The organism is Pseudomonas sp. MH9.3, from assembly GCF_034354675.1.
Taxonomy (GTDB): Bacteria; Pseudomonadota; Gammaproteobacteria; order Pseudomonadales; family Pseudomonadaceae; genus Aquipseudomonas.
Genome location: NZ_CP133785.1, coordinates 402,594 through 863,966 on the forward strand (window position 1 = coordinate 402,594; position 461,373 = coordinate 863,966).

The window sequence follows — 461,373 nt, forward strand, 5'->3', positions numbered from 1 at the left end:
GATCGTAAGGATTGATCAGCACCCGTCGGCGCGCAGTGATCAGGTAGATATTGCTGCCGGCGATCATCTCTCGATAAAGGGCGTCATCCTTGGCCCGGTAGAGGTCGGCGGGGGTCAATACCGAGGGCGGGCTGGAGTAGAGATGGGTGGCACCTTCGGCCGAAAACTGTCGAAGAATGGAGTCCATGCTGTTCATCGTCGTGTCCTTGTGTGGCTGCACACAGTGGCAGGGTGGAGCGCTATTTTGCCAAACTCGCGACGCGTCGGGCACTGGCCGAACGGTCAGGTACTCCCATTCTGAGTAGGAACATGAGCACGGGAACATCCATGGAAGCGTAGGGGAACGCAGGCCATGGTAGGGAGAGGTCGGCGCGATGGCTTTGAGGCGATTCTTAAAAGCACTTGCCTTGGGCGCGCCCGCGCTGTGCCGTTTCAGAATCGCCTTAAAGTCAGGTCTGACCCGTGACGGTTAACGTGGTCGGCGTTGAATGATCGACGTTGATGCCCAACTGTCAGGTTTACCCTATGCCCAATAAAGCCTTACGCCTTGTGATTGCCGATGCCGAGCTGCTGCCCCGGATCAAGATCGAGAAAATGCTCAACCAGCTGGGCTATCACCGTATCGCCCCGCTGAGTTCGTTCGATGAGCTGCAGGCGTTGACGCGCGCGGGCGGTGTGGCGTTCGACCTGTTGATCATCAATACGGCGCTGGTGCATTCGCGGCAGATCAACCTGTTGAAGTACTGCCACGACAACCCCTTGATCCGCCACACGCTGATCTACGACGGGCAATGCGCACAGCCCTCGATGATGTCGGTGTCGGTGAGCCAGACCCTTCACCTCGCCCTGTCGCAATCGCCGGACTTCAACTCGCTGCGCTGTTGCATGGAGATTGTCGACCCGACGCACAGCCTGCCGCTTGTCGAGCGGCCAACCTTGCGCGCGGTTGACACACGGCCGAGCCCACCTGCTGCTTTGCCGCGCACACCGTTCAAGGGCGATGCGGCGGTGGTGGCGTGCGCGGTGGGGTTATCGCCCAAGGGCTGAGGGCAGCTATTTCAGGTAACCGCACTGTTGGGGGCAGCTATCCAGACCGTCACACGGTTGTGGCAAGCCCGCTCGCCACGACAGGTGTGGCGGCGCCTGGCGGGATTGATAGGCTTCGAAAGCGCTACTTGTCCTTGCGCGCGTCCATGGTCTTGCGATGCTCCGCCAGGAACGGCTGCTCGGCCGGGTCAAAGCGATCGATCCCGGCGGTGAAGCGGTGCCAGTACGGATACAACGGCTGGCGCCGCGTGACGGCCTCGATGCGCGATGACTGTTCCTCGGTGAGTTTCAGCTCGGTGGCGGCCAGGTTGTCGCGCAGGTGCTCCTCGGTGCGGGCGCCGATGATCAGCGAGGTGATCCCCGGACGGTCCTTGAGCCAGGCCTGGCAGGTGCGTGCCACCGATACGCCGTGCTCGTCACCGACGGCGGCGAGGGTCTCGATGATGTCCAGCGCGCGTTCCTGGTCATGCACGTAGGGTTCCGGCCAGTCGCTGCCCTGACGCGTGTTGGCCGGCGGCTTTTGCCCGCGTCGGGTGGAACCGGTCAGCAGGCCTTCGCCCATCGGGCCCCATACCAGGGTGCCGATGTTCTGGTCCAGCGCGAGCGGCAGCAGTTCGTACTCGGCCTCGCGGGATTCCGGGGTGTAGTAGATCTGCTGGGTGATGGGCTTGAGCATGCCATGCAACTCGGCCTTGCCCAGGGCTTTCATCATTTGCCAGGCGGTGAAGTTGCTGGTGCCGAAGTAGCGGATCTTGCCCGAACCCACCAGCAGGCGCAGGGCTTCGAGGGTTTCCTCGATCGGCGTCAGGCCGTCCCAGTTGTGCAGTTGATACAGGTCGATGTGGTCGGTGCCCAGGCGCTTGAGGCTGGCTTCGCAGGCGCGAATCAGGTGGTAGCGCGAGGAGCCGGAGTTGTTCGGGTTGTCGTCCACGGGGCTGCGGCCCTTGGTGGCCAGCAGGATGTCGTGGCGCTTGTCGCCCAGGGCCTTGCCGACCACTTCCTCGGCCAGGCCGTGGGAATACAGGTCGGCGGTGTCGACCATGTTCACGCCCGCTTCGAACGCGATATCAAACATGCGCCTGGCCTGGGGCACATCCACCGCGCCGCATTTTTCGAACTCGGCGCGCCCGCCGAAGGGCACGGTGCCCAGGACGATTTCGGATACCAGCAAGCCCGAATGGCCCAGTTGTCGATACTGCATGTCGCCTCCTGTTTCACATTGAACGTAGGGTTGTGAACGACACAGGGCGCGATAGTTTGAATTTTTTTACCTGAAAAAACGCCGAGCTGTTGCTGGCTAGAACACCGCCTTGACCTGCAGCCCCAGCAGCAGGGCGTTGTCGATGTGTTCGCCGGTAAACGCGCCTGGCTCGATGATGTATTGCACATCCGGGCGCAGGCTCAGCCACGGCGTGGCCTGGTAGCCGTAGCTGAGTTCGATCAGTTGTTCGGCGCTGTCCAGTCCGTCAAAGCCGGCACCGACCCGACTGCGCGGGTTTGGCACGGCGCGCCCGTAACCGAGGGCGAGGGTATCGCGCGGCCTGCCGGTGAACGGCTGGTACAGCACCACACCGGTGCCGTACCACTTGCTGAACGGCGAGGCCGCTTCGCTGGCCGCCGAGTACTGACCGAACACATGCAGGCTGCGACCCTTGCTCACGTCGCTGGCCCACACCGCCTGATCCATCAACAGGTAGTGACCGCTGCGGCCGCTGACCTGCCGGTCGCTGCCGATGCGTTTCACCTCGGAGCTGTCGTGGTAGTAACCGAGCTTGTATTCGCCGGGCAGGGCGCCTGCGTGTTTGTACACCAGCTCGACCGGCACGACGGTGCCGGTGGTGCGTTTGGGCCCCAGGTGCCAGGCGCGGCTGGCGTTGCCGTTGCTGTCCGGGTCGACGTTGAACGCCGCCACCCGCAGTTGCCAGGCCGGGGAAAAGTCGTATTTGAGCCGCACGCCCAGACGCGCATTCGGGTAGTTGGTCCAGCCACTGCCGCCGGACATGTTCAGCGGGTGGCCGCAGAGTCCGGCGTTCATGAAGTTGCACAGGATGCCGCTGTCCAGGCCGCCGAGGTCGTTGCCCATGGCCATGTAGCCGAGCTTGACGTTCAGCGCCTGGGTGAACAGCGTGCGTTCGTAACTCAATTCGGTGAGCCGGGTGTAGAGGCCGCCGTAGTTTTCCTGGATCGGCAGGCGGTTGCCCACCAGGTCCTCGGAGGCGCTGTTGCCACGGCGGTCATTGACGGTCAGTTGAATACGGTCGTTGTTGCTCAGACCGTAGAGCTTGCCGAGATCGAACTGCACGCCGAGCTTGAGGTTTTGCGAGTAGCGCGCCGAACGGTGCGTGCCGCCCTTGGCGTTGTAGGCGGTCTCGCCGCTGTAGTCGCCGGTGAAGCGGATACCTTGCGCTTCCAGTTCACGGCGCAGGCCGCCCCAGTCGCCGGTGAGGGTGGTGTTGTCGGCGTATGCGGGCAGTGCGGTGGCAAATGTCAGGCCCAGCAGCAGGCCGCCGAGTCGGGGGTCGGAAAAAAATGCAGTCATGGGGGCTTCCAGACAGAAGGCGCGGTGCCGCGAGGGGCACCGCGCGCGCAGGGTTATGGCAGGGCGTAGGCGATCACGTAGTCGCCACGGTCGGTGGACTGGCGAGCGCCGCCAGCGGTGACCACGATGTACTGCTTGCCGGTTTTCGGCGACACGTAGGTCATCGGGCCGCCCTGGCTGCCCACGGGCAGGCGGGCTTTCCACACTTCGTCACCGTTGCCGCTGTTGAAGGCGCGCAGGTAGAAGTCCTGGGTGCCGGCGATGAAGATCAGGCCGCCCTGGGTCGACAGGGTGCCGCCCAGGGTGGGCAGGCCGATCTTGATCGGCAGGTGCATGCGGATGCCCAGAGGGCCGGTGTCTTCCACCGTGCCGACCGGCACTTGCCAGGCGATTTTTTGCGTCTTCATGTCGATCGCGGTGAGGGTGCCGAACGGCGGCGCCTGGCACGGAATGCCGGCAACCGACAGGAAGCGGTTCTTGTTCACCGCATACGGCGTGCCCTTGAGCGGCACGGCGCCCATGCCGGTGTTCAGTGCTTCACCACCGGAGGCGGCCAGGGCCTTGTTCTGCGACGGCACCATCTGGATCCACAGGCCTAGGCGCATGTCGTTGACGAAGATAAAGCCGTGCACCGGGTCGGTGGAGAGACTGCCCCAGTTCATGCCGCCGAGCGAACCCGGGAAGCTCAGGGATTTGTCGGTGCCCGGTGCGGTGTAGAGGCCGTCGTAGCGCATGCCCTTGAAGTCGATGCGGCACAGCAACTGGTCGTACGGCGTGGCGCCCCACATGTCCGATTCGCTGAGGGTTTGCGCGCCGATCTGCGGCATGCCGACGGATTTAGGCTGGGTTTTCGCGTAGGGCTCGTTGGGAATGTTGGCGGCCTTGACCGGCACTTCCTGCACATCGGTGAGCGGCTTGCCGGTGGCGCGGTCAAGCACGTAGATCTGCCCGGCCTTGGTGCCGATCACGACTGCCGGCACGGCTTTGTCGCTGCCCGGTGGGGTGAAGTCGATCAGGCTCGGCTGCATTGGCAGGTCGAAGTCCCACAGATCGTTATGGACGGTCTGGTACACCCATTTTTCCGCGCCGGTGGAGGCGTCCAGCGCCAGCACCGAGGCGCCGTACTTGTGATTGAGCGCAGTGCGCTCCACGCCGTAGATGTCGGTGGACGAGCTGCCCATGGGCAGGAAGACCGTGTTCATCAGCGGGTCGTAGGACATCGGCGCCCAGCTGTTGGGCGTGCTGCGCACGTAGGTGCTGCCAGCAGCCGGCGCCTGCTTGTCTTCGGGGTTGCCCGGGTCGAAGGCCCAGCGCATCTGGCCGCTGATCACATCAAAACCACGGATCACGCCGCCCGGCATGTCGGTCTGCACGTTGTCCGCCACGCGGCCGCCCACCACCACGGTGGTGCCAGCGATCAACGGCGCCGAGGACAGTTGGTAGTAGCTGTCCGGCACATTGCCCAGGCCCGCCTTGAGGTCCACCTGGCCATGGGTGCCGAAGTCTTCGCAGAACTGGCCGGTGTCGGCGTCCACGGCAATCAGGCGTGCGTCGATGGTGTTGGTCAGCAGACGGCGCTGGCACTGCGCACCGGCGGGTACGCTGGCGGCGATGACCGGCGAGCTGCCCGGTTGGGTGGGCTGCTTGAGCGGCGCGGTGGCGTCGAAATACGCCATGCCACGGCAACGCTGCCACACCGCCGACTGGGCGTTGACCTCGTTCTTCCACAATTCCTTGCCGGTGTCGGCATCCAGTGCGATCAGGTTGTTGTGCGGCGTGCAGATGAACACCTTGTTGCCGATCTGCAGCGGCGTGAGCTGGTCTTCGGCGCCGTTACCGTCGCTGATGGCCACGTCACCGGTGCGGTAGGTCCAGGCCACTTTGAGCTTGTCGACGCTGTTACGGTTGATCTGGTCCAGCGCGGCGAAGCGGCTGCCGCCTTCGGTGTTGCCGTAGTGGGCCCAGTCTTTCTGCGCATCGGCTGCAGTCACCGGCGTGACGCCAGGACCGGCGCCGGTAGGGGCAACGCTCGGATGGGCGACAAACATATTGCCCGCCGCCACAGCCACGCCCACCGCCAGCACAGCCGCCACGCCATACGCGCCACGCGCAGGCCGGCCGACCAGCAGCGGGTACACCAGCGCCACCACCAGGCCAATGGCTGCAAACATGAACAGCCGCGAGAACAGTGGCCAGAACACCAGGCCCACGTCCGCCACCGCCCAGATCGCCGTGCCGACGAGGAACGCGCCGAACAGCCACGCGCCCGCCGCTTTGCGTTTGGCGATCAACAGCCCGGCAATCGCCATGGCCACGCCGCCGATCAGGAAGTACCAGGAGCCACCCAGGCTGACCAGTTTGGCGCCGCCGACGGCAAGCGCAAGGCCGAGCAGGGCGATGATCACGCCCAGGCCCAGCAGGAAGAATCTAGAGACGCCAGCGGCGCGCGGTGCTCGTTTCATGTCGAAAGGACTCGATTGAGATAGGGCAAAGACCGGATTTTAGCAACATAAGTAACCGGTTAGTACATTACAGTCTCGCAATAGACTGTTACCGAGACTGCCACAGTCAATTGAGAGGGGGGGGGGAGGCCATCACTGTGGCAAGCCCTAATGCCAGTCAGTTAAGCGCAGCTCCCCTGTGGGAGCGGCGGTGCGACGATTCGACTTGCCCGCGAAAGCGGTGGGTCTTCAACATCAATGTTTGCTGGGCCGACGCCATCGGGAGCAAGCCCCCTCCCACATTTTTTACAGCGTTCGGCAGACCATTTCGGTCGGCTCTCAGGCCGCCGCGCTCTTGATCTTGATCTTAGGCGCCCCGTCAAACACGCTGGCCGAACGCAGGTTTTGGAGCGTGGGTAACCCGGCAGGACGCCGGGTTAGCCGCGCTGGGCCAAGGATGGCCCATCGCGGCGGCCCACGCTCCAAAGCCTGCGTGAGGGCACACCGAGCCTGGGCGAGGTGCCGAGTGTTGGGGCAAGAGCGTTTTGCTTACTTTTGCGCTTTTCAAAAGTGAGCCGCCGTAAGGGCGGAACCCTAAGTCGCCGTTACCGCACAAACCGGTATGTACACCGAAAAGTCGCACCGCTCGTTGCTTCAAGCATCACGCTGGCTTAACTGAACGGCATTAGGGCAAGCCTGCTCGCTACAACACCAGTAAAAGATTGCTCACACAGGTCAGATCGAGCTTGCCCTGATTTTGCCGTGGCGCTTTTTCGGTGGGTTTTCATCGTCTGCCAGTGCATCGCCGCCCAGGCTGCGGGTCAGCTCTACGGCTGCCTGCTGGAACAGCGGATGAAGGGTCTGCGCCTGCTCGGCGGTGAGGCGGCTGGCCGGGCCGGACAGCACCAGTGCGCCGATCAGGTTTTCCCCTGGGCCGAAGATCGGCAGCGCCATTGAGGCTGCATGCGGGTCGGTGGCGCCGTGGGAATAGATCGGCTTGATCATCCTCGCCGCCAGTAAATAGGGCGTGCGCAATGCCTCGGCACCGGCCGCGCCGTCCATCGGGCGGGTGTCGCCGGGTTGCAGGTGCAGGCGCAGGTGATGCGGCGAGTTGACCCGGTAGAGGCACATTCTGTAGGCGCCATGGCGCACGTAGAACGAGGCGGTTTCGCCACTTTCCTGGGTCAGCCGGTGCAACAGCGGGGTGATGTGGCGTTCCAGGTCGAGGCCGTCCTGGTACACCGTGTTCAAGCGCATGATTTCAGTCGCCAGTTGATAGCGGCCGTCCGCCAGGCGCGTGATCAGGCCATGGTTTTCCAGCGATACCATCAGACGCATGATCGTGCTTTTGATCAGCCCGGTGCGCGCCGCCAGCTCGGCCAGCTCGAGGGCGGTGTCGCCTATCCTGAAGGCGGTCAGCACGGTGAGCACCCGATCAGCCGAAGCAACCCCGGTGACGGCCGGGCGTGGGCGGGTTTTTACCATGGGGTGCTCCTTGAGGATGTGCGGGTACGCTGCAAAATACTGGCATTGCCCGCGAGGGGCAATGCTCAAGTGCTTGACCTTGCAGCGTTTAACCGCGCCTCAGTGGGCGTTCGCCGCTTTGCCGAGTTCGAGCGCCTGCATCTGCTTGCGCCCCATCAGCAACACCATCACCGCACCGGCAGCACACAGCGCCGCCAGTGGCAGCAACGCCAGGGCGTAACTGCCCGTGGCGTGATGGATGGTGCCGTACACATTGACCATGATGCCGCCGCCGACCAGGTTGGCCATCGCGCCCACGGCGGCCAGGCCGGCAGCGGCGGTGGAGGACGACAGCCAGGTGGACACCAGCGCCCAGAACGGCCCCTTCATCGAGTAGGCGCCGATCAGCACCATCGACAACATCACCACCGTGGCCACCAGCGACGAGGTGACCAGTGCCAGCAACAGCCCGGCGGTGATCAGCAGCAAGGTGGTCGCGGTGTGCCAGCGGCGTTCCCCGGTCTTGTCGGAACTGCGTCCCCACACAATCATCAGGACCGACGCGAGCCCATAGGGAATGGCATTGACCAGGCCGATCTGCAGGTTGTCCAGGCCAAAGGTTCTGAGCAGTTGCGGGGCCCACACGCTCATGGTGCTGCCGGCGGCCGACGCGCCCGAGTAGATCAGCGCCAGCACCCAGATGTGCTTGTGGCGCAGCAGTTTCCACAGCGAGATATGCCCGATTGCGGTCTTGCGGCTGCGTTCTTCGTCGAGGCGCCCGGTGAGCCAACTGCGCTGTTCGTGGCTCAACCATTTGGCCTGTTCGGGGCGGTCGGTCAGCACGAACAGGCAGGCGATCCCGAGCAGCACCGCAGGGATGCCCTCAATGATGAACAGCCAGTGCCAGCCGCGCATGCCGAACCAGCCATCCAGGCTCAGCAGCAGGCCGGAAAGCGGCGAGCCTATGAAGTTGGCACCGGGAATGGCCACCATGAAGATTGCGACCATGCGCCCACGGTAGGCCGCCGGCAGCCAGTAGGTGAGGTACAGCAACACGCCCGGGAAGAAACCCGCTTCGGCGGCACCCAGCAAAAAGCGCATGACGTACAGGGAATTGGCGCCCTGCACGAACGCGGTACCCGCGGAAATCAGCCCCCAGGTGATCATGATCCGGGCGATCCACACCCGCGCGCCAAAGCGCTGCAACGCCAGGTTGCTGGGCACCTCCACGAGAAAGTACGAGACGAAGAACAGGCTGCTGGCGAAACCGAAGATCGCCGGGGTAAGGCCCAGGTCCTGGTTCATCTGCAGGGACGCCATGCCGATATTGCCCCGATCGATGATCGCGAGCAGGTAGCAGAGGATCAGGAACGGCAACAGCCGCCACGCCACCTTGCGCATGGTCGAGCGCTCGATGGCGCTGATTTCAGTAGAGCTGACAGGCATGACTCTCTCCCATTTTGTTTTTGTCGGAGAAGCGTATGAGCCCGCTCTTCATCAAGTGAAGTGCGGGCGGTGTGCGTGCAAATCAATCGGCGAACAGGTGGCGGTTGACCACCGCGCGCGGCTCAAGCGGGTCGCCGTTCCAGACGTCGAGAATCTGTTGCAGCGCCAGCATGCCCACACGGTCGCGCGCCTCACGGGTATTGGCGCCGACATGGGGCGTGGCGACCAGCGTCGGCAGGCCCCACAAGGCGGAATCGGCCGGTGGCGGTTCGGGGTTGAAGGTGTCGAGGCCGGCGCCGGCGATCTGCCGGGTGCTCAAGGCGTGGACCAGCGCGTCGGTATCGATCAGCTCGCCGCGTGCGGTATTGATCAGCAGGCTGCCGGGGCGCATCTGCGCGAACTGCGCCGCACCAAACAGGTTGCGGTTCTGCTCGGTGAGCGGGCAATGCAGGCTGATGACATCGCAGCCGGCGAGCACGGTCTGGAAATCGTCGGCGCGCTCGACGTTGGGCAGGTCGGGCAGGTGCGCAAGGTAGGGGTCGTACACCTTGACGGTCATGCGCAGCGGGGTCACCAATTCCATCAGGATGCGCCCGATGGCGCCCAACCCCACCAGGCCCAGGGTCTTGCCGCAGAGTTCGATGCCGACGGAGGTTGTCTTGTCCCAGTGCCCGTCACGCAGGCGTGCATCGAGCAGGGCGGTCTGGCGCGCGACGCTGAACATCAGCGCCAGCGCGTGTTCGGCCACCGATTGAGCGTTGGCGCCCAGGGCGATGGTCACGGGGATATTGCGCTCGGCGGCGGCGGCGATGTCGATGGTGTCGTAGCCCACACCGTGCTTGGCGATGATCTTCAGTGCGTGAGAGGCGTTGATCATCTCGCGGGTCAGGTTGCCCTGGCGCACGATGATGGCGTCCGGCTGTTCGCGGGCAATGATGGCGGTCAGTTCATCGGCCGGCAGGTAGGGCGTGGTGGGGATCACGCGCACCCCGTGGGCGGCGGCGTGAGCCATGGCCTCGGCGGTCAATTGCGGGCCGGTCAGCAGAAGGGTTCGGGTCATGTTGCGCACCTTGGTTTTGTTATCTGAGTGCAGTCGGCGCTCGTGGCGGCGCTCAACGTTGGCTTGAAAGCTATCATAATGAAACGTCGTTGCAATAAATAAATTTGCTCGATTTGGCGTTGTCACGCGTGCAGGTGCCGCTAAGTGTTTATTTGCGAAGGTGTTCCTCTTGAATATTCACCGCTTTCAAATTTACGTAATGCGGCTTGGTCGGAGTCTGGTGTTGCTACGTAGGAATCTTGGTGATAATTTCGAAATGGCGTTTCGTTTATAGTGATACGCCATCAATAAAAATCACACACAAGAGGAAGACCCCATGTCCATCGGATTCAGAGTGCTCCAGCAGCCACGCAAAGTTGCCGCCGAGTGGGTGGAGCGCTACCGCACGGTGCCCGTGGCGAACATCAGCGATTCGATGAACCGCATGACCGCCGGCGGTGCCAGCCTGCAACCGATGCACAGCAAGGGCGTGCTGGTGGGGCCGGCGCTGACCGTCAAGGCGCGCCCGGGGGACAACCTGATGCTGCATCACGCGCTGGATATCGCGCAGCCGGGCGATGTGATCGTGGTGGACGCCGGCGGCGACCTGAGCAACGCGCTGATCGGCGAAATGATGGTGGCGTATGCGATCAAGCGCGGCGTGGCCGGCATTGTGATCAATGGCGCCATTCGCGATGCGGCAAGCATCGGTGCCGGTGACTTCCCGGTGTTCGCCGCCGGTATAACCCATCGCGGCCCGTACAAGGATGGACCGGGCGAAGTGAATGTGCCGATTGCCCTGGGTGGCATGGTGATCGAACCGGGCGACCTGATGATCGGCGACGAAGACGGTTTGCTCTGTGTGCCCTTCGATCAGGTCGGCGAGGTGTATGATCGCGCCTACGCCAAGCATGCCGCTGAACAGAAGCAGCTTGAACAGATCGCACTGGGCGAAAACGACCGCACCTGGGTCATGAAATCGCTCATACAAAAGGGCTGCGCGTTTAGTTGAATCCTGCTTCCCCGTCCCGCTGGCCCGCGCCGATACGCGCGCTGCGCCATCGCAATTTCCAGATCTACTTTGTCGGCCAGGGCCTTTCCACCCTGGGCAAGTGGGTGCAACAGGTCGCGCTTGCCTGGCTGGCCTACCACCTCACGGGCTCGGCCGTGCTGCTGGGGACCATTGCGTTTCTGACGCTGTTGCCCCAACTGCTGATCGGGCCGCTGGCGGGTGCCTGGTCCGACCGCCACGACAAACGCCGCCTGCTGATGGCGGTGCAGGCGGTGCTCGCCGTGCAATCGGTGGCCCTGGCGCTGCTCACCTGGCAGCACTGGATGGGGCGCGAGGTGATCATTGCGATGGCGCTGCTGCTGGGCTTGCTCAACGCCCTGGAAACCCCGCTGCGGCAAGCCTTGATCGCCAGCTTCGTCGATGACCCCGGCGACCTGCCCAATGCCCTCGTACTCAATGCGATGCTGATCAATGCCGCGCGCTTTATCGGCCCGCCGCTGGCCGGGATGCTGATCAACTGGAGCGGCGAGGCGGGTTGTTTTCTGCTGACGTCCATCGCCTTCGGCATGTTGCTGGTCGGCCTGGGCAAGGTGCAAAGCCGCGCGCAGGCCAGGGCCCAGGGCTCCACCGGGGAGATTTTCCGTGAAGGCTTGCGTTACCTGTGGCGCACCCTGGCGATTCGGCGACTGCTGATTAGCGTGGTGATGGTCAATCTGCTGGCGTCCTGCTACTCGGTGCTGCTGCCGATTCTGGCCAAGCATGCGTTCAGCGGCGATGCCCAGACCCTGGGCTGGCTCTGGGGGGCGGCCGGTGCCGGTGCCTTTGTGGCGACGATTTTCCTGGCCTTTGCCGGCAGCGCCTCGCGGCTGAGCCGCATCATTGTGCTGGGCACCGTGGTGTGTGCGGTGTCGCTGTGCGCGATGGCGGCCAACCCGCCGCTGGGGTTCACCCTGGCGGCACTCGCCGGGCTGGGGTTCGGCATCACGGTGAGCAATGTCAGCAGCAATATGACCCTGCAAGGCGCCGCGCCGGAAGCGCTGCGGGGCAGGGTCATTGCGTTTTATATCGCCATGCGTTTCGGCTTTGAAGCGATTGGCGGTTTGCTGGCCGGCCTGCTGGCGGCAGCCCTGAACGTGCAATGGACCCTGTTGGTGGCGGGGGTGTTGCTCGGGGCCTACCAGATATGCAGTGGGTTGCTGCATAAAAGGGCCGAGAAAGGGCGGCGCTAAAACGCTTGCCGCCGCCCTGGCTGGCTAGAACTTGAAGCGCCCCACCAGCCCCTTGAGCTGCGCGGAAATATCCGTCAAGCGCCCCGAACCGGTCTGCGCCGAATGCGCGAAGCCTTCGACCAACTGCGCATCGGCATGGATCTGCGCGATATGGCGGTTGATCTCCTCGGCCACCTGGTGCTGTTCCTCGGCGGCGGTGGCGATCTGGGTGTTCTGGTCGCGGATCGAATCCACCGAGCCACGGATCTTGTCGAAGCTGTCGCGGGCCTGCTGGATGCGCTCCACGCTGGTGTGTGACACCTGCAGGCTGCCCTGCATCTGCTGGGTCACTTCCTGGGTGCGGCGGGCGAGGTTGCCGAGCAGGCTGTCGATTTCGCCGGTGGAGTCGGCCGTGCGGCGCGCGAGGGCGCGGACTTCGTCGGCGACCACCGCAAAGCCACGGCCCTGGTCACCGGCGCGCGCGGCTTCGATGGCGGCGTTGAGCGCCAGCAGGTTGGTCTGTTCGGCAATCGAGCGGATGGTGTCGAGGATGGTGTTGATGTTGTGGCTGTCCTGCTCCAGCAACTGCATGGTATGGGTCGACTTCTGCAGGTCTTCGCTGAGCTTGAGCACGCTGCCGGTGGCTTCGCCGATATGCTGCTCGCCGGTGTGCACGTCGCGGTAGCCCTGGTCGGCGCTCGCGGCGGCGGCGCTGCAGGAGCGTGCGACTTCGTTGGCGGTGGCCACCATTTCGTTGAACGCGGTGCTCACCAGTTCCACCGCTTCACGCTGGCGCCCGGCGGCCTGGTTCAGGTTGTTGGCCACATCGCTGGTGTCGGCGGCGGCGGTTTGCAGGTCGGCGGACGCATTGCCGATGCGCTGCACCAACTGCGCGATCATGCCCAGGAACTGGTTGAACCAGCCGGCGAGGATGGCGGTTTCGTCCTTGCCCTGCACCTTGAGCTGGCGCGTGAGGTCGCCTTCACCTTCGGCAATTTCCTGCAGGCCGTCGGCCACGCCGCGAATCGGGCGCACGATCACCCGGGCGAAACTGGCGCCGACGATGGCGAAGACAATCGCGAGGGCGGCAGCAATGGCGGCGATCAACCAGGTGAGACGGGTGGCGTCGGCCATCACTTCGTCACGTTTGATCAGGCCGATAAAGCGCCAGCCCAGGTCTTTGGAGCTGACCACGTTGGCCATGTAGGGCACGCCGTCGATCTCGACCTGAGTCACGCCGTCGCCGCGCTTGGACAGCTGCGCGTAGTTGGGGCCCAGTTCGGCCAGGGGCTTGAAGTTGTGCTTGGCATCGCTGGGGTCGACCAGCACGTTGCCATTGGCTTCCACCAGCATCAGGTAGCCGCTGTCGCCCAGCTTGATGTTGCGCACCAGTTCGGTGAGCTGCTTGAGTGACACATCCAGGCCAACCACGCCGACGATCTTGCCGGCGGCATCGGCGACGGTGTGCACGGTGCCGATCAGCGTCACATCGTCTGCCGCCCAGTAATAGGCGCCCGTGCGCACGGTGGTGCCTGGCGCGGCGACGGCGGCCTGGTACCAGGGGCGCAGGCGCGGGTCGTAGTTGCTGATCTTGGGGTCATCCGGCCAACTGGCGTAGCCGCCGTCGCTCAAGCCCAGAGACAGGTAGGCGGTGCTGGCATGGCTTTTGGCGAACTGGTCGAAAATCGCCAGCAGTTCCTGATTGGTCGGGGTCAGCGGGATTTTCGCCGCGTCGGCGCCCACGTAGCTCTTGAGATCCTTGGCCGCGACCATGCGTGGGTCCTTGGCCAGGTAGTCGACGTTCTGACTGATGCCGTCGAAAAACTGCTTCATGCCATTGTCGATCTGACGGATTTCGCGGCCACTGCTGTCGAGGAAATTGGCCTTGGCCCCCTCGCGCACATTGAGCACGACCAACACCGCGACGAGGATCACCGGCACGCACGCGATAGCCGCGAACGCCCAGGTCAGCTTCTGCTTGATATTCATGACTTCACCCGCGGATATTTATAGTTTTGGCAAGGGGAAACGCTAGCGCTGAATGTCGCATGGTTTGTTTTGAGGGGAGATTGCCATGCGTACCCCCGGTTTATCGACCGAGGGGGCATTCACTTGAGGAGAGTGGTGGATCAGCCGGGGGTGGAGTCGGCGAGGGTGTCACGGCGCATCGATTGCAGGTTTTTCTCGATGGTTTCGCAGATGGCTTCCATCTGGATCTGGTGTTCGCTGGAGCGGAACGGGCTTTGCAGGTCGGTGCCGATGCGCTCGATGGCCAGCAGCATGAAGCCCACCACGGTGGACGCCAGCGGTGTGAACCAACCCAGGGATTCCACCAGGCCCACCGGCACGATCAGGCAGAACAGCGAGATGAACAACCGTGGAAAGTACACATAGGGGTAGGGCAGTGGCGTATTGGCGATGCGCTCCATGCCGCCCTGGGCGTTGGACAGATCGACCATCGTCGATTCGATCCGCGCCAGGCGAATGCTGTCCAGGTGCCCGGCCTTGTATTCGCGCGACAGTATCGCTGCGGAGCCGGTGAGAATGTCATTGGCAAAGTTGTTGGTGGCGCCATTGCGCGCGAATTCTTCGGCGGGAATAAACGCACGGACCTCATCCGGGCATGGCTTGCCCCGCAGGTGAGCGGCCAGGCAGTTCACATAGGCCACATGCCGGCGCAGCAAGGTGGACTTGATCGGGTTCACGTCACTGCCGGGGTCGTCAAGCAGGGTCAGCACCTGGCGCGCGAAACTGCGCGAATTGTTGACCATCGCCCCCCACAGCGTGCGCGCTTCCCACCAGCGGTTGTAGGCGCTGCTGTTGCGAAAGCTGATCAGCACGATCAACGCCGAACCCAGCAGCGTGAGCGGCATCAGCGGCAGGTTGACCTTGGCGTTGAGGAACAGCATGAAGTCCACCGTCACGGCGATATCCCACAACAGCAGCCAGAACAGGGACCAGCCCACGTAGCCCATGGTCTTGATGATCAGGCGGTATTTTTTGAGGATGGCGGCTTTCAAATGAGGACCTCGCGGCGGGGCGGTGAGCGACTATGCTCTAGCTCGGACGCCAGCGTGCGGGGAAGGTTCGGCAGGGGACTGAATCGGTTAAGCCACTTAGGCAGTTTCGGAACAATTTTGGTAACGACGCGGTCCGCTTGTTTAATCACTATAGATTGCGCTCAAGGCAAAACGCCATTATCGGTACTGCAATTGAGATCAGTGCATCCAAGTTGTTTGATCAGGGCTTTTTCTCATGTGTGGCAGTTCGTTGAAGTTGGCGATGGAAGAGTCGGTGCAAGCGTTTGAGCAGCATGTGGAGTTTGACGCTTGCATGCGTATTCATTACAAGATGTTGCTGGAGACCTATGCAAAAAGAGCATTTTTTTATAAGACGGCTTTGAAGTTCAACCGTTTGATGGTGTCGTTTACGTTGCTCGGCACCTATTTTTCCAAACCGGTGCCGTTACTGTCCGAGGTCAAAGAGTTTTGTGTGGCGCGCGGCTTTTCTTCCCGGAACAGTCTTGAGTCGATATTCCTGCTGTTTCGCGCATTGGGGTTCATGAAGGTGGCGGGGCACCCGGATGACAGCCGTCTGCGGGTATTCGGCCCGTCGCCCCAGGCCTGTCAGGAGGTCAGGTTACTGCTCAGGTCGGTGGTGGAACCGACGCAGCTGATGTGCGCCGGACAGGACATTTTTGCGGGTGTGGAGCAGTTGGATGATCACGCTTACCTGTCCCGTTATTTCAAGGGTTATGCGACCCTGCTCGGCAATGACCTGTCGATTGATCTGTTGTTGCCTGACTGTTATTGGCTGGTCAAGCGCGATGCCGGGCATATGTTGATGCTGGCGATTTATAACGATGCCTGTGCACCGGATAATTCGGGGGCAAGTTTCCGCGTGTCCTCCTATTTGTCCATCGCCGAACAACTGTCCGTGTCCAAGACCCATGTTATTCGCCTCGTACAGGAAGGCGCTGATCGGGGGTATTTCAAGGTGCATTCGAAAACCCAATTGGAAGTGCTGCCATCCTTTATAAACCTGGTCCGAAGATTCATGGCGTATTCATTTGCCACTTGCTTGCACAGTCTTAAACTGAGTCATGTCAGCCGCACATAGACCGCCAGCGCACGGAGAGTCAAGGGATGCCGAATAACGTGAAACTCAGGCCGCGCATGCAACGTCTGTTGTCTCCGGCGGTGACTCAAGCCGAACTGATCGGCATCATCGCCTGGCTGGGCGTGTTGCTGGCCGGGCCGCTGAAGACAGCCGGCATGGCGGAAGGGCTGGTCACGCTGGGGCTGCTGCTGGTGTGCGGCTACCACCGTGTGGCCACCAACTTTTTCGTCTGGCGTGTGCTGGGTGTGGTGTACATGGTGTTGCTGTGCGTGGGTTTCTTCCATGTGATCGGCGCCAACCTGGAGCTGCGCGTGTTTGCCTTGCCGCTGGCGGTGACCCTGGTGGTCAGCAGCGCGCTGCTGTTTATCTCGGTACAGGACTTTTTGCTCTGCGCGGCGCTGGTGTGGGCGGTGATGTGGCCGATCCTCTCCGAGTCGTTCTACGAGGGCGCGCAGGTTTATCTGTTCATCTTCTGCGCGGCGTCGGTGTCGATCGGGTTCATCCTGAGTTTTTCCTACCTGAAGAACCTGCGTTCCGTGCTGCTGGTGGAAAGCGAGTTTCGCGTGCTGGCGCAGACGGACTACCTCACCTCCATTCTCAACCGGCGCGCACTCATGGAGAGTTTTGCCAAGTTGATCGCTGCGGGGCAGAGCGGCTATTTCCTGATGCTGGACATTGACAGTTTCAAGCTCAAGAACGACCAGTTCGGCCACGATGTCGGCGACCGGATTTTGTGCGCCATGGCCGATTGCCTCAAGGCCACACCCGGCAGCCACAGTTTCGGCCGCATCGGCGGTGAGGAATTCGGCGTATTGCTGGTGGGGGACGACCCTTCAGTGGCCAGTGCGTTTGCGTTGCGCCTGCTGCACAACATTCGCTGCAGTGTTGCGCCGCCCCATCATTACACCTGCAGCGCGGGCATGACCGGCTTCGCGGCGGGAGCGGACATGTCGACGGTGCTCAAGAATGCCGACCGCAACCTGTATATGGCCAAGCGCAATGGCAAGGACTGTGTCTATCTGGACGGCGCGCCGGTGCGGGAGCAGTGCGGTGACGCGGACACTCGCGTCACCACCAGGGTCTGAATCAGCCCTGGGCCAGGATGCTCGCCAGCAGCCCGGGAAAGCGCGTCTCCAGTTCCTCGCGGCGCAGCGAGTTCATGTGAGTGGTGCCGACGCTGCGGGTGTGCACCAGCCCGGCGTCACGCAGCACGCGGAAATGGTGGGACATGCTCGACTTGGGGCGCCCACCGTCCAGTTCGCCGCAGGAGGCCTCCGGCACGCCGGCCAGGCAGCGCACGATATCCAGGCGCACGGGATCACTCAGGGCATACAGCAGGCGCTCGAGTGTGAGGTCTTGCAGGGCTGGGTGTTTGAAGGCTCGCATGGCGGCGGATGATAACAGGGGGGTAGCGCCGAATACCATAGTTCGATTACCATCGAACTATCGAATTACCCACTTCACTTCTGGAGTTTCCCGATGACTGCACTGTTCGAACCGTTCACGCTCAAGGATGTGACACTGCGCAACCGCATTGCGATCCCTCCAATGTGCCAATACAGCGCCGATGACGGCATGGTTAATGATTGGCACCTCGTGCACCTGGCCAGCATGGCCCGTGGCGGCGCCGGGTTGCTGGTGGTCGAGGCCACCGCAGTGTCACCGGAAGGGCGCATCACGCCAGGCTGCGCCGGTATCTGGAGCGATGCCCACGCCCAGGCTTTCGTGCCGATGGTCAAGGCGATCAAGGCCGCCGGTGCCGTGCCGGGCATCCAGATCGCCCACGCCGGCCGCAAGGCCAGTGCCAACCGCCCGTGGGAAGGCGATGACCACATGCCACCCTCCGACCCGCGTAGCTGGGAAACCATTGCGCCTTCGGCGATTGCCTTCGGTGCCAACCTGCCCAACGTTCCGCGCGCCATGACCCTGGACGACATTGCCCGCGTCAAGCAGGACTTCGTCGACGCCGCGCGCCGCGCCCGTGACGCCGGCTTTGAGTGGATCGAGCTGCACTTCGCCCATGGCTATCTGGGCCAGAGCTTCTTCTCCGAGCATTCCAACCAGCGTACCGACGCCTACGGCGGCAGCTTCGACAACCGCAGCCGTTTCCTCCTTGAAACCCTGGCCGCCGTGCGTGAAGTCTGGCCGGAGAACCTGCCGCTGACCGCGCGTTTCGGCGTGATCGAATACGACGGCCGCGACGAGCAGACCCTCACCGAATCCATCGAGCTGGCCCGCCGCTTCAAGGCCGGTGGCCTGGATTTGCTCAGCGTCAGCGTAGGTTTCACCATTCCTGACACCAACATCCCATGGGGCCCGGCGTTCCTTGGGCCGGTGGCCGAGCGCGTACGCCGCGAAGCCGGTATTCCAGTGACCTCGGCCTGGGGCTTCGGCACGCCGGACCTGGCTGAAGCTGCGTTGCAAAATGGCCAGCTGGACCTCGTCTCGGTAGGCCGCGCGCACCTGGCCGACCCGCACTGGGCGTATTTTGCCGCCAAGGAACTGGGTGTGGAAAAAGCCTCGTGGACCTTGCCCGCGCCTTACGCGCATTGGCTGGAGCGCTATCGCTAAGGCGAGCTGTACCGCTGCATGAGCCACTCGATCGAGTGGCTTTTTTTTGCGTGGATTTTGTTTGGTAGAACCTTTGATACAAAGTGGACACAAGAAAAATAACAAATGAGAATGCATGTCAAACGAGAATGCATTGATATACCATGCGCCTCGAAATTGGCAGGGATGCCGTCCCATCTGGCTCTTTACTAGGTTCGTTATCCATGCGTCGTACCCTGATTTCCATCTGTGTGCTTCAGGCGTTTTCTCCGTTCACCTGGGCAGAAGATGCTCCCGCCGACAAGGCCAGTATCGAGCTGCAAGCTACCAATGTGACCGGCGCGGCCGACTACGAAACCGCGCAGGGGCCGGTCAAGGGCTACCGCGCCACCCGCTCGGCCAGTGCGACGCGTACCGACACCTCGATTCATGAAACCCCGCAGTCCATCAGCGTGGTGCCCAAGGATGTGGTCGAAGACATCGGCGCCACGCGCCTGCAGGAAGCCCTTGACTATGCCAGCGGTGTGGGTCGGGCGAACAACTTTGGCGGTCAGGGCCTCACCAGCTTCACCGTGCGCGGCTTTACCACTGCCGAGTTCTACCGCAACGGTTTCCCGATCAACCGTGGCTACCCGGCCATGCCGGACGCCAACACCATCGAACGCCTGGAAGTGCTGCGTGGGCCGGCGACCATGCTCTACGGCCGCGGCGATCCCGGCGGCACTTTCAACGTGGTCTCCAAGCAACCCTTGGCCGAGCGCACCGTCACCCTTGGCAGTCAGCTCGATGACCAGGGCATGAAGCGCGGCACCCTCGATGCGTCCGGCCCGCTGGATGAAGAAGGCCGCCTGGCCTATCGCCTGAACGTGGTGGGCGAGGGCGGCGACACTTTCCGCGACCACGTATCCACCGAACGCTACGGCGTGGCCCCGGTGCTGACCTGGCAGGCCAACGACGCGACCAAGGTGATCTTCGAAGGCGACTTCATCCGCAACAATCACCCGCTGGATCGTGGCCTGACGCGCTTCGCCAACCAGCGCAGCACGCCGTCGCGCGACACCTTCTGGGGCGAAAAGTACGCCGGTGACCTGCACAACGACAACAACATGGCCCAGCTGCGTTTCGAGCACATGCTCAACGACAACTGGACCCTCGGCGGCGGTGTCCAGTGGCTGGACGGCACCATGAAGGGCGACGGCGTCGAGGCGAACGATCCCAAGAGCCTGGGCGCCGACGGCCGCACCCTGCAGCGCAACTTCAACTACCGCAAGCTGGAATGGACCGACCAGGATTACCAGCTCAACCTGACCGGGCACTTCTCCACCGGCGGTTTCGAGCACACGCTGCTGACCGGTGTCGAGTACGAAGACTACGACTACAAGTCGATCATCCAGCGTTCCAGCGCGGCGACGGGTGCGTTCCCCATCGACATCTTCAATCCGGTCTACGGCCAGCCGCGTCCAGCGCTGACCCGCACCCCCACCCACGACAAGGAAAACCTCAAGACCTACGCCGTCTTCGTCCAGGACCAGGTGGCGTTGACCGAACGCCTGCGTGTGTTGGCCGGTGCGCGCTTCGAGCGTTTCGAGCATCAGTACACGTCCTATGTGCCGGGCGTGAAACCCTGGGACGCGGCCGACAACGCCGTCACCCCACGGGTCGGCATCCTGTATGACCTGACCGACACCGTAGCCCTGTACGCCGATGCCGCGCGTTCGTTCAAACCCAACACCGGAGCCAGCCGCCTGGGTGGCGGATTCGATCCGGAGCAGGGCAAGTCCTATGAGATGGGGCTCAAGTGGGAGGCGCTGGAGCAGTTGAGCGTTGACGCGGCGATCTACCAGATCGAGAAGAAAAACGTGCAGGGCACCGACCCGCTCGACTCAGCCTTCAACGTTGCGACGGGCCAGGTGCGCAGTCGCGGGTTTGACCTCAACGTGGCCGGCAACCTGACGCCGCAATGGCGGGTGATCGGCGGCTATGCCTACGTGGATGCCGCCGTCACCAAGGACACCACGGTGCGCACCGGCACGCGCCTGGCCAACATCCCGCGCAACAGCTTCAGCCTGCTCAACGTGTATGAGTTCCAGGACGGCACGCTCAAGGGGCTGGGGCTGGGCGCAGGCGGCAAATACGTCGCCGAGCGCGCCGGGCAGACCAGCAACTCGACGTTCACCATGGGCTCTTACACCGTGGTCGACCTGCTTGGTTACTACAAGGTCAACGAAAAGGTCAGGCTGAACCTGGACGTGAAGAACCTGTTCAACAAGGAGTATGAAGAAGGCTCGTTCCTGAACTTCTATGCGTATCCGGGTGAACCGCGCACCGTGCAGGTGGGGATCTCCTACACCCTCTGACCCTGAGCTATCCCTATGACGAACGGGCTTGCTGTGGCAAGTAGGCTTGCTGTGGCGAGCGGGCTTGCCCCGCGTTGGGGTGCGAAGCGCCCCCAATCAGGGAAAACACGGTGTACCTGATACTGCACAGTGTGGTCTTGGGGCCGCTGCGCAGCCCAACGCAGGACAAGCCTGCTCGCCACGACAACCCTGTTCCCACAGGGCCGGGAGCCAGTCTAAAGCGGCGTCAACACGTTCATCACTGTATCCAGCGCCACACGGGTGTCATCCAGCTGCACCAGCGAGGCGTGCCGTGCGCCCAGGGCGTCGCGGTTCTGGATTGCGGTGAGGATCGCCTTGTGCCGGGGCAGACTCAGGCCCTGGATATCCGGACGGCGGTTGGTAATGTTGATCGATTCGCGCAACGGCAGCGACAGCATGTTGCACATGTAGGCGAGCAGGTCGTTGCGCGTGGCGTCGGCGATGGCGCGGTGAAAGTCCAGGTCGGCCTGCAACAGCTGCTCGTGGGTTTTCGCGGTTTCCATGCCCTGGTAGGCCTGCTCGATGCCGGCGATGTCTTCGTCGGTGGCAGTGGTCGCGGCCATCGCGGCGATTTCCGGTTCGAGGATGCGCCGCACGCCAGCCAGTGTGTTGAAAAACTCACTGTGGGGCGTGGACTGCATCAACCAGGACAGCACGTCCGGGTCGAGCAGGTGCCACTTCAGCCGGGGTCGCACCACCGCGCCCACCCGGGGCTTGGAATACACCAGACCCTTGGCGCTCAGCACCCGGGTGGCCTCACGCAGGACCGAACGGCTGACCTTGTATTCCTCGCACAGCGTGGCTTCCATGGGCAGCCGCTCTTCGGGCTTGAAGCGACCGGAAACGATGTGCATGCCCAAGTCCTGAACGATCTGGGCATGCATGCTTTTGCGCGGCTTGGGCGGCTGGTGATCCATAACGACAGGCAGGCTCTGGCTTAGATTCGGCGCATCATAGCATCCCGATTAATGGGAATGCCGTGGGACTTCCGCGCCGCGGCAACCCACCAGAAAGTCGAAGTCGCAGCCCTGGTCCGCCTGCAATACATGGTCGATGTACAGCTGGCGATAGCCGCCGACGATCAGGTTCTGCACAGGCTTGAGGTCAGCCATGCGCGCTGCCAGCTCGGCGTCGGAGATGTCCAGGTGCAGGCGGCCATTGGCGCAGTCCAGTTCGATCCAGTCACCTTCCTGCACCGTGGCCAGCGGCCCGCCCGCAGCGGCTTCAGGGGCCACGTGCAACACCACCGTGCCGTACGCGGTGCCGCTCATGCGTGCGTCGGAAATACGCACCATGTCCGTCACGCCCTGGGCCAGCAGCTTGGCCGGCAGGCCCATGTTGCCCACTTCCGCCATGCCCGGATAACCCTTGGGCCCGCAGTTCTTCATGACCAGAATCGAATTGGCATCCACGTCCAGGTCCGGGTCGTTGATGCGCGCCTTGTACATGTCGAAGTTCTCGAACACCACCGCGCGGCCGCGATGCTGCATCAACTCGGCACTCGCCGCCGAGGGCTTGAGCACCGCACCCAGCGGCGCCAGGTTACCCCGCAGCACGCAAATGCCGCCGTCGGCGCGGATCGGGTTGTCGAGGGTACGGATCACTTCGTCCTGGCCGTAGATCGGCGAGTCCTTGGTGTTTTCGCCCAGGGACTTGCCGTTGACGGTGAGCGCGTTCGGGTGCGGGATCAGATTGGCTTCACCCAGCCGGCGCAGCACCGCCGGCAGGCCGCCGGCGTAGTAGAACTCTTCCATCAGGAAGCGCCCCGACGGCTGCAGGTCGACGATGGTCGGCATGCCCCGGCCGATGCGGGTCCAGTCGTCGAGGTCAAGCTCCACACCGATGCGCCCGGCAATGGCCTTCAAGTGAATCACCGCGTTGGTCGAACCGCCGATGGCCGCGTTCACGCGAATTGCGTTTTCAAACGCTTCCTTGGTGAGGATCTTCGACAGCCGCAAGTCTTCGCGCACCATCTCCACCGCGCGCATGCCGGACATGTGCGCCAGCACATAACGTCGCGCATCCACCGCCGGAATCGCCGCGTTGTGCGGCAGTGAAGTGCCCAGCGCCTCGGCCATGCAGGCCATGGTCGAGGCGGTGCCCATGGTGTTGCAGGTGCCCGCCGAGCGCGACATGCCGGCTTCGGCCGCGAGGAAATCATCCAGGGTAATAGTACCGGCCTTGACCTGTTCACTGAGCTGCCACACCACGGTGCCCGAGCCGATGTCCTGACCCTTGTGCTTGCCGTTGAGCATCGGCCCGCCGGTGACCACGATGGCCGGCACGTCACAACTGGCGGCGCCCATCAACAGCGCCGGGGTGGTCTTGTCGCAACCGGTCAGCAGCACCACGCCGTCAATCGGGTTGCCGCGAATCGCTTCTTCCACGTCCATGCTCGCCAGGTTGCGCGTGAGCATGGCGGTGGGGCGCAGGTTGGATTCACCATTGGAGAACACCGGAAACTCCACCGGGAAACCACCGGCCTCGATCACGCCGCGTTTGACATGCTCGGCAATCTGGCGGAAATGCGCGTTGCACGGGGTCAGCTCCGACCAGGTATTGCAGATACCGATGATCGGCTTGCCATGGAACTGATGGTCGGCAATGCCCTGATTCTTCATCCAGCTGCGGTACATGAAGCCGTTTTTGTCGGCAGTACCAAACCACTGGGCGGAGCGTAGGCCGGGCTTTTTATCAGACATGATCGATTCTCTTATTGTATGACTATATGTTCTATCTGCGGCTAAACATAAGCGCAAATTCGCAGCTTTGGAAGTGTTGTTTTGTAAATAGTCCTACTATATAGTCAGCTTGAATTGAGGTATGACCCTGGCGTTTTTTCGTCAGAGGCGTCCCCGAGCTTCTATAAGAACAACAATCGGAGATCGACCCCCATGAGCCAGGAACTGCGGCTTGTTCGGCGCATTACGCTGAAACTGATTCCCTTCCTGATCCTGCTGTACCTGATTGCCTACGTGGACCGTTCCGCCGTGGGCTTTGCCAAGCTGCACATGGGCGCCGACGTGGGTATCGGCGACGCGGCCTATGGCCTGGGCGCCGGGCTGTTCTTCATTGGCTACTTCCTGTTCGAGATTCCCAGCAACCTGATGCTCGACCGCTTCGGCGCGCGGCGCTGGTTCGCGCGGATCATGATCACCTGGGGCGTCATCACCATCGGCATGGCCTTCGTGCAAGGCCCGCACAGCTTCTATGTGATGCGCTTTCTGCTCGGCGCGGCGGAGGCGGGCTTCTTTCCCGGGGTGCTCTATTACATCACCCAGTGGTTCCCGGTGCGCCATCGCGGCAAGATCCTCGGGCTGTTCATCCTGTCCCAGCCCATTGCGATGATGATCACCGGCCCCGTGTCCGGCGGCCTGCTCGGCATGGACGGCATTCTCGGCCTGCACGGCTGGCAATGGCTGTTCATCGTGATCGGCACCCCGGCGATCCTGCTCACCTGGCCGGTGCTGCGCTACCTGCCGGATGGCCCGCACCAGGTCAAGTGGATGAGCGAGGACGAAAAAGCCTGGCTCAGCGGCGAACTGCACAAAGACCTGCAAGCCTACGGCCAGACCCGTCACGGCAACCCGCTGCACGCCCTCAAGGACACGCGCGTGTTGCTGCTGGCGCTGTTTTATCTGCCGGTGACCTTGAGCATCTACGGCCTGGGCTTGTGGCTGCCGACCCTGATCAAGCAGTTCGGCGGCAGCGACCTCACCACCGGTTTCATCTCCGCCGTGCCCTATCTGTTCGGCATCATCGGCCTGCTGCTGATTCCGCGCAGTTCCGACCGTTTGAATGATCGCTACGGCCACCTCGCTGTGCTTTATGTGCTGGGTGCCATCGGCCTGTTCTTCAGCGCGTGGCTGAATGCGCCGGTGCTGCAGATGGCCGCGCTGTGCCTGGCGGCATTCGCGATGTTTTCCTGCACGGCAGTCTTCTGGACCTTGCCGGGGCGGTTCTTTGCCGGCGCCAGTGCGGCGGCGGGCATTGCGCTGATCAACTCAGTGGGCAACCTCGGTGGCTACATCGGCCCGTTCGTGATCGGCGCGCTGAAGGAATACACCGGTAATCTGGCGTCGGGCCTGTATTTTTTGTCTGCGGTGATGCTGTTCGGGCTGGTGCTGACCCTGGTGGTCTATCGTCTGCTCGAGCGCCGGCATGTACTGCCTGCCGACCAGTTCGCCGCCAGCGCCCGTGGCGCCACACGTAATTAACTCAGGAGAACAGATATGCGTTTAGTCCAGTTCGAATTGCGCAACGGTGAGCGTCGCGTCGGTGTTGTCGATGGCGACACGTTGCGTGAAGTGCAGGGCGCCCACAGCGTGCGCGAATTGGCCCTGGCGGCCATCGACGCAGGCGTGGGCCTGGCGCAGCACGTCGAGCGCCTGGGCCTGGGCGACCGCCATGATTACCCGGCGCTGCTCGCCGACCTGAAGATCCTGCCGCCGCTGGACCACCCGGACCCGGCGCATATGCTGATCAGCGGCACCGGCCTGACCCACCTGGGCAGCGCCTCGGCGCGCGACAAGATGCACCAGCAGGCCGGCGACGAAGGCGCGATGACCGACACCATGCGCATCTTCAAATGGGGCGTGGAGGGCGGCAAACCCGCAGCCGGTCAGGCGGGCGTGCAGCCAGAGTGGTTCTACAAGGGCGACGGCAGCACCGTGGTGCGCCCGGGCGAGGCCTTCCCGTTGCCGCCGTTCGCCGAAGACGCCGGTGAAGAACCGGAGATCGGCGGCCTGTACGTCATCGGCCCCGACAGCAAGCCGTATCGCCTGGGGTTTGCGGTGGGCAATGAGTTCTCCGACCACATCATGGAGCGCAAGAACTACCTCTACCTGGCCCATTCCAAACTGCGCAGTTGCAGCTACGGCCCGGAGTTGCGCGTGGGCGAGCTGCCCCAGCACCTGGCCGGCACCAGCCGCATCCTGCGCAACGGCGAAGAAATCTGGCGGAACGAATTCCTCAGCGGTGAGGCCAATATGTGCCACAGCCTGGAAAACCTCGAATACCACCACTTCAAGTACCGCCAGTTCCTCAAGCCCGGCGACGTGCACATTCATTTCTTCGGCACCGCCACGCTGTCATTCGCCGACGGTATACGTACCCAGGCCGGCGATGTGTTCGAGATCAGCCAGGCCGAATTCGGCGCGCCGCTGGTCAACCGTGTCGGCAGCAGTGCCGCGGCATTCGAACCCGGCAACGTCATCACCCTTTAAAGGAGACCTCACCATGACCCAGTTCCTCGGCCACAATTACATCGGCGGCCAGCGCAGCGCCAACGGCAGCGTCAAGCTGCACAGCGTCGACGCGACCACCGGCGAGGCCTTGCCCCAGGATTTCTACCAGGCCACCCCCGAAGAGGTCGACGCCGCCGCCCTGGCCGCCGCCCAGGCTTACCCGGCTTACCGTGCCTTGAGCGCCGCGCGCCGTGCGCAGTTTCTCGATGCCATCGCCGATGAGCTGGACGGGTTGAGCGACAACTTCATTGAACTGGTATGCCGCGAAACCGCACTGCCGGCCGCGCGTATCAAGGGCGAGCGCGGGCGTACCAGCGGCCAGATGCGCCTGTTCGCCACCGTGCTGCGCCGAGGTGATTTCTACGGTGCGCGTATCGACAAGGCACTGCCGGACCGCCAGCCCATGCCGCGTCCGGACCTGCGCCAATACCGCATCGGCCTCGGCCCGGTCGCGGTGTTCGGGGCAAGCAACTTCCCACTGGCATTCTCCACCGCCGGCGGCGACACCGCCGCAGCGCTGGCGGCCGGTTGCCCGGTGGTGTTCAAGGCCCACAGCGGCCACATGGCCACGGCCGAGCAGGTGGCCAACGCGATCATCCGTGCGGCCGAGGCCACCGAGATGCCGGCCGGTGTGTTCAATATGATCTTCGGCGGTGGCGTCGGCGAAGCCCTGGTCAAGCACCCGGCGATCCAGGCCGTGGGCTTTACCGGTTCGCTCAAGGGTGGCCGCGCACTGTGCGACATGGCGGCGGCGCGTGCGCAACCGATCCCGGTGTTTGCCGAGATGTCGAGCATCAACCCGGTGATCGTGCTGCCCCAGGCCCTCGCAGCCCGCGCCGAAACCGTCGCCCGCGACCTGACCGCCTCGGTGGTGCAGGGGTGCGGCCAGTTCTGCACCAACCCGGGCCTGGTGATCGGCATTGCGTCGCCGGCCTTTACCGCATTCACTCGGCAGGTGGCGCAGTTGATCGGTGAGCAACCGGCGCAAACCATGCTCAATGCCGGCACCCTGGGCAGCTACGGCAAGGGCCTGGAAAAACTTTTCGCACACCCGGGCATCCAGCATCTGGCAGGCACCGCGCAGGCCGGCAATCAAGCCCAACCGCAGTTGTTCAAGGCCGATGCGCAGTTGCTGATCGACGGCGATGAAGTCCTGCAGGAAGAAGTGTTCGGTCCCACCACGGTGTTCGTCGAAGTGGCCGACCAGGCACAACTCAGCGCCGCCCTGCACGGCCTGCACGGTCAACTGACGGCGACGGTGATCGGCGAGCCGGCCGACCTGCAACAGTTCGCCGAGCTCACGCCCCTGCTGGAACAGAAAGTCGGGCGCATCCTGCTCAACGGCTATCCGACCGGCGTGGAGGTGTGCGATTCGATGGTGCACGGTGGCCCGTACCCGGCGACGTCCGATGCGCGTGGCACCTCGGTCGGCACCCTGGCCATCGACCGCTTCCTGCGTCCGGTGTGTTTCCAGAACTACCCTGACAGCCTGCTGCCCGAGGCGCTGAAGAATGCCAATCCGCTGCGTATCCAGCGGCTGGTGGACGGCACGCCGTCGCGCGAGGCGCTGTAAACAACCCGGATCAGGAGGCGTCATGTCGTTTATCGCCGTTACCCCGCACCGTGCGCAGTTGGGCGAGGGGCCATTCTGGGACGCGCCCACCCAGGCGCTGTACTGGGTGAATATCGCCGGCAAACAGGCCCTGCGCCTGATGGGCGGGCAACTGCAGGTGTGGCAATTGCCCGAGCACGTCTCGGCGTTTATCCCGTGCGAAAGCGGCGACGCGCTGGTGACCTTGAGCAGTGGCGTGTATCGCCTGGACCTGGTCACCGAGGCGCTGACCCTGCTGTGCGTGGCCGACCCGCAGGCGGGCAACCGTGGCAATGAAGCGCGCTGCGATGCCCAGGGCCGGCTGTGGCTGGGCACCATGCAGAACAACATCGGCGAGCAGGGTGAGGACCTGCCCATCACCCGGCGTTCCGGCGGGCTGTTTCGCATCGATGCCGATGCGACGGTCACGCCGCTGCTGAGCGGGCTGGGCATTCCCAACACCTTGCTGTGGAGCGACGACGGCCGTCAGGTGCATTTTGGCGACAGCCTGGACGCCACGCTGTATCGGCATGGCATCCAGGCGGACGGTCAGCTTGAGCCGGCGCAGCTGTGGTTCGGCCCGCACGCGCGCGGCGGGCCCGACGGCTCGGCCATGGACGCCGACGGCTATATCTGGAACGCGCGTTGGGACGGCAGTTGTCTGCTGCGCCTGACGCCTGCCGGGGAGGTCGACCGTATCGTCGAACTGCCCGTCAGTCGCCCCACCAGTTGCGTGTTCGGCGGGCCGGATCTCACTACGTTGTACATCACCAGTGCCGCCAGCCCCTTGGGCCATCCGCTGGATGGGGCGGTGCTGGCCATGGAGGTCGACGTGCCAGGCAAGCCCTGTCACCGCTTTGCCGGATAAACCTTGAAAAAACGAACATTCAAAAACAACAACAAGGAGTCACCCTATGAATCGTCGTCGTGGTTTGCGTTCCCTGTGCTGCGCCGCTGTCGCGGTGTCGGCCATGAGCCTGAGCGGCCTGCTGCTGGCTGCTGAAGAAGTAAAAATCGGCTTCCTGGTCAAACAGGCCGAAGAGCCCTGGTTCCAGACCGAATGGGCCTTCGCCGAAAAAGCCGGCAAGGAACACGGTTTCACCGTGATCAAGATCGCCGTGCCCGATGGCGAGAAAACCCTCTCGGCCATCGACAGCCTGGCCGCCAACGGCGCCAAGGGCTTTGTGATCTGCCCGCCGGACGTGTCCCTCGGCCCGGCCATCGTCGCCAAGGCCAAGGCCAACGGCCTCAAGGTGATTGCCGTGGACGACCGTTTCGTCGACGCCAAGGGCGCGTTCATGGAAGACGTGCCGTACCTGGGCATGGCCGCGTTCGAAGTGGGCCAGAAGCAGGGCGCCGCGATGGCCGCCGAAGCGAAAAAACGTGGCTGGGACTGGAAGGACACCTACGCGGTGATCAACACCTTCAACGAGCTCGACACCGGTAAAAAACGCACCGACGGTTCGATCAAATCCCTCGAAGAAGCCGGCATTCCCAAGGACCATATCCTCACTGCCGCGCTGAAAACCCTCGACGTTCCGGGCAGCATGGACGCCACCAACTCGGCGCTGGTCAAGCTGCCCAGCGGCGCGAAAAACCTGATCATCGGCGGCATGAACGACAACACCGTGCTCGGCGGCGTGCGCGCCACGGAAAGCGCCGGGTTTGCGGCGGCCAACGTGATCGGCATCGGCATCAACGGCACCGACGCCATCGGCGAATTGAAGAAGGCCAACAGCGGTTTCTTCGGCTCGATGCTGCCCAGCCCGCACATCGAGGGCTACAACACAGCGCTGATGATGTACGAGTGGGTCACCAAGGGCACCGAACCGCCGAAATACACGGCGATGGACGAAGTGACGCTGATCACCCGGGAAAACTTCAAGGAAGAACTGACCAAAATCGGGCTGTGGAAATGAGTGCGGCCGCCCTGCGTTTTGAGGGTATCGGCAAAACCTTTCCCGGGGTCAAGGCGCTGGACGGCATCTGCTTTACCGCCCAGCCGGGCCAGGTGCATGCGCTGATGGGCGAGAACGGCGCGGGCAAGTCGACGCTGCTGAAAATCCTCGGCGGCGCCTACATTCCCAGCAGTGGCTCGGTGCAGATCGGCGCGCAGACCATGGCCTTCAAATGCGCCGCTGACAGCATTGCCAGCGGCGTGGCGGTGATTCACCAGGAACTGCACCTGGTGCCGGAAATGAGCGTGGCGGAGAACCTGTTCCTTGGGCACCTGCCGTCGCGCTTGGGCGTGGTCAACGGCGGCCTGCTGCGCAAGCAGGCGCTGGCCTGCCTCAAGGGCCTGGCCGATGAAATCGACCCGGATGAAAAGCTCGGCCGCCTGTCCCTGGGCCAGCGCCAACTGGTGGAAATCGCCAAGGCGCTGTCCCGTGGCGCCCATGTGATCGCCTTCGATGAACCCACCAGCAGCCTCTCGGCGCGGGAAATCGACCGGCTGATGGCGATCATCGCGCGCCTGCGCGATGAGGGCAAAGTGGTGCTCTACGTGTCGCATCGCATGGAAGAGGTGTTCCGCATCTGCGACGCGGTCACGGTGTTCAAGGACGGGCGCTACGTGCGCACGTTCGAGGACATGAGCGCGCTGACCCACGACCAGTTGGTGACCTGCATGGTCGGGCGCGATATCCAGGACATCTACGACTACCGCCCGCGCGAGCACGGTGAGGTGGCGCTCAAGGTCGACGGTCTGCTCGGCCCGGGTTTGCGTGAGCCGGTCAGCTTCGAGGTGCGCAAGGGCGAGATTCTCGGGCTGTTCGGGCTGGTGGGGGCAGGGCGCACCGAGCTGTTTCGGCTGCTCTCCGGGCTGGAACGCAGCACCGCAGGGCAGCTGGAGCTGTGCGGCGAAACCCTGCACCTGCGCTCACCGCGCGATGCCATCGACGCCGGCGTGCTGCTGTGCCCGGAAGACCGCAAGAAGGAAGGCATCATTCCGCTGTCCAGCGTGGCGGAAAACATCAACATCAGCGCCCGTGGCGCCCATGCCGCGTTTGGCTGGCTGCTGCGCGAGAAGTGGGAGAAGGGCAACGCCGGCCAGCAGATCCAGGCGATGAAGGTGAAGACGCCCAACGCCGAGCAGAAAATCATGTACCTGTCCGGCGGCAATCAGCAGAAGGCCATTCTCGGCCGTTGGCTGTCGATGCCGATGAAGGTGCTGCTGCTCGATGAGCCGACGCGGGGCATCGACATCGGCGCCAAGTCGGAGATCTACCAGATCATCCATAACCTGGCCGCCAGCGGCATTGCGGTGATCGTGGTGTCCAGTGACCTGATGGAAGTGATGGGGATTTCCGACCGCATCCTGGTGCTGTGCGAAGGCGCCCTGCGCGGCGAACAACGGCGTGAACACGCCACTGAATCCAACTTGCTGCAGCTGGCCTTGCCGCGCGGCCCGGCCCACTGAGAGACGACTATGACGACCCAAGACAACGCGCTGCCCAAAGTGCGCAAACCCCTGGACCTGCGCGCGCTGCTGGATAACTGGGCGATGCTGCTGGCGGCGGTGAGCATCTTCGTGCTGTGCGCCTTGCTCATCGACAACTTCCTCTCGCCGCTGAACATGCGCGGCCTGGGCCTGGCGATTTCCACGGTGGGCATCGCCGCCTGCACCATGCTGTTCTGCCTGGCGTCGGGGCACTTCGATTTATCGGTGGGCTCGGTGATCGCCTGCGCCGGCGTGGTCGCGGCCATTGTGATGCGCGACACCGACAGCGTGATGCTGGGCATCGGCGCCGCCCTGGGGATGGGCCTGCTGGTGGGGCTGATCAACGGCATCGTGATCGCCAAGCTGCGGGTCAATGCGTTGATCACCACGCTGGCGACCATGCAGATCGTGCGCGGCCTGGCCTATATCTTTGCCGACGGCAAGGCGGTGGGCGTGTCCCAGGATCAGTTCTTCATCTTCGGCAACGGCCAGTTGCTGGGCGTGCCGGTGCCGATCCTGATCACCATCGTGTGCTTTGTGTTCTTCGGCTGGCTGCTCAACTACACCACCTACGGGCGCAACACCATGGCCATCGGCGGCAACCCGGAAGCGGCGCTGTTGGCGGGGGTCAATGTTGATCGCACCAAGATCATCATCTTCGCCGTGCACGGCCTGATCGGCGCCCTGGCCGGCGTGATCCTCGCCTCGCGCATGACCTCGGGCCAGCCGATGATCGGCCAGGGTTTCGAGCTGACGGTAATTTCCGCCTGCGTGCTGGGCGGGGTATCGCTGAGCGGCGGCATCGGCATGATCCGCCACGTGATTGCCGGGGTGCTGATTCTGGCGATCATCGAAAACGCGATGAACCTGAAGAACATCGACACGTTTTATCAATACGTGATCCGCGGCTCGATCCTGTTGCTGGCGGTGGTCATCGACCGCATGAAGCAACGCTGATCTCAGAATCGTATGAGGCAAATGTGGGAGGGGGAGGGTTTGAAGCCAGTGTTGGTCCTGGATTCAACGACCATGAAGCAACGCTGACCTCAAGCCTTACGAGGAACCAATGTGGGAGGGGGCTTGCTCCCGATAGCGGTGAATCAGTCAGCACATCAGTCGCTGACCCACCGCCATCGGGAGCAAGCCCCCTCCCACAGTTTCAATCGGCGGAGAATTTGAAGATTGTGTTCTGGGTATAGGTCTGCCCCGGGTTCAAGCGGGTCGAGGCAAAGTTGGGCTGGTTGGGCGCATCCGGAAAATGCTGGGTCTCCAGGGTAAACCCGCTCCAGTGCAGGTACGTCTTGCCGGCCTTGCCCTTCACCGAACCATCAAGGAAGTTGCTGGTGTAGAACTGTACTCCCGGCTCGCTGGTGTAGAGCTGCAGACGGCGGCCCGACTCGGGGTCATGCACCTCGGCAGCCAGTTGCCTGACGTCGCCCTTGGTATCCAGCGCCCAGTTGAAGTCGAACCCGCCTTGCTTGGGCTCGGCGAACTTGAGCTGCGGGTGATCGTCCTTGATGTGCTGGCCGATAGGCGTGGGTTTGAGGAAGTCCATCGGCGTGCCCGCCACCGGCGCCAGTTCGCCGGTCGGAATCAGCGTGGCATTCACCGGCGTGTAGTGGCTGGCGTGCAGGGTGGCAACCTGCTTGAGGATGTCGCCATTGCCCGCGCCGGCCAGGTTGAAGTAGCTGTGGTTGGTGAGGTTGAGCACCGTGGGTTTGTCGGTGGTTGCCTTGTAGTCGATGTGCAGTTCGTTTTTGTCATTGAGGCGGTAGGTGACTTCGGTCTTCAGGTTGCCGGGGAAGCCCATTTCGCCATCCTTGGACAGGTAGGTGAGGGTGACGCCCACCGAGTCCTTGTCCTTGACCTGCGCCGCTTTCCACACATGCTTGTCGAAGCCCTGGGCGCCGCCATGCAGCGAGTTGGGGCCATCGTTGAGCGGCACCTGGAAGCGCTTGCCGTCGAGTTCAAAGGCGCCGCCGGCCAGGCGGTTGCCGAAACGCCCGATGGTCGCGCCAAAGAACGCGGTGCCGGCCTGGTAGCCTTGCACGTCATCAAACCCGAGCACCACGTCCTCGACCTTGCCGTGCTTGTCCGGCACCTTCAACGACTGCAACACGCCGCCGTAGGTGATGACCGTGGCTTGCATGCCGTGGCTGTTGCGCAGAATGTACTGTTCGACGGGCGTGCCGTCATGGGTCTTGCCGAACGGCTTGTGCTCGCTGCTCAGGCCGGCTGCCTGGGCGCCGCCACTGGCAACCAGCATGGACAGGGCGAGGCCGGAGAGCAGGTATCGAGGGTGCTTCATGGTCGAACTTCCTTTTGTTGTTTTGAGTGGAATAGTTCTACTAATAGCGATATTTTGTCGGTGTGACAGCGAATTTATAGCCTTTAACGCCGATTTCGTAAAATAAAATAAGACTAATTGATCGAGGCAACCGTTATATGAGTATTCCGCAGGCTGTGTATCCCGACCTCAAGGGCAAAACCGTGCTGGTGTCCGGCGGTGCTTCGGGCATTGGTGAGTTCATGGTGCGAGCCTTTGCCGCGCAGGGCGCCAAGGTGGCGTTTGTGGACCGTGCGCAAAGCCAGGGCGAACGCCTGGCGGCGCTGTTGAGTTCGCAGGGGCACACCGTCGAGTTCGTGTGCTGCGACATCACCGACGAGATTGGCTATCGCGCGGCTATCGGCCGGTTCGAGCATTCGCTGGGGCCGATCACGGTGCTGGTGAACAATGCCGCCAATGATGTGCGCCACACCCTGGAGGAAGTCGACTCGGAGACGTTCGACCGGTTGATCGCGGTCAACCTCAAGCATGCATTCTTTGCCGCCAAGGCTGTGGTACCGGGAATGAAAGAGGTGGGCGGCGGTTCGATCATCAACCTGGGCTCCGTCGGCTGGATGATGGCCTCGGCCGGCTACCCCGTTTATGCCGCCAGCAAGGCGGCGGCCCACGGTATGACCCGTGCCCTGGCGCGTGAGCTGGGGCCCAGCCATATCCGCGTGAACACGCTGGTGCCGGGCTGGGTGATGACCGAGAAGCAACTGGCGATGTGGGTGGACGATGCCGCCAGGGACTTGATCGCGCGCAGCCAGTGCCTGCCGGGCAGCGTGTTGCCGGAGCATATTGCCAATATGGCGTTGTTCCTCGCGTCGGACGCGGCGGCGATGTGTTCGGCGCAGAACTTCATTGTCGACGGCGGCTGGGTGTAGGCACACCGATTGGCGCTGGATGGAACGTCGCCCGGCTGGCAGTATCGAAATGTTTCCAACCTACTGTTGCAACCCACGGGAGAACCGAGCATGACTGACTACCAGCCGCCGAAAGTCTGGACCTGGGACGCTGAAAGTGGCGGCACCTTCGCCAGCATCAACCGGCCCATCGCCGGTGCCACCCATGACAAGGCGCTGCCGGTGGGCAAGCATCCGTTGCAGCTGTACTCCCTGGCCACGCCCAATGGGCAGAAGGTCACGATCCTGCTGGAAGAACTTCTGGCGCTGGGGCATACCGGCGCCGAATACGACGCGTGGCTGATCAAGATCGGCGACGGCGATCAGTTCGGCAGCGGGTTTGTGGCGGTGAACCCGAACTCCAAGATTCCCGCGCTGATGGACCACAGCGGCGCCACGCCGATTCGCGTGTTTGAATCCGGCGCGATCCTGCAGTACCTGGCCGAGAAGTTCGCTGCGTTATTACCGACGGAGCCGGCAGCGCGGGCGGAGTGCCTGTCGTGGCTGTTTTGGCAGATGGGCAGTGCGCCGTACCTGGGCGGTGGTTTCGGGCATTTCTATGCCTATGCGCCGAGCAAGATGGAGTACCCGATCAATCGCTTTGCCATGGAAGCCAAGCGTCAGCTGGATGTGCTGGACAAGCGCCTGGCCGAGAGTGAATACATTGCCGGGGATACCTACAGCATTGCCGATATTGCGATCTGGCCCTGGTACGGTGGGTTGGTGTTGGGCCGCCTGTATGACGCCGCAGAGTTTCTTTCGGTGCATGAGTACACCCACGTGATGCGCTGGGCCAAGGCGATCGACGCACGGCCGGCGGTCAAGCGCGGGCGTCGGGTCAACCGGGTGTTCGGCGAGGTGTCCGAGCAACTGGCGGAGCGGCATGAGGCTGCGGACCTGGATTGATTTCAGCGGTTTTGGCTGCCGGGCTCGTTGTGGCGAATGATGGCGAATGGATTTGTAGTGGGGAGTGGATTTGTTGTAGGGAATGGATTTGTTGTGGGGAGTGGATTTGTTGTGGCGAGCGGGCTTGCCCCGCGTTGGGGTGCGAAGCGCCCCCAATCGAGCAAAACGCGGTGTGCCTGATACGGCTCAGCGCCTGGCTTTGGGGCTGCTTCGCAGCCCAACGCAGGACAAGCCTGCTCGCCACAGAGGCGCTCGCCACTGCGGGCACCGTTGCCACAGCGCCTTTACAGATCTTGTAATAGTTTTGCGTTGTGGGAAATTTATGTTTCGGCTGTAGGATTCAAGTCCTTTTCCCATCGCAGGACTTGCATGAACACCCTCTTGGAGCCTCCCAGTCGTCTTTCCCCAAGACACGCACCGTCGCTGTTCCCGCTCAAGCACCCCGTATTCCGACTGCCAACCCTGTCCCGGTCCACTGATCGCGCACTGCCGTGCCCGGTCTCCTGAAAACTGAACACAGAGACTTATACAAATGGAATGGATAGCGGACCCAACGGCCTGGCTTGGCCTGGCGACCCTGATTGTGCTGGAACTGGTGCTGGGCATCGACAACCTGGTGTTTATCGCGATCCTGGCGGACAAACTGCCCCCTGAGCAGCGCGACCGTGCGCGGTTGATCGGCCTGTCCCTGGCGCTGCTGATGCGCCTGGGCCTGCTGGCGAGTATTTCCTGGCTGGTCACTCTCACTCAGCCGTTGTTCGAGGTGTTCGACAAGAGCTTCTCCGGCCGTGACCTGATCATGCTGTTTGGCGGTGTATTCCTGCTGTTCAAGGCCACCATGGAGTTGCACGAGCGCCTTGAAGGCCATGTGGCCCAGCGCAGCGGCAATGTGGCGTATGCGATGTTCTGGCCGATCGTGGCGCAGATCGTGGTGCTCGACGCGGTGTTCTCCCTCGACGCGGTGATTACCGCCGTGGGCATGGTCGATGAACTGGCGGTGATGATGATCGCGGTGATTGTTTCCATCGGCCTGATGATCGTGGCCAGCAAACCGCTGACCCGCTTCGTCAATGCACACCCGACGGTGATCATGCTGTGCCTGGGCTTTTTGATGATGATCGGCTTCGCGCTGACCGCCGAAGGCCTGGGCTTCCATATTCCCAAGGGCTACCTGTACGCCGCGATTGGTTTCTCGATCCTGATCGAGATCTTCAACCAGATCGCGCGGGCGCGCCGCAAGAAGTCGGCGCAGGGCGTGTTGCCAGTGCGTGAGCGCACCGCCCATGCGGTGATGCGCCTGCTGGGCGGGCGCCGCCTGGCGGTGGAAGAGGTGGATGACGACGTCGCCGACCTGCTGGGCGAGGCGGATGCCGCCCAGGGCCCACTGTTCGACCGACGTGAACGGGTAATGATCAGCGGCGTGCTGCAACTGGCCGAACGGCCGATCCGCACCCTGATGACGCCACGGGCCAAGGTCGACTGCATCGATCTGGCGGACGACGCCGAGACGATTCGTCGAACACTCATGCACTCGTCCTACTCGCGTCTGCCGCTGATCCGCAACGGCGCGGTGGATGAACCGCTGGGCTTTGTGCACAAAAAGGAACTGCTCAAGGAGTACCTGGCCGGCAACGCGCCTAACCTGGAACACCTCGCGCGCCGGGCGATCAACCTGCTGGACAGTTTCTCGATCCTCAATGCCCTGGAGCAGATGCGCCAGGAATCCACCCACATCGCCTTCGTGATCAACGAATTCGGCGACTTCATGGGGGTGTTGAGCATGACCGACATCCTCGAGTCCATCGCCGGCGAATTACCGGACGCCAGCGAGATCGAAGGGCCGGATATCGTCGAGGAGGGCGCGGGCTTTCGCGCCAATGGTGCGTTGAACCTGAACCAGGTGCGTCAGCGCACCGGTTTCAAGGCGGCGGCGACCGAGGACTATCAGACGCTGGCCGGGCTGGTGATGAGCCTGCTGGACCGCCTGCCGGTACTGGGCGATAGCCTGGAGCATGAGGGCTGGCGCCTGACGGTGGCGGCGGTGGAGGAGCGGCGGGTCACACAGGTGTTGCTGGTGCCGTCGGCACGTAGTCTTTAAACACGTCCTCCAGAAATGCTTCCTGGTCCTGCGGGTCACCGATGCCCTTGAGGTTCTCCACCTCCTGGGCATTTTTATACACCACCAGGGTCGGGGTGCCGTCCACGCCTTCGATCTTCGGTGTCTGCGTGGTGTCCAACAGCAGACTCTTGATGCTGTGGGCGTATTTTGCCGCGATGCGTTCAAAGCGCGGGCCGACTCCCAGGCACGCCTGGCAGTAGGGTGAGGTAAACAGAACGATTACCCGCTCGTGTTCCTTGAGGATGCTCTCGTATTCCTTGAGGTCATTGATGACCCTATTTGCAGCGCCCATGACGATCCTCCTTGCGCACCCGGCCTGAACAGCCGCCACCGGTACGCTAAAGCGGCCGATCCTCAGCGTCTACTGTCAACCTTCACAGGTATCAAGCATCGCGGTCACGCTCTATGCGTTCGCGCGCCTTGCGCGCCTGGCCGGCGCATTTGCGGTATTCCTCATTGTCGCGGGACGCCTTCGCCTCGCGGTAGCCATGGTGGTTCTGGCTGGTGTAGTCGACGTTGAACGCTTCCTTGAGTTTCTGCAGTTCTTCCTTGCATTCGCGGCGGTCGTTGCTGGCCCAGGCGCTGTTGGCTGCCAGCAGGGTGAGCAGCAGCAGGGTGAGACGAAGCTTCATCGGGCGCATTCCTTGTCGTCAGAGGTGTGCCAAAGGCTAGTCCAGCGCCGGGATTTTTCCAGAAGGCGCTGCGCCCGGTAACAGGGCGTGACGCACTGGCATGGCGCTGTCACGCCTGTATGAGGCCCTGGGTAGCACTGCAATAGGAAATGCCGACGCACTGCTGCATTTCGCCGCGCTATTCATCCGCTTGATTATCAACAGGTTTATTCCTGCCATGGTGTTCTGTCAGCGGCAGTGGCACACTTTCTGCTGTCTATTCCGTTGTTACATACCAAGTTCCGTTATAGCGGAATATACAGCCCCTGGAGTGCTCGCCATGCATCACCGACCTTTCGCTTTCAACGCGTGTGTTTTTCTTTTCGCCGCCTCGGCGTCCCTTGCCGGCCTGGTGCAGGCGGCGGACAGCAAGCTCGATGCCGTGCTCAAGCGCGGGCATCTGATCGTGGGCACCGGCAGCACCAATGCGCCGTGGCACTTCCAGGGCGCGGATGGCAAGTTGCAGGGGTTCGATATCGATATCGGCCGCATCGTCGCCAAGGGGCTGTTCAATGATCCGAGCAAGGTCGAGTTCGTGGTGCAGTCGTCCGACGCGCGCATTCCCAACCTGCTGACCGACAAGGTCGACATGACGTGCCAGTTCATCACCGTCACCGCCAGCCGTGCGCAACAGGTGGCGTTCACCCTGCCGTACTACCGCGAAGGCGTGGGCCTGCTGCTGCCCAACAACAGCAAATATAAAGAGATCGAAGACCTGCAGGCCGCAGGCGACAGCGTCACCGTGGCCGTGCTGCAGAACGTGTACGCCGAAGAACTGGTGCACCAGGCACTGCCCAAGGCCAGGGTCGATCAGTACGACAGCGTCGACCTGATGTACCAGGCCGTGAACTCCGGGCGCGCCGATGCCGCCGCTACCGACCAGTCTTCGGTCAAGTACCTGATGGTGCAGAACCCCGGCCGCTACCGCAGCCCGACCTACGCCTGGAGCCCGCAGACCTATGCGTGCGCGGTCAAGCGTGGCGATCAGGACTGGCTGAACTTCGTCAATACCGCCCTGCATGAAGCCATGACCGGCGTGGAGTTCCCCACCTACAAGGCCTCGTTCAAGCAGTGGTTTGGCGTGGACCTGCCGGAACCCGCGATCGGCTTCCCGGTTGAGTTCAAGTAAATCGTAAACCCTGGGGCGTCGCCGACGACGCCCCGAGCAGGTGCTGCCAACCATGAACTATCAGTTGAACTTTGCCGCCGTGTGGCGCGACTTCGACACCTTGCTGGCGGGGCTCGGCCTGGGCCTGACGCTGGCGTTGATCTCGATCGCCATCGGTTGCGTGATTGGCCTGTTGATGGCCTTCGCCATGCTGTCCCGGCACCGTGCCTTGCGCATCCTCGCCTCGGTGTACGTCACAGTGGTGCGCAATACGCCGATCCTGGTGCTGATCCTGTTGATCTACTTCGCCTTGCCGAGCCTGGGTATCCGCCTGGACAAGATCCCCTCGTTCATCATCACCCTGTCGCTGTACGCCGGTGCCTACCTCACCGAAGTGTTCCGCGCCGGCCTGTTGAATATCCCCAAGGGCCTGCGCGAAGCCGGCCTGGCCATCGGCCTGGGCGAGTGGCGGATTCGCGCGTACATCAGCGTGCCGGTCATGCTGCGCAACGTGCTGCCGGCGCTGTCGAACAACTTTATTTCGCTGTTCAAGGACACGTCACTGGCCGCCGCCATCGCGGTGCCCGAGCTGACTTATTACGCCCGTAAGATCAATGTCGAAAGCTACCGGGTGATCGAAACCTGGCTGGTCACGACGGCGCTCTACGTGGCTGCCTGTTACCTCATCGCCATGCTGCTCCGCTACCTGGAACAGCGCTTGGCGATCCGTCGTTAGGAGCGGCCTCCATGTATCAATCCCCCAGTTGGCTGCAGGAACTGTGGATCGCCCGTGACACGCTTTGGGCCGGCTTCCAGGCCAGCGTCTACGTGTCGGCCCTGGCGATACTTTTCGGCACCCTGATCGGCATTGTCGCCGGCTTGATCCTCACCTACGGCAGGTTCTGGATGCGCGCGCCGTTTCGCCTGTATGTCGACCTGATCCGTGGCACGCCGGTGTTCGTGCTGGTGCTGGCATGTTTCTACATGCTGCCGGCGCTCGGCTGGCAGATCAGCGCGTTCCAGGCCGGTGCGGTCGGGCTCACGCTGTTCTGCGGTTCCCATGTGGCAGAAATCGTGCGCGGCGCCCTGCAGGCCATCCCCCGTGGGCAAATCGAAGCGGGCCGGGCGATTGGGCTGACGTTCTACCAGTCGCTGGGCTACGTGCTGTTGCCCCAGGCGCTGCGCCAGATCCTGCCGACCTGGGTCAATTCGTCCACGGAAATCGTCAAAGCCTCGACGTTGCTCTCGGTGATCGGCGTGGCCGAGCTGCTGCTCAGCACCCAGCAGGTGATCGCACGCACCTTCATGACCCTGGAGTTCTACCTGTTCGCGGGCTTTCTGTTCTTTGTCATCAACTACGCCATTGAATTATTCGGGCGCTACATTGAAAAACGGGTGGCCTTGCCATGAACCAGCCTCAAACAACCCAACCGCTGCTGGACATTCGCGGCCTGCACAAACACTACGGCGAGCTCGAAGTGCTCAAAGGCGTCGACCTGAGCCTGCAGCGCGGCAACGTGGTAACGCTGATCGGCTCGAGCGGCTCGGGCAAGACCACGCTGTTGCGCTGCGTCAACCTGCTCGAAGAGTTCCAGGGCGGGCAGATCACCCTGGAGGGTGAGTCCATCGGCTACAGCGAAAGCAGCGGCAAGCGCGTGCGCCACCCGGAGCGTATGATCGCCCGGCACCGCGCGATGACCGGCATGGCGTTCCAGCAGTTCAACCTGTTCCCCCATCTGACGGCGTTGCAGAACGTCACGTTGGGCCTGTTGAAAGTCAAGAAGATGCCCAGGGACGAGGCGGTGGCACTGGCCGAAAAATGGCTGGACCGCGTGGGGCTGCTGGAACGGCGCAATCACTTTCCCGGCCAGTTGTCCGGCGGTCAGCAGCAACGTGTGGCGATCGCCCGGGCCATTGCGATGAACCCCAGCCTGATGCTGTTCGACGAAGTCACCTCGGCCCTCGACCCGGAGCTGGTCGGCGAAGTGCTCAGTGTGATCAAGGGCCTGGCCGAGGAGGGCATGACCATGTTGCTGGTCACCCACGAGATGCGCTTTGCCTATGAAGTCTCGGACAAAATCGTCTTTATGAACCAGGGCCGCATTGAAGAGCAGGGCAGCGCGAAAGAGGTGTTCGAGCGGCCGCAATCGCCGCGCCTGGCGGAATTTTTGAAGAACATTCGTTTTTAATCAGGAGCCTGTTTTTATGAGCATTACTCGTTACGGAGCCGGCAGCACCGCCGGAGGTGGTCAGCCTCGTCCTTTTGCCCGCGCGGTGGAAGCCGACGGTTGGCTTTATGTGTCAGGCCAGGTGCCTGCGGTGGACGGCGAAATCATCACCGGCGGGATCATCGAGCAAACCCGGCAGACCCTGCGCAATGTGGTGGCGATCCTCGAAGAGGCCGGCTACGAGTTGAAAGACGTGGTACGCGTCGGCGTCTGGCTGGAAGACCCGCGCGACTTCTGGAGTTTCAACAAGGTCTTCGGCGAATACTTCACCCCGGAACACGCCCCGGCGCGGGCCTGTGTGCAGGCCAGCATGATGGTGGATTGCAAGGTGGAGATCGATTGTGTGGCCTACAGGAAAAAGGGCTGAACTGCCATGACCGAAGACCCCATCAAACGCCGCGCCAAGGGCCTGGACCGGGCATTCGATATCCTCGATTTTCTCAAGGAGGTCGGCCAGCCCCTGCGTCCGAATGATATTGCCAGCGGCATCGGCAGCCCCAAATCCACGGTCTACGAACTGGTCGCCTCGCTGCTGGAGCGGCGCATTCTGGAGACCGTGGGCAAGGACGGCCACGTCTATCTGGGCCGCCAGCTGTATTTTCTCGGCCAGGCGCACCTGCGCCATTTCGACCTGACCCGCGAGGCCGACCACGCCTTGCAGGAAATCGTCAGCCAGACCCACGAAACCGCGCAGATGTGCCTGCTCAACGGGCGCAAATACACGGTGGCGCTGATGCGCGAGGGCGAGCGGCATTTCCGTATTTCCTCGGACATCGGCGAAAACGCGCCGATCCCGTGGACTGCCTCCGGGCGCCTGTTGCTCGGGCACCTGAGCGACCAGCAGATCATCGACCTGATCGACCCCGACGACTTCATCCTGCCGGACGGCCAGCGCCTGGCGCTGGACACCTTCCTGGCGCAGATCCGCCAGGCCACCCTCGACGGCTTCTTTTCCTTCGACAGCGTGGCCGACACCTTCACCCACTGCTTCGCCGCCCCGGTACGGGACGCCCAGGGGGTAAGCATTGCCACCCTGTGCATCGTCGCGCCACGGGCCGACGCAATTACCCATTACAACGATTACCGCCGGGTGTTGATCGACAGCGCCAACCAGTTGGCCCGGCGCATCAACGAATAGGAGTTTTGCATGTCCGCCCTCAACGCCGTTGAAAAAGGCGCCGCCGCCGTCGGTGCCCATCTGGTCCGCGACGTCAGCCTGCCGGCCCTGGTCCTGCACCGCGACGCCCTGGAACACAACATTCGCTGGATGCAGAATTTTGTCCGCAGCAGCGGCGCCGAACTCGCGCCCCACGGCAAGACCAGCATGATGCCGGCGCTGTTTCAGCGTCAGCTTGCCGCTGGCGCCTGGGGCATCACCCTCGCCAACGCGGTGCAGACCCGCGCCGCCTACGCCGGTGGCGTGCGCCGGGTGTTGATGGCCAACCAACTGGTGGGCGCGCCGAACATGGCGCTGATCGCCGAGTTGCTGGAGGACCCGCAGTTCGACTTCCATTGCATGGTCGACCACCCGGACAACGTCGCCGACTTGGGCCTGTTCTTCGCCGCGCGCGGCCTGCGCCTGAACGTGATGATCGAATACGGCGTGGTCGGCGGCCGCTGCGGTTGCCGCAGCGAGCAGCAGGTGCGCGACCTGGCGGCGGCGATCAAAGCCCAGTCGGCCCTGGCCCTCACCGGTATCGAAGGCTACGAAGGGGTGATCCACGGCGAGCACGCCATCAGCGGCATCCGCGACTTCGCCGCGAGCCTGGTGCGCCTGGCGGTGGACCTGCAGGACAACGACGCATTCGACCTCGCCAAGCCCATCGTCACCGCCTCGGGCTCGGCGTGGTACGACCTGATCGCCGCGTCCTTCGAACAGCAGAACGCCGCCGGCCGTTTCCTCAGCGTATTGCGCCCGGGCAGCTACGTGGCCCACGACCACGGTATCTACAAGGACGCGCAATGCTGCGTGCTCGACCGGCGCAGTGACCTCGACGAAGGGCTGCGCCCGGCCATGGAAGTCTGGGCCCACGTGCAGTCGCTGCCCGAACCCGGCTTTGCGGTGATCGCCCTGGGCAAGCGCGACGTGGCCTTTGACGCCGGTCTGCCGGTGCCGCTCAAACGCTACAGGGCTGGCATCGTGCCGGCCGAGGGCGATGACGTGAGTGCGTGCCAGGTCACTGCGGTGATGGACCAGCATGCGTTCATGACAGTGGCGCCGCAGGTTGAACTGCGAATTGGCGACATCATTTCGTTCGGCACGTCACACCCTTGCCTGACCTTTGACAAGTGGCAGGTGGGCTGCCTGGTGGATGACGAGTTGCGCGTGATCGAGTCCCTGCGTACCTGTTTTTAGACCGCGTTGCCTTCATCGCTGGCTTGCCTGCGATGAGGCCATCCGCCACACCGGAGAGCATCGCCATGACCACCCAACCGCGCATCGCCCTGATCGGCGAATGCATGATCGAACTGCAACACCGCGCCGACGGCAGCCTGCACCAGAGCTTCGGCGGCGATACCCTGAACACGGCGGTGTACCTGCGCCGCGAGCTGGGCGCAGTCGGCACCGTCGACTACGTCACCGCCCTGGGCGATGACAGTTTCAGCGATGCCATGTGCCGGCAGTGGACCGACGAGGGCCTGGGGCTGGGCATGGTCCAACGCCTGCCGGGGCGTCTGCCGGGCTTGTATTGCATCCAGACCGACGCCAATGGCGAGCGTAAATTTCTCTACTGGCGCAACGAAGCGGCGGTGCGCGACTGTTTCACCACGCCTGCGGCCGAGCCGATCCTGGCGGCGTTGCCGGGCTATGACCTGGTGTATTTCAGCGGCATCACCCTGGCGGTATTGGGTGAAATCGGCCGTGGGCGTTTGTTGCTGGCGCTGGCCGAAACCCGCAGGCGCGGCGGCAAGGTGGTGTTCGACAACAATTACCGGCCACGCCTGTGGGCCGATATCGAGGCAGCGCGGGTGGCGTATCGCAAGGTCATGGCCGAGGTGGACATTGCCTTGCTCACCGAAGACGACGAACAAGCGTTGTTCGGTTATGCCGACAGCGAGCAGGTGTTCGCGGCGTACCCGGCGATTACCGAGGTGGTGCTCAAGCGCGGCGCGGATGAGTGCCGGATTCGCTGCGACGGCGCACGCGTTGCCGTGCCGGCATTGAAGGTCGAAACGGTGGTGGATACGACAGCGGCGGGAGATTCGTTCAGCGCGGCATACCTGGCCGCCCGGCTCAAGGGCGGTTCGCCGCAGGAGGCTGCACTGGCGGGGCATCGGTTGGCGAGTCGAGTGATTCAGGTGCCGGGGGCGCTGATACCTCGGGGGTGAATGGCCGCCCGGGGCGGATCGGGAGCAAGCCCCCTCCCACATTTAATCGCGTTCACATTCCCCATTCCGGTCGGCTCTCAGGCCGCCGCGCTTTTGCTTTTGATCTGGAGCGCCCCGTCAAACACGCTGGCCGAACGCAGGTTTTGGAGCGTGGGTAACCCGGCAGGACGCCGGGTTAGCCGCGCTGGGCCAAGGATGGCCCATCGCGGCGGCCCACGCTCCAAAGCCTGCGTTCGGGCACACCGAGCCTGGGCGAGGTGCCGAGTGTTGGGGCAAGAGCCCTTTTGGTTACTTTTGGCTGGGCCGGCATTCCGGGCTCTTTTCCAAAAGTGACCCGCCGTCAGGGCGGAACCCTAAGTCGCCGTTACCGAACAAACCGATATGTACACCGAAAAGTCGCACCGCTCGTAGCTTCGAGCATCACATTGGCTTAACTGAACGGCATTAGGGCTTGCCCCCGATAGCGGTGCAAGGCCAACCCCTCAATCCCGGTAAAACACCTGCACCAGGTGATACCCGAACTTGCTCTTGATCGGCCCGTGAACCACCTTCACGGGCTTCTTGAAGATCACCGCATCAATCGCCCCCACCATCTGCCCCGGTCGCACTTCACCCAAATCACCGCCGCGCTTGCCCGATGGGCAGGTGGAATACTTCCTGGCCAGCACATCGAAGGCTTCGCCCTTGGCGATGCGCTGCTTGAGTTGTTCGGCTTCTTCGCTGGTTTTCACCAGGATATGACGGGCTTGGGCTTTCATCGTGTTCTACCAGGTGGGCGACGGCGCGCGATTATGCCTGAACTCATTCGGCCACGCCGATCATGCTGCGGATTTTGGTGGCCAGCAGATCAATGGAAAACGGCTTGGCCACCATGTCCATGCCGTCCTCCAGGAAGCCCTGGCGCTCGGCGGCTTTCTCGGCGTAACCGGTCATGAACAACACGCGCAGACCGGGACGATGCTGGCGTGCGATTTCTGCCAGTTGCCGGCCGTTCATGCCCGGCAGGCCGACGTCGGTCACCAGCAGGTCGACGCGCAAATCCGACTCCAGCAACGGCAGCGCCGCGCGGGCATCCGCCGCCTGGTGTGCGGTGTAGCCGAGTTCGTCGAGCACATTGACCACCAGCATGCGCACTGCTGCGTCGTCCTCGACCACCACCACCGCTTCACCGGCCAGGGCCACCGGCGCTTCGCTCAAGTGCGTCGGCAAACTGCTTTCCAGCGCGGTGCCGTGCAGGCGCGGCAGGTACAGGCGCACGCAGGTGCCCTGGCCCGGTTCGCTCTGGATGGTGACATGGCCGCCGGACTGCTGGGCAAACCCGTAGATCATCGACAAGCCCAGGCCGGTGCCCTGGCCGATGGGCTTGGTGGTGAAGAACGGATCGAACGCCTTGGCGAGAATTTTCGGCGCCATGCCGCTGCCGTTGTCGCTCACGCCCAGCATCACGTAGTCGCCGGCCTTGACCGGTTCGAGGGTGGTGATATCGGTGCCGTCCAGGTAACTGTTGGCGGTTTCGATCAGCAGTTCGCCGCCATCGGGCATCGCATCGCGGGCGTTGATCACCAGGTTGAGCAGGGCGTTTTCCAGCTGGCTGGCGTCGGTGTTGACCGGCCAGATGTCCTGGCCCAGTTGCACCTTGAGCGAGATGTGTGCGCCTTTGGTGCGTTGGAACAGATCCTCCAGCGACGCCACCAGTTGATTGGGGTCGGTGGGCTGGCGGTCGAGCGACTGGCGCCGCGAGAACGCCAGCAGCCGGTGGGTGAGGGCGGCCGCGCGGTGGGCGGAGGACACGGCGGCGTCGGCAAAGCGGCCGATCTCTTCGCTGCGCCCGCCGGCGATGTAGCGCTGCATCAGGTCGAGGCTGCCGATGATGCCGGTGAGCATGTTGTTGAAGTCATGGGCGATGCCGCCGGTGAGCTGGCCCACCGCTTCCATTTTTTGCGCGTGGCGCAGCGCGTCTTCGGCGCGCTCGCGTTCGTACATCTCGTTCTGCAGGCGCTGGTTGGCCTCGGCCAGCGCCTGGGTGCGCTGGGCCACGCGTTCTTCGAGGTTCTCGTTGAGGTGGCGCAGGGCTTCTTCGGTGAGCTTGCGTTCGGTCTCGTCGATCACAAAGATATAAAAACCGTTTACCGAACCGTCGTTGCTGAACCGCGGCAGGTACTTCATCAGCGCATGGCGCGGGCGCCCGTCGCGATGCGGCGTGAGGGTCATGAAGCTGCAGGCCTTGCCGCGCAGGGCAGCGGCGATCTTGTCCTGGCGGCCGGCATACACCTCGTCGCCGAGCACTTCGCGGATGGTCTTGCCGTACAGCTCCTGGGGCGTCATGCCGTACCACTCGAGGTAAGCGCTGTTGTTCAGGCGAAACCGCTGTTCATGGTCGACATAGCCGATCAGCACCGGCATCGCGTTGATGATCAGTTGCAGCTCGGTCTGGCTTTGGCGCAGGGCCTGTTCGGTGTGCTTGCGTTCGGTGAGGTCCAGCGCGGCACCGAGGAAGCGCGCCGGCCGCCCCTGGGGATCCTTGTAGCAACGACCGCGGGCGAATACCCAGCGCACTTCGCCGTCGGCCTGCATCAGGCGGTATTCCTCGGCGTATTCGGTGCCGAAGGTGATGCAATGCTTGATGCTGCGCGTGACCATGCCACGGTCTTCGGGGTGCACGCCCAACAGGTAGTCGCTGATCGGCAACAGGCTGGCCTGATCGGGGTCGACGCTGTGGAGGAAGGCGAAATGCGCGTCGGCGATAAAGCGGTCTTCGCCGATATCCCAGTCCCAGGTGCCCACCGCGTCGGTCGCCGCCAGTGCCAGTTGCAGGCGTTGCTCGGTGTTGTGCTGGGCCTTGAGGCTGTCTTCGGAGCGTTGTTGCAGCTCGATGGCCTTGCGGCGGCGCTCGTTGGTCTCGATGGCGGTGACCAGGATACCAGCGACCTGGCGGCTTTCATCGCGCACCGGGCTGTAGGTGAGGTCGAGCCAGATCTCGGCGTCGCGCCCCTCGCGTTGCAGCACAAAGCGCTGCTCGCTGAAGGTGCGCACCTGGCCGCCGAGTACGGCGTCGTAGATGGGGGCGGTGAAGTCCTGCAGTTCCGGCCAGGTGTGATGCGCCGGCTGCCCCAGTGCGTCCGGGTGCTTGTTGCCGGCCAGTTGGGCAAAACCATCGTTATACAACTGGATAAGGTCGCGGCCCCACAGCAGCAGCATCGGCATCGGCGAATGCACGACGATATCCACTGCGGTACGCAGGCTTTGCGGCCAGTCATTGGCCTCACCGAGGGGGCTTCGTGCCCAGTCCAGCCGCGCAATCAATGCGCCGGCTTCGCTACCGGTGGATGTTCCATTCATGAAAAAAGCCCTGAGCCTGACGCTTTGAAAAAATGACAACACCCATTATCCCGTGGGAAACGGCCGGGTGACTACCCTCGAAAAATAGCATGCCCTGGGGGTTTTTCTCTAAAACCCTCCGATGAGCTGAAACCTTTCATCTTCAGGGGTAAAGCCTTGCACTATTGCGCCAGCCAGCCGCCGTCGATGTTCCAGGCGGCGCCGCGTACCTGACTGCCGGCGTCGCTGCAGAGGAACAACACCAGCTCACCCAGTTGCGGCGGTGTGACGAACTCAAGCGACGGCTGTTTTTCGGCGAGCAAATCATGCTGCGCCTGCTGCGGGTCGACGCCCTTGGCGATGCGATCATCGATCTGCTTCTGCACCAGCGGAGTCAACACCCAGCCGGGGCAGATCGCATTGCAGGTGACGTTGCTGGCAGCCGTCTCCAGGCCCACCACCTTGGTCAGGCCGATCACGCCGTGCTTGGCCGCCACATACGCCGCCTTGCCCACCGAACCGACCTGACCGTGCACCGAGGCAATGTTGATGATGCGCCCCCAGCCCTTGGCCTTCATGCCCGGCAGGCCCAGGCGCGTGGTGTGGAACACCGAGGACAGGTTGATCGCAATGATCGAATCCCAGCGCTCCACCGGGAAGTCTTCCACCGCCGCCACGTGCTGGATGCCGGCATTGTTGACGAGGATATCCACGCCGCCGAATTCGCGCTCGGCATAGGCGAACAGGTCGGCGAGCTGCGCCGGGTCGCTGACGTCGGCCGGGTGATGGCCGACCTTGCCGCCGAACGCCTGCACCTGGGCGATCACTGCGTCGGCGTCGCCGAAGCCGTTGAGGATCAGGTCGGCACCGGCCTCGGCCAGGCTCAGCGCGATCCCCAGGCCGATGCCGCTGGTGGAACCGGTGACCAGGGCGGTCCTGCCATGCAAATTCGTCATAAACACCTCACACAATTGCGTTGTGGCGAGCGGTTAAGCCCCGATGCCGTTCAGTTAAGCGCAGATTCCCTGTGGCGAGCAGGCTTGTCCTGCGTTGGGCTGCGCAGCAGCCCCAAAACCAGGCGCTGAGTCGTATCAGGTACACCGCGTTTTGCTGGATTGGGGGCGCTTCGCACCCCAACGTGGGACAAGCCCGCTCGCCACAAGTGATGGGTTTCCTGTATTTCTTACCGTGCAATGTGCGCGGCGGCCAGGAGTTCCCGGGTGTAGGCGTGCTGCGGCGCGTCGAACACCTGATGGCTCGGCCCGCGCTCCACCACCTTGCCGTCCTTGACCACAATCATGTCGTGGGCCATGGCGCGTACCACCGGCAGATCATGGCTGATAAACAGATACGTCAGGCCATATTTTTCTTGAAGTTCGCGCAGCAGCGTCACCACCTGTTTTTGCACCGTGCGGTCCAGCGCCGAGGTGGGTTCGTCCAGCAGCATCAGCGCCGGCTTGAGCACCAGCGCGCGGGCGATGGCGATGCGCTGGCGCTGGCCGCCGGAGAATTCGTGGGGGTAGCGATGCCGGCTGGCCGGGTCCAGGCCCACGTCCCTGAGCACCTGGATTACTTGCGCATCGCGTTCGGCCAGGCTGCACGGTGCATGCACTTCCAGCCCTTCGCCGATGATCTGCTGCACCGACATGCGCGGGCTGAGGCTGCCGTAAGGATCCTGAAACACCACCTGCATCTGTTTGCGCCACGGGCGCATCTGCTGATGGCTGAGGGGGTCGAGGGCTGCGTCCTGGAAGCGAATGCTGCCGGTGGAGTCGAGCAGGCGCAGGATCGCCTGGCCCAGGGTGGATTTACCCGAGCCCGATTCGCCGACAATCCCCAGGGTCTTGCCGCGTTGCACGCTGAGGCTGATGCCGTCCACCGCCTGCAGATACGTCTTGCGGCGAAACAGCCCGCCGCCCAGCGCAAATTTCACGCTCAGGTCGTCCACCTGCAACACCGTTTCGCGGGTGTCGCTGCACAACGCTTCGCCCGAGGGCTCGGCGTCGAGCAGCAACCGGCTGTAAGGGTGCTGCGGCGCGGTGAACAGGGTTTCGCACGCGGCCTGTTCGACAATCTCGCCGGCCCGCATCACGCACACGCGCTGGGCAATGCTGCGCACCAGGTTGAGGTCGTGGCTGATCAGCAGCAGCGACATGCCCAGACGTTGCTGCAGCGACTTGAGCAGCAGCAGGATCTTGCGCTGCACGGTCACGTCCAGCGCGGTGGTGGGTTCGTCGGCGATCAGCAGTTGCGGCTCGCAGGCCAGCGCCATGGCGATCATCACCCGCTGGCGCTGGCCGCCGGACAGTTGGTGCGGATAGGCCTTGAGGCGCTCCCGGGGGTTTTGAATGCCCACCAGTTCGAGCAGTTCGAGGATGCGCGCCTGCGCCGCCTTGCCGCCCAGGCCTTTGTGCAGCAGCAGGGTTTCGCCGATCTGCTTTTCGATGCTGTGCAGCGGGTTGAGCGAGGTCATCGGCTCCTGAAAGATCATCGCAATGCGATTGCCGCGCAGTTTCTGCAAGGTGGCGGGCGCTGCGCCGACCAATTGCTGGTCACGGTATTTCACCGAGCCTGTGGTGTGGGTGCCGGCTTCGGGCAGCAGTTGCAGGATCGAGTGGGCGGTCACCGACTTGCCCGAGCCCGACTCGCCCACCAGCGCCAGGCATTCGCCCTCGCGCACGTCCAGGCTGAGGTTGCGCACCACGGTCTGGCCGCTGAACGCGACGCACAGGTCGCGGATTTCGATGAGGTTCATAGGCAGTCACTCATGAGCGGGGGTCGAAGGCATCCCGCAGGGCCTCGCCGATAAACACCAGCAGCGACAGGATCAGCGCCAGGGTAAAAAACGCCGTCAGGCCCAGCCACGGCGCTTGCAGGTTCTGCTTGCCCTGGGCGATCAACTCGCCCAGCGAGGCACTGCCGGCGGGCATGCCGAAGCCGAGGAAATCCAGGGCGCTCAAGGTGGAAATCGCACCGGTGAGGATAAACGGCAGGTAGCTCAAGGTGGCGGTCATTGCATTGGGCAGGATATGCCGGCCAATGATCTTGCCGTCGCCCAGGCCCAGGGCACGCGCTGCCTTGACGTACTCCAGGTTGCGCCCGCGCAGGAACTCGGCGCGCACCACGTCCACCAGGGCCAGCCAGGAAAACAGCGCCATGATCCCCAGCAGCCACCAGAAATTGGGCTCCACGAACCCCGAGAGGATGATCAGCAGGTACAACACCGGCAGCCCCGACCACACTTCAAGGATGCGCTGCCCGAGCAGGTCCACCCAGCCGCCGTAGTAACCCTGCAAGGCCCCGGCGGCAATGCCGATGGCGCCGCTGATGGCCGTGAGGGCCAACGCAAACAGGATCGATACGCGCGCACCGAAGATCACCCGCGCCAGCACATCGCGGGACTGGTCATCGGTGCCCAGCCAGTTCACCGCCGAGGGCGGGCTGGGGGCAGGACGGGTCAGTTCGTAGTTGGGCGTGTCGTCGCTGAACGGAATCGGCGGAAACAGCATCCAGCCGCCGTCCTGCTTGATCAGGGTTTGCACGTAGTCACTGCGGTAGTCGGCCTGGAACGGCAACTGCCCGCCGAACTGTTGCTCGGTATAGCGCTTGAACACCGGAAAATACAGCTCGTTCTTGAAGCTCAGCACCAGCGGTTTGTCGTTGGCGATCAGCTCGCCGCCGAGGGTGAGCATGAACAGGCCGATAAACAGCCACAGCGACCACCAGCCCCGGCGGTTTTTCTTGAAGCGCTCGAAACGGCGGCGTGCCACGGGAGACAGATTGAGCATCAGGCGTTCCTCGCGGCGAAGTCGATACGCGGGTCCACCAGGGTGTAGCAGAGGTCACCGATGAGTTTTATCAGCAGGCCGAACAGCGTGAAGATGAACAACGAGCCGAACACCACCGGGTAGTCCCGCGACACTGCCGCTTCGTAGCTCATGCGGCCCAGGCCGTCGAGGGAAAAAATCACCTCGATCAGCAGCGAGCCGGCGAAGAACACGCTGATGAACGCCTGGGGAATGCCCGAAATCACCAGCAGCATCGCGTTGCGAAACACGTGGCCGTAAAGCACGCGGCGTTCGCTCAGGCCCTTGGCGCGGGCCGTCACTACGTATTGGCGGGTGATTTCATTGAGAAACGAGTTTTTGGTGAGGATGGTCAGCGTGGCGAACCCGCCGATCACCAGCGCGGTGACCGGCAGCACCAGGTGCCAGAAGTAGTCGGCAACCTTGCCCACGGTACTCAGTTCGTCGAAGTTGTCCGAGACCAGGCCGCGCACCGGGAACCAGTTCAGCGAGGTGCCGCCGGCGAACACCACGATCAGGAACATCGCGAACAGAAACGCCGGCATCGCGTAGCCGATCACGATGGCGGTGCTGCTCCACACATCGAAGCTGCTGCCATGGCGCACGGCCTTGCGGATGCCCAGGGGGATCGACACCAGGTAGGTGATCAAGGTGGCCCACAGGCCGAGGGAGATCGTCACCGGCATTTTTTCCAGGATCAGCTCGATCACGGTTTTGCCGCGAAAGAAGCTGTTGCCGAAATCCAGTTGGGCGTAGTTGCTGAGCATCAGCCACAGACGCTCCGGGGCCGGTTTGTCGAAGCCGTACTGCTTTTCGATGTCCTTGATCAGCTTGGGGTCCAGGCCTCGGCTGGCGCGCGAGGCGCTGATGCTTTCGCCCGCGCCGGCCCCCACGCCGCCGCCGCCGATCCCCTGCAGGTGGGCGATAGCCTGTTCCACCGGCCCGCCGGGCGCGGCCTGTACGATGACGAAATTCACCAGCAGGATGATCACCAGGGTCGGGATGATCAGCAGCAGGCGCCGCACGATATAGGCAAACATCAGCGGGCACCTGCGCGTTTTTTCAGTGCGGCGTTCATTTGTTCATGGGTCAGCGGTGTGGGGCTGATTTCCCACCAGGTTTCCAGGGCTTCGTCATTTTTGGCCTCGATGGCCGGGCGACCGAAGCGGTTCCACCACGCGGCGGAGGTGCCCGGCGGGTAGTAATTGGGAATCCACAGGTAGTTCCATTGCAGCACCCGGTCCAGGGCGTGGGCGTAGGTGAGCATCTGCGCCTGGGTGTTTGCCTTGACCAGGCCTTTGATCAGGCTGTCGACGGCCGGGTCCTTGAGCACCATGTAGTTGTTGGCGCCGGGGTCATGGGCGGCCGCCGAGCCAAAGAAGTTGTACAGCTCCATCCCGGGCGAGGGGGTGACTGGAAAGCCTGTGACGATCATGTCGTAGTCCCGCGCCATCACGCGGTTGACGTACTGCGAGGAGTCGATACGGCGAATGTTCAGGGTGATGCCGATCTGCGCCAGGTTGCGTTTGTAGGGCAGCAGCAGACGTTCCATGCCGGTCTGCGTGTTGAGGAAAGTGAATTCCAGCGGTTCGCCCTGGGCGTTCACCAGCGTGTCGCCCTCGGGTTTCCAGCCGGCTTCCTCCAGCAGGGCCAGGGCCTGCAGCTGTTTATCGCGGATCACGCCGCTGCCGTCGGTGACCGGCGCCTTGAACACCTGGGTGAACACCTCGTCGGGCACCTGGCCGCGCAGCGGTTCGAGAATCGCCAGCTCTTCCTGGGTGGGCAACTGGGTGGCGGCCAACGGGCTGTTGGAGAAGAAGCTCTGCTGGCGAATGTAGAGGTTGTGCATCATCTGCCGGTTGGCCCACTCGAAGTCCCACAGCATCGCCAAAGCTTTGCGCACGCGGCGGTCCTTGAACAGCGGATTCTGCACGTTGAACACGTAGCCCTGGGCCGGTTGCGGCATCTCCCTGGCCAGGTGCGCGCGTTGCAGACGGCCGTCGTCCAGCGCCGGGCCGTTGTAGCCGATGGAATAACCGGTGGCGGAGAACTCACGGTTGAAATCGTAGGCGCCGCCGCGCAGCACCTGGCGCGCCACCTCGGTGTCGCCAAAGTATTCCAGACTCAGGTGATCGAAGTTGTACAGGCCACGGCTGACCGGCAGGTCCTTGCCCCACCAATCGGGGTCGCGGGTAAAGGTGATGGTGCTGCCCGAATCGATCTTGCTGACCTTGTACGGGCCGCTGCCCAGGGGCGCTTCATAACCGCCGCCGTTGGCGAAGTCGCGGGTTTTCCACCAGTGCTCGGGCAATACCGGCAGGGTGGCCAGGTCCAGGGGCAGAGTGCGGTTCTCGTTGCTGGAAAAGTCGAAGCGCACCTGGCGCTCGCCTTCGACCACCACCTGTTTGACATCGGCGAACAGCGTGCGAAAACGCAGGCTGCCCTGGGTCATCAGCAGGTCGTAGCTGTAGCGCACGTCTTCGGCGGTAATCGGTGTGCCGTCGGCAAACCGCGCCTTGGGGTTGAGGTAAAAACGCAATGACAGGCCATCGTCGGCGCGTTCCATCTTTTCCGCCACCAGGCCGTAGACCGTGTAGGGCTCATCCAGCGAGCGTTGGGCCAGCGGGGAGTAGAGCCAGCCGTCGACCTGGGACACGCCGATGCCTTTGTCGATATAGGGCAGCACATGGTCGAAACGGCCGATCTCCAGCGCCGAACGGCGCAGCGTGCCGCCCTTGGGCGCATCGGGATTGGCGTAGTCGAAGTGGCTGAAACCGGCGGCGTATTTGGCCGGCTCGCCGTAGACCGTCAGGTAGGTCTGCGGAGCTGCGGTCACGGCCGTGCTGGCCAGCAGCAGCGCCAGGATGGAGCTAAGGAGTGGGGGAAACGCCAATCGCATGGTCAGCCTTGAGCGCCGGGTGAAGAATGAGGGCTGTACGTTAGCGGCTTACGGGTCGCCCGTCACCCCATGCACAACGGCCCGCCAGAAGGCGGGCCGTTGTTGGGGCATCAGCGCGGCAGGATCAGTCCTGGCGGCTGGTGACTTCCAGCAGGTGATAGCCGAACTGGGTTTTCACCGGGCCTTGCACGGTGTTGACCGGGGCGCTGAACACCACGCTGTCGAATTCCTTGACCATCTGGCCCGGACCGAACGAACCCAGGTCGCCGCCCTGACGGCTGGATGGGCAGCTGGAATTGGCTTTGGCGATTTCTGCGAAATCGGCGCCGCCTTCGATTTGGGATTTCAGTTCGTTGCACTTTTCTTCAGTGGAAACGAGGATGTGGCGGGCGGTGGCTTTGGCCATTTGAGATAACTCCTTGATGTAAAAAGGGTGAGCGTACTGGATTCAGGTGGTTATTTGTTGGCAAAGTTCCACGGGGTTTTCGATCGGGCAGACGAGCGCGCCACGGTCCTGTGGCGCGCCCGCTCGCCACAGGAATAGTCAACGCGCTGTTTGATGGGTTTTACAGGCTGGCCGACTCATAGGTAGTGCGGGTCTGTTCGATCTCTTCGACCAGCCCATCGATGCCCGCCAGGCGGGCGCGATTGTCATGGTCCCAGGGGTGAAAACCGGGTTTGAAGTAGTGCAGCCACGGCACCAGCATCCGCGGGAAGACGCCTTTGGGGCCGTACAAAAATTTGCACATGCGCCAGAACCCCTTCAAATGACCGCCGGCCTTGCGGTCGGCAAACAGCAGGCGTACATGGAAATCCAGCACCACCAACCAGAAGAACAGGGTCGTGAACAGCATGGTGCCGGTGCGCAGCAGGTAACGCTTGGGGCCGGGCTTGATGACGCGGTTCCAGACATCGAACGCCACGGCCTTGTGCTCGGTTTCTTCAAGGGCGTGCCAGTACCACATCTGCTGGTAGCCCTTGAGTGAATCGCCGAAGCGCGAGGGGTCGCTGAGGAGGATTTCCGCAAGCATCGCGGTGTAGTGCTCAAGGGCGATGGTCACCGCCAGGTTGAAGGACGGCGGCAGGTGTTTTTTCTGCAGATCGAGAATCACCTTGAGGCGGCTGTCCAGTTTATGCGCCGGCAATCCCGCGTCCTCCAGCAGGTTGTTGTAGGCCACGTGCTCACGGCTGTGCATGGCTTCCTGGCCGATAAACCCCTGGATTTCCTTTTTCAGCGCGGGATCGTCGATGCGCGAGCGGTAGTGGCGCACGCTGTCCATGAAGAACAGCTCGCCCTGGGGAAACAGCAGCGACAGCGCATTGAAGAAATGCGTGACGAACGGGCCTTGTTCATGCCAGTTCTTGATGCGCTCGGCAGGCAAGGCAAAACGGATATCGCGACGGATAGGCAACATGGTGCGTGCTCCTTTTTCAGAGACGGGGTTCGTCGTTGGGTTCGAACACAGGCCTGCGCGGCTTGGGCGCCATGCGTTTGCTGGCGAACACCACCAGCGCCTGGTAGGCGGCCGGCAGGCAACGGGCGAGCAGGTCAAGGAAATACGCGTCGCGGCCGATCAGCACCCGGCGCTTGTTTTTGCGCACGCCTTGCAGGATCACCCTGGCGGCCTGGTCGGCGTCGGTGATGAAGAGTTTTTCGAAGTCGGCGCGGGCCTGTTGCTCGCTGTGGATCAGAAAGCCGGTCATGTTCGCGTCGATGCGGCTGCTGCGGCAGATGTCGGTGCGAATGCCGCCGGGGTGCACGCAGGTGGCGGACACGCCGCAGCGTTGCAGATCCAGCTCCTGGCGCAGCGCCTCGGTAAAGCCGCGCACGGCAAATTTACTGGCGTTGTAGCCGCTCATGCCGGGCTGGGCAAACAGGCCGAACACGCTGGAGGTGTTGATGACATGGCCGTTGCCGCTGGCCTTGAGGTGCGGCAGGAACGCCTTGGTGCCGTGCACCACACCCCAGAAGTTGATCCCGATGATCCATTCCAGGTCGCTGTAGCTCACGCCTTCGACGGTGCTCGACAACGCCACGCCGGCATTGTTGAACACCAGGTTGACCGCGCCATGCTCCGCCACGCAGCGCGCGGCCCAGTCGTCCACGGCCTGGCGGTCGGCCACATCCAGCACCTGGGTGGTGACCCGCACTGGCGACAGGGTCGAAGACCGAATCAACGCTTCGGTGTGCTCCAGGCCCTGGCGGTTCACGTCCGCCAGCGCCAGGTGACAACCTTCGCGCGCCAGCGCCAGGGCCAATGCGCGGCCCATGCCGGACGCCGCGCCGGTAATGGCCGCCACGCGGCCGTCGAATGACTTCATGACAGGCTGCCTTCTGCAGTGGAATGGGGCGCAGGCGTTGCGCGCGTGGGCGCCGGGACGGGGGCCAGGTCGACCCCATAGTCCTTGAGCGCAAAGTGCCGGGTGAGCTGCCTGAAACGCCAGGTGGAGCCCGGCCATAACGTGGTGTTCTTGCCGGTGCGCGGGTCGAGGTACCAGCTCTGGCAGCCGCCGGTGTTCCAGATGGTGCGCTGGAGTTTGTCCTGCAATTGGCTGTTCCAGGCCTGTTCGACGGCAGGCTTGACGTCCACCGTGGCGATGCGTTTGCGCTGCATCTGTCGCAACGCATCGAGGATGTAGGCGACCTGGGCCTCGATCATCAGAATCATCGAGTTGTGCCCCAGCCCGGTGTTGGGCCCGACAATCAGGAACAGGTTTGGATAGCCCGGCACCGTGGTGCCTTTATAGGCATGTGCGCCGTCGTGCCAGGTGTCCATCAGGTCAACGCCGTGGCGCCCGATGATGCAGTCGCGGGGCAGGGGATCGCTGGCCTGGAAACCGGTGCCGAAGATCAGGCAGTCGACCGGGTGCTTGATGCCGTCGGCGGTGACGACGCCGTCGGCTTCGATGCGCAGCACCGGGTCGGTCACCACCTCGACATTGCTGCGCGACAGCGCCGGGTAGTAGTCGTTGGAGATCAACACGCGCTTGCAGCCGAGGGTGTAATCCGGCGTGAGGGTCTTGCGCAGCGATGGGCGGGCGACCTGCCTGCGCAAATGACGCAGGGCGATTTTCTGCACCATTGTCATCAGCCGGGGATGCAGGGCAAAGCCCACCACGCGGCCTTCGAGCGTCCAGTAAAAGGCGCTGCGGACCAGCCGCTGGGTGAAGGGCAGGTGTTTGAACAGCCAGCGTTCGCCGACGGAAATCGGTCGGTCGGGCTTGGGCATGATCCACGGCGGGGTGCGCTGGAACAGGTCCAGGTGCGCCACCTGCGGTGCAATCTGCGGCACGAACTGGATGGCACTGGCCCCGGTGCCGATTACTGCGACACGCTTGCCCTTCAAGGAATAGTCGTGGTCCCACTGCTGGGAGTGGAAGCGCTTGCCTTTGAAACTCTCCAGACCCGGAATGTCCGGCAGCGCCGGGCGCGACAAGCCGCCCATGCCCGACACCAGCACCCGCGCGCTCACCTGGCGGCCATCGCTGAAGCTCAGTTGCCAGCGCTGCTGGTGTTCATCGAACACCGCGCGTTGCAGGCCCATGCCAAACCGCAGGTAGGGCGCCAGCTCAAAGCGCTGCGCGCATTGCTCGAGGTAGGCGCGGATCTCGGCCTGCGGCGCAAATTGCCGCGACCAGTGCGGGTTGGGCGCAAACGAAAACGAGTACACGTGGGACTGCACATCGCAGGCGCAGCCGGGGTAGTGATTGTCGCGCCAGGTGCCGCCGAGGGTCTGCGCCTGCTCGGCAACAAAAAAGTCGTTGAAGCCAGCCTGCTTGAGCTGGATGGCCATGCACAGGCCGGCGAAGCCTGAGCCGATGATGGCAATGTCGATTGATTCACGCTGGGTATTCATGGGCAGTCCCTCATGGGCATCGGGTGCGCTCCTGTTTTTTGGATGAAGCACCATTGCAAAGGAAATTTGAATTACATATTTTAAAAAAGATTTTAAATAATCTACCTGAAAAATTCGCCCACGCCAGGACCTTGTTTGGTATGTGCGCCTTGTCCGACGGACGCGCACGCTATGAGTGAGGCCCGCAAGCAGGGCAGGGACGATGGCTGAGGCCTCGATCAATACCGGTCGGGTCGCCAGCTCCAGGGAAGCGGAGGACGAAGCGATGGCTGTCGAATGGGGTGTGGCTGCAGCGGTGTTTGTCGGTGCAAGCGCGGTGTTGTGGGGCTTGAGTGCGTGGATGACGCGGCGCATAGAAGCGGCCGTGCCGCGCAACGGGCGGGTGGTGGAGGTCAAGGGCGAGCGTTTTCATTATGTCGAGGAGGGCAGCGGTCCCCCGCTGGTGATGATTCACGGCCTGATGGGCAGCAGTCGCAACCTCACCTATGCCTTGTCTGGCCGCTTGAGTGCGCACTTTCGCGTGATCAGCGTCGACCGCCCGGGCTCCGGCTATTCCACCCGTGGCAAAGGCACGGCGGCGGACCTGCCGGCCCAGGCGCGGCAGATCAGCAACCTTATAAATACCTTGGACCTGCATAAACCGCTGGTGCTGGGCCATTCCCTGGGCGGCGCGATTGCCCTGGCGCTGGCGCTTGATCATCCCGAGACGGTGTCCGGCTTGATTCTGGTGGCTCCGCTGACTCATCCCCAGCGCCTGTTGCCGCCGGTATTCCTGTCTCTGGCCGTGCGCCCGGCGTGGCTGCGCCGCTGGGTCGCGCACACGCTGACCTTGCCCATCGGCCTGTTGACCCAACGTTCGGTGGTCAAGGGCGTGTTCGCGCCGGATGCCGCCCCGGCCGATTTTGCCACCCGAGGCGGCGGTTTGCTGGGCATGCGTCCTGACAATTTCTACGCAGCCTCCACCGAGATTAACCAGGTCAACGATGACCTGCCGCACATGGTGGCGCGCTATCCGCAACTGACCTTGCCGATCGGGCTGATCTATGGCTCGCGGGACAAGGTGCTCGACTTGCGCAAACACGGCCAGGCCCTGGCCAGCAAGGTGCCCGGGCTCAAGCTGCAGGTGGTGGAGGGCTGTGGGCACATGCTGCCGATTACGGCTACCGAACGGGTAGCGGCGTTGGTGGAGCAGGTCGCCAGACGTGCCCGAACGGGAGAAAACGCCGCGATTGCGCCTGCGCCACTTGCCCTGGTGCATCCGTAGCGTGGCGATTCGACGCGCGATTTCACGGCGTCAACGCCCGCGCTGCAGACCTGACCGAACAGCTGAAAAACAGACTGCCCGGTCACGCAAAAAAGGGCTGAAGAAATAGTTGACGAGCTAACGATTCCGCGCTATTTATTTAAAAAAATTATTTCAATGTGTAATTTGAAACAGTTTTTGAAATGCCTAAGAGCGAATAAAATAATGAAAAAAACGCCTTTTATCGCATGGCTGACTGCTGCAGGCAGTCTGCGCTCCATCAACCCGCCTGCCGCCCAGCGTGTGCGGAGGCTGCCATGAATCAGACCCTGGCAGCACCAGGCGTGTGGACCGACGGCAAGCGCCACCTGTGGTGGCTGGGCATCATGCCGCTGGCCACGCCCTTGCTCTCTGGCGCCCTGGCCATCGCCACCGGCGTTCAATCGTTGTGGTGGGTGGGCGTGCTGGTGATCTTCGGCCTGATTCCCCTGATCGACGGTCTGCTCGGCGAGGACGTCAGCAACCCGCCCGAGTCCGCCGTCAGCCACCTCGAAAGCCAAAGCTACTACCGCTGGATCGTCTATATCGGCGTGCTGTTCGTGATCGCTTCGGTGGTGGTCACCGGTTGGCTGGCGGCCGGCGGCATCGACTGGATCATCAACGGCGGCCTGCTGCGCGCCACCGCCACGCTGGATCCCGCCAGTGGGTTGGCAAAAGCCGCCGCCTTTATGACCGCGCGCACCGAGTTGCACGGCGCGGTTGGCTGGTTCACCTACCTGGGCATGGCGATGTCCACTGGCGCGGCCACCGGCATTGCCATCAATACCGCCCATGAGCTGGGCCACAAGCCTCGTCCGCTGGAGGTGTTCCTGGCCAAGGTGACCCTGGCGCCGACCTTCTACGGGCACTTTTACACCGAACACAACCGTGGTCATCACGTGCGGGTTGCCACCCCGGAAGACCCTGCCAGCTCCCGGCTGGGCGAAAGTTTCTGGGCATTCCTGCCGCGCTCGGTGTGGTTCAGCGCCCGTTCGGCGTGGAATCTGGAGCGTGAACGCCTGCGCAAACTGGGCCTGCCGGCCTGGCACTGGAAAAACGCCGTGTTGAGCGCGTGGATGTACAGCGTGGTGTTGTGGGGCGCGATGATTGCCTGGCTGGGCGCCGCAGTGATTCCGTTTCTGATCATTCAGGGCGTGTACGGCTTCTCGTTGCTGGAGGTGGTCAACTACGTCGAGCACTACGGCCTCAAACGCCAGAAGTTGCCCAATGGCCGTTATGAACGTTGCTCGCCGCGCCATTCGTGGAACAGCAACCGCATCGTTACCAATATCTTTCTGTTCCAGCTGCAACGGCATTCGGACCATCACGCCAACCCCACCCGCAGCTACCAGTCGTTGCGTCACTTCGATGAGTCGCCGCAACTTCCCTACGGCTACGCCAGCATGATCGTCTGGGCGTATGTGCCGTACCTCTGGCGCCGCCGTATGGACCAACGCGTGCTCAATCATTACGCCGGCGATCTCTCACTGACCAATCTTCAACCGTCACAGCGCGCGAAGTATCTGCACCAGTACGGTCGCGGCGCTGCGCCCCATTGAAGCTGCAATAACGTTGTATGACCCGAACAACAATAATTTCAAGGGAAGGACGTCCACCATGCAAACACCTGCCAGGTTCATCTCTTCTATTGTTCTGGCCGCGTTGGGCCTGATCGTCTACCACCAGGCCCAGGCCGCGCGCATCGAGCCCGCCGGCAGTGCCTTTACGGCGCAGGGCCCGATCAGTTTTTCCAAGGGCAAGCTGATCAGCGCCGACTGCACCATCAAGGTCGCCGGCAAGGTCGCGGCCGATGGCTCCTCGGTGAATGTCGACAAGGTCGAGTTCGACGGCGGCCTCAAGTGCAGCCGCGTCGAGGCCATCAACCTGCCCTGGGTGCTGATCGCCCGGGACACGCAAAGCGGCTCCATGTCCAGGATCAGCGTCGACGTGCATGCCTTCGGCCTGGGCGGCAAGTGCGGCCCGTCGACCGCCGATGGCACCTGGGATAACGCCACCGGCAAGCTGGAGGCCCGCGATGTGCCGATTGGCGAGGACTGCAGGATCAAGTCGGTGTCGATCAAGATGCCGCCCACTTTCAAAGTGGTCGACTGAGTACGCGGATTTGTTACAGCGGTAAATGCATTGAAATTTGGCTGGAAAGGGAAGTTCTGCAGTTTCACCGTGACCTCTCGTTCATGGCCATTACCCCTGGCGAAATGATTCGCCACAACATGTGAGGAAAAACAATGAAAAGCTTGAAAACCCTCGTTTGTGCAACGTCGTTTGCCCTGTGCTTTGGCGCGGCGTCGATGGCTAATGCGGCAACTATCGCGCCGGCCGGCGCCGGCTTCTCGACGGCAGGCTCCATCACTGTGACGTCGCCTGCCTCGCTGAACCTGCCCGTCACCTGCAACATCACCTTCACCGGTACCGTCGCAGGCAATGGTGCGAGCGCTGCCATCACCGGCGCTTCGGTCAGTGGTTCCAACTCCCTGTGCAGCGTGCCGGTGCTGCAAGGCCTGCCCTGGACGCTGAGCGTCGCCAGCGGTGGCCCGGATGCGTTCACCGGGACGGTTTCCGGGGTGAACTTCAAGATCCTCAACAACTGCTCGAGCTCGCCGGTGACCATCAATGTCAACTGGAGCAACTCCACCAACACCTTGAGCGTCCCAAGCGCCCAGACCGTGGGCAGTTGCAAGATCACTGCACTGACCGCCGTGCCGAACCCTGCGTTTACCGTGACGCCCTGAGGGCCGGGAGCGCTTGACGTGATGATCACACGTTGAAACACGCAAGTGCCTCGCAAGAGGCACTTGTTGCGGCAGGCCAGGTCGGGACAGCCGATCCTGGAGGATAAAAATAAGGAGTGGAGCATGAATAATAAGAAACGGCAGGCCCGCACATTGTTGAGCCTGGCAGTCCTCGGCGGCCTTATCGGTGTAACGGGTCAGACGCAAGCCGGCGGTTTTGGCACGCCGACCTTCGGCGCTCCCGGATGGGGGCGTGCCTTCGGTGGCGGCTCGCTGTTCCAGAACGATCCTTCGGCGGCCTATAACAACCCGGCGGCCATGGCCTTTATCGATCACAACATCTCGCAGTTCACCGTTGATTACGCGCGTATCAACATCAAGTACAAGGGCACGGCCAAGGATTATGCCGGCAATGCACCGGCCAGCGTCGACCCCACGGATTTCAGTTCCACGCCTCGGACCGGCGACGGTGGTCAGGGCGGCTTCACCGCATGGTTGCCAACCGGCTTCATGGTAATGCCGATCAACGATCGCTTTGCCTTCGGCTTGAGCCAGGTGGTGCCGATGGGTGCGCGCACCACGTGGGACCAGGACTGGATCGGCCGCGACTTTGCCGTCGATACCCGCATTGAAACGGTCGGTGTCACCGGCTCGTTATCGTTCAAGGTCAACGATCAGTTTTCGCTGGGCGGTGGCGCCATCGTGCAGCACACCAAGGGCTTTGTGAGCCAGAACCTTGACCTGTATTCGGCCGCGGCGCTGTCGCCGAACATCGGTCTACCGTTCCCCTCAGGCGTAGGCTCCGCGCTGATGCGCGTGAAGGTGGATAACACCTCCGTGGGCTGGTTTGCCGGGGTGGTCTGGAAACCGACCGATGTCGACACCCTGGGCCTGAACTACCACGCAAAAATCAAGAACAAGCTGGAGGGCAAATACAACATCTACGCCGACGAGACCAACAGGACGTTGATCGAAAGCGGCCTGCCGTCGCTGGCTTATCCAGGGCTGAACCTCAACGCCAACGGCGCCAATGCCTCGGCGCAACTGGACGTGCCCGCCAACGCCTCCGTTGACTGGGTCCACCAGTTCAATGACCGCCTGACCTTGGGCGCCAGCGTCACCTGGACCCAGTGGTCGTCGTTCAAGGCGCTGACGTTGAAGTCCGACGGCCAGCAAATCGTGTCGATTCCCTATAACTACAAGGACACGTGGATGGTGTCGCTGGGCGGTGACTACAAATTTACCGATGACTTCACCTTCCGCGCCGGCGTGGCCACCGACCAGACGCCTACGCGCAACTCCACGCGTGACCCGCGTATCCCGGACGGGGATCGGATTTTCGCGTCCCTGGGCTTCGGCTACAACATTCGCGCCATTCCCGGTTTGAGCATCGACGGTGCCTACTCGCGGCAATTCGTCGAGAAAGCCAAGCTCAGGACACAAAACCAGGATCGTCTCGGTGGGGCGACGCTGGACGGCAAGGCCGATGCGAAGGGCGAGGTGGTCAGCCTGTCGGCGACCTACGCGTTCTGACCTGTCGCCATGGGTCGCGCAGGCGACCCATGGCGATGCAATCAAGTAACAGGCGGCTGACCGGGTCGGCTGCTTTTTTTGGCTCAAGCATTAAATAAAAATTTCAAAGTTTAATTTGAATTTGCTCCGTCCTGAAATCGAGAGAGGTGTCCCATGGTTATCTGGTTATTGGTGGGTTTCGCCGCCGCGATTGTCCTGGCGTATCGACAAGCCGCCGCCGCGCTGTGGCTCGGCACTGGCCTGGTATGGCTGGCGATGGGTTACCTGTTCAGCGTGGTGGCGGGTGTGGGCATCACCCTTGCGGCGCTGCTGGTGGTAGTGCCTGCGCTGCTGCTGGCGATCAAACCGCTGCGCCGTGCGCTGTTGACCGGCAAGGCGCTGGCGCTGTTTCGCACGATCATGCCGGCGATGTCCGACACCGAGCGTGCGGCCATCGAGTCCGGCACCGTGTGGTGGGACGCCGAACTGTTCAGCGGCAAGCCCGACTGGCAGCGCCTGTTGAAAGCCGCGCCGGCCAGCCTGAGTGCCGAAGAGCAGGCCTTTCTCGACAACGAAGTCGAAACCCTGTGCGACATCGCCAACGACTGGGAAACCACCCAGGTCTGGCAGGACATGTCCCCGCAGGCCTGGCAGTACACCAAGGACGCCGGGTTCCTCGGCATGATCATTCCCCGGCAGTACGGCGGCAAAGGCTTCTCCCACTACGCCCATTCGCAGGTGGTGATGAAGCTGTCGACCCGCTGCTCGGCAGCGGCGATTTCGGTGATGGTGCCTAATTCCCTGGGCCCGGCCGAACTGCTGTTGCATTACGGCACCGATGCCCAGCGCAACTACTACTTGCCGCGCCTGGCGCGGGGCGAAGACATCCCGTGTTTCGCGCTGACCAGCCCGTATGCCGGCTCCGATGCCGGTGCGATTCCCGACCTCGGCATCGTCTGCAAAGGCCTGCACGAGGGCCAGGAAGTCCTTGGCTTCAAAGTCACCTGGGACAAGCGCTACATCACGTTAGGGCCGATTGCCACGGTGCTCGGCCTGGCGTTTCGCGCCGAAGACCCCCAGGGCCTGCTCGGCGCGCCGGGTGCGCTGGGCATCACCTGCGCATTGATCCCCACCTCGCACCCCGGGGTGAACAGCGGCCGTCGCCACTGGCCATTGAACGCGGTATTCCAGAACGGCCCCACCACCGGCAAGGATGTGTTCATTCCGCTGGAGTGGGTGATCGGTGGCCGTGAACAGGTCGGCAATGGCTGGCGCATGTTGATGGAATGCCTGGCGGCGGGGCGCGCGATTTCGCTGCCATCGGCCAACGTCGGCCTGGGCAAGGTTGCGGTGCGCGGCACCACCGCGTACGCGGCAATGCGCAAGCAGTTCGGCCTGCCCATCGGCAAGTTCGAAGGGGTGCAGGCACCGCTGGCGCGCATGGCCGGGCATCTGTATGCCTGCGATGCGGTGCGCAAGGTGTCGGTGGCGTCGCTGGATGCCGGGGAGAAGCCTTCGGTGATTTCGGCCATCGCCAAGTACCACGTCACCGAACGTGCGCGGATGATCGTCAACGACGGCATGGACATCGTCGCGGGCAAGGGCATCTGCATGGGGCCCAACAACTTCCTGGCCCGTGCCTACCAGCAAAGCCCCATCGCCATCACGGTGGAAGGCGCGAACATCATGACCCGCTGCCTGATCATCTATGGTCAGGGCCTGATTCGTTGCCATCCCTATGTGTTTCGCGAGATGGAAGCGGCGCGCAACCCCGACCGGCGCAAGGCGCTGGAAGCGTTCGACAGCGCGATGTTCGGCCATATCAGCTTTGTGCTGGCCAACACGGTGCGCGCGGCGGTGCATGGGCTGACCGGCGGCCGCCTGATTGCCGCTCCGGCCCGCACCGAACCAGCGTTGGCGTGCTACTACCGCCAGGCCAATCGTCTGTCGGTGGTGCTGGCGCTGGTGTCGGACGTGTCCATGGGCGTACTCGGCGGTGCCCTCAAGCGCAAGGAAAGCATCACCGGGCGCCTGGGCGATGTGCTGTCGCAGTTGTACATCCTGTCCTGCGTGCTCAAGCGCTTTGAAGACGACGGCCGGCCCCAGGCGGACCTGCCGTTGGTGCACTGGTCGGCCCGTGATGCACTGCTGCGGGCCCACGAAGCGTTGGCCGAAGTGCTCGATAACTACCCGTCCAAAGCGGCGGCGGCGGTGCTGCGTGGCTTGAGTTTTCCGTTGGGCATTCCCCAGCGCAAACCGTCCGATCGCCTGCTGGCCGAGGTCGCCGATCTGGTGCAGACGCCCTGCGAAACCCGCGACCGTTTGCTCGCTGATTCCTATATTCCCCGGCCGGAAATCGACAAGCTGGCTTACGGCGAATTGGGCTTCCGGTTGTTGCCTCAACTGGAGTTGATTGAAGCGCGGCTCAAGCCTGCGATCAAACAGGGCCTGCTCGAACCGATGCCGATTTCTGCCACGGCTTTTACCGCCTGGCGCGTCAAGGCGCGGGCGCTGGACCTGATCAGCGACGACGAAGACAGCCTGCTCGGGCGCTATGTGGAATACGCCGACCACGCCATCCAGGTGGACGACTTCGCGCAGGACTTCGGTTTGCTGGAGGCACTGCAGCAGCGCAAGCAAGCGCTGGAACCGGCCAAAGTGGCGAGCGGGCTTGCGCCGCGTTGGGGTGCGAAGCAGCCCCAAAACCAGCCCACGCGGAGTGCCTGATACCACGCATTCGTCTTACGGGGGCTGCTTCGCAGCCCAACGCGGGGCAAGCCCTAATGCCGTTCAGTCAAGGAAAATGTGTGGGCTTATTGTGGCGAGCGGGCTTGCCCCGCGTTGGGGTGCGAAGCGCCCCCATCGAGCAAAACGCGGTGTACCTGATACGGCTCAGCGCCTGGCTTTGGGGCTGCTGCGCAGCCCAACGCAGGACAAGCCTGCTCGCCACAGGGAATCTGCGCTTAGCTGAACGGCATTGGGGCGCGCTGCAACATCAGGCCGGAGCCTCTGTGGCGAGCGGGCTTGCCCCGCGTTGGGGTGCGAAGCGCCCCCAATCAAGCAAAACGCGGTGTACCTGATACGGCTCAGCGTCTGGTTTTGGGGCTGCTGCGCAGCCCAACGCAGGACAAGCCTGCTCGCCACAGGGAATCTGCGCTTAGCTGAACGGCATTGGGGCGCGCTGCAACATCAGGCCGGAGCCTCTGTGGCGAGCGGGCTTGCCCCGCGTTGGGGTACGAAGCGCCCCCCATCGAGCAAAACGCGGTGTATCTGATACGGCTCAGCGCCTGGCTTTGGGGCTGCTGCGCAGCCCAACGCAGGACAAGCCTGCTCGCCACAGGGAGTCTGCGCTTAGCTGAACGGCATTAGGGCAAGCCTGCTCGCCACACAGGCCTGTGGCGTTTTCGAATAGTGTGCAAGGAATGTATTTATGAGTGACCGCTACCTTTCGTTCGTCAATTCCCCCTGGGGGCGACGCGTGGCCCAGGCCGCCGGCCTGCCGCAACCCGTGCCTCTGCAGCGCCATCGCAGCGGTCAGGCCGCGTTGGTCAATCCGGTGATCGTCGCCGGGGCCGGGCGCCTGGCTGAGCCTGTGCAGCGCCTTTTCACGGCCACCGACACCGTCGCTGCCACCCCGGCGACGCTGAAGGCGCCGTCCACAGTGAAGGTGCAGGGCGCGGTGTTCGATGCCACCGGCGTGGTCGACGTGCAGCAGCTCGACACGCTCTACACGTTCTTCCACGCCAATGCCCGGCGCCTTGGCCCGCAGTCACGGGTGGTGGTGCTCGGCACCGCGCCGGAACACTGCCAGGCGCCGCCGCAGTCCATCGCCCAACGCGCCCTTGAGGGCCTGGTGCGCTCGCTGGCGAAGGAGCTGCGTCGGGCCATTACCGTGCAGTTGCTCTACGTGGCGCCGGGCGCCGAAGACGCGCTCGACAGCAGCCTGCGTTTTTTCCTGTCGCGCCGCTCCGCGTATGTCTCGGGGCAAGTGGTGCGCCTGGAGAAACCGGTGGACGGCCAGGTCGCGGTCGACTGGGACGCGCCCTTCGCCGGTCGCCGTGCGTTGGTGACCGGCGCCAGCCGGGGCATCGGCCTGGCCATCGCCCAGGTACTGGCCCGGGACGGCGCCCATGTGGTGTGCGTGGATGTGCCCCAGGCCCGGGATGCCTTGCAACAGGCGGCGAGCAGCGTGGGCGGCGCGGCCCTGGCGCTGGACATCACCGCCGCGGATGCCGCCGCCCTGTTGCACGACCACATCAGCCAGCACGGCGCCTTTGATGTGGTGGTGCACAACGCCGGGATCACCCGCGACAAGACCATCGCCAAAATGAGCGAAGAGGCCTGGCGCAGTGTGCTGGCGGTCAACCTGCAAGCGCCGTTGCAATTGAGCCAGGCGTTGCTCGACCAGCAGGGCCTGAACCCGGGCGGGCGCATCGTCTGCGTGTCGTCGATTTCCGGCATCGCCGGCAACCTGGGGCAGAGCAATTACGCCACCTCCAAGGCCGGTGTGATCGGCTTGGTGAACGCGCTGGCACCCCAGGCGGCGGCGCAGCAAGTGACGGTGAATGCGGTGGCGCCCGGGTTTATCGAAACCCGGATGACCGCGAAAATTCCGCTGATGATCCGCGAAGCGGGGCGGCGCATGAATTCGCTGTCCCAGGGCGGTCAGCCCATCGACGTGGCCGAGACCATCGCCTGGCTGGCCCATCCGGCCTCGGGCGGGGTCAATGGCCAGGTGGTGCGGGTGTGCGGCCAAAGCCTGTTGGGAGCCTGAGCCATGGACTACGTGACGCAGATCATCGACCCGCCACCGTCGCGCAGCCGGCTGCTGCTGGACGGGGTGCGCGCCTTGCGCAAGCCCACGCTCGACGGTGCACCGCCGTTGCCCACTCAGCGCCTGGTGCGTTCGGCCGTGGAGCTGTCGCCTGCCGGTATCGCCGCCTATGGCCGTGCCTGTGGTTTCCGGCGCGAGCAGGGCGTGCCGCTGTCCTATCCCCACGTGCTGGCGTTTCCCTTGCACCTGATGTTGCTGACCCGGCCGAGTTTTCCGTATCCGGCCAGCGGCATGGTGCACCTGGCCAACCGCATTCGTCAGCATCAGCGTTTGCACGAAGGCCAGGCCCTGCGCCTGGAGGTGTATTGCGAACGCTGGGTGGCCCACCCCAAGGGTCAGGCGCTGAGCATCGCCACTCGCGCTTACGGCGCAGGCGCTCTGGTGTGGGAAAGCGACAGCCTTTACTTGCGCCGCGAGGTGGAAAATCCCGTCGGCGAGCTGTGGGACGACGCGCTGCCCTTGCCGGAAGAAGGCCTGTTGCGCACCCAGCGCTGGGTGCTGCCCGCCGACCTGGGACGTCGCTTCGCCAGGGTGTCGGGGGACTTCAATCCGATTCATACCTCGCTGATCGGCGCAAAAATCTTTGGTTTTCGCCGCGCCATCGCCCACGGCATGTGGACCCTGGGCCGGGCGCTGGCCGCCGGGCAACCTCCGGGCGGCCTGGCCGCAGCCGAGGCCCATTGCGACTTCAAATTGCCGATCTTCCTGCCCGGCCAGGTCGCGCTGTGGAGCCATCCGCTGAGCGGCCCGCGCCGGGCATTCGAAGTGCGCAACGTCGCGGGCGACAAGCCGCACATGCGCGGGCTGTTTATCTGGAAAGAGAACCTGGCATGAGTGACTACAGCTTCAACCCGGCGCCGACCCGCCGCGTGGCGATCATCGGCGGCAACCGCATCCCGTTCGCCCGTTCCAACACGGTGTATGCCTTCGAGAGTAATCAGGATTTGCTGGTGGCTGCGTTGCAAGGCCTGGTGGATCGCTACAACCTGCACGGCCAGCGCTTGGGCGAGTTTGCCGCAGGCGCGGTGATCAAACATTCGCGAGACTTCAACCTGGCGCGCGAGTCGTTGCTGTCGACCACGCTGTCCCCTCAAACGCCCGCCTACGATGTACAGCAGGCCTGCGGCACGGGGCTTGAAGCGGCGTTGCTGGTGGCGAACAAAATCGCCCTCGGCCAGATCGAGGTGGGCATTGCCGGTGGCGCCGACACCACGTCCGATGCGCCCATCGGCATCAATGAATCCCTGCGCCACGTATTGCTGGCGGCCAATCGCGGCAAAGGCCTGGGCGATAAGCTCAAGGCGCTGCTCAAGGCGCGCCCGGCGATGCTGTTCAAGCCACTGCTGCCGCGCAATGGCGAGCCGCGCACCGGCCTGTCCATGGGTGAGCATTGCGAAGAAATGGCCAGGCGCTGGCAGATCAAGCGCCTGGCCCAGGACGAATTGACCCTCACCAGCCATCAGCGTCTCGATGCCGCCTACACGCGTGGCTTTTTCGATGACCTGATCAGTCCCCATCGCGGCCTGACCCGTGACAACAACCTGCGCGCCGATACCAGCCTGGAAAAACTCGCCGGCCTGGCGCCGGCCTATGACCGCGAGCACGGCACCCTCACCGCCGGCAACGCCACGCCGCTCACCGATGGCGCCTCGGTGGTGCTGCTGGCCAGCGAAGCCTGGGCCGCCGCCCATGGCTGGCCGGTGCTGGCTTACCTGCGCACCGGCGAGACGGCGGCGGTGAATTTCGTCGACGGCAGCGAAGGCCTGCTGATGGCCCCGGCCTACGCCGTACCGCGCATGCTCAAGCGTGAAGGGCTGGGCTTTGCCGATTTCGATTTCTTCGAGATCCACGAAGCATTCGCCGCCCAGGTGCTGTGCACGCTCAAAGCCTGGGAAGACCCCGACTATTGCCGCGAACGATTGGGCCTGGAGGCGCCGTTGGGCGCCATCGACCGCGCGAAGATGAACGTCAACGGCGGCTCGCTGGGCTGCGGTCACCCCTTTGCCGCCACCGGAGGCCGGCAACTCGCCGCGCTGGCCAAGGCCATCCATGAACGCGGCGGCGGGCGCGGCCTGATCTCGATCTGCGCAGCGGGCGGCCTGGGCATCACCGCCATCGTCGAAAAATAGCGCCACCCATAACAACAACAGGGAAACTGCCATGAACGCTATCAGCCTGGAACAGACCGAACGCATCTGGTTGAACGCATACCTGCCTGGGGTTCCGGCAGACATTGAGGCCGATATCGAGGCCTACCCATCGTTGCGCGAAGTGTTCCTCGAACACCTGGAGAAATTTCGCGACCGCGTGGCGTACGTCAGCATCGGCACCGAGATGACGTACGCCGACTGGCAGGCTCAGGGCATTGCGTTTGCCGCCTGGCTGCAGGGCCAGGGCGTGAAAAAGGGCGACCGCGTGGCGCTGATGATGCCCAATTGTTTGCAATATCCGATCTGCCTGCTGGGCACGATCCTGGCCGGTGCGGTGGTGGTCAACGTCAACCCGTTGTACACCTCCCATGAGCTCAGGCACCTGCTCAAGGACAGCGGCGCCGAGACCGTGGTGATCTTCGAAAACTTCGCCCACACCCTGGAAAAAGTCATGCAGGGCAGCAGTGTCAAACGCGTGGTGGTGGCAGCCATCGGTGATCTGCTCGGCACCTTCAAGGGCGCGGCGATGAACTTCATCCTGCGCCGTGTGCAGCAGCAGGTGCCGGTGTTCAACCTGAGTGGTTCGGTGCGTTTCAACCAGGTGCTGAAACAGGGGCGGGCGCTCAATCACCTGCCGGTGCCGATGCAACGCGATGACCTGGCCTTTCTGCAATACACCGGCGGCACCACGGGCGACGCCAAGGGTGTAATGCTCAGCCACCGCAATATCATCGCCAACCTGTTGCAGGCCAAGGCCTGGGTCGGCGACCAGTTGGACCCGGCGCAACAGCAGAGCAACGTGACCCTGTTACCGCTGTACCACATCTTTTCCCTGACGGTGAACTGCCTGATGTTCATGTGCCTGGGCGGGCGCAATATCCTGATCGCCAACCCACGGGACGTGAAGCGTGTGCAGATGATCCTGCGCAAGGAACGCTTCAACGGGATCGCCGGGGTGAACACGCTGTTCAACGGATTGCTGGAGAACAAGGACTTCTGCGCGCGGGATTTTTCCGCCCTGCGCCTGGTGATCGCCGGCGGCATGGCCACCCACACCGCGGTGGCCAAGCGCTGGAAGGACGTCACCGGGCTGCCGATCATCGAGGGCTACGGTCTCACCGAATGCTCGCCGGTGGTGAGCATCAGCCCCATCGATATTTCGCGCATGCGCGAGATGGAATTCACCGGCAGCATCGGCGTGCCGCTGCCGTCGACCTGGGTGCGGTTCGTGCGGGCAGACGGCGAGATTGCCGAAATTGGCGAGCAGGGCGAACTGCAAGTGCGCGGCCCGCAGGTGATGCAGGGTTACTGGAAGCGGCCCAAAGAAACGGCGGAGGTATTGGACGCGCAGGGGTGGTTGTCGACTGGCGATATCGGGGTGATGGATGAGCGCGGGTATATCCGTCTGGTGGATCGCAAGAAGGACATGATTCTGGTCTCGGGTTTCAATGTGTACCCCAACGAGATCGAAGACGTGGTGGCGATGCATCCCGGCGTGGCTGAAGTGGCGGCCATCGGGGTGGAGGATGGGGTCACCGGGGAGAGGGTGAAGATTATTGTGGTGCGCAAGGATCCCAGCTTGAGCCAGGCGCAGATTCTGGCACATTGTCGGGAGTATTTGACGGGGTACAAGGTGCCCAGGTATGTGGAGTTTCGGAGTACGGAGTTGCCCAAGACTACGGTGGGGAAGGTGTTGCGCAGGGCTTTGCGGTGAGCTTTTTGGCTGGGTTTTACGGGCGGGGCATATCCGTTATTTAGGTGATGGCGGCTGGCGGTTCCGCCCTTACGGCGGGTCACTTTTGGAAGGACCGGAAGCCGGCCCGGCGTCCTGCCGGCTTACCCACGCTCCAAAGCCTGCAGCGCGGCGGCCTTAGAGCCGACCGGGATTGTCTGCCGTACGCTGTACAACATGTGGGAGGGGGCTTGCTCCCGATGAGGGTGGGTCAGTCAGCTTATGTGTAGCTGACCCACTGCTATCGGGAGCAAGCCCCTCCCACATTTGGATCTCCATTTGTCTGAATGGATATCACACTGCTCTGCTCTGGCTTTTGATCTGCCTTGCTTTGGCTTTAGATTTTGATCTTAGGCGCCCCGTCAACCACGCTGGCCGCACGCAGGCTTGAATCCGTGGGTAACCCGGCAGGACGCCGGGTTAGCCGCACTGGGCCATGGATGGCCCATTGCGGCGGCCCACGGATTCAAGCCTGCGTGCGGGCACACCGAGCCTGAGCGAGGTGCCGAGTGGTGGGGCAAGAGCCCTTTTGGTTACTTTTGGGGCTCTTTTCCAAAAGTGACCCGCCGTAAGGGCGGAACCCATATCAGCCGTTACCCAAATAACGCATATGTCCCCCATAAAACCCCAAAAAAAGGGCTCAACCCACATAAGCCCCCGGATTCACCAAATTCAAAGGCCGCTCCCCGCCCAACGCCGCCAGCAGATTATCAACCGCACACCTGGCCATTGCCTCCCGCGTTTCATGAGTCGCCGAACCAATATGCGGCGTCGCCACCACATTATTCAACCGCAGCAACGGCGAAGCATGCTCCAGCGGCTCACGCTCAAACACATCCAGCCCCGCCGCACGAATCGTGCGCTGTTGCAACGCATCCACCAGCGCCGCCTCGTCCACCACCTTGCCCCGCGAGATATTGATAAAGATCGTCTCCGGCCCCATCAGCGCAAACTCGCGTGCGCCGATCAGCTTTTCCGTCTGCGCTGTCAGCGGCAACGTGAGGCACACAAAGTCAGCCTGTTGCAGCAGGTCGTCCAGGCTGCGGTACTGCGCAGCAAAACGCGCGTCCACCGCAGGTTTTGGCGAATGACTGTGGTAGATCACCGGCATGCCAAAGCCGAAATGCCCGCGTTGGGCCAGGGCTTCGCCGATGCGCCCCATGCCGACGATGCCCAGGGTCTTGCCGTGCACGTCGCTGCCAAAATGCGCGGGGCCGATGTTTTTGTGCCATTGACCGGCGCGCACCATGTCGGCCAGTTCCACCACCCGGCGGGCGGTGGCGAGGATCAGCGCAAAACCGGTGTCGGCGGTGGTTTCGGTGAGTACGTCCGGGGTATTGCTGAGCAGGATGCGGCGTCGGGTGAGGTAGTCGATGTCGTAGTTATCGACGCCCACCGAGACGCTGGCCACGGCCTCGAGTTTGGGCGCCAGGTCGAGCAGTTCGGCGTCCAGGCGCAGGCTCGCGCCGAGCAGGCCGTGGGCGCCGGGCAGGGCGTCGCGCAGTTTGGCCAGGCCGGCTTCGTCAAGGGCATCGATCAGGGTCACGTCTGCGTGTTCGTGCAGGCGCGCCATCAGCGGCGCGGAGAGTTTTTTGTACAGCACGACGGATTTTTTCATGAGGTCTTTACCTTCAGCTCCAGAGTAGGTGAGGACGCGCGGTCGCTGGCGCCGGGCTTGAGGAAAATGGTCAGCACAACTGACAGCATCAACGCACCGCTCATCAACAGGTAGGAAGTGCCCGGCGAACCGGTGCTGCTGTTGAGGTAGCCCACCAGGTACGAGCCGCCGAACGAGCCGAGAGCGCCCATGCTGTTGATCAGTGCCATGGCGCCGCCGGCGACGTTGGCCGGGAGAATTTCCGGCACGATGGCAAAAAACGGCCCATAGGGCGCATACATACAGGCCCCGGCAATCACCAGCAGGGTGTAGGACCACCAGAAGTGTTCGGCGCCCAGCGCGTAGGAGGCATAGAAGGCGATGGAGGCAATCAGCAGCGGCGGCCACACGAAGCGTTTGCGCTTTTGCAGTTTGTCCGAGCCCCACGACACCACGAGCATGGCGATCACCGCCGCCAGGTATGGCAGCGCTGACAGCCAGCCGGCCTCGACCATGTCCATTTGCAGGCCTTTCTTGAGGATCGACGGCAACCACAACACAAAGCCGTACACGCCGATGCTCCAGCAGAAAAACTGCAGCGCGAGAATGATCACCTTGGGCGAGCGAAACGCTTCGGCGTAGTTTTTTACGGCCTTGATGCCCACCTGTTCGGCGGCGAGGGCGCTTTCCAGGCTGTGTTTTTCGCTGTCGCTGAGCCATTTGGCGTCCTTGGGGCGCTCGTCGGCGAGTTTCCACCAGATAAACGCCCACAGCACCGCCGGCAGGCCTTCGATGATGAACATCCAGCGCCAGCTGAAATGCTGCACCAGGTAGCCGGATACCACCGACATCCACAGCATGGTCACCGGGTTGCCGAGGATCAGGAAAGTGTTGGCCCGCGAACGTTCGGCACGGGTGAACCAATGGCACAGGTACACCAGCATCGCCGGCATCACTGCGGCTTCGACCACGCCGAGCATGAAGCGAATCACGATCAGCATGTAGGCGTTGGACACCACGCCGGTGAGGGTGGCGAGGCCGCCCCAGAGGATCAGGCTGACGAAAATCAGTTTTTTGACGCTGCGTTTCTGCGCGTAGATCGCCCCCGGCACCTGGAAGAAGAAATAGCCAAGGAAAAACAGCGCACCGAGCAGTGATGACATGCCCGGCGTGATCATCAGGTCTTCGGCCATACCGGAGGCGGCGGCGAAGCCGTAGTTGGCGCGGTCCAGGTAGGCCAGGCTGTAGGTGATGAACACGATGGGCATGATGTACCACCAGCGGCGGGTGGCGAGTTTCACGGTTTCCATAAGGTTGCTCCTGAGCTTGTTGTAGTTGTGGCAACAGGGAATGGGTTATGCGACGGATCGGGTGGTCAATTCAGCACGGGTCGGCAGGCCCTCCATGTCGCCGCGACTTTGCACGGCGCGGCTGCCGATCCAGTTGCCGCGCTGCACCGCTTCGGGGAAGCTCATGTTTTCCAGCAGGGCGCTGATCATGCCGACCGCGAAGCCGTCGCCGGCACCGACGGTGTCGACCACTTTGTCCACCGGCACGGCGGCGATAAATCCCTGGTCCATCTGGGTGCGGAAATAGGCGCCGTCCGCGCCGAGCTTGATGGCCACGGCTTCGGCGCCCTGGTCCAGGTAGAACGCGGCGATATCGGCCGGGTCATCCAGCCCGGTGAGCAGGCGCCCTTCGTTCAGGCCCGGCAGTACCCAGTGGGCGAGGGCGGCGAGGGCGTTGATTTCGCGGATCATCTGTTGCTGACTGGCCCACAATGCCGGGCGCAGGTTGGGGTCGAACGACACACTGCGTCCGGCCTTGCGCATCTGCGTCATCAACTCGAAGGACAGCGCGCGCGTAGCGTCGGACAACGCCGGCACAATCCCGGTGGCATGCAGATGCCGCGCCTGCAGCAGCGCCGGGTTCAGCGAGTCGACGGACAAATGGCTGGCCGCCGAGCCCTTGCGGAAATACTCCACCTGAGGATCGTTGCCCGTCTCTTCGCGGGACTTGAACTGAAAGCCCGTAGGGTGAAGCGGGTCGACCGCCACATGCCGACAGTCCAGCCCTTCGTTTTGCAAGGTGTCGACCACAAAGCGGCCGAGGGAGTCGTTGCCCACCCGGCTCAGCCAGGCGACCTTGAAACCCAGGCGCGACAAACCGATGGCGACGTTGCTGTCGGCCCCGGCAATGCGTTTGTGAAATTGCATGACCTGGGCCAGATCACCGGTTTGCTCGGCGACCAGCATCGCCATGGTTTCGCCGAACGAAAGGATATCGATCTCAGGCATGGGCACTCTCCGCGCGAGGTTGGCCAAGGCAGGCGAGGGCGGCGACCTGGCGGGCAGTGACCTCGACCAGATCATCGCCCTGCAACGGAAACTCCACCGCCCGGGTAATACCTTGGTTCATGTGTTTGAGTAATTGTTCCCACAGGTGCAGGTCGGTGGCACTGGGCGGCAGTGCGACCAGCTTGCCGTCCGCACGCCGGGCCACGGCCTTGCAATGCAGGTAATCGACGTGCCTGCCCAGCAGGCGCGCGGCCGTGAGGGACGACTGGTCCTGCCAGTGCCAGTTGCCGATATCGAAGGTCATCTTCATTGGCAGGCCAAGGCGCTCGACCTCGCTGAAAAATCGCTGCATCGGTTCGATCCGCCCGCCATGCAGGGTCTGGTCGTTTTCCACCAGCAACTGCACCGCGTGCCGGTTGAGTAGGGCGTGCAGGCTTTGCAGATCGTTGGTGTCGGTGAAGTAGCCGAGGGAGACTTTCAGCCAGCGCGCGCCAAAGGCCTGGGCACGGTCCAGGGTGGCGGCGAGTTCCGCATTCGGCTGGGCGCGGCCGGCCACCCACAGCTCCAGCGGTGAAGAAAATACCGCTTCGAGGCCATGACTGGCAGCGGCCTGGGCCAGCTGGGCGGGTTGCTCGGTGGTCAGCAATTCTTCGCGCCACTCGATGCGTTGCGCGCCGGCAGACGCCAGCAGTTGGACGAAACTCAATTGGCCCTGCTGGCGAACCAGATCGGCGCCGTAGCTGGAAAGGCTGATGGAAACGGGGTAGTTATGCATTGTTGTGTACCTCTGAAACCGGTTTCATTTTTATACGCAAAACAAATGTGGGAGCTGGCTTGCCTGCGGTAGCGGTGGGTCAATCGACTACTGCGTCGTCTGATAAACCGTCATCGCAGGCAAGACAGCTCCCACAGGTAATTGGGTGGAGCCTCGGATAATCAGTTGCGGCAAAAAATCCAGCGTGCGCGTCGGCGCTTCATCACCGCGCAGGCGTTTGAGCAGGCAATCGAAGGCGCTGGCGCCAATCGCTTCGGTCGGCTGGGCGAGGGCAGTAATGCCGTTGCCCACCAGCGGATACCAGTCCAGGTCATCCAGAGCGATCAGGCCGACTTCCTCAAACAACGTGCAACCCAGGGCCTTGAGCGCGCGCGTACAGGCCAGCGCGGCAATGCCGTTGGCGCAGAACAGCGCCTTGGGGCCAGGGTTGGCAAGAAAGGTGTGCAAGTGCTTTTCCAGCGCACTATCCAGCTCCAATACCGCGCCGGTCAAACCAGGGCGGGCGGCGATTTCGGCCTTGAAACTGGTCTGGCGTTCCAAGCGGGAACTGGTGCCGTCGGCGGCTTCGCTCACCAGCAACACATTGAGATAACCCTGCTGTTGCAGATGCTCGACGGCGATGCGCACGGCTGCGGCGTTATCCAGCCCTACCAGGTCGCTGTGCAGCGGCTCAACCTTGCGGTCCACCAGCACCAACGGCATTTCCTGTTGCAGTTCCAGCAATTGATCAAGGTGATGGCCGAGGGTATTCACGATCAACCCTTCGATGTTGTACGAGCGCAGCGCGGCGAGGTGCTGACGCTCCTGCTCGTCGCAACGGTCGGTGTTGCACACCACCAGGCTGTAGCCATGCTGGCGGCAGGCAGTCTCGACGCCATGCATCACGGCAATCGAATAGGGGTTGCGGATATCGGCCACCAGCATGCCGATCAGGCGCGTGCGGCCACGCTTCAATCCACGTGCCATCTGGTTGGGGCGGTAGCCGAGTTCGCTGATGGCCTGTTCGATGCGCAGGGCAATGGCATCGGAGAGCAGGGCGCGGTCGTCGCCGATAAAGCGTGACACGCTGGCTTTGGAGACGCCTGCGCGCTGGGCCACGTCAAGCATGGTCACGCGGCTGCGCTGGGCGGAGGAAAAGGAAGTCACGATAGCGGCCTTTCTTATTGGAGTGTGCGGTTACCGCGTGGGCATGCGAACGATGAAACCGGTTTCATAAAATGCCAGGCTGCCGGGTTCCGTCAAGAACTATTTGGAAATGCTCGCTGCGCCGAGCTGGAAAAAACCGACGAATGGATGGGGCCACCTGTTAGTTATGACAGTATCCGGGTACGGGCTTTCAGCGTTTAATTTTTCCTACAGCAGCCAGGAAGTGCTCTTCCCCTGACATGCGGTGGCGAAACTAATCCCGAGGCCTGGAACATGACCATTATCGTAAAGCCCTATTCGCGTCGTTCCGGGCTGACCGCGAGGATCGCCGTCACCTCAACTGGCCTGGACCCGCTAACGGTACCGGGCGTCAATACCGCAGACGGCAGAGGCGTGGTTGCGCAAAACTTGTTGCTGGCTCCGCTGAAGCTGCAAATCCCCGCCTGGCAACCCATCCCGGACGCGGTGGATGATCCCATGCATACCTGCGAGGTCTGGTGGGAGAGCGATGATGGCGTCAGGCTTCTCGACCGGTTTTACGTGGGCGCGCCACCGCCGGACATGCCCGCGTTTTACGAACGTGAAATCAGCCTGCTCAACCTGCGCAGCCGCACTCGGGTCGCTCACCTTTATTACAGCGTTCGCAACGGCAGCGGGCAGACGTTCAGCAATCCCAAAGTGACGATCACCATTGACCTGGAGCGCCCGACACTGTTGCGCCCAACCGACAGGCTGGAGTTTCAGGTGCCTCCCGTGCCGGTGCTTGATGAGCAATATGTGCTCGACCATCAACCCACGGTCTTCAAGCTTCCGGCTTATAACATCGAGGCGCCCGGGGATCGGGTCGAGATCTATTTATCCAATTCGAGCACCCCTCCGGTGGCGCAGGCAGACGGAGGCTCGCCAGTGAATTTCGGCACTGTCCCGCGCACGGCCACGCTGAATGCTGATGCTTTTCGAGATCTGAATAATGGCCAGGCTTATGCGTTCTTTCGAATTTTCGACGAGGCCGGCAATTTCAGCGAGATGAGTGCGGGCCTGCCTTTTGTGATGGGGATTGGCTTGCCGGCGCCAAGCATTCGTCCTCCTGCCTATGACGATCGGTTGATCAAGCGTGATGACGCGCGTGCGGGCGTGTTCGTTCGTATCGACTATCCCGGATGGTCGGCAGCCGCCGGGCATCAAGTGATCGTGTACTGGGATGATCGGCCGACGAACGCGCAAGGGGTGTCCCGGCTGCCTTTCGAGGTTGAAATTCCGTGGCCCGTTCTAAGAGGACCCAAACCTGCGTTGGCGGCAGAAACTGTGCAAGTGCGTTACGAGGTGATCGGCCTCAATCTTTCGCCGACACCGTCAGCGCCCCTCGCGGTCAATGTCAACCTGACGATTGCCGGGCAGGATCACGCCAATGCGCCCGCGTTGCTCAACCCGACGCTGGCGCCGGTGGAGGTGGTGGGGCGCACCGGCACCAATCTGCTGGTCAACGACGACAGGGGCTACCCCATTCGTGTGCGCGTGCGTCTGTTTGATACGCCGCGACCAGGGGACACACTGCAGCTGTTCTGGAATGGCGACGGTCCGGTGGCCACTTATTCGGTAAGGGCGGGCGATGTAGCCGGTAGCTGGGTGAATTTTTCCGATGTGCCGGCTGCCGTGCTCGATAGCACCACCGTGACCGCGCACGCGGTGCATTACATCACCAGCAACGGTGTTAACGAGCAACGTTCCCCGGTGACCACGGTGAATGTGAGGTTCGTACCGTTGCCTGCACCGGTGGTGCAACACACGTTAACCAATGGTTATTTGACCTGTCGCTCGCAAACCCAACCGGTGAATGGGGTGGCGTGGTCGATGTTGGCCAATGGGGTGCGCTGGTTTATCGCCGCGCACACCGGCCTGCGGGTGGGCGACACGATAAGGTTCAAGTGGCAAGGGTTTAACGAGAATAACTGGAGCACCCAGAATTCGAATGTTGTATTCGAGCGGTCATTGCGTTGGGAACCTGAATACGCTGCCGCAGGAACAACGATCGTCGTGGACGCCTACGACACGGCGTTGTACCCCTTGCGTAATTTCAAATCCGCTACCGGCAGTTATGAGGTATGGCGTGACGGAGTGAAAGTGGGCGCGTCCGCGCCCGGGTGGGTGCGAGTTGATTTGACTTACTCCACCGGTTGTTACTGCACGCCTCGCGGAGTTGTGTGCGGTTGAACGAAGTTGTTTTCGCCTTCCGTAATCAGGTGAGTTGTTGTGGTGTTGTTTGCAGGCTTTAAAAAATTCGTGGTTGATGAACCCATCAGGTTCATTCAATTAACGAGGCGTGTCCTGATGTTCAGTGGCTTACTGTCCGGAGCAAGATAATGGAATCTACAAACAGAGAAATCATTGACAACTTTGTACCCAAATTTCCTAACGATTACACGCCTCAGCGATTTGACATCGCAGCGCTTGAAGATCAGGTGCCTGGTTATACCGGCTTGCTTTCACGCACGGGCTCAAAGAAGCAACGGACTAACTACAATATTCCCCTGTGGATCGGTGCCAGTACCGACTCGCTCCAGCCCGATATCGTCACCGTAGAGATTGCTCCCTATCTTGATCTGAGCGGCCTGGACTCAACTGCTGAAGATGCCTATTTCGCTAGCAACAGCAGCAGATTTCAACTTTCTCTGAGCAATCAGCCTGACCCTGTGCCGTTGCCGATACCACAGTCCTATCGTGGCCCCGGCTTGTATTTGATCAGGTACAGGGTGTTCGTCGCGGACTCGGGAGTGGATAACTATTCGGTCGCGCAACTCCTGGCCGTTGATGAGACGTCTCCTTACGACGGCCCCCGCGTCAAGCCTCCCGCACCACAGCCGCCTGCGGGTATGACCGGACCGCTGGATCGCGCGTTTATCGCCAGCCAGCCAAACCAGACGGTAAACCTTCCGATTCCATACAGCGCGCTGGACGGGCTGTCTCCGGACGATACCGTTGAAATGTTTTTTGGCTCTTCGGACAGACCCTACGTGTTCACGCCTGCCCCAGGCACCGACACGAAATATCGCCTGGATCCGGCCTTGCCACCGTCTATCCCACTGCCGCTGTGGGTGGTTGAGGCTGAAAAGAAAGGGAATTACACAGTTCGCTACGTCATATCCGACGTTGCCGGCAATCCCTCTGAAATATCCTACAGCCTTGACCTTGAAGACTTGGTTGAGGCTCCCGCACCTTCAGACTTCCTGACACCGCAGGTCGAACTCGCCGCCCCGGGTGACGGTTTAATTAACATCAAAGACGTGGCTGATGCGAATGGTGTCAGGGTGCTGATTCCGGCCTACCTGAACGTTGTGCGTCCGACAGACCAACTGGTCGTCACGCTCTCCTCGTCGTTTGGGTCAATTCCCATAACCGTACCGGTGGGCAACACGCCCTTTGCGATTCCGGTTACATTCACGCCCGCCAACATGGATACGCTGTACGGGCCTCGAGCGGCGGGCAAGAGCCGGGTGCCGGTGACGGCATCCTACCAGGTAAGACGCGGGACCAGCATCTATCCGGCCGCGCCGTTAAGCACTCCATTCGATCTGGACCTGTCGGTGGTGGGGCCAGACCCCACGCCGCCAGGGGACGTCAACACCAACCTGCCGCCAGTCGTGGTTCAGGCGATACGTGCCGGTGGTACATTCGGGCCACCCGATCACCTGGAGGCGGCCGACGTGAATCTGCCTGCCAGAGCGCTGGTGCCATTGTGGACGGCGGCGGTGCTCCCCCAGGATTCGTTGCCTTTCACGGTGACGTTGAATTACGGTGGTCGGCTGTATCCGCAGACCGTCACGGCCATTCCTCCGGCTGGGGCCATCGAATTCCAGATTCCCTTCGCCGATATCAGGACGTTGGGCGGTCCTACCCAGCCGGCGTCTTACACCCTCACCTCGCTTGCCAGTGCAAACCCGCAGACGTCGCCCCCTACACTGGTCAGGGTAGACTCTGTGATTCTGCAAATGAGCGCACCGAGGGTGCTTAACAACACCGGAACGCTCAACTGCGATAGCCTGCGACCCATTAACAGTGGCAACCTCGTCGTGCATATTCCCGGTTCGGAATATTTGACGGCAGGGCAGTTCGTCAGTGTGACGTTCGCCGGCTATCAAAACAACACCAGTTCGGGGGTTGCGGTGGTTACTGAAGTTGGAAATTTCCCGGTGCCGGATGATGTGGCGGCCCGTAATGGTTTCGATGTGACGTTCCCTGCAAACTCTACGCGTCTGTTTAATCCAATCAACGCCAATAGGTCGTTGTTGACCACTGGTTCTGCAACGGTCACTACCAGCACGCTGTACCTTGGCTCGACAGTGTCCTCGCTTCCCGCAACTTATCGTGTTCGAGGGTTCAGGCCTGCCACCAGTAGCGCCAACTACTGTGCCGGGGGGGCAGTGCCCACGTAATTGAAGTTCAAGCGTAAATGCCAAAGAGGGTCGTCACCCTCTTTGGTGTTTTCCCCATTTATTATTATTTATTGTGCAACGGTACCGCTGCAATTGCGCCTACGTATCTGGCTGCGTATTCAACTGAATTGTTCGGAAATGTCCTACAGATTTCGGGCTTGCACTGATCAATCATGGCGCCGCTTGATTGGCTGGGTCTCAAATGGTTTAGAACCCGCCCTATCGTTTCGTGCAGGAACTAGAGGTTCACTATATGTCGGCAGTCTTTAACTTCAAACCCACCCCCCTGAGCGTTGCGTTGACGGCCCCAGCCATTGCGTTATTGCTTTTGGCAGCGCCCAATGCTCACGCGCGAACCATAGTTACACTCCCAAATACCTCGATATCGAGCACGACGCGTGTTGATGATTATTCGCTGAACCCAGCCTCAAGCTTGATTGCCCACGGCGCCATCACCAATCAGATTGTGATGAGCGGTGCAGGCCTGACGGCAGAGGCAGGTAGCAGGACGTTGGATATTGATGCAAGGCAGCAGTCGACTGTGGTCATCGATGGCTCACAAGTGACTGCCCGTTCCATGATAAACCAGGCCATTCTGGTTACCGGCAACAGCAGCCTGCTGGTGACCAATAACAGTACGGTTACAAACTCTACCGGTTGGGGTGTGTCCGTCACCCGGACGACAGGGGGAGTAGACGGTTCAAGGGCCACGGTGAAAGACAGCAGCGTCACCGGCTCGACCCGTGGTATTTCGTCTGCCGGCTACGGCGTGGTGAACCTGGATAATGCGCGTGTCGAAGCCACGGCCGCGACGGGTGTCGGTTTGGTGCTGCTCAACGCCGATGCTGCGGCGCGCAACAACAGCCGTATCATCGGCGGCGTCAATGGCGTCAACATGCGCACCGACGCCACACTGACCCGCACCAACTCGTTGATCCTCGATAATTCCGTGGTCCAGGGCAAGACCGGCGCGGCCATCCTGGTGAACCCGCCCGTTGGCAATGGCACCCATGCCGATATTCAAGTGCTTAACGGTTCGAACCTGCTCAGCGGCAATGGCGACCTGCTTCAGGTAGCCAATAACTCCACCGCGAACATGAACGTCGACAACAGCAGCCTGTTCGGTGATGTGCGCATTGGCGCGGGCAGTACGGGCACTGTGCAACTCAATAACAACGCGTCGCTGACCGGCCAGTTGTTCAACGTCAAGCAACTGGATGTCAACAGCAATGCCCAGTGGGTGCTGGTGGGTGACAGCCAGGTCAACGCGCTGAAAATGGGGGGCGGTAATGTAGTGTTTGGCGACCCCGCGCAATACGTCCAGTTGAACACCAACAGCCTGACCGGTAACGGCACCTTCAAGATGCACACCAACTTCAACACCGGCGATACCGACCTGTTGAATGTCAATGGCAACGCCGAAGGTAATCACCAACTGCTGGTGGGCGCCAGTGGCTCGGAATTGGCTACCGGCAACGCAATCAAGGTCGTGCACACCGAAAGTGGTGGTGCCAGGTTCGGCCTGGTAGGCGATACCGTCGACGTCGGTGCGTTCGAATACGGGCTCAAGCAGGAAGGCACCGACTGGTTCCTGGACACCGAGAAGCGGGGCACCAGTACCAGCGCCAAGGCCGTATTGGCGCTTGCCAACGCGGCACCGGTCGTACTGCGTGGCGAGGAGAGCATCCTGCGCACACGCATGGGTGAAGTCCGCTTCGGTGAAGGCAAAAGCCAGGGCCTGTGGATGCGCGGTTACGGTAACAAGATTGACGTAGCGGCCAACAGCAACGGCGTCGGCTACTCCCAGAATCAGGCAGGCCTGAGCCTGGGTGCAGACTGGGCGATGGATGAGCTGTGGACACTGGGTGTGATGGGTGGTTACAGCAACTCCAACCTGGGCCTGAGTCGCGGCAGCAGCGGTATGGTCAACAGCTACTACGCCGGTCTCTACGGTATTTTTCGTGATGACGAGAGCGGTGTGTATGTGGACCTGACGGCCAAGGTCAACCGACTGAACGGCCAGAGCCAGGTCAACATGAGTGACGGTCAGCGCGCCAAAGGCAAATACTCGCAGGACGCGGTAAGTGCTTCGGTTGAAGTCGGCAAGAACATCAAGCTCGATGACGACGGTTTGTATCTTGAACCCTTCGCGCAGTTGTCCGTCGCCGCTGTTGGCGGTTCCAACTACACCATGGACAACGGTCTGAAGGCGAAGAGCGATCGTGCCACGTCGGCCATCGGCAAGGTGGGCATGACCGCCGGTAAAAATATCCAGCTCGACAGCGGCGGCGTCCTGCAGCCGTACCTGCGTGCGGCGGTGGCACGTGATTTCAGCCCGGACAACAAGGTCTATATCAACGACCAGGCCTTTAAAAACAACCTGTCGGGCGGCAGTTACGAGGTCGCGGGCGGCATGGCGGTGTCGTTGTCGCCAAGCCTGAGCGTGCATGCTGAAGCCACGCACATGAAAGGCAAGGCCTACGATCAGCCGTGGGGCGCCACGGTAGGCGTGCAGTACGCTTTCTAAGGGACTCACGCATGCGAAAAGGGGAAGCTCAGGCTTCCCCTTTTTGCGTTTTAACCGAACAACCCTGCAGCAATATTGATCGAAAAACCCAGAATCGCCGTATTGAACAGAAAGCCGATCAGCGATTGCCCCAGCACCACCTTGCGCAGGCTGCGCGTGGCCACGCCCACATCCGAGGTCTGCACCGCCACGCCGATGGTGAACGAGAAATACAGAAAGTCCCAGTAATTGGGCGTACGCAACCCTTCGGCAAAGCGCAGCGCGGGCTCGTCGCCCTCCCAGGTGTAAAAGAGGCGGGCGTAATGCACGCTGAAGATCACCCCGATCAGTAGCCACGAACCGATCACCGTCATCCCGGTAAAACCGTAGTGCAGCAGGCGCGCGGTGCTGTCCAGGTCCTTGATGCCCACCAGATTCAGGGTGATGGTCGCCAGGCTGGCAATCGCGGCGATGCACACCACGAACAGCACCATCCCGGCGTTCTCGTCTTCGATCTCGGCGATGCGTTTTACGTCGTCGGCGCGCGAGCGGCTGGTCAGCCACAGCATCAGCAGCAGATAGGTCCAGACGCCGGCGTTCCAGCCGATCAGGATTTTGCCGATCAGCGTATCGGCCGGAGCCAGGATGCCGACGGCAACGCCGAGGACGGCGGCGCAGGAAAGGCGAGGGTGGGTGCGGGCAAGGAAGGCCATGGGTGCTCACAACAGGGTAGTTGAGAGCACCATAGCCTATTCGGTTGCACTTGATCATGAACTCGACAGCGAACACCGGGGTGTCGATCAGTCGGGCGTGTGCCGCTTGCGTACCAGCTTCATCACCACCACAAAAAACACCGGCACAAACACCACCGCCAGTGTCGCCGTGATCATCCCGCCGATCACCCCCGTGCCAATCGCCTGCTGGCTCGCCGAACTGGCGCCGGTGGCGATTGCCAGCGGCACCACGCCGAGGATGAACGCCAGCGAAGTCATGATGATCGGCCGCAACCTCAGCCGCGCGGCCTTGAGCGTCGCGCTGATCAGGTCTTCGCCCTGGTCATACAGGTCCTTGGCGAATTCGATGATCAGAATCGCGTTCTTCGCCGACAGGCCGATGATGGTGATCAGGCCAACCTTGAAGAACACATCGTTGGGCATGCCGCGCAAGGTCACCGCCAGCACTGCGCCGAGCACGCCCAGCGGCACCACCAGCAGCACCGATGTCGGAATCGACCAGCTTTCATACAAGGCTGCCAGGCACAGGAACACGATCAGCAGCGACAGGCCCAGCAGGATCGGGGCCTGGGAGCCGGACAAGCGCTCCTGCAGCGACAGGCCGGTCCATTCCTGGCCCAGGCCGGCGGGCAACTGGCTGACCAGGCGCTGGATTTCCGCCATCGCCTCGCCGGTGCTGTGCCCCGGTGCGGCTTCGCCGGTGATCGCGATAGCGGGGTAACCGTTGTAGCGGGTCAACTGCGCCGGGCCCTGGGTCCACCGGGCTTCGACAAACGCCGACAACGGCACCATCTTGCCGTCCTTGTTGCGCACGTTGATTTTCATCAAGTCCGCCACCTGGCTGCGCTGATCGCCTTCGGCCTGCACCACCACCCGCTGCATGCGGCCCTGGTTGGGGAAGTCGTTGACATAGGCCGAACCGATCGCCGAGGACAACACATTGCCCACATCGGCAAACGATACCCCCAGCGCATTGGCCTGCTTGCGGTCCACTTCGAGCTGCACCTGCGGTGCCTCGGCCAGGGCGCTTTCACGCACGTTGGCCAGGATCGGGCTTTTTGCCGCCGCATTGAGCAGGTCGGTCCGCGCCGCCATCAACGCTGCGTGGCCGACGCCGCCACGGTCCTGCAGACGAAACTCGAAACCGCTGGAGGTGCCCAGGCCGTCAACCGGCGGCGGCAGCACTGCGAAGGCAATCGCGTCCTTGAGGCCGCCAAAGGCCGCGTTGGCGCGGTTGGCAATCGATGCTGCGGAGGCATCGGCGCCGCGGTCCGACCAATCCTTGAGCGTGGTAAACGCCAACGCCGCGTTCTGGCCCGAGCCGGAGAAGCTGAAGCCCATGATCATGGTGGTATCGCCCACGCCGGTCTCGGTGGCGTTGTGTGCTTCGATCTGCTCGGCCACCTGCACCGTGCGGTTCTTGCTTGCGCCCGGCGGCAGTTGGATGTCGGTGATGGTGTAGCCCTGGTCCTCCACCGGCAGGAACGAGGAGGGCAGGCGCGTGAACATCCAGCCCAGGCCCACCAGCAACACCAGATAGATCAGCAGGTAACGCCCGCTGCGCTTGAGCGCATAGGTCACCCAGCCTTCGTAGCGGTCGGTGAGTTGTTCAAAACGTTTGTTGAACCAGCCGAAGAAACCGCCCTTGGCATGGTGCTCGCCCTTGGCGATCGGTTTGAGCAAGGTGGCGCAGAGGGCCGGGGTCAAGGTCAGCGCCAGGAACGCCGAGAACAGGATCGAGGTGGCCATCGACAGCGAGAACTGCTGGTAGATCACCCCCACCGAGCCTTTCATGAAGGCCATCGGCAGGAACACCGCCACCAGCACCAGGGTGATGCCGATGATGGCGCCGGTGATCTGGCCCATGGCTTTTTTCGTCGCGTCCTTGGGCGACAGGCCTTCGCTGACCATGATGCGCTCGACGTTCTCCACCACCACAATCGCATCGTCCACCAGGATGCCAATCGCCAGCACCATGCCGAACATGGTCAGCACGTTGATCGAGAAGCCCAGCACCAGCATGGTGGCGAAGGTGCCCATCAAGGCAATCGGTACCACCAGGGTGGGGATCAGCGTGTAGCGCACGTTCTGCAGGAACAGAAACATCACCGCAAACACCAGCGCCATGGCTTCGAGCAGGGTGTAGACCACTTTGGTGATCGAGACCTTGACGAACGGCGAGGTGTCGTACGGGATCTTGTATTCCACATTGGCCGGGAAATAGCGCGACAGCTCGTCCATCTTGGCGCGCACCAGGGTCGCGGTGTTCAACGAGTTGGCGCCCGGCGACAGTTGCACACTCACGGCGGTGGACGGCTTGCCGTTCAGGCGCGTGGAGAACTGGTATTCCTGGCTGCCGACTTCCACCCGCGCCACATCGCCGACACGTACGGTGGAACCGTCCGGGTTGGCCTTGAGCACGATGTCGGCGAATTCCTGCGGCGTCGACAGCTGGCCCTTGACCAGAATCGCTGCGGTGATTTCCTGGGTGTTGGTGCCCGGCAGGTCGCCGATGCTGCCGGGGGCAACCTGGGCGTTCTGCGCGGCAATCGCGGCGTTCACGTCGGCCGGCGTGAGGTTGAAGCCGATCAGTTTCTGCGGGTCGATCCAGATGCGCATCGCCCGTTCCGAACCATACAGCTGCGCCTTGCCCACGCCGTCCAGGCGCTTGAGCTCGTTCATCACGTTGCGCGCCAGGTAATCGCTGAGCGCGGTGTCATCGAGCTTGCCGTCATTGGAGGTCAGGGTCACCAGCAGCAGGAAGCCGGCGGAGACTTTCTGCACCTGCAGGCCTTGCTGGGTAACGGCCTGGGGCAGGCGCGGCTCTACCGCTTTGAGGCGGTTTTGCACATCCACCTGGGCCATCTCAGGGTTGGTGCCCGGCTGAAAGGTGGCGGTAATGGTGGCCGAGCCCAGGCTGCTCTGGGATTCGAAATACAGCAGGTGGTCGGTGCCGTTGAGCTCCTGCTCGATCAGGCTGACCACGCTCTGGTCCAGGGTCTGGGCCGAGGCGCCCGGGTACACCGCGTAGATTTCGACTTTCGGCGGCGCGACGTCAGGGTACTGCGCCACCGGCAACTGCGGGATGGCCAGCGCACCGGCCAGCAGGATAAACAGGGCCACCACCCAGGCGAACACCGGGCGGTCGATAAAGAACTGCGGCATGGCGGGTTATTCCTTCACGAGCGGGCTGGCGTCGACTTCAACGGTGTCACCGGGACGCGCGTGTTGCAGGCCTTCGACGACGATACGATCGCCCGGCTTGAGGCCGCTGCTGACGATCCAGCGATCACCGATTACCGAGCCCAGCTCCACCGGCTGCTGGCTGACTTTCTGCTCGGCGTCCAGCAGCAGCACCATCGGGATACCGGCGCTGTCGCGGGTGATGGCGCGTTGCGGCACGCTGATGCCTTGCCGGTCGACGGCCTGCTCCAGGCGCACGCGCACAAAGCTGCCGGGCAGCAGGTCGAGGTCCGGGTTGGGGAACTCGCTGCGCAGGATGATTTGCCCGGTGCCGGGGTCGACGCTGATCTCGGCGAACAGCAATTTGCCCGGCAGCGGGTACAGGCTGCCGTCGTCCAGAATCAAGGTGGCCCTGGCCTGGTCCTGGCCGACCTGCTTGAGGCTGCCGGCGCGGAAGGCGCGGCGCAGGTCGTTGAGCTCGCGGGTGGACTGGGTGAGGTCGGCGTGAATCGGGTCCAGTTGCTGGATGGTCGCCAGCGGCGTGGCTTCGTTCTGGCCGACCAGCGCACCTTCGGTGACCAGCGCACGGCCGATGCGTCCGGAAATCGGTGCGGTGACGGTGGCATAGCCCAGGTTCAGGCGGGCGCGGTCGACGGCGGCTTTCTGCGCGGCAACCTCGGCGCTGGTCTGGCGCACGGCGGCGCGGGCATTGTCGTAGTCCTGGCCGCTGATCGCGTTGCCTTCCACCAGTTGGCTATAGCGCTGCGCTTGCAAGCGCGCCTGGAAGGCGTTGGCCTCAGCCTTGCTCAGGTTGGCCTGGGCGCTGTCGAGGTCGGCCTTGAACGGTGCCGGGTCGATGCGAAACAGCACATCGCCCTGTTTCACGTCATGGCCTTCCTTGAACACACGCTGCAGCACCACACCGGCCACCCGGGCGCGCACCTCGGCAATGCGCGGCGCGGCGATGCGCCCGCTCAGTTCGTTGGTGATGGACAGTGGCTTGGCCTGCAGGGTTTCGATGCGCACTTTGGCCAGGGGCATTTGCGGCGCCTTGGCCGTGGACTTTTCACAGGCGCTCAGCGCCAGTGTGAGTGCCAACAGGCAGAATGGCGCAAACAGATTCTTCGACATGCTCTTATCCCAATATTGACTGGCGCATCCTAAGGTCACCGGCGCCGTGGTGCTGTAAAGCTGTGTAGGTGGTGTGTGAAGAAATGTAAGGTGCAGCCCACTGTGGGCCGAGGGCGTATATCCTTGCACAATCCTGCAAAGCCGTACTATTTGGAAACATCTTGATGCCGAACATTCTGCTGGTGGAAGACGACGCCGCGCTCTCCGAGCTGATTGCCAGCTATCTGGAACGCAACGGCTATCAAGTCAGTGTGCTCAGCCGTGGCGATCAGGTGCGTGAACGGGCGCGCCTGAACCCGCCGGACCTGGTGATTCTCGACCTGATGCTGCCCGGCCTCGACGGCCTGCAGGTATGCCGCCTGCTGCGCGCCGACTCTGCGGGCCTGCCGATCCTGATGCTCACCGCCCGCGACGACAGCCACGACCAGGTGCTGGGCCTGGAGATGGGCGCCGACGACTACGTGACCAAACCCTGCGAGCCGCGCGTGTTGCTGGCGCGGGTGCGCACCCTGTTACGGCGCAGCAGTTTATCCGAACCGCAGGCGGCCAACGACCAGATCATCATGGGCAACCTGTGCATCGACCTGTCGGAGCGCACCGTCACCTGGCGCGAGCAGCCGGTGGAGTTGTCCAGCGGTGAATACAACCTGCTGGTGGTGCTGGCGCGCCATGCCGGCGAAGTGCTCAGCCGCGACCAGATCCTGCAGCGCCTGCGCGGCATCGAATTCAACGGCACCGACCGTTCGGTGGACGTGGCCATCTCCAAGCTGCGCCGCAAGTTCGACGATCATGCCGGCGAAGCCCGCAAGATCAAGACCGTGTGGGGCAAGGGCTACCTGTTCAGCCGCTCCGAGTGGGAATGCTGAGCCATGTTTCGTGTCCTGCTGCGCCTCTACCTCATCACCATCGTCACCTACAGTGCGGCGATCTATCTGATTCCCAAACTGACGGTGCAGTTGTTCGAGCATCGCTACCTGGATTACAACATCGAGCAGTCGCGCGGCCAGCAAAAGCTGATCGTCAAACAGTACCTGCGTGCACCGGTGGAGCGCTGGTCGCAGGTGACCGAACAATTGGACCGCGACTTTGCCCCGCAGAAAGTGCATCTATTGCTGCGTAAGGACGCCAGCTTCACGCCGGCCGAAGAGAAGCTGCTGGAGCAGGGCAAACCGGTGGTCCGCCTGGGCGAATGGGGCTGGATGGGGGAAATCAGTTCACCGATCAACGATCAGTTCGTGGTCAAGCTGACCATCCCCGACGACCCGCTGGACATCAACCTGCTGTACTGGTCGATGAATGTGCTGGTGGGCGGTGCGCTGCTGGCCTGCCTGCTGGTGTGGCTGCGTCCGCACTGGCGTGACCTGGAGCGCCTGAAAAACACCGCTGCGCAGTTGGGCATGGGCAACCTGTCTGAACGCACGCACATCCCGCCCAGTTCCAACATCGGCGGTCTGGCTGCGGTGTTCGACACCATGGCCGGTGACATCGAACGGCTGCTCAACCAGCAGCGCGACTTGCTCAACGCCGTCTCCCACGAGTTGCGCACGCCCTTGACCCGGCTGGATTTCGGCCTGGCGCTGGCATTGTCCGAAGACATGCCCCAGGCCGGGCGCGAGCGCCTGCAGGGGCTGGTCGCGCATATTCGTGAGCTGGACGAGTTGGTGCTGGAACTGCTGTCCTACAGCCGCCTGCAGAATCCGGCGCAATTGCCGGAGCGCGTGGAGGTGATGCTCGACGAGTTTATCGACAGCGTGCTGGGCAGCATCGACGATGAGCTGGCAAACCCCGCGATTGTGATCGACGTATCGCTCGACTGCGCAGTGGAGCGCTTCAGCCTCGACCCGCGCCTCACCGCGCGGGCCCTGCAGAACCTGCTGCGCAACGCCACGCGTTACTGCGACGCGCGTATCCAGGTGAGCGTCAGGGTGGACGCCGAGGGCTGTGAAATCTGCGTGGATGACGACGGCATCGGCATTCCCCGAGACCAGCGTGAACGCATCTTCGAGCCGTTCTACCGCCTGGACCGCAGCCGCGACCGTGCCACCGGCGGCTTTGGCCTGGGCCTGGCGATCAGCCGGCGCGCCCTGGAAGCCCAGGGCGGCAGCCTGATCGCCGAGGCGTCACCGTTGGGCGGCGCGCGTTTTCGCGTGTGGTTGCCCACTGTCGGTTGATCACAGCACCTTGACCGCGCGGCCGATGGCCTGGATTGGCCCGGTCGGTTTGCCGGTGGGCGAGCCGCGCGGATCTTCCAGGGTCAGTTCGAACAACTGGTTTGGCGCAAGCGGCGGCAACCGGTCCAGCGGCACCGACAGCGTTTGCCCGGGCTTGACCAGCCCCAGGGACACCGGGCCCTGCCAGCCGTCGCCCTTGGTCCAGAACTGCAATGCCTTGTCGGCGGGCACTTGCATCACCCCCAAAGGAATCAACTGGATCTGCTGATTGCTGCTTGCCTGGATCACCCAGCCGGGCGCCTGGCTTTGCGGCGCCACCAGCACCACCACAAAACTCGGCTCGGCGAGGGGCGCACGGACCAGCAACAGCGTTGCCAGCACCATGCTCGCCGCCAATCCTGCAGCGGCAAGGCCACGCCAAACGGCCAGCAGGTTCCACCACGGCACGCGCGGGGCGGGCACGGCGAGCGTCTGCTGAATGCGTCGCCACAGGTGCTGCGATGGCACCACCGGCGCCGCCAGCGTCGTCAGCGGCAACAGGCGTTGCTCCCAGGCATCCACCGCCGCGCGCAGGTCGGCGTCATGCCCGAGTCGTTGTTCGACCTCGGCGCGCTGCGTTAGAGGCAGAGTGCCCAAGACGTATTCGCCAGCCAGTTCTTCAGTGTTCATGTCATGCACTCCCGCAAGGCGGCGAGGCTGCGTTTGATCCACGCTTTGACGGTGCCCAGCGGGGTGCCGAGTGCCTGCGCGATTTCGCTGTGGGAATAGCCGTCGACATAGGCATGCAGGATGCAACGGCGACGGGCCGGGTCGAGCCGTTCCAGGCAGGTGTGGATCTGCCCGGAACGTGCGGGGAACTCAAAGGTTTCAGCCGGTTCTGCCAGTGGCTCGTGCTCTTCGCTCAGTGGTACGTCGCGGGCGGTCCTGCGCACCACGTTCAGCGCCTGGTGGCGGGTCACGCTGTACACCCAGCCGCGTGCCGAACCTCTGCCGGGGTCAAAACCTGCAGCGCCGTGCCAGATCCTGATAAACGCGTCATGCACGGTATCTTCAGCCAGCGCCTTGTCGCGCACGATGCGCAACGCCACGCCGAGCAAGCGGCTGCTTTCCTGCTCATACAAGCGGCGCAAGGCCTGTTGATCGCCACGGGCACAAGCCAGCAGGCAGGCGTCGTAATCAAACAAATGATGTCCCCAGCACAAACCTTCTGCAGGCGCGACCAACCTCGCTCCTGCAGAAAGAAACGGTGATATTCCTCCGGCAGCGTAGCTGAATTTACTCAGCTGGCTGACCAGAAGAGATAGTCCGCCTGGTATTTCACCACTTCCTGCTGGCCTTTATTGGCAGCGGTGCACGTGCTGCTCGGCGCAACGCCACCTTTGAGCGCCACCCGCTGGATGTAACTGACGCCGCTCATGACGCCCTTGCCCTCGGCCGGGTTGGCCTTGACCAGTTGATACGGCAGGTTGCCGGGGCTCGACGGCGCCACGGCCAACTGCGTGCCGGTGATTTTCGAGCCATCCTTGGCCTGCCAGGTCGCAGGCGGGCCGAAATAGGTGCCGACCGGTTTGCCGTTGCGGTCATTCAGCACGGCCTTGGGGCCGACGAAGGTCCATTCGGTTTCACCGGCAGCGCTGGCCTTGTCGCGGCATTCGTAGGTGATTTCGCCGACGCCGGTGGTCTCCATCGACACTGTGTGGCCAGCCGGCACCTTGATGCTGTCGGGCAGGTTGGTCTGGGCGAATGCCGCAGGGCTTGAGGCCAACAAACCGGTCAGGCAGAGCAGGGCTTTTGCGTTCATGGTGTTTCTCCATTGAGTAGAACAGCAGGGTTGCTGCAGGTACTACCCAGGCGCGCGGCGATTGGATGCACGCATTAGAAAATAAAAGCGAGGAGGCGCACACTGTGGCCCCGCTTTACCCGAAGAGAGATTGGCCATGACTGGTGTTCACACGTCCGCTCAACAAGGTTTCTCGACTCAGGCCGCGACCTACGCACAGGGCCGGCCGAACTATCCACGCCAGCTCACCGGCTGGCTCGCCGATACCTTGCGCATCAATGCGCAGTCGACAGTGATCGACCTGGGCGCAGGCACGGGCAAGTTCACCCGCCTGGTCAGCACCCTGGCACCTGCGTTGATCGCGGTGGAGCCGGTGGCGCAGATGGGCGCGCAGTTAGCCAGGCTGCTGCCGGATGTGCGGCTGGTCAACGGCACCGCCGAAAGCATCCCGCTGGCCACGGCAAGTGCCGATGCGGTGGTCTGCGCCCAGGCCTTTCACTGGTTCTCCACCCAGGCTGCGCTGGCGGAGATTCACCGCGTGCTCAAACCCGACGGATGCCTGGGGCTGGTGTGGAATGTGCGCGATGAATCGGTGGATTGGGTGGCGGCGATCACCGAAATCATCACGCCGTATGAGGGCGATACACCGCGCTTTCACAGCGGGCATTGGCGCGAGGCCTTCACCGGTGAGTATTTTTCCTCACTCGACATGACGTGTTTTCCCTACCGTCATGTCGGCAGCCCCCAGGAGGTGATCATCGATCGCTTCCTGTCCGTGAGTTTCATCGCTGCGTTGCCTGCACCGGACAAAGCCAGGGTCAGCGCACAATTGCGCACGCTGATCGACACCCATCCAGCCCTGAAAGGTCGCGATACGGTGGCCTTTCCTTACCGGACCGAGGCGTACGCGTGTCGCCGACTGGCGCAAAAGGCATAAAGTCAGATCACATTGATATAAGTGGTTATAAGAAAAATCGCTATCCTGCCGCCAGAAATTTATAAGGCCGCAGGTAGCGTTAATGGATGTGGGAAATATTGGTTTTGTGGTTGCCGGCCTGATCGTGGGGTTTATCGTGGGCATGACCGGCGTCGGCGGGGGCTCGCTGATGACGCCGATCCTGTTGTGGTTTGGCATCAACCCGGCCACCGCCGTGGGCACCGACCTGTTATACGCGGCCATCACCAAGTCCGGTGGCGTGCTGGTGCACAGCCGGAACAAAAACATCGACTGGACCATCACCGGCTGGCTCACCCTGGGCAGCGTGCCGGCGGTGTTGCTGACCCTGTGGTTCCTCGCCAGCCTGCACACCGACCCCACTGCGATGAACGCGGTGATCAAGCAGGCCCTGGGCGTGGTGCTGCTGCTCACGGCCCTGGCGATCCTGTTCAAGCAACGCCTGTTGGCCTTCGCCCAGCGCCATGCCGGCGATGATTACCACATGAGCCCGCGCAACCTGAACGGGCTGACGGTGGTCACCGGCGCGATTCTCGGCACCATGGTCGCGCTCACGTCCATTGGCGCAGGCGCCCTCGGCACGGTGGCGCTGTTTATTCTTTATCCGTTCCTCGCCACGCGCCGTCTGGTCGGCACCGAAATCGCCCATGCCGTGCCCCTGACGCTGGTCGCAGGTCTTGGCCATGCGAGCATGGGCAACATGGACTGGCACCTGCTGGGCTTTTTGCTGATGGGCTCGCTGCCGGGCATTTACCTGGGCAGCCACATGACCGGCAGGATCCCGGACAGCGTATTGCGCCCGTGCCTGGCGATCATGTTGATGGCCGTCGGCTACAAACTCGCGTTCTAACCGGCACACCCTTCAAGTGTGGGAGTGAGTAGGCCCAGGCAACCACACTCCAATGGCAAGCGGGCTTGCCCTAATGCCGTTCAGTTAAGCGCAGATTCCCTGTGGCGAGCAGGCTTGTCCTGCGTTGGGCTGCGCAGCAGCCCCAAAGCCAGGCGCTGAGCCGTATCAGGTACACCGCGTTTTGCTTGATTGGGGGCGCTTCGCACCCCAACGCGGGGCAAGCCCCAATGCCGTTCAGTTAAGCGCAGATTCCCTGTGGCGAGCAGGCTTGTCCTGCGTTGGGCTGCGCAGCAGCCCCAAAGCCAGGCGCTGAGCCGTATCAGGTACACCGCGTTTTGCTCGATGGGGGGCGCTTCGCACCCCAACGCGGGGCAAGCCCGCTCGCCACGACAGGCCCGTTCGCTACGACAGGCCCGTTCGCCACGACAAGCGCGCTCGCCACAGAGGTTCCAGGTCGAGCTTCCAGCATTCGATCCAGTAGGGTTTCAGGCTTGTTTCGGGCCATTACCGATCTGCCACACGAACGGCGGTTCGCTGCCGTTGATCACCCAATCGCCGACAATCCGCGCCTTGTAGATCACCGGGTTGTGTGACGACACCGTGCGTGCGTTGCGCCAGTGCCGGTCCAGCGCCTTGCCCTGACGCACATCCGAGGCGCCCAGCGCATTGAATAATTGGCCGGTGGCGCGCTGGATCAGTTCCGAGACCACCACCTGCGCCGTCGCCGATTCAATCTCGGCGGCCACATTGGCGTCGCGCTCTGCGGCATCGTTCCCGCCGAACCGTGCCAGGTAGGCGCGTTGCGCCGGCACCGCCGCTTTCAGCGCGCTGGCCTCGGCGGCATACACGAGCGCGGCGACTTCACCCACCACCTGCTGCACCTGCGCGTCCTGGCTGACATGCGCGGCATTGCCATGGCTATAGATGCGTTTACGGTCACGCACCTGCCGGGCCACATCATTGAGCGCCGCTCGGCCGATGCCGGCCAGGGTTGCCAACAGGACTAACTGGTAGAACGCGGTCTGGTATTTGAAGCGCGTGGCAAAGTCGATCACGTCCTGCGCTTGCACCACCGCATCGGTAAACCGCGTGGTGCCGCTGCCGGTGGTGCGCTGGCCGAAACCGTCCCAGTCATCGCTTTGCACCACGCCGGGCTGGCGGGTGCGGGTGGCGGCGATCACGTCGCCGCCTGTATCGCTGCGCCGCGCATACACGTCGATCCAGTCAGAGAAAATACTGCCGGTGCTGTAGAACTTCTCACCATTGAGTGTCCACTGTTCGCCGTCGGGGCTGACCTGGGTGACCACATCGCCAATCGCCACCGTGCCGATTTCGGTCCAGGCGCAGCCGACGATATCGCCGTCGACAAACCGTTTGAACCACAGGTCGCGCCCGGCGCTCGGCGGTGCGTTCAGGCGGTCTTCGGCAAACGCAAAATGCCCGCGCAGGGCCTGGGGCACGTTGGAGTCGGCAGCCGCCAGCTCGATCAGCAGTTCAAACAACTGCGGCAACGAGGCGCCGCCGCCGCCATATTCCACCGGTACGCGCACCGCACCGAAACCGGCCTGCTTGAGCCACTGGATCGGTTCATGGGGCAGGGTGCGCGTGTGTTCGCGCTCAAGCGCGCCCTCGGCGATACGCTCAAAGATCGGCCGGAAACGGGCGGCCAGTGTCGGGTAGTCGACGCCGATGGACAACGGGTTGATGACGTGGTGTTCGGTCATGGGGGGCGGCTCCTGGGCAGTGATCATGTGCGAGGGGGATTGCACACTCCGTGCCGGGTGCGACAGCCCGTGTTTACGGGGGGCAGGTGCCATTGACTGTTGCGCCAGCAACAGTGGATCGACAAACCGGCGCAATCGGTGACAGTGTCCGGTGGCTATGCCCGGTGCCCGTTTTACGGGCGCAACCCTTGTGCGCCGGGCCTTTACCGAGGCCTGGCACGCTTGCTGCTCAAGGCTTGATACATCCCTGTGTGCGAGGAACCTCAAGATGAGTCAGCAAGCCGTGAAATTTGCCTATTGGGTGCCCAACGTCAGCGGTGGGCTGGTGGTGAGCAAGATCGAACAGCGCACCCATTGGGGCATCGACTACAACCGCAAACTGGCGCAACTGGCCGAAGCCGCCGGCTTCGAATATGGCCTGACCCAGATCCGCTTCACGGCGGGTTATGGCGCCGACAACCAGCACGAATCGGTGGCATTCAGTCACGCCCTGCTGGCCGCGACCACCAAACTCAAGGTGATTGCCGCGATCCTGCCGGGCCCCTGGCAGCCGGCGCTGGCGGCCAAGCAGTTGGCGACCATCGACCAGCTCACCAATGGCCGCATCGCGGTGAATATCGTCAGCGGCTGGTTCAAGGGCGAGTTCCAGGCCATCGGCGAGCACTGGCTGGAGCACGACGAACGCTATCGCCGCTCCGAAGAATTCATTCGTGCGCTCAAAGGCATCTGGTCGCAGGACAATTTCACTTTCAGAGGCGACTTCTATCGCTTCGACAACTACACCCTCAAGCCCAAGCCACTGGGCCAGCCGGAAGTGTTCCAGGGCGGCAGCTCGCGGGCCGCGCGGGACATGGCGGCGCGGGTGTCGGACTGGTACTTCACCAACGGCAACACGCCCGAAGGCATCCAGGCCCAGGTCAACGATATCCGCACCAAGGCCGCGGCCAACAACCATTCGGTCAAGGTGGGTGTGAACGCTTTTATCATTGCCCGAGACACCGAAGAAGAAGCCCGTGCGGTACTTGCGGAAATCATCGACAAGGCGGACCCGGAGGCAGTCAACGCCTTTGGTGATGCGGCCAAACAGGCGGGCAGGGCCTCACCGGAAGGCGAGGGCAACTGGGCCAAGTCCAGCTTTGCCGACCTAGTACAGTACAACGACGGCTTCAAGACCAACCTGATCGGCACGCCACAGCAAATCGCCGAGCGCATCGTGGCGCTCAAGGCGGTGGGTGTGGACCTGATACTGGCCGGGTTCCTGCACTTTCAGGAAGAAGTCGAGTACTTCGGCCAGCGCGTGCTGCCCCTGGTGCGTGAGCTGGAAGCCAAGGCCGGCATCAAACAGGTGGCCTGAGGTGAACGCGGGGGTCAGGGCAGGGCCTGCAAGGTCAGCACCTCGAACCCCTGCGCCGTCACCGCGACGGTGTGTTCCCACTGTGCCGACAGGCTGTTGTCCTGGGTCACGACCGTCCAGCCATCCTTGAGGTTGCGTACCTTGGCGCTGCCCTGGTTGAGCATCGGCTCGATGGTGAACACCATGCCTTCACGCAATTGCAGGCCGGTGCCGGGGCGGCCGACGTGCAGGATCTGCGGTTCTTCGTGCATGTCGCGGCCGATGCCGTGGCCGCAGTATTCACGCACCACACTGTAGCCGTTGGCTTGCGCATGGCTCTGGATCGCGTGGCCGATATCGCCCAAGTGTGCGCCGGGTTTGACCTGGCGAATACCTTCCCACATCGCCTCGAAGGTCTTATCCACCAGCCGCCGTGCCTTGGGCGCCACGTTGCCGATCATGTACATCTTGCTGGAGTCGGCAATAAAGCCGCCTTTTTCCAGGGTGATGTCGATATTGATGATGTCGCCTTCCTTGAGCACGTCCCTGGCATTGGGCATGCCGTGGCATACCACCTCGTTGATCGATGTATTGATGGAGAAGGGATAGTCGTATTGCCCAAGGCTGGCCGGGCGCGCCTGCAGGTCATTACGGATGAAGGCTTCGACGGCGGCGTCCAGTTCCAGGGTAGAGCGGCCGGCGGCGACGAAGCCGTCGAGCAGGGTAAACACCTCGGACAGCAGGCGCCCGGCTTCGCGCATCACGGCAAGTTGTGCGGGAGTTTTGATCATTGTCTGCGGGACGACCTCAGGGTTAAAAGTTTGCTATATATTTCTGCAAGTTTAACCTGTTTAACCGAGTTTGCCGGGTTAAACGTTTAATCGAAGTCGTTCGGCGATAATTCAGGGCACTGCGATAGTTCCAGATTCAGTTATGTAAACGACGCCTCAGCTTATGAGGAAAAGTTACAACGCGCGTCAGTTTTGCCGAGTACGCTCATTAAGTGAAAGCGTCTTCCAGGGTTGGCAGGACGCGGCGGGGACCTGCCCGCCAGACACATAACAATCAGTTGGCAGTCTCATAAAAGGAGAGGTTAGCCATGCTTTCGGAACTGGAACTACGCAGCATTATTGAAGGAAGTTTTCTTCCCAAGCGGTGTGAATGCATTAAAGCCGAAGACGCGTCGCTGACGATCAAAGTGTATGACGAGCGTGATCGTGACCGAGTGGATCTGGAAGTCAAAGGCATCAATGCCGACAAGCTCGACAGCAGCCGCGCCATTTGCAACCTGATCACCGGGTTGCGCGAAGACCTCAAGCACACGCAGGAACCTGTCAAACGTATGGGGTCGATTTATCGATGACCCGCAGGCTCGGTTAAACGCCGAGCCCCTGTCAGAACGGCGGTTGCCGTTCTTTTTTTTGCCCGGGCAGGCTCAGTCCAGTTGCAGACGGTACGGCAGGTCGGGCCCAGTCCGGGTGCAGGTCAAGGCCGAGGCGCGAATCGCAAAGCCCAGCATCGCGTCGATCTGTTCGCGTGTCAGCTGATGCAGGCCTTGCACCGAGTCCAGTTGATGCTCGGTCAACCAGGCAATCAACGCAGCCTGGAAGGTGTCGCCGGCACCTACGGTGTCGGCCATCACGATCTTCATCGCCGGTTGCGACCAGGTGCCATGCTGGCGGCTGAACACACTGGCGCCGTCGCCGCCACGGGTGAGGAACACCAACTGGCAGCGGTGCTGCAACCAGTCCTGCAGCACGCTTTCCGGTGATTGGTCGGGGTAGAGCAGGTGCAGGTCTTCGTCGCTGACCTTGATCAGGTCGGCATGCTGCGCCAGTTGCGCCACGCGCTCGCGCCACAGTTGGATATCCGGCTGCGGGTTGAGGCGCACGTTGGGGTCCAGGCTGATCAGGCGCTTGCCGCTTTCACGCTTGACCAACTCGAGCAGGGTATCGCCAATCGGCTGCACCACCAGCGAAAACGAACCCACATGCAGCCCGCGAATTTCATCGCCCAAATTTGGCAGATGGTCGATTTCCAGCAGGCGGTCGGCGCAACCCTCGCCGCGGAAGTTGTACTGCGGTGAGCCATTGGCCCCCACTGCAACCATTGACAGGGTGGTGGGCGCGGCGAACTCCAGCAGAAACCGCTCGCTGACGCCTTCGTCCTTGAGCACCTGCAACAGGCGGCGTCCCAGAAAGTCGGTGGACAGCCCGCCAAACAGCCCGGCCTCGATGCCCAGACGGCGCAGGCCGACCGCCACGTTGAACGGCGAGCCGCCGGCAATCGCCCGGTAATTGAGCTTGGCGGCCTGCCCGCCGACCTCTTCCTCGCTGAAAAAATCAAACAGCGCTTCACCACACACCAGATACATAGTCGTTCGCTCTTAAAGGGTTGCCACGTGCTGTTGATAGCGTTCGTAAGCCTGCTGACAGGCAAGGACATTGGCCGCCACCGGCAACGTGCGGCTGGCCGGGTCGACGCTGACGCATTTGTCGCACAGGCTGGCCAGGGATTCGCCGCTCTGGCACCACGCCGCCTGGATCGCCGCGCCGAGGGCGGCGGCTTCGGGTTGTTCGGTGCAAATCACTTCGGTGTTCATGATATCGGCAACCATCTGCCGCCACACCGGGCTTTTCGAACCGCCGCCGATAAGGCGGATACGCTGGCTTTGCAGGCCGGTTTCGCGCAGCAGGTCGAGGCCGTAGCGCAGGCCGAAGGTGGTGCCTTCGACCACCGCGCGGCACAGGTTGGCGCGGGTCAGGTTGGTCATGGTCAGGCCGTGCAGGCTGCCGGTGGCATGGGGCAGGGCGGGTACGCGCTCGCCGTTGAGAAACGGCAGCATGCTCACGCCGTCGGCGCCAATCGGAGCCTGCGCGACCAAGGCGTTGAAGGCCGCCAGGTCCAGCTCGAACAGCTCGCGAATCACTCCGGTGGCGTTGGTCAGGTTCATGGTGCAGATCAACGGCAGCCAGCCGCCGCTGGAAGAGCAGAAAGTCGCCACCGAGGCCTGGGGGCTGATGTTGGGCTGATCCGAAAAGGCGTAGACAGTGCCCGATGAGCCCAGGCTCATGGTGATCACGCCCGGCGCGATATTGCCGGTGCCGATGGCGCCCATCATGTTATCGCCGCCGCCGCTGGAGACGATGGCGCGGGGGTTGATGCCCAGGCGTTCGGCGATGGCGGGGAGGATCGTGCCCACGGCCTGGTCGGCTTCGATCAGCTCGGGCAGGGCCGCTTCCAGGCGACCGCTGGGGTCGATGTGTTTGAGCAGCGCAACATCCCATTCACGGGTGCGCACGTTGAAATAACCGGTGCCCGACGCATCGCCGTATTCCGCCACGGCACGCCCGGTCAGCCAATGGTTCAGGTAGTCGTGGGGCAGCAGGATATGGGCGATGCGGCTGAACACATCCGGGTGCTGTTCGCGGGTCCACAGCAGTTTGGACAGGGTGTAACCGGGCGCAATCGCCACCCCCAGGCGCTCCAGCGAACCGCGTTCGCCGCCCAGGTGTTGCAGCAATCGGTCATTTTCAGGTGCGGTTTCGGTGTCGCACCACAGCTTGGCCGGGCGCAGTACCTGGCCCTCGTCGTCGAGCAGCACCAGGCCGTGTTGCTGGCCGGAAACGCCGATGCCAAGGATGTCGCGGCCGTCCACGCCGGCCTGTTGCAGGGCGCGGTGGGTGGCTTCGGTGAACGCATCCAGCCATTCCTGGGTGTGCTGTTCGCGGCGACCATTGGCGCCGCTGATCAGGGTATGTGCGGCGGCGCCCAGACCCAGCACCTTGCCGGTGGCCGCGTCGAGGACAATGGCCTTGGTGCCCTGGGTGCCGCAGTCGATGCCGAGGAACAGGTTTTGCTGGGTCATGAGGGAGTGCTCAGCAGTTTTATTATTGGATTGAAATGCGGTCAATGTGGGAGGGAGCAAGCCCCCTCCCACCGTTTTAAGCCGGTTTCTTCAGGAGGTTTTGCAGGGTTTCAGTGACGCCATGATCGCGCAAACTTGCATAACACCGCTCGAACGCTGCCACAAACGCGGGTGAGTTGGGAATAGCCTTGCCGAAAATCTCTTCCACCCCCAGCAGTCGCTGGCTGATCAGCGCGTCGTCACTGACCAGTGCCTGGCAGAACTCGGCACGCGGATCCGGGATTTTGTAGCTCACACCGTTCTCATCCACGCCCTTCAAGTACAACGCCCAGGCTGCGACCACCAGTGCTGCCCGCTCGGTCTCACGGCCATCGGCAATCAAACGGTTGATGGTCGGCACGGTGAACTTGGGAAACTTCGACGAGCCATCCGAACACACGCGCTCCAGCTGATCGGCAATCGCCTGGTTGGAGAAGCGGTCCACCAGCGTCTGTTTGTACGCGGTCAGGTCGATGCCCGGCACCGGCGCCAGGTTTGGCGTGACGTCCAGGTCCATGTAGGCACGCATGTACGCCACAAACACCGGGTCATTCATGGTCTCGTGCACAAACCGGTAACCCTTGAGAAAGCCCAGGTAGGTCAGCGCCAGGTGGCTGCCGTTGAGCAGGCCGATCTTCATTTCTTCATAGGGCGTGACGTCATCGGTGAACTGCACCCCGACTTTTTCCCAGGCCGGGCGGCCGTTGACGAAGTTGTCTTCCAGCACCCACTGCACAAAGGGTTCGCACACCACCGGCCAGGCATCGTCGATGCCGTGCTCGTCGTGCAGTTGCAGGCGGTGCGCGCTGCTGGTCATGGGCGTGATGCGGTCGACCATGGCGTTGGGGAAACTCACGTTGACCTTGATCCAGTCGTGCAGGTCGGCATTGTGCAGGGCGGCGAACGCCAGCAGCGCCTTGCGCGTGACGGCGCCGTTGTGCGGCAGGTTATCGCAGGACATCACGGTAAACGCCGGGGTGCCGGCGGCGCGGCGTTGGCTCAGCGCCGCGCAGATAAAACCGAACACGGTGGTCGGCGCCGCAGGGTGGGCCAGGTCATGCTGGATCTGCGGCAGGTGCGCCATGAACTCGCCAGTGCTGTCGTCGATGCAGTAGCCGCCTTCGGTGATGGTCAGCGAGACGATGCGAATGGCGGGGTCGGCCAGTTTGTCGATCAGCGCCTGGGCGCCGTCTTCGGCCAGCAGCATGTCGCTGATCGAGCCGATCACGCGCACTTCGGTGTCGTCGGTGTCGCCCAGTTCATACAGGGTGAACAGGTAATCCTGGCCGGTCAGCTCGTCGCGGGCCTTGCGGTCCTCGGCCCGCAGGCCGACGCCGCAGATGCTCCAGTCCAGGCCAACGCCGGTATTCATCAGCGCATCGGTGTAATACGCCTGATGCGCGCGGTGGAAACCGCCTACGCCGATATGCGCGATGCCCTGCGTAGTGCTGGCAATGGCGTAGGCGGGGATTTTCACTTGCGGCGCCAACAGGGTGAGGTTCTGCTTATTCAGTTTCATCAGAAGATACTCGCGAAATCAGGCGGCAGCGCGCAGTGGGCGGGCCACGGCCACGCCGTCGGTGTCGAACAGGTGGCAGTGCGCCGGGTCGAGGTGCAGGTGCAGGGTCTCGCCGTATTGGCTGGCCATGTCGCCGCGAATCCGCATTGTCAGCGGCTCGCCTGTTGAGGTGATGACGTGGCAGAAGGTGTCGCTGCCCAGGCGCTCGCCGACGTCGGCGATGACGGTCAGGGTGGTCTGGCCCGCTGCGGCGATTTCCAGGTGTTCCGGGCGAATGCCCAGGGTCACCGCGCTGCCGACGCTGAGGGTCGGGCCGCTGAGCGGCAGGTTGATCAAGGTGCCGGCGTCCAGTTGCACTTCACAGCTCTGCGATTCGACCCGCGTGACCTTGCCCTTGAGAAAGCCCATTTTCGGTGTGCCGAGGAAACCCGCCACAAACAGATTGGCCGGCTGGTGATAGAGGTCCAGCGGCGAGCCGACCTGCTCGATGCGCCCGCTGTTCAACACCACCACCTTGTCGGCCAGGGTCATCGCTTCCACCTGGTCGTGGGTCACGTAGATCATGGTCGCCTGCAGCTCCTTGTGCAGGCGCGCCAGTTCCAGGCGCATCTGCACGCGCAGCGCGGCATCGAGGTTGGACAGCGGTTCGTCGAACAGGAAGATCTTCGGGTTGCGCACAATCGCCCGGCCAATCGCCACGCGCTGACGCTGACCGCCGGACAGTTGCTTGGGCTTGCGCTCAAGCAGAGGCCCGAGCTCGAGGATGCGCGCCGCTTCGCTGACCTTGCTGTCCACCAGCTTCTTGTCGACGCCGGCCAGGTCCAGGGCAAACGACATGTTCTTGCGCACGCTCATGTGCGGGTACAGCGCGTAAGTCTGGAACACCATCGCCAGGTCGCGCTTGGCCGGGGTCACTTCGGTGATGTCGCGCCCGTCCAGTTCGATGGTGCCTTCGCTCACTTCTTCAAGCCCCGCGATCAAGCGCAGCAGGGTGGACTTGCCGCAGCCCGAAGGGCCGACGAACACCACGAATTCCTTGTCGTTCACTTCCAGGTCGATACCTTTGATGATCGAGAAACCTTCGAAGCCTTTTTGCAGATTCTTGATTTTCAGGTTGGCCATGAGATGGGCCTCCGCTTGCAATTATTATTTGACGGCGCCGAAGGACAAGCCACGCACCAGCTGCTTCTGGCTGATCCAGCCGAAGATCAGGATGGGCGCACAGGCGAGGGTCGAGACGGCGGACAATTTGGCCCAGAACAAACCTTCGGGGCTGGAGTAGGAGGCGATCAACGCCGTCAGCGGCGCTGCGCTGGACGAGGTCAGGTTCAACGACCAGAACGCCTCGTTCCAGCACAGGATCAGCGACAGCAGCACCGTGGAGGCCAGGCCGCCCTTGGCGATCGGCAGCAGCACGCGAACCATTTCCTGCCACAGGGTGGCGCCGTCCAGGCGCGCGGCTTCGAGGATGTCCTTGGGAATGTCCTTGAAGTAGGTGTACACCATCCACACTACGATCGGCAGGTTGATCAGGGTGTAGATGATGATCAGCGCGATGCGCGTATCCAGCAGGCCAAAGCTCTTGGCCAGCAGGTAGATCGGCATCAGCACGCCCACCGGCGGCAGCATCTTGGTGGACAGCATCCACAGCAGCGTGCCCTTGGTGCGTTTGGTTTCATAGAACGCCATGGAGTAGGCAGCCGGTACCGAGATCAGCAGGCACAGGGCGGTGGCGCTGAACGAAATCAGTACCGAGTTCCACGCGTAGGCGAAGTAGTTGCTGCGTTCGTTGATGTGCAGGTAGTTCTCCAGCGTCGGCGTGAAAATGAACTGCGGCGGGGTGGCGAACGCGTCGATTTCGGTCTTGAAGCTGGTCAGCACCATCCAGAAGATCGGGAAGAAAATCAGGATCGCGATGGCCCAGGCCAGCGTGCCAAGCAACAGGCTTTGCAGGCGGCGGGATTGTTGAAGCGTCATGGCGCGGCCCTCAAGGCTTGTCAGTCAGGTTTTTGCCGATCATCCGCACCAGGATGATCGCCGCGATATTGGCGATGACCACGGCGATCAAGCCGCCGGCCGAGGCCATGCCCACGTCGAACTGCACCAGCGCCTGGTTGTAGATCAGGTAGGCGAGGTTGGTCGAGGCGTAACCGGGGCCGCCGTTGGTGGTGGTGAAGATTTCGGCGAACACCGAGAGCAAAAAGATCGTTTCGATCATCACCACCACCGCAATCGGGCGGGCCAGGTGCGGCAGGGTCAGGTGCCAGAAGATCGCGATGGCGCCGGCACCGTCCAGGCGCGCGGCTTCCTTTTGCTCCTGGTCCAGGGACTGCATGGCGGTCATCAGCAGCAGAATTGCGAAGGGCAGCCATTGCCACGACACAATGATGATGATCGACAACAGCGGGTAGTGCGCCAGCCAGTCCACGGGTTCGGCGCCGAAGAACTTCCACACGGCGGCGAGAATCCCCGACACGGGGTGGAAAATCAGGTTTTTCCAGATCAGCGCACCGACGGTGGGCATGATGAAAAACGGCGAAATCAGCATCACCCGCACCAGGCCACGGCCGAGGAACTCACTGGCCTCGAGCAGGGCACTGATCAACACGCCAAACACCACGCTGATCAATAGCACGCTGCCCACCAGCAACAGGGTGTTGGTGGCGCCGGGCAGGAACCCCGAGTCGGTGACGAAATAGGTGAAGTTCTCCAGCCCTACGAACTGGTTTTCACCGGGGTAGAGCAGGTTGTAGCGGATCAGTGAAAAGTACAGGGTCATGCCCAGCGGTACGATCATCCACAGCAGCAGCAAGGCCACCGAAGGGCTGACGAGAAACCAGCCAGGGTTGGCCAGACGGTTTTTGGGTGTTGTATTCATGGCAATCAGGACCAGTGCGGAGCATGAATCGGAGTGCGGTCAGTGTGGGAGGGGGCTTGTTCCCGATAGCGGTGTGTCAGTTGATGAATCAGTTGGCTGATCCACTGCTATCGGGAGCAAGCCCCCTCCCACATTTACTGTGGTATTCCCAGTTTATTTGGGATAACCCGCCCGCTTCATTTCACGCTCGGTGGTGGTCTGTGCGGCAGCCAGTGCCTGGTCGACCGTCTGCTGACCGGTCAAGGCACCGGAGAAGAACTTGCCCACTTGCGTACCAATCGCCTGGAACTCGGGAATGGTGACCAGCTGAATCCCGATATACGGCACCGGCTTGAGGGTCGGCTTGGTCGGGTCGGCGACTTTCAGCGATTCCAGAGTCACCTTGGCGAACGGTGCGGCCTTCATGTACTCATCGCTGTAGGTCGAGGCACGCGTGCCTGGCGGTACATTGGCGATGCCGTCCGTCTTGGCGACCAGTGCGCCATATTCCTTGGAGGTTGCCCAACTGGTGAACACCTTGGCGGCGTCCTTGGCCTTGGAGCTGGTTGGAATCGCCAGGCTCCAGGAGTACAGCCACGAGGTGCCCTTGTCGGTTTTTTCGTGGGGGGCGAAGGTGAAGCCGACATGGTCAGCCACTTTGCTCTGGGTCTTGTCGGTGACGAACGAGCCGGCCACGCTGGCATCGACCCAGATCGCGCACTTGCCGCTGTTGAACAGCGCCAGGTTTTCGTTGAAACCGTTGCTCGAAGCACCCGGCGGGCCGGATTTCTTCATGTTGTCGACGTAGAAGTTCAGCGCGTCCTTCCACTCGGGGCCGTTGAACTCGGGCTGCCACTTCTCATCGAACCAGCGCGCTCCGTAGCCGTTGGCCAGGGTGGTGATCAGCGCCATATTCTCGCCCCAGCCGGCCTTGCCGCGCAGGCACAGGCCGTACTGCTCCTTGGACTTGTCGGTGAGTTTGGCCGCGTATTCGCTGATCTGGCTCCAGGTCGGGTGCTCGGGCATGGTCAGCCCGGCGTCCTTGAACAGGTCGGTGCGGTAATAGGTGATCGAGCTTTCGGCGTAGAACGGCAGGGCGTACAGCGAACCCTTGACCGACAAACCGTCACGCACCGAAGGGAATACATCATCCAGGTCGTAGGAAGCCGGCAGGTCCTTCATCGGCTCCAGCCAGCCCTTGGCGCCCCACAGTGCAGCTTCGTACATGCCGATGGTCAGCACATCGAACTGCCCGCCCTGGGTGGCGATGTCAGTGGTGAGGCGTTGGCGCAGTACGTTTTCTTCGAGCACCACCCAGTTCAGCTTGATCTCCGGGTGCTCGGCCTCGAAGGTTTTCGAGAGCTTTTGCATGCGGATCATGTCGCTGTTGTTGACGGTGGCAATGGTCAGGGTCTGGGCGCCGAAGCTGACGGCGCTGAGGGTCATGCAGGTTGTCATGCAGGTAGAGACAAGCAGTGCTTTCGCTGTGAACTTCATCGCGCACTCCATTTCCGCGCCCAGAGGGCTGCAGAAGGACAGTTATTGTTGTTGTGTCTTCCTACAGGTAGTCAGGAAGAGTGTGCGTTGATTACAGCCCTGAAATGCGCTTGTGACAAATCCTTGGGTGCACGTTCGCTGATACTTTTTTGCACTCGTTGGCAGTTTGGCTGAGGGGGGGGCAGGTCAGGTTAGGCTTGGGCAAAGCGCGCCGATCACACGGTGACGGCGCGCTTGTTCCTGTGGAGGGTGTTCAGGAACGGTTATACCCGTGAGGAAAGGGATTTTTTGGTTTCGTTATGAGATTTTCCATCCAGTTTTTATTCAACGGGCTGATTAATGCCTCTCTCTCCAATATCTTTATATTTTTACCTTCCCACTGGGCCATGACTTTCTTGAGGTTCTGTGTGTATTCGCGAGCGGGACAGGCAATATCGGTCCATGGGTCCACGATCCAGGCGTCGTTCCAGGCTTGCTCGGAAAAGTCGACGGTCCCTGATGGTAGCGTTGAGGGTCCACCCACCACCGTGAACGCGTGAGCGTCCGATGCATACCATTCATAGGCTCTACCGCCGCTCTTATTAATAATGTCCTTGGACAAAATCGCCATTTCTCCGCAGTTGCCAGCCCCGGTTTTAAGCACGAGATTGGCGCGATTTGGCGCGTGGCTCTCCGCAGTACTACGTATCCAATTGATGGTGTCTAATGCGGCTTGCGCACGCGCCTTATCCGCCGTGGACCGCACTTGATTGCCGGGTCCCAGCCCTGTGGCTTTCATTCCAAGATTGACATTGGATTTGGCTTGCTCTGCATAGAATTTGTTCTGCTGTTCCACCGTTCTGGTTGCGAAGTCAGCAGGTTTATCCAATGCGGCCACTTGTATCGGCCTTAGAGCGATGTCGGCTTTACCGATCGCGTCGTGCCGTTGCAGTTGATAAACGACTTCACGCTGCTGTTCCGGGGTCATCTCTTTACAATAGACTTTTAGCTCATCGACTTCCTGTCTCGTATAGCCAGAACGCTCCAGCGCTTGAAACGCCATATCGAGTTTCGGCAAGGCAATAAAATCGTGATCAATGGGAACGTGGGAAACGCCTTGGCGTATGTTGAGCTTAGCCTTATAGCTCATGACCAACGGTAATTCTCTGGATGTGCATTTTATAAAGGTCAGTTCGTCGCCAGGCGCTTTGTTTAATGTCGCAACGTAAAACTCGCCGATATCCGCTTCGATCACCAAGTATTGATTGGTACTGCCGGTGATCGAGTCCTTAACCACGATACCTCGCAACTCGCGCTTGTCATCGCACGCCGTGCTGATGCTGTTGAGCTTCACCACCCGGCTTTCCCGCGCCAACGCGTCACTGGGTTGCGCACTGTAAAAACCGAACTGTGGATCCTGCGTGATCGTGCCTTTGACAATGTCCTTGTAGGTGATGCGTTTTTTATCAAGGACGGGCATCAGTTGGGGGCCCATTTCACCTTCAACCAACTTAAACCGACGTCGCTCGAAAATGACGAATTGGTCCTTTTTGAACAGCTTCGGTTCCGAGGGGAACAGCCGCACGTGCTCAAGCGCCTGCAGTTCCTGGGTCAACTCACTGGATACGTTGTCGATGATCTTGGAGAAACAGGTGTCATTGGTACCGCGCCTGAATCGGCCAGTGAGCCCTGTCGGGGCTCGGCAGATCGCCTCGAAACCTTCGAGCGGTTTAAAGTGATCGGCCGATTCCAGGTCAGTCAATACACCAGGTGCGTGGGTATCGTAACGGTAGACCTTGCCCTCGTTGATCAGGTCAAAGCCATTGACGCGCGGGAGGGTAAAGGCGTCTTCGGCCAATGATTTTTGCGCTACCAGCGCTGAGGTGCCGTCTGAAAAGGTTTCTTTTTGCACGAGTGATGTTGTGTCGGACACGAACCCTTTCAGCGCCGGCCCATAGGCTTGTGCTGTTTTGCTGTCGTAGGCGTACCAGTTACCTTCCTGGAAGATTGCCGTCACTTTGGTGTGTGGGGGTGTATCGGAGCTTATGACGACACCGTCTTCCATGTTGGATGGCTGCACAAACTTCCCGTCGCCCAGTTCCGCCAGATGGCTTTGCTGCAGTCGACTGGTTGAAAGGAGCGTCTGTGAGGTACTGTTAGCTGTAAGGTCTCTGATCACAAGATCTTCACCTTCTTTGGCGCCGAACTTCTCAATGAATTTGGCAGACACCTTGACCGCCGCCCAGCCTGTACCCGATTTGAGCAGTGACCAGAGTTTGCCTGCACCTTCCGTGGCTGCATACATGACGATGTCGACGCCCAGGTCGTATACCGCTTTCTTATAATCGCCGTTGTAAAGGTCCAGAATACTTGAGCCGCCGGGTACTACTTTCATGAAGCCCAGGAAGACATCACTGGGCTCGACGGCATTGTCCACAGGGTTGTACCCACGTTGTTTGTTGGTGAAATTGGCCTTGTTCAGGTAGGCCGTGTCAACCAGCACTTCGGCCACGTGTTGGAACCTGATACTTTCGTAGTTGGCGGGCGTAGTGCCCGCCTGCTCTGCAAACAAAAGTCGCCTGCCCCCTTCATAAACATCGGGGTCGACAACGTGCAGGGGCGTCAAGACGACGTTGGGGGTGAGTTCAGGTTTTGGCTCTGCGCCACTTTGGAAGGCCTTCAAGTCGATGGTTACGCTGCCGGCTTTGCCGTGAAGCACCGAACGGTCTATAGCCGGGATTTGTATTATTTTTCCAGCGCCCGGGTAGACGGCGAGCGTGTACTGCTTTCCGTAGTGATCGACATCCAGCACGATACCGCCGGTATTTCCCACGGCGTACAGGTTCATTCCGCCATTCTTCAAGGCAACGCGAATCGGCAATGGCAGTTTGCTGAGCATATCCTTGAGTTGCGAAATACTGTGGGTCCTGCGCTGCGTATAGTCCTGTTCGATAGCGTTATTAAATTGCTCTTTTATGACCGGTAATTCAGAGGCGTGCCTGCGCAGGTTCTCGACGTCCACCCCGGGCTTTTCCGGATCCCACTGATCACCCAGACGGCCGGACTCATACACTGCGGCAATGCTCGCTTTAACGCCGGAAAATATCTTGCCGACCCTCTCCCGTACGTACGTATTCTCGAAATCGATAGTGGAACCAAATTTTGCCCGCAACGCTTCAAGGGCCATCGCCCGCCTGCTGGGCGCCTTGACGGTACCCAGAAACTTGCTGGCGGCAGCCACTTCAGTGGTCTGTTTATTCAGGGATTTTTGCGCGGTTGCCATTTGTTCCAGGGTGTATTCATCCTTGTCACTCTTCACGACATGACCGTTGCAGATAGCCCAATCCATCACCGGATTCATCCCGGCCATGGCGCGTTGTTGGGTCTCATCAGCTGAAATGGGATCAATCCCGATAAACCGGGTGATCTGTTCATCGCTCATGCCGGTGGCTGCACCGGGGGCTATCTGCTCGACCAGATTTACCCCCATCGTGTAGATGGCTAACTCGGAGGAGCCCAGCGTCGCCGCTGACGGCAGGTCTTTGCGTACAAACTGTGGCGCCATACCTGACTTCAGCAAATGCGAGGCGATCGGGGCCAGTGCCGCGGGTACCTTACCGGTGTCAATCAAGTGTTTATCGAAACGCTGGCTGATTTCGTTGGGGTGAAGTCCCCAGTTATCAGCGTGCATGAAGTGGAAGTCTGCAACCTTATTGCGCGCAGAGCCCGCCTTCGGATCGAGCTCCAGCACCAGGGCTGTCAACAGCCACTGCTTCAGGCTGGTCGTGGTCGTGCGCCCCTGCATGTCGATTTCCAGCTTCGCGGCAAATTCGACGGCTTTATCACTGGACAATATCCGTTCCAGTGCTTTGTCAGGTTGGGCGTCGAGGCCAGTGATACCGGCGCTTAAATAGCTCCAAAGGCTGTCGTGCTGGCCGATATTGTCTTTCACAAACTCCGCCACCTTGCTGCGCTGTTTAACGCTGAGGGGGAGGTCGGTGGAGAGAAACCCCCAGAGGTTGCCCAAGGCCGGTGATTGAGGGACGGGCGTTTGCAACGCCTTTAACAGGTTTTCGGTCTGCTGAGTCGACGTGACGTCGTTCCATTTGTTGTCTCGAAGAAACTCCTGAACAGTCCTGGCACCCTTGGGACGATGGGACGAATCAGGGTCGATTTTGATCCGCATGGCGTGGTGGCCGTTTTGATCGACGCGTTTAAGCTGATCAACGAGCGCATATCGGTCGTTGCTGTCCCCCAACGCCGTTTTTTGCCGGATCAAACCGTTCACGATCTGATCGGGGTCTTCAACGGGGGTCGGGAACCGTTGTGTTCGGCCCATCCGCTCTGTCTGCTGCGCGAAGGCGGGGCTGGTGTAGTCAGGGTTGATGCCATAAAAATTGCACACCAACTTGAACGGCGCATTGGCGGTTACGGCTTGAGACAGCGTAATGGGCTTTCCTGGGGCTGCGAAGGGGGCTGCGGCGTTCAGTACCGGGGTAAGCACATCGAAATACCCCGGGTATTTTGTTGCAAAGTCTTTGGCGGTATAACGCTGGTCAACGCCATTGACTTTACCGATCAGCGCCTGGTCTGAAGGATCGTAACTCAGGGACGTCAAGTCCACGTTTTGTTCGCGAGCCCACTCGGTGAACCCGCGCCCGTTCAGCGCCTTGCCGAGGTAATCCCACCACTGTCCGAACAGACTGTCGGACGGTACCGAGTTGATGGTTTTTCCAATGGCTTGGGCCGGATCGGCTTTCACCTCAAGCATCACACGGTGCATGGCGACGGCCAGCGCGCTTTCGGCGCTTTCGATACCGTCCGAAAGGGGCGGCTCAGGCATCAGCTGTTGTATCACGGCGCGTTGCTTTTCCTGGATACGCAGAGCCGCAGGATCTGTGGGCGGATTGTCGTTGTTCAAGGCGCGGAAGCCGGTGCGAGTGAGCCTTGACGCTTGTTCGAGAACACCTTCCAGCGTGTCGGCCTGTTTCGGCTCACCGTAAAAAACATTCACCGTGGCCAGGTTGATTAGCGGCTCCTGATTAAGCCATACATTAACGTTTGCGCCGGACGCGAGGCTTTTGGCGTGGGGCAGCATGGAAGGGGCAATGGCCGCCCATTCCGAGTCGTTGGCCATTTTGAAAGTCTTCTCAACGACTTGACCATCGCTACCTCTTACAGAACAGAGCAGGTCGCCGGTGAACGTGTTTATCTTCGCGGTGCCAGGTTCGATGCGCCGTGCGGCGGTGAAACGCGTAAAGGCGTTACTGGAAATTGACTTTATCAACGCCTGCAGGGTTCGCCCGAGCGTCGAGTGTTCGGGGATCTCCGATGCCGCAAAATTGTTGCGCGGACCTGTACCGTAGCCTGCCATCTCAGGCCTGAGGCTTAACAAGGCGCTGGCAGACTTTCTCGCCATTTCCCGGTCAGCGGTTTCGACCGACAGCTTGGGCGTGTGCTGTGCGATGGGCGTGAGTTCGGGGTTTGTTGATATTTCTGCAGACAGGTCGTCGATCGCCTGTTGCTGTTTCTCGCGAATGCGTGAGTATGCAGGGAGATTGAGCTGCGCGGCCTTGGAATCAGGCTCACGCAACGCTTCGAAGGACTGATGTTGCTGCTGCAAGGCGATCAATTTGAGCCGACCATTGTCTGTGCCGTCGGTACGTGCGGCGTAGAAGTCGCTGACGACTTCACAGGGCGCGCTGTCAGCGTTTGTATAGCTGATCTGCCTGAGCGTCGGGGTGAGCGCCTGGGCCGCTTTGGTGACTGCTGCGGTCGCTTCCAGGTAACCCAGGTCGTATATCGAGAAGGACTGAGGTTTACCGTCCGCAACGCAATTGAGTACCCATCCTGATTGCGAGTTCAGTTCAAGCGTGGAAGTGTCGATTTTGTGTGCGCGCGCGTAGCTTGCAAATGGCTCGCTGTTAATGGCATGGGTCAGTTGAGCCCAGGCCCTGCCGAACGTCGAGACGGGGGGAATATCAATGTTTACCTTGGACCACCCGTCCAACGTTACATGGCCGGCGATGATCTGGTCCATCAACGCAGCGCTGTGCCTGGATGCGAGGGCTTTGTCGCCTGCCCTGATCAAATTGGCTGCACGCTTTTGGGCTTCCAGTTTGACCAACACGTAACCGGCGCTTACAGGCGGACTTGAGAGGCGGCTGGATTTTTGTGCGGCGGTATCTGATTCGGTCTGAGCGGGCAGGGTCGGCGAGGAGAGTGTGACTAGGGAGGATCCTACGGCGTTCATCATTGATTTCTCGTCGCTATAAAAGTCCTCGCTGTGTTGCGTTATGTTCTTTAGGCGTTCCACAGGATGTATTGCGGGAAATATACGCAGAAGATAGAGACCGACTTTGATGCGCGGCGTCAGATTTTTTCAGCCTCGCTCTTGCTCAAGCGAGGTTCTGCTCGGTCAACCGCTGCACCGCCAACCGCCTATAGTGTGAGGGCGTCATGCCCTTGAGCTGTTGAAAACGCCGGTTGAAGTTGGAAATGTTATTGAACCCCGATTCGAAACACACATCCGTCACCGCCTTCTCTCCGTCAGCCAGCAACTCGCAGGATTTGCTGATGCGTAAACGGTTAACAAATTCGACAAAGGTACGGCCCGTCGCCTGCTTGAACACTCTTGAGAAGTAGGTGGGCTTCATCCCCAGGTAGTCCGCCACTTCCTCCAGCGGCAACTCCCGTGCGTAGTGAGCAAAAATGTAATCCACCGCGCGGTTGGTGCGGTCAATGTTGTGTTCGTCGGCCAATTGCGGCGTGGTGGCGCCCGAGAGCAATTGATAATCCTCACACGTGCTCAGCGCCTCCATCAGGATGAAGAAGTGCCCCAGTCGCGCGATGCTTTGGGTCTCCTCAATGCGCTGCATCAGGCCCATGGCCAGTGCGATGGTTTTTTTGCAGCGAAATTCGATGCCGTACTGCGCGCGCTCCAGCAACGGTTCCAGGCGTTTGAGTTCGGCGAAGACATGGCTGCCGTGTTCGAATAATTCATCGGTGAAGTTCACCAGCATGTCGCGCTTGGGCACCACTTCGTCTTCTTCCACCTGGCTGATCCAGTTGTGGGGCAGGTTGGGGCCGGTGAGAAACAGGCTTTCCGGGTAGAAGTTGCCGATGTAGTCACCGATAAACACCTTGCCCGAGCTGGCAACGATCAAGTGCAGCTCGTATTCCTTGTGGAAATGCCAGCGCACCAGCGGGCAGGGGAAACCGTGCTGGCGATAGATGATGGACAGACCGTTGTGATCGTCCATCAGTTCGTAGGAAGGGTCGGTAACTCGCGTTGCTCGGGTCATGGCGCCGTCGCTTTATTGTGATTGCTGCACAGATAATGCCTCCTCACGCACCACCTCGCCAGCGCCGGCCTCATAGGGCGCGGTTTTTTGCCTCGATCCACTGCGACATGTACTGCGTGCTCTTGTGGGCATGGTGACGCAGCATGCTGCCGGTGAAGTTGTTGCGGCGGTGGCTGGCGAGGTGGATGCGGCAGTTTTCCAGGCATTGCACCAGCGCCGGGCCGTGGATGCGTTGGTCATAGCGGCGGGCGAGCAGTTGGCGACCCTGTTCCTGGGCCTGGGTCCAGCGCTCACGGTCCTGATAAAGGGCGACGGCGGCGGCGGCGAGCGCCTGGGCTCGGTGTTCGATCATGCCGGGCCAGGGCTGTTCATCGCCCATGGCTTCGGCACCGATGGGCGTGGTGACGTTGGGTGTGCCACACAGCATGGCGTCGGCCAGTTTGCCTTTTATCCCCGCGCCGAAGCGTAGCGGCGCCAGGCAGATGCGCGCGGCGCTCATCACCTGCAGCGCATCTTCGGCCCAGTTCAGCACATGAAAACCCTGCGCCGGGTTGTGCAGGGCAGTGGCCTTGGGCGGTGTGTAAGCGCCATAGATGTGCAATTGGACGCCCGGCAGTTGCTGGCGGATCAGCGGCCAGATGCTGCTCTTCATCCACAGCACGGCATCCCAGTTGGGGGCGTGGCGAAAGTTGCCGATGCTGAGAAAATGCGCGCGGTCTTCAAAGGGCGCAAAGGCGGCGGTGGGCGGCTGCATCATCAGCGGGCACCAGTGGAGCAGGGCGGCTGGCACCTTGAATTGCTCGGTGAGCAGGCGGATTTCCACGTCGGAAATCATCAGGCTGATATCGCAGCGATAAATGGCAGCGATTTCGCGTTTGGCGAGGTCCGTGTCAGCCATGCGCTGGAATTCGTCCCTCAGCGCAGGGGCGAACAGAGCAGTGAAGTCGTCACTGTCGGAATGCGCTTTTGCGTGCTCCTTGAAACGCTGGTGACGTGCGTCGCGCAGGCTTTGCAGGTCCGAGGTTTCCAGCACGCGCAGCGCGCCGGGGCAGCACTTTTCCACGCGCCAGCCGAATTGCTCTTCCATCATGAAACGGTCGAACAGCACGATATCCGGGGCCAGCTCACGGATAAACTCATCGAAACTGCTGTTATTGAGTTCGATGGCGCATTCGGCAATGCCCAGCGTCGACAAGTCGGCCTTATGCTCGCCGAGTGCGGCCGGACTGCTAAAGGTAATGTCCCAACCTTGGGTGAGAAACGTCTCAAGAATCTGCATCATATGCCCGCCTGCAGCCGAGGAACGGGGTTCCGGCCAGACGTAACCAATAACCAGGACTTTGGTGGAGGGCTGATTTATCAAAGGCGGGTTCCTGAAAAGGGGCGGGCAAAAAGCGTGCAATTAAACCACAACCCGGGGTGATGACAATTTGCCTGCGGGGTAGGTAGCGGCGGCACTTTGTGGTTAACTTCGGCCTCTCGAATTCGTTTCATCAAACCCGTATAAGGATTTCGTTCATGGCTCAAGTCACTCTCAAAGGTAACCCTGTCCAGGTTGAAGGCGAACTGCCACAGGCCGGTTCCCAGGCTCCCGACTTTACCCTGACCGCCGGTGACCTGTCGGATGCCACTCTGGCTTCCTTCGCCGGCAAGCGCAAAGTGTTGAATATCTTCCCAAGCGTCGATACCCCGACCTGCGCCACCTCGGTGCGCAAGTTCAATGCCCAGGCCAACGAGCTGAGCAACACCGTGGTGCTGTGCATTTCCTCCGACCTGCCGTTCGCCCAGGCGCGTTTCTGCGGTTCCGAAGGCCTGGAAAACGTGAAAAGCCTGTCGGATTTCCGCAGCGCTGCCTTCTCCCAGGACTACGGTGTCGATATCACCGACGGCCCACTGCGCAGCCTGACCGCCCGCGCCGTGGTAGTGCTGGACGAAAACGACACAGTGCTGCACAGCGAGCTGGTGGCTGAAATTGGCCAGGAGCCAAACTACGAAGCCGCCCTGGCTGTTTTGAAGTAACTGTTTCGGTACATTACTGCGATCTTGCAGTAATACGCCTGATACATGCTTGCGGCCTGGCCTCGTCCAGGCCGTTTTTATTTGAGCTTCAGCGGCTTAGCGAAATAGCATTTGAACTAAGCTGCAACGGTTGAAACCTGTAAGCCCAAGGTAAATAGCCGGTAAAGGCGCTTTTCTTAAACTGCCCCAGTGCTTATCTTTCAGCCTCCCAAAGAAGAAGCTCTCGCGCCCAATGGTTGATCACTCCATGCAATCCTCCCCCCGCAACTCCCGCCGCTGGCTGTTCGGCCTGCTTGTGCTGCTGGTTATCGCCGGCCTGTGCTGGAAATTCTGGCCCGGCAGTAGCGCCCACAAGGACGCGGCGGCGGGGCACACCGGCAAAACCGGCATGGCCCGCCCGGGCTTCGGCGGGTCCACCGGGCCGGTGCCGGTGCGTGTGGCGCCGGCGGTGCTGGGGGAGTTCCCGGTGTACTACAAGGCGTTGGGTACGGTCACCGCGCTCAACACCATCAATGTACGCAGCCGGGTCGGTGGGGAGCTGGTCAAGATCGCCTTTGAAGAGGGGCAGATGGTCAAGGCTGGCGACCTGCTGGCGGAAATCGATCCGCGCAGCTACCAGAACGCCTTGCTCCAGGCCCAGGGCACGCTGCTGCAGAACCAGGCGCAGTTGAAAAACGCCCAGGTTGATGTGCAGCGTTATCGCGACCTGTACAAGCAGGACAGCATCGCCAAGCAGACGCTGGACACCGCCGAAGCGCTGGTCCTGCAATACCAGGGCACGGTCAAGACCAACCAGGGCGCGGTGGATGACGCGAAGCTCAATCTCGAATTCACCAAAATCCGCGCACCGATTGCCGGCCGCGTTGGCCTGCGTCAGCTGGACGTCGGCAACCTCGTCGCCGCCAACGACACGACCGCCCTGGCCGTGATCACCCAGACCCAGCCGATCAGCGTGGCTTTTACCCTGCCGGAAAACACCCTGGACACCGTGCTCGCCCGTTACCACGCCGGCAACAAACTGCCGGTTGAGGCCTGGGACCGTGGCGACGCGAAGAAACAGGCCGTCGGCGTACTGCAAAGCCTGGACAACCAGATCGACGTCACCACCGGCACCCTGAAATTCAAGGCACGCTTCGATAACAAGGATCAGGCACTGTTTCCCAACCAGTTCGTCAACGTGCACCTGCTGGCCGATACCCTGCGTGACGTGGTGCTGGCGCCGTCCGCCGCGATCCAGTTCGGCAACAACGGCACCTTCGTCTACGTGCTCGATGGCGACCGGAAGGTCAAGGTTCAGCCGCTGGTAGTCGGCGATACCGACGGCGACAACACCGTGATCAAAGAGGGCCTGAAGGCTGGCGACCGCGTGGTCATGGAAGGCACCGACCGGCTCAAGGACGGCAGCGAAATCGAAGTGGTCAACGACAGTGCCGAAGTGCCCACCACCCCGACCGAACACCTGCAAGGCAAACCTGCGGCCAAAACCGAGAGCGGCGTTAACGCCGGCAAGGCGCAAAAGGTCGGTTCATGAACCTGTCGCGGCTGTTTATTCTTCGCCCGGTCGCCACCACGCTGAGCATGCTGGCCATTGTCCTGGCCGGCATCATCGCGTACCGGCTGCTGCCGGTATCGGCGTTGCCCCAGGTGGATTACCCGACGATCCGGGTGATGACCCTGTACCCCGGCGCCAGCCCCGACGTAATGACCAGCGCGGTCACCGCGCCGCTTGAGCGCCAGTTCGGGCAAATGCCCGGCCTTACGCAGATGGCGTCCACCAGCTCCGGCGGCGCCTCGGTGCTGACCCTGCGCTTCAACCTCGACATCAACATGGACGTCGCCGAGCAACAGGTGCAGGCCGCCATCAACGCCGCCACCAACCTGTTGCCCAAGGACCTGCCGGCGCCGCCGGTGTACAACAAGGTCAACCCGGCGGACACCCCGGTGCTGACCCTGGCAATCACCTCCAAAACCATGCTGCTGCCCAAGCTCAATGACCTGGTCGACACCCGCATGGCGCAAAAGATCGCGCAGATCAGCGGCGTCGGCATGGTCAGCATCGCCGGCGGCCAGCGTCAGGCCGTGCGCATCAAGGTCAACCCCGAGGCCCTGGCAGCCAACGGCCTGAACCTGTCGGACGTGCGCACCCTGATCGCCGCGTCCAACGTCAACCAGCCCAAGGGTAACTTCGACGGTCCCACGCGGGTGTCGATGCTCGACGCCAACGATCAACTGGTCTCGCCCCAGCAATACGCCGAGCTGATCCTCGCCTACAACAATGGCGCGCCGTTGCGTCTCAAGGATGTGGCGCAGATCGTCGACGGCGCCGAAAACGAACGCCTTGCCGCCTGGGCCAATAAAAACCAGGCTGTGCTGCTCAATATCCAGCGCCAGCCGGGCGCCAACGTCATCGAGGTGGTCGACCGCATCAAGGCGCTGCTGCCGAGCATCACCGACAACCTGCCGGCCGGCCTGGATGTGGCCGTGCTCACCGACCGCACCCAGACCATTCGCGCGTCGGTCACCGATGTGCAGCACGAATTGCTGATTGCCATTGCCCTGGTGGTGATGGTCACGTTCCTGTTCCTGCGCCGGGTCAGTGCGACCATTATTCCGTCGATCGCCGTGCCACTTTCACTGGTGGGCACCTTTGGCGTGATGTACCTGGCCGGGTTCTCCATCAATAACCTGACGCTGATGGCCCTGACCATCGCCACCGGTTTCGTGGTGGACGATGCCATCGTGATGCTGGAAAACATCGCGCGCTATATCGAGGAAGGGGAGACGCCCATGGCGGCAGCGCTCAAGGGCGCGCGGCAGATCGGCTTCACCCTGATTTCCCTGACGCTGTCGCTGATCGCCGTGTTGATTCCGCTGCTGTTCATGGCTGATGTGGTGGGACGGCTGTTTCGCGAGTTCGCCATCACCCTGGCGGTGGCAATCCTGATCTCCCTGGTGGTCTCGCTCACCCTCACGCCGATGATGTGCGCGCGCTTGCTCAAGCGCGAGCCCGAGGAATCGGAGCAAAGCCGCTTCTACAAGGCCAGCGGCGCCTGGATCGATTGGCTGATCAACGGCTACGCGCGCATGCTGCAATGGGTACTCAGGCACCAGCCGCTGACCCTGCTGGTGGCCATCGCGACCCTGGGCCTCACCGTGGTGCTGTACCTGGTGGTGCCCAAGGGCTTTTTCCCGGTGCAGGACACCGGGGTGATCCAGGGTGTTTCCGAGGCGCCGCAGTCGATTTCGTTTGCCGCCATGAGCCAGCGCCAACAGGAACTGGCCAAAATCATCCTGGCCGACCCCTCCGTAGAAAGCCTGTCGTCCTATATCGGCGTGGACGGTGACAACGCCACGCTCAACAGTGGCCGTTTGCTGATCAACCTCAAGCCCCACGCCGCACGTGACCTGAGCGCGACCGAGGTGATCGCACGCCTGCAACCGCAGATCGACAAGCTGGTGGGCATTCGCCTGTTCATGCAACCGGTGCAGGACCTGACCATCGAAGACCGCGTCAGTCGCACCCAATACCAGTTCAGCATGTCGTCCCCGGACGCCGAGCTGCTGGCGCTGTGGAGCGGCAAGCTGGTGCAGGCCCTCAGTCAGTTGCCGGAGTTGACCGACGTCGCCAGCGACCTGCAGGACAAGGGCCTGCAGGTGTATCTGGTGATCGACCGCGATGCGGCCTCGCGCCTGGGGGTCAGCGTGTCGACCATTACCGATGCGCTGTACGACGCCTTCGGCCAGCGGCAGATCTCGACCATCTACACCCAGGCCAGCCAGTACCGTGTGGTATTGCAGGCCCAGTCGGGCGAAACCCTCGGCCCGGAGGCGCTGAACCAGATCCACGTGAAAACCACCGATGGCGGCCAGGTGCGGCTGTCGAGCCTCGCCCGCGTGGAACAGCGCCAGGCGCAGTTGGCGATTGCGCACATCGGTCAGTTCCCGGCGGTGATGATGTCGTTCAACCTGGCCCCGGGCGTCGCGCTGGGCAAAGGCGTGGAACTGATCAACCAGACGCAGAAGGACATCGGCATGCCGGTGGGCGTGCAGACCCAGTTCCAGGGCGCGGCCCAGGCGTTCGAGGCTTCGCTGTCGAGCACCCTGCTGCTGATCCTGGCGGCGGTGGTCACCATGTACATCGTGCTTGGCGTATTGTACGAGAGCTATATCCACCCGATCACCATCCTCTCGACCCTGCCCTCGGCAGCGGTGGGCGCGTTGCTCGCCTTGCTGCTCAGCGGTAATGACCTGGGCATGATCGCGATCATCGGCATCATTTTGCTGATCGGTATCGTGAAGAAGAACGCGATCATGATGATCGACTTCGCCCTCGACGCCGAACGCAACCAGGGCCTTGACCCGCAGACGGCGATCTATCAGGCGGCGCTGCTGCGTTTCCGGCCGATCCTGATGACCACCCTGGCCGCGCTGTTCGGTGCGGTGCCGCTGATGCTCGCCAGCGGTTCCGGCGCCGAGTTGCGCCAGCCCCTGGGCCTGGTGATGGTCGGCGGCCTGCTGGTGAGCCAGGTGTTGACGCTGTTCACCACACCGGTGATCTACCTGTACTTCGATCGTCTGGGACGGCGTTGGCGCAAAGAACCGCAACGCCTGGAGCCGGTTGAGCCATGAACCTGTCCGGACCTTTCATTCGCCGGCCGGTCGCCACGCTGCTGCTGAGCCTGGCGATCATGCTGCTGGGCGGTGTCAGCTTCAACCTGCTGCCGGTGTCGCCCTTGCCACAGATCGATTTCCCGGTGATCGTGGTGTCGGCCAGCCTGCCCGGGGCCAGCCCCGAAGTGATGGCGTCCACCGTGGCCACGCCGCTGGAGCGTTCCTTCGGCTCGATTGCCGGCATCACCACCATGAGCAGTTCGTCCAGCCAAGGCTCCACCCGGGTGATTTTGGCGTTCGACTCCGACCGCGATATCAACGGCGCGGCAAGGGAGGTGCAGGCCGCCATCAACGCGTCGCGCAACCTGCTGCCCAGCGGCATGCGCAGCATGCCCACCTACAAGAAGATCAACCCGTCCCAGGCGCCGGTCATGGTGCTGTCGCTGACCTCGGACGTGTTGCAGAAGGGGCAGCTCTACGACCTGGCCTCGACCATCCTCTCGCAAAGCCTGTCCCAGGTGCCCGGCGTGGGCGAAGTGCAGATCGGCGGCAGTTCGCTGCCGGCGGTACGCATCGAACTGCAACCCAAGGCCCTCGACCAGTACGGCGTGGCCCTGGACGATGTGCGTAACACCATCGCCAATGCCAACCAGCGCCGGCCCAAGGGCTCGCTGGAAGACAGCCAGCGCAACTGGCAGATCCAGGCCAACGACCAGTTGGAAAAAGCCAAGGACTACGAGCCGCTGCTGATTCGCTACCAGAATGGCGCGGCCCTGCGCCTGTCGGACGTGGCGAAGATCACCGACGGCGTCGAAGACCGCTACAACAGTGGCTTCTTCAACAACGATTCGGCGGTGCTGCTGGTGATCAACCGCCAGTCCGGCGCCAACATCATCGAAACGGTCAGGCAGATCAAGGCGCAGTTGCCGGCGTTGCAGGCGGTGTTGCCGTCCAGCGTCAAGCTCAGCCTGGCCATGGACCGCTCACCGGTGATCACCGCCACCCTGCATGAAGCCGAGATGACCCTGCTGATCGCGGTGGGCCTGGTAATCCTGGTGGTGTATCTGTTTCTCGGCAATTTCCGCGCGTCGCTGATCCCGACCCTGGCGGTGCCGGTGTCGCTGGTGGGCACCTTCGCGGTGATGTACCTGTATGGGTTCTCGCTGAACAATTTTTCGCTGATGGCGTTGATCCTCGCCACCGGCCTGGTGGTGGACGATGCCATCGTGGTGCTGGAGAACATCTCCCGGCATATCGACGACGGTGTGCCGCCGATGAAGGCAGCGTATCTGGGCGCTCAGGAAGTGGGCTTTACCTTGCTGTCGATGAACGTGTCGCTGGTGGCGGTGTTCCTTTCCATCCTGTTCATGGGCGGCATCGTCACCAGCCTGTTTCGTGAGTTCTCGATCACCCTGTCGGCGGCGATCATTGTGTCGCTGATCGTCTCGCTGACCCTGACCCCGATGCTCTGCGCACGTTGGCTCAAGCCCCAGGTCAAGGGCCGCATGACCGGGCTGCAGCGCTGGAGCCAGAAGGTCAACGACCGCATGGTGGCCGGCTATGCCATCAGCCTGGACTGGGTGCTGCGCCATCGGCGCCTGACATTGCTCAGCCTGCTGCTGACCATCGGCGTGAACGTCGCGCTGTATGTGGTGGTGCCCAAGACCTTCATGCCTCAGCAGGACACCGGCCAGTTGATCGGCTTCGTGCGCGGTGACGACGGCCTGTCGTTCAGCGTGATGCAGCCGAAGATGGAGACCTTCCGCAAGGCGGTGCTCAAGGACCCGGCGGTGCTCAGCGTGGCCGGCTTTATCGGCGGCAACAACGGCACCAACAACGCGGTGATGCTGGTACGCCTCAAGCCGATTGCCGAGCGCAAGGTGTCTGCCCAGGCGGTGATCGAGCGCCTGCGCAAGGACGTGCCGCTGGTGCCGGGCGGGCGCCTGTTCCTGATGGCCGACCAGGACCTGCAGTTTGGCGGCGGTCGTGACCAGACCAGCGCGCAATATTCCTACATCCTGCAAAGTGGCGATCTTGCCGCGCTGCGGCTGTGGTACCCGAAAGTGGTCGCCGCCTTTCGTACGTTGCCGGAGCTGACCGCCATCGATGCGCGGGAGGGCCGGGGGGCGGCGCAGGTCACGCTGATTGTCGACCGTGACCAGGCCAAGCGCCTGGGCATCGACATGGACATGGTCACGGCGGTGCTCAACAACGCCTATAGCCAGCGGCAGATTTCCACCATCTATGACAGCCTCAACCAGTATCAGGTGGTGATGGAGGTCAACCCCAAATATGCCCAGGACCCGATCACCCTCAACCAGATGCAGGTGATCACCGCCGATGGCGCACGGGTGCCGTTGTCGACCATTGCCCATTACGAAAACAGCCTGGCCAATGACCGGGTCAGCCACGAGGGCCAGTTCGCTTCGGAAAACATTGCCTTCGACATGGCCCCCGGGGTCACGGTGGAGCAGGGCACGGCTGCGATCGAACGGGCGATTGCCAAGGTCGGCTTGCCCGAAGATGTGATCGCCAAGATGGCCGGCACCGCCGACGCCTTCGCCGCCACGCAGAAAGGCCAGCCGTTCATGATCCTCGGCGCGCTGGTGGCGGTGTACCTGGTGTTGGGCATTCTGTATGAGAGCTATATTCACCCGCTGACGATTCTTTCGACGCTGCCGTCGGCCGGGGTCGGCGCCATGCTCGCCATCTACCTGACAGGCGGCGAGTTCAGCCTGATCTCCCTGCTCGGGCTGTTCCTGCTGATCGGCGTGGTGAAGAAAAACGCGATTTTGATGATCGACCTGGCGTTGCAACTGGAGCGCAACGACGGCCTGGGCCCGCTGGAATCGATTCGCAGCGCCTGCCTGCTGCGTCTGCGGCCGATTCTGATGACCACCCTGGCGGCCATCCTCGGCGCCTTGCCCTTGTTGCTGGGCAGCGGCGACGGTGCGGAAATGCGCCATCCGCTGGGCCTGACCATCATCGGCGGCCTGGTGTTCAGCCAGGTCCTGACCCTTTACACCACCCCGGTGGTCTACCTCTATCTCGACCGCGCACGCCACCGTTTCAACGCCTGGCGTGGCGTGCGTACCGATGCTGCCCTGGACTCTGCGCTATGACCGATTCAACGTTTGCCCAATGCGCCATGTTCCGTGGGTCCCGCGTGGCGAGCCTTTTGCTGTGCGGCCTGTTGCTCAGCGCGTGTGCCATTGGCCCCGATTACAAACGCCCGGAGGTGATCGAGCCGGCGCAGTTCAAGGAAGCCCAGGGCTGGCGCCAGGCCACGCCGAGCGACTCCCTTGCCCGTGGCGCCTGGTGGGAGCTGTACGGCGACCGCCAATTGAATGACCTGGTGACGCGTCTGAACACCTCCAACCAGACCGTGGCCCAGGCCGAAGCACGTTTCCGTCAGGCCCAGTCGCTGGTGCGCAGCGCCCGTGGCGCGTTTTACCCCAGCGTCGACCTGAGCGTCGGCAAGACCCGCGCAAGCCAGGGCACCGGCAGCAGCAACGCGAGCCTGAGCAGTTCCAGCAGCGGTATCCGCGACACCCTTAACGCGCAGTTGGGCGTGAGCTGGGAGGCGGACGTGTGGGGCAAGTTGCGCCGAGGCCTGGAAGCCAACGAGGCCAGCGCCGAAGCCAGCGCCGCGGATCTCGCGGCGATGCGCCTGAGCCAACAGTCGGAGCTGGTGCAGAGCTACCTGCAATTGCGCGTGATGGATGAACAGACGCGCTTGTTGCAAGCCACGCTGGACACCTATCAGCGTTCGCTGCAGATGACCGAAAACCAATACCGCGCCGGCATTTCCGGCAAGGACGCGGTCGCCCAGGCACAAACCCAGCTCAAGACCACCCAGGCCAGCCTGATTGACCTGATCTGGCAGCGCGCGCAACTGGAAAACGCCATCGCCGTGCTGGTTGGCGAGGCCCCGGCCAACTTCAACCTGGCGGTGAGCAAGGACATTCCCGCGTTGCCGCAAATCCCGCTGAGCCTGCCCTCGCAACTGCTCGAACGGCGCCCGGACATCGCATCGGCCGAACGCTCGGTGATCGCCGCCAATGCCAATATCGGCGTGGCCAAGGCCGCCTACTACCCGGACTTGAGCCTGAGCCTGGCGGGCGGGTATACCAGCAGTACCTATGCCGACTGGATCAGCCTGCCGAACCGCTTCTGGTCGGTGGGGCCCAAGCTTGCGATGACCCTGTTCGACGGCGGCCAGCGCTCGGCCGAGGTCGACCGCACGGTGGCCTCCTACGACGAGACCGTGGCCAAGTACCGCCAGACGGTGCTGGATGGGTTCCGTGAAGTGGAAAACTACATGGTGCAGCTCAAGGTGCTGGAAGACGAGGCGGTGGTCAGCAACGAAGCGCTGGACGCCGCGCGTGAGTCGTTGCGTTTGACGCAGAACCAGTACAAGGCAGGGTTGATTGCGTATCTGGATGTGGTGACGGTGCAGGCGACCGCATTGAGTAATGAGCGGACGGTGTTGACGTTGCTGCAGACGCGTTTGGTGGCGAGTGTGCAGTTGATTGCGGCGCTGGGTGGGGGTGGGATGGGGTTACTGCTTCTGGGGGGGAGTGATTGGGTGTATAGCCGTTATTGGGGGATGGCTACTGGCGGTTCCGCCCTTACGGCGGGTTACTTTGGAAAAGCCCCAAAGTAACCAAAGGGCTCTTGCCCCAACACTCGGTGCCTCGCCTAGGCTCGGCATGCCCTCACTCCGGCTTTGGAGCGTGGGCCGCCGCGATGGGCCATCCCTGGCCCAGCGCGGCTAACCCGGCGTCCTGCCGGGTTACCCACGCTCCAAAGCCTGCGTTCGGCCAGCGTGTTTAACGGGGCGCCTCAGATCAAAAGCAAAAGCGCGGCGGCCTTAGAGCCGACCGGAATTGTCTGCCGAACGCTGTACAAACTGTGGGAGGGGGCTTGCTCCCGATGGCTGAGTGTCAGTCAGCTTATGGGTAGCTGACCCACTGCTATCGGGAGCAAGCCCCCTCCCACATTTGGATCTCCATGGATCAGATACAACACCGTCTGCTTTTGATCTGCTTTGCTTTGCTTTGGCTTTTGATCTCAAGCGCCCCGTCAACCACGCTGGCCGCACGCAGGCTTGAATCCGTGGGTAACCCGGCAGGACGCCGGGTTAGCCGCACTGGGCCAGGGATGGCCCATTGCGGCGGCCCACGGATTCAAGTCTGCGTGCGGGCACACCGAGCCTGAGCGAGGTGCCAAGTGGTGGGGCAAGAGCCCTTTTGGTTACTTTTGGGGCTCTTTTCCAAAAGTGACCCGCCGTAAGGGCGGAACCCATACCCGCCATAACCGCAGCAACGGATATGTACCCCACCAGCCACCCAGCCACTCACCCAGCCACCACACTTCGACCCAGCCCGAAGCATCCCCCCTCACCAATTCCCTATAGTCACAGGCTCTCTCAGCCCAGCGCCGCCACCCAAGGAAACCGCCATGACTTCGTCCATCGACCCTGGCCTGCTGGATATCTACGAATCCTGGCACTCCACCGTCTGTGCCGGCGACCTGGCCGCCACCGCCGCGCTCTATGCCGAAAACGCAGTATTCGAAACGCCGCTGGTGCTGGCCATCTACCCCGATCACGGCAGCGGCGTGCTGGAAGGACGCGCCACCATCCAGCGCTTCATGGAAGACAGCAAACGCAAGTTCCCCAGCGACCTCGCCGAGTGGTATCGCAGCGACAAGGCCTTCATCAACGGGCGCAACCTGACCTGGGAATACCCGCGCAAGACGCCCAAGGGCGAGCAGGTCGATTTGATGGAAATGATGGAAATCGAAAATGGCCTGATCACCTACCACCGTGTGTACTGGGGCTGGTACGGCGTGCGCTTGCTGGCGCGGGCGTTGTGAGCTTCAGTCGTGCGGTCGCCATCATCGGCGGCTCGGTCACCGGCGTTGCGGCCTTTATTGCGCTGGTGCGCACGGGGAAGGCGCGGCGTATCGACCTGATCGATCCCGTGGGACTCGCCGATTCGATCGCCTTTACCGCTGCCGAGCAGGGGCTGTTGTGCAACACCTCGGTGCAGACGATGTCGGTGCTCGACGATGACTCGCAGGACTTCCAGCGTTACCTGAACGCCCAGGGCATTGCCGCCAGTGAGGACGGTTTCGTGCCCAGGGCCTGGGTGTCGGGCTACCTCAAGCAACGCTACTCGGAGTATCGCGACCTCGCCGAGACTCAGGGCATCGAGCATCGGGTGGTGCGCGCGACGGTGCGGCGTATCAAGCCGGTTGCGCCTGGTCGCTATCAATTGCAGCTGGACAATGGCGCCGAGCTTTACGCCTCGGCGGTGCTGGTGTGCACCGGCAGCGCGGCGCCCTGTGTGCCGCCGCAGGTCGCAGCGCATGTGGGCGCGCCGGGTATTTTCACCACGCCGTACCCCACCGGCGCCTGGTTGCAGCACTTGCATGCACCGTCGCGGGTGCTGGTGCTCGGCAGCCGTCTGTCTGCTGTCGACAGCGCACTGCTGCTGTGCGGCGCGGGGCATCGCGTGTTGATGGCTTCACCCTCCGGGCGCTTGCCCAGCGTGCGCACGGCCACGCCACGGCGCAGCGCGGTTGCGCTGGATGAGGCGCGATTTGCCCGGCTCGACCTGGAAAGCCCCAGGCTGTACTGGCATCTGCTGCGCCTGCTCGCAAAGGCGGCAAAGGCCATCAATGGGCGTCCGCTGCGCGAACAGATTGATCGCAGTCGCGATGCGGCTCAACGCCTGCGCGGTGAAATCGCCCTGGCCAGCTGTGGCGCGACCGATTGGCAAAACCTGCTGGTGCACTGCATGGACCTGGCGGACCTGAAACTGCGCGCCGCCCCTGTGGCGGTGCGTACGGCCGCGCTGCAAAACTGCTGGGAAGCGGTGGGGCGCTATCTGTTCGCGGTGCCCCTGCAAACCGCCGTCACCCTGTCGCAGTGGATCGACGAAGGCCGCCTGCAACTGGCCGCGCATGTGCCTACCCGGCTTGAGTGGCAGGGCCACTGGATAGCCCATGATGACCATGGCAACAGCCACGCGGTCGACGCCGTGGTGTGTGCCAGTGGTTTTCACAAACAACAGTTCCATGCCACGCCTGATGGCCTTGAGTTGCAGGTGTCATCTGGCGCGCCCTGCATCCCTCCGGCGGTCTCTGCGCAATTGCAGGTCAGCCTGCCGGGTGCCGACCGGCCGGACAACATCTGGCTGCTGGGCGTGGCGTCCTACCTGGCGGCGCCGATGGTCAACTCGGTGTACCAGTCGGTGCGCCAGGCTGCCGAGGTGGCACTGATGCTCAGCGAGCACCCGGCCTTCAGCGACGAACAGGCAAGTGAGGCAGTGGCATGAAAGTGTATGGCGACCGAGGCTCAAGCAACACCCGGCGGGTGCTGACCACCGCCGCTTACCTGGGGCTGGACGTTGAATTCGTCTTCCTCGACCTGTTCAGCGGCCAGAACCGTACGCCGGAATACCTGGCCCTTAACCCCAACGGCAGCATCCCGACCTTCGTTGACGGCGATGTGGTGCTGTTCGAGGCCTCGGCCATCATGATCTATCTGGCCGAGCAGAGCGGTTCTGCACTGCTGCCCGAGGGCAAGGCGAAGTACGAAACCCTCAAGTGGATGTTCTGGGCCGCCGAACATTTTCGTCGCGGGCCCACGGTGCTGATCGAGCAGCGCTTTATGGAACGCCTCAAGGGCCATGCCGAAAACCCTACCCTGGTGGCCGAGGCCCTGCACGCGATCCATCGCTACACGGCGGTGCTCGACGAGCATCTGCGCACCCGTGCATTCATGGTCGGCAACGCCCTGACCCTGGCCGATATCGACCTGGCGGCGCCGCTGAGCCATATCCCGCGCACCCAGGCGCCGTTCCTTGAGTATCCCCATGTGGCGGCCTGGTACGCGCGCATCAACGCGATCCCGGCCTGGCAGCAGAGCGGGGCGGCGCAGGAGCGGCGTATCGTGGACATCGAGGGGCTGTTCAGCGCGCAACCCGCTTGAGGATCAGGCCGTGGTCAGGACGCGCAGCGGCGCTTCGAGATGGCGCAGGTGCTCAATCCCCAGGTGGGTCTTGAACGCACGCCAGCCGGCCACGGTGACAAACACGGCGCGGGTGCCCGCCTGCCGACGCAGCCAGCCCAGTTGGGTAAAGGTATCCAGCAGATGGCTGCCGAGCGGGCCGGCAATATGGTGCTCGCGCTCGGTCCAGTCCAGGCAACGCCGGGCCTGCACGTGGTCCTGAAAGCACGGTTCGCCGCTTTCCGGGTTCAGCGATTGCAGCCATTCGATGCCGCGCAGGCTCAGCACGTATTCGCGCTCGTTGCGCTCCAGGATATAGCCGCGCTCCAGCATGCCCTGGGTCACGGCCACACCGACCTGACCGGCCAAATGGTCATAACAGCAACGTGCGAAGCGCAGGTCATGGGCCGCGCGGTTGGGCAGGCTGCGCCACGAACTGGTTTGCGGGGACACCGCGGCCAGGCTTTCCAGGACATGGGAAACGTCGGGCCCAGCCAACTGATAGAAGCGATTGCGGCCCTTGGTTTCAACGGTGAGCAGGCCGCCGTCGAGCAATTTGGCCAGGTGCGAGCTGGCAGTCTGCGGCGTCACGCCGGCCGCATCGGCCAGGGCACTGGCCGACAGCGCACTGCCGTCGGCGAGGGTGATCAGGATCACGGCGCGCACCGGTTCGGCGATCAGGTAGGCGATGGATGAAATTTTAGGTTGGGTCATTCCCTTGAACTCCGCGCTGTGCCGGGTGATATCAGGGCCGAGGATGACACAAACACCAACACTTCGACACGCCTCGAAGCGTTTATCGGACAAAGCTGCTTATAGTCACGCCGCAATTATGTCGCCAGGGACACACGCAGCCATGGAACTCAGCACGCGCTATCAACGACAGGTACTGATCGCCACCAGCCTCAGTTATGTGGTCGTCATCCTCGACACCTCGATCGTCAACGTGGCGCTGGAGTCCATCTCCACCACCTTCGGTTCGGACATCACCGGGCTGCAATGGGTGATCAACGCCTACACCCTCACATTCGCCAGCCTGCTGCTCACCGGCGGCCTGCTCGGCGACCGCTTCGGCGCGAAAAAAATCTACGCCTTGGGCCTTGGCCTGTTCGCCCTGGCATCCGCGCTGTGCGGCCTGGCCACCGACCTGCCGGAGCTGGTCGGCGCCCGTGTGCTGCAGGGGCTGGGCGCAGCGCTGCTGGTGCCGTGCTCGTTGATGCTGATCAACAGCGCCTACCCGCAGTCCCATCAGCGCGCCAGCGCCATCGGCGTGTGGGCCGGCTGCGGCGGCATCGCCATGGCCGCCGGGCCTTTGGTGGGCGGGGTGCTGATCGAACTGTTCGGCTGGCGCAGCATCTTCCTGATCAACGTACCGATAGCCTTGATCGGCGTATGGCTCACCTCACGCATCCCGCACGCTGCGCCACTGGCGCCCCACCGACACCTGGACGTTACCGGGCAAATCGCGGCGATTATCGCGCTGGGCTCCTCGGTGGCCGTGTTGATCGAGGGCGCCAGGCTGGGCTGGAATTCCGAATGGGTCTATGCGGGCGTGTTCGTCGCGTGCATCGCCTGGTGTGTGTTCCTGGTCACCGAAAGCCGTCACAAGGACCCGATGCTGCCGCTGCAGTATTTCCGCAATCCGACCTTTTGCGGCGCGACCTTCCTGTCGATGGCCTCGGCTCTGGTGTTCTACGGGCTGTTCTTCCTGTTGAGCCTGTATTTCCAGACCCATCGCGGCTGGTCACCTTTGGAAACCGGGCTGGCCTTTTTACCGCTGACCGCCATGGTCACCCTCGGCAGTTTCACCTGCGGTCGCCTGACCCGTGCCTACGGCCCACGTGCCGTGCTGGTGGCAGGTTTCGGCTTGTACACCCTGGGCTTTATCGGCCTGTTTGCCCTGGCCGGTGACGCGCCGTACTGGCGTATCGCGCTGTGCTATCCGGCAGTCGGTTTCGGCGCGGGGATCATCACCCCGGCCGCCACCGCCGTATTGATGAGCGTGGTCGACCGTGCCAAGGCCGGCGTCGCCGCCGGCACCCTGAACGCCAGCCGGCAAAGCGGCTCGGCCTTTGGTGTGGCGATCTTCGGCGCCTTGCTCACCTCGGTGCAGCCGCTGGACGACGCCATCGAGGTTGCGGTCGGCGTCGCGATCGGCCTGTCGCTGCTGGCCATGCTGCTGTGTCTGCTGATGCTCAAGGCCCCGCTTGTGCAGACCGTGGAAAGTTGATGCACCACCACTTGTAACGGCATCACCCGTAACAGCCAACGCCCGGCACGCCTTCGTGATCATCGCGAGGCGTTGCTGCATCTGAAAACATCATCAATAGGGATAGTGATCATGAGTGTGCTCTCTGCAGCCGCAGTGGTAGACATGGCGGGAATCGGCATCGGTCCGGCCAACCTGAGCCTGGCGGCACTGGCCCGGCCCCATGCGGGCATCAGCTCCGCCTTCTTCGAGCGCAGCAGCGAGTTCCAGTGGCATCCCGGCATGATGGTGCCCGAAGCCAGGTTGCAGGTGCATTACCTCAAGGACCTGGTCAGCCTGGTCGACCCCTCCAACCCGCTGTCCTTCCTTGCCTATCTGTCGAAGAAAAAGCAGCTGCTGAGCTTCATCAACGCCAATTTCGATCAAGTGCTGCGCCGCGAATTCAACCAGTACTACCGCTGGGCGTGCAGCCAGTTGCCCAACCTGCAGTTCAACCGCGACGTGCGTTCGGTGACCTTCGAAAACGGCCTGTTCATGCTCAAGGGCGATACCTGGATGCAGCCCGCGCGCAACCTGGTGCTGGGCACCGGGCAACAACCGTCGGTGCCGGCGTTTGCGCAGGCGCACTTGGGCGACACGCTGTTTCATGCCTCGCAGTACATGACCCGCAAGCGTTCGCTCAAGGACAAACGCGTGGTGGTGATCGGCGGCGGCCAGACCGGCGCCGAGATCATCCAGCACCTGCTGTCCGACACCAGCGCACTGCCGGCCAGCGTGACCTGGGTGTCGCGGCGCTGGAATTTCGCGCCGCTGGACGAGTCACCGTTTACCAACGAGCTGTACACCCCGCAGTACAGCGACCATTTCTTCGCGCAGCCCGAGGCCGTGCGCCAACCGCTGCTGGCCGAGCAAAAGCTGGCCAGCGACGGCATCTCGCAATCGCTGTTGCAGTCGATCTATCGGCGCCTGTACGAACTCAAGCATGTGCTGCATCACCCCTGTCAGGTCCGCCTGCTGCCAGGTCGCGAGCTCACCGCCGTGCAGCCCCGCGCGCAGCACTGGAGCCTGGCGCTGCTGCACGGGCACAGCCAGGCCCGTGAGGAACTGAACGCTGACGTCGCCGTGCTGTGCACCGGCTACGCCTACCAGATGCCGGCGTGCCTGGAAGCGCTCGAACCGCGCATCGCCCGGCGCAACGGCGAGTACGTGTTCAACCCCGACTACTCGGTGCAATGGGACGGCCCGCAGGGTTCGGCGCTCTATGTGCAAAACGCCGCGCGCAGCCAGAAAGGCATCGCCGACCCGAACCTGGGCCTGATCCCCTGGCGTTGCGCGCACATCATCAACAGCGTCAGCGGCCAGCCCCTCTACGACCTGGACGAGCCTGAAGCATGCGTCCAGTGGGGCGCCAGCGCTGCCTTCGAGGACGTCAGCGATGGGCGTTTCGATCGCCTCGCCGCCGTCGCCCACTAGACCCAGGAGTCCCGCCATGGAACCCATCACACTTCCCCCCAACGGCAACGCCCCGGTGATTCGCGAAACCGAGGAGCCTGTTGCGCTGCAAGGCGTGCACCTGTACCTGCACCACTTTTCCGGCCGGCTGACCAACGCGCCGATCCAGTCCTCGCGCTTCACCATCGAGCCCGGCTGCGGTACCGAAGAAGACAAACACGCGGTGAATGAAATCTGGTTTATCAGCGGCGCCGATCTGGAGGTGTATTACGACGGCACCTGGCACGCGGTAAAAAATGGCGGCAGCGTGTATTTCGAGCCGTGGCGCCCGCATTTTGTGCGCAATAACAGCACCACCCAGGCCCAGGTGTTTTCGGTGTGGTGGGCATGAGTCGGCAAGTTGATTTCGACCTGGTGATTGTCGGCGGCGGCATTATCGGCGCCTGGGCCCTGCACCACGCCGTGCAGCGTTACCCGCACTGGCGGATCCTGCTGATTGACCGCTACCGCGTCGGCGACGGCGCCACCGCGCATTCGGCGGGCGTGCTGCTGGCCACCGGCAAGTCCGAGCGTGAGCGGCGCCTGGCCGGGGAGAGCGCCGGGCTGTATCGCGCGTTGCGTGACCGGCTGGGCCTTCGCACCACCCAGGCGCCGGTGTACTGGCTGGCCCATCACGGGTTCACTGCCGATATCCAGCGCGCCGTGGTCGAGGCGCCCGTGCTGCCGGCCGATGTGTCGCTGCAGGCCCTCGGCGAACGTCTGGGCGCCGCGCTGAACCTGGGCGCCGACGAATGCCTGTCCAGCGGCGGCACGGCGGAAAGCTACGAGCCGCCGCTGGTGGCGCGCCTGCTGATCAGCCACAGCCTGGCCAGTGCGAATGTGCAGTGCCTCGAAGGGGTCGGCGTAGAGGCCATCACCCGCACCGGCATCCGCCTCAGCGACGGCTCCCGCGTGCAGGCGCAACGCACCCTGATGGCCACCGGGCCGTGGGTCAGCGAGTCGCCCTTTGCCGCGATTGCGGCCGAGCATGGCCTGCGCGTGAAGAAGGTGGTGGCCCTGCATATCGACGGCCGGCCACCGGCGGATGCCGCGGCGCTGTTCCTGCCGCAATCGGACGCTTACCTGATGCCGTTGCCGGCGCGTAACCAGTGGCTGTTCAGCTTTCGTTGCGACGAGTGGGACGTGGCGCCACGCAAACACGCGCTGGAAATCAACGCCCACGACGTGCAGGTCGCCACCCGCACCCTGGCGCACTACCTGCCCGACCTGGTGGCGCGTTGCCGCGGTGGCCGGGTGTTCTGCGACAGCTACAGCCCCAGCGGCGAGTCGCAGGTCAGCTACCACCCCGAGCAACACCTGGTATTTGCCGGTGCCGGCAGCGGTGCGGGGTTTCGCCTGGCCCCCGGCATTGCCCGCGAAGCCCTTGACCTGCTCGTGGCGCACTGGCCCGACACCGCCGCTGCCACACCTTCCGCTGCCTTGATGGACTGAACCGATGACTGCCACTCCTGCGCAAACCTTCTTCCTGATGCCGATCCCGCCAACGCCCAACGGCCGCCTGCACCTGGGCCACATCGCCGGGCCCTACCTGCGCATGGACATGCTCGCGCGCTACCTGCGCAGCCAGGGTCACCACGTCGACGTGGTGTCGGCGGTGGACGGCTTTGACTCCTACGTGTTGTGGAAGGGCCTGCAGGAACAGCGCGCGCCCGAAGCCGTGGTGCGCGACTACCACGCCCGGATCGCCAATGACCTGCGCGCCCTCGACGTGCAAGTCGATGACTTCCTCGACCTGGTGCAGGGCCCGTATGCTCGCCAGCATGCCGCCAATGCCCAGCGCACGGTGGAGCGGCTGGTGGCGCTGGGCGTCACCGAAAACGTGAGCGAGCGCGTGCTGTACTGCCCTGGCACCCGGCGCTACATGGCCGGCGCCTGGCTGGTGGGCCAGTGCCCGTATTGCCAGGCCGGCGCCGGCGGCTACTTTTGTGAAGCCTGCGGCGCGCTGTTCCGCCCGGAAAGCATGCTCAACCCGCAGCCGCGCATGGGTGACAGCCCGCTGCAATGGGTCGAGGTCGAGAGCCTGTTCCTCAAGGTGGCCGACCCCGAGCAGTTGCTGCACCGCATGAGTGCCAGCGGCGCGCCGGCGTCGATCATCGAGGTGATTGCGCGCTTTTTGCAACGTGAAAACGGCCGTGTGCGCCTCACCGCGCCGGGTGACTGGGGCGTGGCCTGGAGCGCGGACCGCTTCGGCAACCCACGGGTGCTGTTCGAGTCCGGCTGGGAATACGCGCTGACCTGCGCCGACCGCGCGCTGGAGCAAACCCCTGAGCACGGCCACGCGATGCTGCGCAACAGCGCAGTGACCACGCTGGTCAGCTTCGGTATCGACAACGCGGTGTTGCTGCTGGCCGGCAGTGCGGCGGTGATGGATGCGCTGCAGGATCACCGGTCGTTCGACTACGTGCTCACCAACTACTTCTACAACCTGCAAGGCGCGAAATTCTCCACCAGCCGCCTGCACGTGGTGTGGGCGGCCGACATCGTCGACCACACCCCGGCCAGCAGCGACGGCGTGCGTTATTTCCTCAGCCGCGAAAGCCCGGAAAACGGCGAAACCAACTTCGCCATCGAAGCATTCATCGAGGTGGTCAACGTGGAACTCGCGGGCGCACTCGACAGCCGTATCGACCTGGCGCTGGCCCACCTCGATCAGCAGCGGCAGGCTATCGAGCCCGAGGGGCGCGTGAGCCTGGACGCGGCCGTCGAACGCCTGGCCCTCGCGTTCCGCCTGGACGCGGTCTCGGTGCGTGATGCCTGGGACGTATTGCACCAGTGGATGCAGTGCCCTGAACGCGACGTGACCAACAGCGCCCAGGCTTACCTGTGGCTCAAGGGCCTGGCCTACCTGGCGGCACCGACCATGCCGCGTGTGGCCGCCTACCTGTGGCAGCGGCTGGGGCATGACGGGCTGCCGAGCCTGCAGGGGTTGTACAGCGCCTCGACGCCTCGCGAGACCCGTGCGCCACGCCCGCGTTTCAAACCGTTGTCGCCCGCCAGCCTCGCACCCTGCCTGCCTGCCAGCGTGGTGCTCGACGGCGCTCGCGCCCATGCATGAGTCCGCCGACGTCATCGTCATCGGCGGCGGCACCACCGGCACCAGCGCGGCCTGGCACCTGGCGCGGGCCGGTGTGTCGGTGCGGCTGCTCGACAAAGGCGCTATCGCCAGCGGCGCATCCGGCGCGTCGCCGGGGATCGTGCGTGAGTATTACGCCGACCCCGCCCTGAGCCGGTTGGCGGCACGCGGGGTGCAGGCGTATCGCGATTGGGCGCAACGCTATCCGGGCGCCTGCGGCTATCGGCGCACCGGCTTTCTTACCGGCATTGCGCCGCGCGAGCAGGCCGCGACCCAGGCCAATGTGGCGCGCCTGCACGGCCTGGCATGGCTTTCACCGGCGGCCGCACGTGACCTGATTGCCGACCTGCACAGCGACGCGCTGGCCGGTGCGGTGTACGAGCCCGACGCCGGCTATTGCGACCCGCGACAGACCGCGCAGAGCTTTGCTGCGGGCGCGCGCGACCTCGGTGCGGTCATCGAAGAAGAGCGGGCCGTGCAGCGCATTGTCTGCGACGGTGGGCGGGTGATTGGCGTGCACACCGATCGCGGTTTTATCGCCAGCGCCCGCGTGGTCAACGCCGCCGGGCCCTGGGCTGCGCGGCTGGCCGCCGACTGCCAGGCGCCACTGCCGATCCACGCCACGCGGCAAACCGTCGGTATCGTTCAGACGCCCGGCGCGCATCCGCCCATGCCTGGCTACTGCGACCGCGACGCCGGGTTCTACCTGCGCCCCGACACGCCGGGCCGCTACTTCATCGGCTCATTGATCGCCAGTGAAAGCCAACCCATCGACCCGGACGCATTCGAGCGCAGCCTGAGCGATGCGAGCGTGTTGGCCCACCGCGACCGCGCCACGCAACGCCTCAAGCGTCTGCTGGATGCGCAACCTGTCGGGCACCGCGTGTCATTCTTCGACAGCACGCCGGACGGTAACCCCATCGTCGGCGCGGACCCGCGCATTGGCGGTCTGCTGATCGCCGCAGGGCTGTGCGGGCATGGCTTCAAGTTCGCCCCGCTGTTTGGCGAGGCGATTGCGCAATGGGTGGTGGAGGGCACGCTGCCTGCCGCGCTGGCGCCGTTCGCGCTGGAGCGCTTTATCGAGTGACCCGGCGCCCGGCTTCAGGAACGTTGCAACAACGCAATCTGCTCGGCCGGCACCAGGGTGCGCAGGGTTTTGTAGAGCGCGCGGGTTTCCAGCAGGTTCCACACCCGCAGCATGGTTTCCAGCGCGTCCAGCGGTTTGCTGATGAAATCCCGCGCGCCGAGGGCCAGGGCGCGCAGGCGCGTGTCGCGGGTGGCGTCGGCGGTGAGTACCAGGACCGGCAGGTACTCGCCGTGGGGGATGCGCCGGTTAAGCTGTTCGAGCACCGCAAAGCCGTCGAACTGCGGCATATGCAGGTCGAGAATCACCAGGTCCGGCTCGAAGCTGTTGAACAGCTCCAGGGTGCGCAGCGGCTCGGTGCTGCTCAGCACATTGGTCAAGCCTTCGCGCGCCAGCAGTTGCTCCACCAGGTCAAGGTTGGGGCGTTGGTCGTCGATAATCAGAATGCGCAGGTCGAGGTTCACGCGGGCTCCGGAAAATACTGGTCGAGGTGGGCGAGAAACGCAGGCACGTTGATCGGCTTGTTCAGCACGGCGGTCGCGCCGGCGTGCTGCAAGGCCGTGCGGGTGAGGTCGCTGGCATCGGCGGTGAGCATCAGCACCGGCGTGTCGCGGGTCAGCCGCGCGCGGCGCAGGCGTTGCAGCACCTGCAGGCCGTCGATGTCGGGCAGCGATACGTCCAGCAGAATCAGTTGGGGCGCATGCTGCGCGGCCAGGTCCAGCCCGAGCTGGCCCTGCATGCTCGACAGCAGCTTGATGCCCGGCCTGCGCTGCAACAGGGTTTCGATCAGCGCCAGGCTCGCCAGGTTGTCTTCGATACACAGCACCTTGCCGTGAATCGCCTGCGTGCCGGGCGCAGGGCGGGCCGACCGGGCGTCGCTGATGGCGGCGTCGGGACGTTGCGCTTCCTGCACCCTTACCAGCGGCAGCTCCAGGGTAAAACGCGAACCGATGCCGGGTTGGCTGTGCACCTGCAGCGTGCCGCCCATCTTCTCCAGCAAGCTCTTGCTCAGCGCCAGGCCCAGCCCGCTGCCTTCGACGGTCGGGTCGGCGCCCAGGCGCTCGAACGGCTTGAACAGTTGCCCAAGGTGCTCGGCCGCAATGCCCTTGCCGGTGTCGCACACCGACACGCCGATGCGTTGGCCGTGCAGGTTCACCTCGATGCTCACCTGGCCGGGGCGCAGGTTGTACTTGATCGCATTGGACAGCAGGTTGAGCAGCACCTGGGTGAGACGTTGGCGGTCGGCGACGATGCCCAGGTCGGGGGCGAGCGCCGGCAGTGGCTGCAACTGGATGCCTGCGTCCGCCGCCATCGGCGACACCAGCGTCAGGCACTCCTGCAGCACCCCGGCCAACGGCAATGGCTCGAGGTTCAGCGGCAGGCGCCCGGCTTCGATCTTGGCGATGTCCAGCACTTCATTGATCAGCGTCAACAGGTGTTGCCCGGCGCGCAGGATGTGGCCGACGTTGGCTGTGTGCGCGGCCGGCGCGTCCATCTCCAGCAGTTGCGCAAAGCCCAGGATCGAGTTGAGCGGGGTGCGCAGCTCGTGACTCATGCGTGACAGAAACTCACTTTTGGCGCGACTGGCGCGTTCGGCCTCTTCGCGGGCGGTGCGCAGGGCGATTTCCGCCGCGCGGCGGTCAGTGATGTCGCGCGTGATCTTCGAGAAGCCGCGCAGGGCGCCGGTGCTGTCGTACTGCGCGGTGATCACCACGCTGGCCCAGAAGTGCGTGCCGTCCTGGCGGCAGCGCCAGCCTTCTTCGCTGTAGTCGCCGTTGCGCGTGGCTTCGCGCAACGCCATGGCCGGGTGCTGCGGGCATTCCTCGGGCAGGTAGAACAGCGAGAAATGCTGGCCGATGATTTCCTGTTCGGTGTAGCCCTTGATGCGCTCGGCGCCGTTGTTCCAACTGGTGACGTGGCCCGCCGTGTCGAGGGCGAAGATCCCGTAGTCCTTGACCCCGTCGATGATCAGCCGCAAGCGCTCTTCGTTGTCGCGCAGCGCACGCTCGCGCTCGGACAGCAGCAGGCCGGCCTCCACCAGGCGCGTGCCCAACTGGCCGATTTCATCGTGTTCCGGCGGTTGCGGCAGCAGCGGGTGACCCAGCGCCAGGCGCTGTGCGTTGCGTTGCACGTTCTGCACCCGGGCGACGATGCCCTTGGACAGAAACAGCACCGCGACGATGGCGCCGAACAAACCGCAGACCGCCGCCAGCCAGGTCGACAGCAGCAGGCGCTCGCGGGTTTCCGCCGCGGCCTTGCTGCGCTCGGCCAGCAATGAATCTTCCAGCCGGAGCATGGTGCTGATGTGTTGGCGCAACGCATCGAGGATGTGCTTGTTGCTGATCAGAATGGCGCTGATCGACTCCGCTGTGGCCTCGCGGTCGTTGAGCATGGCTTCCAGGCCGTCGACCTTGTGCGCGATCAGCGGCTTGATTGCGTTGAGCTCTTCGCGCACCCGTGGGTCGCGCACGTTGCTGTCGAGCCTGTGCAGCGCCGATTCGATCTGCGGGCCGGCCGTGCGGTAGCTGGGCAGGAAGTCCTCGCGACGGGTCAACAGGTAACCGCGCACGCTGCCCGCCGCTTCGGCCAGCAGGGTGTGCACGGCCTGGATATCGCGCTGCACGCGCAGCACCCGACGCACGTCCTCTTCGGCGTGGGCCGTTTGGCGCTCGGTGATGTAGATCAGCACCAGCGACAGCAGCAGCACCACCAGTGGCAGCGAAATCACCAGCAGCGCCTTGCCGCGCAACGGCAGGTCGGCCCAGCGCTGCGCCTGCAAGCGCCTCATGCCTGGGTCACCAGGCCCAGGGCGATGCCGCGCACCGCCGCCTGGGTGCGGTCGGCGGCGCCCAGCTTGCCGATCACCCGCTCGACATGGGCCTTGGCGGTGCCGGTGGTAATCCCCAACTGCGCGCCGATTTCGCGGTTGCTCATGCCCGTGGCGACCAGGCCCAGCACCTGGCGCTCCCGGGGTGTGAGGTGTTCCGTGGGGGCCGCGCCGCCGGCGTTGCGCTCGGCCATGCGCCGCAGCAGGCGGGTGCTGACCAGGCTGTTGAGCGCTTCGCCGCCGGCGGCCACCTGCTGCAGGGCGGCGATCACCTCGTCACGGCTGGCGTCCTTGAGCAGGTAGCCGACGGCGCCGGCATTGATCGCCGCTTCCAGGTGGTCGGGGCTGTCGTCCATGGTGAACATCACCACTTTCAGTGCCGGCAGGCGCTGTTGCAGCAGGCGCGCCGCACCGAGGCCGTTGAGCACCGGCATGCGGATATCGAGGATGACGATGTCCGGCAGCAGTTGCTCGCACAGATCCACGGCCTGCTGACCATCGCGCGCCTGCCCGACCACCTCGAACTGCGGGTGGCCGGCCAGCAGGGCGACAAAGCCGGTGCGGGTGACTTCATGGTCGTCCGCGAGGACCAGACGCAGTACATCGCTCATGGGCAGGTTCCATTGAAGTGGGCAGGCACGCTGGCCTGCAATCGGGTTCCGCCGTCGACCGTACTGACGCAACTGAAGCGCCCGCCGAGCAGGCTGGCGCGCTCTTGCATGGTGGCCAGACCCAGGTGCTGCGCGTCATCGCGCGGCTGCCCGACGGCAAAGCCCCGGCCGTTGTCGTCGACCCGCAGAGCGGCTTCGCCGTCACACAGCTCCAGGGCCAGTTGCACCTGGCTGGCCTGCGCGTGCTTGAGCACATTGTTGATCGCCTCCTGGCCGATGCGGAACAGGGCGATCTCCACCTGGCTGGGCAGGCGCGTGTCGCAGTGCGCCTGCCAGACCACGCGCACACCGGCATCGCGCAGACGGTCGGCTTCCTTGTCCAGAGCCTTGAACAGGCCGAAATCGTCGAGCACCACGGGGCGCAGGCCGGCGATCAGTTGCCGGCCTTCACCGACCGAGTGCTGGGCCAGGGTCAGGATGGCCTGCAGGTCGGTGGCCAGGGCGTCGGGCAACGGCGGGCAGCGGCCGGCGAACCCTTGCAGGCGCTGATGCAGGCCGGCGAGGGTCTGCGCCAGGCCGTCGTGCAGGTCGTAGGCCACGCGTTTGCGTTCATCCTCCTGGGCGTGCAGCAGCCGGTTGACCAGCTCGGAGAGGTGTTTGTCGCGGGCCTTGAGGGTGGTCAGCAGGCGGTCGTTTTCCAGGTGCGCGGCCAGCAGGGTGGCGAGCAATTGCAGGGATTCGGCGTCTTCATGGTCCGGCGCGCGCAGGCTCACGCTGTTGCCCAGCACCAGCACGCCAAAGGTGCCGCCGTCGCTGCCGCGCAGCGGCACATGCAGCACGCTGGGCAGCGCCTCGCCCGGCAGTTCCTGCCAGTACGGCGTGCGCCGGCCGCGGTCGGCGAGGGTCGCCAGACGGGCGAGGTGGGCCGGGTTGCCCTGGCGGGCAGTGGAGTGGGCGACGCCCCTGGCGTCCCATTCCTGCAGCAGCCCGTGGTCCATCGCCAGAAACGCGCAGGCCCGTGCCAGCACGCGCTCGCGCATCGCGGCAGGGGCCAGTTGGGCCAGTTCCTGCCCGGTGTCGACCAGCAGGCGCAGGCGCGCGGTGCGGCTTTGCGACTGCCTGAAGTGCGCGCGCATGGCCAGCGCGCTGGCAGGGTCGTGAGGCGTGTTGTGCATGTTGAATGCTCAGGGGCGCGAGGCGGCTATTAGACCTCGACGGGCACCCTGGGCGCTATCTGCCATATGGCATAGGCAAATGCCCCCGGTTGGCCGATGGCGGGAGGAGGGCGGCTTGGCAAAGTGGGCTCAACGAACACCACCGGAGCATCGCAATGAAATCCAGAACCGCCGCCCTCGCCCTGTTGTTTGCCTTGAGCGCACCGCTTGCCCAGGCTGCCGTCACGGCCCCTTATGTGTACCTGGACGTGGCCCAGGCGCCTGTCAATGTGAAGGACCGTGAGATTGCCGGGCTGTTCGACCGCTGGAACAGTGCCTTGCAGACCGGCGATGCCAAATCGGTGGTCAAGTTGTACGCGCCGGATGCGGTGTTGCAGCCGACCGTGTCCAATCAGGTGCGTACCACGCCGGATCAGATCAGGGATTACTTCGATCACTTCCTGGCGCTCAAGCCGGTGGGGCAGATCAACTACCGCGAGATCCGCCAACTGGGCAGCAATGTGGCGATGGACAGTGGGGTTTATACCTTTACGTTGACTGAGGCCGGTGGGAGCAAGCGGCAGGTGCAGGCGCGGTATACCTTTGTTTATGAGCAGGTTGAGGGGGAGTGGAAGATTCTTAATCATCATTCTTCGGCGATGCCGGAGGTGCAGGTTCGGCATGCCAGGCAGTGAGGGTTGGGTTGGTTTTGTGTACATATCCGTTGGTGGGGTAACGGCTGATATGGGTTCCGCCCTTACGGCGGGTCACTTTTGGAAGGACCCAAAAGTAACCAAAAGGTCCTCGCCCCAACACTCGGTGCCTCGCCTTGGCCCAGCGCGGCTAACCCGGCGTCCTGCCGGGTTACCCACGCTCCAAAGCCTGCGTTCGGCCAGCGTGTTTGACGGGGCGCCTCAGATCAAGATCAAGAGCGCGGCGGCCTTAGAGCCGACCGGCGTTGTCTGTCGTACGCTGTACAAACTGTGGGAGGGGGCTTGCTCCCGATGGCTGAGTGTCAGTCAGCTTATTGGTAGCTGACCCACTGCTATCGGGAGCAAGCCCCCTCCCACAGTTGATCTCCATTTGTCTGTCGGATATCACACTGCCTTTGATCTGCTCTGGCTCTGGCTCTGGCTCTGCTTTGGCTTTTGATCTTGATCTCAAGCGCCCCGTCAACCACGCTGGCCGCACGCAGGCTTGAATCCGTGGGTAACCCGGCAGGACGCCGGGTTAGCCGCACTGGGCCATGGATGGCCCATTGCGGCGGCCCACGGATTCAAGCCTGCGTGCGGGCACACCGAGCATTAGCGAGGTGCCGAGTGGTGGGGCAAGAGCCCTTTTGGTTACTTTTGGGGCTCTTTTCCAAAAGTGACCCGCCGTAAGGGCGGAACCCATACCAGCCATCACCAAAAAAACGGATATGCCCCCCAAAAAAGCGCCCAACCAACCCTGATCAAAGCTCCCGCACAACCCTGAACCCAACCCAATCCCCACGCGTCTGCGGGTAAATATTGTTCCGATTCCCCGACCGCGAAAACACCGGCGCCTCGCCCCAGTCATTACCCCGAATCTGATACCCCTCACAGTTCGGCTCCACCCACGCGCTGCCATCGGTGGGCGCGCCGATGTAGTTGGGATGTTCGCAATCGGCAACCCGCTCATACACATTGCCATGCATGTCATACATGCCAAACGCGTTCGGCGGGTAGCTGCCCACCGGCGACGAATAGCTGTAGCCATCCGCCGGGCCATAGGTGTTGGCGTGCCGGGCGATGCTGTAGCCCTTGCCTTCGTCGAACGGGAAGGGGAACGGTCCGGTGGAGCCGGCGCGGGCGGCGTATTCGCGTTGCGACTCGCTGACCAGGTGGTAACGCTGGCCGGTTTTTTTCGACAGCCAGCTCACGTACTGCCTGATGTCGTCCATGTCCATGCACACCGCCGGCTGACGCGGGCCCTGGGGGTAGCGCGGCTTGCTGGCGATGCATTCGCGGCCGGGGCGGGTGTCGCCGTCGGCGATCTTCACACCGCTCTGGCGCAGGTAGCTGTCCCATTCGCCGGCGGTCACCTGAAAGCGGCTCATGGCGAAAGGCTTGGCAAAGGTCACCTCATGCATCGGGCCCTCGTCGGGCTCGCGGCCGACTTCATCGTCCGGGGTGCCCATGGTGAAGGTGCCGGCCGGCAGCACCACCATTTCCGGGCAGTCCTTGCAGTCCTTGAACACTTTGCCCGGTTGCGGCGTATCGGCCCAGGCCAGGCTGGGCAACAGCGCGCCGCACACGGCAGTCAACGCCAGTGCCGTCAGGGGGTTGAGTCGGAATGGAGTCATGTGGGCATCTCGTTCAAAGGGAAAAGGGCATCACACCCGCTGACTCAGCAGGCGCATGAAACGCTGGATTTCATCGGTGGAGTTGAGCAGGCCGGGAGACGTGCGCACCACCGGGCCGGCATCACGCTCCACCGCATCGACCACCACACGGTTTTTCATCAGGTAGGCCGCCACCGCGTCGCTGTCCTGGCCCTTGACCCGGAAGAAGGTGAAACCGGCCGACAGTGCCGCGCTGCGCGGTGTCACCAGCTCGATCTGCGGATGGGCGAGCAGGCGGGTTTTCAGCTCGGTGTTGAGTTCATGAATACGCGCCTGCACCTGCGCCTTGCCCAGTTGCAGGTGCAGCTTGAAGGCTTCATCCGCCGCCCAGCGATGCTCGAAGGCGTGATAACCGCCGGGGGTCATGCGGGTGGCGAAATTGGTGTCTTCGGAGAAGGTCGCCACCATGGGCGTGACGTATTTGTTCTCGCTGTCGCGTGCGCAGACCACGCCGGTGCCGCGCGGGCCGAACATCCACTTGTGGATGCCGGCGATGAAAAAATCGCAGTGCATGTCGGGAAAGTCGAGGTTTTCCACGCCGAAACCATGCACCCCGTCGACCACGTAAAGTATCCGGTCCTGGTCGTCGCGGTTGCGGTTGTGCTCGTTCACCAGCGTGCCGATTTCGCCGATGGGCAGCTTCACGCCGCTGCCGGACTGCACCCAGGTCATGCCCAGCACACGGGTGTTGGGGCGGATGGCGCGCTGGATATTGCCAAGCACTTCATCCACCGACACCTGACTGGCGCGCTCGAACAGCTCGATGCGGCGCACCTGTGTGCCTTCCTTGAGCGTGCGAAAATCCAGCACGCTCTGGGTGGCGTAATGCTCATGGACGGTGGTGAGGATTTCCTGGTCCGGCCGCACCTTGATGCCGCCATAGATCATCGCCAGGCCTTCGGAGGTGCTGCCGGTAAGGGCGATCTGTGCCGGTGTGGCCTTCAAATAGCGGCCGGCCCAGTCGCGTACCTGGCCTTCACGCTTCCAGGTTTCCTGCAGGTCCCAGTCCATCGCCAGGCCGGGGTTGCGGTCGATCTGCAGGCGATAGCGCTCGATGGCGTCGCGCACCGGCCTGGGGTGCGAGGTCACCAGAAAGTTGGAGAAATGCAGGTAGCTCGGGTCCTGGTCGAACAACTGCTTCAATCCCGTCCAGGGATCGTTTGCCGTGGCGGCCAGCGCCGACGGCATCAGCGAAGCGCCCAGGGGCAGGCTGGCAGCGAGCAGGCCAGCCTGCTTGAGAAAGGTGCGGCGGTCGGTCATGGGCTTGCTTCGTGGTTGATTAACGGTTGGCCAACGGCTTGGCGGCTTTTTGCACCTGGTCCCACACCCGCAGGAAGTTACCTCCCCACAGCTTGGCGATATCGGCTTCGGAGTAGCCGCGCTGGATCAGCTCGGCGGTGACGTTGCGGACCTCGCCGACGTTGTTCCAACCCTCGATACCACCGCCGTCGTTGAAGTCCGAAGCAATGCCCACGTGATCGATACCGATCTTGCGCACGGTGTAGTCGACGGCATCACCCCAGTCCTTGAGGCTGGCCTTGGGTTCTTCTTCGAGGATGCCGTACAGCCCCTGGGCGTACTGACCGAATTTCTGCTCGGGCCAGGCGGCGATGATGGCGTCGCCCGGCATCAGCGCCATGGCCAGGTTGGGCAGGGGCGGCAGGTCGAAGCGCGCGCGCAGGGTGTTGAGTTTGTCCTGGGTGGGCTGGCTCAGCGGACGCAGGTAGGCGGGGAAGCCCACCACCTGCACCACACCGCCGCTTTGTTTGATCAGTTGCAGCTCTTTGTCGCTGAGGTTACGCGGGATGTCCACCGACGCGCGCGGCGCCGAGTGCGAGGCCACCATCGGCGTGCGGCTCAATTGCGCGACCTGCTCCAGCGCCTGGGTCGACATCTGTGACACATCGATGATCACGCCCAGGTCGTTCAGGCGCTGCACCGCTTGCTGGCCGATCTGCGACAGCCCGCCCAGGGCATCGGTGGAGTCATTGAAGAACGGCAACGGGCGCGACGAGTCCGACCATGAATTGTTGCCGATGTAGCTGAAGCCGAACATGCGCATGCCGCGCGCGGCCCACAGGTCCAGCTGGTTCAGGTCATCTCCCAGCGGGTAGGCGTTGAGCATGCTGATGAAGATCGCGAATTTGCCTTCGCCATGCAGGCGCCGGAAGTCATCCGGGGTGTAGGCGATGCCGACCTGGTTGGGAAAGTCGCGCACCATGCCGGTGATGATCGTGTAGCGCACCTCCTGCTCGTGGCGGGCTTCTTCGACAAAACCGTCGGTGGGCCTGTGCGGTGCATTGTCGCCGTTCCAGATTTCCGGCCAGCCGAAAATCGTCAGCGCTGCGCCGGAGAGGCGTCCGCGTGCCGCCTTGGCCAGGTCGAACTGGCCGCTGCCATCCTTGTCGGCCTCATTGCCGGCGGTGCCGAAATCCATGGGCACGGTGATGTGGCTGTCGAACGACAACAGGCGGTCCTGCATTTCATTGGCCTGCCTGATCACCTCCAGCGAGTAGCCGGCATTGCCCTTGAACCAGTGATCCCAGACCAGAAACCCGGCTCCGGCGCCAATGGCCAGGGCCAGCGGCAAGCCGAGATACAGCGCCTTTTTCGAACGTGGTTTTGTCATTGCCATCTCAGTCAGTTGAGGCCTTTGCTATCTGGGAAGGACGAGCCATGACAGAGGAAATTTAGGCGGGCAGGGCGGGGCGGTAAATTTCGTCGGGCTGCAAACGTTCTAGCTCTGATTAAGCCGTTTCCTAAGGTAGACAATGACGATCTCTCGACGTGGGTTCATCGCAGGCCTGGCGCTGACCGGCGCGGCTGTGCCGGCGGCCTTTTACGCCCATCGCGAGCTGACGCGGGAAGAAGAATTTCCCATCACCCCCGGCGAAGCCACGGTGGCGTTGGCCGATACCACCGGGCAACACCTGGCCAATACCTTGCGCGGTGTGTGGAGCCTGCGCCTGACAGGCCATGACGCCGGGCTCAAGGGCCTGCCGCTGCACGGCCTGGAGCTGCTGCTGGATATCGCGCCGCGTGGCCGTGGCCTGCGCGGCTACCTGGACACCGCCGAAAACCTGCGTGCCGAGGGCGAACCGCGCTACCGCGTACTGGGCGACCTGACGGGCGAAGGCACGTTGCTCTACTGGCGGCTGATCGACCGTGACTCGGCCGGTGGCGCGCCTGCCTATGAATTCAAAATGACCCTCGACGAGGTGTGGGCCGATTTCGCCAACGCCGGCAGCAGCACCCTCAGCGGGCAAATCTTCGACCTCGATCGCCCCCTGGCACTGACCGAGCGCGACAACCGCTTCATCGCTCACAAACAGCTGTTTCCCGAAGCCCGCCAGCGCATCGGCCTCAACCCGACCTTGCTGGCTTGGCTGATCGCGCCCGAACACCGCCTGTTTCACCAGCTCTGGCACGCCACCCGCGACCAGTGGCACAAGCTCTCCGAAGAAAAGCGCGACGCCCTGCGCGGCATCGGCTGGCAACCCGGCCCACGCGGGCAGGAGCGTGACGCCCGTGGCAAGCGCAAGGACCGCAACGGCTCGGGCATCGATTTCTTCTTCATGCACCGCCACATGCTCGGCACCGCGCGCTCGATGCAGGACCTGCCGTCATGGCCGCAATTTCCCGCCCCCCAGCCGGCGCTGGAGCGCGATCGCCTGGGCTTTTTGCGTTACTTCGACAACCACGATGGCTTCTCCCTGCCGCCCACCTGGTCGGCGCCGGACGACAGCGACTACACCCAGTGGGTCAGCGACATCAAGGCCGCCGAGACCTACCACAGCAACTTCCAGGTGTGGGAATCCCAATACCGCGACCCGCGCTATCTGGCGCGGTTGACCCTCGGCCAGTTGGGCTCGGAAATGGAGCTGGGCCTGCACGACTGGCTGCACATGCGCTGGGCGTCGGTGCCGCGCGACCCCTCCAATGGCGCGCCGGTGCCGTTCGCCCGCGACCCTTCGGACTTCGCGGCGCGCTGGTATGTGGCGCAAAACGATTTTCTCGGCGATCCGTTTTCATCCCATGTGAACCCCGTGTTCTGGCATTTTCACGGCTGGATCGATGACCGCATCGAAGACTGGTTCCGCGCCCATGCGCGTTTCAATCCGGGCGAAGTCAGCCGCATGCAAGTCAATGGCGTGGCCTGGTTTGCCCCGGGCCGCTGGGTGGAAGTGGGCGATCCGTGGCTGGGGCCGGATACCCATGGCTGCAGCACCACGCCGGGGTTGCAGATGGGCAAGTCGATGGAAATGGACCCGGAAACCATGAAGCTGGCGCTGCGCATTACCTTCAGCGCCGAAGACGACGGGTTGCAAGGGCTGTTCAAGCGCGTGCCGAGGCGGCCCTGGTACGCCCGGCACCTGAAGGTCAAGTCGCAGCCGGTTTGACCCTCAGGGGTTGCCCGGCACATTCGGCCACAGGTCGGCGACCATGAACAGGCGCTCGGCTTCCTCCCAGTCTTCGCCCTGCTGCACCAGCCGCACCAGCAGTTGCGCCGGCGCCATCGGGGCCAGCGCCGTCAGCCACGCGTGCATCTGGGCCTCGCTCCACACCTCATCAGCCGGGTAATGCGCCGGAGCCAGCCAGGCGTGGCGCGGCAGGGGTTGCCAGCGGCCCGGCGGGCGCGTGGCGACAAAGTCCTGCCAGTCACGCTGATGCAACCAACTGCCGCGTAAATGCTGCGGATGCGCGCCCAGCGGCGGTTCGGCCGGGCCCGGCCACGGATACAACAGGTAACCACCGAGCCACAGGTGCGCGTCGAACTGTTGAACATCCAGCGCGGCCAGCACCTCACGGCTTTCCGGGCGGGCGGAGATCGGCAGTTGATGCTCGGCCAGGTGCGCCAGCTTACGGTCGAGCCGGTCATGGCAGCCCGGGCCCAGCCATTGCTCGGTGGCCTGGCCATTACCGGCTTGCGGCCCGAGGTACAGCTTGATCGCCAGTTCCAGGTGGTGCACGCCATCGCGGTCGCGCAGCAGCATGTCCAGCTCGCCCAGCGTATGCCCGGCCCGGCGGATCGGCAGGTTGGCGGCCAGCAGCTGAACGCCCGGTGCGTGCTGCACGGCGAATTGCCAGAGGCGCTCGTAATACAGGCCCAGGCGCCGCGTGCGTGCCAGGCTGAGCCAGTGCTGCAGGGCGCTGCTGTCCTCGTCCAACTGACGCAGCCAGTGTTCCAGCCGGCAGGGGGCCTGCACCCAGTCGCTGCCGGCCAGCGGGTGGCGTTGCGGCCATGGCGTCTGCGCCAGCATCGGCGGCGCCAGGATCACCCACGCGAGGTCGCGCACCTCGGGGTGACGCAATTGGCGGGGCAAGGTGTGCAGGTCGGGGAACACAGTCATGCTCCGAGCATAGCCTTTTAAGTGTGACGCAGCTGCGTGAGAACCATTGTCATCAAGGCTTTGCGCTGACAAAGGGTTTTGCCTGACGCGGCCTTTCACCCATAATCGTGGTTTTTCGCCGCACCCGGAACCCGCAGGAGCCCCATGGAGCAATTTCGCAATATCGGCATTATCGGTCGCCTGGGCAGTACCCAGGTGCTGGACACCGTCCGCCGGCTGAAAAAATTCCTGCTCGAACGCCACCTGCACGTGATCCTCGAAGACACCATCGCCGAGATTCTCCCCGGCCACGGCTTGCAGACGTCCTCGCGCAAGATGCTCGGCGAAGTGTGTGACATGGTGATTGTGGTCGGCGGCGATGGCAGCCTGCTGGGCGCCGCACGCGCTCTGGCGCGGCATAACGTGCCAGTGCTGGGGATCAACCGCGGCAGCCTGGGGTTTCTGACCGATATCCGCCCCGATGAGCTGGAAGTCGAAGTGGCCAAGGTGCTCGACGGCCATTACCTGGTGGAAAATCGCTTCCTGCTGCAGGCCGAAGTGCGCCGCCACGGCGAGGCCATCGGCCAGGGCGATGCGCTCAACGACGTGGTGCTGCACCCTGGCAAATCCACGCGGATGATCGAGTTCGAGCTGTATATCGACGGTCAGTTCGTGTGCAGCCAGAAGGCCGACGGCCTGATCGTCGCCACGCCGACCGGCTCCACCGCCTACGCGCTGTCGGCCGGTGGCCCGATCATGCATCCCAAGCTCGATGCCATTGTGATCGTGCCGATGTACCCCCATATGTTGTCCAGCCGGCCGATTGTGGTCGACGGCAACAGCGAGCTGAAAATCGTGGTGTCCAAAGACATGCAGATCTACCCGCAAGTCTCCTGCGACGGGCAGAACCATTTCACCTGTGCGCCCGGTGACACCATCACCGTGAGCAAGAAGGCGCAGAAGTTGCGCCTGATTCACCCGCTGGACCACAACTACTATGAAGTGTGCCGCACCAAGCTGGGCTGGGGCAGCCGCTTGGGGGGTGGAGGCGACTGATGCTCGATCCCGCGCGTAGCTACGACCTGATTGGTGACGTGCACGGTTGCGCTCATACCCTTGAGCACTTGCTCGAACGCCTGGGTTACCACAAGCAGGGCGGCACCTGGCGCCATCCGTCGCGCATGGCAGTGTTCCTCGGCGATATCATCGACCGTGGCCCGCGCATTCGCGAGGCGCTGCATATCGTCCACGACATGGCAGTGGCCGGTCAGGCGCTGTGCATCATGGGCAACCATGAGTTCAACGCGCTGGGCTGGACCACAGCGGCGCCGCCGGGCAGTGGCAAGCAGTTCGTGCGCGAGCACAACCCCCGGCATGCGCGGCTGATCCACGAAACCCTGACCCAGTTCGAGCAGCACCCGGGTGACTGGCAGGATTTCCTTGGCTGGTTCTACGACATGCCGCTGTTCGTCGACGCCGGGCGTTTTCGCGTGGTGCATGCGTGCTGGGACGAAAGTTTTATCCAGCCACTGCGCGCCCGATTCCCCGACGGCTGCATCGACCGGTCCTTTCTGCAGGCGGCCGCCGTGCCCGGCAGTTTTGCCTGCAACGCCTTCGACCGCCTGCTGCGCGGTACCGACATGCGCCTGCCCCACGGCTTGACGCTGACCGGCGGCGACGGCCTGACCCGCTCGTTCTTTCGCACCAAGTTCTGGGAGGACGACCCCAAGACCTACGGCGACGTGGTCTTCCAGCCCGACGCACTGCCCGAGCCGGTGGCGCGCACGCCGCTGTCCTCGAGCGAAAAAAATTCACTGCTGCGCTATGGCGTCGATGAACCCTTGCTGTTCGTCGGCCATTACTGGCGCAGCGGCAATCCGGCACCCATCCGCCCGAACCTGGCCTGCCTGGATTACAGCGCGGTGCTGTACGGCAAGCTGGTGGCGTACCGTCTGGACCAGGAAACCCGACTGGATCCGGCTAAATTCGTATGGGTCGACGTTGAGCGCCCCGAGGTTATTGAATGAGTACCGTGGCTGTATTGCGCTTGCCCCTGAGCGTCGACCTGGGCGGTTTCGTCAAGCTGCTGCAACGCATGCAAGTGCCCCATCACGTCAGTGAAGAGGCAGGCGAGCAGGTATTGTGGGTGCCCGAGGGCATCAGCGATGACGTGCGCGTGCTGTATCAGCGCTTTCCCGCCGGCGACCCCGACCGGCAACTGGATATTCCCGAGCAGGCGCCGGCCGCGCGCCCAGGCTTTGTCCAGCAAGTGCGCCACAGCCCGGTCACGGCGCTGGTGCTGCTGGCGAGTCTGATCGTGGGCGCGGTGACCTTGCTCGGTGAAAACCTGCAAGCCGTCGGTTGGCTGACCTTCCTGCCGTTTCGGGTCATGGGCGAGTACATCCAGTTCACCCCGTTCGCCCAGATGCTGGCCGAGGGGCAGTGGTGGCGGCTGGTCACGCCGATGCTGATCCACTTCGGCATCCTGCACCTGGCCATGAACGGCATGTGGTATTGGGAACTGGGGCGGCGCATCGAAGCGCGCCAGGGCAGCATCAACCTGCTGGGCCTGACCCTGTTGTTCAGCCTGGTTTCCAACTATGCACAATACGCGTACGGCGGCCCCGGCCTGTTCGGTGGCTTGTCCGGCGTCCTGTATGGCCTGCTCGGGCATTGCTGGATCTTTCAACTGCTCTCGCCCAACCCTGCGTATCGCCTGCCCCGTGGGGTGCTGGCGATGATGCTGATATGGCTGGTGCTGTGCCTGTCGGGGCTGGTCTCGATGATCGGCTTCGGCGAAATCGCCAACGCGGCCCATGTGGGCGGACTGGTCATCGGTTGCCTCACCGGTTTGCTGGGTGGTCTCTACAACCGCCGCAAAGCGTCTATTTGATAAGGAAGAGTCCCATGTCCTCTTTTGCTGAAATGATCGAAAACATCACCCCGGATATCTACGAGAGCCTCAAGCTCGCCGTGGAAATCGGCAAATGGTCCGATGGCCGCAAGCTCACCCCCGAGCAGCGCGAACTGTCGCTGCAGGCGATGATCGCCTGGGAGGTCCAGAACCTGCCGGAAGACCAGCGCACCGGTTACATGGGCCCGCAGGAGTGCGCGTCCAAGGCCGAGACGGTGCCCAATATTCTGTTCAAGTCGGATGCGATCCATTGATTGAAATTGGTCGCGGTGCAGTCAGCAAAATGTCGGCGCAACTCGGTGAGCCGACCGTTCAGTACGCGTTTCGCCTGGGAAGCACGGAGGTGCCGGTCAATCCCCTGATCGGCACCCACATCCGCCTGGAGTTTCTCGGCGCCATCCATTGCAGCCATTGCGGGCGCAAGACCAAGACCAGCTTCAGCCAGGGCTACTGCTACCCGTGCATGACCAAACTGGCCCAGTGTGACCTGTGCATCATGAGCCCGGAGCGCTGTCATTACGACGCCGGCACCTGCCGTGATCCGGTGTGGGGCGAAACCTTCTGCATGACCGATCATGTGGTGTACCTGGCCAATTCGTCGGGGATCAAGGTCGGCATCACCCGCGCGACCCAGTTGCCGACCCGCTGGCTCGACCAGGGGGCCAGTCAGGCGCTGCCGATCATGCGCGTGGCGACGCGTCAGCAATCGGGTTTCGTCGAAGACCTGTTTCGCAGCCAGGTGGCCGACAAGACCAACTGGCGCGCCCTGCTCAAGGGCGATGCGCAGACCGTTGATCTCAAGCAAGTGCGCGATGAGCTGTTCGCCAACTGCGCCGAAGGTCTGGTGACGTTGCAGGAACGCTTTGGCCTGCAGGCCATCCAAACCATTGCCGACGTTGAGCCGATCACTATTCGTTACCCGGTCGAGCAGTACCCGACCAAGATCGTCAGCTTCAACCTGGACAAGAACCCGATTGCCGAAGGCACGCTGCTGGGGATCAAGGGCCAATACCTGATCTTCGATACCGGCGTTATCAATATTCGTAAATACACGGCCTACCAGCTCGCCGTGCATCAGTAGAAGGACTCCCAGCATGCGCACCGAACAACCGAAGATGATTTACCTGAAGGACTATCAGGCGCCGGACTACCTGATCGACGAGACCCACCTGACCTTCGAGTTGTTCGAGGACCACAGCCTGGTCCACGCGCAGTTGGTGATGCGCCGCAACCCCGAGCGCGGCGCCGGCCTGCCGCCGCTGGTGCTGGATGGGCAACTGCTGGAACTGTTGAACGTGAACCTGGCCGATCAGGCGCTGACCGCCGCTGACTACCAGTTGACCGACAGCCACCTGACCGTGCAGCCAACGAGTGCGACCTTCACCCTCGACACCACGGTCAAGATCCACCCGGAAACCAACACCGCGCTGGAAGGCCTGTACAAGTCCGGCAGCATGTTCTGCACCCAGTGCGAGGCCGAAGGCTTTCGCAAGATCACCTATTACCTTGACCGCCCGGACGTGATGAGCACCTTCACCACTACGGTGATCGCCGAGCAACACCGTTACCCGGTGCTGCTGTCCAACGGCAACCCGATTGCCAGCGGCCCTGGCGAAGACGGCCGGCACTGGGCGACCTGGGAAGACCCGTTCAAGAAACCCGCCTACCTGTTCGCGCTGGTGGCCGGTGACCTGTGGTGCGTCGAAGACAGCTTCACCACCATGACCGCGCGCGAAGTGGCGCTGCGCATCTACGTCGAGCCGGAAAATATCGACAAGTGCCAGCACGCCATGACCAGCCTGAAAAAATCCATGCGCTGGGACGAAGAAACCTACGGCCGTGAGTACGATCTCGACATCTTCATGATCGTTGCGGTCAACGATTTCAACATGGGCGCCATGGAGAACAAGGGCCTCAACATCTTCAACTCCAGCGCCGTGCTGGCCCGCGCCGAAACCGCCACCGACGCCGCGCACCAGCGCGTCGAGGCGATCGTCGCCCACGAATATTTCCACAACTGGTCGGGCAACCGCGTCACCTGCCGCGACTGGTTTCAGCTGTCGCTCAAGGAAGGCTTCACCGTGTTCCGTGATTCGGGCTTCTCCGCCGACATGAACTCGGCCACGGTCAAGCGCATCCAGGACGTGGCCTATCTGCGAACCCACCAGTTTGCCGAAGACGCCGGCCCCATGGCCCACGCGGTGCGTCCGGACAGCTTTATCGAGATCTCCAACTTCTACACCCTTACCGTGTACGAAAAGGGTTCGGAAGTGGTCGGCATGATCCACACCTTGCTCGGTGCCGACGGTTTCCGCAAAGGCAGCGACCTGTACTTTGAACGCCACGATGGCCAGGCGGTGACCTGCGACGACTTCATCAAGGCGATGGAAGACGCCAACGGCGCCGACCTCAGCCAGTTCAAGCGCTGGTATAGCCAGGCCGGTACGCCCCGTCTGGCGGTGAGCGAAGCCTTTGATGCGGCCGCCAATACCTACAGCCTGACGTTCCGCCAGAGCTGCCCGGCAACGCCGGACAAGGTCGAAAAACTGCCGTTCGTGATTCCGGTGGAACTGGGCCTGCTGGACGGGAAGGGCGCTGGCATTCCATTGCGCCTGGCGGGTGAAGCAACTGCCGGCGCCACGTCGCGGGTGATTTCGGTGACCGAAGCCGAGCAGACCTTCACCTTTGTCGATATCGCTGAACAGCCGTTGCCTTCGCTGCTGCGTGGGTTCTCGGCGCCGGTGAAACTGAGCTTCCCGTACAGCCGCGACCAACTGATGTTCCTCATGCAGCACGACAGCGACGGTTTCAACCGCTGGGATGCCGGCCAGCAACTGTCGGTGCAGGTCTTGCAGGAACTGATCGGCCAGCACCAGGCCGGCCAGGCGCTGAAGCTGGATCAACGCCTGATCAATGCGCTGCGCTCGGTATTGAGTGATGAAAGCCTGGACCAGGCCATGGTCGCCGAAATGCTCTCGCTGCCCGGCGAAGCGTACCTGGCGGAAATCAGCGAAGTCGCCGATGTGGATGCGATCCACGCCGCCCGCGAGTTCGCGCGCAGGCAACTGGCGGATAACCTGTTCGAAGGCCTGTGGTTGCGTTATCAGGCCAATCGCGAGTTGTCCAAGCAGACCCCGTATGTCGCGGCGGCCGAGCATTTTGCCCGTCGCGCGCTGCAGAACATCGCGCTGTCGTACCTGATGCTCAGCGGCACACCGCAAGTGCTGGCGGCCACCCTCGATCAGTTCGACACCAGCGACAATATGACCGAGCGCCTGACCGCGCTCGCGGTGCTGGTGAACTCGCCCTTCGAGGCGGAGAAGGCGCAGGCGTTGGCGGTGTTCGCCGAGAACTTCAAGGACAACCCGCTGGTCATGGACCAGTGGTTCAGCGTGCAGGCCGGCAGCACCCTGCCGGGCGGACTGGCGCGGGTCAAGGCGCTGATGCAGCATCCGGCGTTCACCATCAAGAACCCGAACAAGGTACGCGCCTTGATCGGTGCGTTTGCCGGGCAGAACCTCGTCAACTTCCATGCCGCCGATGGCTCGGGCTACCGTTTCCTGGCGGACCTGGTGATCGAGCTGAACACGCTGAACCCGCAGATCGCCTCGCGCCAGCTGGCGCCGCTGACGCGCTGGCGCAAATACGACGCTGCGCGCCAGGCGCTGATGAAGGCCGAGCTGGAGCGCATTCGCGGTTGCGGTGAGCTGTCCAGCGATGTGTTCGAGGTGGTCAGCAAGAGCCTGGTGTAAATCGATATAGCGCAGGCGAACTCCGAGTGTGGGAGGGGGTTTGCTCCCGATAGCGGTGTATCAGTCAATTGATTTTTGGCTGATCCGGCGCCATCGGGAGCAAGCCCCCTCCCACAATTGATTGTGGTGTGGTGAGGGCAGGTATCCATGACGTTCGAATCGCCCCTCGCGGCCTACCAGCACGCCATTGCCCAGCAGGGCTTCGTCCCTGACGACGCCCAGCGCTGGGCGGTCGAGGCGCTGCACGTCTGCCATGAAGCCTTGCATCAGGGCCGCGCACCGATCACCGGCGTCTACCTCTGGGGGCCGGTGGGCCGTGGCAAGACCTGGCTGATGGACCAGTTTTACCAAAGCCTGCGCGTGCCTGCGCGGCGTCAGCACTTCCATCACTTCATGGCCTGGGTGCATCAGCGCTCGTTCCAGCTCACCGGCATCCAGGATCCCTTGCAGGCGCTGGCCCGTGAGCTCAGCCAGGCCGTGCGGGTGCTGTGCTTCGATGAGTTGTTCGTCAACGACATTGGCGATGCGATCATTCTCGGCCGTCTGTTCCAGGTGATGTTCGAGCACGGCGTGGTGGTGGTGTGCACCTCCAATCAACCACCCGACCAGTTGTATGCCGGTGGCTTCAACCGCGAGCGTTTCCTGCCGGGCATCGCGGCGATCCAGCAGCATATGCGCGTGGTGGCCGTGGACGGCGGCGAGGATCATCGTTTGCACCCGGGCGTGGATGTGCAGCGCTACTGGGTCAATCAGGCCGATGCACTGGCGGCGGTGTTCGAGACATTGAGCGACGGGCCAGCGCTCGGCGGAGGGGCGATCAGCGTAGGGCATCGTTCGATCATGACGGTGCAGGCCAGTGACACGGTGCTGTGGTGCCGCTATCCCGACTTGTGCGAGCAACCCCTGGCCGCGATGGACTTCATGCTCTTGTGCGATCGTTTCAAAGCGATTCTGCTGGGTGAGGTGCCCAACCTCAGTGCACAACAGCGTCCGGGGCGCATCGCCCGAGGCACTGAAGACGCTGCCACGCGCGTAGTAGCGGGGGATCGCGAACTGCCGCAGTTGTCGGTGCACGATGATAGTGTGCGTCGCTTCATTGCTTTGGTGGATGAGTGCTATGACCGCAAGGTGCCGCTGTTCATAGAGGCCAGCGTGCCGCTGCAAAGCCTGTACACGGAGGGTTATCTGGCGTTCCCATTTCGACGGACCCTGAGCCGACTGCAGGAGATGCAATGGCAGCGTTTTGGTCTGTGACAAACTTTTCGCTGCGTAAGCTTCGCTTTTTCGTACATGCCTTTGTAGTGAATCGCCTTCATCCGCTGCTGACTCCGCGCTTACAATCGGTGCCCTCAAAGGGAGCCGATTCCCTTGCTGTCATGATCGAGGACGCTGATGGACACCCCTGATATCCTGGTGCTGCAAGCCAGTTACACCAATCCGGTGCACGCCGAGGCGATTGCCCTGGTGCTCAACCATTACGCCGAACACCCCATGGGCGGGGGGCACAGCCTGCCCGCCGACCTTGTGCAGCAACTGCCGGCCGAACTGGCCAAGCGCCCCTACGCTTTCAGCGTGCTGGCGTTTGTGGGGGGCGAGCCTGCCGGTCTGGTCAATTGTTTTGAAAGCTTTTCCACCTTTGCCTGTCGCCCGTTGGTCAACGTCCACGATGTGGCGGTGATGGAAGCGTTTCGCGGCCTGGGGTTGAGCCAGAAGATGCTGCAAAAGGTCGAGGAAATCGCGCGCCAGCGCGGCTGCTGCAAAATCACCCTGGAAGTGCTGGAAGGCAATGAAGTGGCACAGTCGGCCTATCGAAAGTTCGGGTTCGATGATTCGGTATTTGATCCGGCCAATGGCCGCATGCTGTTCTGGAATAAACCGCTTTAATAAATAACCGCAAAAAAAAGGGCGCCATTAAATGGCGCCCAATAAACCGTTTGCCAAAGGCGCGCAGTGGTAACGGGTGGTGCAGATTAACGAAGCGTTAAATTAACTGTTTGGCTGCTGCTGTTCGTCGGTATCGGCTTTTAATGTCTTGCCGTCAGCGGAAGCAGTTTGTTCGTTAGTGCCGTGGGTCTTTTCCTGCATGAAGGTGAAGTCATTGTAGAACTGCTTCGAACGCTCCGAGCCACCTTCTGCAAAGGCGGCGGCTGAGGTCAGGGTCATCAGGCTGGCAAGCATCAAGGTCGAAAGTTTCATGGCAGTATTTCCATTAAGAGTGATCGTTGTTCGTTCGCTCCACGAGCGAACTCATGGGGCGATTGTGGGGCGATCTTATTAAGTGGAAATTAACGCAAGCAACAGTCAGTGATAACAACTTTGTTAACGTTGCAGACGCGGACCTCAGAGTTTCCAGTCCATCGCCAACGTGATCGAGCGTGGGTCGCCCCAGTACACGCCGTTATAAAAGCCGACGCGCTCATAGTACTTTTTATCGAATAAATTATTGACGTTAAGCGACGCCGAAACATGTTCGTTGAACTGGTAGCGGGACATCAGGTTCACCAGCGAGTAAGCCTGTTGAGTGATCTTCGCCCGAGTGGTGATGGGGTTGCCCTTGGCGTCGCGCTCGCCGGTCGGCCTGTTGCTCCAGGCATAGGTTTCGCTCTGCCAGTTGAAGGCGCCGCCCACCGTCAACTGGCGCCACGCGCCCGGCAGCCGATATGCACTCGACAGCCGCAGCAGGTTCAGCGGTTGCTCGACGTTGTTGCGTTGGTCTTTGCCGTTCACGGAGTGGGTGTAGGTGTAGCCCGCCGTGATATTCCAGTCGGGCATCACTTCACCGGCCAGCTCCACTTCAAACCCGCGCACCTTGTTGCCCTTGCCGCCTGATTTGTAGAACGACTCTCTCGTCTTTGGGTCCGGCGGCACTGAGTCGTCCAGCTCCGCAACGTTGTCCTGGGTACTCCAGAAATAGGCGGTGGCAAGGTTCAAGCGCTCATTGAGCAGGCTGCCCTTGAGGCCCACCTCATAATTGCTGCCGACCACGGGCTCCAGGTATTTTCTGCTGGCATCACGTCGGTCCTGCGGTTTGAAGATGTCGGTGTAGCTCGCGTAAACGGTGTAGGCCGGGGTCAGGTCGTAAAGCAGGCCGGCGTAGGGCGTCCACATATCATTGTGGACCTGGTGGTTTTTATCGGACTTGATCCACTGGTCGTCATTATCGTATTGGGGCCAGGAGTTTTCGATTTCCCAACTGCCATAGCGGCTGCCCAGTACCGCGTGCGTGCGGTCAGTCAGGCTCAGGCGTGTGGCCAGGTAGCCCGCTTTCTGCTCCTTGCGGCTGTGTTCACCCTTGAGACCGGTGGTGACATCGGCAAACTTGCCGATGCCGCCCATGTGCTTCCAGTCTTCGATGGTGCGGTAGCCGTCGGGCAGTACATTGCGCTGATGCGGCGAAGCGTCTCTTTGCTGCGATTGGCCGTAGCCCATCATCAATTCATGCTGACGCCCCAGTAACGAATAGGCGCCGGAAAGGTTGAAGTCGAACACGTCCATCCTGGAGGTGCCGACCATGCGACTGGCCCAGGCGCCCATGCCGCTGCGGTCCGCATTCGGGAAGCCGGTGCCGCCGTAATACACCTTGCCGTCGGTATCGCTTTGTCGGTGGGTGTAAGCGGCTTTCAGGCGCCAGTCCCCGCCCAGTTTGTGATCGAGGGTAGTGAACAGGGTTTTGTCGGTCAGCGGCCAGGAGCTCCAGTGCGCGGCCATGTTGGTGGAGCGTGACAGCCCGGCCTTGCCGCCCTGGCTGTTCCAGTAAGGCACGGTGCCCCAGGAGGTGCCTTGCACCTGCTTGTCCTGATAGTCATAGCCCACCGCAAGCACGGTGTCGTCACTCAGGTCGCCTTCCAGAATGCCGTAACCCACCACGCGCTGAAGCGTGTAGTTGTCACGGTACGATTGACTGTCGCGGTAGGCCAGCACGCCGCGCCCGCGCAGCCTGCCGTCAAACGCCAGCGGGCCGCCCACGTCCACATAGCTGTGGTAGTTGTCATAGCTGCCGGCGCTGAGCCCGGTTTTAGCCTGCCATTGGCCGGTCGGCCGCTTGCGTACCATATTGACTGTGGCCGACGGGTCGCCCGCGCCGGTGGTCAAGCCGGTGGCACCGCGTACCACTTCGATACGGTCGTAAATGATGGTGTCGGCGTCGGACTTCATGAAGCCGAAGGTATTGAGCATCCCGTCGACCTGGAAGTTGCTGATGCCGTAGCCGCGGGCCGAGTACGAGGCCCTGTCCGAGTCGTTGTGCTGCACCACGACGCCGGTGGTCTGGCGCAAGGCCTCGGTCAGGGTGTTGAGGTTGAAGTCGTCCATTTGCTGGCGGGTGACCACCGAGACCGATTGCGGGGTCTCCTTGATGGACAGGTTCAGGCGCGTGGCGGTGCTCATGGCGCCGGTGGTGTAGGCCCCGGTGTGTTCGGTGTTGGTATCCAGGCCCTCGGCGGTGACGCTGGTGGCGGCCAGTTCGAGTGCCGTGGAAGGCGTGTGCTCGGGATCGGTTTCAGCCAGAAGCTCGGGGCTGAAGACGCTGCCGAAGAGGCCGAGGGTGAGGGTGATGGAACGGGTGAAGGGCGAAAGCATGGTGGCAGACTCCTTTTTTCTTTGTAGCCTTTTCGATAAAAAAGGCCTTGGCTCAAAGACGAAAGGAGTCGTGCAACTTTAGGCTTAAACAAGAATGATTATTATCTTCTTGTTTCAGGGGGGGGCTATTTGAGTACCACCTCGTTCGGTTCGATCTTCTTCGGCTTGATCAGGCTGAAGTCGATCAAGCCCTTCTGTTTGGTCTCGTAAGGATTGCCGATCATCAGCGGACGCGGCTTGAAGCTGTCACTCACCAGGCTTCGGCTGCGGTCCCATTCGTCGAAGCTCAACCCGGCCAGATCGGCCCAGGTGTGAATCAACTGCGAGCTGCTGTAAGGGCGTTGAAGGTCGCCGGCAAAACTCCAGTCGTGGCTTTCGCGCCATTTGGGCGACGCGTAGGCCATGAACGGGATGGTGTACATCGGCGCGGTCGGCTTGGCTTCGTTACGGCCCAGGGTGCTGTGACCGACGGAGTCGAACACGTCTTCGCCGTGGTCCGACAGGTACAGCAAAAAGCCGTTGGGATCGCTTTTGGCGTAGTCCTTGATCAGGCTCGACACCACGAAATCGTTGTACAGCACCGCGTTGTCGTAGCTGTTGTAGGTTGGCAACTGCGCATCGCTGACGCCCTTGGGCACGCCCTGGCGGTCGGTGAACTTGTCGAAGCTGGGCGGGTAGCGGTACTGGTAGCTCATGTGTGTGCCCAACAGGTGCACCACGATGAACTTGCGCTCGGCGCCGTCGGCCAGGGCCTTGGCGAAGGGCGCCAGCACGTCGCCGTCGTACTGGCGGGCGTTCTGGTTGCGATTATTGTTGAGGTACACCTGCTCGTCGGCCTGTTCGGAAAAGGTCGTCAGCATGGTGTTGCGCTTGGTCATGGTCTGCTGGTTGGTGATCCAGTAGGTCTTGTAACCGGCCTGTTTCATCACGCTGACAATCGACGGAGTCTTGAGGTACAGGTCGGGGTTCTCTTCGTCGGCGAACGTCAGCACCTGTTGCAGCGCCTCGATGGTGTAGGGGCGCGGGGTGATGACGTTGTCGAACACGGCCAGTTGATCACGCAACTTGTCGAGTTCCGGCGTGGTGTTGCGCGGGTAGCCGTAGAGGCTCATGCGCTGGCGGTTGGTCGACTCGCCGATGACCAGCACCAGGGTCGACGGCTGACCGGCGTTGTTGTCCTTGAGGTTTTTCAGGGGCGGGATCTGGCTGGCGCTGGTGAGCATGCCCTGCATGTTGTCCAGCTGTTCGGTGTAGCGACGGTAAGCCACGATCATCTGCCACGGCACGGCGGGCTCGATGCGGGTTTCGAAACGGTCGATGGCCTGTTCCATGGTGTCGCTGGTGGCGATCTGCTTGACCAGCGGGTAACCGACCACGGCCAGTACGATGGCGGCAGCGGCCAGCATCGACTGCCCGCGCGGCATGTACACCGGGCGCAGGCGGGTCCACAGTAACACGGCGAAGGCGGTGTGGGCGATAAACGCCAGCACGATCCACCACGCGAAATATTGGGTCGCGTACTCGCCGGCTTCAGAGATGTTCGACTCGAACATGATGAAGATGACGCTCTGGGAAAATTCCTGCTGGTAAATGAAGAAATAGCCCAGGCTGGCCATGGAACATGCCCACAGCACCACACCGATCAAAGCCGCCAGCAAGCGTGTACGGCGCGGGAATAAAAGCATCGGCGCCAGCCACAGCGCACTCATGAAGAAGGCCTGACGAAACCCGCTGAAACCGGAAGTGCCGGTCAGCTGGATCAGCAGTTGGGTAATACCCGAGAAGTACCAGAAGAACAGAAACAGCCAACCGAAGCCGGCCCAATCAAAGCCTTTTGCAGACGCAGTGCTGCGCTTGAACATCGCCATCCAACGCTCCAACCCAATTATTTTCAGCCGGCGCGCAGGAACGCGCGCCAACAGAGGCCGCCCTTGCATGGGGTGGCCCTTCGGGCGGGGAGTATCGGGGGGAGAGTGTGAAAACTTTGTCAGCGCTCTGTAAGCATTATCTTACAGAGCGGTTCAGCACAGCGCGGGGCGGGCGCCGGAGGTCTGTTCGAGCTGGCCTTGCAGGTGCGAGCGCAGACGCAGGACCTCCTGCTGCAGTTGATCGCGTTCGTCCTTCAACTGGCGCAATTCATCGCGACGGATGCTGACGTAAAGCGTCTGTGGAGGACGGGACATCTGTGCTGTGCTCATTGCTTGCCTCGCAAATAGCCGGTAGATCGCGGTGCCGGAACGCAGAATGGGAGTTCTCGGCATCAGTCGGAAGCAATTCTGAATTCTTTTTTCCATCAAGGGAACTTTTTTATTTTTGGCGGTCGTGTGACTTTTGCCGCAGTGATGGTGAAACGATGGCAACTTTTTTAGCATGAAACTCCCGCTATCCGCTCTGGACTAACCCTCATTAGCCTCATTGCGCTATAAACTATGTCACACATTTTTTAGCAGTTAGGAGCATCAGCACATGCAACTGGGGATTATTGGACTAGGCCGCATGGGCGGTAACATTGCGCGGCGCCTGATGCTCAATGGGCATACCACCGTTGTTTATGACCGTAACGAAGCATTCGTCAAAGGCTTGAGCGAGGAGGGCGCCACCGGCGTCGCCGACTTGAAAGCCCTGGTGGCCGGGCTGCAGAAGCCTCGCGCCGTGTGGGTCATGTTGCCGGCAGGCGACCCGACCGAAGACACCATCAATGCGTTGAGCGAGCTGTTGGAAGACGGTGACGTGATCATCGACGGCGGCAACACCAACTACAAGGACGACGTACGCCGCGGCAAGGCCCTGGCGGAAAAGGGCCTGCACTATGTGGACGTCGGCACCTCCGGCGGCGTCTGGGGCCTGGAGCGCGGCTACTGCATGATGATCGGCGGCGACGTCGAGACCGTGCAGCGCCTCGACCCGATCTTCAAGAGCCTGGCCCCGGGCGTTGGCAGCATCCCGCGAACCAGGGACCGTTCCGCCAGCGCCGATCCGCGTGCCGAGCACGGCTACATCCACGCCGGACCTGCGGGCGCCGGGCATTTCGTCAAGATGATCCACAACGGCATCGAATACGGGATGATGCAGGCGTTCGCTGAAGGCTTTGACATCCTCAAGACCAAGAACTCGGACAATCTGCCCCAGGACCAGCGCTTTGACCTCAATGTGGCTGACATCGCCGAAGTCTGGCGCCGCGGCAGCGTGGTGTCGTCGTGGTTGCTGGACCTGACCGCCGACGCGCTGGCCACCGACCCGAAACTCGACGGTTACTCCGGTTCCGTCGCCGACAGTGGCGAAGGCCGCTGGACCATCGAAGCCGCCATGGAGCAGGCCGTGCCGGTCCCGGTGCTGTCCACCTCGCTGTTCGCACGCTTCCGCTCGCGTCAGCAGAGCACCTACGGTGACAAAATGCTCTCTGCCATGCGCTTCGGCTTTGGCGGTCACGTGGAGACTTCCAAAAAATGACCGCCAACGGCAAAAAACCACAGGCCGAGCCCGCACCACCCACCACGCTGTTTTTGTTTGGCGCCCATGGCGACCTGGTCAAGCGTCTGCTGATGCCGGCGCTGTACAACCTCAGCCGTGATGGCTTGTTGGGCGATGGCCTGCGGATTGTCGGCGTCGATCACAACGCCATCAGCGATGCCGATTTCGCCAAGAAGCTCGAAGATTTCATTCGCACCGAAGCCGCGAGCAAGGTCAAGGGCAATGCCGAGCATGCCCTCGACCCCGAGCTGTGGGCGCAGTTGGCCAAGGGCATCAGCTATGTCGAGGGCGACTTTCTCGACGACAGCACCTACGCCGACATCGGCAAGAAGATCGCCGACAGCGGCACCGGCAACGCGGTGTTCTACCTGGCCACCGCGCCGCGCTTCTTCAGTGAAGTGGTGCAGCGCCTGGGCAGTGCCGGTTTGTTGACGGAAACCGACGAGAGCTTCCGCCGCGTGGTCATCGAGAAGCCGTTCGGCTCCGACCTGGCGACCGCCGAAGCGCTGAACGCGTGCCTGCTCAAGGTGATGAGCGAGAAGCAGATCTATCGCATCGACCATTACCTGGGCAAGGAGACGGTGCAGAACATCCTGATCAGCCGTTTCTCCAACGTGCTGTTCGAGGCGTTCTGGAACAACCATTACATCGACCACGTGCAGATCACCGCCGCCGAAACCGTTGGCGTGGAAACCCGGGGTAATTTCTTCGAGAAAACCGGCACCCTGCGCGACATGGTGCCTAATCACCTGTTCCAATTGCTGGCGATGGTCGCCATGGAACCGCCGGCGGCCTTCGGTGCCGACGCGGTGCGGGGTGAAAAGGCCAAGGTGATCGGTGCCGTGCGGCCCTGGTCGCTGGAAGATGCGCGGGCCAACTCGGTGCGGGGGCAGTACACCGCCGGCGAAATCGGCGGCAAGTCACTGCCCGGTTACCGCGAAGAAGCCAACGTGGCGCCCGACAGCAGCACCGAGACGTTTGTTGCCCTCAAGGTGATGATCGACAACTGGCGCTGGGTGGGCGTGCCGTTCTACCTGCGTACCGGCAAGCGCATGAGCGTGCGTGACACCGAAATCGTGATCTGCTTCAAGCCTGCGCCCTACGCGCAGTTTCGCGACACCGATGTGGACGAACTCGAGCCCACCTACCTGAAAATCCAGATTCAGCCCAACGAGGGCATGTGGTTCGACCTGCTGGCGAAAAAGCCCGGGCCGACCCTGGACATGGCCAACATCCAGCTGGGTTTTGCCTACAAGGACTTCTTCGAGATGCAGCCGTCGACCGGGTACGAAACCCTGATCTACGACTGCATGACCGGCGACCAGACCTTGTTCCAGCGGGCCGACAACATCGAAAACGGCTGGCGTGCGGTGCAGCCGTTTCTTGATGCGTGGCAGCAGGACGACGGGATCCAGGCCTACAAGGCGGGCGAGGACGGCCCGGCCGCCTCCGATGCATTGCTGGCGCGCGACGGTCGCACCTGGCACAGCCTCGGATGAGTGACGCGGCGATCCATCCCATCCGTTTTATCCTGAGTGACGTGGACGGCACCTTGTTGCACCCGGACCACCGCCTCAGCCAGCGCACTGCCGATGCGGTGCGGGCGTTGCGCGAGGCCGGGGTGTTTTTCAGCCTGGCCAGCGGGCGACCGCCCAAGGCCATGCATCATCTGATCGAGGCCTTCGGCATTGATGTGCCGGTGGCGGGCTTCAACGGTGGCACGCTGATCAACCCCGATGGCAGCATTCTGGTTGCCCACCACCTGCCGGCGGAGGCGGCGCTGATTGCCCTGGCGCTGTTTTCGGCCGAGCCGGACGTGGAAGTCTGGGTGTTCGCCGACGGTGACTGGTTGCGGCGTGATCCGCCGGGGCCTATGGAGCCGCGCGAGGCTGCAGGGCTGGGCTATGGCCCAATCGTGGTGGAGAGTTTCGAGCCGTACCTGGATCGGGTCGACAAGATTGTCGCGGCCAGCAACAACACCGGCTTGCTGGTGGAGCTGGAAGCGCAGTTGCATCCCAAGGTAGAGGGCCTGGCTCAGGTATCACGTTCGCAACCGGTTTACCTGGATGTGACGGCGATGCTGGCCAACAAGGGCGAGGCCTTGAAGACCCTGGCGGCGCACCTTGGGGTGCCGCTTGCGCAGACCGCCGCCATTGGCGACGGCGGCAATGACCCGGCGATGTTTCACGTGGCGGGGTTGTCGATTGCCATGGGCCAGGCGGAAGAAACCGTCAAGCACCAGGCGACTGTCGTCACCGGCAGCAATCTGGATGATGGCGCGGCGGAGGCGTTCGAACGCTTTATTCTCGCGCCGCGCGCAGGCTCTTAGAGGCCCAGCTCGAACGGGCGATCACTGTTTGCAGTGATCGCCCGTCAGGGTCATGCCTTACTTGGGCATTGCCCAGGACTGCAACTGGTAGCCGTGCTCGTCGAGTTCGGCACGCGCCTGCAACAGCAGATCTTCCAATTGCGCCGGGTCGGTGTAAGCGCTTGACGACAGCTGCTTGCTGCCGATGCGGGTGTTGGTGCGGTCGATGACGCTCAGGCTGAGGGCGCCAACGCCATCATGCCAGGCCACGCACTGAAAGGGCTGGAAGGCACGGTCTGCGATCAAAAGAGCTTCGTTGATGCGGAGCGGGGCGTTCATGTGGGTCTTCTCTCTGTATGCCCATTCAAGTCAGCACCGGCGGTTGGGCTGACCGTGCGGTGGGTTACTTGTACTGATGCACGATGCCCGGGTTCGGGTCACATACTGACGCAATTAATTTTCAAGGCTTGATCTGCGGATGGAGACGGTGGCTTTTTGCCCGCACTTATAGCGAAATGTTACATAGTGCTCGTCAATAAATTGATAGTGTGGCAGTCAGGCGTCCCAAATCTTTGTTTATAAATAACTTTAACAATTTTGACGCCAAGGAATAGTCATGATTGTTACACCCGTCCCGCGACGCTTGCTTGTGGTTGACCCCTGTGACGATTGTCACGGCCTGCTGCCCGGTTTGCGCGCCGCCGGCTGGGACGTGGACAGTTGCGCACTGGAAACGGTAGGGGACCGCTCCTGTGATATCGGTTTGTTGCGTTTGCAGCCGTATCACCTGGAGCGCCCCGAGGCCGTCAAGGAACTGATCAGCCGCAGCGGCACCGAATGGATTGCTGTGCTCGACCAGGACGTACTGCGCCTGCAGAACGTCGGCGATTTTGTCTGCGAGTGGTTTTTCGACTTCCATACCCTGCCGTTCGATGTGTCGCGAGTGCAGGTCATTCTCGGCCGTGCGTTCGGCATGGCGCGCTTGCGCGGCAAGGGCAACACGCCGGTGGACGGGCCCGAACACGAATTACTCGGCGACAGCAGGGCGATCCGCGAGCTGCGCAAGTTGCTGTCAAAGTTGGCGCCCACCGAGTCACCGGTGCTGATTCGCGGTGACAGCGGCACCGGCAAGGAGCTGGTCGCCAAGACCCTGCACCGCCAGTCCCAGCGTCATGCCAGGCCATTCGTGGCGATCAACTGCGGTGCCATCCCCGAACACCTGATCCAGTCCGAACTGTTCGGCCATGAAAAAGGCGCGTTTACCGGCGCCCATCAGCGCAAGATCGGCCGCATCGAAGCCGCGAATGGCGGCACCCTGTTTCTCGATGAAATCGGCGACTTGCCGATGGAGTTGCAAGCGAACCTGCTGCGCTTTCTCCAGGAAAAACAGGTCGAACGCGTCGGCGGCAGTCAGCCGATACCGGTGGATGTGCGGGTACTGGCGGCGACCCACGTCGACCTCGAAGCGGCGGTGGTCAAGGGCACCTTTCGCGAAGACCTGTATTACCGCCTGAATGTGCTGCAAGTGGTCACCGCCCCCCTGCGCGAGCGGCACGGTGACGTCGCGATGCTGGCCAACCACTTTTCACGCTTCTACAGCCAGGAAACCGGCCGCCGCCCGCGCAGTTTCAGCGAGGACGCGCTGGTTGCCATGGGGCAGCATCCCTGGCCGGGCAACGTGCGTGAACTGGCCAACCGCGTACGCCGCGGTCTGGTACTGGCCGAAGGGCGCCAGATCGAGGCCACCGACCTGGGCTTGCTGGGCAAGCGGGCCGTGTCGCCACCCATGGCCACACTGGAAGACTACAAGCACCGCGCCGAACGCCAGGCGTTGTGCGACGTGCTCAATCGACACAGCGACAACCTGAGCATCGCGGCCCGCGTGCTGGGCGTCTCCCGGCCCACGTTCTACCGGTTATTGCACAAGCACCAGATCCGCTAGACGCGCCCACTCCACGTCCACACCTTGAGGCTAGCGTGCTTGTCGCGGGTGATTGGGTTGTTGTGGCGAGCGGGCTTGCCCTAATGCCGTTCAGTTAAGCGCAGATTCCTTGTGGCGAGCAGGCTTGTCCTGCGTTGGGCTGCGCAGCAGCCCCAAAACCAGGCGCTGAGCCGTATCAGGTACACCGCGTTTTGCTCGATGGGGGGCGCTGCGCACCCCAACGCGGGGCAAGCCCGCTCGCCACAATAAGCCCACAAGAGCCCTCTTGATCGTTCCCACGCGTGGGAACGATCAAAATTTCCTTAACTGAACGGCATTAGGGCAAGCCCTAATGCCGTTCAGTTAAGCGCAGATTCCCTGTGGCGAGCAGGCTTGTCCTGCGTTGGGCTGCGCAGCAGCCCCAAAGCCAGGCGCTGAGCCGTATCAGGTACACAGCGTTTTGCTTGATGGGGGGCGCTGCGCACCCCAACGCGGGGCAAGCCCGCTCGCCACAATAAGCCCACAAGAGCCCTCTTGATCGTTCCCACGCGTGGGAACGATCAAAATTTCCTTAACTGAACGGCATTAGGGCAAGCCCTAATGCCGTTCAGTTAAGCGCAGATTCCCTGTGGCGAGCAGGCTTGTCCTGCGTTGGGCTGCGCAGCAGCCCCAAAGCCAGGCGCTGAGCCGTATCAGGTACACCGCGTTTTGCTCGATGGGGGGCGCTGCGCACCCCAACGCGGGGCAAGCCCGCTCGCCACGACAGCCCGCTCGCCACAACAAGTCCGCACCCAAGGACGCGTTGGGCATTCAGAAGTAATACGGAAACTTCAGGCTGAACGTAAAGTCCGGCGCATCGTCCGTCATGCCGATCGCGAGGTTCGGCACGATGGTCAGGTTGTCCGACGCCGCAATCGTCATGCCCACGTTGAAATAGCCCGCGTTGGCATCGCTGGACACCACCGACTGCCATTCCTGCCCGCTTTGCTTGACCTTGCTTTTGCGCTGTATCACGTCGGACACCGAGAACGACATGCTCATCTTCTCGTTCAGCGCGAATGCCACGCCCACGCCGAACTGGAAGCTGTCGCCCAGTTGGATCTTGCCGGGCACCTTCTGATTGACGTTAGGGCTGATGTCGCTGAACGAGTCCTCGAAGTTGTGGGTGTAGGACAGCGAACCGAACAGCACCGCCGGGTCGAAGGTCTTGACCAGCGAGATGCCCGGCGTCACCGACCACACGCCGTTGCCGGTGGGCAGGCTCTCGGGAATGGCGAGGTTGTCGTTGCCCGGTTTCGGTATCAGCTTGATGCCGTACGGGTCCGCCCCGGTGGGCGCCTTGACCCGTACCGACACGACCGCATCGGGCAGGTGCGCGCTTTCGTCGAGGAACTTGTACGAGACGCCGGCATTGACGTCGCCGATGGTCGGGTCGCGCGTTACCGAGCCTTCCGACATGGCGGTAGAACTGCCGCCCGCACCGCCTGACTGGTAGGTGGATTCGCGGTACACCACCGGCACGTTCAGGTCGAACTGCCAACGGTTGTCCAGGTTGTAGCGCCCGGTCAGGTCCAGGGTCCAGCTGTCGGACTTGATGCGGTCCAGGTTGATATTGCCGAGGAAGATCGAGTCCAGCGCGAGAAAGCCGTTGAGGGACAACTGGCGTGCATCGTAGCGCGCGTAGGTGATGCCGGTTTCCAGGCTGAACCTGCCGTTGCCGAAAAAGCCACTGGCTTCGTTGTACAGGTTGCTCACACTTTGCGCCGGGGCCGAGTCGTCCTTGAGGTTCTGCCCGTAGGAACTGCCGCCGCCCGCGCCGCCGGAGGCCGCCGCCGCGCCTACGCCTGGCGTATGGCCGGCCACGGTGGTACCGCCTTTCTGGAAGTCGGCAGGGGATTTGGCCAGGCGTTTGGGGGCGGGTGTTGCGGGTTGATCTTCTACTTGCCTTACACGTTGTTCCAGTACGGCCAGTGCTTTTTGCTGCACTTCATAGCGTTGCTTGAGCTCCAGCAGTTCTTGCTTCAGTGTTTCGATATCAGCGTCCGGTGCGGCATAAAGCACGGAGGCGGGCAGGAGCGCACTCAAACAAACCACGGCACGTAACGATACAGATCGATGCATGAAATAAGCCGTCCCTTTTAATGCGTAAGTGTCGAGGCTCAGCGTAGTTCAATAACCGGAGGGGCGAAGGCCCTTGAGTTGATCCAGATTGAGGTTCTGCGTGATGTTGTTGAAACCGTTGTTGCCCATGACCACATTGAGTTGGGTCAGGTTGCTGACCGCGTTGCCGTTGCCTTGAATGACGGTGCCTTGCAGCACGTTGCCGGCGCCGATCTGCTGCACGGCATTGCCCTGGTTGTTGCTGGCCTGGAGGGCCATTTGCAGCCCGCCATTATTGGCGCTCACCGTGACCTGGCCTGCCGCCGTGCCACCGGTGATCGGCTGGCCAGCCAGCAGCGCCTGTCCGGACTGCGCGTAGTTGGCCGGGGCCAGGCCGTTTTTGCTCACGTTGATGTCCACGCCGTTGGTGGCAGCGTTGCCATCCCCGGCCGCGCGAACGCTTTGCACCACGCCCTGGCCGGTGCCCAGGCCCGCGCCACCGACGACTGTGCCGGTGCCTTCAGGTTGCCTGCTCACGCCTGTGCCATCGTTGCCCGATACCTGCACATAAAATTGCGGGGTGACGGTGGACGCGTTGACCTGCATGGCCGCGCTGCCGGTCACGGTGGCGCCGGCGGCATTGGTCCAGGTGCTGCTCATGACGATGCCAAAGCTGATGATGCGCCCCGGCATCACGTAACGCCCGCGCAGGTCGGCCATTTCCGCATCCTTGAGCTCGATCGGCTTGAACGCCGAGGACGCATGCACCGGTGCAGAGGCGGCCAGGCAGATGACCGTCAACCAACGGAAAGTGTTCATCGTGTGCTCCTGGAGCGTCCTGCCCCTTATTGCGCTTCTAGAAGAAGTCGCTCTGGATAAAACCGAATTCCATCAATTCGCTGTCACGTACCGGGCTGAACGCGTTGAACTGGTTCCTGGCGGTCAGCGGCACGCGCGGGGTGAGCAGGGCGTTGGTCTTGTCGTAGCCTTCACCGATCACGGCGAACACGATGCCATTCCAGCCCTTGACGAAGTCGTCCCTGGCGTAGCGCTTGTTGCCCAGTACCGGATCGCCGATGTACACCCACTCCTTGTCGGCCCGCTGCAACACCACAAAATGCTTGTAGCCGCGAATTTCCAGCAGGACCACGACCGGCACCTTTACGGTCATCAACACGTCAGGGGCGATGCGATAGCCCTTGGCGCGCATGTTGATGCTTTCCAGGTAGCGCTTCATGTCGAGCATCGAGAAGCCCTGGGTGCGCACCAGGTCCTGGTCGGCGTTGACCAGCATGCCCTTGATGATGTGGTCTTCATCCACGTCCATCCAATAGGCTTGGCGCAGGATGGTCGCCAGCGCGGCGGCGCCGCAGCTGAAATCGGTTTTCTGTTCCACCAGGTTGGCGAACTTGCGCTCGCGGATGCTCTCGACCTTTTTGTACACCACCGCACCGTTGGGCATGACGACTGCCATTTGCCCCGCCCAGGTCGGGCCGGTGAGTGCGAACAAAAGGAGAAAGACAACGCGGCGCATGATCAGGTGACCTGTTGGACACTGGAATGAAAGGGGCCTTTTTGGCAAGGCCCGATCTGCATCAGAAGCGAGTGATTGCTACGTTGTTCTGACCCTGGTTGTTGCTGCCCGACAGTACGTTGGAGTTCGATACGCCGGAGCTGTAGTTCAGCGAGTTGTTCACGCTGGCGTTGTTGGTGACCACCGATTTGGCACCCCAGCCATGGCCGCTGCTCAGGTTCACGGTCAGGTTGCCCGACACATCCTGCACGCCGGATACAACGGCTGCGCCGCTGTCGCCATTGCCGGAGGCGATAGCAACGCTGTTGCTGCCCTGGTTGGAGGTGCCGGTGGCTGCGTTCAACTGAATCACGCCGGAAGCGTTGTTGCCGCTGCTGTTGAGCGAAGCATTGTTTTGCGAGCCGCCGTTGATTGCCAGGTTGCCGCTGTTGGATTGCGCGGTGCCGGTGCTGGCGAACACGAAGTCAGCATCGCCGGAAACGATGGCCACGTCGTTCTTGCCCTGGTTGTTGTCACCGCTCAGCACGTTGCCGTTGGCCACGCCGCTGATGTGGTTGTAGGAGTCAGTGGTCGACGCGTTGTTTTCGGTTTTGTCGTTGAGTACGGTGTTGCCCTTGTTGCTCTGGCCGTCAACGGTAGTCGCGGCAGCAGTGGTAGGCGCGTGGTAGCCGCCTGCCTGGGCTGCAACAGCCATGAGCGCAGCGAGAGCGAAAGCCAGTGGTTTGAGCGCTGTGGTGGTTTTCATGGTGTATCTCCTTGCTTCTAATTAGTGATTTAAGTGTTGATACGGTCCGGCAGGCGACTCAGCTCCATCAGTTGAGTCGCACATTCAGGGTGTTAGCCACTCGGTTCCCCACCCCGGCGCTCTGGTTGACCTGTACCACTCCACGGCTGCCGGTGAAGGCCTGGTCGCTGGTAACGACCTGGCGGCTGCCAGTGGTAGAGGTCAATCCCGAGTCTGTTGCAAGCGCAACGGTCTGTTGCGACATGACGCTGTCGTCGATGCTTTGCGGGCCAGTGGTCAGGCTGACGCGCACGGCATTGATCATCTGGTTCTGGGCCCCGGCCGACTGATTGACGCTCAGTGCACCGTTGCCATGGCTGAAAGCGTTGCCCTGAATCGCAGTGCTGGCACTCAGGGAGCGGTCGGCGGCGGCGCCGCTGATTTTCTGTGTGACGGAGACAGTGGCCCGGGCGTTATGGCCCACGGCGATGGCGAGGTTGTTGCTCAGCTGTTGCTGGTCACCGGCGGCCTGGTTGATCGAGACCGCGCCGTTGTATTGCTTGCCCGAGTTATCGATGCTGGCGTTGTTGCCGGTCGTGTCGGCCATGGCTGCCGAGCAGCTCATCATGGCCAGGAGCATCCAGAGATGATTCATTTCATCGCTCCGCCGATCATGCCGCCGAGGTTGTTCAGCGGTGCGAGGCCGCGTGAGACTGCGCCGTTGACCGTTCCCGAGATGCCAGCGCTGCCGCCGCCCTGGCCCGCCGCGCTGGCGGCACCCAGGCTGTTACCGGCACCGATGGCGTTCAACCCGTTCAGGTCGCCATTGGGCATGACGCTGCGGGTAACGCTGGAACCGCTGCTGATGCCAGCGATGTCGTGGTCGCTGAGTTCGTTGGTGACGGCGCGGATTTGCCCGGTCGGGTTGGCATTGGCGGTGATGGGGTAGGGGTCGGTGCCGCGTGCACGGCCAATGGCATAAGGTTGCACCTGACGCTCGATCACGATCACTCCATCATTCGCCGCCAGCACTGGCAGGCTCACGACGGCACTCAGTGCGCAGCCGATCAGCAGGAGGCTCAGTGAGCCAGGATTGTGTGTGTCCACGGTGGCAGTCCTTAGTCATAGCGCTGACCCTAAACAGCGCTGACAGACGTAAAGCAGAAGGCGTGCCGCTTTTTATTTGACGTTTATATTCAAAAGGTTAGCTTTTTTTGTGGGCAAAGTGATGGCCATGCTGTTTCAGAGATGAGACAGCGTTGAGGTGATGACGCAGATCCAGTGCCGCCTGTGAGCTGTCTCAAGGATGAAACACTGCCCAGGGCAAAACCATGAATCCGCTCAAGACGGGCGGTTGCAGGCGGGGAAGTGTTTCAAAAATGGACACATCAGGCGCAGGCGGGCCCGCGATGGCTGGCGAAAAGGCTCAGCCCTTGGGGGCTTTACGCGGAATGGAATTGAGTACGGGATTGCCGTCCTGGTTCTGGGTCAGGTAGACCGGCAGCACCTTGGGCAGGGAAGGGATGAGGTTGTTGACCTCATTGATGTTGTAGATGCCGCCGATGCGAATCGCCCCGGTGGGCGTGTCGGCCAGCATCACCGGCTTGCTCAGGTAGCGGTTGATCAAGGGCAGCGCATCGGCCAGGGCCAGATTATCGAGTACCAGCTTACCCTGGCGCCAGGCCAGCGCCGAGTCGCCGGGGTTGATCGCGCGGAGCTTGGGTGTTGCATCGCCATGCTGGTAGCTGGCCTGCATTCCCGGGGTCAGCGGCACGCTGCCGTGCACCGTGTCGCTGGAAATCTGCACCGAGCCCTCCAGCAGCATCACCCGTACCTGGTCTTCATATTTCCACACGTTGAACTGAGTGCCCGTCACACGCACCCGGCCGTCGCCGGCCCGCACGATAAAGGGGTGGGCGCTGTCATGGCTGACCTTGAAAAACGCTTCGCCCCTGTTCAGCGTCAGTTGACGCTGATCCCTGTAATTGGCGTAGACCAGTTGCGTGCCCAGGTTCATTTCCACCTGGCTGCCATCACCCAGGGTGACTACGCGTGCGTCATTGGTTGTTTCGAAGCGTTCATAGGCGTTGGGCAGCCAGCCGGCTTCCCAACCGGTGAACGCTGCCAGCGGCAAGGCTACCAGGCAAATCGCAGCGGCGACTGCATAGGTGCGCAATCGGCTACGCGGTTTGAACCGCACCACGACAGGCTGGGTTTGAGGGCGGGGCAGGTGCTCGGCAACGTCCCAGATCTCCAGCATGGCTGCGTATTCAAAGGCGTGCAGTGGATGAGCGTCATGCCAGCGCTGGAAAGCCTGGCGCTCGGCGCCGGTGCAGTCGGCCGCATGCAGGCGCATGCACCACTGCGCCGCGGCGTCGGTGATGGCGTCATATTCTGCTTCTGAAACGGAATTTTCGCTCATTGACTCATCCTGATTTCCCACATTCTAACCTCCCCGAGCGGACGGCGAGAACAGCATCATGGCGAATGCACATCAATTGGAACTTATTCTCGTTGGCGCGCACCTAAAAATTTCAGGACTTGAGTCTGTGTTTCCCACGATGGAGTAACCAATATGCTGAAGAAAACCCTCATCGCGCTGTGTGCAACCTCCGCCCTGCTGAGCGCAGGCGCTGCGCTGGCCGACAAGCCGGGCGCCGGCTGGATCCCGATTGAAAAAGCCATCGAAGTGGCCAAGACCAAGGCCGGCTATGTCGAAGTCTATGCGGCCGAAGCCGACGACAACGGCTACTGGGAAGTCAAGGGACGCAAGTCCGACGGCGTCGTGTATGAAGCCCGCATCGACGGCGCTTCGGGCAACGTCCTGCGTGATCAGAAAGACTGATCGACCGCGCCGGGAGCCTGTTCAGGCTCCCGCATCCAACGTGCGTCCCAGGTGGGTGATCAGGTAGGTAATGGAGTCTGCATTGGCCAGGATGGTGTCGATGCGCTTGTCGACGTTACTCATGAACACTGACCGCGCATCCTGCAACGTTTTTGTACCGGTGGCACTCAGCACCTTGTCCTTGAGTGAAGTACTCGAAGTGCTTTTGCCGAAATCTTCCCACGTCTGGCTGAATTCGTCCCACGTCCTGAACAGCGTCGAGGCTGGCGTCAGCGTCGACAGCGCGGTTTCACGCAAGTCCGTCAGCGTGGTCTTGAGCTGCGTGGCGCCTTTGATGTTGACGTTGATCAAGTCAGGAAACGGTCGCATCGAGTCCAGGTAGGCCAGGTCTTCAGTGTCGCAGGTTATGTGGGTTATCTCGTGGATCAGGGTGGCCGCACGTGCATGGGCGGCAATGTCGAACGGCGCGTTGAGACGGTTCTGATAGACGTCCAGCAGCGGGTCGAAAAAGCGGTCCATCAAGTAAATCCTGCGTTCTGCTTCGCCAGGCAGGATGAACGCGCAAGCATCCGCAGGGTTGTAACGGTCGGTGCCACTGACAAAACGCATGGAGTCGGGTGTGATCAGGCTGGGGTTGATCAGCTCATTGAGCACTTCGTCAATCCGGCGCTCGATCCGCCCCAATTGGTCGGGGCTGAGGGTACCGACGCCGAACATGTCGCCAAAAAACAAGCCGCACCGGCTCAACGGATCACGTGAGGGGGCGAAGTGCAGAATGTTGCGTTTGCAGGTCACGGCGTAGTACGTGGCGACATTCAATGCTTCGTTGATACAGCGCGCCTTCCAACTCGACACGGCGCTGATTGCGCGCATGCCAATCGCCTCCACATTGATGCCATGCTGCTCGGCAGTAGGAGGGTAGTAGCGATCGGCAAGGCGGGACAGGACCTTGCCATAGCGGGGGGTGTGTCGGTTCAGGTCAAGCACCCATATGCCCTGGCTATTGCGTTGTATCCAGGGGCCGCGATCCTCGGTAGCACCCAGTCGCCAGTGCTCACCGGCTTTGCTCACGGCGTATACCTTGCCCGCAGCGGGCACAAAGTGGCGCTCTCCGTACTTCTCTCCGTAGGTGTGGGTCTGCGCATTCAGGTTCAGGGAGTCAAGCGAAACATCCTGGCCTTCAAACTTCTTCAAACGCGTGCGCGCAGGGGCCGTCACTTTGTAGGTGTCCAGAGTCATCGCTTTGGGCGGTGAGGCTGCTGGCCATTGTTCGAGCGACGACGGCTGTTTGGCCGCAGGCAAGCCAGGCAACGGCGCGTCCAGTTCATCGCGCAGGGCGGCCAGTTGGGCCACGCCGGCGATAAAGGTCTTGAGTGCACTTGTCCAACGATGCTCTTGCAGGTCTTCGGCTGAGGCCTTGAACAACGTATAACTGCGCCACACCACCAGCGGGTAGGCGAGTTTGCCCGCCATGAACGCCAGGCCTCTGGGGATAGCCTCGCTCAGCAGGCTGCTCACCGCATCCCACTGTCGTTGCCCCGATGGCGTGAACTGGCAGGTCAGCATCCGGTTGAGCATCTCGCGGTTGTCGTCGAACAACCGATGCAGCAGATTGCCGCTGACGGGCGACGCGCCCAGATGAATGTCCGCGTTCGGCCGACGCAACAGATTGCGATAGGTCGTCTGATGAGCCGTTTGCATCTGGCCGATCACCCAGTCCTGCAATGCGCCGGGGGATGTGAACTCATGCAGCAGTTCGGTTTCGTCCTTGTACTCTTTCAATACGTGCCGGGTGCTGTAGGGCGCGTACAGCACCAGGGGATCGGCTGCCTCGGCACCGATCAGGTAGCAGCCCAGCGCTGCCACTACGGAGGCGCCCTCGGTGGCGATCAGCTCCAGCGGTCGAACCAGCGCCTTCGCACCGCTGACGGCGGCACGGGCCACGGCATCGGGCATGTCAAAGGCTTGCTGGAGCAGGCGCCAGGCCGCGTCCGACAGCCGTTCATTGAGCTTTTGTTCGTGGGCGTACTGCAGCAGTTGCCAGGGCAGCTGCCGGCAGAAGAGTTGGCGGCGCTCGCGGGTGTCGTCGGTGTTGCCGTTGAGGTGGGTGGCGAGCAACGTCTGGTAGATACTCTTCAAATCCAGCTGCCGCACCAGTTGCACCACGGCGTTCCCGTCCAGCGTGGCGGGCAGCCCGGTGGCAGCACGCGATGTCGGCCGGATGTCGTCGGCGCGCAATTGCGGCAGATGGCGCATGGCGAAATCCGTCAGGGTCTGGGTGTGGCCCTGCAGCTCGATGCGTGGCGTGATCAGCACGTGCTCCGGGTCTGTCGCGTGGTCGGGAAAGCGCGCTGCAAGCAGGGCTTTCAGCGTGCTCCCGACTTTATCGCGCAGGGGCGTGATGCCGTGCAGATAGTCGCGCTCCTGCGGCGCGCTCAGGCGGTACTGTTCGAGCAGTTCGGCATGCAGGCGCTGGTCTGCCTGCGCCGCCATGCCCAGCCATACCGGTAACGCCTGCTGGTTGATCAGGGCGTGGGCGATGTTGATGGCTCGGTCCAGGTTGGATGGCGGCGCGCGGCGGATCAACGCGTCCATACAGTCCTGAAAGCGTTGTGCTCCCAGCCTCATCGACAGCAGGTGGTCGATCTCGTCCAGCACGAAGCGGCTATAGGTGGACTGGCGATTGTTGACCAGGTGATCATCGATACGCTGCAATGGGCCCAGCATGAAACGCTGGTGGGGCACACGCCTGGACGGCGGCAGGTGCTCGACCAACGTCCAGCGTTCACGCTCATCCTGTACACGTCGGTCGAGGGTATCGCGCAAGGTCTTGACCGAGGCAAACCCCTCATAGCCACGCCCTGGCGTCCAAAGTATGGCCGCACCGGAATGCTCGGTGTCAATGCCGCCGCGTTCGGTCAGTACAAAGCAGCTGGTCAGTGGATCGGTGCGGGTTCCGACGCTCAGGCTCAGGCCGTAGGCGTCCGGGATAAACCCTTTCAGGCCATGCCGTGTCAGCCGGGTCATGCTCTCGTTGTTGAGCACACTGCCCAGCAAGGCGACGTGAGTGGGGCCAAGGGTACGTGACAGGCGCCTGAGGTGCGCTTCGCCGCTCAAGCCATCGAACAGCCCCTGGGCCGGATGTGCCTTGTTGTTGTCGATCAGCACATGGGGGAGTGTGCGCAGGTCCCTGTCGACGAAGCTGCTCAGCACCTTGTCGATGACTGTATTGAAGCTGGCGACCGTCACGTTGGGTAATTTCAACGCAGTGCCCGCTTCAGGCTTGCCGTAAAACCCGCGCACCGCCGACTGACCAAGCGCGTCAGCCTGCCCGGCCAGGCGCGCAATAAAGTGCGCGACCATGCCGATTGAGGTTTCAGGCACGCGCCTCTCGCGTTCTGCTGCCGGCGTGGAATAGGTATTGAGGTAGACGTCATCGGCCTTCAGGTTCGTATGCCCTTTGGCCATTTCCGCATTCAGTGCATGGGCGGCCAGATCGCGCAGCGTCAACTGCTTGCTGCGTTCCAGTGCCAGCGCATCATGCACGGCACGCATTCGTTTGAGCTGCAGCTTGGCCTTTTCCGCCAATACCGTACTCGGTCGTCCATTGCCGCTGGTGACTGGGTGCACGCTCCAGTGTCCGCCAGCGTCGTGCTCCATCAGCCGGCTGTCGAGCATGATGCGAACGTCCAGGGCGGTATCGAGCAGGGCGCCCAGGTTGATGGTGCCGACGCTGCGCCGATACAGGCCCAGCGCATGCTCCAGGTTGCTGAACTGTTTGGCCGCAACGTCCCTGATCATGTCCTGGAAGACATCGTCGGCGACAGGTTTGCCGGTGACTTGCACCTGATCCATGTCGATAAACACGCTGCGCTCATCCAGCGACAGAAAATTGAGCAGCTCATCTTCATGCCCGGCCGTCTTGAGCATGGCCTGCAGCATGCCCTTGAGTTCTTCCACGTTCTTGAGCACCTGCAACCCCCGCGATTGGGTATAGAAATACGCGTGGGAGTTGCTGATCAGCAGGGTGCTGGCCAATTCAACGTAATGTTGATAGGGCGCATGAACCTGAACCTTTTCTATTTTCAGGGTGCTTGCATAGGTGCTGCGCGCGGCCTGGTCTGCGAGAAATATCGCGCGCAGCGTCTGGCTTTCTTCAGTGCTCACGATCTGGTCCTGGTGCTTGAACAGCAGGTCGACGCGAAACTTGTCACTGATCATCCGCGCGAAAAACTGCAGGCGTGACTGACCGTCCCGGCAGTCTTCGTTCCAATAGGTTTGCAGCAGGCTGTGCAGCAAGGTCGAGAGAATACCGCTGGTTTGCGCGACCAGGCTGTCCCAGTTCTGCTGGTCTTTGGCCTGTTGCTGCGGGGTATGCTGGCGGGTGTCGTGGCCGAGATTGGCGAACGTGCGGGTCTGGTCCGTGGGCCAGCCCTGACGGCCGTAAAACTGCAGAAGTGCCTCGCGCAGGGGCATGGAGGCGCCCAGGCGATGTTCCTCATCGGTGGCGACCCTGGCGAGAAAGTCCACCCGCGTGTCGCTCTGGTCAAGGCTGGGAAAGTAGCGCCGCGCCATGATGTTGAGCAGCGTGTCGAGCATCCAGCGCAGGGTGGGGAGCTTGCGCAACTGGTCCAGTATCGCGACGACGTTTTTCTGTTGCGCGTCGAGAATGCCCTGGCGCTGGTCCGCCATCACGGCGCCGGGGACGGCGGCGGTGCTCACAATCAATGGATCCTTGACCGGCAAGGCGTCACGCTCATCGATGGCCAGAAACTGCAGCAGCTCTGCACGCTGGCCGGGCTGTTTCAAGCGTTCCTCCACGTCCTCAAGCAGGTCGGCACGGCTGTCGAACAACTCCAGGCCGCCATAGGGCGTGAAGAGCACGGCTTTAGCGTCGTCAGGTGTCGGGCTCATGATGAAGGCGCCGGCCAGCACTAGTGCGGGCTGGTCGCTGAGATTGACCAGCAGCCGTTCCACGTTCATCGGGTAGTCGCGTGCTTCGTTGTTCTGGCGCGCCGCGTCCGTGGCGTAATACAGGGTCAGCAACCAATCAAGGTCCTTGACTGAAAACCCCAGAGTACGCTCGCGTTCCGAGGGGGTCTTGCGACTGACGGGGCGTTGAAACTCTTCGAAAAAGTAAGGCGGGTTCACCTGGGTCATGGCGCGCGTTCCATCTGCGGGGCTGTCATCAGTGCGCACCGTAATGGCAGGCGCAGTGCCAAGGGTGTTACATATCTGAAGCAGACATTGACAGCAGCCACGGGCCGCGTTGTTTAATCGACGATGTGGATTCTTGTTGTTTCTCCCAATTATAAAATCGGAGCTACAGATGTCTGCCCAGTCCCCGATCGTCGACCTTCCTTGCGCGCTCATCGGCTTCAACGACCTGGTGGCGTTGCTGCACGCCCTGTTCATCAAGCACGGCACGTCAGCCGAGGTGGCGGCCATCCTGGCTCACAACTGTGCGAGCGCCGAGCGCGACGGCGCCCACAGCCATGGCATTTTCCGTATCCCCGGTTACCTGAGTACGTTGGCCAGCGGCTGGGTCAATGGCCATGCGGTGCCGCTGGTGACGGATGTGGCCTCCGGCTTTGTGCGGGTAGACGCCTGCAACGGGTTTGCCCAGCCCGCCCTTGAAGCCGCGCGTACGCTGCTGGTGGACAAGGCCCGCAGCGCCGGCATCGCCTTGCTCGCGATCCACAACTCCCATCACTTCGCCGCACTGTGGCCGGATGTCGAGCCCTTCGCCGAGGAAGGTCTGGTGGCGCTGAGTGTGGTCAACAGCATGACCTGCGTGGTGCCCCATGGCGCCGACCGGCCGCTGTTCGGTACCAACCCCATCGCGTTCGCCGCACCGCGTGCCGACGGGCCGCCGATTGTGTTTGACCTTGCCACCAGCGCCATCGCCCACGGCGATGTGCAGATCGCCGCACGCAACGGCGAGCGCTTGCCGCCGGGCATGGGGGTCGACAGCCTGGGCCAGCCTACCCAGGACCCCAAGGCGGTGCTTGAAGGCGGCGCGCTGTTGCCATTCGGCGGGCACAAGGGCTCGGCGTTGTCGATGATGGTCGAGCTGCTGGCGGCGGCGTTGACGGGCGGTAATTTTTCCTTCGAATTCAACTGGGCGGATCACCCGGGCGCACGCACGCCCTGGACCGGGCAATTGCTGATCGTGATCGACCCGAGCAAAACCGCCGGGCAAAGCTTCGCCGAGCGCAGTCAGGAGCTGGTGCGGCAAATGCATGCAGCAGGGTTGCGGCGGTTACCCGGTGATCGGCGTCATCGCACGCGGGCGAAGTCGCTGGAGGCGGGTATCGAGATTGACGCGAAGGATCTTCAGCAGTTACGGGAGCTGGCGGGAGAGTAACGGGGGCTGCGCAGGGTGCGCAGCCCCCGGCAATCAGTTGCGACGACCCAGCAACAGGCCGACCACCAGACCGAAGCCTGCGGAAATCGCCACGGTCTGCCACGGATGACCACCGATGTAGGTCTCGGTGGCATCCACCACCGGCTTGCTGCGCTCGCGCACGCTGGAGACCGAGTCCAGGGCCTGCTTGAGTTTGATGGCGACCTGCTCACGCAGGGTTTCGCCTTCTTCGCCCACCAGGGCTGCGCTGCTTTTAAGCAGCTTGTCGGATTCTTCGATCAGCGCCGTCAGTTCACTGAACGCTTGATCCTTGATTTGTTCTTCGACGGCTTGGGCAGCGGTTTTGCGGGCCATTGGGTGACTCCTTGCAGGTGAATGTGACAGTGAACAATGGAGTGTCCGGCGTCGGCAAAAGTTGCAGTTTTTTTGCCTGCAGCCGGTTTGGAGCAAAATCCGGATCAGGATATTTCGACCCACGGTGTAAGATGGCACCTATTTGTGCAGCAGGTAATTCAACATGAGCTTCAATCTCGCCAACAAGACCCTCGCCGAACGTGCCGAGCTGGAAGATGAAAAGTCCCGTCTTTATGACCTGTGGCAAAGCAACCTGGGCAAGGCCAAGGGCGAAGCCGCGCGACTGTTCGGTGAGCGCGCCAAGCGCAAGGGTAAATGGGCCGAATGGGTGCGTGCCGAGCTTGACGGCATGTCGCCACCGGAGTTCTCCGGCATGGTGCGCAGCGAAGTCAACAAGCTGATGGCTGCGGCTAAATAAAACACGCCACAATGGCCTCGCGCAGCGTGGGCAGCGGCGAGTCAAACCATGGCTCTGTGGCGAGCGGTCTTGCCCTAATGCCGTTCAGTTAAGGAAAATTTGCGGGCTTATTGTGGCGAGCGGGCTTGCCCCGCGTTGGGGTGCGAAGCGCCCCCCATCGAGCAAAACGCGGTGTACCTGATACGGCTCAGCGCCTGGCTTTGGGGCTGCTGCGCAGCCCAACGCAGGACAAGCCTGCTCGCCACAGGGAATCTACGCTTGTGGGCTTATTGTGGCGAGCGGGCTTGCCCCGCGTTGGGGTGCGAAGCGCCCCCAATCGAGCAAAACGCGGTGTAACTGATACGGCTCAGCGCCTGGTTTTGGGGCTGCTGCGCAGCCCAACGCAGGACAAGCCTGCTCGCCACAGGGAATCTGCGCTTGTGGGCTTATTGTGGCGAGCGGGCTTGCCCCGCGTTGGGGTGCGAAGCGCCCCCAATCAAGCAAAACGCGGTGTACCTGATACGGCTCAGCGCCTGGCTTTGGGGCTGCTGCGCAGCCCAACGCAGGGCAAGCCTGCTAGCCACGGGGATAGACACTCTCTTGTTTTACCAGGTCGCCGTGTTCGGCAGATTCAGCGTGCCACGGTCCACAAAGCGCAGGGTGCCGAACAGCCCACCCGCCAGTTTGCCGCGCAGCACGTATGGCAGGTTGTTCAGGCGTTGGGTCTGGCTCAGGCCCAGGGTCTGGCGCAACACGGAAAACGCTGAAACGCTGACCGGCACGGTCAGAACGGTCTCGGAAAAACGTGGGATGTTGCCGGCTTGATCACTCACCCCTGACGCCAGCGGCCGCCCGTTGACTTCCAGGTCCAGCGCCACGCCGTTGTAGTCAATCGCCGTTTCATTGGGGTTCTGCACCCGCAGTTTCACCGCGAAGCGCACTTCCAGGTCCTGGCTCTGCAGCGGCTCGATGCCCACCACGGTGATGTTGACCGGATCGCGATGGGGAAACAGCGCGCACGCGCTCAAGGTCAACAGCAGTAACGATAGAACCATGAGCTTGCGCATGTGAACCTGCTCCTATTTCGTGACGTCCGGGTCCTGCATCACCTTGAGGGTGGATGACTCCGGATCAAATTCGTCGTCTTCCAGCGCGATGAACGTTTCGGGCAGGAAGATGTTCAGCAGGATTGCACAGAACGCGCCCACGGTGATCGGCGATTCGAAGATGTCGTGCAATGTCTTGGGCAGGTCGCGCAGCACTTCGGGCACGGCGGCAACGCCCAGGCCCATGCCAAGGGAAATCGCCACGATCAGCACATTGCGCCGATGCAGGCCGGCTTCGGCGAGGATCTTGATGCCGGCCACCGCCACGGTACCGAACATGATCAGGGTGGCGCCGCCCAGCACCGGCTTGGGCATCAATTGCAGCACCGCGCCGATCATCGGGAACAGCCCCAGCAGCACCAGCAGGCCGGCGATGAAGTACGCCACGTAACGGCTGGCCACGCCGGTCAGCTGAATCACCCCGTTGTTCTGTGCGAACGTCACCATCGGCAGGCTATTGAAAGTGGCGGCCATGGCTGAGTTGAGCCCGTCGGCCAGCAGGCCGGATTTGATCCGCTTGATGTACAGCGGGCCCTTGACCGGTTGTTGGGAAATCATCGAATTGGCTGTCAGATCGCCTGCCGCTTCCAGCGGCGAAATCAGGAAGATCACCGCCACCGGGACAAACGCCACCCAGTCAAACGAAAAACCATATTTGAACGGCACCGGCACGCTGATCAACGGCACCTGGGGCAGGGCGGCAATGTCGACACGGCCCAGCCACCAGGCGACGACGAAGCCAAGGGTCAGGCCGATCACAATCGAGCCCAGGCGCAAAAACGCATTGTTGAAGCGATTGAGCACCACGATGGTCAACAGCACGAGCGCGGCCAGCCCCATATTGCCGGCTGCGCCCAGATCATTGGCGCCAAAGCCGCCGGCCATGTCGGTGACCGCCACCTTGATCAGCGACAGCCCCATCAGAGTAATGATGGTGCCTGTCACCACCGGTGTGATCAGCTTGCGCAGCTTGCCGATGAACTGACTGAGCGCCACTTCGATAAACGCTGCGAAAAAGCACACGCCAAAGATTGTCGAGAGAATTTCATCCGTACCACCGCCGCGGGCCTTGACCAAGAAGCCCGCGCTGAGAATCACGCTGATAAACGAAAAACTGGTGCCCTGCAGGCACAACAGCCCCGAACCGATGGGGCCGAAGGTGCGCGCCTGCACGAAGGTGCCCAGCCCCGAGACGAACAGCGCCATGCTCACCAGGTACGGTACTTCGCTTTCCAGGCCCAGCACGCCGCCGACGATCAGGGTCGGTGTGATGATGCCGACGAAGCTCGCCAGCACATGCTGCAACGCGGCAAACACCGCCGCGGTAAAGTGCGGACGGTCTTCGAGGCCGTAGATCAGCTCGGATTTATAGCGCGGACGGGGGGCTTGAGCGTCAGACAAAATGCGGGCTCGGGTCAGAAAAGGGAGGCGCAGGATGCCAGAAAGTCCTCATCGTCAGAAGTGTAAAAAAATATTTATAAGCCACCGGCATAATCTGATCGACCGGAGTGAACCGTCCTCACTCTGCTCATTTTTCGAGCCCTTCGAGACGGTCAGCCATGGCCGTCGTTCAAACGGTTAAGGCCAATGACATCCTGGCTGTTGATCGGCTTGAGGCTTTTGATCAAAAAGTCGGACCGGCGATTTCCCGTCATATCAACAGCCAGGTAATACTTTTTGGTGGCCGGGTGATATTCAACGAGGGTGTCGCCGATTCGTCCTGTGTAGTACTTGACGTGGTTGAGGGACACTTGGGCTTTTTCACTCAAAGTGCTTAAGTCGATTTTGTCTTTGCCGGTAGTGAAGTCCATCAGCACGTCAGCATTGTGGTAGGGCGAATCACTGATGGCGTCATAGTTGAAAATGTTGGCGCCTGCGTTGCCTGTGAGTTTGTCTGCGCCGGCTCCGCCAGTCAGACGGGTGGGGGCAGCCGGTAATTGTGAGCCCTCGTTAATTAAAATGTCATTGGGCTTTATAGGGTTTTTGCTCAAAATCATCAGCACGGACTTATTGTTGCCACTCACATCAAGAGTCAACCTGTGCATATTGATGCCTTTTTCATAGTCCAGTAGCAGTTCGCCTTTGCGCCCACTCAGCGTGCCGATTTGATCAGTGAGAACGCCGGTGAATATGGGTTTTGATATTCCGGCATCTTTCAGAACCCTGGAAAGATCAATTTTGTCGACACCACTGACGAAGTCGTTAAGCATGTCCGGGTTTTGTGGCGGCGAGTCGCTGGCCCTGTTGTAGACAAATGTGTCAGCCCCGCCGCCGCCGTAGAGGGTGTCGCCGCCGGCGTCGCCGGTCATGCGGTTGCCGACCTGATTGCCGGTCAGCACATCATGCCCTGAACCACCGATGGCGTTTTCCACGACCACACCTTTGGCGATGGACACATTACCTTTCCTGTCGCCGACGTCTGAGAGGGACTCGGCATTCAGATTGATGTTCTGGTCTTGCCCGTAACCGGAAAAATCCAGGGTGTCGTTACCGCCGTTGTCCCAGACGCAAAAGGCCGCCAAGTCTCTGGAGGAGGCCAGACTATAGTAGTCACGCCCGGCGTTGGCGTTGAACCCATAAGTAGTATTTCCCTTTCGGGTGTTGTGATTGGCTCCGTAGAGGTCTTGAACGCCTGCAATGTCGCCCATCATAGGGGTGGCTGTACTGGCCGACCATCTAAGGCCTTTTTCGTCAGGGCGCTCCAACCAATGGGTCGTATAGGACATGGCGGTATGGGTTTTGTTGTTCTCGGGATAATGACCCTGTGGATGCTCCAGCCCCAGGCTATGGCCGATTTCGTGAATCATTGACGAGTTTAGAGGTAAGCCTTTTTCATCCACTCCGATCGCGATGCTCATGCTGCTGGTATCACCCACCGGCAGGTTGGCGACACCGCCCACACCCGGGTTGCCGTGAACGAGTATGGAGGCGTCTGCACCTTTGCCGTTCTCGATGAAGGTGACCTTGGTGACGTCTTCCCATGCGCGAATTGAATCTCTGAAGGCTTTTTTTCTGCCCTCGCTGAACTCCGTTGCTCCCCCATTTTTGCGCCAGGCATGTTCCGGGTTGGACAGGTCAATAAACTTATAGGCGACTGTTATCTTGCCATCACCGTTTGTATCGACGATTTTATATCTATTATGGGTAATATCTTTTGCAACTTTATCTGAGGCGGAAGGGAAAGCAGGCTTATTAACAGTCGAAGGGGTCGTATGATCGAGTGCAGGCCGGGAAGCGTTAAGATTTAACCGGGCAGACGGCAAGGATTGAATGTTCAATAGGGAACCTCTCGATAATTTTATGGGGTTGCCAACGTGATAGTTAGTTTGAAGAGGGCGGGAAAGAAAGTAAGTAATTTTCGCAGGGGGGGCAACCCGGTAAATATGTCGTTGTGTGAGTTGGACAGTGGGGGTGTTTCGAGGCGTAAGTGGCGTGTTGAATATTGGCATTATCGCGTCCGAACGTTAGTAAACGAGGGATCGAATAGAAGAATGTAGTGGGGGCGGAAAGTGACGGTATCAGCCAGTCATGTTTACCCACCACCCGGTTGACGAGGGCTGGCGCCGTTTAAAGCGCCCCTACATTGACCCAGCGCTCTTCTTGAGCGGCCAGGCGTATCGCTGTTGCCAGCCGCTCGACCGCCCACGCGGCTTCAAAGTCAGTGCCTTCAGCGCCTTGACCCACCAGCGCCATGACCAACTCGTGGACTTCCAGCGTCTTCAGTTCGTTGTAGCCCAGTTGATGCCCGGCGGCCGGGCTGAAGGCCGCGTAGCCGGGCAGCGCAGGGCCTGCGAGTAAACGCTGGAAACCGTGCTGGCCGACGCGGCATAGGCGCAGCTCATTCAAGCGCTCCTGATCGAATGCCAGGGTGCCTTGGGTGCCACTGATTTCAAAACTCAGGTGGTTCTTGTAGCCATGTTTGAGCCAACTGCTGCTCACCGTACCGCGTGCGCCATTGGCGAAGCGCAGCAGGGCATGCACCTGGTCATCCACTGCGATGGGTTTGAGGTCGCGGCTGCCTTTGACGGCAGGGCGTTGGGCATGCACGGTTTGCGTGTCGGCACACACGCTTACCACATCGCCTGCCAGGTAACGCGCCATCGACAACAGGTGGCTGCCCAGATCCGCCAGCGCGCCACCGGCATGTTCCACTTCACAGCGCCACGACCAAGGCGAGGCCGGATCGGCCATGAAGTCTTCGCTGAACTCGCCCTGAAAGCTGATGATCCGGCCCAGCTCGCCATTGGCGATCATCTGCCGCGCCAGCCCGATCATCGGGTTGTGCTGATAGTTGTAGCCCACCCGCGTGATCACGCCTGCGGCACGGGCAGCCTGGCGCATTGCGTCGGCCTGCTCGAGGCTGACGGCCAGGGGCTTTTCGCAATACACCGCCTTGCCCGCCGCAATCGCGGCCATGGCCATGGGGTAGTGCAAGTGGTTGGGCGTGGTGATGGCGACGACGTCAACCCTGGGGTCGTTGATCAACGCTTGCCAATCACCCTGGGCCTGGCCAAATCCCCAGGCTTTGGCGCAGCGCTCGGCGCGTTCACCGTCGGCATCGGCCAGGGCGACCAGCTTGAGCTGAACCGGCAGGTCGAACACTGACCGGGCATTGTTGAATGCCAGCGCGTGGGCGCGCCCCATGAAGCCTGTGCCGATCAAACCGATTCCGAGTTCGCGCATCGCCGTGGTCCTTGGATTTTTATTTTCAGGAGCACTATTAATGGAATAAATATTCTCTTAATTCAATACATGGAATAAAAATTCATTGCTGCCCAATCAATCACTCTGGCGAATGCGGCTATATTCAGACGCTGACGAAAAGCCACTAGTTAACAAAAGATAACGTACCGCCGATTGTCAGGCGATTCCAAAGCCCGCTAGGATGGCCCGTGCTTGCTTCAGGCGCTCTAGATTGCAGGTTTCAGCGCCCGGGAAGACGAGACGACCTGACAAAAAATAATAATGGGGAGAAAGGTCTATGAGTGAGCCTGTCATGGCTTGGGTTGTTTGCCGCCCACGCGCCGCACGCAGGGTTGCGATGCTGGCCACAGCGCTCTCGCTGCTTGGCGCTGTCGCGTTGTCGACCGCCGTCCAGGCCGCCAGCGATACCACCGCGCCAGCGGTGTCTGCGATTGAGTCCCCCAAGGCCGTCAAGGGCCTGATGATCGATGTGGTGCACGCCGGCAAACGTCTGGTGGCAGTCGGTGATCGCGGGCACATCCTCTATTCCGATAATCAGGGCAGCACCTGGACCCAGGCCAGCGTCCCCACCCGCCAGTTGCTCACGGCGGTGTTTTTTATCGACGACAAGCACGGTTGGGCGGTCGGCCACGATGCGCAAATCCTCGCCAGCACCGACGGCGGTGCCACCTGGGTCCAGCAATTTCAAGACCTCAAGCGCGAAGCGCCGTTGCTCGACATCTTGTTCAACGATGCCAGCCACGGCCTGGCGGTGGGCGCCTACGGGGCGTTGATCGAAACCACCGACGGCGGCAATACCTGGACCGACGTCAGCGACCGCCTCGACAACGAAGACCAGTTCCACCTCAACGCGATCGCCGCCATCAAGGACGCCGGCTTGTTCATCGTCGGCGAGCAGGGCAGCATGTTCCGCTCCAGCGATAACGGCCAGACCTGGGAAAAACTCGAAGGCCCTTACGAAGGCTCGCTGTTCGGCGTGATCGGCACGGCGCAAGCGCAGACGCTGTTGGCCTATGGCCTGCGCGGCAATCTGTACCGCTCCAGCGATTTCGGCAGCACCTGGGAGCAGGTCGAGCTGAGCGCGGCGCGCGGCGCACTGGAGTTTGGTTTATCCGGCGCCACCTTGTTGGCGGATGGCTCCATCGTGGTCGTCGGCAATGGTGGCAGCGTGGTCGTCAGCCATGACGACGGGCTGACGTTCAGCGTGTTCAATCGCCCGGACCGTATCTCGCTCTCGGCCGTCACGGCGGCGGGCAACGGCAATCTGATTCTGGTCGGGCAGGGCGGCGTGCGGGTTGCCACGCCGGCTGGCGCCGAACCGACAAAACAATAATAAGGGCGGGAAAGCATGAGCAGTCATCACAACGATAAAGCGACCTTCCTTGAACGCCTGATCTTCAACAACCGCCCGGCAGTCATCGTGATCTGCCTGCTGGTGAGCATTTTCCTGTTCTGGCAGGCGACCCTGATTCGCCCGTCCACCAGCTTCGAAAAAATGATCCCGCTCAAGCACCCCTTCATCGAAAAGATGATGGAACACCGTAACGACCTGGCGAACCTGGGCAACACCGTGCGCATCTCGGTGGAGGCCAGGGACGGTGACATCTTCACCAGGGACTACATGGAGACCCTGCGCCAGATCAACGACGAGGTGTTCTACATCTCCGGCGTCGACCGCTCGGGCCTCAAGTCGCTGTGGAGCCCCAGCGTGCGCTGGACCGAAGTGACCGAAGAAGGCTTCGCCGGCGGTGAAGTGATTCCGCAGAGCTACAACGGCTCGCCGGCCAGCCTCGATCAACTGCGCAATAACGTGCTCAAATCCGGCCAGGTTGGGCGTCTGGTGGCCAACGATTTCAAGTCGAGCATCGTTGATATCCCGTTGCTGGAGTCCTATCCGGACCCGCAGGACCAGGGCAAATTGCTCGCCCTGGACTACCAGAAGTTTTCCCATGAACTGGAAGACAAGATCCGCGACAAGTTCGAAGCGCAGAACCCCAACGTCAAGATCCACATCGTCGGCTTTGCCAAAAAGGTCGGCGACCTGATCGACGGGCTGGTGATGGTGGTGCTGTTCTTCGGCGTTGCGTTCGTCATCACCCTGGTCCTATTGCTGTGGTTCACCCATTGCGTGCGCAGCACCGTTGCGGTGTTGAGTACCACCCTGGTGGCGGTGGTGTGGCAACTGGGCCTGATGCATTTTTTCGGCTTCGGGCTCGATCCTTATTCGATGCTGGTGCCGTTCCTGATCTTCGCCATCGGCATTTCCCACGGCGTACAGAAAATCAACGGCATCGCCCTGCAGTCCAGCGAGGCCGACAACGCGCTGACTGCTGCGCGGCGTACCTTCCGCCAATTATTCCTGCCGGGCATGATCGCGATCCTTGCCGATGCGGTGGGCTTTATTACCCTGCTGATCATCGACATCGGCGTGATCCGTGAACTGGCCATCGGCGCCTCCATCGGCGTGGCGGTGATCGTGTTCACCAACCTGATCCTGCTGCCGGTGGCGATTTCCTACGCGGGCATCAGCCAGCGCGCCATCGCCAGGAGCAAGAAAGACGCGAACCGCGAACACCCGTTCTGGCGCTTGCTGTCCAGGTTCGCCAGCGCCAAAGTCGCACCGGTCTCGATCCTGCTGGCGCTGGTCGCCTTTGGCGGCGGCCTCTGGTACAGCCAGAACCTCAAGATCGGCGATCTGGACCAGGGCGCACCGGAGCTGCGCCCGGACTCGCGCTACAACAAGGACAACAACTTCATCATCAGTAACTACTCCACCAGCTCCGATGTGCTGGTGGTGATGGTCAAGACCAAGGCCGAAGGCTGTTCGCGCTACGAAGCCATGGCGCCCATCGACCAACTGATGTGGAAGATGCAGAACACCGAGGGCGTGCAATCGGCGATCTCGCTGGTGACCGTGTCCAAGCAGATGATCAAGGGCATGAACGAGGGCAACCTCAAATGGGAAACCCTGTCGCGCAACCCCGACGTGCTGAACAACTCCATCGCCCGCGCTGATGGCCTGTACAACAACAATTGCTCGCTGGCGCCGGTGCTGGTATTCCTCAACGACCACAAGGCCGAGACCCTCGACCGCGCGGTGCACGCGGTGCAGGACTTCGCCAAAGAGAACAACAAGGACGGCCTGGAATTCATCCTGGCAGCCGGTAACGCCGGGATCGAAGCCGCCACCAACGAGGTCATCAAGGAGTCGGAACTGACCATCCTGATTCTGGTGTACCTGTGCGTGGCGACCATGTGCATGATCACCTTCCGCTCCTGGGCCGCCACCCTGTGCATCGTGCTGCCGCTGGTGCTGACCTCGGTGTTGGGCAACGCGCTGATGGCGTTCATGGGTATCGGCGTCAAGGTCGCGACCCTGCCGGTGGTGGCGCTGGGCGTTGGGATTGGCGTGGACTACGGCATCTACATCTACAGTCGCCTGGAGAGCTTCCTGCGCGCGGGTCTGCCGCTGCAAGAGGCGTACTACCAGACGCTCAAGTCCACGGGTAAAGCGGTGCTGTTCACCGGCCTGTGCCTGGCGATTGGCGTGTGCACCTGGATTTTCTCGGCGATCAAGTTCCAGGCCGACATGGGGCTGATGCTCACCTTCATGCTGCTGTGGAACATGTTCGGCGCCCTGTGGCTGTTGCCGGCGCTGGCGCGTTTCCTGATCAAGCCCGAGAAGCTGGCGGGCAAGAAGGGCAACTCGTTGTTCGCCCACTGAGGCTAACATCAAGGTCTTTATTGTGGCGAGCGGGCTTGCCCTAATGCCGTTCAGTTAAGGAAAATGTGTGGGCTTATTGTGGCGAGCGGGCTTGCCCCGCGTTGGGGTGCGAAGCGCCCCCAATCAAGCAAAACGCGGTGTACCTGATACGGCTCAGCGCCTGGCTTTGGGGCTGCTGCGCAGCCCAACGCAGGACAAGCCTGCTCGCCACAGGGGAGCGTCGGTGCGACGATTCGACTTGCCCGCGAAAGCGGTGGGTCTTCAACATCAATGTTTGCTGGGCCGACGCCATCGGGAGCAAGCCCCCTCCCACATTTTTACAGCGTTCGGCAGACCATTTCGGTCGGCTCTCAGGCCGCCGCGCTTTTGATCTTGATCTTGATCTTAGGCACACCGAGCCTGGGCGAGGTGCCGAGTGTTGGGGCAAGAGCGTTTTGCTTACTTTTGCGCTTTTCAAAAGTGAGCCGCCGTAAGGGCGGAACCCTAAGTCGCCGTTACCGCACAAACCGATATGTACACCGAAAAGTCGCACCGCTCATTGCTTCGAGCATCACACTGGCTTAACTGTGGCGAGCAGGCTTGTCCTGCGTTGGGCTGCGCAGCAGCCCCAAAACCAGACGCTGAGCCGTATCAGGTACACCGCGTTTTGCTTGATTGGGGGCGCTTCGCACCCCAACGCGGGGCAAGCCCGCTCGCCACAACAAGCCCGCTCGCCACGACGAGCTACCTGGCCACAACGAGCCCGGCTGCCAAAGCGTGCCCGTTCACGATGGACCTCCTCGGTCAACGTTCACGCTGAATAAAAGAACAGCTTCTTCGCCATCTCCCGCGAGACGTCGCTGCGCCAGACCCGTCCCACGACCTGGTTGTTCCGGGCTTGCTGCAGTTGCGCCTTGAATCCCAGATAACGCTGCTCCGCGCGTTTCAGATGCCCGGCGGTGTAGGCCAGGTCAGCGTCGGTTCCCCTGGCGTAGTGAAAGTGTGCATACCACAGCACCTTGTTGGAGGCTTTGTCGCGGATCGCATATTCCGTGAGAAAGTCCTGGGCCTGGGTCGCTGTGCGGGCGCTGACCCGTTGAATATCCACCTGATTGTCGCGCCACAGCGTAAATACCTTGTCGGACGTCGGCGCCTGGCGCTTGTAGGCGTTGTTTCGGTAGCGCTTGCCGGTGTCGCGCAGGTCCAGGGCTTCGGCGCGAAAGCCCTCGATGGCCGCCGTGATCGGCCCGGTGGCCGGCTTTGCGCGCGCAAGCTCGTTGCTGATGGACTCCAGCTCATCGGCCAGTTGTTCGAGCAGTGTGAACCATTCCTGCGGGTTCTTCTCATCGCGTAACGTCGCGTCATCCAACTGGCGCATTTCACGCTGAATCAGGCGCTCCCGATTCACCCGCTCCTGTTTGAGGCGGTTGCCGGCCTTGATCGTCGCACTAGCCGAGCGCCCGGCAGGCGGTCGTGTCGGTGGCCGAGCCGGTGGCGTCGCCTGGACTATTTCGACGTAATTGCCTTCCTCTGGATGTGCATGAAAGGTGCTGCTGACGGTGCCCGTTTGCGGGTCATGCAGGTCGATAAGCGCGTCGCTCGCTTGTGTGCGGGCATCACCGACCAGCGTGCCATGGTTGCGGGTTTTGAACACCCGCCTGTTGGCAGGCTTGTTTTTGAGTGGCAGCGCCCTGGGCAGCGGTACCTGGGTTTTTTCGAGGGTGTGAATGGCGGTGGCCAGGTCTTGCTCGGCGATGCTGCGCGCCTGTGCAAGGCTTGCCAGAAACATCTCCGGATAGGGTTGACGCACAGTGCTCGACCCCAACTCGTGCAGCGAGCGCATGGCGTAGGCCTGACTTTCGTAGTGCGTGATGACGTTTTCGTAGACTGAAATCTGTTCCTGCAGGGTAAAGCCGCGCACGATGCGCATTTGTAGATGAGAGATCAGCGCCGAGTAAAAGCGCGTGCCGTTCAGATGCTGGAGGAAAAAACCCTCGCTGTGATCGGGCGCCGGGCCACTGCGGTCGATAGCCAGCTCCACTTCGGTGCTCAGTAACTTGATCCTGTAGTTGGCGGCGTAGAACAACTCCGGCACGGTGATTTGCGCGTGCAGCTTGTCGCTCTGCGCGCTGCCCGCCGGCGAGAGTCGGGCCATTTCGTCCCACAGGGTTTCTATGCGCTCCGTGCATTCGATCAGCGCCTGGCTGTGCGCTTGCTCGCGTTGCTTTTGCGCGATAAATGTCTCGTAAACGCTGTTCTGTTCACGTGCCAATGCTTCAAGAGACCGTGAGGCAAGCGCGTCTACGTGCTCACCTTCAGCGGTAATCGCCACGTCCCTGAGATGGTCCTGCAACAGGTCGCGCACGGCACAATGTATCCGCGACAGCGTGTTCATCGCGCTTAATTGCTGCTCTTCATACAGGGGCGCTGCGTCCACCGCGCGAATCTGGTTAAAGCTGTCGAGCAACTGCCGTTGCAAGGGCACCAGTGCGTCCACGTTGCGCTGCATGAGGCGTAACGCCACTTCAAAAGCGACCTGGGTTGCGCGGGTTTTTTCCTGCCAGAACTGCTGCAGTTGCAGGTCATGCGTCTTCGGGGACGCAGACGTCTGGACCGTGTTCCACGCGTTTATCAGCGCTGCACGGTTTGACTCAAACTCGGCGCGGGTGTGCCGGGCCTTGTTGAACGCTTGCTCGTGGACGGCGCAGAGTTGATCCATCTGGTTGCCGATATCGGCCTTGCGGGCCAACAGTGGCGCCGTTCGGTCCTCCAGCGCCTGCCGGTAGGCGGCAATCCGTTTTTTCGGGCCACCCCCCGTCAGTTTCAGGCCACGATCCAGCGTCCAGTGCCCTTGGCCGTCGGTGCGCAATTTGATGCCGGGATGATCCGGTTTTAGCGGATGCACGACGAACACATCGCCGAAGCCCGGCACGATCTTCACCTGGAACAGCCGGCCAGCGACCGTGGCATGCCATTTTCCCGCGATCCTGAACAAGCCTTTGAAGGCACCGGTATCCACCGGAGCCAGGTGCTCTTTGGGCCATTCGACGCGCACGGCGGTGAGCTGTTCAAGCAGGCGCGCGGCAGAGGCATCCCGCGCCACTGACGTGTCGAAGTCCAGCAAGGTGTGACCGCTTCCCGGGGGCTCGGACGGCAGCGCAATCGGGCCTGGATCAATTACCAGCGTGGTTTCCGGCGGTCGACCCGATGCCCGGCGGATCGGGTCCAGCGCCAGCCCGTAGCGCGGTGAATCGGACCCTCGCGCAACGTCGACCGCCGTACCGGCATGCAGCAGCACCAGGGCGATGTTCAGTAAAAGATCAACAACGGCCTGCTCGCGGGTGATGGCGTCCGTGCTATCAAGGCCGGGAATGTCATGCATCAGACTGCTGCTCAATGACGTCATCCAGCCCACCAGCATGACCGGCGCACTCAGCGGCAGCCCCAACAGGGTGTTGAACAACAGCCAGCCGCCCTCCAGCACAATCGCCCAGCGGCTTTGAGCATTGGACACCGCTTCGCGCTCGGCCAGGTCCACCAGCGCCCGGGCGTTGCGGCCAAACAGATGCTGCATCAGCTCGCCGCCTTGCAGCGACTGGATAAGTTCTTCATCGGTCGCATCAGCCGCCAGCGTCGCGGGCCTGGGTCTGTCAGGTACGTCAAACGGGTCCAGGGCGGAGAAGTGCACGATGTGCGGTTCCTGCAAACCGCCGTGCGCATAGATCGGTCGTGCATGCTCAGGCAGCCACGCCAACACGCTTTCCTGCAGGTCGCCGGGTGCGGCGATGGCCGCCAGCATTGCTGAACGATCCGCGAACTGCCGCAGGGACTGCTCATACAAAGGCCTGTACAGAATATGCGGCCCCTTGCGGTTGTCGGTGCGTTCGATGACGAACATGGTGTCGACCTGATCGGGGGTGGCGCCGTCTTTTCTGCGCAATGCCAGCGGGCGTATCACGACCGCGTCGTCACCCACGATCTGTTGCACCGCGCTGGGCTGTACCAGGGCCGCGATGAACTGGTAGCCCACAAGGGTAAAACCTTGCTCGCCCTTGACCGCCAGTTCCAGCGCCGTCAACGCTAGCATCACCCTCAACGCTTCGCCAAACAGCCGCTGGCGTTCAACGGCCTCGGCAGAGGGAACCAACAAATGCTCTTTGAGCAAAAGCGGGTAGTGTTTGCCAATGTCCACGCGGCTGATCAGGTCCAGCAGATAGTCGGGTGTTGTCCAGGCCTGAATCAGTTGCCCGCCAGTGTGCCGAAGGGTCATTGTGCCCTTGGGTTTGCCGGACAGATTCTTCAATGCCAGGTCGGTCAGACTCATCGTCTGGCGCTCGATATAACCGCCGCCCAATGTGCCGACCGCCACCGCGAAGGTCAGCTCCAGCTCATCGGGTTGATAGCCCGGCGCCTGGGGCTGGTCCAGCCGCATTTGCCGGTGCAGCTGTTTTGCCGCGTACACCCGCAGGTTATCGATGCCATCGGACCACGATTTGCCCTGGCTGGCCTGGCGGTTCCTGGCCAGTTCCAGGCTGTGCCTGCGGTACGCCAATTGCGCGGCGGGCTTGGCACTGCTCAACCAGCCAGGCAGCGCCGCGTGCACACGCCGCAAGAATTGAGGATCGACACTGTGTGCGCCACTTAACCACGCGGCCGGATCGGTGACGCGCACGAACAGCGCGGCGAGTTCGGCTTTGCTGGTGCGCGCCGGCAACTGGATAGCGGCCAGATCCTCCAGCTGTTGATTCAACAGCAGTGCCGCTTGGGTGTCGAAAAAATTGCCGGAAGGTTCATAGCGTTTGAGTTTTATAGCGTCGGCTTCGAACTGCAGGCTCAACTCGCGTTGCCAGGCCTGGACGAATGCGTCCATCGACGGGTAAGTCGCGATCACGCCTGACAACCGGCAATGCAACACCCGTTGATCGAGCGTCACCAACAAATCAGGCGACAGCAATGTGCTGGACAGTGCGCCCCTGGACACCCGCGATTCGAGCACGTACACGCGCGCCGGGCTGAACGCCTCAAGGCCCAGGCGATCAGGATGATTGGCCATCTGCGTGAGGGTTTCAGCCAGCGTCGGGTCGACGGCGGCGTGGCTGATCGCGGCGACCCGCAGCGCCTCGGCAAGCCGGTCGCCCAACCATTCCCAGCGGCTGCCGCCGGCGGTACTGGCGCCATTCCAGTAGCGGGCCAACGCCTCCTGAAAGCCGATGGCGATAATCCCGGGCAGTTGCCGAACCACTCCTGCCAGCATGGTCATGTCTGGCCCGGTCGCAGCGTGCGAGTCACCGACCTGGGCGAAGGTGACCTTGCGCCGGGTGATGTCCACCAGGTGCGGCACACGGTCTGCGGTGCCGGTGTAAAAGTCCGGCGGATCACCGCCGGCCAGGTAATCGAGCACCACCTCCACCAGCCGGGTCAGGTCATAACTGCCTGCCTGATTCGGGAAGGCGACATACACCGCTTCGGCGGGGATATTGAGCGGTGCGGTTTTTTCAATGATCAGTTGATCCAGCAACTGTGCAATGACTGAGCGCAGCGTGGGGCGAGCACGAAACTGCGCTTGCACGGCCTGGCGCAGTGCTTGTGCGCCAGTGGAGGACTCAGGGAGCGTCATGGGTAGTCCTTTCCGTGTTCAGCCTGCAGTAGACGGGGCAATGCTCAGGAACAACCGGTCAGTTGGCGGCTCGATCAGCACATAGAGAATCTTGCCCAGCGGCTCGGCGCCGGCCTCCTGCTGAGCGCGCAGCCGGGCTTGCACATGCTGCTTGAGCAGATCCTTTTGCGTGAATTTGCGTTGCTCGGGCAGCTTCAGATGGGCGCGGGTATAAGCCGCGGGCGCAGCCTCGGCTGATGTGTAGTGAAAGTGCGCGTACCACAACACCACCGCAGGCTTGCGGGCTTTGTCGTACACCGCGTATTCGGTAAAGAAGTCTCCGCTCAAGGTGGGACGCAGCGGGTCTGCCTGGCTGGTCAGGTTGATATCGATTTCTTTATGGCGCCACAGGTAATCGATACCTTCCAGGGTTGGCCATTGTTGTTTGTAGGCGTCGCTGGTGACGCGCTGCGCCTTTCGAGTCATGTCACGGGCGTTCGCCCTGAAGTCATCGATCAAATCCTGTGCCGTCGGGCTGGCGAGGTGTTCGCGTGCGATCTCGTCAGCAAGTGCGTCAAGCCTGCTCGCTTGTCCGCCGAGCAGCGCATCCCAGTCCGCCGGGCTGACGTCTTGTCGGGTCAGCGGCGATTGCAGTTTCTGCTGCTCGGTAGCGATGACGCGCTCAAGCGCCGGCCGTTCCCGGATCAGCTGCAAACCCTGGTTTTTCAGGGTGGTCAGCGACTGCGCCTTCGGCGCCGGTTCAGGCGCCGGCGGCGTGTCCTGGCTGGACTGCGCCCAGCCGTCCGCCTGTTGGTCGTACCTTGCAATGGCTTCGCCTGTCATCGTGTCGGTGATGACAATGTGTGTGGTATCGGTCGTCGCGACTGCTGGCTGCAGTTCTCCGACGTAGTAGTGGTGCTTGCGGGTTTTGAATACCCGTTTTGTCGAGGCCTTGGGGCGCAGGTTGGTCGCAGTGGGGGGCTGGGTGTCCAGTTCTTCCTGTCGGCGTACCACCGTTTCCAGCTCGGTTTCGGCCAGCCGACGAGCACTGTCCAATTGCTTGAACAGGCGTTCCGACACAGGATGCAGGCGACCCGGGTTGATCGTCTTGAGTACTTGTGCGGCATGTTCATAGCGCCGGTACATGACCAGTACCGTGTCGTATACCTGGCGTTGTTCTGCCAGGGCATAGCCTGAACTGCTACGCACCTCGACATGGGACAGCACAGCTTTGGTCAACTCCATGTACGCCAGGTGTTCGACGTACAGCGCTTCTTGTGGCGTGCGTATCAGTCCGGGCTCGAATGGTTCCACCAGTATCCACGACAACGGGATCAGTGAGTTGAGCTTCAGGCTCTCAGAGGAGAAGTGCTGGGGATGCTTGATCCCGGCCAGCAGCGATTCCCGTATCGCACGGCCCGCGACGGAGTCTTTTTCAAGTTGATCCAGGGTGTTTTCCATGGCTTCGGAAAGCGTTGCCATGCGTTGCCACATGTCGGCCAGTTCAATCGCTCTGGTGACATGCTCGTTATAGGCAGTTGGGTTTCCTATCCATTTTTCCGGGAGCATGCGCAAAACCAGGTGTGACATCGGCTCTCCACTGCCGGTGAAACGCAGCGTATCGGCCCAGCCCCTCAGGTACGTGTGAATGGAAAACTGATCACCCCAAAGGGTGTGCAGTGTTTTGGCCCGGTCCCGGACGTGAACCCCGGCGCCCCCATACTTTTCCAGAGACCGACCCACTTCAACCAGCTCCAGACGCAGCGGCAGCACCTGGTCATAGCGTTTTTGCAGCGGTTCCAGCAGCGCTTCGTACTGGTTGCGCAGCCTGGCGTAACCCTGCACCTCAAGTTGATGCCTTTGCAGCAGCGCGGGTTTTTGTGCGACGTCGGCGTGCTGGAGCAGCTTCCATACTGTTTTGAGCGTATTGCCCTGTTTGATCAAGTTCTCGTAGGCTGTCTGCATCCGCATCATCGATGCATTGAGCTCATTTATTTGCGGGGTGATTTCCAGGCCGAGGGACTCCATTTGCGCGACCATTTCACGAGTCTTGCGCTGGTTTTCCTCGCGCAACTGCGCAATACGTTTGGGGCCACCGCCCAGCAGCTTCAAACCGCGATCCAGGGTCCAGTGGCCCTTGCTATCGGTTCTTAGCTTGATGCCCGGATGGGCGGGTTTTTCGGGGTGAACAATAAATACCTCACTGAACCCTGGAACGATCTTGACCCGGAACAACAACCCGCCAACCGACGCATGCCAACCGTTATCGATTTTGTACAGACCCTTGAGCGCGCCGATTTCGATGGGAGCGGGAACAGGGTCGGGCCAGGCCACTTTGTAGTTCAGCAGTTTTTCCAGCAGCCGCGCGGATGCGCCGTCGCCGGCCACTGAATGATCGAAGTTGACCCGCGTGCGACCGCCACCCGGTGGTTCGGAGGGCAGGCCGACCGCTCCGCGCTTGATCACGGGCAGTGTTTTTGCCGGCGGGCCCGCCGTGCGCCGCAGTGGCAGTCGGGCGATGGCCGACTGATCAATAGGCGGCCGCTGCGTTGCGGGTGGAGCCGAGGCTTGATGCACCAGCACCATGGCCGTGTTGAGCAGCAAATCGATCCATGCCAGTTCCCGCGCAATTGGGTCGTCGCTGACCAGCGCCGGCAAGTCCTGGGCAAGGCTCTGGACCAGTTGCATAAACCAGCCCACCACCGCCGCCGGTCCGCGCACCAGCATCAATAAGGTATTAAAGCCCAGTTGCGCGCCTTCCAGAATCAGTGCCCAGCGGCTTTCGGTATTGGAGGTCGACTCGCGCTCGGCTTGCTCCAGCAGTTGGCGCGCCTCGCTGGTAAACAGGTACTCCATGAGCTGGCCATTGGTCAGCGACTGCATGAGTTCGTCGTTGCTCTCATCATCGCTCAACGCCAGTATCGCCGGTGCGGGCACGGCGGGCAGCGGATCGAACTCCGAACCAATGCCACCGATCCGCACGTAATGCGGCTCGTTGAATCCGCCGTTGCTGTAAATAAGACGGGCGCTGTCACCCAGCCACGCGAGGACACTGTCCTGCAGCTCGCCCGGCTTGACGATGGCCGCGAGCAATTGCTCGCGGCTGCTGAATTGCAACAGCGACTCACGATAGCTGGGGCGGTACAGCAAATGTGGGCCGGCCTGGCCATCACGCGGCTCGATGATGAACATGTGCTGCACCCCATCCGCCTTGGCTCCGGGCTTGCGTTGAAAGGCCAGCGGGCGCATGACGATGTCGCGGTTATCCACGCAGCGCTCGGCGCGGCTGGCAGCGACCACGGCGGTCACATACTTGACGCCCATCCAGGTAAGGCCCGCTTCGTTCTTTATGGCGTGCTCCAGCGCCTGGCTCGTCAGCTCAAGCGGACGTTGGGCAATGAACCGGCGTTTGCGTTGCTGCGCCTCATCGGTGTCGCCGAGCAATTGGCGACGAACGTAGTTGGGGTAGTTCAGACCGATATCCACCCGTTGTACCAATTGCTCGATGTAATCGGGCGTCAGCCACGCTTCAAGGGCTTGTCCGGTCGTGTCACGCAGGGTCATGGAACCGCGCGGTTTGCCCGACAGGTTTTTCAGGGCCAGGTCCACCAGGCTCATGCGCACCGTTTCGAGGTAGCCCCCGCTGAGCGTGCCGTACGGTACGGCAAAGGTCAGTTCCAGGTGGTCGGCGCTGTAGGTGGCGGTGTCGGTTTCACAGGTGCGCTGGTTGGTCAGCCAGGCATTGCGTTCCAGGCACAGCTGGTTGTCCAGATGGCGACGAGCATAGGAACGGATATCGTCCAGACCCGTCAGCCAGGTTTTACCGTCTTCCAGCCGCCTGACGCTGGCTTGTTCGAGCAGGCAGCGACGATAGGCCAAACGCAGGTCGGGCGAGGCCTGCCGCAACCAGTCGGGGAGGGCGGCCTCGACCGACAGCAGGGTCTGGCTCGGCGCGGTGGATACGTCGCCCAGCCGCGCGGCGGGGTCGGTCAGCGATTCGAACTGCGCTTGCAGGCGATCCGCCGAGGTAGCGCTCGTCAGGTCCAGGGCCGCAATGTCATCGAGCTGGGCATCGAGCACCAGTGCAGCCTGCACTTCGAAGATATTGCCGTCCGGTTCATAGAGTTGCCAGGTGAGGCTGTCGGCGGTGAACTGTTCTGCAATGCGCCGCCCCCAGGCTTCGCCAAAGGCATCCAGGCTGGGATAGGCTTCGATGCGGCCCGACAGGCTGCAGAGCCACGCCTGTTTACCATCGACCAATACCAGGTCGCTCGATTGCAACGTGACCTGGATGTCGCCTTGAACCAGGCGGGTTTCCACGCTGTAGGCATGCAGCGAAGATTCTGGCCCGGCGCGCTGGCTGCGGGTTTCGCGCGCAGGGTAGTCGGCCAGGTGAATGAGTCGTTGCAACGCAGAGACATCGCCGCTCAATTGGCGGATGGCTGCAGCGCGCAGTTGGCCCTGCAAAATACCGGCAAACCACTGCCAGCGGCTGCCTGCGGCGTCGCTGGGCATGTTCCAGTAGGCGGTCAGCGCGTCTTGAAAGCCCACCTGCACGATAAACGGCAGTTCGCGGATGACCGCTTCCACCACCGCCAGGTCGTAGCTGTGCGTGCCGTTTTGTTCGAAGACCAGCCGCGTGCCGCCGGCGTCGCTCAGGTAAGCGTCGAGCCCGTCGCGAGCAGTGAGGTCAGGGAAAATGCCGCTGGCGAGGTAGTCAAGCGCGACCTCAAGCAGTGGCTGCAAACTGCGTCCACCGCCTTCACGGGGCAGCGCGAGGCGCAATCGGGCAACGGGCAGCGTCAGCGGCGGGTATTTTTCCACAAGGTGGTCGGCAAGCATCTGCGCTACCACCGAGCGCAACGTCGGTCGTGTGCCGAACTGCGCGTGGACGGCACGCTTGATCAAGTTGTCGGTCATGGGTATTCCTTTACGAAAGAGAAGGGGATCCCTTTACGTTACGGCTCGCAATGCCGCGCGGGCGTTAGCCGGTTACCGCCACCCTCTGATGCGCCAACTCGCCTATCATGTGCACTTTCTCTTTGCCGATGACCGACTCGTAATGACTGCCGACAACCTCACCACCGTCCTTGCCACCGCCGACATGCTTGAAATTGACGGGCTGCACGCCTTCGACTTTGCGCTGTCCAAGGAACACCTGCTGATCACCGCCATGGACGGCCACGCAGAAAAGCGCTGGACCTTCAGCCTTCAGCAGGTGGAAAACGCCACGTTTGATAACACCCTGCAAAGCTGGACCCTCTGCAGTGACTCGGGCGAGCATCGCCTGATCTGCATGAGTGCTATCACCGGCAACAATAACGATGAGGACGACGAGCATGATGATGCGTAAATTCTGGCCGCTGCTGATGGCGGGCAGTGTCGGTGCGATGTCGGTGCAGGCTGCACCGGCCGACACCCATGACCTGCTGGTGGGCAGCTACACCGCTGGCAGCAGCGAAGGAATCTACCGCCTGCAGTTCGACAGCCGCACCGGCCAGTTCAACGGCAAGCCGGTGCTGGCGGCCAAGGCGGCCAATCCGTCCTGGCTGACCCTTTCCAAAGACCAGAAGCGTCTCTACGTGGTCAACGAAAATGGCCCGGGCCAGCAGGATGCGGTCGGACGCGTCAGCGGCTACAGCATCGACCCGCAGAACCATCAGCTCAGCCTGATCAACCAGGTGCAGAGCCTGGGCAATGAGCCGACCCATTCCAGCATTGCGGCTGACGGGCGCTATCTGTTCGTTGCCAACTACTCGGTACTGGAAGACCCAGGCGGCAGCCTGGCGATTCTGCCGCTGGACGCCAGTGGCAAGCTGTCGGCACCGGTGCAGATGAGCGGGCACCCCGCCAGTGGCGTAAACCCTGAGCGCCAGGCGTCCAACCATGTGCACTCGGTGGTGTCATCGCCCGATGGCAACTACGTGTTCGTGCAGGACCTGGGTGCCGACAAGATGTTTGTCTACCGTTACGACCCCAAGGCCAACCACGAACAGCCCTTGACCCCGGCCAGGCCGGCGTCGGTGCAACTCCCTGCCGGCAGCGGTCCGCGTCATCTGCTGTTCAGCGCCGACGGCAAGCATGCCTGGCTGACCACCGAGATGAGCGCCCAGATTGCGGTGTTCGATTATCAGGACGGCCAGCTCACCCAGACCCAACTGGTGGATTACGCCACCGGCCAGCCGGTGACCGACAAGGCCGGTGCGGCGTTGCATGCCTCAAGTGACGGCAAGTTCCTGTACGTGAGCAATCGCGGTACGGCCAATCAACTGCTGGTGTTCAGCATCGACCCAGCAACGGCGCACCTCAAGCAGATTCAAAAACGCTCCGTCGAGGGCGACCACCCGCGTGAATTCAGCCTGGACCCGAGCGGCAAGTTCGTGCTGATCGCCAACCAGAAGAGCAATGAAATCGTGGTGATCGAACGCGACCCGAAGACCGGCCTGTTGGGTAAAACCGTGCAGAAACTGCCTATTGATGCGCCCAGCGACCTCAAGTTTCTGCTGCGTCAATAAGCCACAGGCCCCGCAACGCGGGGCCTGAGCTTGTCTATTAATTCTGTTAATAGCGGCTACTGTTTCAAAGCATTTCTAAGGTTCAACCCTCGGGCGTACGTTGAGTCCCAAGGCCTTCCCCGGCCACTCAACCAAACGAACACGAGGGTTACCGCCATGAACTTGAACCTCTTCTCCATCATCGCCGCTTCTGCTGTTTCCGCCACTGTTGCCTTGCCAGCGGTCGCCAGCGTGGAAGTCACCGACAAAAAATCCGGCACCAGCGCCTACACCCAGAAGTACCTGCAACAAAGCGCCAACTTCTATGCCGCCCTGGATCACAAGACCCTGCGATAAGCTTGAACTGAGCTCCCACATTTGATGGTGTTGAACTCAGGGTTTGGCCATTACCGCTACAAACAGCGGCGATTGCAGAAAGCGCTGCAGCCAGGTTTGTAATCGGACATAGGGCGTACTGGCGAACCACTTGCGATCCACATGGGCAAACTGGCGCACGAACGGCGCCAGTGCCACATCTGCCAGGCTCAAATGATCGGCCAACAAGCAGCTATGCCCCGCCAGTAAATTTTCCAGCTTCTGCAGGAACACCTCACCCTCGGCCCGATAATGTTCCATCGGATGCTCCGGGTAGCGCTCGGCATACTTGTACCGATCCAACTGATATTTAAAGCCCTGGTCATTCTCGGCGATCAACGCCAGCGCGGCCGGGTCATCCTGCAGCAACCAGTCATCCGGGTCGTGCTGCGCCAGGGCCCATTGCATGATCGCCAGGCTTTCATCGATCACTTGGCCGCCCACGCTCAATACCGGCACCGTGCCCTTGGGCGACAGCGCCAGCATGTCGGCCGGCTTGGCCTTGAGGCTCACCTCGACGATGCGCACCGCCACGCCTGAATAACGCAAGGCCAGACGTGCGCGCATCGCATAAGGACAACGCCGGAACGAATACAACAGCGCCTCGCTCACTGTACCTCCAGGGTACTCAAGCCGTTGCCCTGACGCTTGACCTGGATCTGCACCGGGATGCGCTCGTGCATCTCCTGCACGTGGGAGATCACCGCCACCTTGCGGCCCTGGGCCTGCAAGCCATCCAGGGCATCCATCGCCAATTGCAGCGACTCGGGGTCCAGGCTGCCGAAGCCTTCGTCGATAAACAGCGACTCGATCTTCAGGGTGCTCGACGCCATGGACGCCAGCCCCAGGGCCAGGGCCAGCGACACCAGGAACGTCTCGCCGCCGGACAACGAATGCACCGAGCGCAGTTCGTCGCCCATTTCCGTGTCCATCACCAGCAAGCCAAGCATGCTGCCGCCGCGCTTGAGGCGGTAGCGGCGCACCAATTGGCGCAACTGCACGTTGGCATGGTGCACCAATAGGTCGAGGTTGTAGGCCTGGGCGATCTTGCGGAAGGTGTCGCCGGTGGCCGAGCCGATCAGCGCATTCAGGCGTGCCCAGCGCTGCCACTCTTCATAGGCCCGGGCAATTTGCGCGGCCAGTGCGCTGTTGGCCTCCTGACGGCGCTGGTCTTCCGATTGACGTGCGCGCAGCTCGGCGCACTGTTTTTCGGCCTCGGCGATGTGCTGATTGAGGGCGGCGAGGCTGTTGTCCAACTGTTCTGCTTCGAGGTTGCCGTTGTGCAGGGCCTGGTGTTCGGCCAGGCGCTGTTCGCGCTCAAGCAGCAACACCCTGGCTTGCTCGAGGGCTTTTTCGCTGGTCTGCACCTGCTGACGCAGTTCACTCAGTTGGGCATCATCGAACGCCAGCAAACGCGTGAGGTGCGTGTCATCCAGCTCGGGATGCCGTGCGCGCCACTCGCTCAAGCGCGTGTCGAGCGCCTGTTGTTCGCTGTGCAGCGCCGACTGACGCTCCTGGCGAGCCTTGAGGTCGGCCGCCAGTTGGATCAGTTCGTCGTGAATAGCCTGCAACTGTTGACTGGCCTCGGCTTCGCTCTGGCGCGATTGCACCACTGCCTGTTCCAGTTGCTGTTGCCAGTGTTCGGCACTGGTGTAGTCGCCCAGCAAAGTACCGAGTTTTTCCTGAGCGGCCTGTTGCTGCGTCGCCAGCTCGTTGAATTGCTGGTTAAGCGCGTCGAGCTGTTGCTCACGGTGTTGCTGATGGGTGTGCTCTTTTTCGATGGCCTGCTGACGCGCTTGTTGTTCGGCCAGTTCGTCGCGTTGGTGGCCCAGTTGCTCAAGCCGCTGGCTGACGTGCTGGTCGAGCAGCATGAAGGTTGCCGCTGGATCGCTGCGCAAACCGTCGAGGGTTTCGGCGGGCAACAGGTTGGCGAAGGCGTGCAGCTCTTCGTCAAGGCGTTCGCGGTCGTTGGCCAGTTCGCGTTGCTGGTCGAGCATCAGTTGGCGCGCTTGCTGGCTCGCTTGCTGGGCGCTGTTCAACTGCTGCTGCAGGCGCCCGGCATTCTGTTGCAGGTTGAGCAGTGCGGCCTGGCGCTGTTCGTCCTGGCCGATGCTCTGAGTCAGCTGGTTGAGCTGCTGGCCCAGCCAGGCGCTGCGTTTGGCCGCTTCCTGATTGAACAGCGAAGCCGACAAAGGGTGCGCTTCAAGGCTCGGCTTGAGCGCAGTGTGCTGGGCGGCCAGGTGTTCCTGTTGTTGCAAAAACTCTTTCTGCTGGGCGATCAGGCCACCGACTTCACCGCGCAGTTCGGTGAGCTTTTCCTTGAGCGTGTCGACGACCTTCTGCGCCGTGGCCTCTTCGGTTTCATCGTGACGGCCCAGGCTGTGCAGCAACGCTTCGGGCTGGTGATACGGGTGTTCAGGGCTGCCGCACACGGGGCAGGGCTGATCATCCTGTAACTGTTCACGCAACTCCTCGACGCTGGCACTGCGCGCCAGGCGTTGGCGCTCCAGCAGTTGCCGGGTCACGGTGAGGGTCTGTTCGGCCACCGCCAGTTCGGCCTTGGCTTGCAGGCCGGCCTGGTTCAGATGCTCGCGTTGTTGCGCAGCATCGGCGAGCTTCTGCGTGAGGGTGGCGGCTTGCTGGTCCAACTGTTGCTGGCTGTCCCACAGGCGCGTCAGCTCTTCGAAGGCGCGCTGCTGCTTGCGATTGTCCTGCAGCAGGCTGGCCAGCAGTTGCACCTGTTCCGCTACCGCGTGGGGTTCGGCACCGGCCTCCTGAAACAGCAGGTCCAACGCTTCGCGCTGCTCGGCGAACGCCTGTGCAGTGGCCGTGGCGCGTTGCTCCAGTTGGGGCAATTCGGCCTGGCCTTTGCTCAGGCGGTTGCCGATCAGCATCAACTGTTGCAGGCGGTCGCGGTAGGCGTTCCAGGCGTCGCTCAGCGGGGCGAGGTTGGCGCTGCGCTCAAGCTCTGCGGCCAGGCGCTGCAGGCGCTGTTCGACGTCGGCGTGTTTGTCCTGCATGGCTTTGAGCCGGGCCTGGCCTTCAAGGCAGGCGCTTTGCTGCTGGTGTTTTTCTTCGGTGCGCTTGGCGAGGTCGCGGGTCAGGTGGGCGAGGGTGCTTTGCTCTTCGACGGCCTGGCGCAACAGCGGCGCAGCGTCGGCCTGGTTTTTTACCGCCTGGGCCACAGCGCTTTGCGCGCTGGTTTGTTGCAGCTGTGCCTGCTGCTGGCGGGTCTGCAGCGCGTGTTGCTGTTCAATATACTGCTGAATCTGCGCCGCCAGTGGCGGGAGCAAGGTACTGAGTTCGGCCTGGCGTGCAAAATGGTGTCGTTGCGGCGCCAACTGCTCCAAGTGATTAAGGTCCTGGCGCAGCGGGGCCTGGGCTGCCCAGGCCTGCTCGTCGCGCTGCAGTTGCTGCGCCGCATGTTGATGGAGCTCTTGCCACTCACGCAACTCCTTGAGCCAGGTGTGCTGCAACTCCAACTGCCTGAGCTGGGCCTGCCGGGTCTTGAGCTGTTGCTGCGCCTCGCTCAGTTGCTGGTCCAGCTCGGCGCGGGCTTCGGCGGCCAGCGGGACAATGCCGGTGGCCTGGTCCTGCAGTTGCCTGTGCACCTCGCGGGCGTCCCGGGTCTTGTCGAAGGCGCGGCGGCCAAGCTGGGTGTACAGCGCAGTATCGGTGAGCTTTTCCAGCAGTTCGCTGCGCTCGTTGTCATTGGCCTTGAGGAAGGCGCTGAACTCGCTTTGTGCCAGCAACACCGCACGGGTGAACTGCTCGAAGTTCAGGCCTAGGGCCAGTTCCAGCTGGGTCTTGTATTCGGTTTTCTGGCTGGCCAGCACCTGATCACTGTCCAGGTCGAGCAGGCTTTGCCGACTGTTTTGCAGCTTGCCGCTGGCCTTGTCGCGGGCGCGGTTGGCCTCCCAGCGCGCGCGGTAGCGACGACCGTTGACGCCGACAAAATCCACCTCGGCATAGCCGCCGCCCGTGCCGCGGCGAATCAGCGTGCGCGGGTCGCCGATGGAAATATCGGTATCGGCGTCGGGCATTTTCGCCTGGCCGGTGTCGCCCAGCCGTGGCACCGCGCCAAACAGCGCCAGGCACAGGGCATCGAGCAAGGTACTTTTACCGGCGCCGGTGGGCCCGGTAATCGCGAACAGCCCGGCGCTGGCCAGGGGCTCGGCAGTGAAGTCGATTTCAAACGGGCCTGCCAGGGAGGCGAGGTTTTTCAGGCGGATGGCGAGGATCTTCATGGTTGCTCACCTTCCTGCTGCACTTCCTGGAGCAACACGGCGAAGTCCTTCAAGGTCTGTTCATCCACTTCACTGCCATAGTTGTCCTGCCAGGCGCGGCTGAACAGCTCCTGGGGCGTGAGCTGGTCGAGTTCGACCAGCCGCGCCTGGTCCGCGTCGTCCTGGCCGCGTGTGCCGGCGTATTCGGCGGCGATGCGCACCAGGCGCACGGCCTTGCCTTGCAGGGCGGTTTCGATTTGCTGCCGCAGGTCCGGTTGCGGCTCGTCCAGGCGCACCCGCACTTCCAGCCAGGGATGGCGCTGGGTCTCGGCGAGCAGGTCGATGTCGGGCAAGTCCGCCAGGGCCTTGAGGATATCGGCCAGGGGGGCAGCTTCCAGGCGTTGCAGGTTGACCGAGCGCGGAATCAGGATCGGTTCGACGCTGACCAGTCTTTCGCCCTGGAACATCACGTCGAGAATCTGGTGTTTGTAGCCGATCTCGGAAAACGACAGTGGAATCGGCGAGCCGCTGTAGCGAATGCGCTCTTCGCCGTTGACCTTTTGCGGTTTGTGCAAATGGCCGAGGGCAACATAGGCGACACTTCTATCGAATAGGCTGGCGGGCATCGCCTCGGCATTGCCGATGATCAGGCTGCGCTCGGAGTCTTCCGACACCGAACCGCCGGCCATGTGTGCATGGCTGATGGCGATCAGCGCCTGGCCTTTTTTGCGCTTGGCGTTCGCGGCGGCGATCAACCATTCATGCACCTGGCCGATGCCGCGCAGGTAGTCGTCGCCCAGGTGGGCGCCAGTGACTTCCGCCGGGCGCAGGAAGGGCAGCGCCAGGCACCAGCCGGCAATCTTGCCTTTGGCATTGGGCAAAGGAATCAGCAGGCGCTCGGCATCCAGTTGCCCGTCATCCAGCCACAGCACCCGGCCCAGCGCATGGGTGCGCAGACGGCGCATCAACGGCGCGGGCAACTCGATGCGCGAGCCGGAGTCATGGTTGCCGGCGATCATCACGATGGTCAGTGCGGGGTTTTGTTCGTGGGCGCTGATGATGAAGTCATACAGCCGCTCCTGGGCCTTGAGCGGCGGGTTGACCGTGTCGAAGATATCGCCGGCGATCAGCAGCACGTCAGGGCTGTGGGCCTTGAGCTGGCCGAGCAGCCACGCCAGGAAACAGGCGTGTTCGAAGTCGCGTTCCTGGCCATGGAGGTTTTGGCCCAGGTGCCAGTCGGAGGTGTGAAACAGACGCAAGGCGAACTCCGTGGAGAAGATGGAAAGGAGGGGAGTTTACCTGCAAAAGCGCGGGCTATGCCTGCAACCGACACAGATCAAGGGTGGGAGGGGCAAGCCACTCTTATCAAACACAAAAATAACGGGCTGCTTTAGAACCGGAAATCTCACCCTCCCTGTGGCGAGCGGGCTTGCCCTAATGCCGTTCAGTTAAGGAAAATGTGTGGGCTTATTGTGGCGAGCGGGCTTGCCCCGCGTTGGGGTGCGAAGCGCCCCCCATCGAGCAAAACGCGGTGTACCTGATACGGCTCAGCGCCTGGCTTTGGGGCTGCTGCGCAGCCCAACGCAGGACAAGCCTGCTCGCCACAGGGAATCTGCGCTTAACTGAACGGCATTAGGGCAAGCCCGCTCGCCACAGACAAACCCACCCACATGAGTTTTGGGTGTGTCGGTTATTTGGGATAGAGCGGCGGCAAGCTGGTGCTGTCCGTTGTTGGGTCCTGCTCGCGGTCCGCTATCGGAATGGCTTTCACCGCGCGCCACAGGTCTTCGCCCAGCCAATAGTGGCCCCCTTCGCTGTACAGCGCGCCATTCAACCCATCCAGCGCATCCGACAACGGCACGAACCGCGCGGCCATTTCGGCGAGGGTTTCCGGTTGCTGGCGGGCCCAGGCGTCCAGCGCCTGGCGTGTGGCCTGGGGGTCGTTGGCCTGGGTGGCGCGCTTGAGGTCGTCGAGCAGGCTGCGCGGGCTCGGGCCGGTTTGCGCGGCGCGCAACACGGCCGGCTGCGAGCGGGCGCGCCACCACAGGCCGAAACCGAGCAGGGTGGTGCAGGCCAGCAGCAGGGTGCTCAACTGCCACAGCCACAGGCGGCTGTCGTCCGGTGCAGTGATGATGGTCGGGGTGGCGGGCGTGTCCACCACCAGGCTCGGGTTGTTGGCCACTTGCAGGGTGCGCGCCGGCAGGCTGGTGCGCTCCAGATGGTCTTCGTGGGTGTTCCACCACACCACTTCCACCGGCGGCAGCTCCAGCGCGCCGACCCGGTTGGGCACCAGCGCCTCGCGGTCTTCGCGGCTGCCGACCAGACCGCGGTCGCTGTTCTGGTTGCCCAGCACCGGCTGGTCCGGGTAGCGGCGCAGACCGGCGATGTCGGTGCTGGGCAGGGTCGGCAGTTGCGCGCTGGACAGCCCTTCGGCCTTGACCGTGAGGCTGCGGGTCAGCGAATCGCCGACCTGCACATGCTCAGGCTCCGGATTCCAGCTTTCCGTGAGGGTCAGGCTGCGCGCCGGTAACCAGGGCGTATCCGCCGGGTACAGGGCGGGTTTGGGCTTGACCGTCAGCAGCATGGGCGCGGAGCTGACGTGGATCAGCCTGCCCGGCTTGGTGCCTTGCAGGGTGTTTTCCTGCGCCGGGCGCGACTCCACCAGCGTCGCGCTGAAGGTCTGCGCGGGAATCTCCACCGCGCCGCTGCGCTGCGGGTAAAGGGCATAGCGCGTTTCGATCACGCCATGGCGGATGCTGTTGATGACTTTCTCGTAGGTGCGCGACTCGCCCAGTTGCTCGATGCGCGCGTCCGGGATCTGCAATGGCGTGAGGCTGCTGTCGTCATACAGCGACACCGAGTGGTACACGCGCACGGTCAACAGCACCTGAGCCTGCACGTACGCGGTGTTCTGGTCGAGGCTGGCCTGAACAAACACGGGTGCAAGTTCCGCGCTGGTGTTCTGGCTGGCGGTTTCCATCACTTGCAGGGTGATCGGCTGGGTCGTGTATTCGCCCACCTGCAGCGGCGGGATCACCACCTCGCCGTTCTCCTTGGGCAACAACGTGATGATCCAGCGCGTGGTCGCGTGGTTGTCGCCGCCCAGGGTGGTGAGCTGGTTGATCTGGCGTGTGCCGCTGACTTCGAACTGCGCGTCCAGCGGCGACAGGTCGGGCTTGCCGAACTGGGTGACGTCGCTCGATTCCACCGTCAGTTCCACCGTTTCCCCGGCGTTGAGGCGGCTGCGGTCGACGCTGGCGACCAGGCTCGCCGCCTGGGCGGGGCCTGCCGTCAGCGCGAGCAGAAGCAGAAGGGTGGTGCGGCGGCTCATCGCGTCTTGTCCTGATGCTGTTGCTGTTCGTACCAGAATTTGCGCCGCAGCAGCTCGCCGGGGTTGTCCGGAATCTGCCGCAGCCATTGTTCCAGGGCCTGGCGGTGTTCGCCGTCAAGGCTGGCGTCATTGGCGCTCAGCGGCGGGGTGGTGGTTTGCTCATCGCCCAGCTCGCTGCCCGGTACTTCGTTGCTGCCGGACTTGGCCGGCGTACTCGGCTGGGTGTCACCGGTCTGGCCCTGGCCCTGGGACGATTGCTCGCCGCCAGTGGCACGTTGCCCGCTGTCGCCCGGTTGCGCAGTTTGGCCGGGTTGGGTGGTTTCGTCATCTTCGTTTTTTGCAGGCTCTGGCGGCTCGGGGGGCGCCTGCTGCTGCATCAGGGCTTCGACCAGGGCCTTGTTTTTCAGCGCCGGTTTCAGGTCCGGCTGTGCTTCCAGGGCCTGGTCGTAGGCATCGATCGCCGCTTCCAGCTCGCCGGAGCGGGCCAGGGCGTTGCCTCGGTTGTAGTGGGCGCTGGCGTCAGTGCCCTGGGCAAAACGCTTGATCGCCTCGGCATAGTTGCCAGCCTCATACAGCGCCACGCCTTGCCACTGGGGGTCGGCAAAACGCTCGGCCGCTTCGGCGGGCCGTTGTTTTTGCAGCAACTGCTGGCCTTGCTGGTCGGCGCGCAGCCACAGGTCCTGCCACTCGAAGGCGTAGCTGGGCTGCGGCGCGGCGAGCAGCAGCAGGGGCAGGCAGAACAGCCAGCCGCGGCGCCCGGCGCAGGCGGCCAGCAGCAAAAGCGGCAGCAGCAGCCAGTAACCCTGGTCGGCCCAGGTGTCGAGGTGCAGCCATTGTCCGTCGCTGAGCAGGGTTTGCGGTGGGTCGAGCACGCCGAGCTGGCGCAGGTCCTTGTCGTCCAGGCGCGCGGCGCGGTAGCGGCCGCCCATCTCGTTGGCGAAGGCCTTGAGCGTCGGGCTGTCGAGCCGCGGGATCAGGATCGCGCCTTGTTCGTCCTTGAGGAACTCGCCGCTTTCCTGGGTCACCGGCGTGCCTTCGCGGCTGCCGATACCCAGGATCGACAGCGCCGGTGACGCGTTGCCCTGCAACAACAGCCGGATGCCCTGGCGCTCCTGTTTGGACAGCGACGAGCCGATCAACAGCAGGCGCCCCTGGCCGAGACCGCCGTGCTTGAGCAGGGCCAGGGCCTTTTCCACGGCGAGGTCGGCGCGATGGCCAGGCTCGGGCATGATCGAGGGGCGCAGGGCTTCGAGCAGGTTGCGGCTGGTGCCGAGGTCGTCCGACAGCGGCACCAGGGTGTGGGCGCTGCCGGCGTACACCACGATGGCGGTTTGCGCATCGCTGCGCGCCTGCAGCAAGTCATACAGCTTGCGCCGCGCCTGTTCGAGACGATTGGGCGGGCTGTCGGTGGCGAGCATTTGCGGGGTCAGCTCCAGCAGCACCACCAACGGGTCGGCAGGCTTCTGGCTGGTTTGTTCCACGCGTTGCCAGCTCGGACCGAGCAATGCCAGCAAAGCCAGCAGCCACGCCAGGCCCAGCAACACCCACGGCGATTTGCTCTCGCGCCCGTTGCCGCCGCTGAGCAGCACGGCGTGAAACGCAGGCGGCAGGATCATCTGCCAGCGCCCGGCGCGTTTTTGCCGGTGCCACAACTGCCACAGCAGCCAGCCGAGCAGCGGCAGCAGCAACAACCACCAGGGACGGAACCAATGCGGCCACAGATCGATCATCGACGCCTCCGCAAACGCAGGCGTTTGAGGCGCTGGCGCCATTCGGGGCGCTGCGGCAGGAACATCCCCCGGCTCGGCAGTTTGCTCAACAGCCGTTGCAGCGCGTTGTCGGGCCAGCGTTCCTGGATCACCAGCAGCATGCTCAGGATCAGCGCCAACGCCAGCGGCCCGCTGTACAACGCCTGGGCCGGGCGGGCCTGGGTGGGTTGCTGTTCGACCGGTTCAAGGCGGTCGAGGGTTTCCTTCACCTGCTGCAGCTCCTGGCCATCCCGGGCGCGGAAATATTGGCCGCCGGTGGCCTGGGCGATGGCCTTGAGCGCCGGCTCGTCGAGGTCCAGGCTCGGGTTGACGCCGAGAATGCCCAGGGAGCCGGTCTGCTCGGGGTCGGCGCCGATGCCGATGGGGTAGATCTTCACGCCTTCTTCGGCTGCCAGGCGCGCGGCGGTCAGCGGGTCGATCTGGCCGCCATTGTTGGCGCCGTCGGTGACCAGAATCAGCACGCGGCTCTGCGCCGGGCGTTGGCGCAGACGCTTGAGGGCCAGGCCGATGGCGTCGCCGATGGCGGTGTTCTTGCCGGCGATGCCGATGCGCGCTTCGTCCAGCCAGGTGCGCACGGTGCGCCGGTCGAACGTCAGCGGCGCCTGCAAATACGCCTGGCTGCCGAACAGGATCAGCCCGACGCGATCGCCTTCGCGGCCTTGCAGGAAATCGCCGAGCAAATGCTTGACCAGGCTGAGGCGACTGACGTCCTCGTCCTGCCAGTGCATGTCGGGGAAGTCCATGGAGCCGGACACGTCCACCGCCACCAGCAGGTCGCGGCCACTGGCGGCAATCGGCAGCGGTTCGCCGAGCCATTCGGGGCGGGCCGCGGCGGTCAGCAGCAACAGCCACAGCACCACGAACGGCGCTTGCTGGCGCCAGCCGGGCAGGTTGATGCGCGCGCGGCGTCGGGCCAGGCCTTCGAGGTCCTCGAGGTAGCTGACTTTGAGTACCGGCTCGCCGCTGTCGGCGATGGGCAGCAGCAGTCGCATCAACCAGGGCAAAGGTAGCAGGGCGAAGATCCACGGCCAGGCGAACTCAAACATGTTTGCGAATCCACGTGTCGACGGCCTGGGTGAGGCCGGCGATGGCCTTGTCGTCGAGCTTGCATTCGGGCTTGTAGGCGCCTTCTACCAGCACCATCCAGCGCGTGAGGCCGGCGGCCGGGCAGCGGTTATCGAGGAATGCCAGCCATTTGCGGCCGTTGAGGGTGTGGCTCTGGCTGTAGGGGTAATCGTTGCGGCACAGACGCTTGAGCAGGCCGTTGAGCTGTTGCAGCCAGGCACCGGCGGGGGCGCCGTCGTATGGCTTGGGCATCAAGGCCAGTTCGGCGAGGGCGGCGATGCGCAACGGGTCCAACGGTTGCTCGGCGCGGGCTACCGGACGGCGGGCGGGCAGGAAGCGGCGAGCCCACCACAGGCCCCAGCCGAGCAGCGGCACTGCCAGCAGCAACAGCCACCAGCCCGGCGCGGGCGGCCACAGGCCAATGGGCGGCGGGGTGATCAGCGGTTGCAGTTGGTCGAGGCTGCTCATTGTTTTTTGACCGGGCGTTGCGGGTTGAGGTATTCGCGCAGTTGCTCGACCATTTCGCTCTGGGTGCTCAAGGGCATCAGCAGCACCCGCAGTTTCTGTGCAAGCCGTTCCCAGCGCGCCGTGCGCGCTTCGGCCTGGGCCTTGTAGGCCTGACGCAGGTCGAAGTTGAGTGTGTCCAGTTCCAGTTGCGCGCCGCGTTGCGCGAACCTGAGCAGCCCGGCGGCGGGCAGGGCGTGGTCGAGCGGGTCGGAAATCGGCAGCAGCAGCAGGTCGCAATGGCGCGACAGCAGGCTCAGTTGCTGTTCGGCGCCTTCGGTGAGGGCGCGCTCGTCGCAGATCACGATGCCCAGGCTGCCCGGGCGCAACACCTCGCGGCCACGGCGCAGGGCCATGCCCAGGGCATCGGCTTCCGGAAGGCTGTCGGTATTCAGGCTCTGATTGACGTGCACCAGGCGATTGAGCAGTTGCAGCAGGCTCTGCTTGCTGCGTCGGGGTTTGATTTCGTAGTGCTCGCGGTCGCCAAACACCAGCCCGCCGACCCGGTCGTTATGCCCCAGCGCGGCCCAGCCGATCAGGCTGGCGGCCTGCGCCGCCAGCACCGACTTGAACATCTGCCCCGAACCGAAAAACAGCCGGCAGCTTTGTTCCACCATGATGAAGATCGGGCGTTCGCGCTCTTCGTGGAACAGCTTGGTGTGCGGTTCCTGGGTGCGCGCGGTGACGCGCCAGTCGATGGTGCGCACGTCGTCGCCGGCCTGGTATACGCGCACCTGATCGAAGTCGACACCGCGCCCGCGCAGCTTGGAGTGGTGCAGGCCGATCATCGGGCTGCGCTGGCCGGGCGTGGAGAACAGCTGCACTTCGCGCACGCGATGACGCATCTCGATCAGCTCGCTGAGCGTGACGCGGATCCCGGCGCTGGTGTTCATCGGCTTCAAGCGACGGCAACGACGTCGAGAATGCGTTGCACCACGCGGTCCTGGTCGATGCCGGCGGCTTCTGCCTCGAAGGACAAAATGATGCGGTGGCGCAGCACGTCGAACAGTACCGCCTGGATATCTTCCGGGCTGACGAAGTCGCGACCGGCGAGCCAGGCGTGGGCACGGGCGCAGCGGTCGAGGGCAATCGAGCCCCGGGGGCTGGCGCCGTAGGCAATCCATTCGGCCATTTCCGCGTCGAACTTGGCCGGGGTGCGCGTGGCCATCACCAGTTGCACCAGGTATTCCTCCACTGCATCGGCCATGTACAGGCCGAGGATTTCCTTGCGCGCGGCGAAGATCGCCTGCTGGCTGACGCGGCGTTCGGGCTTGGTTTCACCGTTGAGCGCTTCGCCGCGCGCCTGTTGCAGGATGCGCCGCTCCACGGCGGCGTCTGGGAAGCCGATCTTGACGTGCATCAGGAAACGGTCGAGCTGGGCTTCGGGCAGCGGGTAGGTGCCTTCCTGCTCGATGGGGTTTTGCGTGGCCATCACCAGAAACAGCGGCGACAGGTCGTAGGTGCTGCGACCCACGCTGACCTGGCGCTCGGCCATGGCTTCGAGGAGGGCCGACTGCACCTTGGCCGGCGCCCGGTTGATTTCGTCGGCCAGCACCAGATTGTGGAAGATCGGGCCTTGCTGGAACACGAAGCTGCCGGTTTCCGGACGATAGATCTCGGTGCCGGTGATGTCGGCGGGCAACAGGTCGGGGGTGAACTGGATACGATGGAACTGCGCTTCGATGCCTTCGGCCAGTTCTTTGATGGCCTTGGTCTTGGCCAGGCCCGGCGCGCCTTCCACCAGCATGTGGCCGTCGGCCAACAGCGCAATGAGCAGGCGCTCGATGAGTTTTTCCTGGCCGAGAATCTGCGTGGAAAGAAAGGTTCGCAGCGCAAGCAGCGCTTCACGATGTTCCATCGATGACGGTTCCTGGGAAGAAGAGCCTGGGTGTTATGCAAACTGCCAAGGCCGGGGGCGTCTACTTTAATGCATCGAAGGGGGCGGCGACTAACGGCGTAACGGGTATTTTTGGCAAATCGTGTAGGATTTTTGTTTTGGAACACGGCCGATGTAGGAGGGGGCTTGCTCCCGACAGTGGTGTGTCAGTCACAGATGTATCAACTGACCCGCCGCTATCGGGAGCAAGCCCCTCTCCCACATTTGATCGTTGGTGCAGCTTAAATCCGGGTGAAAGTGCCGGTGCCCTTGAGAATGTTCTGCAAGGTCTCTTCGACTTCGGCCATATCCGCCGCAACGGTGGCGTGGCTGATCTCCAGTTGGTCCTTGCCACCCAAGGCATCGGCATCGCCAGCGGCCAGCTCAATCAGCAAGGTCGTGTCACTCAGGCTGACTTTCAGCCCGTCCAGCGTCGACGGCTCGTAGTCCCAGGTCAACTCCACTTCGTCTTCATCCGGGTAACGGCTCAGCATGAACATCTCGCCGCTTTTACCGTGGCAGCAGAGCATGGCCATGTTGTCTTCTTCGTCGTCGCACGGGGTGGCCATCAATGCGTCGGTTTTAAATTGCAGCATGGGGAATCCTGTCGGGGGGAGGGTGATGCGCGGGCAATTGTGCCATTGCGGCGAATTTTGTGCTGCATCCTGTGTCAGACCCCAAGCATGACCTGACGGGCAATACCAGTCATTTTCGGTACTCCAGGCCTGGAAAACAGACGGTTTTTCTGCCGAGGAAACCGGGTTGCCCAAGGCGCAACCCCAACCCTGCGTACCGATGACCGAATATGTCGCAGGATCGCAAGCAGCTATCTTCCCGCACTCGTTAAGCTGCGCAACGGATGTGCCCTGGCCGGGCGTCTGACCTGCCCGTCGTACCGTCACCCGGCTGCGGTTCATCCTGTGGAAGTTGTATGTGACCTGACTGTCTTGTCCAGCTTCACCCACCTGTCACTCTGATTGGTTTATGGTGTTTGTCATCGTTACCCACGAACAGAGCTGACGGTCTCCCCGCACGGGGATAACACGCGACGCTTCCATCAATAACAAGCCCAAGCGGAGTACCACAGATGGCGTTCTTCACCGCAGCCAGCAAGGCCGACTTCCAGCATCAACTGCAAGCGGCACTGGCGCAGCACATCAGCGAACAGGCACTGCCACAAGTGGCACTGTTCGCTGAGCAATTCTTCGGCATTATTTCCCTGGATGAACTGACCCAGCGTCGCCTGTCTGACCTGGCCGGTTGCACCCTGTCTGCCTGGCGCCTGCTTGAGCGCTTCGATCCTGCGCAACCGCAAGTGCGCGTTTACAACCCCGATTACGAACGTCACGGCTGGCAGTCGACCCACACTGCGGTTGAAGTGCTGCACCGTGACCTGCCTTTTCTGGTGGACTCGGTACGTACCGAGCTGAACCGCCGTGGCTACAGCATCCACACCCTGCAGACCACCGTGCTCAGCACCCGTCGTGGCAGCAAGGGCGATCTGCTGGAAATCCTGCCCAAGGGCACCCAGGGCGAGGGCATCGAGCAGGAATCGCTGATGTACCTGGAAATCGACCGCTGCGCCAACGCTGCCGAACTGAGCGTGCTGAGCAAAGAGCTGGAGCAGGTACTGGGCGAAGTGCGGGTGGCGGTGGCCGATTTCGAACCGATGAAAGCCAAGGTCCAGGACCTGCTGGCCGGTATCGATGCCAGCCAGTACGCGATTGACGGCGAAGAAAAAGCCGAGATCAAGAATTTCCTCGAATGGCTGGTGGGCAACCACTTCACCTTCCTGGGCTACGAAGAATTCGTGGTACGTGACGAGGCGGACGGCGGTCATATCGAATATGACGCCAGCTCCTTCCTCGGTCTGACCAAGCTGCTGCGTGCCGGCCTCAGCGCCGACGACCTGCGCATCGAAGACTACGCCGTGGCCTACCTGCGCGAGCCGACCGTGCTGTCGTTTGCCAAGGCTGCGCACCCAAGCCGCGTGCATCGCCCGGCTTACCCGGACTACGTGTCGATCCGCGAGATCGATGCCGACGGCAAGGTCCTCAAGGAACACCGTTTCATGGGCCTGTACACCTCGTCGGTGTACGGCGAAAGCGTGCGGGTCATCCCGTATATCCGCCGCAAGGTCGCGGAGATCGAACGCCGCTCCGGCTTCCAGCCCAAGGCTCACCTGGGCAAGGAACTGGCCCAGGTGGTTGAAGTGCTGCCCCGTGACGACCTGTTCCAGACCCCGGTCGACGAGCTGTTCAGCACCGTGATGTCGATCGTGCAGATCCAGGAGCGCAACAAGATCCGCGTGTTCCTGCGCAAAGACCCGTACGGGCGCTTCTGCTACTGCCTGGCCTATGTGCCGCGTGACGTCTACTCCACCGAAGTACGGCAGAAAATCCAGCAAGTGCTGATGGACCGCCTGAAGGCCTCCGACTGCGAGTTCTGGACCTTCTTCTCCGAGTCGGTGCTGGCCCGTGTGCAGCTGATTCTGCGGGTTGACCCGAAGAACCGTCTGGACATCGACCCGCTGCAACTGGAAAAGGAAGTGGTGCAGGCCTGCCGCAGCTGGCAGGATGACTACGCAAGCCTGGTCGTCGAGAGCTTCGGCGAAGCCCACGGCACCAACGTGCTGGCGGATTTCCCGAAAGGCTTCCCGGCCGGCTACCGCGAGCGCTTTGCCGCGCATTCGGCCGTGGTCGACATGCAGCACCTGCTCAGCCTCACCGAAGCCAACCCGCTGGTGATGAGCTTCTATCAGCCGCTGGGCCAGGTCTCCGGCCAGCGTGAGCTGCATTGCAAGCTCTACCACGCCGACACTCCGTTGGCGCTGTCCGACGTGTTGCCGATCCTGGAAAACCTCGGCCTGCGTGTGCTGGGTGAATTCCCGTACCGCCTGCGTCATGCCAACGGCCGCGAATTCTGGATCCATGACTTTGCGTTCATCGCCGCCGAAGGCGTGAACCTGGATATCCAGCAGCTCAACGACACCCTGCAGGACGCGTTCGTGCACATCGTGCATGGCGACGCCGAGAACGATGCGTTCAACCGTCTGGTGCTCACCGCCGGCCTGCCCTGGCGCGACGTGGCGTTGCTGCGTGCCTACGCGCGTTACCTCAAGCAGATCCGCCTGGGCTTCGACCTCGGCTACATCGCCAGCACGTTGAACAACCACACTGACATCGCCCGCGAGCTGACGCGGTTGTTCAAGACCCGCTTCTACCTGGCGCGCAAGCTCACCGCCGATGACCTGGAAGACAAGCAGCAGCGTCTGGAACAAGCGATCACCAGCGCCCTGGACGATGTTCAGGTGCTCAACGAAGACCGCATCCTGCGGCGCTACCTGGACCTGATCAAGGCCACCCTGCGCACCAACTTCTACCAGACCGATGCCAACGGCCAGAACAAGTCGTACTTCAGTTTCAAGTTCAACCCGCACGCGATCCCCGAGCTGCCCAAGCCGGTGCCGAAGTTTGAAATCTTCGTCTACTCGCCGCGCGTTGAAGGCGTGCACCTGCGCTTTGGCAACGTCGCCCGTGGCGGCCTGCGCTGGTCCGACCGTGAAGAAGACTTCCGCACCGAAGTGCTCGGCCTGGTAAAAGCCCAGCAAGTGAAGAACTCGGTGATCGTGCCGGTGGGCGCCAAGGGCGGCTTCCTGCCGCGTCGCCTGCCGTTGGGCGGCAGCCGGGACGAGATCGCGGCCGAGGGCATCGCCTGCTACCGCATCTTCATCTCCGGGCTGCTGGACATTACCGACAACCTGAAAGACGGCGCGCTGGTGCCTCCTGCCAACGTCGTGCGTCACGACAACGATGACCCGTACCTGGTGGTGGCGGCTGACAAAGGCACGGCGACCTTCTCCGACATCGCCAACGGCATCGCCATCGACTACGGCTTCTGGCTGGGCGATGCATTTGCCTCCGGTGGTTCGGCCGGTTACGACCACAAGAAAATGGGCATCACCGCCAAGGGCGCGTGGGTGGGTGTGCAGCGTCACTTCCGTGAGCGCGGCATCAACGTGCAGGAAGACAGCATCACCGTGGTGGGCGTCGGCGATATGGCCGGTGACGTGTTCGGTAACGGCTTGCTCATGTCCGATAAGCTGCAACTGGTCGCGGCTTTCAACCACTTGCATATCTTCATCGACCCGAACCCGAACCCGGCCACCAGCTTCGTCGAGCGCCAGCGCATGTTCGAGCTGCCGCGTTCGGCCTGGACCGACTACGACACCAGCATCATGTCCGAAGGCGGCGGTATCTTCTCGCGCAGCGCGAAGAGCATCGCTATCTCGCCGCAGATGAAAGAACGCTTCGACATCAAGGCTGACAAGCTGACCCCGACCGAGCTGCTCAATGCCTTGCTCAAGGCACCCGTGGATCTGTTGTGGAACGGCGGCATCGGCACTTACGTCAAGGCCAGCACCGAAAGCCATGCAGACGTGGGCGACAAGGCCAACGACGCCTTGCGCGTCAACGGCAACGAGCTGCGCTGCAAGGTGGTGGGCGAGGGCGGCAACCTCGGCATGACTCAGCTGGGTCGTGTGGAATTCGGCCTCAATGGCGGCGGCTCCAACACCGACTTCATCGACAACGCCGGTGGCGTCGACTGCTCCGACCACGAAGTGAACATCAAGATCCTGCTCAACGAAGTGGTGCAGGCCGGTGACATGACCGACAAGCAGCGCAACCAGCTGCTGGCGAGCATGACCGACGAAGTCGGCCACCTGGTGCTGGGCAACAACTACAAGCAGACCCAGGCCCTGTCCCTGGCCGCCCGCCGTGCCTACGAGCGTGCCGCCGAGTACAAGCGTCTGATGAGCGACCTGGAAGGCCGTGGCAAGCTGGACCGCGCCATCGAGTACCTGCCGACCGAGGAGCAGCTGACCGAGCGCGCTGCCAATGGCAAGGGTCTCACCCGTCCGGAGCTGTCGGTGCTGATCTCGTACAGCAAGATCGACCTCAAGGAAGCCTTGCTCAAGTCCCAGGTGCCGGACGACGAGTACCTGACCCGTGACATGGAGACCGCGTTCCCGCCGAGCCTGGTGGCCAAGTTCTCCGAGGCCATGCGTCGCCATCGTCTCAAGCGTGAGATCGTCAGCACCCAGATCGCCAACGACCTGGTCAACCACATGGGCATCACCTTCGTGCAGCGCCTCAAGGAGTCGACGGGTATGAGCCCGGCGAACGTGGCCGGTGCGTATGTGATCGTGCGTGACATCTTTCACCTGCCGCACTGGTTCCGGCAGATCGAGGCGCTGGACCATCAGGTTTCCGCCGACGTGCAGCTGGAACTGATGGACGAGCTGATGCGCCTGGGCCGCCGCGCCACGCGCTGGTTCCTGCGCAGCCGTCGCAACGAGCAGGACGCTGGCCGTGACACCGCGCACTTCGGTCCGCATCTGGCGGCGTTGGGCCTCAAGCTCGACGAACTGCTGGAAGGCCCGACCCGCGAAGGCTGGCAGACCCGCTACCAGGCCTACACCGAAGCCGGCGTGCCGGAATTGTTGGCGCGCATGGTGGCAGGCACCACCCACCTGTACACCTTGCTGCCGATCATCGAAGCTGCCGACGTCACCGGGCACGACGCCGCCGAAGTGGCCAAGGCCTACTTTGCCGTGGGCAGCGCCCTGGACCTGCCGTGGTACCTGCAGCAGATCAGCGATCTGCCGGTGGCCAACAACTGGCAGGCCCAGGCCCGCGAAGCGTTCCGCGACGATGTGGACTGGCAGCAACGGGCAATCACCATCTCGGTCCTGCAAATGGCCGACGCGCCGCAGGAGATGGACGCCCGCGTGGCTCTGTGGCTTGAGCAGCACCAGGACATGGCTGATCGCTGGCGCGCCATGATGGTGGAAATTCGTGCTGCGGTCGGCACGGACTACGCCATGTACGCGGTGGCCAACCGTGAATTGCTGGACCTGGCGTTGAGTGGTCAGTCGGTGCTGCAGCCGGCTTGATCAGGCAGTAAGACAAACGCCCCTGCATCGTGAGATGCAGGGGCTTTTTGTTGGATCAGTTTTTGTCCAACACCACACATCCAATGTGGGTGATTTGCCTATTTAGTTAAAGTCAGTGGCGTTTAAGCAACCTGCTTTCAAGGTGATCCAGGTATTGGCTCATCAACCTCACAGCCACGTTTGAGTCACCCTGTTCGACGGCATCCACAATCGCCCCATGTTCCTGCCACGCGCAATACGTGCAGGCCTGCGCTGCATATTGGGCAATCACCAGCGACGTCAACGGCACCAGGCCGTTGAGGAACTGCGCCAGCGGTCCATTGCCCGCCATCACCGCCAGTTGCATATGGAATTCCCCGGACAGCCGAATTGCCGGCCCGCGCTGATCCCGTTCGATGCACTCACGTTCCCGTGCAATCAATTCGCGCAGTTGCCGTATGTGCAGGCGCGTGGCCTGGGCGCAGGCCAATTGCACCACGGTCACTTCGGTCAGTCGCCGTGCCTCGAGAATCTGCCGGGTTTGCTGCGCATCCGGCGCGGCGACCTGGGCGCGCTGGTTGGGGCGCAGGAGGACCACCTGCTGATGGGACAGCCGGGTCAGCACCCGACGAATCACGCTGCGGCTCACGCCGAAGGTTTCAGCCAGGCTTTCTTCGGTAAAGCGGCTGGTCGGGACAATGCGGTGTTCAAGGATGGCGTCGAACAGCCGCGCGTAAATGTCGTCTGCCGAGGGCTTTTTACCGGCAATCAAGTGCAGTGGCGGCTGGGGCGGGTGGCGGTGCAGGGCGTGGGCGGTCATGGCCGGTCTCCAAAAATCAGCTGCCCGGATGGTCGTCCGGAATGGTCAGGGCGATGCCCATGCGCAGGCCTTCCTGAAGGATATGCCGTCGCATTTCGGCACTGGCCAGGGCGCTGTTCTTGTTGCGGATGGCGCGTACCACGGCTTCGTTTTCCCGCAGGCGTTCGGCCAGGTGCTCGGGCGAGTTGCGCAGTACCTGGGCGCTCTGTTTGAGAGCGTTGCGGGTTTGCTGCACCACGTTCTGGAAGATCGGGTTGGCGGTGAGGGCGAACAGCGCTTCATGGAAGCCGATGTAGGCGTGCATGCCCGCTTCGGCATCACTGGCATCCAGGGCTTCGCGCATGTCCATCAGGGTCAGGCGCAGTTGGCCGACCTCCTGGGTGCTGATCGATTGCGCCACCAGGCCGACAATGAACGGTTCGAGGGTGTAGCGCAGTTGCAGGATATCTTCCAGGCTGGCATCGGCCACAGCGTCGTTCGAGTGTGGCTGGCTGACGCTGTTTTCCAGCACCACCACGCCTTTGCCGGGCATGGACCGCACCAGGCCGAGGGTTTCCAGCACGATCACTGCTTCGCGCAGGCTGGGCCGGCTGATGCCCATCTGTTCGGCCAGTTCACGCTGACCGGGCAGCATTTCACCGCGCCGCCACTGGCCGCGCTTGAGTGCGGCACGCAGTTTTTCCACGACTGAATTGACGACGGTTGAGGTGCTGATCACGTCGATGCCTCCTTAAGTTGCAAACACAGTGGTTATCCCAGTGAAAATCCAGTGTGGGAGGGGGCTTGCTCCCGATCGCGGTGTTTCAGTCACCGGAGGTGCAAGCTGGCCCACCGTTATCGGGAGCAAGCCCCCTCCCACAGTGAATCTGTGTCGCTTTCAGAATTCCTGATGCGCGGGCAACACCGGTTTCTTTGTCTGGAAGGCGTAACCCTGCTCGCCGTCCAGCACCTTGTTGGCGCGTTGGATATCAATGTCTTTTTCCCAGCGCGCGATGGCCACGGTGGCGACGCAGTTGCCGATCAGGTTGGTCAGCGCGCGGCCGATGCCCATGAACCAGTCCACCGCGAGCACCAGCACCAGGCCCACCACGGGAATCGCCGGGATGGCGGTGAGGGTCGCCGCCAGAATCACCAGCGCGGAACCGGGTATGCCGTGGGCACCCTTGGAGGTGATCAGCGACACCAGCAGGATGGTCATCAGGTCGGTCATCGACAGCGGCGTGCCGGTGGCGTTGGCGATAAACACGATCGCCAGGGTCAGGTAGATTGAAAACCCGTCGAGGTTGAACGAATAACCGGTGGGAATCACCAGGCCCACGGTGGAACTGCCGATGCCCAGGTGCTCGAGTTTGCGCATCACCTGCGGCAGCACGGCGTCGGAGGAGGCGGTGCCCATCACGATCAGCAGCTCCTCGCGCAGGTACTTGAGCAGCGGCAGCATGCGCAGGCCCGACAGGCGCATCACCAGGCCGAGAATCAGTGCGACGAAGGCAAAGCAGGTCAGGTAGAACAGGCCCACCAGGCTGCCCAGGTGTTGCAGCGAATCCAGGCCGTAGGTGCTGGTGGTAAACGCGATGGCACCGAACACGCCAATCGGTGCCAGGCGCACGATCATGCCCATGATGCGGAAAATCACATGGCTCAGTTCGTTGATCAGCCGCGAGATGCCCGAGGCCGCTTCGCCCACCAGGTTCAGTGCGCTGCCAAACAGCACCGAGAAGAGCAGCACTTGCAGCACATTGTTGTCGGCAAAGGCGCCGATCACCGAGTTGGGGATCAGGTCCATCAGAAACTGGCTGGTGCCCTTGAGGTGCTGGCCCTTGTCCGCCAATTCATTGAGGCCGGCGGAGGAGAGCTGCTCCAGGTGAATATTGGCGCCCTGGCCGATGCCGGTGCTGAACGCCATGATCAGGCCGATCACCAGGGCGACGGTGGTCAGCACTTCAAAGTAGATCACCGACTTGAGACCGATGCGCCCGACTTTCTTCAGGTCGCCGGCGCCGGAAATGCCGCTGACCACCACGCAGAATACGATCAGGCCAATCAGCATCTTGATCAGCTTGATGAAACCGTCACCCAGAGGTTTGAGTTGCGTGGAGAATTCGGGAAGGGCCAGGCCGCAGGCGATGCCGAGCATCAGGCCAATCACGACTTGCAGGAAAATCGAACGCGAGCACCATCTGAGCATGGGAGGAATCCCTATTCGGTGCCCTGGTGGTTCCAGGGCTTAATTGTTGTGGTCATACCGGTAAGTCCAGTGCGCGGCCAGTCTAGGCCGGATTTTTTTGAAATCACAAGCAAATATTTGGCGGTTGACAGGTCCTGGTCTGACCAGTTGGTCGGCGAGGGCGATGCTTGGGCGGTTGGCGGGGTGGAAAAACTTTCGCTTATCATCCGCGCTCGGCATACGAGGTGATGCATGGATCAGGCAGGGCTGACAACTGACGAGACCGGGCTTACCGGGTGCACCTGGCGTATGGCCGCGCCGGAGTACCTGCGCTACCACGACCATGAATGGGGCGTGCCGGTGGCGGATGATATCCGCCTGTACGAGAAGATCTGTCTGGAGGGGTTTCAGGCGGGGCTGGCGTGGATCACGATCCTGCGCAAGCGCGAGCAGTTCCGGGCGGCGTTCGACGGTTTTGATTTTCGCCGCGTGGCGCAATACGGCGAGGCGGCTATCGAGCGCCTGATGCACGATCCCGGCATTGTGCGTAATCGCGCGAAAATAGTGTCCGCCATCAACAATGCCCGCAGGGCCTGCGAGTTGGTGGAGGAGACCGGCTCGCTGGCGCGCTGGCTATGGGCGTTCGAGCCTGGCCCTGACGAGCGCCCGGCGGTGGTCGACATGGCCTACTGGGCCGCGAACCCGACATCGCCGGCGTCGGTGCGCCTGTCCAAAGCCTTGAAGAAACGCGGCTGGAGCTATGTGGGGCCGACCACGATGTACGCGTTGATGCAGGCGATGGGGATGGTTAACGATCACCTGGAAGGATGCGCCTGCCGCCAGCAGGTCGAAGTGCTGCGGCGCCAGTTCAAACGACCTTGAGTCTGTGGCTTGAACGGAATCAAAACTGTGGGAGGGGGCTTGCTCCCGATAGCGGAGTGTCAGGCATCTATCTGTCACTGATACACCGCTATCGGGAGCAAGCCCCCTCCCACAGGGATTTTGTGTGGGTTTCAGGCCAGGGTCAGGAGAGGAAGCCACCGTCCACATTCAGCGAAACACCGGTGGTGTAGCTCGACGCATCGCTGGCCAGGAACAGCACCGCGCCGGCCATCTCGCTCGGGTCGGCCACGCGTTTGAGGGGGATCTGCGCCAGGGCCATTTTCAGGATCGCGTCGTTCTTGACCAGCGCCGAGGCGAACTTGGTGTCGGTGAGGCCCGGCAGCAGGGCGTTGCAACGAATGCCGAACTCGGCGCATTCCTTGGCGAACACCTTGGTCATGTTGATCACCGCAGCCTTGGTCACCGAGTAGATGCCCTGGAACACACCCGGCGAGATGCCATTGATCGACGCCACGTTGATGATGCTGCCGCCGCCGTTGTCGCGCATCAGCTTGCCGGCTTCCACCGACATGAAGAAGTAGCCGCGGATGTTCACGTCGACGGTCTTCTGGAAAGCGCCGAGGTCGGTGTCCAGCACATTGCAGAACTGCGGGTTGGTCGCGGCGTTGTTGACCAGGATATCCAGGCGGCCGAACTGTTCGCGGATGCCGGCGAACACGTGGGTGATCTGCTCCATTTCACCGATATGGCAGGCCACGGCGGTGGCTTTGCCGCCGTCGGCGATGATCGCATCAGCCACGTGCTGGCAGCCTTCGAGCTTGCGGCTGGAAACGATCACATGGGCGCCTTGTTGGGCCAGCAACCTGGCAATGGCCTCGCCGATGCCACGGCTGGCACCGGAGACAAAAGCGATCTTGCCGTCGAGGTCGAACAGTTGGGTCTTGGACATGAGGGTTCCTTGTTGTGAACGATCAGAGCGCGGATTTACCGATGACATTCAGGCTCATCTGCTCCAGCAGCTTGTTCATGTGAATGAACTGCGCAAAGCGTTTGTCCTGGGTCTGGCCATGGAAGAAGCGGTAGTAGATCTGCTGCACGATGCCCGCCAGGCGGAACAGGCCGTAGGTGTAGTAGAAGTCAAAATTGTCGATCTGGATGCCGGCGCGTTCGGCGTAGTAGTCGACAAACTGGCGTCGGGTGAGCATGCCCGGTGCATTACTCGGCTGGCGCCGCATCAGTTGCACCGGCGCAGGGTCGGCGGCTTCGATCCAGTAGGCGAGGGTGTTGCCCAGGTCCATCAGCGGGTCGCCCAGGGTGGTCAGTTCCCAGTCCAGCACGCCGATGATCTGCATCGGGTTGTGCGGGTCGAGGATTACGTTATCGAAGCGGTAGTCGTTGTGCACGATGCTGGAGGTAGGGTGGTCGGCCGGCATCTTGTCATTGAGCCAGGCACGCACGGCTTCCCACTGTGGCGCGTCGGGGGTCAAGGCCTTTTCGTAGCGCTCGCTCCAACCGCGAATCTGGCGCTGCACGTAACCTTCGGGCTTGCCCAGGTCGGCCAGGCCGCAGGCGCTGTAGTCGACCCGGTGCAGCTCGACGAACGTGTCGATGAAGCTTTTGCACAGCGCTTGCGTTCGGCTGGCGTCCAGGCCCAGCTCGGGCGGCAGGTCGGAACGCAGAATGATGCCGTTGACGCGTTCCATCACATAGAACTCGGCGCCGATCACCGATTCGTCGGTGCAGTGCACGTAGGCCTTGGGGCAGTAGGGGAAGCCATCCCTGAGCTGGTTGAGAATGCGGAACTCGCGGCCCATGTCGTGGGCGGACCTGGCCTTGTGGCCGAAGGGCGGGCGACGCAGCACAAATTCCTGGTCCGGGTATTCCAGCAGGTACGTGAGGTTGGACGCACCGCCAGGGAATTGGCTGATGGTGACCGCACCACTCAGGCCCGGGATATGCGCCTTGAGGTAGGGATCGATCAGGCTGGCATCCAGTTCTTCGCCTGGGCGAATCGTTGTCGATTGGTCGTTCAGCGCCATGCTTATCCCTTCTGCTTATTCTTGAGGCCTTGGACTATTGGGTAATCTAATGCGCAGTGCCGCCCAGCGACAAGGTCGGGGCGGCTTAATAGGTTAGCGTGTTGGAGGATGATCAGCGTGCCTGATCGGTCATTTAATGGGCGCGGGCAAGGCGACGGGCGTGAGTACCGGGCGTCCGGCAAAATATTCCGTGAGGTTGTCGGCCACGCGCTGCACGGTGTCGTGGGCCGCTTCCGGTGACAGGCCGGCGACGTGGGAGGTGAGCACGGTGTTGCCGAGTTTCTTCAGCGCGTCGGGCACCTTGGGTTCGTCATCGAACACATCCAGCGCCGCGCCGCCGATTCGGCGTTGCTCCAGGGCGGCGATCAGGTCGGCAGTGACCACCACGCTGCCACGGCCGATATTGACTAGGTAGCCATTGGGGTCGAGCGCGTCCAGAACGCGGCGGTCGATCAAGTGACGGGTGCTGGCGCCGCCGGGGGTGGCAAGAATCAGGAAGTCCGAGGTGCGCGCCAGTTCCACCGCCGTGGCGCAGTAGGTGTAGTCCACGTCATCGCGGGGCTGACGGTTGTGGTAGCTGATCTGCATGCCGAACCCCAGAGACGCGCGCCTGGCGATCTCCAGGCCTACCGCGCCGAGCCCGAGAATGCCCAGTTGCTTGCCGCCCAGGGAAGGGCGCATCACCTTGGGCCATTCACTGCGGCGCACGGCGGCGTCAGTCTGCGGGATGCCGCGCACCAGTGACAGCAGCAGCGCCATGGCATGGTCCGCCACCGACGGCGCATTCACCCCGGCGCCGTTGGTCACCACGATCCCGCGATTGCTGGCGGCCTGCAGATCCACGTGTTCATAACCGGCGCCGATCACGCAGATGATTTCCAGCACCGGCAATGCGGCGATTTCCTCGGCATACAGACCGAGCGGGCCACGGGTCAGCACAGCCTTGATCTGCGCACCTTGGGCCTTGATCGCCTGGGCGCGTTCAGCCGGCGTCGGCGCAAGGATCACATGAAAGTCATTGCTTTCGATGATGTGCAGGTATTCGTTGATGGTCTCAACCAGGACCAGGACAGTGGTGGTCATCGCAACGCTCTTGCTGAGGGGTTTGAGCGGGTGAGTATAAAGCGCATCTGTACGCAAAATCCCATTGCAGGTGCGAACAGGCTGGCCGCGAGCTCACCGTTCCTCAGCTAAGTCTTTGCTTCTTCAAGAGAATCCCGGACAATCCAGCCCCTTCTACAGTCGGGGCGCTGCCTGTCAGGTTTTTCTGACTCGTCCCGGCCGTGTCAATGCGGAGATCCGACCGGATGAATGATCAGGCCAATAGCGTCGACGAACGCTATGCAACGACACCTGCAACCCTCTCAAGCTGGAGCCGCCAGGACACCACCTGGATGCTGGGCCTGTTCGGCACAGCGATTGGCGCCGGCACTTTGTTTCTGCCGATCAACGCAGGCCTCGGCGGTTTCTGGCCGCTGCTGATTCTGGCGGTGCTGGCGTTCCCGATGACGTTCTTTGCCCACCGTGGCCTGACCCGTTTCGTCCTGTCCGGGCGTGAAGGGTCCGATATCACCGACGTGGTCGAAGAACACTTCGGCATCAAGGCCGGTGCGTTGATCACGCTGTTGTACTTCTTTGCGATCTTTCCGATCCTGCTGATCTACAGCGTTGCGCTGACCAACACGGTCGGCAGCTTCATGGAGCATCAACTGCACATCATGCCGCCGCCACGGGCGATCCTGTCGTTCGTGCTGATCCTGGGCCTGCTGGCCGTGGTGCGTTGCGGTGAGCAGGTCATCGTCAAGGCCATGAGCCTGATGGTGTATCCGTTTATCGTCGCGTTGCTGTTCCTCGCGGTGTACCTGGTGCCGCACTGGACCGGTGGCATCCTCAGTACCGCTCACGTGGTGCCGGCGCCATCGGCATTGCTCAATACCTTGTGGCTGGCGATTCCGGTGATGGTGTTCTCGTTCAACCATTCGCCGATCATCTCGGCCTTTGCGGTGGACCAGAAGCGCCAGTACGGCGCCCATGCCGACGAGCGCAGTTCGCAGATCCTGTGCCGCGCCCATGTGCTGATGGTGGTGATGGTGCTGTTCTTCGTGTTCAGCTGTGTGCTGACCCTGTCGCCGGCGCAACTGGCCGAGGCGAAGGCGCAGAACCTGTCGATCCTGTCGTACCTGGCCAACCACTTCGACAACCCGACCATCGCTTTCGCAGCCCCGCTGATTGCGTTCGTGGCGATTGCCAAGTCGTTCCTGGGCCACTACATCGGCGCCAGCGAAGGCCTCAAGGGCTTGATCGTCAAGACCGGTCGCCGCCCGGCGCCCAAGACCCTGGACCGCATGACTGCTGCTTTCATGCTGGTGGTGTGCTGGATCGTCGCGACGCTTAACCCGAGCATCCTTGGCATGATCGAAACCCTGGGCGGGCCGGTGATTGCGTCGATCCTGTTTTTGATGCCCATGTATGCCATCCGCAAGGTGCCGGCGATGGCCAGGTACCGTGGGCAGGCGTCCAATGTGTTTGTCACGGCGGTGGGCTTGGTGGCGATTACGGCGTTGGTGTATTCGTTTATTGCTTGAGGTTTAACGCAGCTTTCAGGGCTGCTCAACCTCTGAAAGGTGGGAGGGAGCTTGCTCCCGATGGCGGTGAATCAGTCACTGAAGGTGTTGACTGAACCACTGCTATCGGGAGCAAGCCCCTCCCACATTTGTTTTGTGGTGTTGCTGATACTGGATTCCAGGCATAAAAAAACGCCGCGTACCTTGCGATACGCGGCGTTTTTACGTCACAACACCTTAGGCTTGAATCACCGGGATGTTGGCGCTTGCTGCGATCTTGCGGAACTCGGCGATCTGGTCGAAGTTCAGGTAGCGGTAGACGTCACTGGCCATGGTGTCCAGTTTCGCCGCGTAGCCCATGTACTCTTCGACAGTCGGCAAGCGACCCAGGGTAGATGCGACTGCCGCCAGCTCGGCCGAGGCCAGGTAGACGTTGGCGCCATCGCCCAGACGGTTCGGGAAGTTACGGGTCGACGTGGAAACCACCGTCGAGTTCGGCTCTACCCGTGCCTGGTTACCCATGCACAGCGAGCAGCCGGGCATTTCCATGCGCGCGCCAGCCTTGCCGTAGATGCCGTAGTAGCCTTCTTCGGTCAGCTGGTGAGCGTCCATCTTGGTCGGCGGCGACAGCCACAGACGGGTTGGCAGCTGACCCTTGACCTGCTCCAGCAGCTTACCGGCTGCGCGGAAGTGACCGATGTTGGTCATGCACGAACCGATGAACACTTCGTCGATCTTCTCGCCGGCAACGCTGGACAACAGACGGGCATCGTCCGGGTCGTTCGGGGCGCAGAGGATCGGCTCGTTGATTTCCGACAGGTCGATCTCGATGATTTCGGCGTATTCGGCGTCGGCATCGGCTTCCATCAGCTCCGGGTTGGCCACCCAGGCTTCCATCGCTTGGGCGCGACGTTCCAGGGTGCGCGGGTCGCCGTAGCCTTCACCGATCATCCAGCGCAGCAGGGTGATGTTGGAGTTCAGGTACTCGGTGACCGACGCTTTGGACAGCTTGATGGTGCAACCGGCAGCCGAACGTTCGGCCGAGGCGTCGGAGAGCTCGAACGCCTGCTCCAGCGTCAGGTCGTTCAGGCCTTCGATTTCCAGGATGCGGCCGGAGAAGGCGTTTTTCTTGCCTTTCTTCTCTACGGTCAGCAAACCGGACTGGATCGCGTAGTAAGGAATGGCATGAACCAGGTCACGCAGGGTGATGCCAGGTTTCATCTTGCCTTTGAAACGCACCAGGATCGATTCCGGCATGTCCAGTGGCATGACGCCAGTGGCTGCGGCGAACGCGACCAGACCGGAACCGGCCGGGAACGAGATGCCCATCGGGAAACGGGTGTGGGAGTCACCACCGGTGCCGACGGTGTCCGGCAGCAGCATGCGGTTCAGCCAACTGTGGATGATGCCGTCGCCTGGACGCAGCGATACACCGCCACGGGTCATGATGAAGTCAGGCAGGGTGTGGTGAGTGGTCACGTCGATCGGCTTTGGATAGGCCGCGGTGTGGCAGAAGGACTGCATCACCAGATCGGTCGAGAAGCCCAGGCACGCCAGGTCTTTCAGTTCATCACGGGTCATCGGACCGGTGGTGTCCTGGGAGCCTACGGTGGTCATCTTCGGTTCGCAGTAGGTGCCAGGGCGAACGCCTTTGCCTTCCGGCAGACCACAGGCCTTGCCGACCATCTTCTGCGCCAGGGTGAAACCCTTGCCGGTGTCGACCGGCGCTTCAGGCAGCTTGAACAGGTCGGTAGGGCCCAGGCCCAGTTCGGCGCGGGCCTTGTCGGTCAGGCCACGGCCGATGATCAGCGGGATACGGCCACCGGCGCGGACTTCGTCCAACAGCACCGGGGTCTTCATTTCGAAGGTGGTGATGACTTCGTCGGTACCGTGCTTGCAGACTTTGCCGGCGTGCGGGTACAGGTCGATCACGTCGCCCATGTTGATGTTGCTGACGTCGAACTCGATCGGCAGAGCACCCGCATCTTCCATGGTGTTGTAGAAGATCGGCGCGATCTTGCTGCCGAAGCAGAAGCCGCCGGCGCGCTTGTTCGGCACGTAGGGCACGTCGTCGCCGAAGAACCACAGCACCGAGTTGGTGGCCGATTTACGCGACGAGCCGGTACCGACCACGTCACCGACGTAGGCGATCGGGAAGCCCTGGCCGCGCATCTCTTCGATCTGCTTCATCGGGCCGGTCTTGCCTTGCTCGTCCGGCACGATGCCTTCGCGGGCCATTTTCAGCATGGCCAGGGCGTGCAGCGGGATGTCAGGGCGCGACCAGGCGTCCGGTGCCGGCGACAGGTCGTCGGTGTTGGTTTCGCCGGTGACCTTGAACACGCGCAGGCTGATCTTGTCGGCCAGGGTAGGGCGGTTGCGGAACCATTCGCCGTCAGCCCACGACTGCAGCACGCCTTTGGCATGCTCGTTGCCGTTTTTGGCTTTCTCAGCCACGTCGTGGAACGCGTCGAACATCAGCAGGGTGTGCTTGAGCTGGGCGGCCGCGACAGGCGCCAGCGTGGCGTCGTCCAGCAGCTCGACCAGCGTCACGATGTTGTAGCCACCTTGCATGGTGCCAAGCAGTTCAACGGCGCGTTTTTTGTCGATCAGGGGGGAAGTGGCTTCGCCCTTGGCCAGGGCGGAAAGGAAACCGGCCTTGACGTAGGCGGCTTCGTCAACGCCTGGTGGAATGCGGTTGGTGATCAGGTCAACGAGGAATGCTTCTTCGCCGGCAGGGGGATTTTTCAGCAGCTCGACCAGGCCTGCGGTTTGTTCGGCGTTAAGCGGCTGGGGAACAATACCCAGGGCTGCACGCTCTTCGATATGTTTGCGGTAGGCTTCAAGCACAGTTATTACCCTCATCAGTGGTCCCACGGGACGCTCATCCAGAAATGATCGGCACGCGTGCGCTCGGGGGCTTTTTGGGCCGCAAAGCCAGCGCTGCCGGCATCTCTCACAGAAGCTGCTTTCAAAGTTTTACGCCTGCAGAACGGGCTGATGAGGGTTGGCGAGGGCTTGACCTACCGAGTCATTGACCATCGCCAACACCGTTCTGAAGGAACGACTGTGCTCGTGACGCTTTGAAAACAGCTTCCAGCGGATTATTGGCGCCTTACAAGGCCGGGTGATTCTACGGCAAAAAAAATCTAAAGGTAAGTTGCCTGGCCAAGATTGCCGGGCAATCACGCTTAGACAAAGGGCTAATATGGCCGACTGTTTCGCTGGTTTGTGTCGTGCCCTCTCATCAGATGACGTCACGATCTGAGATTTCAGGCAACCACCTCCCTGTGGCGAGCGGGCTTGCCCTAATGCCGTTCAGTTAAGCGCAGATTCCCTGTGGCGAGCAGGCTTGTCCTGCGTTGGGCTGCGCAGCAGCCCCAAAACCAGACGCTGAGCCGTATCAGGTACACCGCGTGTCCCTTGATTGGGGGCGCTTCGCACCCCAACGCGGGGCAAGCCCGCTCGCCACAGACGCTTTAGTTTGGGTGCCGCCGCCCACAGTTGATCTTTATCGTCTCAGGATTTGATGGCCAACGCTTCGAGGTGATCCATCAGCGCCTGCGGTTTCAGCACCAGCACATCGCTCTCCACCGCATCGAGCACCACCTCCGCCGTATTACCAATCAATGCCCCGGAAATTCCGGTGCGCGCCACGGTGCCGATGATCGTTACCGCCGCCTGCCATTTGTGCGCCGCGAACGGAATCAACACATCGGCCGGGCCTTCCTCGATGTGCAGGTGCGCGTCGTCCACATCGAATTGCGCCTGGAACGCCTTGCACTGTTCGCGATAACGCGCTGCGATGGTTTCCCTGAGCTGGAACGTCGGATCGGCCGCCGCCAGCATCGGCGATGGATGGGCGCTGATCACATGCAGTTGCGCCTTGGCCAGGCTGGCAATCTCGAAACCATGGTCGATGATCGAATCGTGCAGCGCGCGATGCTCGCTGTCGGTATTGCCCACATCGATCGCCGCGAGGATCACGCCACCGCTCCACGGGGTGGAGGTTTTCACCAGCAGCACCGGCGTTGGGCAGTAGCGCAGCAGTTTCCAGTCCGCCGGGGTCAGCAGGGCCTTTTTCAGTGGGCTGTCGGGCATGTGCTGCTTGATCACCAGACCGCAGCCCTCGGCCTGCTGCACGTCGATGATGGTTTCATGCAGGCTGTCATTCCACGCCTGTTCGGTGGTGACGGTGTAGCCGTCCTCGCGCAAGCCGGCCTTGAGCTGGCTCAGCAGCGCTGAATGCTCGTGCCGCCTGTCGCACACCAGCAAGTGCAGGTGCGCGTCGGTCACGCCGGCGATCAGCCTGGCGCGCTTGAGGGCCAGGCTGTCGGCCTGTTCGGGCTCGATAACCACCAGGATGCTGCGGATGGCTTGCATGGTCGGCACCTCCAGGAACGTGGACTGCAACAACTATAGTCGCTGCCCGGTATTCGTCATCTTGATGCACATCAAGGTAGGCGGCTGGTGGTCTGCGGCGCGCTCGGTATAATCGGCGCCCTTTTGTGATCCTTTGCCCGTGAGTCCGATGAACCTGCCCGACATCCACCAATTCCTCGGTTGCCGCACCCCCGATGCCTGGGTCCAGGCCGCGCTGGCCGATCAGGACACCCTGCTGATCGACCACAAGAACTGTGAGTTCAAGGCGGCCAGTACCGCCCTCAGCCTGATCGCCAAGTACCATGGCCATGTGGACCTGATCAACATGATGTCGCGCCTGGCCCGCGAAGAACTGGTGCACCACGAACAGGTGATGCGCCTGATCAAGAAGCGCAAGGTCGAGCTGCGCCAATTGTCGGCCGGCCGTTACGCCTCGGCGTTGCGCAAGGTGGTACGCAACCACGAGCCGGTCAAGCTGGTGGATACGCTGGTGGTCGGCGCCTTTATCGAAGCGCGCAGTTGCGAGCGTTTCGAAGCCCTGGTGCCGCACCTGGACGAAGAACTCGGCACGTTCTACTTCGGTTTGCTGAAAAGCGAGGCGCGGCATTTCCAGGGTTATCTGAAACTGGCGTATCAGTACGGCGACGCCGCTGACATCGCCCAGGTCATCGAACGGGTGAGGGCGGCGGAACAGGAGTTGATCGAGTCAGCCGATGTCGAGTTCCGCTTTCACAGTGGCGTGCCGGCCTGAGGCGACGGCCACGCCAATCCGGTGATCAAGGGTTGAGCGCGTTCAGGATTGAATGGGCGACTTTTACCCGTTCGGCGTTCGGATAGTTTTTATTCGCCAGAATCACCACGCCCATGCGCGCGCTTGGTACGTAGGCCACATACGCACCGAAGCCATTGGTGGAACCGGTCTTGTTCACCAGTGTGTCCGCATGGGGGGCTCGCGCGGGTGTCAGCCAATCGACCTTGTGCGGCTCGATGGCCATCTGTGTGGAGTTGCCGTCAATCAGGGCGTTCAGTTGGATCGGGTACGGGTACATTTCCCAGCCCAGACCCTGGGTCATGCCATTGACGGTGTAGTAGCCGGTATGGGTGAGCGCAATGGCCTGCCGGACGAGTTTTTCCTGGCCAGCGGGGTTCATGTTGACGTTGACGTAGTGCAGCAGGTCCGCCGCACTGGTCTTGATGCCATAGGCTTCACTGTCCATCGCGCCCGGGCCAACCCGTACAGGTTTTCCTTTGTTGTCATAGCCTTGGGCGTACAGGCTTATCTGATTTCGAGGTATTTTCAGGAAGGTATGCGAGAGCCCAAGCGTTGGGAGCAAGGTCTTTTCCATCAATTGATCGAACGGCTGACCCAGGCTTTGCGCCGCCAGATAGCCAAACAGGCCCAGGCTCGGATTGGAATACAGGCGCTGGGTGCCAGGGGCGAACGCGGGCTGCCACTGCTGGAAATAGCCGATCATGCGCTGGCTGTTATCCGCCTCTTGGGGAAATTGCAGCGGCAGCCCGCCAGCGGTGTACGTGCCCAGGTTGAGTACGCTGATGTGATCGAACCGGCCGCCCTTGAGTGCCGGCAGGTAGTGGCTGGCCGGCTGGTCGAGGGTAAGTTTGCCCGAGGCCACGGCGTAGCCGGCGAGGGTGGCGGTGAAGGTTTTGCTCACCGAACCGACTTCAAACAGGGTGTTCTCGCTGACCGGTTGCCCGCTTTGCTTGTCCGCTACGCCGTAGCTGAAATACTGCGCTTTGCCGTCCTGCAGCACCCCAACGACCAGACCGGGGATGGCTTGCTGTTGCATCAGCGGCTTGACGCTGGCGTCCACCACGGCGCGCAAGTCGGTGGCGGCCAGGCAGTGGCTTGCGCCAATGAGCAGCGCAAGGGCCGTGACAGAGGGGATGAATCGAGGCATGGGTCGCTTCCATGGCAGATAAGAGGGTGGGCAAGTTTCGCAAATACCGGGTGTTTACCCCAGCCCTCGGGTAAAACCTTTTACGAAACATAATGAAACATTTGCCGGCCCGCGAAGCTCTATCGCTACACCCGTATCGAGTCCGTCAATGAAAACGCCGCGTCCTTCCGCCCGCATGCCGCACCTGACCCAACTGCGTAACCTCAAAATGGCCCGTTCGGCCCATGCCTACGTACGCGGCAGTACCGTCCAATTCTACGAGTGGCTGCACAGCCTGCCCGGTCGACGCTTGCCCAGCGGGCCGCCGATCTGGATCTGTGGCGATTGCCACGCGGGCAACCTGGGGCCGACCGGCGACAACAATGGCCGCATCGACATGCATATCCGCGATCTCGACCAGACCGTTATCGGCAACCCGGCCCATGACCTGGTGCGCCTGGCGTTATCCCTGGCCACTGCCGCGCGGGGCTCGGACCTGCCCGGGGTGACCACGGCCCGCATGCTCGAAGAAATGATGCTGGGCTACGCGCAGGCCTTCAAGGACAAGCCGGATGAAGTGCCGCCACGGCCGTCCCAGGTCAAGGCCGGGATGCGCAGCGCGGTGGAACGCACCTGGAAGCACCTGGCCCGCGAGCGCATCGATGACGTACGCCCGACGATCCCTTTGGGCAAGCACTTCTGGGCATTGTCCCGTGCGGAAAAAAGCGCCCTGCAGGCCTTGTGCGGCTCCGATGAGCTGCATCACCTGGTGACCTCGCTCAAGGGACGGCCCAAGGACGCCAAGGTCGAATTGATGGACTCGGCCTATTGGGTCAAGGGTTGCAGCTCGCTCGGCCTGCTGCGTTACGCGGCGCTGTTGCGCGTTGGCGACAAGGACGATCAGGAATACTGCCTGATCGACATCAAGGAGGCGGTCGGCGCAGCGGCACCGCGCGCAGCCCGCGCAAAAATGCCACGGGACAACGGCCGGCGCGTGGTGGAGGGCGCCCGTCAGCTGTCACCGGGGTTGGGTGAGCGCATGTTGGCGACGCGTTTTCTGGACCATGGTTTTTTCATCCGCGAGCTGCTGCCCCAGGACATGAAGCTGGAGCTGGACGAATTGAGTGAGATCGACGCCATGCACGCCGCCGGTTACCTGGCGCGCGTGGTCGGCATCGCCCATGCCCGGCAAATGGATCGGGCGACGCGCAGGGACTGGATGGCCATGTTGCAGGAGAACCGCTCACGGCAGCTGGATGCACCGTCCTGGTTATGGACCAGCGTGGTGCAACTGGTGGGCAGCCACGAGCAGGGCTACCTCGACCATTGCCGGCGGTATGCGCTGGAACACTGATCAGGCCAGGTATTTATTGAACCAGCCCAGGGTGCGCTCCCACGCCAGGTTCGCCGCCGCTTCGTCGTACCGTGGCGTCGAGTCGTTGTGAAAGCCGTGGTTGGCGCCCTTGTAGATGAACGCTTCGTAGTGAGTACCGGCCGCCTTCAGCGCCTGTTCATAGGCCGGCCAGCCTTCGTTGATCCGCGTATCCAGCTCGCCGTAATGCAGCATGAGCGGCGCCTTGATGCGCGGCACGTCCCTGGCCTCGGGCTGGCGGCCGTAGAACGACACGGCGGCGCCCAGTTCCGGGTAGGCCACCGCCGCCGCATTGGTCACGCCGCCGCCGTAGCAGAAACCGGTGATGCCGACCTTGCCGGTGCTGCTGTCGTGGTGCATCAGCCATTCGATGGCGGCGAAGAAGTCGTTCATCAGCTTGGTCGGATCGACGGTTTGTTGCAGCGCCACGCCTTTTTCATCGTTGCCGGGGTAGCCGCCCACTGAGGTCAGGCCATCGGGCGCCAGGGCGATAAAACCGGCCTTGGCCAGACGTCGGGCGACGTCTTCGATGTAGGGGTTGAGGCCTCGGTTTTCGTGAACCACCACCACCGCCGGCAACTTGCCTGCAGCTTTCGCAGGGCGCACCCGATAGCCGCGCACCGTGCCGTTGCCCTTGGGTGAGGGGTAGGTGATGTAGTCGGCCACAATGTCCGGGTCGGTGAATTTCACCTGCTCGGCCAACGCATAGTTGGGGCTCAGCGCCGCGAGCAGCGCCGAAGCGGTCAGGCCGCCGAAGGTGAACAGCGCGGCGCGGTCGAGAAACTCACGCCGGTTGAGCTTGCCATGGGCGTAGCCGTCGTAGAGTTCCAGCAGTTCGGGGGCAAAGTCTTTGGCGGTGAGACGAGTCATCGGTGCACTCCTCGATTGGCGATGGCAAGCACTGTAGACCACTGCGGGTAGTGCCTGCGTTAACGCGCAAACTTTTTCGCCCCGGCCACGCAGCCGATCACGGCGACCGTTACCAGCAACATGCCCAGGCTGACCTGCTCGTGCAGCAGGCCCGCCGCCAGCGCAAGGCCAAAAAAGGTTGCAGCAGTTGCAACTGGCCGACCGCCGTGATGCCGCCTTGGGCCAGCCCGCGATACCAGAACACAAAGCCGATCAGCATGCTGAACAGCGCAACATAGCCCAGGCTCAGCCAGGCCGGCAGGCTGATACCGCTGAACGTGGCGGGTGCCAGAATCAGGCTCAACGGTGCCACCACCGGCAGCGACAGCACCAGTGCCCAGCAGATCACCTGCCAGCCGCCCAGGCTGCGCGAAAGTTGGGCGCCTTCGGCGTAGCCCAGGCCGCACACCAGCACCGCCAGCAGCATCAGCAAATCCCCGAAGGGCGCGGCGCTCAAGCCTTGGGCAAACGCGTAGCTCACCACCAGCAGGCTGCCCAACAGCGAAAACAGCCAGAACACTAACCTCGGACGCTCACCGCCACGCAGCACGCCAAACACTGCCGTCGCCAGCGGCAACAAGCCGATAAACACGATGGAGTGGGCGGAGGTGACGTATTGCAGCGCCAGCGCGGTCAGCAATGGAAAGCCGATGACCACGCCGAGCGCGACGATCACCAGCGGTACCCATTGCGTGCGCGCCGGACGTTTTTCCCTGAACAGCCACAGCAGGGCCAACCCTAGCTGGCCGGCGAGCGCGGCGCGGGTGACGGTCAGGAACACCGGGTCGAATTCCATCACCGCCACGCGCGTGGCCGGCAGTGAACCGCTGAAAATCACCACGCCGATAAAACCGTTGATCCAGCCTCGGGTGTTGTTGGGAGACGTGCGTTGCATGAGTGGCTGTCCGAAAAAAGCAAAGGTTGCGTTGTAGCCATCCTAGGCAGCAGCATTGAGACAATCAAAAAATTGTCATGGATACATCGCTCATGCCCCGTGCGCGCTACAAGTCGCTGGTCGACAGCTTTGCTCAGGCTATCCGCTCTGGCCGGATGCCGGCGGGAACACGTCTGCCCACCCATCGCCAGTTGGCCGCCGACCACCGTCTGGCGCTGGCCACGGCGAGCCGCGTGTACAGCGAACTCGAAGCCATGGGCCTGGTCAGCGGCGAAACCGGGCGCGGCACCTTCGTGCGTGAGATCGCCCTGCCGCCGGGGCAGGGCAGTGGGCAGATGCCGGTCGCGAGCGACCTGCTCGACCTGAACTTCAACTATCCGTCGCTGCCGGGTCAGGCGAACCTGCTGCGCACGGCGTTACGCCAGTTGGCGCTGTCCGGCGACCTGGAGGCGCTGCTGCGCTACCAGCCCCATGCCGGGCGCCTGCATGAACGTGCAGCGGTAGCGCGCCACTTGCTGAGCCGGGGCCTGTCGGTAGCGGCCGAGCAGGTGCTGGTGGTCAGCGGCGCGCAGCATGGGTTGGCCGTCAGCCTGATGGCGTTGCTCAAGCCCGGCGATGTGATCGCGGTGGATGCCCTGACGTACTCGGGCTTCAAGGTGCTGGCCGAAACCTTGCATCTGGACATCGTCGCGATGCCGGTCACCACCAGCGGGCCAGACCTGGACTACTTGCAAGGTCTCTGTCAGAGGCGCCTGGTCAAGGCCGTGTACAGCATGCCGACCCTTCACAACCCGCTGGGTTGGGTGATGGACATGGCGCAACGCGAGCGACTGGTGGCGATTGCCCGCCAGCACAATCTGATGATCATCGAGGATGCGGCCTACGCCTTTCTGGCTGAACAAGCGCCGCCGCCGCTGGCGACCCTGGCCCCGGAGCGCACGCTGTATGTGGGCGGGCTGTCCAAAAGCGTCGCCACCGGTTTGCGTGTGGGTTTCATCGCGGCGCCTGCGGCTTGGGTGAGAGGATTGGAGCGTACCCTCATGGCTACCACCTGGAACGTACCCGGGGTGATGAGTGCGATTGCCGTGGCCTGGCTCGAAGACGGCACGGTGGCGCAACTGGAAGCGCAAAAGCGCGAGGATGCTCGGGCGCGACAGGCCGTGGCCGCGCAGGTGTTCAAAGGGCTGGTGACGGTAAGCCACGCCTCGTCGTATTTCCTGTGGCTGCCCCTGGCGGACAACCTGCGCGCCGATCAGGTGGCAATGACGCTGCAGGGCAAAGGTGTGTCCGTGTCCACCGCCGAACCGTTTGCCGTTTCGGCGCAAGTGCCTCACGCATTGCGCCTGGCCCTGGGCTCGGTGCCCATGCCGGCGCTGCGTGATGCGCTGATGACTGTGCGTAAGGCTGTAGCGTGGTGAGCCCAATCAGTACTTGTAAGCCTGACGACCGATCAACAGCCACTTGCCTTTCTGCTTCTGCCAGACCTGGAAGTTGTCGATATCGGTCGGCACGTCGACGCCGCTGTTCACTGCCAGGGCGTGAAAGTGATTGCGCACCAGGGCGGTGTCACCGTTCAGGGTGATGGTCTGGTTCTGCATTTCGAGGGTCTTGAACGCGCTGACGTGGTTTTCCAGGTCGGCGATAAATTGCGCCTTGGTCTGCACCTTGCCGCTGGAGTGGCCGTAGGTGAGGTTATCGGAGGTCAGCGCGTTGAGCTGCTTGAGGTCCAGGTGCAACATGGCCTGGGTCAGTTGATCGACGGCCTGGGCAACCTCTTTTTCGGCAGGGGCAGGCGCCGCGGCGACGTAGCCGGCGAACAGGCACAGAAAACCGATCAGCACTTTGAATTTTTGCATGGGGGTTCCTTATTGTTGTGGGCTGCACGCTCACCAGGTGAGTTGTCGTACAACCATGCAATAGATTCGAAAGCGAAGGAAAGTGAATTTTTGAAATATCTTGAAAGGACTATGCTGAAGCCCAATCACCCGACGCCTGCGAGAGCCTGAATGGAATTTAACTGGCACAGCGACCGACTTACCCGCGCCACGCCTGTCACCTCAGGCTACAAGAACACGCAGAACGTACGCCGGTTCATGCTTGAGCAGTGTGGTACGGCGTTCAAGTTTGATCGGTCGTTCATGGCCTGGATCCGCAACGGCACGCCCAAGACACTGGGGGATGCGGTGGACGAGTGGCAACGCCGGCAAGCCGACGTTTAAACCTCTGCAAACAGGGCTCTTGTGGCGAGCGGGCTTGCTTGTGGCGAGCGGGCTTGCCCCGCGTTGGGCTGCGAAGCAGCCCCAGTAAAGACAAATGCGCTGTATCAGGCACTCCCTGGGGCTGGTTTTGGGGCTGCTCCGCACCCCAACGCGGGGCAAGCCCGCTCGCCACGGGGCGTTTCGCGATCCTCGAATTCGCATTCAGCCTGTCATTCAGTGGCCAGCGGCGGGGTACGCGACGGCTGCCGGTGGCTTCATACGCCGCAGCAAAGCGCAGCAGCTAAACCCTGGTAAACAGGGCTCTTGTGGCGAGCGGGCTTGCCCTAATGCCGTTCAGTCAAGCGCAGATTCCCTGTGGCGAGCAGGCTTGTCCTGCGTTGGGCTGCGCAGCAGCCCCAAAGCCAGGCGCTGAGCCGTATCAGGTACACCTCGTTTTGCTCGATTGGGGGCTGCTCCGCACCCCAACGCGGGGCAAGCCCGCTCGCCACGGGGCGTTTCGCGATCCTCGAATTTGCATTCAGCCTGTCATTCAGTCGCCAGCGGCGGAGTACGCGGCGGCACCGGGCGACGGCTGCCGGTGGCTTCATACGCCGCAGCAAAGCGCAGCAGCTAAACCCTGGTAAACAGGGCTCTTGTGGCGAGCGGGCTTGCCCTAATGCCGTTCAGTTAAGCGCAGATTCCCTGTGGCGAGCAGGCTTGTCCTGCGTTGGGCTGCGCAGCAGCCCCAAAGCCAGGCGCTGAGCCGTATCAGGTACACCGCGTTTTGCTCGACTGGGGGCGCTTCGCACCCCAACGCGGGGCAAGCCCGCTCGCCACGGGGCGTTTCGCGATCCTCGAATTTGCATTCAGCCTGTCATTCAGTGGCCAGCGGCGGGGTACGCGGCGGCACCAGGCGACGGCTGCCGGTGGCTTCATACGCCGCAGCAAAGTGCAGCAGCGCCGAGTCGTCGTAGGCGCGGCCGGCAAAGGTCAGGCCGACCGGCATGCCGATGTCCGCCATCACGCCCATCGGCACGGTGACGGTGGGCACGCCCAGGTGGCGGATGGCAAGGTTGCCGTTAGCCACCCACACGCCGTTGCTCCAGGCGATATCGGCGGACGCTTCGTTCACGTCGGCATCCGCCGGGCCCACGTCGGCCACGGTGGGGAACAGCACGGCGTCGAGTCCGCGTGCGTCCATCCAGTCTTCCAGGTCTACCCGGCGCGTGTGTTCCAGACCGCGCAGGCCATCGGGCAAGGTCGCGATTTCGTTCCAGGGCGTGATGCCGCGCTGGGCCATGCGCACGTATTCGTCCATGCCGGCGGCCAGGTCGTCTTCGCGGTTGGGCAGCGTGCCTGGGTCGTGGGGGAAAATCTGCGGGCCGTCCACATCGGCCAGACGGTTGAGCGCCGGATCGCCGTTGGCGCGCAGGAAGTCATCAAAGGCCCAGGCCGACAGTTCCCACAACTCATCGTGCAGAAATGCCTCGGATACCAGGCCACGGGTAAACACGGTCGGCGCGCCGGGGCGGTCGCCTTCGCAGTTGGACACCAGCGGGAAATCCACATCGATCACTTCGGCTCCAGCCGCTTCCAGCGCCTGGCGTGCGGCGTGCCACAGGTCGATCACCGATGCGCGGGTGTTGATCTTCTGCCCGGTCGGGCCGCCGATGCCGGGTTTTTCACTGGTGCCGGCCTCGGGGTCGGCATTGATGTACATGCGCGGCACGCCAAAGCGTTTGCCGGCGAGGGCGGCGCTGTCTGTAGCGAGTGCCGCGTAGGACGCCGGGCGCACCGCGCTGACGCTTGGGATCGGTACCCACGGTTGCAGACGCCACAGGTCGCCACGGGTGTCGGGGTCTTCGGCCACCACCACGTCGAGCACTTCCAGCAGGTCGGCCATGGTGCGCGCGAACGGCACCACCACGTCCATGGTCGGGGTCAGCGGCCAGTTGCCGCGCACCGAAATTACCCCGCGCGACGGCGTGTAGGCGCACAGGCCATTGTTCGACGCCGGGCCACGCCCGCTCGACCAGGTTTCCTCGGCCAGCCCGAACGCTGCAAAGCTCGCCGCCGTGGCCGTGCCGGCACCGTTGGACGAGCCGGACGCAAAAGGCGCCGTCAGGTAATCGGCGTTGTACGGGCTCTCGGCACGGCCATACACGCCGCGCTGCATACCGCCATTGGCCATCGGCGGCATGTTGGTCTTGCCCAGGCAGATGGCGCCACCGCCACGCAGCCGTTCAATGGTAAAGGCGTCACGCTGGGCGACCAGCCTGGCAAACGCCGGGCTGCCGGACGCAGCGGTCAGGCCCTTGACCAGATAACTGTCTTTGGCGGTATAGGGAATGCCATCCAGCGGCCCGAGTGTTTCACCCCTGGCCCGGCGCGCATCGGACGCCTTGGCTTCGTCGAGCGCATCAGGGTTGCGCACCACCACGGCGTTCAACGCGGTGGCGGTGTGCGGGCCGTCATAGGCATCGATCCGCGCCAGGTACGCCTTGACCAGTTCAACGGCAGTGGTCTGGCCGGACTCAAGCGCAGCGCGCAATTGGGCAATCGAGACTTCGGTAACTTGCATCAGATTTTTTTCGCCGCCTTCACGTGGGGGTATGGCGGCAGTCTACGTACAGATATTTCACAGTGCCAGCTTGCTGCTAAGGTGAGCGCTTTGATGATTCACGCTCCAAGGAGGAGAAGATGCCAAGACCCTATATTGCCCTGATCGCTCTGGTCGGGTTTTCGTTGTACACCGTGGCGACGATGTTAACCGCCGAGCAATCGCTGCTGGCCTTCGGGCGCGAGTTGATGTCGCGCCCGGACACCGCCCAGGTGGTGATTGACCTGTACCTGATGGCGGCGCTGGCCTGTGTGTGGATGTACCGCGATGCCAAAGGGCGAGGGCGCTCGGTTGTCTCACTGCTGCCGTACTTTTTGCTGACGGCGCTGTTCGTGTCGGTGGGGCCGTTGCTCTACATCGTCGTAAATGGATTTTCACGACGCTAGCGCAGGCCGCCCGCGCCGGTGCGGTCTACCAGTTGCAGGCTGTCACGCCCGCCGCGCTTGGTTTCGTAAAGCGCGGTGTCGCCCAGTTCGATCACCGCCGCCAGCGAGGCAGGTGGCTGGTCGAACAGGTTGGCGCCGATGCTCAAGGTGACCGGTGCGGGCGTGGTGAAGGCTTGCGCGGCGCGTTGCTGGAATTGCTCGCGCAGGTGACTGCCCAGTTCGATGATCTGCTGCGTGGAAGTGTCGCTCAGCAGGATCACGAACTCATCGCCGCCCAGGCGGGCCGACAGTGCGCCCTGGGGCGTCGCGCTGCGGATCAGTTCGCTGAGGTCGATCAGCAGGCGGTCGCCGGCGGTATGGCCGTAGAGGTCGTTGACCAGCTTGAAGTTGTCGATGTCGATCAGCAGCAGCGCTCCGGGTTGCGTGGACGACACCTTGGCCAGCAGACGCGGTGCCCGCAGTTCCAGGGCGCGGCGATTGTAGAGGGCGGTCAGCGGGTCACGGGCGGCGAGCCGGGCGATCTGCTGTTCGCGGCGATGGCGCTCGGAGCCGGTCATCGACAGCGCAATCAGCATGATCGCCATGGCGCCTTCCACCAGGGAAATCTGGATGATCTCGCCCTTGAACGAAGCCAGGTCGATCAGCGCGCCCGGTATCAACACCGACAGCGCCTTGACCACATAAAAGCCGCCGTGAAACCGCAGCACGTAGCGCAGCTGTACCGCGCCGATGCTCAGCGAGCTGCCGTGGGGCCGCAGCAGGTAGCTCGCCCGCAGCGTCGGCAGCGCCACCAGCAGCGACTGCACGCCCAGCATGGCCTTGGACCATGGCAGGTCGGCCGGCAGCGCCAGCATGCCGAACCACACCACAAGCATCAGCAACCAGGCCCGCGAAAGCTTTACCTGAGTAAACCGTGCAACGCCAAGCAGAAACAGCACGTGCGCGCTCACCAGCATGCCATTGGCGAGCCAGATGCCGATCATTAAAAAACCGTTGATGCGCAGCAAGGCCAGGGTGGAACCGACGCCGATGGTGGCGAAACCGCTGGCCCAGAACAACAGCGAGGGTTCGCGCACGCTGTGCCATTCAATCGCAAGGTAAAGGGCGGCAGCGGCTGCCAGGGCAACGGTCAGTGCCAGAATCGTAGGAGGGTCGAGCGTCATGTTGGTGCCGGGGTTGCCTGGGTGTGCGTTTAAAAACGCGATTGTAAGCGCACACGCAGGTTTTTCGGAGCTTTCAGAGTGATGGCTCAGTGATATCAGATAGCCGGTTCATCAAACGCCTTTGGTCGACGGCAACAGGATCGTCAGGATGCCCACCAGCGGCAGGAACGAGCAGATCTTGTACACGTACTCGATACCGTGATTGTCCGCGAGCAAGCCCAGCAACGCCGCGCCGATCCCGCTGAAACCAAACATGAGCCCGAAGAACACCCCGGCGATCATCCCCACATTGCCGGGCACCAGTTCCTGGGCGAACACCACGATGGCCGAAAAGGCCGAGGCGAGCACGAAACCGATCACCACGCTGAGCACGGCAGTCCAGAACAGGTCGACGTAGGGCAGGGCGAGGGTGAACGGCGCCGCGCCGAGGATCGAGAACCAGATGACTTTCTTGCGGCCGATCCGGTCGCCAATCGGGCCGCCGGCGAAGGTGCCCACGGCGACGGCGCCGAGGAACAGAAACAGGTACATCTGCGAGCTGGACACCGACAGCTGGAATTTTTCGATGAGGTAAAAGGTGAAGTAGCTGGTGAGGCTGGTCATGTAGAAGTATTTGGAAAACACCAGCACCGCCAGCACCACCAGGGCAAAGGTCACGCGGCCTTTGGACAGGCCGTGGGTGGCTTTGCCGCCTTGCTTGAGCTTGAACAGGTTGAGGTGGTTGCGGTACCAGCGGCTCAGGCCGTACAGCACCAGAATGGCGAACACGGCAAACAGGCCGAACCAGGCGATATGGGTCTGGCCGTAGGGAATGATGATCGCCGCCGCCAGCAACGGGCCGAAGGCGCTGCCGGTGTTGCCGCCCACCTGGAAGGTCGATTGCGCCAGGCCGTAGCGTCCGCCCGAAGCCAGGCGCGCGACGCGTGACGTTTCCGGGTGGAAGGTCGACGAGCCAACGCCCACCAGCGCCGCCGCCATCAGGATGGCGGGGAAGCTGCCGACAAACGCCAGCATCAGGATACCGACCAGGGTGCACACCATGCCGGCCGGCAGCAGCCAGGGCTTGGGGTGACGGTCGGTGTGGTAGCCGATCCAGGGTTGCAGCAGCGAGGCGGTGAGCTGGAACGTGAGGGTGATCAGGCCAACCTGGGTGAAGCTCAGCCCGTAGTTGGCCTTGAGCATCGGGTAGATCGACGGCAGCACGGCCTGGATCAGGTCGTTGATCAGGTGGGCGAGGGCGCAGGCGCCCAACACGCGCATGACCAACGGGCTTATCTGGGGCGCAGGGGCGGCAGCGGAGGGTGTGACGGTGACGGTCGACATGCAGGCATTCCATACAAGGCAGCTAACAGGGGCTGACAGTACTTCAGCTGGCAGCTCATTTCTAATTGTTTCGAGGCCTGTGCTGCAGGCATTCCGTTACTGCTCGGACACCGACAGGTTTGCGTAGAAGATGCAGCCGATCAAGCGTGCGAACAGGCTCAGGGTTTCCGGCAGGTTGGGGTCTTCAAACAGCATTGCGCGCGAATCCAGGGCGCACAGGGCACCGTAGAGACGGCCATCGGGGAGGAAGATCGGCGCGCCGGCGTAGCTTTCAATGTCGAACTGTTTGACCACCGGGCGTACCGCGAAACGGCCGCTCTTGCTCACTTGCGGGATGAACAGGGTCGTGGGGTTGACGCAGAATTCGCTGCACAGGGTGGTTTCCAGGTCCAGCACTTCGTTGGCGTTGATGCCCATTCCCGAAGGGTCGTAGACCGAACAGACCACCCACTCGACGTCGGTGAACTTGGCGATCCCGGCAAAGCGCATGCCGGTCAGGCGGGTGACCAGTTGCAGGATGCTGGTGGTGGCTTCGATTTCGGCAATGGCAGCGCGCTCGTCCGCGCTGAGCAATGATTGTGGGGCGATGACGCTTGGAACCATTTGGAACACTCCAAAGACGTGGCGACCGAGGCCGCCACGTGCAGGCAGGTACTAGTTGATGCGTGGATGCTGTTGTACCAGATTGTTGCGCTTGGCTTCCAGTGCGGCGATCTCGGCATCGATATCTTCGATCTTCTGCTCGATATTATCGTGATGTTCCTGCAACAGTTCCTTGGCTTCTTCCATGTCCGAAGCCGCAGGCGCCGCGCCGCGCAGGGGCTTGTTGGCGGTTTCCTTCATGGTCAGACCGGTGATCAGGCCGATTACCGCGAACACCATCAGGTAGTACGCGGGCATGAACAGGTTGTTGGTGCTTTCCACCAGCCAGGCCACCGCCGTCGGGGTAACACCCGCGATCAGTACCGACACGTTGAACGCGCTGGCCAGGGCGCTGTAGCGCAGGTGAGTGGGGAACATCGCCGGCAAGGTGGAAGCCATCACGCCGATAAAGAAGTTCAGCACCACCGCGAGGATCAACAGGCCGGCGAAAATCAGCCCGGTCTTGCCGCTGGTGATCAGCATGAACGCCGGGATCGACAGCAACAGCAGGCCGATGCTGCCGGCGATGATGAAGGGCTTGCGGCCGATCTTGTCGCTGACAAAGCCGATGAACGGCTGCACGAACAGCATGCCCACCATGATCGCGATGATGATCAGCACGCCGCTGTTTTCGGCGTAGTGCAGGTTATGCGACAGGTAGCTGGGCATGTAGGTGAGCAGCATGTAGTACGTCACGTTGGTGGCCGCGACGATACCGATGCAGGTCAGCAAACTGCGCCAGTGCTTGGTAGCGATCTCCTTGAACGACACTTTGGGGCCATGGGTCAGGCCTTCGCGGTCGCCCTGTTCGAGCTTGTCGACGTGCTGTTGAAAGGCCGGGGTTTCTTCCAGCGCATGGCGCAGGTAGAGGCCGATCATGCCCAGGGGCAGGGCCAGGAAGAACGGCAGACGCCAGCCCCAGGCTTCGAAGTCCGCCTCACCCAGCACGGTGGAAATCAACACCACCACGCCCGCGCCCAGCACGAAACCGGCAATCGAGCCGAAGTCCAGCCAGCTGCCGAGGAAGCCACGCTTGCGGTCAGGAGCATATTCGGCGACGAAGATCGACGCGCCGGTGTATTCACCGCCTACCGAGAAGCCCTGGGCCATTTTGCAGAGCAGCAGCAGGATCGGTGCCCAGATGCCGATGGAGGCATAACCGGGAATCAGGCCGATGGCGAATGTGCTCAGGGACATGATCACGATGGTGGCGGCGAGGACTTTCTGTCGCCCGTATTTGTCACCCAGTGCGCCAAAGAACAGGCCACCCAGTGGACGAATCAGGAAGGGAACGGAGAACGTGGCCAGGGCTGCGATCATTTGCACGCTGGGGGAGGCATCCGGGAAGAACACCTTGCCGAGCACATAGGCGACGAACCCATACACGCCAAAGTCGAACCATTCCATGGCGTTACCCAGTGCGGCGGCGGTGATCGCCTTGCGCATCTTGGCATCGTCGACAATGGTGATGTCTTTCAAACCGATGGGTTTGACGCTTTTCTTACGTAGTTTCATGCAGACCACTCTAAACAGAACAGGGGGAGTGCCATCGTTGCAGTGGCACCGCTGTGCTGCTTCAGATACACGCGGACACGAAATAATTCACCTTGTTGCATATTTTTTTGCCTTTTCCGCCTGCAGGCGAGAAGGCCATCGAGTGATGCGAGGTTGTCATCCTACAACCTGTTGCGGCTGCCGTATTTCATACCCCTTTAAATCCTTGCCCAATCGGCAATATTTCAGATTGACACCCTGTAGCCGTCCCGATATAAAAGTCACAGTTGTACGACGACATATGACGTTACATATGTCCTACCTAACAAAAATAAAAAAAGTGATGCCATGAATCTGAACGAGCCCATCAGTGCCCATCGTGTCGGCCAGGCGGTCGGCAATTACCGCTGGACCATCTGTGCGATGCTGTTCTTCGCCACCACTGTCAACTACCTCGACCGCCAGGTGCTCAGCCTGCTGGCGCCGCAGTTGTCGACGCAATTTGGCTGGAGCAACACCGACTACGCCAACATCGCGGCGGTGTTCCAGTTTGTCTACGCGATTTCCATGCTGTTTGCCGGGCGTTTTGTCGACAGGATCGGCACCAAGGCGGCTTACGTCATCGCCATCGGCATCTGGTCCAGCGGTGCCATCCTGCACGCGTTCGCGGTGCCGATGGGTGAGGGGATTGCGGCGGTCAGCGGCGCAATCGGTCTGGCGGTGATCCCGGTGTCGATTGCCGGTTTCATGCTGGCGCGTGCGGTGCTGGCGATTGGCGAGGCGGGTAACTTCCCGATCGCCATCAAGGCCACCGCCGAATACTTTCCGAAAAAGGAGCGCTCGTTCGCCACCGGTATCTTCAACTCGGGTGCCAACGTGGGCGCGATCCTGGCGCCGATCTGCGTGCCACTGATTGCCGGCATGTGGGGCTGGGAGGCGGCCTTCATGGTGATCGGCATGCTCGGCTTCGTGTGGGTGGCGATCTGGGCCGCCGTGTATGAAAAGCCGGACCAACAAAAACGCCTGTCGGCCGAAGAGCTGGCCTACATCCGCAGTGACCAGACCGCACAGCCGCTCACCCCGGCGCCTGCCGGCAGCGTCGCAAAGAAAGTCTCCTGGTTCAAATTGCTCACCTACCGCCAGACCTGGGCCTTCGCCTTCGGCAAGTTCATGACCGACGGCGTGTGGTGGTTCTTCCTGTTCTGGTTGCCCACCTACCTGTCGGCGCAGTACGGCATGAAAGGTGCGGATATCGTGATGCCGCTGGCCGTGCTGTACAGCATGACCATGGTCGGCAGCATCGGCGGCGGCTGGTTCCCCAGCTACTTCATGGCCCGAGGCGACGCACCTTACGACGGCCGCATGAAAGCCATGCTGGTGATCGCACTGTTTCCGCTGGTGGTATTGCTGGCGCAGCCGCTGGGCTACATCAGCTTCTGGATACCGGTATTGCTGATTGGCGTGGGCGCGTCGGCGCACCAGGCGTGGTCGTGCAACATCTTCACCACCGTGTCCGACATGTTCCCGCAGAAGACCGTAGCCTCGGTGGTCGGCATCGGCGGCATGGCCGGCGGCCTGGGCGGTGTGGTAATGACCAAGATCGGCGGCTGGGTGTTCGACTATTACAAGTCGATCAACGACATCCACACCGGCTACATGATCATGTTCGCGATCTGCGCCCTGGCGTACCTGGTGGCATGGAGCGTGATGAAGACGCTGGTGCCGCGCCACAAGGAAATCACGGACCTCTAAAAGCGGCGGCGATCAAGTGTGGAAGGGGGCTTGCTCCCGATGACGGTGTTTCAGTCAACTGATAATTGACTGAAACACTGCCATCGGGAGCAAGCCCCTCCCACATTTCGATCGCCGTTTATCAGACCAGGTTACGGGTTGCGCGTGACTCGCCAAATGGTATTGGCCAGGTCATCGGCAATGATCAGCGCGCCTTTGGGGTCAACTGTCACGCCCACCGGGCGGCCGCGGGTCTTGCCGTCATCGCCGCGAAAGCCGGTGGCGAAATCAATCGGCTCGCCAGCCGGCTTGCCATTGCTGAACGGCACGAAGATCACCTTGTAGCCCACCGGGTTGGGACGGTTCCAGCTGCCGTGTTCGCCCACGAATACGCCGTCGGCAAACCTGGCGCCCATGGCCGGGATGGAAAAGTCCACGCCCAGCGCCGCCACGTGGGAGCCGAGGCTGTAATCCGGCTTGATCGCAGCGGCCACCTTGGCCGGGTTTTGCGGTTGCGCACGTGGGTCGACGTTCTGCCCCCAATAGCTGTAGGGCCAGCCGTAGAAGGCGCCTTCACGCACCGACGTCAGGTAGTCCGGCACCAGGTCCGGGCCCAGTTCGTCGCGCTCGTTGACCACCGTCCACAATTGCCCGGACCCCGGTTGAATGGTCAGCGCGGTCGGGTTGCGCAGGCCGGTGGCGTAAGGCTTGTGCGCGCCAGTGGCGGCGTCGATCTGCCAGACCATCGCGCGGTCGATCTCCACTTCCATGCCACGTTCGGTCACATTGCTGTTGGAGCCGATGCCCACGTAGAGCTGGCGCCCGTCCTCGCTCACGGCCAGGGACTTGGTCCAGTGATGATTGATCTGCGCCGGCAGGTCGGTGACTTTGGTCGGTGCGCCGCTGGCTTTGGTCTGGCCGTCGGCATAGTCGAAGCTCACCAGCGCATCCTGATTGGCCACATAGAGCTTGCCGTTGGCGAAGGCCAGGCCGTAGGGCGCGTTGAGGTTGTCGGCAAACACGGTCTTGAGTTCGTACTTGCCATCGCCGTCCGCATCGCGCAGCAGGGTGATGCGGTTGCCGCTCTTCACCTTGGTGTTGCCCTCGGCCTTGATCAGGCTGGCGATCACGTCCTTGGGCTTGAGCTTGGCGGCGCTGCCACCGCGACCTTCGGCCACCAGAATGTCACCGTTGGGCAGCACCAGGGTCTGGCGCGGGATCGCCAGGTCGGTGGCAATGGCGGTCACACTGAAGCCTTCGGGCACCGTGGGCTTGCGGTCGCCCCAGGGGGTCGGCTCGGCAATCTTCATGCTCGGCAGCAGGCTGCTTTGCTGTTCCGGCAACTTGGGATCCGGGCCACGGGCCTGGGTCTTGTCGCCTTCGCCACCGCAGGCAGCCAGCAGCAGTGCGGCGCTCAATAAGGTGAGGGTGTGGGACGTTTTCATTTGCTACCTCCGGCGCGCAGGCCAGTCCAGGTTGCCGCCAGGGTCAGCAGCAGCACGATGGCCGACAGCACCAGGCCGGCGGGCATTGCGGCGTAGGCATCCTTGGCGTGTTGGAAGGCATTGACCAGGCCCAGGACCCAGGTGGCCAACAACAGCAACACGTACAGCAGCGGTGCCCCGGCCTTGCGCTCGGCGCGTACCAGGTTGACCAGCGCGCACAACAGCGCCAAACCGCAGAACACTAGCGCACCGGCGATCAGCCAGGAGGCAAAGTTGGCCCACTGAATCTGGAAAGTCTGGGTGTAGGCGATGTCACTGAGCAGGGCGCCGAGAAACAGCGGCACGGTGCCGGCGAGCAAGGTCGCATGCAGCGGCCCGGGGGTGATGCGTTGATACGCGGGAAGGGTAGTCATGGGGGAACGGCTCCTTGTTGTACAACGCCCCAGGTTCGGGGCAGCGCATAGGAAAGGAACGCAGCATTTGTCAGAAAGTTCAGCGCATCTCGTGTCTAAATATTATGAACCGCCAGGGTCAGCCGCCGGCCCAACACCTTACAATCCCGCTCAATACTTCCACGCCAGGCCCTTCCATGACCCACCCTCGCATCGGTTTTGCGTGCCAGTACCGGCACCCAGAACGCCTGCTGTCCAACAGCGCCCTCAAGTTGATCGAAGGCCCGTACAACCCGCGTACCACCACGTTGCGCTGGATGGACGGGGTGGCGCCAGAGGTCGCCCGCGCCAAGCTGGTCGAGGTAGTCACCCATAACCTGGCGGCCCAACTGCGTCTGCTGGCCTACGTCGCCGACCTGCCGCCGACCCTGCGCATGCTGCGCTTGAGCAGCGACCTGCTGCCGTTCTACAGCCACCCGAAAGTCGCCGTCTTCTACCAGGACCCGGCCATTGCCAGCCAATTGCTCGAAGGTTTTGCCGCCATCGGCGACCTGGCGCGCGCGTCTGACATTCGTCTGTCATTCCATCCCGGCCAGTACTGCGTGCTCGGCTCGGAAAACCCCGGCGTGGTGGAAAACAGCCTGGCCGAATTCGAATACCACGCCGACATGATCCGCATGATGGGCTATGGCCGGCGCTTCCAGGACCTCAAATGCAACGTGCACATCGCCGGTCGCCTGGGCGTGGCGGGCACGCGCGCGGTGTGGTCGCGTTTATCGGAAGTGGCGCGCAACTGCATTACGTTCGAAAACGACGAAAAGACCTACGGCCTCGATCACTGCCTGCAAGTGGCCGACCTGGCGCCCGTGGTGCTGGATATTCACCACTGCTGGATCAACGAAAACGACTACATCGACCCCGATTCGCCACGGGTTGCCCGCGTGATCGAAAGCTGGCGCGGCGTGCGCCCGACTATGCATTACTCCCAGCCCCAGGAGGTATTGCAGGAAATGGGCTTTGACGCCGAGCACAAACTGGAAATGGATGCCTTGCTGAAGGTGGTCTCCAAGCGCGACCTTTATGCCCACAGCGCGCAAATGTGGAACCGCTGGACCAACGATTACGCGCTGCAGTTTTTTGATCGTTTCGACATCATGCTCGAAGCCAAGGACAAGAATGTGGCAGCGCTGGCGTTTTACGAGCATTTCAAAAAAAGCTCAGCGGCCTCCAGCTGACACAGCTTCTCAGTGCGGAGCGGGCGTGCTGTGGCTAGCGGGCTTGCCCTAATGCCGTTCAGTTAAGCCAACGTGATGCTCGAAGCAACGAGCGGTGCGACTTTTCGGTGTACATATCGGTTGTGCGGTAACGGCGGCTTAGGGTTCCGCCCTTACGGCGGCTCACTTTGAAAAGCGCAAAAGTAAGCAAAACGCTCTTGCCCCAACACTCAGCACCTCGCCTGGGCTCGGTGTGCCCTCACGCAGGCTTTGGAGCGTGGCGGCCTGAGAGCCGACCGAAATGGTCTGCCGAACGCTGTAAAAAATGTGGGAGGGGGCTTGCTCCCGATGGCGTCGGCCCAGCAAACATTGATGTTGAAGACCCACCGCTTTCGCGGGCAAGTCGAATCGTCGCACCGCAGCTCTTATCAAACACAAAATAACTTATTGATTTTAAACCTGAAGTTTCAGGCAGCCACATTCCTGTGGCGAGCGGGCTTGCCCCGCGTTGGGCTGCGCAGCAGCCCCCCAGCCCAGACTGCCCGCAGTACCTGACCCGCCGACGGCGTACTTCATTGAGAGGGGGCGCTTCGCACCCCAACGCGGGGCAAGTCCGCTCTCCACAAGGGTTCGCTTTATACAAACGGTTAATCAGTCCCTAGGACTTGAACCGCCCCACCAACCCATTCAACTCGTCCGACAGTTGCGACAACCGCCCCGAGTCGTCCTGCGCCGAATGGGCCAGGCTTTCCACCAGCCGTGCTTCGTCGTAGATCTGCTGGATATGCCGATTGATCTCTTCGGCCACGCTGTGTTGCTCTTCGGCGGCGGCGGAGATCTGCAGGTTCTGGTCGCGGATTTCGTTGACCGAGGTCTGGATGCCTTCGAAGCTGTCGCGCGCGCTTTCGATGGACGACACGCTGGCGCGGGACAAGTCCATGCAGCTGTTCATCTTCTGCGTGACTTCCTCGGTCTTGCTGCCGAGGGAGCCCAGCAGGTGCTCGATTTCGCCGGTGGAGTCGGACGTGCGCTTGGCCAGCGCGCGCACTTCATCGGCCACCACCGCAAAACCACGGCCCTGGTCACCGGCCCGGGCGGCTTCGATGGCGGCGTTGAGCGCCAGCAGGTTGGTCTGTTCGGCAATCGCGCGGATGGTGCCGAGGATCTGGTTGATGCTGCGGCTGCCGGCTTCCAGCTCGACCATGGCCTGGGACGATTCGCTCAGGCGCCGGCCCAGGCGGTTGACGTTGTCGGTGGTCACTTCGATCTGCTGCTTGCCCTCGGCGACACGGCGGTGACCGTTTTCGGCCGACTCGGCCGCGCCGCTGCAGGAACGCGCCACCTCGTTGGCGGTGGCGACCATTTCATTGAACGCGGTCGATACCAGCTCCACAGCCTCGCGCTGGCGCCCGGCTGCTTCGTTCATGTTGTGCGCCACTTCGCTGTTGACCCGTGAGGCGTCCTGCAAATTGGTCGATGCCGACCCGATGCGCTGGATCAGATGGCGAATCGCGGCAAGAAACTTGTTGAACCAGCCGGCCAGTTCGGCGGTTTCATCCTTGCCCTGCACGTGCAGGTCATGGCGCAGGTCGCCTTCGCCCTCGGCGATTGACTGCAAGCCACTGCTGACCTGGCCGATCGGCTTGACGATCACCTTGGAAAACGCCGCCGCGAGCAGCCCGAAGATCAGCACCAGCACCACCACGATCACGGCCGTGATGTAAGTCATGCGGGTCGCGGCCGCCATCACTTCGTTGTATTCAATCAGCCCCACATAACGCCAGCCCAGACCAGGCGAGGTCCAGATGTTGGCCATGTAGCGCACGCCGTCGATTACCACCTCGGTGGAGCCCTGAGGGGTGTTGGCCAACTGCGCGTACGGCGCGCCGAGGTCCTTGAGCGGCTTGAAGTTGTGCGCGGCGTCGCGCGGGTCCACCAGCACCACGCCGTCTTCGATCAGCATCACGTAGCCGCTGTCTCCCAGCTTGATGCTCTTGAGCAACTCGGTGAGATTCTTCAGCGACACACTCACCACGAACACGCCCTTGGGCTTGCCGGCGTTATCCAGCAACGTGCGCGCGGTGCCCACCAGGGCCACGTCGTCTTTATCGTAATAGTAAGCCGGGGTGCGCACGGTCTTGCCGGGGCTGGCCATGGCGGCCTTGTACCACGGGCGGGCGCGCGGGTCGTATTTGGCCAGTTGCGGATCGTCAGGCCATTTGACGTAGGTGCCGTCCTCAAGGCCAATGGACAAGATGGCCGCCGCCGGGTGAGTGGTGCCAAAGCGCGCAAACTGCTCGATCACGCGCTGGGCCTGGGGTGGCATCGGTTGGCTGGCCGCATCGGCGCCCTGGTAGTTCTTCAGTGTGTCAACAGAGGTGTATACAGGATCGGCGGCCATTTGGTCGACGTTCTGCACCGTGCCATCGAAGAACTGCCGGATATTGCCGTCAATCTGACGAATCTCGCGGGTGCTGCCATCGATGAACTGATCGACCGCCTCGGTGCGCGTGTTCATGACGGAGATCACCGCGACCAGGCTGACCGGGATAAAAGCGACGCAGACGAACGCGAGCACCAGCTTGTTCTTTATTTTCATGGAGACGACCATCAGCGGGGAGGGCGGCCAAATCGTCTGCCCTGGGTGGGCACGGCGACTTGATTTCACTGACTGTTTCGGCCTGATGGTGGTAAAGCTTTAGCGTTATTTTGTGTACAACTCGTCGCTGCCGAGTGGCGCCTTCCCTGGCGCTCTTTTCACCCGTTTATTGCGCCTGGCTGCAGTCGCGCGGGGTGATGCCTTTTTCCTTGGCGTACTGCTTCGCCGAGGCCTCGATGATGGGGCGCAACAGCGCGCGGTCGGCCTGCACCCAGTCGCTGATCAGGTTCCAGCGCTGCCCGTCCCATTGCTGGAAACGCACCGCGCCGCCGCCTTCATGGTCGGCGCAGGACAGCTTCAGCGGCTGCACCAGGCCCTTGGCGCCCAGCGCCTGCAACCGCGCATCGTCCAGGTTCAGGTGCTCGAAGCCCCAGCGCACCTGCTCGCCGGTCAGGGGTTGGTGGCCGTATTTCTCCTGGGCCAGGCGCACGGCTTCGACGTTGAGAATGCCGTTGACCACGCCCAGGTTGTAATACACGGTGCCAAAGCGCTTGGGGTCGGCGAGGTTGCCTTTGCCCGGGTCGATCACGCTGTGCTGAATGCCTTGCAGCACGGGAAAGTCGGTGCCCGAAGATGTTGATGTATGGCGAGCAGAACGCCTCACTGTCGTACCTGCCCCATATCCAGGCCCACGGTGTGCGCCTGGCGCCCATTGCCCGGTGCGGACACTTTCCGATGTATTCCAACCCGGTCGCGATGTGGCAACAGATCGCGGAATTTCAGCACTCTACATTCAGTTTTTGACAGCATCAGCAGCCGATACCCATGTGCATGTCACGAAGGGTCGCTAGCGTTCGTACATCACATAACCAGGAATTGGTTTGTACTCATAGATAACGGTAGCCGAGTGTTTACCAACATTCTTCGTCACCTTTGATATCTCAACGGTGTACCCCTCTCTTGCGAGCACTCTCGTCGTTTTGTCACGTATAGCTTCATCAGACCCATCAGTTTCGCGGACGTCGATTATAAATTCGGTCATGACTCAAACTCCGTTGCGCTTCGGCCAAGTCGAAATAACTGGGCTGACTGGATGTTCGCACTCGGCATGGAACCTGAGACCTGTCAGATCTGACAGGTCTCAAGCTCGATTTTGAATAATAAACAACATTCCAGTTTTCTCTGTGGAATATTGGACTTTGTGTTGCTCTAGGATTTGAAGAGGCCGACCAAGCCATTCAGCTCCTGCGACAGGCCCGCCAACCGCCCCGAATCATTTGTCGCATTGGCCAGGCTCTCCACCAACTTACTCGCCAGGTTGAAAGTGCTGAGCCCCGCAGTGTTATCACAGTTAAGATGCCATCGGTATTTTCTCATTAAGGACAATGCATTCCACTGATCACGGAACGCGTAGCGCTGGCCCGCAATGGTGCCAACGATAAGGGCATTTGCCGCATGGCCTCGGGCTGGGCGGTGATGGGCGATGTGCAGTTCTTGCCAGGCTATTGCTTGTTGTTGCCTGACCCGGTGGTTGCCAGCCTCAATGATCTGGACGCCGAGGCACGCGCAACCTACCTGCTCGATATCTGGTGAGACTGGTAGAGCGGTTTGGCGAAAGGGCGCGGGCCAATGCGTGAGCGCAAAGCCGCACGCCTGCTGGTGATCAGCCCGGCGCGAACAGTGCTGCTGTTCCGCTTCGTTCACAAGGACGGCGCACTGGCCGGCAGGAACTACGATCGACGCCAGACACGGTATGACCAGAGGGGCTTACTGACATGCTCGTGCAGGCAGGCGTTTTTTAAAGCATGGCCAGAATCTCACCGGTTGCCACAATTGTGGCGTAGTCCATCGCCAGGTTGCTGAGCGAAAGGGCGTGCACATCTTCGGCGGGCCAGAGGCGCCCGGATAAGTCGGTCTGGTCAAAGGTGTAACAGGCGTCCGAAACCACGGTCACGTCGAACCCCAGGTTACCGCCCGAGCGGGCGGTGGCTTCGACGAAGTTTGGATGTTTGATTCAGCGTCGGGGTTGTTGCGTCGCCCGAGTGCTGGCGAGTGCATGCCTTGCTGCATGTCGATGATCACCAATGCTGCGTTTGTGGCTAACGGGTCCATGGCACATTCCTTGGTTGTCAGTCGCGAAACATAGCTCAGCAATTTCGAGTTGTGGTGGATTAAAAGATCTGCCTGACAAACTGGCTACTCCATGGCAAGCGAGCTTATTGTGGCGAGCGGGCTTGTCCCGCGTTGGGGTGCGAAGCGCTCCCAATCAAGGGACACGCGGTGTGCCTGATACGGCTCAGCGTCTGGTTTTGGGGCTGCTGCGCAGCCCAACGCAGGACAAGCCTGCTCGCCACAGGGAATCTGCGCTTAACTGACTGGCATTAGGGCTTGCCCCGCGTTGGGGTGCTAAGCACCCCCGTCAAGGCCGAGTGCGGTGTGCCAGATACGCCGCAGACACAGGTTTTGGGGCTGCTGCGCAGCCCAACGCGGGGCAAGCCCGCTCGCCACAAGAAGCCCGCTCGCCACAGGGGATGCGCTCGCCTGAGGTTCTTGCTGACCGGCCCCCACAGCGGGCTTTACCTCAGCCGCGCCTCAGCGATTGAAACGCTCAACCAGCGCGTACTGCGTGGCTGCGGTGTTGGTCAGTTCCTTGCTCAGGTCGGTGGATTGATGGGCCTGCAATGAGGTCTGGTCGGCCAGCTCGGCGATGGTGGTGATGTTGCGGCTGATCTCTTCGGCGACCGCGCTTTGCTCCTCGGTGGCGGCGGCGATCTGGGTGGTCATGTTGGTGATATTGGCCACCGCTTCGCTGATGCCGACCAGCGCCTGGTCGGCTTCGAGCACCCGTGCCACGCCTTCCTCGGCCTGGCGGTGGCCGTTCTGCATGCTGCTGACCGCGTTATTGGACGAGGCCTGAAGCTGGGTGATCAGGGCGTGGATCTGCGTGGTGGACTGCGAAGTGCGTTGCGCCAGCTGGCGTACTTCGTCGGCCACCACGGCAAAGCCGCGTCCTTGCTCGCCGGCGCGCGCCGCTTCGATGGCGGCGTTGAGGGCCAGCAGGTTGGTCTGGTCGGCAATGCCTTTGATCACATCGACCACGCTGCCGATTTCGTCGCTGTCGCGGGCCAACTGCGCCACGGTGGCGCCGGTTTCGCCGACCACGGCGGACAAACGCTCGATGGCTTCGCGGGTATCGCGCGCCACTTCACGCCCACGACCGGTGAGCACATTGGCCTGCTGGGTGGCGTCGGCGGTGCGTTGTACGTGGCTGGCGACTTCCTGGGTGGTGGCGGCCATCTGGTTGACGGCTGCCGATACCTGTTCGGTTTCGACACGCTGGCGGTCCAGGCCCCGGGCGCTGGCAGTGGCCAACTGGTCGGACTGGCCGGCGAGGGCGCTGAGCTGCTCGGCGCTGTCCTGCAGGCGCGTCAGGCAGGTTTTCAGGCGCGCGGTCTGGCTGAGGAACGCGGTTTCCAGGCGTGCCTGGGGCCCGCGCGCGTCGCTGTACATCTGCGCGATCAACGCATCCGAGGTCGACGGTTCCACACCCGCCAGCAGGCGCAGTGTGCTGCCTTGGCGCCAGCGCGCGCAGAGCACGCCCACCGGCACGGCCACGGCCAGCGCAACGGCAATCGCCACCGGAGCGCCGAGAAACATCCCGGCCACGCTGCCGGCCAGGCCCGTGGCCATGTACGGCACGCACGCCACGGCCGTCGGCAGCCAGGCATCCTGGCGCGGTACACCGGGTTTGCCTCGGCTGATCCGCTGGTACAGCGCCTGGGCGCGGCGGATTTCATCGGCGGTGGGTTTTACCCGCACCGACTCGAAACCGACGACGCGGCTGCCGTCGTATATCGGCGTGACGTAAGCGTTGACCCAATAGTGATCGCCGTTTTTCGAACGGTTCTTGACGATGCCCATCCACGGCTGGCCTTGCTTGAGCGCGCGCCACATGTGCGCAAACACCGCCGGCGGGACATCGGGGTGACGCACGATGTTCTGCGGTGCGCCGATCAGGTCGGCGCGGTCAAAACCGCTGATATCGACGAACGCGTCGTTGCAGTAAGTGATCATTCCCTGGGTGTCGGTGGCGGAGATGAGTTTCTGCGACGGCGCGAGGGAAATCTCACGCTGTGTTACGGGCTGGTTGTTGCGCATGGTGTTGCTCCCTGGAGTGCCAGACAGGTCATCGGCCTCACCTCGAATAAGTTGATGGCCGATTTTTTGCCAGGCACTGCGGGGCGGCATTCAGGGGCGTGAGGCGACCTCATCGAGGTGGTCGAGCAGGTCCTGCGGGTCTTCGTAAACCCGCAGCGCGCCCGCACGTTCCAGTTCGCCGATGTCATAGCCCCCCGACAGCAGGCCGATCCCGGTGGCCTTGGCACGCCGCGCCGCGAGCATGTCCCACACGGCGTCGCCGATCACCAGGCACTCGTCGATCGGCACCTTCATATGCCGCGCGGCGGCCAGAAACAGGTCCGGGTCGGGCTTGCCGTACTTCACATCGTCACGGGTGATGATGTTCACCTCGTCAATGTCCAGTTCCAGCGCCTTGAGGTTGATCTTCGCGGTGTCCAGGCCGCCGCTGGTGGCGATGCACCAGTTGAGGCCAGCCTGGCTGAGGTGGTCGAGCAGCGCGACGGCGCCCGGCAGCGCGATGATCTGCCCCTGCAGTCGCGCATACGCCTCGGCATGCAGTTTGCTCAGGCGTTCGGCTTGGGGCTCGCTGATGTCGAGCCCGGTTTCGCGGGACAACGACTTGAGCATCAGGCCGCCGCTCATGCCGATCCTGCGGTGGATGCGCCACATCGCCAGCGGGATGCCTTCGGCGTCGAGGGCTTCTTTCCAGGCGGCTACGTTCTGGTAAACGCTGTCGGTGAGGGTGCCATCGAGGTCGAAAATAAAGGAGGTTTGAGGTCGCATGGGGCTGTTCTCCAATCAGAAAAAAGATGATGGGACATCAGCTTGAGTGACATCACAGGGTTTGGAGTGCCCCGCGGTTTTGCCGTTCGATTTTTTGCTCATTCGCGCAGGCTTTGGCAAAAGCCTGAAACTTTCCGGGGAAAAACCTCATAATGGCGGCCATTTTTGTTCAGCCGTTATTCTGGTGTGCCCCCATGGAAATCAAGGTCAACTTTCTCGACAACCTCCGACTTGAAGCGAAGTTCGATGACTTCACGGTGATTGCCGACCAGCCGATTCGCTACAAGGGCGACGGTTCGGCGCCGGGGCCCTTTGATTATTTTCTCGCGTCGTCGGCACTCTGCGCGGCGTACTTCGTGAAGCTGTATTGCCAGACGCGCAATATCCCCACGGAAAATATCCGCCTGTCGCAGAACAACATCGTCGACCCGGAAAACCGCTACAACCAGATCTTCAAGATTCAGGTCGAGTTGCCCGCGGATATCTCCGACAAGGACCGCCAGGGCATCCTGCGTTCCATCGACCGCTGCACCGTAAAGAAAGTGGTGCAGGCAGGTCCCGAGTTCGTCATCGAAGAAGTCGAGAGCCTCGACGCCGACGCCCAGGCCCTGCTGATGCCGGGCTCGACTGCAGGCACCGGCACCCGCATCGCCGGCAAGGACCTGCCGCTGGAGCAGACCATCGCCAACATGTCCGCCATCCTTGCCGGGCTTGGCATGAAGATCGAGATCGCCTCGTGGCGCAATATCGTGCCCAACGTGTGGTCGCTGCATATCCGCGATGCGCAGTCGCCGATGTGCTTTACCAACGGCAAGGGCGCCACCAAGGAAGGCGCGCTGGCGTCGGCCTTGGGCGAGTTCATCGAGCGGCTCAACTGCAACTTTTTCTACAACGATCAGTTCTGGGGCGAGGAGCTGGCCAATGCGCCGTTCGTGCATTACCCGGATGAGCGCTGGTTCCAGCCTGGGCCCAACGACGAACTGCCGGGGGAAATCCTCGATGCGTACTGCCTGAAGGTCTACAACCGCGACGGCGAGTTGCGCGGTTCGCACCTGTTCGACACCAACTCCGGCAACGAAGCGCGCGGCATCGTTGCGTTGCCATTTGTGCGCCAGTCCGATGGCGAGGTGGTGTATTTCCCGTCCAACCTGATCGAGAACCTTTACCTCAGCAACGGCATGAGCGCGGGCAATACCCTCGCCGAAGCCCAGGTGCAGTGCCTGTCAGAGATTTTCGAGCGCGCTGTTAAACGCGAAATCATCGAAGGCGAATTCGCCTTGCCGGATGTGCCGGCTGAAGTGCTGGCCAAGTACCCCGGCATTCTGGCGGGCATTCAAGGCCTGGAGGCCCAGGGCTTCCCGGTGCTGGTCAAGGATGCGTCCCTGGGCGGCGAGTTTCCGGTGATGTGCGTGACCCTGATGAACCCGCGTACCGGCGGTGTATTCGCCTCGTTTGGCGCGCACCCCAGCCTGGAGGTGGCGCTGGAGCGCAGCCTCACCGAGCTGCTGCAAGGCCGCAGTTTCGAAGGCTTGAACGATTTGCCGCAGCCGACCTTTGAAGCCCAGGCGGTCACCGAGCCGAATAACTTCGTCGAGCACTTCATCGACTCCAGCGGCGTGGTGTCGTGGCGCTTTTTCAGCGCGCAATCGGATTACCAATTCGTCGAGTGGGACTTCTCCGGCCAGGGCGAAGACTCCAATGCCGAGGAAGCCGCGACCCTGTTCGGCATCCTCGAGAGCATGGGCAAGGAGTCGTACATGGCGGTGTACGAGCACCTCGGTGCCACTGCCTGCCGGATCCTGGTGCCCGACTATTCGGAAATCTACCCGGTAGACGACCTGATCTGGGACAACACCAACAAGGCGCTGTTTTTCCGCGAAGACATTCTCAACCTGCACCGCCTGGATGACGCGCAACTGCACGCGCTGGTCGAACGCCTGATCGAAAGCGAGCTGGACGACTACACCGATATCACCACCCTGATCGGCATCGAATTCGACGACAACACCGCGTGGGGCCAGTTGACCATTCTGGAGTTGAAGCTGCTGATCTTCCTCGCTCTCAAGCAGTACGAAGAAGCCAAGGAGTGCGTGGAGATGTTCCTGCAGTACAACGACAACACCGCCGAACGCGGCTTGTTTTACCAGGCGCTGAACGCGGTGCTGGAGATGGAGCTGGACGACGACCTGGCGCTGGCAGACTACGAGGCCAATTTCCGCCGTATGTTCGGCAACGAGCGCATGGACGCGGTGATCGGCTCGGTCACCGGCAGCGTGCGCTTCTACGGCCTGACGCCGACCAGCATGAAGCTTGAAGGGCTGGACCGGCACCTGCGTCTGATCGAGAGCTACAAGAAGCTGCACAGCGCGCGGGCCGGGGTTACCTCAGTCTAAGACACGGATTTCGTGTGGGAGGGGGCTTGCTCCCGATGGCGGCGGGTCAGTACTGGATTGCTGACTGATTCACCGCCATCGGGAGCAAGCCCCCTCCCACATTTGATCGTTGCTGCCTCGAGTCTTTAGATATGAGCCAGGGCCTGGGCCAGGTCGGCACGCAGGTCTTCTACATCTTCAACCCCTACCGACAACCGCACCAACCCGTCGCCTATCCCCAACTGCGCGCGGGTGGCCGCCGGGATGCTGGCATGGGTCATGATCGCCGGGTGTTCGATAAGACTTTCCACGCCGCCCAGGCTTTCGGCCAGGGCGAAGAGATTGACGTTTTCCAGAAAACGTCTGGCACCGGCCAGGTCGGTATTCAAGTCCACGCAAATCATCCCGCCAAACCCGTGCATCTGCTGTTGCGCCAGGTCGTGCTGTGGGTGGGATTTCAGGCCGGGGTAGTGCACCCGCGCCACTTGCGGTTGCTGCTCCAGCCAGGTCGCCAGTTGCAGTGCATTGCTGCAATGGCGCTCCATGCGCAGGGCCAGGGTCTTCACGCCGCGCAGGGTCAGGAATGCGTCGAACGGCCCTGCAATGGCGCCAACCGAGTTCTGCAGGAAGCCCAGGCGCTCGGCCAGCGCCGGGTTGTCGCCGACAATCGCGATGCCACCAATCACGTCCGAGTGACCGTTGAGGTATTTGGTGGTGGAGTGCACCACCACATCGAACCCCAGCTCCAGCGGGCGCTGGATCCATGGGCTGGCGAAGGTGTTGTCGGCCACGCAAAGGATGCCGCGCGCACGGCAGATACGCGCCACGGCGCGCAGGTCGGTGAGACTCAGCAGGGGATTGCTCGGGGTCTCGACCCAGACCATGCGCGTGTCGTCCTGCAACGACGCTTCAAACGCCGCCATATCGCTCAAGTCGATATAGCTGAAGCGATGCCCGGCGCTGCGTTGGCGCACCTTGTCGAACAGGCGGAAGGTGCCGCCGTACAGGTCATTGCCGGAGACGATATGCGCGCCGGCATCGAGCAGTTCCAATACGGTAGAGATCGCGGCCAGCCCGGAAGCGAAGGCGAATGCCTGAGTGCCGCCTTCCAGGTCCGCTACGCAGCGCTCCAGGGCAAAGCGCGTCGGGTTGTGGGAGCGGCCATAGTCAAAGCCCTTGTGCACACCGGGGCTGTCCTGCAGGTAGGTGGAGTTGGCGTAGATCGGCGGCATCAACGCGCCCGTGCTCGGGTCGGGCGCTTGCCCGGCGTGGATCACACGGGTGGCAAATGCGTTTTTATCGGGCTGGCTCATGCAAGGGACCTCCGTAAATGGTTGAGCAGGTCGACACGGGTGATCAGGCCATGGAAGCCCGACGCGTCGGCGATGATGGCGACGAGGCCGCGATCCAGCTCGGCCTGCAGTTCGGCCAGGCTGGCGCTGGGGGCGAGGGTTCGCAAGGTGTCGGTCATGGCGCTGGCAACGATCATGGAAAAATCCGCAGCGTCATGGTGCAGGCCCAGCAGGATGTCGGACTCGTCGATCACACCCACCAGTTCCTGGCCGTCCACCAGCACCGGCAGTTGCGATACGTCGGCCAGGCGCATGCGCTGGAAGGCGGTGAGCAGGGTGTCGTCAGGGCTCACGCTGATGACGCGGCCGTCCTCGAAACGGCGGGCGATCAGGTCGCGCAAGTCGCCGTAGTGCTTGTACTGCAACAGGCCGGCGTCGTTCATCCATTGGTCGTTGTAGACCTTGGACAAGTAGCGCGTGCCGGTGTCGCACACAAAGGTCACCACGCGCTTGGGCTCGGTCTGTTCGCGGCAGTAGCGCAGCGCGGCGGCGAGGAGGGTGCCGGTGGACGAGCCGCCGAGAATGCCCTCGGCCTTGAGCAACTGGCGCGCGTGGTCGAAGCTCTCTTCATCGCTGATGGAGTAGGCGTGACGCACGCTGGAGAGGTCGGCAATCGACGGGATGAAGTCCTCGCCGATGCCTTCCACCGCCCACGAGCCGGGCGTTTCCATGCGGCCGCTGCGGCTGTACTCGGCCATCACCGAGCCCAGCGGATCGGCCAGCACCATCGCCAGCTCCGGCTGCACGCGCTTGAAAAACCGCGTGAGCCCGGTGAGCGTGCCCGCCGAACCCACGCCCACCACAATCGCGTCGAGGTCATGCTGGGTTTGCGCCCAGATTTCCGGCGCGGTGCTGGTCTCGTGGGCCAGCGGGTTGGCCGGGTTGTTGAACTGGTCGGCGAAAAACGAGCCGGGAATGTCCTTGGCCATGCGCGCGGCCACATCCTGGTAATACTCGGGATGGCCCTTGCCCACGTCCGAACGGGTGATATGCACCTCGGCGCCCATGGCCTTGAGGTGCAGCACCTTTTCCGTGGACATCTTGTCGGGCACCACCAGTACCACGCGATAGCCCTTAGCCCGGCCGACCAGCGCCAGGCCCAGGCCGGTGTTGCCGGCAGTGGCTTCGATAATGGTGCCGCCAGCGCGCAGACGACCATCGCGCTCGGCGGCGTCGATCATCGCCAGGCCAATACGGTCCTTGATGGAACCGCCGGGGTTCTGTGATTCGAGCTTGAGAAACAGGGTGCAGGGGCCAGTGTCGAAACGGCTGACGCGAACCAGCGGCGTGTTGCCGATCAGCTCGAGCACGGCGGGGCGGGAGGGTGTGGGCATGTCGTCACCTGAGTGCGGAAGGGGGACAGCAAATGCAAAACATGCCTTGGACCATAGGTCGAGATCGTGCCACTCGCAACCGGGCGGTCGGGTGGATGTATTTTTTTGGCGCATGGCGGATCAGGACGTCTTCAGCCACCCTGACGCAAAGCCTGCATCAGTTGCTCAACAACGAAGGCTTCGACGGCACCTTCACGGGCGCCCGCTTCAAAAGCAGCACAACACGCCGATTTTTCGCCAGCGCAGAGCCGGTAGACCGCAATGACACTGCCGGGTCCGCCGCCCGTGTGTCCACACAGGGAATACCCTCCGTCAATCGTCCCCTGCATTACGCCAAGGCCATAACCCGGCGTGATCCAGGGGCGACCGCGAATCGGACCGCCCAGGGCGCGTGCTGTCTGCAGACTTTTACAATCGGTATCCCGATGTTTACCTGATGATAGGCGTCAACGACCGGCAGGTTGATCTGGTTCTGGAAGGCGTCGATTGCGTCATTCGTACAGGGCAACTCAATGACTCAACGCTCGTTGCGCGCCCACTCGGCCGGTTTCGCTGGGTGACCTGTGCGTCTGCGGCCTATCTCGGAGCGAACGGCACTGCGCAAACACCGGAGGACCTGCTCCACCATCGAGCCATCCATTATTTTTCAGCGCATGAGCGGGGAGTGGGTAAAATGCGCTTCGTCAGCGGCACCGAAAATATCTCAGTCCCGGTGAGCGGTGCGGTGGCTGTCAATGAGACAGGACTCTACATAAAGATGTGTCGTGAAGGATTCGGCCTGGTGCAGCTTGCCGAGAACGTGGTCTCTGAGCATCTGCAGGAAGGCCGGCTGATCGAGGTGCTTGCGGACTGGCAACCCGCCTCAGTGCCCGTGACCTTGCTCTATCCGCATCAGCGTTTTCTCTCGCCGGCCGTACGCGCATTCGCTGACTGGATCGCCGAGCTTGTACGCGACGGCGATTCAGCTCAACCATGAATAGGTTCGAGTTGAACGTTTCGCTCGACCATCATCCCCGCCATGGCTTTCAATTCATCGAATCGCGGCAGCTTGAATAAAGCAGCAAGAATCGGATAGCAGGTACGGTACGAATTCCAGCCTGATAGAACTCCAACCCCATAGGAGTTCGACCATGGCGTTTCGTATCACTGGCCTTTCCCCCGAGCCATTCCAGTCACTGTTTGGATTGCCCGACAAAGATCTCGCATTGCTCGGGATAAAGCGTTACATCGTCGACCGCCACCCAGGCTTTCCTGACCGTATCGAAATGAAGGATGCGCAGCCAGGTCAGAGCGTGCTTTTACTCAACCATGTCAGCCAGCCTGCCACGACGCCATACCGCGCTTCACACGCGATCTTCATACGGGAGTGGGCCACACAGGCTTATGACGCAGTCGATGAGGTACCCGAGTCCATGCGAATCCGCCTGCTATCACTTCGCGCTTTCACTGATGATGGGATGATGCTCGACGCAGACATCGCTGATGGAATAGCAATGGAAACTGTCGTTACTCGGATGTTTGCCAATCCAGAGGTTGGGTACATTCACGTGCACCATGCAAAGCAGGGTTGCTACTCCGGGCGGATAGATCGGGCGTAGTCGACGCAGGTGTTGGTGGTTGGTTCTTCTTTCGGCTTTGCTGGGCAGCGACGGGCCGGTTGCTGCCCGCCGCGAACGGCAGCAATCGGCCAGACACAGTCTCCCTGTACGCATCCAGCGAGGCGCATTGGACTCTGCTGACGTTATGATGCCCATCTGCATAGGAGGACATCTTGGACAAGCAAACGCAGATATTGAGATTGGTGCAGGAGCTAGAAGACGAGCTCGATCAGTTTCCCCTCTCCAGCGTAATCCGATCGCACGCGGAGTTAACTAAACAAGCACTCGATGCTTGGTCTGATCGCCTCCGGGAGATAGGCCATCCGGGGCGAAAATTCTGGGATCACCCAGCGGAGCTAATATACGACGAGGCCGGTGTACTGCTCGGGGCCATGTTTGTACTTATTCAGGCGGCCATCACCGAGACGGTTTCGATTGTAAAGCGGATCTACGAGCTAAACGGACAGAAGATAAATAAGAACGCCGTGATGTCGTTGGAGGCAGATCTCGATTCGAGGTCAAGCCTGAGCTACGTCGCGATCGCAAACGGAGCTGCAAATTTTTATAAACACCGCTTCGAGTGGCCGAAGGACTGGCGCGGCGCGCCAGGGCAATCGCAAGACACAATCACTCTTATCCGCACACTAGGAATGAGCCCCGAACAAGATTTGGCGGATAACCTGCTTTCCGCCGTCCATGCCATCATGAATTCAACTGACAGCAACCTGGCAGACTTAGCGGGGCTGGTCGTGGAGCAATGGCGATCGCGACTTGCGCTGCAGCTCCGTGGGCAGTTCCAGCTGGCCTAGTTTCCCTAGTATGGAAATGGACATGCTTGTCCTTTGAGTGTCGCAACGCCGCTCGCTCGTCGTCCAAGCACTGATGAGCCCGGAACTAGCTGAGCTCTACCAATTAGGAGTGACAGAAGCCGGCCAATAGCGGCCACTAGCTAGCGGCCCTTTTCGGCCAGTACCAGCCATGGGAATGCTCAATGTGAAATGATGGTGCAAGGCTCTTTGTTAGTCTAGGCTGGCCTCTGCAGTCAACTCCCACGGAAAGGACCCCATGATAGAAACGTGCGCGCAGATCCATCGGAAGCTCTGGTACAGCAATGAGCTCGCGGTGGCGCAAGGCTATGGAAAAAATCCCCGCGACGAGGCGCTGCTGAAATCTTTGGCGATCAAGCTGAGCATTCCGGATGAGAGCTTTATTCTTTCCGACGAGAGTAAGGCTATCAGCGCCCAACAGTACCTGATGGCCATGCTAGAGGTCCTTGAACCACTCTCGGTCATGTTCCAAGACATCTGGAATTACTGCGAACGCAGCATGACGAAGACGTCGAAGAACACCCTCGACATCAGTTGGAATTTCAACATTAAGGGTGACCAAGTCACGATCAATTTCGAGGCCTTTAGGCGCTATCGCCAGCTACTTGAGCAAGTACCAGAAAGCAATGCTTTCAATAATCTCTGCAATGGCTTCGCTGACGCTTGCAGGAACTATCAGGAAAACAGACCTAACGAGAGACCAGCCAAGCTGCCAGCTAAGCCTAAAGGTGCGATGCCCAAAAGTGTCGCTTCAAGGATTTACGACCTATGCGAAAGCGTGCGCGACCAGGGGCTGGAAAAAAGCGGCTACCGGGGGACGGCTGATGCAGTACCCGCGTTATGGGCCATCAAGAACCTATCGCTCTGGGATATGCATGCCTTTGCACATCTACAGTCACTGCTGGATCAATGTGCCCCCAATCTCAAGGCCGAAGACATCCTTGACTTGCCATTCTGGCGCCATCGTTGGCAAATCTACGAGCTTTGGTGCTTGGTCACTACGCTACAGCTGTTTGCGCGACGCGGATTCGAGCTCAATCGCTCGCCGACAGGTGCGGCACTACTTGAGTTGGGGCAAACGGTCGTAGTCGCCGAACGCAAGAGCCTCCCATTTGGCCAGATCATCTACCAGCCGTCCTATCTGCGTCGCGCCGGCAAAAATGTACAGCCGGATATCGTAGTTGTCCGTGGTACATCGACGGTGATTCAGCCAGATGACGTGGCCGCTATCATCGAATGCAAGCAACATAAGATGCCTGACGATGAGTCGTTGAAGACGCTGAAGAAACGCTATTTCGATGGTGTGGCCGCGTCCTATGCTGATGCCGTCGCCACAGACGGCGCACTGGTACTGGTGAATTACGACAACGTCGATTTTCCCCACGATTACACGCTAATCGACGAGTTCAGACCACAGACGCGGCATACCCTAGCTGCACCGCTAGCGGCCGTGCTCAACGAATTCTCACAAGTTGAAGTTCAACCCCAGCCCGTGCTGATCATTGATGGTTCATCAAGCATGGAGGCGAGGCTGGCCGCGCTTCGAGACAAGGTTGGGCAATTGCATAGCGACCTACTAACGTCCCATAAAGTCATCTGCCTACCCTCAACTGGCCCCCTAGAGGTCGACATGAATGCGGTCGGCGCGTGGCTGTTTGCCGGTAGTGAAAGTGTTGAGCTCTTCACCCGGGGCGTGCGCCTAGCCAAGCAAATGTATCCGCTTGCGACGGTGCATATCATCACAGACTTGAAGGCGGATTCCATGATCATGTCTGAGCTTGCAAAGGCATGTATCGACATCCCGTTCCAGGTGCATTGTATTTGAGCACCGCCAATCGCCAGGCTCTCAGTCAGGTAGCCTTGCTTTTACAGTTCACGATGTAGGCGGATGAGGCATCCATGGAAGAGCAGGTGTGTTGGGGATGTGTTGGGGATGCGATCTTAAAAAGCAGCATCATGTCGGAAGGGGATGCCGCGAAATGTTCGTTCTGTAACAAACGGCGAAAGTGCTGTTCCATTGGATGGCTAACTGCGGAAGTGCAATCCGTCTTGAGTTGGCTGATCCGGCCTGGCGACAGCTACCCGATTTTTGGCGAGGATGATCGAGTCAGTCATGAGGAGCGGTTTGGTGACCCGTTGCAGTTCTGGATCGGCGATGTGTTGGGCCTGTCCGATGACAGTCTACCAATCGTTGCAGCTATCTCACGTGAACTACAACCATCGCACCGAGACATTGCTGATGGGGGGGAAAGCGAGTTCCCGCCCGACATCAACTACGTTGAACGCCGATATCGCCCGGCTAACGTCGAGCGTCGCTGGAAGCGATTCAAGGCGGAAATAATGTATGGACGCAGATTCTTCAGCTCTGAAGCCAAGCCATTTCTGGATTGGCTTTTTGCAGGAGCTGAAGAGTTTGGGGTTTACACGCCCTTCGCAGACCGTGAGTCGGTAATAAGAACGATCCCTGCAGGCAGTACATTCTATAGGGCCCGTCGGTGCGACAGCAGAAGTGCAGTGGAAAAGGTAATATCAAACCCTGTCGCCGAGCTTAATGCTCCCCCTAGGCAATTCGCAAAGGCTGGGCGGATGAACCCAGCGGGAGTTCCCTTCTTCTATGGTGCATTCGACCGAGCGACTTGCATTGCGGAGCTTCGACCACCCGTTGGAGGGAATGTTGTAAGCGGAGAATTTGTGATCAGCCGGGATGTGCGAGTTTTTGATTTCGCGGGCCTTGACACCGCGTACATCGAGAGTGTCCCGACTAGCTATTTTGACGATACGTATCAGGAGCAAAAGCAGCGTGAGCACTTCCTGAAGTCTTTGCACAAGATCATCAGTTCGCCGGTTTTGCCGGATGACGAACACGAGTACCTCGTGACGCAGGTGATTGCAGAATACTTTGCCACCCAGCCACCCAACCCTATCGAAGGGGTGATTTTTAGGTCGGCTCAACGACAGAATGACAGCGATGCCCGGAATATTGTTTTATTCACTGCCGCTATTCCAGCATTGGCCCTCAAGGCAGAAACCTTGCTGGTTCACCAAGTCACGGCAGTGATCTACGAGGAGGTCACGTTTGACGTCAAAAACGGTCACATCGAAATAGACCCAGCCGACGCTGACGATGAATGGGATTTCAACCCCAACGATTTTGACCCGTCAGATTGGGACAAACGGGAGGGTGAACAACACCTTATTACCTCCCTGGAGGAATTAGATCAAATGTAAAGCAGTGATGAATGACTCCTAGTCACTCTTCATCGACTTTGAGTAATTCCTAGATTTGAATGTCTACTTATGGGTGGCCTTTGCTCTCCAGCCTCAAGGCCCCCCCACCTCTGCGGAAGCCACTAGTGACGCATCGACTCGACTCGACTCACTATCTTCAGAGATCATTTCTCAGTTCAGGTCAATGTTGAGAGCGGAGCATGGGTGGCCGCTTTGTCTGACAAAACAGTTGGTCAGGTGATGTGTTCGAGTGACCGCTCATGGCCGATTGTTGCCTGTCACGAAGGGCAGAAGTCGACCCAAAGCTGACGTTGGTGACAGGCAGAGAACCGCCAGAAGCGGTCGGCGGCTTAGCTGCCCGATACATTGAGCAACTGAGCTTCTTTTAGCGCATTTTTTCGTGTTGTGGCACTCTGCCTTCACACGGATCGATGCCTTGATCGTAAATCCTGTTTTAAAGTACGAAGGACCAGCAGTGATTGACTTAAAGAAGGACACTTACACAATCTTGAATTTCAATTCGGATTTAGATGAGCTGATCAAAAAATACAAAGATACGCTTCTGACCGCTCTAACAGACGACACTCAGCGATTAATAATACGACACTACCTACGCATAATTGATGAGCTTTGCCGTCAAGCTTGCGAATGCCTTAAGAACAAATCATATTCGACGCTTGAAGCCCTATCGCGCGTGGTAATGGAGCAATCTGCCAATAAGCTCTATGTGGGTATGGATGAAGGAAATAATGGCCGTTCTCTACTGCGTAGCAGCAATCAGCTGATTGAAAGCAACGGAAAAGCTTGGACAGCATATCTTGAGTCGCAAGATGCTCAGAACCCTGCGGCCCAAGCGAGGCAGAAAAATGGTGCTTCTATGTTATCGCACTTCAATGAAGAATGGAGCGATGTCGCTAGATATCCTAGCGGGAAAGGTTTATTCAAGGCTTTGGGGTGGGAGAATCATTATTACGCTTTTTATGCACCACTCTGTGATTCCGTTCATAGCTTTTCAGATGAAATGTCAGCCTTAATAGGAATTGGCAAAATATTTGAGCACTCTGAAGTAGAGGGTGTAAAAACGCTGCAATATTGGGACAAGGAACGTCGCCGCCTTGCTACTTATCATTTTGCGGTAGCTCTTGGGCTTCGAGCAGAAGCTTTTGCACGCTTATGCGAATTACAATTAGGTGAGTTCAAAGACGAAAAGGCGGATAAGCTTTTCACAAAACTGAAAAATCTGGTCGAAACTCACGACAACTTCGACCACGCCAGGCTGGACGCAATGAGCAAGGGTTTAGTCGCGTATCTAAAATTCCCTATAAAAACATGGTAATTAAATTATTCAAATCGTTATAACGGGACAGATTTATTTTCCTTGGGTTGAACGCCCGCTTCTGGCCGATTGCAGCCCTTCATAAAACCCAACAATCAGCCAATAACCACTCTCCTGTTACGGCACGGATATCCCATACTCAGCCAGCTTCGCCTTGTGCTTCTCCTCCACGTATTTCTTTTTGACGATCTGCGAGAACTTCAGGAAGTCAGCCTTCGCGCCGTCCCTGTCTCCCAAATGGTCGTACGCGATGCCGCGCGCGTAGTAAGCCCAGGCAAAGTCCGGCTGGCGTTGAAGGCCGGTGCTGAATGCTTCAGCGGCTTCTCGGTACTGGCCCAGGTCTGTCAGTGCAAGGCCCAGGTGATAGTAGGTCGGCATGTGGAAGCCCGAGCCTTTTCCGGCTTCTCCCAGGCCGTTGTCCAGGTTGTACTGCACCAGTTCTAGGGCTTTTTTCGGGTTGCCAGCGTCGCGATACATGGCACTCAAGTCCAGGTTGGCGCGTGGGTCAGGCTTGGTCGCCAATTGCAGGGATTTTTCCTTGGCTGTAACGGCTTGCGCAAAGTGCTTGAGGTTGCTGTAGGCGTCGGCCTGCAACGCGTAAACCAGACTTTGCAGCGAGGCGGGCAGGGTGTTTTTCTGCAGGCACAAGTCACCTTCCTGCAGCACCAGAGGGTAGTTCTCGGCTTTGTAGGCCTTGAACTGAGTTGCGCAGTGCGCAAGGTTGGCTTTTTGCGGGTTCTGCATTCCGGCACATCCGGTGAGGATGAAGACGCATGCTATGAGTGCGGGCCAGCGAATAGTCATGAAAAACTTCCTTGTCAGTCAAACAGCCGAGCGTTGAGGTCAGGGCGATAGACCTGCAAAAGCGGTGCGGTCACGGTGCCTTGCAGCGAGCAGAACACAGTGGTGTGTCCCTTGAGTGGCGGTGTCGCGTCGCCCTTGTCGACCATGAACACGCGGTCTACGAAACCAAACGGCGTGGCGACGCCAGGGCCGGTCAAACCTTCGGTGCGCCATTGGCCGATGGGGTCACCGACGCGGCGAATTTCGGCGCGGGCAATGGCGTTGCCCTCACTGACAAAGCGTGCGTTATCGACAATCAGCGGCTTGAGTTTTTCGGCCACCTCTTGCGGCAGACCATCGGCTACGAAACCCCAGAACAGAAAGTTGCCGACGTCGTTCATGGTTTGTGCCTGGTTGTAGTAGCCGATCATAGGCACGCCGTTGACGATCAGGGGCTTTTCGAAGCGTTGATAGGTGCCACCTTCCTGCAACGGGTTCATGATGGTCGGCGCCTTGACCGAGCCGTACTGACTCAGGCGCAAGGTATCTGCCGGCAGGCGGGCGTCGCGCAGGCTCTCGAAGAAATGCGCATCGCAGCGAGAGAACTCGGTCAGGAGCTGTTCGGGCGTGGTGACGGTCTGAGCCTGGGCGGCATTACAGGCAGCGGCGACGGCGAGCAAGGCAACGCCGGAAAAAACGGATCGGAACATTTGAAATCATCCGTGAAGTAGGAACAAAAAATGTCGGCTTGTCAGTCGCGAACTTTAGCAAAACGGCACTGCGAACAAAACGGAGCAATCACATGCTGAACATCGGAATACTAGGCGTCGGCGAGCTCACCGAGAAAGTCGTGATCGGCCTGCGCCGCAGTGGCTTCACCGGGCAAATTCTGCTGTCTGCGCGCAACCATGAACGTGCCCAGGCGCTGGGCAATCGTTGTGCCTGCGAGGTGATGGCCGACAATCAAACCGTCGTCGATGGGTCGGACCTGCTGTTCCTCGGCGTGCGGCCTGATGCGGTCGCGCAGCTTGCCACGCAGGTGCAGCTCAAGCCTCGGCAGACGCTGGTCTCGCTGGTCGCCGGCTTGACCCTCGGCGACCTCGCCGGGCACTTTCCCTCAGCACTGCCGGTGCGGGCGATGCTGTCGTATGCGGCGCAGATCAACCAGTCCACGGTGGTGATCAGCCCAGGTGGCGAGCCCCATCAATCGGTACTCGGCGCGCTCGGGCAATTGGTCGTGCTGGACGATGAGCCCGAGTTCGAGCTCGCCACGGTCGCGGCCTGCATGAACGGCTGGTTCTATTTCCTGGTGCATGACCTTCAGCAGTGGTTTACCGCCAGGGGGTTGTCCGAGGATCAGGCGCGGCAACTGGTGATGGGCAATCTGCAGGATTGCCTGGCCAGTGCCCGCCACCAACCCGACACCAGCGTGAAAGCGCTGGGCGAAGCGATTGCGACGCCGGGCACCTTTACCCGTGCGGGGCTGGAGGTGCTGAGGGAGCAGGGCGCAACCCAGGCCTGGGCTCAGGCGTGTGACGAGGTGTTGGCGCGCTTGAAGAAACGCTGATTGTCACGCGGCGTCAGGCAATGGTGGAGGCGTCTTTATCCAGCGCTATCTTCACCTGGAACACCGTGCCCCGGTCCGCGTCAGAGCTGACCTCGATCGTTCCACCATGTGACGCCACGATTTCCGACGCGATAAAAAGACCCAGGCCCAAGCCCTCCGTGGGGCCGTGATCAATTGCCGTGCGTTGGGAGAAGCGGCCCATCGGGTTGAAGATGAACGGCAGCACGTCCTCGGGTATCGCCTCACCGCTGTTGTGCACCGAGAACACGGCGTGGTGCTCGTGAGTCATCAGCTCGACCTTGATAGGCCGGGCGGTGTCGCCGTGCTGCACCGCGTTGCTGATGATGTTCGAGAAGACCTGTTGCATCCTCGCGCCATCGAACAGCCCGGCGACCGGTGACGGTGTTTCGAGCACGATCCTGGCCTCGGGATGAAACGCCTGGATTTCCTCAACCACACGCTCGCAGAGCGGTGCGAGGTCAACCGCTGCGGTTCTGACCGGAATCCCCGGTCCCATCTGGCAGCGGGTCAGGTCGAGCAGGTCACCGACAATCTGGCTCGCGCGCCGCACGCTGGTGTAGATCTGATTGGCGACTTTGGTCGAGCGGGCGCCGGCGCTTTCCGAACGCCTGAGAGTGTCGGCACCCAGCATGATTGCGCCAAGCGGGGTGCGCAGGTCGTGACCGAGAATGCCGAGGAACACGTTGCGCGAGGCCTCGACCGCACGCGAATAACTGGCGATGGATTCGGCGAGTGCCTGATCGATGGCCTCATGGAAGCGGGTCATGTCGTCGACGTTGATCGGCGTGCCGTCCTGGACCTGGCGCATCCACTGGCTGACCACGCTGGTTCTGAGGGCGCGGTATTCCGAGACCATCTGGTCAATGGTGAAACCTGCCATCAGCCGCGTGATTGCGTGGGTTTCGGCAGCGGTTTCCTGCTCATCCACCGGGCCATGGCCCTGGGCCTTGGCCGTTTGCTCGCGGCGGGTCTGGCGGGTGCGCAGGTCCGACACGATGGCCCGCAGCATCTGCTCGGCGTGGTCGCGCAGCGCCAGGCTGTCGAGCTCGGCGCCCGGCGTTTTGATGGTTCTGGCGAAATCTTCCCAGGCCTGCAGAATCGGCTCGAGGTGTTCGAGGATGAAATCGGGCAGGCGCATGTCGTGAATCCTGGTGGGAGGCGATGCAGAGGCGCGCAGAGTAACCCATGTGGAGAGGGGGCTTGCTCCCGATTGCGGTGTATCAGCCAAAGATGTACTGGCTGGCCCACCGTAATCGGGAGCAAGCCCCTCCCACAGGTTCATTGTCAGGGGTGAAACCTGCGCCCCAGCGCGTCCAGGCGCACGGCAATCGGCGGCAGGCGCTCGCTGCTGCGCGCCAGGGTTTCCACGTCGTCGGCGGTGCTTTGCGCGATGCTCTGCACCGACTGCAGGCGTCCGACGATTTCAAGGTTCGCCGAGGACTGGTCGCGGGTGGTGCTGACGATGCGCCCGTTGAGCGCGTCGATCTGCGCGATGTCATGGCCCACCGCTTGCAGCATCTCGACGGCCTGCCGGCTGTCTTCCACGCAGCGTTCCACGCCTTCGCGGCTGTCGTGCATGGCGGCGACGGCCTGGCGGCTGCCGTGTTGCAGGCCTTCGATGATGGTCTTGATTTCCTGGGTGGAGAGGGCGGTGCGCTGGGCCAGGCTGCGCACTTCATCGGCCACCACCGCAAAGCCGCGGCCTTGCTCGCCGGCGCGGGCGGCTTCGATGGCGGCGTTGAGGGCGAGCAGGTTGGTCTGGTTGGCAATGCTGCTGATCACCTCGAGCACCGAGCCGATCTGTTCGGCCTGGGCGGCCAGGGATTGGACGGTGGATTCGGTGCCGTTGATGTGCGAGGCCAGTTGGTTGATTTCCTGGCGGGCGCGGCTGACGCTCTCCTGACCGCGCACGATCTGGCGGCTGGCCTGACCAGCGTGCTCCACGGCCTGTTCGACCTGCACCGTGATGTGGCCCATGGCGTCTTCCATGCGTTGCATCGAACCGGTCATCTCGGTGATCTCGGCCAGTTGATGCCGAGCGCCTTTTTCCAGGGTGCCGCTGGCGCTGGCCAGTTCCTGGCCGAGTTGCCCCAGGCCATGGGAGTCGCGGGCGACGCCGTCGATCAGGAGGGTGAGCTGTTGCAGGAAGTGGTCGAACCGTTTGGCCAGGGACACATGCACCTTGCCTTCGGTGTGTGCGCTTTCGGCGGTGAACTGCGAGGTCACTGCGAGCATCTTGTCGAGCATTTCCTGGCTTTCGACTGCTTCGGCCTGGCTGTGCACCGCGAGATAGAGCAGTGCGATCGTTTCCATGACCACGTAGAACGCGTGCACGAAGACCATCGTCCAGCCGCCGTGATGCTCCATCACGAACACCGGGAAGCCCTGATGCTGCAAGGCGTGGAACACCACGTGATGCACGGCGATGGTGGCCGCGGCCACCAGGATCGGCAGCCAGTCACGGTAAAAGGTCAGCACTGCCAGCAGCGCGAAGATCCCGAAGTGGGATTCGATCACGCCCTGAGCCTGGTTGATGTGCAGCGCGGCCATCACCATCAGGCCGGCGCCCAGGGCGCAACGCATCAACCGGCTGCCACCGATGGCGCGGTACAGCACGGTGAGCACCAAAGCAGTGCCGCCGCCGACCAACAGCGCCTGTAGCAGGGTGTCATGCCAGAACGCCAGACCCAGGGAAAACAGGAACATCAGCCAGATAAGCGCCAGCATGATGCGGTCGGCCTTGCGGTAGTGCTCCAAAAAGGGGCTGGGGACGGGCATTCACGTTTACTCCTTGTGGTTTGGCCAGGAACAAAGCATGGGGCGTGCCACGACGGCCGCGTGCTGAGTGAAGCGGATCGTTGTTTTTTTGCGCTTCAGGCTGTTATCGGCAAGCCCGCACGGGACTTTAAGCCAGGAACGGCTGCCCGGGCGGGCAGCCGCAGGAGGGTCAGAAGCTGTACTTGGCGGTCAGCATCATGTTGCGCGGTGCGCCGTAGGAATCGCCGCCATAGTCCACGGAGTTGGCGATGGTCTCGTAGTACGTGCGGTCGAAGATGTTGTTGGCGTTGAGCTGCAGGTCCAGATGCTGATTGACCTGGTAGCCGGCCATCAGGTCGGTGACGGCATAAGCGCCCTGTTTGAGCCGGTAGCGGCTGCCATCCGCGACGGTCAGGTCGTTGTACATGCGGCTCTGCCAGGAGATGTTGCCGCCCACGCGGAGTTTTTCCAGCGGGCCCTGGAAGTTATAGCGCGTGGTGAGCTTGAACAGGTGTTCCGGGGTGTCGGTGTCGAACTGCTTGTTCACGCTCTGCGGATTGGACGGGTCCTTGATCACGTGGGTGCGCGCGTAGGTGTAGCCACCGCCCACTTGCCAGTGTTCGGTAAGGGCGCCTTGCAATTCGAAGTCGATACCCTGGCTGCGAATCTCGCCCGAGGCCTCAGCGCAGGAGGCCTGCGGGCAGTTCGGCACCAGCACGTCGACGGCGCGGTTCTGCTGATCGACGCGGAACAGCGCGACGCTGGCATTCAGCGCGCCACCCAGGTATTCGCCCTTGATGCCCACCTCGTAGTTCTTGCCGACGATGGGCCTGACCGGGGTGCCGGAGGTGTCCTTGGCCGTCTGCGGGGTGAAGATGTCGCTGTAGCTGGCGTACACCGAATGATGATCGTCCAGGTCGTAGATCAGGCCGGCGTAGCGGGTGACGTTGCGGGTGACCTTGTAGTCGCCGTCGCCATCGTGGTTGTCGTAGTCGTACCAGTCCAGACGGGCGCCGAGGATCAGCTTCAATGGGTCGGCCAGGCTCAGGCGGGTGGTCACGTAGACACCGTCTTGGGTGGTGACTTCACGACCGTTGGCGGTGTGGGCGAAGTCCGGCTTGCCCGCCGTGAGTGGCCAGTTCATGTCGTATGGCGAGTAGCTGTGAGTGGTCAGGTCGTAGACGCGACGGCTGGCGCCCACCACCAGTTCATGGGTGCGCCCGAGCGCCTGGAAGGGGCCGCTGACAAAGGCGTCGAGGCCCGCCTGGTTTTCATCCGCCGCCGACTGGTACACGGTGCGGGCCAGGGTGTTGTTGACCCAGCGCGACTGGTAGGAACCGGAAAAAAGGGCGTTCTGCTCGGCGTAGTTGGCGTTGACCTGCAGTTTCCAGTCGTTGGCCAGTTGCTGGCGCAATTCGGCAAAGACCGTGTTGATTTCCTGGTCCTTGTTCTCCCAACGCGTACCGGGGTTGTAGGAGCGCGACAGGTTCAAGTGGTGACCATCCTGGCCTACCATCGACGAGCCCCAGAAGTAGTTGGTCTTGTCCTTCTGGTTCGAAAAACCCAGGGTCAGGCGGGTGTTTTCACTGAGGTCGGCTTCGGTGACCGCATAAAACAGCCCGTGGTAATCCCCGACATTGTCGATAAAGCTGTTGGCATCGCGGTAGGAGGTGACCACCCGGCCACGCCAGGTGCCGCTGTCATTCAGCGGGCTGGAGGCATCCAGCTCGCCACGGTAGTTGTCCCAGGTGCCGGCCGCGCCGGTGAGGGTGACTTTCTGCTCGTCCAGCGGCCGCTTGCGGATCAGGTTGATGGCGGCCGACGGGTTACCCGCGCCGGTGACCAGGCCCGTAGCGCCACGCACCACCTCGACGCGGTCGAACATCGCCAGGTTCGGTTGGGCACCCACGTTGACGCCGTTGTAGCCACTTGGAATGCCGTCGTACATCAGGTTATCGATGTCGAAACCGCGCGCGGTGTACGACTGCCGGCCAGGGCCGTTGGAGAAGTTGAGGAATAACCCCGGGGTGGCGGCGACCACATCATTGATGCTGGTCATCGCCTGGTCGTCCATGCGCTGACGGGTGACAACGGTGACGGCCTGTGGGGTTTCACGCAGGGTCAGGGGCAGCTTGGTCGCGGTTTTCATCGCGCCCGTGGTGTAGGACTGCGTGCCCTCGGTGGTTTCGCCCAATTGCCCCTCGCCGGAAACTTGTGTGGCGCCCAGTTCGATAGGGCCGGAGGAGGGCTCGACCTCGGCGGCAAAGGCCGTGTGTGAGCTGGCGAGACAAATGGCCAACGCCATCAAACTCGGTGCAAAAATGGTGTTGCCTTGTTGTTGCACAGACATGGAACAAGCTCTCCCCGATGCGCCTTCCCTGGCGAATAATAAGACGGTTGATAATTATTCGCATCAGTGTGACAGAAGGTGTCCGGGCAAAAAAGCGTTTGCAGAGAATTGGTTAACGAATTTTTCACATTAAGGATGATGTGTAAGCCGTCTGGGGTGAGGGCCAATGCCGTTTAGTTAAGTGCAGATTCGCCCGTGGGAGCGGCGGTGCGATTTGCCCGCGAAAGCGGAGGGTCAGTCAACATCAATGTCTGCTGGGCCGACGCCATCGGGAGCAAGCCCCCTCCCACATTTTGTACAGCGTTCGGCAGACCATTTCGGTCGGCTCTCAGGCCGCCACGCTTTTGCTTTTGATCTGGAAGCGCCCCGTCAACCACGCTGGCCGCACGCAGGCTTGAATCCGTGGGTAACCCGGCAGGACGCCGGGTTAGCCGCGCTGGGCCAAGGATGGCCCATTGCGGCGGCCCACGGATTCAAGCCTGCGTGCGGGCACACCCAGCCTAAGCGAGGTGCCGAGTGGTGGGGCAAGAGCCCTTTTGGTTACTTTTGGGGCTCTTTTCCAAAAGTGACCCGCCGTAAGGGCGGAACCCAAAGTCGCCGTCACCGCATCAACGGATATACACACCAAAAAACCGCCTTCACGGGCAAGTCGAACGGTCGCTCATTTGACCTTCGTCGCGTCAAGCACTGCGTTCGCATAACTGAACGACATTCGTGCGAGGGCAGTCCACGCACCTCGCCGTCAATCAGGACGCTAGACGAACACAATCTCGAACGGTTCGCGCATCCGCTCGAGCAGATCATGGGCGAGCATCGGCGGCAGGCCAATGGCGGGATCCCCGGCCAGCTGGCTGGCGAAGGCGTGGGCGGCGTGCAGCTTGCGCGCGACGCACCAGCTATCCAGGCGCACCTTGCGCGCGCGCAGCCAGGGAATCGTCGAGCCTTCGCGCACCGGACTGTGCCACGCCCACACCGGCAATTCGTACAGATGGGCGCCCACCAGGTTGCAGGCCGTCGCGCAGGCACGCCCAACGGCCTCGTGATCGGGCGTGCCGTCGTGGCGCCAGGTGGTGAAGGCCACGTCGCCGGGTTGCAGGTAACGCGCGATAAATTGGCTCACCGCGTGTTCATCGCCGGCCAGGCCGCCGTCACGAAAACCGCCGCGAATCCATTTAAGGCTGTGCAGCGGCATGCCCAGACGGCGTAACGCTTCCACGCTTTCCTGGGGCCGCACCACGCTCAACCGGCTGGCCGGCCACACCCGCGAACCCGGATGGCTGGCACTGCCGTCGGTGATCGAGATCAATTGCAGCGGGTGTTCCAGCACGCTCAGGCGCTGCAATAGACCACCACAGGCCAGCACTTCATCGCCCGGGTGCGGCGCAACCACTACCACGCGCGCACCTGGCGGTACCAATGAGTTGGGGTGAATAGTGGGGATCTGCGCCAATTGCGGCGCGCTGTTCCAGACTTGCGCAGGACCGCGGCGGCCGTCACGCAGGGAAGCAGGATTCATGGGGGACACATCCTTGTCGATTGAACTCGGTCGCCACCGCATGCGGTACGACACTTGGGTAACCGCCGCAGACTCCGTTGCGACGAATGCCTGGCATTCCAGCCCGGGAATCCCAGTCAGGCGTTGTCAGCATAGACAAGGATCCGCCGTTGTCACAGGGCACAACGACGATTTTTGAGGCGTCGCTATCACCGCAGGCCTTCGTGAGTGGCCACCGAGGTGCCGTCACGGCTCCACAGATCAAGGATGAAATCCGCTTCGTGGTGCATCAGCACGCGTGGCATCGCCAGGCGCTGGTCGAGCAGGGCATGCACCTGTTCGGCGGTCTGCGGGCAGCCGTCGATGGTCGCGCGCCAGTGGCAGGCGAGCAGTTGCCCGTTGGCGCTGAGCGATCCGAGGGCACGGTCGATCAGGCGGGAAAGGTCATCGGCATCCAGGTAGTAACACCATTCGCTCAACACAATCAGTTCGAACTGGCCCTCGGGCCATTCCTGCGGCAGGCGGCTTTGCTGCACCTGCACGTGGGGGAAGTCCTGCAGGCGCTTTTTTGCCAGGGCCACCGCCGCCGAGGCGGTGTCGCAGCACAATAACCGGTCACAGCGTGGCGCCAGTGCGGCGCTCAGCTCGCCGTTGGCGCAGCCGGGTTCGAAGATCGAGGCGTAGTGCGGGCGCGGCAATACGGCCAGAGTCAGCGCGCGTTTGCGTTGCTCGTACCAGCGTTGGCGAAACGCCCAGGGGTCATCGTTACCGTCGAATAATTGGTCGAAGTAGGGCGTTGCGACACTCATACAAACACCACTTCAAACGGTTGCAGCAACCGTTCGACCACATAGGGCGCCAGGACAGGCGGCAGACCGATCTGCGGGTCACCCTCCAATTGGCTGGCAAACGCATGGATCGCGTGGCGCTTGCGAGCCACCGCTTCAGGGCTCAACGGGATCTTGCGCGCGCGGTGCCACGGCACCTGGCTGTCCTCGGGTGTCGCCCAGTGCCAGGTCCACACCGGCAGTTCGTAAAACGTTGCGCCTACGGCCTGGGCGGCCTTGGCGCTGGCGCGACCGACCGCTTCATGGTCGCAATGCCCGTCTTCGCGCCAGGTGGCGAACACCACATCATCAGGCTTGAGGTGGCGCTGGATGAACGCCACCAATTGCGCTTCGCCGGCAGCGACCTTGCTGTCGGCGAAACCTGCGCGCAGCCATTTAAGACTGTGCAAGGGCACACCCAGGCGATGCAGGGCCTGGGCCGACTCCTGCGGGCGCACCACGCTCAAGCGCTCCACCGGCCAGCGCTGCGACCCCGGATGACTGGCGCTGCCGTCCGTTACCGAAATCAGCTGAATCGCCCGGCCCAGCGCCGCCAGGCCTTGCAGCAGGCCGCCCGTGCCGAGCACTTCATCGTCCGGGTGCGGCGCGATGATCACGGCGCGATGGCCCTCGGGCACCAGTTGTTCGACGCTTATCTGCGGCAATCCGGCCATGTGGGGTGAATTCTGCCATTGGTGCAAGGGTGTGCCCTGGCCGACAATCGGGTTGGGTTTCATAACTGCCAACTCCCGGACGGCTCGCCCGCCACCAGTTCGCCCAACGAGGCGAGGTCACGTTCGGCATGGCTTTGGCGCACGTACACCGGCAGGTCCGCCATCAACTGGGCAAAATGCGGATCCTTGCAATACGGCCCGGCGCCGACGGCACGTCCGACATGGTGGATCACCTGTTCGGTCATGTTTTCGATGCTGGCGCGGGTTTGCTGCGCCAGCAGGCGCGCGTCAGCCAGAGGCTCCTGGTCGATCTGCCAGGCACTGGCGCGCAGTACACAGGCCGCGCTGTTCAGCGCACTGTCGACTGCACCCAGATGGGCCAGAGCATGGGGGTCCGAGCGTTTGCCGCAGTGCTCGCGCAGCACTTCGGCCAGGCGTTGCGCGCCACCGTACCAGCATGCGGCAATACCGACGCCGCCGTGCCAGAAGCCCGGCCGCGCCAGGTAATCCCCGGGTTGGCCGATGGCAATGCCCCAGGCCTCATTGAAGACCACCTCGACACTGCCAGTGGCCGCCATGCCCACCGCGTTCCAGCCTTTATCCGTCACCGTGACGCCTGGCTGGTGCATTTCCACCGCCACCAGTTGCTGGCGATCATCCTCATCCCAGGCGGTGAGCAAGCCATGGCTGACCACCGCCGCGCCCGAGCACCAAGCCTTGCGCCCCTCCAGCAGCAGGCGCTGGCCCGCCTTGCGCACCCTTACTTTCGCATTGGGCGGTTCGGCGGCCCACATGCCCCAGGTGCTGCCCAGTGGCGGCAGCGGGCAGCGTAGCTCGGCAATGATCGCCAAGGCGTCGGTATGGCCCTCGAACAACTTGCACAGGCGCAAGTCGTGCCCGGCCACCTGCGCCAGGCGGCTGAACCGTTCCAGGGTCTGCCCGCTGCCGGGCAGCGGGAGTTGATCGAGTCCTTCTTCCTGAAGAGCCTTCACGGCGTCACCCAGGGCCTGCGTGTCCGCATAGCCCCGGTAGCCGCGAAGGAATCCGTGCAAAGCCATCTCACACCTCGTCGTCTCGCTGAAGTTCGAACAATAGCAGCGAACGACCGGTTACGGCGTACTCGTGTTCAAAGTCGAAGCGTTCCTGGCCGCGCACCGCCGGTTCGTTGGTGTCGAGCATGCAGGTCCAGAACTGACCTTCGGGCACGTGGGGCAGGCGGAAATTGACCAGGTCGTGGTGGGCGTTCACCACCAGCAGCAACGTCGCATCGGCGCCGGCACGGCGAATCCCGGTTTCCTGGGCGCGGCCATCCATCAGCATGCCCAGGCAACGACCGTGGGCGTCCTCCCATTGCTCGGTGCTCATTTCGTTGCCATCCGGCGCGAGCCAGGTGACGTCCTTCACGCCGATGTCTTCGTTGTAGTCGCCCACCAGGAAACGCCCGCGACGCAGGATCGGATAGGCCAGGCGCAGCTTGATCAGACGCTTGACGAACTTGAGCAGGGCCTTGCCGTCTTCGTCGAGGTCCCAATTGACCCAGCCGATTTCGCTGTCCTGGCAATAGGCATTGTTGTTGCCGTGCTGGGTGCGGGCGAATTCATCACCGGCCACGATCATCGGCGTGCCTTGGGCCAGCAGCAGGGTGGCGAAGAAGTTGCGCATCTGGCGCAGGCGCAGTGCGTTGATTTCCGGGTCTTCGGTCGGGCCTTCGACGCCATGGTTCCAGGACAGGTTGTTGTTGCTGCCGTCCTGATTGTTCTCGTCGTTGGCTTCGTTGTGCTTGTCGTTGTACGACACCAGGTCGTGCAGGGTGAATCCGTCATGGGCGGTGATGAAGTTCACCGAGCTGTACGGACGGCGACCCCGGTGGTTGAACATCTCGCCCGAGGCGGTCATGCGCCCGGCAAAGTCGGCCAGTTGCGCGTCGTCGCCCTTCCAGAAGGCACGCACGGTGTCGCGGAAGCGGTCGTTCCATTCCACCCAGCCCGGCGGGAAGTTGCCCACCTGATAGCCGCCGGGGCCACAGTCCCAGGGTTCGGCGATCATTTTCAACTGGCGCAGTATCGGGTCCTGACGGCAGGCCACGAGGAAACTGTGGCGCTCGTCGAAACCGTCGCGGTAGCGGCCAAGAATGGTGGCCAGGTCGAAGCGGAAGCCGTCGACGTGCATCTCGGTGGCCCAGTAACGCAGCGAGTCGGTGACCATCTGCAACACGCAAGGGTGGCTCAGGTCGAGCGTGTTGCCGGTGCCCGAGTCGTTGATGTAGTAGCGCTTGTCGTCGGGCATCAGGCGGTAGTAGGAGGCGTTGTCGATACCGCGCATCGACAGGGTAGGGCCGCGCTCGTTGCCCTCGGCCGTGTGGTTGTAGACCACGTCGAGGATCACTTCGAGCTTCTGCTCATGCAGGTGCGCAACCATCTCCTTGAACTCGGCGATCTTGCCGCTGGCCAGGTAGCGCGGGTCGGGGGCGAAGAACGCGATGCTGTTGTAGCCCCAGTAGTTGGTCATGCCTTTTTCCAGCAGGTGCTGGTCATTGACGAAGGCATGCACGGGCAACAGCTCCACCGACGAGACGCCCAACTGGCGAATGTGCTTGAGCACATCGTCTTCCATCAAGCCGGCGCAGGTGCCGCGTACCGATTCCTCGACCGAGGGGTGACGCATGCTGATGCCGCGCAGGTGGGTTTCATAAATGATCGTACGGTCCCACGGCACCCGCACCGGCTGGTCGTTGCCCCAGGTGTGCGCCGGGTCGATGACCTTGCACTTGGGCACGAACGGCGCGCTGTCGCGTTCGTCAAAGCTGAGGTCGTCGTCCGGATGGCCGATGGTGTAGCCGAACAGCGCCTCGGACCACTTCAATTCACCCACGAGTTGCTTGGCGTAGGGGTCGATCAGCAGTTTGTTGTGGTTGAAACGGTGGCCGTTGGCCGGGTCGTAAGCACCGTACACGCGATAGCCGTAGATCAGCCCTGGATGGGCGTCGGGCAGGTAGCCGTGAAAAATCTCGTCGGTGTATTCAGGCAGCTCGATACGCTCAAGTTCCACTTCGCCGCTGTCATCGAACAGGCACAGCTCCACTTTGGTGGCGTTGGCCGAGAACAGCGCAAAGTTGACGCCCAGGCCATCCCAGGTGGCGCCAAGCGGGAAGGGCAAACCTTCACGGATCCTCGACGGCTCATGGCTCGGCGTCGGAGGGTTTTTGTCGGGCTTGCTCATGATGTTGCTCCTGCAATGGTCTTTTTCAGGCCGAACGCGGCCGTACTGACGAAAATTCAGCTGACTGTCTGGAAGGTAAAAGCACCACTTGCCGACGGTGTCGACAAGCGGTGTGGAGGTCAAGGCTTTGGTTTTTTCGGCGCTGGCGGCTTTTTCGCAGCCGGGGCATCCGATTTGCTGTCGGCAGGTGGTGCCGGCTTGGGCTTGGGCGCCGCTTTAGGCCCCGCCTTGGGCACGGCCTTCGGGCCGGTTTTGGGTTTCTCCGCAGGCTTGCCCTTGCTCGGCGTCAGCGCCTCGGCTTCAGCCAGCTTGCGCGCCATTTCCCAATGCCGTGCGTCGTCACCGTGGGGCTTGCCTTCGGATTCCCAGATCTGATGCGCCAATTCGCGAATGCGTTTGTCTTCATTACTCATCACACGCTCCTCACAGAAAATGTTCAGCTTTCTTGAATATCAGGATTGATAAAGACATTGACCGGGAAATCCCCCAGGGCAGTGCTGATCAACAGCTCCTTGTCTGGTGTGACTGCGCCTGTATGAAAAAGTCCCTTCCAGTTTTGCGTTGGCGCGTTGAACGGTAATTTCACCCGTGTATCGCCCCAAACCTGCGCAGTGATGGTGGGATGCACACCGTTTTCAAGCAGGCGCTGCGGCCAGCGTGGCACCACCACCAGCACCTGTGTCCCGGCGTGCTCGCGGCAGAATGCAACCACGTGGGCGGCGTGTTGCCCGACCACTTCCAGCGGCGTGTAGCTGCCGCTGCGGAATACCTCGGGATGGGCCTCGCGCAAGGCCAGCACCTGAGCGATCAACGCTTGCTTGATCCGTCCGTCACGCCAGTTGAACAGCAGCTCACCAGGATCCGGCGGTGTATCCAGCGCCTCTTGCCGTGCGCTGAAATTCACCGGGCGACGGTTGTCCGGGTCCACCAGACTGAAATCCCAGAACTCGGCGCCCTGGTACAGGTCCGGCACACCCGGTACGGTGACGCGAAGCAAGGTTTGCGCCAGACCATTCAAGGCGCCGGCCGGTGCGATGGCCTGAGCGGCGCTGCCGATGGCATCGCGCAGTGCGCGGCCTTCGTCGCTGAGCAACAGGCGCGAGAGGAATGCTTCCACGCCTTGTTCGTAAGCTTCGTTGGGCGCGCTCCAGCTGCTCTGCAACTTGGCTTCGCGCAGGGCCTTCTGCTGCCATTGCCACAGGCGTTGCTGGTAGTCGCTAAAGTCCGCGCCCATGTCCAGCGGCCAACTGCCCAGCAGCACCTGGTACAGAATCAACTCATCGCCAGCGCTGGGTATGTCGGCATCGCTGCGCAAGGGCGCGGCAAGGGTGCGCCAGTGCTCTACCTGCTCGACATACCATGGCGCGCACTCGCTGAGCACCGCCAGGCGCGCGCGGGTATCTTCGCCGCGCTTGTGGTCGTGGGTGGCGGTGGCCAGCAGGTTCTCCGGGAACGCCTGCAGGCGCTGTTGGTTGACCGCGTGAAACGCCTCCACCGGCGCGCTGAACTGCTCGGTGCTGAAGCCCACATCGTTGCGCGACAGCAGCACCACCGAGCGATAGAACGCGGTGTCTTCCACGGCCTTGGCAGCGGCCGGCGAGGTCAATTGCTGGAAGCGCACGCAGGCATGCTTGAGGATCTTGCGTTCACGGCCCACCGGGCGATTGCGCCACGGCTGGCCGCCGAGCCACTGCTCAAGATGCTCGAGCACCGGCCAGTCGCTTTCGTTCAAGGTGCTGCGCGCACCGTCCATGGCCTGCTGGAAGATCTTGTCGTCGGCGGCGCTGCGGCCACGGGCACTGATGTAGGTGCGGTACACCGGGAAATGCACGATCAGTTCCTGCAAGGCCCGGCGAATGGCGCCCAGGGTCAGGTCGCGGGTCATTACGTCATCGCGGGCCACCTGCAACAGCGCCTGGGCCACGCTTTCGAAGTCGCCGCCCAGCGAGCCATTGAGGATCTGCTGGCGCGCCAGCCGGGCTTCCTCGATAAATGCCGAAGGCCGCTCGCTGTGACGCGTCCACAGCTCGGCCAGCGGTGCAAAGCCTTGCGGGTCGTGTTGCAGCAGCGACAGCTGGTTCATGAACTCGTAGCCGGTAGTGCCGTCCACTTGCCAGTCTTCGCGCAGGGTTTCGCCGTCGCCGAGGATCTTCTCGACAAAGATCGGCAAGTGCCGGTCCGGCGCCAGTGAGTCCACGCGGCGACGCAGCTTGCGGCAGTAACCGCGCGGATCGGCCAGGCCGTCAATGTGGTCGATGCGCAGGCCGTCCACCAGCCCAGCGCTGATCAGCTCGAAAATCTTGCCATGGGTGGCTTCGAACACGGCCGTGCGTTCCACCCGCAGGCCGCCCAGCTCATTGACGTCGAAGAAACGCCGCCAGTTGATATCGTCCGCCGCCGTGCGCCAGCTGGCCAGGCGGTAGGCCTGTTGTTCGAGCAGTTGGTGCAGGCGCTTGAAGCCGTCCGGTTGACGGCTGTCGAACGCGGCCAGACGCTGCTCGATGGCCGGCAGCACCTCGGTGGCCCGCTCGGCCAGGGCCTGTTTGAGCCAGGCGGCTTCGGCGTAGGCGTCGTCCTGATGGGCGAGGGCGCTGAAACGCTCGGCGAGCGGTTTGAGTGGCTCGTCATTGCCCAGGATCATTGCGTAGTCGCGCGGGCAGATCGGGAAGCGGTGCTCGTAATGCTCGACGTAGAACGCACCGTGCGCGGCGTCAAACAGCAACTTCAGGGTGCCGGTCTGCAGGGCTTCGCCGTAGTCGCTGCCCAGAAACGGCATCAGCAGCTGGCCCTTGAGCAGCGGGTCCGGCGAGTGCCACTGGATGTCGAAAAATTCGCTGTAGGGGCTCAGGCGCCCCCATTCCAGCAGGTCGAGCCACCAGGGGTTATCGGCACCGCCAACGGCCATGTGGTTGGAGACAATATCGAGGATCAGCCCCATGTCGTGCTCGCGCAGCGCCGCGACCAGCCGGCGCAGGGCGGCTTCGCCACCCAGTTCCGGGTTGACGCTGGTGGGGTCGACCACATCGTAGCCGTGCATGGAACCGGCGCGCGCGCTCAGCAGCGGCGAGGCGTACAGGTGGCTGATGCCCAATCGGGCGAAGTACGGCACTAGCGGCACCGCGTCATTGAGGGTAAAACCTTTATGGAATTGCAGGCGCTGGGTCGCGCGCAGGGGCAGTGCTTTCATCGGTCACGCTCATAGGCTTGGTTGCGCGCGACGGCCAGCAGCTCGAGGCGACGCGCGGCGCCGGCCTTGTCGAGCAGGCTCGCGGCCTCGCCCGGCAGGCGGCGGCGCCAATTGGGATGGGTATCGGTGGTGCCGGGCAGGTTGGGTTGTTCTTCGATGGCCAACGCATCCTCCAGAGGCAGCAACACCAGCGGCGCACGGGTGTGCCCCAGGTAGCGCACGCTGGCGTCGATCATGTGGTCGGTCTCGTTGCGGATCTCGTCGACGAAGTTCTGCGGGTCCTGGCCCAAGGCCTGGCGCAGCGCCTGGCGTTCACGCAAGCGATGCTCGCTCCATTGCTCCACGGTGGGCGCGTCGATCAGGCCGAGCTGAACGTTCCAGTCGATATCGCGGCTGTGCCACCAACCGTTGAGGGTGGGCAGGTCGTGGGTGCTGGTGGTCGCCAGGGCGTTGTCCGGCCAGTCGAGAATCGGCGTGAACCGGCCCTCATGGTTCTGTTCGAACAACAGCACGCGCATGCCAAGGATGGAGCGGCTGCTGAGTTTTTCCCGCAGGCCGTCGGGCACCGTGCCGAGGTCTTCGCCCAATACGATGGCCTGATGGCGGTGCGATTCCAGCGCCAGCAGGCGCAGCATGTCGTCCACCGGGAAATACAGGTAAGCGCCTTCGCGCGGCGAGGCGTCCATGGGGATCACCCACAGGCGTTGCAGGCCCATCACATGGTCGATGCGCAGGCCGCCGGCGTGGGCGAAGTTGGCACGCAGCATCTCGATGAACGCACGAAAGCCGTTGCGCTTGAGGCCTTCGGGGGAAAACGCGGAGATGCCCCAGCCCTGGCCGGCACGGTTGAGAATATCCGGCGGCGCGCCCACGGTGAGGTCGGCGAGCAGTTCATCCTGGCGGCTCCAGGCCTGGCTGCCGCCGCCGTCGGCGCCCACGGCCAGGTCGGCGATCAGGCCGACGCCCATGCCGCTGCCACGTGCGGCTTGTTGCGCACGCGCCAGGCAGCGCGCGATCAGCCATTGGCTGAAGGCGTAAAAGCCGATTTCATCACGGTTGTCTTCGGCAAATTGCGCCAGTGCCGGGCTCTGTGGCGTGCGCCAGTCCTCGGGCCAATGGCGCCAGTCGAGGTCTTCGCCGGCAGCGGCGCGCGTCGCTTGTACGGCTTCAAAGCGGCAATGGTTTTCCAGGGCTTCGCCACCGGCCTGGCGAAAGCTCAGGAAGTCGGCGTGCTGCGGGTGATGGCCGTGGCGAAAATCTTCATACAGGGCGCGCAGCAGGCGTTGTTTGGCCTTGGCGGCGGCCGGCCAGTCGATCAGGGTTTCCTGTTCGAGCCGGTGCAGTTCTTCGTCCAGATCCAGGGCCTCAATCGCGTTACGCACTTCCCGTTCACCGAGGATGCTGGCGGGCGATGCGTAAAGGCTGTTGAGAAACAAGCGGCTGGACGGCGAGTAGGGGCTGTAGCTGCCGGTGTTGGCGCTGAACATCGCGTGCATCGGGCTGATCGCCAACGCATCGGCGCCGCGTTCGGCGGCGGCGCGCACCAGGTTTTCCAGGGCCAGGGTGTCGCCGAAACCGCCATCGCCGAGGCGCCGCAGCGAATACAACTGGGCACTGAGGCCCCAGGCGCGGGCAGGGTGGGTGTCGACTGCTTCGGCCACGCTGTAGCAATGGCGGGGCGCCACGGCGAGGGTGAACTGCTGGTCGGCGATATGCACCTGGTGATACCCAAGAGCGATCACCCCCGGCAGCACGGCGTTGCCGTCCAGACGCAGTTCCAGGGCGTCACCCTGTTCCAGGTTCACGCGGCAGGGCGTGTCGGGCGCGAAGAAGTGCGCCAGGTCGAGGCCGTCGCCGCTTTCAACGGTCAGCAGGGGCGGCAGGTGTTTGTCGTTTTGTGCCTGTTCCAGTTCATGCAGGCTGGCGTCGATCTCGGCATCGTTGTCGGCCGGGTGACCGAGGCCTTTCAACACGGCACGCAGGGCATCGGCGCTGACGCGTTGCGGGCGGCCGTTTGCGTCGATCCAATCGACGGCCAGGCCCGCGCGGCTGGCGAGGATTTCCAGGTTCGCTTCGCTCAAGGGTGCTCTCCAACAGGGGATAAGGTGACGCGCGCGCTGCAGGGCGGCAGTTGCGCATCCTGGCTGGCCGGCGTTTGAAAGATAACCGGGCCTGACGCGGCGCAGTCCAGCGTCGTGGTGCCCAGGTTCAGGTCGATCTGCAAGGTGCTGCCATCGCCCAGCCGCCAGCGCGCACTGACGGCTGCGTCGGCCAGCACCTGCGCGCCCAGGGCGACGGCGCCGGGCAGGTGCGGCACGATGTGCCGGTGGCGCAGGCGCAGCAGGTGGCGATACAGCTCGGCCTGTTCGTTGTCGGCAAAGCTGGGGGTCGACTGGGTGAAGGTCGACAGCGCATTCGGGTCGGGAATGCGTTCGCGCCGCTCGGGGTCATGGAAGGCGGCGAAATCGGCAAATTCGTTGCGCCGGCCTTCGCGCACGGCTTCGGCCAGGTCGCCATGGTGATCGGTGAAGAACAGGAACGGCTCGCTGGCGTTGACTTCGTCGCCCATGAACAGCAGCGGAATCATCGGCGACAGCAACAGCAGGGCCGTGGCCGCTTCGAGCGCCTGCGGCGAGCAGAGCTGGTGCAGGCGCTCGCCGAGGGCGCGGTTGCCGATCTGGTCATGGTTCTGCAAAAACGCGACGAAGGCGGTCGGTGGCAGATCTGCGCTGGGCTCGCCACGGGCATGGCCGTGGCGCGTGGTGTGGCCCTGGTAGATAAAGCCTTCGCCCAGGCAGCGTGCGAGTTTGGCGGTCGGGTCCTGTGCAAAGTCGCTGTAGTAGGCGTCGGTTTCGCCAGTGAGCAATACGTGCAGCACGTTGTGGAAATCGTCATTCCACTGCGCATCGAAATCCTGCCGCAACAGGCTGGCCTGATTCAGCTCGTTTTCCAGCATCAGCCACACGTGACGGCCGGTGTCCACCTGCTGACGCACGCGGTGCGCCAGTTCCTGCAGGAAGTCCGGGTTGTCGATGGCGTGCACCGCATCCAGGCGCAGGCCGTCGAAACGGTACTCCAGTAACCACATCAGCGCGTTATCGAGGAAGAAGTCCCGCACTTCGCGGCGATTGAAGTCGATGCCGGCGCCCCAGGGGGTGTGCACCTCTTCCTGGAAGAAGCCTGCGGCGTATTGGCCCAGGTAATTGCCGTCCGGGCCGAAGTGGTTGTAGACCACATCGAGGATCACGGCCAAGCCGTGTTCGTGGGCCGTGTCGATCAGGTGCTTGAGCTGTTCGGGGGAACCGTAGGAGGATTGCGGCGCGTAGGGCAGGACCCCGTCGTAGCCCCAATTGCGCTCGCCGGGAAACTGCGCCAGAGGCATCAGTTCGATGGCCGTGACACCCAGCTCGGCCAGGCGCGGCAGGTGTTGCTCAACCGCAGCGTAGCCGCCCAGTGCGCCCACGTGCAGCTCATAGATCACCGCTTCGTGCCAGGGGCGGCCCTGCCACTGGCTGTGTCGCCACTCATAGGCGAGCGGGTCGACCACCAGGCTCCAGCCGTGTACATCGTCGGCCTGTGCCCTTGAAGCGGGGTCGGGTACTTCCATTTCCCCATCGATGTTGAAGCGGTAGCGTGTCCCCGCAGGGCACGCCACTTCTGTCTCGAACCAGCCATCTGCCTGGGGCAGCATGGCAATGGATTTACCGTGTTCCAATTCAACGCTGACATAAAACGCGTCTGGCGCCCACAGGGCAAAACGCGTGTGTTGCGCGTCCAGCATGATTGCGCCGTGGGGCCAGGTTTCCAGAGTCCGTAACGGCATCTACAAAAACCTCCCTTTGATTATTTAGCGGATTTCCCCAGTGCTTTAGCCACCAGTTGCTCATAGAGTTCGGCGTAGGGTTCCACCGCCTGGCTCCAGTTGAAAGGTCGTGTCATGGCCCGGCAACGCATGGCGTTAAGCAGGTCCGGGAAAGCGAATACCTTGAACGCGCGGCTCAGGGCTTCCTTGTAGCTGTCGACGGTCGATTCATTGAACAGAAAGCCGGTCACACCGTTTTCGATGGTGTCGGCCAGGCCGCCGGTGTTGCGCGCTACCGGCAGCGAACCGAAACGCTGGGCGTACATCTGGCTCAGGCCGCACGGCTCGTAGCGCGACGGCATGAGCAGGAAATCGCTGCCGGCGAACATGCGGCGCGCGTCGGTTTCGTTGAAGCCGATGCGTACGCCGATCTGGCCCGGGAAACGCAATGCCAGTTCGCGCATGGCGTTTTCTTCTTCCGGCTCGCCGCGACCGATGATCGCAATCTGGCCACCTTGCTCGACGATAAAGCTGGCAACGGCCTCGGTGAGGTCCAGGCCTTTCTGGAACACCAGACGCGAGACCACCGCAAACAGCGGGCCGGTGGATTCGCTCAGGCCGAACAGGTCGCGCACTTGCCTGGCGTTGACCGCCTTGCCTTCCCAGTCGCCGATGTTGAAGTTGTGGGTCAGGTGCGGGTCGGTGGAGGTTTCCCAACTGTCTTCGATCCCGTTGGGAATGCCGCTGAGCAAGCCTTGCTGGGTCTTGCTGGCCAAAAAGCCATCGAGGCCGCAGCCGAATTCAGGGGTGGTGATTTCTTCGGCGTAAGTGGCGCTCACGGTGGTGATATGGCTGGAATACGCCATGCCGGCCTTGAGGAACGACATCTTGCCGTAGAACTCCATGCCTTCCTGTTGCAGGGCGTGGGGCGGAATGCCCAGCTCCGGCGTCGAGGCCAGGCTGACCACGCCCTGATAGGCCAGGTTATGGATAGTGAACAGGGTCGGGGTGCGTGACCCGCGCCAGTGCATATAGGCCGGAGCCAGGCCGGCAGGCCAGTCATGGGCGTGCACCAGGTCCGGGCACCAGTGAATCTGCGCGAGGTTGGCGGCCATGTCAGCGGCGGCCAGACCCAGGCGGGCGAAGCGAATATGGTTGTCCGGCCAGTCGCGGCCGTTGTTGGCGCCGTAGGGAGTGCCTTCACGCTCGTACAGTTCGGGGCAGATCAGTACATAGATGACCAGGCCATCCTTGAGGTCCATGCGCCCGATCTTGCACGGCGGCAGCGCGGCATGGCCACCCAGCTCGCCAACAATGTGGATGGGGTTGTCGCTTTCCATCACCTGCGGGTAACCGGGGATCAACACGCGCACATCATGCAAATGCGCCATGGCGCGGGGCAGGGCGGCGGAGACGTCACCCAGGCCACCGGTTTTCACCAGGTCGGCAAACTCGGAGGTGACAAACAGCACTTTCTTGCGATTTGGATTTTGACTCACGATCGGCCGCACAGTGCCGGGCAGGTCGGCCAATGACGTAGGCCCCCCTACCGGCTGACTAAAACGCTCTCCCTGAGTTACAACTGCGGCACTGATCATAATGCACTCCCCTTGATGTTGGTCGGCTAATAGCCCGCTGCCACTAGCTCGAATTGGCCGCTTCCTGCGGCCAGGCGCACAAGCGCTATACAAACTGGCAAGGCGTATGCCAGCTGCACGGTTATGTCGAAAAGATTGGATGGACGGCATCTGGCGGGAACCGCTGAACACGCCCTACCTGAAACTTGACCTACGGCAGAGTTTGAAAGTTTCGATTTTTTGCGGGGTTTTTATTTTGAAACGGACCCATGGGTCATCAGTCTAGGACATAACCCAGACACCGTAGGGATTTTGGGAAGATTTTGTAGGACAAAAGACTTGTAACAGGCTGGCGGACGGATATAAGCCGACGGCCGGTAGGGCTGACGCTGTGCAAAATGGGCGTTGTGGCTGCTAGATGCAGGCTGTTGTGGACCACGCTGTTGTGGCGAGCAGGCTTGCCCTGCGTTGGAGTGCGCAGCGCTCCCTCAGCGATCGCACGGTTGCAGAAGGGGCTGCTGCGCAGCCCAGCGCAGGGCAAGCCTGCTCGCCACAGTGGCCTGCTCATTCCGAATCAAGCCAGAGCTGCCCTGCAATGGTGCGGCGGACGGTTATGCCAGCACGCGAACGGGCGCACCTTCAGCCCAGGCCAGGATGTTTTCGATCATCTGCTGGTAGAACTGCCGGTAATTCTGCTCGCTGACATACCCAACATGGGGCGTCGCCAGCACATTGGGCAAGCGCCGGAAGGGGTGATCGACCGGTAACGGTTCCTCGCCATACACATCCAGCGCCGCCCCGGCCAGTCGCCCGGCGCTCAGGGCTTCGACCAGCGCCTGCTCATCCACAATCGGCCCGCGTGCGGTGTTTACCAGCCTGGCCGTCGGTTTCATCCAGCCCAGCGCCTCGGCGTCCACCAGCCCGCGGCTGCGGGCACTCAGCACCAAGTGCACGGTGAGGATATCGGCCTGCTCGAACAGCTGGCGCTTGCTCACCCAGGTCACGCCGACTTCGGCAGCGCGCTCGGGCGTGAGGTTTTCGCTCCAGGCGATCACGCGCATGCCGAACACCTGGGCAAACCTGGCGACTTTCTGGCCAATGCTGCCCAGGCCGAGAATGCCCAGGGTCTTGCCGTGCAGGTCGCCGCCCAGGCCGACCTGCCAGTGACCGGCCCGCAGCGAAGCGGCTTCGGCAAGCAGGTTGCGCGTCGAGGCCATGATCAGCGCCCACGTCAGCTCCGGCGCCGCATGTTTATAGCTGTCGGTGCCGCACACCGGGATGCCCAGCGCCTTGGCGGCAGGAATGTCGATGGCGGCATTGCGCATGCCGCCGGTCACCAGCAGTTTGAGGTTGGGCAGGCCTTGCAGCAGCGCCTGGTCGAAGGCCGTGCGTTCGCGCATCAGACAAATCACGTCGAAGGCCTTCAACCGTTCGATCATCACCGCCGTGTCCGCCGGGTAGTCATGCAGGAAGTGCACCTGCCCGACCTGCGCCAGCGCCGACCAATCCACCACGCCACTGGCCACGTCCTGCCAATCATCAATGACTGCGATCTGTACCGACATTCACGAGTGCCTCGAAAAAAGTTGGATTAAAGGCTGTTCAACCCCTGCAACAGCGCCTTGTGAAACCGAGCCGGTTCTTCCATCTGCGGCGCATGGCCCAGGCCCGGGAATTCCACCAGTGTCGCCTTGGGAATCAGCTTGGCCACTTGCTTGCCCAGCACGGTGTAATCGCCAAGCTTGGCCTTGACCTCGGGCGGGGCCACGTCCTTGCCGATGGCGGTGTTATCGGCCGTGCCGATCAGCAACAGGGTGGGCATCTTCAGGTTCTTGAATTCGTAATACACCGGCTGGGTGAGGATCATGTCGTAAATCAACGCCGAGTTCCATGCCACTAGCGTGTGCCCCGGGCCGTTGCTCAAGCCTGCGTACATGTCCACCCAACGCTCGTACTCCGGCTTCCAGCGCCCGACGTAATAGGTGTTGAGCTGGTAGTTGCGAATCCCCTCGGCACTGACTTTCAGCTCACGCGCGTACCACTGGTCAACGCTGATAGAGGGCACGCCCAGCGCTTTCCAGTCTTCCAGGCCAATCGGGTTGACCATCGCCAGCTGTTCGGTCTGTGCCGGGTACATCAGTGCGTAACGGGTGGCGAGCATGCCGCCGGTGGAGTGGCCGACGATAGTGGCCTTTTTCACGCCGAGCTGTTCCAGCAGTTGGTGGGTATTGGTGGCCAATTGCTGAAAACTGTATTGATAGTGCTCGGGCTTGCTGGAGGTGCAAAAGCCGATCTGGTCCGGGGCGATGACCCGGTAGCCGGCATCGCTCAAGGCTTTGATCGAGCCTTCCCAGGTGGCGCCGCAGAAATTCTTGCCGTGCATCAGCACCACGCTGCGGCCATTGGGCGTGCCGTTGGCCGGCACGTCCATATAGCCCATCTGCAGGGACGTGCCCTGGGATTCGAACTCGAAGTGCTTGAGCGGATAGGGGTACTGGAAACCTTGCAGTTCAGGCCCGTAGGTGGCGGCAAAGGCTGAGGCGGCGCCAGTGGCGAGCAGGCCGGTGATGAACATGTCGCGGATCAGAGGCATGAGCAATACTCCAGAAAAGGGTGTCCGGATGCTGTTTACAGCGGATTAAGCAGGAATTAATACCCAGTGCAGCGTCACGGCAGCGAGTACACCATACCGCAGGCTTTTGGCGAGGGTGACCAGCAGCAGGAATCGCCACAGCGGTTCGCGCATGACGCCGGCGACGAGGGTCAGTGGGTCGCCGATGATCGGCACCCAACTGAGCAACAGCGTCCAGTGCCCCCAGCGTTGATAACTGTTACGTGCTTTTTCCAACTGCCTGGCGTTGACCGGAAACCAGCGCCGGTCCTTGAAATGGTCCACCCAACGGCCGAGCAGCCAATTGACCACTGAACCCAGCACATTGCCCAGGGTGGCGATAACCAGCAGCCACCCCAGTGCGTAGTCACCGCTCAGCAGCAGCCCGACCAGCACGGCTTCCGATTGCAGCGGCAACAGCGTGGCGGCGCCAAAGGCCGCGAGGAACAGGCCGAGGTAGCCGATCAAGTGCGAGGATTCATCGTGGGTTTCACCGTGGAGGGGTCAGGCATTCTCCAGCCGTTGCTTGAGCCGGTCCAGCGCAAGCGCCGACAGCTCGACCATGCGCGCATGCAAGGTGGCCAGTTGCAACTCGGTTTCGTAGGTGAGCACACGCTTGAACAGCGTGCCGTCGCGATAGGGTTGCAGGAAGTAGTGGATGGAACCGTCGACCGCCACCGAAGTAAATGCAGCCTTGAACTCGCCAGGGGGCTGGGCGATCTGCACGCGATAGCTCAGGGGCACGCGCACGCCGAGCAGGTCGATCATTTCGCCAAAGCGTGCACCGGCGGCGAGGGAGCCACGGGTGCCGGTGTCAGCGCTGAGGGAGGTAGGGTGCCATTCGTGCCAGTGATCCGGCTGGGTCACATAGTCGTAGACGGCGTCGATAGGGGCCTGGAGAAAGCGTTCCTGACTGATCCGCTCCAGACGGACCGAGCAATCGGCAGTGCGCATGGCACACCTCCTGTGTGGCGAAATCCTTGAGCTGTCAGAATAGTCCCACTCCCGCGCCGTGCACGGGAGTGTTTCATAAATTTATCACTGCACCTTGAAACGCCCCATCAGGCTGATCACTCGGCCATTGGCCTCCAGCAGGCTCTGGGTATTGGTTTCGGTGGCATGGCCGCTCTCTACCAGCTCTTCGACCATTTGTCGGATCTGCACCATGCTGCGGTTGATCTCCTCGGTCACCGCACTCTGCTGTTCCGCGGCCGTGGCGATCTGGGTGCTGAGGTTGTTGATGTGCGCCACCGAACCGGCCATCTCATCCAGCCCGGTATTCACCCGCGCCGTGGCTTCCGCCGCCGACTGGCAGCTGGCCTGGGTATTTTCCATCGCCGCCACCGACGAGCTCACGCCGCTGGTCAAGCGCGCGAGCATTTCATTGATCTGCGAGGTACTGGCCTGGGTCCGTGCAGCCAGCGCCCGGACTTCGTCGGCCACCACCGCAAAGCCACGACCTTGCTCGCCCGCGCGCGCCGCTTCAATGGCCGCGTTGAGCGCGAGCAGGTTGGTCTGGCCGGCGATGGCGCCGATCACGCCGAGGGTTTCGGTGATGCGCGCCGCGTCCTGGCGCATGTTTTCCACGCTGTGGGTGGCGCTGGACACTTCGCCGATCAAGGCGCTGACGCTGGTGGATGCTTCGCCCACGACCACGCGGGAACGGTCGGCGTGTTCGTTGGCGCGCTGGGTGAAGGCCGCGGTTTCGGCGGCGTTTTGCGCGACGGTGTCGGCGGTGGAGCTCATTTCGGTGATGGCGGTGACCGTCTGGTCGGTCTCGCTCGCATGGCGCACCAGGATCTGGTTGGTGTGGGCCGAGGTCCGCTGCAATTGCTCAAGGCCCGACGACATGGCGCCGGTGGCCTGGGTCACTTCGCCGATCATGTTTTGCAGGTAGACGATAAAACGGTTCACCGAGTGGCCGATGGCGCCCATTTCGTCTTCGGCGCGGATGGTGATGCGCCGCGTGAGGTCGGCATCGCCAGCGGACAGCGCGTCGATGTTGGACGTCAGCGACTTCATGCGCTGCACCAGTTGGCGGATCGCGTAGGCGGCCAGCAGCACCAGCAGCAACACCATGGGGATTTGCAGCAGGGCCAGGCTGCCGAGCACGTCATCGCGTTGTGCGGTGATCAGCGAGGTGGGCAGGGCGGTCGCGAGGAACCACGGTGTGCCCTCGATCGGGCGCATATAGAAGGTGCTGGCCACGCCGCCGTTGTCGAACTCGCTGCGCTGCAGGCCTTGCTCTCGTTGGGTCAGGGCCTTGCTGACCTGGGTGGCAAACGCCGAGGTGCCGGTCAGTTCGCTGATGTTCTTCAACACCACCGGGCTGCTGAAACGGGTGCTGTTGCTGATGATCTTGCCGTCGGCCTCGACGATCAGCATCTGCCCGCCGATGTCTTTTTCCTTGGCGGCCACCAGGTCGTTGAAGAACCCCAGGGTCACGTCGATGGTGGACACGCCATAGGCGGCGCCATCACGCTGGATCGCCATGGCGCAGTTGGTACGCGGCTCCTGGCTGGCGTCGTCCTTGTAGGCAGCGGCCCAGGCGCATTGGCCGGGCGGGGAGGCGAGGCCGCCCTTGTACCAGCTCTGATCGTAATAGTTGGGTGCAGGGTCGCTGTTCCAGAAGGTATTGACCGCCAGCTTGCCCGACGCATCGCGGTGCCAGAACGTACTGAATTTGTTGCGCCCCGGCGCGCGCTGGTTGGGCAACGGCCAGATGCCGCCGCCAAACACCTTCAGCTCGCCGTACTGGTCCACCAGGCCGGGCAGAACCTTGTCGATGGCATCGCTGTCAAGCAGGGGAATGGTCTGGGTGATGCTGCGTTGCTGGGCCTGGACCTTGTTCAGTTCGCCCTGGATACGTTCGGCCACTTGCGCGACACGGTTGAGCACCACCTGTTCTTCGGTATGGCGCAACGTGGGTGCGACCAACTGGCCGATACCGACCACCGTCAACACGATCAACACCAGAACGAACAGCAGCAGAAACAGGGTATAGCGGGCTTGGATGGAGCGCAGTGGGGGCATGGGGTCGTCCTTACGAAGCGTTTATTGTTGACGCGGCTTTTTTGGAGCTTCGTAGGGGTATCGGCTTGGTCTGTAGGAGCTTTAGGTACGATGGTGCAAGAAAATTCGTACCTGCCTTGTCGCCATCAGCGTGTCAGTCAGACAAGCCAAAGTTTTTCAGCGCCTGTAATATCCGGTCCTGGTGCAACATTCTTAACGTTTCAGGAACCCGTCATGACCCAAAAGCAACGCTTGAAGTACTCGATTCTGATCTCCCTGGTGGTACTGGGCTCGATGTTCGGCCTGTCCTACCTGCAGAACACGGGCGTGATCAGCGAAAAAACCTTTCAGTACCTCGCCATTGCCATCGCGGTGGTCGTGGTGGTGATCAACGGCATCATGCGTCGCAAGGTCAAGCCCAACTTCTGAGTGGAGTCAGGCGCGGCCTTCGAGCACTTTGGCGGCCTCTTCGTGGAGGCTGTAGCTCTTGTCGGCATTGAGGGTGATCACGCCCTCGCTGCACAGGCGCTTGAGCACCTCGCGCACGCTGAGAAACGACAGCGGGATGCCCAGCTCCAGCAGGTGGCCGTGCACCCCGCGCACGCCCAGGGTGCGCTGGTTGTCGGCGGCGGTGAGCAGGGCGTCGATGACCTTCAGCCGAATCAGGCTGGTACGCAGGCCAAAACATTTGAGCAAATGGCGAATACGCTGGTTGCCTTGCTGTTCGGGTGTCTTGCCGAACGCTTGGGTGCCGCTGCCGAACTTGGCATCGGTGGCCGATGAATGTCCATCCGTGGTCACTGGCGGGTTGTACATGCAAAAACTCCTTATCAGAGCCTGATCAGGAAAATGATGGCGCTCTTAGGTAATAAGACGAACGAGCGAGCAAAATCATGAAGTGGCGAATGTAGAAATTTTGTCGGTATCGGTTTTGTCACAAGGCAAACACACGGAATAAAGCGCTCCGGCGGCTAAATTGTGCACGGTCTTTTGCGTTCTTACGGTGGGGTGGTTGCCCCCGGTGAGGGTGTTCAATTTGACTGTGGAGTCTGCGTGATTATTACCAACGGGTTGTCCAGGGTGTGCATGGCGGGGCTGTTGCTTGGGGTGAGCCTGACCGCATCGGCACGGGAGCAGGTGACGCAGGCGTCGGCCGATATCCGCCGCACCACCTACGGCGTGCCGCACATACGCGCCACCGACGAGCGCGGCCTGGGCTTCGGTATCGGTTACGCCTACGCCCAGGACAATCTGTGCCTGCTGGCCAATGAAGTGGTCACGGTCAATGGTCAGCGCGCAAGGTTCTTCGGTCCCGATCAGGCGACCCTGGAAGAGCGCAACAACCTCGCCAGCGATGTGTTCTTCACCTGGCTGAACACGCCGGAGACCGTCGCGGCGTTCTGGAAAGCCCAGAGCCCCGAGATCAGGCAGCGTATTGAAGGCTACGTGGCCGGCTATAACCGTTATCTGCAAGAGCAGGGCGCGCCGGCGCAATGCCAGGGTGCCTGGGTGCGCCCGCTGGTAGCCGACGACCTGGTAAAGTTGACCCGCAGGCTGCTGGTGGAAGGCGGCGTTGGTCAATTCGCCGAAGCGCTGGTGGGTGCGACGCCACCCCAGGCCACCGCATCCGTACAGCCCGGCGCCAAGGCGTTTGCAACGGCAGCGGCCAATCAGCAGCGTTTCAGTCTGGACCGCGGCAGTAATGCCGTGGCCGTGGGCCGTGACCGCTCATTCAACGGCCGTGGCATGCTGCTGGCCAACCCGCATTTTCCGTGGGTGGGTGGCATGCGTTTCTATGAGATGCACCTGACCATCCCCGGTCAGTTGGACGTAATGGGCGCCGCACTGCCGGGCCTGCCGGTGGTGAATATCGGTTTCAACCAGCACGTGGCGTGGACGCACACGGTGGACACGTCCAAACATTTCACCCTGTACCGGCTGACGCTCGACCCCAAGGACGCCACGCGCTACCTGCTGGACGGCAAATCCATGCCCCTGGCGAAAACGTCGATCACCGTGCAGGTCAAGCAGCCGGACGGCAGCCTCAAGGCGGTGAGCCACACCGTTTACAGCTCGCCGTTCGGCCCGGTGGTGCAGTGGCCCGGCAAACTCGATTGGGACGCCAGGTACGCCTTCAGCCTGCGCGACGCCAACCTGGATAACGACCGCGTGCTGCAACAGTGGTACGCGATGAACCGCGCCGACAGCCTCAAATCCCTGCAAACCTCGGTGCACAGCCTGCAAGGCATTCCGTGGGTGAACACGGTCGCCGCCGATGACCAGGGCCAGAGCCTGTACATGAACCTGTCGGTGGTGCCCAACGTCAGCGCCGCCAAACTGGCGCAATGCAGCGACCCCCGCGCCGGCCTGCAAATGATCGTACTCGACGGCGCCCACAGCGCCTGCGCCTGGGACATCGACCCGCGCGCGGCGCAGGCGGGCATTTTCCCAGCGGACCAGTTGCCGCAGTTGCAACGCACCGACTACGTGCAGCATTCCAATGATTCCGCGTGGATGGTCAACCCCAAGGCGCCATTGAGCGGCTTCTCCCCGGTGATCAGTCAGGACTCCATCGGCCTCGGCCCACGTGCGCGCTTCGCCCTCCAGCGCCTGCATGCCCTGGAGAAACAACCGATCAGCGTCGCCGACCTGCAAGGCCTGGTGATGGACAACGAGGTGTACCTGGCCGGCCAGGTCATGCCCGACCTGCTGGCGTTCTGCGCCAAACAGCTGGGCGGCGACGCCGACGCGCTGCAACCGCTGTGCAGCAGCCTCAAGGCCTGGGACCAACGCGCCAACCTCGACAGCGGCGTGGGCCTGCTGCACTTCATCAACCTGATGGAACACCTGCAGCAAACCCCCGATGCCTGGCGCGTTGCCTTCGACCCCGCCAACCCCCTCACCACCCCGCGCGGCCTCGCCATCGACCGCGCGCCGGTGGCCAACGCCCTGCGCGAAGCCATGCTGGCCTCGACCGCAGCCGTCGGCAAACTCGGCGTGAGCCGTTGGGGCGACGTCCAGGTCTCCGGCCAAACCCCGATGCACGGCGGCCCGCAGGAACTCGGCATCTACAACGCCATGCAAACCGTAGCCCGCGCCGACGGCAAGCGCGAAGTCGTCAGCGGCACCAGCTACCTGCAAATCGTCACCTTCGACGACAAAGGCCCGCAGGCACTCGGCGTGCTCGCGTTCTCCGAATCGAGCAACCCCGACTCGAAATATTCAAACGACCAGACCCAGGCATTCGCCGAGAAAAAGCTGCGCCCACTGCCGTTCACCGACGCCCAGATCCACGCCGACCCGCAGTACCAGACCCAGCACATAAAGGAGTAGGGCAGGCGCGCAACCCCTTGATGCGATGCGAAATATTTTCCAAATCAAGGGGTTGCAGGCATGGGTAAATCGGTACATAATGGCGCCCATCGAACGCAACGAGGCGTTAAAAACCTCAATGTATTCAATAGGTTATAGTGAGTTATAGTTGTTCGAGTAGAGGCAGGCCCTTACAGCCCACTCAAGTTTTTATGCGGTGAATGTCGCTGGTAAAGGCATTGATCGTTTGAGGCCGAGTAGCAAAATGGTTATGCAGCGGATTGCAAATCCGCCTACGCCGGTTCGATTCCGACCTCGGCCTCCACTCTTGAAAACCCCGTAGATTAACGTCCACGGGGTTTTTTTATGTCTGGAAATTGACCCGAAGTCCTTGCGCCTTGCGCGTGGAACTAAAAAGCGGCGCCTGGTTAGAGTGCGCCGCCAAAGATTTGGTCCACCTATCCGCGAGCTCGCGAATCCAGCGGGATCGACTGAAAAGCCCCCTCCATACCTTTTTGAGCGGCGCCCAGCCACTGCTCAACTTGTTTGAGTTCCAGGTTGAATGTTTCACAAGCCTGTTTGACCGTTATCTTCTGACTCAGGATCTCGATCACAAGTGCCACCTTGTGCTGGGTCGTCCATTCCCTTGAATCGGCAGGAAGGCTTGGACCCGAGGGGGCGCTGAGGCGGCGGATAATCCGGCCACCATGGCGGGAAATCGGCGCTTCGAAGAATCGGTACATGAACATTGCTACCGCAATGGAAATAGCGATCCAGCCAAATCGCCATAATTCTGCGGTCCAGGCCGGCAGCTGCAGATAGGCTTGGGTGGCTTTAGAACCCACTATGGTGAAAATCCCCCAGTGGAACAGGTAGAGGCTGAATGAGCAGTTACCCGCGCTGTTCAGCATGGACACGGGGATTGCAATGGCTTTGTTTGTGCTGTGCAACCAGCCGCGCTGTTCAGTATTCAATAAAGCAACTATCAGGAGACTGGATGCCAGCGCGACCCCGACAACAATAAAGTACAACTCACCCGAGCCCAATGCCGCTGATGGCGCATTGATGATTCCTGCAACCGTGGCAATGGAAAGAGTGAAACCTGCCGCTGGATGAATCCATGCCAACTGTCGTTGATACAGGTAGAGCGCGATCCCTGTCGCAAATAGCAGTTGAAACGGCGAAAACAAGTGGTGCCCCAGTGCGCTGACGAGCCAGGGATGACTTGGAGAAATGGAATACAGGACAGCGCCGATACCGAACAGCAGCAGAAGGGTGAGCATCAACATTCTGTGGCTGTAGCGAATCAGCACCAAGGCTGAGACGAAGTAGAATAAAATTTCGAATATCAGCGTCCAACCTACTGAATTTATAGGCTTTATCGTGCTGGGTAATAACAGTAGCGAGTTGATATAGGACGTTGTATTAAATGGAGTTCCGTATGAAAAAGAGACGTTGAATATATACACGCCAATTAATGCGAAAACAAAGGAAAGCCACCATATCGGATAGATCCTGATGATGCGCTTGCCTAGAAAAGGAAAGAGCTTGAATTTCTCTCCCGACGTGACGTGCGTAATAATAAAACCGCTGACTACAAAGAATAGATAAATCGCCCAATGCCCACGGGTATAGACGAAGGGTATATCAACTTTGTACCCGTCCGGCATCATGTCTATGGCGATATGAGAGTGAAACAAAACAACGAGTAGGGCGGCTATGCCGCGCACCATTTGAATGGAAATATACTGACTTTTTTTCTGTGCGATCATTTCGCTATTTTCGTCCTGTGGTATCCAGGCTGGAATCGTTCCAGGGCCCGCCTTGCGTAGCCCGGCAGTGTATAGAGGTCTGACAACCGCAGCCATCCAAACAGCCGAGATCGACCGAATGCAGATCCAGCACCCAGCACTGCATTCAACAGATCAAAAACAAGCCAAACCTCGTTGGTGAAACGTTTAACCCCCCGACAAAATGCACACGCAAGCGCTTGCGTAAGCAAATGTATCTGACTACAGTCGGCCCCACTCGATTACAAAAATAATAAATCCAGGAGCTCATCAATGAGCCTTGAACCCTTGCTTGAGATGCAGGGCATCAGCAAAACCTTCAACGGTTTGCGCGTGCTCAACAGTGTCGGCCTGAAGGTCTTCCCCGGCGAAATCCACGCCTTGATGGGGGAGAACGGCGCCGGCAAATCCACCTTGATGAAGATCCTTTCCGGCGCTTACCAGGCCGATCCCGGCGGTGAAATCCGCATCGACGGCCAGCCCGTCCCCACCTTTACCCCCGCGACCGCCAAAGCCCTCGGCATTGCCGTGATCTACCAGGAACTGAGCCTGTGCCCGAACCTGAGCGTGGCCGAGAACATTTACCTGGGCCGTGAGCTGCGCCGGGGCTGGACCATCGACCGCAAAGGCATGCAGGCCGGCTGCGTCGAGGTGCTGCAGCGCCTGGGTGCCGAGTTCACGCCAGCCACGCCGGTCAGCAGCCTGTCGATTGCCGAGCGCCAGTTGGTGGAGATTGCCCGTGCGCTGCATGCCCACGCCAGGATCCTGGTGATGGACGAGCCGACCACGCCGTTATCGTCCCGCGAGACCGACCGCCTGTTTGCGTTGATCAAGCAACTGCGCAGCCAGGGCCTGGCGATCATCTATATCAGCCATCGCATGGCCGAGATCTACGAGCTGTCGGACCGCGTTTCGGTGCTGCGTGACGGCCAATACATCGGCGAGCTGACCCGCGATGCGCTGTCGGCCGAGGTGCTGGTGAAGATGATGGTGGGCCGCGATTTGTCCGGCTTTTACAAGAAGGAACACGCCGCCTACAACCCCGGCAACGTGGTGATGCGCGTGCGTGACATGGCCGATGGCAAGCGTGTGCGCCATTGCAGTTTCGACCTGCACGCCGGTGAAGTGCTGGGCATCGCCGGGCTGGTGGGGGCAGGGCGCACCGAGCTGGCGCGGTTGATCTTTGCCGCCGACCCGCGCACCAGTGGCACCCTGGAAGTGGTGGGCAAAACCGTCACCCAGTTGCGCAACCCGGCCGATGCGATTCGCGCAGGCGTGGTCTACCTCACCGAGGACCGCAAGGCCCAGGGCCTGTTCCTCGACATGAGCGTGGCCGACAACATCAACGTGTGCGCTTGCGTGCCGGATGCCCACGCCGGCGGCGTACTCGACCGTTCGCACGCCGCGCAACGCTCGAATGACGCGATCAAGTCGCTGTCGATTCGCGTGGCGTCGGGCAAGGTCAGCGTGGGCTCGCTGTCCGGCGGCAACCAGCAAAAGGTGCTGCTGGCACGGCTGCTGGAGGTCAAGCCCCATGTGCTGATCCTCGACGAGCCCACCCGTGGCGTCGATATCGGCTCCAAGTCCGAGATCTACCGCATCATCAATCAACTGGCCCAGGCCGGCGTTGGCATCGTGGTCATTTCCAGCGAACTGCCGGAAATCATCGGCACCTGCGACCGCGTGCTGATCATGCGCGAAGGCCAGTTGGTGGCCGAAGTCGGCGGGGCCTCCGGCCACGCCATCTCCCAGGAACGTATTATTGACCTCGCCACCGGTGGCGATCAGGTGGTGGCGCATGGCTGAAGTGAATGGAGCGACAACGACAGGCAAGGCAGAACGGGTTCGCGAGCTGATGCGCACCGTCGGCATGCTGCCGGTGCTGGTCCTGCTGCTGGTGGGCTTTGCCCTGGCCAGCGAAAATTTTCTGACCCTGCAGAACCTCTCGATCGTCACCCAGCAGGCTTCGGTCAACGTGGTGCTGGCGGCGGGCATGACCTTTGTGATCCTCACGGCGGGCATTGACCTGTCGGTGGGCGCGATCCTCGCAGCGTCCGCCGTGGTGGCGTTGCAGGCCTCGATGTCGCCGCAGTTCGGCATGTTCGGTATCGCTGCAGGCGTAGGCTTTGGCCTGTTGCTGGGCCTGGTCAACGGTGGGTTGATCGCCTTCATGCGCCTGCCGCCGTTTATCGTCACCCTCGGCGCGCTCACCGCCATGCGTGGCCTGGCGCGCCTGCTGGCAGATGACAAGACGGTGTTCAACCCCGACCTGCCGTTCGCCTTTATTGGCAACGATTCGATCCTCGGCGTGCCCTGGCTGGTGGTGATCGCCGTCGCGGTGGTCGCGCTGTCGTGGTTCATCCTGCGCCGTACGGTGATGGGCGTGCAGATCTATTCGGTGGGCGGCAACCCGGAAGCGGCGCGGCTGTCGGGGATCAAGGTGTGGAAGGTGCTGCTGTTCGTCTACGCCATGTCCGGCGCGCTGGCCGGGCTCGGCGCGGTGATGAGCGCCTCGCGCCTGTTTGCCGCCAACGGCCTGCAACTGGGGCAATCCTATGAACTGGACGCGATTGCCGCGGTGATCCTCGGCGGCACCAGTTTTACCGGCGGCGTCGGCACCATCGGCGGTACCCTCATCGGCGCGCTGATCATCGCTGTGTTGACCAACGGTTTGGTATTGCTGGGCGTCTCGGACATCTGGCAGTACATCATCAAAGGCATCGTGATCATCGGCGCGGTCGCGCTGGACCGTTATCGCCAATCCGGTGCGCGCACCTGAGTTTCCTCACACAACAATCACAAGAGAGACCCGCATGAACCTCAAACGCCTGTTTCCCGTAATGGCCCTGGCTGCCCTGATGTCCCAAGCCGTCGAAGCCCGTGAGCTCAAAGCACTCGGTATCAGCATGGGCTCGCTGGGAAACCCGTATTTCGTGACCCTGGCCGATGGCGCCACCGCGCGGGCCAAGGAGATCAACCCCAACGTCAAGGTCACCTCGGTGTCGGCTGACTATGACCTGAGCAAGCAGTTTTCGCAGATCGACAATTTCATTTCGTCCAAGGTCGACCTGATCCTGATCAACGCCGTCGACCCGTCCGCCATGGCCTCGGCGATCAAGAAAGCGCGTGACGCCGGGATCGTCGTGGTGGCAGTGGACGTGGACGCCAAGGGCGTGAACGCCACGGTGCAGACCGACAACGTCGAAGCCGGCAGGCTGGCCTGCCAGTTCCTGGTGGACAAGCTCGGCGGCAAGGGCAACGTGATCATCCAGAACGGTCCGCAGGTCACCGCCGTGACCGACCGCGTCAAAGGCTGCAAAGCCGCACTGGCCGGCGCGCCGGACATGAAAGTGCTGTCCGACGACCAGGACGGCAAGGGCTCGCGTGAAGGCGGGTTGAACGTGATGCAGGGCTACCTCACGCGCTTCCCGAAAATCGACGGCCTGTTCGCGATCAATGACCCGCAAGCCATCGGCAGTGACCTGGCGGCCAAACAGCTCAAGCGCAGCGGCATCATCATCACCTCGGTGGACGGCGCGCCGGATATCGAGAACGCCCTGAAAACCGACACCCAGATCCAGGCGTCCGCCAGCCAGGACCCGTGGGCCATGGCGCAGACCGCTGTGAACGTGGGCAATGACCTGCTCAACGACAAGGCCCCGGCCGAAGCGGTCACCCAGCTCACGCCCAAGCTGATCACCCGTGACAATGTCGGCAGCTACAGCGGCTGGTCGAGCAAACGTTGATTGGTTGAGGGGAACCGCGCCGTGGTCACCATGGATGACGTCGCAAGCAGGGCGGGCGTGTCGACCTCGACGGTGTCCCATGTGCTCAACGGCACCCGCAAGGTCAGCCCGGCCACGGTGCTGGCGGTGCAGCAGGCAATCCAGGCGTTGGGGTACATCCCCAATACCCTGGCGCGCTCGCTCGCGCGGTCGAGCACCAGCACCATCGGCGTGGCGATTTCGGCGCTGTCCAACCATTACTTCAGCGAAACGGTGCACGCGATTGAAACCGAGTGCGCCAAGCATGGCTTCATGATGCTGTTCGTCGACACCCACGACGACCCGGAGCAGGAGCTGCGGGTGGTCACGGCGCTGCACCACCGGCGGGTCGACGGCATTGTACTGGCGCCGTCGAACGGCTCGATGGCCCTGGAATACCTGCGCGCCAACCGGATTCCGGCGGTGCTGGTGGACCGCATGATGAGCGGGCAGTTTGACCAGATCGGCGTGGAGAACACCCAGGCCACCCAAGGGCTGATTGCCCATCTGATCGAACACGGCCATCGTCGCATCGGCTTTATCGCCGGGCGTCCGGGTTTCAGCACCACCGATGAACGTGTCGAAGGCTACAAGGCGGCGTTACAGGCGGCGGGGTTGCCGTTCGATCCGCAACTGCTGGTCAACGGCGGCTCGAACACCGAGCCGGCGCGACTGGCGACCGTGCAACTGTTGGCCCTGGATTCACCGCCCACGGCCATCATGGCCGGCAATAACCTGATGACCCTGGGCGCCATGCATGCCCTGCGTGACGCCGGGCTGCAAGTGCCGACGCAGATGGCGCTGGTGGGGTTCGATGATTTTGACTGGGCGGATTTTTTCGTGCCGCGCCTGACGTTGATCGCCCAGCCGGTGCAGGCGCTGGGCACGCGCGCGGTCAACCTGTTGCTGCAACGCATGGCCACGCCTGGCGCGCCGACGCAAAGCGTACGCCTGACGCCGAGCCTGCAGGTGCGCAATTCATGTGGCTGTCATTGATTGGAATCACGTGCGTATGAGCAGTCCTGTTTCTCTCGGTATTGACCTGGGTACATCGGAACTCAAAGCCATCCTCATGGATGCATTGGGCAACGTGCTGGCTCAGACAGGCGTGCGCTTGAGCGTGTCGCGCCGTCATAGCGGCTGGTCCGAGCAGTCTCCGCAAGACTGGTGGCAGGCCTGCTTGCAGGCGCTGGGCAGCTTGCGCACCCATGAGGCCTTCGGCCGCGTGGCCTGTATCGGCCTGTCGGGGCAGATGCACGGTGCGGTATTGCTGGGGGACGATAACCGCGTGTTGTACCCGGCGATCCTGTGGGACGACTCCCGCGCGGTGGCCGAGGCCGAGCAACTGGGCGCAGGCTTTGCCGACATCACCGGCAGCCTGCCGATGGCCGGGCTTACCGCGCCCAAACTGCTGTGGCTGCAACGGCACGAACCCGAGGTGTTCAAGGCGATTGATTGCGTGCTGTCACCCAAGGATTACCTGCGCCTGCGCTTTTGTGGCGAGCGCATCAGCGAGATGTCGGACGCCGCCGGCACCCTGTGGCTGGACGTGGCGCAGCGTGAATGGTTCAGCCCCATGCTGCACGCCACGGGCCTTGAGCCTGGGCAAATGCCGAGGCTGGTGGAGGGTGGCGCGGCGAGTGCTCTATTGACGGCGCAAGGGCTGGGCTTGTCCGCCAGTGTGGTGATCGCCGGCGGCGGTGGCGACAATCCTGTCGCGGCAGTGGGCATCGGTGCGATCAACGCCGGTGACGGCTTCATCACCCTGGGCACCAGCGCGGCGATCGTCGCCATCACCGACCACGCCGCCGGCAATCCGGCCAGCGCCGTGCACAGCTTTTGCCATGCGCTGCCCGAGCGCTGGTACACCATGGGCGCCATGCTCGCGGGGGCCAGTTGTTTGCGCTGGGTCACACGGCTCACGGGCACTGCGGATGAGCAGACGCTGCTGGATCTGGTGCAGGCGCAGTTGCCCATTTCAGCAAGCGTGCCGCTGAGCACACCGTTATTCCTGCCGTATCTCGCCGGCGAACGCACACCCCATAACGACCCGCTGCTGCGCGGTGGTTTCATGGGCCTGGGGCATGACTGCACGCCTGCCATGCTTGGCTACGCAGTGATGGAAGGCGTGGGCTTCGGCTTGCTCGACGCCTGGCGCGCGGTGCAGTCGAGCGGTGCCGAGGTCGGCGCCTTTGCTCTGGTCGGCGGCGGCGCCCGCAGCGAATATTGGGCGCAGTTGCTGGCCAACATCCTCCAGCGCGAGGTATTCACCCTGCACGGCAGCGAACTGAGCGCCTGCATCGGCGCGGCAAAGCTGGGGTTTCTCGCGATGGGGCAGGGCGCTGATTTGCTCGCGGCGGGGATGCCGGTCAAGGCGCGCTACTTACCTGACCCGGCACAGCAACTGGTGCTTGAAGCGCGCTACGGCAAGTTTCAGGGGCTGCTGGCCGCAGCGAAATCTGTCGCGAGCAGGCTTCCTGTGATGAGTGGGCTGTGATGAGCGGGTTTCTGTGGTGAGCAGGTTTTTTTGTGGTGAGTGGGCTTCTGTGGCGAACGGGCTTCCTGTGGCGAGCGGGCTTGCCCCGCGCTGGGGTGCGAAGCAGCCCCAATAAAAACACCGCGGTCTGCCTGACAGATCGCGGTGTCTGGTTCAGGGCCGCTACGCGCCCCAACGCGGGGCAAGCCCGCTCGCCACAGAAATATCTGCCCCATAAATCCCATGTGTCACAACCAGGCAGCATCCCATAACGAATAATCGCCAATATGCTCAACCAGCCCCGCCCGTAAAGGGTTGGCAATGATGTAGCGCGCCATTTTGCGGATATCTTCCTCGGCTCTTACTGCTCTATCGTGATAACCACGTTGCCAGAACTTTTCGCGGCTGTTGCGGGCTCGATTAATGCTCAAGGTGCTGCGAGACTTCGTCGCTCGCATCACCTCGGCAAGCGTTGAGTCGTTGAGGTTGAACAGCCAGTGAAAGTGATCCGGCATGACCACCCACGCCAACGAATTAACGCGGCCCGTTTCATGGGCTCTTTTGAATTCGGTAACCAATAACCGGCCCAACCGAAAGTCCCGAAACAGAGGCAGGCGCTGATGCACCACTGCGGTGACAAGATAAGCACGTCCGGACTCCGAGTAGCGACCGCGACGCAGCAGGTGTGAGTTGGGTTGAAGAGACAATCCGTTGCTCCTTGCATGGATAAGAAACCTCCACGCTAGCAGCGCATTCGAAGCGGCGACGTTGACTACCGTGTCCCCATATTTCAACCAAACACCCAAACCCTTGTGGCGAGCGGGCTTCCTGTGATGAGCGGGCCTTCTGTGATCAGCAGGCTTCTGTGGTGAGCAGGTTTTTTGTGGTGAGAGGGCTTCTGTGGCGAGCGGGCTTGCCCCGCGTTGGGCTGCGCAGCAGCCCCAATAAAAAACACCGCGGTCTGCCTGACAGATCGCGGTGTCTGGTTTGGGGCCGCTTCGCGCCCCAACGCGGGGCAAGCCCGCTCGCCACAGGAAGCCCGCGAGTTATCGTTTTTGGCTAGTGAGTGCCCTGATAGATAAGATTTTCCGGATTGAAATGCTCCACCACGCTGCCCGGTTGCGGCAACCCCAGGATATGCCCCTTGATCTTGCCCACGACGTGCATTTCGCAGGGCTTGCAGTCGAACTTCAACGTCAGCACTTCATCACCGTGTATCAACTGCATCGGCGCCACTTTGGTTTTCACGCCCGTTACGCCCTTGGCCTGTTTGGGGCACAGGTTGAACGAGAAACGCAGGCAGTGCTTGGTGATCATCACCGGCACTTCGCCGGTTTCTTCGTGGGCTTCGAAGGCGGCGTCGATCAGCTTCACGCCGTGACGGTGGTAGAAGTCGCGGGCCTTCTGGTTGTAGACGTTGGCCAGGAACGACAGATGCGCTTCCGGGTACACCGGCGGCGGTGTGGTCTCGGCCTTGCGCCCGCCACGAGGGTGCGCGGCAACACGGGCAGCGGTGAGGGCTTCGATCACTTCACGGCGTAAGGCCTTGAGCTGCGAGTTGGGGATGAAGAACGCCTGCGGTGCATCCAGCGCGATATCGGTGGCGTGGTACTCGGTGGTACCGAGCTGGCCGAGCAGGTCACGCAGGGTGTCCAGCGCCTGTTCCGGCTTGTTGGCCACGCCAAACGGGCCGGGCAGGGTGATGCTGGCGCGGATGCCTTCTTCGCTGGTGGCAGTGACTTCAAGCTGCTCTTCGCGCAGGCGCGCCACCCAGGCCAGGCCGATACGGCGTTCGGCCGAGGTCTTGAGCAGGGCCTGTTGCCAGTTGTGGTCCAGGTTGCGGTTCAGCGGATGGTGCGGGCGCAGCTGATGCAGGCCGGCGGGCATCTCGTTCGGCTCGACGCGGTAGCGGTAGCGCTTCTGCCCGTCTTCCTCGAACTCGCCCTTGGGCTCGGCGATGTTGGCGCGAAAGCCCACCACTTCACGCTTGACCAGCACATTGAGCCCGTCGCCGTTGGACAGCGGTTCATGGGTCACCACCTGCAAGTCGCGCTTGCCGGCCTTTTCCACGGTGCCCACCGGCAGGCCGGTGAAGGTCGGGGTGTCGAAGGCGCCGATGTCGATCTTGCGGTCGCTGACAAAGTAATCGGTGCTGCCCCGGTGAAAGGTCTTTTCCGGATCGGGCAGGAAGAAATGCGCGGTACGCCCGCTGGACGCGCGCGCCAGATCGGTGCGGTCTTCGAGCACATCGTCCAGGCGCTGGCGGTAATAGGCAGTGATGTTCTTCACATAGCCCATGTCCTTGTAGCGGCCTTCGATCTTGAACGAGCGCACGCCGGCTTCGACCAGGGCGCGGATGTTGGCGCTCTGGTTGTTGTCCTTCATCGACAGCAGGTGCTTTTCAAAGGCCACGACGCGGCCCTGATCATCCTTCAAGGTGTACGGCAGGCGGCAGGCCTGGGAGCAGTCGCCACGGTTGGCGCTGCGGCCGTTCTGCGCGTGGGAGATATTGCACTGCCCGGAGAACGCCACGCACAAAGCGCCGTGGATGAAGAACTCGACGGCTGCCTCGGTCTCGTCGGCAATCGCGCGGATTTCCTGCAGGTTCAGCTCGCGGGCCAGCACCAGCTGCGAGAAACCGGCCTGATCGAGAAATTTGGCGCGGGCCAGGGTGCGGATATCGGTCTGGGTGCTGGCGTGCAGCTCGATGGGCGGGATATCCAGCTCCATCACGCCCAGGTCCTGCACGATCAACGCGTCGACGCCGGCGTCGTAGAGCTGATGGATCAGCGTGCGCGCGGGCTCCAGTTCGTTGTCATGCAGGATGGTGTTGATCGTGGTGAAGACGCGCGCGTGGTAACGATGGGCGAATTCCACCAAATGAGCGATATCGCTCACCTCGTTACAGGCGTTATGGCGGGCGCCGAAGCTTGGCCCGCCGATGTAGATGGCGTCGGCGCCATGCAGGATGGCCTCGCGCGCGATGGCGACATCGCGGGCCGGGCTGAGCAATTCAAGGTGATGCTTGGGCAAGGACATAGTTTTTTTAGTCAGGCTTGTCACGGTTGAGGCGCGCATTGTAGCCGTGAAATGCCTGACCGGCATCTACCGCAGGGCTGTCAGGCCTTGGCGGCCATGGCGGTGACTTCCACGCGCATGCCTTTGACGGCCAGTTCAGCCACGCCGACTGCCGCACGCACCGGCCATGGCTTGGCGAAAAAGCGCGTGTACACCGCGTTGAAAGCGGCGCGGTCGGCCATGTCGGTGAGGTAGATGGTCAGGTGCATCACCCGGTCCATCGAACTGCCGGCCTTCTCCAGCGCCACTTTCAGCGCTTGCAGGGTGCATTCGCTTTGCAGGGTGATGTCGCCCAGTTCCAGGCTGCCGTCGGCGCGGGTCGGGATCTGGGTGGACACCAGGATGCCGTTGAAGCCGATAACGTCCGAGGAAATCGAGTCGGCGTCGGGATCAGGGGTGAAGGACAGGTCGTGATTGGCCATGGGCGCCTCTTGTTGGCAAAAAAACAGAGGCGCCATGGTCCCTGAAAAGCCCCGCCGGGGCAAACCCGGGCAGCCGTTCCGGGCGCTTATTTTGACGTCAATAAATAAACAGGCCAGCCGCTTAAAGTCGCGTATTTCGCGGCCGATAGCGGCATTGATACAACTGTTTATCCGCGCGCTGAGGGCACGTCATGTTCAACAAATCACTCAAGACAGAACTGGCGGCCAGGACGGCCGAAGTCACCGAGTACAAAGGACTGATTGCTGCGCTCGAGCGCTCCATGGCTGTGGTCGAATTCGACCTCAACGGCAAGGTGCTGCGCGCCAACGAAAACTTTCTGCGGACCCTGGGCTACAGCGCCGCGCAGTTGGCCGGCAAGACCCACCGCGATTTTTGCCTGCCGGCGCTCACGGGCAGCCCGGCCTACGCCACGTTCTGGCAGGACCTCAGGGCCGGCAAGTTCGTGTCGGGCACCTTCAAACGGGTGGACGCAAACGGCAAGGTGATCTGGCTGGAGGCCAGCTACAACCCGGTGCTGGATGAGCGTGGCCAGGTGCTCAAGGTGGTCAAGTACGCCCTGGACGTCACCGCCAACGTTGAGCAGGAGGCCGCCACCCGCAGCAAACTGGTGGCGCTGGACCGCGCGATGGCCGTGATCGAGTTCGACCTCGGCGGCCAAGTACTCGACGCCAACCCCAACTTTCTCAACGTGATGGGCTATTCACTGGCAGAACTCAAGGGCAAGCATCACCGCCTGTTCTGCGAGCCGACGTTGATCAACAGCAACGAATACACCGACTTCTGGCGCCGGTTGAACAACGGCGAGTTCTTCACCGGCCAATTCAAGCGCCTGGGCAAGCATGGCCGCGTGGTGTGGCTGGAGGCCAGCTACAACCCGGTGTTCGACAGCGACGGCAAACTGATCAAGATCGTCAAGTTCGCCAGCGACATCACCGAGCGGGTGGAGAAGTTCGAGGAAGATTCACGCGGCGCCTCCCGGGCCTATCACATCTCGTCCGAAACCGAGCGCTTCGCCGAGCACGGCACCCAGGTGATTCACGACACCGCCACGGAAATGCGCCGCATCGCCGAAAACATCGGCGCTTCCGCCAAGCTGGTGGGGCAGTTGGGCGAGCGTTCCGAGCAGATCACCGCGATCGTCAACACCATTCGCGGGATCGCCGACCAGACCAACCTGCTGGCGCTCAACGCCGCCATCGAGGCCGCGCGGGCGGGGGACCAGGGCCGTGGGTTCGCAGTGGTGGCCGATGAGGTCCGGCAACTGGCCGGGCGCACCAGCCGCTCCACCGCCGAAATTGCCGAAATGATTGGCATGATCCTCTCGGAAACCCGCGATGCGGTCTCCAGCATGAATTCCACTCAGGAAGGCGCGCAACGTGGCGTCAGCCTGGCCGACCAGGCCGGTTCGGTGATCCTGCAGATCCGCACCAGCACCAGCGACGCGGTGCAGGCGGTGAGCATGTTTGCCTCGAAACTGGACGAGTCGGAGGTGATTCCGAAGACCGCCGTGGGCTGGATGGGCTGATCAGCGAGCGCCAGTGAGGTCGCCTAGACCGGCTGCCTCACCGCGCGGCGCACCCATTCCACCTCGTCGCGCAGCTCCAGCACCTGCCCATGAAACCGCTCCAGCGCGGCATTGTGGCCAACGCTGATGAGGATCGTCTGCGGCAGCGTTGCCTTGAGCAACTGGTAGCAACGCGCTTCGTTGGCCGCGTCCATCGCCGCGCTGCTCTCGTCGAGAAACAGCACCGCCGGCCGCGCCAGCAGCGCACGCACAAAGGCGCAGCGCTGTTGCTCGCCGATGCTCAGGGTCTGCGCCCAGTCGCGCTCCTCGGCCAGTTGCGTGCCCAGGTGCGCCAGGTCGAGCTGGTCGAGGAACCGCTGTACCACCGCGTCCTGCTCGGCCGGTGCGGGGTTGGGGTACCAGAGGGTTTCGCGCAGGCTGCCCAGGGGCAGGTAGTTCTTTTGCGAGAGGGTGAGGGCGCGCTCACGGTCATAGGCGACCGACCCCGAGGCATGGTGCCAGAGCCCGGTGAGGGCGCGAATCAGGGTGGACTTGCCATAACCGGACGGCGCGCGGATCAGCAGGCTGTCGCCGGGCTTGAGCGCAAGGTTGAAGCCGCTGAACAGACGGCGGCCGTCCGGCAGCCAGATGTCCAGGTTGCGCACCTGCAAGCCGTCGCGCTGTTGCGTCAGCACCACGGCGGAATCGACCTTGACGTTATCCAGACGCTTCTGGAACCCGTGCAGCCGGTCGATCACCGACTTCCATTCGGCCAGCTCCGGAAACACGCCCACCAGATAAGCCACGGCCGCATGCACTTCGCCAAAGGCGGCGCTGATCTGCGTCAGACGGCCAAGGGTAAAGACCCCGGCAAAGAACTGCGGCGCCATGATCAACATCGGAATCACCGTGGCGCTGCGCAGGTAGAACGTCGAGTAGCCCATGATCAGCTTCTGCTTTTTCACCAGCACCCAGAAATTCTGCAGGGCGGCTTCCAGGCGCTGATTGAAGCGCTGGTTTTCTACCGCTTCGCCACGGTATTGGGCCACCGAATCGGCGTTCTCCCGCAGGCGCATCAACGAAAATCGAAAATCGGCCTCGCGCCGCTGCTGCATGAAGTTCAGGTGAGGCAGGGCGCGACCGAGCCAGAAGGCGAAGCCGGTGCCCGCCAGCGCATACACCAGCGCCACCCACACCAACAGGCCGGGAATCACCAGGCCGCTATCGCCCAGGGGAATGCGGATCAGGTCGGAGGCCTGCCAGAGGATATTGAGGAACGAAAACAGCGACACCACGGCCGTCAGCAGCCCCAGGCTGAGCTTGAGCGACTTGATGATGAACAGGTCGATGTCTTCGGCGATGCGCTGGTCGGGGTTGTCGACCTCGGTTTCGCTCATTTTCAGCTTCTGGTAGCGCTGGCTGCCCAGCCACTGGTCGAGCGTGTTGCGCGTGGCCCAGCGCCGCCAGACGATGGTCAGCTTCTGCTGGAAGTGAAACGCCCCCACGGTGAACACGGCGAGGGCCACCTGCAGCAGGATGAACTGCCCCGTACCGAGCATGAAACCCGGGTAGTCCTTGGCCTGCAGCGCGTTATAAAAATGCAGGTTCCAGAAGTTGTTGAGGATATTGACGCCCACCAGGCACAGGTTCATCAGCACCGTGCCCAGCAGCAACCGCAGGGCCGGGTATTTCTGTTCCGAGGTCCAGAACGGTCGTGCCAGGCGCCAGAAATTGCGAAGTGTATGCATGGGGGCTGAAGATGTCCGGTCGTTGGCGACGTTGAGTTTGCAAGGGAGGGAGGATAGGATCCGCCAATGCTAATCGCTTGCATTCATAAGGGAAAGCCACAGGAGCATCGGTATCGAATTTCCAGAATGGCTCAAGCAGGCGTGGCCGCCGATTCAGCGGGTCATCCAGCTTGACGCGAATGACCAGCCTTTTCTCGCGCTGAGCCGCGTCGCCGAGCCGGCGCTGCTGCAGCCGGTGCTGGCCGAGTTCGCCCTGCGTTACCCCGGCGTCAACAACGCGGCGGTGGTGTCGCAGTGGTCGATGAACTACATGAGCATCGTGGTGCCGGCCACCCTGGCCTGCGTGCTCACCCGCGAGCAGGCCATCGACTTCTGGAGCGACGACAGCGTGTTGCGCCTGGACGCCGGTCAGCCGCTGGCGTTGCACTTTGCCACGCGCTTGCCAGCCCTTGCCGCCGCCGAGCGGGCCGACTACTTTTCGCGCTGGGTGCACGAGCACCTCGCGCCCCTGTTCGCCACCCTGGCGCTGGCCGGGGGCTTGGCGCCGAAGATCCTGTGGGGCAATTTTGTCGCGATCTGGGACGGCGCCTTCGCCCGGCTCGACCCGGACCTGTCCCGCCCAGGCTTTGCCGAAGCGCACCGCTGGCTGGAACCGGTCAGCGTCAACCACGGCCGCCTGAAATTGCGCGGCCTGCAACGCCAGGTGCCGTCGCCCGCCCCCGAGATTTGCCCGCAGCTGCCGCTGCGTCGGCATTGCTGCCTGCACTATCAACTGCACCCGCTGGTGGAAGGCGAGCCGCTGGTGCTGTGCGAATCCTGCCCCAAACTGCACCGTTTGCCACTGGCCGAGCAGGTCAGTTACCTGCACTCGCTCTATGACTGAGCTTCCAGCGCCACGCCGGCTGCCAGCGGCGCCTCACGCAGGCGCCCGTGTTCGATGCGCAGCAGGCGGTCGGCGAGGCCGAAATACGCGTCGTCATGGGAAATCACGATCACCAGTTTGCCCCGCGCACGCAGGTCGGCCAGGATCCGCGTATAGAAAAAGTGCTTGAACACCGGGTCCTGATCCGCCGCCCACTCATCGAACAGGTAGCACGGTCGGTCATCCAGATAGGCACTGAGCAACGCCAGGCGTTTGCGTTGCCCGGTGGACAGCGCCAGCGTGGTCAGGCGGCCCTGTTCGATCTGCACTTTGTGATCCAGTTGCAAGTGCACCAGGTAATCCTGCGCCTGCTGCACCAGCTTCGGGTTGTCACCGTCGAACAGGTTTTCGAACAGGCAGAAGTCGGTGAAGATCGCCGAGAAGTGCTGGCGAAAATGGTGGTTGTCAGCGCTTGAAGACACTTGCTCGTCCAGCATCACCTCACCGCTCTCCGGGCGATACAGGCCGGTCAACAGCAGCGCCAGGGTGGTCTTGCCGCTGCCATTACCGCCGGCGATGAACACCACTTCGCCGGCCTTCAAGGTGACGCTGATCGGCCCCAGGGTGAAATGCCCGTCCTCGCGCTCGCGGTAGTAGGTGTGGGTGACGTCACGGCACACTAGGCTGCGCACGCGCGTCGGCGCGAAGGTTTCCAGGCTTTCCTCGACGCTGTGCATCTGGCCCTCGAGCGCGCGGATCTTGTTCAGCGCAACGCTGGCGCGGCCCAGGGTCGGCACCGCGTGCATCAGTTCCGAGAGCGGCGTGATCATGTACAGAATCGCGAGGATATAGCCCGTCACCAGGCTCACGCTCAGGTCGATAAAGCGCGGCGCCACGAACAGCACCACGCCGATCAGCAGGTAGAACACCGCGTTGCCCCAGTTGAGCACCACCGCGTAAATGCTCATGCCACGCACGAAGTCGCGCCGGTACTGCTGGCTGGTCGGCAGCAGCAGGCGGCTGAAAAAGTGCTGGCGACGCGGGTGGTTCAGCTGCAGCTCCTTGCTGCCATCGGTGAGCAGGCGATAGTGCTCGAACAATTGGTCCTTGAGTTCGCGCGCGCGGGAGATCGAGGTCAGCGCCTTGCGCTGCGGCCAGTTGAAACTCAGGCTGCCGAGCACGATCAGCAACACCGTGAGGCCCAGCAACGGCAGGCTCAACCAGCCCAGGTAACCGAGGCAGGCGAGGATGATCCCGCCGTTGACCAGCAGCACCGGCACCAGCTCCACCGCCTGGCTGATGGTTTGCGTGTCGTCGGTCAGCACCGCCAGCAGCCTGTGTTTGCCCAGGCGCTGCAATTGCGCGTAGGGCGTGTCGATCAGTTTGGCGCTCAGGTGCAGGCGCATATCGTTGACCGCCGCCTGGCCCAGGCGTAGCAGGCTGATGTCGGAAATGATCCGTGACACCGCCACCAGCAGCACCAGCGCGCCGAAGTACAGGCCATCCATCGGGCGCAACTGGTCGAACACCGTGAGGCTGTGGTTGATCATCGCGATCAACCCGGCCGCCGCGAGGCCGCAGGCCAGCCCGGTCAGCGTTGCCACCAGCAGGGCGCGCCACGAGCGCTTGGCCATGAGTATCAGCAAATCCATTCAAACTGCTCCGTCTGTCGCCAGGGCCGCAAGGCCGGCCGCCAGCTGTTGATGCACCGAGGGTTGCGCAAGGATGTTCAAGTGCTGCGCCTGCACCACTTCACGGGTGTACGCGCCGCTGCTCAACTGTTGCCACTGCGGGTCGGCAAAATCCGCCGCGCCCAGCGTGGCGTCCGCCCACCACACCTGCACCGGGCAGCGCAGCCGTGGCGGCTGGAAGCTGGCAAGCAACTGGCGGGTCTGTTGCTGATGGCCAAGCCGCGTGTGCAGGTGTTCCCAGCTGTCGCCGTCGAGCTGCAGACCTTGCTGCTGCGCCCATTGCGCGAGGGCGGGCAGGCGCTGCGCGGTGGGCAGGGCAGCCAGTTGCGCGGTCAACTCGGCCAGCGCCTGCGCCGGTAAGCCGCGCAGTAGCGCCTGGCTGTTTGCCGTGAGCGCCTGCGTGGCGTCGGCCAGCAAGGTCTCGATGCTGTCTTCATCGGCGCTGCGCGCGTACTGCGAGTCGAGGATGCCGAGAAATGCCACCTGTTCGCCGCACCGCTCCAGCTGCGCTGCAGCGGTGATCGCCAGCAGCCCGCCGAGGGAAAAGCCCAGCAAGTGATAGGGCCCGTGCGGCTGCTGAGCACGCATGTGCTCGATATAGCGCGCCGCGAGCCCTTCGATATCGCCGCCGTCCACCGTGTCGTCGTCACCCAGTTTTTGCAACCCCCACAGTTGCCAGTGCGGCAGATGGGGCAGCAGCGCGCGGTAATCCTGTACATGCCCGGTGGACGGGTGAAAACAGAACAGATTCGCCCCCGCGCCCGGTGCCGACAGGCGCACCAGTGGCGACAGCTTGAACTCGGCCTGCACCAGCGCGGCAAACGCTGCCACGCTCGGTGCATTGAACACCGCGTTCACCGTGACCGGCGCCGCCAGTACCGTCTGCAGGCGGCTGGCCAGGCTCACCGCCGCCAACGAATGCCCGCCCAAGGCAAAGAAATCATCTTCGATGCCCACCCGCTCCAAGCCCAGCACCTGCGCCCAGGTCTCGGCCAGCAGCGCCTCCAGCGGCGTGCGCGGCAATGCACCGCCGACGCCGCCCTGCACCTGATCGGCCCATTGCTGCAGGGTCTTGCGGTCGAGCTTGCCGTTGCCCATCAGCGGCAACGCCTCGACGATGCGCAGGCTCGGCAGCATGTAGTCCGGCAGGCGGTCCTGGGCCTGGCCATGCAATTGCGCCACGCTCACCGAGTGCCCCGGCGCCAGGGTCACGAAGGCAAACAGCTGCGGGCCCAGTTCACCCTTGGGCAGGCACTCCACCGCCGCCTGGGCCACGCCCGGCAGGCCGGCGAGCTGCGCCTGGATTTCGTCAAGCTCGATGCGAAACCCGCGCACCTTGACCTGGCGGTCGCTACGGCCGGTGATTTCCAGGCTGGCGTCGTGGCGATAGCGCGCACGGTCGCCGGTGCGGTACAGCCGCTCGCCGTCGCGCTCGATAAAGCGCTCGGCGGTGTGGGGCGCGTCGAGATAGCCGCGCGCCAGGTGCGGCCCGGCGATATACAGTTCGGCGTGCTGCCCCGGCGCCGCGAGTTGCTGCTGTTCATCCAGCAGATACAAACGCATGCCGTCGAGCCGATCATCCAGCGGCAGGCGGCGGTAGTCACAGGCCGGGTCCAGCCTGTGCATGGCCACGCCGACGGTGGCTTCCGTCGGCCCGTAGTGGTTGAACAGCGTCAGCGTCGGCGCGAACTGGCGGATCGACTGCAGCAGGCGCCGCGAACAGCTCTCGCCGCCGAGGATCAGTTGCCTGCGCGGCAGCACGGCTGCGCTTTGTGCGTGCATCAGCCAGGCATCGAGCAGCGACGGCACGATTTTCAGATGGTCGACCGGGTACTGCGCCTGCCAGGCGGCCCAGGCCTGGGCGTCCATCGCGGTGGTCTTGTCCAGTAGGTGCAGTTCGCCGCCGCTGAGCAAGGCGGGAAACAGCAGGGTGTAACCCAGGTCGGCGGCCAGGGAGGTGACCACGGCGCTGCGCTCACCGGCTTGCAGCTGCAGGCGCGCGGCCACGCTGGAGACATAACTGGCCAGTTGCGCGTGCTCAATGATCACGCCCTTGGGCACGCCGGTGCTGCCCGAGGTGAACAGCACATAGGCCGCATCCGTGGGCAGCACGTCGTCGCCCAGGTCGGTCATGGGCGCCTGTTGCCACACGGCGGTGTCGCGCAGGTCGAGGCTGCCCATCGACGCCAGCAGCGGCGCGCTGCCGGCGGCCCCGGTCAGCACAAAGCGCGGCTGCGCCTGTTGCAAGATCGCCAGGGAGCGTTGCGCGGGCTGGTGCACGTCCAGCGGCACAAAGGCCGCGCCGCTCTTGAGCACGGCGAGCATCGCCAGCACCATCGGCGCCGAACGGTCCAGGTACAGCGCCACGCGGTCCTCACGGCCGATGCCCTGGCCGCGCAGGTAATGCGCCAACTGGTTGCTGCGCGCGTGCAGCTCGGCGTAGCTCAGGTGCTGGTGCGGATCGCGCAGGGCCAGGTGTTCGGCAAAGCCTGCGGCGCAGGCGTTGAAGCGCGCCGGCACGCTGGCGAATGGCGGCGTGACGCGCTGCTGGCGTGCCGCGAGTGTCGCCGCAAAGCCCGGCGCCGCCAGCGACAGTTCGCCCAGCGGGGTGGCGGGGTGGGCGAGGGCGTCCAGCAGCAGCGATTGCAGTTGTTCCAGCAGGGTTGCAGCGGCCCGGGTGCTGTAACGGTTGGCCTGATGGCAGAGCGTCAGGCGCTGATCTTCGGCGATCAGCAGCAGCTCCATGCCGGCCGGGATTGCACACACTTCCAGCACCTTGAACGGGCTGGCGGGCGCATCCAGCGCCGGGCTCCACTGGAAACCATAAGGTGCCGAGATGTCGGCCGGCGAGTATTCCTGCCATTCGCCGACGTCCTCACAACGTCTTTGCAGCGCCGCCAGGGCCTCGCCGAACGGACGCTCCAGCGCCGGCTGCCACGGCAGCGGCAGGGCCTTGGCGAACAATCCCCAGCAGTCGGCCAGTTCTTCGTAGTCGTCACGGCAGTCATGCACCCAGTTAAGGGTGAGAGCCGGGCTGTCAGTGGCGCTCAACCGCTGCAACAGCACGCCCCAGGCGGCCATCAGCAGGTGTTCGGCGGGGGCGGCCTGGGCGTGCAACGCAGCGATCAACGCGGGGTCGAGCATCACGCAGGTGGTCAGCGGCGTGTCGGCCTTGTCGCTGCGCACTTCGCGGTACAGCAGCTCGGTGCCGGCCTGTTGGCCCAGGGCCAGATCGGCCCAGTACTGGCGTCCCTGCGCCGCGTCGTCATCCGCCTGCAGGTCGTGAATCCAGGCGCTGTATTGGGTGTAGGTCATCGCCTCGGCGTCAGCCAGCAGCGGCTGCGCCAAATCCTGTGCCTGCGCCGAACCCAGCGCCTGCGCCAGGCGCAGCAGCGTGCCACGGTCGGCCGCCAGCGCGGGCAGTTGCAAGGTCACCCGTTGCGCCTCGGCGTCCAGCGCCTGCACGTCGATGCTGACCACGCTTGCGACGGCGACGCGTTGCAACGGCACCTGCATCCCCGGCTCGGGCCGAGTGTGCAGGCGCAAGGCGTCATGCACCTGCGCCAGCGCCGCCAGCCGTTCACGCAGCTGCGCCAGCGCGGTGGCGCCACGCACCTCCAGCACCAGACGGGCCGGCGGCGCATTCGCCAGCCATTGGCTGCGTTGCTGTGGCGACAGGGCGAACGCTGCCTCGTGGTTGCTCATGGCTGTTCCCCCAGTTGTTCGCGGTTCATCATCTGCCCCATGGCCACGCAGATTTTGCGCTCGCCTTCAAACGGGTCGCGGGCATGGGCCACCAGCATATTGTCGAGCATCACCATGTCGCCCTTGTGCCAGGCAAAGCGCACCGCACAGGCCTCGTACGCGGCGCCGATCACGTCCATTACCGCGTCTTCGATCACGCTGCCATCGCCGTAATACACGTTGCGCGGCAGGTTGCCGGCGCCGAACAGGTTGATCAGGTTGCTGCGCACCTCCGGCTCCAGGCAGGCGCTGTGGTGCAACTGCACCTGGTTGAAAAACGACGCTTCGCCGGTGTCCGGGTGCGCCACAATCGCCGGGCATTGCTGGGCGATCTTCAGGTTGTCCGCACCCAGCCACTCCCACTGCATGCCCGCTTGGCGGCACTGACGCTCGACCTCTTCGCGCTGCTCGGTCTTGAAGAAGTCCTGCCAGCGCACGTCCAGCTTGTCGGTGAAGTGCCGCACATACAAAAGGCCCAGGGCCTTGAAGCGCTCGACGATGTCCGGCGGCAACTGCGCCAGCACCTGGCGGCAGTCGACAATCGGCGTGCAACCGCCCCGTGGCGCCGGGATCTCGCAGAAGAACCACTGCTTGCGCGGCCATTGCGCCATGTGCGAACTCTCGTTGTGGAACAGGATCATGTGCTGTTCCGGGTACGGTGTGGAGTGGTAGATATTCTTGCCGGATTTATTCTTCGGCAGGTCGCCGTAGGTGCCGTACAGGTCCGGCTCGATGGCCTGGGCGAACTGCTCGAAAGCGGCGGCATCCGGCAGGTTGAACCCGCGAAACAGCAGGCCGCCGTGGGTGCGCAACTGCGCATTGATCCACTCGCGCGCCTGCACCGCCCAGTGCACCGGGTCGAGGTCTGCCAGCAACGGTTCGATCACCAGCGGCAGCGGTTGCGCCTCGCCCAGGGTGCGGGTGCGCACCTGTTCGTGGGCCAGCTGGCTGACGGCGGTGGCGCGGGTGTTCTTCAGTTTGCTCATCTTCGACTGCTTGCGCTCGCTGCGCGCTTGCGTCTCATCGATGGCCGCCGGGGCGTCCGCGTGCAGGCGCCACGTCCAGTCCTGCAACGTCAGGCTGTCGAGCAGTTGCGCAAAGCCTTGCTCCAGGCGTTCAACGGTGTGCGCCTGCAACACACTGGTGCGATACACCCAGCGCACCTGCAGGCCGCTGTCGTCTTCCTCGACAAACACGGCCAGGTCGAACTTGCTGGTCTGCTGCTGCGGCGCCAGGTGTTCCACCGCCAGGTCCGCCAGGCTGGCCGTGCCCTGCGGGGTGTTCTGCATCACGAACAGCACCTGCACCAGCGGGTTGACGCCCTGAGTGCGCGGCGGTTGCAGCGCCTCCACCAGCTTGTCGAACGGCACTTGCTGGTGCTGGAACGCGGCCAGGCAATCCTCGCGCAGGCGTTGCAGGCGGCTGTCGAAGGTATCGCCGGCATCCAGCCGTGCGCGGATCGGCAGCACGTTGACGAAGAAGCCGATCAGGTTTTCCAGCGCCGCCTGCTCGCGGTTGGCCAGGTCCGTGCCGACGATAAAGTCATTGGTGCCCGTGGCCCGCTGCAACAGGCTGTTGAACGCATTGAGCAACAGCATAAACAGCGTCGCCTTGTGGGCCTGGGCATACGCCTTGAGCACCTGGGTCTGGGCCGGGGTGAAATGCTGGGTCAACAGCGCGCCTTGATAATCCGGCTGGGCCGGACGCGGCGCATCCAGCGGCAACGGGATCAGCATCGGCGCGCCGTCGAGCTGGCGCCGCCAATAGTCGATGGCACGCGCCAATTGGCGCTGTTGCGCTTCACTGCGTTGCCACTGGGCGTAATCGGCGTACTGGATCGGCAACGCGGTAAACACCGGCGTGGTGCCGCTGGCGTAGGCCTGGTAACCGGTGATCAATTCCTGCATCAGGATGCCCATGGACCAGGCGTCCGTGGCGATATGGTGCAGCACCAGTTGCAGCACATGGTCATCCGCGCCCAGGTGCAGCAAATGCGCGCGCAGCATCGGCGCCTGCTGCAGATCAAACGGCTGCGCCGAGTGTTGATCGATCACCGCCTGCAGGGCTTGCGGCTGCACCGTGAGCGGCGTGAGGTCGAGCGTCGGCGCGGGATGGATCACCTGGCACGGCTGGTCGCCGTGCAAGTCAAAGCGGGTGCGCAGCGATTCATGCCGTTCCAGCACCCGCTGCAACGCCTGTTGCAAGGCGGCGATATCCAGTGCGCCACGCAGGCGCACCACGCTGGACATGTTGTAGGCCGCGTTCGGCCCCTCGAAACGGTCGAGGAACCACAGCCGTTGCTGGGCGTAGGACAGCGCCAGCGGCCGGTTGCGCGGCACCGGCACGATCTCGTCCTCGTCGGCCACCTGGGCCTGTTGATCCACCACCTGCGCCAAGTGCTCAAGGGTGCCGCCTTCGAACAGCACGCGCAGCGGCAGGCTGACGTTCAAGCGGCGGCGAATGCGCGAGAGCATCTGCGTGGCCAGCAGCGAGTGACCGCCAATGGCAAAGAAGTCATCGTGCACGCTGACACTGGGCACGCCGAGAATGGCCTGCCACAGCTCGGCCAGCACTTTTTCGGTCAGCGTGCGCGGGGCAATCGACACGCCATCGGCGGCTGCGGCCTGGGGCAGATCCAGCGCGGCGAGAGCCCGGCGGTCGACCTTGCCGTTGGCATTCAGCGGAAGCTGCGCCAGTTCCACCCAGCGCGCCGGCACCATGTAGTTGGCCAGTTGCGTGGCCAAATGGGCGCTCAGGACCGACTGCGCATCGCCATCAACGGCGCTGTCGAGCACATGGAACGCCACCAGTTGCAGCGCACCACGGGCATCCGGCAGGGCCAGCACTGCTGCGCTCTGCACGCCCGGGTGCTGCATCAGGCGGTTTTCGATCTCGCCCAGTTCGATGCGATGGCCACGAATCTTCACCTGCTGATCGCGCCGGCCCAGGTATTCGAGCACGCCATCGGCGCGCAGGCGGCCGATATCGCCGCTGCGGTAGAGGCGCGCGCCCGGCTCGAACGGATGGTCAACGAAGGCTTCGCGGGTGCGTTGCGGGTCGCGCAGGTAGCCACGGCCGACGCCGACGCCACCGATGCACAGTTCGCCCGGCACGCCGATGGGCACGCTGCGCAGCGCGCTGTCGAGCACAAACACCTGGTTGTTCGCGGTCGGTCGGCCAATCGGCATGTGCAGGCAGTCAGCGTCCGGTGCCTGGGTGATCGGGTAAAACGCCACGTCATCCGAACACTCGGCAGGGCCGTAGGCGTTCATCAACGGGATCGTCGGGAAGCGCGCAAACCAGTCCCGGGCCAACGCCGGCGGCAGTGCCTCGCCGGTCGGCAGCAGCCAGCGCAAGCTGGGCAGGCGGTGCTCGTCGCGGGCTTCCTGCAACAGGCCGCGAATCAGCGCGGGCACGGTTTCCAGCAGGGTCAGCTGCTGCGCTTGCACCGCATCGAGCAAGGCCTGCGGGTCATGGGCCTGGGCGTCCGGCAGGATATGCACGGTGGCGCCCACCAGCGGCGCGGCGAGGAACTGCCATACGCAAATATCGAACGCGGCGGAGGCGGTCTGGGCGATGCGGTCGTGTTCGCCCAGGCCCAGGGCCGGCACCTTGCCAAAGATGTTATTGAGCATGCCGCGCTGTTCCACCATCACGCCTTTGGGCGTACCGGTGGAACCCGAGGTGAAAATCACATAGGCCAACTGGTCGGGGTTGTGCGCGTAAGTCACCGCGGGCCGGGCCTCGCCTTGCCACAGCGTTTGCGCAACCAGGCAGGTCGGCTGCTTGAGCACCTGCGGCAGCACGCCCTCCAGCACGCCGCTGGCGCTGTCGCACACCAGTAAAAGCGGCGCTTCGCCCAGGTTCAGCAGCTCGGCCAGGCGCGCGGCCGGCTGCTGGATGTCCAGCGCCTGGAACGCGGCACCGGCCTTGAGCGTGCCGAGCATCAGGGTCAGCAAGCTCAGGCCGCGCTCGGCAAACAGCGCCACCAGGGTTTCCGGGCCGGCACCGGCGCTGTGCAGAGCATGGGCGACGGCGTTGGCGCGGCGATCCAGTTCGGCGTAGGTCAAGGACTCCTGCCCGTGCACGACGGCGATCTGCTGCGGCCGGCGGCGCACCTGCTCGGCGAACAAGGCGGCGTAACCCTCGGTCAGCGGGAAGTCGACCGCGCTGCGGTTCCACTCCACCTGCAGTTGCTGACGCTCGGCGGGCGCCAGCATGTGCAGGCTGCCCAGCGTTGCCTCGGGGGCCTCGAGCATGCTCGACAACAACTGCACCAGGTGCCCGAGCATGCGCTGCACGCTGTCGGCGCTGAACCGCTGGCTGTCATAGGACAGGCGAATGCCCAGGCGGTCGCCGGGGTACAGCACCACAGTCATCGGGAAGTTGGTGTGCACGCGGTCTTCATAGATGTCGATGCTGAAGGCGTCCAGCTGCACGCTGCTGATGTCCAGCGGCGCGTTTTCGAACACCACCAGGCTGTCGAACAGCTGCTGCCCGCGCGGCACGCCGCTGCTGCGCTGGATATCCACCAGCGAGGCACTTTCGTGTTCACGCAGCCGCGCATTGTGCGACAGCAGCGCCTGCAACCAGCCGGCGACCGGCGCTTCGGGGTCGACGTCGAGGCGCAGCGGCAGGCTGTTGATGAACAGCCCGACCATTTCCTCGACGCCGGCAAGCTCGGTGGGGCGACCGGCCACGGTGACGCCGAACAGCACGTCGCGATTGCCGCTGTAGCGCGACAACAGCAAGGCCCAGGCGCCCTGGATCCAGGTGTTGGGCGTCAATTGGTAGTGCTGGCACAGCTGCTGCAACCGTTGGGTCTGGCTGATGCTCAGGGTCTGGTCGAGGTCGCCGACCGCTTCCGGTGCTTGTTCCGCGCGGGCCAGGGCGCTGTCCAGGTGCAACGGCGTGGGCTCGCTGAAACCGGCCAGGTCCGCTTGCCAGAATGCATGCGCGGCGGCCATGTCCTGGCGTTCCAGCCAGCTCATGTAGCCGCGGAACGAGCGAAAGCGCGGGCGCGCCAGCGGTTCCTGATGCACAACCGCCTGATAGATCGCCAGCAGGTCCTCCATCAACAGGCCGAAGCACCAGGCATCGGTGAGGATATGGTGGAAGCTGCGCACCACGGCGAATCGGCGCTCATCGAGCTGGAACACGCGCAGGTGCGTCAACGGCGCCACGGCCATGTCGAAACCCTGCACGCGCTGGGCCTCCAGCGCCTGGTCCATGGCCAGGCGTTGCTGCGCATCATCCAGGTGCCGCAGGTCCTGCCAGTCGAACGCCGGCGCGGTGTGGCGGTACACGCACTGCAACGGCTCGTGGTCGTCCTGCCACCGGAACGCGGTGCGCATCATCGGGTGGCGGTCGAGGAAGACCTGCCAGGCCGTTTCCATGGCCGCGCGTTGCAGCACGCCGTCCCAGCTGTAACGCTGCTGCATCAGGTAGATGCCGCTGTGGGGCTGCAGCAGGGTGTGCAGCAGCATGCCCTGTTGCATCGACGACAACGGGTAGACGTCTTCGAGGTTCGACCAGTCCAGCGGCTCGGCGGCGAGGGTTGCGGCTTGCCGGTGGCACAGCGGGAAGGCGTCGCTGTGGGGACGCAGCTCAGGCGCGGCCGCGAGCGCAGCAAGGCTTGCCAGGCGCTCGGCCAGTGGCGCGGTCCAGTCGGCGGCCAACCGGCCTTCGCAGCGCAGGTGCAGTTGGCCATCCTGCCAGTGGGCCTCGATGCGCAGGGCATGGGCCGTGGTCGGCGGCAGGTCGGCGGCGGTGACCTGCGCCAGCGCGCCGTGGGCTTCGCGGTGGCTGTCGAGGTCGCCGCGCCAGTGAATCGCGATATCCGCCGTGGGCAGATCGCGCAGCGGTTCCTGCAGGTAGGTGTTGTCCGACAGGTAGCGCAGCACGCCATAGTCGGCGCCGTGTTGCGGGTAGGCACGCAGTTGCGCGGCCACGGCGTGCAGGCGTTGCAGCGCGGTGGCGGCGTCGGTGTGCAGGAACACCGGCACCGGCAGGTCCAGCGCGCCAATGATGCGTTGCGGCTCAAGATCGGCGAGGGCGATGGGCGAGTGCACCGGCAGGCGCTCAATGGCCGGACGCGCAGCGTACAGCTCCAGCGCCAGCAGGCCGTTGCCACACTGTTCGGCCACGGCGGTGGCCAGCAGGCTGTTCCAGTCCAGGTGCAGCACCTCGGCCAGGCGTTTCAAGGCGCCGGAGGTCTGGCTGCTCAGGCTGTGTTCGATCACCTGGCTCGGTTGCTGGCTGGCGGGCAGTTGCAGCGTGTCCATCCCGGCAAATTGCAGCCAGTGTTCCCAGGCGTCATCGAGGGCATCGCTGTGGGCGTGGTCTTGCTGATGGCGCGCCCAGGGAGTGAAGTTGCCGCCGTGATAGGACAGCCGCACGGGCCGTTGCAGGCGCAACTGGCTCAGCGCCAGATTGAGGTCGGTGAGCAACAACGGCCAGGAGGCGTCGTCCACGCACAGCGGATGCGCGGCCAGCAGCAGGTGCGCGTCGCCCAGCAGGCTGGCGTGCAGGCTTTGCCCGGCGTGCAGGTCCAGTGCGTCGACCGCGGCCTGGGCCAGGGCCTGTAATGAGTGCGGCAGGTATTCGCCGCTGCTGATCGCGGCCGCCTTGGGCGCTGCCAATACGCGCTGCTGCCAGTCCGCGTCGAACCCCAGGCGCAAGGCCTGATGATGCTGCTGCAAGGCGCCCAGGGCCTGGCCGAGCAAGGCACGGTCCAGCGGCTGCGCCAGGGCCACGCAGCGCCAGGTGGCGGTCAGCGGGCCTTGTTCCAGACGCGCGCGCTGGCCGGCGCCGAGGGGCAGCGCATAGCCGTCGGCTTGCTGCTGCGCCACGGTGTGGCTGGCATCGGCGCCGAGCACACGGGCGATGTCGGCGACGGTGCGGTTCTCGAACAGTTGGCGTGGGGTGAGCTTGAGGCCTTGCTGGTTGGCCCGCGCGATGATCTGCAGGTTCAGAATCGAATCGCCGCCGATGGCGAAGAAGTTGTCGTTGACCCCAACCTGTTCGCGCTTGAGCACGTCCTGCCAGATCGCCGCCAGCAGGCGTTCGACGTCGTTGCGCGGCGCCACATAATCGGCGTTGTCGTCGCGGGTGGCGTGGGGCAGTGGCAGGCGTTGCACATCGACCTTGCCGTTGCGGGTCAGGGGCAGTTCATCAAGGGTGATGAAGTGCGCCGGCACCATGTAGTCCGGCACGCGGCTGCCCAGGTCGTTGCGCAGCTTGAGCGCCGACAGTGACTGGCTGGCCACCAGATAGGCGACCAGACGCAGGCTGCCTTCCAGCTCGAGCGCGCGCACCACCACCTGTTCGATCAGCGGCGACAGGCGGCGGATCTGCGCCTCGACTTCGCCCAATTCCAGGCGATTGCCGCGAATCTTCACCTGACTGTCAACGCGGCCGAGGAACGCCAGTTGTCCGTCAATCAGCCAGCGCACGCGGTCGCCCGTGCGGTACCAGCGCTGTTGACGGGCATCCAGGTGGAAGCGTTCGGCGGTCAGGTCGTCGCGGTGCAGGTAGCCACGCGCGAGGGCGCCGCTGATCAGCAGTTCGCCGCTGATGCCGGTGGCCACGTCGCGCCCCTGGGCGTCGACTACGCGCAGTTGGCGGTTCGGCAGCGGCCGGCCGAGGGCAATGCGTGGCTGGCCCGCCGTGAGTTCGGTGGCAATCGCCCCCACCGTCGCCTCGCTCGGCCCATAGTGGTTGAACACCCGCAGGCCGGGCGCCAGCGCGTTGACCTGGGCCAGCAGCGCCGGGCTCAGGGCGTCGCCGCCAAACACCAGCAGGGCCGTGGGCAGCAACCGCGCATCCGGCAGTGCCTGCAACAGCCCGCTGAGGTGGCTCGGGGTGATTTTCAGCACGTCCACCGGGAATTCGCTGAACAGCTGCGCCAGGGCCAGCGGGCTGAAAGCGCTCTCGTCATCCACCAGCAACAGGCTGGCGCCGCTGCACAGCGCGCCGAACAGCTGGGTGTGGCCGAGGTCGGCGGCAATGCTCGACAGCAGGCCATAACGCGCGGCGGCGGGCGGCTGCAGCACGCTGTGCACCGCGCTCAGATAATCGACGATGGCGCGGTGTTCGACCACCACGCCCTTGGGCGTGCCGGTGGAACCGGAGGTGTAGATCACGTAGGCCGCGTCATCCAGGTTGTGGGAAACCACTGGCGCGCTGGCGGGCTGGGCGGCAATCGCTTCGGCCTGTGCGTCCAGGCACAGCAGCGGCGTGTGCTCACCCAGGCGTGTCAGCAGGGGCGTTGCCGTGGCGCCGATCAACAGCGCGGCGCGGCTGTCCTGCAGCACGTCGGCCAGGCGTCCGGCGGGTTGTTTGAGGTCCAGCGGCAGGTAGGCGGCGCCGGCCTTGAGGGTGGCGAGCACGGCGATCACAAAATCGGCGCTGCGCTCCAGCGCCAGCGCCACCAGGCTGTGACGGCCGATGCCCTGGGCGCACAGATGCTGGCTAAGGCGGTTGGCGCGCTGATCGAGTTCGCCGTAGCTCAGCACACCGTCGCGGTCGCGCAGCGCCGGTTGCTGCGGTGCGGCGGCGGCCTGCTGTTCAACGCGCTGATGCAGGCACAGGTCGGGCACCGCAAGCGCCGCACCACGCCCGAGGGCTTGCAGTTGCTCGCGCTCCTGCGTACCCAGCCAGTCGAGATCCGCAACCCGGCACTGCGGCTGCGCGGCCATGGCCAGCAGCACCGTGCGCAATTGCGCCGACAGCAGGGCGATTTCCTCGTCGCTGAAACGGCTGCGGTTGTAGCTGAACAGGTAATGCAGCTGCTCGCCCGGCACCACGATCAGCGACAACGGGAAATGGTTGCGCCCCTGGGTCAGGGTCAGGCCATCGCTTGCGTGCTCGCGGTTCGGGTCGGCGAAGCTCAGGCCTCCGGCGTCCTGGTTGAGCGCATCGGTGACCGGGAAGTTCTCGAACACCAGGATCGAGTCGAACAGCGCCTGCTCGGCGGCGATGCGGCTCATCGACTTGAGCTTGCCCAGCGGCAGATAGGCGTGGTGGCGCAGGTCGCTGTTGGCTTGCTGCAACTGTTGCAGCCAGTCCACCAGCGCCGGGCCTTCGGACCATTGCACGCGCAGGGGCAGGGTGTTGATGAACAGGCCGACGGTGCTGTCGATGGCGGCCAGGTTTTCCGGGCGACCGGCCACAGTGACGCCGTAGATCACGTCATCGCGCCCGGCGTGCTGGCCCAGCAGCAGCGCCCAGGCGCCCTGGATCAAGGTGTTGAGGGTCAGGTGATGGCGGCGGGCGAACTGCGCCAGTTGCTCGGTTTCCTCGATGCTCAGACGGTGTTCGCGTTCGGCGCACGGCGCGTCGGCAGGCGGGGCCAGGCGCAGGCCGAAGTCGGGCAGCGGGGTCGGTTCGCTGACATCCTGCAACTGCCCGCGCCAGAAGCTTTCAGTGGCGGCCATGTCCTGCTCGGCCAGCCAGGCGATGTAGTCGCGGTAGGCGCGGGTCGGCGGCAGATTGGCCGGGCGGCCGTGGGCGTGTTCGTAGTAGAGCGCCAGCCATTCCTGGATCGCGATGCCCACGCTCCAGCCGTCCATGATGATGTGATGGAAGGTCCAGATCAGGTGCCAGCGCTGCGGTTCGAGGCGCACCAGGGCCAGGCGCATCAGCGGCGCGTCGTTCAGCTCCAGCGGTTCGGCGCGTTGTTCAAGGGCCAGTTGCGGCAGGGCGGTGTGGCTGTCGCTGCGGCCCTGCCAGTCGAGTTCGCTCAACGGCAGGTTCAGCTCGGACTGCACCACTTGGTAGGCATCGTCGAGGTCTTCCCACAGAAACGCGCTGCGCAATACCGCGTGGCGTTGCATCAGGGCCTGCCAGGCGGCGCGAAACGCCGGCAGTTGCAGCGGGCCATGCATGTCCAGGCTCAGTTGCTGGTAGTACACCCGCGAATCGGGCTCGACCACGCTGTGAAACAGCAAACCGTGCTGGGTCGGCGACAGGGAGTAGATGTCTTCGATGTTGTTCATGGTTGTACGATCCATTTCAAATGCTTGGAGAGAACGGCGCGCCGTTCTCAGGAATTCGGTTTGCTCTTGAGCTTGCCCAGCAACGTGTCGAGGGACTTCTGATTCAGTGCCTTGGCCAACGGAAAGTCGGACGGCATCAGCGCGCCCGCCTGGGGATCGAGGCAATGTTCGAGCAGCGTTTGCAGGTGCGTCAGCAGGCGCGCGGGCAGGTCGCGGTCGGCCTCGGCGCTGATGCTGTGCCAATGCAGCTGCAACACGCCGTCCTCCAGCCACGCCACCACTTCACGGGCATGGCTCACACGGTTGGCAGGCGCAACCTCCGCCGGCGCCGCCAGGGTGCTGGCGCGCAACCAGCCGGCTGGCGCTTGCTCATGGCCCAGGTAGTTGAACAGCACGTCACCGTTGCCGGCCGGCAGCGCACCGCGCAGGCGCAGCAAGCCGTACCCCAGGCCCTGTCCGGGCACCGCGCGCAACGCTTCCTTGGTCTGGCGCACCCAGTCGCCGGGCGTGCCTCGGGCATTCACCCGCAACGGGAACAGGGTGGTGAACCAGCCGACGGTGCGGCTCACGTCAAGCCCTTCGAAGCCCGCATCGCGACCATGGCGCTCCAGATCGACGACGATGTCCTGGCGCTGCTCGACTTCGGCGAGTGTCGCGACCAGGGCGGCGATCAGCAGTTCTTCCGGCTGGGTGCGGTAGGCGGCGTGGGACTCGGTCAGCCATTGCTGGGTGCGCGTGGCATCCCAGCGCGCCGAGAGGGTCTGGCGCTCGGCCACCGTGGCTTGCGGCATCGGCGTGACGGCGAGTTGGCGCGCCCAGTAAGGCTGCTCGACGGCGGCACTGGCGGCCCGCCCATGCAACTGCTCGGCCCATTGCCGGTAGGACGTGGTTTTCGCCGGCAGCACCACGGGCGCGCCGCTTTCCAGCGCGGCATACACCTGCTGGAAATCTTCCAGCAACGGCCCCCACGACACGGCGTCGATCACCAGGTGATGAGCCACCAGGTACAGGCGCTGTGGCGTGCCTTGCAGCAGCGCGGCGGCGAACAGCGGGCCGTGTTGCAGGTCCAGACTGCCCGCGACTTCGTGTAATTGCTGCGCCTGGCTTGCCAGGGTCAGCCGCGCCGGTTCGACCGCTGCAATCTCCGCCTGCCACTGGCCGTGCGCGGCATTGAAGCGCAGGCGCAGGGCGTCGTGATGGGCGACCAGATGATCGAGTGTCTTCTGCACCAGCGCCGCTTGCAGTGGACGCGCGCTGTCGGCCAGCACCGATTGGTTCCAGTAGGCAGGCTGCGCTTGCTGCTGGTCGAAGAACCATTGATGCAGCGGCATCAACGGCATCGCACCGCGGACTTCGCCTTGCTCGGCCACGGCCAGCAGCGGCGTGATCAGCTGCGCCAGGCCCGCCGGGGTCTGGGCGCGGAACAGGTCCTTGGGCGTGAGGGCATAACCGTGGTCGCGCAACTGCGAAATCAGCTTGAGGCCGAGGATCGAGTCACCGCCCAAGGCAAAGAAGCTGTCCGCGGTGCCGACCGCGCGGCCGCCGGTGAGGCTGTCGCCGAGCAAGTCGCTGAACAGTTGGCACACCAGGCCTTCCAGGGCATTGCGTGGTGCGACCGACGCCTGTTGGTGCTGCGGCAGAGGCAGCGCCGCCAGCGCTTTGCGGTCGAGCTTGCCATTGGTGGTCAGCGGCAGGCTTGGCAGTTGCACCCACACGACAGGCACCATATAAGCCGGCAGTTGACCGCTGAGTGCGGCGCCCAGCGCCGTCTCGGCTGCAGCGCCGCTGTAGAACGCCACCAGGCGATTGTCGACCACCAGCGTGCAGGCGCCGCTGACGCCCGGCTGACCGAGCAGCGCGGCATCGATTTCGCCCAGTTCGATGCGTTGGCCGCGCAGCTTGACCTGATGGTCGAGGCGGCCGAGGTAATCGATATTGCCGTCAGGCAGGAAGCGGCAGCGGTCGCCGGTGCGGTACAGGCGTTCGCCGTTCACCGTGAGGAAGCGTTCGGCGGTCAGGTCGTCACGCTTCAGGTAGCCGCGCGCAACGCCGACGCCACCGATATACAGCTCGCCGATGCTGCCAATCGGCAACGGCTGCTGCTGCTCATCCAGAATGTGCAGGCGCAGGTTGGCGATGGGCTTGCCGATCGGCACGACAAGGTCGTCCACCGAGCAACGCCACACCGACACGTCAATCGCCGCTTCGGTCGGGCCATACAGGTTGACCAGCGCCGCCGGGTGGCGACGCATGAAACGCTGCACCAGATCCGCCGGCAGCGCCTCGCCGCTGGCGAACACCTGACGCAGGCTGCGGCAGGCGGCCAGGCTCGGTTCTTCGACAAACGCGCGCAGCATCGACGGTACGAAATGCAGGGTGGTGACCTGCTCCTGCTGGATCAACTGGCTCAGGTAAGCCGGATCACGGTGCCCATCGGGACGCGCCACCACCAGCGTGGCGCCGGTGATCAGCGGCCAGAAGAACTCCCACACCGACACGTCGAAGCTGTACGGCGTCTTTTGCAGCACGCGGTCGTCAGGCCCAATCGCAAAGGCATCCTGCATCCAGTGCAGGCGGTTCATCAGCGCGCCGTGTTCGTTCATCACGCCTTTTGGCTGGCCGGTGGAACCCGAGGTGTAGAGCACATAGGCGAGGTCGTTGGCCTGCACGTTCAGCGGTTCGACGTTGTCAGCCGCGGGCAGTGAGTCCAGCGTCCAAGCGGTATGGTTTGCGGGCAGGTGCGACAGCCACTGAGGTTGGGTCAGGGTGACCCGGGCATCCGCATCGTCAATCAAAAACGCCAGGCGCGCGGCCGGCAGTTCCGGATCGAGCGGCAGCCAGGCAGCACCGGCATGCACGATGCCGAGCAAGGCCACCACCATCTCCACCGAGCGCTCCATGCACACCGGCACAATTGACTCGCGACCAATGCCGGCCGCGCGCAGGGCACGGGCGACGTGTTGGGCGCGCTGGTCCAGCTCGGCGTAGCTCAGGCGCTGGTCTTCGAACACCAAGGCTGGCGCATTCGGCGTGAGTGCGGCCTGTTGGCTCAGGGCCGTGTGCAGGTCGGTCGGGCCAGGGTAATGCCGCTCGGTGGCGTTCCATTGCGCCAGCTGCGCCTGATCCTGCTGCTGCGGGAACAGCTCGACCAGCGCGCGCTCCGGCGTTGACACCAGTGCATCGAGCAGCGCACACCATTGCGCGCTCCAGCGTTGCATCGTGGCGGCGTTGAACAGCGCGGCCTGGTATTCCAGCGCCAGGGTCATGTCGCTGCCGTCGTCGTGCACTTCCCAGCTTTGTTCGAACTTGGCGTCGATGGCCGGCAGGCTGCGTTCTTCAAGGGCCAGCCCTGGCCATTGGCGGCTGTCCATATGGCCGTGATTGAGGGAGAACAGCACCTGGAACAGCGGTGTGCGGTTGAGGTCGCGGCGCTGGGTCACGGCGCTGACCAGGCTGGCGAACGGCAGGTCGGCATGGGCCTGGGCCGCGCGCAGATCGGCTTCTATCGCAGCCAGCAGGGTTGCGGCCGGGGCCTGTTGGTCGACGTCGCTGCGGATTACCAGGGTATTGACCAGGCAGGCCAGCAGGGTCTGGGTTTGCGGTTGGTCGCGCTGGTCCGCCGGAGTGCCCAGGCGAATATCGCGCTGGCCGCTGTAGCGGGCCAGCAGGGCGCTCAAGGCGCTGGCGAGCACCACGTATGGCGTGGTGCCGCGCTGCCGCGCGAAGTGGCGAATCGCTGCCGAACGTTCGCGGCCCAGGCTGAGATTCAGTTGACCGGCACGCCGATCCGCTTCAGCGGCGCGTGGCTGGTCCAGCGGCAGTTCGAGGCGGTAGTCGTCCTCGCCCAGGTGGTTTTTCCAGTACGTCAGGCTGGCCGCGCGCCGGGCCTGGGTGTGCGGGTGCTGTTGCCACAGGGCGAAGTCGACGTAGTCGATGGGCAGTGGCGTCCAGTCGGGCGCCTGCCCGTGCAGCCCGGCGCGGTACGCCTGGGCCAGTTCGTCGATCAGCAGGCGCATGGCCCAGCCATCGGTGGCGCTGTGGTGCAGGCACACCAGCAGCAGGTGCTCGTCGCGGCCCTGGCGGTGCATTAAATGCGCGCGCCATGGGGCGGCGTTTGCCAGGTCGAAGGGGGCCATCAACTCGGTCTGCGCGCGGTTGCACGCACTGTCCCAGTCGCGCTCGGCAACCGACGTCACCTGCAGCGCCGGGCCTTGCGGATCGATCAGCAAATGCGCCTGGCCTGCGACTTCCCTAATGCGGCTGCGCAGCACCAGATGGCGTTCGCTGAGCTGATCAAAGGCGGCGCGCAAGGCCGGCAGGTTCAGCGCACCGGTCAAGGTCAGCGCGAACGGCATATGGTATTCGCGCGATTGTGGCACCAGTCGGCTGAGCATCCAGAACCGCTGTTGCGCCAGGCCCAGCGGCAGGGCAGCCGGACGTGGCTGCGGCGTGATCTGTTCACCCGGCAAGGCGTCGTCCAGCTGCGCGGCCAGGGCCGCGACGGTCGGCTGGGCAAATACCCGTGCCAACGGCAAGGTCACCCCCAGGCGTTCCCGCACCCGGGCGACCAGTTGCGTGGCCAGCAGGGAATGACCGCCAAGCTGGAAGAAGTGGTCGTCGATGCCCACCTGCGGGCATTGCAGTACTTCGCTGAACACCTCGCACAGCAGCGTTTCGTTGGCGTTGCGCGGCGCACGGTGCGGCTGCTCGCGACTTGCGTCGGGCAGGCGGATGGCGGCGAGCGCCTTGCGGTCGAGCTTGCCGTTGGGAGTGAGCGGCAGGTGATCGAGCTGCACCAGCAGGCTCGGCAGCAGGTGGGACGGCAGTTCGCGGGCGAGCGCCGCGCGCAGTTCGGCTTCGCTGGCGTCACCGCTCCAGAAACTCACCAGACGTTGGTCGAGCAGCAAAGTAGCGGCTTCGCGCACCTGCGGCCGTGCCAGCAGGGCAGCGTCGATTTCGCCGAGTTCGATGCGCTGGCCGCGCAGCTTGACCTGATGGTCGAGGCGGCCGAGGTAGTCGATATTGCCGTCAGGCAGGAAGCGGCAACGGTCACCGGTGCGGTACAGGCGTTCGTCGTTCACCGTGAGGAAGCGTTCGGCGGTGAGGTCGTCGCGTTTCAGGTAGCCGCGCGCAACGCCGACGCCACCGATATACAGTTCGCCGGCCGTACCGATGGGCAACGGCTGCTGCTGGTCATCCAGAATATGCAACTGCAGGTTGGCGATGGGCTTGCCGATCGGCACCACAGGGTCGTCGACCGAGCAACGCCACACCGACACGTCAATCGCCGCTTCGGTCGGGCCATACAGGTTGACCAGCGCCGCCGGGTGGCGGCTCATGAAGCGCTGCACCAGATCCGCTGGCAGCGCCTCGCCGCTGGCGAATACCTGACGCAGGCTGCGGCAGGCGGCCAGGCTCGGTTCTTCGGCAAACGCGCGCAGCATCGACGGCACGAAGTGCAGGGTGGTGACCTGTTCCTGCTGGATCAGCTGGCTGAGGTAGGCCGGGTCACGATGACCATCGGGACGCGCCACCACCAGCGTGGCGCCAGTGATCAGCGGCCAGAAGAACTCCCACACCGACACGTCGAAGCTGTACGGCGTCTTTTGCAGCACGCGATCGTCAGGCCCAATCGGATAGGCATCCTGCATCCAGTGCAGGCGGTTCATCAGCGCGCCGTGTTCGTTCATCACGCCTTTGGGCTGGCCGGTGGAGCCGGAGGTGTACAGCACGTAGGCGAGGTCATTGGCCTGCATCTTCAGCGGTTCGACGTTGCCCGCGTCGGGCAGTGCGTCCAGCGTCCAGGCGCTATGGCCTGCGGGCAGGTGCGACAGCCACTGGGGCTGGGTCAACGTGACCAGAGCATCTGCATCCTCGATCAGGAATGCCAGACGCGCGGCCGGCAACTCGGGATCGAGCGGCAGCCAGGCGGCGCCGGCATGCACAATGCCGAGCAAGGCCACCACCATCTCCACCGAGCGCTCCATGCACACCGGCACAATCGATTCGCGGCCAATGCCGGCCGCGCGCAGGGCACGGGCGACGTGTTGGGCGCGCTGGTCCAGCTCGGCGTAGCTCAGGCGCTGGTCTTCGAAGATCAACGCAGGCGCATTCGGCGTGAGTGCCGCCTGTTGGCGCAGGGCCGTGTGCAGGTCGGTCGGGCCAGGGTAATGCCGTTGGGTAGCGTTCCACGCCTGCTGTTGCAGGCGCTCGGCGTCGGTCAGCGGCGACCAGTCGGCGATCAGCGTCTGCGGTGCGTCGAGCATGCTTTGCAGCAGTGCCTGCCATTGCGTCAACCAGCGTTGAGCAGTGGCCTGGCTGAACAGCGCGCTGCGGTATTCCAGCAACACCGACAGCACTTCACCGTCGTGCACTTCCCAGTTCAGGTCGAACTTGGTGGCGGCGGCCGTCACTGCCCGTTCACGCACCTGCAAGTGCGGCCACTGGCTGGCGTCGGCAGTGCCGTTCTGCATGACGAACAGCACCTGGAACAACGGCGTCTGGCCGAGGCTGCGTTCGGGCGCGAGGTGTTCGACCAGTTGATCGAACGGCACGTCCTGATGCTGCTGGGCGTCGAGCACGGTGTTGCGCACCTGGTCGAGCAAGCCGGCGAAGTCCAGCCCCGGTGCCAGGTCGGCGCGCATCACCAGGGTGTTGACGAAGCAACCGATCAGCGGCTGCAACTCGGCCAATGGCCGCTGCGCCACCGGGCTGCCGACGCGCACATCGCGCTGGTTGGCGTAGCGTCCCAGCAACAGTTGTGCGGCGCTGAGCAGCAGCATGTACAGGGTTGCGCCGCGCTGCTGGGCAAACTGGCGCAAGCGCGAGGTCAGCTCGGCGGGCAATTGCAGCTGCACCGAGCCGGCACGCGGGTCGAGCAGGTGCGGGCGTGGCTGGTCGGTGGGCAGTTCCAGCTGGTAGCTGCCGTCCTCCAGTTGCGTTCGCCAGTAGGCCAACTGACTGTCGAACCGCGCCTGCTGCGCCGCTTCGCGCTGCCACAGCGCGTAATCCGGGTATTGCAGGGCCAGCGCCGGCAGGCTGTGCTGCTCGCCTTTGTAGCAGCGGGCCAGTTCGTCGAGCAGGTTCTGCGTGGAGGCATCGTCGCTCACGCAGTGGTGCAGAGTCAGCACCAGCAACGCCTGCCTGTTGCGTTTGAGCAGGCGCGCGCGAATCGGTGCTTCACGGGCCAGGTCAAAACGCTGCGCGGTGGCGGCCTGGATTGCGTCTTCGTTCAGTTGCTGCCAGTGCGTGTCGGTGACGGCGTCCCAGTGCGTCGTGGCCAGCGTCAGCTCGACGTGGGGTTCGATCACCAGCGCCAGTTCACCGGCCGGCTCACGCACGATGCGGCTGCGCAGGATTTCGTGGCGTTGAATCACGTGGTTCAGCGCCGCTTGCAGCGCCGGTACGTGCAGTTCGCCGTCGAACTGCACGGCGCTGACCACGTTGTACTCACTGGCGCCGCTCAGTTGCTCGAGGAACCACAGGCGCTGTTGTTCGAACGACAACGGCAGGCGCGCAGGGCGCGGGGCGGGCACGAAGGTGTCGCGGGGTGTTTGCAGCGGCTGCGCGAGCAACGCCGCCAGGGCCTGCAAGGTGGGATGCTCGAACACCGCCCGCAGCGGTGGCACCGTGGCAAATTGCTGACGCAGGCGCGCAAACAGCACGGCCGCCAACAGCGAATGGCCGCCCAGGTAAAAGAACTGGCTGTCACGCCCGATTGCGCTCAACGGCAGCTTCAGCAGCTCGGCCCACAGGGCGGCGAGCTGGCGTTCGGCGTCGGTGCGCGGTGGGTCCGTGGCGTCCGGCTCGGCCTGGGTGTGCGGCGCGGGCAAGGCCTTGCGGTTGAGTTTGCCGTTATCGGTCAGGGGCAACGAGTCCAGCACCACAAAGGCCGACGGCACCATGTAGTCGGGCAGGGCGGCGCCCAGGGCGTGGCGCCACGCGCTGAGGTCGGGCTGGGCGCAACTGACGTAGGCCACCAGGCGCTTGTCGCCGGGCACGTCTTCACGGGCCAGCACCACCGCCTGGCGTACGCCGGGTTGCGCGCCGAGCAGGGCTTCGATTTCGCCCAGCTCGACGCGGAAACCACGGATTTTCACTTGATGGTCCATGCGGCCCAGGTATTCGAGCTGGCCACCGGGCAGCCAGCGCACCAGGTCGCCGGACTTGTACATGCGTGCCTCTGGCAGCGGCGAGAAAGGATCGTCGATGAACACGTTGGCGGTCTGCTCGGCGCGGTTGAGGTAGCCGCGGGTCACGCCGGCACCGCCGATATGCAGCTCGCCGGGCACACCCACCGGCAGTGGGTTGAGGAACGCGTCGAGCACGTAGGTGCGCACGTTGGCAATCGGCCGGCCAATGATCGGCCGCTGCGGGAAGTCATCCACCGCGCAGCCGGTCGCGTCCACGGTGCACTCGGTGGGGCCGTAGGTGTTGAAGAAACGGCTGCCGGCGATGGACGGCAGGTGTTGCCAGAGCTGCGCGTCCACCGCATCGCCGCCAAACAGCACGAAGCGCGGCAGGTAGGTCTCGCCACGGCGCACGCCGTCGGTTTCGAGCAGGCTCTTGAGCTGCGCCGGGGTGCATTCGAAGGCGTCCAGGCGTGTGCTCTTGAAGAATTGCGCCAGGGCGGCCGGGTCGTAGCGCACGTCTTCCGGGGTCAGGTACAGGCTGTGGCCGTCGAGCAGCAGGATCAGTTCGGCCACCGAGCTGTCGAAGGCGAACGAGTAGTTGAAGCTGGTGCGCATCGGCTGGTCGGTGTAGCGCCGGTACAGACCGTGAATGCGCGCCCAGGCCAGGTTGACCACCGACGCGTTGGTGACCAGCGTGCCCTTGGGCTTACCGGTGGAGCCGGAGGTGTACATGATATAGGCCAGGTCATCGGGACCTGCCAGCGCGGCGGGGTTGCTCTCGGGTTGGCTGGCGAGCAGCGCGGCATCGGCGTCCAGATGCAGGCGTGGCAGGTGGCTGCCCAGCTGTTCGAGCAGGCCTTGCTGGCCGACGAACAACCGCGGCTGCGCGTCGTCGAGCATGTAGGCCAGGCGCTCGGCGGGGTAGCTCGGGTCCAGCGGCACATAGGCGCCACCGGCCTTGAGAATGCCCAGCAGGCCGATCAGCAATTCCAGCGAACGCTCCACACACAGCGCCACCGGGCGGTTGGCGCCCACGCCTTGCCCGCGCAGGTAATGGGCGACCTGGTTGGCGCGGCGGTTCAGTTCGGCGTAGCTCAGGCGTTGGCCTTCAAAGCACAGCGCGTCACGCTCAGGCGTGCGCTCGGCCTGCTGTTCGAACAGCTGGGCGAAGGTCAGGTGCTGCGGCACGTCCATCTCGGTACGGTTCCACTCCACCACCGTGCGCTGCCACTCGGCGGGCATCAGCAAGGGCAGGGTGGCGACCGCGCGTTGCGGCGCGGCGAGCAGTTGTTCCAGCAGGTGTTCCAGGCGCGCCAGGGTTTGCCGTGCGCTGTCCTGGGTGAAGAGGTCGAGGGCGAACATCAGCTCGAGCTGAATCGGCGCATCCGCCGGGCACAGCACATGCAGGTCGAGGTCGCATTCGGAGTGCTTGAGCGGCGTGTCGAGCGCTTCGAAGGCCAGCCCCGGAAACTGCAGGCGCGCCTCCATGCCCAATTGCTGCGCAACCATCACCTGATACAACGGCGCATGGCTGAGGCTGCGCGGCAGTTGCAGGCTGTCCACCAGTTGTTCGAACGGCAGGTCCTGGTGTTGCAGGCCTTCGCGCAAACGCGTGGCGACTTGGACAACCACCGCGTTGAAATCGGCCTGGGCGCTGAAGTCGGCGCGGATCGCCAAATTATTCAGCAGGATTCCCAGCAGGCCTTCGGTGCCCGGCTGTTCACGGTGCGTAACCGGGGTGCCGATCAGTACGGTGGCGTCGCCGCTCAAGCGGTGCATCAATACCGCAAAGCCTGCGAACAGGACGCTGAACGGCGTGGTGCCCAGGCGACTGGCGAGTGCCTGCACGCGGCCGCTGAGGGCGGCGCTGAGTTCGCGTTGCACCAGCCCCGCGCGGTAGCTCTGCACCGACGGCCGTGGATGGTCGGTGGGCAAGGCCAGCAGGGGGCTGGCGTCCTGGTCGCGGCGGTCAAGGGTGCGCGTCCAGTAGTCGAGTTGGCGCGCAAGTTCAGCGCCTTGCAGGTGATCACGCTGCCACAGGGCGAAGTCGGCGTATTGCAGGGGCAGGGCCGGCAATTGCGCGGCGGCGCCGTGGTGGCGGGCTTCGTACCCTTGCGCCAGCTCACGCAGGGCGATGGTGGCCGACCAGGCGTCGGACACCAGGTGATGCAGGGCAATGCCCAGCACGTGTTCGTCCGGCGCCACTTTGAGCAGGCGCGCGCGCAGCAGCGGCGGCGCCGTCAGGTCGAAGGGGTGTTCGAAGGTGGCTTGCAGGGCGTTGAATTGCGCGCCTTCACGGGCGGTGGCGGCCAGGTTCGACAGGTCTTCGAACGGCAGCTCGATGTTCAGCGCCGCGCTGATGTGCTGGCTCGGCACGCCGTCCACGCTGCGAATGCCGGTGCGCAGGATTTCATGGCGCGCCAGCAGGTCATTCAGGCTGGCGTGCAGGGCTGCCACGTCGAGTTGCCCGCTGAGGCGCAGGGCAAACGGGATATTGAACAGCGTGGTGCCGGGCGTCAGTTGCTCGATAAACCACAGGCGTTGCTGGGAGAACGACAACGGCAGCAGCGCCGGGCGCGGTCTGGCCTGTAGCGAATCGGACGCGACGGCTTGCGGTGCTGCGGCCTGGGCCTCACGCTCGGCGATGGCCACGGCCAGCAGCGCGACGGTGGGCTGTTCGAACAGCACCCGCAGCGGCAGCTCGAGTTTGAACGTGCTGCGCAGGCGCGCGACGATCTGCGTCGCCAGCAGTGAATGGCCGCCGAGGGTGAAGAAATTGTCTTCCACACCCACGCTGTCGCGGCCCAGCACTTCGGCCCAGATGGCGGCAATGGCGGCTTCGTGTTCGTTACGCGGCGCGAGGCTTTCGCTGGCGTCTGCCTGCCAGGTCAGTTGCAGCGCAGCGAGGGCCTTGCGGTCGACCTTGCCGTTGTTGTTCAGCGGCAGGCGGTCGAGGCACTCAAAGGCGGCCGGCACCATGTACGGCGGCAACTGCGCGCGCAGGTGTTCGCTCAAGCCATGGTTGCCCAGGCTTTCGTCATGGGCCGACCAGTAGGCCACCAGCCAGGCTTCGCCCACGCTGTTTTCACGCAGCAGCACGGCCGCTTCGCGCACGTTCGGGTGCTGGGCCAGGCGGTGTTCGATTTCGGTCAGTTCGATGCGGTGCCCGCGCAGCTTGACCTGCTGGTCGCGGCGACCGAGGTATTCGATCACCCCGTCGGCACGCCAGCGGCCAAGGTCGCCGGTGCGGTACAGGCGACCGTCGATCTGCGCATGCTCGATGAAGGCTTCGGCGCTGCGCTGCGGGTCGTGCAGGTAGCCGCGACCCACGCCGACGCCGCCGACGCAGATTTCCCCGGCCACGCCAACGGGCACCGGGCGCAGTGCTTCATCGAGCACGTACAGGCGGTTGTTGGCGGTGGGCTTGCCGATGGGCATGTGGCTGACGCTGGCGTGCGGCGCTTCGGTGATCGGCTGGAACGCCACGTCGTCGGCGCATTCGGCGGGGCCGTAGGCGTTCATCAGCGCGATAGCGGGGAACCGCGCAAACCAGTCGCGGGCCACGGTCGGCGGCAACGCTTCGCCGGTGGGCAGCACCCAGCGCAGGTCGGGCAGTTGCAAGTCGCACGGGCACAGCGCAAGCAGGGTGCGCATCAGGCTCGGGACGATTTCCAGCACATTCAGGCGCTCGCTGGCGAGCACCTGCAGCAGGCGTTGCGGGTCGTGGGCGACCTCGTCCGGCAGGATGTGCACGGTGGCGCCGAGTACCGGGGCGGCGAGGAACTGCCACACGCTGATATCGAAGGCCACCGAGGCGGTCTGTGGAATGCGGTCGGCGGCGTTCAGGCCCAGGGCCGGGACTTTGCCGAAGATGTTATTGAGCATGCTGCGCTGTTCGATCATCACGCCCTTGGGCGTACCGGTCGAGCCCGAGGTGAACAGCACGTAGGCCAGGCTGTGCGGGGTGCCGGCGAGTGCCAGCGGTGCATCGTTGGGGGTGTTCCAGGCCGCTTCGGCGAACAGCGCCCGGGGCGCGTGATCGAGGCCGCTGAGCAGCTGATCGAGCAGGCCGCTGCAGTCTTCACTGGCGACCAGCAAAGGCGCGCGGGACAGGCTGAGGATTTCGCGCAGGCGCTCCGGCGGGTGGTTGACCTCCAGCGGCAGCATCGCCGCGCCGGCCTTGAACACCGCGATCATTGCGGTCAACAGCGCCAGGCCACGGGGGGCAAGCAGCGCCACCAAGCGGTCTTCGGCGGCGCCGGCCGCACGCAGGGCGTGGGCCAGGCGCGTGGCGCGCCGGTCCAGTTCGGCGTAGGTCAGGGAGTGGCCGTCGCAGATCGCGGCCACCTGATCGCCGCGTTCGGCGACCTGGGCGGCAAACAGTTCGGCGTAGCTTTTATCCAGCGGGAAGTCGTGGGGGTTGAGCGCCCAGTCGCCCAGCAATTGCTCGCGTTCATCGGCGGCCAGCAGCTCGAAACTGCCCAGCGCTGCCTCTGGCGCGGCGAGCATGCCGCGCACCAGGCTGGCCAGGTGGCCGAGCAGACGCTGCACCGTCTCGGCGGTAAAACGCTCGCGGTCGTACGACACGCGGATGCCCAGTTGCTCGCCGGGCAGGATCACCACGGTCAAGCCATAGTGGGTGTGCACGCTGTGGTCCATGCCGTCGAGGCTGAACTGAAAGCCGCCGTCGAGAATCTGCTCATCGATGGGGGCGTTCTCGAACACCAGAATGCTGTCGAACAGGGTTTCGCCACGGGGGAAGTCGCTCCAGCCCTGGATATCGGTGAGCGGCGTGTGCTCGAAGTCGCGCATCTGCACGTTGAGTGCCTGCAAGTCCCCCAGCCAGTCGTCCAGCCGTGCCTCGGGATCGACGCTGACGCGCAACGGCAGGGTGTTGATGAACAGGCCGATCATTTCGGCGACGCCGGTGAGCTCGGCCGGACGCCCGGCCACGGTGACGCCGAACACCACGTCGCGTTGCCCGCTGTAGCGCGACAGCAGCAGCGACCACACGCCCTGGAAAAAGGTGTTGGGGGTGATGCGGCGGCTGCGGCAGAAACTGGCCAGCGCCTGGGTGTGCTGCGCGTCCAGGTGGATCAGTTGATCGTCCACCAGCACTGCATCGGTATAGCGGTCGCGCGCCACGCCGTTGTCCACGGTGAGCGGCGTCGGCGCGTTGAGCCCGTGCAACTGGCCGCGCCAGAACTGCTCGGCCTTGCCCGCGTCCTGACGTTGCAGCCATTGGATGTAGTCGCGAAACGGCCGGGGGGCGCTGATCTGCGGCGTGCGCTGGTTGCACAGCGCCTCGTAGACCTTGAGAAAGTCCACGGTCACCAGGGAAATGCACCAGGCATCCATCAGGATATGGTGGAAACTGCGGATGAATTCATAGGCCTCATCGGCCAGGCGCACCAGACGAAAGCGGATCAGCGGCGGCTTGGACAGGTTGAAACCGACTTTCTGCTCCTCCTCCAGCAGCGTACGAATGCGCGCCTGCTGCTCGTGGGGCGCCAGCCCGCGCAGGTCGAGGGTATCGAGCGGTACCTTGACCTCGCGGTGGATCACCTGCACCGGCTGCTTCTGGGTTTTCCACTGGAAGCTGGCGCGCAGCGACGGGTGCAGCGCCACCACCTGGCGCCATGCTTCAAGAAACGCGGTCTCGTCAATGGCCCCACCGATTCGGTAGCGATCCTGCATCAGGTACACCCCGGAGTCCTCGTGCAGCAGGGAGTGGAACAGCATCCCTTGTTGCAGCGGTGACAGCGGGTAGACATCTTCGATCGGATTGCGCGTGGTGTTGTCGGTGGTCATTCAAAACGTCCTGCAGAAATAGGGGCGACGGCGGTTACAGGTCGGCGTCGTTGAGCTCGGCCATCAGCGCGTTGAGTTCGTCATCCGACATGCCGGAGGCGCTGAACTCGGCGCTTTGCGCCTGCGCCGGGCTTGCGTCCAGCGGCTGGGCGACGCTGGCCATGGCGGCGATGCTCTGGTGCTCGAACACGTGCTTGGCCGACAGCGCGATACCTTGTTCGTGAGCCTGGGCCACCACTTGCAGGCTGAGAATCGAGTCGCCGCCGATGGCGAAGAAGCTCTCGGTGACGCTGACACGGGGCAGTTTCAGGACCTTGGCGACGATGGCGTGCAGCGTGGTTTCCATCGGCGTGCGCGGGGCCACATGGCCGCTCTGGTCAAGTTGATCCGGGTCGGGCAACTGCTGGAGGTCGAGCTTGCCGTTGGGCGTGCGCGGGAAGGCGCCGAGGGTGATTACGCGGGTGGGCACCATGTACGACGGCAAGCGCTCGCCGAGGTAGCGCTTGAGCGCCTCGGAATCCGGCGCATAGCCGTGGGCGGCGAGCACGTAGGCGAGCAGGCGCTTGCCGGCGGGCTGGTCCTGCACGATCACTGCCGCTTCACGCACGTCGCTGTGGCTGCACAGTTGGCGCTCGATCTCGCCGAGTTCGATGCGGTAGCCGCGCAACTTGACCTGATGGTCTTTGCGCCCGAGGAACGCCAGGCGCCCGTCGGCCAGCCAGCAGGCGAGGTCGCCGGTACGGTAGGCGCGGGTGCCATCGGCGAGGGTGACGAAGGCTTTGGCGGTTTCTTCGGGTTTGTGGCGGTAACCCCGGGCCAGGGTCGGACCGGCAAGAATGATCTCGCCCGGCTCACCGATGCCGCTGGCGACCTCGTGTTCATTGAGGACGCGCAGGTCCATGCCGGCAATCGGGCGGCCGATGGTCAGGGCGCGGTCGCTGTCGAGCACGTCGTAAGTGGCCCACACGGTGGCTTCGGTGGGGCCGTATTCATTGACCAGCAAGGCCCCGGGCAGGGCGTTGCGGTGCTGGGCAATCAGCGACGGCGGGCACGCCTCACCGGCAACGATCCAGCAGCGCAGGCTGTCGGCGCCGCCCAACTGATCCAGCAGCGCCTGGTACAGCGACGGCAGCGACAGGCCATGGCTGACCCGGTGCTGCGCGACCAGTTGTGCCAGGCGCGGCATGTCCAGTTCTTCGCCGGGCGCCGGCAAGACCAGGCGGCCGCCCTGGGCCAGGGTCCAGAAAATCCCGGCCACCGAGCTGTCGAAGGCAAATGACGACAGCAGCAGGTAGGCGCTCACGGGCGCCTGATACGCGGCCATGCGCACCTGGGTGGAATGGCTCAGGGCGCCGTGGCTGATTTCCACGGCTTTGGGTGCGCCGGTGGAACCGGAGGTATAAATCAGGTACGCAAGGTCGTCGCGGTGGGGCAGGGGCAATGGCGGCAGGGTGCTGGCTGCGTGCAGATCGGCCAGCACAAAGCGTTGCAGGCCGGCCGGAACGCTGTCGGCCAGCTCGGGGCTGACGATGATGTGCGCGATGGCGCTGTCGGCGAGCATGTAGGCGCGACGGTCCTGCGGGTAAGTGGGGTCGACCGGCACGTAGGCGCCCCCGGCCTTCATTACGGCGAGCATGGCGACGATGGCGGCGTTGCCGCGCGGGAACAGAATGCCCACTGGCACGTTGGCGGCGATCCCGGCGTGCGCCAGTTGGTGCGCCAGTTGTGTGGCGCTGGCGTCCAGTTGCGCGTAGGTCAGGTCGCCCTGTTGATCGCTGAGGGCGACGGCATCGGGCTGGCGCTGCACCTGGCGAGCGATCAGCTCCACCAGCGTCACCGCTTCGATCACCGGCGGCTGTGTCGGTGCGGCGATGATCGCCGCTTGCTGCGGGCCGCTGATGGGCAGTTGCGCCCAGGGCTGCTGCGGGTTGGCCAGCGCGGCCTGCAGCAGTTGCGCCCATTGCTCGGCCAGGCAGGCGGCCGCCTCAGTGCTGAGCTGATTGCAGTCGTAGACCAACTGCGCGCGGAGCCGGTCGCCGCCCTGATGGACCTGCAGGCACGCCTTGGCCGGGCTCATCACCGCGCTGGCCTCGCGTTCGCGCGGGGCACTGGCGCGCCAGGCGAAGGCATAACCGCCGCTGAGGTCGCCGGTGTAATAGTCCTGCCAGCCGGCGGCGTGCTCTACCAGGGTGCCGATGTGGGCGCTCTGTTCCTGCAGGGTGGCCTGCGCCTGCAGGTCGATGCGCAGGGGCAGGCTCTGCTCGAACAGGCCCACGGCGCTGTCGAGTTCCGGTCCACGGCTGGGGTGAATCAGAGTAATGGGGACTTGCTGTTGCCCGGACAGGCGCCCAAGCAGCACGGCCCAGGCAGTCAGCATCAGGTGGGCGGTGAAGGCCGGGTGATTGGGCAGGCTGATGTCCAGATGTGCGGGGGCAAATCCACCGTCACCGGGTGTTTCCAGTGACAGTTGCAAGGCGTGCCGTTCGTGCTCGGCCGCAGGGTTCCAGAACAGCGCGCCGGGATGCTGCGGTGCGTCTTCGACCAGGCTCCAGCGCCATTCGGCGTAATCGGCGTATTGCAGGCTGTCGGCCAGGTCCGGCGGGGTGTCTTGCAGCAGGGCTGTCGCCAGCAGTGTGAGGCTGGCGAGGTCCAGGTGGCTGCTGGCGGCGGCCAGGTGCAGCACCTGGCCGTCGGGCCGTTGCACGAGGGTGACCGTCAGCGGCTGTGTCCAGCCCTGCGCAAGCGACGGGATCTGCTGCGCCACGTTGACGCGCAACGCGCACGCGTCATGGATCACCTGCACCGGGTGGCGCAAGCCGGGCACCGGCGTCAGTTGGGTGCGCAGGATCTCGCTGCCGCCCGCCAGCGCTTGCAGGCGCTGTGTGAGGGTGTCGGCGTCGACCGGCTGGGTCACGGCCCATTGCAGTTGGCAACCGAACGGGTGCCGGCTGCCGCCGTTGAGGTGTGGGTAAAGGGAAGCCTGTTGCGGCGAGATGCGAAAGCCTTGAAGTCCGTTCATGTTCAACTCAACTGCAAAATAGGGTGGAGAGCGCTCACACGGCGACGTCGCTGGACAGCAGGGCCTCGGCCATGCCGGTCATGATTGCGCGCTTGCCGGTAAAGGGTTCGCGGCCGTGGACCGCGAGCATGTTGTCGATAAACAGTACGTCGCCCTGTTGCCAGTTGAAGCGCACCAGCGAATCGAGGTAGGCGGCGCGCAGCGCTTGCAGCACCTGGGGCTCGATGGGCGTGCCATCGCCGTAAAAGGTGTTGGTGGGCAGGTCGAGGTCGTTGAAGTTGCCTTGCAGCGAATCGCGGATCGCCGCCGGCAGGGTGCTGATATGAAAGAACGTCGCGTGGTTGAACCAGACCTCTTCGCCGGTACGCGGGTGGCGCACCACGGCCGGACCGCGTTGGCGAGTGCGCAATCGGTTGTTTGCCTTCCACTCGACCTCGATGCCGACGCTGGCGCAGTAGGCTTCGACGTCGCTGCGCTCGCTGGACTGGAACACGCTCTGCCACGGCAGGCCGAAGCCGTCGCCGTAGTTGCGCACATAGAGCACGCCTTTTTCGCGAAAGCGCGCCTGGATCTCGCTGCTGATGCGTGACTTGACCGTGCGGGTGGAGCCAATCGGGGTTTCGCCGCCGGTCTCGGAAGGCAACTGGCAGTAGAAGAACAGCCGCAGCGGAAACCGTGGCGAATAGGAGTGCTCGTTGTGCGGGAAGATCATCTGGTCGGCCGGGTAGTCGGTCGAGGTGTAGATGTTGCCGCCCACCCGGGTGCGCGGCGAGGCGCGGAACATGTACTCCAGGGCGCCGGGGGACAGCGCGGCGATGACCTGGTCGAACTGTTCCACCGAGGTGACGCCGAAACCACGAAACAGCAAGGCGCCGTGTTGCAGCAGTTTCTGTTCCAGGGCGTCGCGCTCACTGGCGGCCCACGCGGCGAGGTCAACGCCCTCGACGGCCGGTTCGATCACCAGCGGCAGGGCGTGGTCGGCGCTGAGCAGGCGTTCGCTGACCAGTTGCCGTGGGGCGACGTTCATCGCTTTGCGGCGTACACCGCCGAGGGTGCGCGGCGTTGGGGGTACGTCTGGCATACAGGCATCCACCTCTGTCAAAGGGTCAGTGAGCGTCGTTTGGTCTGCAGCAACTGGCTGCGCCCGGCGCTGACCTGGGTGTGCTGGCTTTCGCGCTGGAAGGCCTGGTCCCAGGTGTCGAGGCGCGCCGCCAGTGCGGGCAGCGACTCGCTCAACCAGTCGCCGGCCTCGTCCAGCAGACGCGTCCACAGGTGTTGCAGGCGCAAGGCACGGGCCTGATCGAAGTGCTCGCCACGATATTTCAGCGTGGCGTCGATGCCATGGCCGGCATGTACCAGGTCCAGCACCAGGTGGAAATCCCCCGGTGCCTGGGCCACATCGAGCGTGTGCAGGTGCGCGCCGGCAATCAGCGTCGGCGCTGAACGTGACGGTTGATAGTTCAGCTTGACCTGGAACAGCGGCGCGTGGCCCGGACGTCGTGCGGGGGCCAGCGCGGCGACCACCAGGTCGAACGGCAGGTCCTGATGGGCGTAGGCTTGCTGCGCCTGCTCGCGCACCTGTTGGAAAAACTCGCCGAGGCTTGACTCGCCCTCTACCTCGCAGCGCAGGGTGAGTTGGTTGACGAAGAAGCCGATCACCTCGTTATGCGCCGCCAGCGGACGACCGCTGACGTCGGTGCCGAGCAAAAAGCGCGGCTGGCCTCCCAATTGCTTGAGCACCAGCTGGTAGCAGGCCAGCAGCAGCATGAACAGGGTCATGCCCTGTTCACGGGCGAGAGCGGACAGCGCATCGCAGCGCGATTGAGGCAGGCTGAAGTCGAGGCGGTGCTGCCCCGGCGACGCGCCGCTGCCACCCAATGCCAGGGTTTGCGGGACGTCGGCCAGGTGTGCGCGCCAGAAGTCCTGCTGCGCGGCGATGCGCGAGGGCGTCCAGTGCGCCGCTTCCCAGCGGGCGAAGTCGAGGTATTGCAAAGGGCGATCAGGCGAGGTGTGCGCCGCCAGTTCGGCGAGCAGCAATTGCGCGGAACGGCCGTCGAAGGCGATGTGGTGCAGGGTCAGCAGCAGGTCATGCCTGTCGCCCTGGCTGATCAGGTGCGCGCGCAGCAGCGGGCCGTGTTGCAGGTCGATGGCGGTTGCGTGTTCCCGGGCCAGGCAATCCTGCAGGTTGTCCTGCACGAGCAACTGCACGGGGCTGGCGGGCATTACCTGCTGCTGCGGGCCGTCGACGCCGTCGTGATAGACCGTGCGCAGCACGCTGTGACGCTCGACCAGCGCGTCGAGCCGCTGCGACAGGGCTTGCGTGTCCAGTGCGCCGTGCAGTGTCAGGTGCAGCACGAGGTTGTGCTGGGTGTCCTGCGGGTTGAGTTGATGCAGGAACCATAATCGGCGCTGGGCGAAGGACTGGTGACTATGGCTGAGGTCAGTCTCGGGTGCGGGATTGGCGAGCGGGGCAGCGGTGCCGAGGTAGATCAGCAGCGCCTGCGCCCAGTGCGCCAGGGTCTGTTCGCTGAACAGGCTTTGTGTGTCCAGTTCCCAGCCTAGGTCGCGCTGCAGGCGCGCGGCGAAATCGGCCAGGCCGATCGAGTCCAGGCCCAGGCCGATCAGGCTGAGTTCGGTATTCACGCTGAGGTACGGGTTGAGCGCGAGCAGGGTCTGCGCCAGCCATTGATGGCAGGTGGCAAGGTCGGGCTGCTCGCTCAATTGCGCGACGTCAAGGCGTTTTGCGGGCGAGGCGGGCGTGGCGCCGCTCTGGGCGATGATGCTCAGGGTGCCGGCCGCCAGTTGGGTGCGGGCGCCCTGGCGGGCAATCTTGCCGCTGGTGGTCATGGGAATGGTGCCGGCCTGCACCAGCACAATCTGATCGATGCCACAGTCAGCCGCTTCGCGCACGGCGCTTTGCATCGATGCAAACAGCGCCGGGTGATGGGCCGGGTCGACGAACTTGCGTTGCGGCTCGGCCACGATCACCAGTTTTTCGCGGCCCAGCACCGGGTCCATTTCCGAGAAGGCAGCGATGCGACCGGTGCGGATGCCGGGCTCGCTGTCGGTGATCGCAAACTCGATATCGTGGGGGTAGAGGTTGCGGCCGTTGAGAATCAGCAGGTCCTTGAGACGCCCGCAGATCACTACCTGGCCCTGATGCATGAAGCCCAGGTCGCCGGAGCGCAGGTAATGGCCGGGCTCGCCGGCGATCTGCGCCTGGAAGGCGATGCGGCTGGCCTCGGGGTTTTGCCAGTAGGCCTCGGCATTGCTCGGGCCTTGCAGCCACACTTCGCCGATGCGATCGGCGGCGCAGCGCTCGAAGGTGTGCGGGTTGGCGATGGCAATGGCGTGATGGGCCTGGGGGTAGCCACAGGCGACAAACTCCACTGCGGGCGCATCACCGCTGGCCAGGGCCACACGACCGGTTTCCAGCACCTGTTTGTCCAGGCGCAGCACCACGGGCAGCGCGTCGGCCGGGGTTGCACTGACGCACAGGGTGGCTTCGGCCTGGCCGTAACCGGGACTGATGGCCAGCGGGTTGAGACCGCAGGCGGCAAAGCGCTGGGCAAAGGCGTCGAGGGTGCCGGGGTGGATCGGCTCGGCGCCGTTGATAGCGTGTTGCCAGGCACTGAGGTCGAGCTGGGCGATCAGGCTATCGCTGACCACGCGGTTGCACAGGGCGTAGGCGAAGTTGGGCGCAAAACTGGCGGTGGCGCGGTAGCGACTCAGCGCCTGCAGCCAGGTGGAGGGCGCGTTGACGAAGGTCTGCGAGGCCATCAGGTAACACGGCATGCCGCTGTAGAGGGGCGCCAGCACGCCGCCGATCAGGCCCATGTCGTGATACAGCGGCAGCCAGTTGACCATGGCGCCGTGTTCATCGAAACCGTAGGCCTGGCGCATCAGCTCGACGTTGGCGATCAGGTTGCGCTGACGCACTTCAACGCCTTTGGGCGTGCCGGTGGAGCCCGAGGTGTATTGCAGGAATGCCACCGTGGCGGCGTCGATGGACGGGCGTTGCCATTGGCCGGCGGGCGGCGTGCCGAGGTCGTGCACGGTCAGTACGTCGATGCGCTGGTCCACCAGTTCGCGCAGGGCCTCGCAGTGTTCGACGGGCGCCAGGATCAGCGCCGGCTGTGCATCGATCACCACGTTGCGCACGCGGTCCAGATGCCGCGGCTTGCGCGACGGCGGCGGGAACAATGGCACGGCGATCAACCCGGCATACAGGCAGGCGCAGAAGGTGCGGACATAGTCGAGGCTGCTGGGCAGCATCAACAGCACACGCTCGCCCGGGTTGTAGCGCGCTTGCAGGGCCGCGGCCAGGGATCGGGACTGTTCGTGCAGTTGGGCGAAGGTGAGCGTTTCGCCGACGTCGACGCCGTCGGGCAAAAAATGCAACGCGGCACGCTGCGGGAAGTGCAGGGCGTTGGCCTCCAGCACGTCTATCCAATGATTGAATGCAAACATGGTGGGATTCATGCCATGGCCACGATGACTTTGCGGTCACCGGTATAAGGATTGCGCCCGTGGGCGACCAGTCGGTTGTCGAGCATCAGGATGTCGCCAGCCTGCCAGGGGAAGCTCACGGCGGTCTGGTCATACACGGCGCGCACGCTGTCGAGCAGGGCGTCGGCAATGGGCGAGCCGTCGCCGAAGTACACGTGACGCGGCAGGTTTTCCTCACCCACGGCGGCCAGCAGGCTGGCGCGCACGGCCGGCTCGATTGCCGAGACGTGAAACAGGTGCGCCTGGTTGAACCAGACCCACTCGCCGGTTTCCGGGTGCTGCAGCACGGCGGGGCAGCGCTGGCGGGTGCGCAGTTCACCGTCGGTTTTCCACTCCCACTCGATGCCGTTGTCCTGGCAGTAGCGCTCGACCTGGGCACGGTCTTCGGTGTTGAACACCTGTTGCCAGGGCAGGTCGAGGGCGCCGCTGTAGTTGCGCACGTAGAGCAGTTCGCGGCTGGCGAACAGCTCGCGGATCTCGGCGGGCATGCGCTGGTAGATCAGGCGGCTGTCGCAGATTGGCGTCTCGCCGCCGGTGTCACTGGCCTTGATGCAGTGGAACCAGATGCGCGAAGGCCAGGGCCGGGTGTAGGCCTGCTCGTTGTGCAAGGGGATGAACTGGTGCGCCGGGTATTCGGTGGAGCTGTAGACCCCGGCGAACACTTTGCTGCGCGGCGTCGAGCCGAATTCGTAGCTGGCCAGGGGCGCGCCGAAGCTGGCGGCAAAGCGTTTGAAGTCGATGGGGGTGGCGACCGTGAAGCCGCGAAACAGCACGCCGCCGACGGTGCGCAAGCTGGCGTCGAGGCTGTCGCGTACCGACTGCTCGAGCGCATGGATCGATTGGCCGGGGCTGGCCTGCACGCACCGGGGCAGGGTGGCGCCGTGGTTATCATCCGTGATCAACATGGGCTTGAAACGTCCGTCCGGGTGTTCGATGGAGGTCATTGTCTTGCACATCCTGTTTATGCTTTTGGCTTTTCAGCAACGTGACAGCAGGCCTTGAAAACCGGGCAGAGGCCTTCACAAAACGTTTAACAAAATGTGTTTATGTCAGTACGAAGGGCATACTAGGTGTTAATGAGAGGGATTATCAATAGTATTCCTTTAATATTTTTTTTCGCTTAGACTCCGCCCCGCTGGGGAAAAAAACAGTGTTTGCCAACGGATAAAAACTCAAATAATTGCGGTAGGGGAGCGGGGCGTGAATCACAAAATCAATACACTGGCGTTGGCGGTAGCATCAGCCGTCTGCCTTATGAATACTGCATGGGCGGACGATCAGCCAGCGGCGCTGGAGATCGCTCCAGTCACCGTCACGGGCGAAAAGATGAACCGTTCGCTCGAGAAGACCCAGTCGAGTGTGGCGGTGGTGACGGAGCAGCAACTGCGCGACAAGGCCGATCACAGCCTGATCGACGTGTTTGCCCGTACGCCAGGCGTGTACAACCAGTCGGGTAATGAGAACTGGGGTATTCGTGGCGTTCCGGTGTCCGGTTTCGATGACCAGGGCCCGGCAACCTTGAACGGTGCGATTTCGGTGTATGTCGATGGCGCCCAGCAACCCAACCGCGCGCTGACGCTGAGCCCGGTTGGCCTGTGGGATACCGAACAGGTCGAAGTGCTCCTCGGCCCGCAGTCCACCACTCAGGGGCGCAACTCCCTGGCCGGTGCGGTGGTGATCACCACCCGCAACCCCACTTTCGAACCTACCTTCTCCGCCCAGACCAACATCGGCAACTACGGTGAGCACGGCGTGGCCGTGGCCGGCGGTGGCTCGATCATCGACGACAAGGTCGCCGGCCGTATCGCCATCGATACCCAGGACGGCGACGGCTATATCCGCAACACCACCAATAACGACGACGCCAACCCACACCGCACCAGCAACTATCGCGGCAAATTGTTGATCACCCCGAACGACGACACCGATGTGCTGCTGACCTACGCGCACAACGAGCACCGCCAGGGCGACAACTCGATCACCCGTATCGGCGACAAGGTGCAGTATTACAAGATTGCGTCCAACACCAAGGCCTATGACAACCTCAACCAGGACACCGTGAGCGCGAAGATCGACTGGCGCCTCAACGACGCCTGGACGCTGACCAACATGACCAGCTACACCCACTCGGGCTACACCGCGCGCAAGGACTTCGACCAGACCGCCACGGCCAACAACGTCATCCTGCGCGAGCAGAACGGCGACATGTTCAGCCAGGAATTGCGCCTGGCGTACCAGAACGACACGGTGCGCAGCTTCGGCGGGCTGTACCTGGGCAACACCACCAACAGCTTCCACGACCGCTTGCTGTTCAACAACGTGCAGCGCGGCGCCGCCAAGGGCGATGTGGACGTCAAGAACGCTGCGGTGTTCGGTGAAGTGGATTGGGATTTTGCGCCGAACTGGACCCTGATCACGGGCCTGCGCTACGACTACGAGACCAACGATACCGACGTCAAGCAGGACGACTTCTCCAGCCCCGGCAAGGTGAAAAAGAGCTTCAATGCGTTCCTGCCCAAAGTCGGCGTCGACTATCAGTTCATGCCTGACCAGTACGTCGGCTTCATGGTGCAGAAGGGCTACCGAGGCGGTGGCGTGAACGTGCGGGCCGGTGGCGGTCACACCGCCTACGATCCGGAATACACCACCAACTACGAGCTGTCGTACCGCGGTTCGTTCCTCGAGAAGAGCCTGCGCGCGCGTGCCAACCTGTACTACACCGACTGGAAGGATCAGCAGGTCAGCGTGCTCGATCCAACGGGTAATTTCTTCCTGGTCTACAACGCCGGTCGCAGCGACATCAAGGGCCTGGAAGTGTCCGTCGAAAAAGACTTTGGCGAGCAGTTCACCCTGAATGTCGGCGGCGCGGTCACCGACTCCAAGTACAAGGAATTCAACACCGGCGACGGCACCGACCGCAGCGGCCAGGCATTCCTCTACTCGCCCAAATACAAGATGTCGGTGGGCGGCACCTACCGCTGGAATGACCGCCTGACCCTCAACACCGACCTGACCTACCAGAGCACCGCGCCGTCTGACTTCGAGTTCGACGCTGCTGGCAATGTGAGCAAGGTGCGTCGCAGTGACAACTACGTGCTGACCAACTTCAGCACCGAATACAAGGTCACCAAGAACGTCGCGGTGTCCGGTTACCTGAAAAACGCGTTCGGCAAGGAATACGTCACCAGCAACCGCATCGGCGACATCATCGATGTGGGCGCGCCGCGCACGTTCGGCCTGGTGCTGCGTTACGACATGTAAACCTCTGGACGCCGGGGCCCCAGGTTCCCGGCGTCCGGTTTTGCCTGGCGCATTCTGCTCCTACACCCAGCCTCCCTGGAGGACTTCATGAACGCCGTTTCGAATGCCACGACGGGCGGGGCAGCACAGCTACGCCTGTCGCACACCGGGTTGTCCCAGCCCTATTGCCTGGACCTGACGCCGATGCTCGAGCGCCAGCAACAGCAGGAATCGAATGCGCGCAGCTACCCACGGCGCATTCCGCTGGTACTTGAACGGGCCCACGGCATCTACGTACAGGACAGTCGCGGCCAGGTGTTTGTCGATTGCCTGGCCGGCGCCGGTACCCTTGCGCTGGGCCACAACCACCCGGTGATCATTGAAGCGATCACGCAATTGATGACCGCCGGCGTGCCGATGCACACCCTGGACCTGATGACACCGGTCAAGGACGCCTTCGTGCAGGAAATCTTCGGCTGCCTGCCGGCGGATTTCGCGCGCAATGCGCGCATCCAGTTTTGCGGCCCCAGCGGGGCGGACGCGGTGGAAGCCGCGCTCAAACTGACCCGCACTGCCACCGGGCGGCATTCGGTGCTGGCGTTCGAGGGGGCCTACCACGGTATGACGCTGGGAACGCTGGCCATCAGCGGCAACCTGTCGCCCAAAAATGCCCTCGGCGCCCTGATGCCGGGGGTGCAGCGCCTGCCGTTCCCCCATGATTACCGCTGTCCGTTCGGCGTCGCCGGCGAGCAGGGCGTCACCCTCAACCTGCGTTACCTGGAGCACCTGCTCAACGACCCGGAAAGCGGCGTGACCCTGCCGGGTGCGATGATCCTTGAACCGATCCAGGGGGAGGGCGGGGTGATCGCCGCGCCGGACCGCTGGCTGCAGGAACTGCGACGCCTGACCGCCGCCCACGGCATTCCGTTGATCGTCGACGAAATCCAGTGCGGCATCGGGCGCAGCGGACGGATGTTCGGCTTCGAGCAGTCGGGCATCACTCCGGACGTGATCACGTTGTCCAAGGCCATTGGTGGCGGCTTGCCGCTGTCGGTGATGGTCTACAACGATTCACTGGATGTGTGGCAGCCCGGCGCCCATGCCGGCACCTTCCGTGGCAACCAGCTGGCCATGGCGGCCGGCACCGCGACCTTGCGTTTTATTCGCGACAATCACCTGGTGGCCCACGCCGAAACCGTGGGCGCGCACCTGCGCAAACAGTTGCAGACGCTGCAGGGTGAATTCCCCTGGATCGGGGATGTGCGCGGACGCGGCCTGATGCTGGGCATGGAAATCGTCGACCCCCAGGGGCTCGCGGACGTACAAGGGCATCCGCCGGTCGACGCGGTACGCGCCAAGGCGTTCCAGCAGGCGTGCCTCAGGCACGGGTTGATCGTGGAACTGGGCGGACGTCATGGCGCCACCGTGCGTTTTCTACCGCCGCTGATCATCACCGAGCAGGAGATTGATTTTGTGGCGCAGATCCTGTTTGAGGCAGCGCGTTCAGTTTGATCATCAAGGCTTCGACGCCTGGTCGGATAACTGGATGACATGGGTTTGCAGCATGAAGTTGAAGCTGGACACGCTGTTGAATTTCAACGAGGCGTTGGCGGCCAGCGGTGATGTCAGCGCCTGGCAGAGCGTTTCGCCCGGTAACACGTAAGCCTTGTTGAAGGTAATGTCGGCCTTGGTCGGCGCGCTCGACATGGTCGGATCAAAACGAAATACCTTGCGCGACGGGTTGCTCATACAGAGTTTTCCCTGCGTTTGCTTAAAGCTGATTTGCTTCCAGGTGTCGACCTCGGACACGTTGGGATCGACGCCAATGATCACGGGCAGATCCTGCCCGATGACGAATTTCACCTTGCCTGCGGCTTGCTGCTGTGGGGGCAGCCCAGAAAACAGCACCCGTGCGATGTGTTCCCTGTCGAGGGGCTTGTTGCTACGGAAGATCACGCGCACGGTCTGGTTTTTACCGGGTGCGACCACTACGGTTTGCGGCACGGTGTACAACACGCCACCGTCGAGGTCGTCATCCGGCAGTTTGCTCACTTTGCTGTAGAGCAGCACGGCTTCGTCACTGTTGTTTTTAAGGTCGATGGTGGCCTCTTTCTGTCCTTTTTCAATCAGCACCGCAGAGGCGCTGGGTTGCACCTGGGCTTCAGCCAGCAGGGGCATGGCTGTCAGGCAGGCCAGCCACAGGCATTTTTTGCCGAGAGCAGTCAAAGGTTGTATCGATAATTTGTTCATTGGAGATCTCCAGTTGAGTGGGAAGTTTGCACATCAAGGTGCTGTCGGACGCATCGAACATGCCTGACGTTTGCAGTTGTTTAATATTGTCCTGTTTAACCAGCAGCACGTTCTGGTCGATAAAGTTGGCGATCAAGTTGCCGTCCTGGTCATAAAACACCGTGCGAGAACTGAGCGCTTCTGGCTTGTTTGTCCAGCGCATCAACACGTTCTTATTAGTGGTGGGCTCGAAGTCGAAATAGGACACCGCGCCACGGTCGCTGATAAAGTCCATCTGGTTGTTTTGGAAGTACACGTCATCGTCCAACCCCTTGGGATTGACTTTGACAAAGTCAGGCTTGTTATCGGAGATATTGGCCAGCACCACTTTGCCGTTATAGTTGGTCCTGGCTGAGCTGCGCTGGCTGCTGACCTTGACGAAACCCTTGAGGTGAGTGTCGACAATGGCATAGGTGTCTTTGAGTTGTTCAGGAGTAAACACCACGCCCTTGTGATTGGCGGCGATTGAACCCGAAAGGCTCAGGTTGTTTGACGTTGCGCTGCGGCTGTCGCTTTCGGACTTGGAAACCGTCAGGCCGGCATGCGTGTACGGTGTATTGAAGTCGTTGCTTATATAGTTTTCTGTGGATTCGCTGCGATTGGCAGTGCGCTGCACATGGCCAGCGGTCACGCTGTAATCACTGTTGACCCGGGTGGTCAGGTAGTTATCCAGGCGCTGGCTATTGCTGTAAGCGTTGTATTGCGATCGGTAGTCAACACGGCGGCCGCCCACTTCAAATGGAATCGACAGTCTGGCATTCAACGTCATTTTGTCACGCTGGGTATCACCGGGCGCTTGCAGGGTAGACCCGGCACTCAGGCTGAGTGAGGCTTTTTTGATGTTTGTGGAATAGCCTACCGACCACGTCGAATAACTGGCGCGGTTGTAGAAGTCGTTCCGGTCGAGCGAAATGCTAAACGCATTATTGTCACCCACGACAAAACTGTGCGCGATACTCAGGGTACTTTTTATATCGGCTTGGTAATCATAAAGAACCTGGCCGACATAGGAGAAATTGCGGCTGATTACCTGGTACGTAAGGTCGGTGCCGCCGTAACTCAGCGTGGCGTTAAAGTTGGCGCCGAGTTTATTGTGCTCATTCCTCGATAACAGGCCGTACGTGGTTATCTGCAGACCGCCTTTATTGAGGGTGTTGTTAACGGAGACGCCCTGATAATGTTGTTGGGCGACGACCGCGACGGTGGGGTTCACGGCATCGCTGTAGCGCTTTGAATAACCCGCACCGGCTGTCACGGCGCGCGCATCCGTGTTCGAGCGCCCCGCAAATGCATACAGTCCACTGCTTTGCGTGGTCGCACGGCTGATGCGAGCACGGGAAATCTGGCGGGTATCGATCACCTGGCCATCGCGTTTGATCACCACCACCACGTCCGACGTCAGTGATGTCACCGGTATTGCGGCCAGGTTGTTGTGGCCGCGGTTGACGTTCAGGGTGTAGACCAGTTGGTCTCGCTGGTAGAACTCGATCACCGCCGGCGCATCGCTGTCGTAGGTGAAGGCCACGCTGCCAATGCCTGATGGCGCACCCTTGGTGTTGTAGACCACGCCATCCACATACCCCACGCCGAAGCCGCCGTCGGGCGAGTTCAGGCGACCGGCTTTGACGCGGCCAATGTCGAAATCGCGATCCAGATAAAACGACTGGACGTTGTTATTGCTGTAGCGCTGGGTTCTGGACGTAAAGCTGCTGAAGGTGCCGTTGGCGCGCAGCAACGCGTTGTCTGCGTTGGCGCCGACTTGATAATTTGCGCTCAGTGAGTCATTACTCGAACCGCTGGAGTCGTACGACGAATAGTAGGTGTTGTAGTTGACGAAGGCGCCGGTTCCGCCCTTTTGGTGTTGAATGAAATCGGGGTTTTCCAGCAGCGCGCGCGGTACCGTGAGCTTCAGGCTGCGGTCGCTGCGGCTGAAATTGGGCTTGATCCGATCAGTCAGCAGCACGTAGGTCGCAGCGCCATTTTGAATGCGCTGACCCCAGGCTTCTTTCTTCAGACCGAACCGTTCAAGGTCATGGGCGGTATAGCCCGCTTGTCCTCCGGGCGCGCGATAAACCACGGTCTTGGCAATGAAGCGATCATTGACGTAGAGATGGACCGCGTTATCGCCAGCATAAAGTTCCGTGTCGTGAAGGGCGTCCTCAACTTGCTGGTCACTGATGCCATTGATGCCGAGCAACTTGCTGTCAAATTTGAGTTGCGCGTGAGCGTTCATCGAGATGAAAAAGATCAGCAGTAAGGAGTGGACAAGTTTCATGGCAATAAAAATGTCCCACCGTCAGGCAGGACATTTGCGAACCCACAATAAATTAGTAGTAACGAACGTTCACTTGTGCCGTGCCGTTCCATGGAACTTGCGTGGTCGCGCTGATTTGGCTGGCGATGTTTATTTGCGGTTCAACCTCAAAGTTCCAGGTGAACGCATTGCCACTGGCCGGATTGCCAGCGGTGTCCAGAGGGCTCCACTCTTCTTTGGTGTAATAAGCCCAACTGGACATCAACGCTCGACTGCTGGGCGTAGACATATGGTTGGCCGCGTCGCGGTTATAACCAAAGCTGGTGGTGTTGGTTGCGCCGTCGACGATGGTGCTGACCGGTTTCAGCACAAAGTTGCCGATCTGCTTCTTGGTCACCGGGTCAAAGCCGATACCGAAGATACGGCCTGAATCGGCGTGGTCGGTGCGCCCGGCGCTATTCTTGCCGATCATGGCGCTGGTAGGGTCCGCATCGACGATCCACATGGCGGTTTTCGTGGTTGTGCCTTCCGGGCAGTTAATATCGATCCTCGCTGTTTTTGCGGGGAGTGTGGTGAAATCGGTTTTGCTAAGTGAGTCCCAAGTGATCTCGCCCCAGTCCAGATCATTGCCAGTTGGGACATTAACCGTGCACGCGGCTGGCGTGATAATACCTTTAACGTTAATCTCGCTGGCGGCATGGGCGATAAAAGGGGCGAGGGCAGCGAAGCCGGCAACGGATAATGTCGTACCCAGTTTGAAACGTTTCACAGTCATACTCCTATGAATAATTAAAAGACGCGTCGAGATGGCAACGTCGATAATGAAATCGACACCATTCAAGAGCAGCGAAATTATAGGAGTGCAAAAAGTGCTAGTTGCCTGGAATATTCCAGTTCTGCTGTTAACGAGGACAGCTGGGCGTGCACACGGGGATGATGTGCGAACCGTCAAACACCGGCGGCGCGAAGTTGGTAAACGAAGTCGCGTACCGCCGCGTGCACCACCGAGTGGTGCAGTGCTTCACGGTGCAAATGCTGCGCCTGACGGGACAGTTCGGTCAGGTCGACCAGTTGCAACGCTCCGGCGAGTTTGTGCAGCAGATGGCCGAGGGTTTCGGCATCGTCACTGATAAGTGCGGCCTCTATGGCCAGCAGGTCCTTGCGACTCTCTGCGCAAAAACTGTCCCACATCACGGCCTTCAGATCGCCCATGCTGGTGACTGCCGAGTCTTCAGGCGGCGCGCACAGGTAACGCTCGAACAAGGTAATCAACGCACTGAGGACGATGGGCTTGAGGATGAGTTCGTCCATACCGGCCGCTCGGGCACGCTGCTGTTCCTGCGGGTGGATGCTCGCCGTCATGCCGATGATGGGGATCGTCGCGGCCTCGAGCTGTGAGTCGCGTACCTGGCGGGTCATGGCGTAGCCGTCGAGTTCCGGCATATAGCAATCAGTGAGGATCAGCGTGTACTGCTGCGTTTGCAGACGCTCGAGCGCCTGCAGGCCGTTTTCCACCAGGTCGAAGGCGCATTGCAGGTGCTCCATCTGCCTTTTCAGCAGCAGTCGATTGGTGGGGTGATCCTCCACGATCAGCACTTTATGGCCCTTGGGGTAACTGGAACGGGGCAACGGAATTCGGCGGCTGCTGTTGCGCCCCAGCAGCAGTTGCTCAAGCGCGGCCTGCAAACCGCCCCAGGTCAGCGGGTTAACGCTCAGCCGGGTGGACGAGGGGCCGACCGCATAGCCGGCAGGCAAGTCTTCGGTGGTAATCAGCAGCGTCCCGGGATTGCCGGCGGATGCCTCGTCGGTGGTGATCAGCAGGTCCGGCTGATCCGACGTGAACTGAAACCCCAGCGCCAGCAGGTGCTGCGCCAGGGCTTCCTGACAGGGCGCAAGATCGGACGCGAGCTTTACCGAGTGGGATGCGAAAGGTTTTTCAAGCGCGGCGACGACGGGCAGGCTGAGGGTGAAAGTGATGCGCGTGCCTTCATTGAGGCAGCTGTGCAGGTAGAGTTCACCGCCCATCAGTTGCACAAGTCGACGCGAAATCATCAGGCCCAGGCCCGAGCCTCCGTAGCGGCGGGTAATGGAGCTGTCCGCCTGCATGAAGGGTTGAAACAGACGCTCCTGCTGCGCCTGACTGATGCCGATGCCGGTGTCCGCAACCAGGAATTCCAGGTGCTGCTCGCCATCATCGTGCTTGACGCTGAGTTCCAGGCGCACATGACCGTTTTGGGTGAACTTGGTGGCGTTGCTGAGCAGGTTGAGCAGCACCTGGCGCAGGCGGCTGCCGTCGACTTCCAGCAGCCCGGCGATGCGATGATCAATCAGGCTGTGCAGCCCGAGGCCTTTGCCGTGCGCCTGATGGCCGATCAGGCGCAGCACGCCGTCGAGCAATTGACGCAGGTCGGTAGGCTCGGGCGCCACGACGAGCATGCCGGAGTCGATGCGTGAAAAATCCAGGGTGTCGTCAAGCACCTGCAGGAGCGAGCGGGTCGATTCGTTGACCATTGTCAGCATTTCCTGCGCATCGGTGGGCAGGTGCAGGTCGCTCATCAATTCGAGCAGGCCGAGAATGCCATTCATCGGCGTGCGAATTTCATGGCTCATGGTGGCCAGAAACGCCGCCTTGGCCTCGGCCGCCTGTTCAGCCAGCTGTTCGGCGGCGCGAATGCTGGTGACGTCGATAAACGTGGTGAGCACGCCCTGGGGTTCGGCGCCGTCAAGCCGATAGGGGGTGACGATGTACAGCCAGTGCTGGTCGCTGCCATCCTCGCCCACCAGGATATGCTCGCCTTGTTGGCGTTCATCGTCGCGCAGCGCCCGGTCGACCATCTTCGAGATCCGCTGGCGCACCTGCGCAGGGTAGTAGCTGATTTCGTCAACGGAGCGCCCCAGCACCTGGGCCGCTTCGACGTTGAAGGTTCGCTCATAGGCTTTATTGAGCATCAGGTATCGGCGCTGACGGTCCTTGATTGCCACCGGGTATGGATACGATTCAAGCAGTTCGCGGCTGAAGCGCAATTGCGCGGACAGCCGTTGTTGCGTTTCCCTCAGGGCGCGCTGACGGGTTTTGAGCGACAGGTGTGCGTAGAGCAATACGCCAATGATCAGCAGGGCTGCGGACCCTATGCTGCCGACGATACGCCAGAGGCGTTGTGGGGAGACGCCGATTTCATAGGTATTGCGCAGCCACTGTTGGGCAAACAGGTCGCGCTGTTCTATCGGAATGCTCTGGATCAGCTGATCCAGCAGGGCTGCCAATTGCGCGTGACGCTCGGTCACCGCGATAGACAACTCCAGCGGCAGATCGGTGGCTGCGGCAATCTTGAGGCTGTCCGACCAACCTTTCTCCAGTAAGCGGTCCACGGTTATCAGGTTGCCCACGTAACCATCGGCCTTACCGGTGCGCACCAGCTCAAAGCCATCTGCCGGGTCGGTTACCCGCAGCAGCAAGCTGTCGGGCACCCGTTGCTGGAGGCGTTGCGCGAACTTCGGATTGTCCGGCACGACCAGCGTCGCGCCATTGAGCTCTTCGATGGCGGTTTTCGCGGGTTCTCCGAGGCGTGTCACCAGCACGTTGGGAATCTTCACGAAGGGCTGCGTGTAGCGCCAGCCGGGCAAGTGTTCGGTGGACGCGTCCACCGGAATACGCAGGTCAATCTCGTCAGAAGGCGCAGCCGTGCCGCTTGGCGCGGGTATTTCAACCACTTTGAGCCGCAGCGCATTCACCAGGTATTTCAGATAGCTGTAGCTCAGGCCATTGGGGCGACCGTGTTCGTCGAGGAACGACATGGGACGAAAGGTGGTTTCATAACTCACGCGCAGCATCGGCAAGTCATCCACCCATTGGCGCTGCGCGGTGGTCAGGTGGGAGGAGGGCTGCATGCGTTGATTGATCGAATGCTTGTCCAGCCAGCGCAACTGCAGGTCGTTGAGAAAGTCGGACGGGGTACGGGCCATGGTTGCGGCAAGGGCGTCGCGCACGTCGGGCCGCAGTGAACTGATACCGAAGTGCAGGCCGGCGTTGTCGTAAATATCCTGCTGCCTGACCTCAAGGGACTTGTAGTGTCCGCTGCTGAACAGCGCTTCGAGCTGGTACGGCTCGCCCAGGTAGGCGTCACCTTCGCCATGCTGCAAGGCGTCCAGGGCAGCCTTGGTGTCCGCGTAGATTCGCAGTTGAGAGGGCGGCAGGCGTTGGCTCAGCCATTGAGCAGTGGTATAGCCCTGCTCGGCGACGAATGAATGTGACGACAAGTCGGCAGGTGTGATCGCCGCGCTGCCGTGCCGTACAACCAACACCAGGGGGGAGAGCAGATAGGGGCTGGAAAAGTCCATGCAGCGTTGCCGCTCGGCGTTGGTCTGCAAGTCCGGCACGATGTCGATGCGTCCTTCGCACAGTGCGGTGGTGGCTTGTTCAAAAGTGGCGAACTGGCGAAACTCCAGTTTCAGATTCAATTGGTCGGCCAGGTAACGCAGGTAGTCGATACTGAACCCGGCCGGGCTGTCGCCGACCCAGTAGCCGAGGGGAGGGGTGGTCTGCACCGGCAGGCCGACCACTACCACAGGGTTGCCCAACGCCGCCGGGGCTTGTGTTGACGCCGTGCACAGGCTCGACACCAACAATGTCAGCCACAACAGCCTGCGCAGGGCGTTTATCACCCGGAGTGCTCGACGGTGGATTTGCTCAGTGAGGCGTAGTACTGATACAGCTGCGCGTCGGACTGTATACCCAACTTGCGCTTGGCCGAGTTCTTGCCCCAGCTGACCGTCTTGACGCTGCGATGCAGGGTCTCTGCAATGTCCTCGGGCGACATGCCCGACGCCAGCAGCCGCACGATTTCCAGCTCCCTGGGGCTCAGCTGCGCTTCTCCTGCCGGGCTGCGGGGCGATTCAGCCAGCGCCTTTTTCAAGGCTTCATTCAAATAGATGCCCCGACGCAGCACGGTGCGCACGGCTTTTGGCAGGCAGAGAATGTCGCTGTTTTTTTGAATGATGCCACGCACTTTCGCCTCCAGAATCAGCCTCAGAATGCCGAGGTTCTCTTCACCCGTCAGCACCAGCACCGGCAGGTTCGGGTAACGTCTGTTGAGCAAACCCAGCATGTGCAGGCCATCCATGTCGGCGCCGGGCATCGAATAGTCGACGATCAGCACGTCGCATTCATGGTTTTCCAGCGCGGTGAAGAGTTCCGGAACGCTGGTGGCGGTTGCCTGGATTTTGGCAAAACTGCTGTCATTCAACAGTACAACCTGGCAACCGTGCAGGATGGCAGGGTGATCGTCGGCGATGATGATACGAGGAATCATAAGCGCTGCTCCTGGGGAACTGTACAAATTGGCCCGTCACTGTCGCCCGACTGCTCAACACGCAGAAAGTGTAGCGTGAGTACCGTCCTGCGCGCCTGTTCAAGTTGAGACGGGAGAGCCGTGAACGATACATGCACGCAGGTTTGAGAAGACTGGAAAAATCTAGTTCCCGGGGCTTGGCTAAATGCGGCACTTCAACTTGAACTAATCACTACGCCATCCGCCCTAACGCTGTGCAGCTAATCGCCAACCCGGACTGACGCCGGGTTGCTCACTACACGCAAAGGTTTTGTGATTATGAAAAGTGAACAAGTAGAAGGTGTTGTAGAAAAGGCCGCAGGCAAGGCACAGAGCGCTGTCGGGAAACTGTTTGGTGATTCGAAGCTGCAAGCTGAAGGGGCTGGACGCCAGGCGGCTGGTCAGTTGACCCAGACCTACGGCGATGCGCTTGACAGTGTGTCTACATTCGTTAAAGAGAAGCCAGTTGCAGCCCTGGCAATTGGTGCGGTAGCGCTGCTGGTGCTGGATCGTCTGCTGCGCCGCTGAGTTGGGGGGAGAAACCTTGAGGGGTTTTTCCTGAAGCTCACCTTCGAACGCTTCGAAGTTGTGTTGTTTGGAGTGCGCGAAGGTGAGATGTGTGCATTCACCTGGAACGTCGAAAAGTATGTGGCTGGCGACGATAGTAACGTGCGTCATCAGTGTGGGCTTTTGGCTGACGGCGTCATGGTTGGCCGGAGTGAATGAGCCGTGGGACGCGCACTGTTATTTTGCTGTTCTATATCCGGCGTCCCTGGCGCTCACACTGACGCTGGGTCTGCTGTTTCAGAAACGCGGATGGCTGGCGGGCCCCATCGTAATGTTCGGGCAGATTCCGTGTGTGATGATCACATCTGAAACCGGGCCGCTATTGGCAGTTGGCATTGTGTATTGCCTGTTGCTTTCGATCCCGGCAGTGATGCTGTGGTGGGTGGCTCGCGTTATCTCTCGACGCTTCACCGCTCCAGCGGGTTAGGCTGCATTAAGCGTCTACGCTGAGAAAATCTCCTGAGCATAAGAGTGAGGTGACCCGAATGAACAGCGAATCCACGCCGGACAGGACCCGTACCGACCCAATCGACGCCGAGTATTTCGAATACAGCAAAGCGGCCAATCCGATCAGCGCGAACTTGATCACACGGATTCCCTATCAGAGCTTCCCGGCTTCGCTGTATGACAGCGGCCCCTCCAGGGTAGTGCCACTGGACCTCAGCGAAGCCCTGGGCTGCGAAGGCCCGGCGACTGGCCCTGGGCTGTGCGCGAACTTCATTCGGCTCAACGCCGGCGATACCCTCACCTTGCAGCCCAACGCGACGTCTCAAGTGCTCTATGTAATTGCGGGGGAGGGCCGCGTCGTTCAGGGCGAGCATGCCATTCAATGGTCCAAAGGCTGCTTTATCGCGCTGCCTGGCCTGCACGAGGCACGTCTGAGTGCAACGCAGGATGCTCGATTTTACTACGTGCACGATGAGCCGCTGTTGCGCTACCTGGGCGTGACGCGCAGCAGCGATCGCTTTGCGCCGACGCTCTATCCCGCAGACGTGGCGAACGCGAAACTGCGTGAAGCGGCCGATGACCCGCATGCGCAGGACCGTAGCCGCATCAGCATCCTGTTGGGTAATCGCAACTTTCCACAGACCCGCACGGTGACTCATGTGCTGTGGGCAATGTATGGAATTCTGCCAGCAGGGTCGGTGCAAAAGCCCCATCGGCATCAGTCGATTGCGTTGGATTTCATTATCGATTGCCCTGTGGGGTGTTACTCGCTGGTGGGCACTGAACTGGATGCGGATGGCCAGATCCGCAACCCGGTACGAGTGGACTGGTCACCTGGCCTGGCGTTTGTGACCCCGCCAGGGTACTGGCATGCGCACTTCAATGAGGCAGACGCGGAGGCATTCCTGATCCCGATTCAGGATGCGGGGCTGCAAACGTATTTGCGGTCGTTGGATATTCGGTTTAGTTGAGTGGCTTGGGGTAGTCTCGCCTTACCGCAACATGGCTTATCGTCATTAGGCAAGCAAGGTGACCACAGGCTCTATGACACTGCTCTAGGAGAGAAGACGCTTCGCTTAGCCTACGTCGCGATCACGCACGCAAAGAAACACTGCTACTGGTTTATCGAACCAGCTCAGCCGCTCAAAGGTGGTCTGATCAGCGCCCTGGCGCAAATGTCCTTCAGGGAGCCGCTCTTTGAAGAATCGAGGGCGCGGTAGTCTTACCACCTTGCATGCAGGCAGCATCGGCTGAGTCGGTAAGCAAGGCGAGTGAGCTACCGCAGCCCTGAACATCAACGCCTGCTTAGCAGCACTCTGGCGGAACGAAATTACGTGTTACCTGTTTATTATGGCTCAAATGGCGTCGAGCGAAAGCTCATGGGGGGCTGGACGCAGTAAACGATAGGTACGGAAGGTGGGTGATGCGCCTGGCCAGCGTGCCTGTTGATCCAGCACGGGCATGCGCCGGAAAATGTTGAACCAGAGCTCCACGTCCCGTATTGATGAGCATGGACGGTGTACTGCAAATAGTAAATCTAGGTACTGAACCAACTACCCTCAATAGCCGATCAAGCCCACGCGGTTGTAAGAATCTCGCTACAGGGCTCTTTTACCGACTTGTGCGAGCCTTTTTCTAGCGCGGAAGCAGCATTCTAGACGTTTGGCAATGCTCTCGTTAGCGAGTATGGTTCACAGAATTTTGACCCGGAGCGATGCCTTGCGAAACCAATTTGTTGACCGCACTGAAGCAATCTCTTTTCTGGCAGAGCACTTGGCTAGAGATGGAGTGGGCCCTCACGCCAATGCTCTTGCGCAAGCATTGGTTGATGAATGGCAGGTTGCTCAGTCTAATAAAGGCGGTGATAGTTCTCATCGGGCAGTCTTCAAGCCCACACGTTGGGTGATCCGGAATGAAGACCTGCAGCTTTTGAGCAGCTTGTTCGGCCTATTGAAAGACGTGTTCACCGATACTGCGATTTTTTCCGGGGCGCTATCTGAATCCGACATGCTGAACTTGGCGCTTTCCGTGGGCAAGGCACTCACCAAGCTGGCGCTGAATCTACATAAAAAAGGTGTGCAGCTCGGGCAGAAAGAGTTCTTTGTTTTGATGCTGCTCCGTGAAGACTCAAACGGGAAGCAATTAGTCACGATTGAGGCAGCGTTCCATGCGCGTTTCGGTAGCGATCACTGCGTGCTTGAAGTGCTCGAGAAACTCGAAAAATGCCCCACGCGTGCCGGGGACATAGAACTCGTTCGGGCAGGTGAAAACGATTATTGGTTTGCGCAGGACGTATGAATCCAGCTATGAAGGAAACCAAGTTCTTTCGCCTTTGCCTTGAGAGTTTCACCCGCAGCAGTGCAAAAAAAAGTCGGCAGGAGTTGATAGCGTGCGCTCGTAAATTAGGAGCGGGCGACAACGAGCGGGCGAGAGAGCTGTTCCTGAGTGCAGAGGGCTGGCTGCGTTCTGGTATAGCCAGCCCCATAGCTTCGCTGACGTCAACACGGCAAGCCGCGTTTATGGTCTGGCTCACAAAAATTCTTTACAGTAAACGACCTCTCCAGCGCGCCGACTTCCTGTACGAATGGGCAACGTACTGCTTGGGAATGGTTGAGAATCCCCACTATGCAAAACGCGCGTTGCAGCGCGCGCTCTCTATACTCCGACGCGAGTGCCGTGACTGGACTCGATTGGTAAATATCTTATCTCAGCTAGCGTTAGCTCTCGATGAAACCGGAAGACGCCGTCGTGCGACCCAGATACTAGAGATAGCCTGCCGCCTATGCGATGGTCATCAAGTAGAGCCAATCGCCAATGACACATGCTTGCGCCTCTCCGCAGCAGCCCATGCATGGCAAGGTGATTTGGATACAGCTCTGAAGCGCATGGATCAAGCTAGCGCAATAAACGCAACTGTCAATGGAGCCTCCCCGCTACAATCTGCCATCGCTTGGACGATCTCAATTTGCCGGTATGGGTTTCCACTGGAAGGCCCTCCTTACACACTTCGGGCAGCCTTTGCAATCGCATCCATGGACATGGCGGATAAACAGAGCCCCGCCGATCGGTGGCTCGAAGTTGATGGACTAATGCACGCGCTTAACAGAACTCCGCACTCACTACTTGCTATCTTGTCCACACATACAACTGTATGGCTTGCCACCGAGGCAACCGAGTACGTTCCGACTGCCGGCGATCTCGCAACACTATTTAATAATTACGGCAATGCTCTTGCAGGGGGTAACTTAAGCGAGCGAGCACTCGCTGCTTTTGGAAGGGTACTTCGTTGTGCGGAGGAGAATACTGACCCTTTCCAGCAAGCTGATGCGGACTACCAATGCATTCATGCTTACAGTGGGATCGGCTTTGTTCACTTCAATTTAGGTATGAGGACGATCGCCCACGCCGAAAAACAGGCATCACTCCATCAAGCTGCATACTGGTTTGCCAAAGCTGCGCAACAATGTAAGCAGGTCGGGTCAAGAGCGTGGTTCGAAGGAAGAGGCTGGGCGTGTGCGGGGCTGGTGGAGTCATACTTAGAGCATACTGAGCAAGCTTGGTTTTATTTCGCTTGGGCGCTACTAGCCGGATTATCAAACTGGGGCCGCACCAGCGATCAGGCGACGTTGGAAGGCTTTTTAAATCCTGACTCCTTCATTCGGTTAAAGATGGTTGAGGGTTTTGAACGACTCAATGCTCGCCATGCTGCTGTGCTGTTCGGCAAGGCAGCTGTTCACGCTGTATACAGGGAAGCTTATCCTAGCGAGACACTCGAATCGATCGGGGCAGCTTTGTACCTAAGATCACGATCAGACGCCCATCGCAAACTAGCTCAAAGCCTAACCATTGCCGGCAGATACAACGAAGCGGAGCAGGCGTTTGCATTGCTCAAAGATGACGCATGGGGCGTATATACGCGACGCGACAGTGTCCCAGTCGAGATTGAAGCTGCCATAGCCCTCAACCAGGCTGAAGCTGCGGGGTTACACGAGTCGGGCATACTGTCGTTTTTGACCTCGATTCCAATGAACGAAAGCTTAAGCGACGCGACGATCGAGCGCATGGGCGACTTGCTGGCTGGCCTTGATCACGCAATTGAAGCTCAAATCAATCGCCGTAAGATGTTGCAGCGCCAAGCTCAAGGCAATTTATCTCCAGACGTGCTAGCTCCTGGGGATGCTCGGATCCGATACCTTGTGTCACCTACATACATGACGGTCACGGTGCAAGTAGGGGCCTCGATTTCAACCTATCAAACCGACGCAACGTTCGAAGAAATTTCTTTGATCTCCTTTGCGTTGCGTCAATCGCACTCTGCGAGCCAACGCGACTTTTTGGAGCTTGCCTCTGCACTGTACGGCGCATTAATTAAGCCCGTGGCTGATGCGTTGCAAGGTGTTACTCATTTATGGATCGAGACAGACAGCCCACTGGATGGAGTTCCATTCGCGGCGTTGTTCGATGGTGAAAGATATCTTTTTGAGCGCTACTCAATCGCTTACTTCAATGCTGCCGGTAGCTTAATTCCTGCAAGTACAGCACATAATAGTTCATCTGTGACTATTTTTGCCTGCTCTGAGTTAGCTGATGGCCGGTTGCCTGGGGCGGCTCTAGAGCGTGAGTTTATCCAAGGTGCGCTGGAATCCAAAATACCACCTGTGGTCTGTGAAGCTTACAGCCATGACGAATGTTCGATTGATCGTATGCTAGTTAAGCTTACGCTCGATGGACAAAATAACTGTGCCATCCATCTTGCGACGCACGCTGTATTCAATGCGACCAGTGACTCGCTGTCGATGCTAGCTCTTGCCGACGGCAATTTGAGCATGAACCGGCTGCGTAAAGCTACTGAGGCTGAACAGTCGGATTTGGGGCTGTTTGTACTATCAGCCTGCGGAACAGCACGTCAGGATTTGGACGTGGAAGGATTCTCGCTTACGCTGCTGCGTGGAGGTGTTCGAAGCGTGGTGTCCAGTCTCTGGGAAACCTTGGATGTCAGCGCACCAAGCTTTTTCAGGAAATTTTATGAAACATGTCAAGCGTTTGAATCTCCACGCACCATCGCTGTCGCGTTACGTGAAGCTCAGATTAGCCTTAATGAATACTATCGCGATCAAGCGATCAATACAGGGGTGAGCCAAGCAGCGCACTGGGCGCCGTACGTTGTTATGACAGGTCGAATTGGTTGACGAATAGCCTGCTGGCATTGAATCTATCCAAGCTCTCAATCCGGAACATCATGCTGGCGTGTTGCCGCTGATGCGAATTTGACCCACATAACGGTACACAGCTGACCCACAGTAACCTTCTCAAAATCCACCTCTGATGGGGCTCGGAGAACGAGCGCTTGGGTCAGTGAATAGTCAGCCGTTGGGTCAATTTTGCTCCGGCAGTAACACCGTAAGCACAGTAGGTCGCGTGAGATGCCCCCCGGGGTTTCGGCTTCACAAGCTGGGTTCCTCGATGGAAATTCAACAGCCAGGGCTACCGAGGCGCAGCGCGGGGTGACATCAGATTTCCTTTTGTCGCACCCGCTCCATGGTGCGTCCATGCTGCCCACCACATCTAGTCGGCAGCATGGATGGATAGACTGACCAGCTAGCCCAACTGGCTGACTAATTGATCCAGGCGCTCGCGTATGAGGTTAGTTACGCTTGAAGTATCAATCCCTTGACCCTGATCGAAGCTATTCACTTCCAAGGCTCGCAAGTCGAAATAGGAGTATGTATATTCGGCCTTGGGATGGTCCGATTTTGTGTATTTAACGTAGACTTGATCATCTTCCTCATAGCTTATTTTTTTGATGAACTGACTGTATTTGTCAAAATTTGGATGGATGAACCGATATTGATCGCTTGAGCCGTGATTAGTGAGAATGGTGTCGCGACTTATGAGAAATCCCACGTCATCCTTTTTGAATTGCATGTTGCACCGCTTGCAGGCAACAGAAAGGTTGGAAATAACGTAGGTCAGGTCGCGGTACTTATCCTTGGGGACGATATGTTCACGATCAACGATGAAACTGCCTCCGCCGTGAAGATTCATACGACAGTAGCAGCACTTAGAACTCTGTCTTTTTAGGTGGAAGCTACGAACTCTATCCTTCAAGGCGACCAAGACAGCCCTTACACCCTTGAGGTCGTCATGCTCATGCTTCCAGGGCTTACTGGTGGTCAATGCAAATTCGACGGCTTCTTCCTCTTCTGCTGTAAAAACGAAATCAGTCAGTGGCGGCTGCAAGGGGTCAGACATTTTGAGCTTCCTGATGAATTTCGATAGCCAGTTTCTTCGCAGCCTCTAAGACCTTTCCTTGGCGCTCGTCATAGGACGCGCGCTCCATACTTTCCAATGCTTGTGTAACTTCATAAAAGGTGCGCTTTTTATTGTCTAGATCTTCCAGGAGATCGACGACATGGTCGCTAACATATCTGCTTTCAGGTGTAATCGTTTCGAATTGCTCCCAGAGGCTTTCTTCTACGCTCGGAACTGGATGATCACCCAAGGTCGAAAATCCGGTTTCCGCATAATGGAAGCTAATCCTGTCTTCGCTATTCCTTATACCTGAGACGATAAGTGGGGAGTGGGTGGCAATGTGGACTTCGACATCATACCGTCCAATCAGATCACCTAATTTGTTTACATAGTCCTTTTGCCACTGGGGGTGGAGGCTATTTTCTGGTTCATCGATCAAAATCAAGCTGCCGTCTCGCACATTGGTGAGAATAAAAATCTGCGAGGCGATCATCGCTAGCTCCCCTGAACTCGCTTGGTCGATCCTTAGAAATCCATTTCCATGCTCATGTTGGATATATACTTCTACGCTTTTTAAAAGCTTTAGTTTCTTTAGGTAACGTTCACCTTCCAGTATCGCTAAAAGCATTTCCTGAACTCTCGGCTCCATATAACTCTGGGCAAGATTGATTTCAAAAACTAGGTGCCCATTGCCTATCGATTCTGAAATCGACTCCATGACATTGGGGTTTATGTCAAAGTCTATTCTTCCCCCAATGCCTATACGGTTAAGCTCTGCGAGCTTTTCTTCGGCGTCTTTGTGTAGCACCCCTATGAATGTTACTCTCGGATTGTAATTGCAGTATTCAAGGACCTTTGCGATCGCGTTTAATCTGTATGTGCCTTCGCGGGCCAGCTCTATGAAAGCGGATTTAATAATGTTCGATGGCGTGTTTCTAGGGTTGCGTGCAGAAAACTTTTTTACACTAGGTCGCAATCTGTATCTGTCGTGCACAGTATTGCAGATAACCAATGTATCTCTTCGTGAAAATTGAGCGATCTCTTGGAGGTGACGGCTTTTGCCTGACCCATTTTTCCCGACTACAAAATTAATATGCATGCGATCCCGTCAGGCCGTAAACGACCTTTGTCGATGGTTGTGTTGTGGCAGATTTTAGACGCTGTGAAGATGTAGCAGGCAGCAGCCGGCAAGCTTTTGTGGAGTGGTTTTTTTTGCTTCCACTTATAAGAAATTGAAATCGCTGAAAGTGCACCTATTGGCATAGATATATCTTCTTCCATGATGTAGGCCACAATGTCCGGTCACCGCTCCCCGTGTGGCGATGCAGTCCTAAGCTTAAGCGCTGGGGTGCTTCGGAAGGAAGAGAGTTTAGGCTGTAATAGGTCTGTTTTCCCGCGCTCCGGAGAAATCTAGTTGATCTCATGCCCCCAATATCCCAACATCGGTGTATCGCTGGGCTAGAAGGCGCCTCGACGAGCGCTGCTCTACTCGCGTTACAATTGTGACTGACCTCGGCAGGTCTCCGACTGATCGATGAGATTGAGTTCGAGCAAAAGCTGCGTCGTTGTTCTCCGAGTACAATTTTTCGCTCCGTGATTTGACCAGTCTGCTGGATCCGCAATCGATACGCCAGGTGCCTACGCTAAGGACATTGATCTGGTTCGTTAACTTGCTTTCTGTGAACCGCCTGCGTTTGCAGCCCGCGGAAGCAAACAGACAAGGAGCGGCACATTGTCAGCTGAAAACCAACTAACAGAACCTGAAAACCAAAACGACTCAATCAAGCCAAAAAAGGCGTTCGTGCTCACCGATGAGATGCGCCGGCGGATAGCGGAATCGGAAAAAGAGCACCGTCGTTACAAGCGTCGGGAGAGGCGGTTTGAGTTCAGCCGTATTTCCTGGTTTTGGGATGAATTCCCGAATGAGGAGCTCTACAGGCCTCCCTTGGCTGAGCGACGCAACACGCGCCAGGAAATGGCATATCACCGGTTTCGACAAATGATGAGTTGGTCGTTCTGGTCGCGGATGAAGTCAGGCGCCGGTATCAAGCTCGCAGCGGTGGGGGGGTTGGTCGCCGCATTCATTCAGGCAGCTCCGCCATTGAAGGGCGCAGAAGCCGCGGTCGGGCCTTTGAGCTGGTTGCTGGTGGGCGGGGGCTTTTACTTGTTAGCGGTGATCTGGTTCGAGTGGAAGTGTCCGGTTCTGCTAAAGCGCACGCTTGCTGGGAAGGAGGAATACCTTGGCATCGAGGGGCGGCGCTGGCTACTCGCTCTTGTTGAAGATGAGCTGCGACGCTGGTGGAGCGTTAAACCTTATGACTTGGATGTAGGCGGAATTAAACCAGAGTCCTATAAACACCGACTTGCGCTTGACATCACTCGGCATGGTGAAATTCCAGCCTACGGCGGCTTTTGTGAATTCGCATCCGCACGGATCGAGTATGCACTTCATGAATACGCCAAACTGACATCGACAGCGATCTGGCGAGAAAAATTCAAGCCGAACGAATTCCAAAAGTTCATGCCGGTACATAGAATGTGCCCACGTAATATACCTCTGCGTAACCTCCACTTGAGCGTCATGAATGAGAGGGAGGCGGAAATGGCTAAGGTGGGCAAGGAGGGCGACTTGGTGGTGCGCTGGTTCGACAACTCACTGGATTTTCAATCGCGGTTACCAACCCCTCGAAATTTGGTGGTGTCGGCGTACGCGGAAGGTTTCATCTACCTGTTCCGCACCGACGCTTCTGCGCTGACATTCACTCGTATTGTGGCCCAGTGGCAAAACACGATGCTCCCGTTATGCCGGCTCACTCTCATTGGCCTGTTCCTGGCCAGTGGCGGTTGCTTCTTGTGGTTTGTCTTCCTACAGCTGAAGATTCTCCTGCCGAATCTGCTTTGAGTTGCTGTCTGGCGAAGTCTCGGCGGCAGGCAGTGAGCCTACCGCATCAAACTCTCAAGCAAGAGCCTAATTCAGGCTTGAGGGGAGGTTGGAGTGGGCGGTTTGGCCGGCTCCGCCTCACCAGCCCGAGTCTGTCCACTCCGGGTTCGAACGATCTGTAGTTGCGTATCTGTCAGGCTGCGGTAACGAGTGCGATCGGGACGAGCATTGATGATATGGCTCTCAAAGCGCCGCTCAATGACGTCGGCAACATCGGCAAATACGACGTTGATGTCAGCCTGTGTGGCTGAACTCTGACGGGCGCGCGGGATGTAACGGGTGACGCACCAAGACAGGTATTTCTTCAGCAGGCGCAGGTACTGGTCACGTGTTCGTGAACTGATCTGCTGAAAAAGTACAGTGCCAGCTTTGCCGATTCGGGCGGTCAGATTATCGGCATGACGGCCACTTTGGAGCCAAATAGCGTAACCGTCCAGCAAAGCCAGAATCGCCTCAAAGTGGCAGGCCAAGATGGCCTCATCGATATCCAGATCTCGGCTTTTGGCATAGGCGTAGAAAGCCTGGATCGCGCGCAGGTGCGCCGCAGCCGTGTTGTAAGCCCGGTGCCTGAGTTTGAGTTGGACGTAGATGAACGGAATGAGTATGGGCAACGGCGTCGCATCACCAGCTTGTACAAGCAGCGGTAGTCGTTGACCTGAAGAGAACCTGCACTGGATCAGTTTCATCGACAGCTACCTCATTCAAGGACTCGCCATGAACACGAAACACATGGCCCGTTGAGAGAGTAGACGTCAAATACGGATTGGTCGAATCAGTGACTTACGTGGCTTATGAACATTTCTAACATAGCCTTTCGTTTAACATAATATACATTATGCGAACCTTAATATACGGAGCTGGGGGGCTCTGGTGGTCAGATTTGAAGCCTGGCTCAACCCTCGATCACCGTCTCCAGCTCGTACAGGCTTCGCTTGGCGATGCTTTCTCCGCATGCTTGAATGCCGGCCTTTAGCAACGCTGTTGCTTCCACTCGGCGCCGGAGAAACGGAATGTGGCTTTGTACAGACTGGAAAATTGATTGGAACGCAATCAGCGCCGTGGCTACTGCCGCAGCCGCACTCATCGCATTATCCGTTTGGCTTTACGACAAGCATCAACGGAGGCTCGAACGCAAGGCCAGTGCTAGGCTTCTAGCTCAGATCATGACGACACTTGTTGGAGCTGCACATGTCCAGATTTCTAAATTCAAAAGCGATCTTTTTCCAACTGGCAGTGATCCCCTGATCGGCAGTTTGCTGCAGGACAAAAATGCGCGAAAGCAGCTGGTCGAAAAGGCATCAGCAATTACGATTGAGCTTCCATCCCAGTTTTTGGACAAAGCTGATTTCTTCAGTGAGGCTGTCAGCAGCACCCTGGCAAACGCATTTTCTGAAGTAAATCGCTTAAAACAGTTCGTCGGCTTATTCGGTGACCTGGCAGATAAAGAGCGGCAAGATGTGATTGACCTTCACTTAATGACGGTTCTCAACCAAATAAAAACGGCTGAGGCGGCTGCTGAAGCTGCCTTTAGGGCTCTTTTAATGGTTGGACGAACCAGCCGGTAATCTTGCCTCCCCTCCCCCTAATATGCATATTAATTATAACTAAACTAAATGACTATTTAGTTGAGTTAAGTCACAAAGCGAACCAAATACTCTTCAGTAGCCACTGCCTGCCGTCGCCGCTCCCCCCACAATCGCAATCCCCGAACTGCTACCCAACCGAGTCGCCCCCGCCTCAATCATCTTCACAGCCGTCGGATAATCACGCACCCCACCGGATGCTTTTACCCCAATACCGGCGCCCACGGTCTTGCGCATCAGGGCTACGTCTTCAACGGTAGCGCCGCTGCGGCTGAACCCGGTGGATGTCTTGACGAATGCCACGCCCAGGTCGCGACAGATCTCGCATGCCTGAACCTTCTGTGCGTCATTGAGCAGGCAGGTTTCCAGGATGACCTTCAACGGCACGGCCGCGCAGGCCTTGTGCACCTGTGCAATATCGTCGCGCACGGCGTCCAGCAAGCCGTCCTTCAGCCAGCCGATATTGAGCACCATGTCGATCTCCCCTGCCCCGGCCGCAATGGCTCGTTCGGCTTCGAAGGCTTTGGTGTCACTCAGGCCGGCGCCCAGGGGGAAGCCCACCACCGCGCAGATCACCACGCTTTTATCGGTCAGGCACGAAGCCACGTAGGGCACCTGCCCGGAATTGACGCATACCGAATAAAAGCCATGTTCCCGCGCTTCGTCGCACAGGGTCTTGATCTGATCAACGGAGGCGTCGGGAGCCAGCAATGTGTGATCGATGTACTTGGCCAATGCGGCGGGTGGAAGACTGTTCATTTAATGGCCCCTTGCCTGTATGTTTCCAATAAGTGTGAAGCGCTGTCACAGTGCTCACATAATCCGTTACAATAGTAACATTTAATGTTGCTTATTTAACATCATCAATCAAGCCCTGGAATACGCGTGGACAGTAGAAAAGCCGAGCGACTCAAGCTTATCCAGCAAGCCCTGCAGGACCAGAACGCCATTCACCTGCGGGAAATGGCGGCCCTGCTGGACGTTTCCGAGATGACCCTGCGCCGCGATCTCGCTCACTTCACCGAGCACCTGCGCCTGCTGGGCGGCTATATCACCCGGGTCGGCAATGAGGTCGGCGATTACCGCGTGGCCGATCAAGACACTCGCCACGTCGAGGAAAAACGCCGCATCGGCAAGCTCGCCGCCCAACTGATCCAGCCTGGCGACACGGTGTTTTTCGACTGCGGCACCACCTCGCCGTTTGTGATTGATTTCATTCCCGATCAGTTGGAATTCACTGCGGTGTGCAGTTCGCTGAACGTGCTGCTCAAGCTGCAGAACAAGCCCAATTGCCATATCGTCTTGTGCGGCGGCACCTTTCACCGCAAGAACCAGGTTTTCGAAAGCAGTGCCGAAAGCAGCATTCTCGACAGCGTGCGCCTGACGTGGGCCTTCGTGACCGCCGCCGGCGTCAGCCAGGCATTCGGCGTGACCTGCTTCAACTTCAATGAGGTCGAGGTCAAGCAAAAGGTCATACGCCAAGCCCAGCAACGGGTGCTGCTTGCCGACTTCAGCAAGTTCGACACGGTGCGCACCGCTCACTTCGCCACCCTGGAAGACTTTCAGTACGTGGTCAGCGACAAGAAAATTCCACGCAGCTACAAAGAATCCATCCTCGCCAGCGGTGCGCAATTGCTGGTTTAACCCAGCACCGTTTGCCGCTCCTGCGCACTCAGGTAGCCGGTGGTCAGGCTGAACGAAGCGCTGGCGCCGGCGGCCAGTACCCGCACGTTACCCTTGGCTTTTTCGGCGTTATACCCCTCGGGTTCGCAGGTGGACGGCAGCACGAACGCCGCCACCTGCTGATCCGGCGTGTAGAGAATCCAGCGCACGGCATGCTCGAACTGCTCGGGGCGGTAACGGGTGTAAAACGCCGCACCGTCGGGATGATCCAGCAGAAAATGCGCCTGGCCTGCGGCGTCCGTGCCCACGCCGTCGAAGAAAAACACGACTTCCGGGTCGTACAGCGACGGCTGATCGAGACTGGCCAATTGCGCCGGATGCTCGACCAACTGCGCCATGTAGGCGCTCCAGGCCGGTGTCGGTTTGACGTGGTCCGGCACGCTGGTGCGCAGGCGTTGGCGTTGCATGCCCAACGGCTCGACGAACCGCGCACCCGCCACATAGGCGTAGTTCATATGGGCCATGTACATCAGGTCCATGGGTTTGCCGGCCAGGTTGGTCACCGCCATGCCGATATCGAACAGGGCCGAATCGGCGCGCAGGGTCACGCTGGGGCATGCGCGATAGCGATCGCCAAAGCCTTTGGCATATTCGTACGAACCGTTCAGGCTCACGCAGTTTTCACCCAGTTCCAGCCAGGCCGTGCCCATCGGCGCGCAGGGCATCTCGCCGTGCAGCGCGTGGGTGTCCTGCGGCGCCGGGCAGCCGTTGCGCAGCAGGCCGCTGTGAAACATGAAACAGCCGTAGGTATCGATGATCGTCGGGCTGGGCCGGGGTTGCTCGAACAGGTTGCGCATGGTCAGGTCGCAATCGTCGAAGACGGCGGACCAGATCATCTGCCCCTGATAAGGCAACAGCACCAGACGACCACGGCTGTTTTCCAGGCTCAGGGCCTGCACGCCGGACGGATAGGTCCAGGCACTGACCTTGAAGGCCTGCGATTGCAGGATAATTTTCTCCTGCTCGCCGAACAGCGCGGGGTACAGCGGGATACGGGTACTCATGAAGCCACCGCCCCGGCTGCCGTCAACGGCTCGCGGCCTGGCTGGCGCATGCACTTGAGTGCGTAGATAACGATCACGATAAAGCACAGCAACGGCACGCTGTAGGCCAGTTGCATATTGCCGCCGCTGGCGTCGGACAGCAGGCCCTGGAAGATCGGGATGACGCCGCCGCCGACGATGCTCATCACCAGCAGTGAGCCGCCAACGCCGGTGTCTTCACCCAGGCCGTCGATGGTCAGGCCATAAATGGTCGGCCAGCAAGGACCGAGGAAAATACTCACGCCGACCGCTGCATACACTGCCGAGATATTCGGCACCAGAATGGTGTAGGCCAGCAGCACGATGCACAGCACACCGTAGATCGCCAGGACCTTGGCCGGGTGCAGGCGTCGCATCAACAGGTTGGCGATCATCTTGCCGACAAAGTAGGCGGCAAAGGTGGTCATCAAAAACCATGAAGCGCTGCGCTCATTCATGCCGCCCATTTGCATGGCCAGGCGAATGGTGAAACTCCACACGCCGACCTGGGCACCCACATACAGAAACTGCGCCAGTACGCCAAAGGTAAAGCGCGGGTTACGCCACAGGCGACCGAGGCTTTGACGCACGCTGCTACCCGCCTTGCTGCCGGCAGGTTTATTACCCTTGCAGGCGGGGAAACGGGTGATGGCGACCAGAATAAACATCAGCACCAGCACGGCAATCATCCACTTGTAGGGCAATAAGGTGGACTGAATCATCTGCAACTGCTGCACCGCCGCCTCGGTGGCGCTCATCTGCGTCAGCTGTTCGGTGGTGGCGTCAGTGGACTTGAACATCACAAAGCTGCCGACATACACCCCGGCCATTGCGCCGAATGGGTGGAAGGTCTGCGAGATGTTCAGGCGCCGCGTGCCGGTTTCCCGTGGGCCCATCAGCGTCGAGTAGGTGTTGCAGGCGGTTTCCAGAAACGACAGGCCCGCAGCGATCACGAACAGCGCCAGCAGGAACATGCCGTACTTGGCGGTGGACGCCGCCGGAAAAAACAGCAGGCAGCCGAGCATGTACAACAACAGCCCGATCAGAATCGTGCTCTTGTAGCTGAAGCGCCGCACCACCATCGCGGCCGGAATGGCCACGAAAAAGTAGCCCAGGTAAAACGCCGACTGGACGAACGCGGTCTGGAAATCACTGAGCAAAAACGCTTTCTTGAAGTGCGCGATCAGCACGTCGTTCATGCTCGCCGCAGCGGCCCACAGTGCAAAGATGCTGCACAGCAGGATAAAGGCGAACCAGGGCGTGCGGTTCAGGTAGAAACCGTCGGGTGTCTGTTGCAGCGCAGGTTTGTTCATTATTGTTCTCCGGGCTGGGTTGAAGGTGTTACGGCTGTTGCTGGAAGCGCGCGAACGCTTCGCCGTCGGGATAGGAAGACTGCGTGCCCAGCGCCATGACCGAGCATGCCGAGTACGCCACCGCCTGCTCCATGGCCTGCTGAATATTGCCGTCGCGGTTCCAGTGGTGAATGAAGCAACCAATAAAGGCATCACCGGCGCCCGTGGTGTCGCGGGCCGCAACCTGGCGGCCCGGCACGCGGAACTCGCCCTCCTCGCCCACGTACAGCGCACCCTGTTCGCCCAGCGTGACGATGACGTGGCGAATGCCGCTGGCAACCAGGGTGCGTGCAGCGGTTTGAGCGGCGGCCGGTGAGTCCACCACCTGCCCGGTGATCAGCGCCAACTCCGATTCGTTGGGGATCAGAAAATCCAGTTGCGCGAGATGCTCAGGGCTCAAGCTCGCCAGGGCCGGCGCCGGATTGAGCAGCACTGCAATACCGTGCCGGCGTGCGAATTCGATGGCGTAGTACACCGTCTCCAGTCGGATCTCCAGTTGCAGCACGATCAGCGTGCACTCACGCAGCTCGGCCGCCGCCGCATCAATGTCCGCCGGCGCCAGATGCGCGTTGGCGCCCTTGACGATAAGAATGCTGTTGTGGGAATCGGCGCGCACAAAAATCGGTGCTACACCACTGGAGACGCCAGCCACCCGCTGCACATAACGGGTGTCGATACCAAAGCGCTGAAAATTGGCCAGGGTGTTGTCGGCAAACATGTCGTCGCCAACCTTACTCACCATCAGCACCCGCGACCCGAGCTTGGCAGCCGCCACCGCCTGGTTGGCGCCCTTGCCACCACAACCCAGGGCAAAGTCCGGCGCTTCCAGGGTTTCGCCCTGGGCCGGCATGCGGTCGATGTAGGTAATCAAATCCACCATGTTGCTGCCGATGACTGCGATCTTGCTCATTGCTATTCCACCTTGTTGCGGCACGGCCAGGCAGGTCATGTCGCTCTTGTTTTGTTATTTAAATAACATATGGTGTGAATATTCAATCTTTTTTTGCGGTGTAGCATCGAGTCCAGGCAAAAAAAACCGGCCCATGGTGGGCCGGCGCGTTGCGTAGCGAGCGTTACAAGCTGAAGCGATCCACCGATTGCGACAACTTGCCGGCCAGCCCGGACAAATGGTCGGTAGTGGACGCGGTTTCGCCGATCACCCGGCTGTTGTTTTGCGACATGCCGGCGATCATCTCGACCTGATGGGAAATTTCATTGCTGGCCAGGCTCTGCTCGCCGATGGTGCGCGAAATGTCGTTGACCAGCTCGGTGGTGCTGAGGGTGGCCTGCAGGATTTCGCGGATGGACCGTTCGACCTCGGCGGTCACGGCCATGCCTTTGTCCACCTGGGCGACGCCCTCCTCCATGCTGGTCACCGCCTCGCGCGTACTCTGCTGGATGCGTCCTACCATGCTGGCAATTTCCTGGGTCGAGGCGCTGGTGCGGCCTGCGAGGCTGCGCACTTCATCGGCCACCACCGCAAAACCACGACCCTGTTCACCGGCGCGAGCGGCCTCGATCGCGGCATTCAGGGCCAGCAGGTTGGTCTGGTCGGCGATGCCCTTGATCACCTGGATAATGCTGTAGATCGCCTCGGACTCTTTGTCGAGGGTACGGATGACCTGGGCCGATTGCTGCGCCGAGCGGGCGATGCCGTCCATGTCGCTGACCACCTGGTGAATCACTCGACCACCGTCCTTGGCCAGGGCTTCGGCCTGGTTGGCCATGTCCAGGGCGCGCCCGGCATGCCGGGTGATTTCCTCGATGCTGGCGGTCATTTCGCTGGCAGCGGCCGCCATGGTGCTGGCCGCGCCGCTTTGCTGCTGGCTGCTGTTGGCGACCTCGTGGCAACCGTGGCTCAGCTGCTCGCTCATGTGGTTGACCTCATGGGCGTTGCTGCGCACTACCTCGATCATGCCGCGCAAGTCGCGCTGCATGGTCGCCAGGCTACTGATCAGCATGCCCGCTTCGTCCTTGCGCCGAGGCTCGGTGATCGGCTCGCTCAAATTGCCCCTGGCAATGCTCGCGGCAATGCGGCTCGCGGTCTGCAGCGGCCCCATGATGCTGAGGATGACCCAGCGGCCCTGCGTCAGCAGCAGCAACAGGCTGACGATCAACACCACGCCCAGGGTCAGGTTGGCATTGCTGAGGGTTTGCCGGGTGCTTGCGCCGCTCTGTTCGGTGTTGCCTTCGATCACCTCGCTCAAGGCGGCCATCTGTTCTTCCAGGTGACTGAACGCACTGTTGAACGTATCCAGTTCGGCGCGGGCGGCTTCGGGGTTGTCCAACGCCAGGGCGACGATGCGCTCACCCGCGCTGATATAGGTGTCCAGGCTGGGCTTGAGCTTTTCCAGGTTGGTCTTGAGGGTGGCGTCCAGCGGCAGCTTGAGGTTATCGCCCAGCACCTGGCGGAAGTGCTCGGCATGTTCTCTCAGCGATTGGGTGACCTCGGCCTTGGTGCTGGTGCTCTTGCCCAGTCCCACCAGCATCGCCGACAGCACGTCGGCGCGCAGGGCATCGTGCATCATGTCCGCTTCCATGTGGTTGCGCAGCACCGTCATGCTCACCGCGTTATCGGCCACGGCTTCGCCCATGCGGGTGTTGCCCAGGTAACCGGCCAGGCTCATGACCAGCGCCGTGAGCAGTCCGGTCGCAATCAACAGCATCAAGCGTAGTCTGATCGTCATGCCTTATCCCCTGTATGGGCCGCCGATTGGCGGTCCTGCCGCTAGTAGCGTTATCGGCAGTGATCACAGGACTTTTAGGTAAATTTCAGCAGCGCGCCGCTAGGCGGGTATCAACCACTCGTCGGGCCTGCGCCGCATCCATCACAACTATCGCCGGAGCCAAAACTACTAATCCCATAGCACCCTTGGAAATCTATGGAGATTGTTATGACTGACTACCCACGCCCTCCCTTCGCCCCACAAGCCCAAGCCGTGCCAGGCACTCAAAAGAAGATGGATCCGTACCCTGACTGCGGCGAGCAGAGCTACAAAGGCTCCGGTCGGCTGGCCAACAAGATCGCGTTGATTACCGGCGCCGACAGCGGTATTGGTCGTGCCGTCGCCATTGCATTCGCCCGTGAAGGCACCGATGTGGCCATCGCCTACCTGGACGAACACGAAGACGCCCGGGAAACCGCACGCTGGGTTGAAGAAGCCGGCCGTCAGTGCCTGTTGCTGCCCGGTGACATCGCGCAGAAAGCCACCTGCCAGGCGCTGGTGGACAAGACCGTCGAGCAGTTCGGCCGCATTGATGTGCTGGTCAACAATGCCGCGTTCCAGATGAACCACGAAACCCTCGAAGAGATCGAGGATGAAGAATGGGTCAAGACCTTCGATATCAACATCACCGCGATGTTTCGCCTCTGCAAGGCCGCTTTACCGCATATGAAGGCTGGCAGCTCTATCATCAACACCAGCTCGGTCAACTCCGACATGCCCAAGCCAACCCTGCTGGCCTACGCCGCCACCAAGGGCGCCATCGCCAACTTCACCGGTGGCCTGGCGCAGTTGCTGGGCAGCAAGGGGATTCGCGTCAACAGCGTGGCCCCCGGTCCGATCTGGACGCCGCTGATCGTGGCCACCATGACCGATGCAGACGTGCAGAGCTTCGGCAGCGAAACCCCACTGGGCCGGCCGGGCCAACCAGTGGAAGTGGCGCCGATCTACGTGTTGCTCGCCTCGGATGAGGCCAGTTACATCTCCGGCTCGCGCTACGCGGTGACCGGTGGCAAGCCGATTCTCTAATACCCCACGCAAGTGTGTGGGGCTTTCTCCCGATAGCGGTGTATCAGCCAAAAAATGGTTGCCTGACACACTGCAATCGGGAGCAAGCCCCCTCCCACCTTTTGATGTTCATCAAACGCTGCTCTTCATCCAGGCGGGCGACCGCTACAGGTCGAACCTGTCCACCGCGCGTCGCCGCTCGTTATCCTCGCGCACGTCATAACTGGCGGTGGTCTGGATATTGGTGTGGTGCGCCAGCTTCTGCGCAATCGACAGGTCATGCTCCTCGATCACTCGGGTGATGAACGAGCGGCGAAAGTCGTGGGGCATGATCTTCACCCCCACCTGCTCCCCGCGCTGGCGGGCGATGTAATAGATCGCATGCTTGGTGATGCGCTCGCGGGTGATATGACTGCCCCGGCGTATACGGTTGAACAGGAAGCTGTCGTCCTGCTCGCCCTCCTTGAGCTGTTCGCGACGAAAATCCAGCCAGGCCGCAAGCTTGGCGAATGCCCAATCCGGCGCGTACTTGACCAGTTCCTTGTTGCCCTTGCCGATCACTCGCAGGCTGCGCTCCTGGAAATTGACCTGCGCCAGGTCCAGGTTCACCGATTCCGACTTGCGCATGCCCGAGCCATACAGAATGCCGATCACGGCCGCGTCGCGCAGGCCCTGGGGGCGTGGGTCGGCGGCGCACACGTCCATCATTTCGCGGATCAGCGTGCGCCGCAGGTTGCGGCCCTGGCTCAGGCGACTGCCCGCGGTGGCCTTGACCGTGCGCATTTTCAGCAGGTGCTCCTGGCTGATCAGGCTCATGCGCCATGCCTCGTTCATCACCCCGCGCACGGCATTCACATACAGCGATGAGGTATTGGGCGCATAGCCGTCTTCGCGCAGGGCGGCGACGAGGGCGATCACGTGTTCGGGTTGCAGATGGTGCCAGTCGATGTCTTCGAGGTTGATGTCGTCGAAGCCCAGGCGGTCGGCCGCGTCTTGCAGCACGTAGCGCATGGTCAGTTGGCTGGAGGGGGCCAGGCGGGTGAGATAGAGGGTCAGTGGGTTGCGGATAGACTCAGTCAAGGTAGATCAGCCTTTGGATTAAATACCTCGAGTAATCGATTGATTAATCGAGGTATTTATTGAATTGGCGAGGCCTGAGTCTAACGCAGGATCAGCCCTCGCACCACATCACGGCGCCGAGTCTTCGTCTACGGTGGGTTCCTGCGGCTGGGGTTGTGCCTGGGCCTGCCCCCACTCGGTGTCCTGCTTCTTCATCAGCGCAAACCAGTGCTGGCGCATGAAGGTCAGGTAGCGCTCGGGGGCCTTGGCAAAGTCTTTCTCATCGCCATAGCACCCCGGCAACGGCAGTTCGGTGCCCTGCTCCTTGTACTGGCTGACCAGCGCCTGTTGCGCAGCCACGCTGCAGTCGGTGGGCAAGGGCATGCCGCGCAACGCGCCGAGCTCTTCGTCCCACCACGCGGCGCCGTAACGGTCGACACCGCGCAGCCGGTACTTCTGGGACTTGCCCACATGCATGATCAGCTTGAATTGATTGGGGCTGACGTCGCTGGCGCAGGTCAGCGAATAGCCCACGGTGGCCTGGGTGCTGCCGTCTCCCGCGAGGTCGGTGACCCTGGTGGCCGCCATGTCGAAACGCAGCGCCGCATCGAATTCGCAGCGTTGCACGTCGTCGTAGAGCATCCACATGCGCCTGGGGCGGTCACCATCGATCAGGTACTGGGCCGCGTAGACGAATGCAGACTGACTGCCATCGTCGTCCCGCTCGCTGATTTGCTCGGCGAGCACCAGCAGGTTCTTGCCCTGGCGATCGTCCCAGGTGAACGCCGCCACCTGCTTGCCGCGCACTTCGACGCCGTCCGGTACCTGACTGACAGGCGTGAGCGCCACCCCTTCATCGGCCCGCACCGTACCGACACAGGCCACGGTCATCATTAAACCGATCAACGCAGGCCGCAATTGGCCGCGCAAAAGCTGCACGCTATTCATCCGACTACCCTGGCACGAGATGGCTTACTTTACCGGCACTTGAGGCGTAATGCAGAGAAGATTGTTGAATAAAATCCGCTGGCTAATCGCAGACGACGGAGTCGCGCGCGATGTGCAGTTGCCTGTCCCCCTTTTTCCGGCCAAATCTCGCCTGCAGGCCCCTGACTGCTTAGCTGAACCCTAGCTGTCTACCTGTCAAATAAACGAGTTTTTCATCAGGCTTTCATATCTGTTCAACATTTTTGCGCTTAATCTTGAACACAGTACTTCACAGCAAACCGCGCTACACAGGCTAACCTGTTGATAATGTTCCAGCTTTGATACCGCTCAGTTACCCGCGGTCTGCAGGTTCGCCCCCTGATTGCTGCTGTTTTCACGCTTCAAGTTGCGCTAACCCCGAGGTCATGAATCTTTGAAACCCTACCCTATTCATTGCGTGTCGATCGTTATTCCGGTCTACAACGAACAAGAGAGCCTGCCTGAACTGTTGCGTCGCACCACTGCCGCCTGCAAGCAACTGGCCTACGAATACGAAATCATCCTGGTGGATGACGGTAGCCGCGACAACTCGGCCCAGATGCTCGAAGACGCTGCGAACGAAGACGGCAGCAACATCGTGGCAGTGATCCTCAACCGCAACTACGGCCAGCATGCCGCGATCATGGCCGGTTTCGAGCAATGCCGGGGCGAGGTGGTGATCACCCTCGACGCCGACCTGCAGAACCCGCCGGAAGAGATCCCGCGCCTGGTCGAGCAGGCCGCCCTTGGCTACGACGTGGTCGCCACCGTGCGCAACAATCGCCAGGACTCGGCCTTTCGCCGCTGGCCTTCGCGCCTGATCAACCTCGCCGTGCAGCGTTCCACCGGCGTGGCCATGACTGACTACGGCTGCATGCTGCGCGCCTACCGCCGCACCATCGTCGACGCCATGCTCGCCTGCCGCGAGCGCAGCACCTTCATTCCAATCCTGGCCAACGGCTTTGCCCGCCACACCACGGAAATCCTGGTGCACCACGCCGAGCGTGAACACGGCGAATCCAAATACAGCGCCATGCGCCTGGTCAGCCTGATGTTCGACCTGCTCACCTGCATGACCACCACGCCACTGCGCCTGCTCTCCATTGTCGGTTTCAGCCTGGCGGCGCTGGGCGTGCTGTTCGCCTTCGCGTTGGTCATCCTGCGCCTGGCCTTCGGTGCACAGTGGGCCGGTGACGGCATGTTCGTGCTGTTCGCGGTGCTGTTCGTGTTCACCGGCGGCCAGTTCATCGGCATGGGTTTGCTGGGTGAATACCTGGGACGCATGTACAGCGATGTGCGCGCCCGCCCCCGTTTCTTTATCGAAAAAGTGCTGCGCAACCAACCGGCAGCACCTGCACCCGTGGTCGTCGTCGACGGCCTGGTGTCTTCCCATACCTCCACTTCTTCCGATCAGGTTCAGTCATGAGTTCAAAAGCTGTTGTATTCGCGTACCACGATATTGGCTGTGCAGGCATCGAAGCCCTGCTCGCTACGGGTTACGACATTGCTGCCGTGTTCACCCATGCCGATGATCCCAAGGAAAACAATTTCTACGGCTCCGTCGCGCAACTGTGCGCACGCAATGGCATCCCGGTACACGCTCCGGAAGACGCCAACCACCCGCTGTGGGTCGAACGCATCGCCAAGCTGAACCCGGATTACATCTTCTCTTTCTACTACCGCAACCTGTTGAGCGAAGCCCTGCTGGCCACCGCCAAAAATGGCGCGTTCAACCTGCACGGCTCGCTGCTGCCCAAATACCGTGGCCGCGCCCCGGCCAACTGGGTGCTGGTCAATGGCGAAACCGAAACCGGCGTGACCCTGCACCGCATGGTCAAGCGTGCCGATGCCGGCGCCATCCTCGCCCAGCAAAAAGTCACGATCGACCGCAGCGATACCGGCCTGACCCTGCACGCCAAATTGCGTGACGCGGCCACCAGCCTGCTGCGCGACGCCCTGCCGCAGCTGGCCCAGGGCAAGCTGACCGAAACCGCCCAGGACGAAAGCCAGGCCACCTGCTTCGGTCGCCGTACCGCTGCCGATGGCAAGCTGGACTGGAAAAAGCCGGCTGAGCAGCTGTTCAACCTGGTGCGCGCGGTGACTCAACCCTACCCGGGCGCCTTCTGCGCCGTGGGCGAGCACAAACTGATCGTATGGCAGGCCGAGGTGGTCAAGGGCAACGAAGGCCTGGCGCCGGGCCGCGTGATCAGCGTCAACCCGCTGCGCATCGCCTGCGGTGAAGACTCCCTGGTGATCAAGTTCGGCCAGCGCAACGCCACCGGCCTGTACCTGGCCGGCCCTTCCCTGGCCGATGAACTGGGCCTGGTGGACGGCTCCGTGCTGCGCGGCGCCGAATCCGGCCGCAAGCCACGCCGTACACGTGTGCTGATCCTGGGGGTCAACGGCTTTATCGGTAACCACCTGTCCGAGCGCCTGCTGCGTGATGACCGCTACGAAGTCTATGGCCTGGACATCGGCTCCGACGCCATCGAGCGCCTGCGCAGCCACCCCAATTTCCATTACGTGGAAGGTGATATCAGCATCCACACCGAGTGGATCGAATACCACATCAAGAAATGCGACGTGGTGCTGCCGCTGGTGGCCATCGCCACGCCCATTGAATACACCCGCAACCCGCTGCGCGTGTTCGAGCTCGACTTCGAGGAAAACCTCAAGTTGGTGCGCTACTGCGTCAAATACAACAAGCGCGTGATCTTCCCGTCGACCTCCGAAGTCTATGGCATGTGCCAGGACCAGTACTTTGACGAAGACACCTCCAACCTGGTGGTCGGCCCGGTCAACAAGCAGCGCTGGATCTACTCGGTGTCCAAGCAACTGCTCGACCGCGTGATCTGGGCCTACGGCGACAAAGGCCTGAAATTCACCCTGTTCCGTCCATTCAACTGGATGGGCCCGCGCCTGGACCGTCTGGACTCGGCGCGTATCGGTAGCTCCCGGGCGATCACCCAGTTGATCCTGAACCTGGTGGAAGGCACGCCGATCCGCCTGTTCGACGGTGGCGAGCAGAAGCGCTGCTTCACTGATATCGCCGACGGCATCGAAGCCCTGGCGCGCATCATCGATAACGACAACGGTGTCTGCGACGGCCAGATCATCAACATCGGCAACCCGGAAAACGAAGCCAGCATCCGCCAGTTGGGCGAAGAACTGCTGCGTCAGTTCGAAGCCCACCCACTGCGTGGCAACTTCCCGCCGTTCGCCGGTTTCCGCGACGTCGAGAGCAAGGCGTTCTACGGCACCGGTTACCAGGACGTGGCACACCGCAAGCCGAGCATCGACAACGCCAAGCGCCTGCTGAACTGGACGCCGACCGTGGAGATGAGCGAAACCATCGGCAACACGCTGGACTTCTTCCTGCGCGAAGCCATGCTCGAAATCGCGGACAAAAAGTAATGAAGGCAGGCTTGCGCATCGACGTCGACACCTACCGTGGCACCCGTGAAGGTGTGCCGCGGCTGCTCGAATCCCTGAACGAAGCCGGGGTTAAAGCGACGTTCTTCTTCAGCGTCGGGCCGGACAACATGGGGCGCCACCTGTGGCGCCTGATCCGTCCGCAGTTCCTGTGGAAGATGCTGCGTTCCAACGCTGCCGGCCTGTATGGCTGGGATATTTTGCTGGCCGGCACCGCCTGGCCGGGCAAACCGATCGGCCGCGACCTGGGGCACCTGATGCGCCAGGCCAAGGCGGCGGGCCACGAAGTCGGCCTGCACGCCTGGGACCACCACGGCTGGCAGGCCAACACCGGACGCTGGAGCGAAGCACAACTGATCGAACAGATTCGCCGTGGCGTCGCCACCCTGAGCGACATCCTGGGTGAACGCATCGACTGTTCAGCGGCCGCCGGTTGGCGTGCCGATGAGCGCGTGGTGCAAGCCAAGCAAGGGTTCAACTTTCGCTACAACAGCGATTGCCGGGGTACCAGCCTGTTTCGGCCGACATTGGCCGACGGCAGCGCGGGTACGCCACAAATTCCGGTAGACCTGCCGACCTTCGACGAAGTCGTCGGGCCGGTGGTGGCTGCCAAAGACTTCAACGGCTTCATTCTTGACCGCTTTGAGGCGGCCAAGCTCAACGTCTACACGATCCACGCAGAAGTAGAAGGGATTCTGATGGCCAATGATTTTCGCCAGTTGCTCGCCCAGGCAGGGCAGCGCGGCATCGAGTTCGCGCCACTGGGTGAGCTGTTGCCCACCGACATCGACACCCTCCCCCGGCAGCAACTGGTACGCGGCGCCTTGAGCGGCCGCGAAGGCTGGCTTGGAGTGCAGCAGGCATGATTCGGCGTTGGGCGCTGCCCCTGTTGTTGCTGGCCTTCGGCGCGTTTTACCTGCTGCCATTGGCCACCCATGGCCTGTGGATTCCGGATGAGTCGCGTTATGCGCAGATCAGCCAGGAAATGCTGCTGACCGGCAAATGGGCCGCGCCGCACTTCATGGGCATCCGCTATTTCGAAAAACCTGCCGCCGGTTACTGGATGATCGCGTTCGGCCAGGCGATCTTCGGGCAGAACCTGTTCGGCGTACGGTTTGCCTCGGCCCTGAGCACCGGCCTGAGCATCCTCCTGGTGTACGCCGTGTCGCGCCGCTTGTGGGATGACCGTCAGAAAAGCCTGATCAGCACCGTGCTGTACATGAGCTTCGTCAGCGTGGCGGCGCTGGGCGGTTATGCCAACCTCGACCCGCAGTTCACCTTCTGGGTCAACCTCACCGGCGTTGCGCTGTGGTTTTGCTTGGACAGCAGCACCCGGCGTGGCCGCCTGTGGGCGTGGGCCCTGCTCGGGTTCGCCTGCGGCATGGGCTTCTTGACCAAAGGCTTTCTGGCGTGGCTGCTGCCGGTGTTGATTGCCTTGCCTTATATGGTCATGCAAAAGCGTGTGGGTGAACTGATGCGTCATGGGCTGATCGCGGTGGCGGTTGCCACGGCGGTCAGCCTGCCATGGGCGCTGGCCGTACACCTGCAGGAGCCGGACTACTGGCACTTCTTCTTCTGGCACGAGCATATCCAACGCTTTGCCGGCGAAGATGCCCAGCACGCCGAGCCGTTCTGGTATTACCTGCCGCTGCTGGCCGCCTTTTCGCTGCCGTGGCTGGGCCTGCTGCCGGCCACCTTCAAGCAGGCCTGGCTGGACAAGCGCTCGCCGAAAATCACCTATCTGTTGCTGTGGCTGCTGATGCCCCTGGCCTTCTTCAGCCTGGCCAAAGGCAAGCTGCCGTCCTACATCATGCCGTGCCTGCTGCCCCTGGCCTTGCTGATGGGCCATGTGCTGGCCGACACACTGGCCCAAGGCCGCACCCGTGCCTTGCGCATCAACGGTTGGCTGAACCTGATTCTCGGTGTCGTGGCGCTGCTGGCGCTGGCCTGGGTGCAACTGAAAAAACCGCTGTATGAACCCGGCCAGGAAACCTTCAGCCTGGTGCTGGTGTGTGTCTGCCTGTTCGGCTGGGTCATCGCCAACCTGCTGCAGGCCATGCGCCCGTTGACGCTGTGGGCGGCACCGCTGATCGGCAGCGGCTTGCTGGTTGCCCTCGCCCCGGCCGCGCTGCCCCATTCGGTGGTTTACAACAAGACCCCGGATCAATTCATCCTTGATCACCTGCAAGCGCTGCAACCCGCCACCGCGCTGCTGAGCAACGACCTGGGCGCCGCGTCGGCCCTGGCCTGGCGCCTGCAACGCGCTGACGTGACCCTTTACAACGCCATCGGCGAAGTGAAATACGGCCTCGCCTACCCGGATGCCGGCCATCACATGGTGGACACCCACCAGATTCAGCAATGGATGATCGAGGCGCGCAAGCAGGGTCCGGTCGGCGTGGTGATGCGGGTCAAGGGCGATGACGAGATTGCCGAAGTCAATCTGTTGCCCCAGGACGGCAAACGGTACGAGCAAGGCAACATCGTAATCCTCATCTTCGCCCAGGTGGCACCGTGATCACCCTGTTGCTGTTACTCGCCGCCTGCCTGCTCACCTGCATGGGCCAGGTCTCGCAGAAATTTGCCGTGGAAAGCTGGCGCCACCTGCCCGCGGGCTGGGCGCTGAAACTGCGCTCGCCGTGGTTGTGGTCGGCGCTGCTGTGCCTGGGGTTTGGCCTGCTGGTGTGGCTGCTGGTGTTGCAGCGCCTGGAAGTCGGGATTGCCTACCCGATGCTCAGCCTGAACTTTGTGCTGGTCACGTTGATGGCGCGGTTCGTGTTCCATGAACCCGTCGACGGCCGTCACTGGCTGGGCGTGGCGCTGGTGATTGCCGGCGTTGTGTTGCTGGGGCGCCAGGTATGAGCCGCGTACGGGGTTTCGCCCTGGCCATGGGCAGCGTCGGCCTGGTCAGCGCCGCACAGCTGGGCATGCGCTGGAGCATGACGCGCCTGCCGCTGCCCCATGAGTGGCTGAGTGCACCGATTGATCCAAGTGCGCTGGGCGTGGTGATCCTCGCGATCCTCGCCTACGCGCTGTCGATGCTCTGCTGGCTGGGTGCGCTCAAACACCTGCCGCTGGGCCGTGCCTATTCATTACTGAGCATCAGCTACGCGCTGGTGTACCTGCTGGCTGCCAGCCTGCCGGTGTTCAACGAATATTTTTCGCTTTCAAAAACCCTGGGGGTGGCGTTTGTCATCCTCGGTGTGTTGGTTATCAACTCCCGCCGTGCTAGCGCAGCAAGTCCCAGGAATGCCTCATGAAAATCAGTGTATTTGGTAGTGGTTACGTCGGTCTGGTGCAGGCCACCGTATTAGCCGAAGTCGGTCACGATGTCATCTGCATGGACGTGGATCAAAACAAGGTCAAGCTGTTGCAGCAGGGCCATGTGAGCATTTTCGAGCCGGGTCTTGCGGCCATGGTCAAGGAGAACCTGGAGAGCGGTCGCCTGCACTTCACCTTTGATGAAAAACTGGCGGTCGAACACGGCGAAGTGCTGTTTATCGCCGTGGGCACGCCGTCGGACGAAGACGGCTCGGCTGACCTCAAATACGTGCTGTCGGTGGGTGATGCCGTGGCCCGCCATCGTGTGGCCCCGGTGATTCTGGTGGAAAAATCCACCGTGCCCGTCGGCACCGGTGACACCTTGCGCGCGCACATTGAAAAAGCCCTGCGCGTGGCCGGCCGTCACCTGGAGTTCGATATCGTCTCCAACCCTGAGTTTCTCAAGGAAGGCTCGGCCGTTGCCGACTGCCGCCGCCCGGACCGCATCATCATCGGCTGCGAGCGTGAAGAAGTGCGCGAGGTGATGCGCGACCTGTACGCGCCCTTCAACCGCAACCATGACCGCATCATCTTCATGGACCTGCGCAGCGCCGAGCTGACCAAGTACGCCGCCAACTGCATGCTGGCCACCAAGATCAGCTTCATCAACCAGATCGCCGAGCTGGCCGAACACCTGGGCGCCGACATCGAAGCCGTGCGCCTGGGCATCGGTGCCGACTCGCGCATCGGTTACCACTTCATTTACCCGGGCTGCGGTTACGGCGGTTCGTGTTTCCCCAAGGACATGCGCGCTTTGATCCACAGCGCCAGGCAGGCCAACTGCTCCAGCGACCTGCTGGAGGCGGTGGAAGCGATCAACCAGCGCCAGAAGAGCAAGCTGTTCGAGCGCATCAACGCGTTCTTCAAGGGCAATCTGCGCGGCAAGACCTTCGCCCTCTGGGGCCTGGCCTTCAAGCCCAACACCGACGACATGCGCGACGCCCCCAGCCGCGTGCTGATGGAAGCCCTGTGGGCCGCCGGCGCCAACGTGCGCGCCTTCGACCCCGAAGCCATGCAGGAAACCCAGCGCCTCTACGCCGATGAAGAGCGCCTGATGCTGATGGGCACCCCGGAATCCACGCTGGTGGGCGCTGACGCGCTGATCGTCTGCACCGAATGGCAGCAGTTCAAGGCGCCGGATTTCGACCTGATCCACCAGCGCCTGAAAACCCCGGTGATCTTCGATGGCCGCAACCTGTATGACGGCGAGCGCCTGGCGCGCAAAGGCTTCCAGTATTTCCCGATGGGCCGTGGCGACTCCTGCACGCTGCCGATACCGCAGCAGCAATGGTTGCCCCAGGTTGTGGAAGCCTGATACGTGAACAAAGCGCAACCCTCCCCGCTCACTGCAACGCTGCGCCGCCAATCCCTGGGTCTGGGGTTGCTGGCGCTGTTGCTGTTTGTCGTCGGTAACTGGCATCAGGCAATCATCGGTTTTGACTCGCGTTTCGTGGTGTTTGCCCAGGAGATGCTGCGCCATGGGCCGAGCTTTTTCCCCACCACTTACGGGCAGCCCTACGCCGACTACCTGGCGACGTCCACCCTGCTGACCTGGGTGTTGTCGTTGCCGTTTGGCCAGGTCACCAGCTTTACGGCCTGGCTGCCCACCTCCATGGCGTCGGCGCTGATCGTTACCCTGGTATATCGCCTGACGGCGCCCTACTCCACGCGCTGGGGCCTGCTGAGCGTGGCAATGCTGTTGCTCAGCAGTACCTTCATTACCGAGACCCGCGCGGTATCCCTCGACCAGATGCTCGCCGCCGTGGCATTGGCGGTGTTCTACCTGGGTTACGCCCATGATCATTTCGGCGCGGCCAGGCGCGTGCACTGGCTGTTCCTGCTGCTGATCATCGGCTTCGCCATTCGCGGGCCCATCGGGCTGGTGATTCCTGTCGGCGTGCTGTGCAGCTACTACCTGCTCAATCGCCAATGGCGCCCGTTGTTCAGCTTCGGCCTGCTGGCCCTGGCGTTGCTGGCGGCGTGTATGGGCCTGTTGCTGCTGCTGGCCAAGCTCAGTGGCGGCGAAGTGTTCATGCAGGACGTGATCCGCATGCAATTTCTGGGACGCATGGACGGCAGCGAAGGCTCGAGCGGCGTGCTGTATTACTTCACCAGTTCGCTGGGCAACTATGCCCTCGCCTACCCGCTGGCGGTGCTGGTGCTGCTGGCGGTGCTCGCCGGCGGGCGCCGCCCCGCGGACCCGGCGTTACAACTGGTGCTGTACTGCGCGGCGGCCGGTGTGCTGGTGATGCTGGGGCTGTCGGTGCCACAGGCGAAAAAGGCGCGCTACATCCTGCCGATGCTGCCGATGGCGGCGATCATAGCGGCCTACCCGTTCCAGGTCAGCCAGGGACGCTTGTTCGCCGGATTGCGCGCTTTGATGCTGGGCATCTGGACGCTGTCGCCGGCACTTCTGGCGATCGGGCTGATGGTTGCGCGGCGGCGTTATCCGCAGCAGCTGGACAGCCTTGGGCTGATGTTTGCCGTGCTCGCGGTGCTGCAACTGCTGGCATTGCTTTCGTTGCTGAAGCCGCGATGGCGCGCGCTGGGGCCGGCGTTGGCGGCCGTGCTTGCGATCTGGTCGACTTACATCGTGGTGGTCGAGCCTCTCGAGCGCGCGGTCTACGACACCCGCGCTTTCAGCCTTGCGGTCAAGGCGCGGATCCAGCAGGAGCCTGCCCCGTTGGTGCTGCACGGCCTGGGCAAGGATGCGAAAGCCATCAAGTTCATGGTCGGCTATGGCTGCGACAAGGTGCCCCTGTTCACCCGGACGTCCAGAGACCTGGCACCGCTGCAAGGGCCGGCATGGCTGGTGATGAGTGCCCAGGACTTCGCCCGCCTGGAAGACCCGCGCCTGCATGACCTCACACCGACCCTCACCGGAACCTTTGACAAGGATGCCTACGTGCTGCTGCATCTGGAGAAGGCTTCGCCGCCTTGAGCGCAGTGTTGACCGATTTGTAGGACGTGACGCCCGCTCTTTCAGGAGCGGGCGTTTTTCGTCACAAGCACCCGGAAACACCCTACACATCTATGCGTAAAGACCGATTAACTCTGCCTTTCGGCGCCCCCACCCCGTCGGTAAACTCGCTTGCCAGTGCGTTAACTATCTACCACCCGACGCACACTGCATAACAACAAGGACGCTGTCGGCCAGCCTCATCACGGCCGCCTACTGCATAAAAGAGGGCAATGCCGTGTCGGATGATTTTTTGCTTGTTGCCGTGCCGAGGCTGGATGGATTGATGGAACTTCGCGATGCCGTGGTGGCGCTGAACGGGCCGCTGGCGGAGGACCCGGCGGTGCAGGAAAACCTGCACCGTCAGCTGTTCAACGAGGAACGCAGGACCCGCGTGCTGGGGCGCATCAGTGCGGTGTCAGCACAAGACACCCGGCAAATTCCCTTTGGCTGATGGCCTTGACTCCAGTTTTATTGCATTCAACCTGCATTAATATGCATTGGACCCGCCCATTCAACGGCGGCACACTGCGCAGGTTCCTTCCCCCAATTGTTGGAACTTGCGAGGGCTTTTCCGGGAAACCAGGCAAGCCCTTTTTTTTGCCCGCTGTTCATGGATTCGTACAATGTTCGCTCGCTGGTTACCCGCAGCCATCAATACCCGACCCGCCGAATGGAGCCGTGCCGCCATCGGCATGGCCCTGGGCACCCTGTTCAGCGTGTGGCTGTGCGCTCAGGTATTTGGCATGGACGTAGCGCTGCACCTGCTGGGGCCGCTGGGTGCGTCGGCAGTGTTGCTGTTCGCGGTGTCATCCGGCGCACTGGCGCAGCCGTGGTCAATCATCGGGGGTTACCTGTGTGCGACGGTCGTTGCGCTGCTGGTGGCCCGGGTCCTGGGGCGCACCCTGGGCAGCGTGTGTCTGGCGGCAGGCATGACGGTAATCCTGATGTGCTGGCTGCGCTGCCTGCACCCACCGGCCGGGGGGCTGGCGATGACCCTGGTGCTGGCCGATCCTGCGTCCGCCACCCTTGGCTGGCACGAACTGTTCGCCGTGATGCTCGGCGCCGGCGCATTGCTGACCTGTGCACTGGCCTACAACAATGCCACCCGCCTCCGCTATCCAAAGGCAGCCGATAGGTCACCCGAGGCCGTCATGGGCAGCCAACCGCCGATGACTGACCCGGCGATCACCGCCGCCGACCTGAAGCGGGCCCTGGCTGAAATGGAACAGTTCTACGACATTGAACCGAGCGAGTTGGAGCAACTGGTTCATGCGGCCGAGGGCCATGCGCGCCGCCGCAGCATCGGCGAAGTCCTGGCCCGTCGCGTGGCATGAGCATGGCTGCATAAATGCAGGAAGCACCTGCATGTTTGAAGGTTGTACTGCGCAAATTTGCACTGGTAGGATCGTGAGCAGGTTCGTTCGCGAACATCTTGATAAAGACAATAAAAAGCAGGGAGTTAGAGATGACTGCTCAGGTTTCCGCCGAGGCAAGCCACGTCGACACGCACACCACGGATGTTCTGGCCGAAGTCCGCAACCATATCGGCCACCTTACCCTCAACCGCCCGGCCGGCTTGAACGCTCTCACGCTGGACATGGTGCGCAGCCTCAACCGCCACTTGCAGGCCTGGGCCGATGACCCGCAGGTGTATGCGGTGGTGCTGCGCGGCGCCGGCGAAAAAGCCTTCTGCGCCGGCGGCGATATCCGCTCCCTGTACGACAGCTTCAAGGCCGGCGATACCCTGCACGAGGACTTTTTCGTCGAAGAGTACGCGCTGGACCTGGCGATCCACCATTACCGCAAACCCGTACTGGCCCTGATGGATGGCTTCGTGCTGGGCGGCGGCATGGGGCTGGTGCAAGGCGCTGACCTGCGGGTGGTCACCGAGCGCAGCCGACTGGCCATGCCGGAGGTGGCCATCGGTTACTTCCCCGACGTGGGCGGCAGTTACTTCCTGCCGCGCATTCCCGGTGAGTTGGGGATTTACCTGGGCGTTACCGGCGTGCAGATTCGTGCGGCCGATGCACTCTATTGCGGCCTGGCCGACTGGTACCTGGAGAGCGAGCGGCTGACCGACCTGGATCAGAAGCTGGACGACCTGCGCTGGCACGGCGCCCCGCTCAAGGATCTGCAGGGCGTGCTGGCCAGACTGGCCGTGCAGCAACTGCCCGATGCACCGCTGGCCGGGTTGCGCCGGGCTATCGACCACTTCTTTGCCTTGCCGGATGTGCCGAGCATGGTCGAACAGCTGCAGCAGGTCACGGTCGCCGACAGCCATGAATGGGCGATCACCACCGCCAGCCTGATGCAGACCCGCTCGCCGCTTGCCATGGCGGTGACCCTGGAAATGCTGCGTCGCGGCCGCCGCCTGCCGCTGGAGCAATGTTTCGCCCTGGAGCTGCACCTGGACCGCCAGTGGTTCGAGCACGGCGACCTCATCGAAGGCGTGCGCGCGTTGATCATCGACAAGGACAAGGCGCCTCGCTGGAACCCGCCGTCCCTCCACGCGCTGCACGCCGCCCACGTTGAACGCTTCTTTCGCGACTTCAAGCAGGTTGGGAGATAAGTCATGCAAGATATTGAATACACGGAAGATCAGGTAATGTTTCGCGACATGGCACGCGACTTTGCGCGCCATGAGATCGCCCCGCATGCCCAGGCGTGGGAAAAAGCCGGCTGGATCGATGACGCCCTGGTCGCGAAGATGGGCGAACTGGGCCTGCTGGGCATGGTGGTCCCCGAGGAATGGGGCGGCGCCTATGTCGATTACGTGGCTTATGCCTTGGCGGTGGAGGAGATTTCCGCCGGGGATGGCGCTACTGGTGCGTTGATGAGTATCCATAATTCAGTAGGTTGCGGGCCAATCCTCAACTACGGCTCACTGGAGCAAAAGCAAACCTGGCTGGCGAAACTTGCCAGCGGCCAGGCGATTGGCTGTTTCTGCCTGACCGAGCCCCAGGCCGGTTCCGAAGCGCACAACCTGCGCACCCGCGCCGAACTGCGCGACGGTCAGTGGGTGATCAACGGCGCCAAGCAATTTGTCAGTAACGGCAAGCGCGCGCAGCTGGCGATCGTGTTTGCGGTGACCGACCCCGATCTCGGCAAGAAAGGCATCTCGGCGTTCCTGGTGCCCACTGACACCCCGGGGTACATGGTCGACCGTACCGAACACAAAATGGGCATCCGCGCGTCCGACACCTGCGCCGTCACCTTCACGGCCTGCACGGTGCCTGAGGCCAACTTGCTGGGCGAGCGCGGCAAGGGTCTCGCGATTGCGCTGTCGAACCTGGAAGGCGGCCGCATCGGCATTGCCGCCCAGGCCCTCGGTATTGCCCGTGCAGCGTTCGAAGCGGCGCTGGTGTATGCCCGTGACCGCACGCAGTTCGACAAGCCGATCATCGAGCACCAGAGCGTGGCCAACCTGCTGGCCGACATGCAGACCCGCCTTAATGCGGCCCGATTGCTGATCCTGCACGCCGCGCGCCTGCGCAGTGCCGGCAAACCGTGCCTGTCGGAAGCCTCGCAAGCCAAGCTGTTTGCCTCGGAAATGGCCGAGAAGGTGTGTTCGTCTGCGCTGCAGATTCATGGCGGGTACGGGTACCTGGAGGACTACCCGGTGGAGCGCTACTACCGGGACGCGCGGATCACGCAGATTTACGAGGGCACCAGTGAGATTCAACGGATGGTGATTGCCAGAGAGTTGAAAAACTATCCGCTCTGACTGATGCAACACTAAGCTGCGGGAGGGAGCTTGCTCCCTCTTATCAAACACCCAATAACCTTTTGACTTTAAAACCTGAAGTCTCAGGCAGCCACATTCCTCTGTGGCGAGCAGGCTTGTCCTGCGTTGGGCTGCGCAGCAGCCCCAAAACCAGACGCTGAGCCGTATCAGGTACACCGCGTTTTGCTCGATTGGGGGCGCTTCGCACCCCAACGCGGGGCAAGCCCGCTCGCCACAATAAGCCCACAAGCGCAGATTCCCTGTGGCGAGCAGGCTTGTCCTGCGTTGGGCTGCGCAGCAGCCCCAAAACCAGACGCTGAGCCGTATCAGGTACACCGCGTTTTGCTTGATTGGGGGCGCTTCGCACCCCAACGCGGGGCAAGCCCGCTCGCCACAGAAGCTCCATTCGGCGCAGCTATCTTTAGCGTCGGGCAGATCGGTTACTTGTCCTTGAATTCAGGCGCGCGCTTGGCCACGAAGGCGGCCATGCCTTCCTTTTGATCCTGGGTGGCAAAGGCTGCGTGGAACACTCGACGCTCGAAGCGCACACCTTCCGACAGGCTGACTTCAAAGGCGCGGTTCACGCTCTCCTTGACCATCATGCTGATCGGTACCGACTTGCCGGCAATCAGGGTCGCGACTTTAAGCGCTTCGTCGAGCAGTTCATCGGCCGGCACGATGCGCGCGACGATGCCGCAACGCTCCGCTTCCACCGCATCGATAAAGCGCCCGGTCAGGCACATCTCCATGGCCTTCGCCTTGCCCACGGCGCGGGTCAGGCGCTGAGTGCCGCCCATGCCCGGCAGCACGCCGAGGTTGATTTCCGGCTGACCGAATTTGGCGCCGTCACCGGCCAGGATAAAGTCGCACATCAGCGCCAGTTCACAGCCGCCACCCAGGGCGAAGCCGTTGACCGCTGCGATGATCGGCTTGCGGCGATTGGCCACGCGGTCGCTGTCACTGAACAGATCGTCAAGGTAGATCTGCGGGTAGGTCAGCTCGGCCATTTCCTTGATGTCGGCGCCGGCGGCGAAGGCTTTTTTCGAACCGGTCAGTACGATGCAACCGATTTGCGGATTGGCTTCCAGGCCGTCCAACGCCTGGTTCAGCTCGCTGACCAACTGCGCATTCAGCGCGTTCAGCGCCTGCGGGCGATTGAGGGTAATCAGCCCGACACGGCCCTGCACGTCGAGCAAAATGGTTTCGTAGCTCATGGATTGGCTCCTTAGAGATTGCGTGAGATGACCATGCGTTGAATATCGCTGGTGCCTTCGTAAATCTGGCAGACCCGCACATCGCGGTAGATCCGCTCCAGAGGAAAGTCGCTCAGGTAACCGTAACCGCCCAGGGTTTGCAAGGCGGCCGAGCAGACTTTCTCGGCCATTTCCGAGGCGAACAGCTTGGCCATGGAGGCCTCCACCAACGCCGGCTTGCCGCTGTCGCGCAGCGCAGCCGCGTAATGCACCATCTGCCGCGCCACCGCTATCTGCGTGGCCATGTCGGCCAGGCGAAACGCCACGGCCTGGTGCTCGATCAGCGCCTTGCCGAAGCTCTCGCGCTCACGCGCATAGTCACGCGCCGCCTCGAACGCCGCGCGGGCCATGCCCACCGCTTGCGACGCAATGCCCACACGGCCGCCTTCCAGGTTGGCCAGGGCGATCCGGTAACCCTCGCCCTCCTCGCCCAACCGATTGGCCACTGGCACCCTCAGGTCTTCAAACAGGATCTGGCACGTATCGGAAGCATGCTGGCCAAGTTTGTCCTCGACCCGCGCCACGCTGTACCCCGGCGAATCCGTCGGCACGATAAACGCACTGATGCCGCGCTTGCCCGCGGTCGGGTCGGTGACGGCGAACACAATCACCACCCCGGCGTTTTTCCCCGAGGTGATGAATTGCTTGCAGCCGTTGAGCACATAGTGATCGCCGTCGCGGCGCGCGCGGGTTTTCAGGCTGCTCGCGTCGGAGCCGGCCTGGGGCTCGGTGAGGGCGAAGGCGCCGAGCATGGCGCCACTGGCCAGGGGCGCGAGGAACTGCGCTTTCTGTTGCTCGCTGCCGAACGTGAGGATCGGCACGCAGCCCACCGAGTTGTGCACGCTCATGATGGTCGAGCAGGCGCCATCGCCGGCGGCGATTTCCTCCAGGGCCATGGCATAAGCGAGATAGCCGGTGTCGCAGCCGCCCCACTGTTCCGGCACCAGCATGCCGAAAAAGCCCAGCTCGGCCATTTCGCCGATGGCCTCTTTGGGGAAGCGGTGGTCGCGGTCCCACTCGGCGGCAAACGGCTTGAGCCGCTCCTGGGCAAATTGCCGGGCGGCTTCACTGATTTGCAGCTGTTCGTCATTGGGCAGCATGGTGCTCATTCCTTAATACAGGCATTCGACGGCCATGGCCGTGGCTTCACCGCCGCCGATGCAGATGGTCGAGCAGGCGCCATCGCCGGCGGCGATTTCCTCCAGGGCCATGGCATAAGCGAGATAGCCGGTGTCGCAGCCGCCCCACTGTTCCGGCACCAGCATGCCGAAAAAGCCCAGCTCGGCCATTTCGCCGATGGCCTCTTTGGGGAAGCGGTGGTCGCGGTCCCACTCGGCGGCAAACGGCTTGAGCCGCTCCTGGGCAAATTGCCGGGCGGCTTCACTGATTTGCAGCTGTTCGTCATTGGGCAGCATGGTGCTCATTCCTTAATACAGGCATTCGACGGCCATGGCCGTGGCTTCACCGCCGCCGATGCAGATGGCGGCCACACCGCGCTTGAGGCCTTGCTGGCGCAGCGCCGAAAGCAACGTCACCAGGATCCGCGCGCCGGAGGCGCCAATCGGGTGGCCAAGGGCGCAGGCACCGCCGTGGATATTCACTTTGCCGTGGGGAATCTGCAGCGTGCTCATGGTGACCAAACTGACCACGGCAAACGCTTCGTTGATCTCGAACAGGTCGACTTCGTCGAGGTTCCAGCCGGTCTTGCTCATCAGCTTACGAATCGCCCCTACCGGCGCCACCGGAAACAGCCCTGGTTCATCGGCGAACGCCGCATGGCCATGGATGACTGCCAGAGGCTTGAGCCCGCGCTTGTCAGCTTCGGATTGGCGCATCAGCAGCAAGGCCGCCGCGCCGTCGGAAATCGAGCTGGAGTTGGCTGCAGTCACAGTGCCGCCTTCGCGGAACGCCGGTTTCAGGCTGGCTATCTTGTCCAGTCGGGCCTTGGGCGGCTGCTCGTCATGCAGGATGGTTTGCTGCTCCTTGCCCACGGTGACCTGCACCGGGACGATCTCGGCGGCAAAACTGCCGTGGCTGATCGCTTCCTGTGCGCGGGTCAGGGAGGCAATGGCAAAGGCGTCCTGGGCTTCGCGGGTAAAGCCGTTATGCAGGGCGCAGTCTTCGGCGAATGTGCCCATCAGCCGGCCCTTGTCGTACGCATCTTCCAGGCCGTCGAGGAACATGTGGTCAAGCACCTTGCCGTGGCCCATGCGGTAGCCGCTGCGGGCGCGGTCGAGCAGGTACGGCGCGTTGGACATGCTTTCCATGCCGCCGGCAATCACCACCTCGGCGCTGCCGGCGAGCAAGGCATCGTGCGCCAGGATCGCTGCCTGCATGCCCGAACCGCACATCTTGTTCAGGGTGGTGCAGCGGGTGCCCTTGTCCAGGCCGGCGCCCAGCGCGGCCTGACGTGCCGGCGCCTGGCCAAGCCCCGCCGGCAGCACGCAGCCGAACAGCACTTCGTCGACGCCGTCTGCGGCAATCCCGGCGCGTTCGAGTGCCCCACGAATCGCGGCGGCGCCCAGTTGCGGCGCGGTCAAGCCCTTGAGGTCGCCCTGGAACCCGCCCATGGGCGTGCGCGCGGCGCTGACAATAACAATCGGATCGTTCATGAGACCTCCTTAGCGGGCTGCCATGCGCAAGGCGCCGTCCAGACGGATCACCTCGCCGTTGAGCATGCTGTTTTCAATGATGTGCCGCACCAGCGCAGCGTACTCGGCAGGTTTGCCCAGGCGCGGCGGAAACGGCACGCCGGCGGCCAGGGCATCACGCACCTCGGGGGTCATGCCGGCCATCATCGGCGTTTCGAAGATGCCGGGGGCGATGGTCATCACGCGGATCCCGAAACGCGCCAACTCACGGGCGGCCGGCAATGTGAGGCTGGCGATGGCGCCTTTGGACGCGGCATACGCCGCCTGGCCGATCTGCCCGTCGAAGGCGGCGACCGAGGCGGTATTGATGATCACCCCGCGCTCGCCGTCGGCATTGGCGTCGCTGTCGGCCATCGCCGCCGCCGCCAGACGCAGCAGGTTGAAGCTGCCGATCAGGTTGACGTTGACCACCTGGGCAAAGCTCGCCAGGCCGTGAGGACCGTCCTTGCCAAGGATTTTCTCGCCGCGCACCACACCGGCGCAGTTGACCAGCCCATGCAGGCCGCCAAACGCGTCGACCGCCGCCTGCACGGCCGCCTGGGCGGCAGCTTCCTGACTGATATCGGCCACGGCGCTGCGTGCACGCTCGCCCAGCTGTTCGGCCTTGGCGGCGACGGCTTGGGCGTTCATGTCCACCAGCATCACTTTCGCACCCGCCGCCACCAGCATGTCGGCCGTGGCCGAGCCGAGGCCCGAGGCACCGCCGCTGACCAGAAACACCTTGTTTTCAATCTGCATCATGGTTTCCTTGAAAAGTGGATCACGCCACGGCCGCCTGGGCCTTGGCGATCTCTTGATTACGCAGGATGAAGCGTTGCAGCTTGCCGCTCGGGGTCTTGGGCAAGTCGCTGACAAATTCGATTTCCCGTGGGTACGCATGGGCCGCCAGGCGCTTGCGCACATGCAGGCGCAGCTCTTCGGCCAGTTCCGGGGTGGCGCGGTACTGCTCGTTGAGCACCACAAACGCCTTCACCAACTCGGTGCGCTCCGGGCACGGCTTGCCGACCACGGCCGCTTCGACCACTGCCGGGTGCTCCACCAGGGCGCTTTCCACGTCGAACGGGCCGACGCGGTAGCCGGACGTGGTGATCACATCGTCACTGCGCCCGACAAAACTGATGCTGCCGTCCGGGTTCAGCTCTACGGTGTCGCCGCTCAGGTAGTACTTGCCGACGGACGCTTTGGTGTTTACGCCGTCGTAACCGGCAAACCAGCACATCGGCGATTGTTCGCGGTCGATGGCCAGGATGCCCGGCTGGCCGGCCGGCAACTCCCGGCAGTCATCGTCCAGCACCACGATACGGTGGCCCGGCGAAGCGAAGCCGGCCGAGCCCACGTGCACCGGATGCGTCAGCCCGTGATGGTTGCACAGCACCATGCCCAGTTCGGTCTGGCCGTAATGGTCGTGGATGGTCACGCCCAGGTTGTCGGCGAACCAGCGGATCACTTCCGGGTTCAGCGGCTCGCCGGCGCTGCTGACGATGCGCAGCCGGCCCTTGATCGATTCGGCGAACTGCTTGCCGCCGGCAATCAGCAAACGGTAGGCCGTGGGCGAGCCGGTGAGGTTGGTGATGCCGTACTTGTTGATCACCCGGCAGGTGCTTTCGAGGGTGAACGGTCCATCGTAGAAGGTGATTGGGTGGCCCATGGACAGCGGCCCGGTCACGCCGAAATAGATGCCGTAGGCCCAGCCCGGGTCGGCGACATTCCAGAAGGCGTCTTCGGGCCGCAAGTCCACGGCGTCACGGGTGTAGCTCTGGAACGCGACGATGGCCTTGAGCGGCACCGACAGTGCCTTGGAGGGGCCGGTGGTGCCCGAGGTAAACATCAGCAGGAACGGCTCGTCCGCGCCCAGCATCACCGGCTCGCAATGATTGGCGTGATTGGGCAGCTCGGCCCAGAAACTGAAGTCGCCCCGCACCAGGCCTTCGCCTTTGGGGCCGGTGACCGTGACGATGGTCGGGCAAGCGTCGACGTCAGCGAGTTTGGGTCGGTTGACCGCGTCGGTGACCACCAGCGCCGCGCCGGAACTGTTCAAGCGATGCTCGATGGCCTTGGGGCCAAAGGCGGTAAATAACGGTTGGTAGACCGCGCCGATGCGCCAGGTGGCAAGCACCACCACCAGCAGTTCGGCGGTGCGTGGCAGCAGGCCCGCGACTTTGTCGCCGCGCCGTACGCCCTGAGCCAGGAGGAAATTGGCGAAGCGGGCCGCCTGATCCTGCAGGTCGCTGAAAGTCACCGTGGCGCTGCGCCCGTCCCGGCCCTCCCAGAACAGCGCGATGCGCCCCGGCAGCACGTGGCGGTCACAGCATTCCACGCAGGCGTTGAGGGCCTGCAGGTTGCCGGCCAGCGCCGCGTCAACGGTACGCGGGTAATCGAACTCGGTGATCGCAGACAGGTAGTCACGCATCGCTTCAAATCCCTCTGTGTTTTTATTTTCAGGGCGTCAACAGCAGAAATAGTGGCGTCAGAGTGTTGCAGCGGCAATGGTCAAAGCCTTCAAGATAGTTGACTGGTTTGGCCATTGCGCGCGGGAGCGGACACAGGTTTGACACCTGCCGTGGTCTGGTCGAAGCTGACGGCCTTGTAACAGTCGCTCACGTTTTCTGGACGCCCGCATGTCAAAGTCACGCCGTTACTCCATTGTCGGCCTGTGCGCCCTGCTGTTTATTGTAGTGATCACCTGGTATTTCTCCCGATCCACCCCGACGGCGGTGCCGCCTGCGATTGCCCATGGATATGCCAAGGCGCTGCGGCAGGCACACAACGGCGAACCGGGCGCGGCGCGGGTGCTGTACCAGCAATTGGGCCGCCCGGACCTGTCGCCGGAACGCCGCGCCGCCCTGCATGCCGAACTGCCCAACTACCCCAGCCCCCAGGCATTGAAACTGGCCGATAAAGACCTGCTTGACGACTCGCCCGTGGTACGCGAAGCGGCCATTCACAGCATTGTCGGCCTGGTGCCCACCGGCCAGCGCACCCTGCTGCTCGGGCCGGCGCTGGACGACCCGGAGCAGGAGGTTCGTTTTGCCGCCGCCAATGCCTTGCTCGGCCTCTCGCCGGACACGTTGGGCCTGTACTTCGGCCCGTTGCAGCAAGTGCTCGATGAGTTCGTGAAAAAGCTCAAGGCCGAGCCCGAAACCGCCGAGGGCTGGATTCAACTGGCGCGCCTGTACATTCACAGTGCCCTGCTGCCGGATGCGCAAAATGCGCTGGAGCAGGCAATACGTCTGCAGCCGGACAACCTGCAAGCCGTGGTTGCGCAGATTGAACTGCTGGACAAACAGGGCAAGACCGACGAGTCCCGCCAATTGCTCGGGCGCCAACTGGCGGCGCACCCGGAATCGGCCTATTTGCAGCATGCGCTCGGCATGTGGTTGCTGCACCACGGCGAGCGGCCTTATGCACTGCTCGGCCTGTCCAGAGCGATCGAACTGGAGCCGGACAATCAGGATTACCGCTACGACCTCGCCACCACCCTGCACGCCCAGGACGAACTGGAAGCGGCCCAGCGCCAGCTGGAAGAAATCATCCAGCGCCACCCGGCCAACCGCAAGGCGCGGGTGCTGCTGGTCAACTACTGGAAAGAGAGCGGGCAGTTGCAGAACGTGCAGATATTGCTCGCGCAGCTTGAGCAACAGAACCCCGACGACCCCGCGTTGCAGCAAGGCCTGTAAAAAACCTCGCAGCAAACGGACCTGCTGTGTCGAGCGGGCTTGCCCTAATGCCAATCAGTTAAGCGCAGATTCCCTGTGGCGAGCAGGCTTGTCCTGCGTTGGGCTGCGCAGCAGCCCCAAAGACAGGCGCTGAGCCGTATCAGGTACACCGCGTTTTGCTCGATTGGGGGCGCTTCGCACCCCAACGCGGGGCAAGCCCGCTCGCCACGACAAGCCCGATCGCCACAACAGGTCCCGTTTGCCACAACACAACAAGCCCGCTCGCCACATTAAGGACCTGCTTTGCACCGTTAGACCTGCTTCACACAGCAACCGAGAGTCGCCCACAGCACATAATCGCAAGTTCGCGGAACGGCTACAGGCCGCTACGGTCAAGAGATTATGGCGTGCCAAGCGGGCACGCCCTCTATCTGTACGTGACCTGAGGGCACTTCTTGTCTACATCCAACGAGCTGTTCAGTGAAAAGGCGGCCATCGGCATTGAAGGTCTTGATGACATTCTTTGCGGCGGGCTATCGCGCAGCCACCTGTTCCTGCTGGAAGGCGAACCTGGCACCGGCAAGACCACCGTAGCCCTGCACTTTTTGCAGGCGGGCGCCAAAAACGGCGAGCGATCGCTGTACATCACGCTGTCGGAAACCGAGCGTGAATTGCGCCAGGGTGCCAAGTCCCACGGCTGGGACCTGGATGACAATATTCATATCTTCGAGCTCACCCCGCCCGAAAGCCTGCTCAACGCCAACCATCAGCAGAGCCTGCTGTACTCCTCCGACCTGGAACTGGGTGAAGCCACCCGGCAGATCTTTGAGGTCGTCGAGCGGGTCAAGCCGAGCCGCGTGGTGATCGACTCGCTGTCGGAAATTCGCCTGCTGGCCCAAAGCTCGTTGCGCTATCGCCGGCAGATTCTGGCGATCAAGCACTACTTCGTGCGCTACGACGCCACCGTGCTGCTACTGGACGACCTCACCACCGAATCCCTGGACAAGACCGTGCACAGCGTGGCCCACGGCGTGATTCGCCTGGAGGAGCTGACGCCCAGCTACGGCGCCGAGCGCCGCCGCGTGCGCGTGGTGAAGTACCGGGGTCAGAAATACCGTGGCGGTTTTCACGATTTCACCATCATGCAGGACGGCATCCACGTGTTCCCGCGTCTGGTGGCCGCCGAGCACCGTGGCGGTTACGTACGAGAGACGCTGAGCAGCGGCATTCCTGAACTGGATGCGCTGATGGGCGGCGGTGTCGAGACCGGTTCCAGCAGCCTGATCCTTGGCCCGGCCGGTACCGGCAAATCGCTGATTTCGATGGTCTTCGCCGCCGCCGCAGTGGCGCGTGGCGAAAAAGCCGCGCTGTTCATCTTCGATGAAGAGCTGGGCCTGCTGTTTGAACGCATGAAAAACATGGGCATTGACCTGGCCGCCTTGCAAGCGACCGGCAACCTGTTGATCGAACAGGTAGATGCCGCCGAACTGTCGCCTGGCGAGTTTTCGCACCGGGTGCGCCGTTGCGTCGACGAGCGCGGCATCAAGACCGTGGTCATCGACAGCATCAACGGCTATCAGGCCGCGATGCCGGAAGAGAACGCGCTGATCCTGCACATGCATGAATTGCTGCTGTACCTCAACCGCCGAGGCGCGGCGACCTTCATGACGGTTGCCCAGCACGGGCTGGTCGGCGATATGCAGACACCCGTGGACATCACCTATTTGGCCGACACCGTAATTTTGCTGCGCTACTTCGAGGCACTGGGCAAGGTCCGCCGCGCGATTTCGATCATCAAGAAACGCACCGGCGCCCATGAATCGTCGATTCGTGAGTACCGCATCAGCGGGCGCGGGCTGACCGTGGGTGAGCCCCTCGACAACTTCCAGGGCGTATTGCGCGGTATCCCTACCTACATGGGCGCGGGCTCTCCCCTGCTCAAGGAAGAGGGCCAGTGACCAGTCTTTCCCCTGTCTCCGAGCGGGCAATCATCCTGGCCCCCGTCGGCCGTGACAGCTCACTGGCGCTGATGATGCTCAACGAAGCCGGTTACAGTGGCATCGTCGCCGCCAACCTGGGCGCCTTGTGCGAGGCACTTGAACAAGGCGCCGGCTTGCTGGTGATTGCGGCGGAAGCCCTGCGCGGCGTCGACCTCGAACCGTTGCTTGAATACCTGCATCAACAACCCGCCTGGTCGGACCTGCCGATCGTATTGATGACCCACCACGGCGGCACCGAACAAAACGGCTCATCGCACCTGAGCGGCCTGTTGGGTAACGTGACCTTTCTGGAACGGCCGTTTCATCCGGTCACGCTGATCAGCCTGGTGAGCGCCGCACTGCGCGGCCGCCGCCGCCAATACGAAGCCCGTGACCGCCTGATTGACTTGAGCGAAAGCGAGCAGCGCCTGCAAAGCACCCTCGAAACCCTCGAACAGCAAGTCGAGGAGCGTACTGCACAACTGCGCAGCAACGAAGACGCGCTGCGCCAGTCGCAGAAAATGGAAGCGGTCGGCCAGTTGACCGGCGGCATTGCCCACGACTTCAACAACATGCTCACGGGCATCATCGGCAGCCTGGAATTACTGCGAAGGCGCATTGCACGGGGCAAGCTCGACGACCTCGATAGCCTGATCGACCTGGGCGTCACCTCGGCCAACCGCGCCGCCGGCTTGACCCACCGTTTGCTCGCCTTCTCCCGTCGCCAATCGCTGGATCCCAAGCCTGTGGAGATCAACCAACTGGTGAACTCGATGGGCGAGCTGCTGCAACGCAGCATCAATGAAAGCATCGCGCTTGACATGCGCCTCAGCGGCCCGCTCTGGACCGCCGAAGCCGACCCCAATCAACTGGAAAGCGCGCTGCTCAACCTGGTGCTCAACGCGCGCGATGCGATGCCGGGCGGCGGCCGCCTGACGGTCGAAACCGCCAACCGCCATCTGGACAGCGTGTTTACCGCCGCCTACGGCACCCTGCAGCCCGGCGATTACGTTGAATTAAGCGTCAGCGATACCGGCTGTGGCATCCCCGACAGCGTGATAGGCCGAGTGTTTGATCCTTTCTTCACGACCAAGCCGATCGGCCAGGGCACAGGCCTTGGCTTGTCGATGATCTACGGCTTTGCCCGCCAGTCTCGCGGGCATGTGACCATCCACAGTGAAGTGGGCAAAGGCACCACCGTCAGCCTGTTCCTGCCGCGCTTTGCCGGTGAGATCGCCGCGCAGGAGGCCACCAATCCGACGCTGCTGCCGTACGCCAATGCCGGCGAAACGGTGCTGATTGTCGAGGACGACCCCGCCGTACGCGTGTTGGTCAGCGCGGTGCTCAAAGAGTTGGGCTATGGATTCGTCGAGGCGGTGGACGCTGTCACGGCGGTGCCGATCATCGAGTCCGAGCAACGCATTGACCTGATGATCAGCGACGTCGGTCTGCCGGGCATGAATGGACGCCAGTTGGCTGAGATTGGCCGGCAGATCCGACCCGGGTTGAAGGTGCTGTTCATCACCGGGTATGCCGAGCATGCGGCGGTGCGTGGCGGGTTTCTCGACCCTGGGATGCAACTGATCACCAAGCCATTCACCTTTGACCTGTTGACCGCCAAGGTTCGGGAAATGATCCAGGCCTAGGGCTGCATGAAAGCAGCCCTAGGCTGTCAGGCCAGCAGCCGCTGGATATGCCCCTGCAGCGTATCCAGATCAAATGGCTTGGCCAGGATCGGCGCATTGCGTGTGATCGGGCTGTCACAGTCGAGGATTTCCTGCGGGTAGCCGCTGATAAAGATAACCTTCAATTCCGGCCGTACCCTCAGAGCTGGCTCGGCGATCTGCACCCCGGAGATGCCACCGGGCAGACGGTAGTCGGTGACCATCAGGTCCAGGTGCGGCTTGGTCGCGAGAATTTCAAACGCCTCTTTTCCGTTGACCGCCTTCAATACCCGATAACCCAGGCCTGCCAGGTATTCACCCAGCACAAACATAATGGATTCGTCGTCCTCGACGATCAGTACGACGTCTTGTGCATCTTCACTCATGGGAAGCCTATGTCCGGTCAATTGCTGCAATTACGACCATGGGGTCAAGCAGAGGTTGCGTTGAGCTGACGATTGATTTCAGGGCGCCGCCTGCAGAGGCAGACACACGCGAAACAAGGCGCCCTCGCCTATCTGGCTCTCCACCTCTATGGTGCCGCCATGGGCTGCCACGATCTGCTCGGAAATGAATAACCCAAGGCCCAGTCCGGCCGCTGCATGACTGGCCGAAACGCGCTCGAACTGCTGGAAGATGCGCTTCTGGTTCTCTTCGCTGATACCAATGCCGTGGTCGCGCACTTCCACGCGTGCCTCGCCATGCTCGGCATACACCCGCACGTGCACCGGGCTCTTGGCGCCGTAGCGCAACGCGTTGGTCAGCAGATTGTTGATCACCTGTTCAATGCGAAATTCGTCCCAATGCCCCTCCACCGGCCCGTCGACCACCAGTTGCATGGACGACTCGGCGGCAGTTACCTGCGGCGCAAAATTGTTCACCAGGCTGCTCACCAACTGCGCCAGATCAAAAGGCGCCGGGCGAATCGACAATTTGCCGGTGCGAATACGCGACACATCGAGCATGTCTTCGATCAACCGGATAAGGCTGCGGATCTGCCGCTCGTCGCGATCGACCATCGCGTGCATCTTGTCCAGGGTAAACGCCGCAGCGTTGTCCCGGGCCAGGTGCATCTTGCGCAGTTGGGTTTCCAGGATCAGGCCGTTGAGGGGCGTCCGCACTTCGTGGGCGACGATCGACATGAAGTCATCGCGCATACGCACCGCCTGCTCCAGCTCTGCCTGGGTGGCCTGCAGGCGCGTCAGCAGCAGTTCCTGCTCGCGGCGGCTGCGCTCCAGGGCTTCGACCTGCAGCTTCATGGCCTTGCTTTGGCGATACAGGTCAACGAACACGTTGACCTTGCTCTTCACCGCATGGATATCCAGCGGTTTGTGCAGGAAGTCCACGGCGCCGCTTTCGTAGCCCTTGAACGCGTAGTTCAGCTCGCGACCGGCGGCACTGACGAACACAATCGGGATGTTCTTGGTCTTTTCGGTGCCGCGCATCAACTCGGCCAGCTCGAAGCCGTTCATGCCGGGCATCTGGACATCGAGAATCGCCATGGCGAACTCGTGTTCGAGCAACAGTGACAAGGCCTCATCGGCGCTCAACGCCTTGTAGACGTGACGATCCTCACGCTTGATCAGCGCTTCGAGGGCCAGCAGGTTTTCCGGCAGATCGTCGACGATCAGCAGTTTGGCCTGGACGGTACTTAACATGGGGAAGATTCCAGGGAAGCCAGCAATGAGCCGATTCGGCCCATAGTCAGAATATGATCAGGTGTGTGCAGGGCCAGGGCCGCCAGCGGCATCACGGCGATGCGTGCTTCCGTGGGGTCCTGGACCACCGTGGTGCCGCCCGATTGCTTGACATGGGCCAGCCCGCGCGCGCCGTCCTGGTTGGCGCCGGTGAGCAGGATCGCCAGCAGGCCGGCGCCGTACACGTCGGCAGCCGAGGCAAACAGGTAATCGATGGCTGGCCGGGAATGGTGCACGCGGTCCTCCTGGCTCAGGGACAGGCTGCGATCCTGCTCCACCGAGAGGTGATAGCCGGGCCCGGCAAAATACAGGGTGCCGGCCTCGATCAGCTCTTTGTCCCGCGCTTCTTTTACCGGGATGCGCAGGCGCCGCGCGAACACTTCGGCCAACTGGCTGCGACGCTCGTCCGGCAGGTGCAGCACGGCAATGATCGGCAGGCCGAAGCCCGTGGGCAGCTCGCCAAATATGCTCAGCAACGCCTCGACACCGCCAGCGGACGCGCCGACGACGATGGCTTCAATCCCGCGAATCGGGTTGGCTGCGGCGTCGTTCATGATTTGCGGTAGATCCGTTCCTGTTTGACCAAAGGCTCGAACTGCTTGCTGTAGGCGGAAAAATCCAGGGTTTCCTTGCTGCCCAGCACCAGGAAGCCGCGATGACACAGCGATTCATGGAACAGCCCAAACGCGCGATCCTGCAATTTTTTATTGAAGTAAATCAGCACGTTACGGCACGAAATTAATTGAGTTTCGGAGAATACACTATCGGTCGCCAAACTGTGATCGGCAAAAGTCACATTCTCACGCAGTGTCTTGTCGAAGATCGCGTAATCGTAGGCTGCCGTGTAGTAGTCGGCAAATGAGCGCTGGCCGCCGGCCTGCTGATAGTTGGCGGTGTAGGCGCGCACGTTCTCCAGGGAGAAGATGCCCTGCTTGGCCTTGTCCAGCGACGCCGGGTTGATATCGGTGGCGTAGATGATCGTGCGCTCGAGCAAGCCTTCCTCACGCAGCAGGATCGCCATCGAGTACACCTCCTCCCCCGTGCTGCAGCCGGCAATCCAGATCTTGATCGACGGGTAGGTCTTGAGCAGCGGCACCACTTCCTGGCGGATCGCGAGAAAGTGCGAAGGGTCGCGAAACATCTCGCTCACCGGGATCGTCAGAAATTGCAGCAGTTGCATGAAAGCCGACGGATCGTGCAGCACCCGCTCCTGCAGCGCCGAGATGGTCGCACAGTCGAACTGACGCAACGCATGGGCCACACGGCGCTTGACCGACGCGCCCGAGTAATCGCGAAAGTCGTAGCTGTACTTGAGGTAAATCGCCTCAATCAACAGGCGCAGCTCAATGTCGCTGCTTTTGTCCAAGAAACTGCGCTCCACTTAAATGCGTTCCATCTTCGGCAGCCACACGCGAATCAACGAGAACAGCCGGTCCAGGTCAATCGGTTTGGCCAGGTAGTCATTGGAGCCTGCGGCGAGGCAGCGCTCCTGATCGTCTTTCATGGCCTTGGCGGTGACCGCAATGATCGGCAACTTCTTCCAGCGCGGGTCCTGGCGGATCAACGCAGTGGCCTCGTAACCGTCCATCTCCGGCATCATCACGTCCATCAGCACCAGGTCGATGTCCTCGACTTCATCGAGCCGTTCGATGGCTTCGCGGCCGTTTCGGCCGATCACCACCACAGCGCCCTTGTGTTCCAGCGCACTGGTGAGGGCAAAGATATTGCGTACATCATCGTCCACCAGCAGGATCTTGCGGCCTTCGAACACCTTGTCGCGGCTGCGCGCGGTCTTGAGCATCGTCTGGCGCTCATGGGACAGCTGGGATTCGACTTTGTGCAGAAAGAGTGTGACCTCGTCCAGCAGACGCTCCGGCGAACGCGCGCCCTTGATGATGATCGAGCGCGAATACTTGCGCAGTTCGGCTTCTTCATCGCGGGTCAGGTTGCGCCCGGTGTAGACGATCACCGGCGGGAATGAACAGATATCTTCGGTGGCCATGCGCTTGAGCAGCTCGTTGCCGAGCATGTCCGGCAGCTTGAGGTCGATGATCATGCAGTCATAGATATGATCGCGCAGCAGGTCCAGGGCTTGCTGGGCAAAGCCCACGGCAGTGATCTCGATGTCATCGTCGCCGATCAGGCGGGCAATGCTGTCGCGTTGCAGGTCATCGTCTTCCACCAGCAGCACACGCTTGACCTTCTGCGTCAGCTTGGCCTCCAGACGCGCGAACACATCCTTGAGCTCTTCACGGGTGGTGGGTTTGACCGCATAGCCGATGGCGCCCATGTGCATCGCCGCTTCGACGCGGTCTTCCACGGAAATCACGTGCACCGGGATGTGGCGGGTGCCGGCGTTCTGCTTGAGGCGCTGCAGCACGGTGAGACCGGAATGGTCCGGCAGACGCATGTCGAGCAGGATCGCGTCGGGAATGAGTTCTGCCGCCAGACTGTAGCCTTCGTCCGCGCCATGGGCCACCAGGCAGTGGTAGCCCAGTTCATGCGCCAGATCGAAGAGGATCCGCGCAAAATTGGGCTCGTCTTCCACTACGAGGATGCAGCGGGTGGTGAACGGCGCCTTGTCGCGGTCGTCGGCAAAGCGCGGGATCTGGCTGGTATCGGCCACCGGCAGCGGCGAGACCTTGACCGGCGCAGGCGCGGCGGCCAGCGGCTGGCGCGCCTGCTCTGCCAGCGGCGCATCGGCTTCGCGCTCCACGTAGTGCTCAGGCAAGACCAGGGTGAACACGCTGCCCTTGCCCGGCTCGCTGGTCACGCTGATATAACCGCCGAGCAACGCGGCCAGGTCGCGGGAAATCGACAGGCCCAGGCCGGTGCCGCCGTAACGGCGGTTGGTGGTGCCGTCGGCCTGGCGGAAGGCTTCGAAGATGCTTTCCTGCTGGTCCGGCGCAATGCCGATGCCCGAATCGCGCACGGTAAAGGCAATGCCCGCATCCTGCGCACGGGACACCGACAGGCTGACCTCACCCTGCTCGGTAAACTTGACCGCGTTGGACAGCAGGTTCTTGAGGATCTGCTCCAGGCGCTGGCGGTCGGTAAACAGCATGGCCGGCGCACCGGGCTGTACATCCACCTGAAAACCCAGCTTGCGGTCGGCGGCCAGCGGCTCGAACATCCCGCGCAAACCCTCGACCAGACGCGCCACGCTGGACGTTTCCGGACGCACTTCCAGCTTGCCGGCTTCGACCTTGGAGATGTCGAGGATGTCGTTGATCAGGTTCAGCAGGTCGTTGCCCGCCGAATAGATCGACTCAGCGAACTTGACCTGTTCGGCACTGAGGTTTTCCTGAGGGTTCTCGGCCAGCAACTTGGCCAGGATCAGCGAGCTGTTGAGCGGCGTACGCAGTTCGTGGGACATGTTGGCGAGGAATTCGGACTTGTATTTGCTCGAACGCTGCAACTCGTCGGCGCGGTCTTCGAGTTCAAGCTGGGCCTGGTTGAGTTCAATGTTCTTGCGGTCCATGGCGTCACGCTGCTCGGACAGGGTCTGGGTCTGCTCGGCCAACTGCTCGTTGGTCTGCTCCAGCTCCGCCTGCTGGGTTTCCAGATGGGCCTGGGACTCCTTGAGGATGCGTGACTGTTCTTCGAGCTCTTCGTTGGCGGTCTTGAGTTCTTCCTGCTGCACTTGCAGCTCTTCGTTGAGCTGCTGGGTCTCGGCGAGCACTTCCTGCAGGCGCTGACGGTAGCGCGCAGCTTCGATGGAGGTGCCGATATTGCCGGCGATCAGTTCCAGCAGCTCGACGTCGCGTTCATCCAGGGGGCGCAGGAAACCCAGTTCGATCACACCGTTGACACGGTCCTCGTCGCTGGTCGGCACCACCAGTACGCTGCGCGTCGAGCCCTCGCCCAGCCCGGAGCTGACCTTGAAGTAATCCACCGGCACATCGTCCAGGCGAATCAGGCGATCAAGCTGGGCGGCCTGCCCAACGATGCCTTCGTCGCTGTAGATCGACTGTTCGTGCTGTTCCTGCTCGCGTGAGAAACCATAAGTGGCCACACGCTTGAGACCGCCGTGCTCCTGACGCACGTACAACGCGGCCACGGCAGAGCCCATGTATTGAGCGAAGAACTGCAGGATATTGCGGCCGAGCATGTTCAGGGTCAGTTGGCCGAGGACCTGCTCGGCCAGTTCGGTCTGGCCGTTGCGCAGCCAGGCCTGTTGCTCAAGACGCCGCGCAATCTTCTGTTGCGACGCGAGGTTTGAGCTGTAGCTATCTGATAACGCTACCAAATTCCTGCGGCCGATATAGGCAAGAAAACCGCTCAGCCCCAATACGAATGTCAGGTACAGCGCAACGCTGACAATGGTGGTACGGGTGACGTCCTTGTTGCGCGCGATTCGGAACTGCTGCTCCATCGCCACCGCATCCGCGTATTCCTGGCGGATCGCATCGGTGAGCCCCTTGCCCCGACCGGCCTTGACCGCCGAGCGGTAGTCACCGCTGTTGCGCTGCAGGTCGATCATCGACTGGGCGTACTTGTTCCACTCGCCCTGCATCGCTTCTAGGCGTTTGAGGCGGTCCACCTGCTGCGGGTTATCCGCCACCAGCTCCTGCAAGTTACGCAGGTCGCCAATGATGCGCGGCTTGGCCACTTCGTAGGGGTCGAGAAAATGCTCGTCGCCGGTGATCAGAAAGCCACGCAGGCCGGTTTCCAGATCGACTGTCAGTTTCGACGACTCATTGAGGTTGTTGATGACCCGGTCGGTGTGCTCCACCCACTGGATCACCGACAGCAGATAGGTGATCAGGCAGACGAAAAACACCGCGCTGAGTACGCCGACGCTTAAGGGTAACACGACGTTTCGGCCCAGCAGGGTACGGAAGCTCTTTTCATCGACGGATGACGCAGGAGTCATGGGCATGCCTTGGCCAATACGGAAAAACCGGGAGTTTGCCCGAATATCGGGTGCCGAGGCTATGTTTGTGCGCTGATTTGACGCAACAGTACGGGCTCGATGCATAAATCCCACACCTCTTACCGCCAGTTTCGCCAGCTTACTTACAATTTTTTTTACAGATCGACGCAGCGAAGTTGGAACGTCAGTGCATCGATCCGGCACTCATGGCTGCGCCTCAGGAACAGGGAGATCCAACGTAAAGGCGTCCTTCTGACAGACCGGGGTATTTCGAATGAGCATCACCCGCGTAGCGCATCGACCGATGAACCTTGTCACCGAAGCACCTGAGCCGGGTGCAAAAAAAGCGGGTGCGGTAACAGCGAACCCATCTCCCCGGGACCGTTCGTCCTCGGTTGCGACACCTGCCGTCAAAACCGTGCAGCAATTGCTGGCGGACCAACAGGATATGTTCAGTTTGGCCGATAAACTAAGGGGCCTGACAACCTGGGTGGATCACAAGTTTTCCTACCAGTTGAACAGCGATGTTGTGCTTCCCTATGTAGGTTCTTCCTACGCTCTGGCGCGCACCACTCCCCCGACCCTGGCTACCGTCATCACCGACCTGGGCTATGATTTGCCGCAGAACGTCGTTGAAGCCAAAGCGCTGGCAGACATATTGGAGAAAAAAGCGTCGGTGCTCCTCCTGGGGGATTTCGGTGGCGCGCTGTCCTGGCCGATACCGATGGCGCAAACTGACCAGTACCGCATCGCCCAATTCCTGCTTTCCAGCGAGACGGGACTGCCGGGTTTACCGTTGTCCACTGATAGGGGGGTGCTGGATTATTTATTGATTGGCAGCTCGGTGACACACGATGACTTGAAAGGCCCCGCCACCATGGCCATGCAGAAATTGCTCGACAGCCCAAACGCCCTGGCGCTGGGGCAAGCCCTCCAGGCGCACCTGGGGGGTGTGGCGTCGGACACCAGTATTTACGACTATATATTGGCGGCGATTCACCTTCGGCTGGATCCGGAATCTTCTCTAAAAAAGATTCGCAACCACACCGCGCACTTTGATCTGTTACGTCCCGAGCATTGGGGCCTCGCCCCGTCGCACGTCGTCAGCGAACTGAGCCGTCATCTTGTCGACAATGGACGGGCTGCACCGTATTCAGCCACGCTCGCGACTCACCTTTTACTGGCCTCCAGTGCACCGCAATTTCTGGTTAAAGACATTCCAGGCGGCGTCACCGTAGGCTCTGCCATGTGGGCGCAGTTAACGATTGCCGCAGCCAGGATCGAGGCGCAGACGCCGGGTCGGGTGCAGAACATGACCTACGCTGAGGTTATCGCTCAAGCTGAGTCAATAGCGGCTGACACTTACACCAGTCAATTGGCTCAACGCGGCGCCCTGATCGATTGGGCCATAGCCAATGGAGTGCTGAAACCCAGCGAAACCGAACATTCTGCGGCCGAGATACAACAGGCCAGGATCGCCTATAACGATCAACTCAGCGCGCTGGTGAAGTCTTCGTCATTACTGGAGACGCCCGTGCCCAGTCGAAAGGACATCGCGCTGGAATACCTGAAAGCTGAATTTCCTCAGGTGGATCCTTCCGTCTTTGAAATCAGGAATTTGCAAATACGCGACCAGAACGCACTCCGCGTTTACCCCGCTTTTCTTACGCGACGCTCGATGCTTGATATCGTGATGGAGGGCAAACCGCTCGACAAGCATCACGTATGGGTCACGCCGGATAGGCGAATTCCGATCGCCTCGTTCAACACTTACTTAAAAACCAAAAAACATACTGAGGTCAAAAAGTTATTCGACACTCATTATGAAGCCGCCATGAAATCGCTGGGTGACGGCCACCATGAACTTGTCAAGCAGCTGGTATCCAACTTGCCACTGGCTGACCGCAGGAATTTTGAACAGGGCGACGTGAAATTTTTTCACACCAGCGACTACAAAATTGCACTCGATTTCACTTCACCGCTCGAACTGGTACATCGTGCGCGCACGATGCATGTAAAGACTACGCTCAACGGCGAGGTCAACGTGTATGAAATCGACTCCAGCACAGGGACCATTGAAAAAAAGGAACACCTGATTCGCAGACTCAGCGAGCCCTATACCGCTGAGAAGATGGATTCCAGAGCCGCGAATCTCATTACTCGAATGTCCGTGCTGAACCCTTACAACGGTGCTCGAGACAGCGAAACGACAGAGAAGCCCGTTACCGCTCAAACGCCCGACAGCTATCGCTCCAAGCGCACCGACTTTATTGCCGACATGTACGTCAAAGCGCTCGCGCTGGATGGCGAGGAGCTGTTGAACCACGCCAGAGGTATTACGTCCTTCGACAAAGGTCGGGCGCTAGGTAGCGTGATTGATGAGTTTTTTCTCAACCTGATTCCGTTTCGATCGGCTATCAATAATTTTCTGCAAGGCAACACCCTTGACGGGGTCGGTGATCTGGCTATTGACGCGTTCGGACTGCTCACGCTGGGTGCGGGCAAGGCGGCGCAAGCGGTAAAAGTCTTTGGCAAGGGCATGTCGGGTTTGAACGCCGCTGCCAAGGCAACCAAAGCGGTAAAGTTTATTGGCGCGGCTGCTATTGAGTTTATTAATCCCGTGGGCGGGGTGGGCGACGTGTTGGTGGGAGGAGCCAAGCTGGTTGGAAGAGGGCTTGCCAAGGGGGCCGATGTGGTCACCGCGCTCAGGGGCGCAAGTGGCAGTTACGATGCGCTCAAAGCAGCCAGTAAACATAATCGCATCGTTGCAACCGGCACCTTCAAGCTGGCAGACGAGGTTGTCCAAGGCGGTGCAGTGTTTGAAAACCGTAAATGGTACTCGTTGGACCCGGTCATTGGTCCTTATGGAACGGCGTTGGCGAACTTCAAACCGGTAACGGTCGCCGCCAACGGTGAGATAAACGGCAACTGGATTAATTGGTTGACCGCTGTTGTGGCTCCAACCCCGAGAACGCCCCACATTTCTGATGTCCTCAGAGACACCTTGGCAAAGGCCAAGGCTAATGACCTTGCCGCCTTCACCCGAGGTCATGATGCTGGCAACATCGAAAACATCCCTGGGTATTACAGTTCCATGAATGTTTCGGATCTCAAGGAGTTGACCGTCAGTTCGGGGCGCACGGCCGAAGAGATCGGTTCGTTGGCCAAAGTGATAGAAACCAGAATGGTGCGCAATAGTCTTGAAAGCGCGAGAATCTTCAGCGAGCAAATCGCGGCCGCAGGTGGCAAAGCCACGCTGATGCCGCAAAACTTCTACCTGAGCCAAGGGGATCTGGCATCAAACGGCGAATGCGCGGCCTTGGTCAATACCATGGCCATGGCCATTCAGAATGGACGCCAACAGACGTTGATCGATAATTTTTTCAAAGCGAGCATTAAGACCAATGATTCCAAAGTCCTCGCGTTTCGCAAACAACTGAACGAGATGCATCAGATCGTTCGCGACCATTTTCATGGTGTTCAACCCGTGTCCCAAATGTCACACATTGACATCGGCGCTACCCTGAGCAAAGCAACCCCGCCCTGCATGATGAGAATCGCTACGCAAAATCACGGTCTGCTCGCGGGGGCTATGTTGAATAGCAACGGCCAGAAGGAGTGGTTTTTCTTTGACCCCAATTTCGGCCTGGCGACGTTCACCAGCGAAGCCACAATGCAGCGCGGAATAGAGGTCTGCCTGAATAGCGGAAGAACAGCAGGCACACTGAGCCCTGTCGCCATTACCAGCGGCAGGCCGCAATTCAATGTCAGTCTTTTCAATGAGTCTGACTTTCTAATGACAGTGCCCTATAACAACCCGTATGCGCTGTTCAACGCGGCTCTTTGAGCCAGGGCTCACACATTCGTGCAAGAGGGTTTCAACGCCGGGCGTTCTGTACGCCTCCAGCGACTTCAAGGCGGGTCGCAACCCCTCGGCAGTCAAACGTATGAGTAAACCAGCACGCTGACGGGACATTCGGCGTGCCTAAGGTCACAATGCCAGCCATTCATTTTGAACTTGCTGGCATTGTTATCACTCACTACCGGGTTAGCTTCTGCCTCGTCACGTTCAGCCCCTCACTTTTCAGGAATGCTCATTATGTCCTCCACCTCCTCCACCATCCTTGTAGTAGAAGACGACAACATCGTGCGCATGCTGATCGTCGATGTACTCGAAGAGTTGGAGTTCACTGTGCTGGAGGCTGCTGACGCCGAACAGGCACTGGCATTTGCGCAGAATCGCGATGAGGTCATCAGCCTGATGATGACCGACGTCGGCCTGCCGGACATGGACGGCAAGCAACTGGCAACCAAAGTACGTGAGTTGCGCCCCGAACTGCCGATCCTGTTTGCCAGCGGCTACGCCGACAACATCGATGTGCCCCCCGGCATGCAGGTGATTGGCAAACCGTTCTCGATCGATCAGTTGCGCGACAAGGTCAAGTCCATGCTCCCCGCAGCCTGATACCTGCCCCTCGCCTTATCCATTTGCTCAGTTCAGTGTGCGTGCAGGGATTTACGTGACGTTTGCCCAATAAAACGGGAAACTCGTCGCCTTCATCTCCCGTCAGTCAAAAGAACTCTGGAAGGACGCAACAACATGATCGGAAAACCTGCGCGCCTGGTGCTGGCGAGCCTCTCCCTCCTCATGAGTACCGGCGCATGGGCCGACTTCACGGCGACGCCGGCGCAAGCGCGGGCGATCGCCAAGGAAGCCTACCTGTATGGCTTCCCGGTGGTGCAAATGTACAAAACGCTCTACACCCAGGCGGTGGACAAGGGCGGCGTCAACTACAAGGCACCGTTCAACCAGATCGGCAATGCCGCGCAGGTGGTGACGCCCAGGGACGCTGCGTTCCCCAGCCCGAACGCAGATACGCCCTACTCCTTCGTATGGATGGACCTGCGCAGGGAACCGCTGGTACTGACCCTGCCCAAAATCGAAGACGACCGCTATTACTCGGTGCAGTTGATCGACCTGTATACGCAGAACTTCGCCTACCTGGGCACCCGCAGCACGGGTAACAACGGCGGTCACTACATGATCGCCGGGCCTGACTGGAAAGGTCAGCAGCCGGTGGACGTCGACCGAGTGCTCTACAGCGAGAGCAATATCGCCTACGCCCTCTACCGCACGCAGTTGTTCGATGAAAAAGACCTGAACAAGGTCAGGCAGATCCAGGAAGGCTACAAGGTGCAGGCGCTGAGCAGCTATGTGAAACAGGCCGCGCCGCCCAAGGTTGCAAAGGTCGAGTGGCCCAAGCCGATGGCGACCATGACCGAGGGCCCGCAGCTGTTTCGCTATCTGAACTTCATGCTGGCCTTTGCCGCGCCCCAGGACAGTGAAAAGGAGATGCTCGCGCGCTTTGCCACCATCGGCATCGCCCCCGGCGCGCCGTTCAAGGTCAAACAGCTGACGGCTGAGCAACGCAAGGCGCTGGAAGACGGCATCGCCGACGCCAAGGCCGAGTTCGCTGCGTTCAAGAAAGACAAAATCGAGACCCGTCAGGTCACCAGCGCAGACCTCTACGGCAGCCGCGACCACCTGCAGAACAATTACCTGTACCGCTACGCCGGTGCCGAAACGGGCTTGTTCGGCAACTCGAGTGATGAAGCGGCCTACTTCAAATACGTCGTCGACAGCGAAGGCAAACCGGCCAACGGTGCACGTCACAGCTACACGGTGCATTTTGCCAAAGACCAGTTGCCGCCCGCCGATGCGTTCTGGTCACTGACAATGTACGACGCCAAAACCCGCTTGCTGGTGCCGAACCACAAGAAGCGCTACCTGATCAATTCGCGCATGCTGCCCGCCCTCAAGCGCGACGCTGACGGTGGCCTGACCCTGGCGCTGCAGCACCACGAACCACCGAAGGCCGAACAGAGCAACTGGCTGCCGGCGCCACCAGGCCCGTTCTATGCGGTGCTGCGGGTGTACCTGCCCAAACCCGAAGTGGGTAATGGGCAATGGAAACTGCCTCCATTGACGCCGTTGAAATAGACGCTTCAGGCGCGTTCGCGGGGAATCAGGCTTTGTAGCTGCGATGCCAGAAAGTTGGCATCGAAGGCATAGGTGTCCGGGTCTTTCAGGCCATTGGTTTTCTTCCATAGCCAATCGTTTTTGTCCGCCGGCAGCACCAGCGATATGCTGCCATGGCGCGTCGCGGTCAGGCCCGTCACCGCCACGGAGATCAACCCGCCCGCTCCCATTACATCCGGCACGAACTCTACGGTTTTGCCGGTGATTAGCACAGTGAGCTTTTCGGTGTTGAAGGCCGATGCCTGTGCAGCTGCGCTCGGGCCGCTGGCGACGTAGGCTTCACGGCTCACCTCCAGCAATCCGGCGCGCTTTACCGGTTCCAGCCACTGTTCAATCAGTTGGAACAGCTCGCCGAGTTTGTGCGCCCAGCGCGCCGACTGCACATCGAACAGCTGTTTTTTATGCGCTTCGCTATCAGCGTAGTGACGAAGCATCTCGCCCAATTGGTGTACATCGTCCATTTCGGAAATCCTTGGGTGAACCAAGTTGCGAAGCCCGATCATGGCAGATGCGCCCACATGGCGTACGGCTTAAAAACTGTTCGGGGCATTTGGTCGGCTGTTTGCGGATCAGATCGAGCTGCGCAGACGCGCCATGCTCAATGTATCGACAAACACACCGTCACGCAGGGCGTAGTCGCGCAGGCGCCCTTCCACCTCGAAGCCGAACTTGCGGTACAGGTGATGCGCGGCTTCGTTGTCGGCATACACCGTCAGTTCCACCCGGTGCAGGTTCATCCAGTTGTCGGCCACGTCCAGCGCGGCCGCCAGCAGCCGGGAGCCCACTCCCTTGCCTTGCCAGGCCGTCGCCACGCCCATGCCGAACGAACCGACGTGGCTCTGGCGCACCCGCAGGTACTGCTCCAGGCCAAGTTGGCCAACCACCTCGCCGCCATGCAGCGCAACCAGCTGGAGTCGGCGCTCGTTATCCAGCACCAGACGTTTGCGCCAGGCTTCGACCGACTGGAAGGGCATCTGCAGCACCTGCCTGCACACCGCCGGCTCGTTATAGAGGGCGGTGACGCCTTCCAGATGGGCCTCGGTGAAGCGCTGGATCACGATCGGGGTTTCAGGCGCATGCATTGTGTTTCATCCTTTGAAAGACACATGGCCGCCCAGTGTAGGGCGCAAGTCGGCGCAAAGGAAAGTGCCGTACGTTCCCGGAGCCTGCCGGTAACAAGCGCTGTGTTTTCCTACATTCACGGCCAGACCGACCTTGTAATACTCCCGGCCATCCAACCACAGCCGGGTCTTCAAACAGTGAGCAAGCAACGAACAGTATTGGGCAGCGTTATTATCATTGCGCTAATGACCAGCGGAGCCTGTGCGACCAGAAAACAGGCGGAAAATATTCGATGGCTCCCCGACTGCGACGCACGGCCTATCCGCGGCCTGGACCCGGAAGTCGTTGCCAGAACACAGTGCGGCATCGTCCGCGTGCCGTTGAATCACCTGAAACCTTCGCTCGGCACCCTCGACCTGGATATCACGCGGGTGACCGCGCGCCAGCCAGGCAAGCGAGAAGGCGCGATATTCACCAACCCGGGCGGCCCCGGTGCTGAAGCAGACGGCTTTGCGGTGCTGCTGGCTTCAATCTGGAAAAACTACGGCGAAAAGCCCGACGGCGAGGCGTATCGGCATCTGACCGACACCTTTGACGTTATCGGTCTCACGCCCCGGGGAATGGGCAGCACGAAAGATTCGCAGCTGGTGTGCCAATCCGATGAGCTGATCGTCGCGCACAACGACATCACTGAAGACCGCAGCCCCGCCAACCTGATGGCCCTGCAACACAACGCCGCCGTACTGGCCCGTGGCTGCGCCAGTCAGCGCCTGGCGCCCTATATCAATACCGCTCAGACTGCGCGTGACATGGAGTTCGTGCGCGTTTTACTCAAGGAGAAAAAGCTCAATTATTTGGGTAATTCCTACGGCACCTGGCTGGGCGCCTGGTATGCGGGACTGTTCCCCGAGCACGTTGGTCGCATGGTGCTCGATTCGAACACCGACTGGACATCGACTTTCCAGGACGCCTCATTAATCCAGGCGCCAGAGAAGGAAAAAATATTCGAACGTTTTGTTGCGCAACCCGCCGCCCGCCGCCCGCAGGTCTATCAGATGGGCAACGATCCCAAGGCCATACGTGACATTTTCCTCGAACTGTTACCCGAGGTCCGCGCGGCACTGCGTTCGGACAATGAGCTTTACAGTTCTGCAGAGTATCTGATGGCAGCACGCTTGCTCAGTCAATGGTTGCGAGAAACGCCCGACACCAATGACACCCACCTTCTGTCCAGGGCACGCACCCACCGATTCAGCCCGGACACCGAGGTGGATCAGTCTGCTAAAAGTGCGTTCATGCACTTGCTTACGCTCATCCGCAACCCTGAACCCTGGAATGGTCTGGCACCCGGTCCGCTGAAGCTCACGCCGGCGGCCTCTGTACGCAGCACGGTGTTATGCAATGACACACCAGCGGCGGGCGAGGCATTCTGGGCCGACAAGGGCAACCGCTACGCCACCCAGTACCCGGTGGGCGGCAGCTTTTTCCAGGCCGCGCACTGCGCTGGGTGGAGTGTTCAACCATTGAACGGTGTTCCCGTGAAAAACCTGAAGCACGTGCACAGCATCCTGATGGTCCAGGCCGAATTTGACGACCAGACACCGGCAGCGGGCGCGTTGAAAGCCTTCAAAAGCTTGCCCAACACCCACATGACGTTGCTCAAGGGCAGCTATCAGCATGGTGTGTCTTTTTCCGACAGCAGCGCCTGCGTCAATAGGAGTGTCGGTGATTACCTGGCATACGGACGCAAGCCTGAACGTTATCTGATCTGCTTCGGTGCAGATTGAACCGGCGCCGCCAGTCGCCACACCCGTGCGATATCCGATGCGCGCTCGCGCAACAGGCGTGGCGCCTCGCTGCAGGCCTGCTCCAGGCTCATGGGTCCTGACGGCAAGGCAAAGGCTGCGTCCACGCCGTGGGCATACATCTGCGCATAGCCATCACCCAGGGTGCCGGCGATCACGATCACCGGCACGCTGTGCTGTTGGGCAATGCGTGCCACCCCAAACGGCGTTTTGCCGCGCAGGGTCTGCGCGTCGAAACGGCCCTCCCCGGTGATGACCAGGTCGGCGCCGCACACGGCGGCGTCCAGGCCGACCAGTTCGGCGACTACCTCCACTCCCGCCCGAAACTGCGCCCCCAGGAATGCCTTGGCGGCAAAGCCCAGGCCGCCGGCGGCGCCGCTGCCGGGCTCGTCGCGCACGTCGGTGGCCAGCACGCTGGCGCAGTGGTCGGCGAAATGACCGAGCGCGGCGTCCAGGTATTGGACTTGCCGGGGATTGGCGCCTTTCTGCGGACCAAAAATCGCCGAAGCGCCGTGCGGGCCGCACAGCGGGTTGTTCACGTCGGCGGCGATTTCAAAACGCACCTGTGCCAGGCGCGAGTCAAGGTTGTCCAGGCCGATATGCGCCAACTGCGCCAATGCCAGGCCGCCGGGGGGCAACTGTTGGCCTGCCGCGTCGAACAGTTGCACACCAAGGGCTTGCATCGCCCCGGCGCCGCCATCATTGGTCGCACTGCCGCCGATGGCCAGGATGATGCGCCGCGCGCCGAGATCCAGTGCGGCGCGGATCAATTCCCCCGTGCCGTAAGTGGTGCTGGAGCAGGCGTCGCGCTGGCCCGGCGCGACCAGTTGCAGGCCGCTGGCCTCGGCCATTTCGATGATGGCCGTGTGGCTGTCGGCCAGCCAGCCCCAACGGGCTTCAACCGTGCCGCCCAATGGCCCTCGAACCGTCTGGCTGCGCAACTCGCCGTTGCACGCAGCCAGCACGGCATCGACCGTGCCTTCACCGCCGTCCGCCATCGGACATTGAACCAGCTCGGCAGTCGGCCAGACCTGGGCCAGCCCTTCGGCAATGGCCTGGGCCACGCCTGCAGCACTCAGGCTGTCCTTGAACGAGTCAGGGGCGATGATGATTTTCATGGGCGTTCTCCGGTTTTTATAACGTCCATGCTGCCAGTTGCCACCGGTCATGACGCCTGTCCGATGCACAAGTGCGGCGCAGGTTTGTTGTTCATTGTGACAATGGCTGGGGCAACAGTTGCACGCCCAGATACAGCGCGAGCATGCCGTCCAGGGTCAGCGGGTCAACGCCGCTGAGTTCGGCGATACGCTCCATGCGGTAGCGCAGGCTGTTGCGGTGGATGCCCAGGGCGTCGGCACAGGCCTGGCTCTGCCCGTCGTGTTCGCACCAACTGCGCAGCGTGGCCAGCAGTTGGCCGTTGTTGTCCCTGGCCAGCACCTGGCGCAGCGGGTTGAGCAGCTCATCCAGCGCGTCTTCGTGGCGATGGCGCCAGAGCATCACCGGCAGGCGGTAGCGGTTGAGGGTAAGAACGCGCGATTGCGGCAGCACATCGCGGCCGTAGGCGAGCAGATCGCCTACGCGGCGGTAACAACGACGCAATGCGGCCAGCCCCTCGGCCTGCCCGCCAATGGCCACGCGCAGGACGTTCCAGCCCAGGCCGTCGAGTTTTTCCAGCAGGCGTGGATTATCCACTGGCACGGCGGCGGGCCGGCACCACAGCAGTGAGGATGGCGCCGAACTCACGCACCAGCTGTCCGGGTAGCGTGAGGCCAGCCAGGCACTCAAGTCCTGAGCCGATTGCCCGGCCCCCAGCTCAAACAGGTACGGCATGCGCGCCGCTTGCGGCTTGAGGCCCAGGCGTTGCGCCTCATCCACCAGGCGCGGCGAGTCGCCGTTGTCGGCCAACAGCAGCGCCAGCAGGTCATCGCAGCGCTGACGTCGCCATTGTTGTTCGATTTGCTGATGACGATGGCTCACCAGCATTTCGGCGGTCATGCGTACCAGTTCGGCGTAGGTGCGCAACCCTTGCGGCTCGCCGGTGATGCCGAGCACGCCGATCAGGCGCTGATCATGCAGCAGCGGCAGGTTGATGCCCGGTTGCACGCCCTTGAGGTGCTTGGCGGTCTGCGTGTCAATCTCCACCACGCGGCCGTTGGCCAGCACCAGCTGCGCGCCTTCGTGACGGGTGTTGATGCGTTCCGGCTCGCCGCTGCCAAGGATCAGGCCCTGGCTGTCCATGACATTGACGTTATAGGGCAGGATCGCCATGGTGCGATCGACGATATCCTGTGCCAGGTCATGATCAAGCTCGAACATGGGGCTGTTTTCCTTGAAAGCGAGGTTGTTCATCGGCACAGCGCATCGCATGCTTGACTGTGCGCGGGCACAAAGACAGCAGCCTGCCCGTTGGCCGAGACTCGTTGGGCGATCAACGTTACCTGCGCATCGCAAAAAATCATAATAAAGAGAGACCGCCATGTCCCAGAGCGCCGCTGCAGCACCGGCCACCGATGACGCAAAAAACGCGATCTACAAGCGCGTCACCCTGCGCCTGATCCCCTTCATCTTCATCTGCTATCTGTTCAACTACCTCGACCGGGTCAACGTCGGCTTTGCCAAGCTGCAGATGCTCGACGCGTTGAAGTTCAGTGAAACCGTGTACGGCCTGGGGGCCGGGATCTTCTTTATCGGCTATGTGCTGTGCGGGGTGCCGAGCAACCTGGCGCTGACGCGGTTCGGCCCGCGGCGCTGGATCGCACTGATGATGATCGTGTGGGGCACGCTGTCGACCTGCCTGCTGTTCGTCACCACGCCCACGCATTTCTACACCCTGCGTCTGTTTACCGGCGCCGCCGAAGCGGGCTTCTTTCCGGGCGTGGTGCTGTACCTTTCGCAGTGGTTCCCGACCTTCCGCCGGGGGCGCATCATGGCCTTGTTCATGTCGGCAATCCCGGTGTCCGGCCTGCTTGGCAGCCCCTTTTCCGGCTGGATCCTCAACCATTTCGCCGCCGGCCAGGGCGGCCTTGCGGGCTGGCAGTGGATGTTCCTGTTGCAGGGCGTTCCCACTGTAATACTCGGCGCCCTCGCCTACTTCCTGCTCAGCGACAGCTTTGCCCATGCCAAGTGGCTCACGCCCCACGAGCGCGCGGTGCTGGAAGCCGACCAGGCCACAGACCTGGCGAACAAGCCGAAAACCAGCACCGATTCGCTGGCTGAGGTGTTCAAGAACCCGGTCATCTGGGCGTTCGGCCTGATCTACTTCTGTATCCAGAGCGGTGTTTACGCGATCAACTTCTGGCTGCCGTCGATCATCAAGAACCTGGGATTCAGCGATAACCTGGTGATTGGCTGGCTGAGCGCGATTCCTTATCTGCTGGCGGCGGTGTTCATGCTATTGGTGGGGCGTTCCGCCGATTTGCGCAAGGAGCGGCGCTGGCACCTGGTGGTGCCGATGCTGATGGGCGCCATCGGCCTGGTGATTGCGGTGAATTTCGCCACCACGCCGGCAATCGCGATCCTCGGCCTGAGCATTGCCACCATGGGCGCCCTCACCGGCCTGCCAATGTTCTGGCCGGTGCCCACCGCCATGCTCAGTGCAGGCGCGGCGGCGGGCGGCCTGGCGTTGATCAACTCCATGGGCCAGATGGCTGGCTTCCTCAGCCCGTATATCGTCGGCTTTGTGAAGGATGCCACCGGGTCCACGGATATGGCGTTGTACCTGCTGGCGGCGGTGATTGTGGCGGGCAGTGTGCTGGCTTTGCGCATGACCCGCAGCCTGAAGGCCTGAGCCGGCCGGGAGCCGTCAAAAAACGCCCCAAAATAGCGCGACGCTGCTTCGCTAAAACCACCATAATCTACGCTTGAAATTGGATTGAACGGTTTGCGCGAGGGCAGCGTGTCTAAAGGTGTTGTGTTATCCGTATCGGCTTCGGTGTTGTTTGCCGTCATGTACTACTTCACGTCGTTGCTGACGCCGTTGAGCGGCCTGGAAATTTTTGGCTGGCGCATGCTGCTGACCATGCCCTGCATGACCGTGTTCATGATCGTCACCGGCGAGTGGCGGCGTGCATGGGCGTTGTTGCGCAGGATCGCGGCCCAGCCACAGTTGATTGTCGGGGCGATGCTGTCCTCGACGTTTCTTGGTGTGCAGTTGTGGCTGTTCATGTGGGCGCCGCTCAACGGACGCAGCCTGGACGTGTCGGTGGGCTATTTCCTGCTGCCGCTGACCATGGTGCTCACCGGGCGCCTGGTGTGGGGCGAGCAGTTGTCTTATCTGCAGAAAATTGCGGTGTTCTTCGCCGGGCTCGGGGTGCTCAACGAGGTGTTCCAGGCCGGAGGCTTCTCTTGGGCGACGCTGGTGGTGATCATCGGCTACCCGCTGTATTTCATCATCCGCAAATACCTCAAGACCGACCACCTGGGCGGGCTATGGCTGGACATGGCGCTGATGCTGCCGGTCGCCTGGTGGTTCGTGCAGAGCGGTGAACAGGGGTTTGCGGTGATGAATACGCACCCGAAACTCTACGCGTTGATCCCCATACTCGGGCTGATCAGTGCCTCGGCGCTGGTGAGCTATATCATTGCCAGTCGACTGCTGGCGTTCAGCCTGTTCGGGCTGCTCAGTTACGTTGAACCCGTGTTGTTGCTGGTGGTGGCACTGCTGCTCGGCGAGGGCATCAAACCGGGCGAATGGCTGACCTACATTCCGATCTGGATCGCGGTGATGGTGCTGGTGTTCGAAGGCTTCAAGCACCTGGTGCGCCAGCGTCGGGCGTGAATGGCAGGCAATAAAAAGCCCGGCCGACGCCGGGCTTTTTATTTATGCGTCAGTCGGTGCTCAACACACCGCGACGCACCTGGTCGCGCTCGATCGACTCGAACAGCGCCTTGAAGTTGCCCTCGCCAAACCCATCGTCGCCCTTGCGCTGGATGAATTCGAAGAACACCGGCCCCATCAGGGTTTCCGAGAAAATCTGCAACAGCAGGCGCTTGTCGCCTTCGATCGACGAACCGTCCAGCAGGATGCCGCGCGCTTGCAACTGGTCGACCGGCTCGCCGTGGTTGGGCAGGCGGCCTTCGAGCATTTCATAGTAGGTGTCCGGCGGCGCAGTCATGAAGCGCATGCCGATCCGCTTCAAAGCGTCCCAGGTCTGGATCAGGTCGTCGGTGAGGAACGCCACGTGCTGGATGCCCTCGCCATTGAACTGCATCAGGAATTCTTCGATCTGCCCCGCGCCCTTGGACGACTCTTCGTTGAGCGGGATACGGATCATGCCGTCCGGCGCACTCATGGCCTTGGACGTCAGGCCGGTGTACTCGCCCTTGATATCGAAGTAGCGCGCCTCACGGAAGTTGAACAACTTCTCGTAGAAGTTCGCCCAGTAGGCCATGCGGCCGCGGTACACGTTGTGGGTCAGGTGGTCGATGACCTTGAGACCAGCGCCGACAGGATTGCGCTCCACGCCGTCGAGGTAGACGAAGTCGATGTCATAGATCGAACTGCCTTCGCCGAAGCGATCGATCAGGTACAACGGCGCGCCGCCGATACCTTTGATGGCCGGCAGGTTGAGTTCCATCGGACCGGTCTGGATATGAATCGGCTGGGCACCCAGTTCCAGCGCGCGGGTGTAGGCCTTTTGCGAGTCCTTGACGCGAAACGCCATGCCGCACACCGACGGACCGTGTTCGGCCGCGAAATACGAGGCCAGGCTGTCGGGTTCGTTGTTGAGGATCAGGTTGATCTCGCCCTGGCGGAACAGGTGCACGTTCTTGGAGCGGTGGGTGGCTACCTGGGTGAAGCCCATGATCTCGAAGATCGGCTCCAGGATGCCTGGGGTCGGTGATGCGAATTCGATAAATTCAAAGCCCATCAGGCCCATCGGGTTTTCGTAGTGGTCTGCCATGGTCGGCGCCTCATCATGCGGGTGGTTGGCAATTGTTCAGTGGCGAGCAGGGATGAGGGTTGAGGGCGGCGCGCAGGAGAGGCCTCGCACGCTGCGGGCGAGGAAGTCACCGAAGATGAGGGGGGAGCCGAGTAGCTTCATGGTGTCATCAGTCTCTGACGGCAGAGGCTTGCGTGAGCGCAAGTCCATATTCTTGTATGCGTAAATCGATTCTACACAGCGTAACCTTGTTTGTCCGCAGTCTTATCAGATCGCCAATGCCCTGCCCCGTGCAAGCGGTTTGTAACGGCAGTCGATACAATGTTGGCCTGCTGCGCGGCAAGCATATTTCAGCCCAGGCATCTATCATCGCTATATTGCCGCCGGCCTCCTGGCGCCCCCACTCGCCTGACAGGCCGCTTATGCCCTTATCCGTCAAAGGCCCGCGCAAGCCCCTCGCCCGCCATTCCATCAGCGTTTTCTGTGCGCTGGTGCCCATTGTGCTGGGTGTGTTCATCCTGCACTGGCAAGCCGAGCGCACCCTGAAGCACAACACGGTGCAAGCCGCCCAGGAAGCGGTGCGCCAATTCGAACTGATGCTCGACCAAACCGCACTCGCCACCCAGGCGCTGCTGCCGTTGGCTGGCAAACCCTGCGACCAGGCGGTGCAATTGGCGCTGCGCGAGCAGGTCACGCGGAGGCCGTTTGTGCGCGCAACGACCTTGTCCTGGCAGGAAAACATCTACTGCACGTCACTGTTCGGCAGCGATCACGTGTCACGCATCAACCCGGCCGACTACGTGGATGGGCGACTGTGGCTGATGAAAGGCAACCCGGTGACGCCGGACACAGCATTGCTGGTGTACCGGCTGGTTGATGGTGACCGGGCCGCCTTCGCCTCAATCGATGGCTACCACCTGACCAATACCCTGCGCCTGCTCAGCCGCCATGCACAAATGGTGCTGCGCGTGGGCCCCAATTGGCTGGGGGACGACGGCAAAGCCCACGCCACTGCGGTTCCGACGTTTGCCGTGGCCCATCACCATCTTGCTTCCGAACGCTATCGATTGAGCGTCGACGCCGGCCTGCCCGCAGGTGAAGTCTGGCGCTACATGCAGGCGCGCTACCCGGCCATGTTCAGCCTGGTGCTGTTTTTTGGCCTGTTGGCGGGCCTGCTCGCACACGGCCTGCAAAAACGCGTGTCGCGGCCCACCCATGAGCTGCGGCGCGCCTTGGGCGCCAATGAGTTTCTCGCGTATTTCCAGCCAGTGGTGCGCGGCGATACCCGCGAATGGGCAGGCTGCGAAGTGCTGATGCGCTGGCAGCACCCCAAGGAAGGCCTGGTACGGCCCGACCTGTTTATTCCATTGGCCGAGGATTGCGGCCTGATCGTACCGATGACCCGCGCCCTGCTGCGCCAGACCGCCGAACAACTGGCACCGCACGCCGCGCTTCTCACTCCCGGCTTTCACATCGCGGTGAACATCACGGCCCGGCATTGCCGCAATCTGGAGCTGGTGGAGGATTGCCGGGCATTTCTTGCCGCCTTCCCGCCCGGTCACGTGACGCTGGTGCTGGAACTCACCGAGCGCGAGTTGATCGAGCCTACCGATGTGACCCGTCGATTATTCAATGCACTGCATGAACTGGGGGTGATGATCGCCATAGACGACTTCGGCACCGGGCATTCCAGCCTGGGCTACTTGCGCAACTTCCACGTTGACTACTTGAAAATCGATCAGAGTTTTGTCGCCATGATCGGCGTCGACGCGCTCTCCCGCCACATTCTCGACAGCATCATCGAACTGTCTGCAAAGCTCGACCTGGCTATCGTTGCCGAAGGCGTGGAAACTGCCGAACAGTGCGAATACCTCGCCGCCCACGGTGTGGATTTCCTGCAGGGTTATCTGTTCGGACGGCCTTTGCCCGGCGCTGAATTCATTAAATCCCTGGTTCGCCATTGAATAGTCAGTGACGGGCGATGTGAAATAATGCAGTTAAGACAAAAGACTTGATTTACTCAAGACAGATTAACTACTACAATTTTTCGTGCCTGTGCAGCACCCGCAGACGCCATCTTACTTGAGTCGCCTTACCGCTTTTGGCTTATTGCTTTGTCTGCAGTTGATGTCAGCCACATACACTATTGGAGTAAAGATCTTGTCCAGACTCGCCGAATTTCGCGCAGCAGAAAAAGCCCTTCAAGAACAGCTCGCCCAGCTGGAATCCCTGAAGAACGACGCCGGCCTGAAGAAAGAAATCGAATTCGAAGAAAAACTCCAGGCGCTCATGAAGCACTACGGCAAAGGCCTGCGCGACATCATCTCCATCCTCGATCCAAACCCGGGCAAGGCCGGCACGGCAGGCGCCGCCGCCCCCAAACAGCGCCGTGCACGGGTGGTCAAGGTGTACCAAAACCCGCACACCGGCGAGCTGATCGAAACCAAGGGCGGCAACCATCGCGGCCTTAAAGCCTGGAAAGAACAGTATGGCGCTGCCACTGTTGACTCTTGGTTGCGCGGCTGATCGCAGCGCACTAACAAAGAGCCCCGCTTAAGCGGGGCTTTTTTATTCAAGGGTTCGAAAGCGAACTTAAATATTATTTCATTTTGTTCAAAATCGATAAGTACCCCACACTTAAAGTTTCAGCGTGCTGCGCACTGAATTGACTTCATCCTTGCTCGCTTCATAAGCCTGGGCCTGACCCGCAAATGAAAATACATAGGCCTTATCGGCATCGACAGCGCCGACTAATGTTTGTGACAGCACATGCCTGCCGTTCTCGGTAATCACGCAGGTAGATTCCAGTGCATCGAGACGGCTCAATGTGCTGGCGTGAATTTTGGTACACACACTTTGATAACCGCCCTGGGCGAAATCCTTCTGGATGGATTTACGCATTTCCAGCAACACGCCTTGCAGATTGACCTTATGCCCCGCCTCAATCGGCGTAGCGGTCAGCTCCATGACCATCAGGGTCGCACCCTTTTCGTCGTTCTTGATTGCCCGTTGGCGCGACACGCTTGAGGCGGCCGAGGGCGCCTGGGCGTCAGGCGCCACGTCCTCTACCTGCCAGCCACTGGGCCAGTGAACTTCCGGGTCGGCCGCCCCTACCAACGGACTGGCCAACAATAAACACAGGACACTCAACAGCGGTTTAGGTAATTGGATCATTGCAAAGACGCCCAGGGTTCGGGCGTCAAAGTCTGAGCCCCCACCCCCCCGACTCGCAAGGCCTGCGTGACCTTTTCTTTTGGCGCTGCCGGCGGGCCTTGCGTATCATGACCGCGCAGCACGGACGCTTGCCGCAAGCCAAGGGACCGCTTTGCCCCATTTTTTCTGGAGGGCCCATGAGCCTGCACGAACTGAACACCTTGCCGGGCGTCACCGCCCAACCTGACACCGCCACCTCGAACTTCGTCTTCAACCACACCATGCTGCGGGTCAAGGACATCACTCGGTCGCTGGACTTCTATACGCGCGTGCTGGGGTTTTCCCTGGTGGAAAAACGCGATTTCGCGGAAGCCGAATTCAGCCTGTACTTCCTTGCCCTCGTCGATAAAACGCAAATTCCAGCGGACGCCGCCGCGCGTACCCAGTGGATGAAATCGATTCCGGGCATCCTGGAACTGACCCACAACCACGGCACCGAAAACGACGCAGATTTCGCCTACCACGACGGCAACACTGACCCACGCGGTTTCGGTCATATCTGCATCTCGGTGCCGGATATCGTGGCCGCCTGCGAGCGTTTCGAAGCCCTGGGCTGCGATTTCCAGAAGCGCCTGACGGATGGCCGCATGAAAAGCATCGCCTTTATCAAGGACCCGGACGGGTACTGGGTCGAGATCATTCAGCCCGCGCCGCTGTAACGAAAAAACCCCATGATCGCTCATGGGGTTTTTCATTTTCAGGCTTGGTATCAAGCCGGAGCGGAGCTGCGGATCAAGTGATCGAAAGCACTCAGGGAGGTCTTGGCGCCCTCGCCTACCGCAATCACGATCTGCTTGTAAGGTACGGTCGTCACGTCACCGGCGGCAAACACGCCTGGCAGTGACGTTTCGCCACGGGCATCGACGATGATCTCGCCGCGTGGTGTCAGCTCCACGGTGCCTTTGAGCCAGTCGGTATTAGGCAGCAAGCCGATCTGCACAAAGATGCCTTCCAGGTCGAGGGTGTTGAACTCGCCGCTGTCGCGATCCTTGTACACGAGGCCGGTGACTTTCTGGCCGTCGCCTTTGACTTCACTGGTCAGCGCACTGGTGATCACGTCCACGTTCGGCAGGCTGTGCAACTTGCGTTGCAACACAGCGTCGGCGCGCAGTTTGCTGTCGAACTCGAGCAAAGTGACGTGGCTGACAATACCGGCCAGGTCGATGGCTGCTTCCACGCCAGAGTTACCGCCGCCGATCACCGCCACACGCTTGCCCTTGAACAGCGGGCCATCGCAGTGCGGGCAGAAGCACACGCCCTTGGCCTTGTATTGCTGCTCGCCCGGCACACCCATTTCACGCCAGCGGGCGCCAGTGGCCAGAATCACCGTTTTGGACTTGAGGGTGGCACCACTTTCGAAGCGAATTTCGTGCAGGTCACCGGCATTTTTTGCCGGGATCAGGCTGCTGGCGCGCTGCAGGTTCATGATGTCCACGTCGTACTGACGCACATGGGCTTCCAGGGCGCTGACCAGTTTCGGCCCTTCGGTTTCCTGCACCGAGATGAAGTTCTCGATGGACATGGTGTCCAGCACCTGGCCGCCAAAGCGCTCGGCTGCCACACCGGTACGAATGCCTTTGCGCGCAGCGTAGATGGCGGCCGAAGAACCCGCCGGGCCACCGCCTACGACCAGTACATCAAAGGCGTCCTTGGCACTGATTTTTTCGGCGGCTTTTTCGATGCCGCTGGTGTCGAGCTTGGCGAGGATCTCTTCCAGCCCCATGCGGCCCTGGCCGAAGTTCACGCCGTTCAAGTAGACGCTGGGCACCGCCATGACCTGGCGCTCATCGACTTCCGCCTGGAACAGCGCGCCGTCGATCGCGACGTGGCGGATGTTCGGGTTGAGCACGGCCATCAGGTTCAGCGCCTGGACGACATCCGGGCAGTTCTGGCAAGACAGCGAGAAGTAAGTCTCGAAGCTGAACTCGCCTTTAAGGGCGCGAATCTGTTCAATCACTTCGACACTGGCTTTCGAGGGGTGGCCGCCGACTTGCAGCAGGGCCAGCACCAGCGAAGTAAATTCATGGCCCATGGGGATGCCGGCAAAACGCAGGCTGATATAGGCACCCGGGCGGTTGATGGAGAACGACGGCTTGCGCGCGTCATTGCCATCGGTGTTCAGAGTGATCAGCGTGGTGAGGCTGGTCACGTCCTGCAAAAGGGCAAGCATTTCCTGGGATTTCGCGCCGTCATCGAGGGAGGCGACGATCTCAATCGGCTGGGTGACCCGTTCCAGGTATGACTTCAACTGAGCTTTAAGAGTGGCGTCCAACATACGGGCGATTTCCTTTGATTTCGGGTATAAAAAAACGCCCGAGCGAATCTCGCCCGGGCGTTTTTGAGGGCGGTTGCAGCTTACTGAGTAGGTGCGGATACCCGCCCTGGGTGCTTCACAGACTTAGATCTTGCCAACCAGGTCCAGGGACGGAGCCAGAGTGGCCTCGCCTTCTTTCCACTTGGCTGGGCACACTTCGCCCGGGTGGGCAGCGACGTACTGGGCAGCCTTGATTTTGCGCAGCAGCTCGGAAGCGTCACGGCCAACACCACCGTCGTTCAGCTCGACGATCTTGATCTGGCCTTCCGGGTTGATCACGAACGTACCGCGGTCCGCCAGGCCTGCTTCCTCGATCAGCACGTCGAAGTTGCGGGAGATGGTCAGGGTCGGGTCGCCGATCATGGTGTACTGGATCTTGCCGATGGCTGGCGAGGTGTTGTGCCAGGCAGCGTGCGCGAAGTGGGTGTCGGTGGACACGCTGTAGATCTCGACGCCCAGTTTCTGGAATTCGGCGTAGTTGTCAGCCAGGTCTTCCAGTTCGGTTGGGCAAACGAAGGTGAAGTCGGCTGGGTAGAAGAACACAACGGACCACTTGCCTTTCAGGTCAGCGTCGGTCACATCTACGAAGCTGCCGTTTTTGAATGCGGTGGCTTTGAACGGTTTTACTTGGCTGTTGATGATAGGCATCGTTGACTCTCCGTCAGGGGTTATGAAGTTGATGGGGTGAATCCTAACCACTCTTTGCGTCGATGGCTCATTGGCAAACCTGATGCTGGTGATTGGTTTTCCCTATCAGGTAGCTGTATTAATAGAAGAAATCTCACAGCAGCGGTTGGCTGGCCAGGGTCATGCCGGTAAAGGGGGTTGCCTCAACGTAGCGCATGGCCGATTTCATGTCGCGCCAGCCGACGTAACTCATCAACGACTTCAAGTCCCAGCCGCTGCGGTGAGCCCAGGTCGCAAAGCCCCGGCGCAATGAGTGGCTGGTGTATTGCTCGGCGGCAATCCCCGCACGCTCCAGCGCCTGGCGCAGCAATGGAATCACGCTGTTGGGATGCAAGCCCGCCTCGCCCAGGTTGCCCCAGCGGTCAATGCCGCGAAACACCGGGCCGCGCACCAGCGCCGAAGCGCTGAGCCATTCGCTGTAGGCCTGTACCGGGCACAGCCTCAAGAGTGCAGGCGTTTGGTAAGTCTTGCCGAGATTGTGCCGATCGCTTTTGCTGCGCGGCAGGTACAGGCTGATACCGGCGCCGGGCGTGGCCTGCACATGTTCGATCTGCAGGCGACACAGCTCATCACTGCGAAACCCGCGCCAGAACCCCAGCAGGATCAACGCAGTGTCGCGCCGGGCGCGCAGCAGTCGCGGCTGATCCTGTTGATCGCTCGCCTCCTGGGCCTCTGCCTGCAGAGAAGCCACCACCTGCTCCAAATGAATGAGTTGCAACGGCTCGGCCTGCTTCTCCTGAACCGGGTGCACGGCCCGAATGCCCTTGAGCACCTTGCGCACCACCGGCGTCCTGGTCGGATCGGGAAAACCCTGGCTGGTGTGCCACTGCGCCAACGCCGACAGGCGCAGCTTCAGCGTATTGACCGCCAGCACGCCTGCATGCGCCACCAGATAGCGCGCCACACTGTCGCTCGTCGCCGGCAGGAATCCGCCCCAATTCACTTCGAAATGTTCGATGGCCGCGCGATAGCTGCGGCGCGTGTTGTCGCGGGTGGCGGCGTTGAGATACCGCTCCAGATCGCTCATGGCAGGCCTATTCGTACTGATGGCAGGGGTTTTCGCGCTCACAACGCACATGACACGGGATAATACGCCAATATCCCACCTGTTAAATCATGAATTTAAAGACCCTTTTATTTATGATACGGTATGTAAATACATACTCTGTACCACAGTACGAAATCGACGGAGACCCCATGGCTCGTGGCGGCATTAATAAGGCAGTAGTGCAGACGGCGCGCACGGCGATCATCGCCCGCGGCGAAAACCCCAGCATCGACGCGGTACGCATCGAGATGGGCAATACCGGTTCGAAAACCACTATTCATCGGTATTTGAAGGAGCTGGACGAGAGCGAAACCCGGGCGACCATCACCCAGGCGCCCATCGACGACGAGCTGAGCGAGCTGGTGTCACGGCTGGCCCAGCGCCTCAAGGAGAAAGCCCAGGAGCCAATTGACCTGGCCCAGGCGCGGTTCGAACAGGACAAAGCCGCCCTGCTCGGCCAACTCGAAGAACTCGAGCTTGCCCACGGCCAGCTCAAGCAGCAGTTCGATATCCAGGCCGCAGCGCTTGCCGAAGAAAGTGCTGCACTGCAGACCGCCAGCACCAGCCTGCAAACCGAGCAGACACGCAACGCCGGGCTCAGCCAGGCGTGCAGCGATTACGAGTTGAGGATTAACGATAAAGACGAACAGATCCGCTCGCTGGAGGAAAAACACCTGCACGCCCGCGATGCACTGGAGCACTACCGCAACGCCATCAAGGAACAGCGCGAGCAGGAGCAGCGTCGTCACGAGGGCCAGGTGCAGCAGGTGCAGGCCGAGCTGCGCCAGGCGCAGCAAAGCGCGATGGTGCGTCAGGACGAGATCACCCAGTTGCACCGTGACAACGAGCGCCTGCTGATCGAGCACCGCGTCACGGCCAGGGAACTGAATGCACTGCAGGAACAGACCCGCGAAGACCAGGCCCGGCAACTCGCGCTGAGCGAACAGGTAAACCGGATTGAAAGCGAACGCGCCCTGCTGCAGGAACGTCTGCGCGTGGCCATGCTGGACAGCCAGTCACGCCAGGACGCGTTGGCCGAGCATCAACAAAAGAACAAGACGCTGGAACTGGACCTGATCAAGGCCCAGGCCAGCATCGAGGCGCTACGCCTGGCGGCCGTCGTTGCGACGACGCCAGAGGCAACGCCTGACGCCTGATCAATCGACTACAGGCGTGCGCATGGTGACGAACTCTTCAGCGGCCGTGGGGTGCACGCCGATGGTTTCGTCGAAATGCTGCTTGGTCGCGCCCGCCTTGAGCGCGATCGCCAGGCCCTGCACGATTTCGCCGGCATCGGGGCCGACTATGTGGCAACCCAGCACCTTGTCGGTGTCGGCGTCGACCACCAGTTTCATCAGGGTCTTTTCCTGGCAATCGGTAAGCGTGAGCTTCATTGGCCGGAAGCGGCTTTCAAACACCTTCACCCTGTGGCCCTGCTCTTTCGCATCTTCTTCGGTCAGGCCAACGGTGCCGATGTTCGGCAAACTGAACACTGCCGTCGGAATCATCGCGTAATCCACCGGGCGATACTGCTCGGGCTTGAACAGGCGACGTGCCACCGCCATGCCTTCAGCCAGGGCCACCGGGGTCAGCTGCACACGACCGATCACATCGCCAATCGCCAGGATCGACGCTTCAGCGGTCTGGTACAGGTCATCCACTTCGACGAAGCCGCGCTTGTCCAGTTTGACGTCGGTATTTTCCAGGCCAAGGTTATCCAGCATCGGCCGGCGGCCCGTGGCGTAGAACACGCAATCGGCTTCCAGCACGCGACCATCCTTGAGCGTGGCCTTGAGGCTGCCATCGGCCTGCTTGTCGATACGCGCGATATCGGCATTGAACTGCAGGTCCAGGCCGCGCTTGGTCAGCTCTTCTTTCAGGTGGGTTCGCACCGAGCCATCGAAGCCGCGCAGGAACAGGTCGCCGCGATACAGCAGCGATGTACTGGCGCCGAGCCCGTGGAAGATCCCGGCAAACTCGACCGCGATGTAGCCACCGCCCACCACCAGTACGCGCTTGGGCAGCTCTTTGAGGAAGAAGGCTTCGTTGGAGCCAATTGCGTGTTCGCGCCCCGGAATCTCCGGGATCTGCGGCCAGCCACCGGTAGCGATCAGGATGTGTTTGGCGGTGAACCGCTCGCCATTGATTTCCACCTGATGGGGGTCAACCAGTCGCGCATGCCCTTCGTGCAGGGTCACGCCACTGTCGACCAGCAGCTTGCGGTAGATGCCATTGAGGCGGTTGATCTCGCGATCCTTGTTGGCGATCAACGTCGCCCAATCGAAGTTCGCTTCACCCAGGGACCAGCCAAAACCACTGGCCTGCTCGAAATCTTCGGCAAAATGTGCGCCGTACACCAACAGCTTTTTCGGCACGCAACCGACGTTGACGCAGGTACCGCCCAGGTAGCGGCTTTCGGCCACGGCCACTTTGGCACCAAAGCCTGCGGCAAAACGGGCCGCACGAACACCGCCGGAACCGGCGCCAATTACATACAGGTCAAAATCGTAGGCCATTTCATTCTCCTCGGCAGCACATCAGCATACCGACTTAGATGGGGCTGAAAAACGAAAAAGCCACCCGGGGGTGGCTTTCTCTTTAAACACAACGACGCAGGCGTGAATCAGTAAGCCTTGCCCGTCTTGTAGAAGTGCTCGTAGCAGAAGTTGGTGGCTTCGATGTAGCCTTCGGCGCCGCCGCAGTCAAAACGCTGGCCCTTGAATTTGTAGGCAATCACGCAACCGTCTTTAGCTTGCTTGAGCAGGGCGTCGGTGATCTGGATTTCACCGCCCTTGCCTGGCTCGGTTTCTTCGATCAACTTGAAGATGTCCGGGGTCAGGATGTAACGACCGATGATCGCCAGGTTCGATGGCGCGTCTTCCGGCGCTGGCTTCTCGACCATGTCGCGGACGCGGATCAGGCCATCACCAATGTCGTCGCCGGCGATAACGCCGTACTTGTTGGTCTCGGCCGGGTTGACCTCCATCACAGCCACGATGGTGCAACGGTATTTCTGGTAAAGCTTGACCATCTGGGTCAGCACGCCGTCGCCTTCCAGGTTGACGCACAGGTCATCAGCCAGGACCACGGCGAACGGTTCGTCACCGATCAGTGGGCGGCCGGTGAGGATGGCATGGCCAAGGCCTTTCATCTGGGTTTGACGGGTGTAGGAGAACGAGCACTCGTCGAGCAGCTTGCGAATACCGACCAGGTATTTTTCCTTGTCGGTGCCCTTGATCTGGTTTTCCAGCTCGTAGCTGATGTCGAAGTGATCTTCCAGCGCGCGCTTGCCGCGACCGGTGACGATGGAAATTTCATTCAGACCGGCATCCAGTGCCTCTTCGACGCCGTACTGGATCAGTGGCTTGTTTACCACCGGCAGCATCTCTTTGGGCATGGCCTTGGTCGCTGGCAAGAAGCGAGTGCCGTAACCGGCTGCTGGGAACAAGCATTTCTTGATCATATGAGTCCTTACAAAGGGCTGTGCGTACGGAATTCGGCGCAGTCTAATGACGCCGCAGTCACCTTACAATGGGTCCTGCTGGCGTTGCGATAGCAACATAGAGAAAAATTTTCTGCGTAAGTTCCGCATATCTTGTGACAAGTGCCCTCACCCACGCTATGGATATGCAATAACTTGGGCCGCCATGCAACGTTTGGCGCTATCATTGCGACCTTGAATCACATCATGAGACGGTTAATAGATGTCAGAACCCAAAGGCGTAAATGGCTACCTGATCACCCAGCGAGCGGACGGCTGGCACCTGATCAACTTCCACGGTGACAGCGTCGCAGGCGTATTCGCCAGCGAGAGCATGGCCATTGCCGTTGCCGAAGTGTTCGTGGATGAGGCAGGCCATGCGTCCAGCAAGCGGCCCAAGGGCAAATAAGCCTTAAAGCCCTGCACAAAAAGCCCCGATAATCGGGGCTTTTTTGTGTTTGTCTGTACCAAGATGGCAGATCGCTATAATCTTGCGCAAACGCCCCACGACAGTGTCAGCGCCCCCTCTATAACACCTTCGACGACGACCCCACCATGAACAAGATCCTGACACTGATTGCAGTACTGGCGCTGGCCGGTTGCACCACCACCTCTGACGTGATCCTCAAAAATGGCGAACAAGGCCTGACCATCGATTGCTCAGGCGAAGTCAACTCCTGGGCCAGTTGTTACGAGAAGGCCGATGCCTCCTGCGCCGGCACCGGTTACCGCATCATCGGCACCGAAGGCACGCCTGCACTGAGCGAAGAAGACAAGACGCTCGGCAAGGATGTCGGCAATTTCAAGGGCCGCAGTGTAGTGGTCGTCTGCAAATAGGCGCTGCGCCCCTGCTGTACCCCTATAGTTGAATCTCGGCAAAGCGGATGCCCAGCCCTCGCAGCGTCTCGGTCAAATCATCCAGGCGCGCGAAGGACTCCACTTCATCCTGATCATCCACCAGGAAAAAACTGCGGCCGCCGCTTTTTTTGAAGAAGACGATCCATTCACCCAGATCGGCAGGGTTCTGGATAATGTGAGTGGCAGAAATCAGGCCCTCGGCCTGACAGCTTGTGACGTGTTCACGTTTCATGACGGCGTTCCAAAAACACACAAATGCCGCTTGGCCTCAAGGGTCGAGCGGCATTTTTATCGGATTCAAAAGGTTGGACCTGTTACAGCACTCAGCCGGAGATGCAATCTTCCCCGGCTTTCTTCACGTCACCCGGGCGGATCGGCACATTGGACATGCTCTCGTACAGCTTGATGCTACTGCCACTGGAACGGTCTTCAATCTCGAAAATCGCCGAAGGGTCAGACGAGAATTTCTGTGGCACGATCACCTGTACCCCGTTCTTGTGCGGCTCTATCTGCGATGGCCGACGCGTGCTGGACAACTTCTGCACAATGCACGCCGCATAATCCTGCGGTTTCTTTCCGGAAATCACCGCCAGCGTGGGCGGGGTCTGCTTGATGTCTGCAACCGAAGCACACCCGCCGATCGCCAACGCCAGAACCAACACACTCCACTTCATACAAAAACCTCCGATAAAGATCCTACGACAGCGGGCATGGGAATTTTCTCCCGCAAAAGTAGGACTTTTCTCTGATAGCGGGTAGATAAACTGTTTTAAATTGTCGAAGTCGTCGACGACGGCCCGATAATAAACGCGCTGGGGCTGATAAACTCCATCTTAACCTACGTATCGTTCTGATTTTTCAGAAAAAGCCCTTCTGGAGACACCTCATGAAATTCATCCACCAGCGTGAGCACCTCAATGAGGGAGACATTGTCGTCATCGAATGCTCGCAAACTTGTAATATCCGTCTGATGAGCGATGCGAACTTTCGCAGCTTCAAGAACGGCGGCCGCCACACTTACCACGGTGGCGCCTTCGATCAGTTCCCGGCCAAAATCACCGCGCCGAGCACCGGTTTCTGGAACATCACCCTGGACGTGGTCACCCGTCGCGCCATCAGCGTTACCCGCAAACCGGCGCTGTCCCACAAGATCCGCATCGTCCGCCGTACCAGCAGCAAGCTGAGCTGACCCGCGCACTGACAGGAATAAAGCTGTGACCACTACCACCAAATACGTCATCAAGTACAAGCTCAACGGCCAACGCCGCTTTGAGTTCGCCCAGCTTGAGTCCAAAAGCATTGAAGAAGCCAGGCAAGCGCTGGCGAAAATTCACCATGCCGACGACGAAATCAGCGAAATCACCGTGAGCAAGGCGCTGTAAGCCCATGGCCGGCCCCACTGCCGATCTGTTTGCCGACGAGGCCTTGCAGCAACCGGCAAGCCGCGAGCAGATCGGCGAACAATCCTGGGTGCTCAGAGGCTTTGCCTTGCCATGGATTGATCGCCTGCTGCCCGAGCTGAGAAGCGTACTGGCCCGCTCGCCCTTTCGCAGAATGGTCACACCCGGCGGCTTTACCATGTCGGCGGCGCTGAGCAGCTGTGGCGCATTGGGCTGGACCACCGACAGCAGCGGTTACCGCTACAGCCCGATTGATCCCCACAACCAACAGCCCTGGCCTGCCCTGCCCGATGCCTTGCGCCAACTGGCCGAGCAGGCGGCGGCGAGCGCAGGCTTCAGCGACTTCGCACCGGATGCCTGCCTGATCAACCGTTACGTGCCCGGCGCCAAAATGTCCTTGCACCAGGACAAGAACGAACGCCACTACCGTGCGCCGGTGGTGTCGGTGTCCCTCGGGCTGCCGGCGATCTTTCTGTTCGGCGGCCACGCGCGCAGTGACAAGCCGCAAAAAGTTTCCTTGTTCCATGGCGATGTGGTGGTCTGGGGCGGTGTCGATCGCTTGCGTTTTCATGGGGTGATGCCGATCAAGGACGGCGAGCACCCGGTCATGGGTGCGCAACGCATCAACCTCACCTTTCGTACTGCCGGCTGATTTGACCGCAAGCTTCAGAGTGCCACGGGCCATCCGTGCAGCTAATCTGCCGGTGAACCGTCAAGAGTCCAGGCCATGAACATTGAACAAGACCCACGCTGGGCCGCTGTCCTCGCCCGAGACCCCAAGGCCGACAACCTGTTTGTCTACGGCGTCAGAACCACCGGCGTCTATTGCCGGCCCAGCAGCAGCGCACGCCGGCCGCGCCCGGAGAACGTCGAGTTTTTTGACACCCCTCAACAAGCCGAGGCGGCCGGTTATCGGCCGAATAAACGCACCGAAGGCGCCACCCAGCATGCCCGACTGGTAGCCGACGCGTGTCGCCAGATCGAACAGGCCGACACCGAACCCCGCCTTGAAACCCTGGCCCTGCAGGCCGGGTTGAGCCCCTTCCATTTTCACCGGGTGTTCAAATCGGTCACCGGCCTCACGCCCAAGGGCTATGCGCGCGCCGAACGCTCACGCAGAGTGCGCGCCAGCCTCACGCAGCAAGGCAGCGTCACGGACGCGCTGTACGATGCAGGCTTCAACTCCAACAGCCGCTTTTATGAGTCGGCCGGGCAAATGCTGGGCATGAAACCCAGTGACTACAAGGCCGGCGGCACCAACAGCGAAATCCGTTTTGCCGTGGGTGAATGCTCGCTGGGCGCGATTCTGGTAGCGCAAAGCCTGCGAGGCGTGTGCGCGATTCTGCTGGGCGACGATCCGAATGCGCTGGTGCAAGACCTTCAGGACAAGTTCCCCAAGGCCGAACTGGTCGGCGCGGATCACGACTTCGAACAGCTGATCGCTCAGGTCGTGGGCTTTATCGAAGCGCCTGGCCTGGGCCTGAACCTGCCGCTGGACCTGCGCGGCACGGCGTTTCAGGAACGGGTGTGGCAGGCCTTGCGCGATATTCCGCCGGGCAGCACCGCCAGTTATGCGCAGATCGCCCAACGCATCGGCGCGCCCACGTCATTCCGTGCGGTGGCGCAAGCCTGCGGGGCCAACAGCCTGGCGGTGGCGATTCCCTGTCACCGCGTGGTGCGCAGCAACGGCGATTTGAGTGGTTATCGCTGGGGCGTGGAGCGCAAGCGGCAGCTATTGGAACGAGAACGCGAGGGTTGAACGGACTGGCCGGATGAGCATGGCCCTGTTAAAACAGCGAACCGTCTTACTTACGCTGGAGACCCATCCCATGAGCACCTGGCCAGACACCCGCATTCTCGACCTGCTGGGCATCGAAGTGCCCATTATCCAGGCGCCCATGGCCGGCGCCACCACCACCGCCATGGTCATCGCCGCCAACGAAGCCGGTGCGCTGGGCTCAATGCCTGCCGCGGCGCTGAGCATCGAGCAACTTCGTGAAGCGCTGACCACGATTCGTCAGGCAGGCAACCGGCCAATCAACGTCAATTTTTTCTGCCATCAACCGCCCGCGCCAGACGAAGCGCGGGATAACCACTGGAAAGCGTTGCTCGAACCCTACTACCGCGAACTCGGTGCCGACTTTGATGCGCCAACGCCCGTGTCCAACCGCGCACCGTTTAACGACGAAGCGTGTCGGGTGGTCGAAGCGTTTCGGCCCGAGGTGGTGAGCTTTCACTTTGGCTTGCCGGAAAAATCTCTGCTCGATCGGGTCAAAGATACCGGTGCCAAGGTGCTGTCGTCGGCCACCACCGTTGAGGAAGCCCTCTGGCTGGAGCAACATGGCTGCGACGCCATCATCGCCATGGGCATTGAGGCCGGCGGGCACCGTGGGATGTTTCTGAGTGACGACCTCGATAGCCAGATCGGCCTGTTTGCCTTGTTGCCGCAAGTTGTCGACGCCGTCAGCGTGCCGGTGATCGCCGCCGGTGGCATTGCTGACGCGCGCGGCATTGTCGCGGCCTTTGCCCTGGGCGCGTCAGCGGTGCAGATCGGCACGGCGTATCTGTTTACGCCGCAGGCCACCGTGACGGACTCCCATCACCATGCGCTGCGCCATGCCCAGGCCAGCGAGACTGCCCTCACCAACCTGTTCACGGGCCGCCCGGCGCGAGGCATCGTCAACCGGGTCATGCGTGAACTCGGCGCGATGAACCCCGCAGCACCTGCGTTTCCCAAGGCCGGCGGTGCCTTGATGCCGCTCAAGGCCAGGGACGAAGCGGGCTTCAGCAACTTGTGGGCCGGTCAGGCAGTGCGCCTGGGCAAAGACATTTCAACCTGCGCGCTGACCCGCGAACTGGCCGAACAAGCCCTGGCAAAACTGCAGTAGGTACTTCGCGCTGTACCGACAATGGCCAGGCGCTATATATTTGCCTACACAGCGATTGCGCCATGACGCGCCGCCCACCCTCTAAGGAGCTGCAGCATGAAGATTCACGCCCCTCGCCTGGCCGTCCTGGTCGCGGCCCTCGCCTTCGGGTCAGCCCAGGCCGATGAAGTCCAGGTGGCCGTGGCCGCCAACTTCACCGCGCCGATCCAGGCGATTGCCGCCGACTTCGAAAAAGACACCGGCCACAAGCTAGTTGCGTCCTACGGGGCAACGGGGCAGTTCTACACCCAGATCAAGAACGGCGCGCCGTTCGACGTGTTCCTGAGCGCCGACGACACCACCGCACAAAAACTCGAAAACGAAGGCGACACGGTCAAGGGCTCGCGCTTCACCTACGCCGTGGGCACCCTCGCGCTGTGGTCGGCCAAGGACGGTTATGTGGACGCCAAGGGCGAGGTACTCAAGGAAAATCAGTTCAGACACCTGTCCATCGCCAATCCGAAAGCTGCGCCTTACGGCCTGGCCGCCACCCAGGTGCTGGCCAAACAGGGCCTGACCGAGCAGGTCAAGGACAAGCTGGTTGAGGGCCAGAACATCACCCAGGCCTACCAGTTCGTGTCCACCGGCAACGCCGAACTGGGGTTTGTCGCCTTGTCGCAGATCTATAAGGACGGCAAGGTCACGCACGGTTCGGCTTGGATTGTTCCTGCTTCACTGCATGACCCGATCAAACAGGACGCCGTGATCCTCACCAGGGGCAAAGACAACGCCGCAGCCAAGGCCCTCGTTGACTACCTCAAGGGACCCAAAGCCGCAGCCGTCATCAAGTCCTACGGTTACGAGCTGTAAATGCCGCTGTCGAGCGCCGATTTTTCCGCGATCTGGTTGACCGTCAAACTGGCGTCACTCACCACCGTGATCCTGCTGTTGATCGGCACCCCGATTGCGCTGTGGCTGTCGCGCACCCGCTCGTGGTGGCGCGGGCCCATCGGTGCGGTTGTCGCCCTGCCGTTGGTGCTGCCGCCCACGGTAATCGGCTTTTACCTGCTGTTGACCATGGGGCCCCACGGCTACGTCGGCCAGTTCACCCAATGGCTGGGCCTGGGCACCCTCACCTTCAGTTTCGCCGGGCTGGTGATCGGCTCGGTCATCTATTCCATGCCCTTCGTGGTGCAGCCGTTGCAAAACGCGTTTTCTGCCATTGGCACGCGCCCACTGGAGGTCGCTGCCACCTTGCGCGCCAATCCCTGGGACACGTTTTTCACGGTGATCCTGCCCCTCGCACGCCCTGGATTCATCACCGCCTCTATCCTCGGTTTTGCCCATACCGTCGGGGAGTTCGGCGTGGTGCTGATGATCGGCGGCAATATCCCGGACAAGACCCGGGTGGTGTCGGTGCAGATCTACGATCATGTCGAAGCCATGGAATATGCCCAGGCTCATTGGCTGGCGGGCGCCATGGTGGTGTTTGCATTCGTCGTGCTGCTGGCGCTTTATTCCAGCCGTAAAACCCGCATGGGCTGGAGCTGATGTCGATGATCGAAGTACGTCTGCACAGGAAGTACCCAGGTTTTGCGCTGGATGTGGATTTGCACCTGCCCGGGCGCGGTGTGACGGCGCTGTACGGGCACTCCGGCTCCGGCAAGACCACTTGCCTGCGCTGCATCGCCGGGCTGGAGCGCGCCGAACACGGGTTTATCCAAGTCAACGACGAGGTCTGGCAGGACAGCCGCAACGGGCTGTTTGTGCCGCCGCATAAACGCGCGTTGGGCTACGTGTTTCAGGAAGCCAGCCTGTTTCCTCACCTGTCGGTGCGGGCCAATCTCGAATTCGGCCTCAAGCGCATCCCGCGCCAGGCGCGCCGTGTCGATATGGCCCAGGCCACCCAATTACTGGGCATCGGCCATCTGCTCGAGCGCAATCCCGAGCACCTGTCCGGCGGTGAACGTCAGCGCATCGGCATCGCCCGCGCCCTGCTCACCAGTCCCAGGCTGTTGCTGATGGACGAACCGCTGGCCGCCCTCGACAGCCAGCGCAAGGGCGAAATCCTGCCGTACCTGGAACGGTTGCACGACGAACTGGATATTCCGCTGCTCTACGTCAGCCACGCCCAGGATGAGGTCGCGCGCCTGGCCGATCACATCGTGTTGCTCAGCGACGGCAAGGCGCTGGCCAGCGGCCCGATCGGCGAAACCCTGGCGCGCCTGGACCTGCCTCTGGCGCGGGGCGACGATGCCGGCGTGGTGATCCACGGCACCGTCAGCGCCTATGACGCAGCCTACCAGTTGCTCACCCTGCAACTGCCCGACAGCGCCTTGCACATGCGCGTCGCCCACGCGCCGCTGGCACTGGGTCGGGCGCTGCGGGTGAAAGTGCAGGCGCGGGATGTGAGCCTGAGCCTGCAGGCCCAGGAGCACAGCAGCATCCTCAACCGCCTGCCGGTGACGGTCACCGAGGAAATCGCCGCGGACAACAGCGCCCACGTGCTGGTGCGCCTGGACGCCGGCGGCACACCGCTGCTGGCACGGATCACGCGGTACTCCCGCGACCAGTTGCAACTGCATCCCGGGCAGGCGCTGTGGGCACAGATCAAGGCAGTCGCGGTGCTGGCGTAACCATTTGGCACGACCGCACATCGCTGCGGTCAATCAGACATACCGGCCTGATCTGTTGCCAAGGAAGTTGCCCATGCCCGATTCCGACCTGCCCCGCGACCTGCACTACGTCGATGACACCCAACCTGGCATCACCCGCAAGCAGTTGCGCGGCAAATTCCAGTATTTCGATATCAACGGCAAGCGCATCATCGCTGCCGACGAAATCAAACGCCTGAACGCCCTGGCCGTGCCGCCGGCGTACACCGATGTATGGATCTGCGCCGACCCGCGCGGCCACTTGCAAGCCACCGGCCGCGACGCGCGCGGGCGCAAGCAGTACCGCTATCACGCGCGCTGGCGCGAAGTGCGCGACACCGACAAGTACTCACGTCTGCAGGCTTTCGGCAAAGCCCTGCCCAAACTGCGCAAACAGTTGGAAGCGCAGTTGGCCGAGCCCGGTTTCACCCGTGAAAAGGTGCTCGCGACCGTGGTGATGTTGCTCGATGCCACCTTGATTCGCGTCGGCAATACCCAGTATGCGCGCGACAACAAATCCTACGGGCTGACGACGTTGCGCAACCGCCATGTCGACGTCAAGGGCAGCGAAATCCAGTTCCAGTTCCGTGGCAAAAGTGGCGTTGAGCACCAGAT

337 protein-coding genes, 1 tRNA gene and 14 pseudogenes (2 of these 352 running past the window's edge) are annotated in these 461,373 nt (G+C 62.1%); 158 read left to right on the forward strand and 194 right to left on the reverse strand.

The window, feature by feature from the left end:
- Positions 1–196, reverse strand: partial view of a hypothetical protein gene (locus RHM60_RS01625; protein ID WP_322213384.1) — the 5' portion only. It extends 953 nt beyond the left edge of the window; the window shows 196 of its 1,149 coding nt (coding positions 1–196); it begins with the start codon at positions 194–196; its stop codon lies beyond the left edge, outside the window.
- A 329-nt stretch (positions 197–525) separates the two neighbouring features.
- Between RHM60_RS01625 and RHM60_RS01630 the strand changes: the two genes are divergently transcribed.
- Positions 526–1,047: a chemotaxis protein CheY gene (locus RHM60_RS01630; protein ID WP_209981336.1), complete on the forward strand. Its 522-nt coding sequence runs from the start codon at positions 526–528 to the stop codon at positions 1,045–1,047.
- Between the two features lie 124 nt (positions 1,048–1,171).
- Here RHM60_RS01630 and RHM60_RS01635 read toward each other — a convergent pair whose 3' ends face one another.
- From RHM60_RS01635 to RHM60_RS01660, 6 genes are all read right to left on the reverse strand, one after another.
- Entirely contained in the window at positions 1,172–2,248 is a 1,077-nt protein-coding gene (locus RHM60_RS01635) for an aldo/keto reductase (protein WP_322213385.1), read from the reverse strand.
- A gap of 96 nt (positions 2,249–2,344) precedes the next feature.
- Positions 2,345–3,586, reverse strand: a complete 1,242-nt coding sequence (locus RHM60_RS01640; RefSeq protein ID WP_231421842.1) for a carbohydrate porin — start codon at positions 3,584–3,586, stop codon at positions 2,345–2,347.
- 53 nt (positions 3,587–3,639) lie between these two features.
- Positions 3,640–6,048 (reverse strand): glucose/quinate/shikimate family membrane-bound PQQ-dependent dehydrogenase, encoded by a 2,409-nt coding sequence (locus RHM60_RS01645; RefSeq protein ID WP_322213387.1) that lies wholly within the window; start codon positions 6,046–6,048, stop codon positions 3,640–3,642.
- A 714-nt stretch (positions 6,049–6,762) separates the two neighbouring features.
- On the reverse strand, positions 6,763–7,512 hold the full coding sequence (locus RHM60_RS01650; RefSeq protein WP_322213388.1) for an IclR family transcriptional regulator: 750 nt from the start codon (positions 7,510–7,512) through the stop codon (positions 6,763–6,765).
- 99 nt (positions 7,513–7,611) lie between these two features.
- On the reverse strand, positions 7,612–8,937 hold the full coding sequence (locus RHM60_RS01655) for an MFS transporter (protein ID WP_322213389.1): 1,326 nt from the start codon (positions 8,935–8,937) through the stop codon (positions 7,612–7,614).
- 82 nt (positions 8,938–9,019) lie between these two features.
- Positions 9,020–9,997, reverse strand: coding sequence for a hydroxyacid dehydrogenase (locus RHM60_RS01660; RefSeq protein WP_322213390.1), 978 nt, complete (start codon positions 9,995–9,997; stop codon positions 9,020–9,022).
- A gap of 316 nt (positions 9,998–10,313) precedes the next feature.
- Here RHM60_RS01660 and RHM60_RS01665 point away from each other — a divergent pair, with 316 nt between their 5' ends.
- Positions 10,314–10,988 carry an RraA family protein gene (locus RHM60_RS01665; RefSeq protein WP_322213391.1) on the forward strand — a complete coding sequence of 225 codons (675 nt, stop codon included), beginning with the start codon at positions 10,314–10,316 and terminating at the stop codon, positions 10,986–10,988.
- Complete coding sequence (locus tag RHM60_RS01670) at positions 10,985–12,217, forward strand: MFS transporter (protein WP_322213392.1); 1,233 nt, start codon at positions 10,985–10,987, stop codon at positions 12,215–12,217. Before RHM60_RS01665 ends, RHM60_RS01670 begins: the two co-directional genes overlap by 4 nt.
- Before the next feature lie 24 nt (positions 12,218–12,241).
- On the opposite strand, the gene RHM60_RS25575 is transcribed toward RHM60_RS01670, so the two are convergent.
- From RHM60_RS25575 to RHM60_RS01680, 3 genes and pseudogenes are all read right to left on the reverse strand, one after another.
- Entirely contained in the window at positions 12,242–13,096 is an 855-nt protein-coding gene (locus RHM60_RS25575; RefSeq protein ID WP_373460615.1) for a methyl-accepting chemotaxis protein, read from the reverse strand.
- Positions 13,097–13,150: 54 nt separating this feature from the next.
- Positions 13,151–14,185 (reverse strand): annotated as a pseudogene (locus RHM60_RS25580) (cache domain-containing protein); the annotation flags it as partial.
- A gap of 140 nt (positions 14,186–14,325) precedes the next feature.
- The gene (locus RHM60_RS01680) at positions 14,326–15,216 is read right to left on the reverse strand and encodes a bestrophin family protein (RefSeq protein ID WP_209981346.1); all 891 of its coding nucleotides are present in this window, start codon (positions 15,214–15,216) and stop codon (positions 14,326–14,328) included.
- A 262-nt stretch (positions 15,217–15,478) separates the two neighbouring features.
- On the opposite strand from RHM60_RS01680, the gene RHM60_RS01685 reads away from it, so the two are divergent.
- Both RHM60_RS01685 and RHM60_RS01690 read left to right on the forward strand, forming a co-directional pair.
- Positions 15,479–16,315, forward strand: a complete 837-nt coding sequence (locus RHM60_RS01685; protein WP_231421845.1) for a hypothetical protein — start codon at positions 15,479–15,481, stop codon at positions 16,313–16,315.
- A 26-nt stretch (positions 16,316–16,341) separates the two neighbouring features.
- Positions 16,342–17,400 carry a GGDEF domain-containing protein gene (locus RHM60_RS01690; RefSeq protein WP_231421846.1) on the forward strand — a complete coding sequence of 353 codons (1,059 nt, stop codon included), beginning with the start codon at positions 16,342–16,344 and terminating at the stop codon, positions 17,398–17,400.
- 1 nt (position 17,401) lies between these two features.
- Here RHM60_RS01690 and RHM60_RS01695 read toward each other — a convergent pair whose 3' ends face one another.
- Complete coding sequence (locus tag RHM60_RS01695) at positions 17,402–17,701, reverse strand: ArsR/SmtB family transcription factor (protein ID WP_209981353.1); 300 nt, start codon at positions 17,699–17,701, stop codon at positions 17,402–17,404.
- Positions 17,702–17,794: 93 nt separating this feature from the next.
- Here RHM60_RS01695 and RHM60_RS01700 point away from each other — a divergent pair, with 93 nt between their 5' ends.
- Positions 17,795–18,886: an NADH:flavin oxidoreductase/NADH oxidase gene (locus RHM60_RS01700; RefSeq protein ID WP_209981355.1), complete on the forward strand. Its 1,092-nt coding sequence runs from the start codon at positions 17,795–17,797 to the stop codon at positions 18,884–18,886.
- 203 nt (positions 18,887–19,089) lie between these two features.
- Positions 19,090–21,222, forward strand: coding sequence for a TonB-dependent receptor (locus RHM60_RS01705; protein WP_322213393.1), 2,133 nt, complete (start codon positions 19,090–19,092; stop codon positions 21,220–21,222).
- 215 nt (positions 21,223–21,437) lie between these two features.
- Here the strand turns inward: RHM60_RS01705 and RHM60_RS01710 are convergent, their stop codons facing one another.
- Together RHM60_RS01710 and RHM60_RS01715 are read right to left on the reverse strand one after the other, a co-directional pair.
- Complete coding sequence (locus tag RHM60_RS01710) at positions 21,438–22,160, reverse strand: FadR/GntR family transcriptional regulator (protein ID WP_209981361.1); 723 nt, start codon at positions 22,158–22,160, stop codon at positions 21,438–21,440.
- A gap of 48 nt (positions 22,161–22,208) precedes the next feature.
- Positions 22,209–23,945, reverse strand: a complete 1,737-nt coding sequence (locus RHM60_RS01715; RefSeq protein ID WP_322213394.1) for an IlvD/Edd family dehydratase — start codon at positions 23,943–23,945, stop codon at positions 22,209–22,211.
- 192 nt (positions 23,946–24,137) lie between these two features.
- Between RHM60_RS01715 and RHM60_RS01720 the strand changes: the two genes are divergently transcribed.
- The 7 genes from RHM60_RS01720 to araH are packed head-to-tail and all read left to right on the forward strand — an operon-like array spanning position 24,138 to position 32,476.
- On the forward strand, positions 24,138–25,460 hold the full coding sequence (locus RHM60_RS01720) for an MFS transporter (protein WP_322213395.1): 1,323 nt from the start codon (positions 24,138–24,140) through the stop codon (positions 25,458–25,460).
- Positions 25,461–25,475: 15 nt separating this feature from the next.
- Positions 25,476–26,468: an AraD1 family protein gene (gene araD1 / locus RHM60_RS01725; protein WP_322213396.1), complete on the forward strand. Its 993-nt coding sequence runs from the start codon at positions 25,476–25,478 to the stop codon at positions 26,466–26,468.
- 13 nt (positions 26,469–26,481) lie between these two features.
- On the forward strand, positions 26,482–28,062 hold the full coding sequence (locus RHM60_RS01730; RefSeq protein ID WP_209981368.1) for an aldehyde dehydrogenase (NADP(+)): 1,581 nt from the start codon (positions 26,482–26,484) through the stop codon (positions 28,060–28,062).
- 22 nt (positions 28,063–28,084) lie between these two features.
- The gene (locus tag RHM60_RS01735; RefSeq protein WP_209981370.1) at positions 28,085–28,948 is read left to right on the forward strand and encodes an SMP-30/gluconolactonase/LRE family protein; all 864 of its coding nucleotides are present in this window, start codon (positions 28,085–28,087) and stop codon (positions 28,946–28,948) included.
- 46 nt (positions 28,949–28,994) lie between these two features.
- On the forward strand, positions 28,995–29,999 hold the full coding sequence (locus tag RHM60_RS01740) for a substrate-binding domain-containing protein (RefSeq protein WP_015372308.1): 1,005 nt from the start codon (positions 28,995–28,997) through the stop codon (positions 29,997–29,999).
- The gene (gene araG / locus RHM60_RS01745; RefSeq protein ID WP_322213397.1) at positions 29,996–31,498 is read left to right on the forward strand and encodes an L-arabinose ABC transporter ATP-binding protein AraG; all 1,503 of its coding nucleotides are present in this window, start codon (positions 29,996–29,998) and stop codon (positions 31,496–31,498) included. Before RHM60_RS01740 ends, araG begins: the two co-directional genes overlap by 4 nt.
- 9 nt (positions 31,499–31,507) lie before the next feature.
- Positions 31,508–32,476, forward strand: coding sequence for an L-arabinose ABC transporter permease AraH (araH, locus tag RHM60_RS01750; RefSeq protein WP_322213398.1), 969 nt, complete (start codon positions 31,508–31,510; stop codon positions 32,474–32,476).
- Between the two features lie 202 nt (positions 32,477–32,678).
- On the opposite strand, the gene RHM60_RS01755 is transcribed toward araH, so the two are convergent.
- Entirely contained in the window at positions 32,679–33,827 is a 1,149-nt protein-coding gene (locus RHM60_RS01755; protein WP_209981374.1) for an aldose epimerase family protein, read from the reverse strand.
- A 137-nt stretch (positions 33,828–33,964) separates the two neighbouring features.
- Between RHM60_RS01755 and RHM60_RS01760 the strand changes: the two genes are divergently transcribed.
- The 3 genes from RHM60_RS01760 to RHM60_RS01770 all read left to right on the forward strand — a co-directional run bounded on the left by RHM60_RS01760 (position 33,965) and on the right by RHM60_RS01770 (position 37,754).
- Positions 33,965–34,732, forward strand: coding sequence for an SDR family oxidoreductase (locus tag RHM60_RS01760; protein ID WP_322213399.1), 768 nt, complete (start codon positions 33,965–33,967; stop codon positions 34,730–34,732).
- Between the two features lie 90 nt (positions 34,733–34,822).
- Positions 34,823–35,656, forward strand: a complete 834-nt coding sequence (gene yghU / locus RHM60_RS01765; protein ID WP_231423675.1) for a glutathione-dependent disulfide-bond oxidoreductase — start codon at positions 34,823–34,825, stop codon at positions 35,654–35,656.
- 532 nt (positions 35,657–36,188) lie between these two features.
- Positions 36,189–37,754: a TerC family protein gene (locus RHM60_RS01770; protein WP_322213400.1), complete on the forward strand. Its 1,566-nt coding sequence runs from the start codon at positions 36,189–36,191 to the stop codon at positions 37,752–37,754.
- Here RHM60_RS01770 and RHM60_RS01775 read toward each other — a convergent pair.
- On the reverse strand, positions 37,714–38,067 hold the full coding sequence (locus RHM60_RS01775; protein WP_322213401.1) for a thioredoxin family protein: 354 nt from the start codon (positions 38,065–38,067) through the stop codon (positions 37,714–37,716). The two genes, RHM60_RS01770 and RHM60_RS01775, sit on opposite strands and share 41 nt — an antisense overlap.
- A gap of 91 nt (positions 38,068–38,158) precedes the next feature.
- Positions 38,159–38,407, reverse strand: coding sequence for a hypothetical protein (locus RHM60_RS01780; protein WP_209981383.1), 249 nt, complete (start codon positions 38,405–38,407; stop codon positions 38,159–38,161).
- Positions 38,408–38,726: 319 nt separating this feature from the next.
- Here RHM60_RS01780 and RHM60_RS01785 point away from each other — a divergent pair, with 319 nt between their 5' ends.
- The 8 genes from RHM60_RS01785 to RHM60_RS01820 all read left to right on the forward strand — a co-directional run bounded on the left by RHM60_RS01785 (position 38,727) and on the right by RHM60_RS01820 (position 45,112).
- Entirely contained in the window at positions 38,727–39,575 is an 849-nt protein-coding gene (locus RHM60_RS01785) for a transporter substrate-binding domain-containing protein (protein WP_322213403.1), read from the forward strand.
- 52 nt (positions 39,576–39,627) lie between these two features.
- Complete coding sequence (locus tag RHM60_RS01790; protein WP_015372301.1) at positions 39,628–40,290, forward strand: amino acid ABC transporter permease; 663 nt, start codon at positions 39,628–39,630, stop codon at positions 40,288–40,290.
- Between the two features lie 11 nt (positions 40,291–40,301).
- Entirely contained in the window at positions 40,302–40,964 is a 663-nt protein-coding gene (locus RHM60_RS01795) for an amino acid ABC transporter permease (protein WP_322213404.1), read from the forward strand.
- Positions 40,961–41,743, forward strand: coding sequence for an amino acid ABC transporter ATP-binding protein (locus RHM60_RS01800; RefSeq protein ID WP_209981388.1), 783 nt, complete (start codon positions 40,961–40,963; stop codon positions 41,741–41,743). Before RHM60_RS01795 ends, RHM60_RS01800 begins: the two co-directional genes overlap by 4 nt.
- A gap of 16 nt (positions 41,744–41,759) precedes the next feature.
- Positions 41,760–42,149: a RidA family protein gene (locus RHM60_RS01805; protein WP_209981390.1), complete on the forward strand. Its 390-nt coding sequence runs from the start codon at positions 41,760–41,762 to the stop codon at positions 42,147–42,149.
- Positions 42,150–42,155: 6 nt separating this feature from the next.
- Positions 42,156–42,920 (forward strand): IclR family transcriptional regulator, encoded by a 765-nt coding sequence (locus RHM60_RS01810; RefSeq protein ID WP_209981394.1) that lies wholly within the window; start codon positions 42,156–42,158, stop codon positions 42,918–42,920.
- Between the two features lie 9 nt (positions 42,921–42,929).
- A complete protein-coding gene (locus RHM60_RS01815) occupies positions 42,930–44,138 on the forward strand; it encodes an amino acid deaminase (RefSeq protein WP_322213405.1) in 1,209 nt (402 codons plus the stop codon).
- Positions 44,139–44,203: 65 nt separating this feature from the next.
- Positions 44,204–45,112 (forward strand): sugar kinase, encoded by a 909-nt coding sequence (locus RHM60_RS01820; protein WP_322213406.1) that lies wholly within the window; start codon positions 44,204–44,206, stop codon positions 45,110–45,112.
- Between the two features lie 482 nt (positions 45,113–45,594).
- Here the strand turns inward: RHM60_RS01820 and RHM60_RS01825 are convergent, their stop codons facing one another.
- The 11 genes from RHM60_RS01825 to RHM60_RS01875 all read right to left on the reverse strand — a co-directional run bounded on the left by RHM60_RS01825 (position 45,595) and on the right by RHM60_RS01875 (position 58,992).
- The gene (locus RHM60_RS01825; RefSeq protein ID WP_057010175.1) at positions 45,595–45,870 is read right to left on the reverse strand and encodes a peptidylprolyl isomerase; all 276 of its coding nucleotides are present in this window, start codon (positions 45,868–45,870) and stop codon (positions 45,595–45,597) included.
- 43 nt (positions 45,871–45,913) lie between these two features.
- Positions 45,914–48,451: a PAS domain-containing protein gene (locus RHM60_RS01830; protein WP_322213407.1), complete on the reverse strand. Its 2,538-nt coding sequence runs from the start codon at positions 48,449–48,451 to the stop codon at positions 45,914–45,916.
- Between the two features lie 161 nt (positions 48,452–48,612).
- On the reverse strand, positions 48,613–49,386 hold the full coding sequence (locus RHM60_RS01835) for a 3-hydroxybutyrate dehydrogenase (protein WP_209981403.1): 774 nt from the start codon (positions 49,384–49,386) through the stop codon (positions 48,613–48,615).
- A gap of 227 nt (positions 49,387–49,613) precedes the next feature.
- Positions 49,614–51,185, reverse strand: coding sequence for an ABC transporter ATP-binding protein (locus tag RHM60_RS01840; RefSeq protein WP_322213408.1), 1,572 nt, complete (start codon positions 51,183–51,185; stop codon positions 49,614–49,616).
- 10 nt (positions 51,186–51,195) lie between these two features.
- Entirely contained in the window at positions 51,196–52,218 is a 1,023-nt protein-coding gene (locus RHM60_RS01845) for an ABC transporter permease (protein WP_209981407.1), read from the reverse strand.
- Positions 52,218–53,276 carry a microcin C ABC transporter permease YejB gene (locus RHM60_RS01850; protein WP_209981409.1) on the reverse strand — a complete coding sequence of 353 codons (1,059 nt, stop codon included), beginning with the start codon at positions 53,274–53,276 and terminating at the stop codon, positions 52,218–52,220. The genes RHM60_RS01845 and RHM60_RS01850 overlap by 1 nt, the downstream gene beginning before the upstream one ends.
- Positions 53,276–55,135 (reverse strand): extracellular solute-binding protein, encoded by a 1,860-nt coding sequence (locus RHM60_RS01855; RefSeq protein WP_209981411.1) that lies wholly within the window; start codon positions 55,133–55,135, stop codon positions 53,276–53,278. Before RHM60_RS01855 ends, RHM60_RS01850 begins: the two co-directional genes overlap by 1 nt.
- 124 nt (positions 55,136–55,259) lie before the next feature.
- Positions 55,260–55,541: a peptidylprolyl isomerase gene (locus RHM60_RS01860; RefSeq protein ID WP_057010182.1), complete on the reverse strand. Its 282-nt coding sequence runs from the start codon at positions 55,539–55,541 to the stop codon at positions 55,260–55,262.
- A gap of 160 nt (positions 55,542–55,701) precedes the next feature.
- Positions 55,702–56,550, reverse strand: a complete 849-nt coding sequence (locus tag RHM60_RS01865) for a metal-dependent hydrolase (RefSeq protein WP_209981413.1) — start codon at positions 56,548–56,550, stop codon at positions 55,702–55,704.
- A gap of 16 nt (positions 56,551–56,566) precedes the next feature.
- Positions 56,567–57,457: an SDR family NAD(P)-dependent oxidoreductase gene (locus RHM60_RS01870; protein ID WP_209981416.1), complete on the reverse strand. Its 891-nt coding sequence runs from the start codon at positions 57,455–57,457 to the stop codon at positions 56,567–56,569.
- Entirely contained in the window at positions 57,454–58,992 is a 1,539-nt protein-coding gene (locus RHM60_RS01875) for an NAD(P)/FAD-dependent oxidoreductase (protein ID WP_322213410.1), read from the reverse strand. Before RHM60_RS01875 ends, RHM60_RS01870 begins: the two co-directional genes overlap by 4 nt.
- Positions 58,993–59,194: 202 nt before the next feature.
- On the opposite strand from RHM60_RS01875, the gene RHM60_RS01880 reads away from it, so the two are divergent.
- The 10 genes from RHM60_RS01880 (at position 59,195) to RHM60_RS01925 (ending at position 73,234) form a co-directional block, all read left to right on the forward strand.
- Entirely contained in the window at positions 59,195–60,256 is a 1,062-nt protein-coding gene (locus tag RHM60_RS01880; protein WP_322213411.1) for an alpha/beta hydrolase, read from the forward strand.
- A gap of 296 nt (positions 60,257–60,552) precedes the next feature.
- On the forward strand, positions 60,553–61,833 hold the full coding sequence (locus tag RHM60_RS01885; protein ID WP_209981421.1) for an alkane 1-monooxygenase: 1,281 nt from the start codon (positions 60,553–60,555) through the stop codon (positions 61,831–61,833).
- 58 nt (positions 61,834–61,891) lie between these two features.
- The gene (praA, locus tag RHM60_RS01890) at positions 61,892–62,386 is read left to right on the forward strand and encodes an alkane oxidation protein activator PraA (RefSeq protein ID WP_322213412.1); all 495 of its coding nucleotides are present in this window, start codon (positions 61,892–61,894) and stop codon (positions 62,384–62,386) included.
- Between the two features lie 134 nt (positions 62,387–62,520).
- Positions 62,521–63,024, forward strand: a complete 504-nt coding sequence (praB, locus tag RHM60_RS01895) for an alkane oxidation protein activator PraB (RefSeq protein WP_209981425.1) — start codon at positions 62,521–62,523, stop codon at positions 63,022–63,024.
- 123 nt (positions 63,025–63,147) lie between these two features.
- Positions 63,148–64,557 (forward strand): outer membrane protein transport protein, encoded by a 1,410-nt coding sequence (locus RHM60_RS01900; RefSeq protein ID WP_322213413.1) that lies wholly within the window; start codon positions 63,148–63,150, stop codon positions 64,555–64,557.
- 153 nt (positions 64,558–64,710) lie between these two features.
- Positions 64,711–67,263: an acyl-CoA dehydrogenase gene (locus tag RHM60_RS01905; RefSeq protein WP_322213415.1), complete on the forward strand. Its 2,553-nt coding sequence runs from the start codon at positions 64,711–64,713 to the stop codon at positions 67,261–67,263.
- A gap of 703 nt (positions 67,264–67,966) precedes the next feature.
- Positions 67,967–69,310 (forward strand): 3-oxoacyl-ACP reductase, encoded by a 1,344-nt coding sequence (locus RHM60_RS01910; RefSeq protein ID WP_322213416.1) that lies wholly within the window; start codon positions 67,967–67,969, stop codon positions 69,308–69,310.
- 3 nt (positions 69,311–69,313) lie between these two features.
- Positions 69,314–70,204, forward strand: a complete 891-nt coding sequence (locus RHM60_RS01915) for a MaoC/PaaZ C-terminal domain-containing protein (RefSeq protein ID WP_322213417.1) — start codon at positions 69,314–69,316, stop codon at positions 70,202–70,204.
- A complete protein-coding gene (locus RHM60_RS01920) occupies positions 70,201–71,499 on the forward strand; it encodes an acetyl-CoA C-acetyltransferase (RefSeq protein WP_209981435.1) in 1,299 nt (432 codons plus the stop codon). The genes RHM60_RS01915 and RHM60_RS01920 overlap by 4 nt, the downstream gene beginning before the upstream one ends.
- Before the next feature lie 31 nt (positions 71,500–71,530).
- Positions 71,531–73,234 carry an AMP-binding protein gene (locus tag RHM60_RS01925; RefSeq protein ID WP_209981437.1) on the forward strand — a complete coding sequence of 568 codons (1,704 nt, stop codon included), beginning with the start codon at positions 71,531–71,533 and terminating at the stop codon, positions 73,232–73,234.
- Positions 73,235–73,892: 658 nt separating this feature from the next.
- Here the strand turns inward: RHM60_RS01925 and RHM60_RS01930 are convergent.
- The 5 genes from RHM60_RS01930 to RHM60_RS01950 all read right to left on the reverse strand — a co-directional run bounded on the left by RHM60_RS01930 (position 73,893) and on the right by RHM60_RS01950 (position 79,067).
- Positions 73,893–74,870 (reverse strand): 2-hydroxyacid dehydrogenase, encoded by a 978-nt coding sequence (locus tag RHM60_RS01930; protein ID WP_209981440.1) that lies wholly within the window; start codon positions 74,868–74,870, stop codon positions 73,893–73,895.
- Positions 74,867–76,159 (reverse strand): MFS transporter, encoded by a 1,293-nt coding sequence (locus tag RHM60_RS01935; protein ID WP_057010196.1) that lies wholly within the window; start codon positions 76,157–76,159, stop codon positions 74,867–74,869. The genes RHM60_RS01930 and RHM60_RS01935 overlap by 4 nt, the downstream gene beginning before the upstream one ends.
- A 45-nt stretch (positions 76,160–76,204) precedes the next feature.
- Positions 76,205–77,146 carry a sugar kinase gene (locus RHM60_RS01940; RefSeq protein ID WP_322213418.1) on the reverse strand — a complete coding sequence of 314 codons (942 nt, stop codon included), beginning with the start codon at positions 77,144–77,146 and terminating at the stop codon, positions 76,205–76,207.
- The gene (locus RHM60_RS01945; RefSeq protein ID WP_322213419.1) at positions 77,139–77,921 is read right to left on the reverse strand and encodes a sugar phosphate isomerase/epimerase family protein; all 783 of its coding nucleotides are present in this window, start codon (positions 77,919–77,921) and stop codon (positions 77,139–77,141) included. The genes RHM60_RS01940 and RHM60_RS01945 overlap by 8 nt, the downstream gene beginning before the upstream one ends.
- 87 nt (positions 77,922–78,008) lie before the next feature.
- The gene (locus RHM60_RS01950; protein WP_322213420.1) at positions 78,009–79,067 is read right to left on the reverse strand and encodes a LacI family DNA-binding transcriptional regulator; all 1,059 of its coding nucleotides are present in this window, start codon (positions 79,065–79,067) and stop codon (positions 78,009–78,011) included.
- Positions 79,068–79,340: 273 nt separating this feature from the next.
- Between RHM60_RS01950 and RHM60_RS01955 the strand changes: the two genes are divergently transcribed.
- The 3 genes from RHM60_RS01955 (at position 79,341) to RHM60_RS01965 (ending at position 86,024) form a co-directional block, all read left to right on the forward strand.
- Positions 79,341–81,278 carry a hypothetical protein gene (locus RHM60_RS01955; protein ID WP_322213421.1) on the forward strand — a complete coding sequence of 646 codons (1,938 nt, stop codon included), beginning with the start codon at positions 79,341–79,343 and terminating at the stop codon, positions 81,276–81,278.
- 149 nt (positions 81,279–81,427) lie between these two features.
- A complete protein-coding gene (locus tag RHM60_RS01960) occupies positions 81,428–83,497 on the forward strand; it encodes a hypothetical protein (RefSeq protein ID WP_322213422.1) in 2,070 nt (689 codons plus the stop codon).
- Positions 83,498–84,266: 769 nt separating this feature from the next.
- Positions 84,267–86,024, forward strand: coding sequence for an autotransporter outer membrane beta-barrel domain-containing protein (locus RHM60_RS01965; protein WP_209990305.1), 1,758 nt, complete (start codon positions 84,267–84,269; stop codon positions 86,022–86,024).
- Between the two features lie 50 nt (positions 86,025–86,074).
- Here RHM60_RS01965 and RHM60_RS01970 read toward each other — a convergent pair whose 3' ends face one another.
- The 3 genes from RHM60_RS01970 to RHM60_RS01980 all read right to left on the reverse strand — a co-directional run bounded on the left by RHM60_RS01970 (position 86,075) and on the right by RHM60_RS01980 (position 91,051).
- Positions 86,075–86,716, reverse strand: coding sequence for a DUF1345 domain-containing protein (locus RHM60_RS01970; RefSeq protein WP_322213424.1), 642 nt, complete (start codon positions 86,714–86,716; stop codon positions 86,075–86,077).
- Positions 86,717–86,803: 87 nt separating this feature from the next.
- Entirely contained in the window at positions 86,804–89,902 is a 3,099-nt protein-coding gene (locus tag RHM60_RS01975) for an efflux RND transporter permease subunit (RefSeq protein ID WP_209981451.1), read from the reverse strand.
- 6 nt (positions 89,903–89,908) lie between these two features.
- Positions 89,909–91,051, reverse strand: coding sequence for an efflux RND transporter periplasmic adaptor subunit (locus tag RHM60_RS01980; RefSeq protein WP_209981452.1), 1,143 nt, complete (start codon positions 91,049–91,051; stop codon positions 89,909–89,911).
- 164 nt (positions 91,052–91,215) lie between these two features.
- Here RHM60_RS01980 and RHM60_RS01985 point away from each other — a divergent pair, with 164 nt between their 5' ends.
- Together RHM60_RS01985 and RHM60_RS01990 are read left to right on the forward strand one after the other, a co-directional pair.
- Positions 91,216–91,917, forward strand: coding sequence for a response regulator transcription factor (locus tag RHM60_RS01985; RefSeq protein ID WP_209981454.1), 702 nt, complete (start codon positions 91,216–91,218; stop codon positions 91,915–91,917).
- A gap of 3 nt (positions 91,918–91,920) precedes the next feature.
- Positions 91,921–93,222, forward strand: coding sequence for an ATP-binding protein (locus RHM60_RS01990; RefSeq protein WP_231423697.1), 1,302 nt, complete (start codon positions 91,921–91,923; stop codon positions 93,220–93,222).
- Here the strand turns inward: RHM60_RS01990 and RHM60_RS01995 are convergent, their stop codons facing one another.
- From RHM60_RS01995 to RHM60_RS02005, 3 genes are all read right to left on the reverse strand, one after another.
- Positions 93,223–93,891: an anti-sigma factor domain-containing protein gene (locus tag RHM60_RS01995; protein WP_416195156.1), complete on the reverse strand. Its 669-nt coding sequence runs from the start codon at positions 93,889–93,891 to the stop codon at positions 93,223–93,225.
- Positions 93,888–94,406, reverse strand: a complete 519-nt coding sequence (locus tag RHM60_RS02000; RefSeq protein ID WP_209981461.1) for a sigma-70 family RNA polymerase sigma factor — start codon at positions 94,404–94,406, stop codon at positions 93,888–93,890. Before RHM60_RS02000 ends, RHM60_RS01995 begins: the two co-directional genes overlap by 4 nt.
- Positions 94,407–94,501: 95 nt before the next feature.
- Positions 94,502–95,023 (reverse strand): DUF3455 domain-containing protein, encoded by a 522-nt coding sequence (locus tag RHM60_RS02005; protein WP_322213425.1) that lies wholly within the window; start codon positions 95,021–95,023, stop codon positions 94,502–94,504.
- 136 nt (positions 95,024–95,159) lie between these two features.
- Between RHM60_RS02005 and RHM60_RS02010 the strand changes: the two genes are divergently transcribed.
- Positions 95,160–95,939, forward strand: a complete 780-nt coding sequence (locus tag RHM60_RS02010) for a class I SAM-dependent methyltransferase (RefSeq protein WP_209981465.1) — start codon at positions 95,160–95,162, stop codon at positions 95,937–95,939.
- 82 nt (positions 95,940–96,021) lie between these two features.
- Positions 96,022–96,807: a sulfite exporter TauE/SafE family protein gene (locus tag RHM60_RS02015; protein WP_322213426.1), complete on the forward strand. Its 786-nt coding sequence runs from the start codon at positions 96,022–96,024 to the stop codon at positions 96,805–96,807.
- A gap of 485 nt (positions 96,808–97,292) precedes the next feature.
- Here RHM60_RS02015 and RHM60_RS02020 read toward each other — a convergent pair whose 3' ends face one another.
- Positions 97,293–98,531, reverse strand: a complete 1,239-nt coding sequence (locus RHM60_RS02020) for an acyl-CoA dehydrogenase family protein (RefSeq protein ID WP_322213427.1) — start codon at positions 98,529–98,531, stop codon at positions 97,293–97,295.
- Positions 98,532–98,630: 99 nt separating this feature from the next.
- Here RHM60_RS02020 and RHM60_RS02025 point away from each other — a divergent pair, with 99 nt between their 5' ends.
- Positions 98,631–98,771 (forward strand): hypothetical protein, encoded by a 141-nt coding sequence (locus RHM60_RS02025; RefSeq protein ID WP_209981468.1) that lies wholly within the window; start codon positions 98,631–98,633, stop codon positions 98,769–98,771.
- Between the two features lie 28 nt (positions 98,772–98,799).
- Complete coding sequence (gene sfnG, locus RHM60_RS02030) at positions 98,800–99,885, forward strand: dimethylsulfone monooxygenase SfnG (protein WP_209981470.1); 1,086 nt, start codon at positions 98,800–98,802, stop codon at positions 99,883–99,885.
- A 14-nt stretch (positions 99,886–99,899) separates the two neighbouring features.
- On the opposite strand, the gene map is transcribed toward sfnG, so the two are convergent.
- Positions 99,900–100,655, reverse strand: a complete 756-nt coding sequence (gene map / locus RHM60_RS02035; protein WP_322213428.1) for a type I methionyl aminopeptidase — start codon at positions 100,653–100,655, stop codon at positions 99,900–99,902.
- A gap of 308 nt (positions 100,656–100,963) precedes the next feature.
- On the opposite strand from map, the gene RHM60_RS02040 reads away from it, so the two are divergent.
- Positions 100,964–101,227, forward strand: coding sequence for a DUF1652 domain-containing protein (locus RHM60_RS02040; protein ID WP_209981473.1), 264 nt, complete (start codon positions 100,964–100,966; stop codon positions 101,225–101,227).
- A gap of 72 nt (positions 101,228–101,299) precedes the next feature.
- On the opposite strand, the gene RHM60_RS02045 is transcribed toward RHM60_RS02040, so the two are convergent.
- From RHM60_RS02045 to RHM60_RS02090, 10 genes are all read right to left on the reverse strand, one after another.
- The gene (locus RHM60_RS02045) at positions 101,300–102,238 is read right to left on the reverse strand and encodes a carbohydrate kinase family protein (RefSeq protein WP_209981475.1); all 939 of its coding nucleotides are present in this window, start codon (positions 102,236–102,238) and stop codon (positions 101,300–101,302) included.
- A gap of 12 nt (positions 102,239–102,250) precedes the next feature.
- Positions 102,251–103,732 carry a xylulokinase gene (gene xylB, locus RHM60_RS02050; RefSeq protein WP_322213429.1) on the reverse strand — a complete coding sequence of 494 codons (1,482 nt, stop codon included), beginning with the start codon at positions 103,730–103,732 and terminating at the stop codon, positions 102,251–102,253.
- Positions 103,733–103,808: 76 nt separating this feature from the next.
- Complete coding sequence (locus RHM60_RS02055; RefSeq protein WP_322213430.1) at positions 103,809–105,290, reverse strand: mannitol dehydrogenase family protein; 1,482 nt, start codon at positions 105,288–105,290, stop codon at positions 103,809–103,811.
- 18 nt (positions 105,291–105,308) lie between these two features.
- The gene (locus RHM60_RS02060; protein WP_322213431.1) at positions 105,309–106,412 is read right to left on the reverse strand and encodes a sn-glycerol-3-phosphate ABC transporter ATP-binding protein UgpC; all 1,104 of its coding nucleotides are present in this window, start codon (positions 106,410–106,412) and stop codon (positions 105,309–105,311) included.
- Positions 106,413–106,436: 24 nt separating this feature from the next.
- On the reverse strand, positions 106,437–107,267 hold the full coding sequence (locus RHM60_RS02065) for a carbohydrate ABC transporter permease (RefSeq protein WP_003233033.1): 831 nt from the start codon (positions 107,265–107,267) through the stop codon (positions 106,437–106,439).
- Positions 107,268–107,277: 10 nt separating this feature from the next.
- Positions 107,278–108,168, reverse strand: a complete 891-nt coding sequence (locus RHM60_RS02070) for a carbohydrate ABC transporter permease (protein WP_057009372.1) — start codon at positions 108,166–108,168, stop codon at positions 107,278–107,280.
- A 153-nt stretch (positions 108,169–108,321) separates the two neighbouring features.
- Positions 108,322–109,605, reverse strand: coding sequence for an ABC transporter substrate-binding protein (locus RHM60_RS02075; protein ID WP_416195172.1), 1,284 nt, complete (start codon positions 109,603–109,605; stop codon positions 108,322–108,324).
- A gap of 292 nt (positions 109,606–109,897) precedes the next feature.
- A complete protein-coding gene (locus tag RHM60_RS02080; RefSeq protein WP_322213433.1) occupies positions 109,898–115,879 on the reverse strand; it encodes a hypothetical protein in 5,982 nt (1,993 codons plus the stop codon).
- A 142-nt stretch (positions 115,880–116,021) separates the two neighbouring features.
- Positions 116,022–116,927, reverse strand: a complete 906-nt coding sequence (locus RHM60_RS02085) for an AraC family transcriptional regulator (RefSeq protein ID WP_322213434.1) — start codon at positions 116,925–116,927, stop codon at positions 116,022–116,024.
- A 70-nt stretch (positions 116,928–116,997) separates the two neighbouring features.
- Positions 116,998–118,287 (reverse strand): glycosyltransferase, encoded by a 1,290-nt coding sequence (locus RHM60_RS02090; RefSeq protein WP_322214567.1) that lies wholly within the window; start codon positions 118,285–118,287, stop codon positions 116,998–117,000.
- 158 nt (positions 118,288–118,445) lie between these two features.
- Between RHM60_RS02090 and tpx the strand changes: the two genes are divergently transcribed.
- The 8 genes from tpx (at position 118,446) to RHM60_RS02130 (ending at position 131,559) form a co-directional block, all read left to right on the forward strand.
- Positions 118,446–118,946 carry a thiol peroxidase gene (tpx, locus tag RHM60_RS02095; RefSeq protein ID WP_209981489.1) on the forward strand — a complete coding sequence of 167 codons (501 nt, stop codon included), beginning with the start codon at positions 118,446–118,448 and terminating at the stop codon, positions 118,944–118,946.
- A 232-nt stretch (positions 118,947–119,178) separates the two neighbouring features.
- Positions 119,179–120,477, forward strand: coding sequence for an MdtA/MuxA family multidrug efflux RND transporter periplasmic adaptor subunit (locus RHM60_RS02100; protein ID WP_322213435.1), 1,299 nt, complete (start codon positions 119,179–119,181; stop codon positions 120,475–120,477).
- A complete protein-coding gene (locus RHM60_RS02105) occupies positions 120,474–123,575 on the forward strand; it encodes an MdtB/MuxB family multidrug efflux RND transporter permease subunit (protein ID WP_322213437.1) in 3,102 nt (1,033 codons plus the stop codon). The genes RHM60_RS02100 and RHM60_RS02105 overlap by 4 nt, the downstream gene beginning before the upstream one ends.
- Positions 123,572–126,679: an efflux RND transporter permease subunit gene (locus tag RHM60_RS02110; protein ID WP_209981496.1), complete on the forward strand. Its 3,108-nt coding sequence runs from the start codon at positions 123,572–123,574 to the stop codon at positions 126,677–126,679. Before RHM60_RS02105 ends, RHM60_RS02110 begins: the two co-directional genes overlap by 4 nt.
- Complete coding sequence (locus RHM60_RS02115; protein WP_322213438.1) at positions 126,676–128,223, forward strand: efflux transporter outer membrane subunit; 1,548 nt, start codon at positions 126,676–126,678, stop codon at positions 128,221–128,223. Before RHM60_RS02110 ends, RHM60_RS02115 begins: the two co-directional genes overlap by 4 nt.
- 797 nt (positions 128,224–129,020) lie before the next feature.
- Positions 129,021–129,437, forward strand: coding sequence for a nuclear transport factor 2 family protein (locus tag RHM60_RS02120; RefSeq protein WP_209981500.1), 417 nt, complete (start codon positions 129,021–129,023; stop codon positions 129,435–129,437).
- Positions 129,434–130,903 (forward strand): FAD/NAD(P)-binding protein, encoded by a 1,470-nt coding sequence (locus RHM60_RS02125; RefSeq protein ID WP_322213439.1) that lies wholly within the window; start codon positions 129,434–129,436, stop codon positions 130,901–130,903. The genes RHM60_RS02120 and RHM60_RS02125 overlap by 4 nt, the downstream gene beginning before the upstream one ends.
- Entirely contained in the window at positions 130,900–131,559 is a 660-nt protein-coding gene (locus tag RHM60_RS02130) for a glutathione S-transferase family protein (RefSeq protein ID WP_322213440.1), read from the forward strand. The genes RHM60_RS02125 and RHM60_RS02130 overlap by 4 nt, the downstream gene beginning before the upstream one ends.
- A gap of 3 nt (positions 131,560–131,562) precedes the next feature.
- Here the strand turns inward: RHM60_RS02130 and RHM60_RS02135 are convergent, their stop codons facing one another.
- A complete protein-coding gene (locus tag RHM60_RS02135) occupies positions 131,563–132,291 on the reverse strand; it encodes an ArsR/SmtB family transcription factor (protein WP_209981506.1) in 729 nt (242 codons plus the stop codon).
- Between the two features lie 142 nt (positions 132,292–132,433).
- Here RHM60_RS02135 and RHM60_RS02140 point away from each other — a divergent pair, with 142 nt between their 5' ends.
- The 6 genes from RHM60_RS02140 (at position 132,434) to RHM60_RS02165 (ending at position 139,458) form a co-directional block, all read left to right on the forward strand.
- Positions 132,434–133,807, forward strand: coding sequence for an MFS transporter (locus RHM60_RS02140; protein ID WP_322213441.1), 1,374 nt, complete (start codon positions 132,434–132,436; stop codon positions 133,805–133,807).
- Positions 133,808–133,918: 111 nt separating this feature from the next.
- Positions 133,919–135,259: a lysine N(6)-hydroxylase/L-ornithine N(5)-oxygenase family protein gene (locus RHM60_RS02145; protein WP_245228957.1), complete on the forward strand. Its 1,341-nt coding sequence runs from the start codon at positions 133,919–133,921 to the stop codon at positions 135,257–135,259.
- Positions 135,260–135,275: 16 nt separating this feature from the next.
- The gene (locus RHM60_RS02150; RefSeq protein ID WP_057008863.1) at positions 135,276–135,629 is read left to right on the forward strand and encodes a cupin domain-containing protein; all 354 of its coding nucleotides are present in this window, start codon (positions 135,276–135,278) and stop codon (positions 135,627–135,629) included.
- A complete protein-coding gene (locus RHM60_RS02155) occupies positions 135,626–136,729 on the forward strand; it encodes an FAD-dependent oxidoreductase (RefSeq protein WP_322213443.1) in 1,104 nt (367 codons plus the stop codon). Before RHM60_RS02150 ends, RHM60_RS02155 begins: the two co-directional genes overlap by 4 nt.
- A gap of 4 nt (positions 136,730–136,733) precedes the next feature.
- The gene (locus tag RHM60_RS02160) at positions 136,734–138,353 is read left to right on the forward strand and encodes a methionine--tRNA ligase (RefSeq protein WP_322213445.1); all 1,620 of its coding nucleotides are present in this window, start codon (positions 136,734–136,736) and stop codon (positions 138,351–138,353) included.
- Entirely contained in the window at positions 138,346–139,458 is a 1,113-nt protein-coding gene (locus RHM60_RS02165; RefSeq protein WP_322213446.1) for an FAD-binding oxidoreductase, read from the forward strand. Before RHM60_RS02160 ends, RHM60_RS02165 begins: the two co-directional genes overlap by 8 nt.
- Positions 139,459–139,472: 14 nt before the next feature.
- Here RHM60_RS02165 and RHM60_RS02170 read toward each other — a convergent pair whose 3' ends face one another.
- The 4 genes from RHM60_RS02170 to RHM60_RS02185 are packed head-to-tail and all read right to left on the reverse strand — an operon-like array spanning position 139,473 to position 144,068.
- Positions 139,473–139,919 carry a response regulator gene (locus tag RHM60_RS02170; protein WP_322213447.1) on the reverse strand — a complete coding sequence of 149 codons (447 nt, stop codon included), beginning with the start codon at positions 139,917–139,919 and terminating at the stop codon, positions 139,473–139,475.
- On the reverse strand, positions 139,916–142,243 hold the full coding sequence (locus RHM60_RS02175; RefSeq protein WP_209981518.1) for an ATP-binding protein: 2,328 nt from the start codon (positions 142,241–142,243) through the stop codon (positions 139,916–139,918). Before RHM60_RS02175 ends, RHM60_RS02170 begins: the two co-directional genes overlap by 4 nt.
- Positions 142,240–142,893 (reverse strand): response regulator, encoded by a 654-nt coding sequence (locus tag RHM60_RS02180; protein ID WP_209981520.1) that lies wholly within the window; start codon positions 142,891–142,893, stop codon positions 142,240–142,242. Before RHM60_RS02180 ends, RHM60_RS02175 begins: the two co-directional genes overlap by 4 nt.
- The gene (locus RHM60_RS02185) at positions 142,890–144,068 is read right to left on the reverse strand and encodes a sensor histidine kinase (RefSeq protein ID WP_209981522.1); all 1,179 of its coding nucleotides are present in this window, start codon (positions 144,066–144,068) and stop codon (positions 142,890–142,892) included. Before RHM60_RS02185 ends, RHM60_RS02180 begins: the two co-directional genes overlap by 4 nt.
- A 155-nt stretch (positions 144,069–144,223) precedes the next feature.
- Here RHM60_RS02185 and RHM60_RS02190 point away from each other — a divergent pair, with 155 nt between their 5' ends.
- On the forward strand, positions 144,224–144,742 hold the full coding sequence (locus RHM60_RS02190) for an SgcJ/EcaC family oxidoreductase (RefSeq protein ID WP_231423711.1): 519 nt from the start codon (positions 144,224–144,226) through the stop codon (positions 144,740–144,742).
- Between the two features lie 758 nt (positions 144,743–145,500).
- On the opposite strand, the gene RHM60_RS02195 is transcribed toward RHM60_RS02190, so the two are convergent.
- From RHM60_RS02195 to pvdM, 3 genes are read right to left on the reverse strand one after another with little or no spacing between them, the layout of a single operon-like run.
- Positions 145,501–146,373, reverse strand: a complete 873-nt coding sequence (locus tag RHM60_RS02195) for a formylglycine-generating enzyme family protein (protein ID WP_231423712.1) — start codon at positions 146,371–146,373, stop codon at positions 145,501–145,503.
- Positions 146,374–146,403: 30 nt separating this feature from the next.
- The gene (locus RHM60_RS02200) at positions 146,404–147,672 is read right to left on the reverse strand and encodes an aminotransferase class V-fold PLP-dependent enzyme (RefSeq protein WP_322213449.1); all 1,269 of its coding nucleotides are present in this window, start codon (positions 147,670–147,672) and stop codon (positions 146,404–146,406) included.
- Between the two features lie 19 nt (positions 147,673–147,691).
- On the reverse strand, positions 147,692–149,041 hold the full coding sequence (gene pvdM / locus RHM60_RS02205) for a pyoverdine-tailoring dipeptidase-like protein PvdM (RefSeq protein WP_322213450.1): 1,350 nt from the start codon (positions 149,039–149,041) through the stop codon (positions 147,692–147,694).
- A 142-nt stretch (positions 149,042–149,183) separates the two neighbouring features.
- On the opposite strand from pvdM, the gene RHM60_RS02210 reads away from it, so the two are divergent.
- The gene (locus RHM60_RS02210) at positions 149,184–150,812 is read left to right on the forward strand and encodes a PvdJ/PvdD/PvdP-like protein (RefSeq protein ID WP_322213451.1); all 1,629 of its coding nucleotides are present in this window, start codon (positions 149,184–149,186) and stop codon (positions 150,810–150,812) included.
- A 3-nt stretch (positions 150,813–150,815) separates the two neighbouring features.
- Here RHM60_RS02210 and RHM60_RS02215 read toward each other — a convergent pair whose 3' ends face one another.
- Complete coding sequence (locus RHM60_RS02215) at positions 150,816–151,916, reverse strand: DUF1853 family protein (RefSeq protein WP_416195157.1); 1,101 nt, start codon at positions 151,914–151,916, stop codon at positions 150,816–150,818.
- On the opposite strand from RHM60_RS02215, the gene RHM60_RS02220 reads away from it, so the two are divergent.
- The 8 genes from RHM60_RS02220 to RHM60_RS02255 all read left to right on the forward strand — a co-directional run bounded on the left by RHM60_RS02220 (position 151,908) and on the right by RHM60_RS02255 (position 160,292).
- Entirely contained in the window at positions 151,908–152,798 is an 891-nt protein-coding gene (locus tag RHM60_RS02220; RefSeq protein WP_003217892.1) for an NAD(+) kinase, read from the forward strand. The two genes, RHM60_RS02215 and RHM60_RS02220, sit on opposite strands and share 9 nt — an antisense overlap.
- Positions 152,798–153,769, forward strand: coding sequence for a metallophosphoesterase (locus RHM60_RS02225; protein ID WP_209981537.1), 972 nt, complete (start codon positions 152,798–152,800; stop codon positions 153,767–153,769). Before RHM60_RS02220 ends, RHM60_RS02225 begins: the two co-directional genes overlap by 1 nt.
- Positions 153,766–154,635, forward strand: coding sequence for a rhomboid family intramembrane serine protease (locus RHM60_RS02230; RefSeq protein ID WP_322213453.1), 870 nt, complete (start codon positions 153,766–153,768; stop codon positions 154,633–154,635). Before RHM60_RS02225 ends, RHM60_RS02230 begins: the two co-directional genes overlap by 4 nt.
- A 14-nt stretch (positions 154,636–154,649) precedes the next feature.
- The gene (locus tag RHM60_RS02235; protein ID WP_322213454.1) at positions 154,650–154,910 is read left to right on the forward strand and encodes a YeaC family protein; all 261 of its coding nucleotides are present in this window, start codon (positions 154,650–154,652) and stop codon (positions 154,908–154,910) included.
- Positions 154,907–155,737: a DUF2797 domain-containing protein gene (locus RHM60_RS02240; protein ID WP_322213455.1), complete on the forward strand. Its 831-nt coding sequence runs from the start codon at positions 154,907–154,909 to the stop codon at positions 155,735–155,737. Before RHM60_RS02235 ends, RHM60_RS02240 begins: the two co-directional genes overlap by 4 nt.
- Positions 155,738–155,750: 13 nt before the next feature.
- Positions 155,751–158,408: an aminopeptidase N gene (gene pepN, locus RHM60_RS02245; RefSeq protein ID WP_322213456.1), complete on the forward strand. Its 2,658-nt coding sequence runs from the start codon at positions 155,751–155,753 to the stop codon at positions 158,406–158,408.
- A 147-nt stretch (positions 158,409–158,555) separates the two neighbouring features.
- Positions 158,556–159,662, forward strand: a complete 1,107-nt coding sequence (zapE, locus tag RHM60_RS02250; protein WP_322213457.1) for a cell division protein ZapE — start codon at positions 158,556–158,558, stop codon at positions 159,660–159,662.
- Positions 159,663–159,800: 138 nt separating this feature from the next.
- Positions 159,801–160,292 (forward strand): GNAT family N-acetyltransferase, encoded by a 492-nt coding sequence (locus RHM60_RS02255; RefSeq protein WP_322213459.1) that lies wholly within the window; start codon positions 159,801–159,803, stop codon positions 160,290–160,292.
- A 102-nt stretch (positions 160,293–160,394) separates the two neighbouring features.
- Here the strand turns inward: RHM60_RS02255 and RHM60_RS02260 are convergent, their stop codons facing one another.
- The 4 genes from RHM60_RS02260 to RHM60_RS02275 form a co-directional block, all read right to left on the reverse strand.
- Positions 160,395–160,604, reverse strand: coding sequence for a hypothetical protein (locus RHM60_RS02260; RefSeq protein ID WP_209981551.1), 210 nt, complete (start codon positions 160,602–160,604; stop codon positions 160,395–160,397).
- Positions 160,605–160,748: 144 nt separating this feature from the next.
- On the reverse strand, positions 160,749–162,986 hold the full coding sequence (locus RHM60_RS02265) for a TonB-dependent siderophore receptor (RefSeq protein WP_322213460.1): 2,238 nt from the start codon (positions 162,984–162,986) through the stop codon (positions 160,749–160,751).
- A gap of 125 nt (positions 162,987–163,111) precedes the next feature.
- Positions 163,112–164,854 carry a phosphoethanolamine transferase CptA gene (locus RHM60_RS02270; RefSeq protein ID WP_322213462.1) on the reverse strand — a complete coding sequence of 581 codons (1,743 nt, stop codon included), beginning with the start codon at positions 164,852–164,854 and terminating at the stop codon, positions 163,112–163,114.
- 153 nt (positions 164,855–165,007) lie between these two features.
- Positions 165,008–165,169, reverse strand: a complete 162-nt coding sequence (locus tag RHM60_RS02275; RefSeq protein WP_169793800.1) for a DUF6026 family protein — start codon at positions 165,167–165,169, stop codon at positions 165,008–165,010.
- Between the two features lie 283 nt (positions 165,170–165,452).
- On the opposite strand from RHM60_RS02275, the gene gnd reads away from it, so the two are divergent.
- From gnd to RHM60_RS02290, 3 genes are read left to right on the forward strand one after another with little or no spacing between them, the layout of a single operon-like run.
- On the forward strand, positions 165,453–166,436 hold the full coding sequence (gene gnd / locus RHM60_RS02280) for a phosphogluconate dehydrogenase (NAD(+)-dependent, decarboxylating) (RefSeq protein WP_209981556.1): 984 nt from the start codon (positions 165,453–165,455) through the stop codon (positions 166,434–166,436).
- Positions 166,433–167,956 (forward strand): glucose-6-phosphate dehydrogenase, encoded by a 1,524-nt coding sequence (gene zwf, locus RHM60_RS02285; RefSeq protein WP_322213463.1) that lies wholly within the window; start codon positions 166,433–166,435, stop codon positions 167,954–167,956. Before gnd ends, zwf begins: the two co-directional genes overlap by 4 nt.
- Entirely contained in the window at positions 167,953–168,786 is an 834-nt protein-coding gene (locus RHM60_RS02290) for an HAD family hydrolase (RefSeq protein ID WP_209981560.1), read from the forward strand. The genes zwf and RHM60_RS02290 overlap by 4 nt, the downstream gene beginning before the upstream one ends.
- A 57-nt stretch (positions 168,787–168,843) precedes the next feature.
- Here the strand turns inward: RHM60_RS02290 and RHM60_RS02295 are convergent, their stop codons facing one another.
- Positions 168,844–169,104 (reverse strand): hypothetical protein, encoded by a 261-nt coding sequence (locus RHM60_RS02295; protein WP_209981562.1) that lies wholly within the window; start codon positions 169,102–169,104, stop codon positions 168,844–168,846.
- Positions 169,105–169,381: 277 nt separating this feature from the next.
- On the opposite strand from RHM60_RS02295, the gene RHM60_RS02300 reads away from it, so the two are divergent.
- Positions 169,382–170,707: a sigma-54 dependent transcriptional regulator gene (locus tag RHM60_RS02300; protein WP_209981564.1), complete on the forward strand. Its 1,326-nt coding sequence runs from the start codon at positions 169,382–169,384 to the stop codon at positions 170,705–170,707.
- A gap of 789 nt (positions 170,708–171,496) precedes the next feature.
- Here the strand turns inward: RHM60_RS02300 and RHM60_RS02305 are convergent.
- The 7 genes from RHM60_RS02305 to RHM60_RS02335 form a co-directional block, all read right to left on the reverse strand.
- Positions 171,497–172,807: a hypothetical protein gene (locus RHM60_RS02305; RefSeq protein ID WP_322213464.1), complete on the reverse strand. Its 1,311-nt coding sequence runs from the start codon at positions 172,805–172,807 to the stop codon at positions 171,497–171,499.
- A 48-nt stretch (positions 172,808–172,855) separates the two neighbouring features.
- Positions 172,856–173,605, reverse strand: coding sequence for a hypothetical protein (locus RHM60_RS02310; protein ID WP_322213465.1), 750 nt, complete (start codon positions 173,603–173,605; stop codon positions 172,856–172,858).
- Positions 173,606–173,642: 37 nt separating this feature from the next.
- Positions 173,643–174,320, reverse strand: coding sequence for a C39 family peptidase (locus tag RHM60_RS02315; protein ID WP_416195158.1), 678 nt, complete (start codon positions 174,318–174,320; stop codon positions 173,643–173,645).
- 61 nt (positions 174,321–174,381) lie between these two features.
- Positions 174,382–175,065 carry a heme utilization protein gene (locus tag RHM60_RS02320; protein ID WP_209981571.1) on the reverse strand — a complete coding sequence of 228 codons (684 nt, stop codon included), beginning with the start codon at positions 175,063–175,065 and terminating at the stop codon, positions 174,382–174,384.
- A gap of 67 nt (positions 175,066–175,132) precedes the next feature.
- Positions 175,133–175,699: an adhesin gene (locus RHM60_RS02325; protein WP_209981573.1), complete on the reverse strand. Its 567-nt coding sequence runs from the start codon at positions 175,697–175,699 to the stop codon at positions 175,133–175,135.
- Positions 175,696–176,151, reverse strand: coding sequence for a hypothetical protein (locus tag RHM60_RS02330; protein WP_209981575.1), 456 nt, complete (start codon positions 176,149–176,151; stop codon positions 175,696–175,698). The genes RHM60_RS02325 and RHM60_RS02330 overlap by 4 nt, the downstream gene beginning before the upstream one ends.
- A gap of 319 nt (positions 176,152–176,470) precedes the next feature.
- Entirely contained in the window at positions 176,471–177,466 is a 996-nt protein-coding gene (locus RHM60_RS02335; protein WP_231423724.1) for a FecR family protein, read from the reverse strand.
- Positions 177,467–177,619: 153 nt separating this feature from the next.
- Between RHM60_RS02335 and RHM60_RS02340 the strand changes: the two genes are divergently transcribed.
- Complete coding sequence (locus RHM60_RS02340) at positions 177,620–177,889, forward strand: PepSY domain-containing protein (RefSeq protein WP_003236351.1); 270 nt, start codon at positions 177,620–177,622, stop codon at positions 177,887–177,889.
- Between the two features lie 21 nt (positions 177,890–177,910).
- Here the strand turns inward: RHM60_RS02340 and RHM60_RS02345 are convergent, their stop codons facing one another.
- Positions 177,911–183,049: a dermonecrotic toxin domain-containing protein gene (locus tag RHM60_RS02345; protein WP_322213466.1), complete on the reverse strand. Its 5,139-nt coding sequence runs from the start codon at positions 183,047–183,049 to the stop codon at positions 177,911–177,913.
- Between the two features lie 169 nt (positions 183,050–183,218).
- On the opposite strand from RHM60_RS02345, the gene RHM60_RS02350 reads away from it, so the two are divergent.
- Positions 183,219–184,256 carry an Ldh family oxidoreductase gene (locus RHM60_RS02350; protein ID WP_322213467.1) on the forward strand — a complete coding sequence of 346 codons (1,038 nt, stop codon included), beginning with the start codon at positions 183,219–183,221 and terminating at the stop codon, positions 184,254–184,256.
- Between the two features lie 33 nt (positions 184,257–184,289).
- Here the strand turns inward: RHM60_RS02350 and RHM60_RS02355 are convergent, their stop codons facing one another.
- Positions 184,290–184,610, reverse strand: a complete 321-nt coding sequence (locus tag RHM60_RS02355; RefSeq protein ID WP_017738628.1) for a DUF883 family protein — start codon at positions 184,608–184,610, stop codon at positions 184,290–184,292.
- Positions 184,611–184,773: 163 nt separating this feature from the next.
- On the opposite strand from RHM60_RS02355, the gene RHM60_RS02360 reads away from it, so the two are divergent.
- Positions 184,774–185,028: a hypothetical protein gene (locus tag RHM60_RS02360; protein WP_057009320.1), complete on the forward strand. Its 255-nt coding sequence runs from the start codon at positions 184,774–184,776 to the stop codon at positions 185,026–185,028.
- A gap of 584 nt (positions 185,029–185,612) precedes the next feature.
- On the opposite strand, the gene RHM60_RS02365 is transcribed toward RHM60_RS02360, so the two are convergent.
- From RHM60_RS02365 to RHM60_RS02380, 4 genes are all read right to left on the reverse strand, one after another.
- On the reverse strand, positions 185,613–186,074 hold the full coding sequence (locus tag RHM60_RS02365; protein WP_322213468.1) for an LEA type 2 family protein: 462 nt from the start codon (positions 186,072–186,074) through the stop codon (positions 185,613–185,615).
- Between the two features lie 12 nt (positions 186,075–186,086).
- On the reverse strand, positions 186,087–187,514 hold the full coding sequence (locus tag RHM60_RS02370; protein WP_322213469.1) for a nucleobase:cation symporter-2 family protein: 1,428 nt from the start codon (positions 187,512–187,514) through the stop codon (positions 186,087–186,089).
- A 152-nt stretch (positions 187,515–187,666) separates the two neighbouring features.
- Positions 187,667–189,391, reverse strand: a complete 1,725-nt coding sequence (locus tag RHM60_RS02375) for a M10 family metallopeptidase C-terminal domain-containing protein (RefSeq protein WP_322213470.1) — start codon at positions 189,389–189,391, stop codon at positions 187,667–187,669.
- A gap of 289 nt (positions 189,392–189,680) precedes the next feature.
- The gene (locus tag RHM60_RS02380) at positions 189,681–190,796 is read right to left on the reverse strand and encodes a Gfo/Idh/MocA family oxidoreductase (protein WP_322213471.1); all 1,116 of its coding nucleotides are present in this window, start codon (positions 190,794–190,796) and stop codon (positions 189,681–189,683) included.
- 313 nt (positions 190,797–191,109) lie between these two features.
- Between RHM60_RS02380 and RHM60_RS02385 the strand changes: the two genes are divergently transcribed.
- Entirely contained in the window at positions 191,110–192,150 is a 1,041-nt protein-coding gene (locus RHM60_RS02385) for a WD40/YVTN/BNR-like repeat-containing protein (RefSeq protein WP_322213472.1), read from the forward strand.
- 15 nt (positions 192,151–192,165) lie between these two features.
- On the forward strand, positions 192,166–194,541 hold the full coding sequence (locus tag RHM60_RS02390) for an efflux RND transporter permease subunit (protein ID WP_231423732.1): 2,376 nt from the start codon (positions 192,166–192,168) through the stop codon (positions 194,539–194,541).
- A 790-nt stretch (positions 194,542–195,331) separates the two neighbouring features.
- On the opposite strand, the gene RHM60_RS02395 is transcribed toward RHM60_RS02390, so the two are convergent.
- Both RHM60_RS02395 and RHM60_RS02400 read right to left on the reverse strand, forming a co-directional pair.
- Positions 195,332–200,137, reverse strand: a complete 4,806-nt coding sequence (locus tag RHM60_RS02395; RefSeq protein WP_322213473.1) for a hypothetical protein — start codon at positions 200,135–200,137, stop codon at positions 195,332–195,334.
- An 18-nt stretch (positions 200,138–200,155) separates the two neighbouring features.
- Positions 200,156–205,036 carry a hypothetical protein gene (locus RHM60_RS02400; protein WP_322213474.1) on the reverse strand — a complete coding sequence of 1,627 codons (4,881 nt, stop codon included), beginning with the start codon at positions 205,034–205,036 and terminating at the stop codon, positions 200,156–200,158.
- Positions 205,037–205,178: 142 nt separating this feature from the next.
- On the opposite strand from RHM60_RS02400, the gene RHM60_RS02405 reads away from it, so the two are divergent.
- From RHM60_RS02405 to RHM60_RS02415, 3 genes are all read left to right on the forward strand, one after another.
- Positions 205,179–205,469, forward strand: coding sequence for a DUF5629 family protein (locus tag RHM60_RS02405; RefSeq protein WP_322213475.1), 291 nt, complete (start codon positions 205,179–205,181; stop codon positions 205,467–205,469).
- On the forward strand, positions 205,456–206,631 hold the full coding sequence (locus RHM60_RS02410; protein ID WP_209981598.1) for a lactonase family protein: 1,176 nt from the start codon (positions 205,456–205,458) through the stop codon (positions 206,629–206,631). The genes RHM60_RS02405 and RHM60_RS02410 overlap by 14 nt, the downstream gene beginning before the upstream one ends.
- Before the next feature lie 156 nt (positions 206,632–206,787).
- Entirely contained in the window at positions 206,788–206,967 is a 180-nt protein-coding gene (locus RHM60_RS02415; RefSeq protein WP_322213476.1) for a hypothetical protein, read from the forward strand.
- A 36-nt stretch (positions 206,968–207,003) separates the two neighbouring features.
- Here RHM60_RS02415 and RHM60_RS02420 read toward each other — a convergent pair whose 3' ends face one another.
- From RHM60_RS02420 to RHM60_RS02465, 10 genes are all read right to left on the reverse strand, one after another.
- Entirely contained in the window at positions 207,004–207,597 is a 594-nt protein-coding gene (locus tag RHM60_RS02420) for a glutathione S-transferase (RefSeq protein WP_322213477.1), read from the reverse strand.
- A complete protein-coding gene (locus RHM60_RS02425) occupies positions 207,594–211,232 on the reverse strand; it encodes an AAA family ATPase (protein WP_322213478.1) in 3,639 nt (1,212 codons plus the stop codon). The genes RHM60_RS02420 and RHM60_RS02425 overlap by 4 nt, the downstream gene beginning before the upstream one ends.
- Complete coding sequence (locus RHM60_RS02430) at positions 211,229–212,470, reverse strand: exonuclease SbcCD subunit D C-terminal domain-containing protein (RefSeq protein WP_209981606.1); 1,242 nt, start codon at positions 212,468–212,470, stop codon at positions 211,229–211,231. Before RHM60_RS02430 ends, RHM60_RS02425 begins: the two co-directional genes overlap by 4 nt.
- Positions 212,471–212,901: 431 nt before the next feature.
- Complete coding sequence (locus RHM60_RS02435; RefSeq protein ID WP_322213479.1) at positions 212,902–214,542, reverse strand: BatD family protein; 1,641 nt, start codon at positions 214,540–214,542, stop codon at positions 212,902–212,904.
- Positions 214,539–216,272 carry a VWA domain-containing protein gene (locus tag RHM60_RS02440; protein WP_322213480.1) on the reverse strand — a complete coding sequence of 578 codons (1,734 nt, stop codon included), beginning with the start codon at positions 216,270–216,272 and terminating at the stop codon, positions 214,539–214,541. Before RHM60_RS02440 ends, RHM60_RS02435 begins: the two co-directional genes overlap by 4 nt.
- Positions 216,269–217,357, reverse strand: a complete 1,089-nt coding sequence (locus RHM60_RS02445; RefSeq protein WP_231423740.1) for a vWA domain-containing protein — start codon at positions 217,355–217,357, stop codon at positions 216,269–216,271. Before RHM60_RS02445 ends, RHM60_RS02440 begins: the two co-directional genes overlap by 4 nt.
- The gene (locus tag RHM60_RS02450) at positions 217,350–217,844 is read right to left on the reverse strand and encodes a DUF4381 domain-containing protein (protein ID WP_209981615.1); all 495 of its coding nucleotides are present in this window, start codon (positions 217,842–217,844) and stop codon (positions 217,350–217,352) included. Before RHM60_RS02450 ends, RHM60_RS02445 begins: the two co-directional genes overlap by 8 nt.
- On the reverse strand, positions 217,841–218,773 hold the full coding sequence (locus RHM60_RS02455; protein WP_209981617.1) for a DUF58 domain-containing protein: 933 nt from the start codon (positions 218,771–218,773) through the stop codon (positions 217,841–217,843). Before RHM60_RS02455 ends, RHM60_RS02450 begins: the two co-directional genes overlap by 4 nt.
- 5 nt (positions 218,774–218,778) lie before the next feature.
- A complete protein-coding gene (locus RHM60_RS02460; protein WP_003236444.1) occupies positions 218,779–219,738 on the reverse strand; it encodes an AAA family ATPase in 960 nt (319 codons plus the stop codon).
- A gap of 260 nt (positions 219,739–219,998) precedes the next feature.
- The gene (locus RHM60_RS02465; RefSeq protein WP_322213481.1) at positions 219,999–220,352 is read right to left on the reverse strand and encodes a hypothetical protein; all 354 of its coding nucleotides are present in this window, start codon (positions 220,350–220,352) and stop codon (positions 219,999–220,001) included.
- Positions 220,353–220,843: 491 nt separating this feature from the next.
- Between RHM60_RS02465 and RHM60_RS02470 the strand changes: the two genes are divergently transcribed.
- Positions 220,844–225,712 carry an NAD-glutamate dehydrogenase gene (locus RHM60_RS02470; protein ID WP_209981619.1) on the forward strand — a complete coding sequence of 1,623 codons (4,869 nt, stop codon included), beginning with the start codon at positions 220,844–220,846 and terminating at the stop codon, positions 225,710–225,712.
- 112 nt (positions 225,713–225,824) lie between these two features.
- Here RHM60_RS02470 and RHM60_RS02475 read toward each other — a convergent pair whose 3' ends face one another.
- The 3 genes from RHM60_RS02475 to RHM60_RS02485 all read right to left on the reverse strand — a co-directional run bounded on the left by RHM60_RS02475 (position 225,825) and on the right by RHM60_RS02485 (position 228,714).
- The gene (locus tag RHM60_RS02475; RefSeq protein ID WP_322213482.1) at positions 225,825–226,511 is read right to left on the reverse strand and encodes a GntR family transcriptional regulator; all 687 of its coding nucleotides are present in this window, start codon (positions 226,509–226,511) and stop codon (positions 225,825–225,827) included.
- A gap of 16 nt (positions 226,512–226,527) precedes the next feature.
- Positions 226,528–227,229: a FadR/GntR family transcriptional regulator gene (locus tag RHM60_RS02480; protein WP_209981621.1), complete on the reverse strand. Its 702-nt coding sequence runs from the start codon at positions 227,227–227,229 to the stop codon at positions 226,528–226,530.
- A gap of 159 nt (positions 227,230–227,388) precedes the next feature.
- Positions 227,389–228,714, reverse strand: a complete 1,326-nt coding sequence (locus RHM60_RS02485; RefSeq protein ID WP_231423747.1) for a C4-dicarboxylate transporter DctA — start codon at positions 228,712–228,714, stop codon at positions 227,389–227,391.
- Positions 228,715–228,930: 216 nt separating this feature from the next.
- Here RHM60_RS02485 and RHM60_RS02490 point away from each other — a divergent pair, with 216 nt between their 5' ends.
- The gene (locus RHM60_RS02490) at positions 228,931–229,560 is read left to right on the forward strand and encodes a DNA-3-methyladenine glycosylase I (RefSeq protein ID WP_322213483.1); all 630 of its coding nucleotides are present in this window, start codon (positions 228,931–228,933) and stop codon (positions 229,558–229,560) included.
- Positions 229,561–229,702: 142 nt separating this feature from the next.
- On the opposite strand, the gene RHM60_RS02495 is transcribed toward RHM60_RS02490, so the two are convergent.
- From RHM60_RS02495 to RHM60_RS02505, 3 genes are all read right to left on the reverse strand, one after another.
- Positions 229,703–230,470, reverse strand: a complete 768-nt coding sequence (locus RHM60_RS02495; RefSeq protein ID WP_209981625.1) for an SDR family oxidoreductase — start codon at positions 230,468–230,470, stop codon at positions 229,703–229,705.
- Between the two features lie 22 nt (positions 230,471–230,492).
- On the reverse strand, positions 230,493–231,560 hold the full coding sequence (locus RHM60_RS02500; protein ID WP_209981628.1) for a phosphotransferase family protein: 1,068 nt from the start codon (positions 231,558–231,560) through the stop codon (positions 230,493–230,495).
- Between the two features lie 129 nt (positions 231,561–231,689).
- On the reverse strand, positions 231,690–232,643 hold the full coding sequence (locus tag RHM60_RS02505; RefSeq protein WP_322213484.1) for a 2-hydroxyacid dehydrogenase: 954 nt from the start codon (positions 232,641–232,643) through the stop codon (positions 231,690–231,692).
- Positions 232,644–232,867: 224 nt separating this feature from the next.
- On the opposite strand from RHM60_RS02505, the gene RHM60_RS02510 reads away from it, so the two are divergent.
- Entirely contained in the window at positions 232,868–234,145 is a 1,278-nt protein-coding gene (locus RHM60_RS02510) for a serine/threonine transporter (protein ID WP_322213485.1), read from the forward strand.
- Positions 234,146–234,361: 216 nt separating this feature from the next.
- Here the strand turns inward: RHM60_RS02510 and acnB are convergent, their stop codons facing one another.
- Together acnB and RHM60_RS02520 are read right to left on the reverse strand one after the other, a co-directional pair.
- Entirely contained in the window at positions 234,362–236,971 is a 2,610-nt protein-coding gene (gene acnB, locus RHM60_RS02515) for a bifunctional aconitate hydratase 2/2-methylisocitrate dehydratase (RefSeq protein WP_209990313.1), read from the reverse strand.
- A gap of 669 nt (positions 236,972–237,640) precedes the next feature.
- Positions 237,641–238,504 (reverse strand): universal stress protein, encoded by an 864-nt coding sequence (locus RHM60_RS02520; RefSeq protein WP_322213486.1) that lies wholly within the window; start codon positions 238,502–238,504, stop codon positions 237,641–237,643.
- Between the two features lie 148 nt (positions 238,505–238,652).
- Here RHM60_RS02520 and RHM60_RS02525 point away from each other — a divergent pair, with 148 nt between their 5' ends.
- Entirely contained in the window at positions 238,653–239,255 is a 603-nt protein-coding gene (locus RHM60_RS02525) for a tRNA-(ms[2]io[6]A)-hydroxylase (protein WP_209981636.1), read from the forward strand.
- A gap of 25 nt (positions 239,256–239,280) precedes the next feature.
- Here RHM60_RS02525 and ampC read toward each other — a convergent pair whose 3' ends face one another.
- A complete protein-coding gene (ampC, locus tag RHM60_RS02530) occupies positions 239,281–240,423 on the reverse strand; it encodes a class C beta-lactamase (RefSeq protein ID WP_322213487.1) in 1,143 nt (380 codons plus the stop codon).
- 148 nt (positions 240,424–240,571) lie between these two features.
- Between ampC and RHM60_RS02535 the strand changes: the two genes are divergently transcribed.
- Positions 240,572–241,756, forward strand: a complete 1,185-nt coding sequence (locus RHM60_RS02535; RefSeq protein WP_057009270.1) for a DUF2252 family protein — start codon at positions 240,572–240,574, stop codon at positions 241,754–241,756.
- Here the strand turns inward: RHM60_RS02535 and yghX are convergent, their stop codons facing one another.
- Positions 241,757–242,644, reverse strand: coding sequence for a YghX family hydrolase (gene yghX, locus RHM60_RS02540; protein WP_322213488.1), 888 nt, complete (start codon positions 242,642–242,644; stop codon positions 241,757–241,759).
- Between the two features lie 59 nt (positions 242,645–242,703).
- Positions 242,704–243,578, reverse strand: a pseudogene (locus RHM60_RS02545) (DMT family transporter).
- Between the two features lie 92 nt (positions 243,579–243,670).
- Between RHM60_RS02545 and RHM60_RS02550 the strand changes: the two are divergent.
- Complete coding sequence (locus RHM60_RS02550) at positions 243,671–244,996, forward strand: PLP-dependent aminotransferase family protein (protein ID WP_322214568.1); 1,326 nt, start codon at positions 243,671–243,673, stop codon at positions 244,994–244,996.
- Between the two features lie 6 nt (positions 244,997–245,002).
- Here RHM60_RS02550 and RHM60_RS02555 read toward each other — a convergent pair whose 3' ends face one another.
- On the reverse strand, positions 245,003–245,434 hold the full coding sequence (locus RHM60_RS02555; protein WP_322213489.1) for a nuclear transport factor 2 family protein: 432 nt from the start codon (positions 245,432–245,434) through the stop codon (positions 245,003–245,005).
- Positions 245,435–245,584: 150 nt separating this feature from the next.
- Here RHM60_RS02555 and RHM60_RS02560 point away from each other — a divergent pair, with 150 nt between their 5' ends.
- Entirely contained in the window at positions 245,585–245,797 is a 213-nt protein-coding gene (locus tag RHM60_RS02560; RefSeq protein ID WP_322213490.1) for a DUF6434 domain-containing protein, read from the forward strand.
- Positions 245,798–246,322: 525 nt separating this feature from the next.
- Here the strand turns inward: RHM60_RS02560 and RHM60_RS25585 are convergent.
- A pseudogene (locus tag RHM60_RS25585) lies at positions 246,323–246,406 on the reverse strand (hypothetical protein); the annotation flags it as partial.
- 244 nt (positions 246,407–246,650) lie between these two features.
- The gene (locus RHM60_RS02565) at positions 246,651–248,360 is read right to left on the reverse strand and encodes an amidase (RefSeq protein WP_322214569.1); all 1,710 of its coding nucleotides are present in this window, start codon (positions 248,358–248,360) and stop codon (positions 246,651–246,653) included.
- Positions 248,361–248,476: 116 nt separating this feature from the next.
- On the opposite strand from RHM60_RS02565, the gene RHM60_RS02570 reads away from it, so the two are divergent.
- Positions 248,477–248,782, forward strand: a complete 306-nt coding sequence (locus RHM60_RS02570) for a DUF2834 domain-containing protein (protein WP_231421155.1) — start codon at positions 248,477–248,479, stop codon at positions 248,780–248,782.
- Here the strand turns inward: RHM60_RS02570 and RHM60_RS02575 are convergent.
- From RHM60_RS02575 to proP, 4 genes are all read right to left on the reverse strand, one after another.
- Positions 248,779–249,945 (reverse strand): GGDEF domain-containing protein, encoded by a 1,167-nt coding sequence (locus tag RHM60_RS02575; protein ID WP_322213491.1) that lies wholly within the window; start codon positions 249,943–249,945, stop codon positions 248,779–248,781. The genes RHM60_RS02570 and RHM60_RS02575 overlap by 4 nt on opposite strands.
- Positions 249,946–250,056: 111 nt before the next feature.
- Positions 250,057–251,268: an MFS transporter gene (locus tag RHM60_RS02580; RefSeq protein ID WP_322213492.1), complete on the reverse strand. Its 1,212-nt coding sequence runs from the start codon at positions 251,266–251,268 to the stop codon at positions 250,057–250,059.
- 96 nt (positions 251,269–251,364) lie between these two features.
- A complete protein-coding gene (locus RHM60_RS02585) occupies positions 251,365–251,871 on the reverse strand; it encodes a GAF domain-containing protein (protein ID WP_322213493.1) in 507 nt (168 codons plus the stop codon).
- A gap of 51 nt (positions 251,872–251,922) precedes the next feature.
- The gene (proP, locus tag RHM60_RS02590; RefSeq protein WP_209981655.1) at positions 251,923–253,425 is read right to left on the reverse strand and encodes a glycine betaine/L-proline transporter ProP; all 1,503 of its coding nucleotides are present in this window, start codon (positions 253,423–253,425) and stop codon (positions 251,923–251,925) included.
- Between the two features lie 327 nt (positions 253,426–253,752).
- On the opposite strand from proP, the gene RHM60_RS02595 reads away from it, so the two are divergent.
- The gene (locus RHM60_RS02595; protein ID WP_209981658.1) at positions 253,753–255,156 is read left to right on the forward strand and encodes an MFS transporter; all 1,404 of its coding nucleotides are present in this window, start codon (positions 253,753–253,755) and stop codon (positions 255,154–255,156) included.
- 131 nt (positions 255,157–255,287) lie between these two features.
- On the opposite strand, the gene RHM60_RS02600 is transcribed toward RHM60_RS02595, so the two are convergent.
- A complete protein-coding gene (locus tag RHM60_RS02600; RefSeq protein ID WP_209981661.1) occupies positions 255,288–256,580 on the reverse strand; it encodes a PQQ-dependent sugar dehydrogenase in 1,293 nt (430 codons plus the stop codon).
- On the reverse strand, positions 256,577–256,993 hold the full coding sequence (locus RHM60_RS02605) for a DUF2231 domain-containing protein (RefSeq protein ID WP_209981663.1): 417 nt from the start codon (positions 256,991–256,993) through the stop codon (positions 256,577–256,579). The genes RHM60_RS02600 and RHM60_RS02605 overlap by 4 nt, the downstream gene beginning before the upstream one ends.
- 176 nt (positions 256,994–257,169) lie before the next feature.
- Here RHM60_RS02605 and RHM60_RS02610 point away from each other — a divergent pair, with 176 nt between their 5' ends.
- On the forward strand, positions 257,170–258,207 hold the full coding sequence (locus tag RHM60_RS02610) for a UV damage endonuclease UvsE (protein WP_322213494.1): 1,038 nt from the start codon (positions 257,170–257,172) through the stop codon (positions 258,205–258,207).
- A gap of 637 nt (positions 258,208–258,844) precedes the next feature.
- On the opposite strand, the gene RHM60_RS25590 is transcribed toward RHM60_RS02610, so the two are convergent.
- From RHM60_RS25590 to RHM60_RS02620, 3 genes and pseudogenes are all read right to left on the reverse strand, one after another.
- Positions 258,845–259,612: a methyl-accepting chemotaxis protein gene (locus RHM60_RS25590; RefSeq protein ID WP_413469471.1), complete on the reverse strand. Its 768-nt coding sequence runs from the start codon at positions 259,610–259,612 to the stop codon at positions 258,845–258,847.
- A 138-nt stretch (positions 259,613–259,750) separates the two neighbouring features.
- Positions 259,751–260,797: pseudogene (locus RHM60_RS25595) on the reverse strand (cache domain-containing protein); the annotation flags it as partial.
- Between the two features lie 154 nt (positions 260,798–260,951).
- Positions 260,952–261,422 (reverse strand): annotated as a pseudogene (locus RHM60_RS02620) (ABC transporter permease); the annotation flags it as partial.
- Between RHM60_RS02620 and RHM60_RS02625 the strand changes: the two are divergent.
- The 3 pseudogenes from RHM60_RS02625 to RHM60_RS02635 all read left to right on the forward strand — a co-directional run.
- Positions 261,410–261,589 (forward strand): annotated as a pseudogene (locus tag RHM60_RS02625) (alpha/beta hydrolase); the annotation flags it as partial. The pseudogenes RHM60_RS02620 and RHM60_RS02625 overlap by 13 nt on opposite strands.
- 585 nt (positions 261,590–262,174) lie before the next feature.
- Positions 262,175–262,372 (forward strand): annotated as a pseudogene (locus RHM60_RS02630) (hypothetical protein); the annotation flags it as partial.
- Between the two features lie 42 nt (positions 262,373–262,414).
- Positions 262,415–262,519 (forward strand): annotated as a pseudogene (locus RHM60_RS02635) (DNA mismatch repair protein MutT); the annotation flags it as partial.
- Positions 262,520–262,583: 64 nt separating this feature from the next.
- Here RHM60_RS02635 and RHM60_RS02640 read toward each other — a convergent pair.
- From RHM60_RS02640 to RHM60_RS02650, 4 genes and pseudogenes are all read right to left on the reverse strand, one after another.
- Positions 262,584–262,897 (reverse strand): annotated as a pseudogene (locus tag RHM60_RS02640) (hypothetical protein).
- Between the two features lie 480 nt (positions 262,898–263,377).
- Positions 263,378–264,475, reverse strand: a complete 1,098-nt coding sequence (locus tag RHM60_RS02645) for a methyl-accepting chemotaxis protein (RefSeq protein ID WP_416195173.1) — start codon at positions 264,473–264,475, stop codon at positions 263,378–263,380.
- A 195-nt stretch (positions 264,476–264,670) separates the two neighbouring features.
- Positions 264,671–265,033: pseudogene (locus tag RHM60_RS25600) on the reverse strand (PAS domain-containing protein); the annotation flags it as partial.
- A complete protein-coding gene (locus RHM60_RS02650; protein WP_231421163.1) occupies positions 265,034–265,708 on the reverse strand; it encodes an HAD family hydrolase in 675 nt (224 codons plus the stop codon).
- A gap of 194 nt (positions 265,709–265,902) precedes the next feature.
- On the opposite strand from RHM60_RS02650, the gene RHM60_RS02655 reads away from it, so the two are divergent.
- Positions 265,903–268,101, forward strand: coding sequence for an OsmC domain/YcaO domain-containing protein (locus RHM60_RS02655; protein ID WP_322213495.1), 2,199 nt, complete (start codon positions 265,903–265,905; stop codon positions 268,099–268,101).
- Positions 268,102–268,226: 125 nt separating this feature from the next.
- Here RHM60_RS02655 and RHM60_RS02660 read toward each other — a convergent pair whose 3' ends face one another.
- The 3 genes and pseudogenes from RHM60_RS02660 to RHM60_RS02670 form a co-directional block, all read right to left on the reverse strand.
- Positions 268,227–269,393 (reverse strand): cystathionine gamma-synthase, encoded by a 1,167-nt coding sequence (locus tag RHM60_RS02660; protein ID WP_322213496.1) that lies wholly within the window; start codon positions 269,391–269,393, stop codon positions 268,227–268,229.
- On the reverse strand, positions 269,390–270,766 hold the full coding sequence (locus tag RHM60_RS02665) for a cystathionine beta-synthase (protein ID WP_322213497.1): 1,377 nt from the start codon (positions 270,764–270,766) through the stop codon (positions 269,390–269,392). Before RHM60_RS02665 ends, RHM60_RS02660 begins: the two co-directional genes overlap by 4 nt.
- Before the next feature lie 131 nt (positions 270,767–270,897).
- Positions 270,898–271,176 (reverse strand): annotated as a pseudogene (locus RHM60_RS02670) (serine hydrolase); the annotation flags it as partial.
- Between the two features lie 26 nt (positions 271,177–271,202).
- Between RHM60_RS02670 and RHM60_RS02675 the strand changes: the two are divergent.
- The 6 genes from RHM60_RS02675 (at position 271,203) to RHM60_RS02700 (ending at position 277,755) form a co-directional block, all read left to right on the forward strand.
- The gene (locus tag RHM60_RS02675) at positions 271,203–271,742 is read left to right on the forward strand and encodes a LysR substrate-binding domain-containing protein (RefSeq protein ID WP_322213498.1); all 540 of its coding nucleotides are present in this window, start codon (positions 271,203–271,205) and stop codon (positions 271,740–271,742) included.
- Between the two features lie 154 nt (positions 271,743–271,896).
- Positions 271,897–272,364, forward strand: a complete 468-nt coding sequence (locus RHM60_RS02680; protein WP_322213499.1) for a DUF1203 domain-containing protein — start codon at positions 271,897–271,899, stop codon at positions 272,362–272,364.
- A gap of 173 nt (positions 272,365–272,537) precedes the next feature.
- On the forward strand, positions 272,538–273,173 hold the full coding sequence (locus RHM60_RS02685) for a hypothetical protein (protein WP_209981720.1): 636 nt from the start codon (positions 272,538–272,540) through the stop codon (positions 273,171–273,173).
- A 256-nt stretch (positions 273,174–273,429) separates the two neighbouring features.
- Positions 273,430–275,016, forward strand: coding sequence for a hypothetical protein (locus tag RHM60_RS02690; protein WP_209981722.1), 1,587 nt, complete (start codon positions 273,430–273,432; stop codon positions 275,014–275,016).
- Positions 275,017–275,090: 74 nt separating this feature from the next.
- Positions 275,091–276,419, forward strand: coding sequence for an RES family NAD+ phosphorylase (locus RHM60_RS02695; protein WP_209981724.1), 1,329 nt, complete (start codon positions 275,091–275,093; stop codon positions 276,417–276,419).
- Between the two features lie 436 nt (positions 276,420–276,855).
- Entirely contained in the window at positions 276,856–277,755 is a 900-nt protein-coding gene (locus RHM60_RS02700) for a hypothetical protein (RefSeq protein ID WP_209981729.1), read from the forward strand.
- A 117-nt stretch (positions 277,756–277,872) separates the two neighbouring features.
- On the opposite strand, the gene RHM60_RS02705 is transcribed toward RHM60_RS02700, so the two are convergent.
- Together RHM60_RS02705 and RHM60_RS02710 are read right to left on the reverse strand one after the other, a co-directional pair.
- Positions 277,873–278,559: a tetratricopeptide repeat protein gene (locus tag RHM60_RS02705; RefSeq protein ID WP_322213500.1), complete on the reverse strand. Its 687-nt coding sequence runs from the start codon at positions 278,557–278,559 to the stop codon at positions 277,873–277,875.
- 14 nt (positions 278,560–278,573) lie between these two features.
- Complete coding sequence (locus tag RHM60_RS02710) at positions 278,574–279,248, reverse strand: hypothetical protein (protein ID WP_322213501.1); 675 nt, start codon at positions 279,246–279,248, stop codon at positions 278,574–278,576.
- A 92-nt stretch (positions 279,249–279,340) separates the two neighbouring features.
- On the opposite strand from RHM60_RS02710, the gene RHM60_RS02715 reads away from it, so the two are divergent.
- Entirely contained in the window at positions 279,341–280,105 is a 765-nt protein-coding gene (locus tag RHM60_RS02715; RefSeq protein WP_322213502.1) for a pyrroline-5-carboxylate reductase family protein, read from the forward strand.
- A 13-nt stretch (positions 280,106–280,118) separates the two neighbouring features.
- On the opposite strand, the gene RHM60_RS02720 is transcribed toward RHM60_RS02715, so the two are convergent.
- The 19 genes and pseudogenes from RHM60_RS02720 to RHM60_RS25610 all read right to left on the reverse strand — a co-directional run.
- Positions 280,119–281,264 carry a sensor histidine kinase gene (locus tag RHM60_RS02720; RefSeq protein WP_322213503.1) on the reverse strand — a complete coding sequence of 382 codons (1,146 nt, stop codon included), beginning with the start codon at positions 281,262–281,264 and terminating at the stop codon, positions 280,119–280,121.
- A gap of 146 nt (positions 281,265–281,410) precedes the next feature.
- Positions 281,411–282,904 (reverse strand): methyl-accepting chemotaxis protein, encoded by a 1,494-nt coding sequence (locus RHM60_RS02725; protein ID WP_322213504.1) that lies wholly within the window; start codon positions 282,902–282,904, stop codon positions 281,411–281,413.
- A 169-nt stretch (positions 282,905–283,073) separates the two neighbouring features.
- Positions 283,074–285,233, reverse strand: coding sequence for a TonB-dependent siderophore receptor (locus tag RHM60_RS02730; protein ID WP_322213505.1), 2,160 nt, complete (start codon positions 285,231–285,233; stop codon positions 283,074–283,076).
- 754 nt (positions 285,234–285,987) lie between these two features.
- Entirely contained in the window at positions 285,988–286,749 is a 762-nt protein-coding gene (locus RHM60_RS02735; RefSeq protein WP_209981743.1) for a PIG-L deacetylase family protein, read from the reverse strand.
- 188 nt (positions 286,750–286,937) lie between these two features.
- The gene (locus RHM60_RS02740) at positions 286,938–287,537 is read right to left on the reverse strand and encodes an SAM-dependent methyltransferase (protein ID WP_322213506.1); all 600 of its coding nucleotides are present in this window, start codon (positions 287,535–287,537) and stop codon (positions 286,938–286,940) included.
- Positions 287,534–288,292, reverse strand: a complete 759-nt coding sequence (locus tag RHM60_RS02745; RefSeq protein ID WP_322213507.1) for a PIG-L family deacetylase — start codon at positions 288,290–288,292, stop codon at positions 287,534–287,536. Before RHM60_RS02745 ends, RHM60_RS02740 begins: the two co-directional genes overlap by 4 nt.
- Positions 288,289–289,287, reverse strand: a complete 999-nt coding sequence (locus RHM60_RS02750) for an acyl-CoA dehydrogenase family protein (protein ID WP_322213509.1) — start codon at positions 289,285–289,287, stop codon at positions 288,289–288,291. Before RHM60_RS02750 ends, RHM60_RS02745 begins: the two co-directional genes overlap by 4 nt.
- A gap of 1 nt (position 289,288) precedes the next feature.
- Positions 289,289–291,448, reverse strand: a complete 2,160-nt coding sequence (gene glgX / locus RHM60_RS02755; protein WP_209981750.1) for a glycogen debranching protein GlgX — start codon at positions 291,446–291,448, stop codon at positions 289,289–289,291.
- A gap of 119 nt (positions 291,449–291,567) precedes the next feature.
- Positions 291,568–291,861, reverse strand: coding sequence for a DUF2934 domain-containing protein (locus tag RHM60_RS02760; RefSeq protein ID WP_322213510.1), 294 nt, complete (start codon positions 291,859–291,861; stop codon positions 291,568–291,570).
- A gap of 23 nt (positions 291,862–291,884) precedes the next feature.
- Entirely contained in the window at positions 291,885–294,635 is a 2,751-nt protein-coding gene (locus RHM60_RS02765; RefSeq protein ID WP_322213511.1) for a malto-oligosyltrehalose synthase, read from the reverse strand.
- Complete coding sequence (malQ, locus tag RHM60_RS02770) at positions 294,632–296,716, reverse strand: 4-alpha-glucanotransferase (RefSeq protein ID WP_322213512.1); 2,085 nt, start codon at positions 296,714–296,716, stop codon at positions 294,632–294,634. The genes RHM60_RS02765 and malQ overlap by 4 nt, the downstream gene beginning before the upstream one ends.
- A complete protein-coding gene (treZ, locus tag RHM60_RS02775; protein ID WP_322213513.1) occupies positions 296,713–298,458 on the reverse strand; it encodes a malto-oligosyltrehalose trehalohydrolase in 1,746 nt (581 codons plus the stop codon). The genes malQ and treZ overlap by 4 nt, the downstream gene beginning before the upstream one ends.
- Positions 298,459–298,478: 20 nt before the next feature.
- Positions 298,479–300,035 (reverse strand): glycogen synthase GlgA, encoded by a 1,557-nt coding sequence (gene glgA, locus RHM60_RS02780; protein ID WP_231421204.1) that lies wholly within the window; start codon positions 300,033–300,035, stop codon positions 298,479–298,481.
- Between the two features lie 590 nt (positions 300,036–300,625).
- On the reverse strand, positions 300,626–301,579 hold the full coding sequence (locus RHM60_RS02785; protein WP_322213514.1) for a D-2-hydroxyacid dehydrogenase family protein: 954 nt from the start codon (positions 301,577–301,579) through the stop codon (positions 300,626–300,628).
- A 26-nt stretch (positions 301,580–301,605) separates the two neighbouring features.
- Positions 301,606–302,607 carry an alpha/beta hydrolase gene (locus tag RHM60_RS02790; protein ID WP_322213516.1) on the reverse strand — a complete coding sequence of 334 codons (1,002 nt, stop codon included), beginning with the start codon at positions 302,605–302,607 and terminating at the stop codon, positions 301,606–301,608.
- A gap of 45 nt (positions 302,608–302,652) precedes the next feature.
- A complete protein-coding gene (locus tag RHM60_RS02795) occupies positions 302,653–303,090 on the reverse strand; it encodes a YqaA family protein (protein ID WP_209990326.1) in 438 nt (145 codons plus the stop codon).
- 39 nt (positions 303,091–303,129) lie between these two features.
- Positions 303,130–303,579 carry an SRPBCC family protein gene (locus RHM60_RS02800; RefSeq protein ID WP_209981766.1) on the reverse strand — a complete coding sequence of 150 codons (450 nt, stop codon included), beginning with the start codon at positions 303,577–303,579 and terminating at the stop codon, positions 303,130–303,132.
- Between the two features lie 84 nt (positions 303,580–303,663).
- Positions 303,664–304,560, reverse strand: a complete 897-nt coding sequence (locus tag RHM60_RS25605; protein WP_416195174.1) for a methyl-accepting chemotaxis protein — start codon at positions 304,558–304,560, stop codon at positions 303,664–303,666.
- A gap of 12 nt (positions 304,561–304,572) precedes the next feature.
- Positions 304,573–305,658: pseudogene (locus tag RHM60_RS25610) on the reverse strand (cache domain-containing protein); the annotation flags it as partial.
- Positions 305,659–305,871: 213 nt separating this feature from the next.
- Here RHM60_RS25610 and RHM60_RS02810 point away from each other — a divergent pair.
- A complete protein-coding gene (locus RHM60_RS02810) occupies positions 305,872–306,066 on the forward strand; it encodes a hypothetical protein (protein WP_209981770.1) in 195 nt (64 codons plus the stop codon).
- A gap of 6 nt (positions 306,067–306,072) precedes the next feature.
- Here RHM60_RS02810 and RHM60_RS02815 read toward each other — a convergent pair whose 3' ends face one another.
- Positions 306,073–306,453 carry a fe2+ zn2+ uptake regulation protein gene (locus RHM60_RS02815; protein ID WP_209981772.1) on the reverse strand — a complete coding sequence of 127 codons (381 nt, stop codon included), beginning with the start codon at positions 306,451–306,453 and terminating at the stop codon, positions 306,073–306,075.
- A 237-nt stretch (positions 306,454–306,690) separates the two neighbouring features.
- Here RHM60_RS02815 and RHM60_RS02820 point away from each other — a divergent pair, with 237 nt between their 5' ends.
- A complete protein-coding gene (locus RHM60_RS02820; RefSeq protein ID WP_322213520.1) occupies positions 306,691–308,970 on the forward strand; it encodes an acylase in 2,280 nt (759 codons plus the stop codon).
- 230 nt (positions 308,971–309,200) lie between these two features.
- A tRNA-Cys gene (locus RHM60_RS02825) sits at positions 309,201–309,274 on the forward strand.
- Positions 309,275–309,407: 133 nt separating this feature from the next.
- On the opposite strand, the gene RHM60_RS02830 is transcribed toward RHM60_RS02825, so the two are convergent.
- Positions 309,408–310,721, reverse strand: coding sequence for an acyltransferase (locus RHM60_RS02830; protein ID WP_322213521.1), 1,314 nt, complete (start codon positions 310,719–310,721; stop codon positions 309,408–309,410).
- Between the two features lie 291 nt (positions 310,722–311,012).
- Here RHM60_RS02830 and RHM60_RS02835 point away from each other — a divergent pair, with 291 nt between their 5' ends.
- From RHM60_RS02835 to xylB (RHM60_RS02855), 5 genes are read left to right on the forward strand one after another with little or no spacing between them, the layout of a single operon-like run.
- A complete protein-coding gene (locus tag RHM60_RS02835; protein ID WP_322213523.1) occupies positions 311,013–312,545 on the forward strand; it encodes a sugar ABC transporter ATP-binding protein in 1,533 nt (510 codons plus the stop codon).
- Positions 312,538–313,518, forward strand: a complete 981-nt coding sequence (locus tag RHM60_RS02840) for an ABC transporter permease subunit (protein ID WP_209981782.1) — start codon at positions 312,538–312,540, stop codon at positions 313,516–313,518. Before RHM60_RS02835 ends, RHM60_RS02840 begins: the two co-directional genes overlap by 8 nt.
- 34 nt (positions 313,519–313,552) lie before the next feature.
- Entirely contained in the window at positions 313,553–314,485 is a 933-nt protein-coding gene (locus RHM60_RS02845; protein ID WP_322213525.1) for an ABC transporter substrate-binding protein, read from the forward strand.
- 21 nt (positions 314,486–314,506) lie between these two features.
- Entirely contained in the window at positions 314,507–315,499 is a 993-nt protein-coding gene (locus tag RHM60_RS02850; RefSeq protein WP_322213526.1) for a LacI family DNA-binding transcriptional regulator, read from the forward strand.
- Between the two features lie 16 nt (positions 315,500–315,515).
- Entirely contained in the window at positions 315,516–317,000 is a 1,485-nt protein-coding gene (xylB, locus tag RHM60_RS02855; RefSeq protein WP_322213527.1) for a xylulokinase, read from the forward strand.
- Positions 317,001–317,227: 227 nt separating this feature from the next.
- Here the strand turns inward: xylB (RHM60_RS02855) and RHM60_RS02860 are convergent, their stop codons facing one another.
- The 3 genes from RHM60_RS02860 to RHM60_RS02870 form a co-directional block, all read right to left on the reverse strand.
- Positions 317,228–317,686, reverse strand: coding sequence for an REP-associated tyrosine transposase (locus RHM60_RS02860; protein WP_322213528.1), 459 nt, complete (start codon positions 317,684–317,686; stop codon positions 317,228–317,230).
- A gap of 352 nt (positions 317,687–318,038) precedes the next feature.
- Positions 318,039–320,018: a U32 family peptidase gene (locus tag RHM60_RS02865; RefSeq protein ID WP_322213529.1), complete on the reverse strand. Its 1,980-nt coding sequence runs from the start codon at positions 320,016–320,018 to the stop codon at positions 318,039–318,041.
- Positions 320,019–320,098: 80 nt separating this feature from the next.
- The gene (locus RHM60_RS02870) at positions 320,099–320,479 is read right to left on the reverse strand and encodes a RidA family protein (RefSeq protein ID WP_322213531.1); all 381 of its coding nucleotides are present in this window, start codon (positions 320,477–320,479) and stop codon (positions 320,099–320,101) included.
- A 191-nt stretch (positions 320,480–320,670) separates the two neighbouring features.
- Here RHM60_RS02870 and RHM60_RS02875 point away from each other — a divergent pair, with 191 nt between their 5' ends.
- Positions 320,671–322,026, forward strand: a complete 1,356-nt coding sequence (locus RHM60_RS02875; protein WP_322213532.1) for a PAS domain-containing methyl-accepting chemotaxis protein — start codon at positions 320,671–320,673, stop codon at positions 322,024–322,026.
- A gap of 23 nt (positions 322,027–322,049) precedes the next feature.
- Here the strand turns inward: RHM60_RS02875 and RHM60_RS02880 are convergent, their stop codons facing one another.
- Entirely contained in the window at positions 322,050–323,753 is a 1,704-nt protein-coding gene (locus RHM60_RS02880) for an ABC transporter ATP-binding protein/permease (RefSeq protein ID WP_322213533.1), read from the reverse strand.
- Positions 323,754–323,979: 226 nt separating this feature from the next.
- Between RHM60_RS02880 and fhuF the strand changes: the two genes are divergently transcribed.
- On the forward strand, positions 323,980–324,636 hold the full coding sequence (fhuF, locus tag RHM60_RS02885) for a siderophore-iron reductase FhuF (RefSeq protein ID WP_231421400.1): 657 nt from the start codon (positions 323,980–323,982) through the stop codon (positions 324,634–324,636).
- On the opposite strand, the gene RHM60_RS02890 is transcribed toward fhuF, so the two are convergent.
- The 8 genes from RHM60_RS02890 to RHM60_RS02925 are packed head-to-tail and all read right to left on the reverse strand — an operon-like array spanning position 324,627 to position 362,424.
- Entirely contained in the window at positions 324,627–326,267 is a 1,641-nt protein-coding gene (locus tag RHM60_RS02890) for a cyclic peptide export ABC transporter (protein WP_322213534.1), read from the reverse strand. The genes fhuF and RHM60_RS02890 overlap by 10 nt on opposite strands.
- On the reverse strand, positions 326,268–330,011 hold the full coding sequence (locus RHM60_RS02895) for an amino acid adenylation domain-containing protein (protein ID WP_322213535.1): 3,744 nt from the start codon (positions 330,009–330,011) through the stop codon (positions 326,268–326,270).
- Positions 330,008–340,048 (reverse strand): non-ribosomal peptide synthetase, encoded by a 10,041-nt coding sequence (locus tag RHM60_RS02900; RefSeq protein WP_322213536.1) that lies wholly within the window; start codon positions 340,046–340,048, stop codon positions 330,008–330,010. The genes RHM60_RS02895 and RHM60_RS02900 overlap by 4 nt, the downstream gene beginning before the upstream one ends.
- A gap of 47 nt (positions 340,049–340,095) precedes the next feature.
- Complete coding sequence (locus tag RHM60_RS02905; protein ID WP_322213537.1) at positions 340,096–353,991, reverse strand: non-ribosomal peptide synthase/polyketide synthase; 13,896 nt, start codon at positions 353,989–353,991, stop codon at positions 340,096–340,098.
- Between the two features lie 34 nt (positions 353,992–354,025).
- Positions 354,026–357,010: an amino acid adenylation domain-containing protein gene (locus RHM60_RS02910; RefSeq protein ID WP_322213538.1), complete on the reverse strand. Its 2,985-nt coding sequence runs from the start codon at positions 357,008–357,010 to the stop codon at positions 354,026–354,028.
- Positions 357,011–357,044: 34 nt separating this feature from the next.
- The gene (locus RHM60_RS02915) at positions 357,045–358,091 is read right to left on the reverse strand and encodes a TauD/TfdA family dioxygenase (RefSeq protein ID WP_322213540.1); all 1,047 of its coding nucleotides are present in this window, start codon (positions 358,089–358,091) and stop codon (positions 357,045–357,047) included.
- A gap of 17 nt (positions 358,092–358,108) precedes the next feature.
- The gene (locus RHM60_RS02920; RefSeq protein WP_322213542.1) at positions 358,109–361,480 is read right to left on the reverse strand and encodes a condensation domain-containing protein; all 3,372 of its coding nucleotides are present in this window, start codon (positions 361,478–361,480) and stop codon (positions 358,109–358,111) included.
- 8 nt (positions 361,481–361,488) lie between these two features.
- Positions 361,489–362,424, reverse strand: a complete 936-nt coding sequence (locus tag RHM60_RS02925) for a TauD/TfdA family dioxygenase (RefSeq protein WP_416195175.1) — start codon at positions 362,422–362,424, stop codon at positions 361,489–361,491.
- Positions 362,425–362,719: 295 nt separating this feature from the next.
- On the opposite strand from RHM60_RS02925, the gene RHM60_RS02930 reads away from it, so the two are divergent.
- Both RHM60_RS02930 and RHM60_RS02935 read left to right on the forward strand, forming a co-directional pair.
- Complete coding sequence (locus RHM60_RS02930; protein WP_231421256.1) at positions 362,720–364,780, forward strand: TonB-dependent receptor; 2,061 nt, start codon at positions 362,720–362,722, stop codon at positions 364,778–364,780.
- Between the two features lie 87 nt (positions 364,781–364,867).
- Positions 364,868–366,271, forward strand: coding sequence for a diaminobutyrate--2-oxoglutarate transaminase (locus RHM60_RS02935; RefSeq protein ID WP_322213545.1), 1,404 nt, complete (start codon positions 364,868–364,870; stop codon positions 366,269–366,271).
- Between the two features lie 3 nt (positions 366,272–366,274).
- Here the strand turns inward: RHM60_RS02935 and RHM60_RS02940 are convergent, their stop codons facing one another.
- From RHM60_RS02940 to RHM60_RS02960, 5 genes are all read right to left on the reverse strand, one after another.
- Complete coding sequence (locus RHM60_RS02940) at positions 366,275–366,937, reverse strand: fimbria/pilus periplasmic chaperone (protein WP_231421260.1); 663 nt, start codon at positions 366,935–366,937, stop codon at positions 366,275–366,277.
- The gene (locus RHM60_RS02945) at positions 366,921–369,323 is read right to left on the reverse strand and encodes a fimbria/pilus outer membrane usher protein (protein ID WP_322213549.1); all 2,403 of its coding nucleotides are present in this window, start codon (positions 369,321–369,323) and stop codon (positions 366,921–366,923) included. Before RHM60_RS02945 ends, RHM60_RS02940 begins: the two co-directional genes overlap by 17 nt.
- 52 nt (positions 369,324–369,375) lie before the next feature.
- Positions 369,376–370,071 (reverse strand): DUF1120 domain-containing protein, encoded by a 696-nt coding sequence (locus RHM60_RS02950; RefSeq protein ID WP_209981830.1) that lies wholly within the window; start codon positions 370,069–370,071, stop codon positions 369,376–369,378.
- A gap of 179 nt (positions 370,072–370,250) precedes the next feature.
- Positions 370,251–373,964 (reverse strand): ATP-binding protein, encoded by a 3,714-nt coding sequence (locus tag RHM60_RS02955; RefSeq protein ID WP_322213550.1) that lies wholly within the window; start codon positions 373,962–373,964, stop codon positions 370,251–370,253.
- Positions 373,961–374,611 (reverse strand): response regulator transcription factor, encoded by a 651-nt coding sequence (locus RHM60_RS02960; RefSeq protein WP_322213551.1) that lies wholly within the window; start codon positions 374,609–374,611, stop codon positions 373,961–373,963. The genes RHM60_RS02955 and RHM60_RS02960 overlap by 4 nt, the downstream gene beginning before the upstream one ends.
- A gap of 297 nt (positions 374,612–374,908) precedes the next feature.
- Here RHM60_RS02960 and RHM60_RS02965 point away from each other — a divergent pair, with 297 nt between their 5' ends.
- The 4 genes from RHM60_RS02965 to RHM60_RS02980 all read left to right on the forward strand — a co-directional run bounded on the left by RHM60_RS02965 (position 374,909) and on the right by RHM60_RS02980 (position 380,832).
- Positions 374,909–375,157: a CsbD family protein gene (locus tag RHM60_RS02965; protein WP_209981835.1), complete on the forward strand. Its 249-nt coding sequence runs from the start codon at positions 374,909–374,911 to the stop codon at positions 375,155–375,157.
- Between the two features lie 524 nt (positions 375,158–375,681).
- On the forward strand, positions 375,682–376,614 hold the full coding sequence (locus tag RHM60_RS02970) for a cupin (RefSeq protein ID WP_322213552.1): 933 nt from the start codon (positions 375,682–375,684) through the stop codon (positions 376,612–376,614).
- Positions 376,615–377,362: 748 nt separating this feature from the next.
- Complete coding sequence (locus tag RHM60_RS02975; RefSeq protein ID WP_185817962.1) at positions 377,363–377,941, forward strand: hypothetical protein; 579 nt, start codon at positions 377,363–377,365, stop codon at positions 377,939–377,941.
- An 8-nt stretch (positions 377,942–377,949) separates the two neighbouring features.
- A complete protein-coding gene (locus tag RHM60_RS02980) occupies positions 377,950–380,832 on the forward strand; it encodes a CHAT domain-containing protein (protein ID WP_322213554.1) in 2,883 nt (960 codons plus the stop codon).
- A 409-nt stretch (positions 380,833–381,241) separates the two neighbouring features.
- Here RHM60_RS02980 and RHM60_RS02985 read toward each other — a convergent pair whose 3' ends face one another.
- Both RHM60_RS02985 and RHM60_RS02990 read right to left on the reverse strand, forming a co-directional pair.
- A complete protein-coding gene (locus RHM60_RS02985; protein ID WP_185817964.1) occupies positions 381,242–381,895 on the reverse strand; it encodes an HNH endonuclease in 654 nt (217 codons plus the stop codon).
- On the reverse strand, positions 381,888–382,994 hold the full coding sequence (locus RHM60_RS02990; protein ID WP_322213555.1) for an AAA family ATPase: 1,107 nt from the start codon (positions 382,992–382,994) through the stop codon (positions 381,888–381,890). Before RHM60_RS02990 ends, RHM60_RS02985 begins: the two co-directional genes overlap by 8 nt.
- A gap of 633 nt (positions 382,995–383,627) precedes the next feature.
- On the opposite strand from RHM60_RS02990, the gene RHM60_RS02995 reads away from it, so the two are divergent.
- Complete coding sequence (locus tag RHM60_RS02995) at positions 383,628–384,797, forward strand: hypothetical protein (protein ID WP_322213556.1); 1,170 nt, start codon at positions 383,628–383,630, stop codon at positions 384,795–384,797.
- A 143-nt stretch (positions 384,798–384,940) separates the two neighbouring features.
- Here the strand turns inward: RHM60_RS02995 and RHM60_RS03000 are convergent.
- Positions 384,941–385,522: pseudogene (locus tag RHM60_RS03000) on the reverse strand (site-specific integrase); the annotation flags it as partial.
- A gap of 324 nt (positions 385,523–385,846) precedes the next feature.
- On the opposite strand from RHM60_RS03000, the gene RHM60_RS03005 reads away from it, so the two are divergent.
- Entirely contained in the window at positions 385,847–386,401 is a 555-nt protein-coding gene (locus RHM60_RS03005) for a hypothetical protein (RefSeq protein ID WP_322213557.1), read from the forward strand.
- 93 nt (positions 386,402–386,494) lie between these two features.
- Here the strand turns inward: RHM60_RS03005 and deoC are convergent, their stop codons facing one another.
- Positions 386,495–387,178, reverse strand: coding sequence for a deoxyribose-phosphate aldolase (deoC, locus tag RHM60_RS03010; protein WP_209981949.1), 684 nt, complete (start codon positions 387,176–387,178; stop codon positions 386,495–386,497).
- A 126-nt stretch (positions 387,179–387,304) separates the two neighbouring features.
- Here deoC and deoR point away from each other — a divergent pair, with 126 nt between their 5' ends.
- Complete coding sequence (deoR, locus tag RHM60_RS03015) at positions 387,305–388,063, forward strand: DNA-binding transcriptional repressor DeoR (protein WP_231421272.1); 759 nt, start codon at positions 387,305–387,307, stop codon at positions 388,061–388,063.
- Here the strand turns inward: deoR and RHM60_RS03020 are convergent.
- From RHM60_RS03020 to RHM60_RS25620, 5 genes and pseudogenes are all read right to left on the reverse strand, one after another.
- A complete protein-coding gene (locus tag RHM60_RS03020) occupies positions 388,060–389,106 on the reverse strand; it encodes an aldose 1-epimerase family protein (RefSeq protein ID WP_322213559.1) in 1,047 nt (348 codons plus the stop codon). The two genes, deoR and RHM60_RS03020, sit on opposite strands and share 4 nt — an antisense overlap.
- The gene (gene fucP, locus RHM60_RS03025) at positions 389,103–390,437 is read right to left on the reverse strand and encodes an L-fucose:H+ symporter permease (protein WP_209981954.1); all 1,335 of its coding nucleotides are present in this window, start codon (positions 390,435–390,437) and stop codon (positions 389,103–389,105) included. The genes RHM60_RS03020 and fucP overlap by 4 nt, the downstream gene beginning before the upstream one ends.
- 28 nt (positions 390,438–390,465) lie before the next feature.
- Complete coding sequence (gene rbsK / locus RHM60_RS03030) at positions 390,466–391,386, reverse strand: ribokinase (RefSeq protein ID WP_209981956.1); 921 nt, start codon at positions 391,384–391,386, stop codon at positions 390,466–390,468.
- Between the two features lie 163 nt (positions 391,387–391,549).
- Positions 391,550–392,437 (reverse strand): methyl-accepting chemotaxis protein, encoded by an 888-nt coding sequence (locus RHM60_RS25615; protein WP_416195176.1) that lies wholly within the window; start codon positions 392,435–392,437, stop codon positions 391,550–391,552.
- 18 nt (positions 392,438–392,455) lie between these two features.
- Positions 392,456–393,163, reverse strand: a pseudogene (locus tag RHM60_RS25620) (MCP four helix bundle domain-containing protein); the annotation flags it as partial.
- Positions 393,164–393,370: 207 nt separating this feature from the next.
- Here RHM60_RS25620 and RHM60_RS03040 point away from each other — a divergent pair.
- The gene (locus tag RHM60_RS03040) at positions 393,371–394,228 is read left to right on the forward strand and encodes an SDR family oxidoreductase (protein ID WP_322213562.1); all 858 of its coding nucleotides are present in this window, start codon (positions 393,371–393,373) and stop codon (positions 394,226–394,228) included.
- Between the two features lie 144 nt (positions 394,229–394,372).
- On the opposite strand, the gene RHM60_RS03045 is transcribed toward RHM60_RS03040, so the two are convergent.
- Together RHM60_RS03045 and RHM60_RS03050 are read right to left on the reverse strand one after the other, a co-directional pair.
- Positions 394,373–395,287 carry a site-specific integrase gene (locus RHM60_RS03045; RefSeq protein ID WP_209981962.1) on the reverse strand — a complete coding sequence of 305 codons (915 nt, stop codon included), beginning with the start codon at positions 395,285–395,287 and terminating at the stop codon, positions 394,373–394,375.
- 108 nt (positions 395,288–395,395) lie between these two features.
- Positions 395,396–396,214, reverse strand: a complete 819-nt coding sequence (locus tag RHM60_RS03050; RefSeq protein ID WP_231421277.1) for a M949_RS01915 family surface polysaccharide biosynthesis protein — start codon at positions 396,212–396,214, stop codon at positions 395,396–395,398.
- 412 nt (positions 396,215–396,626) lie between these two features.
- Here RHM60_RS03050 and arnC point away from each other — a divergent pair, with 412 nt between their 5' ends.
- The 12 genes from arnC to RHM60_RS03110 all read left to right on the forward strand — a co-directional run bounded on the left by arnC (position 396,627) and on the right by RHM60_RS03110 (position 409,671).
- Positions 396,627–397,658, forward strand: a complete 1,032-nt coding sequence (gene arnC / locus RHM60_RS03055; RefSeq protein ID WP_209981967.1) for an undecaprenyl-phosphate 4-deoxy-4-formamido-L-arabinose transferase — start codon at positions 396,627–396,629, stop codon at positions 397,656–397,658.
- Positions 397,655–399,646 (forward strand): bifunctional UDP-4-amino-4-deoxy-L-arabinose formyltransferase/UDP-glucuronic acid oxidase ArnA, encoded by a 1,992-nt coding sequence (arnA, locus tag RHM60_RS03060; protein ID WP_322213563.1) that lies wholly within the window; start codon positions 397,655–397,657, stop codon positions 399,644–399,646. Before arnC ends, arnA begins: the two co-directional genes overlap by 4 nt.
- Entirely contained in the window at positions 399,646–400,530 is an 885-nt protein-coding gene (gene arnD / locus RHM60_RS03065; protein ID WP_322213564.1) for a 4-deoxy-4-formamido-L-arabinose-phosphoundecaprenol deformylase, read from the forward strand. Before arnA ends, arnD begins: the two co-directional genes overlap by 1 nt.
- On the forward strand, positions 400,527–402,182 hold the full coding sequence (arnT, locus tag RHM60_RS03070; RefSeq protein ID WP_322213565.1) for a lipid IV(A) 4-amino-4-deoxy-L-arabinosyltransferase: 1,656 nt from the start codon (positions 400,527–400,529) through the stop codon (positions 402,180–402,182). The genes arnD and arnT overlap by 4 nt, the downstream gene beginning before the upstream one ends.
- Positions 402,179–402,526 (forward strand): 4-amino-4-deoxy-L-arabinose-phosphoundecaprenol flippase subunit ArnE, encoded by a 348-nt coding sequence (gene arnE, locus RHM60_RS03075; protein ID WP_209981973.1) that lies wholly within the window; start codon positions 402,179–402,181, stop codon positions 402,524–402,526. The genes arnT and arnE overlap by 4 nt, the downstream gene beginning before the upstream one ends.
- The gene (arnF, locus tag RHM60_RS03080; protein ID WP_231421283.1) at positions 402,523–402,924 is read left to right on the forward strand and encodes a 4-amino-4-deoxy-L-arabinose-phosphoundecaprenol flippase subunit ArnF; all 402 of its coding nucleotides are present in this window, start codon (positions 402,523–402,525) and stop codon (positions 402,922–402,924) included. The genes arnE and arnF overlap by 4 nt, the downstream gene beginning before the upstream one ends.
- Complete coding sequence (locus tag RHM60_RS03085) at positions 402,921–404,300, forward strand: UDP-glucose dehydrogenase family protein (protein WP_209981977.1); 1,380 nt, start codon at positions 402,921–402,923, stop codon at positions 404,298–404,300. Before arnF ends, RHM60_RS03085 begins: the two co-directional genes overlap by 4 nt.
- A gap of 3 nt (positions 404,301–404,303) precedes the next feature.
- A complete protein-coding gene (locus RHM60_RS03090) occupies positions 404,304–405,926 on the forward strand; it encodes an ArnT family glycosyltransferase (RefSeq protein WP_322213567.1) in 1,623 nt (540 codons plus the stop codon).
- Positions 405,927–406,230: 304 nt separating this feature from the next.
- A complete protein-coding gene (locus RHM60_RS03095; protein WP_209981982.1) occupies positions 406,231–406,398 on the forward strand; it encodes a hypothetical protein in 168 nt (55 codons plus the stop codon).
- 172 nt (positions 406,399–406,570) lie between these two features.
- On the forward strand, positions 406,571–407,281 hold the full coding sequence (locus tag RHM60_RS03100; RefSeq protein ID WP_322213569.1) for an HPP family protein: 711 nt from the start codon (positions 406,571–406,573) through the stop codon (positions 407,279–407,281).
- A gap of 131 nt (positions 407,282–407,412) precedes the next feature.
- Complete coding sequence (locus RHM60_RS03105; RefSeq protein WP_322213570.1) at positions 407,413–408,516, forward strand: enoyl-CoA hydratase/isomerase family protein; 1,104 nt, start codon at positions 407,413–407,415, stop codon at positions 408,514–408,516.
- A 3-nt stretch (positions 408,517–408,519) separates the two neighbouring features.
- Positions 408,520–409,671: an acyl-CoA dehydrogenase family protein gene (locus tag RHM60_RS03110; protein WP_322213571.1), complete on the forward strand. Its 1,152-nt coding sequence runs from the start codon at positions 408,520–408,522 to the stop codon at positions 409,669–409,671.
- 440 nt (positions 409,672–410,111) lie between these two features.
- Here the strand turns inward: RHM60_RS03110 and RHM60_RS03115 are convergent, their stop codons facing one another.
- Genes RHM60_RS03115 through RHM60_RS03140 form a run of 6 tightly spaced genes read right to left on the reverse strand, consistent with a single transcriptional unit; the run spans position 410,112 to position 415,985 of the window.
- Positions 410,112–410,885: an enoyl-CoA hydratase gene (locus tag RHM60_RS03115; protein ID WP_231421288.1), complete on the reverse strand. Its 774-nt coding sequence runs from the start codon at positions 410,883–410,885 to the stop codon at positions 410,112–410,114.
- A gap of 11 nt (positions 410,886–410,896) precedes the next feature.
- A complete protein-coding gene (locus tag RHM60_RS03120) occupies positions 410,897–412,024 on the reverse strand; it encodes an acyl-CoA dehydrogenase (RefSeq protein WP_322213573.1) in 1,128 nt (375 codons plus the stop codon).
- 12 nt (positions 412,025–412,036) lie between these two features.
- Positions 412,037–412,339, reverse strand: a complete 303-nt coding sequence (locus RHM60_RS03125) for an acyl-CoA dehydrogenase family protein (protein WP_416195159.1) — start codon at positions 412,337–412,339, stop codon at positions 412,037–412,039.
- A 12-nt stretch (positions 412,340–412,351) separates the two neighbouring features.
- A complete protein-coding gene (locus tag RHM60_RS03130; protein ID WP_322213574.1) occupies positions 412,352–413,536 on the reverse strand; it encodes an acetyl-CoA C-acyltransferase in 1,185 nt (394 codons plus the stop codon).
- 9 nt (positions 413,537–413,545) lie between these two features.
- Complete coding sequence (locus RHM60_RS03135) at positions 413,546–414,313, reverse strand: SDR family NAD(P)-dependent oxidoreductase (protein ID WP_322214570.1); 768 nt, start codon at positions 414,311–414,313, stop codon at positions 413,546–413,548.
- Positions 414,314–414,335: 22 nt separating this feature from the next.
- Positions 414,336–415,985 carry an AMP-binding protein gene (locus RHM60_RS03140; RefSeq protein WP_322213575.1) on the reverse strand — a complete coding sequence of 550 codons (1,650 nt, stop codon included), beginning with the start codon at positions 415,983–415,985 and terminating at the stop codon, positions 414,336–414,338.
- Between the two features lie 208 nt (positions 415,986–416,193).
- On the opposite strand from RHM60_RS03140, the gene RHM60_RS03145 reads away from it, so the two are divergent.
- The 3 genes from RHM60_RS03145 to RHM60_RS03155 all read left to right on the forward strand — a co-directional run bounded on the left by RHM60_RS03145 (position 416,194) and on the right by RHM60_RS03155 (position 420,856).
- Positions 416,194–417,252, forward strand: a complete 1,059-nt coding sequence (locus tag RHM60_RS03145) for a tetratricopeptide repeat protein (protein ID WP_322213576.1) — start codon at positions 416,194–416,196, stop codon at positions 417,250–417,252.
- A 434-nt stretch (positions 417,253–417,686) separates the two neighbouring features.
- Entirely contained in the window at positions 417,687–419,189 is a 1,503-nt protein-coding gene (locus tag RHM60_RS03150; RefSeq protein ID WP_322213577.1) for an ATPase domain-containing protein, read from the forward strand.
- Positions 419,186–420,856: an ATP-binding protein gene (locus RHM60_RS03155; protein ID WP_322213578.1), complete on the forward strand. Its 1,671-nt coding sequence runs from the start codon at positions 419,186–419,188 to the stop codon at positions 420,854–420,856. The genes RHM60_RS03150 and RHM60_RS03155 overlap by 4 nt, the downstream gene beginning before the upstream one ends.
- A 26-nt stretch (positions 420,857–420,882) precedes the next feature.
- On the opposite strand, the gene RHM60_RS03160 is transcribed toward RHM60_RS03155, so the two are convergent.
- The 5 genes from RHM60_RS03160 to RHM60_RS03180 form a co-directional block, all read right to left on the reverse strand.
- Positions 420,883–421,260, reverse strand: a complete 378-nt coding sequence (locus RHM60_RS03160; protein ID WP_322213579.1) for a response regulator — start codon at positions 421,258–421,260, stop codon at positions 420,883–420,885.
- A 78-nt stretch (positions 421,261–421,338) separates the two neighbouring features.
- On the reverse strand, positions 421,339–422,532 hold the full coding sequence (locus RHM60_RS03165) for a hybrid sensor histidine kinase/response regulator (protein ID WP_209982009.1): 1,194 nt from the start codon (positions 422,530–422,532) through the stop codon (positions 421,339–421,341).
- The gene (locus tag RHM60_RS03170) at positions 422,526–423,125 is read right to left on the reverse strand and encodes a chemotaxis protein CheB (protein ID WP_209982011.1); all 600 of its coding nucleotides are present in this window, start codon (positions 423,123–423,125) and stop codon (positions 422,526–422,528) included. Before RHM60_RS03170 ends, RHM60_RS03165 begins: the two co-directional genes overlap by 7 nt.
- Positions 423,122–423,952, reverse strand: a complete 831-nt coding sequence (locus tag RHM60_RS03175) for a CheR family methyltransferase (protein ID WP_015372059.1) — start codon at positions 423,950–423,952, stop codon at positions 423,122–423,124. Before RHM60_RS03175 ends, RHM60_RS03170 begins: the two co-directional genes overlap by 4 nt.
- Positions 423,953–427,447, reverse strand: a complete 3,495-nt coding sequence (locus tag RHM60_RS03180; RefSeq protein WP_322213582.1) for a response regulator — start codon at positions 427,445–427,447, stop codon at positions 423,953–423,955.
- A gap of 274 nt (positions 427,448–427,721) precedes the next feature.
- Here RHM60_RS03180 and RHM60_RS03185 point away from each other — a divergent pair, with 274 nt between their 5' ends.
- The 3 genes from RHM60_RS03185 to RHM60_RS03195 all read left to right on the forward strand — a co-directional run bounded on the left by RHM60_RS03185 (position 427,722) and on the right by RHM60_RS03195 (position 433,448).
- Positions 427,722–431,294, forward strand: coding sequence for a hypothetical protein (locus RHM60_RS03185; protein ID WP_322213583.1), 3,573 nt, complete (start codon positions 427,722–427,724; stop codon positions 431,292–431,294).
- A gap of 252 nt (positions 431,295–431,546) precedes the next feature.
- Complete coding sequence (locus RHM60_RS03190) at positions 431,547–431,912, forward strand: response regulator (RefSeq protein WP_209982018.1); 366 nt, start codon at positions 431,547–431,549, stop codon at positions 431,910–431,912.
- 135 nt (positions 431,913–432,047) lie between these two features.
- Entirely contained in the window at positions 432,048–433,448 is a 1,401-nt protein-coding gene (locus tag RHM60_RS03195; RefSeq protein WP_231421294.1) for a DUF1254 domain-containing protein, read from the forward strand.
- 5 nt (positions 433,449–433,453) lie between these two features.
- Here RHM60_RS03195 and RHM60_RS03200 read toward each other — a convergent pair whose 3' ends face one another.
- Together RHM60_RS03200 and RHM60_RS03205 are read right to left on the reverse strand one after the other, a co-directional pair.
- Positions 433,454–433,948, reverse strand: a complete 495-nt coding sequence (locus RHM60_RS03200) for a hypothetical protein (protein WP_322213585.1) — start codon at positions 433,946–433,948, stop codon at positions 433,454–433,456.
- A 108-nt stretch (positions 433,949–434,056) separates the two neighbouring features.
- Entirely contained in the window at positions 434,057–434,569 is a 513-nt protein-coding gene (locus tag RHM60_RS03205; RefSeq protein ID WP_209982025.1) for a GNAT family N-acetyltransferase, read from the reverse strand.
- 177 nt (positions 434,570–434,746) lie between these two features.
- On the opposite strand from RHM60_RS03205, the gene RHM60_RS03210 reads away from it, so the two are divergent.
- Positions 434,747–436,336: an alpha/beta hydrolase gene (locus RHM60_RS03210; RefSeq protein WP_322213587.1), complete on the forward strand. Its 1,590-nt coding sequence runs from the start codon at positions 434,747–434,749 to the stop codon at positions 436,334–436,336.
- Here the strand turns inward: RHM60_RS03210 and RHM60_RS03215 are convergent.
- Positions 436,309–437,472 carry a glycerate kinase gene (locus RHM60_RS03215; RefSeq protein WP_209982030.1) on the reverse strand — a complete coding sequence of 388 codons (1,164 nt, stop codon included), beginning with the start codon at positions 437,470–437,472 and terminating at the stop codon, positions 436,309–436,311. The genes RHM60_RS03210 and RHM60_RS03215 overlap by 28 nt on opposite strands.
- Before the next feature lie 91 nt (positions 437,473–437,563).
- Positions 437,564–438,670, reverse strand: coding sequence for a sugar diacid recognition domain-containing protein (locus tag RHM60_RS03220; RefSeq protein WP_209982032.1), 1,107 nt, complete (start codon positions 438,668–438,670; stop codon positions 437,564–437,566).
- Between the two features lie 160 nt (positions 438,671–438,830).
- Here RHM60_RS03220 and RHM60_RS03225 point away from each other — a divergent pair, with 160 nt between their 5' ends.
- The gene (locus RHM60_RS03225; RefSeq protein WP_231421297.1) at positions 438,831–440,141 is read left to right on the forward strand and encodes an MFS transporter; all 1,311 of its coding nucleotides are present in this window, start codon (positions 438,831–438,833) and stop codon (positions 440,139–440,141) included.
- A 108-nt stretch (positions 440,142–440,249) separates the two neighbouring features.
- Positions 440,250–441,131 carry an EamA family transporter RarD gene (rarD, locus tag RHM60_RS03230; RefSeq protein WP_322213588.1) on the forward strand — a complete coding sequence of 294 codons (882 nt, stop codon included), beginning with the start codon at positions 440,250–440,252 and terminating at the stop codon, positions 441,129–441,131.
- 49 nt (positions 441,132–441,180) lie between these two features.
- Here the strand turns inward: rarD and hppD are convergent, their stop codons facing one another.
- On the reverse strand, positions 441,181–442,257 hold the full coding sequence (hppD, locus tag RHM60_RS03235; protein ID WP_209982039.1) for a 4-hydroxyphenylpyruvate dioxygenase: 1,077 nt from the start codon (positions 442,255–442,257) through the stop codon (positions 441,181–441,183).
- Between the two features lie 401 nt (positions 442,258–442,658).
- Here hppD and RHM60_RS03240 point away from each other — a divergent pair, with 401 nt between their 5' ends.
- Complete coding sequence (locus tag RHM60_RS03240; RefSeq protein ID WP_322213589.1) at positions 442,659–444,200, forward strand: EAL domain-containing protein; 1,542 nt, start codon at positions 442,659–442,661, stop codon at positions 444,198–444,200.
- A gap of 196 nt (positions 444,201–444,396) precedes the next feature.
- Entirely contained in the window at positions 444,397–444,762 is a 366-nt protein-coding gene (locus RHM60_RS03245) for a histone-like nucleoid-structuring protein, MvaT/MvaU family (protein ID WP_209982044.1), read from the forward strand.
- Positions 444,763–444,873: 111 nt separating this feature from the next.
- Here RHM60_RS03245 and RHM60_RS03250 read toward each other — a convergent pair whose 3' ends face one another.
- Positions 444,874–445,410, reverse strand: a complete 537-nt coding sequence (locus tag RHM60_RS03250; protein ID WP_322213590.1) for a DUF4946 domain-containing protein — start codon at positions 445,408–445,410, stop codon at positions 444,874–444,876.
- A 176-nt stretch (positions 445,411–445,586) separates the two neighbouring features.
- Here RHM60_RS03250 and gloA point away from each other — a divergent pair, with 176 nt between their 5' ends.
- Positions 445,587–446,108, forward strand: coding sequence for a lactoylglutathione lyase (gene gloA, locus RHM60_RS03255; protein WP_209982046.1), 522 nt, complete (start codon positions 445,587–445,589; stop codon positions 446,106–446,108).
- A 50-nt stretch (positions 446,109–446,158) separates the two neighbouring features.
- On the opposite strand, the gene ahpF is transcribed toward gloA, so the two are convergent.
- The 3 genes from ahpF to RHM60_RS03270 form a co-directional block, all read right to left on the reverse strand.
- Positions 446,159–447,724, reverse strand: coding sequence for an alkyl hydroperoxide reductase subunit F (ahpF, locus tag RHM60_RS03260; RefSeq protein ID WP_322213591.1), 1,566 nt, complete (start codon positions 447,722–447,724; stop codon positions 446,159–446,161).
- 123 nt (positions 447,725–447,847) lie between these two features.
- Positions 447,848–448,411 carry an alkyl hydroperoxide reductase subunit C gene (gene ahpC / locus RHM60_RS03265; RefSeq protein WP_003191303.1) on the reverse strand — a complete coding sequence of 188 codons (564 nt, stop codon included), beginning with the start codon at positions 448,409–448,411 and terminating at the stop codon, positions 447,848–447,850.
- A 133-nt stretch (positions 448,412–448,544) separates the two neighbouring features.
- Positions 448,545–449,477, reverse strand: a complete 933-nt coding sequence (locus tag RHM60_RS03270; RefSeq protein WP_231421301.1) for a site-specific integrase — start codon at positions 449,475–449,477, stop codon at positions 448,545–448,547.
- A 170-nt stretch (positions 449,478–449,647) separates the two neighbouring features.
- Here RHM60_RS03270 and RHM60_RS03275 point away from each other — a divergent pair, with 170 nt between their 5' ends.
- Positions 449,648–450,655, forward strand: a complete 1,008-nt coding sequence (locus tag RHM60_RS03275) for a DNA-binding protein (RefSeq protein WP_322213612.1) — start codon at positions 449,648–449,650, stop codon at positions 450,653–450,655.
- On the opposite strand, the gene gorA is transcribed toward RHM60_RS03275, so the two are convergent.
- Together gorA and galU are read right to left on the reverse strand one after the other, a co-directional pair.
- Positions 450,656–452,014: a glutathione-disulfide reductase gene (gene gorA, locus RHM60_RS03280; protein WP_322213613.1), complete on the reverse strand. Its 1,359-nt coding sequence runs from the start codon at positions 452,012–452,014 to the stop codon at positions 450,656–450,658.
- Positions 452,015–452,121: 107 nt separating this feature from the next.
- Complete coding sequence (gene galU / locus RHM60_RS03285; RefSeq protein ID WP_003230743.1) at positions 452,122–452,961, reverse strand: UTP--glucose-1-phosphate uridylyltransferase GalU; 840 nt, start codon at positions 452,959–452,961, stop codon at positions 452,122–452,124.
- 241 nt (positions 452,962–453,202) lie between these two features.
- Here galU and RHM60_RS03290 point away from each other — a divergent pair, with 241 nt between their 5' ends.
- Together RHM60_RS03290 and RHM60_RS03295 are read left to right on the forward strand one after the other, a co-directional pair.
- Positions 453,203–453,388 (forward strand): hypothetical protein, encoded by a 186-nt coding sequence (locus RHM60_RS03290; RefSeq protein ID WP_209982057.1) that lies wholly within the window; start codon positions 453,203–453,205, stop codon positions 453,386–453,388.
- 146 nt (positions 453,389–453,534) lie between these two features.
- Positions 453,535–453,816, forward strand: a complete 282-nt coding sequence (locus RHM60_RS03295) for a hypothetical protein (protein ID WP_322213614.1) — start codon at positions 453,535–453,537, stop codon at positions 453,814–453,816.
- Between the two features lie 22 nt (positions 453,817–453,838).
- Here RHM60_RS03295 and RHM60_RS03300 read toward each other — a convergent pair whose 3' ends face one another.
- Positions 453,839–454,069: a hypothetical protein gene (locus tag RHM60_RS03300; RefSeq protein ID WP_209982060.1), complete on the reverse strand. Its 231-nt coding sequence runs from the start codon at positions 454,067–454,069 to the stop codon at positions 453,839–453,841.
- Positions 454,070–454,160: 91 nt separating this feature from the next.
- A complete protein-coding gene (locus RHM60_RS03305) occupies positions 454,161–454,511 on the reverse strand; it encodes a hypothetical protein (RefSeq protein WP_209982062.1) in 351 nt (116 codons plus the stop codon).
- Positions 454,512–454,723: 212 nt separating this feature from the next.
- On the opposite strand from RHM60_RS03305, the gene RHM60_RS03310 reads away from it, so the two are divergent.
- The 9 genes from RHM60_RS03310 to RHM60_RS03350 form a co-directional block, all read left to right on the forward strand.
- Positions 454,724–455,026 carry a DUF1883 domain-containing protein gene (locus RHM60_RS03310; protein WP_003230751.1) on the forward strand — a complete coding sequence of 101 codons (303 nt, stop codon included), beginning with the start codon at positions 454,724–454,726 and terminating at the stop codon, positions 455,024–455,026.
- Positions 455,027–455,051: 25 nt separating this feature from the next.
- Positions 455,052–455,219 carry a hypothetical protein gene (locus RHM60_RS03315; protein WP_209982064.1) on the forward strand — a complete coding sequence of 56 codons (168 nt, stop codon included), beginning with the start codon at positions 455,052–455,054 and terminating at the stop codon, positions 455,217–455,219.
- Positions 455,220–455,223: 4 nt separating this feature from the next.
- A complete protein-coding gene (gene alkB, locus RHM60_RS03320) occupies positions 455,224–455,889 on the forward strand; it encodes a DNA oxidative demethylase AlkB (RefSeq protein WP_322213615.1) in 666 nt (221 codons plus the stop codon).
- Positions 455,890–455,964: 75 nt separating this feature from the next.
- Complete coding sequence (ada, locus tag RHM60_RS03325) at positions 455,965–456,996, forward strand: bifunctional DNA-binding transcriptional regulator/O6-methylguanine-DNA methyltransferase Ada (protein ID WP_322213616.1); 1,032 nt, start codon at positions 455,965–455,967, stop codon at positions 456,994–456,996.
- 70 nt (positions 456,997–457,066) lie between these two features.
- Positions 457,067–458,125: an NAD(P)H-dependent flavin oxidoreductase gene (locus RHM60_RS03330; RefSeq protein ID WP_231421306.1), complete on the forward strand. Its 1,059-nt coding sequence runs from the start codon at positions 457,067–457,069 to the stop codon at positions 458,123–458,125.
- A 96-nt stretch (positions 458,126–458,221) separates the two neighbouring features.
- A complete protein-coding gene (modA, locus tag RHM60_RS03335; protein WP_231421307.1) occupies positions 458,222–458,974 on the forward strand; it encodes a molybdate ABC transporter substrate-binding protein in 753 nt (250 codons plus the stop codon).
- Positions 458,975–459,655, forward strand: coding sequence for a molybdate ABC transporter permease subunit (gene modB, locus RHM60_RS03340; protein WP_209982075.1), 681 nt, complete (start codon positions 458,975–458,977; stop codon positions 459,653–459,655). It abuts the gene before it with no gap.
- A gap of 5 nt (positions 459,656–459,660) precedes the next feature.
- On the forward strand, positions 459,661–460,740 hold the full coding sequence (gene modC / locus RHM60_RS03345; protein WP_231421308.1) for a molybdenum ABC transporter ATP-binding protein: 1,080 nt from the start codon (positions 459,661–459,663) through the stop codon (positions 460,738–460,740).
- A 73-nt stretch (positions 460,741–460,813) separates the two neighbouring features.
- Positions 460,814–461,373: the 5' portion of a DNA topoisomerase IB gene (locus RHM60_RS03350; RefSeq protein ID WP_231421309.1), read on the forward strand. The gene runs 457 nt beyond the window's last position; the window shows 560 of its 1,017 coding nt (coding positions 1–560); its start codon is at positions 460,814–460,816; its stop codon lies beyond the right edge, outside the window.

Coding starts and splice junctions, on each gene's coding strand:
- RHM60_RS01630 (WP_209981336.1), top strand. CDS start 526: ATGCCCAATAAAGCCTTACGCCTTGTGATTGCCGATGCCGAGCTGCTG.
- RHM60_RS01635 (WP_322213385.1), bottom strand. CDS start 2,248: ATGCAGTATCGACAACTGGGCCATTCGGGCTTGCTGGTATCCGAAATC.
- RHM60_RS01640 (WP_231421842.1), bottom strand. CDS start 3,586: ATGACTGCATTTTTTTCCGACCCCCGACTCGGCGGCCTGCTGCTGGGC.
- RHM60_RS01645 (WP_322213387.1), bottom strand. CDS start 6,048: ATGAAACGAGCACCGCGCGCCGCTGGCGTCTCTAGATTCTTCCTGCTG.
- RHM60_RS01650 (WP_322213388.1), bottom strand. CDS start 7,512: ATGGTAAAAACCCGCCCACGCCCGGCCGTCACCGGGGTTGCTTCGGCT.
- RHM60_RS01655 (WP_322213389.1), bottom strand. CDS start 8,937: ATGCCTGTCAGCTCTACTGAAATCAGCGCCATCGAGCGCTCGACCATG.
- RHM60_RS01660 (WP_322213390.1), bottom strand. CDS start 9,997: ATGACCCGAACCCTTCTGCTGACCGGCCCGCAATTGACCGCCGAGGCC.
- RHM60_RS01665 (WP_322213391.1), top strand. CDS start 10,314: ATGTCCATCGGATTCAGAGTGCTCCAGCAGCCACGCAAAGTTGCCGCC.
- RHM60_RS25575 (WP_373460615.1), bottom strand. CDS start 13,096: ATGATCGCGCAGTTGGTGCAGCGCATCGGCAATGCGTCCGCCGACCTG.
- RHM60_RS01685 (WP_231421845.1), top strand. CDS start 15,479: ATGGAAGAGTCGGTGCAAGCGTTTGAGCAGCATGTGGAGTTTGACGCT.
- RHM60_RS01690 (WP_231421846.1), top strand. CDS start 16,342: ATGCCGAATAACGTGAAACTCAGGCCGCGCATGCAACGTCTGTTGTCT.
- RHM60_RS01695 (WP_209981353.1), bottom strand. CDS start 17,701: ATGCGAGCCTTCAAACACCCAGCCCTGCAAGACCTCACACTCGAGCGC.
- RHM60_RS01700 (WP_209981355.1), top strand. CDS start 17,795: ATGACTGCACTGTTCGAACCGTTCACGCTCAAGGATGTGACACTGCGC.
- RHM60_RS01705 (WP_322213393.1), top strand. CDS start 19,090: ATGCGTCGTACCCTGATTTCCATCTGTGTGCTTCAGGCGTTTTCTCCG.
- RHM60_RS01710 (WP_209981361.1), bottom strand. CDS start 22,160: ATGGATCACCAGCCGCCCAAGCCGCGCAAAAGCATGCATGCCCAGATC.
- RHM60_RS01715 (WP_322213394.1), bottom strand. CDS start 23,945: ATGTCTGATAAAAAGCCCGGCCTACGCTCCGCCCAGTGGTTTGGTACT.
- RHM60_RS01720 (WP_322213395.1), top strand. CDS start 24,138: ATGAGCCAGGAACTGCGGCTTGTTCGGCGCATTACGCTGAAACTGATT.
- araD1 (WP_322213396.1), top strand. CDS start 25,476: ATGCGTTTAGTCCAGTTCGAATTGCGCAACGGTGAGCGTCGCGTCGGT.
- RHM60_RS01730 (WP_209981368.1), top strand. CDS start 26,482: ATGACCCAGTTCCTCGGCCACAATTACATCGGCGGCCAGCGCAGCGCC.
- RHM60_RS01735 (WP_209981370.1), top strand. CDS start 28,085: ATGTCGTTTATCGCCGTTACCCCGCACCGTGCGCAGTTGGGCGAGGGG.
- RHM60_RS01740 (WP_015372308.1), top strand. CDS start 28,995: ATGAATCGTCGTCGTGGTTTGCGTTCCCTGTGCTGCGCCGCTGTCGCG.
- araG (WP_322213397.1), top strand. CDS start 29,996: ATGAGTGCGGCCGCCCTGCGTTTTGAGGGTATCGGCAAAACCTTTCCC.
- araH (WP_322213398.1), top strand. CDS start 31,508: ATGACGACCCAAGACAACGCGCTGCCCAAAGTGCGCAAACCCCTGGAC.
- RHM60_RS01755 (WP_209981374.1), bottom strand. CDS start 33,827: ATGAAGCACCCTCGATACCTGCTCTCCGGCCTCGCCCTGTCCATGCTG.
- RHM60_RS01760 (WP_322213399.1), top strand. CDS start 33,965: ATGAGTATTCCGCAGGCTGTGTATCCCGACCTCAAGGGCAAAACCGTG.
- yghU (WP_231423675.1), top strand. CDS start 34,823: ATGACTGACTACCAGCCGCCGAAAGTCTGGACCTGGGACGCTGAAAGT.
- RHM60_RS01770 (WP_322213400.1), top strand. CDS start 36,189: ATGGAATGGATAGCGGACCCAACGGCCTGGCTTGGCCTGGCGACCCTG.
- RHM60_RS01775 (WP_322213401.1), bottom strand. CDS start 38,067: ATGGGCGCTGCAAATAGGGTCATCAATGACCTCAAGGAATACGAGAGC.
- RHM60_RS01780 (WP_209981383.1), bottom strand. CDS start 38,407: ATGAAGCTTCGTCTCACCCTGCTGCTGCTCACCCTGCTGGCAGCCAAC.
- RHM60_RS01785 (WP_322213403.1), top strand. CDS start 38,727: ATGCATCACCGACCTTTCGCTTTCAACGCGTGTGTTTTTCTTTTCGCC.
- RHM60_RS01790 (WP_015372301.1), top strand. CDS start 39,628: ATGAACTATCAGTTGAACTTTGCCGCCGTGTGGCGCGACTTCGACACC.
- RHM60_RS01795 (WP_322213404.1), top strand. CDS start 40,302: ATGTATCAATCCCCCAGTTGGCTGCAGGAACTGTGGATCGCCCGTGAC.
- RHM60_RS01800 (WP_209981388.1), top strand. CDS start 40,961: ATGAACCAGCCTCAAACAACCCAACCGCTGCTGGACATTCGCGGCCTG.
- RHM60_RS01805 (WP_209981390.1), top strand. CDS start 41,760: ATGAGCATTACTCGTTACGGAGCCGGCAGCACCGCCGGAGGTGGTCAG.
- RHM60_RS01810 (WP_209981394.1), top strand. CDS start 42,156: ATGACCGAAGACCCCATCAAACGCCGCGCCAAGGGCCTGGACCGGGCA.
- RHM60_RS01815 (WP_322213405.1), top strand. CDS start 42,930: ATGTCCGCCCTCAACGCCGTTGAAAAAGGCGCCGCCGCCGTCGGTGCC.
- RHM60_RS01820 (WP_322213406.1), top strand. CDS start 44,204: ATGACCACCCAACCGCGCATCGCCCTGATCGGCGAATGCATGATCGAA.
- RHM60_RS01825 (WP_057010175.1), bottom strand. CDS start 45,870: ATGAAAGCCCAAGCCCGTCATATCCTGGTGAAAACCAGCGAAGAAGCC.
- RHM60_RS01830 (WP_322213407.1), bottom strand. CDS start 48,451: ATGAATGGAACATCCACCGGTAGCGAAGCCGGCGCATTGATTGCGCGG.
- RHM60_RS01835 (WP_209981403.1), bottom strand. CDS start 49,386: ATGACGAATTTGCATGGCAGGACCGCCCTGGTCACCGGTTCCACCAGC.
- RHM60_RS01840 (WP_322213408.1), bottom strand. CDS start 51,185: ATGAACCTCATCGAAATCCGCGACCTGTGCGTCGCGTTCAGCGGCCAG.
- RHM60_RS01845 (WP_209981407.1), bottom strand. CDS start 52,218: ATGCTCAATCTGTCTCCCGTGGCACGCCGCCGTTTCGAGCGCTTCAAG.
- RHM60_RS01850 (WP_209981409.1), bottom strand. CDS start 53,276: ATGTTTGCCTATATCGTGCGGCGCCTGCTGCTGATCATCCCGACCCTG.
- RHM60_RS01855 (WP_209981411.1), bottom strand. CDS start 55,135: ATGCGATTGGCGTTTCCCCCACTCCTTAGCTCCATCCTGGCGCTGCTG.
- RHM60_RS01860 (WP_057010182.1), bottom strand. CDS start 55,541: ATGGCCAAAGCCACCGCCCGCCACATCCTCGTTTCCACTGAAGAAAAG.
- RHM60_RS01865 (WP_209981413.1), bottom strand. CDS start 56,550: ATGTTGCCTATCCGTCGCGATATCCGTTTTGCCTTGCCTGCCGAGCGC.
- RHM60_RS01870 (WP_209981416.1), bottom strand. CDS start 57,457: ATGAAGTCATTCGACGGCCGCGTGGCGGCCATTACCGGCGCGGCGTCC.
- RHM60_RS01875 (WP_322213410.1), bottom strand. CDS start 58,992: ATGAATACCCAGCGTGAATCAATCGACATTGCCATCATCGGCTCAGGC.
- RHM60_RS01880 (WP_322213411.1), top strand. CDS start 59,195: ATGGCTGAGGCCTCGATCAATACCGGTCGGGTCGCCAGCTCCAGGGAA.
- RHM60_RS01885 (WP_209981421.1), top strand. CDS start 60,553: ATGAATCAGACCCTGGCAGCACCAGGCGTGTGGACCGACGGCAAGCGC.
- praA (WP_322213412.1), top strand. CDS start 61,892: ATGCAAACACCTGCCAGGTTCATCTCTTCTATTGTTCTGGCCGCGTTG.
- praB (WP_209981425.1), top strand. CDS start 62,521: ATGAAAAGCTTGAAAACCCTCGTTTGTGCAACGTCGTTTGCCCTGTGC.
- RHM60_RS01900 (WP_322213413.1), top strand. CDS start 63,148: ATGAATAATAAGAAACGGCAGGCCCGCACATTGTTGAGCCTGGCAGTC.
- RHM60_RS01905 (WP_322213415.1), top strand. CDS start 64,711: ATGGTTATCTGGTTATTGGTGGGTTTCGCCGCCGCGATTGTCCTGGCG.
- RHM60_RS01910 (WP_322213416.1), top strand. CDS start 67,967: ATGAGTGACCGCTACCTTTCGTTCGTCAATTCCCCCTGGGGGCGACGC.
- RHM60_RS01915 (WP_322213417.1), top strand. CDS start 69,314: ATGGACTACGTGACGCAGATCATCGACCCGCCACCGTCGCGCAGCCGG.
- RHM60_RS01920 (WP_209981435.1), top strand. CDS start 70,201: ATGAGTGACTACAGCTTCAACCCGGCGCCGACCCGCCGCGTGGCGATC.
- RHM60_RS01925 (WP_209981437.1), top strand. CDS start 71,531: ATGAACGCTATCAGCCTGGAACAGACCGAACGCATCTGGTTGAACGCA.
- RHM60_RS01930 (WP_209981440.1), bottom strand. CDS start 74,870: ATGAAAAAATCCGTCGTGCTGTACAAAAAACTCTCCGCGCCGCTGATG.
- RHM60_RS01935 (WP_057010196.1), bottom strand. CDS start 76,159: ATGGAAACCGTGAAACTCGCCACCCGCCGCTGGTGGTACATCATGCCC.
- RHM60_RS01940 (WP_322213418.1), bottom strand. CDS start 77,146: ATGCCTGAGATCGATATCCTTTCGTTCGGCGAAACCATGGCGATGCTG.
- RHM60_RS01945 (WP_322213419.1), bottom strand. CDS start 77,921: ATGCATAACTACCCCGTTTCCATCAGCCTTTCCAGCTACGGCGCCGAT.
- RHM60_RS01955 (WP_322213421.1), top strand. CDS start 79,341: ATGACCATTATCGTAAAGCCCTATTCGCGTCGTTCCGGGCTGACCGCG.
- RHM60_RS01960 (WP_322213422.1), top strand. CDS start 81,428: ATGGAATCTACAAACAGAGAAATCATTGACAACTTTGTACCCAAATTT.
- RHM60_RS01970 (WP_322213424.1), bottom strand. CDS start 86,716: ATGGCCTTCCTTGCCCGCACCCACCCTCGCCTTTCCTGCGCCGCCGTC.
- RHM60_RS01975 (WP_209981451.1), bottom strand. CDS start 89,902: ATGCCGCAGTTCTTTATCGACCGCCCGGTGTTCGCCTGGGTGGTGGCC.
- RHM60_RS01980 (WP_209981452.1), bottom strand. CDS start 91,051: ATGTCGAAGAATCTGTTTGCGCCATTCTGCCTGTTGGCACTCACACTG.
- RHM60_RS01985 (WP_209981454.1), top strand. CDS start 91,216: ATGCCGAACATTCTGCTGGTGGAAGACGACGCCGCGCTCTCCGAGCTG.
- RHM60_RS01990 (WP_231423697.1), top strand. CDS start 91,921: ATGTTTCGTGTCCTGCTGCGCCTCTACCTCATCACCATCGTCACCTAC.
- RHM60_RS01995 (WP_416195156.1), bottom strand. CDS start 93,891: ATGAACACTGAAGAACTGGCTGGCGAATACGTCTTGGGCACTCTGCCT.
- RHM60_RS02005 (WP_322213425.1), bottom strand. CDS start 95,023: ATGAACGCAAAAGCCCTGCTCTGCCTGACCGGTTTGTTGGCCTCAAGC.
- RHM60_RS02010 (WP_209981465.1), top strand. CDS start 95,160: ATGACTGGTGTTCACACGTCCGCTCAACAAGGTTTCTCGACTCAGGCC.
- RHM60_RS02015 (WP_322213426.1), top strand. CDS start 96,022: ATGGATGTGGGAAATATTGGTTTTGTGGTTGCCGGCCTGATCGTGGGG.
- RHM60_RS02020 (WP_322213427.1), bottom strand. CDS start 98,531: ATGACCGAACACCACGTCATCAACCCGTTGTCCATCGGCGTCGACTAC.
- sfnG (WP_209981470.1), top strand. CDS start 98,800: ATGAGTCAGCAAGCCGTGAAATTTGCCTATTGGGTGCCCAACGTCAGC.
- map (WP_322213428.1), bottom strand. CDS start 100,655: ATGATCAAAACTCCCGCACAACTTGCCGTGATGCGCGAAGCCGGGCGC.
- RHM60_RS02040 (WP_209981473.1), top strand. CDS start 100,964: ATGCTTTCGGAACTGGAACTACGCAGCATTATTGAAGGAAGTTTTCTT.
- RHM60_RS02045 (WP_209981475.1), bottom strand. CDS start 102,238: ATGTATCTGGTGTGTGGTGAAGCGCTGTTTGATTTTTTCAGCGAGGAA.
- xylB (WP_322213429.1), bottom strand. CDS start 103,732: ATGACCCAGCAAAACCTGTTCCTCGGCATCGACTGCGGCACCCAGGGC.
- RHM60_RS02055 (WP_322213430.1), bottom strand. CDS start 105,290: ATGAAACTGAATAAGCAGAACCTCACCCTGTTGGCGCCGCAAGTGAAA.
- RHM60_RS02060 (WP_322213431.1), bottom strand. CDS start 106,412: ATGGCCAACCTGAAAATCAAGAATCTGCAAAAAGGCTTCGAAGGTTTC.
- RHM60_RS02065 (WP_003233033.1), bottom strand. CDS start 107,267: ATGACGCTTCAACAATCCCGCCGCCTGCAAAGCCTGTTGCTTGGCACG.
- RHM60_RS02070 (WP_057009372.1), bottom strand. CDS start 108,168: ATGAATACAACACCCAAAAACCGTCTGGCCAACCCTGGCTGGTTTCTC.
- RHM60_RS02075 (WP_416195172.1), bottom strand. CDS start 109,605: ATGACAACCTGCATGACCCTCAGCGCCGTCAGCTTCGGCGCCCAGACC.
- RHM60_RS02080 (WP_322213433.1), bottom strand. CDS start 115,879: ATGATGAACGCCGTAGGATCCTCCCTAGTCACACTCTCCTCGCCGACC.
- RHM60_RS02085 (WP_322213434.1), bottom strand. CDS start 116,927: ATGACCCGAGCAACGCGAGTTACCGACCCTTCCTACGAACTGATGGAC.
- tpx (WP_209981489.1), top strand. CDS start 118,446: ATGGCTCAAGTCACTCTCAAAGGTAACCCTGTCCAGGTTGAAGGCGAA.
- RHM60_RS02100 (WP_322213435.1), top strand. CDS start 119,179: ATGGTTGATCACTCCATGCAATCCTCCCCCCGCAACTCCCGCCGCTGG.
- RHM60_RS02105 (WP_322213437.1), top strand. CDS start 120,474: ATGAACCTGTCGCGGCTGTTTATTCTTCGCCCGGTCGCCACCACGCTG.
- RHM60_RS02110 (WP_209981496.1), top strand. CDS start 123,572: ATGAACCTGTCCGGACCTTTCATTCGCCGGCCGGTCGCCACGCTGCTG.
- RHM60_RS02115 (WP_322213438.1), top strand. CDS start 126,676: ATGACCGATTCAACGTTTGCCCAATGCGCCATGTTCCGTGGGTCCCGC.
- RHM60_RS02120 (WP_209981500.1), top strand. CDS start 129,021: ATGACTTCGTCCATCGACCCTGGCCTGCTGGATATCTACGAATCCTGG.
- RHM60_RS02130 (WP_322213440.1), top strand. CDS start 130,900: ATGAAAGTGTATGGCGACCGAGGCTCAAGCAACACCCGGCGGGTGCTG.
- RHM60_RS02135 (WP_209981506.1), bottom strand. CDS start 132,291: ATGACCCAACCTAAAATTTCATCCATCGCCTACCTGATCGCCGAACCG.
- RHM60_RS02140 (WP_322213441.1), top strand. CDS start 132,434: ATGGAACTCAGCACGCGCTATCAACGACAGGTACTGATCGCCACCAGC.
- RHM60_RS02145 (WP_245228957.1), top strand. CDS start 133,919: ATGAGTGTGCTCTCTGCAGCCGCAGTGGTAGACATGGCGGGAATCGGC.
- RHM60_RS02150 (WP_057008863.1), top strand. CDS start 135,276: ATGGAACCCATCACACTTCCCCCCAACGGCAACGCCCCGGTGATTCGC.
- RHM60_RS02155 (WP_322213443.1), top strand. CDS start 135,626: ATGAGTCGGCAAGTTGATTTCGACCTGGTGATTGTCGGCGGCGGCATT.
- RHM60_RS02160 (WP_322213445.1), top strand. CDS start 136,734: ATGACTGCCACTCCTGCGCAAACCTTCTTCCTGATGCCGATCCCGCCA.
- RHM60_RS02165 (WP_322213446.1), top strand. CDS start 138,346: ATGCATGAGTCCGCCGACGTCATCGTCATCGGCGGCGGCACCACCGGC.
- RHM60_RS02175 (WP_209981518.1), bottom strand. CDS start 142,243: ATGAGGCGCTTGCAGGCGCAGCGCTGGGCCGACCTGCCGTTGCGCGGC.
- RHM60_RS02180 (WP_209981520.1), bottom strand. CDS start 142,893: ATGAGCGATGTACTGCGTCTGGTCCTCGCGGACGACCATGAAGTCACC.
- RHM60_RS02185 (WP_209981522.1), bottom strand. CDS start 144,068: ATGCACAACACGCCTCACGACCCTGCCAGCGCGCTGGCCATGCGCGCG.
- RHM60_RS02190 (WP_231423711.1), top strand. CDS start 144,224: ATGAAATCCAGAACCGCCGCCCTCGCCCTGTTGTTTGCCTTGAGCGCA.
- RHM60_RS02195 (WP_231423712.1), bottom strand. CDS start 146,373: ATGACTCCATTCCGACTCAACCCCCTGACGGCACTGGCGTTGACTGCC.
- RHM60_RS02200 (WP_322213449.1), bottom strand. CDS start 147,672: ATGACCGACCGCCGCACCTTTCTCAAGCAGGCTGGCCTGCTCGCTGCC.
- pvdM (WP_322213450.1), bottom strand. CDS start 149,041: ATGACAAAACCACGTTCGAAAAAGGCGCTGTATCTCGGCTTGCCGCTG.
- RHM60_RS02210 (WP_322213451.1), top strand. CDS start 149,184: ATGACGATCTCTCGACGTGGGTTCATCGCAGGCCTGGCGCTGACCGGC.
- RHM60_RS02220 (WP_003217892.1), top strand. CDS start 151,908: ATGGAGCAATTTCGCAATATCGGCATTATCGGTCGCCTGGGCAGTACC.
- RHM60_RS02225 (WP_209981537.1), top strand. CDS start 152,798: ATGCTCGATCCCGCGCGTAGCTACGACCTGATTGGTGACGTGCACGGT.
- RHM60_RS02230 (WP_322213453.1), top strand. CDS start 153,766: ATGAGTACCGTGGCTGTATTGCGCTTGCCCCTGAGCGTCGACCTGGGC.
- RHM60_RS02235 (WP_322213454.1), top strand. CDS start 154,650: ATGTCCTCTTTTGCTGAAATGATCGAAAACATCACCCCGGATATCTAC.
- pepN (WP_322213456.1), top strand. CDS start 155,751: ATGCGCACCGAACAACCGAAGATGATTTACCTGAAGGACTATCAGGCG.
- zapE (WP_322213457.1), top strand. CDS start 158,556: ATGACGTTCGAATCGCCCCTCGCGGCCTACCAGCACGCCATTGCCCAG.
- RHM60_RS02255 (WP_322213459.1), top strand. CDS start 159,801: ATGGACACCCCTGATATCCTGGTGCTGCAAGCCAGTTACACCAATCCG.
- RHM60_RS02260 (WP_209981551.1), bottom strand. CDS start 160,604: ATGAAACTTTCGACCTTGATGCTTGCCAGCCTGATGACCCTGACCTCA.
- RHM60_RS02265 (WP_322213460.1), bottom strand. CDS start 162,986: ATGCTTTCGCCCTTCACCCGTTCCATCACCCTCACCCTCGGCCTCTTC.
- RHM60_RS02270 (WP_322213462.1), bottom strand. CDS start 164,854: ATGGCGATGTTCAAGCGCAGCACTGCGTCTGCAAAAGGCTTTGATTGG.
- RHM60_RS02275 (WP_169793800.1), bottom strand. CDS start 165,169: ATGTCCCGTCCTCCACAGACGCTTTACGTCAGCATCCGTCGCGATGAA.
- gnd (WP_209981556.1), top strand. CDS start 165,453: ATGCAACTGGGGATTATTGGACTAGGCCGCATGGGCGGTAACATTGCG.
- zwf (WP_322213463.1), top strand. CDS start 166,433: ATGACCGCCAACGGCAAAAAACCACAGGCCGAGCCCGCACCACCCACC.
- RHM60_RS02290 (WP_209981560.1), top strand. CDS start 167,953: ATGAGTGACGCGGCGATCCATCCCATCCGTTTTATCCTGAGTGACGTG.
- RHM60_RS02295 (WP_209981562.1), bottom strand. CDS start 169,104: ATGAACGCCCCGCTCCGCATCAACGAAGCTCTTTTGATCGCAGACCGT.
- RHM60_RS02300 (WP_209981564.1), top strand. CDS start 169,382: ATGATTGTTACACCCGTCCCGCGACGCTTGCTTGTGGTTGACCCCTGT.
- RHM60_RS02305 (WP_322213464.1), bottom strand. CDS start 172,807: ATGCATCGATCTGTATCGTTACGTGCCGTGGTTTGTTTGAGTGCGCTC.
- RHM60_RS02310 (WP_322213465.1), bottom strand. CDS start 173,605: ATGAACACTTTCCGTTGGTTGACGGTCATCTGCCTGGCCGCCTCTGCA.
- RHM60_RS02315 (WP_416195158.1), bottom strand. CDS start 174,320: ATGCGCCGCGTTGTCTTTCTCCTTTTGTTCGCACTCACCGGCCCGACC.
- RHM60_RS02320 (WP_209981571.1), bottom strand. CDS start 175,065: ATGAAAACCACCACAGCGCTCAAACCACTGGCTTTCGCTCTCGCTGCG.
- RHM60_RS02325 (WP_209981573.1), bottom strand. CDS start 175,699: ATGAATCATCTCTGGATGCTCCTGGCCATGATGAGCTGCTCGGCAGCC.
- RHM60_RS02335 (WP_231423724.1), bottom strand. CDS start 177,466: ATGAGCGAAAATTCCGTTTCAGAAGCAGAATATGACGCCATCACCGAC.
- RHM60_RS02340 (WP_003236351.1), top strand. CDS start 177,620: ATGCTGAAGAAAACCCTCATCGCGCTGTGTGCAACCTCCGCCCTGCTG.
- RHM60_RS02345 (WP_322213466.1), bottom strand. CDS start 183,049: ATGACCCAGGTGAACCCGCCTTACTTTTTCGAAGAGTTTCAACGCCCC.
- RHM60_RS02350 (WP_322213467.1), top strand. CDS start 183,219: ATGTCTGCCCAGTCCCCGATCGTCGACCTTCCTTGCGCGCTCATCGGC.
- RHM60_RS02355 (WP_017738628.1), bottom strand. CDS start 184,610: ATGGCCCGCAAAACCGCTGCCCAAGCCGTCGAAGAACAAATCAAGGAT.
- RHM60_RS02360 (WP_057009320.1), top strand. CDS start 184,774: ATGAGCTTCAATCTCGCCAACAAGACCCTCGCCGAACGTGCCGAGCTG.
- RHM60_RS02365 (WP_322213468.1), bottom strand. CDS start 186,074: ATGCGCAAGCTCATGGTTCTATCGTTACTGCTGTTGACCTTGAGCGCG.
- RHM60_RS02380 (WP_322213471.1), bottom strand. CDS start 190,796: ATGCGCGAACTCGGAATCGGTTTGATCGGCACAGGCTTCATGGGGCGC.
- RHM60_RS02385 (WP_322213472.1), top strand. CDS start 191,110: ATGGCTTGGGTTGTTTGCCGCCCACGCGCCGCACGCAGGGTTGCGATG.
- RHM60_RS02390 (WP_231423732.1), top strand. CDS start 192,166: ATGAGCAGTCATCACAACGATAAAGCGACCTTCCTTGAACGCCTGATC.
- RHM60_RS02395 (WP_322213473.1), bottom strand. CDS start 200,137: ATGACGCTCCCTGAGTCCTCCACTGGCGCACAAGCACTGCGCCAGGCC.
- RHM60_RS02400 (WP_322213474.1), bottom strand. CDS start 205,036: ATGACCGACAACTTGATCAAGCGTGCCGTCCACGCGCAGTTCGGCACA.
- RHM60_RS02405 (WP_322213475.1), top strand. CDS start 205,179: ATGACTGCCGACAACCTCACCACCGTCCTTGCCACCGCCGACATGCTT.
- RHM60_RS02410 (WP_209981598.1), top strand. CDS start 205,456: ATGATGATGCGTAAATTCTGGCCGCTGCTGATGGCGGGCAGTGTCGGT.
- RHM60_RS02415 (WP_322213476.1), top strand. CDS start 206,788: ATGAACTTGAACCTCTTCTCCATCATCGCCGCTTCTGCTGTTTCCGCC.
- RHM60_RS02425 (WP_322213478.1), bottom strand. CDS start 211,232: ATGAAGATCCTCGCCATCCGCCTGAAAAACCTCGCCTCCCTGGCAGGC.
- RHM60_RS02435 (WP_322213479.1), bottom strand. CDS start 214,542: ATGAGCCGCCGCACCACCCTTCTGCTTCTGCTCGCGCTGACGGCAGGC.
- RHM60_RS02440 (WP_322213480.1), bottom strand. CDS start 216,272: ATGATCGATCTGTGGCCGCATTGGTTCCGTCCCTGGTGGTTGTTGCTG.
- RHM60_RS02445 (WP_231423740.1), bottom strand. CDS start 217,357: ATGTTTGAGTTCGCCTGGCCGTGGATCTTCGCCCTGCTACCTTTGCCC.
- RHM60_RS02450 (WP_209981615.1), bottom strand. CDS start 217,844: ATGAGCAGCCTCGACCAACTGCAACCGCTGATCACCCCGCCGCCCATT.
- RHM60_RS02455 (WP_209981617.1), bottom strand. CDS start 218,773: ATGAACACCAGCGCCGGGATCCGCGTCACGCTCAGCGAGCTGATCGAG.
- RHM60_RS02460 (WP_003236444.1), bottom strand. CDS start 219,738: ATGGAACATCGTGAAGCGCTGCTTGCGCTGCGAACCTTTCTTTCCACG.
- RHM60_RS02465 (WP_322213481.1), bottom strand. CDS start 220,352: ATGCTGCAATTTAAAACCGACGCATTGATGGCCACCCCGTGCGACGAC.
- RHM60_RS02470 (WP_209981619.1), top strand. CDS start 220,844: ATGGCGTTCTTCACCGCAGCCAGCAAGGCCGACTTCCAGCATCAACTG.
- RHM60_RS02475 (WP_322213482.1), bottom strand. CDS start 226,511: ATGACCGCCCACGCCCTGCACCGCCACCCGCCCCAGCCGCCACTGCAC.
- RHM60_RS02490 (WP_322213483.1), top strand. CDS start 228,931: ATGGATCAGGCAGGGCTGACAACTGACGAGACCGGGCTTACCGGGTGC.
- RHM60_RS02495 (WP_209981625.1), bottom strand. CDS start 230,470: ATGTCCAAGACCCAACTGTTCGACCTCGACGGCAAGATCGCTTTTGTC.
- RHM60_RS02500 (WP_209981628.1), bottom strand. CDS start 231,560: ATGGCGCTGAACGACCAATCGACAACGATTCGCCCAGGCGAAGAACTG.
- RHM60_RS02505 (WP_322213484.1), bottom strand. CDS start 232,643: ATGACCACCACTGTCCTGGTCCTGGTTGAGACCATCAACGAATACCTG.
- RHM60_RS02510 (WP_322213485.1), top strand. CDS start 232,868: ATGAATGATCAGGCCAATAGCGTCGACGAACGCTATGCAACGACACCT.
- RHM60_RS02520 (WP_322213486.1), bottom strand. CDS start 238,504: ATGCAAGCCATCCGCAGCATCCTGGTGGTTATCGAGCCCGAACAGGCC.
- RHM60_RS02525 (WP_209981636.1), top strand. CDS start 238,653: ATGAACCTGCCCGACATCCACCAATTCCTCGGTTGCCGCACCCCCGAT.
- ampC (WP_322213487.1), bottom strand. CDS start 240,423: ATGCCTCGATTCATCCCCTCTGTCACGGCCCTTGCGCTGCTCATTGGC.
- RHM60_RS02535 (WP_057009270.1), top strand. CDS start 240,572: ATGAAAACGCCGCGTCCTTCCGCCCGCATGCCGCACCTGACCCAACTG.
- yghX (WP_322213488.1), bottom strand. CDS start 242,644: ATGACTCGTCTCACCGCCAAAGACTTTGCCCCCGAACTGCTGGAACTC.
- RHM60_RS02550 (WP_322214568.1), top strand. CDS start 243,671: ATGCCCCGTGCGCGCTACAAGTCGCTGGTCGACAGCTTTGCTCAGGCT.
- RHM60_RS02555 (WP_322213489.1), bottom strand. CDS start 245,434: ATGCAAAAATTCAAAGTGCTGATCGGTTTTCTGTGCCTGTTCGCCGGC.
- RHM60_RS02560 (WP_322213490.1), top strand. CDS start 245,585: ATGGAATTTAACTGGCACAGCGACCGACTTACCCGCGCCACGCCTGTC.
- RHM60_RS02570 (WP_231421155.1), top strand. CDS start 248,477: ATGCCAAGACCCTATATTGCCCTGATCGCTCTGGTCGGGTTTTCGTTG.
- RHM60_RS02575 (WP_322213491.1), bottom strand. CDS start 249,945: ATGACGCTCGACCCTCCTACGATTCTGGCACTGACCGTTGCCCTGGCA.
- RHM60_RS02580 (WP_322213492.1), bottom strand. CDS start 251,268: ATGTCGACCGTCACCGTCACACCCTCCGCTGCCGCCCCTGCGCCCCAG.
- RHM60_RS02585 (WP_322213493.1), bottom strand. CDS start 251,871: ATGGTTCCAAGCGTCATCGCCCCACAATCATTGCTCAGCGCGGACGAG.
- proP (WP_209981655.1), bottom strand. CDS start 253,425: ATGAAACTACGTAAGAAAAGCGTCAAACCCATCGGTTTGAAAGACATC.
- RHM60_RS02595 (WP_209981658.1), top strand. CDS start 253,753: ATGAATCTGAACGAGCCCATCAGTGCCCATCGTGTCGGCCAGGCGGTC.
- RHM60_RS02600 (WP_209981661.1), bottom strand. CDS start 256,580: ATGAAAACGTCCCACACCCTCACCTTATTGAGCGCCGCACTGCTGCTG.
- RHM60_RS02605 (WP_209981663.1), bottom strand. CDS start 256,993: ATGACTACCCTTCCCGCGTATCAACGCATCACCCCCGGGCCGCTGCAT.
- RHM60_RS02610 (WP_322213494.1), top strand. CDS start 257,170: ATGACCCACCCTCGCATCGGTTTTGCGTGCCAGTACCGGCACCCAGAA.
- RHM60_RS25590 (WP_413469471.1), bottom strand. CDS start 259,612: ATGAACGAAGCAGCCGGGCGCCAGCGCGAGGCTGTGGAGCTGGTATCG.
- RHM60_RS02645 (WP_416195173.1), bottom strand. CDS start 264,475: ATGGCCACGGGCCTGGCCGGCAGCGTGGCCGGGATGTTTCTCGGCGCT.
- RHM60_RS02650 (WP_231421163.1), bottom strand. CDS start 265,708: ATGCGACCTCAAACCTCCTTTATTTTCGACCTCGATGGCACCCTCACC.
- RHM60_RS02655 (WP_322213495.1), top strand. CDS start 265,903: ATGGAAATCAAGGTCAACTTTCTCGACAACCTCCGACTTGAAGCGAAG.
- RHM60_RS02660 (WP_322213496.1), bottom strand. CDS start 269,393: ATGAGCCAGCCCGATAAAAACGCATTTGCCACCCGTGTGATCCACGCC.
- RHM60_RS02665 (WP_322213497.1), bottom strand. CDS start 270,766: ATGCCCACACCCTCCCGCCCCGCCGTGCTCGAGCTGATCGGCAACACG.
- RHM60_RS02675 (WP_322213498.1), top strand. CDS start 271,203: ATGATAGGCGTCAACGACCGGCAGGTTGATCTGGTTCTGGAAGGCGTC.
- RHM60_RS02680 (WP_322213499.1), top strand. CDS start 271,897: ATGGCGTTTCGTATCACTGGCCTTTCCCCCGAGCCATTCCAGTCACTG.
- RHM60_RS02690 (WP_209981722.1), top strand. CDS start 273,430: ATGATAGAAACGTGCGCGCAGATCCATCGGAAGCTCTGGTACAGCAAT.
- RHM60_RS02695 (WP_209981724.1), top strand. CDS start 275,091: ATGGAAGAGCAGGTGTGTTGGGGATGTGTTGGGGATGCGATCTTAAAA.
- RHM60_RS02705 (WP_322213500.1), bottom strand. CDS start 278,559: ATGACTATTCGCTGGCCCGCACTCATAGCATGCGTCTTCATCCTCACC.
- RHM60_RS02710 (WP_322213501.1), bottom strand. CDS start 279,248: ATGTTCCGATCCGTTTTTTCCGGCGTTGCCTTGCTCGCCGTCGCCGCT.
- RHM60_RS02715 (WP_322213502.1), top strand. CDS start 279,341: ATGCTGAACATCGGAATACTAGGCGTCGGCGAGCTCACCGAGAAAGTC.
- RHM60_RS02720 (WP_322213503.1), bottom strand. CDS start 281,264: ATGCGCCTGCCCGATTTCATCCTCGAACACCTCGAGCCGATTCTGCAG.
- RHM60_RS02725 (WP_322213504.1), bottom strand. CDS start 282,904: ATGCCCGTCCCCAGCCCCTTTTTGGAGCACTACCGCAAGGCCGACCGC.
- RHM60_RS02730 (WP_322213505.1), bottom strand. CDS start 285,233: ATGTCTGTGCAACAACAAGGCAACACCATTTTTGCACCGAGTTTGATG.
- RHM60_RS02735 (WP_209981743.1), bottom strand. CDS start 286,749: ATGAATCCTGCTTCCCTGCGTGACGGCCGCCGCGGTCCTGCGCAAGTC.
- RHM60_RS02740 (WP_322213506.1), bottom strand. CDS start 287,537: ATGAGTGTCGCAACGCCCTACTTCGACCAATTATTCGACGGTAACGAT.
- RHM60_RS02745 (WP_322213507.1), bottom strand. CDS start 288,292: ATGAAACCCAACCCGATTGTCGGCCAGGGCACACCCTTGCACCAATGG.
- RHM60_RS02750 (WP_322213509.1), bottom strand. CDS start 289,287: ATGGCTTTGCACGGATTCCTTCGCGGCTACCGGGGCTATGCGGACACG.
- glgX (WP_209981750.1), bottom strand. CDS start 291,448: ATGAGCAAGCCCGACAAAAACCCTCCGACGCCGAGCCATGAGCCGTCG.
- RHM60_RS02760 (WP_322213510.1), bottom strand. CDS start 291,861: ATGAGTAATGAAGACAAACGCATTCGCGAATTGGCGCATCAGATCTGG.
- RHM60_RS02765 (WP_322213511.1), bottom strand. CDS start 294,635: ATGAAAGCACTGCCCCTGCGCGCGACCCAGCGCCTGCAATTCCATAAA.
- treZ (WP_322213513.1), bottom strand. CDS start 298,458: ATGCCGTTACGGACTCTGGAAACCTGGCCCCACGGCGCAATCATGCTG.
- glgA (WP_231421204.1), bottom strand. CDS start 300,035: ATGATCAGTGCCGCAGTTGTAACTCAGGGAGAGCGTTTTAGTCAGCCG.
- RHM60_RS02785 (WP_322213514.1), bottom strand. CDS start 301,579: ATGTCGGTACAGATCGCAGTCATTGATGATTGGCAGGACGTGGCCAGT.
- RHM60_RS02790 (WP_322213516.1), bottom strand. CDS start 302,607: ATGCCTCTGATCCGCGACATGTTCATCACCGGCCTGCTCGCCACTGGC.
- RHM60_RS02800 (WP_209981766.1), bottom strand. CDS start 303,579: ATGCGCACTGCCGATTGCTCGGTCCGTCTGGAGCGGATCAGTCAGGAA.
- RHM60_RS25605 (WP_416195174.1), bottom strand. CDS start 304,560: ATGGGCGCCATCGGCCACTCGGTGAACCGTTTTATCGTCTACCTGCAA.
- RHM60_RS02810 (WP_209981770.1), top strand. CDS start 305,872: ATGACCCAAAAGCAACGCTTGAAGTACTCGATTCTGATCTCCCTGGTG.
- RHM60_RS02815 (WP_209981772.1), bottom strand. CDS start 306,453: ATGTACAACCCGCCAGTGACCACGGATGGACATTCATCGGCCACCGAT.
- RHM60_RS02830 (WP_322213521.1), bottom strand. CDS start 310,721: ATGATCGCACAGAAAAAAAGTCAGTATATTTCCATTCAAATGGTGCGC.
- RHM60_RS02835 (WP_322213523.1), top strand. CDS start 311,013: ATGAGCCTTGAACCCTTGCTTGAGATGCAGGGCATCAGCAAAACCTTC.
- RHM60_RS02840 (WP_209981782.1), top strand. CDS start 312,538: ATGGCTGAAGTGAATGGAGCGACAACGACAGGCAAGGCAGAACGGGTT.
- RHM60_RS02845 (WP_322213525.1), top strand. CDS start 313,553: ATGAACCTCAAACGCCTGTTTCCCGTAATGGCCCTGGCTGCCCTGATG.
- xylB (WP_322213527.1), top strand. CDS start 315,516: ATGAGCAGTCCTGTTTCTCTCGGTATTGACCTGGGTACATCGGAACTC.
- RHM60_RS02865 (WP_322213529.1), bottom strand. CDS start 320,018: ATGTCCTTGCCCAAGCATCACCTTGAATTGCTCAGCCCGGCCCGCGAT.
- RHM60_RS02870 (WP_322213531.1), bottom strand. CDS start 320,479: ATGGCCAATCACGACCTGTCCTTCACCCCTGATCCCGACGCCGACTCG.
- RHM60_RS02875 (WP_322213532.1), top strand. CDS start 320,671: ATGTTCAACAAATCACTCAAGACAGAACTGGCGGCCAGGACGGCCGAA.
- RHM60_RS02880 (WP_322213533.1), bottom strand. CDS start 323,753: ATGCATACACTTCGCAATTTCTGGCGCCTGGCACGACCGTTCTGGACC.
- RHM60_RS02890 (WP_322213534.1), bottom strand. CDS start 326,267: ATGGATTTGCTGATACTCATGGCCAAGCGCTCGTGGCGCGCCCTGCTG.
- RHM60_RS02895 (WP_322213535.1), bottom strand. CDS start 330,011: ATGAGCAACCACGAGGCAGCGTTCGCCCTGTCGCCACAGCAACGCAGC.
- RHM60_RS02900 (WP_322213536.1), bottom strand. CDS start 340,048: ATGAACAACATCGAAGACATCTACTCCCTGTCGCCGACCCAGCACGGT.
- RHM60_RS02905 (WP_322213537.1), bottom strand. CDS start 353,991: ATGACCACCGACAACACCACGCGCAATCCGATCGAAGATGTCTACCCG.
- RHM60_RS02910 (WP_322213538.1), bottom strand. CDS start 357,010: ATGAACGGACTTCAAGGCTTTCGCATCTCGCCGCAACAGGCTTCCCTT.
- RHM60_RS02915 (WP_322213540.1), bottom strand. CDS start 358,091: ATGCCAGACGTACCCCCAACGCCGCGCACCCTCGGCGGTGTACGCCGC.
- RHM60_RS02920 (WP_322213542.1), bottom strand. CDS start 361,480: ATGTTTGCATTCAATCATTGGATAGACGTGCTGGAGGCCAACGCCCTG.
- RHM60_RS02925 (WP_416195175.1), bottom strand. CDS start 362,424: ATGTTGATCACGGATGATAACCACGGCGCCACCCTGCCCCGGTGCGTG.
- RHM60_RS02935 (WP_322213545.1), top strand. CDS start 364,868: ATGAACGCCGTTTCGAATGCCACGACGGGCGGGGCAGCACAGCTACGC.
- RHM60_RS02940 (WP_231421260.1), bottom strand. CDS start 366,937: ATGCCCCTGCTGGCTGAAGCCCAGGTGCAACCCAGCGCCTCTGCGGTG.
- RHM60_RS02945 (WP_322213549.1), bottom strand. CDS start 369,323: ATGAAACTTGTCCACTCCTTACTGCTGATCTTTTTCATCTCGATGAAC.
- RHM60_RS02960 (WP_322213551.1), bottom strand. CDS start 374,611: ATGATTCCTCGTATCATCATCGCCGACGATCACCCTGCCATCCTGCAC.
- RHM60_RS02965 (WP_209981835.1), top strand. CDS start 374,909: ATGAAAAGTGAACAAGTAGAAGGTGTTGTAGAAAAGGCCGCAGGCAAG.
- RHM60_RS02970 (WP_322213552.1), top strand. CDS start 375,682: ATGAACAGCGAATCCACGCCGGACAGGACCCGTACCGACCCAATCGAC.
- RHM60_RS02980 (WP_322213554.1), top strand. CDS start 377,950: ATGAAGGAAACCAAGTTCTTTCGCCTTTGCCTTGAGAGTTTCACCCGC.
- RHM60_RS02985 (WP_185817964.1), bottom strand. CDS start 381,895: ATGTCTGACCCCTTGCAGCCGCCACTGACTGATTTCGTTTTTACAGCA.
- RHM60_RS02990 (WP_322213555.1), bottom strand. CDS start 382,994: ATGCATATTAATTTTGTAGTCGGGAAAAATGGGTCAGGCAAAAGCCGT.
- RHM60_RS03005 (WP_322213557.1), top strand. CDS start 385,847: ATGTGGCTTTGTACAGACTGGAAAATTGATTGGAACGCAATCAGCGCC.
- deoC (WP_209981949.1), bottom strand. CDS start 387,178: ATGAACAGTCTTCCACCCGCCGCATTGGCCAAGTACATCGATCACACA.
- RHM60_RS03020 (WP_322213559.1), bottom strand. CDS start 389,106: ATGAGTACCCGTATCCCGCTGTACCCCGCGCTGTTCGGCGAGCAGGAG.
- fucP (WP_209981954.1), bottom strand. CDS start 390,437: ATGAACAAACCTGCGCTGCAACAGACACCCGACGGTTTCTACCTGAAC.
- rbsK (WP_209981956.1), bottom strand. CDS start 391,386: ATGAGCAAGATCGCAGTCATCGGCAGCAACATGGTGGATTTGATTACC.
- RHM60_RS25615 (WP_416195176.1), bottom strand. CDS start 392,437: ATGCTGATCAGTAGCCTGGCGACCATGCAGCGCGACTTGCGCGGCATG.
- RHM60_RS03040 (WP_322213562.1), top strand. CDS start 393,371: ATGACTGACTACCCACGCCCTCCCTTCGCCCCACAAGCCCAAGCCGTG.
- RHM60_RS03050 (WP_231421277.1), bottom strand. CDS start 396,214: ATGAATAGCGTGCAGCTTTTGCGCGGCCAATTGCGGCCTGCGTTGATC.
- arnA (WP_322213563.1), top strand. CDS start 397,655: ATGAGTTCAAAAGCTGTTGTATTCGCGTACCACGATATTGGCTGTGCA.
- arnD (WP_322213564.1), top strand. CDS start 399,646: ATGAAGGCAGGCTTGCGCATCGACGTCGACACCTACCGTGGCACCCGT.
- arnT (WP_322213565.1), top strand. CDS start 400,527: ATGATTCGGCGTTGGGCGCTGCCCCTGTTGTTGCTGGCCTTCGGCGCG.
- arnF (WP_231421283.1), top strand. CDS start 402,523: ATGAGCCGCGTACGGGGTTTCGCCCTGGCCATGGGCAGCGTCGGCCTG.
- RHM60_RS03085 (WP_209981977.1), top strand. CDS start 402,921: ATGAAAATCAGTGTATTTGGTAGTGGTTACGTCGGTCTGGTGCAGGCC.
- RHM60_RS03095 (WP_209981982.1), top strand. CDS start 406,231: ATGGAACTTCGCGATGCCGTGGTGGCGCTGAACGGGCCGCTGGCGGAG.
- RHM60_RS03100 (WP_322213569.1), top strand. CDS start 406,571: ATGTTCGCTCGCTGGTTACCCGCAGCCATCAATACCCGACCCGCCGAA.
- RHM60_RS03105 (WP_322213570.1), top strand. CDS start 407,413: ATGACTGCTCAGGTTTCCGCCGAGGCAAGCCACGTCGACACGCACACC.
- RHM60_RS03110 (WP_322213571.1), top strand. CDS start 408,520: ATGCAAGATATTGAATACACGGAAGATCAGGTAATGTTTCGCGACATG.
- RHM60_RS03115 (WP_231421288.1), bottom strand. CDS start 410,885: ATGAGCTACGAAACCATTTTGCTCGACGTGCAGGGCCGTGTCGGGCTG.
- RHM60_RS03120 (WP_322213573.1), bottom strand. CDS start 412,024: ATGCTGCCCAATGACGAACAGCTGCAAATCAGTGAAGCCGCCCGGCAA.
- RHM60_RS03125 (WP_416195159.1), bottom strand. CDS start 412,339: ATGCTGCCCAATGACGAACAGCTGCAAATCAGTGAAGCCGCCCGGCAA.
- RHM60_RS03130 (WP_322213574.1), bottom strand. CDS start 413,536: ATGAACGATCCGATTGTTATTGTCAGCGCCGCGCGCACGCCCATGGGC.
- RHM60_RS03135 (WP_322214570.1), bottom strand. CDS start 414,313: ATGCAGATTGAAAACAAGGTGTTTCTGGTCAGCGGCGGTGCCTCGGGC.
- RHM60_RS03140 (WP_322213575.1), bottom strand. CDS start 415,985: ATGCGTGACTACCTGTCTGCGATCACCGAGTTCGATTACCCGCGTACC.
- RHM60_RS03145 (WP_322213576.1), top strand. CDS start 416,194: ATGTCAAAGTCACGCCGTTACTCCATTGTCGGCCTGTGCGCCCTGCTG.
- RHM60_RS03160 (WP_322213579.1), bottom strand. CDS start 421,260: ATGAGTGAAGATGCACAAGACGTCGTACTGATCGTCGAGGACGACGAA.
- RHM60_RS03165 (WP_209982009.1), bottom strand. CDS start 422,532: ATGTTAAGTACCGTCCAGGCCAAACTGCTGATCGTCGACGATCTGCCG.
- RHM60_RS03170 (WP_209982011.1), bottom strand. CDS start 423,125: ATGAACGACGCCGCAGCCAACCCGATTCGCGGGATTGAAGCCATCGTC.
- RHM60_RS03180 (WP_322213582.1), bottom strand. CDS start 427,447: ATGACTCCTGCGTCATCCGTCGATGAAAAGAGCTTCCGTACCCTGCTG.
- RHM60_RS03185 (WP_322213583.1), top strand. CDS start 427,722: ATGAGCATCACCCGCGTAGCGCATCGACCGATGAACCTTGTCACCGAA.
- RHM60_RS03190 (WP_209982018.1), top strand. CDS start 431,547: ATGTCCTCCACCTCCTCCACCATCCTTGTAGTAGAAGACGACAACATC.
- RHM60_RS03195 (WP_231421294.1), top strand. CDS start 432,048: ATGATCGGAAAACCTGCGCGCCTGGTGCTGGCGAGCCTCTCCCTCCTC.
- RHM60_RS03200 (WP_322213585.1), bottom strand. CDS start 433,948: ATGGACGATGTACACCAATTGGGCGAGATGCTTCGTCACTACGCTGAT.
- RHM60_RS03205 (WP_209982025.1), bottom strand. CDS start 434,569: ATGCATGCGCCTGAAACCCCGATCGTGATCCAGCGCTTCACCGAGGCC.
- RHM60_RS03215 (WP_209982030.1), bottom strand. CDS start 437,472: ATGAAAATCATCATCGCCCCTGACTCGTTCAAGGACAGCCTGAGTGCT.
- RHM60_RS03220 (WP_209982032.1), bottom strand. CDS start 438,670: ATGTTCGAGCTTGATCATGACCTGGCACAGGATATCGTCGATCGCACC.
- RHM60_RS03225 (WP_231421297.1), top strand. CDS start 438,831: ATGTCCCAGAGCGCCGCTGCAGCACCGGCCACCGATGACGCAAAAAAC.
- hppD (WP_209982039.1), bottom strand. CDS start 442,257: ATGGCAGACCACTACGAAAACCCGATGGGCCTGATGGGCTTTGAATTT.
- RHM60_RS03240 (WP_322213589.1), top strand. CDS start 442,659: ATGCCCTTATCCGTCAAAGGCCCGCGCAAGCCCCTCGCCCGCCATTCC.
- RHM60_RS03250 (WP_322213590.1), bottom strand. CDS start 445,410: ATGATCCAATTACCTAAACCGCTGTTGAGTGTCCTGTGTTTATTGTTG.
- gloA (WP_209982046.1), top strand. CDS start 445,587: ATGAGCCTGCACGAACTGAACACCTTGCCGGGCGTCACCGCCCAACCT.
- ahpF (WP_322213591.1), bottom strand. CDS start 447,724: ATGTTGGACGCCACTCTTAAAGCTCAGTTGAAGTCATACCTGGAACGG.
- ahpC (WP_003191303.1), bottom strand. CDS start 448,411: ATGCCTATCATCAACAGCCAAGTAAAACCGTTCAAAGCCACCGCATTC.
- RHM60_RS03270 (WP_231421301.1), bottom strand. CDS start 449,477: ATGAGCGATCTGGAGCGGTATCTCAACGCCGCCACCCGCGACAACACG.
- RHM60_RS03275 (WP_322213612.1), top strand. CDS start 449,648: ATGGCTCGTGGCGGCATTAATAAGGCAGTAGTGCAGACGGCGCGCACG.
- gorA (WP_322213613.1), bottom strand. CDS start 452,014: ATGGCCTACGATTTTGACCTGTATGTAATTGGCGCCGGTTCCGGCGGT.
- galU (WP_003230743.1), bottom strand. CDS start 452,961: ATGATCAAGAAATGCTTGTTCCCAGCAGCCGGTTACGGCACTCGCTTC.
- RHM60_RS03290 (WP_209982057.1), top strand. CDS start 453,203: ATGTCAGAACCCAAAGGCGTAAATGGCTACCTGATCACCCAGCGAGCG.
- RHM60_RS03295 (WP_322213614.1), top strand. CDS start 453,535: ATGAACAAGATCCTGACACTGATTGCAGTACTGGCGCTGGCCGGTTGC.
- RHM60_RS03300 (WP_209982060.1), bottom strand. CDS start 454,069: ATGAAACGTGAACACGTCACAAGCTGTCAGGCCGAGGGCCTGATTTCT.
- RHM60_RS03305 (WP_209982062.1), bottom strand. CDS start 454,511: ATGAAGTGGAGTGTGTTGGTTCTGGCGTTGGCGATCGGCGGGTGTGCT.
- RHM60_RS03310 (WP_003230751.1), top strand. CDS start 454,724: ATGAAATTCATCCACCAGCGTGAGCACCTCAATGAGGGAGACATTGTC.
- alkB (WP_322213615.1), top strand. CDS start 455,224: ATGGCCGGCCCCACTGCCGATCTGTTTGCCGACGAGGCCTTGCAGCAA.
- ada (WP_322213616.1), top strand. CDS start 455,965: ATGAACATTGAACAAGACCCACGCTGGGCCGCTGTCCTCGCCCGAGAC.
- RHM60_RS03330 (WP_231421306.1), top strand. CDS start 457,067: ATGAGCACCTGGCCAGACACCCGCATTCTCGACCTGCTGGGCATCGAA.
- modA (WP_231421307.1), top strand. CDS start 458,222: ATGAAGATTCACGCCCCTCGCCTGGCCGTCCTGGTCGCGGCCCTCGCC.
- modB (WP_209982075.1), top strand. CDS start 458,975: ATGCCGCTGTCGAGCGCCGATTTTTCCGCGATCTGGTTGACCGTCAAA.
- modC (WP_231421308.1), top strand. CDS start 459,661: ATGATCGAAGTACGTCTGCACAGGAAGTACCCAGGTTTTGCGCTGGAT.